General features: G+C 67.5%; 411 protein-coding genes, 1 tRNA gene, 3 pseudogenes and 2 riboswitches (2 of these 417 cut by a window edge). Of the genes and pseudogenes, 204 read left to right on the top strand and 211 right to left on the bottom strand.

The window, feature by feature from the left end; all coding sequences use genetic code 11:
- On the bottom strand, positions 1-587 hold the 5' end (the start) of the coding sequence (tyrS, locus tag BM365_RS09150; protein WP_093488481.1) for a tyrosine--tRNA ligase. Its footprint begins 622 nt before the window's first position; the window shows 587 of its 1209 coding nt (coding positions 1-587); its start codon is at positions 585-587; its stop codon lies off the left edge, out of view.
- A gap of 184 nt (positions 588-771) precedes the next feature.
- On the opposite strand from tyrS, the gene BM365_RS09155 reads away from it, so the two are divergent.
- Positions 772-2235, top strand: a complete 1464-nt coding sequence (locus BM365_RS09155) for a peptidoglycan DD-metalloendopeptidase family protein (RefSeq protein WP_093488483.1) — start codon at positions 772-774, stop codon at positions 2233-2235.
- 73 nt (positions 2236-2308) lie between these two features.
- Positions 2309-3439, top strand: coding sequence for an anhydro-N-acetylmuramic acid kinase (locus BM365_RS09160; protein ID WP_093488485.1), 1131 nt, complete (start codon positions 2309-2311; stop codon positions 3437-3439).
- Here BM365_RS09160 and BM365_RS09165 read toward each other — a convergent pair.
- The 3 genes from BM365_RS09165 to BM365_RS09175 are packed head-to-tail and all read right to left on the bottom strand — an operon-like array spanning position 3436 to position 5814.
- A complete protein-coding gene (locus BM365_RS09165; protein WP_093488487.1) occupies positions 3436-3663 on the bottom strand; it encodes a hypothetical protein in 228 nt (75 codons plus the stop codon). The genes BM365_RS09160 and BM365_RS09165 overlap by 4 nt on opposite strands.
- A 46-nt stretch (positions 3664-3709) precedes the next feature.
- Positions 3710-5044, bottom strand: a complete 1335-nt coding sequence (locus BM365_RS09170) for an AmpG family muropeptide MFS transporter (protein WP_233210906.1) — start codon at positions 5042-5044, stop codon at positions 3710-3712.
- The gene (locus BM365_RS09175; RefSeq protein WP_093488489.1) at positions 5044-5814 is read right to left on the bottom strand and encodes an exodeoxyribonuclease III; all 771 of its coding nucleotides are present in this window, start codon (positions 5812-5814) and stop codon (positions 5044-5046) included. The genes BM365_RS09170 and BM365_RS09175 overlap by 1 nt, the downstream gene beginning before the upstream one ends.
- 113 nt (positions 5815-5927) lie before the next feature.
- Between BM365_RS09175 and pyrE the strand changes: the two genes are divergently transcribed.
- Both pyrE and BM365_RS09185 read left to right on the top strand, forming a co-directional pair.
- Positions 5928-6599 (top strand): orotate phosphoribosyltransferase, encoded by a 672-nt coding sequence (gene pyrE / locus BM365_RS09180; protein ID WP_093488491.1) that lies wholly within the window; start codon positions 5928-5930, stop codon positions 6597-6599.
- Between the two features lie 17 nt (positions 6600-6616).
- Positions 6617-7297 carry a hypothetical protein gene (locus BM365_RS09185; RefSeq protein WP_093488493.1) on the top strand — a complete coding sequence of 227 codons (681 nt, stop codon included), beginning with the start codon at positions 6617-6619 and terminating at the stop codon, positions 7295-7297.
- Positions 7298-7357: 60 nt separating this feature from the next.
- On the opposite strand, the gene BM365_RS09190 is transcribed toward BM365_RS09185, so the two are convergent.
- The 3 genes from BM365_RS09190 to coaBC are packed head-to-tail and all read right to left on the bottom strand — an operon-like array spanning position 7358 to position 11393.
- Positions 7358-9688, bottom strand: a complete 2331-nt coding sequence (locus BM365_RS09190; RefSeq protein ID WP_093488495.1) for a phosphomannomutase/phosphoglucomutase — start codon at positions 9686-9688, stop codon at positions 7358-7360.
- A 14-nt stretch (positions 9689-9702) separates the two neighbouring features.
- The gene (gene dut, locus BM365_RS09195) at positions 9703-10167 is read right to left on the bottom strand and encodes a dUTP diphosphatase (protein WP_093488497.1); all 465 of its coding nucleotides are present in this window, start codon (positions 10165-10167) and stop codon (positions 9703-9705) included.
- Positions 10164-11393: a bifunctional phosphopantothenoylcysteine decarboxylase/phosphopantothenate--cysteine ligase CoaBC gene (coaBC, locus tag BM365_RS09200; protein ID WP_093488499.1), complete on the bottom strand. Its 1230-nt coding sequence runs from the start codon at positions 11391-11393 to the stop codon at positions 10164-10166. Before coaBC ends, dut begins: the two co-directional genes overlap by 4 nt.
- A gap of 96 nt (positions 11394-11489) precedes the next feature.
- On the opposite strand from coaBC, the gene radC reads away from it, so the two are divergent.
- The 5 genes from radC to BM365_RS09225 all read left to right on the top strand — a co-directional run bounded on the left by radC (position 11490) and on the right by BM365_RS09225 (position 15949).
- Positions 11490-12164, top strand: a complete 675-nt coding sequence (radC, locus tag BM365_RS09205; protein WP_093488501.1) for a RadC family protein — start codon at positions 11490-11492, stop codon at positions 12162-12164.
- Positions 12165-12252: 88 nt separating this feature from the next.
- Entirely contained in the window at positions 12253-13941 is a 1689-nt protein-coding gene (gene argS / locus BM365_RS09210; protein WP_093488503.1) for an arginine--tRNA ligase, read from the top strand.
- 15 nt (positions 13942-13956) lie between these two features.
- A complete protein-coding gene (locus tag BM365_RS09215) occupies positions 13957-14745 on the top strand; it encodes an SPOR domain-containing protein (RefSeq protein ID WP_093488505.1) in 789 nt (262 codons plus the stop codon).
- The gene (locus tag BM365_RS09220) at positions 14742-15167 is read left to right on the top strand and encodes a hypothetical protein (RefSeq protein WP_139227386.1); all 426 of its coding nucleotides are present in this window, start codon (positions 14742-14744) and stop codon (positions 15165-15167) included. Before BM365_RS09215 ends, BM365_RS09220 begins: the two co-directional genes overlap by 4 nt.
- A 32-nt stretch (positions 15168-15199) precedes the next feature.
- Positions 15200-15949 (top strand): SDR family NAD(P)-dependent oxidoreductase, encoded by a 750-nt coding sequence (locus tag BM365_RS09225; protein WP_093488509.1) that lies wholly within the window; start codon positions 15200-15202, stop codon positions 15947-15949.
- A gap of 7 nt (positions 15950-15956) precedes the next feature.
- Here the strand turns inward: BM365_RS09225 and speA are convergent, their stop codons facing one another.
- A complete protein-coding gene (gene speA, locus BM365_RS09230) occupies positions 15957-17846 on the bottom strand; it encodes an arginine decarboxylase (RefSeq protein WP_093488511.1) in 1890 nt (629 codons plus the stop codon).
- 128 nt (positions 17847-17974) lie between these two features.
- Here speA and speE point away from each other — a divergent pair, with 128 nt between their 5' ends.
- Complete coding sequence (gene speE, locus BM365_RS09235) at positions 17975-18832, top strand: polyamine aminopropyltransferase (RefSeq protein WP_093488513.1); 858 nt, start codon at positions 17975-17977, stop codon at positions 18830-18832.
- 76 nt (positions 18833-18908) lie between these two features.
- Here the strand turns inward: speE and BM365_RS09240 are convergent, their stop codons facing one another.
- Together BM365_RS09240 and BM365_RS09245 are read right to left on the bottom strand one after the other, a co-directional pair.
- Positions 18909-19271: a DUF6404 family protein gene (locus BM365_RS09240; protein ID WP_093488515.1), complete on the bottom strand. Its 363-nt coding sequence runs from the start codon at positions 19269-19271 to the stop codon at positions 18909-18911.
- Positions 19272-19275: 4 nt separating this feature from the next.
- On the bottom strand, positions 19276-19614 hold the full coding sequence (locus BM365_RS09245) for a P-II family nitrogen regulator (protein ID WP_093488517.1): 339 nt from the start codon (positions 19612-19614) through the stop codon (positions 19276-19278).
- A gap of 187 nt (positions 19615-19801) precedes the next feature.
- On the opposite strand from BM365_RS09245, the gene BM365_RS09250 reads away from it, so the two are divergent.
- From BM365_RS09250 to BM365_RS09260, 3 genes are all read left to right on the top strand, one after another.
- Positions 19802-20065, top strand: a complete 264-nt coding sequence (locus tag BM365_RS09250; protein ID WP_056879110.1) for a ubiquinone biosynthesis accessory factor UbiK — start codon at positions 19802-19804, stop codon at positions 20063-20065.
- 10 nt (positions 20066-20075) lie between these two features.
- A complete protein-coding gene (locus BM365_RS09255; RefSeq protein ID WP_093488520.1) occupies positions 20076-21581 on the top strand; it encodes a YifB family Mg chelatase-like AAA ATPase in 1506 nt (501 codons plus the stop codon).
- Positions 21582-21690: 109 nt separating this feature from the next.
- A complete protein-coding gene (locus tag BM365_RS09260) occupies positions 21691-23751 on the top strand; it encodes an alpha/beta hydrolase family protein (RefSeq protein ID WP_093488522.1) in 2061 nt (686 codons plus the stop codon).
- An 85-nt stretch (positions 23752-23836) separates the two neighbouring features.
- Here the strand turns inward: BM365_RS09260 and aceA are convergent, their stop codons facing one another.
- The gene (aceA, locus tag BM365_RS09265; protein ID WP_093488524.1) at positions 23837-25171 is read right to left on the bottom strand and encodes an isocitrate lyase; all 1335 of its coding nucleotides are present in this window, start codon (positions 25169-25171) and stop codon (positions 23837-23839) included.
- A gap of 42 nt (positions 25172-25213) precedes the next feature.
- A complete protein-coding gene (gene aceB, locus BM365_RS09270) occupies positions 25214-26845 on the bottom strand; it encodes a malate synthase A (RefSeq protein WP_093488526.1) in 1632 nt (543 codons plus the stop codon).
- A gap of 110 nt (positions 26846-26955) precedes the next feature.
- Here aceB and BM365_RS09275 point away from each other — a divergent pair, with 110 nt between their 5' ends.
- The 3 genes from BM365_RS09275 (at position 26956) to BM365_RS09285 (ending at position 29068) form a co-directional block, all read left to right on the top strand.
- Entirely contained in the window at positions 26956-27924 is a 969-nt protein-coding gene (locus BM365_RS09275; RefSeq protein ID WP_093488528.1) for a LysR family transcriptional regulator, read from the top strand.
- A gap of 12 nt (positions 27925-27936) precedes the next feature.
- Positions 27937-28647, top strand: coding sequence for a helix-turn-helix domain-containing protein (locus BM365_RS09280; RefSeq protein ID WP_093488530.1), 711 nt, complete (start codon positions 27937-27939; stop codon positions 28645-28647).
- A 70-nt stretch (positions 28648-28717) separates the two neighbouring features.
- Positions 28718-29068: a VOC family protein gene (locus BM365_RS09285; protein WP_093488532.1), complete on the top strand. Its 351-nt coding sequence runs from the start codon at positions 28718-28720 to the stop codon at positions 29066-29068.
- Between the two features lies 1 nt (position 29069).
- Here the strand turns inward: BM365_RS09285 and BM365_RS09290 are convergent, their stop codons facing one another.
- Both BM365_RS09290 and BM365_RS09295 read right to left on the bottom strand, forming a co-directional pair.
- Complete coding sequence (locus tag BM365_RS09290; RefSeq protein ID WP_093488534.1) at positions 29070-30065, bottom strand: alpha/beta hydrolase family protein; 996 nt, start codon at positions 30063-30065, stop codon at positions 29070-29072.
- Between the two features lie 85 nt (positions 30066-30150).
- Entirely contained in the window at positions 30151-30423 is a 273-nt protein-coding gene (locus BM365_RS09295; protein ID WP_093488536.1) for a hypothetical protein, read from the bottom strand.
- A 155-nt stretch (positions 30424-30578) separates the two neighbouring features.
- On the opposite strand from BM365_RS09295, the gene BM365_RS09300 reads away from it, so the two are divergent.
- Positions 30579-31388 (top strand): CHAD domain-containing protein, encoded by an 810-nt coding sequence (locus BM365_RS09300; protein ID WP_093488538.1) that lies wholly within the window; start codon positions 30579-30581, stop codon positions 31386-31388.
- Positions 31389-31589: 201 nt separating this feature from the next.
- Positions 31590-34319 carry a bifunctional diguanylate cyclase/phosphodiesterase gene (locus BM365_RS09305; protein ID WP_254772672.1) on the top strand — a complete coding sequence of 910 codons (2730 nt, stop codon included), beginning with the start codon at positions 31590-31592 and terminating at the stop codon, positions 34317-34319.
- A 7-nt stretch (positions 34320-34326) separates the two neighbouring features.
- On the opposite strand, the gene BM365_RS09310 is transcribed toward BM365_RS09305, so the two are convergent.
- Positions 34327-34722 (bottom strand): hypothetical protein, encoded by a 396-nt coding sequence (locus tag BM365_RS09310; RefSeq protein WP_093488540.1) that lies wholly within the window; start codon positions 34720-34722, stop codon positions 34327-34329.
- Positions 34723-34924: 202 nt separating this feature from the next.
- Between BM365_RS09310 and BM365_RS09315 the strand changes: the two genes are divergently transcribed.
- Positions 34925-36031, top strand: coding sequence for a sensor histidine kinase (locus tag BM365_RS09315; RefSeq protein ID WP_093488542.1), 1107 nt, complete (start codon positions 34925-34927; stop codon positions 36029-36031).
- The gene (locus tag BM365_RS09320; RefSeq protein WP_093488544.1) at positions 36028-36807 is read left to right on the top strand and encodes a LytR/AlgR family response regulator transcription factor; all 780 of its coding nucleotides are present in this window, start codon (positions 36028-36030) and stop codon (positions 36805-36807) included. Before BM365_RS09315 ends, BM365_RS09320 begins: the two co-directional genes overlap by 4 nt.
- A gap of 10 nt (positions 36808-36817) precedes the next feature.
- Here the strand turns inward: BM365_RS09320 and BM365_RS09325 are convergent, their stop codons facing one another.
- From BM365_RS09325 to BM365_RS09345, 5 genes are all read right to left on the bottom strand, one after another.
- Positions 36818-38533, bottom strand: a complete 1716-nt coding sequence (locus BM365_RS09325; protein ID WP_093488546.1) for a sensor domain-containing diguanylate cyclase — start codon at positions 38531-38533, stop codon at positions 36818-36820.
- Positions 38534-38628: 95 nt separating this feature from the next.
- Complete coding sequence (locus BM365_RS09330) at positions 38629-39756, bottom strand: alpha/beta fold hydrolase (RefSeq protein WP_093488548.1); 1128 nt, start codon at positions 39754-39756, stop codon at positions 38629-38631.
- Positions 39757-39837: 81 nt separating this feature from the next.
- On the bottom strand, positions 39838-40233 hold the full coding sequence (locus tag BM365_RS09335) for a DUF1801 domain-containing protein (protein WP_093488550.1): 396 nt from the start codon (positions 40231-40233) through the stop codon (positions 39838-39840).
- Positions 40234-40324: 91 nt separating this feature from the next.
- Entirely contained in the window at positions 40325-40558 is a 234-nt protein-coding gene (locus tag BM365_RS09340) for a hypothetical protein (RefSeq protein ID WP_093488552.1), read from the bottom strand.
- 101 nt (positions 40559-40659) lie between these two features.
- Positions 40660-41637: a polysaccharide deacetylase family protein gene (locus BM365_RS09345; RefSeq protein ID WP_093488554.1), complete on the bottom strand. Its 978-nt coding sequence runs from the start codon at positions 41635-41637 to the stop codon at positions 40660-40662.
- Between the two features lie 160 nt (positions 41638-41797).
- On the opposite strand from BM365_RS09345, the gene BM365_RS09350 reads away from it, so the two are divergent.
- From BM365_RS09350 to BM365_RS09360, 3 genes are all read left to right on the top strand, one after another.
- The gene (locus BM365_RS09350) at positions 41798-42823 is read left to right on the top strand and encodes a DUF2272 domain-containing protein (protein WP_139227390.1); all 1026 of its coding nucleotides are present in this window, start codon (positions 41798-41800) and stop codon (positions 42821-42823) included.
- 20 nt (positions 42824-42843) lie between these two features.
- Positions 42844-43221: a hypothetical protein gene (locus BM365_RS09355; RefSeq protein ID WP_093488558.1), complete on the top strand. Its 378-nt coding sequence runs from the start codon at positions 42844-42846 to the stop codon at positions 43219-43221.
- A gap of 134 nt (positions 43222-43355) precedes the next feature.
- Positions 43356-46487, top strand: a complete 3132-nt coding sequence (locus BM365_RS09360; protein ID WP_093488560.1) for a discoidin domain-containing protein — start codon at positions 43356-43358, stop codon at positions 46485-46487.
- Here BM365_RS09360 and mddA read toward each other — a convergent pair.
- Entirely contained in the window at positions 46471-47229 is a 759-nt protein-coding gene (gene mddA / locus BM365_RS09365) for a methanethiol S-methyltransferase (protein WP_093488562.1), read from the bottom strand. The genes BM365_RS09360 and mddA overlap by 17 nt on opposite strands.
- Positions 47230-47417: 188 nt before the next feature.
- On the opposite strand from mddA, the gene BM365_RS09370 reads away from it, so the two are divergent.
- The gene (locus tag BM365_RS09370; protein WP_139227392.1) at positions 47418-48470 is read left to right on the top strand and encodes an alpha/beta fold hydrolase; all 1053 of its coding nucleotides are present in this window, start codon (positions 47418-47420) and stop codon (positions 48468-48470) included.
- Between the two features lie 16 nt (positions 48471-48486).
- Here the strand turns inward: BM365_RS09370 and BM365_RS09375 are convergent, their stop codons facing one another.
- From BM365_RS09375 to BM365_RS09390, 4 genes are all read right to left on the bottom strand, one after another.
- Positions 48487-49440 carry an HPP family protein gene (locus tag BM365_RS09375; protein WP_093488566.1) on the bottom strand — a complete coding sequence of 318 codons (954 nt, stop codon included), beginning with the start codon at positions 49438-49440 and terminating at the stop codon, positions 48487-48489.
- Between the two features lie 85 nt (positions 49441-49525).
- A complete protein-coding gene (locus BM365_RS09380) occupies positions 49526-49843 on the bottom strand; it encodes a DUF3817 domain-containing protein (protein ID WP_093488568.1) in 318 nt (105 codons plus the stop codon).
- A 74-nt stretch (positions 49844-49917) separates the two neighbouring features.
- On the bottom strand, positions 49918-50724 hold the full coding sequence (locus BM365_RS09385; RefSeq protein ID WP_093488570.1) for an endonuclease: 807 nt from the start codon (positions 50722-50724) through the stop codon (positions 49918-49920).
- A 33-nt stretch (positions 50725-50757) separates the two neighbouring features.
- Positions 50758-51162, bottom strand: a complete 405-nt coding sequence (locus tag BM365_RS09390) for a very short patch repair endonuclease (RefSeq protein ID WP_093488572.1) — start codon at positions 51160-51162, stop codon at positions 50758-50760.
- An 83-nt stretch (positions 51163-51245) separates the two neighbouring features.
- Between BM365_RS09390 and BM365_RS09395 the strand changes: the two genes are divergently transcribed.
- Positions 51246-52619 (top strand): DNA cytosine methyltransferase, encoded by a 1374-nt coding sequence (locus BM365_RS09395; protein WP_254772673.1) that lies wholly within the window; start codon positions 51246-51248, stop codon positions 52617-52619.
- A 73-nt stretch (positions 52620-52692) separates the two neighbouring features.
- On the opposite strand, the gene BM365_RS09400 is transcribed toward BM365_RS09395, so the two are convergent.
- On the bottom strand, positions 52693-53787 hold the full coding sequence (locus BM365_RS09400; RefSeq protein WP_093488576.1) for a DNA glycosylase AlkZ-like family protein: 1095 nt from the start codon (positions 53785-53787) through the stop codon (positions 52693-52695).
- Between the two features lie 20 nt (positions 53788-53807).
- Positions 53808-56501 (bottom strand): pyruvate dehydrogenase (acetyl-transferring), homodimeric type, encoded by a 2694-nt coding sequence (aceE, locus tag BM365_RS09405; protein ID WP_093488578.1) that lies wholly within the window; start codon positions 56499-56501, stop codon positions 53808-53810.
- A 247-nt stretch (positions 56502-56748) separates the two neighbouring features.
- On the opposite strand from aceE, the gene BM365_RS09410 reads away from it, so the two are divergent.
- The 4 genes from BM365_RS09410 (at position 56749) to BM365_RS09425 (ending at position 60025) form a co-directional block, all read left to right on the top strand.
- The gene (locus BM365_RS09410; RefSeq protein ID WP_158253523.1) at positions 56749-58746 is read left to right on the top strand and encodes a SpoIIE family protein phosphatase; all 1998 of its coding nucleotides are present in this window, start codon (positions 56749-56751) and stop codon (positions 58744-58746) included.
- Positions 58718-59155 carry an ATP-binding protein gene (locus BM365_RS09415; protein WP_093488582.1) on the top strand — a complete coding sequence of 146 codons (438 nt, stop codon included), beginning with the start codon at positions 58718-58720 and terminating at the stop codon, positions 59153-59155. Before BM365_RS09410 ends, BM365_RS09415 begins: the two co-directional genes overlap by 29 nt.
- A complete protein-coding gene (locus BM365_RS09420) occupies positions 59152-59538 on the top strand; it encodes an STAS domain-containing protein (RefSeq protein ID WP_093488584.1) in 387 nt (128 codons plus the stop codon). The genes BM365_RS09415 and BM365_RS09420 overlap by 4 nt, the downstream gene beginning before the upstream one ends.
- Positions 59539-59641: 103 nt before the next feature.
- Complete coding sequence (locus BM365_RS09425) at positions 59642-60025, top strand: STAS domain-containing protein (RefSeq protein ID WP_093488586.1); 384 nt, start codon at positions 59642-59644, stop codon at positions 60023-60025.
- A gap of 157 nt (positions 60026-60182) precedes the next feature.
- Here the strand turns inward: BM365_RS09425 and BM365_RS09430 are convergent, their stop codons facing one another.
- The 4 genes from BM365_RS09430 to BM365_RS09445 all read right to left on the bottom strand — a co-directional run bounded on the left by BM365_RS09430 (position 60183) and on the right by BM365_RS09445 (position 68395).
- Positions 60183-62480, bottom strand: a complete 2298-nt coding sequence (locus BM365_RS09430; RefSeq protein ID WP_093488588.1) for an NADP-dependent malic enzyme — start codon at positions 62478-62480, stop codon at positions 60183-60185.
- 115 nt (positions 62481-62595) lie between these two features.
- Positions 62596-63903: an alpha/beta hydrolase gene (locus tag BM365_RS09435; protein ID WP_093488590.1), complete on the bottom strand. Its 1308-nt coding sequence runs from the start codon at positions 63901-63903 to the stop codon at positions 62596-62598.
- 17 nt (positions 63904-63920) lie between these two features.
- Positions 63921-67001 (bottom strand): TonB-dependent receptor domain-containing protein, encoded by a 3081-nt coding sequence (locus tag BM365_RS09440; RefSeq protein ID WP_093488592.1) that lies wholly within the window; start codon positions 66999-67001, stop codon positions 63921-63923.
- Between the two features lie 38 nt (positions 67002-67039).
- A complete protein-coding gene (locus BM365_RS09445; RefSeq protein ID WP_093488594.1) occupies positions 67040-68395 on the bottom strand; it encodes a dicarboxylate/amino acid:cation symporter in 1356 nt (451 codons plus the stop codon).
- Positions 68396-68533: 138 nt separating this feature from the next.
- Here BM365_RS09445 and BM365_RS09450 point away from each other — a divergent pair, with 138 nt between their 5' ends.
- Together BM365_RS09450 and BM365_RS09455 are read left to right on the top strand one after the other, a co-directional pair.
- Complete coding sequence (locus tag BM365_RS09450) at positions 68534-71176, top strand: hybrid sensor histidine kinase/response regulator (protein ID WP_093489629.1); 2643 nt, start codon at positions 68534-68536, stop codon at positions 71174-71176.
- Positions 71177-71198: 22 nt separating this feature from the next.
- A complete protein-coding gene (locus BM365_RS09455) occupies positions 71199-72113 on the top strand; it encodes an AEC family transporter (RefSeq protein WP_093488596.1) in 915 nt (304 codons plus the stop codon).
- Position 72114: 1 nt separating this feature from the next.
- On the opposite strand, the gene BM365_RS09460 is transcribed toward BM365_RS09455, so the two are convergent.
- Together BM365_RS09460 and BM365_RS09465 are read right to left on the bottom strand one after the other, a co-directional pair.
- Complete coding sequence (locus BM365_RS09460) at positions 72115-72759, bottom strand: LuxR C-terminal-related transcriptional regulator (protein ID WP_093488598.1); 645 nt, start codon at positions 72757-72759, stop codon at positions 72115-72117.
- Positions 72760-72807: 48 nt separating this feature from the next.
- Entirely contained in the window at positions 72808-74043 is a 1236-nt protein-coding gene (locus BM365_RS09465; RefSeq protein ID WP_093488600.1) for a flavohemoglobin expression-modulating QEGLA motif protein, read from the bottom strand.
- A 103-nt stretch (positions 74044-74146) separates the two neighbouring features.
- Between BM365_RS09465 and gltS the strand changes: the two genes are divergently transcribed.
- Positions 74147-75349, top strand: a complete 1203-nt coding sequence (gene gltS / locus BM365_RS09470) for a sodium/glutamate symporter (protein WP_093488602.1) — start codon at positions 74147-74149, stop codon at positions 75347-75349.
- 14 nt (positions 75350-75363) lie between these two features.
- Here the strand turns inward: gltS and rsgA are convergent, their stop codons facing one another.
- The gene (rsgA, locus tag BM365_RS09475; protein ID WP_093488604.1) at positions 75364-76497 is read right to left on the bottom strand and encodes a ribosome small subunit-dependent GTPase A; all 1134 of its coding nucleotides are present in this window, start codon (positions 76495-76497) and stop codon (positions 75364-75366) included.
- Positions 76498-76588: 91 nt separating this feature from the next.
- Here rsgA and BM365_RS09480 point away from each other — a divergent pair, with 91 nt between their 5' ends.
- Positions 76589-77869 (top strand): pyridoxal phosphate-dependent aminotransferase, encoded by a 1281-nt coding sequence (locus tag BM365_RS09480; RefSeq protein ID WP_093488606.1) that lies wholly within the window; start codon positions 76589-76591, stop codon positions 77867-77869.
- 193 nt (positions 77870-78062) lie between these two features.
- Entirely contained in the window at positions 78063-78716 is a 654-nt protein-coding gene (locus tag BM365_RS09485; RefSeq protein WP_093488608.1) for an SGNH/GDSL hydrolase family protein, read from the top strand.
- 3 nt (positions 78717-78719) lie between these two features.
- On the opposite strand, the gene BM365_RS09490 is transcribed toward BM365_RS09485, so the two are convergent.
- Positions 78720-79547 (bottom strand): polysaccharide deacetylase family protein, encoded by an 828-nt coding sequence (locus BM365_RS09490; RefSeq protein WP_175502059.1) that lies wholly within the window; start codon positions 79545-79547, stop codon positions 78720-78722.
- A gap of 50 nt (positions 79548-79597) precedes the next feature.
- On the opposite strand from BM365_RS09490, the gene grxD reads away from it, so the two are divergent.
- A complete protein-coding gene (gene grxD / locus BM365_RS09495; protein WP_093488612.1) occupies positions 79598-80527 on the top strand; it encodes a Grx4 family monothiol glutaredoxin in 930 nt (309 codons plus the stop codon).
- Positions 80528-80686: 159 nt separating this feature from the next.
- Here grxD and BM365_RS09500 read toward each other — a convergent pair whose 3' ends face one another.
- The 3 genes from BM365_RS09500 to BM365_RS09510 form a co-directional block, all read right to left on the bottom strand.
- Positions 80687-81232, bottom strand: a complete 546-nt coding sequence (locus BM365_RS09500; protein ID WP_093488614.1) for a DUF924 family protein — start codon at positions 81230-81232, stop codon at positions 80687-80689.
- Entirely contained in the window at positions 81229-81750 is a 522-nt protein-coding gene (locus BM365_RS17815) for a hypothetical protein (RefSeq protein ID WP_139227394.1), read from the bottom strand. The genes BM365_RS09500 and BM365_RS17815 overlap by 4 nt, the downstream gene beginning before the upstream one ends.
- 77 nt (positions 81751-81827) lie before the next feature.
- Positions 81828-82604 carry an AMP nucleosidase gene (locus tag BM365_RS09510; RefSeq protein WP_056880197.1) on the bottom strand — a complete coding sequence of 259 codons (777 nt, stop codon included), beginning with the start codon at positions 82602-82604 and terminating at the stop codon, positions 81828-81830.
- 114 nt (positions 82605-82718) lie between these two features.
- Here BM365_RS09510 and BM365_RS09515 point away from each other — a divergent pair, with 114 nt between their 5' ends.
- Complete coding sequence (locus tag BM365_RS09515) at positions 82719-84140, top strand: amidohydrolase (protein WP_093488618.1); 1422 nt, start codon at positions 82719-82721, stop codon at positions 84138-84140.
- Positions 84137-85405, top strand: a complete 1269-nt coding sequence (locus tag BM365_RS09520) for an amidohydrolase family protein (protein WP_093488620.1) — start codon at positions 84137-84139, stop codon at positions 85403-85405. Before BM365_RS09515 ends, BM365_RS09520 begins: the two co-directional genes overlap by 4 nt.
- Before the next feature lie 15 nt (positions 85406-85420).
- Here BM365_RS09520 and BM365_RS09525 read toward each other — a convergent pair whose 3' ends face one another.
- On the bottom strand, positions 85421-87103 hold the full coding sequence (locus BM365_RS09525; RefSeq protein ID WP_158253522.1) for a sensor domain-containing diguanylate cyclase: 1683 nt from the start codon (positions 87101-87103) through the stop codon (positions 85421-85423).
- Between the two features lie 261 nt (positions 87104-87364).
- Here BM365_RS09525 and BM365_RS09530 point away from each other — a divergent pair, with 261 nt between their 5' ends.
- Genes BM365_RS09530 through BM365_RS09540 form a run of 3 tightly spaced genes read left to right on the top strand, consistent with a single transcriptional unit; the run spans position 87365 to position 89398 of the window.
- Positions 87365-88312: a DegV family protein gene (locus tag BM365_RS09530; protein ID WP_093488624.1), complete on the top strand. Its 948-nt coding sequence runs from the start codon at positions 87365-87367 to the stop codon at positions 88310-88312.
- Positions 88313-88367: 55 nt separating this feature from the next.
- Positions 88368-88712 (top strand): hypothetical protein, encoded by a 345-nt coding sequence (locus BM365_RS09535; protein ID WP_093488626.1) that lies wholly within the window; start codon positions 88368-88370, stop codon positions 88710-88712.
- On the top strand, positions 88709-89398 hold the full coding sequence (locus BM365_RS09540) for a Dph6-related ATP pyrophosphatase (RefSeq protein ID WP_093488628.1): 690 nt from the start codon (positions 88709-88711) through the stop codon (positions 89396-89398). The genes BM365_RS09535 and BM365_RS09540 overlap by 4 nt, the downstream gene beginning before the upstream one ends.
- A gap of 59 nt (positions 89399-89457) precedes the next feature.
- On the opposite strand, the gene fghA is transcribed toward BM365_RS09540, so the two are convergent.
- From fghA to BM365_RS09560, 4 genes are all read right to left on the bottom strand, one after another.
- Positions 89458-90288 carry an S-formylglutathione hydrolase gene (gene fghA / locus BM365_RS09545; protein WP_093488630.1) on the bottom strand — a complete coding sequence of 277 codons (831 nt, stop codon included), beginning with the start codon at positions 90286-90288 and terminating at the stop codon, positions 89458-89460.
- Positions 90289-90290: 2 nt separating this feature from the next.
- Complete coding sequence (locus tag BM365_RS09550; protein ID WP_093488632.1) at positions 90291-90641, bottom strand: hypothetical protein; 351 nt, start codon at positions 90639-90641, stop codon at positions 90291-90293.
- A 66-nt stretch (positions 90642-90707) separates the two neighbouring features.
- Positions 90708-91817 carry an S-(hydroxymethyl)glutathione dehydrogenase/class III alcohol dehydrogenase gene (locus BM365_RS09555; protein WP_093488634.1) on the bottom strand — a complete coding sequence of 370 codons (1110 nt, stop codon included), beginning with the start codon at positions 91815-91817 and terminating at the stop codon, positions 90708-90710.
- Positions 91818-91872: 55 nt separating this feature from the next.
- Positions 91873-92148 (bottom strand): metal/formaldehyde-sensitive transcriptional repressor, encoded by a 276-nt coding sequence (locus tag BM365_RS09560; protein WP_093489630.1) that lies wholly within the window; start codon positions 92146-92148, stop codon positions 91873-91875.
- 125 nt (positions 92149-92273) lie between these two features.
- Here BM365_RS09560 and BM365_RS09565 point away from each other — a divergent pair, with 125 nt between their 5' ends.
- Genes BM365_RS09565 through arsN2 form a run of 5 tightly spaced genes read left to right on the top strand, consistent with a single transcriptional unit; the run spans position 92274 to position 94591 of the window.
- Entirely contained in the window at positions 92274-92612 is a 339-nt protein-coding gene (locus BM365_RS09565; RefSeq protein WP_093488636.1) for an ArsR/SmtB family transcription factor, read from the top strand.
- Positions 92609-93097, top strand: a complete 489-nt coding sequence (locus BM365_RS09570; RefSeq protein WP_093488638.1) for an ArsI/CadI family heavy metal resistance metalloenzyme — start codon at positions 92609-92611, stop codon at positions 93095-93097. Before BM365_RS09565 ends, BM365_RS09570 begins: the two co-directional genes overlap by 4 nt.
- Positions 93098-93099: 2 nt before the next feature.
- The gene (locus BM365_RS09575) at positions 93100-93489 is read left to right on the top strand and encodes an arsenate reductase ArsC (RefSeq protein ID WP_175502060.1); all 390 of its coding nucleotides are present in this window, start codon (positions 93100-93102) and stop codon (positions 93487-93489) included.
- Positions 93489-94163, top strand: coding sequence for an aquaporin (locus BM365_RS09580; protein ID WP_093488640.1), 675 nt, complete (start codon positions 93489-93491; stop codon positions 94161-94163). Before BM365_RS09575 ends, BM365_RS09580 begins: the two co-directional genes overlap by 1 nt.
- Positions 94160-94591: an arsenic resistance N-acetyltransferase ArsN2 gene (arsN2, locus tag BM365_RS09585; protein ID WP_093488642.1), complete on the top strand. Its 432-nt coding sequence runs from the start codon at positions 94160-94162 to the stop codon at positions 94589-94591. Before BM365_RS09580 ends, arsN2 begins: the two co-directional genes overlap by 4 nt.
- Positions 94592-94616: 25 nt before the next feature.
- Here the strand turns inward: arsN2 and BM365_RS09590 are convergent, their stop codons facing one another.
- Together BM365_RS09590 and BM365_RS09595 are read right to left on the bottom strand one after the other, a co-directional pair.
- Positions 94617-95948: an amidohydrolase family protein gene (locus BM365_RS09590; RefSeq protein WP_175502061.1), complete on the bottom strand. Its 1332-nt coding sequence runs from the start codon at positions 95946-95948 to the stop codon at positions 94617-94619.
- Between the two features lie 56 nt (positions 95949-96004).
- Entirely contained in the window at positions 96005-97369 is a 1365-nt protein-coding gene (locus BM365_RS09595; protein WP_093488646.1) for a glutamate--cysteine ligase, read from the bottom strand.
- A gap of 182 nt (positions 97370-97551) precedes the next feature.
- Here BM365_RS09595 and BM365_RS09600 point away from each other — a divergent pair, with 182 nt between their 5' ends.
- Positions 97552-98268: a VIT1/CCC1 transporter family protein gene (locus BM365_RS09600; protein ID WP_093488648.1), complete on the top strand. Its 717-nt coding sequence runs from the start codon at positions 97552-97554 to the stop codon at positions 98266-98268.
- A 3-nt stretch (positions 98269-98271) separates the two neighbouring features.
- On the opposite strand, the gene yihA is transcribed toward BM365_RS09600, so the two are convergent.
- The gene (yihA, locus tag BM365_RS09605; protein WP_093488650.1) at positions 98272-98871 is read right to left on the bottom strand and encodes a ribosome biogenesis GTP-binding protein YihA/YsxC; all 600 of its coding nucleotides are present in this window, start codon (positions 98869-98871) and stop codon (positions 98272-98274) included.
- A gap of 130 nt (positions 98872-99001) precedes the next feature.
- Here yihA and BM365_RS09610 point away from each other — a divergent pair, with 130 nt between their 5' ends.
- The 4 genes from BM365_RS09610 (at position 99002) to BM365_RS09625 (ending at position 102287) form a co-directional block, all read left to right on the top strand.
- On the top strand, positions 99002-99781 hold the full coding sequence (locus BM365_RS09610) for a c-type cytochrome (RefSeq protein WP_093488652.1): 780 nt from the start codon (positions 99002-99004) through the stop codon (positions 99779-99781).
- Between the two features lie 131 nt (positions 99782-99912).
- Positions 99913-100563, top strand: a complete 651-nt coding sequence (locus BM365_RS09615) for a thiol:disulfide interchange protein DsbA/DsbL (RefSeq protein ID WP_093488654.1) — start codon at positions 99913-99915, stop codon at positions 100561-100563.
- A gap of 96 nt (positions 100564-100659) precedes the next feature.
- Positions 100660-101487, top strand: a complete 828-nt coding sequence (locus tag BM365_RS09620) for a thiol:disulfide interchange protein DsbA/DsbL (RefSeq protein WP_093488656.1) — start codon at positions 100660-100662, stop codon at positions 101485-101487.
- Positions 101488-101510: 23 nt separating this feature from the next.
- On the top strand, positions 101511-102287 hold the full coding sequence (locus BM365_RS09625; RefSeq protein ID WP_093488658.1) for an endonuclease/exonuclease/phosphatase family protein: 777 nt from the start codon (positions 101511-101513) through the stop codon (positions 102285-102287).
- 12 nt (positions 102288-102299) lie between these two features.
- Here the strand turns inward: BM365_RS09625 and BM365_RS09630 are convergent, their stop codons facing one another.
- Both BM365_RS09630 and BM365_RS09635 read right to left on the bottom strand, forming a co-directional pair.
- A complete protein-coding gene (locus BM365_RS09630; RefSeq protein ID WP_093488660.1) occupies positions 102300-103640 on the bottom strand; it encodes a putative bifunctional diguanylate cyclase/phosphodiesterase in 1341 nt (446 codons plus the stop codon).
- Positions 103641-103704: 64 nt separating this feature from the next.
- Positions 103705-104487, bottom strand: a complete 783-nt coding sequence (locus BM365_RS09635; RefSeq protein WP_254772675.1) for a sulfite exporter TauE/SafE family protein — start codon at positions 104485-104487, stop codon at positions 103705-103707.
- Between the two features lie 79 nt (positions 104488-104566).
- Here BM365_RS09635 and BM365_RS09640 point away from each other — a divergent pair, with 79 nt between their 5' ends.
- Both BM365_RS09640 and BM365_RS09645 read left to right on the top strand, forming a co-directional pair.
- A complete protein-coding gene (locus tag BM365_RS09640) occupies positions 104567-106543 on the top strand; it encodes a transglycosylase SLT domain-containing protein (protein WP_093488662.1) in 1977 nt (658 codons plus the stop codon).
- A gap of 28 nt (positions 106544-106571) precedes the next feature.
- Positions 106572-107798: a multifunctional CCA addition/repair protein gene (locus BM365_RS09645; protein WP_093488664.1), complete on the top strand. Its 1227-nt coding sequence runs from the start codon at positions 106572-106574 to the stop codon at positions 107796-107798.
- Between the two features lie 18 nt (positions 107799-107816).
- Here BM365_RS09645 and BM365_RS09650 read toward each other — a convergent pair whose 3' ends face one another.
- Genes BM365_RS09650 through BM365_RS09660 form a run of 3 tightly spaced genes read right to left on the bottom strand, consistent with a single transcriptional unit; the run spans position 107817 to position 110477 of the window.
- Positions 107817-108464 carry an MliC family protein gene (locus BM365_RS09650; protein WP_233210901.1) on the bottom strand — a complete coding sequence of 216 codons (648 nt, stop codon included), beginning with the start codon at positions 108462-108464 and terminating at the stop codon, positions 107817-107819.
- Between the two features lie 55 nt (positions 108465-108519).
- Complete coding sequence (locus tag BM365_RS09655; RefSeq protein ID WP_093489635.1) at positions 108520-109752, bottom strand: sensor histidine kinase; 1233 nt, start codon at positions 109750-109752, stop codon at positions 108520-108522.
- 32 nt (positions 109753-109784) lie between these two features.
- Positions 109785-110477, bottom strand: a complete 693-nt coding sequence (locus BM365_RS09660; protein WP_093489634.1) for a response regulator transcription factor — start codon at positions 110475-110477, stop codon at positions 109785-109787.
- A gap of 137 nt (positions 110478-110614) precedes the next feature.
- Between BM365_RS09660 and BM365_RS09665 the strand changes: the two genes are divergently transcribed.
- The 5 genes from BM365_RS09665 to BM365_RS09685 all read left to right on the top strand — a co-directional run bounded on the left by BM365_RS09665 (position 110615) and on the right by BM365_RS09685 (position 115940).
- Positions 110615-112333, top strand: a complete 1719-nt coding sequence (locus BM365_RS09665; RefSeq protein ID WP_093488666.1) for an ArnT family glycosyltransferase — start codon at positions 110615-110617, stop codon at positions 112331-112333.
- Positions 112334-112462: 129 nt separating this feature from the next.
- Positions 112463-113182, top strand: a complete 720-nt coding sequence (locus BM365_RS09670) for a phosphatase PAP2 family protein (protein WP_093488668.1) — start codon at positions 112463-112465, stop codon at positions 113180-113182.
- Entirely contained in the window at positions 113179-114846 is a 1668-nt protein-coding gene (locus tag BM365_RS09675) for a phosphoethanolamine transferase (RefSeq protein WP_093488670.1), read from the top strand. The genes BM365_RS09670 and BM365_RS09675 overlap by 4 nt, the downstream gene beginning before the upstream one ends.
- A gap of 24 nt (positions 114847-114870) precedes the next feature.
- On the top strand, positions 114871-115605 hold the full coding sequence (locus BM365_RS09680; RefSeq protein ID WP_093488671.1) for a glycosyltransferase family 2 protein: 735 nt from the start codon (positions 114871-114873) through the stop codon (positions 115603-115605).
- The gene (locus tag BM365_RS09685; RefSeq protein ID WP_093488673.1) at positions 115602-115940 is read left to right on the top strand and encodes a lipid-A-disaccharide synthase N-terminal domain-containing protein; all 339 of its coding nucleotides are present in this window, start codon (positions 115602-115604) and stop codon (positions 115938-115940) included. Before BM365_RS09680 ends, BM365_RS09685 begins: the two co-directional genes overlap by 4 nt.
- On the opposite strand, the gene BM365_RS09690 is transcribed toward BM365_RS09685, so the two are convergent.
- From BM365_RS09690 to BM365_RS09715, 6 genes are all read right to left on the bottom strand, one after another.
- Positions 115941-117011, bottom strand: a complete 1071-nt coding sequence (locus tag BM365_RS09690) for a PQQ-dependent sugar dehydrogenase (protein WP_093489636.1) — start codon at positions 117009-117011, stop codon at positions 115941-115943.
- Between the two features lie 263 nt (positions 117012-117274).
- Entirely contained in the window at positions 117275-118345 is a 1071-nt protein-coding gene (locus BM365_RS09695) for an acyltransferase family protein (RefSeq protein WP_093488674.1), read from the bottom strand.
- Between the two features lie 10 nt (positions 118346-118355).
- Positions 118356-119501 carry an N-acetylglucosamine-6-phosphate deacetylase gene (gene nagA / locus BM365_RS09700; RefSeq protein ID WP_093488676.1) on the bottom strand — a complete coding sequence of 382 codons (1146 nt, stop codon included), beginning with the start codon at positions 119499-119501 and terminating at the stop codon, positions 118356-118358.
- Entirely contained in the window at positions 119498-120535 is a 1038-nt protein-coding gene (locus BM365_RS09705) for an SIS domain-containing protein (protein WP_093488678.1), read from the bottom strand. Before BM365_RS09705 ends, nagA begins: the two co-directional genes overlap by 4 nt.
- Complete coding sequence (locus BM365_RS09710) at positions 120532-121599, bottom strand: LacI family DNA-binding transcriptional regulator (protein WP_056880252.1); 1068 nt, start codon at positions 121597-121599, stop codon at positions 120532-120534. Before BM365_RS09710 ends, BM365_RS09705 begins: the two co-directional genes overlap by 4 nt.
- Before the next feature lie 11 nt (positions 121600-121610).
- Positions 121611-122927 (bottom strand): sugar MFS transporter, encoded by a 1317-nt coding sequence (locus BM365_RS09715; protein ID WP_093488680.1) that lies wholly within the window; start codon positions 122925-122927, stop codon positions 121611-121613.
- Between the two features lie 381 nt (positions 122928-123308).
- On the opposite strand from BM365_RS09715, the gene BM365_RS09720 reads away from it, so the two are divergent.
- The 3 genes from BM365_RS09720 (at position 123309) to BM365_RS09730 (ending at position 129591) form a co-directional block, all read left to right on the top strand.
- Positions 123309-124340: a glucokinase family protein gene (locus BM365_RS09720; protein WP_093489637.1), complete on the top strand. Its 1032-nt coding sequence runs from the start codon at positions 123309-123311 to the stop codon at positions 124338-124340.
- A 114-nt stretch (positions 124341-124454) separates the two neighbouring features.
- Positions 124455-127151: a TonB-dependent receptor gene (locus BM365_RS09725; RefSeq protein ID WP_093488682.1), complete on the top strand. Its 2697-nt coding sequence runs from the start codon at positions 124455-124457 to the stop codon at positions 127149-127151.
- A 103-nt stretch (positions 127152-127254) separates the two neighbouring features.
- Positions 127255-129591: a family 20 glycosylhydrolase gene (locus BM365_RS09730; RefSeq protein ID WP_093488684.1), complete on the top strand. Its 2337-nt coding sequence runs from the start codon at positions 127255-127257 to the stop codon at positions 129589-129591.
- A 50-nt stretch (positions 129592-129641) separates the two neighbouring features.
- Here the strand turns inward: BM365_RS09730 and BM365_RS09735 are convergent, their stop codons facing one another.
- Positions 129642-130067: a VanZ family protein gene (locus BM365_RS09735; RefSeq protein WP_093488686.1), complete on the bottom strand. Its 426-nt coding sequence runs from the start codon at positions 130065-130067 to the stop codon at positions 129642-129644.
- A complete protein-coding gene (locus tag BM365_RS09740) occupies positions 130055-131239 on the bottom strand; it encodes a class I SAM-dependent methyltransferase (protein ID WP_093488688.1) in 1185 nt (394 codons plus the stop codon). Before BM365_RS09740 ends, BM365_RS09735 begins: the two co-directional genes overlap by 13 nt.
- A 119-nt stretch (positions 131240-131358) precedes the next feature.
- Here BM365_RS09740 and BM365_RS09745 point away from each other — a divergent pair, with 119 nt between their 5' ends.
- Together BM365_RS09745 and BM365_RS09750 are read left to right on the top strand one after the other, a co-directional pair.
- Positions 131359-132192, top strand: a complete 834-nt coding sequence (locus BM365_RS09745) for a proteasome-type protease (protein ID WP_093488690.1) — start codon at positions 131359-131361, stop codon at positions 132190-132192.
- A 6-nt stretch (positions 132193-132198) separates the two neighbouring features.
- Positions 132199-132390: a hypothetical protein gene (locus tag BM365_RS09750; RefSeq protein WP_093488692.1), complete on the top strand. Its 192-nt coding sequence runs from the start codon at positions 132199-132201 to the stop codon at positions 132388-132390.
- A gap of 5 nt (positions 132391-132395) precedes the next feature.
- Here BM365_RS09750 and BM365_RS09755 read toward each other — a convergent pair whose 3' ends face one another.
- Together BM365_RS09755 and BM365_RS09760 are read right to left on the bottom strand one after the other, a co-directional pair.
- Positions 132396-133337, bottom strand: coding sequence for an alpha-E domain-containing protein (locus tag BM365_RS09755; RefSeq protein ID WP_093488694.1), 942 nt, complete (start codon positions 133335-133337; stop codon positions 132396-132398).
- Entirely contained in the window at positions 133337-134794 is a 1458-nt protein-coding gene (locus BM365_RS09760; RefSeq protein ID WP_093488696.1) for a circularly permuted type 2 ATP-grasp protein, read from the bottom strand. The genes BM365_RS09755 and BM365_RS09760 overlap by 1 nt, the downstream gene beginning before the upstream one ends.
- Before the next feature lie 184 nt (positions 134795-134978).
- On the opposite strand from BM365_RS09760, the gene BM365_RS09765 reads away from it, so the two are divergent.
- Positions 134979-135719, top strand: a complete 741-nt coding sequence (locus tag BM365_RS09765; protein WP_093488698.1) for a pteridine reductase — start codon at positions 134979-134981, stop codon at positions 135717-135719.
- A gap of 4 nt (positions 135720-135723) precedes the next feature.
- On the opposite strand, the gene folK is transcribed toward BM365_RS09765, so the two are convergent.
- The 3 genes from folK to tsaD are packed head-to-tail and all read right to left on the bottom strand — an operon-like array spanning position 135724 to position 137674.
- Complete coding sequence (folK, locus tag BM365_RS09770; RefSeq protein WP_093488700.1) at positions 135724-136215, bottom strand: 2-amino-4-hydroxy-6-hydroxymethyldihydropteridine diphosphokinase; 492 nt, start codon at positions 136213-136215, stop codon at positions 135724-135726.
- A gap of 2 nt (positions 136216-136217) precedes the next feature.
- Positions 136218-136577 (bottom strand): dihydroneopterin aldolase, encoded by a 360-nt coding sequence (gene folB, locus BM365_RS09775; RefSeq protein ID WP_093488702.1) that lies wholly within the window; start codon positions 136575-136577, stop codon positions 136218-136220.
- 56 nt (positions 136578-136633) lie between these two features.
- The gene (gene tsaD / locus BM365_RS09780; protein WP_093488704.1) at positions 136634-137674 is read right to left on the bottom strand and encodes a tRNA (adenosine(37)-N6)-threonylcarbamoyltransferase complex transferase subunit TsaD; all 1041 of its coding nucleotides are present in this window, start codon (positions 137672-137674) and stop codon (positions 136634-136636) included.
- A 135-nt stretch (positions 137675-137809) separates the two neighbouring features.
- On the opposite strand from tsaD, the gene rpsU reads away from it, so the two are divergent.
- The 4 genes from rpsU (at position 137810) to BM365_RS09800 (ending at position 140084) form a co-directional block, all read left to right on the top strand.
- Positions 137810-138025, top strand: a complete 216-nt coding sequence (gene rpsU, locus BM365_RS09785) for a 30S ribosomal protein S21 (protein ID WP_002808376.1) — start codon at positions 137810-137812, stop codon at positions 138023-138025.
- A gap of 109 nt (positions 138026-138134) precedes the next feature.
- Positions 138135-138596: a GatB/YqeY domain-containing protein gene (locus BM365_RS09790; RefSeq protein WP_093488706.1), complete on the top strand. Its 462-nt coding sequence runs from the start codon at positions 138135-138137 to the stop codon at positions 138594-138596.
- Between the two features lie 41 nt (positions 138597-138637).
- Positions 138638-139132, top strand: coding sequence for a GNAT family N-acetyltransferase (locus BM365_RS09795; RefSeq protein WP_093488708.1), 495 nt, complete (start codon positions 138638-138640; stop codon positions 139130-139132).
- 58 nt (positions 139133-139190) lie between these two features.
- Positions 139191-140084, top strand: coding sequence for a YihY/virulence factor BrkB family protein (locus BM365_RS09800; RefSeq protein ID WP_093488710.1), 894 nt, complete (start codon positions 139191-139193; stop codon positions 140082-140084).
- Positions 140085-140087: 3 nt separating this feature from the next.
- On the opposite strand, the gene dld is transcribed toward BM365_RS09800, so the two are convergent.
- Positions 140088-141776, bottom strand: coding sequence for a D-lactate dehydrogenase (gene dld / locus BM365_RS09805; RefSeq protein WP_093489639.1), 1689 nt, complete (start codon positions 141774-141776; stop codon positions 140088-140090).
- Between the two features lie 71 nt (positions 141777-141847).
- On the opposite strand from dld, the gene dnaG reads away from it, so the two are divergent.
- Positions 141848-143578 carry a DNA primase gene (gene dnaG, locus BM365_RS09810; RefSeq protein ID WP_093488712.1) on the top strand — a complete coding sequence of 577 codons (1731 nt, stop codon included), beginning with the start codon at positions 141848-141850 and terminating at the stop codon, positions 143576-143578.
- A gap of 12 nt (positions 143579-143590) precedes the next feature.
- Positions 143591-144094, top strand: a complete 504-nt coding sequence (locus BM365_RS09815; protein WP_093488714.1) for a protein tyrosine phosphatase family protein — start codon at positions 143591-143593, stop codon at positions 144092-144094.
- 4 nt (positions 144095-144098) lie between these two features.
- On the opposite strand, the gene cyoE is transcribed toward BM365_RS09815, so the two are convergent.
- From cyoE to BM365_RS09835, 4 genes are read right to left on the bottom strand one after another with little or no spacing between them, the layout of a single operon-like run.
- Entirely contained in the window at positions 144099-145007 is a 909-nt protein-coding gene (cyoE, locus tag BM365_RS09820; protein ID WP_093488716.1) for a heme o synthase, read from the bottom strand.
- A 1-nt stretch (position 145008) separates the two neighbouring features.
- A complete protein-coding gene (locus BM365_RS09825; protein ID WP_093488718.1) occupies positions 145009-146172 on the bottom strand; it encodes a COX15/CtaA family protein in 1164 nt (387 codons plus the stop codon).
- 22 nt (positions 146173-146194) lie between these two features.
- Entirely contained in the window at positions 146195-146767 is a 573-nt protein-coding gene (locus BM365_RS09830; RefSeq protein ID WP_093488720.1) for a hypothetical protein, read from the bottom strand.
- 26 nt (positions 146768-146793) lie between these two features.
- The gene (locus BM365_RS09835) at positions 146794-147516 is read right to left on the bottom strand and encodes an SURF1 family protein (RefSeq protein ID WP_093488722.1); all 723 of its coding nucleotides are present in this window, start codon (positions 147514-147516) and stop codon (positions 146794-146796) included.
- Positions 147517-147618: 102 nt separating this feature from the next.
- Between BM365_RS09835 and BM365_RS09840 the strand changes: the two genes are divergently transcribed.
- Positions 147619-147840: a twin transmembrane helix small protein gene (locus tag BM365_RS09840; RefSeq protein WP_093488724.1), complete on the top strand. Its 222-nt coding sequence runs from the start codon at positions 147619-147621 to the stop codon at positions 147838-147840.
- A gap of 96 nt (positions 147841-147936) precedes the next feature.
- Here the strand turns inward: BM365_RS09840 and BM365_RS09845 are convergent, their stop codons facing one another.
- Genes BM365_RS09845 through BM365_RS09865 form a run of 6 tightly spaced genes read right to left on the bottom strand, consistent with a single transcriptional unit; the run spans position 147937 to position 152648 of the window.
- Positions 147937-148815, bottom strand: coding sequence for a cytochrome c oxidase subunit 3 (locus BM365_RS09845; RefSeq protein ID WP_093488726.1), 879 nt, complete (start codon positions 148813-148815; stop codon positions 147937-147939).
- A gap of 27 nt (positions 148816-148842) precedes the next feature.
- The gene (locus BM365_RS09850) at positions 148843-149421 is read right to left on the bottom strand and encodes a cytochrome c oxidase assembly protein (protein WP_093488728.1); all 579 of its coding nucleotides are present in this window, start codon (positions 149419-149421) and stop codon (positions 148843-148845) included.
- Entirely contained in the window at positions 149418-149552 is a 135-nt protein-coding gene (locus BM365_RS18255) for a hypothetical protein (protein ID WP_255412347.1), read from the bottom strand. Before BM365_RS18255 ends, BM365_RS09850 begins: the two co-directional genes overlap by 4 nt.
- 19 nt (positions 149553-149571) lie before the next feature.
- Positions 149572-151185 (bottom strand): cytochrome c oxidase subunit I, encoded by a 1614-nt coding sequence (gene ctaD / locus BM365_RS09855; protein WP_093488730.1) that lies wholly within the window; start codon positions 151183-151185, stop codon positions 149572-149574.
- A gap of 35 nt (positions 151186-151220) precedes the next feature.
- Positions 151221-152153, bottom strand: a complete 933-nt coding sequence (coxB, locus tag BM365_RS09860) for a cytochrome c oxidase subunit II (protein WP_093488732.1) — start codon at positions 152151-152153, stop codon at positions 151221-151223.
- A gap of 18 nt (positions 152154-152171) precedes the next feature.
- Complete coding sequence (locus tag BM365_RS09865; protein ID WP_093489641.1) at positions 152172-152648, bottom strand: DUF2244 domain-containing protein; 477 nt, start codon at positions 152646-152648, stop codon at positions 152172-152174.
- Positions 152649-152899: 251 nt separating this feature from the next.
- On the opposite strand from BM365_RS09865, the gene putA reads away from it, so the two are divergent.
- The 3 genes from putA to BM365_RS09880 all read left to right on the top strand — a co-directional run bounded on the left by putA (position 152900) and on the right by BM365_RS09880 (position 158481).
- Positions 152900-156115, top strand: coding sequence for a bifunctional proline dehydrogenase/L-glutamate gamma-semialdehyde dehydrogenase PutA (gene putA, locus BM365_RS09870; protein WP_093488734.1), 3216 nt, complete (start codon positions 152900-152902; stop codon positions 156113-156115).
- Between the two features lie 241 nt (positions 156116-156356).
- A complete protein-coding gene (locus BM365_RS09875) occupies positions 156357-157517 on the top strand; it encodes a GGDEF domain-containing protein (RefSeq protein ID WP_093488736.1) in 1161 nt (386 codons plus the stop codon).
- Between the two features lie 13 nt (positions 157518-157530).
- Positions 157531-158481, top strand: a complete 951-nt coding sequence (locus BM365_RS09880; RefSeq protein ID WP_093488738.1) for an SMP-30/gluconolactonase/LRE family protein — start codon at positions 157531-157533, stop codon at positions 158479-158481.
- 61 nt (positions 158482-158542) lie between these two features.
- Here the strand turns inward: BM365_RS09880 and BM365_RS09885 are convergent, their stop codons facing one another.
- On the bottom strand, positions 158543-159925 hold the full coding sequence (locus BM365_RS09885) for an OmpP1/FadL family transporter (RefSeq protein WP_158253521.1): 1383 nt from the start codon (positions 159923-159925) through the stop codon (positions 158543-158545).
- A 224-nt stretch (positions 159926-160149) separates the two neighbouring features.
- Between BM365_RS09885 and BM365_RS09890 the strand changes: the two genes are divergently transcribed.
- The 3 genes from BM365_RS09890 (at position 160150) to BM365_RS09900 (ending at position 162546) form a co-directional block, all read left to right on the top strand.
- Positions 160150-160842, top strand: a complete 693-nt coding sequence (locus BM365_RS09890) for a rhomboid family intramembrane serine protease (protein WP_093488742.1) — start codon at positions 160150-160152, stop codon at positions 160840-160842.
- A 24-nt stretch (positions 160843-160866) separates the two neighbouring features.
- Positions 160867-161187, top strand: a complete 321-nt coding sequence (locus BM365_RS09895; RefSeq protein ID WP_093488744.1) for a DUF1820 family protein — start codon at positions 160867-160869, stop codon at positions 161185-161187.
- A 93-nt stretch (positions 161188-161280) separates the two neighbouring features.
- A complete protein-coding gene (locus BM365_RS09900) occupies positions 161281-162546 on the top strand; it encodes a cation:proton antiporter (RefSeq protein WP_093488746.1) in 1266 nt (421 codons plus the stop codon).
- 12 nt (positions 162547-162558) lie between these two features.
- Here the strand turns inward: BM365_RS09900 and BM365_RS09905 are convergent.
- The 3 genes and pseudogenes from BM365_RS09905 to gpmI all read right to left on the bottom strand — a co-directional run.
- Positions 162559-163902, bottom strand: a pseudogene (locus BM365_RS09905) (S41 family peptidase); the annotation flags it as partial.
- Positions 163903-164017: 115 nt separating this feature from the next.
- Positions 164018-165274, bottom strand: a complete 1257-nt coding sequence (locus BM365_RS09910; RefSeq protein ID WP_093488750.1) for a murein hydrolase activator EnvC family protein — start codon at positions 165272-165274, stop codon at positions 164018-164020.
- Positions 165274-166821, bottom strand: a complete 1548-nt coding sequence (gene gpmI, locus BM365_RS09915) for a 2,3-bisphosphoglycerate-independent phosphoglycerate mutase (protein ID WP_233210900.1) — start codon at positions 166819-166821, stop codon at positions 165274-165276. Before gpmI ends, BM365_RS09910 begins: the two co-directional genes overlap by 1 nt.
- 138 nt (positions 166822-166959) lie before the next feature.
- Here gpmI and BM365_RS09920 point away from each other — a divergent pair, with 138 nt between their 5' ends.
- The 3 genes from BM365_RS09920 to BM365_RS09930 all read left to right on the top strand — a co-directional run bounded on the left by BM365_RS09920 (position 166960) and on the right by BM365_RS09930 (position 169909).
- Positions 166960-167616, top strand: a complete 657-nt coding sequence (locus BM365_RS09920; protein WP_175502086.1) for a hypothetical protein — start codon at positions 166960-166962, stop codon at positions 167614-167616.
- A 79-nt stretch (positions 167617-167695) separates the two neighbouring features.
- Positions 167696-169399 (top strand): M28 family metallopeptidase, encoded by a 1704-nt coding sequence (locus tag BM365_RS09925; RefSeq protein WP_093488756.1) that lies wholly within the window; start codon positions 167696-167698, stop codon positions 169397-169399.
- Between the two features lie 117 nt (positions 169400-169516).
- Positions 169517-169909, top strand: a complete 393-nt coding sequence (locus BM365_RS09930) for an MAPEG family protein (RefSeq protein ID WP_093488758.1) — start codon at positions 169517-169519, stop codon at positions 169907-169909.
- A 159-nt stretch (positions 169910-170068) separates the two neighbouring features.
- Here BM365_RS09930 and BM365_RS09935 read toward each other — a convergent pair whose 3' ends face one another.
- Positions 170069-170797, bottom strand: a complete 729-nt coding sequence (locus BM365_RS09935) for a pseudouridine synthase (RefSeq protein ID WP_093488760.1) — start codon at positions 170795-170797, stop codon at positions 170069-170071.
- Positions 170798-170879: 82 nt separating this feature from the next.
- Between BM365_RS09935 and BM365_RS09940 the strand changes: the two genes are divergently transcribed.
- Positions 170880-173666, top strand: a complete 2787-nt coding sequence (locus BM365_RS09940; protein WP_093488762.1) for a M16 family metallopeptidase — start codon at positions 170880-170882, stop codon at positions 173664-173666.
- Positions 173667-173669: 3 nt separating this feature from the next.
- Positions 173670-173945, top strand: a complete 276-nt coding sequence (locus BM365_RS09945; RefSeq protein WP_093488764.1) for a hypothetical protein — start codon at positions 173670-173672, stop codon at positions 173943-173945.
- Between the two features lie 537 nt (positions 173946-174482).
- On the opposite strand, the gene BM365_RS09950 is transcribed toward BM365_RS09945, so the two are convergent.
- Entirely contained in the window at positions 174483-175325 is an 843-nt protein-coding gene (locus BM365_RS09950) for an endonuclease/exonuclease/phosphatase family protein (RefSeq protein ID WP_093488766.1), read from the bottom strand.
- Positions 175326-175413: 88 nt separating this feature from the next.
- Here BM365_RS09950 and BM365_RS09955 point away from each other — a divergent pair, with 88 nt between their 5' ends.
- The 3 genes from BM365_RS09955 to BM365_RS09965 are packed head-to-tail and all read left to right on the top strand — an operon-like array spanning position 175414 to position 177010.
- Positions 175414-176238 carry a hypothetical protein gene (locus tag BM365_RS09955; RefSeq protein ID WP_093488768.1) on the top strand — a complete coding sequence of 275 codons (825 nt, stop codon included), beginning with the start codon at positions 175414-175416 and terminating at the stop codon, positions 176236-176238.
- Entirely contained in the window at positions 176235-176624 is a 390-nt protein-coding gene (locus BM365_RS09960; protein WP_093488770.1) for a hypothetical protein, read from the top strand. Before BM365_RS09955 ends, BM365_RS09960 begins: the two co-directional genes overlap by 4 nt.
- Positions 176625-176626: 2 nt before the next feature.
- On the top strand, positions 176627-177010 hold the full coding sequence (locus BM365_RS09965) for a hypothetical protein (RefSeq protein ID WP_093488772.1): 384 nt from the start codon (positions 176627-176629) through the stop codon (positions 177008-177010).
- Positions 177011-177017: 7 nt separating this feature from the next.
- Here BM365_RS09965 and ubiB read toward each other — a convergent pair whose 3' ends face one another.
- The 5 genes from ubiB to oleC all read right to left on the bottom strand — a co-directional run bounded on the left by ubiB (position 177018) and on the right by oleC (position 182378).
- Positions 177018-178670 (bottom strand): ubiquinone biosynthesis regulatory protein kinase UbiB, encoded by a 1653-nt coding sequence (gene ubiB / locus BM365_RS09970; protein ID WP_093488774.1) that lies wholly within the window; start codon positions 178668-178670, stop codon positions 177018-177020.
- Positions 178667-179308, bottom strand: coding sequence for a ubiquinone biosynthesis accessory factor UbiJ (locus BM365_RS09975; RefSeq protein WP_093488776.1), 642 nt, complete (start codon positions 179306-179308; stop codon positions 178667-178669). Before BM365_RS09975 ends, ubiB begins: the two co-directional genes overlap by 4 nt.
- 115 nt (positions 179309-179423) lie before the next feature.
- Positions 179424-179582: a DUF1328 domain-containing protein gene (locus BM365_RS09980; protein ID WP_093488778.1), complete on the bottom strand. Its 159-nt coding sequence runs from the start codon at positions 179580-179582 to the stop codon at positions 179424-179426.
- A gap of 154 nt (positions 179583-179736) precedes the next feature.
- Positions 179737-180738 (bottom strand): 2-alkyl-3-oxoalkanoate reductase, encoded by a 1002-nt coding sequence (gene oleD / locus BM365_RS09985; protein WP_093488780.1) that lies wholly within the window; start codon positions 180736-180738, stop codon positions 179737-179739.
- A complete protein-coding gene (gene oleC, locus BM365_RS09990; RefSeq protein WP_093488782.1) occupies positions 180735-182378 on the bottom strand; it encodes an olefin beta-lactone synthetase in 1644 nt (547 codons plus the stop codon). Before oleC ends, oleD begins: the two co-directional genes overlap by 4 nt.
- A gap of 92 nt (positions 182379-182470) precedes the next feature.
- Between oleC and BM365_RS09995 the strand changes: the two genes are divergently transcribed.
- A complete protein-coding gene (locus tag BM365_RS09995) occupies positions 182471-182851 on the top strand; it encodes a YkgJ family cysteine cluster protein (RefSeq protein ID WP_093488784.1) in 381 nt (126 codons plus the stop codon).
- 8 nt (positions 182852-182859) lie between these two features.
- Here BM365_RS09995 and BM365_RS10000 read toward each other — a convergent pair whose 3' ends face one another.
- From BM365_RS10000 to BM365_RS10015, 4 genes are all read right to left on the bottom strand, one after another.
- On the bottom strand, positions 182860-183750 hold the full coding sequence (locus BM365_RS10000; RefSeq protein WP_093488786.1) for an alpha/beta fold hydrolase: 891 nt from the start codon (positions 183748-183750) through the stop codon (positions 182860-182862).
- 67 nt (positions 183751-183817) lie between these two features.
- A complete protein-coding gene (locus BM365_RS10005) occupies positions 183818-184834 on the bottom strand; it encodes a 3-oxoacyl-ACP synthase III (RefSeq protein ID WP_093488788.1) in 1017 nt (338 codons plus the stop codon).
- Positions 184835-184958: 124 nt separating this feature from the next.
- Positions 184959-185276, bottom strand: a complete 318-nt coding sequence (locus tag BM365_RS10010) for a DUF4156 domain-containing protein (protein WP_093488790.1) — start codon at positions 185274-185276, stop codon at positions 184959-184961.
- 104 nt (positions 185277-185380) lie between these two features.
- Positions 185381-188245, bottom strand: coding sequence for a M16 family metallopeptidase (locus tag BM365_RS10015; protein ID WP_093488792.1), 2865 nt, complete (start codon positions 188243-188245; stop codon positions 185381-185383).
- A 143-nt stretch (positions 188246-188388) separates the two neighbouring features.
- Between BM365_RS10015 and BM365_RS10020 the strand changes: the two genes are divergently transcribed.
- The 5 genes from BM365_RS10020 to BM365_RS18005 all read left to right on the top strand — a co-directional run bounded on the left by BM365_RS10020 (position 188389) and on the right by BM365_RS18005 (position 191558).
- Entirely contained in the window at positions 188389-189093 is a 705-nt protein-coding gene (locus BM365_RS10020; RefSeq protein ID WP_093488794.1) for an SDR family oxidoreductase, read from the top strand.
- 400 nt (positions 189094-189493) lie between these two features.
- Positions 189494-189871 (top strand): hypothetical protein, encoded by a 378-nt coding sequence (locus BM365_RS10025; RefSeq protein ID WP_093488796.1) that lies wholly within the window; start codon positions 189494-189496, stop codon positions 189869-189871.
- A gap of 106 nt (positions 189872-189977) precedes the next feature.
- Entirely contained in the window at positions 189978-190457 is a 480-nt protein-coding gene (gene trmL / locus BM365_RS10030; RefSeq protein ID WP_093489643.1) for a tRNA (uridine(34)/cytosine(34)/5-carboxymethylaminomethyluridine(34)-2'-O)-methyltransferase TrmL, read from the top strand.
- Between the two features lie 19 nt (positions 190458-190476).
- A complete protein-coding gene (locus BM365_RS10035) occupies positions 190477-191322 on the top strand; it encodes a helix-turn-helix transcriptional regulator (RefSeq protein WP_093488798.1) in 846 nt (281 codons plus the stop codon).
- A gap of 95 nt (positions 191323-191417) precedes the next feature.
- Positions 191418-191558, top strand: a complete 141-nt coding sequence (locus BM365_RS18005; protein ID WP_164490777.1) for a hypothetical protein — start codon at positions 191418-191420, stop codon at positions 191556-191558.
- A gap of 15 nt (positions 191559-191573) precedes the next feature.
- On the opposite strand, the gene BM365_RS10040 is transcribed toward BM365_RS18005, so the two are convergent.
- The 7 genes and pseudogenes from BM365_RS10040 to BM365_RS10065 all read right to left on the bottom strand — a co-directional run bounded on the left by BM365_RS10040 (position 191574) and on the right by BM365_RS10065 (position 203821).
- Complete coding sequence (locus BM365_RS10040) at positions 191574-192839, bottom strand: NAD(P)/FAD-dependent oxidoreductase (protein ID WP_158253519.1); 1266 nt, start codon at positions 192837-192839, stop codon at positions 191574-191576.
- Positions 192836-193507 (bottom strand): M15 family metallopeptidase, encoded by a 672-nt coding sequence (locus BM365_RS18310; RefSeq protein WP_199186272.1) that lies wholly within the window; start codon positions 193505-193507, stop codon positions 192836-192838. Before BM365_RS18310 ends, BM365_RS10040 begins: the two co-directional genes overlap by 4 nt.
- A 12-nt stretch (positions 193508-193519) precedes the next feature.
- Positions 193520-195169, bottom strand: a pseudogene (locus BM365_RS18315) (serine hydrolase); the annotation flags it as partial.
- Positions 195170-195179: 10 nt separating this feature from the next.
- Positions 195180-198092 (bottom strand): TonB-dependent receptor plug domain-containing protein, encoded by a 2913-nt coding sequence (locus tag BM365_RS10050; protein ID WP_093488804.1) that lies wholly within the window; start codon positions 198090-198092, stop codon positions 195180-195182.
- Between the two features lie 354 nt (positions 198093-198446).
- Positions 198447-199223, bottom strand: a complete 777-nt coding sequence (locus BM365_RS10055) for an N-acetylmuramoyl-L-alanine amidase (protein WP_093489645.1) — start codon at positions 199221-199223, stop codon at positions 198447-198449.
- A gap of 139 nt (positions 199224-199362) precedes the next feature.
- Positions 199363-202350, bottom strand: a complete 2988-nt coding sequence (locus BM365_RS10060; protein ID WP_093488806.1) for a TonB-dependent receptor — start codon at positions 202348-202350, stop codon at positions 199363-199365.
- A gap of 49 nt (positions 202351-202399) precedes the next feature.
- Positions 202400-203821: a transglutaminase-like domain-containing protein gene (locus tag BM365_RS10065; protein WP_093488808.1), complete on the bottom strand. Its 1422-nt coding sequence runs from the start codon at positions 203819-203821 to the stop codon at positions 202400-202402.
- Between the two features lie 266 nt (positions 203822-204087).
- Here BM365_RS10065 and BM365_RS10070 point away from each other — a divergent pair, with 266 nt between their 5' ends.
- The 5 genes from BM365_RS10070 to BM365_RS10090 are packed head-to-tail and all read left to right on the top strand — an operon-like array spanning position 204088 to position 209617.
- Positions 204088-205560: a C40 family peptidase gene (locus tag BM365_RS10070; protein ID WP_233210899.1), complete on the top strand. Its 1473-nt coding sequence runs from the start codon at positions 204088-204090 to the stop codon at positions 205558-205560.
- Complete coding sequence (locus BM365_RS10075) at positions 205557-206654, top strand: dipeptide epimerase (RefSeq protein ID WP_093488812.1); 1098 nt, start codon at positions 205557-205559, stop codon at positions 206652-206654. The genes BM365_RS10070 and BM365_RS10075 overlap by 4 nt, the downstream gene beginning before the upstream one ends.
- 55 nt (positions 206655-206709) lie before the next feature.
- The gene (locus tag BM365_RS10080) at positions 206710-207564 is read left to right on the top strand and encodes a MurR/RpiR family transcriptional regulator (protein WP_093488814.1); all 855 of its coding nucleotides are present in this window, start codon (positions 206710-206712) and stop codon (positions 207562-207564) included.
- Positions 207564-208346: a L,D-transpeptidase family protein gene (locus tag BM365_RS10085; protein WP_093488816.1), complete on the top strand. Its 783-nt coding sequence runs from the start codon at positions 207564-207566 to the stop codon at positions 208344-208346. Before BM365_RS10080 ends, BM365_RS10085 begins: the two co-directional genes overlap by 1 nt.
- A complete protein-coding gene (locus BM365_RS10090; protein ID WP_093488818.1) occupies positions 208343-209617 on the top strand; it encodes a dicarboxylate/amino acid:cation symporter in 1275 nt (424 codons plus the stop codon). Before BM365_RS10085 ends, BM365_RS10090 begins: the two co-directional genes overlap by 4 nt.
- 27 nt (positions 209618-209644) lie before the next feature.
- Here the strand turns inward: BM365_RS10090 and BM365_RS10095 are convergent, their stop codons facing one another.
- The 9 genes from BM365_RS10095 to BM365_RS10135 form a co-directional block, all read right to left on the bottom strand.
- A complete protein-coding gene (locus BM365_RS10095) occupies positions 209645-210043 on the bottom strand; it encodes a transposase (RefSeq protein ID WP_093488820.1) in 399 nt (132 codons plus the stop codon).
- Between the two features lie 89 nt (positions 210044-210132).
- A complete protein-coding gene (locus BM365_RS10100; protein ID WP_093488822.1) occupies positions 210133-210732 on the bottom strand; it encodes a NapC/NirT family cytochrome c in 600 nt (199 codons plus the stop codon).
- Positions 210733-210735: 3 nt separating this feature from the next.
- A complete protein-coding gene (locus tag BM365_RS10105; RefSeq protein WP_093488824.1) occupies positions 210736-211293 on the bottom strand; it encodes a nitrate reductase cytochrome c-type subunit in 558 nt (185 codons plus the stop codon).
- 10 nt (positions 211294-211303) lie between these two features.
- Positions 211304-213796, bottom strand: a complete 2493-nt coding sequence (napA, locus tag BM365_RS10110; protein ID WP_093488826.1) for a periplasmic nitrate reductase subunit alpha — start codon at positions 213794-213796, stop codon at positions 211304-211306.
- Positions 213780-214103 (bottom strand): chaperone NapD, encoded by a 324-nt coding sequence (locus BM365_RS10115; RefSeq protein WP_093488828.1) that lies wholly within the window; start codon positions 214101-214103, stop codon positions 213780-213782. The genes napA and BM365_RS10115 overlap by 17 nt, the downstream gene beginning before the upstream one ends.
- On the bottom strand, positions 214100-214612 hold the full coding sequence (gene napF / locus BM365_RS10120) for a ferredoxin-type protein NapF (RefSeq protein WP_093488830.1): 513 nt from the start codon (positions 214610-214612) through the stop codon (positions 214100-214102). Before napF ends, BM365_RS10115 begins: the two co-directional genes overlap by 4 nt.
- Before the next feature lie 3 nt (positions 214613-214615).
- Positions 214616-214786: a periplasmic nitrate reductase, NapE protein gene (locus tag BM365_RS10125; protein WP_093488832.1), complete on the bottom strand. Its 171-nt coding sequence runs from the start codon at positions 214784-214786 to the stop codon at positions 214616-214618.
- A 99-nt stretch (positions 214787-214885) separates the two neighbouring features.
- Positions 214886-215446 carry a molybdenum cofactor guanylyltransferase gene (locus tag BM365_RS10130; protein ID WP_233210898.1) on the bottom strand — a complete coding sequence of 187 codons (561 nt, stop codon included), beginning with the start codon at positions 215444-215446 and terminating at the stop codon, positions 214886-214888.
- Positions 215443-216687 (bottom strand): molybdopterin molybdotransferase MoeA, encoded by a 1245-nt coding sequence (locus BM365_RS10135; RefSeq protein WP_093488834.1) that lies wholly within the window; start codon positions 216685-216687, stop codon positions 215443-215445. Before BM365_RS10135 ends, BM365_RS10130 begins: the two co-directional genes overlap by 4 nt.
- A 170-nt stretch (positions 216688-216857) precedes the next feature.
- Between BM365_RS10135 and hemN the strand changes: the two genes are divergently transcribed.
- From hemN to BM365_RS10190, 10 genes are all read left to right on the top strand, one after another.
- The gene (gene hemN / locus BM365_RS10140; protein WP_093488836.1) at positions 216858-218255 is read left to right on the top strand and encodes an oxygen-independent coproporphyrinogen III oxidase; all 1398 of its coding nucleotides are present in this window, start codon (positions 216858-216860) and stop codon (positions 218253-218255) included.
- A 19-nt stretch (positions 218256-218274) separates the two neighbouring features.
- The gene (locus BM365_RS10145) at positions 218275-219030 is read left to right on the top strand and encodes a helix-turn-helix domain-containing protein (RefSeq protein WP_093488838.1); all 756 of its coding nucleotides are present in this window, start codon (positions 218275-218277) and stop codon (positions 219028-219030) included.
- 189 nt (positions 219031-219219) lie between these two features.
- Positions 219220-221493 carry a nitric-oxide reductase large subunit gene (locus BM365_RS10150; protein WP_093489649.1) on the top strand — a complete coding sequence of 758 codons (2274 nt, stop codon included), beginning with the start codon at positions 219220-219222 and terminating at the stop codon, positions 221491-221493.
- Between the two features lie 312 nt (positions 221494-221805).
- Complete coding sequence (locus BM365_RS10155; RefSeq protein ID WP_175502064.1) at positions 221806-222150, top strand: TfoX/Sxy family protein; 345 nt, start codon at positions 221806-221808, stop codon at positions 222148-222150.
- 876 nt (positions 222151-223026) lie between these two features.
- The gene (locus tag BM365_RS10165; protein WP_093488844.1) at positions 223027-223362 is read left to right on the top strand and encodes a hypothetical protein; all 336 of its coding nucleotides are present in this window, start codon (positions 223027-223029) and stop codon (positions 223360-223362) included.
- Between the two features lie 45 nt (positions 223363-223407).
- A complete protein-coding gene (locus BM365_RS10170) occupies positions 223408-223938 on the top strand; it encodes a hypothetical protein (RefSeq protein ID WP_093488846.1) in 531 nt (176 codons plus the stop codon).
- Between the two features lie 63 nt (positions 223939-224001).
- On the top strand, positions 224002-224385 hold the full coding sequence (locus BM365_RS10175; RefSeq protein WP_093488848.1) for a hypothetical protein: 384 nt from the start codon (positions 224002-224004) through the stop codon (positions 224383-224385).
- Positions 224386-224469: 84 nt separating this feature from the next.
- The gene (locus tag BM365_RS10180; protein WP_093488850.1) at positions 224470-224907 is read left to right on the top strand and encodes a hypothetical protein; all 438 of its coding nucleotides are present in this window, start codon (positions 224470-224472) and stop codon (positions 224905-224907) included.
- A 79-nt stretch (positions 224908-224986) separates the two neighbouring features.
- The gene (locus BM365_RS10185; protein ID WP_093488852.1) at positions 224987-225532 is read left to right on the top strand and encodes a hypothetical protein; all 546 of its coding nucleotides are present in this window, start codon (positions 224987-224989) and stop codon (positions 225530-225532) included.
- 28 nt (positions 225533-225560) lie between these two features.
- On the top strand, positions 225561-225887 hold the full coding sequence (locus BM365_RS10190; RefSeq protein ID WP_093488855.1) for a zinc-ribbon domain containing protein: 327 nt from the start codon (positions 225561-225563) through the stop codon (positions 225885-225887).
- A gap of 121 nt (positions 225888-226008) precedes the next feature.
- Here BM365_RS10190 and BM365_RS10195 read toward each other — a convergent pair whose 3' ends face one another.
- Positions 226009-226254 carry a hypothetical protein gene (locus BM365_RS10195; protein ID WP_093488857.1) on the bottom strand — a complete coding sequence of 82 codons (246 nt, stop codon included), beginning with the start codon at positions 226252-226254 and terminating at the stop codon, positions 226009-226011.
- 164 nt (positions 226255-226418) lie between these two features.
- On the opposite strand from BM365_RS10195, the gene BM365_RS10200 reads away from it, so the two are divergent.
- From BM365_RS10200 to BM365_RS10215, 5 genes are read left to right on the top strand one after another with little or no spacing between them, the layout of a single operon-like run.
- Entirely contained in the window at positions 226419-227675 is a 1257-nt protein-coding gene (locus tag BM365_RS10200; RefSeq protein ID WP_093488859.1) for an NnrS family protein, read from the top strand.
- On the top strand, positions 227672-228082 hold the full coding sequence (locus tag BM365_RS10205; protein ID WP_343124173.1) for a SirB2 family protein: 411 nt from the start codon (positions 227672-227674) through the stop codon (positions 228080-228082). Before BM365_RS10200 ends, BM365_RS10205 begins: the two co-directional genes overlap by 4 nt.
- A gap of 5 nt (positions 228083-228087) precedes the next feature.
- The gene (locus BM365_RS18010; protein ID WP_158253517.1) at positions 228088-228237 is read left to right on the top strand and encodes a hypothetical protein; all 150 of its coding nucleotides are present in this window, start codon (positions 228088-228090) and stop codon (positions 228235-228237) included.
- The gene (locus tag BM365_RS10210) at positions 228222-228488 is read left to right on the top strand and encodes a DUF2249 domain-containing protein (protein ID WP_093488861.1); all 267 of its coding nucleotides are present in this window, start codon (positions 228222-228224) and stop codon (positions 228486-228488) included. Before BM365_RS18010 ends, BM365_RS10210 begins: the two co-directional genes overlap by 16 nt.
- The gene (locus BM365_RS10215) at positions 228485-229723 is read left to right on the top strand and encodes a hypothetical protein (protein ID WP_093488863.1); all 1239 of its coding nucleotides are present in this window, start codon (positions 228485-228487) and stop codon (positions 229721-229723) included. Before BM365_RS10210 ends, BM365_RS10215 begins: the two co-directional genes overlap by 4 nt.
- Before the next feature lie 25 nt (positions 229724-229748).
- Here BM365_RS10215 and BM365_RS10220 read toward each other — a convergent pair whose 3' ends face one another.
- Positions 229749-231821, bottom strand: a complete 2073-nt coding sequence (locus BM365_RS10220) for a TonB-dependent copper receptor (RefSeq protein WP_093488865.1) — start codon at positions 231819-231821, stop codon at positions 229749-229751.
- Positions 231822-232036: 215 nt separating this feature from the next.
- Between BM365_RS10220 and nirK the strand changes: the two genes are divergently transcribed.
- The 6 genes from nirK to BM365_RS10250 all read left to right on the top strand — a co-directional run bounded on the left by nirK (position 232037) and on the right by BM365_RS10250 (position 235972).
- Complete coding sequence (gene nirK / locus BM365_RS10225; RefSeq protein ID WP_093488867.1) at positions 232037-233095, top strand: copper-containing nitrite reductase; 1059 nt, start codon at positions 232037-232039, stop codon at positions 233093-233095.
- A gap of 7 nt (positions 233096-233102) precedes the next feature.
- Positions 233103-233885, top strand: a complete 783-nt coding sequence (locus BM365_RS10230) for a formylglycine-generating enzyme family protein (protein WP_093488868.1) — start codon at positions 233103-233105, stop codon at positions 233883-233885.
- Complete coding sequence (locus BM365_RS10235) at positions 233882-234448, top strand: SCO family protein (RefSeq protein ID WP_093488870.1); 567 nt, start codon at positions 233882-233884, stop codon at positions 234446-234448. Before BM365_RS10230 ends, BM365_RS10235 begins: the two co-directional genes overlap by 4 nt.
- 54 nt (positions 234449-234502) lie before the next feature.
- A complete protein-coding gene (gene azu / locus BM365_RS10240; protein ID WP_056880081.1) occupies positions 234503-234958 on the top strand; it encodes an azurin in 456 nt (151 codons plus the stop codon).
- Between the two features lie 52 nt (positions 234959-235010).
- The gene (locus tag BM365_RS10245) at positions 235011-235250 is read left to right on the top strand and encodes a hypothetical protein (RefSeq protein ID WP_093488872.1); all 240 of its coding nucleotides are present in this window, start codon (positions 235011-235013) and stop codon (positions 235248-235250) included.
- 164 nt (positions 235251-235414) lie between these two features.
- On the top strand, positions 235415-235972 hold the full coding sequence (locus BM365_RS10250; RefSeq protein ID WP_093488874.1) for an outer membrane beta-barrel protein: 558 nt from the start codon (positions 235415-235417) through the stop codon (positions 235970-235972).
- 133 nt (positions 235973-236105) lie between these two features.
- On the opposite strand, the gene BM365_RS10255 is transcribed toward BM365_RS10250, so the two are convergent.
- The 5 genes from BM365_RS10255 to BM365_RS10275 all read right to left on the bottom strand — a co-directional run bounded on the left by BM365_RS10255 (position 236106) and on the right by BM365_RS10275 (position 239227).
- Positions 236106-237143: an NAD(P)H-dependent glycerol-3-phosphate dehydrogenase gene (locus tag BM365_RS10255; protein WP_093488876.1), complete on the bottom strand. Its 1038-nt coding sequence runs from the start codon at positions 237141-237143 to the stop codon at positions 236106-236108.
- A 52-nt stretch (positions 237144-237195) separates the two neighbouring features.
- Entirely contained in the window at positions 237196-237711 is a 516-nt protein-coding gene (secB, locus tag BM365_RS10260; RefSeq protein WP_093488878.1) for a protein-export chaperone SecB, read from the bottom strand.
- A gap of 98 nt (positions 237712-237809) precedes the next feature.
- Complete coding sequence (locus tag BM365_RS10265; RefSeq protein ID WP_093488880.1) at positions 237810-238253, bottom strand: rhodanese-like domain-containing protein; 444 nt, start codon at positions 238251-238253, stop codon at positions 237810-237812.
- Positions 238254-238317: 64 nt separating this feature from the next.
- Positions 238318-238740: a hypothetical protein gene (locus BM365_RS10270; RefSeq protein ID WP_093488882.1), complete on the bottom strand. Its 423-nt coding sequence runs from the start codon at positions 238738-238740 to the stop codon at positions 238318-238320.
- Positions 238741-238768: 28 nt separating this feature from the next.
- Positions 238769-239227, bottom strand: a complete 459-nt coding sequence (locus tag BM365_RS10275; RefSeq protein WP_093488884.1) for a YiiD C-terminal domain-containing protein — start codon at positions 239225-239227, stop codon at positions 238769-238771.
- Positions 239228-239243: 16 nt separating this feature from the next.
- Here BM365_RS10275 and BM365_RS10280 point away from each other — a divergent pair, with 16 nt between their 5' ends.
- Genes BM365_RS10280 through BM365_RS10290 form a run of 3 tightly spaced genes read left to right on the top strand, consistent with a single transcriptional unit; the run spans position 239244 to position 242358 of the window.
- The gene (locus BM365_RS10280) at positions 239244-240011 is read left to right on the top strand and encodes a uroporphyrinogen-III synthase (RefSeq protein WP_093488886.1); all 768 of its coding nucleotides are present in this window, start codon (positions 239244-239246) and stop codon (positions 240009-240011) included.
- A 47-nt stretch (positions 240012-240058) separates the two neighbouring features.
- The gene (locus tag BM365_RS10285; RefSeq protein ID WP_233210897.1) at positions 240059-241102 is read left to right on the top strand and encodes a hypothetical protein; all 1044 of its coding nucleotides are present in this window, start codon (positions 240059-240061) and stop codon (positions 241100-241102) included.
- Complete coding sequence (locus tag BM365_RS10290; protein WP_093488888.1) at positions 241099-242358, top strand: heme biosynthesis protein HemY; 1260 nt, start codon at positions 241099-241101, stop codon at positions 242356-242358. The genes BM365_RS10285 and BM365_RS10290 overlap by 4 nt, the downstream gene beginning before the upstream one ends.
- A gap of 8 nt (positions 242359-242366) precedes the next feature.
- On the opposite strand, the gene BM365_RS10295 is transcribed toward BM365_RS10290, so the two are convergent.
- Complete coding sequence (locus BM365_RS10295; protein ID WP_093488891.1) at positions 242367-243386, bottom strand: DUF4349 domain-containing protein; 1020 nt, start codon at positions 243384-243386, stop codon at positions 242367-242369.
- Positions 243387-243563: 177 nt separating this feature from the next.
- Here BM365_RS10295 and ggt (BM365_RS10300) point away from each other — a divergent pair, with 177 nt between their 5' ends.
- Positions 243564-245312: a gamma-glutamyltransferase gene (ggt, locus tag BM365_RS10300; protein ID WP_093488893.1), complete on the top strand. Its 1749-nt coding sequence runs from the start codon at positions 243564-243566 to the stop codon at positions 245310-245312.
- Between the two features lie 27 nt (positions 245313-245339).
- Here the strand turns inward: ggt (BM365_RS10300) and BM365_RS10305 are convergent, their stop codons facing one another.
- Positions 245340-246620, bottom strand: a complete 1281-nt coding sequence (locus tag BM365_RS10305; RefSeq protein ID WP_093488895.1) for an acetyl-CoA C-acetyltransferase — start codon at positions 246618-246620, stop codon at positions 245340-245342.
- A 104-nt stretch (positions 246621-246724) separates the two neighbouring features.
- Between BM365_RS10305 and BM365_RS10310 the strand changes: the two genes are divergently transcribed.
- Positions 246725-247609, top strand: a complete 885-nt coding sequence (locus BM365_RS10310) for a hypothetical protein (RefSeq protein WP_093488897.1) — start codon at positions 246725-246727, stop codon at positions 247607-247609.
- Positions 247610-247648: 39 nt separating this feature from the next.
- Here BM365_RS10310 and BM365_RS10315 read toward each other — a convergent pair whose 3' ends face one another.
- The 6 genes from BM365_RS10315 to glnA all read right to left on the bottom strand — a co-directional run bounded on the left by BM365_RS10315 (position 247649) and on the right by glnA (position 254534).
- Positions 247649-248212 (bottom strand): superoxide dismutase family protein, encoded by a 564-nt coding sequence (locus tag BM365_RS10315; protein WP_093489655.1) that lies wholly within the window; start codon positions 248210-248212, stop codon positions 247649-247651.
- Between the two features lie 79 nt (positions 248213-248291).
- Positions 248292-249731: a nitrogen regulation protein NR(I) gene (ntrC, locus tag BM365_RS10320; protein ID WP_093488899.1), complete on the bottom strand. Its 1440-nt coding sequence runs from the start codon at positions 249729-249731 to the stop codon at positions 248292-248294.
- Positions 249721-250773: a two-component system sensor histidine kinase NtrB gene (locus BM365_RS10325; protein ID WP_093488901.1), complete on the bottom strand. Its 1053-nt coding sequence runs from the start codon at positions 250771-250773 to the stop codon at positions 249721-249723. Before BM365_RS10325 ends, ntrC begins: the two co-directional genes overlap by 11 nt.
- 61 nt (positions 250774-250834) lie before the next feature.
- A complete protein-coding gene (locus BM365_RS10330) occupies positions 250835-252337 on the bottom strand; it encodes an ammonium transporter (protein ID WP_093488903.1) in 1503 nt (500 codons plus the stop codon).
- A 16-nt stretch (positions 252338-252353) separates the two neighbouring features.
- Complete coding sequence (locus tag BM365_RS10335) at positions 252354-252692, bottom strand: P-II family nitrogen regulator (protein ID WP_056880236.1); 339 nt, start codon at positions 252690-252692, stop codon at positions 252354-252356.
- Between the two features lie 432 nt (positions 252693-253124).
- Positions 253125-254534, bottom strand: coding sequence for a type I glutamate--ammonia ligase (glnA, locus tag BM365_RS10340; RefSeq protein ID WP_093488905.1), 1410 nt, complete (start codon positions 254532-254534; stop codon positions 253125-253127).
- Positions 254535-254745: 211 nt separating this feature from the next.
- Here glnA and BM365_RS10345 point away from each other — a divergent pair, with 211 nt between their 5' ends.
- The 3 genes from BM365_RS10345 to BM365_RS10355 all read left to right on the top strand — a co-directional run bounded on the left by BM365_RS10345 (position 254746) and on the right by BM365_RS10355 (position 257901).
- Positions 254746-255540, top strand: coding sequence for an undecaprenyl-diphosphate phosphatase (locus BM365_RS10345; RefSeq protein ID WP_093488907.1), 795 nt, complete (start codon positions 254746-254748; stop codon positions 255538-255540).
- Between the two features lie 62 nt (positions 255541-255602).
- Entirely contained in the window at positions 255603-256421 is an 819-nt protein-coding gene (locus BM365_RS10350; protein ID WP_093488909.1) for an META and DUF4377 domain-containing protein, read from the top strand.
- 61 nt (positions 256422-256482) lie between these two features.
- Complete coding sequence (locus tag BM365_RS10355) at positions 256483-257901, top strand: hypothetical protein (protein ID WP_139227397.1); 1419 nt, start codon at positions 256483-256485, stop codon at positions 257899-257901.
- A 13-nt stretch (positions 257902-257914) separates the two neighbouring features.
- Here the strand turns inward: BM365_RS10355 and BM365_RS10360 are convergent, their stop codons facing one another.
- The 10 genes from BM365_RS10360 to BM365_RS10405 form a co-directional block, all read right to left on the bottom strand.
- Positions 257915-258424 (bottom strand): RDD family protein, encoded by a 510-nt coding sequence (locus BM365_RS10360; protein WP_093488913.1) that lies wholly within the window; start codon positions 258422-258424, stop codon positions 257915-257917.
- A complete protein-coding gene (locus BM365_RS10365; RefSeq protein WP_093488915.1) occupies positions 258421-259032 on the bottom strand; it encodes a YbhB/YbcL family Raf kinase inhibitor-like protein in 612 nt (203 codons plus the stop codon). The genes BM365_RS10360 and BM365_RS10365 overlap by 4 nt, the downstream gene beginning before the upstream one ends.
- Positions 259033-259059: 27 nt before the next feature.
- A complete protein-coding gene (locus BM365_RS10370) occupies positions 259060-261135 on the bottom strand; it encodes a tetratricopeptide repeat protein (RefSeq protein ID WP_093488917.1) in 2076 nt (691 codons plus the stop codon).
- Between the two features lie 49 nt (positions 261136-261184).
- Positions 261185-262174: a YheT family hydrolase gene (locus tag BM365_RS10375; RefSeq protein WP_093489657.1), complete on the bottom strand. Its 990-nt coding sequence runs from the start codon at positions 262172-262174 to the stop codon at positions 261185-261187.
- A gap of 91 nt (positions 262175-262265) precedes the next feature.
- Positions 262266-263063 carry a lysophospholipid acyltransferase family protein gene (locus tag BM365_RS10380; RefSeq protein WP_093488919.1) on the bottom strand — a complete coding sequence of 266 codons (798 nt, stop codon included), beginning with the start codon at positions 263061-263063 and terminating at the stop codon, positions 262266-262268.
- Between the two features lie 70 nt (positions 263064-263133).
- The gene (locus BM365_RS10385; RefSeq protein ID WP_093488921.1) at positions 263134-263562 is read right to left on the bottom strand and encodes a hotdog fold thioesterase; all 429 of its coding nucleotides are present in this window, start codon (positions 263560-263562) and stop codon (positions 263134-263136) included.
- A gap of 88 nt (positions 263563-263650) precedes the next feature.
- Entirely contained in the window at positions 263651-265627 is a 1977-nt protein-coding gene (locus tag BM365_RS10390; protein ID WP_233210896.1) for a phospholipase D family protein, read from the bottom strand.
- On the bottom strand, positions 265624-266205 hold the full coding sequence (locus BM365_RS10395; RefSeq protein ID WP_093488923.1) for a YceI family protein: 582 nt from the start codon (positions 266203-266205) through the stop codon (positions 265624-265626). The genes BM365_RS10390 and BM365_RS10395 overlap by 4 nt, the downstream gene beginning before the upstream one ends.
- Positions 266202-266678, bottom strand: coding sequence for a SixA phosphatase family protein (locus tag BM365_RS10400; protein ID WP_093488925.1), 477 nt, complete (start codon positions 266676-266678; stop codon positions 266202-266204). The genes BM365_RS10395 and BM365_RS10400 overlap by 4 nt, the downstream gene beginning before the upstream one ends.
- 21 nt (positions 266679-266699) lie before the next feature.
- Positions 266700-267332, bottom strand: coding sequence for a ParA family protein (locus tag BM365_RS10405; protein ID WP_093488927.1), 633 nt, complete (start codon positions 267330-267332; stop codon positions 266700-266702).
- Between the two features lie 153 nt (positions 267333-267485).
- On the opposite strand from BM365_RS10405, the gene BM365_RS10410 reads away from it, so the two are divergent.
- A complete protein-coding gene (locus BM365_RS10410; RefSeq protein ID WP_093488929.1) occupies positions 267486-268985 on the top strand; it encodes an AAA family ATPase in 1500 nt (499 codons plus the stop codon).
- 22 nt (positions 268986-269007) lie between these two features.
- Here BM365_RS10410 and BM365_RS10415 read toward each other — a convergent pair whose 3' ends face one another.
- From BM365_RS10415 to BM365_RS10425, 3 genes are all read right to left on the bottom strand, one after another.
- The gene (locus tag BM365_RS10415) at positions 269008-269394 is read right to left on the bottom strand and encodes a hypothetical protein (protein WP_139227398.1); all 387 of its coding nucleotides are present in this window, start codon (positions 269392-269394) and stop codon (positions 269008-269010) included.
- Positions 269395-269521: 127 nt separating this feature from the next.
- A complete protein-coding gene (locus BM365_RS10420; RefSeq protein ID WP_093488933.1) occupies positions 269522-270358 on the bottom strand; it encodes a PhzF family phenazine biosynthesis protein in 837 nt (278 codons plus the stop codon).
- A complete protein-coding gene (locus BM365_RS10425) occupies positions 270358-271035 on the bottom strand; it encodes a membrane protein YczE (protein WP_093488935.1) in 678 nt (225 codons plus the stop codon). Before BM365_RS10425 ends, BM365_RS10420 begins: the two co-directional genes overlap by 1 nt.
- A gap of 60 nt (positions 271036-271095) precedes the next feature.
- On the opposite strand from BM365_RS10425, the gene BM365_RS10430 reads away from it, so the two are divergent.
- Positions 271096-272550, top strand: coding sequence for a MocR-like transcription factor YczR (locus BM365_RS10430; protein WP_093488937.1), 1455 nt, complete (start codon positions 271096-271098; stop codon positions 272548-272550).
- Between the two features lie 4 nt (positions 272551-272554).
- On the opposite strand, the gene BM365_RS10435 is transcribed toward BM365_RS10430, so the two are convergent.
- Positions 272555-273025: an MgtC/SapB family protein gene (locus tag BM365_RS10435; protein ID WP_093488939.1), complete on the bottom strand. Its 471-nt coding sequence runs from the start codon at positions 273023-273025 to the stop codon at positions 272555-272557.
- A gap of 67 nt (positions 273026-273092) precedes the next feature.
- Positions 273093-274007: an AEC family transporter gene (locus tag BM365_RS10440; RefSeq protein WP_093488941.1), complete on the bottom strand. Its 915-nt coding sequence runs from the start codon at positions 274005-274007 to the stop codon at positions 273093-273095.
- Positions 274008-274136: 129 nt separating this feature from the next.
- Here BM365_RS10440 and BM365_RS10445 point away from each other — a divergent pair, with 129 nt between their 5' ends.
- The 4 genes from BM365_RS10445 to BM365_RS10460 all read left to right on the top strand — a co-directional run bounded on the left by BM365_RS10445 (position 274137) and on the right by BM365_RS10460 (position 277438).
- Positions 274137-274796: an alpha/beta hydrolase gene (locus BM365_RS10445; RefSeq protein ID WP_093488943.1), complete on the top strand. Its 660-nt coding sequence runs from the start codon at positions 274137-274139 to the stop codon at positions 274794-274796.
- Positions 274796-275947: a cell division protein ZapE gene (zapE, locus tag BM365_RS10450; RefSeq protein WP_093488945.1), complete on the top strand. Its 1152-nt coding sequence runs from the start codon at positions 274796-274798 to the stop codon at positions 275945-275947. Before BM365_RS10445 ends, zapE begins: the two co-directional genes overlap by 1 nt.
- Positions 275948-275951: 4 nt before the next feature.
- On the top strand, positions 275952-276701 hold the full coding sequence (locus BM365_RS10455) for an SIR2 family NAD-dependent protein deacylase (protein ID WP_233210895.1): 750 nt from the start codon (positions 275952-275954) through the stop codon (positions 276699-276701).
- 65 nt (positions 276702-276766) lie between these two features.
- Positions 276767-277438: a hypothetical protein gene (locus tag BM365_RS10460; protein ID WP_093488947.1), complete on the top strand. Its 672-nt coding sequence runs from the start codon at positions 276767-276769 to the stop codon at positions 277436-277438.
- 6 nt (positions 277439-277444) lie between these two features.
- Here the strand turns inward: BM365_RS10460 and BM365_RS10465 are convergent, their stop codons facing one another.
- Complete coding sequence (locus tag BM365_RS10465; RefSeq protein ID WP_093488949.1) at positions 277445-278356, bottom strand: alpha/beta hydrolase; 912 nt, start codon at positions 278354-278356, stop codon at positions 277445-277447.
- A 134-nt stretch (positions 278357-278490) separates the two neighbouring features.
- Here BM365_RS10465 and BM365_RS10470 point away from each other — a divergent pair, with 134 nt between their 5' ends.
- The 4 genes from BM365_RS10470 to BM365_RS10485 all read left to right on the top strand — a co-directional run bounded on the left by BM365_RS10470 (position 278491) and on the right by BM365_RS10485 (position 284545).
- Positions 278491-279855 (top strand): 2-oxoadipate dioxygenase/decarboxylase HglS, encoded by a 1365-nt coding sequence (locus BM365_RS10470; protein WP_093488951.1) that lies wholly within the window; start codon positions 278491-278493, stop codon positions 279853-279855.
- Between the two features lie 85 nt (positions 279856-279940).
- A riboswitch (cobalamin riboswitch) is annotated at positions 279941-280163 on the top strand.
- Between the two features lie 274 nt (positions 280164-280437).
- On the top strand, positions 280438-282774 hold the full coding sequence (locus tag BM365_RS10475; RefSeq protein ID WP_233210940.1) for a ribonucleoside-diphosphate reductase subunit alpha: 2337 nt from the start codon (positions 280438-280440) through the stop codon (positions 282772-282774).
- 120 nt (positions 282775-282894) lie between these two features.
- Complete coding sequence (locus tag BM365_RS10480; protein ID WP_093489665.1) at positions 282895-283914, top strand: ribonucleotide-diphosphate reductase subunit beta; 1020 nt, start codon at positions 282895-282897, stop codon at positions 283912-283914.
- 220 nt (positions 283915-284134) lie between these two features.
- Complete coding sequence (locus tag BM365_RS10485) at positions 284135-284545, top strand: acyl-CoA thioesterase (protein WP_093488953.1); 411 nt, start codon at positions 284135-284137, stop codon at positions 284543-284545.
- A gap of 42 nt (positions 284546-284587) precedes the next feature.
- Here the strand turns inward: BM365_RS10485 and metE are convergent, their stop codons facing one another.
- The gene (gene metE / locus BM365_RS10490) at positions 284588-286879 is read right to left on the bottom strand and encodes a 5-methyltetrahydropteroyltriglutamate--homocysteine S-methyltransferase (protein WP_093488955.1); all 2292 of its coding nucleotides are present in this window, start codon (positions 286877-286879) and stop codon (positions 284588-284590) included.
- Between the two features lie 198 nt (positions 286880-287077).
- Positions 287078-287312: riboswitch (cobalamin riboswitch) on the bottom strand.
- A 92-nt stretch (positions 287313-287404) separates the two neighbouring features.
- Between metE and BM365_RS10495 the strand changes: the two genes are divergently transcribed.
- Both BM365_RS10495 and BM365_RS10500 read left to right on the top strand, forming a co-directional pair.
- The gene (locus BM365_RS10495; protein WP_139227399.1) at positions 287405-289093 is read left to right on the top strand and encodes an ankyrin repeat domain-containing protein; all 1689 of its coding nucleotides are present in this window, start codon (positions 287405-287407) and stop codon (positions 289091-289093) included.
- 80 nt (positions 289094-289173) lie between these two features.
- A complete protein-coding gene (locus BM365_RS10500) occupies positions 289174-290424 on the top strand; it encodes a serine hydrolase domain-containing protein (RefSeq protein WP_199186265.1) in 1251 nt (416 codons plus the stop codon).
- Here BM365_RS10500 and BM365_RS10505 read toward each other — a convergent pair.
- Positions 290419-291477: a linear amide C-N hydrolase gene (locus tag BM365_RS10505; protein ID WP_093488959.1), complete on the bottom strand. Its 1059-nt coding sequence runs from the start codon at positions 291475-291477 to the stop codon at positions 290419-290421. The two genes, BM365_RS10500 and BM365_RS10505, sit on opposite strands and share 6 nt — an antisense overlap.
- 107 nt (positions 291478-291584) lie before the next feature.
- On the opposite strand from BM365_RS10505, the gene BM365_RS10510 reads away from it, so the two are divergent.
- Both BM365_RS10510 and purU read left to right on the top strand, forming a co-directional pair.
- On the top strand, positions 291585-291902 hold the full coding sequence (locus BM365_RS10510) for a hypothetical protein (RefSeq protein ID WP_093488961.1): 318 nt from the start codon (positions 291585-291587) through the stop codon (positions 291900-291902).
- Positions 291903-291921: 19 nt separating this feature from the next.
- On the top strand, positions 291922-292773 hold the full coding sequence (gene purU / locus BM365_RS10515) for a formyltetrahydrofolate deformylase (protein WP_093488963.1): 852 nt from the start codon (positions 291922-291924) through the stop codon (positions 292771-292773).
- Positions 292774-292896: 123 nt separating this feature from the next.
- Here purU and BM365_RS10520 read toward each other — a convergent pair whose 3' ends face one another.
- Positions 292897-294234 (bottom strand): APC family permease, encoded by a 1338-nt coding sequence (locus BM365_RS10520; RefSeq protein WP_158253516.1) that lies wholly within the window; start codon positions 294232-294234, stop codon positions 292897-292899.
- A gap of 148 nt (positions 294235-294382) precedes the next feature.
- Between BM365_RS10520 and BM365_RS10525 the strand changes: the two genes are divergently transcribed.
- A complete protein-coding gene (locus BM365_RS10525; RefSeq protein ID WP_093488967.1) occupies positions 294383-295693 on the top strand; it encodes an amidohydrolase in 1311 nt (436 codons plus the stop codon).
- A 60-nt stretch (positions 295694-295753) separates the two neighbouring features.
- Here BM365_RS10525 and BM365_RS10530 read toward each other — a convergent pair whose 3' ends face one another.
- Positions 295754-296539 (bottom strand): TSUP family transporter, encoded by a 786-nt coding sequence (locus BM365_RS10530; protein ID WP_093488969.1) that lies wholly within the window; start codon positions 296537-296539, stop codon positions 295754-295756.
- Between the two features lie 135 nt (positions 296540-296674).
- Here BM365_RS10530 and BM365_RS10535 point away from each other — a divergent pair, with 135 nt between their 5' ends.
- Positions 296675-298000: a M20 family metallopeptidase gene (locus tag BM365_RS10535; RefSeq protein ID WP_093488971.1), complete on the top strand. Its 1326-nt coding sequence runs from the start codon at positions 296675-296677 to the stop codon at positions 297998-298000.
- Between the two features lie 24 nt (positions 298001-298024).
- Here the strand turns inward: BM365_RS10535 and BM365_RS10540 are convergent, their stop codons facing one another.
- Together BM365_RS10540 and folE are read right to left on the bottom strand one after the other, a co-directional pair.
- Complete coding sequence (locus BM365_RS10540) at positions 298025-298408, bottom strand: YchJ family protein (RefSeq protein ID WP_093488973.1); 384 nt, start codon at positions 298406-298408, stop codon at positions 298025-298027.
- A 103-nt stretch (positions 298409-298511) separates the two neighbouring features.
- On the bottom strand, positions 298512-299117 hold the full coding sequence (gene folE / locus BM365_RS10545; protein ID WP_093488975.1) for a GTP cyclohydrolase I FolE: 606 nt from the start codon (positions 299115-299117) through the stop codon (positions 298512-298514).
- Positions 299118-299306: 189 nt separating this feature from the next.
- Here folE and BM365_RS10550 point away from each other — a divergent pair, with 189 nt between their 5' ends.
- The 3 genes from BM365_RS10550 to BM365_RS10560 all read left to right on the top strand — a co-directional run bounded on the left by BM365_RS10550 (position 299307) and on the right by BM365_RS10560 (position 301630).
- A complete protein-coding gene (locus tag BM365_RS10550; protein ID WP_093488977.1) occupies positions 299307-300284 on the top strand; it encodes a S41 family peptidase in 978 nt (325 codons plus the stop codon).
- Positions 300285-300395: 111 nt separating this feature from the next.
- A complete protein-coding gene (locus tag BM365_RS10555) occupies positions 300396-300824 on the top strand; it encodes a hypothetical protein (protein ID WP_139227400.1) in 429 nt (142 codons plus the stop codon).
- Positions 300825-300934: 110 nt separating this feature from the next.
- Complete coding sequence (locus BM365_RS10560; RefSeq protein WP_093488981.1) at positions 300935-301630, top strand: hypothetical protein; 696 nt, start codon at positions 300935-300937, stop codon at positions 301628-301630.
- 25 nt (positions 301631-301655) lie between these two features.
- On the opposite strand, the gene BM365_RS10565 is transcribed toward BM365_RS10560, so the two are convergent.
- The 8 genes and pseudogenes from BM365_RS10565 to recC form a co-directional block, all read right to left on the bottom strand.
- Positions 301656-302009, bottom strand: coding sequence for a PDZ domain-containing protein (locus BM365_RS10565; protein WP_093488983.1), 354 nt, complete (start codon positions 302007-302009; stop codon positions 301656-301658).
- 18 nt (positions 302010-302027) lie between these two features.
- Entirely contained in the window at positions 302028-303014 is a 987-nt protein-coding gene (locus tag BM365_RS10570; RefSeq protein WP_139227401.1) for a hypothetical protein, read from the bottom strand.
- 83 nt (positions 303015-303097) lie between these two features.
- Positions 303098-303895, bottom strand: coding sequence for a restriction endonuclease (locus tag BM365_RS10575; protein WP_093488987.1), 798 nt, complete (start codon positions 303893-303895; stop codon positions 303098-303100).
- A gap of 118 nt (positions 303896-304013) precedes the next feature.
- On the bottom strand, positions 304014-304355 hold the full coding sequence (locus tag BM365_RS10580) for a hypothetical protein (RefSeq protein WP_093488989.1): 342 nt from the start codon (positions 304353-304355) through the stop codon (positions 304014-304016).
- Positions 304352-304636: a hypothetical protein gene (locus tag BM365_RS10585; protein ID WP_139227402.1), complete on the bottom strand. Its 285-nt coding sequence runs from the start codon at positions 304634-304636 to the stop codon at positions 304352-304354. The genes BM365_RS10580 and BM365_RS10585 overlap by 4 nt, the downstream gene beginning before the upstream one ends.
- 183 nt (positions 304637-304819) lie before the next feature.
- Entirely contained in the window at positions 304820-306670 is a 1851-nt protein-coding gene (gene recD, locus BM365_RS10590; RefSeq protein WP_093488993.1) for an exodeoxyribonuclease V subunit alpha, read from the bottom strand.
- A complete protein-coding gene (locus tag BM365_RS10595; protein ID WP_093488995.1) occupies positions 306667-310308 on the bottom strand; it encodes a UvrD-helicase domain-containing protein in 3642 nt (1213 codons plus the stop codon). The genes recD and BM365_RS10595 overlap by 4 nt, the downstream gene beginning before the upstream one ends.
- A gap of 224 nt (positions 310309-310532) precedes the next feature.
- Positions 310533-313925: pseudogene (gene recC, locus BM365_RS10600) on the bottom strand (exodeoxyribonuclease V subunit gamma); the annotation flags it as partial.
- A gap of 204 nt (positions 313926-314129) precedes the next feature.
- On the opposite strand from recC, the gene BM365_RS10605 reads away from it, so the two are divergent.
- From BM365_RS10605 to BM365_RS10630, 6 genes are read left to right on the top strand one after another with little or no spacing between them, the layout of a single operon-like run.
- A complete protein-coding gene (locus BM365_RS10605; protein ID WP_093488997.1) occupies positions 314130-314918 on the top strand; it encodes an ABC transporter ATP-binding protein in 789 nt (262 codons plus the stop codon).
- Positions 314918-315670, top strand: a complete 753-nt coding sequence (locus BM365_RS10610) for an MlaE family lipid ABC transporter permease subunit (RefSeq protein WP_056879990.1) — start codon at positions 314918-314920, stop codon at positions 315668-315670. Before BM365_RS10605 ends, BM365_RS10610 begins: the two co-directional genes overlap by 1 nt.
- 4 nt (positions 315671-315674) lie before the next feature.
- Positions 315675-316214 (top strand): outer membrane lipid asymmetry maintenance protein MlaD, encoded by a 540-nt coding sequence (mlaD, locus tag BM365_RS10615; RefSeq protein ID WP_093488999.1) that lies wholly within the window; start codon positions 315675-315677, stop codon positions 316212-316214.
- 8 nt (positions 316215-316222) lie between these two features.
- Positions 316223-316885, top strand: coding sequence for an MlaC/ttg2D family ABC transporter substrate-binding protein (locus BM365_RS10620; RefSeq protein ID WP_175502087.1), 663 nt, complete (start codon positions 316223-316225; stop codon positions 316883-316885).
- Positions 316869-317171 carry an STAS domain-containing protein gene (locus tag BM365_RS10625; protein WP_093489003.1) on the top strand — a complete coding sequence of 101 codons (303 nt, stop codon included), beginning with the start codon at positions 316869-316871 and terminating at the stop codon, positions 317169-317171. Before BM365_RS10620 ends, BM365_RS10625 begins: the two co-directional genes overlap by 17 nt.
- A 32-nt stretch (positions 317172-317203) precedes the next feature.
- Entirely contained in the window at positions 317204-318226 is a 1023-nt protein-coding gene (locus tag BM365_RS10630; protein WP_093489005.1) for an MlaA family lipoprotein, read from the top strand.
- Between the two features lie 70 nt (positions 318227-318296).
- Here the strand turns inward: BM365_RS10630 and rmuC are convergent, their stop codons facing one another.
- Positions 318297-319646 (bottom strand): DNA recombination protein RmuC, encoded by a 1350-nt coding sequence (gene rmuC / locus BM365_RS10635; protein WP_093489007.1) that lies wholly within the window; start codon positions 319644-319646, stop codon positions 318297-318299.
- 164 nt (positions 319647-319810) lie between these two features.
- Between rmuC and BM365_RS10640 the strand changes: the two genes are divergently transcribed.
- The 3 genes from BM365_RS10640 to fabV all read left to right on the top strand — a co-directional run bounded on the left by BM365_RS10640 (position 319811) and on the right by fabV (position 323457).
- Complete coding sequence (locus BM365_RS10640) at positions 319811-320461, top strand: suppressor of fused domain protein (protein WP_139227403.1); 651 nt, start codon at positions 319811-319813, stop codon at positions 320459-320461.
- 171 nt (positions 320462-320632) lie between these two features.
- On the top strand, positions 320633-322069 hold the full coding sequence (locus BM365_RS10645) for an amino acid permease (RefSeq protein WP_093489011.1): 1437 nt from the start codon (positions 320633-320635) through the stop codon (positions 322067-322069).
- 170 nt (positions 322070-322239) lie between these two features.
- A complete protein-coding gene (gene fabV / locus BM365_RS10650) occupies positions 322240-323457 on the top strand; it encodes an enoyl-ACP reductase FabV (RefSeq protein ID WP_093489013.1) in 1218 nt (405 codons plus the stop codon).
- Positions 323458-323532: 75 nt separating this feature from the next.
- Here the strand turns inward: fabV and BM365_RS10655 are convergent, their stop codons facing one another.
- Positions 323533-324702: a class I SAM-dependent rRNA methyltransferase gene (locus tag BM365_RS10655; RefSeq protein WP_093489671.1), complete on the bottom strand. Its 1170-nt coding sequence runs from the start codon at positions 324700-324702 to the stop codon at positions 323533-323535.
- A gap of 245 nt (positions 324703-324947) precedes the next feature.
- Here BM365_RS10655 and BM365_RS10660 point away from each other — a divergent pair, with 245 nt between their 5' ends.
- Positions 324948-325907, top strand: coding sequence for a TerC family protein (locus BM365_RS10660; protein WP_093489015.1), 960 nt, complete (start codon positions 324948-324950; stop codon positions 325905-325907).
- Positions 325908-325998: 91 nt separating this feature from the next.
- Positions 325999-326808: a rhomboid family intramembrane serine protease gene (locus tag BM365_RS10665; RefSeq protein WP_093489017.1), complete on the top strand. Its 810-nt coding sequence runs from the start codon at positions 325999-326001 to the stop codon at positions 326806-326808.
- Positions 326809-326966: 158 nt separating this feature from the next.
- On the opposite strand, the gene BM365_RS10670 is transcribed toward BM365_RS10665, so the two are convergent.
- Positions 326967-329252: a TonB-dependent receptor gene (locus tag BM365_RS10670; RefSeq protein ID WP_093489019.1), complete on the bottom strand. Its 2286-nt coding sequence runs from the start codon at positions 329250-329252 to the stop codon at positions 326967-326969.
- Between the two features lie 261 nt (positions 329253-329513).
- Here BM365_RS10670 and BM365_RS10675 point away from each other — a divergent pair, with 261 nt between their 5' ends.
- Positions 329514-330533, top strand: a complete 1020-nt coding sequence (locus BM365_RS10675; RefSeq protein WP_093489021.1) for a TIGR00266 family protein — start codon at positions 329514-329516, stop codon at positions 330531-330533.
- Positions 330534-330612: 79 nt separating this feature from the next.
- Entirely contained in the window at positions 330613-331650 is a 1038-nt protein-coding gene (locus BM365_RS10680) for a patatin-like phospholipase family protein (protein WP_093489023.1), read from the top strand.
- Positions 331651-331657: 7 nt separating this feature from the next.
- Here the strand turns inward: BM365_RS10680 and BM365_RS10685 are convergent, their stop codons facing one another.
- The 4 genes from BM365_RS10685 to BM365_RS10700 all read right to left on the bottom strand — a co-directional run bounded on the left by BM365_RS10685 (position 331658) and on the right by BM365_RS10700 (position 333639).
- On the bottom strand, positions 331658-332275 hold the full coding sequence (locus tag BM365_RS10685; protein ID WP_093489025.1) for an HD domain-containing protein: 618 nt from the start codon (positions 332273-332275) through the stop codon (positions 331658-331660).
- A 15-nt stretch (positions 332276-332290) separates the two neighbouring features.
- Complete coding sequence (locus BM365_RS10690) at positions 332291-332734, bottom strand: SPFH domain-containing protein (RefSeq protein WP_199186264.1); 444 nt, start codon at positions 332732-332734, stop codon at positions 332291-332293.
- Positions 332735-332795: 61 nt separating this feature from the next.
- Complete coding sequence (locus BM365_RS10695) at positions 332796-333095, bottom strand: putative quinol monooxygenase (RefSeq protein WP_093489027.1); 300 nt, start codon at positions 333093-333095, stop codon at positions 332796-332798.
- A 61-nt stretch (positions 333096-333156) separates the two neighbouring features.
- Positions 333157-333639, bottom strand: a complete 483-nt coding sequence (locus tag BM365_RS10700) for an Lrp/AsnC family transcriptional regulator (RefSeq protein WP_093489029.1) — start codon at positions 333637-333639, stop codon at positions 333157-333159.
- A gap of 129 nt (positions 333640-333768) precedes the next feature.
- Between BM365_RS10700 and phhA the strand changes: the two genes are divergently transcribed.
- From phhA to BM365_RS10735, 7 genes are all read left to right on the top strand, one after another.
- Complete coding sequence (gene phhA, locus BM365_RS10705) at positions 333769-334653, top strand: phenylalanine 4-monooxygenase (protein ID WP_093489031.1); 885 nt, start codon at positions 333769-333771, stop codon at positions 334651-334653.
- 46 nt (positions 334654-334699) lie between these two features.
- Positions 334700-335155 (top strand): azurin, encoded by a 456-nt coding sequence (gene azu / locus BM365_RS10710; RefSeq protein WP_093489033.1) that lies wholly within the window; start codon positions 334700-334702, stop codon positions 335153-335155.
- Between the two features lie 151 nt (positions 335156-335306).
- The gene (gene acnD / locus BM365_RS10715) at positions 335307-337922 is read left to right on the top strand and encodes a Fe/S-dependent 2-methylisocitrate dehydratase AcnD (protein ID WP_093489035.1); all 2616 of its coding nucleotides are present in this window, start codon (positions 335307-335309) and stop codon (positions 337920-337922) included.
- A 43-nt stretch (positions 337923-337965) separates the two neighbouring features.
- Positions 337966-338430, top strand: a complete 465-nt coding sequence (locus BM365_RS10720) for an SRPBCC family protein (RefSeq protein ID WP_093489037.1) — start codon at positions 337966-337968, stop codon at positions 338428-338430.
- A gap of 27 nt (positions 338431-338457) precedes the next feature.
- Positions 338458-339651, top strand: coding sequence for a 2-methylaconitate cis-trans isomerase PrpF (prpF, locus tag BM365_RS10725; protein ID WP_093489039.1), 1194 nt, complete (start codon positions 338458-338460; stop codon positions 339649-339651).
- A gap of 81 nt (positions 339652-339732) precedes the next feature.
- A complete protein-coding gene (locus tag BM365_RS10730) occupies positions 339733-340839 on the top strand; it encodes a sensor histidine kinase (RefSeq protein ID WP_093489041.1) in 1107 nt (368 codons plus the stop codon).
- The gene (locus BM365_RS10735; RefSeq protein ID WP_093489043.1) at positions 340836-341465 is read left to right on the top strand and encodes a response regulator transcription factor; all 630 of its coding nucleotides are present in this window, start codon (positions 340836-340838) and stop codon (positions 341463-341465) included. Before BM365_RS10730 ends, BM365_RS10735 begins: the two co-directional genes overlap by 4 nt.
- A 102-nt stretch (positions 341466-341567) precedes the next feature.
- Here the strand turns inward: BM365_RS10735 and BM365_RS10740 are convergent, their stop codons facing one another.
- Entirely contained in the window at positions 341568-342803 is a 1236-nt protein-coding gene (locus BM365_RS10740) for an MgtC/SapB family protein (RefSeq protein WP_093489045.1), read from the bottom strand.
- A gap of 98 nt (positions 342804-342901) precedes the next feature.
- Between BM365_RS10740 and BM365_RS10745 the strand changes: the two genes are divergently transcribed.
- The 3 genes from BM365_RS10745 (at position 342902) to BM365_RS10755 (ending at position 345243) form a co-directional block, all read left to right on the top strand.
- Positions 342902-343933 (top strand): class 1 fructose-bisphosphatase, encoded by a 1032-nt coding sequence (locus BM365_RS10745; RefSeq protein ID WP_056880224.1) that lies wholly within the window; start codon positions 342902-342904, stop codon positions 343931-343933.
- A 61-nt stretch (positions 343934-343994) separates the two neighbouring features.
- Positions 343995-344528: a hypothetical protein gene (locus BM365_RS10750; protein WP_093489047.1), complete on the top strand. Its 534-nt coding sequence runs from the start codon at positions 343995-343997 to the stop codon at positions 344526-344528.
- Between the two features lie 16 nt (positions 344529-344544).
- Positions 344545-345243 (top strand): 2OG-Fe(II) oxygenase, encoded by a 699-nt coding sequence (locus BM365_RS10755; protein WP_093489049.1) that lies wholly within the window; start codon positions 344545-344547, stop codon positions 345241-345243.
- 25 nt (positions 345244-345268) lie between these two features.
- On the opposite strand, the gene BM365_RS10760 is transcribed toward BM365_RS10755, so the two are convergent.
- Positions 345269-346357 carry a PA0069 family radical SAM protein gene (locus BM365_RS10760; protein WP_093489051.1) on the bottom strand — a complete coding sequence of 363 codons (1089 nt, stop codon included), beginning with the start codon at positions 346355-346357 and terminating at the stop codon, positions 345269-345271.
- A gap of 60 nt (positions 346358-346417) precedes the next feature.
- Between BM365_RS10760 and cls the strand changes: the two genes are divergently transcribed.
- The 3 genes from cls to BM365_RS10775 all read left to right on the top strand — a co-directional run bounded on the left by cls (position 346418) and on the right by BM365_RS10775 (position 349004).
- On the top strand, positions 346418-347872 hold the full coding sequence (gene cls, locus BM365_RS10765; protein WP_093489053.1) for a cardiolipin synthase: 1455 nt from the start codon (positions 346418-346420) through the stop codon (positions 347870-347872).
- A gap of 66 nt (positions 347873-347938) precedes the next feature.
- Positions 347939-348205, top strand: coding sequence for a hypothetical protein (locus BM365_RS10770; protein ID WP_093489055.1), 267 nt, complete (start codon positions 347939-347941; stop codon positions 348203-348205).
- Between the two features lie 22 nt (positions 348206-348227).
- The gene (locus BM365_RS10775) at positions 348228-349004 is read left to right on the top strand and encodes a pyridoxine 5'-phosphate synthase (RefSeq protein ID WP_093489057.1); all 777 of its coding nucleotides are present in this window, start codon (positions 348228-348230) and stop codon (positions 349002-349004) included.
- A 15-nt stretch (positions 349005-349019) separates the two neighbouring features.
- Here BM365_RS10775 and BM365_RS10780 read toward each other — a convergent pair whose 3' ends face one another.
- The 12 genes from BM365_RS10780 to dnaA all read right to left on the bottom strand — a co-directional run bounded on the left by BM365_RS10780 (position 349020) and on the right by dnaA (position 361797).
- Positions 349020-349418 (bottom strand): ExbD/TolR family protein, encoded by a 399-nt coding sequence (locus BM365_RS10780; RefSeq protein WP_093489059.1) that lies wholly within the window; start codon positions 349416-349418, stop codon positions 349020-349022.
- Between the two features lie 155 nt (positions 349419-349573).
- Positions 349574-349984, bottom strand: coding sequence for an ExbD/TolR family protein (locus BM365_RS10785; RefSeq protein ID WP_093489061.1), 411 nt, complete (start codon positions 349982-349984; stop codon positions 349574-349576).
- Between the two features lie 3 nt (positions 349985-349987).
- On the bottom strand, positions 349988-350413 hold the full coding sequence (locus BM365_RS10790) for an ExbD/TolR family protein (RefSeq protein WP_093489063.1): 426 nt from the start codon (positions 350411-350413) through the stop codon (positions 349988-349990).
- A 45-nt stretch (positions 350414-350458) separates the two neighbouring features.
- Positions 350459-351208 carry a TonB-system energizer ExbB gene (gene exbB, locus BM365_RS10795; RefSeq protein WP_056879953.1) on the bottom strand — a complete coding sequence of 250 codons (750 nt, stop codon included), beginning with the start codon at positions 351206-351208 and terminating at the stop codon, positions 350459-350461.
- A gap of 79 nt (positions 351209-351287) precedes the next feature.
- Complete coding sequence (locus BM365_RS10800) at positions 351288-351962, bottom strand: energy transducer TonB (protein ID WP_093489065.1); 675 nt, start codon at positions 351960-351962, stop codon at positions 351288-351290.
- A 160-nt stretch (positions 351963-352122) separates the two neighbouring features.
- The gene (locus BM365_RS10805; protein ID WP_093489068.1) at positions 352123-353334 is read right to left on the bottom strand and encodes a tetratricopeptide repeat protein; all 1212 of its coding nucleotides are present in this window, start codon (positions 353332-353334) and stop codon (positions 352123-352125) included.
- 132 nt (positions 353335-353466) lie between these two features.
- Entirely contained in the window at positions 353467-354273 is an 807-nt protein-coding gene (locus BM365_RS10810) for a M48 family metallopeptidase (protein ID WP_093489070.1), read from the bottom strand.
- Positions 354274-354342: 69 nt separating this feature from the next.
- Complete coding sequence (locus BM365_RS10815) at positions 354343-355164, bottom strand: CPBP family intramembrane glutamic endopeptidase (RefSeq protein WP_093489072.1); 822 nt, start codon at positions 355162-355164, stop codon at positions 354343-354345.
- A 10-nt stretch (positions 355165-355174) separates the two neighbouring features.
- Entirely contained in the window at positions 355175-357640 is a 2466-nt protein-coding gene (gene gyrB, locus BM365_RS10820; protein WP_093489074.1) for a DNA topoisomerase (ATP-hydrolyzing) subunit B, read from the bottom strand.
- Positions 357641-357752: 112 nt separating this feature from the next.
- The gene (gene recF / locus BM365_RS10825; RefSeq protein ID WP_093489076.1) at positions 357753-358859 is read right to left on the bottom strand and encodes a DNA replication/repair protein RecF; all 1107 of its coding nucleotides are present in this window, start codon (positions 358857-358859) and stop codon (positions 357753-357755) included.
- Positions 358860-359049: 190 nt separating this feature from the next.
- Entirely contained in the window at positions 359050-360150 is a 1101-nt protein-coding gene (dnaN, locus tag BM365_RS10830) for a DNA polymerase III subunit beta (RefSeq protein ID WP_093293937.1), read from the bottom strand.
- Between the two features lie 315 nt (positions 360151-360465).
- Positions 360466-361797, bottom strand: a complete 1332-nt coding sequence (dnaA, locus tag BM365_RS10835) for a chromosomal replication initiator protein DnaA (RefSeq protein WP_093489675.1) — start codon at positions 361795-361797, stop codon at positions 360466-360468.
- A 279-nt stretch (positions 361798-362076) separates the two neighbouring features.
- Between dnaA and rpmH the strand changes: the two genes are divergently transcribed.
- From rpmH to BM365_RS10860, 5 genes are all read left to right on the top strand, one after another.
- On the top strand, positions 362077-362217 hold the full coding sequence (gene rpmH, locus BM365_RS10840; RefSeq protein ID WP_027083663.1) for a 50S ribosomal protein L34: 141 nt from the start codon (positions 362077-362079) through the stop codon (positions 362215-362217).
- A 91-nt stretch (positions 362218-362308) separates the two neighbouring features.
- The gene (gene rnpA / locus BM365_RS10845; RefSeq protein ID WP_093489078.1) at positions 362309-362749 is read left to right on the top strand and encodes a ribonuclease P protein component; all 441 of its coding nucleotides are present in this window, start codon (positions 362309-362311) and stop codon (positions 362747-362749) included.
- A gap of 13 nt (positions 362750-362762) precedes the next feature.
- Positions 362763-364481 carry a membrane protein insertase YidC gene (gene yidC / locus BM365_RS10850; protein ID WP_093489080.1) on the top strand — a complete coding sequence of 573 codons (1719 nt, stop codon included), beginning with the start codon at positions 362763-362765 and terminating at the stop codon, positions 364479-364481.
- Positions 364482-364572: 91 nt separating this feature from the next.
- On the top strand, positions 364573-365913 hold the full coding sequence (gene mnmE, locus BM365_RS10855; RefSeq protein ID WP_093489082.1) for a tRNA uridine-5-carboxymethylaminomethyl(34) synthesis GTPase MnmE: 1341 nt from the start codon (positions 364573-364575) through the stop codon (positions 365911-365913).
- A 248-nt stretch (positions 365914-366161) separates the two neighbouring features.
- Complete coding sequence (locus BM365_RS10860; RefSeq protein ID WP_093489677.1) at positions 366162-367151, top strand: energy transducer TonB; 990 nt, start codon at positions 366162-366164, stop codon at positions 367149-367151.
- A 115-nt stretch (positions 367152-367266) separates the two neighbouring features.
- Here the strand turns inward: BM365_RS10860 and BM365_RS10865 are convergent, their stop codons facing one another.
- The 4 genes from BM365_RS10865 to BM365_RS10880 form a co-directional block, all read right to left on the bottom strand.
- Complete coding sequence (locus BM365_RS10865) at positions 367267-368448, bottom strand: ABC transporter permease (protein ID WP_093489084.1); 1182 nt, start codon at positions 368446-368448, stop codon at positions 367267-367269.
- Positions 368445-369191, bottom strand: coding sequence for an ABC transporter ATP-binding protein (locus BM365_RS10870; protein WP_093489086.1), 747 nt, complete (start codon positions 369189-369191; stop codon positions 368445-368447). The genes BM365_RS10865 and BM365_RS10870 overlap by 4 nt, the downstream gene beginning before the upstream one ends.
- 42 nt (positions 369192-369233) lie before the next feature.
- The gene (locus tag BM365_RS10875; protein WP_093489088.1) at positions 369234-370742 is read right to left on the bottom strand and encodes an alpha/beta hydrolase; all 1509 of its coding nucleotides are present in this window, start codon (positions 370740-370742) and stop codon (positions 369234-369236) included.
- A gap of 83 nt (positions 370743-370825) precedes the next feature.
- Positions 370826-371578: a ferredoxin--NADP reductase gene (locus BM365_RS10880; protein WP_255412346.1), complete on the bottom strand. Its 753-nt coding sequence runs from the start codon at positions 371576-371578 to the stop codon at positions 370826-370828.
- Between the two features lie 100 nt (positions 371579-371678).
- On the opposite strand from BM365_RS10880, the gene BM365_RS10885 reads away from it, so the two are divergent.
- From BM365_RS10885 to BM365_RS10905, 5 genes are all read left to right on the top strand, one after another.
- Complete coding sequence (locus BM365_RS10885) at positions 371679-372647, top strand: ABC transporter ATP-binding protein (protein ID WP_093489090.1); 969 nt, start codon at positions 371679-371681, stop codon at positions 372645-372647.
- Entirely contained in the window at positions 372644-373414 is a 771-nt protein-coding gene (locus BM365_RS10890; RefSeq protein WP_093489092.1) for an ABC transporter permease, read from the top strand. Before BM365_RS10885 ends, BM365_RS10890 begins: the two co-directional genes overlap by 4 nt.
- Positions 373414-374343 carry a 2-dehydropantoate 2-reductase gene (panE, locus tag BM365_RS10895; RefSeq protein WP_093489094.1) on the top strand — a complete coding sequence of 310 codons (930 nt, stop codon included), beginning with the start codon at positions 373414-373416 and terminating at the stop codon, positions 374341-374343. The genes BM365_RS10890 and panE overlap by 1 nt, the downstream gene beginning before the upstream one ends.
- A gap of 2 nt (positions 374344-374345) precedes the next feature.
- Positions 374346-375242 (top strand): Rossmann-fold NAD(P)-binding domain-containing protein, encoded by an 897-nt coding sequence (locus BM365_RS10900; RefSeq protein WP_343124174.1) that lies wholly within the window; start codon positions 374346-374348, stop codon positions 375240-375242.
- 97 nt (positions 375243-375339) lie between these two features.
- Complete coding sequence (locus BM365_RS10905; RefSeq protein ID WP_093489681.1) at positions 375340-375855, top strand: hypothetical protein; 516 nt, start codon at positions 375340-375342, stop codon at positions 375853-375855.
- A 12-nt stretch (positions 375856-375867) separates the two neighbouring features.
- Here BM365_RS10905 and BM365_RS10910 read toward each other — a convergent pair whose 3' ends face one another.
- Complete coding sequence (locus BM365_RS10910; protein ID WP_093489098.1) at positions 375868-376665, bottom strand: TatD family hydrolase; 798 nt, start codon at positions 376663-376665, stop codon at positions 375868-375870.
- Positions 376666-376838: 173 nt separating this feature from the next.
- On the opposite strand from BM365_RS10910, the gene hrpB reads away from it, so the two are divergent.
- Together hrpB and BM365_RS10920 are read left to right on the top strand one after the other, a co-directional pair.
- Positions 376839-379325 (top strand): ATP-dependent helicase HrpB, encoded by a 2487-nt coding sequence (gene hrpB, locus BM365_RS10915; protein WP_175502088.1) that lies wholly within the window; start codon positions 376839-376841, stop codon positions 379323-379325.
- A 105-nt stretch (positions 379326-379430) separates the two neighbouring features.
- A complete protein-coding gene (locus BM365_RS10920; RefSeq protein WP_093489102.1) occupies positions 379431-379808 on the top strand; it encodes a hypothetical protein in 378 nt (125 codons plus the stop codon).
- Between the two features lie 3 nt (positions 379809-379811).
- Here BM365_RS10920 and BM365_RS10925 read toward each other — a convergent pair whose 3' ends face one another.
- Together BM365_RS10925 and BM365_RS10930 are read right to left on the bottom strand one after the other, a co-directional pair.
- Positions 379812-380348 (bottom strand): pseudouridine synthase, encoded by a 537-nt coding sequence (locus BM365_RS10925; RefSeq protein WP_093489104.1) that lies wholly within the window; start codon positions 380346-380348, stop codon positions 379812-379814.
- Positions 380349-380407: 59 nt separating this feature from the next.
- A complete protein-coding gene (locus BM365_RS10930; RefSeq protein WP_093489106.1) occupies positions 380408-381277 on the bottom strand; it encodes a class I SAM-dependent methyltransferase in 870 nt (289 codons plus the stop codon).
- Between the two features lie 145 nt (positions 381278-381422).
- On the opposite strand from BM365_RS10930, the gene BM365_RS10935 reads away from it, so the two are divergent.
- Positions 381423-382451, top strand: coding sequence for an NADP-dependent oxidoreductase (locus BM365_RS10935; RefSeq protein WP_093489108.1), 1029 nt, complete (start codon positions 381423-381425; stop codon positions 382449-382451).
- Between the two features lie 10 nt (positions 382452-382461).
- Here BM365_RS10935 and BM365_RS10940 read toward each other — a convergent pair whose 3' ends face one another.
- The 4 genes from BM365_RS10940 to BM365_RS10955 all read right to left on the bottom strand — a co-directional run bounded on the left by BM365_RS10940 (position 382462) and on the right by BM365_RS10955 (position 388755).
- Positions 382462-383367 carry a hypothetical protein gene (locus tag BM365_RS10940; protein ID WP_093489110.1) on the bottom strand — a complete coding sequence of 302 codons (906 nt, stop codon included), beginning with the start codon at positions 383365-383367 and terminating at the stop codon, positions 382462-382464.
- Positions 383364-386069, bottom strand: coding sequence for a bifunctional acetate--CoA ligase family protein/GNAT family N-acetyltransferase (locus BM365_RS10945; protein WP_093489112.1), 2706 nt, complete (start codon positions 386067-386069; stop codon positions 383364-383366). Before BM365_RS10945 ends, BM365_RS10940 begins: the two co-directional genes overlap by 4 nt.
- 67 nt (positions 386070-386136) lie before the next feature.
- Complete coding sequence (gene aceK, locus BM365_RS10950) at positions 386137-387846, bottom strand: bifunctional isocitrate dehydrogenase kinase/phosphatase (protein ID WP_093489114.1); 1710 nt, start codon at positions 387844-387846, stop codon at positions 386137-386139.
- A 30-nt stretch (positions 387847-387876) separates the two neighbouring features.
- On the bottom strand, positions 387877-388755 hold the full coding sequence (locus BM365_RS10955) for a LysR substrate-binding domain-containing protein (protein ID WP_093489116.1): 879 nt from the start codon (positions 388753-388755) through the stop codon (positions 387877-387879).
- Positions 388756-388864: 109 nt separating this feature from the next.
- Here BM365_RS10955 and BM365_RS10960 point away from each other — a divergent pair, with 109 nt between their 5' ends.
- Positions 388865-389089: a hypothetical protein gene (locus tag BM365_RS10960; protein WP_093489118.1), complete on the top strand. Its 225-nt coding sequence runs from the start codon at positions 388865-388867 to the stop codon at positions 389087-389089.
- A 74-nt stretch (positions 389090-389163) separates the two neighbouring features.
- On the opposite strand, the gene BM365_RS10965 is transcribed toward BM365_RS10960, so the two are convergent.
- The 4 genes from BM365_RS10965 to queF all read right to left on the bottom strand — a co-directional run bounded on the left by BM365_RS10965 (position 389164) and on the right by queF (position 393376).
- Positions 389164-391389, bottom strand: coding sequence for an NADP-dependent isocitrate dehydrogenase (locus BM365_RS10965; RefSeq protein WP_093489120.1), 2226 nt, complete (start codon positions 391387-391389; stop codon positions 389164-389166).
- 240 nt (positions 391390-391629) lie between these two features.
- On the bottom strand, positions 391630-392112 hold the full coding sequence (locus tag BM365_RS10970) for a hypothetical protein (RefSeq protein WP_093489122.1): 483 nt from the start codon (positions 392110-392112) through the stop codon (positions 391630-391632).
- Between the two features lie 33 nt (positions 392113-392145).
- Positions 392146-392451, bottom strand: coding sequence for a LysM peptidoglycan-binding domain-containing protein (locus BM365_RS10975; RefSeq protein WP_093489124.1), 306 nt, complete (start codon positions 392449-392451; stop codon positions 392146-392148).
- A 109-nt stretch (positions 392452-392560) separates the two neighbouring features.
- Positions 392561-393376, bottom strand: coding sequence for an NADPH-dependent 7-cyano-7-deazaguanine reductase QueF (gene queF / locus BM365_RS10980; protein ID WP_093489125.1), 816 nt, complete (start codon positions 393374-393376; stop codon positions 392561-392563).
- A 69-nt stretch (positions 393377-393445) separates the two neighbouring features.
- Between queF and BM365_RS10985 the strand changes: the two genes are divergently transcribed.
- The 4 genes from BM365_RS10985 to BM365_RS11000 all read left to right on the top strand — a co-directional run bounded on the left by BM365_RS10985 (position 393446) and on the right by BM365_RS11000 (position 397430).
- Positions 393446-393868: a protease inhibitor I42 family protein gene (locus BM365_RS10985; protein ID WP_093489127.1), complete on the top strand. Its 423-nt coding sequence runs from the start codon at positions 393446-393448 to the stop codon at positions 393866-393868.
- A gap of 73 nt (positions 393869-393941) precedes the next feature.
- A complete protein-coding gene (locus BM365_RS18165; RefSeq protein WP_233210894.1) occupies positions 393942-395252 on the top strand; it encodes a lytic murein transglycosylase in 1311 nt (436 codons plus the stop codon).
- On the top strand, positions 395249-396115 hold the full coding sequence (locus BM365_RS18170; RefSeq protein WP_233210893.1) for a D-hexose-6-phosphate mutarotase: 867 nt from the start codon (positions 395249-395251) through the stop codon (positions 396113-396115). The genes BM365_RS18165 and BM365_RS18170 overlap by 4 nt, the downstream gene beginning before the upstream one ends.
- 40 nt (positions 396116-396155) lie before the next feature.
- A complete protein-coding gene (locus tag BM365_RS11000; protein ID WP_093489129.1) occupies positions 396156-397430 on the top strand; it encodes a TCR/Tet family MFS transporter in 1275 nt (424 codons plus the stop codon).
- 51 nt (positions 397431-397481) lie between these two features.
- Here the strand turns inward: BM365_RS11000 and BM365_RS11005 are convergent, their stop codons facing one another.
- The 3 genes from BM365_RS11005 to BM365_RS11015 form a co-directional block, all read right to left on the bottom strand.
- Positions 397482-397940: a PepSY domain-containing protein gene (locus BM365_RS11005; protein WP_093489131.1), complete on the bottom strand. Its 459-nt coding sequence runs from the start codon at positions 397938-397940 to the stop codon at positions 397482-397484.
- A gap of 127 nt (positions 397941-398067) precedes the next feature.
- The gene (locus BM365_RS11010) at positions 398068-399243 is read right to left on the bottom strand and encodes a benzoate/H(+) symporter BenE family transporter (RefSeq protein ID WP_093489133.1); all 1176 of its coding nucleotides are present in this window, start codon (positions 399241-399243) and stop codon (positions 398068-398070) included.
- 116 nt (positions 399244-399359) lie between these two features.
- Positions 399360-400244 carry a methylglyoxal synthase gene (locus tag BM365_RS11015; protein ID WP_093489135.1) on the bottom strand — a complete coding sequence of 295 codons (885 nt, stop codon included), beginning with the start codon at positions 400242-400244 and terminating at the stop codon, positions 399360-399362.
- Between the two features lie 146 nt (positions 400245-400390).
- Between BM365_RS11015 and BM365_RS11020 the strand changes: the two genes are divergently transcribed.
- A complete protein-coding gene (locus tag BM365_RS11020; protein WP_093489137.1) occupies positions 400391-401446 on the top strand; it encodes an NAD(P)-dependent alcohol dehydrogenase in 1056 nt (351 codons plus the stop codon).
- A gap of 45 nt (positions 401447-401491) precedes the next feature.
- On the opposite strand, the gene BM365_RS11025 is transcribed toward BM365_RS11020, so the two are convergent.
- The 12 genes from BM365_RS11025 to BM365_RS11080 all read right to left on the bottom strand — a co-directional run bounded on the left by BM365_RS11025 (position 401492) and on the right by BM365_RS11080 (position 420684).
- Positions 401492-402937, bottom strand: a complete 1446-nt coding sequence (locus BM365_RS11025) for an FAD-dependent oxidoreductase (protein WP_093489139.1) — start codon at positions 402935-402937, stop codon at positions 401492-401494.
- Complete coding sequence (gene gltB / locus BM365_RS11030; protein WP_093489141.1) at positions 402934-407406, bottom strand: glutamate synthase large subunit; 4473 nt, start codon at positions 407404-407406, stop codon at positions 402934-402936. The genes BM365_RS11025 and gltB overlap by 4 nt, the downstream gene beginning before the upstream one ends.
- A 239-nt stretch (positions 407407-407645) precedes the next feature.
- Positions 407646-408011: an I78 family peptidase inhibitor gene (locus BM365_RS11035; RefSeq protein WP_093489143.1), complete on the bottom strand. Its 366-nt coding sequence runs from the start codon at positions 408009-408011 to the stop codon at positions 407646-407648.
- A gap of 58 nt (positions 408012-408069) precedes the next feature.
- The gene (locus tag BM365_RS11040) at positions 408070-409896 is read right to left on the bottom strand and encodes a hypothetical protein (protein WP_093489145.1); all 1827 of its coding nucleotides are present in this window, start codon (positions 409894-409896) and stop codon (positions 408070-408072) included.
- A complete protein-coding gene (locus BM365_RS11045; protein WP_093489147.1) occupies positions 409893-412061 on the bottom strand; it encodes a hypothetical protein in 2169 nt (722 codons plus the stop codon). The genes BM365_RS11040 and BM365_RS11045 overlap by 4 nt, the downstream gene beginning before the upstream one ends.
- Positions 412058-413212, bottom strand: coding sequence for a BatA domain-containing protein (locus BM365_RS11050; RefSeq protein WP_093489149.1), 1155 nt, complete (start codon positions 413210-413212; stop codon positions 412058-412060). The genes BM365_RS11045 and BM365_RS11050 overlap by 4 nt, the downstream gene beginning before the upstream one ends.
- Positions 413209-414099 (bottom strand): DUF58 domain-containing protein, encoded by an 891-nt coding sequence (locus BM365_RS11055; RefSeq protein ID WP_093489151.1) that lies wholly within the window; start codon positions 414097-414099, stop codon positions 413209-413211. Before BM365_RS11055 ends, BM365_RS11050 begins: the two co-directional genes overlap by 4 nt.
- Before the next feature lie 10 nt (positions 414100-414109).
- Complete coding sequence (locus BM365_RS11060) at positions 414110-415105, bottom strand: AAA family ATPase (protein WP_093489153.1); 996 nt, start codon at positions 415103-415105, stop codon at positions 414110-414112.
- Positions 415106-415126: 21 nt separating this feature from the next.
- Positions 415127-415837: a DUF4159 domain-containing protein gene (locus BM365_RS11065; RefSeq protein ID WP_056879897.1), complete on the bottom strand. Its 711-nt coding sequence runs from the start codon at positions 415835-415837 to the stop codon at positions 415127-415129.
- Between the two features lie 46 nt (positions 415838-415883).
- Positions 415884-417218, bottom strand: a complete 1335-nt coding sequence (locus BM365_RS11070; protein WP_093489155.1) for a TldD/PmbA family protein — start codon at positions 417216-417218, stop codon at positions 415884-415886.
- 23 nt (positions 417219-417241) lie between these two features.
- Complete coding sequence (locus BM365_RS11075; RefSeq protein WP_175502065.1) at positions 417242-418876, bottom strand: TldD/PmbA family protein; 1635 nt, start codon at positions 418874-418876, stop codon at positions 417242-417244.
- Positions 418877-419055: 179 nt separating this feature from the next.
- Positions 419056-420684, bottom strand: coding sequence for a TldD/PmbA family protein (locus tag BM365_RS11080; protein WP_093489157.1), 1629 nt, complete (start codon positions 420682-420684; stop codon positions 419056-419058).
- Between the two features lie 125 nt (positions 420685-420809).
- On the opposite strand from BM365_RS11080, the gene BM365_RS11085 reads away from it, so the two are divergent.
- Together BM365_RS11085 and BM365_RS11090 are read left to right on the top strand one after the other, a co-directional pair.
- Positions 420810-421646 carry an NYN domain-containing protein gene (locus BM365_RS11085; protein WP_093489159.1) on the top strand — a complete coding sequence of 279 codons (837 nt, stop codon included), beginning with the start codon at positions 420810-420812 and terminating at the stop codon, positions 421644-421646.
- Positions 421643-422242 carry a DUF938 domain-containing protein gene (locus tag BM365_RS11090; RefSeq protein ID WP_093489161.1) on the top strand — a complete coding sequence of 200 codons (600 nt, stop codon included), beginning with the start codon at positions 421643-421645 and terminating at the stop codon, positions 422240-422242. Before BM365_RS11085 ends, BM365_RS11090 begins: the two co-directional genes overlap by 4 nt.
- 3 nt (positions 422243-422245) lie before the next feature.
- Here BM365_RS11090 and BM365_RS11095 read toward each other — a convergent pair whose 3' ends face one another.
- Positions 422246-422677: a VOC family protein gene (locus BM365_RS11095; protein ID WP_093489163.1), complete on the bottom strand. Its 432-nt coding sequence runs from the start codon at positions 422675-422677 to the stop codon at positions 422246-422248.
- The gene (locus tag BM365_RS18020) at positions 422674-423396 is read right to left on the bottom strand and encodes an iron-containing redox enzyme family protein (protein ID WP_158253515.1); all 723 of its coding nucleotides are present in this window, start codon (positions 423394-423396) and stop codon (positions 422674-422676) included. The genes BM365_RS11095 and BM365_RS18020 overlap by 4 nt, the downstream gene beginning before the upstream one ends.
- A gap of 213 nt (positions 423397-423609) precedes the next feature.
- Here BM365_RS18020 and BM365_RS17820 point away from each other — a divergent pair, with 213 nt between their 5' ends.
- On the top strand, positions 423610-424446 hold the full coding sequence (locus BM365_RS17820) for a hypothetical protein (RefSeq protein WP_158253514.1): 837 nt from the start codon (positions 423610-423612) through the stop codon (positions 424444-424446).
- A 48-nt stretch (positions 424447-424494) separates the two neighbouring features.
- On the opposite strand, the gene BM365_RS11110 is transcribed toward BM365_RS17820, so the two are convergent.
- Positions 424495-428202 (bottom strand): indolepyruvate ferredoxin oxidoreductase family protein, encoded by a 3708-nt coding sequence (locus BM365_RS11110; RefSeq protein ID WP_093489169.1) that lies wholly within the window; start codon positions 428200-428202, stop codon positions 424495-424497.
- 177 nt (positions 428203-428379) lie between these two features.
- On the opposite strand from BM365_RS11110, the gene BM365_RS11115 reads away from it, so the two are divergent.
- The 6 genes from BM365_RS11115 (at position 428380) to BM365_RS11140 (ending at position 433147) form a co-directional block, all read left to right on the top strand.
- Complete coding sequence (locus tag BM365_RS11115; protein ID WP_093489689.1) at positions 428380-428994, top strand: tetratricopeptide repeat protein; 615 nt, start codon at positions 428380-428382, stop codon at positions 428992-428994.
- 68 nt (positions 428995-429062) lie between these two features.
- The gene (locus BM365_RS11120) at positions 429063-429764 is read left to right on the top strand and encodes a 2OG-Fe(II) oxygenase (RefSeq protein ID WP_093489171.1); all 702 of its coding nucleotides are present in this window, start codon (positions 429063-429065) and stop codon (positions 429762-429764) included.
- A 50-nt stretch (positions 429765-429814) separates the two neighbouring features.
- Complete coding sequence (gene ggt / locus BM365_RS11125) at positions 429815-431539, top strand: gamma-glutamyltransferase (protein WP_093489173.1); 1725 nt, start codon at positions 429815-429817, stop codon at positions 431537-431539.
- A gap of 168 nt (positions 431540-431707) precedes the next feature.
- On the top strand, positions 431708-432088 hold the full coding sequence (locus tag BM365_RS11130; protein WP_104367925.1) for a hypothetical protein: 381 nt from the start codon (positions 431708-431710) through the stop codon (positions 432086-432088).
- Positions 432089-432363: 275 nt separating this feature from the next.
- Positions 432364-432594 (top strand): DUF1653 domain-containing protein, encoded by a 231-nt coding sequence (locus BM365_RS11135; protein WP_093489177.1) that lies wholly within the window; start codon positions 432364-432366, stop codon positions 432592-432594.
- A 7-nt stretch (positions 432595-432601) separates the two neighbouring features.
- The gene (locus BM365_RS11140; RefSeq protein ID WP_093489179.1) at positions 432602-433147 is read left to right on the top strand and encodes a DUF1697 domain-containing protein; all 546 of its coding nucleotides are present in this window, start codon (positions 432602-432604) and stop codon (positions 433145-433147) included.
- A gap of 386 nt (positions 433148-433533) precedes the next feature.
- Here BM365_RS11140 and BM365_RS11145 read toward each other — a convergent pair whose 3' ends face one another.
- From BM365_RS11145 to zwf, 4 genes are all read right to left on the bottom strand, one after another.
- Complete coding sequence (locus tag BM365_RS11145) at positions 433534-435255, bottom strand: ExeM/NucH family extracellular endonuclease (protein ID WP_093489181.1); 1722 nt, start codon at positions 435253-435255, stop codon at positions 433534-433536.
- Between the two features lie 109 nt (positions 435256-435364).
- Positions 435365-435883: a c-type cytochrome gene (locus tag BM365_RS11150; RefSeq protein WP_093489183.1), complete on the bottom strand. Its 519-nt coding sequence runs from the start codon at positions 435881-435883 to the stop codon at positions 435365-435367.
- Positions 435884-436049: 166 nt separating this feature from the next.
- Positions 436050-436763, bottom strand: coding sequence for a 6-phosphogluconolactonase (gene pgl / locus BM365_RS11155; RefSeq protein WP_093489185.1), 714 nt, complete (start codon positions 436761-436763; stop codon positions 436050-436052).
- Between the two features lie 88 nt (positions 436764-436851).
- Positions 436852-438330 carry a glucose-6-phosphate dehydrogenase gene (gene zwf / locus BM365_RS11160; RefSeq protein ID WP_093489187.1) on the bottom strand — a complete coding sequence of 493 codons (1479 nt, stop codon included), beginning with the start codon at positions 438328-438330 and terminating at the stop codon, positions 436852-436854.
- Between the two features lie 124 nt (positions 438331-438454).
- Between zwf and BM365_RS11165 the strand changes: the two genes are divergently transcribed.
- From BM365_RS11165 to BM365_RS11190, 6 genes are all read left to right on the top strand, one after another.
- Positions 438455-439204: a GntR family transcriptional regulator gene (locus BM365_RS11165; protein WP_056879880.1), complete on the top strand. Its 750-nt coding sequence runs from the start codon at positions 438455-438457 to the stop codon at positions 439202-439204.
- Positions 439205-439580: 376 nt separating this feature from the next.
- Entirely contained in the window at positions 439581-445136 is a 5556-nt protein-coding gene (locus BM365_RS11170) for a DUF7507 domain-containing protein (protein WP_093489189.1), read from the top strand.
- Between the two features lie 11 nt (positions 445137-445147).
- Positions 445148-448867, top strand: coding sequence for a TonB-dependent receptor (locus BM365_RS11175; protein ID WP_233210931.1), 3720 nt, complete (start codon positions 445148-445150; stop codon positions 448865-448867).
- A 330-nt stretch (positions 448868-449197) separates the two neighbouring features.
- Positions 449198-452365 (top strand): DUF6923 family protein, encoded by a 3168-nt coding sequence (locus tag BM365_RS11180; protein ID WP_093489191.1) that lies wholly within the window; start codon positions 449198-449200, stop codon positions 452363-452365.
- A 314-nt stretch (positions 452366-452679) separates the two neighbouring features.
- A complete protein-coding gene (locus BM365_RS11185) occupies positions 452680-457281 on the top strand; it encodes a beta strand repeat-containing protein (RefSeq protein ID WP_175502066.1) in 4602 nt (1533 codons plus the stop codon).
- A gap of 273 nt (positions 457282-457554) precedes the next feature.
- Positions 457555-458037, top strand: a complete 483-nt coding sequence (locus BM365_RS11190; RefSeq protein ID WP_093489195.1) for a hypothetical protein — start codon at positions 457555-457557, stop codon at positions 458035-458037.
- 54 nt (positions 458038-458091) lie between these two features.
- On the opposite strand, the gene BM365_RS11195 is transcribed toward BM365_RS11190, so the two are convergent.
- Together BM365_RS11195 and BM365_RS11200 are read right to left on the bottom strand one after the other, a co-directional pair.
- A complete protein-coding gene (locus BM365_RS11195) occupies positions 458092-460764 on the bottom strand; it encodes a serine/threonine-protein kinase (RefSeq protein WP_093489197.1) in 2673 nt (890 codons plus the stop codon).
- A gap of 176 nt (positions 460765-460940) precedes the next feature.
- A tRNA-Arg gene (locus BM365_RS11200) sits at positions 460941-461017 on the bottom strand.
- A gap of 100 nt (positions 461018-461117) precedes the next feature.
- On the opposite strand from BM365_RS11200, the gene ubiA reads away from it, so the two are divergent.
- On the top strand, positions 461118-461373 hold the 5' end (the start) of the coding sequence (ubiA, locus tag BM365_RS11205) for a 4-hydroxybenzoate octaprenyltransferase (protein WP_093489200.1). The gene runs 638 nt beyond the window's last position; 256 of the gene's 894 nt are visible here — the first part of the coding sequence; its start codon is at positions 461118-461120; its stop codon lies beyond the right edge, outside the window.

The raw sequence follows: 461373 nt of genomic DNA on the forward strand, positions 1-461373 counted from the left end.
ATCAGCAGGTTGAACTTCTGGTCGGTGCCGCCAAGCTCGACGTCGGCCTCCAGCGCCACGGAGTCGTAGCCCTGCACCAGCGGGTAGAGGAATTCGTGGATCGCGATCGATTGCTGGGCGGCGTAGCGCTTGGCGAAATCGTCGCGCTCCAGCATGCGGGCGACGGTGTGCTGCCCTGCCAGACGGATCATGTCGGCCGCCGCCATCTTGCCGAACCATTCGGAATTGAAGCGCACTTCGGTGCGCTCGCGATCCAATACCTTGAAGACCTGCTCCTCATAGGTCCGGGCGTTGGCCAGCACGTCCTCGCGGGAAAGCGGCTTGCGGGTGACGTTCTTGCCCGAGGGGTCGCCGATCATCCCGGTGAAATCGCCGATCAGGAAGATCACCTGGTGACCCAAGTCCTGGAACTGGCGCAGCTTGTTCAGCAACACGGTATGGCCCAGGTGCAGGTCCGGGGCGGTCGGATCGAAGCCCGCCTTCACGCGCAGCGGCCGGCCCAGCTTCAGGCGGGCCTCCAGGTCTTCGGGCTTGAGGATTTCATCGGCGCCGCGGCCGATCAGGGCAAGAGCTTCAGCGGAGGACACGGGAGAGCAGTTCCAATCAGAGGGCCCGTGAAGGGCAAGTCAGTGAGGTGAAGTTACCGTTAAAAGAAAGTAAACAGTGATACCAATCAAAAAAATTCAATTGACTCAATGGTTTGACGCGAAGTCTTCGCGTGTCTATGGTACGCCGATTGGGGCTTCGCCTTGGCCCCGGGGTGCAACCTTGATGCAAACTCATGGGGGCGGCAACAGCCGCAAGCAACAGTTCCGCGAACGCCTGGGGGTGCTTCGCGACACCGCGCTGCACCAGCAAGTGAAGCGGCACCTGCCGGAAGGCCGCTGGACGCGACGCCACTGGATCCACGCCAGCCTGTTCACGACGATCGGCGTGATGATGGCCACGATCGTGCCCGGCTTCTCCAGCGCGATCCAGGCTCCGGTATCCCAGCCGCGCAACACCCTTCTTCTCGAGCTGCCCGAACTCTCGGCCGCGCGCCAGGCCGGTACCGCCGGCGATAGCTGGCAGGTCGTGCGGGTGAAGCCGGGGCAAACGCTGGGCGCGATCTTCGAGGAGCTGGACATCCCGGCCGCCACCCTGCACCGCATCCTGGACAACGCCGATGCCAAGAAGGCGCTGACGCGCCTCAAGCCCGGCACCGAGATCGCCTTCGACCTGCCGGTTACCGGCGGCCTGCGCACCCTGCGCTACGACCGCGACGCCAACCATCGCGTTGAGTTGCTGGTCGGCACGGACAAGGTCACCGAGCGCGTCATCGCTCGTGAAACCACCACGCGCACCGTGGTGCTGAGCGGCGAAGTAGGGCGTTCGTTGAACCGGTCGGCGCGCAAGGCGGGCCTGACGTCGGCGAACATCAATTCGATGACCGACGAGATCTTCAAGTACGACATCGACTTCAACTCCGACCTCGGCCCGGATGATCGCTTCAGCGTCGTGGTCGAGCAGACCTGGCGCGAGGGCGAGCTGATCAGCACCGGTCCCGTGCAGGCGGCCACCTTCACCGTGGACGGCAAGCTGCATTCGGGTTTCCGCTTCACCCGCCCTGGTGGCAAGCCGGAGTACTTCACCGCCGCGGGCCGGCCGCTGAAGAAGAGCTTCATCCGCATGCCGATTCCGTACGCACGCATGAGCTCCAAGTTCGGCGCACGCCGCCACCCGGTGCTCGGCACGATGCGCATGCACAAAGGCGTGGACTACGCCGCGTCGACGGGCACGCCGATCATGGCCGCCGGCGATGGTCGCGTGCAGTTTGCCGGCTGGCAGGGCGGCTATGGCCGCACCGTCATCCTCGATCACGGCCGTGGCCACACCACGCTGTACGGACATATGTCGCGGCTCGGCAAGATCAAGCAGGGCCAGCGCATCCCGCAAGGCACGGTGATCGGCTACGTCGGCACGACCGGCCTGTCGACCGGCCCGCACCTGCATTACGAATTCCGCATCAACGGCGTGCACCGCAACCCGCTGTCGGTGACGATGCCGCCGCCAGAGCCGCTGTCTGGCCCGCAGTTGGCGGCGTTCCGTACATACACCTCGAATGCGCTGGCCCGCATCCGCACGGTCGAAGACATCATCTACGCCGACGTCGGCCCCGCGGAAGAAACCGCCAAGCCCGCCACGGCGGTGGCATCGGCCAAGCCCGTGGCCGGCAAGAAGAACGGCAAGGGCTGATCCCCGCGCACATGGCGGGAAGCCAGAAAAGGCGGGACACTGTCCCGCCTTTTTCTTTGCCCGTGAATCCCGCATGACGACGCCTGCTTCCGACGAGCTCTACCTGGGATTGATATCCGGCACCAGCGCCGATGGCATCGATGCCGCGCTCGTCAGGTTCGAGGCGTCCACGGCGGGCCTGCGGTGCGAACTCGTCCATGGCCGTACGTTCCCCTGGGATCCGGCTCTGCGGACGCCACTGGTCGCACTGGGCCAGGGCGCCGATACCGTGTCGCTGGATGCGCTGGGTTCGCTCGACGGCCGCACTGCGCGCGCCTTCGCCGACGCGGCGACGAAGCTGCTGGAAGAAGCCGGTGTGCCCCGCGGTCGCGTGCGCGCGCTCGGCTCGCATGGGCAGACGATCCGCCATCGCCCGCATGCCGATCCGCCGTTCACCTGGCAGCTCGGCGACGGCAACGTGATCGCCGAACGCAGCGGCATCGACACCGTCGCCGACTTCCGCCGCCGCGATGTGGCCGCGGGCGGCCATGGCGCGCCGCTGATGCCGGCGTTCCATGCGGCCCTGCTCGGCTCGCCGCACGAGGATCGCGCCGTGCTGAATCTGGGCGGCATCGGCAATTTCACCCTGCTGCCGATCGCGGGCGATGTGCGCGGCTTCGATACCGGCCCCGCGAACGCCTTGATGGACGCCTGGTGTGAGCGCCACACCGGCCAGCCGTACGATGCCGACGGCGCGCTGGCCGCCGCCGGCAGGGTGGACGCCGCGCTGCTGGCGCGCCTGCTGGCCGAACCGTGGTTCGCGCTGCCGCCGCCCAAGAGCACCGGGCGCGAGCAGTTCCACCTGGACTGGCTCGACGCACGCCTGGGAGACGCCGCGCTATCACCCGCGGACGTGCAGGCAACGCTGCTGGAGCTGACCGCACGCACTGTCGCCGACGCATTGCAGATGACGCAGCCGGATACTCGGCGCGTGCTGGTCTGCGGCGGCGGCGTGCATAACGCCGTACTGATGGTGCGGTTGGCGGCGCATTTACCGCAGGCCGTGGTGGAATCCACGGCGGCGCACGGTCTGGACCCGGATTACGTGGAAGCGATGGGCTTCGCCTGGCTTGCGCGCGAAACGCTTGCCCGCCGGCCCGGCAACCTTCCCGCCGTCACCGGCGCGGCGGGCCCGCGCGTGCTGGGCACGGTGTTCCCGGCCTAGAAGCCCTTGCCGGGCGGCACGTCTTTCAGTGCGCTGATGGCGTCGGCCAGCGCGTTGACCTCGCGATCGCTCAGGCCGCCACGGACTTCCGACTCGCAGACGAACAGACCCTGTTCGAGCAGGTTGAAGATGGTGTCGTGGACGGTCCAACCCCGCGCCTGCGAGACGCGCCGGATGCGCTCGGCCAGGATCGGATCCACGTCCTTCAGCACGATGTCGGTCATTTCCCCGTCCCCTGCATGCCCCATGGCCTGACTGTAGCGCAGACGATCAGTCCGCAGGCGAACGGAGGGGCGCTTCCGCGCCGCTCGCCGGCTCGTGGTCGCCGCCGAAGCGGATGCGTGGCACCAACCAGAAGAACAGCAGCGCAGCCGGCACCGATGCCAGCGCCGTGATCCAGAAGTAGGGCGCGTAACCGGTCTGCTCGACGATGCCGCCTGAGACCGCGCTCAGCAGCTTGCCTGGCAACATCACCAGCGATGAAAACAAAGCGTACTGCGTCGCGGTGAAACGCTGATTCACGAGCGCCGACAGGAACGCCACCAGGGTCGTGCCTTGGAAGCCCTGGGCCAGATTTTCGCCTGAGATCACCATCGTCAGCTTCCACACGTCACCATCCGCGCCGATCAGCCAGACATACAACAGATTGCTGATCGCACCCAACACCACACCGACGAACAGGGGCCATTTCACGCCCCAGCGCGCGATCGCGATGCCGGCAAGAAACACTCCCGCCAGTCCGATCCAGATGCCGTAGAACTTGGTAACTGCTGCGATTTCAGTCTTGGTGAAGCCTTCGCCGAGATAGAACGGCGCCATGATGCCGCCGCCCAACGACTGGTCGGACACTTTCGCGAGCAGGATGAAGGCGAGCAAGGCCGCGGCCAGCGGCGCACCGAAACGACGGAAGAAATCCAGGAACGGCTCCACCACGCCTTCCTGCAGGCCTTCGGCCCACGTGGTCATCTTGACCCGGACCACACTGGGCTCCGATGCCAGCAGCACCGCCACCACCGGGATCAGCATGAAGAGCGCCATCACCCGATAGACCTGCGGCCACGGCACGTGGTCGGCCAGCACCAGCGCCAGCATCCCGGTGATGATCAGCGCGATGCGATACCCCAGCGAATAGGTCGCCAGCAGCGCGCCCTGGGATTCCTGTGGCGCGATCTCGATGCGGTAGGCATCCACGGCGATGTCCAGCGTCGCGCCGGCGAACGCCGTCATCAACGTGACCCAGATGAAGGGCCCGAGCTGCCCCGGCGTCAGCTGGGCCATCAGCACCAGACCAACGATGACCACCGCCAGTGCGAACAATAGCCAGCCGCGCCGCTGCCCGAGCCGCCCCAACAACGGCAGGCGCCAGCGATCGACCAACGGCGCCCACAGGAACTTCAACGTGTAGCTCAAGCCCGCGCTGGCGATGAGGGTGATGCTTTTCAGCTCCAACCCGTTCTCGGTCAGCCAGTAGGCCAACGTGCCCGCCACCAGCAGAAACGGCATGCCCGAGGCGAAGCCGAAAAAGAACATCGTCCATGCCGACGGCTGCGCGAACGCGCGCCAGACGGAGGGTTTGCCGGGCCGTTCGGCGGCGGAGGTCGTCATCAGGTGTAGTCCACCGTGAAGGGTGCGTGGTCCGAGAAGCGCTGTTCACGATAGATCGAGCAGGCTTTCAGGCGATCGCGTAGCGAAGGCGTGACGAACTGGTAGTCGATCCGCCATCCCACGTTGTTGGCGCGCGCGGCGCCACGGTTGCTCCACCAGGTGTAGTCCTGGCCTTCCGGGTGCAGTGCACGGTAGGCATCGACCCAGCCGCCATCGTCCACGCACATCCCGTTCAACCAGTCACGCTCCGGCGGGAGGCAGCCGGAGTTCTTCTGGTTGCTGGTCCAGTTCTTGATGTCCAGCCGGCTGCGCACGATGTTCCAGTCGCCGCACAGCACGTAGTGGCGACCGCTGCGACGCCACTCGTCCAGCACCGGCGCCAGCCAGTCCATCACCTTGAACTTGAAGCCCTGGCGCTCGTCGCCCGACGAGCCGGACGGAATGTAGAACGACACCACGCTCAGCTGGCCGAAACGCGCCTCGATGTAGCGCCCTTCCTCGTCGAAGTCGGGCCAGCCCAGCGCGGTGCGGACCTCATCGGGCTCGCGTCGCGCGTAGATCGCCACGCCGCTGTAGCCCTTCTTGGTACTGGCGTCGCGGAACCAGGCCTTGTAGCCGGCCGGCAGGAATTCGGGACCGGCCAGCTGGTGTTCCTGCGCCTTGGTCTCCTGCACGCACAGCACGTCGGCGTCCTGCGCGGTGAACCAGTCGAAGAAGCCTTTGGTGGCCGCCGAGCGCAGGCCGTTGGCATTGAAGCTGATGATGCGCATGTGCACTACGTTCGTCGGAAACCGGGCAAGCGTACCCGAACCGGCCCCTCCACCGCGCGACGTGCACGCCGTGGCGGTTATCCTGTCCCCTATCCTGTTCAGCCCTTGCCCCCATGACCGACCACCGTTCCCGTTTCCTCCAGCTCGCACTGCACGCGCAGGCCCTGCGCTTCGGCCAGTTCACGCTGAAATCGGGCCGGCAGAGTCCTTACTTCTTCAATGCCGGGCGTTTCGACAGCGGCGCCCGGTTGGCCGGTCTGGCCGCGTGCTACGCGGATGCGGTCGAGGACGCCGGGCTGGAGTTCGACCTGCTGTTCGGGCCGGCCTACAAGGGCATCCCGCTGGCGACGGCCTTGGCGTGCGAATTCGCCCGCCGCGGTCGCGACCTGCCGGTGGCCTTCAATCGCAAGGAGGCCAAGGATCACGGCGAAGGCGGCCTGCTGATCGGCGCACCGCTGGAGGAACGCCGCGTGTTGATCGTCGACGATGTGATCACCGCGGGTACCGCCATCCGCGAGGCGCTGGGACTCATCCGCGCCGGTGGCGGCCGACCAGCGGGCATCGTGGTGGCGCTGGACCGCCAGGAAGTGCTCGGCGAGCCGGCCTCCGGCAGCGCCCGCCGCTCCGCCGCTCAATCCGTGGCGGAGGAAACCGGCGTGCCCGTCGTGGCCGTCGCCAGCCTGCATGACCTGCTTGCTTTTGCCGGTGAAAGCGCCGACCTTGTCCACCATCGCGACGACCTGCTGGCCTATCGGGCCCGCTACGGCAGCGCGTCCCAGGACTGATGCAGCAGGGGGCTGTCATGACCGTCCGTATCCCGTTGTTGTTGGCCGCCTGCCTGCTAGCGCCCTCGGCTCTGGCGCAAGACAAGGCGCCTGCGAAAAAGTTGTTCTGCTGGGAAGAGAAAGGCCAGCGGGTTTGCAGCGATGCCCTGCCGGCTGAAGCCGTCAACGCCGCGCGGGAAGAAATCAGCGCGACCAGCGGCTTGCGGACCGGTGGCGTGGGCCGCGCCATGACCGAAGAAGAGAGAGCGCAGGCCGCCATCGAATCCCAGCAGCGTCAGATGGATGCAGCGGCGGCAGAAACCCGCCGACGCACCGATGCGGCGATGCTGCTGTCTTATCGGGACGAGAACGATCTGCGGCGCGTGTTCAACGAACGCATCGCCATCGTCGACAACAACGTGCGGACGGCCCGCTACAACACGGTGAGTCTGCGCGATGGCTTAGTCAGCCTTCTGCAGACCGCCGGCAACCAGGAGCTGGGCGGTCGCCCCGTCGCGCCGGAGTTGGCCGCGAATATCCGGCAGCGACACGCCGAACTGGTGCGCACGCGCCGGCTGCAGCACAGCTTCGAGACCCAGCGCGCGGCGCTGGACGTCGAGATCACCGACATCATGCAGCGCTATCGCGCGGTGAAGGGCATCAGTCCGGACGCCATCGAGGAAGCAGCGGGACAGACGCCGGCCACCACGCGTAAGTAACCCCGCAAACGACAACGCCGGGACATGCCCGGCGTCGGTCGCGCCCCACGTCATGAGGCCTCAGAACGTCATCGTCAGTTCCGGTGCCAGTGCCTGCAGGCGCGTACGGAACTCGGTCTTGATGCGTTCCAGCGCGTCCTTGTTGTCTGCTTCGAAACGCAGCACCAGGATGGGCGTCGTGTTCGACGCGCGCACCAGGCCCCAACCGTCGTCCCAGTCGGCGCGCAGCCCGTCGATGGTCGACAGCCGAGCGCCTTCGAACTCCACGCCATCGACGAAGCGCGCAACGATCTCATGCGGCGTGCCCTCGACGACATCCACCTTGATCTCCGGCGTCGACACGCCGTCGGGCAGGGCGGCGAGCACCTCGGACGGCGTCTCGGACCGGTTAGCCAGGATCTCCAGCAGGCGAGCCGCCGAGTACAGCCCATCATCGAAGCCGTACCAGCGCTCCTGGAAGAAGAAATGCCCGCTCATCTCGCCAGCGAGCTCTGCACCGCTCTCACGCATCTTGGCCTTGATCAGCGAGTGCCCGGTCTTCCACATCATCGGCGTGCCGCCATGGCGCAGCACCCAGCCCTGCAGCTTCCCGGTGCACTTCACGTCGTAGATGATGAGCGCGCCGGGATTGCGTTCCAGCACGTCGGCCGCGAACAGCATCAGTAACCGATCCGGGAAGATCACCGCACCTTCCTTCGTCACCACGCCGAGGCGATCGCCATCGCCGTCGAACGCCAGGCCGATGTCGGCGTCGAACCGCTTCACTGTCTGGATCAGGTCTTCCAGGTTGTGCGGCTCGCTGGGATCCGGATGGTGGTTCGGGAACGTGCCGTCGACTTCGCAGTAGAGCGGAATCACCTCTGCACCGATGGCTTCCAGCAACTGCGGCGCGATGTCGCCCGCCACGCCGTTGCCGGCATCCACGACGACCTTGAGCGGTCGTTCCAACTGCACGTCATCAGCGATCCGCTGGATGTAGTCGGCCGAAATATCACGCTGCTGCAGATCGCCTGGCACATTGGCGATGTAGAGCCGGTTGTCGCGGATGCGCTCGTACAGGTCGGTGATGGCGTCGCCGGACAGCGTCTGCCCACCGACCACAATCTTGAACCCGTTGTAGTCCGGCGGATTGTGGCTGCCGGTCAGCGCCACGCAACTACCTGCACGCAGGTGGTACGCACCGTAGTAGACCACCGGTGTGGGCGCCAGACCGATGTCGACGACATTGCGGCCGGCCTTGCGCAGACCGCTGATGAGGCCGCCGATCAGGTCAGGGCCTGACAAGCGCCCATCGCGGCCGACCACGATGTCGGCCAGGTCCTCGTCGCGCATCACCGAGCCGATCGCCAGGCCGATCAGTTCGGCCACCTCGGTGCTCAGTGTCTTGCCCACGATTCCGCGGATGTCGTAGGCACGGAAGATGCCGGGATCGACGTCCACCGTCGCTCGGGCAGGTCGCGCACCTTCTTCACGCTCGCCTACCTCGCGGGTCGCTGCGGGCATCGGCGGGGGTTCACGCAGGAGGGCCTCGCCAAGGGTCGGCTCGTCGCCTTCGGTTCCTTCAGCTTTCTTCTTGCCCAGCGCAGGCAAGCGGATGCCACCGCGGGCCACCAGCAACGCCATGATCGCGAGGATGCCCAGCAGCCCTGCGACCACCATGGCGGGAATCGCGCCGAGGCCCAGCGGACCGGACTCGCTGTCGGGTACGGCCGTCGCCACCCGTAGCCCGGTCTTGCCGACCACGTGCGCCATGCGCTCAGCAGCGTCCTGCAGACTGCTGTTACCGCGCTCTCGCACGCTGAAGCCACCCTGGCGCAACGCCAGATAGCCGCCCTGCGGTGCTCGCACCCCATCGAAGCCGGCCGTCAGTCGTGCCAGTGGCAAACGCACGTACACCACGCCCTGCGGTACGGCAGCGGCCAATCCGAAGACCGTGGCCTTGCCATCCCTCAGCACACGCGCGGCGACCTGGTCGCCCTGCATCGCGGCTTCCAGCAACGCGAGCTTGCTGTACCCGAACGCAGATGCATCGCCATATGCGACATCCAAGTCGGCGCCCAGGATCTCGACGGTCTCGACCCCTGCCCACCCGTCCCGCAGCGCGGCTGTGGCCGCCGCCGTGTCGTTCGCGGCCAAGGCTTGCTTCACCGGCCCGGAATCCAGGCGTCGGGCCAACTCCTTGCTATGGGTGTCGTATTCGCCCTGCACTGCCTGCACCGCCGCGTCGCGTGCACGCTCCATGTCGGTCAGCAGCGTCGCTTCGCGCCATTGCCGTACGCCGCTCCAGCCCAGCAGGCCAGCCAGCAGGACCAGCAGCAGAGCCAGCATCGGCAGCGCACGTTGCAAGTCGCCCATGGGCACGCGCGCACGGCGCTCGTTCGTTGCGTTCATCGGCTTGTCCCCTGTCATCGCACGCCGGTGTGGCCGAAACCACCCGTCCCCCGTGCGCTGTCGGCGAAAGTATCCACCACTTGGAGCTCCACGCGCACCACGGGCAACACCATGACCTGCGCGATGCGGTCGCCTGGCTGGATGGTGAAGGCCTCATGGCCCCGGTTCCATACACTGATCAGCAGCGGCCCCTGGTAGTCGGCATCGATCAATCCCGTGCCGTTGCCGAGCACGATGCCGTGGCGGTGACCCAAGCCGGAGCGCGGCAGTACCACCGCGCAGAGATGGGGATCGCCCAGGTGCAGGGCGATACCGCTGGGTACCAGGGCGGCATCGCCCGGCTCCAACACCAGCGGCGCATCCAGCGCGGCGCGCAGATCCATGCCCGCGCTGGCCTCGGTGGCGTAGGCCGGTAGCGGCCATTCATCGCCGAAGCGGGGGTCCAACAGTTTCACTTCCACCGCGCGGGGTGCACTCATGCGTTCAGTCGCTCCACGATCAGGTCGATCAGTTCGTCCGCCAGGCGGGTCTTGGGTGCGGTCACGAAGCTGCGCTCGCCATCCCTCCAGTACGCCGTCATCGCGTTCTGGTCGCTTTCGAAACCGCCATCGGCGATACCGACCCGGTTGGCCACGATCATGTCCAGGCGCTTGGCTTCAAGCTTCTTGCGCGCGTATTCCGCTACGTTGTTGGTTTCGGCAGCGAAGCCGACCACCAGTTTCAGCGTCTGGGTCTGCGCGGCGACCTCGGCGAGGATATCGGGCGTGCGCACCAAGTCGAGCGCCAGCGATTCGCTGGATTTCTTGATCTTGTTGGCCGCCGGTTCGCGCGGCGTGTAGTCGGCCACCGCAGCGGCCCCGATATAGATGTCGGCAGGAAGCGCCGCGAACACCGCATCGTGCATCTGCGCCGCCGAACGGACATCGACCCGGGTCACGCCGGGCGGCGTGGACAGGTGCACAGGGCCGGCCACCAATGTGACGCGCGCACCACGGCGGGCGGCACTGGCCGCCACGGCGAAGCCCATCTTGCCGCTGCTGCGATTGCCCAGGTAGCGCACGGGGTCCAGGTCTTCGTAGGTAGGGCCGGCACTGACCACGATGCTCAGTCCCGCCAGGTCCTGGGGACCCGAGTGCGCTGAGGCGGGCGCACCCGCAAGCGCCGCGACGATCTCTTCCGGCTCGGCGAGCCGCCCGGGACCGGATTCGCCTTCCGCCAGCGGTCCGTCGTTCGGGCCCACCAACCGCACGCCACGCCCTTGCAGCGTCACCAGGTTGGCCTGGGTGGCCGGGTGCTGCCACATGCGGTGATTCATTGCCGGGGCGAGGGTAAGCGGGGCCGTGGTGGCGAGGCACAGGGTGGTGACCAGGTCATCGGCCATGCCGTGTGCCAAGCGCGCCATGAGATCCGCCGTGGCGGGGGCGATGATCACGCGGTCGGCCCAGCGCGCCAGTTCGATGTGGCCCATCGCCTGCTCGGCGGCGCTATCCCACAGGGTGGTCCGGGTCACGTGGCCCGAGAGCGCCTGGAAGCTCAGCGGCGTGACGAACTGCTGCGCGCCGGCGGTCATCGCCACCTGCACCTCCGCCCCCGCCTCGCGCAACCGGCGCACCAGCTCCAGCGCCTTGTAGGCGGCGATCCCGCCCCCCACGCACAACAGCACGCGTTGTCCCGCCAGACCCGATGTCTTGTCCGCTCCGCTCACGTCGGCCCATTCCTACGTCGATTCAGGCGATTAGCTTAACCGAACGCCCCGTGATGCCCGATGCATGCCGGCGCCCCTGCACGGGAAGCTGGGGACATGCAGATCCGCGATTGGCCACCCGACGAACGCCCCCGCGAAAAGTTGCTGAGCCGGGGTGCCGCATCCCTGAGCGATGCCGAACTACTCGCGCTCTTCCTGGGGTCCGGATTGCGCGGACGCGACGCGGTGGCGACCGCTCGCGAACTGCTCGCTGCCCATGGCCCGCTTCGTACCTTGCTGGAACGGCCGCCGGCGGACCTCCTCACGCTGCCTGCCGTGGGGCCAGCGCGGGCGTGCGCGCTGGCGGCGGCGCTCGAACTGGCGAACCGCCTGCTGCTGGCCCAACTCGAACGCGGCGAGGCCATCAGCGATCCGGCGGCCGCGGGGCGCTACTTCGCTCAGCGGCTTCGCGGGCGACGGCACGAGGTCTTCGCGGCTCTTTTCCTCGATACCCGCCACCGCGTCCTGGCGTTCGAGGAGTTGTTCCATGGCTCCGTGGACAGTGCGGAAGTGCACCCGCGCGAAGTCGCGCGCCGCGCGCTGGCGTTCAATGCCTCGGCCTTGATCATCGGGCACAACCACCCGTCCGGTTGCGCCGAGCCCTCCGCCGCCGATCGGGCGGTGACCCAGCGGCTGAAGCAGGCCCTGGCCCTCGTGGACGTGCGCCTGCTGGACCATTTCATCGTCGGCGACGGTCCGCCTCAGTCGATGGCGGCGCGCGGCTGGGTCTGAGACAGCCGCTGCCTGAACCGCACCGGCACCACGCAAGCGCCGGGAAAATCTAGAATAGGCGGTTCCCACGCAACACGACGGCCTTTCCGTGAAAGCTTCCCTTCGCGCCTTGATCGCCCAGGGCATCGACGCCCTGCGCTCCGCCGGCACTCTGCCGGCCGACACTGCCACGCCCGATTTCGTGGTCGAGCGACCCAAGACCCGCGAGCACGGCGACTTCGCCACCAACGCCGCCATGCTGCTGGCCAAGGCCGCGCGCAGCAATCCGCGCGCGATCGCCACCGCCCTGGTGGCGGCCCTGCCCGCCAGCGACGACGTCGCCAACGTCGAGATCGCGGGCCCCGGCTTCATCAATTTCCACCTGACCCCGGGCGCCTACCAGCGCGAAGTGGCCACCGCGCTCGCCCAAGGCGAGGCCTATGGCCGCAACGCCAGCGGCGCCGGTCGCACCGTTGGCGTGGAATACGTCTCGGCCAACCCGACGGGGCCGCTGCACGTGGGCCATGGGCGTGCCGGCGCCATCGGCGACTGCATCGCCCGCGTGCTGGCGGCCAACGGATGGAACGCCAAACGCGAGTTCTACTACAACGACGCCGGTGTGCAGATCGACAACCTGGCCAAGTCCACCCAGGCGCGTGCGCTGGGCAAGTCGCCGGACAGCGAAGGCTGGCCGGAAGACGGCTACCGCGGCGACTACATCGCCGACGTCGCACAGGCATATCTCAACGGTGATTCGGTCGAGGTCGAGGGTCACGTGGTCACCGGCGAAAAGGATCCGCAGGACCTGGACGCCATCCGGCGTTTCGCGGTGGCCTACCTGCGCCGCGAGCAGAACCTGGACCTGGCCGCATTCGGCGTGTCCTTCGACCGCTATTTCCTGGAAAGCTCGCTGTACGCCGACCAGAAAGTCGAAGAAACCGTGCGCAAGCTGGTCGCCTCCGGCCACACGTACGAAGAAGGCGGCGCGCTGTGGCTGAGGTCCACCGACTTCGGCGACGACAAGGACCGGGTGATGCGCAAGTCCGACGGCAGCTACACCTATTTCGTGCCGGACGTGGCCTACCACCTCAGCAAGTGGCAGCGCGGCTATGAGCGCGCGATCACCGAATTGGGTGCCGATCACCACGGCTCGCTGGCCCGCGTGAAGGCCGGCTTGCAGGCGCTGGGCGATGGCATTCCGAAGGGGTACCCGGAGTACGTGCTGCATCAGATGGTGACGGTGATGCGCGGTGGCGAGGAAGTGAAGCTTTCCAAGCGCGCCGGCAGCTATTTCACCTTGCGCGACCTGATCGAGGAAACCAGCGCCGATGCGACGCGCTGGTTCCTGATCGCGCGCAAGCCCGATTCGCAACTGACCTTCGATATCGACCTGGCCCGTCAGCAGAGCAACGACAATCCGGTGTTCTACGTGCAGTACGCGCACGCCCGCGTGTGCAGCCTGCTGCGCCAGGCAGGCGAGAAGGGCTATGCGTACGACCAGGCGAACGGCCTGGCGAACCTCGCGCAAGTGGACGACGAGACCTCGCTGCTGCTGATGGTGGAACTGTCGCGCTATCCGGAAGTGGTGGAAGTGGCTGGCGAGTCGCTGGAGCCGCACGCCGTAGCGCAATACCTGCGCGAGTTGGCCTATGCTTTCCACACGTGGTACGCCGGCACGCCGGTGCTGGTGGACGATGCCGCCGCACGCGATGCGCGGTTGGCGCTGGCTTTGGCGGTGCGCCAGGCGCTGGCCAACGGACTGGACCTGTTGGGCGTCAGCGCGCCCGAAAAGATGTAAGCGGAGAAGCAGTACATGGCAGCAAGACGCGGCAAGAACCAGGCCACGCGAAATTCCGGTCACGCCACGCCCGCCTGGGTGTGGCTGGTCCTCGGCCTGCTGATCGGCCTGGCGGTGTATTTCATCGTGCCCGGCCTGGGCAAGAAGGACGGCGATGGCTTCTTCCGTCCGCAGCCCAATCCGGATGCGCAGCCCGCGCCGATCGACAGCGCCGACGTGGAAGCCGTCGTGCCCGACGCGCCGGTGGGCGATGCCGGCACGCCATCGACCGCGACGGGTGATACCGGCAAGGAAACGCAGTACGACTTCTATACGCTGCTGCCTGGCAAGGAAGTGCAGATGTCGGACGCCGAACTCGCCGCCAGCGCGCGCGAGGAAGAAGCCCGCAAGGCGCGTGCCGCACTGAACGGCCAGTCGACCACGGCCGTGCCGGCGCCGGCCGGCAACGACACTGCACAGCCTGCACCGATCGACGAGGCCCCCGCGCCTCGCGCGCCGACCGACACGCCGCGCGTCGCCGATACCGCGCCAGCACCCAAGCCCACGACCACGGTGGCGAGCGCGGACACCGGCGCCCGCTACATCCTTCAGGCCGGCGCGTTCGGTGCGTCCGGCGATGCCGAGGCCACCAAGGCCAAGATCGCCATGCTAGGCCTCAGCGCGCGCGTGGAATCGGCGCAGATCAACGGCAAGACGGTGTACCGCGTGCGCATGGGCCCGTACGGCACGGCGAGCGAACTGGCCGAAGCCAAGCAGAAGCTCGCCAGCAGTGGCCTGCCCGCGATGGCGGTGAAGGCGCAGTGAGTGTCCTTCGCCCCTGGCAGCGCATGGCGCTGGCCACGGTAACGGTGCTGGTGGCGCTGCTGCTCGCGTCCTGGATCGCGACACGATTCCTGCCGCCCGCCTGGCAACAGGTCGTGGCCACGCCGCTCGGCTACCTCGCCCCGATCAGCTATCTGGTCACCGCCGCCTGCATGGCGCTGGGCGGCGCCATGGCCGGCCGGCGCTTCCTGGTGGTCGCGCTGGGCATGACCTTCGCACTGTGGATCGCCACGTTCGTGCTGTTGGCGAACATCGCGCTGCCGACCGCCGACAGCACGCATCCCCTCTTCGCCGTATTCCGCATGAATATCGCCAGCGCCGTGTTGTCGCTTGCCGCAGCCGCGCTCGGCACCGACCTCGGTGCGCGCTGGCAGGCATACCGCGCGCTGCGCGCGGTCGCCTGACCGCCCTCTCTCCCCTCGCCGCAGGATCGACCATGACCCGCACTGCCCTCATCACCGGCGCTACCTCGGGCTTCGGCGCCGCGGCTGTTCGCCGCTTCGTTGCCGCCGGCTGGCGCGTGGTCGCGACGGGCCGTCGGGCCGACCGACTGCAGGCATTGATAGACGAACTCGGTGCCGACAAGGTGCATGTCGCCGCGTTCGACGTACGCGACGAAGCCGCGCTCGACGCGGCCCTCGATGCGCTGCCGGAGGCCTTCCGCGGCATCGACTTGCTGGTCAACAACGCGGGGCTGGCCCTAGGTACGGCGCCTGCGCAGCAGGCTTCGCTGGACGACTGGCGCACGATGATCGAGACGAATGTGTTGGCGCTGGTCACCGTCACCCGCCGACTGCTGCCGCAGTTGGTCGAACGCAAGGGCGCCATCATCAACATCGGCTCGATCGCCGGCAGCTATCCCTATCCGGGTGGCAACACCTACGGAGGCACCAAGGCTTTCGTTCGTCAGTTCTCGCTCGGTCTGCGCAGCGACCTGCACGGCACCGGCGTGCGGGTGACCGACATCGAGCCCGGCATGGCCGAAACCGAGTTCACCCTGGTGCGCACGCACGGCGACCAGGCTGCGTCCGACAAGCTCTACGCCGGCGCGCAGCCGATGACGGCCGCCGACATCGCCGAACAGATCTTCTACGTCGCCACGTTGCCCGCGCACCTCAACATCAACCGGCTGGAGATCATGCCGGTGACGCAGTCGTTCGCGGGCTTCCAGGTGGCCCGCGACTGACGCGGACTCAGCCCAGCGGTTCGTCCGACAGATAGGTGTAACCGGTCAGGCCGGCTTCCAGCGCATCGGCCAGCGCCACAGCTTCATCCGCGGACAGCTTCGCTTCTTCCACGCGCGTGCGGTATGCGGCGCGCAGATCTTCCAGCTTGTAGCCCACGTAATCGAGCATCACGTCGGTGGTGTCGCCACGACGCTGCTGGGTAAGCAGGTAGCCGGTGCCGGCATCGGCGCTGACCTCCACCGCATCGGTGTCGCCGAACAGGTTGTGGATGTCGCCGAGGATTTCCTGGTAAGCGCCCACCAGGAAGATGCCCAGGCGGTAGCTTTCGCCAGGTTTCATCGCATGCAGCGGCAGCGACGAATCCAGCCCTTCGTTCTCGACGTAGGTCTTGACCATGCCATCCGAATCGCACGTCATGTCGGCGATGATGCCGCGGCGCGACGGCGCTTCGTCGAGGCGTTCGATCGGCACGATCGGGAACACCTGGTCGATGGCCCACACGTCGGGAATCGATTCGAACACGCTGAAGTTGACGAAGTACTTGTCGACCAGGCGCTCGTTGAGCTCGTCCAGCAGATCGCGATGGCTGCGCTCGTCGCTGCTCAGGCGGCCACGCACGGCGTGCGCAATGGCGTAGAACAGGTCGTCGATGCGCGCGCGGTGGACCAGGTCGATCTGGCCCAGCGCGTACAGCGACAGTCCTTCGCTGTGGTGGTGTTGCGCTTCGTGGAAGAGCTCCACGGCCGGCCGCGTGTCCAACTCGCCATGGATCTCGCGCAGGTGGCGGATCACCGCCGGCTCGTCGTCATGCGCGGGCGGCACGCGGCCCTCCGGCGCCTGCTCGACCTCGGACACGTTGACCACCAACACCGCATGGTGCGCGGTCATCGCACGGCCGCACTCGGTGACGATGCGCGGCGGCACCAGGCCATGCTGCTCGCAGGCTTCGGCCAGCGGCTGCACGATGTTGCTGGCGTATTGGCCGATGCCGTAGTTGATCGAGCAGTAGCTGCGCGAACGCGTCCCTTCGTAATCGATGCCCAGGCCGCCGCCGACGTCGACATGGCTGATGGTCGCGCCTAGCTTCGACAGCTCGACGAAGTAGCGGGTCGCCTCGCGCATGCCGTTGGCGATGTCGCGCACGTTGCTGATTTGCGAACCCATGTGGAAATGCAGCAAGCCCAGCGTGTCCTGAAGACCGGCCTCGCGCAGCTGCTTCCACAGGTCGAGCACCTGCCGCGGCGACAGACCGAACTTGGCCTTGTCGCCACCGCTGTTCTGCCACTTGCCCGCGCCCAGCGTCGCCAGACGCATGCGCACGCCCAGGCCGGGCTTCACGCCCAGCTTGCGGGACTCCTCGATGACCAGCGCCAGTTCCGACGGCTTCTCGATGACGATGAAGGTCTGCAGGCCCAGCTTGCGGCCGATCAGCGCTAGACGGATGTACTCGCGATCCTTGTAACCGTTGCAGACGATCAACCCGCCCGGTCGCGACAGCGCCAGTACCGCCATCAGTTCCGGCTTGCTGCCGGCCTCCAGGCCGAAGCCATCGCCCGCGTGCGAGGCGAGCGTGCCCGCGACGCCGCGATGCTGGTTGACCTTGATCGGATACACCGCGGTGTAGCCGCCCTTGTAATCCCAGTCGGCCTGCGCCTGCGCGAACGCGGCCTGCAGCTTGCCGAGACGGTCGCCGAGGATGTCCGGGAAGCGGACGAGCAGCGGCAGCTGGGCACCCTGCGTCCTGGCGGCTTCCACCACCTCCGGCAGCGGGATCTGCGGGCCCTGTGCACCCTTCGGCGAGACGACGATGCGGCCGGCGGCGTCCACGTCGAAATACCCTTCCGCCCAGTGCGGGATGGAGTAGGTCGTACGGGCGCGGTCGGTGGACCAGGACATGGCGGTTTCCAGGGGTGGGGCGAACGGACGCGCATTCTACAGGCTGCGGTCACATGGGTCCGTTACAATGCGGCGCCGCAGCGGCAGGCCCTGCCGCCGTTGACTTTCCCTTCATGCAGGACCGCCCCATGACCGCCAACGACACCTGGTTCATCGAACACTTCGAGCACACCGGCTCGGCCATCGGCTTCCGCACCACCGCCAAGCTGGACGAAGTGCAGTCGCCGTTCCAGAAGATCGAGATCTACGACAGCACCGACTGGGGCAAGTTGATGGTCATCGACGGCGCGATGATGCTGACGACGAAGGACAATTTCTTCTACCACGAGATGATCGCCCATCCGGTGCTGTTCACCCACACCGCGCCCAAGCGCGTGGTGATCATCGGCGGCGGCGACTGCGGCACGCTGCGCGAAGTGCTGAAGCACCCGGGCGTGGAGAAGGCCACGCAGTGCGACATCGACGAACAGGTCACGCGCATGGCGGAGAAATACTTCCCGGAGCTGTGCGAATCGAACAGCGATCCGCGTGCCGAGCTACTGTTCGACGATGGCGTGGCCTACATGGCCAACTGCGAACCCGGCAGCGTCGACGTGGTCATCGTCGACTCGACCGACCCCGTCGGCCCGGCGGAAGGCCTGTTCAACAAGGCGTTCTTCGAGAGCTGCTTCCGCGCGCTGAAGCCGGACGGCTTGCTGGTGCAGCAGTCCGAATCGCCGCTGGCCCTGCTGGACCTGATCAAGGACATGCGTGCGGAGATGGGCAAGGCCGGCTTCCAGTCGTTCAAGACGCTGCCATTCCCGCAACCGTGCTACCCGACCGGCTGGTGGAGCGTCACCGTGGCCAGCAAGCAGGCCGGCGCGGACTTCGCGTTCCGCCAGGCAGACGCGGCAGCCAAACCGTTCGACACGCTCTACTACACCGCGCACCTTCACACTGGCGTGCTGGTGGCGCCGCCGTTCGTGGCGAAGGCGCTGGGCGAGTAAGCCGCTCACCGCGACTCACGAAAAGGCCCCGCATTGCGGGGCCTTTTTTTGTGTCGTGTTTGCACGATGGAGCCGCTTACAGCGTGAAATCCTTCCACGCCGGGATGCCTTTATTCTGCGCCTGCGCGCGCAGAATCGCCGCCATGATCAGGCCGAACGAGACACCCGCCAGCAACGCGATCGCGGCAACCATCGGCACCGGCATGCCGGCGCGACCCCACATCAGCAGCCACATCGCCAGACCCCAGAACACGCCGAAGAAACTACCCATCAACAACGCGACGGAGAAAAACCCCGCCATGAGCGGCGGTGGCAGCTGCCAGCCCAACCTCCAGAACAGGCGATAGATCGGCGGCGCCGCCGTGCTGCGACGGACACCCTTCGCCTCGATCAAGGCCAGCGCATGTTGCAGTCGCGCATCGAATGGGGAATCGGTCATGGGCTTACAGCGCGTCGGCGTCGAGTTCGCCGGTGCGGATCCGGACCACGCGCTCCAGGTCGTAGACAAACACCTTGCCATCGCCGATCTTGCCGGTACCCGCGGCCTTCACGATGGCTTCGACGACCTGCTCGGCCTGCTCATCGGTCACCGCGACTTCCAGCTTCACCTTGGGCAGGAAATCCACCACGTACTCGGCGCCGCGGTAGAGCTCGGTGTGGCCCTTCTGCCGGCCGAAACCCTTCACCTCGGTGACCGTGATGCCGGCGATCCCGGCTTCGGCCAGTGCTTCGCGCACGTCATCCAGCTTGAACGGCTTGATGATGGCCATGACCATTTTCATGCAGCTTCCTCCCGTCGATGCTGCCTGCAGGATAACGCGACACGACTGCGTGCGGTTGCGACGCGCTGCGGTCTCGCGGTTCAATGGGCGCCTCGCCGCTCGGACATTTCCGACAACGCTGCGCAGCGAACGCCGATGGCCTGCCGTCGACGGCCCTCGCAAGCTCGGTGCACTGCCGGAGAACGCCATGATCGACCTCAACCACATCGACGACCTCGCCCGCCGCCTCAGCCAGTTGGTACCGCCCGGCCTGCGCGATTCGCAGGAAGAACTGCAGCAGACCTTCAAGTCCGCGCTGCAGGCGGGCCTGGCCAAGCTGGACCTGGTGACCCGCGAGGAGTTCGACGTGCAGCAAGCCGTCCTGCTGCGCACCCGCGAGAAGCTGGAAACGCTCGAGCGCACCGTCGCCACGCTGGAAGCCCAGCTGGCCGACAAGCCCGCCCAGCCCTGATCCCGCCGCCATGAGTCTGGCCCTGGTGCACAGCCGGGCACGGGCGGGCGTGTCCGCGCCCCCGGTGCGTGTCGAAGTCCACCTGTCCGGCGGATTGCCGTCCACGCAGATCGTCGGCCTGCCCGAAGCCGCCGTGCGCGAGGCGCGGGACCGCGTGCGTGCCGCCATCCTGTGCGCGCAGTTCGAATTCCCGACGCGGCGCATCACTGTCAACCTCGCCCCGGCGGATCTCCCGAAGGACGGCGGGCGTTTCGACCTCCCGATCGCGCTCGGCATCCTCGCCGCCAGCGGGCAGATCCGGCGGGAGGCCTTGGCGGACTACGAATTCCTCGGCGAGCTCAGCCTGACCGGCGAACTGCGTGCGGTGGACGGCGTGCTGCCCGCCGCGTTGGCGGTCGCCGCGTGTGGGCGCACCCTGGTCGTACCGGAACCCAGCGGTGCCGAAGCGGCGCTGGCACAGCAGGGCCGAGCACTGACCGCACGCACCCTGCTCGAGGTCTGCGCGCAGCTCGAAGGCCGGAAAACCCTGCCCGACGCCGTGGCACCGCCAGCGCTTCCCGCGACCACCCCCGACATGGCGGACGTGCGTGGCCAAGCGCACGCGCGACGCGCGCTCGAAGTCGCCGCGGCGGGCGGCCACCACCTGCTGCTGATCGGCTCCCCGGGCTGCGGCAAGACCCTGCTGGCCTCGCGCCTGCCCGGCCTGCTACCCGAAGCCAGCGACACCGAAGCGATGGAAGCCGCCGCCATCGCGTCGGTCAGCGGCCGTGGCCTGGACCCGGCACGCTGGCGCCAGCGCCCCTATCGTTCGCCCCATCACACCGCCAGTGCGGTGGCACTGGTCGGCGGCGGTGCGCAACCTCGTCCTGGCGAGATCTCGCTGGCGCACCACGGCGTCCTCTTTCTCGACGAACTCCCGGAATGGAATCGCGCCGCACTCGAGGTGCTGCGCGAGCCACTGGAATCGGGCTCCGTCACCGTCTCGCGTGCCGCGCGGACCGCGGAGTTTCCCGCGCGGTTCCAGTTGGTCGCTGCGATGAATCCGTGCCCGTGCGGATGGGCAGGCGATCCCAGCGGTCGCTGCCGCTGCGGGCCGGACTTGGTGCGTCGCTATCGAAGCCGCGTGTCGGGTCCGTTGCTGGATCGCATCGACCTGCATGTCCACGTGCCGCGCCTTCCACCCCAGGATCTGCGACCCGATGCGCCCGATGGCGAGAGCACGGCGGCCGTGCAGGCGCGCGTGGTCGACGCTCGCACGCGGCAACTGGGCCGTTGCGGGAAACCGAATGCACGAATGGGCCAGGCGGAGACGATGGCGCACTGCCGCCTGCAGGCCCGTGACCAGGCCTTGCTGGAGCGCGCCGTCGAACGCCTGCAACTATCCGCGCGCAGTCTGCACCGCATCCTGCGGGTGGCGCGCACGATCGCCGACCTCGCCGACAGCGAGGCCATCGGCACGGCACACCTGACCGAAGCCCTGGGCTACCGGGGATTGGATCGCGGCAGCGCAACATGACCTCCGGCCACGGCGGAGGAAGGAGGGGTGTGATCTACTCGGGTCACACATTGCGCCTGCGGACGTCCTGTCCGCTGTCCCTTCCTCCTTGCCACCCTGGAGTCCACCCATGCGCCACACTGCATTCCGCCTCACGCTATTGGCCTCGACCGTCGCGTTCGCCCTCGCGGCGCAGGCGGCGCCGTCCGCCGCCGACCGCATCGCGGGTACCGAGCTGATCGCGCGTGACGCGCTGTTCGGCAATCCCGAACGCGCCAACGTGCAGCTCAGTCCCGACGGCAAGTACCTCAGCTGGGTCGCCGCCGTCGACGGCGTGCTCAACGTCTGGGTCGCTCCCGCGAACAATCCTGCGCAGGCCAAGGCCGTCACCCAGGATAAGGCGCGCGGTATCCGCAGTTATTTCTGGTCTTACAACCCCGACACGCTGCTGTATCTCCGCGACAGCGGCGGCGACGAGGATTTCCACCTGTATGCCGTCGACCTGAAGACCGGGCAGGCGAAAGACCTCACGCCCTTCCCGAAGACCACCGCGCAGGTCGCCGGCCTGAGCCCGAAGCACCCTGGCACGATCCTGGTCGGCATGAACGATCGCGATGCGCAGTGGCACGATGTCTACAAGGTTGACCTCGCCAGTGGCACGCGCACGCTGCTGGAGAAGAACGACGCGCAGATCGCCGGCTACATCGCCGATGCCGACTACACCCTCAAGTACGCCCAGCGCTCGCGTCCCGACGGCGGCGCCGACGTGCTGAAGCGCGGTGCCAACGGCGGCTGGGAGAAGTTCGACGACATCCCGTTCGAAGACGTCCTGACCACCAGCCCCGGCGGCCTGACGCTGGATGGCAAGACGCTGTACTTCACCGATTCGCGCGGCCGCAATACCGCCGCGCTGTTCGCGGTGGACGTGGCCAGCGGCAAGCGCACGCTGGTGCTGGAAGATGCACGCGCGGATGTCGGCGGCAGCCTGGCGGATCCGGCCACCGGCAAGGTCCAGGCCGTGTCGGTGGACTACCTGCGCGACGAGTGGAAGGTGGTCGATCCGTCGATCCGTGCCGACCTGGAGAAACTGGAAGCCATCGGCCCGGGCGACGTGTCCGTCAACACGCGCACGCTGGACGATAAGACCTGGATCGTCGCCTATTCCGCCGCTGAAGCGCCGCTGGTCTATTACCGCTACGACCGTCCGGCCGGCACGCTGACCAAGCTGTTCTCCGCGCGCCCGAAACTGGAAGGCAAGCCGCTGGTGCCGCAATGGCCGGTGGAAATCGCTTCGCGCGACAACAAGACGCTGGTCAGCTACTTGACCCTGCCACGCAGCGCCGATGCGAACAACGACGGTAAGGCCGATGCGCCGGTGCCGCTGGTGCTGCTGGTCCACGGAGGCCCGTGGGCGCGCGATTCCTATGGCTACGGCGGCTACAACCAGTGGCTGGCTAACCGCGGTTACGCGGTGCTGTCGGTCAACTTCCGTGGCTCCACCGGCTTCGGCAAGGCCTTCACCAACGCCGGCAACGGCGAGTGGGCCGGCAAGATGCACGACGACCTGATCGACGCCGTGCAGTGGGCGGTCAAGCAGGGCGTGACCACGCAGGACCAGGTCGCGATCATGGGTGGTAGCTACGGCGGTTACGCCACGCTGGCCGGCTTGACGTTCACGCCGGACGCGTTCGCTTGCGGCGTGGACATCGTCGGCCCGTCCAACCTCAACACCTTGCTCAGCACCGTGCCTCCGTATTGGGCCAGTTTCTTCGAGCAGCTCGCCAAGCGCATGGGCGACCCGCGCACCGACGCCGGCAAGGCGTGGCTGACCGAACGCTCGCCGCTGACCCGTGCCGACCAGATCAAGAAGCCGCTGCTGATCGGCCAAGGCGCGAACGACCCGCGCGTGAAGCAGGCCGAGAGCGACCAGATCGTCAAGGCGATGCAGGCCAAGAACATTCCGGTGACCTACGTGCTGTTCCCCGACGAAGGCCATGGCTTCGCGCGGCCGGAGAACAACAAGGCGTTCAACGCCGTGACCGAGGGCTTCCTCGCCCAATGCCTGGGCGGGCGCGCCGAACCGATCGGCAAGGACTTCACCGGTTCGAGCATCAGCGTGCCGACGGGCGCCAACGGCGTACCGGGCCTGACCGACGCGCTGAAGGGCCACATGCAGGAAGTGAAGAAGTAAGCCTGCTCCCTCTTGCGTCCATGCCAGAAACGAGAAACGCCGGCGGAAGCCGGCGTTTCTTCGTATGCATCCCTGCGGGCGGCAATCAGGCTGCCTTTTCCTTTTCGTAGAACTGCTCTTCCTCGGTGGAGCCCTTCAGCGCGGTGACGCTGGAGCTGCCGCCCTGGATGACGGTGGTGACGTCGTCGAAGTAACCGGCGCCCACTTCCTGCTGGTGTGAAACGAAGGTGTAGCCCTTCTCGCGTGCGGCGAACTCGGCTTCCTGCACCTGCTCGACGTAATGCTTCATGCCCTCGCCGCGCGCATAGTCGTGCGCGAACTTGAAGGTGTTGAACCAGTTGATGTGGATGCCGGCCAGGGTGATGAACTGGTACTTGTAGCCCAGCGCCGACAGCTCGTCCTGGAAGCGGGCGATCTGCGCATCGTCCAGGTTCTTCTTCCAGTTGAAGCTGGGCGAGCAGTTGTACGACAGCAGCTTGCCCGGATGCTTGGCGTGCACGGCCTGGGCGAACTCGCGGGCGAAGCCGATGTCCGGCGTGCCGGTTTCGCACCACACCAGATCGGCGTACGGCGCGTAGGCGATGCCGCGGCTGATCGCCTGCTCCAGGCCGTTCTTCACCCGGTAGAAGCCTTCCGCGGTGCGCTGGCCGGTGACGAAGGGCTGGTCGTTGGCATCGAAATCCGACGTCAGCAGGTTGGCGGCTTCGGCGTCGGTGCGCGCCAGCACGATGGTCGGCACGCCCAGCACGTCGGCGGCCAGGCGCGCGGCCTGCAGCTTCTGCACCGCTTCCTGCGTGGGCACCAGTACCTTGCCGCCCATGTGCCCGCACTTCTTCACCGCGGCCAGCTGGTCTTCGAAGTGCACGCCCGCGGCGCCGGCGACGATCATGTTCTTCATCAGCTCGTAGGCGTTCAGCACGCCACCGAAGCCGGCCTCGCCGTCGGCGACGATCGGCAGGAAGAAGTCGATCGCGTCGGCTTCGTTCGCCTTGCCGTCGCAGATGTTCTTCCACTGGATCTCGTCGGCGCGCTGAAACGTGTTGTTGATGCGGCGAACCATCGTCGGCACCGAGTCGTACGCATACAGGGACTGGTCGGGGTACATGGTCTCGGAGGTGTTGCCGTCGGCGGCCACCTGCCAGCCGGACAGGTAGACGGCTTCCAGGCCGGCCTTGGCCTGCTGCATCGCCTGGCCCGCGCTGATCGCGCCGAACGCGTTGACGTAGCCCTTCTTGGCTTCGCCGTTGACGAGCTTCCACAGCCTCTCGGCGCCGCGGCGGGCCAGGGTGTATTCCGGCTGCAGGCTGCCGCGCAGGCGGACGACGTCGGCGGCGGCGTAGTCGCGCTTCACGCCGGTCCAGCGCGGATTGCTGTCCCAGTCTTTCTGGATGGCGTCGATCTGCTGTTGCTTGGTGCTCATGGCGGGCTCTCTTTCGTCGTGGGGCGTCGTGGTGGGGGCGGATCAGTCGATGCGGTCGTACGCGGGCAAGGTCAGGAAGTCGGCCAGCTCGTCGGCGCGGCTCAGGTGGTCGAGCAGCGCGATGGCTTCGGAGATGCGTTCGCCGCCGGGCAGTCGCGAGTGGTCGCCCAGCTTCGCGGGCAAGGCAGCCAGCGTGCGCTGCAGCAGCGCGTAATCGATCTGGGTGCCGTCGCACAGGTGCACGTCCGCGGTGTGCAGCCACTGCCAGATCTGCGTGCGCGAAATTTCGGCGGTGGCGGCGTCTTCCATCAGCCAATGGATCGGCACGCAGCCGTTGCCATCGAGCCACGCGGCCAGGTAGCGCACGCAGACTTCCACGTTGCCCTCGAAGCCGGCACGCGTGATGGTGCCGGTGGACGGACGGATCAGGTCGTCGCGCGTGACCGCCACGTCCTCGCGCTGCACGCTGCGCTGGTTCGGCTGCGGCATGTGCTCGTCGAAGATCGTCTTCGCGACCGGAATCAGCGCCGGGTGCGCCACCCACGTGCCGTCGTGCCCGGCGGTGACTTCGCGCAACTTGTCGGCGCGCACGCGGGCCAGCGCCTGTTCGTTCGCGGCCTCGTCGTTGCTGATCGGGATCTGCGCCGCCATGCCACCCATCGCATGGGCGCCGCGGCGATGGCAGGTCTGGATCAGCAGTTCCGAATACGCCTTCAGGAACGGCTGCGTCATCGTCACCTGGCCGCGCTCGGGCAGTACCTTGTCGGCGTGGCGGCGGAAGGTCTTCAGGTAGGAAAAGATGTAGTCCCAGCGGCCGCAGTTCAGGCCGACGATGCGGTCGCGCAGCGCGTGCAGGATCTCGTGCATCTCGAACACGGCCGGCAGCGTTTCGATCAGCACGGTGACCTTCATCTGCCCGTGCGGCAGGCCCAGTGCGGCTTCGATGTGCGACAGCGTGGTTTCCCACAGCGCGGCCTCTTCCATGCTCTGCAGCTTGGGCAGGTAGAAGTACGGGCCGCGGTCGCGGGCCTGCAGCGCGCGGGCGTTGTGCCAGGCGAACACGGCGATGTCGAACAGTCCGCCGGCGATCGGCGCGCCATCGATCAGCACGTGCTTTTCGTCCAGGTGCCAGCCGCGCGGGCGCACCAGCAGCACGGCCTGCTCGTTCTGCGGCTTCAGCGTGTAGTGCTTGCCGGCGTCGGAGGTGAACTCCAGATCGCCCTGCACGGCGCCGACCAGCGCGCGCTGGCCGGTCAGCAGGTTCTGCCAGGTCGGCGAGGTGGAATCCTCGAAGTCGGCCATGAACACCTTCGCGCCCGAGTTCAGCGCGTTGATGACCATCTTCGGGTCGACCGGGCCGGTGATCTCCACCCGGCGGTCCTGCAGGGCGGCCGGGACCGGGGCGACGGCCCAGTCGCCCTCGCGGATGCCGCGGGTGTCCTCGCGGAAATCGGGCAGGCCGCCGGCATCGAAGAAGGTCTGTCGCGACCGACGGGCCGCCAACCGGGCCTGACGCTCCGGTTCGATCGCACGATGCAGCGAGACGAGCAGGGCCAACGCGCCGGGCGGCAGCAGGGCGTCCTGGCCCGCCACGTTAGCGGTCAAGGCGATGCCGGGGGTGGGGCGGTCGGCGCGCGGGTCGCGCGGCGGCAGGGCGAAAGCGGTGGCGGACATGGGCGTCTCCTGGCGTCTTGCTGGAGACGCACAGTGCTCCCTTGTCGAATTATTTGACAAAACAGTTTTGTCAATGCACTAAATAAGCCTGGCTTATAATTGACTAGAACGTGAGCTCTAAAGAAGCGCCAACGCCGCGATTTCCCTACAAATCCGACCGGTTGAAGCCGCTGCGCGCCTTCTGCCAGACGGTCCGTTTGGGGTCGGTGTCGCGGGCTGCGGAAGCGCTTTTCGTCAGCCAGCCCGCCATCACCCTGCAACTGCAGGCACTGGAACGGGACCTGGGGATCACCCTGTTCGAGCGCAGCGGGCGTCGGCTGACCCCCAGTCGGGAAGGCCAGGTGCTGTACGAACTGGCCCAACCGCTGGTGGCGGGGCTGGACGGGCTGGACGCGACGTTCCGGGAAAAAGTCAGCGGGCTGGAAGCCGGCGAGCTGAACGTGGCGGCCAACAGCTCGACCATCCTTTACCTGCTGCCGAAGATCGTGGAGCACTTCCGCCAGGAATACCCGGACGTGAAGCTGACCCTCCACAACGCCGCCACCGCCGACGGCACCGACCTGCTGCGCTCGGATGCCGTGGATCTGGCGGTGGGCTCCGTGCTCGATGTGCCCGCCGATCTCAGCTACGCGCCGGTCTACCGCTTCGAGCCGATGCTGATCACGCCGCCCGACCATCCGCTGGCGAAGAAGCGCGACCTGCGGCTGGAGGATCTCTCGCCCCATGGCCTGATCCTGCCGCCGAAACGGCTGATCACCTACCGGCTGGTGGACCTGGTGTTCCAGCAGGCACGCGTGCCCTACACCGTCGCGCTGGAAGTGGGCGGCTGGGAGGTGATCAAGCAGTACGTCAGCATGGGCATGGGCATTTCGATCATCGCGTCGATCTGCCTGACCGACGCCGACCGCGACCGACTGGCCGCGCGCTCGCTGGCGCAATGGTTTCCGTCGCGCAGCTATGGCGTGGTGGTGCGAAAGGGCAAGTTCCTCTCGCCGCAGGCGCGCGCCTTCATCGAACTGATCCAGCCCCACCTGTTCGAGCGCCGCGATTACGATGAGAGCGGCCATTCCGAACGCTGACGCTTTGCCTCCATGAGCGGCCGTTACCAACAACACGACCTTGCCCCCGGCCTGCCCCTGCTCTGCCGCTGGGACTACGTGCAGGGCGCGCACGCCACGCCCGCGCTGGTCCTGCCGGATGCCTGCGTGGACCTGCTATGGGATGGCGCGCGCCTGAGCATCGCCGGACCGGATACGCAGGCGCAGTACGCGCATGTTGCGCCGGGCCGATGGCTGCAGGGCCTGCGATTCGCGCCGACCGCCGCCGCTCGCTGGATGGGTGTTCCCTTGCATGCCCTCGCCGACCAGCGCGTGGACCTGCGCGACCTCGGCCGTCCACGCCTGAGCGCACTGGCCGACCGCATGGCGGAGCGCGAGGACGATGCGATGGCCTGGCTCGCCGAGCGGATCCTGATCGACACCCCGCCTCGCGACCGCGCGATGCAGGCCGTGCATGCGCGACTCTCGTGCTCGCAGCCCGACTCGGTCGCGCAGCTCGCGCGCGATCTCGGCCTCACCGAACGCACCCTGCTGCGCCGGTGCGACGAGGCGTTCGGCTACGGACCGAAGCTGCTGGCGCGCATCCTGCGGCTGCAACGCTTCCTGCAGCATCGGCACCACCACGCCAACCTGCTGGACGCCGCGCTCGACGCGGGCTATTACGACGCCGCGCAGCTGGCGGGCGATGCGCGCCGACTCACCGGCCTCACGCCTACCCAACTGATCGCGCAGGTCGCGGACTGACTGTCCGATTTCGCCAAGACAGGGCGCACGGACTCGGCCAGACTGACGGCCTCCTTCACGGACACCCGCCATGAGCACCGCCGACCAGCACCACCGTATCGACTACATCGAGTTCAACGTCGCCTCCATCGCCGCTTCGAAGGCGTTCTATGGCGACGCGTTCGGCTGGACGTTCCAGGACTACGGCCCGGACTATTGCGAGTTCCGCGATGGTCGGCTGACCGGTGGGTTCACCCACGACGTGGTGCAGCCGGGCGGCGCGCTGGTCGTGCTGTATTCGGCGGCGTTGGAAGACAGCCTGGCGAAGGTCGAAGCCGCCGGTGGGCGCATCACGAAGCCGATCTTCGCCTTCCCCGGCGGACGGCGCTTCCAGTTCACCGATCCCGACGGCTACGAACTGGCCGTGTGGTCGGCGAACTGAGTCAACGCGTCTCGTAGCGCGCCAGCAGCGCGCGGTGGCTGGCACGCCACTGCGCGAGCTCGACAGGCGAACCCTCGAACGTGCCGTCGATGAAGGCCAGCGACAGCGATTCGGTGGCCCGCTTCACCTCCTCGCTGACCTCGCGCGAATCGAAATAACGATGATCGGTGAACACGTTGTGGGTGCCATGCCGGTAGACGGCCAGCACCTTGTGCGCGCCACCGATCGCGTCGAACACCTTGAGCCGGTCGTCCACGCCGGATCCGAAGCCGGGAATGCGGATGATGTCGTCGGCCGTGGTGACGTGCAGCGTGGGGACGGTGATGCCCGACAGGATCGGGCGGAAATCCTGGTCGCCATAGAACGGCGGCGCGGAGATCACGATCGCCGCACGGATGCGCGGATCGCGTAGCTGGATCGTCTGCCCATGGCGCATCACTCGCGCGCCGGCGGACATCAGCGTGGTGTTGGCGCCGTACGAATGCCCGGCCGCGACGATCCGCGCGGGATCGATGCTCGCGCCCCATTCGCCTGCCAGCACGCGATCGAGGGCGAAGCGCTGATCACGGACGCGATCGATGGCTTCGGCGTCGCCCGCCGCGTGCTGGAAGCGGGATACCAGCGTGAAGGGGTTGCCTTCCCACAGCGTGCGGTCGCTGCCGACATGCTGCACGTGGAGGCTGGCGATGCCGTGCTTCGCCCAGTAGCGCCCCAGGTACGTGTAGCCGTCGCGCGCGCTGCCGATGCCGTGCGAAAACACCACCAGCGGCACCTTGCCGCGGCGTGCGTTGTCGGGCCAGAACAGTTTCACCGGCACCGCCCGTCCGCGCGCGGGATCCACCCAGTCCAGGTCCTGCACGCGATAGCCCGCCTGCGCCTGGACGACGGCATCGCCACGCGTGTGCACGTGCGACCACGCCACCAGCACCGGCGCCAGCAGCAGTAGAGACAGCAGGATCGCCACGCGGCGACGGCGAAGGACAGCGGCAACGTTCATCGGCAACACATCCGGGACAGGGCAACCGCACGCGCCGTGGGGCGCATGCGCAAGACGGTCGGGTTTCGCCGCGCGGACGCGGCGTCTATTTCTTCTTCGGGCGTCCGGCCTTGACCGGCGCCAGCGCATCCAGCGCCTTGACCAGGGCCTGCGGCGACAGCGCGGACAGCGCATGCAAGCCCGCGCGCAGCAGCTCGCTTTTCTTCGCCGGCCGCTGCGCCTGCAGCGCGCGCGCCTTCATCACGTCCACCAGCGCGAAATCGTCGGCCGGCATCGTGAAGCTGTCGCGGACCAGCTTGGCGGGCTTGCTCAGGCTTTCCATCGGCGCCGCATCGCGCGACTTCTTCTGCTTGACCATGGCGCCCCCAAAAATCGTATAAATTATTTATACCTTTTTGCGACACCCACGCCAAGCGTTCGTTTTCCGACCGGCGGCGGTCCGTTCAGCGATGTCGCGGCGGCGGGCACAGCCGGACGCCGTAGACTCTCGACTCCCCTTCCCGGAGCGTGCCGATGCCCGGAGTCTCTTCCCGAACCGGCAAGCGCGTGGCCGCGCTCGCCGCCGACGAGATCCAGGTGCTGGCCGAGGCCTTGGCCGCGGCGCCGGCAACCGCGGCGGGTGTGCATGAGGCCCGCAAGAGCATCCGCCGACTGCGCTCGCTCCTCTCCCTGGTACGTCCCGCCCTCGGAAAGTCCGACGTGCAGCCGGTCGATGCCGCACTGAAGGTCCTCGCGAAGGGCTTGTCCGCGTTGCGCGACGGCCAGGTCGTACTGGATACGGCCCACGATTGCGCACGTCACGCCGCCAGCGCGGACGAGGCGGCGAGCTGGGACGCGCTCGCGCCCCTGCTGGCCCACCAGCAGGAACACCGCGTGGCCGACGCGCTCGCCGACGATCCGGGCTTCATGCAGCGGCAAGCGCAGGCGCATCGTCAGGCGGAACGGCTGCGCGCGCTGCCGTGGCACCGTCTCCGTGCCGACGATCTGCGCCACGGCCTGGCACGCTCGCTGCGCCGCCAGCAACGGACCCAGGAGATCGCGCTGGCCAGCGGCGACCTCGATGATCTCCACGACCTGCGCCGCAAGTCGCGTCGCCTTCGCATGCAGCTGAACGCGTTGAAGCGGCTACGGGTGTCCATGCACGGCGTGGCGGTCGCGTCGCGCGACATCGCCGGACTCGTCGACCAGCTCGGCGCCCTGCAGGACCTCGCCTTGCTGCAGCGGTCGCTGACCGCACTGGAGCCTGCGCCGCAGGTGCGTGCCTGGCCGGTCGCCACGCGAAGGCGCATGGTCCGCCCGTCTCCGATACATCCTCTCGCGTAACCCGCTTTACGTAAACGCGATGAAGCAAGCGTCGTGGTCAAGATGGCGCAGGCAGGGCCGATAGTGACCCATACGGTCCATCCGATTTCCGTCCGGTGAAGGACCGACGTGTGGGGCATGCCCCACACGTCCGTGCTTTCGATACCTCGGCGGATTGGCACGATGCCTGCATCCCCTTCACCGGGATCGGCGCCGTCCTGGATGGCCGTCCCCTTCAACGCAGGAATGCCGCTGGTGGAAGCCACCCCCACGCCCCCCGGGCACGCCAACGCGGCGACACCGGGGACGCCCGACCGCCGCCTCGGCCTGCCGCCGATGGCGTGGGCAGCGGCCGTTCTGCTGGCAGGCCTGCTGTGCACGGCGTTCGTGGCGCACCGCGAATGGGACGACCTGCAGGATCGCGCCGAGGAGCATCGCCGCGCACTGGCCGACACCGGCATCGCCCGCCTGCGCGTGCCGCTGGAACAGGCCGCCTCGATGCTGCGCGCGATGCAGACGGTGTTCCTGTCCAACGACCAGATGGACCAGACCCGCTTCAGCCAGTATCACGCCAGCCTGCGCAGCCCGCTGCAACCGGGCTCCTATACGTCGATCGCGTTCGCGCGCCGCGAGCCGGCCGGTCAACCGCTGGCCGATCACGTCTCGTATCGCTATGCCTACGTCGCGCCGTATGAGGCGAATACGGCGCTGATCGGCTTCGACATGGTCACCCAGAAGGCGAACCTGTCGGCCCTGCTCCAGGCCCGCGACACCGACACGGTGGTGATCTCCGCCCCGTTCGCGCTGCGCCAGACCACGCCCGCCGGCCACAACCCGCTCGGCGTGACCCTGCGTCTGCCGGTGTATTCGCATGGGCCGACGCCGACCACGCCCAACCAGCGCCGTGCGCGCGAACTGGGCGCGCTGGCGATCGGCATCCGGTTGGAGCCGATGGTGGAGAGCGCGCTGGCCGGTCCTGTGCTGGACGCCTTCCGGGTGCGCATCAGCGATGCCACCGCGGATGCGCATCCGTTCTACGACGCCGGCAGCGAGGTGGAAGCGGGATTGCCGTCGCAAGTGCGCCGCATGGACTTCGGCGGCCGCCAGTGGCGCGTGGAACTGCTGCCGCGTCCGCAGCCGCTGGACCTCGGCCGACTGCAGGCCATCCTCGTCGGTGGCGGCGTCATCAGCCTGTTGCTGTCGGCACTGGTGTGGTCGCTCACCACCACGCGGGGTCGGGCCGTCGCTTTGGGCGCGCAGATGAGCGCGCGCTTCCGCGAAAGCGAGCTGCGTTTCCGCACGCTCAACGAACTGCTGCCCGCGCTGGTCCTGCTGGCCCACGCGCGCGATGGGCGGATCGTCTACGCCAACCAGGCCGCGCGCCTGCGCCTGGGCGACCCCACCGGGCTGCCGCTGTCGGCGCTGTTCTCCGATCCGCAGCTACAGCACCGCGCACGCGACGCCGATGCCATCGGCACCGACTGGGGCAACCTGGAAGCCGTGTTGCTCAGCCCCGGCGGCGATGCCTTCTGGGCCAGCGCATCGATTTCGCAAGTGGACATGGAAGGCCAGGCTCACCTGCTGATGGTCGCCACCGACATTTCCGAGCAGCGCGAACTGACCGAGCGCCTGAGCTACCAGGCCACGCACGATGCGCTCACCGAACTGTGCAACCGCCGCGAGTTCGAACGCCGCGTGGAAGAAGCGCTGCACGAGCGCAAGGGCCGCGTGCAGACAGACCCGTGCGCGCTGCTCTACATCGACCTGGACCAGTTCAAGCTCATCAACGACGTCTCCGGCCACATGGCGGGCGATCAATTGCTCGCCCAACTCGCGCTGGCGATGCGCCACCAGCTGCGCGGCGGCGACGTGCTGGCACGGCTGGGCGGCGACGAGTTCGGCCTGATGGCCTTCCATGTGGACGCCGAGGGCGCGCATGCGCTGGCCGAGCGCCTGCGCGAGTGCATCGAAGCGCTGATGTTCGTCTGGCAGGACCGCACCTACACCGTCAGCGCAAGCATCGGCGTGGTCGTCGTCGATCAGCAGGAACCGACCCTGAAGGACCTGCTGGCATGGGCGGACACCGCTTGCTACCTGGCCAAGGAGAACGGCCGCAACCGCGTGCACGTCTACCGCCAGGACAACGAGACCACGCGCCGCCAAGGCGAGATGGAATGGGCCAGCCGCCTGCGCTGGGCGGTGGAACAGGACCGCCTGCTGCTGGACTACCAGGAGATCGTGCCGCTCGACGGCAGCGACACCGCCACCAGCATCGAATTGCTGCTGCGCCTGCGCGACGAGGATGGCGGCGTGGTGCTGCCCGGCGCGTTCCTGCCGGCCGCCGAGCGCTACGGCCTGATGCCGGCGATCGATCGCTGGGTGATCCGCAACGCATTGGCGCACTTCGCGCAGCTGCACCACTCCGGCATGCGCCTGGGCACCTGCGCGATCAACCTGTCCGGCGCGAGCATCGAGGACGACGGCTTGGCGGATTTCATCCTGGCCCGCATCACCGAGTACGCCGTGCCCGCGCACACGCTGTGCTTCGAGATCACCGAGACCGTCGCGGTGCGCAACCTGCTGAAGGTCGTCAACGTCATCGAACGCCTGCGTCGCGCCGGCTGCCGCATCGCACTGGACGATTTCGGCGCGGGCATGTCCTCGTTCGGCTACCTGAAGAACCTGCCGGTCGACCTGATCAAGATCGACGGCAGCTTCATCCGCGACCTCGAAACCGAACCGATGAGCCGCACCATCGTCAGCGCCATCGCCCAGATCGGCCATCAGCGCGGCTTGAAGGTCGTCGCCGAGTGGGTCAGCAGCCCGCAGCTGTGCGAATCGCTGCGCTCGCTGGGCGTGGACTACGGCCAGGGCTTCGCGCTGCACCGGCCCGAACGCGTGCTGTACCAGCGCGACGAGCATCCGCCGCGCCGGCTCAGCGTGGTCCGCTGACGCGCGCTCAATCCCCGCGCGCGACGCGCTGCTGCTTCTGCAGTTCCTCCGCCGTCATCCGGCGAGCGTGCCCGGGCAGGATCGTGAGCCCGCGATGCGCGCACACGTCCACCGACGGATACAGCACTTGCTGGCCGTTGCCGAACGCCAACTTCAAGTCCTGCACGCAGGCCTGCACCGGCAGGCGCACGGTGGCCGCATTGCCACCGCCCTGCAGGTCCTCGCCGAGGGCGACGGCCACCGGCTCGCCGCCGACGGGCGCGGCCGACATCGCGACCAGGCGCTCGTGGGCGCGGTTGACGATGTCCAGGTAGTGCACGCGCGACACGTCCTCGGCGTGGGCGATGGCGGCGGCGGGCAACAAAGCGGCGACGAGGGCGAAGCGGATCGACAGGGGGCGCATGGCGAATCTCCGTTGGGAAGGGGATCCGCCGGAAGCCTCGCGGGCTCGGCGGATGGCCGCATCTCGCGCCGCCCGCGCCATGCCGGCAACGGATTCGGGATGAATCGTCGTTGCGCCGGGCCGAATCGTAGCCATGCGCGCGTGACGCTTCCCACGCGCGGAACCCCGGCCTAGGATGCCCCCACCTTCCGGGACGCCACGCATGAAGATCCGACTGGGCACCATCGAGATCGGCCTGTTCCGCTATCTGGGCCTGTGGACGGCGGTCGCGCTGCTGTTCACCCTGCAGACGAAACTCAACAACGGCCTGCACCGTCCCAACTGGCCGCTCTGGGATCTGATCCGCTGGTCCTTGATCCAGTGGTACACCTGGGCGGCGCTGGCGCCGGTCGTGTTCCGACTGGCCGAGCGCTATCCGATACGCGACACGATGCGCTTCCGCGGACTAGGCAAGCAGCTGGTGGCCAGCCTGTGCACGACGTTCGTCGCGATGATGATCGGCGCATTGGTTTCCACACTGTTCGAACCCAGCGGCTTCTTCGAGCAGCTGGGGTACTTCCTGGAGCAGCACTTCGCCATCGGCCTGCTGACCTACTGGCTGCTGTTCGCCATCCAGCAGGCCATCCAGTTCCACGCCGAGAAAGCCCGGCGCGAACTGGAGGCAAGCCAACTCGCCACCGAACTCGCGCAATCGCGCCTGCAGGTCCTCAAGACCCAGTTGCAGCCGCACTTCCTGTTCAACACGCTGCACGCCATCGTCACCCTGCTGGACGAGGACACCCTGTCGGCGGAAGACATGCTGCTGAAGCTGAGCGAGCTGCTGCGTGCGTTCCTGGAAGACTACGACGGCCAGGAGATCTCGCTGCGGCGCGAACTGGAATTGCTCGAACTCTACCTCGGCATCCAGCGCCGGCGCTTCAAGGACCGCCTGGAAACCCGTATCTACGTGGCACCGGACACGCTCGACGCCGCGGTGCCCAGCCTGGTGCTGCAACCGCTGGTCGAGAACGCGATCCGTCACGGCATCGGCCGCAACGTCGGCGAGGACCGCGTCGAGATCGACTGCCGCCGCGAGGGCGGGCAACTGCTGATCGAAGTGCGCAATGGCAACAGCACGCTGGGCCAGCCCAGTGATGGTGGGCATGGCATCGGGATGGCGAACACGCGACTGCGCCTGCGCGAGCTCTATGGCGACAACGCCGACCTGCGCCTGGACGCGATGGTCCCGCGCGGTGTCGCCTGCCGCCTGCGCGTGCCGTTCCGAGAGCTCGAACAGGACGATGATGCGCCGGAGCACGTACCGGCGTGAGCCTGCGCGTGCTGGTGGTCGACGATGAGCCGATCGCGCGGCACGCGGTTGTCCGCCATCTGCGCGACGCGGAGGACCTGGAGATCGTCGGCGAATGCGGCGACGGCGTGTCCGCGGTGGAGTCGATCCGTGCGCTGTCGCCGGACCTCGTGTTCCTCGACATCCAGATGCCGGCAATCACCGGCCTGGACGTGGTCGCCACGATCGGGGCCGCGCGCATGCCGGCGACGATCTTCGTCACCGCCTACGAACACTACGCGGTACGCGCCTTCGAAGCGCATGCGGTGGATTATCTGGTCAAACCCTTCAGCCGTGAACGCTTCCAGGAAACCCTGCGTCGCGCGCGCCAACGGCTGACCGTGCGCGAAGGCGCCGATGCCGACGCCACCGCGCGCATCCTGCAGACGCTGGAAACGCTGCGCCAGCGCGACGACTACGCCACCCGAATCCCCGTGCGCGAAGAAGAGAAGGTCGTATTGGTGGACGTGGACGACATCGTCTGGATCCGCGCCAACGGCAACACGGTGCTGCTGCATCTGGCTGGCCGCGTGCATGAGCTGCGCGAGACGATGGCCGCACTGGCCGCACGGCTGGACCCGCGCCACTTCGCCCGCGTGCACCGCTCCGCCATCGTCAACGTGCGCCGGATCCGCGACATCCAGCCGTGGTTCAACGGCCACCACGTCATCACCCTGGACACCGGACAGCAGCTGCGCATGAGCCGTTACCAGCACGAAGCCTTCCTGAAGCTGGTGGGGCCACGACCGACAACGTGACGCGCGCCAGTTACTCTTCGGTTTCCACCCGGTTGCGACCGGCGTGCTTCGCGCGGTACAGCGCTTCATCCGCGATCAGGAAGGCCTGGGCATAGTCCTCGCCGGGCGCGGTGCGCACCCAGCCGATGCTCACCGTCACCACGCCCCATGGCGAGTCGTCGTGCGGAATGCCCAACGCGTGCACGGCGGCGCGGACGCGCTCGGCCACGCGCGCGGAGACCGCGGCATCGGTATCCGGCAGCACCACCAGGAATTCCTCACCACCCATGCGCGCCACCGCGTCCTGCGGGTGCCGCAGCAGGCCGCCGACGACGCCGGCCACGCGCCGCAACGCACTGTCGCCGGCCGCATGGCCGTAGCGGTCGTTGTAAGCCTTGAAGTGGTCCACGTCGATCGCGATGACGGTCATGTCCACCGTGAGCTGCCCGGCTTCGTCGCTGACCAGCGACAGCTTGTGCTGAAGGCCGCGTCGGTTGAGGCAGCCGGTCAGCGGATCGGTGCGGTTGAGCCGGTCCAGTTCGGCATTGGCCTGGCGGAGTTCGGCGGTGCGGCGGTCGATCTCCTGCTCGCGGCGTTCCAGCGTGCGCTGCAGCGACAACGCCAGCGCACTCTGGTCGGCCAACGAGCGCTGCAGGTCCTCGTGCGCCACTTCCAGCTGGTCGGCCAGTTCGCCGACCGCGCGACCCACCGGTTCGAACTCTTCCGGCAGCGGCGCCGTCGTGCTGGGGCGCCGGTGCACGGCCAGCGCGTGCAACGCGTCGGACAGCTGCGCGAGCGCACCGTCGAGGCGCCGCATCTGCCACGCGTAGGCGAACCACACGCCGGCGGCGATCAGCACCAGCAGGCCTGCCGTCGCCAATGCGCGGCTGCGTACCGTGCTCACCAACATGTCGTCCGGCACCACCAGCACGAGCGTCCAGCCGGACGTCAGCTTCGCCTGCGAGACCCAGGCCGCGCGCCCGTCCGCCATCACGCCATGCAGCCTGCGCGATTCCGTCTCGCGTGCGCCTTGCCCCGCACCGGCCAGCAACGGCGTGCCCGCGAGCGGTTGCTGAAAGCGGTACTGCAATCCCTCGGTCGCACGGATCACACGCATTTCGCGATCGAGCAGCAACATCTCCACGCCGCGTCGGCGCATGGCCGTGACGCGGGGACCGGTGAACGCATCGACGCGGATGGAGCCCTGCACCACGCCCGCGAAGGCGCCATCCGCCCGCCACGGCGCCGAAACGGCAACAAGCGGATCGTTGCTCAGGCGGCGGCCGCGGAACGCATCGGAGACGAACGGCGCACCGCTGTCGCGAGGCGTCCGGAAATACTCGCGGTCGGCCACATTGATGGCCGGCGCACGCGGCGGCACCGGCTGCGACGCCTGGACGTTGCCCAGCGCATCGGTGACCAGCACGCTACTGAAACCGGGATAGCGCCGGCGCAGTTCCGCCAGTTGCGCCGGCCAGTCGGTGTCCTTGCCGCTCATCGACGCCACCAGCGCCACACCGGCCTGGTGCATGTCGACGAAATCGTTCACCGCCGTGGCACTGAGCATCGTGCTCACTTCCAGGCGCTCACCCAAGTGCCGCTGCTCTGCCCGGTAGGAGCGCACTTGCTCGACGATGCCGAGCACGGCCGCCGGCAGCAGCGCCGCCAGCACGACGGCACGTGCGAACTGTCGTCTCAGCGAGGGGGGACGCGGGGCGTGGCCGGCGGACGGGACAGGGTCGGGCATGCGGGTGCGGCGGCGGGACGGTCCGGATACTGCGGCGCACTATCCACTATTTCGGCGCAGAATTCTGCGCCTCACTTGCCCTGATTCGCGCCTGGTCAGGGCGTGGTCGCCCCGGTGTCGCGCGCCTCGGCGGCCACAACCCGCGGACGCACATGCTCCAGCAGGCTGGCCAGGGTCTTGCCCGGCTCCTCCCACGGCATCATGTGCGCGGAGTGCTCGAACCACACGCCGCGCTTGTAGGGTGCCTGCACTTGGGCCAGCCACGCCGCGGTCGGCTCGGACGGCGTGGTGTAATCGTGCCGGCCCATGAACATCACCACCGGAATGGGGAAGCGCTTCACGCCGGTGAAGTCGACCTGCAGGAACTCGTCCAGCAGCCGTCCCAGCGTGAACACGCTGCCGGCGTTGATCGCGCAGCGCGCGGCATCGTCGTAGTCGGGCGACAGGCGAGGGCCCTGGAAGAAATAGTTCGAGCTGTCGCGGTATGCGGTCAGTCCGCCGTAGAACTGCGGCCACTTGCGGGCGATGACGATGCGCTCGCGGGTGATGGGCTGGTCGCCGGGATACGGAGCGATCGACTCCATCTCGCGCACGGCCTCGGCGTTGCCGCGGGCGCGCGCCGTACGCAGGCCGTAGTCGAAGCTGACCCGCTCATTGGTGCGCACGTTGATGACCTGCCCGATGCCGACATAGGCATGGAAGAGGTCGGGCCGCTGCAGCGCGGCGTGCATCGCCACGACGGTGCCCCAGCTATGCCCCATCAGCACCAGCTTGCGCTTGTGGTAGCGGGTACGAAGGTATTCGGCGAGCGCGATCGCATCATCCACGTAGCGCTGGATGTGCAGGGTGTCGGCGACAGCGGCTTCAGGATTCAGCGTGAGCGTCTTGCCGGCGCCGCGCTGGTCGTAGTTCACGACCGTGAAGTACTCCTCAAGCGGGCGCTGGAACTGCCACAGCGTCGGGATGACCGGCGACGCAGGCCCCCCATGCACGAACAGGACCATCGGATTCTCTCGGTCCTGGCCGCGCACGTTCACCCACTGACGAATGCCGCCGATCTCAGCGGCATAGGCTTCCTGCACGCCGGTCGGTGCGCTGATGCGGCCCAGGTCGGCGATGATCTCACGGGCCGGCGCGTAGGCCGAGCGATCCGGGCAGGCCTCCTGCGCCAGCGCGCCCATCGGCAACAGCGCGAGCAGGCCCGCGGCGAATGCATGTTTCATCCTCATCTCCGTCAAGCGGTGTGCCTTCGATTGTCGGCGAAGTCGCGCGAGGACGACCGTGTCGTTCGTCCCTAACGGCGATCAGACGTGCGCCACCCACTGCCGCAACACGCCTTGCAGGACGCTCTCGCGGCGCTTCACTTCATCCGGACCGGCGAACGACAGCGTCGCCCGATCGGCGCCCAGCCAGGTCAACAGCCCTTCCGGATCCGCGATCGCGTCCTTCGGCAGCGCGCGCTTGCCCGCGCCGAGATGCAGCACCAACAGCACGCTGTCCGCCTTCCGCAGTTGCATCGTGGCGAAGTGCCGACCTTCCACGTGGAAGCTCGGGGCATTCCACTTGATGTCTTCGGCGATACGTGGATCGGCGGCGCGGACCGTGGCGCGCAGCCGCTGGATGGTGGCGTCCTGCGGATGCGCCAGCGCGACGAGGAACGCCCCGACATCGGCGGGGGCAGCGGACTTCTTCACAGGCATCGTTGGCCCCGGATAAGGCGCGCACGCATCGGCGCCGGAGGGACGTTACACCGCGCCGAAACGAAAGTCCGGCCAGCGAACCGCCGCCTGGTCACTCGGGAGCCGCCTCCGCGATCATCCGCATTGCCTGCTGCTTGCCGGCGGCAAGCGCATCGTGGCAGGTGAAGTGGTGCGGCTCGCCCTCGCGCCAGGGTGCGCTCCACGCGCTGCTCTGCGCGTTGCGCACGCGCACCGCCAGCGACCAGGGCTGCTGGTCGTCGGGCCGCTCGATCACCACTTCCACCAGATGTCCCTGGCAGGTCGACAGGTCCACTTTCTTCTGCATGCACTCTCTCCGGCTCGATCACGTCGCGCCCATGCCTGGCATGCGGTCCGTCCTACCCTGGTCCATTCCAACCAACGCGGAAACAGGCCCCCCCGGGCCAGTTACTCCGATTCCACGCCCGCCAGCTGCAGCACCCAGCCCGGCACCACCGGCTCGCCGGCGTAGAAGTCCTTCGGCTTCTTCTCCGCCATCGCCCAGCGATGCAACCAGCTGGGGCCGTAGCGGCCGTTGTAGCCGTCCTCGCCGCGCGCGTAGGCGGGGTCGCGCATCGCCTCGTCCAGCGTCACCACGCGGTAGCCGCGTCGCTGCACGCCAGCCACGAGCTCCGCGTAGGCGACCGCGTTGAGCTCGTTGGCGTGCAGCAGCCAGACCTGCGGCAGCGCGTAGCCCAGCAACGCCTGCGACTGCCGTTCGTAGTAGTCGACCTTGTTGAGCATGTAGGGAATGTAGCCGCGCTTCAGCCGCTCCAGCGTGGCGGCGCGCTCGGGCGTATCGGGCTGGCCGTCGAGCACGTTCGCATAGGCGAAGGCCCAGACCCATTCGCCGTTGTCCACGGTCACCGGCGCGATGCGGTAGCCGTGCTCGCGCAGGAACGTGGACAGGGCGGCGCGCTCTTCCGGCGTGCGCCCGGCGCGCAGGTAGGGGTGGCGGAACCAGCGCGGCACCTGTCCGCGCTTCGCGAGCAGCGGACGCAGTACGCGCTCGCCATCGAGCACCTCCTGCTGGAACGCGGGCAACCCGACGGCGTGCAGATCGACATGGCCGTGCGTGTGGTTGCCGAGTTCGAAGCCACCGTCGAGCCAGTCGTCCAGCATCGCCACGCGCGTCGGCTGCACCTGGCCGTCGATCTCCAGCTTGCCTTCGTTGACGAAACCCACCACCGGCACACCGGCCTGCTTGAGCTGCGCCATCAGTTGCGCATGGCGCGCCTGCACCTCCGCGGCCGGCGTCTTGTCCATGCGCTGCCACGGCAGATCGTCGATGGTGATGGCGATGCGGCGATCCGGCTCGGCCGCCTGCGCTGCCAGCGCCGATGCGAACAGGAAGAGGGCAGACAACGTGCGCAGCAATGGCCGCATCGGCAGGAACGTCCGTAAGAAGAGCCGCGAGCTTATCCAGCCTGCAGGACACCCGGCAACGACCCGACCAATGCCAGACCTTCAGACCGCGTGACGAAGTCCTGTCCTGCCCATGCGGCATGATGCGTAAGAAAGACCACAGACCCCGAAGGACTTGCTGATGCGTGCATGGCTGTTGCTGCCCCTGTTGCTGCTGTCTTCCTTCGCCGCGCGTGCGGCCGACCCCTGCCCGCAGCTGGCCCAGCAGACGCCGTCCGATGTCGCCACCCGCATCGCCGCGGTGGCTTGCCGCGAGCACCTGACGTGGTATCGCCCCTTCATCGACCGTGAAGGCAAGCTGGCGAACGCGCCGATGATGGAAGCGGAGTCGTCGCTGTTGTCGATCGGCGACGACCGTGCCTGGCAGCGCGTGGTGCGCTATTGGCGCGACAGCGGCCTGCTCGGCGCGATCGGCCACCGCCGCGGCGCGACCGACTGCCTGTATGCCTCGGCGACCGGCCCGCAGGCCGAAGCCTGCCGCGGCTTCGTGGTGGACACCCCGTGGTCGGCCGCCTTCATCTCCTGGGTGATGCGCGAAGCCAGGGTGCCGGGTTTCCGCGGTTCCAGTCGCCACTTCACTTACGTGCAGGCCGCCTACCAGCAGCCGGCGACGAACGCCTTCGACGTGATCGACGTGGCCCACGCCAAGCCGGCGGTGGGCGACCTGATCTGCTACGTGCGCCAGTACAGCCGCCTGTTCGGCCATGAAGGACTGGTGCCGCTGCTGCGCAGTGGCGGCTCGCTCGACATGCACTGCGACATCGTCGTGGCGGTGAATCCGAACAACGACAGCACCGCGTACGCGATCGGCGGCAACGTGCAGCAGAGCGTGACGATGCGGATGCTGCCGTTGAACCGCAATGGCGAATTCTGGGGTGGGCTGCCGCTGCGGATCGGCGACGGCACGCTGTGCGCGCCGGACAACGAAGCTGCCTGCAACATGAATCGCCAGGACTGGGCGGCGATCCTGCGTCTCAAATCGCCCGCGGAACTTGCCAAACTCCCGGGGTATCTGCCGCCGGTGCAGGACGCGCCCGAGGCGTCGCCGGAACGGCCGTCGTGCTGCGTGAACTGCGTGATCGGTTCGGGCGTGCCGCGATGCCCGGCCGACGCACCCGCCACCAGCGAGCCCACCACGAATCCCTGAGCCGCATCCCGGAGTCCTCGATGAAGCCACGCCCCACCGCATCGACCGTCCGCCTCACCGCCATCCTCGCCGCCTGCGTATCGCTGGCGGCGTGCGCCACCACACCGACCGCACCGAGGTGGACCGTGGGCCAGCAGGCCACGGTCGAAGGCCAGGTCGCCACCGTCGACATCACGCCGTGGACCTACGACGGCAGCGCGGTGGTCACGCTGGCCACACCGGCCGGCAACGTCGACGTGCATCTGCCGGCACGCTGGAACCTGTGCAAGGCGCCGCCCCCGGACGAGGTGCAGGCCCTGAAGGCCGGCGACCGCGTCCGGGCGACCGGCACGGTGTCCGAGCCGCACACCCTGGTGGTCTGCGAGCAGGCCGAGCACGGGCTGCATCGCGCCCCATAAGCGCGGGAGGTGCGGTTGCAATCAACTCACGTCGATCAGCGGCGATTCGTGCGCTGCAACTAGCATGTAAACGTTTTCATCCCTAGTATCCGGCGCTCCCCCGGCCTGCATGGCCCGCCTTCTGGAGCTCCGCCATGACCCCCTTCGCGCCCGCGGTCCGCCCGCCCCTGGCCCTCGCGTCGCTCGGTCTGGCGATCGGGTTGGCCGTCAGCCCCCTGGCCCGTTCGGCCGACGCCCTGCCCCCGCGCACGGCCTGGAAGGCGACGAGCTCGGCCAGCACCACGGTAGAGATGGCGCCGGCCAAGGGCATCGACGGCGACCCGGCGACCAAGTGGGGCGGCGCGTTTTCGCCCGGCCACTGGTATCAGGTCGACTTCGGCAAGCGCGTCTCTGTCGGCGCGGTGGAACTGCATTGGGAATGGGGCGGCGCGCGCGCGTACTCGATCCAGGCGTCCGACGACGGCGAACATTGGCGCACCGCATTCGAGACGCGCGATGGCGTGGGCGGCATCGAGTACGACGTGTTCCCCACGGTGCAGGCGCGCTACCTGCGCCTGACTGCGCCGGACCGCTCGGCGGACTGGGGCGTGTCGGTGTTCGAGTTCCAGCCGTACGCCGGTGGCGAGACACCGCGCATCACGGGCGTGAGCGGCGATGCCGCCGCGCTGTGGTCCGATGCCGGCGAGGCGCATGCGATGACCGCGAAGCCCGCGGCCGACGGCATGCGGCAGCTGCAGATCGACCTGCCCAAGCCGCTGTCCGTGGCCGGCCTGGAAGTGGCGTGGAAGGACACGCCGCGCGCGGCGAAGCTGGAAGGCCGCGAGTCAGGCTCGGATCGCTGGATCGTGCTGGCGGAAGATCCCAATGCCTACGGCAGCACCGCCTTCCTCGCCGACAGCCAGGCCCGCACGCTGTCCGCCTTGCGCTTGAGCGTGCGCGGCCAGGGCGCGCGAGCGCCGACGTTGCAGCGCCTGCGCCTGATCGGGCCGAAGCGGGTGATGACGGCGATGAAGCGCTACGAACTCGCCGCTTCGCGCGAACACCATGCATTGTTCCCCTCGTCGCTGCACCAGCAGCAGGTGTACTGGACGGCGGTCGGCATTCCCGCGGGCCGGCAGAAGTCGGTGCTCGACGAATTCGGCCATGTCGAAGCCTTCAAGGGCGCGCCGCTGGTGCAGCCGGTGTGGCGCGACGCCAGCGGTCGTGCGAGCGCAGCGAACGCCGATACATCCATCACCCATGCGTTGCGCGACGGCTGGATGCCGATGCCGACCGTGCAGTGGTCGCCACAGCCCGGCCTGGAACTGACGACGGCGGCGATCGCGCTCGAGCAGCGCGGCGCGCCGGTCACGCTGGTGCGCTATCGCCTGCGGAACACCGGCACCACGCCGGTCGCCGGCAGCTTCAACCTGCTGACGCGGCCGATGCAGGTCAGCCCGCCGTGGCAAAACGGCGGACCCTCGCCGATCCGCGACATCACCGTCGGCAGCGGCGATGCGGCGCAGGTGGCGGTCAACGGGCGCACGCTATTCCAGTCGCTGACGCCGGTGACGCGCGCGTCCGCATCGGCCTTCGGTGCGCATGGCGAAGGCGAGATCACCGGCTTGCTGATGGCCAACGCGTTGCCCGATGCGCAGCAGGCGCACGACGACACGGGCCTGGCGGCCGGTCAGCTCGGCTACGACGTGGCACTGGCGCCGGGCGCGACGCAGGACATCGTCATCGGGTTCGCCCTCGGTGATGCGCGCATCGATCCCGCCAAGCCGCTACCGGCCGCGCCGGCGATCGACATGAAAGGGCTCACCGGCGAAGGCGCCTTCGACACGCTCGCCGACCAGGTGGCCGCGGATTGGCAGAAGCGCCTGGGCCGCATCGGCCTGTCGCTGCCGGACGCGTCGTTGGTCGACATGCTGCGCGCGCAGGCGGCGTACATGCTGATCAACCAGAGCGGCCACGCCATGCAACCGGGGCCGCGCAACTACAACCGCTCCTTCATCCGCGACGGCGCCGCCACCGCCGCCACGCTGGTGCGCATGGGCATGCCGAAGACGGCGCGCGACTACCTGCAGTGGTACGCGGGACACGCTGTGCACGAGAACGGCCTGGTGTCGCCGATCCTCAACGACGACGGCTCGGTCAACACGGGTTTCGGTTCCGACATCGAGTACGACAGCCAAGGGCAGTTCATCTGGCTGGTGGCCGAACTCGCGCGCCTCGATGGCGGTGCGCGCAGCGTGCGTGACTACCAGAACAAGGTGACGCGCGCGATGAAGTTCATGCAGGAGTTGCGCGAACGCACGATGGTGCCCGGCTACCTCGCCGACCAGCCGTCGCCGGAGCGTTTCCACGGCATCCTCGCGCCGTCGATCAGCCACGAAGGCTATCCGGTTCCCACCCACAGTTACTGGGACGACTACTGGGCATTGAAGGGCTGGCACGACGGCGCGTGGCTGGCCGAGCAGTGGGGCGATGCGAAGACCGCCGCATGGGCGCGCGAACAGTACGCGGCGCTGCGCGCATCGATGGCCGCTTCGCTGCGCGCGACGATGAAGTGGAAGGGCGTGGACTACGTGCCCGCCGACGCCGACATGGGTGGCAGCGACCCCACCAGCCTGTCGATCGGCCTGGACCCCGCCGGCCAGCAGGACGTGATGCCGGCCGATGCATTGAAGACCACCTTCGACCGCTATCTCGACGAGGTGCGCAAGCGCGATACCCCCGGCGCGCTGTATGCCTACACGCCGTACGAAATCCGCAACGTGCTGACCTACGTGCACCTCAACCGTCCGCAGGAAGCGCACGAGCTGCTGATGCGTTTCCTCGGCCACCGCCGTCCCGCACCGTGGCAGGTGCTGGCGGAAGTGGTGTACTCGGATGCGCGCCACGCGATCTACCTCGGCGACATGCCGCACACGTGGATCGGCTCGGAGTACGCGCGTTCGATCTTCGGCATGCTGATGCACGAAGGCGACGACGCGCTGTCGCTGCTGCCCGGCACGCCGCCGGCCTGGGTCGCCGGCGACGGCCTGCGCGTGGACGGCCTGCCGACCGCCTACGGCACGCTGGCGATGGCCGCGCGCCAGCAGGGCCAGACCCTGCGCATCACCGTAGGCCCGGGCCTGCGCAAGGACACCGCATTGAAGGTCAGTTGGCCGAGCCGCACGAAGCCGTCGCGGGTCACCGTGGATGGCAAGACAGTGACCGACTTCGATGACCAGGGCGTGCGCGTGGCCCGGCCATTCAAGGCACTCACTGCGACCTGGTGAGTACCGGCGATCCACTCGAGCGGCGCGTTCCGGGCACCAGCATCGGCACGCGCCGGCGATAGTCTTCGTACTCCGGCAGCGCGGCGACGAGGTCGCGCTCTTCCCAGCGGATCGCGAGCAGGATGTAGACCGTGGTCATCACCGCGAACAGCAGGTGCGTCATGGTCATCGTCGGCGTGGCCCAGAACGTCAGCAGCCAGGCGACATACAACGGATGGCGCACCCAGCGGTAGACAGTGGGCGTGCGGAAAGGCAGGTGCGTGTAGGGCCGGCCGAGGAACTGCAGCCACACCTGGCGCAGGCCGAACAGGTCGAAGTGGTTGAGCAGGAACGTCGTGTACAGCAACAGCGCCCAGCCGAACGCGTAGACGGCGTACAGGACGGCGCGCGCCGTCGGGTCCTGCACCTCCCACACCGTGCCGCCCAGCGGACTCCACAGCCAGAACAGCAGGATCAGCGCGAGGCTGGACATCAGCGTGTAGGTGCTGCGTTCCGCGGACTCGGGAATCAACCGCGTCCATGCGCGCTTGAAGGCGGGTCGCGCCATCACGCTGTGCTGCACGGCGAACAGGGCCAGCAATCCCAGGTCGATCAGCAACGCGGTGGCGAAGGGCGCCGTCGGTGCGGCGTCCATGCCCTTCGGCACCCACAGGTTGCCGATGAAGCCGATGGCGTAAAGGAACGTAGCGAAGAACACGGCGTAGCAGACCACGCCGTAGAGCAGGATCAGGGTGCGTTTCATGATGACCTCACGGGGTGCGCGGCACGGCCGGGGGACCGTGGAAGGCGCTGGAAGGGGATGCGCCATCGTCCGCCCTGCACCACCTCGCCGGCAGGGGAGCAATGTCCCGACGTGTGGCCCCGCGCACGCACCGCAGGGGAGCAATGTCCCGGCTACACTGCGGACCGGCTCCCCATCGGGATGGCTGCATGCAGCAGGCGATCCGCTACCTGACCACCGGCGATGGCGCGCGCCTGGCCTGGGCGTCGCTGGGCAACGGGCCGGTACTGGTCAAGGCGGCCAACTGGCTGAGCCACCTGGAATACGACCTGGAAAGCCCGATCTGGCGCCACTGGTCGCGGTTCTTCGGCGAGCACTACCGCCTGCTTCGCTATGACGAACGCGGCTGCGGGATGAGCGGCGGCGATGCGCGCGGCCTCACGCTCGACCACTGGCTCGGCGACCTGGAGGCGGTGGTGGAGGCCGCGGACCTGCGCGAACCGTTCGCGTTGATGGGCATCTCGCAGGGCGCGGCGGCCTGCGTGGCCTATGCGGTGAAGCATCCGCAACGCGTGTCCAAGCTGCTGCTGTACGGCGCGTACGCGCGCGGCCCTTACGAACGCGACGACGATGAAGCGGCACGGCTGTATCGCGCCATCATCGACATCGCGCGCGTCGGCTGGACGGACCAGAACCCGGTGTTCCGCCAGGTCTTCACGTCGCGCTTCATTCCCGAGGCCACCGAGGCGCAGGTGCGCTGGTTCAACGAACTGGCGCGCATCACCACCACGGCCGAGGCGGCCGGCGCGCTGCTGGAAGCGCGTGCGCACCTCAACGTCACCGGTTTGCTCAGCCAAGTCACCGCACCGACCCTGGTGTTGCATGCGCGACAGGATTGCGTGGTGCCGCTGGAGGAAGGCCGGTTGCTCGCCGCCGGCATTCCCGGTGCACGCTTCGTCGAGCTGGACTCGCGCAACCACGTACTGCTGGAACACGAACCGGCATGGGAGCGCTTCCGCCAGGAGGCGCTCGCATTCCTGGGCGGCGCGCCACGTGGCGAGGAGCACTTGAATGTCCTGACCGCGCGCGAACGCGAGATCGTCGCGGCGCTGGTCTCCGGCAAGACCAACGCGCAGATCGCCGCGTCGCTCTTCATCAGCGACAAGACCGTGCGCAACACACTCACCCGCATCTACGAAAAGCTGGGCGTGCAGTCGCGGACGCAGGCGATGGCGTTGTTGCGGGGGGCGGAGACGGATTGAGAGGGAACGAACCGCGTTATCCCGCAATCACCCACCGCCCATTGTCCTGCAGCACTACTTCGAAGCGCGCCCACTGTCGGAACTCGTCAGGGCTGCTCGTCCCCGTGCTGCCCGTCTGTTCACCTGCGACGACGTGGTACTGCAGTGCCGGACCTTCGCCTTCCAGCACATGGCGCACGCTCCACAAGCGGCCGAGTTTGCCGTTGCTGTAGAAGCGGCCGCGGAGGATTGCGTCGGGGTGGGTGATGTTGCGTTCGGCGTGCTGCTTGGCGAGTTCCAGCAGTTCGGTGAGGTTCTCGGTGGTGATGTCGACGTAGGAGTTGAGTTGCTCCATCGCCGCGGAGAAATCTTCCTGGGTCAGTTCGAACTGGCGTTGCGCGGGCTGGGTGATGCGCGAGGCCTGGCGGCGGCGATGCAGGTGGGCCGGGTAGCGGCGCCACGGGAACAGCGCGTTGAAGGCGATGGCCATGGACAGGATGGCCACGACGTTGATGAGTATCGGCATCAGCAGGTAGCCGTAGCCCAGGGCATGCACATCGGGGCCGCCGATCACTGCGGCGAGGGCGGTGGCGCCGCCCGGCGGATGGATGCAGCGTAGGTAGTACATGCCCAGCACCGCGAGGCCCACGGCGAGGGCGGCGGTCCAGGCGTGGCCGGGGAACAGCTTCTGGCAGCTCACGCCGATGAAGGCGGACAGCAGGTGTCCGCCCACCACGGCCCATGGCTGCGACAACGCGCCCTGCGGCACGGCGAACAGCAGCACGGCAGACGCACCCATCGAGGTGACCATCAGCGCGCCGCCGACGGCGGACGCGGCGTCACTCGGAAACGTCCAGCGGGTCAGTCCGTACACCGCCAGGATGCCCAGCAACGCGCCGATGCCCGATATCCACTTCTCGCCATGGCGGGTGGTATTGCGCTCAATGCCCAGCAACAGGCGCAACTCGGTCAAGCGGGGATGGGGGCTCATAAGCGGCAGCGAGAGGGCGAGCGCCGCAGTCTATGCGAAGGACGCGCCGCACGTAGGGCGGGCCCCGGCCCGCCATGCCCACACGTCAGCCGCGCGGACCTAGCAAGCCGATCCGCCGGAACCACATCTCCAGCGGCACGGTCACCAGCGGCGGCACGGCAACGATCAATGCCAGCAGCGCGGCCCACCAAGGCCAGCGCAGTCGCAACGCGGACAGCGCGGTGACCACGACATAGAACAGGAACGCTCCACCATGCAGCGGCCCGAAGATCTTCACGCCCAGGTCGTTGCCGACGGCGCTGTACTTGAACGCCATGCCGATCAGCAGACCGGCCCAGGTGAATCCTTCAAGGAAGGCAGCGACAGCAAACAGGCGCCCGGCGGGCGCAAGGGGTCGGGACATGCAGGAACTCCAGTGAGGGAATGCCGCGACGCGATGGCGGCGGCGACGCTCGCTGGCGGGGGATTCTAACGAAACTAGGTCTTCTTCTTGCCCGCGTAAATAGCCAAATCTTCTGCAGAAATGCTAGATGCGGGCACCAGTTCATAGTGCTCTTCCGAGACGACTCTAATGTCACCATCTTGCTCAGTCAGTTCGAACATTGCGATCTTGTTGCTTGTCATGAATTGCGCCGAGACCGGGCGGCAACGCAATGCAGGAAACTTCTCCCTACAGCAGGCGATATCCTGTTCGGTCTGCTGCCTTCCATGCTTGTCTTTACCGCCTTTTGCTTGAACCGGAACGACGTACTGGCTGCCACTGCGATCAATTCCGACGTAAAGCTCGTCGATCTCGATCTGCCCGATGCCTTTAACCGTAGTTCGAAGATGGTTCTGCAAGGACGAGGCCGTTATGCCAAGAAAGATATCGATGAGCCTGTTGTAGCGTACCTTTGCGAGCAAAGCTTGCTCGTCGCCAAGCGCATGAGCCCCGATGATCTCGGGTGTAGCGTCCGGAATCTTGACAACCAGCTGATGCTCTCGCGGCGAGATATTCAAAGGCCTAACAAGTCTGAATTCGTACTTCGACACTCCTGCACCCGAGATTATCCATTCATAACCTTCTGGCGCGGTACTCGTGATGGACGTCGGGAGAGTGGCCCTATATTTGAACGAATAGATGGTGTCCCCCTGATTCTTGGGGAGCTCTATTCCTTTCTCTTCAGCGATCTCGGCGAACTCTTTGCGCTCGAAACCAAATCGCTGCTTCCCCCTCTTATGGTGCCGCCGGAAGACTTCCGAGATGATTTCGGAGTACCGATTCGGCGCCTTCTCCTTCTTCACCTTAGGTTCTTTCGCTTTGACCACTGTCCGCTCCTAATCGCCCAAAGCCCTTTGCAACTTTTTGGCCAGCTTGTCCGGCCGTTTGAGTTCGCATTCCCAAACTATCACAACCTTCCAACCAAGCGCCCTTATCCCTCTACGCTTTCGTGAATCGCGGCTGCGGTTTGTTTCAATCTTCTCGACCCAATACTTGGTTCGCGACTTGGGCATCTTGGTTCGCTTGCATACGTGGCCATGCCAGAAGCAACCATGCACGAAAACGACCGTGCCGCGGCCAGGGAGGACGATATCAGGCGTTCCAGGCAGGTCCCTCCGATGCAGGCGGAACCGGTACCCCATCCTGTGCAACATTGATCTGACTTCAATTTCCGGCTTTGTGTTAGCGCCCCTGATTCGGGACATAAGCCAGCTTCTGCGCTCCGGACTCAGCCTATCCACGCCCCTGCAGCCTCCCAGTCGCAAGATTTGAGAGAAGTCGCGACAATGATACCTGCCGCCCTAGGATGGGGCAGGAGGCTCAAATGGACGACCTTTTCCGATCGACTTCTCGACGCTCTCGCCCTATACTCGCGCACATGACAAGACCCATCGGAATAGACCTCTTCGCCGGAGCTGGCGGACTCAGCCTAGGCTTCGAACAAGCAGGTTTTGATGTCGTTGCAGCCGTGGAGATTGACCCCGTTCACGCGGCGGTCCACGAATTCAACTTCCCTCACTGCGCGGTGATCCCTCGCTCGGTCACCGACCTGACCGGCGACATGATCCGAAAGGCGGCCGGCATTGGCAGAAAGAAGGTCGATGTCGTGTTCGGCGGCGCCCCATGCCAGGGCTTCTCGTTGATTGGACATCGAGCAATCGATGACCCTCGAAACTCGCTGGTCAAGGATTTCGTGCGCATCGTTCGCGAATTAGAGTCCGAGTATTTCGTCTTCGAAAACGTGAAGGGCTTGACGGTTGGCAGGCACCGTAAGTTCCTCGACGAGCTGATCCAAGAATTTTCCGCTGCTGGTTATGACGTCGTCGAAAGCTGGAAGGTTCTCAACGCTTGCGAGTACGGGGTGCCGCAGGACAGGCAGCGGCTGTTCCTTCTTGGCGCAAAGAAAGGACGCAAGCTGCCCTCCTACCCTGCGCCGATTACGTCGAAGCCTGGCCGCGCCGAAGCTATCCAACCCAGCGCGCCGACGTGCGCGGACGCCTTGAAGGACTTGCCCGATGCCGAGCGCTTCAAACGGCTCAACGTCAGTGACGAAGTCGAAGTGAAGAAGTGGGGGGCGACTAGCGCTTACGGCAAGCTCATGCGCTGCGAAGTTCCCGAAGGGTGGGCGTACGGCTATCAGCGCAAGTGGAATCCCAACTTGCTGACTTCGAGCATGCGCTCGGAGCATACCGACATCTCCCGAGCCCGATTCGCTGCTACAGAGCCAGGTGAAGTCGAGCCTGTATCCAGGTTCTTCCGACTCCCGTCCGATGGCGTTTCCAACACGTTGCGAGCTGGAACTGACGCGGCACGTGGGGCGTTCACCAGTCCGCGGCCAATTCACTACAAGTGGAATCGCTGCGTCACAGTGCGCGAAATGGCGCGCCTGCATGGGTTTCCGGATTGGTTCCGATTCAATGAAACCAAGTGGCACGGCGCTCGTCAGATCGGTAACTCGGTGCCCCCCCCACTTGCCCGCGCCGTCGCCTCTGAAGTGTTACGTGCGCTAGGCGCAAAACCGAAGAAGCCTACTCAGCGAATTGATTTGGGAGCCGACACGCTTCTTCGAATGGGAATGAGCCAGGCGGCCTCCTATTGGGGTATCGCGAACCCCATTGCTCAGCGAGACAGAAAAAGCGGCATCAAGAAGCGCAAGCAAAGCGACATCGATCCAACTCAGACCTCGATGCGCTTGTGAAAGAAGAGGCGACCTAGGGGTCGTCTCTTCTTTTCAACACTAGTGGCTAACGCCAACCCCAATCTAGCCAGCATCACTCTTGCAGCCCTAAGAAAATGCGAAGGCGCTCCAACTCCGCTTTAAGCGCAGCACGAAACGCCGTATCCCTCGGCCCATATCCCTCCACATACCCAAACGTCGACCTTAGCTCCCCCTCGACCACACTGAGATTCGCCCACCCGATCACCCGGTCACCCCACAGCACCGGTAGCGCGTAATACCCCAGCTTCCGCTTCGGTGCCGGCGTGTACGCCTCGAAGCGGTACGTCCAGCCCCAGAACATCTCGAAGCGACGCCGGTCCCACACCACCGGATCGAACGGCGTCAGCAGGCGCACCTGGTCGTCCGGCTTCCAGCGCCGCGAACGCGGATCCTCGTCCGCCGGCCAGTACCAGTCCACCCCGTCGACCCGTGCCGTACCCAAGCGCTGGCGCGCACGCTTCAACGCCGCCGCACGCAGGCCCGTCCACTGCGGCACGCCGCTACGCAGATAACCCAGCAACTGGCCGAGACTGGCCGCCGGCAAAGGCGCGTACTTGTTGACGATGATGTCGAGCAACGCATCCAGCCGTGCCTCCGCATCGGACATCGCGACCGGCGTCGCGTCGCCGATGCGTGGCGCATAGACCCGCGTACCACCCTCGCGTCGCGCGACCCGCAACATGCCGCGGTAGTGCAAGCCGTCCAGCAACTGCGTGCTCGCGTTCGACGAACCACCGAACCAGTTGGTCGTTTTGCCATGCCCGAAATGCGCATCCACCTCGCGCGGATGCGCGGTACCGCGTTCGCTGACGAACTCCAGTACCGCGCGCGCCTGCTTCCAGCGCGCGGGCGTCCATGCTTCGCGGGCCGTGCGCGGATGCATCAGCTGGTGATGCGCGCGCGGCAGGAAACCGTAGTTGACGAAGAAGTCTTCTTCCAGCGGCAGGCGTGGATACCGCCGCTCCAGGTCGCCGGCGCGATAGCCGGCGACGCGGTGGCGCAGGGTCAGGTCCTGCGCGCGTGCCGGCGCCCGGATCGGGTCCGCCTGCACGAAACCCAGCCGCTGGATCGCCCGTGGCAGGGTGGTCGGTTTGAACAGGCTGCGGGCGATGGCATAGCGGCGCAGGTGATCCCCTGTCAGCGCCATGCCGTCACCCGCGACCGGGGTCAGACCGTAACCGGGTTCGCCTTCTCCACATCGATCTTGTACTGCTTGATCGCGCGGGCGACGTCCTTGCCGGTCATCTTGCCTTCCTTTGCCAGAGCGGCGATGGCGGCGTGGGCGATGTAGTAGCGATCCACTTCGAAGTGGCGGCGCAGGTTGGCGCGGGTGTCGCTGCGGCCGAAGCCGTCCGTGCCCAGCACCGTGTACGCCGCCGGCACGAAGGCGCGGATCTGGTCGGTGTAGGCGCGCACGTAGTCGGTCGCGGCGATCACCGGACCCTGGCGGCCTTCCAGCAGTTCCGTCACGTACGCCTTGCGCGGCGTCTTCGCTTCCGGGTTCAGGCGGTTCCAGCGCTCGGCGTCGAAACCATCGCGACGCAGCTCGTTGAAGCTCGGGCAGGACCAGATGTCGGCGGTGACGCCGAAATCCTTGTCCAGCAGCTCGGCCGCCGCGATCGCCTCGCGCAGGATGGTGCCGCTGCCCATCAGCTGCACGCGCAGCTCGCCCTTCTTCGGCTTGCCGGCATCGGTGAGCAGGTACATTCCCTTGATGATGCCCTCGGCCGCGCCCGCCGGCATTTCCGGATGGCTGTAGTTCTCGTTCATCAGGGTGACGTAGTAGTACTCGTCCACCTGCTCCTGCAGCATCTTCTGCATGCCGTGCTGCAGGACCACCGCGACTTCGAAACCGAAGGTCGGGTCGTAGCTGCGCACGTTCGGGATGCTGCCGGCGATGACGTGGCTGAAACCGTCTTCGTGCTGCAGGCCTTCACCGTTGAGCGTCGTGCGGCCCGCGGTGCCGCCCAGCAGGAAGCCGCGCGTGCGCATGTCCGCCGCCTGCCACGCGATGTCGCCGATGCGCTGGAAGCCGAACATCGAGTAGTAGATGTAGAACGGCAGCATCGGCACGTTGCTGACCGAATAGCTGGTACCCGCCGCCATCCACGACGACATCGCGCCCGGCTCGCTGATGCCCTGCTGCAGCACCTGGCCGGACTGGTCTTCGCGGTAGTACATCAGCTGGTCGGCATCGACCGGCTTGTACTTCTGGCCGAACGGCGCGTAGATGCCGATCTGGCGGAACATGCCTTCCATGCCGAACGTGCGCGCCTCGTCGGCGACGATCGGCACCAGGCGCGGGCCGACCTGCTTGTCGCGCAGCGCGATGTTCAGGCCCTGCACGAACGCCATCGTGGTGGAGATCTCGCGGTCGCCGGTGCTCTTCAACAGGCGGTCGAAGGCTTCCAGCTTCGGCGTCTCGAACGACTCGCTGGCCTTGCGGCGACGCTGCGGCAGGTAACCGCCGAGCGCGGCGCGGCGCGACTTCAGGTACTGGATTTCCGGCGAGTCCTCGCCCGGGTGGTAGAACGGCACCTGCGCCGATTCTTCCAGCTGCTTGTCGCTGACCGGGATGTTGAAGCGGTCGCGGAACGTGCGGATGGCTTCGTCGTCCAGCTTCTTGGTCTGGTGGGTCGGGTTGAGCGATTCGCCCGCCGAGCCCATGCCGTAGCCCTTCACCGTCTTGGCCAGGATCACCGTGGGCATGCCCTTGGTGTTCACCGCCTCGTGGTAGGCCGCATAGACCTTGTGCGGATCGTGGCCGCCGCGGTTGAGGCGCCAGATGTCGTCGTCGGACAGGTTGGCGACCATGGCCGCCGTCTCCGGGTACTTGCCGAAGAAATTGTCGCGCGTGTACTTGCCGCCGAACGCCTTGCAGTTCTGGTACTCGCCGTCGACGGTTTCCATCATCAGCTTCTTCAGCACGCCGCTGGTGTCGCGCGCGATGAGCGGATCCCAGTAGCTGCCCCACAGCAGCTTGATGACGTTCCAGCCGCCGCCGCGGAACACGCCTTCGAGTTCCTGGATGATCTTGCCGTTGCCGCGCACCGGGCCGTCGAGGCGCTGCAGGTTGCAGTTGACGACGAAGATCAGGTTGTCGAGGCCTTCGCGGCCGGCCAGCGCGATCGCGCCGAGGGTTTCCGGCTCGTCGCTCTCGCCGTCGCCGATGAAGCACCACACCTTGCGGTCGGACTTCTCGATCAGGCCGCGGTGCTCCAGGTACTTCATGAACTGCGCCTGGTAGATCGCCGCCAGCGGGCCGAGGCCCATCGAGACGGTGGGGGTCTGCCAGTAGTCCGGCATCAGCCACGGATGCGGATAGGACGAGATGCCCTGGCCGTCGACTTCCATGCGGAAGTTGTCGAGCTGCTGCTCGTTGATGCGGCCTTCCAGGTACGAACGCGCGTAGATGCCCGGCGCGCTGTGGCCCTGGATGAACAGCAGGTCGCCCGGATGGTTTTCGGAGGGTGCGCGCCAGAAGTGGTTGAAGCCGACGTCGTACAGCGTCGCGCCGGAAGCGAAGCTGGCGATGTGGCCGCCGAGGTCGCCGGGCTTGCGGTTGGCGCGCACGACGGTGGCCATCGCGTTCCAGCGGATGATCGAACGGATGCGCCATTCCAGCGCGGCGTCACCGGGGCTCTTGGCCTCGTTCTGCGGCGCGATGGTGTTGACGTATTCGGTGGTCGGCGAGAACGGCAGGTAGGCGCCGGCGCGGCGGGTGACTTCCACCATGCCTTCGAGCAACTGGTGAGCACGCAGGGCGCCGTTCTTCTCGATCACCGCCTGCATGGAATCGATCCATTCGCGGGATTCCTGCGGGTCCGGATCGCTCTGCAACATCTCGTTCAACCAGTTCATTCCCACTCCTGTTGCGCCGCGCGTGGGGCGTGGCGTCGCCGATTCTTGTAGACCCTGAAGTGTAACGCACGCACCCCGCGGCAGACCTGGCTACGCAGGCGTATGGAACGGACACAACGTCGCTGTCCCGGGACAACAAAAGCACCAAAATAAGACCTTTGCCGTATTGCAACATTCCAATGCGCTTATGATCGGCGCAGGGGGAAGGCTCGGGGGCGGCATGCAAGACGCAGTGCCAGGGAACGTCGTGCCAGATGCTGCCGGTGCCTCGCACTGGCGCAGCAGCCTGCGCACGCGCATCGCCGTGTGGGCCGGCCTGGTGAACGTGGTGCTGCTGGTGCTGCTGGTGGTGGCGACGTCGTGGTTCGCGCGCCAGATGATTCTCGACAACGCACGCCGCGATACCCAGGCCAGCGCGCAGGAAGCCGTGCAACGGCTGGACAACGCGATGCGCGTGGTCACCATCACCACGCACGGCATCTCCGACCTGGTCGGCTCGGCCAACCTCGCGCCCGACGAACTCACCGCCACCCTGCGTGCGATGGTCAAGGCCACGCCCGGCTGTGCCGGCGGCCTGCTGGTGCTGGAGCCGCGCACGCGCGACGACACGCCCTTCGCCCGCTATGTGGCGGCGAACGGGCAAGACCGCGACCTCGTCGCCGACGGCTATCCCTATCGCGACCAAGGTTGGTATCAGCGCACCGTGGCCTCGCCCGGCGGCTGGTGGTCCGAGCCGTACCTCAACCAGACCGCGGGCGCGGTGTGGATGGTCACCTACAACATGCCGCTGCGCGAACCCGGCCGTGGTGCGCGCACCCGCGGCATGGTCAGCCTGGACCTGCCGCTGGCCAACCTGACCGACATGGTCGAGTCGCTGGCGAACCTGCCGGGGTGGCGGGTGACGCTGGTGGCTCCGGCCGGCACGCTGGCGCTCAACCCGGAAGTGCCTGTCGACCGGCTGGAAACGCTGGACGATTACATCCGTCGCGCCGGTCGCGCCGACCTGCAGGAAGCGGCGCAGGCGGTCAGGCTGCGGCGGCCGCTGCGGCACGCGCACGTCGATGCCGTGACCGGCGAGCGGCGCTACACCGTCGTGGAGCCGGTGGGCGGCACAGGCTGGAACCTGCTGGTCGCGCAGTCGTACGACCTGATCACCGAGCGCCTCAACCAGGCCCTGTGGATGCTCGCCGCCGTGGGTACGCTGCTGGCACTGGTCTGCATGCTGGTGGTGCGCAAGCTGGCGCGCCACATCAGCCAGCCGGTGGAACGGCTCTCGGCCTCCGCCGCGCGCCTGGCCGAAGGCGACTACGCGATGCCTGTGCCCTACGTGGGCCGGCGCGACGAGGTCGGCCAGATGGCGCGCACGCTGGAACACGCGCGCGGATCGATCCAGCAACAGTTGCGCGAGATCGAAGACATGACGGCAGCGCGCCAGAAACTGGAGAGCGAGCTGTCCATCGCGCGCGAGATCCAGCAGGCGATGCTGCCACCGGGCCGGGTGATCGACCGCGAGCAGAGCCACCTGGAAGCCTATGCGCGACTGGAGCCGGCCAAGGCCGTGGGCGGCGACTTCTACAGCTTCATCGAAACCGGCACGGACGCGCTCTGGTTCGCCATCGGCGACGTGTCGGACAAGGGCGTGCCGGCGGCATTGTTCATGGCCCGCACGGTGACCGTGCTGGAAGTGGCGGCCAGCAGCCATGCCCGCCCGGATCGCGTGCTTGCCGAGGCTTCGCGCCGGCTGGTGCAGGGCAACGATGCGTGCATGTTCGCCACCGTGCTGTGCGGGCGCGTGGACGTGCGTACCGGCGAATGCGTGTTGGCCAGCGCCGGCCACGATGCGCCGTTGCTGCTGCATGCCGACGGTCGCCACGAAACACTGCCGCTGCAACCCGGGCCACCGCTGGGGTTCGAGGTCGGCGACGCCTTCCCGCTGTGGTCGGGCCAATTGCCGGCTGGCACGACATTGCTCGCCTGGACCGACGGCATTACCGAGGCGTTCGATCCCGACAACGTTGCGTTCGGCCCGGAGCGCATCCCCGGCGCGCTGCGCCCGGGCGCGAATGCACGCGAACAGTGCGAAGGGCTGATCACGGCAGTTCACGCATTTACCGGCAGCGCACCGCAGTCGGACGACATCACGGCCCTGGCCATCCGCCGCCGGCTGGACAGCGCCCCCACTTCCCCCGAAGCTCCGCCATCACAGGAGACCACGCATGCAGATGCGACTGTTCATTCCCCGTGAGCACGCCCGTGTCGACGACCTCAACGCGTCGCTCGAAGCCGTGCTGGCCAACAACGGCGTCAGCCGCGCGATCCAGGGCGATGTGCGCCTGATCGTCGAGGAGCTGGCGAGCAATGCGATCGAGCACGGCGACCTTGCCCGCGTCGATGCCGAGGAACACGAGCTGTGCGTGGACATCGGCATCCGCGACCACCTGTTGACGCTCGAATTCCGCGAGAGCGGCGTCCCGTTCAATCCGCTCGACCAGCCGCCACCCGACCTGGACGCCGACATCCTCGACCGCCCCACCGGCGGCCTGGGATTGCACCTGGTGCGGCAGGTGTCGGAAGACGCTCACTACGAACGCGTCGGCAACTACAACGTGCTGCGCCTGACGCTGCGCATCCCCACTGAGGAGACTGCATCATGAGCCTGGGCATCGACATCCTGCCGCCGGGCAAGGGCAGCCAGCGCGTGGCCGTCAGCGGCCGCCTGGACACGCACACCTACGAAGACCTGGACGTAGCGCTCGCGCCGATGCTATCGCGCCAGCTGCACTCGCTGGTGCTGGACCTCTCGGGGCTGGAGTACATCAGCAGCGCCGGCATCCGCTCCATCTTCAAGGCCCGCAAGACACTGGCCCCGCACGGCGGCAAGGTCCTGCTGGTGAACCCGCAGCCGCAAATCCAGAAGGTGCTGGACATGGTCAAGGCGGTGCCGCTGAACGAGATCTTCTCGTCGACGGCCGAAGCGGATGCCTACCTGGATGCGATGCAGCGCAAGGTCCTGCAGGCCGACGAGGACGACGACTGACAGACGCGGGCCGCGTCGTCTCACTTTTGCTTTACGATCCGACCTCCTCCCCCTCCATACCCGGGCCACCCCCACCCGGCACATCCGTTGCACGAGATGCCCGATGACATTGGAGATTGAGGTCTACCCGCCGGTGAACGGCAACCAGTACGTGCTGCTCAGCGGCCGGCTGGACACGCTCAGCTACGCGCAGCTCGACGAAGCGCTGGCGCCGATGCTGGCGGCGCGTCCGCAGGCGCTGGTGCTGGACCTCGCCCACCTGGACTACATCAGCAGCGCCGGCGTGCGCAGCATCCTGAAGGCGCGCAAGGCCCTGGCGCCGCACGAAGGCCGCCTGCTGGTGGTGCATCCGCAGGAACAGATCCGCAAGGTGATCGAGATCGTGCAGGCCGTGCCGATGGACGAGATCTTCGAATCCACCGCCGATGCCGATGCCTACCTGGATGCGTTGCAGCGGCGGATCCTCGATGGCGAGGAAGAAACCTGATCGCTTTTGTAGGAGCGACGTGAGTCGCGACCGCACGCCGATATACGCCGCGGACGTTTCATTCTCACGGTCGCGACTCACGTCGCTCCTACAACAAACAGGCCCGCAAAGAAAAAGCCCCGCATGCGGGGCTTTTTCTCTCCAGGGCTCAGGCCGATCAACCCGGCCCGCTGCGCTCGGCTTCGCGCTGCTGGCGGATCTGCGCATCCACTGCGGCGATCGCGGTCATGTTGATCACGCGGCGCGGCGTGGCGCTGGTGGTCAGGATGTGCACCGGCCGCGAAATACCCATCAGGATCGGGCCGATCGCCACGCCGTCGGTGACCACGCGCACCATGTTGTAGGCGATGTTCGCCGCGTCCAGATTGGGCATGACGAACAGGTTCGCGCGGCCGGTCAACGTGCTGCCCGGCATCATCCGGCTGCGCAGCACTTCGTCCCACGCGGTGTCGCCCTGCATTTCACCATCGACGTTGAGGTCGGGCTTGCGCTTGAGCAGCAGCTCGCGCACGCGGCGCATCTTGATCGAACCCGGCGTCTCGTGGCTGCCGAAATTGGAGTGCGACAGCAGCGCGATGCGCGGCTCGATGCCGAACAGCTTCAGGCGGTACGCCGCCTGCAGCGTGGCCTCGGCGATCTGCTCGGCGGTCGGGTCGTCCTGCACGTGCGTGTCCAGGAAGAAGTACGCGCCCTGGTTGTTGATCACGCCGGTCATCGCCGAGGTGGATTGCACGCCCGGATCCAGCGGAATCACGCTGCGCACGTAGCCCAGCTTCTTGTGGAAGCGGCCGACCAGGCCGGTGATCATCGCGTCGGCTTCGCCGCGCGCCACCATCACCGCGGCGATCAGCGTGGGCCGCGAGCGCATCAGGTTCTTCGCCGCCGCCGGTGTCACGCCGCGGCGCGCGGTCAGCGCGTGGTAGTGCTGCCAGTAATCGTTGAAGCGCGGGTCGTCGTCCTGGTTGGTGACCTCGAAATCGACGCCGGCGCGCATGCGCAGGCTGAGGCGCTGGATGCGCGCATCGATCACGTCCGGGCGGCCGATCAGGATCGGGAACGCCAAGCCTTCGTCGATCACCGTCTGCACGGCGCGCAGCACGGTCTCTTCCTCGCCTTCGGCATAGACCACGCGCTTCATGTCGGCGCGCGCGCGGTCGTACACCGGCTTCATCATCAGGCTGGTGCGGTAGACGAACTGGCCCAGCTTCTCGCGGTAGGCCCACATGTCCGGGATCGGGCGCAGCGCCACGCCGGAATCCATCGCGGCCTGCGCGACCGCGGCGGCCACTTCCACCAGCAAGCGCGGATCGAACGGACGCGGAATCAGGTATTCGGGGCCGAAGCAGGGCACATCGTCGCCGTAGGCCGAACCCAGGTCGGACGCCTCGCGCCGCGCCAGCTTGGCGATGGCGTGCACGCAGGCGACCTTCATGTCTTCGTTGATGACGGTGGCGCCGACATCGAGGGCGCCGCGGAAGATGTACGGGAAGCAGAGCGCGTTGTTGACCTGGTTCGGATAGTCGCTGCGGCCGGTGCCGATGATGACGTCCGGGCGCACGGCCTTCGCGTCGGCCGGCAGGATTTCCGGATTCGGATTGGCCAGCGCCAGGATGATGGGCTTGTCCGCCATCGTGGCGACCATCTCCGGCTTGAGGATGCCGCCGGCCGACAGGCCCAGGAAGATGTCCGCGCCGTCGACGATCTCGGCCAGCGAACGCTTGCCGGTGTCGCGCGCATAACGCGCCTTGTCCGGGTCCAGATGCGGGCGGCCGCTGTAGATCACGCCGTCGCGGTCGAAGGCGAGGATGTTCTCCGGCTTCAGGCCCAGCGCGACCAGCATGTCCAGGCAGGCGATGCCGGCCGCGCCGGCTCCGCTGGTGGCCAGCTTCACGTCGCCGATCTTCTTGCCGACCACTTCCAGCGCGTTGACTACCGCTGCGCCGACGATGATCGCGGTGCCGTGCTGGTCGTCGTGGAAGACCGGGATCTTCATCCGCTCGCGCAGCTTGCGCTCGACGATGAAGCACTCCGGCGCCTTGATGTCTTCCAGGTTGATGCCGCCGAAGGTCGGCTCCAGCGAGGCGATGATCTCGACCAGCTTGTCCGGGTCGGTCTCGTTGATCTCGATGTCGAACACATCGATGCCGGCGAACTTCTGGAACAGCACGCCCTTGCCCTCCATCACCGGCTTGCCGGCCAGCGCGCCGATGTTGCCCAGGCCCAGTACGGCGGTACCGTTGGTGACCACGGCCACCAAGTTGCCGCGTGCGGTGAGCTCGCTGGCGGTGTTCGGGTCCTCGACGATGGCCTCGCAGGCGTAGGCCACGCCCGGGGAGTAGGCCAGGGCCAGGTCGCGCTGGGTCAGCATCGGCTTGGTCGGAGCGACCTTGATCTTGCCGGGCGGGGACAGCCGGTGGTACTCGAGCGCGGCCTGCTTGAAATCGTCGTTCGTCATCGCGGAAACGGTGCCTGTGGTGAAGGCGGGGGAGCGGCAATTCTACCCGGTCCCCGCCGGGGCCGGATTTCGTGGAATGCGGCGCTGCGTCACGCCGTACGCGCGAACGTCCCGCTCAGGGTGTCATGAAGCGGCAAGCATCGCGTGGCGGCGACGCGCGGCCGCAGGTCTCGCCGAACGCGCTGGGCGCGGGCTTCTCGCCGGTGTCCAGCCAGTGCTCCAGCACCTGCAATACGGTGGTGTAGGTCGCATCCTGCAGGCGGCTGTGATCCTGCTCGTCGGTCACCGCCTGCAGCAGCAGATGGCTGCGTCCGGCGGCGGCGACGGTCGTCGCGTACGCGGCGTCGGCTTCGTAGGACACGGTGGGATCGTGGCGCGCATGCACCGTCACCGTCGGCAGCACGATCAACCCGGACAGATCGGCGTCGTAGGCCAGGGCGGCCACGGCCGCGGGATCCGCATGGAATCGCTCTACGCTCGCATTCAAGGCGGTGTCGTCGCGCGACCCGCGATAGACGGTGGCGCTGTTGTCGAATGGATTGCGGCCACCGAGGCGCTTCTGCACCACGTCCTGGAAATGGAACGTGCCCCATGCCAGGTGCGCGACCAGTTGCTTCTCGGCCACGCCGGTGACGGCAAGGATGTCGCGCAGGTTCGACGCCTGCGCGGCCGTGCGCTTGCCGGCGGGAAGGTCGACGCCCGTGCATGCGTTCACGCGCGTGCGCAACTCGTCGCGCGTCATGCGGGCGTCGGCCGGCAAGCCCTGCCAGAGCGGATACTGCACTTCGCCCTTCGCCGGATGGTTGCGGCAGTAGTACTGGTACACCGCGCGCAGGTCGGCACGGAACCCGTAGCCGCGCGTGCCGCCATACAGCATGCCGTTGGTGCTCAGCACGCCGTCGTAGTTCGCGCGCCCGTCGATCTCCAGCGCATACAGCTCGGCCGCTTTCGCCGCCACGTTGCCGCCCCACGACTGGCCATGCAGCAGGGTGCGTTCCGGCCGACCCCAGCGTGCCCAGAACACGCGCCGGCTGTGGTCCACGTCGGCCGCCGCCATGCGCACGCCGTAGCCACCGCGCCGGTAGGTGGTGCCGATCCAGGCATAGCCTTCGCGCACCATCACCGCGAAGCGGTCCAGGTCCTCCGCCGAATCGCCCGCCTTCGGCGCGCCCAGGCGCGGCCCGCCGTGCGCATGCACGATGAGCCGCTTGTTCCAGGCCTCGGGCATCGCGACCAGCAGCCACGCGCCCTGCGCATCGCGCCCTTCGTGGCACGCGACCTTGGTCCCGACGGACGCAGGGCACGGCACGGTGGCGAACGCCACGTCGGTGTCGGTCGCTGCCGCCGCCTGCACGGCGGGCGCGGATGCGCCCAGGCAGGCGGCGAGCAGGAGGCCTCGCCAACGGCGGTACGGAGATCGCATGGCGGGGTGCATCTTCCTCAGAACGACCGGCTGATGTTGACGTAGAAGTAGCGACCCCACGGATTGTGCAGCGAACCGCGGTAACCGCCATCGGCTAAGGCCGGACCCTCGTCGGTCAGGTCACGCACGCCCAGGCGCAACGCGGTGCCGTCGGGGAAGCGGTATTGCCCGTACAGATTGTGGAACAGACGGTCCTCGACCACCCATGGATCGCCCGAGGCGCCCAGCAGCTGCGGCTGCTCGAACGAGCTCATGTACTGCGCGGAGTAGCCGACGCGCCACGGGCCCTTGTTCCAGGTCAGCGAACCGCTGGCGCGCCATTCGGGGCGGCCGTTCTGGCCGATCAGCTGGCTCGGGTCCGGCAGCGGGGTCAGCGGATCGATGGTGCCGGCCGCGCGCGCGGCGTAGAGCGCGTTGACGATGTCGCCCGGATCGCGGGTGAACTCCAGCAGCTTGGTGGCGTTGAGGCTGGCCGAGAAACTGCCGAAGCGCGTGCGGCGCAGCGACCAGTCCATGCCGATGTCCAGGCCGCCGGCGGTCTGCGGCTGCAGGTTGATGAAGCGGTCGTTGATCGCGATGACCTGGCCGACCGGATCGATGCCGGTGCCCGCGAAGAAGTCGATGTCGTCCTGGGTGGGATCGGCACGCACGACCAGCGGATTGCTGCCGCCTTCCACCCGGTTGAGGTAGTCCAGCGTCAGCGCGGTCTGCGCGCCGAGCAAGCCGACGATCTGCTCCTGCTTGATCTTCCAGCGATCGACGGTGAAGGTGAAGTTGCCGAAGCGCTCGGGAATGAAGGTCGGCTGGAACACCACGCCATACGAAGTGTTGGTGCTCTCTTCCGGCTCCAGGTCCGGGTTGCCGGCCACCAGCAGCGAGGCGCCCGCCGTGTTCTGCCCGCAGGCACTGAACGAGGCGATGCGGCCGGCGCGCAGGTCGGCTTCGCAGCGGATGTGGTCCACGCCACTGGCCAGGCGCGAGTACTGGGTGGCGTTGGTCTGCTCCAGGTTCGGTGCACGGAAGCCTTCCGAGTACGAACCGCGCAGGCGCACGCCCTCCACCACGTCCCACGCCAGCGCGACCTTGGGCTTGGCCACCGAACCGAAGTCGGAATAGTGCTCGTAGCGGCCGGCCAACTGCATGTCCAGGCGATGCACCAGCGGGATGTCCATGTCGGCCGAGACCAGCGGCACCGCGAACTCCACGTAGGCCGAGCCGACGTTGCGCGAGCCGCGCGTGTCGGGGTTCGGGCTCACGGCGGCCACGTTGCTGAGGTTGGTCTCGCCGGTGACCATGTCGGTGAAGGTGTAGGTGCCGTCGAGGTTGGCGTCGCGGTCGTCTTCCTGCGTCTCGCGACGCGCCTCGGCACCGAAGGCGATGCCCACTTCACCGGCAGGCAACGCGAACAGGTCCGCGCGGCTCATCTTGAAGTCGGCCATGGTCAGCGTGGTGCGCGACTTGCGCACGAGGTCGAACACGATCGCGTCGATCGCCGCCTGCGAACTGGGCGAGCAGTCGCTGTGCGTCGGCGTGGCCACGCAGCCGCCGCTGAACGGGTTGTACGCATCCGGCGTGGCCAACGCGAGCTGCTGCTGCAGCGCGGTCATGTTGATGTTGGGCGAGCGGTCCTCGGCTTCGGCTTCGGAGTACAGCAGCGCGGTTTCCCAGTTCCAGCCGTTCCACTCGCCGCGCAAGCCCGCCAGGAAACGCGCCTGGTAGTTTTCCACGCGCACGCGCTGGAAGCCGGTATCGACGTAACGGTAGTTGCTCATCTGCACGGGCAGGCCGGCCGCGGGCACGTTGGTCAGGCCGGGCAGGCGGTTCGGGTTCGGCGTGCCATCCGGCAGCGTGGTCGCGCCGAAGGGATTCCAGTAATTGCTGGCGGGAATCCACAGGCTGTTGAGGTTCACCACCGGCGGCTGCAGCGCTTCGCTGACGGCCTGGTAGTAGCCCACTTCGCCGAACGCTTCCACGCCGTTGTCGAGCGAATAGTGGCCGGTGAGGTAGGCGTTGAAGCGCTCCACCGACGGCCGCACCGTGGTGCCGTAGCGCGTGTCGTAGCGCATGTCGCGGTTGGTGGTGTTGAAGTTGTGGTTGCCGCTGGCCAGGCACAGGTCGGTTCCGAAGTTCACGCCGCACCCGAAGCTCGACGGCTGCACGCGGAACGCACCCGCCGTGTTCGTCACCGCCACGCCGTTGGAGCGGATCACCGCGCGCGGGCCCACGGTCAGGCGCGCCCACGGCGTGTGCGAGGAACGGCCATCCAGCGCCGTGAGGCCGGCGAAATCCGGGTAGTCCGCGAACAGCGCGCGCAGGTCGTCGGTGGAGGTGAATTCCTGGTCCGCCGCCATCAGCTCGGAGCGGTCGGTGTAGTTCAGGAACACCGACACGTTGCCGCGATCGAAGTTCTTGCCGGCAAAGACATTCGTCTCGAACTCGTTCATGCCGGTACCTTCGGCGGTGCCATAGCGCGCACTGGCGCTGACGCCGTCGAAATCGGTCTGCAGCACGGTGTTGACCACGCCCGCCACCGCGTCGGCGCCGTAGATGGCCGCCGCGCCATCCAGCAGGATTTCCATGCGGTCCAGGCCGGAGACGGGGATCGCGTTGGAATTGAAGCTCTGCACCGGCACCGTGCCGGTATCAGAGGTGCCCTGGCTGGTCGGGTGCTGCACCAGGCGGCGCCCGTTGAGCAGCACCAGCGTGTTGCCGACGCCGAGCGAACGCAGGTTCACCGAATTGACGTCGCCACGCGCCGCATTGCTGGTCTGCGGGTTGTTCGAGGCATCGAACAGCACGTCGCCCATCTGCGGGATGGTGCGCATCAGCTCGTCGCCGGAGATCGCACCGGCGGCATCGATCTGTTCCGCACCAACCACCAGCACCGGCAGCGCATCGGTGGTGGCCGCGCCCTGGATGTGCGAGCCCACCACGACCACCTTGTCCAGGGTCTTGGCGTCGTCGGCAGGCGCGGCTTCGGCCTGCGCTGCGGGCGCGGCCGGAGCCGGAACGTCCTGGGCCGCGGCGGCATGGATCACGGCCAGCAAGGCCAGGGTAAGACCGCTCCGCAATGGGGCGGCGCGTCGGTTGGTATGCATCGTTCAGTCCCTCCTCTGAAGACGTGGTGTGGCCGGCGTCAGTCGGCCGTGAGTCGTGTCGGATCGCCCGGGCCTGCGGCCGGATCGGGCGCGGCGGCGATCGGTGCGGATGGCCCGCCCAGCGCGCGCGCCAACGCGTCGCGGTCGAGCGCGTTCTCCCAGCGCGCGACCACCAGCGTGGCCACCGCGTTGCCGGTGAAGTTGGTCAGCGAGCGGCACTCGCTCATGAAGCGGTCGATGCCCAGGATCAGCGCCATGCCGGCGACGGGCACTTCCGGCACCACCGCCAGCGTCGCTGCCAGGGTGATGAAGCCGGCGCCGGTGACGCCCGCCGCGCCCTTCGAACTCAGCATCGCGACCAGCAGCAGCATGATCTGGTGGCCGAGGCTCAACTCGGTGTTGGTGGCCTGCGCGATGAACAACGCGGCCAGCGTCATGTAGATGTTGGTGCCGTCCAGGTTGAACGAATAGCCGGTGGGCACCACCAGGCCGACCACGGACTTCGCCGCACCGGCGCGCTCCATCTTCTCCATCAGCGACGGCAGCGCGGATTCGGACGAGGACGTGCCGAGCACCAGCAGCAGTTCGGCCTTGAGGTAGCGGATCAGGCGGAAGATCGAGAAACCGCACCACCACGACACCAGCCCGAGGATCACGATCACGAACAGCAGTGAGGTGAGATAGAACGAACCGACCAGCCACGCCAGGTTGACCAGCATGCCGACGCCGTACTTGCCGATGGTGAAGGCGATGGCACCGAACGCACCGATCGGCGCGGCGCGCATCAGGATGTGCACCAGGCGGAACACCGGCGCGGTCAGCGCCTCCAGCAGGTTCAGTACCGGGCGGCCTTTCTCGCCGACCAGCGCCAGCGACAGGCCGAACAGCACGGCGACGAACAACACCTGCAGGATGTTGTCGCCCACCAGCGGGCTGACCAGCGTCTTCGGGATGATGTCCATCAGGAAGCCGACCAGCGACAGCTCGTGCGATTTCTGCACGTAGTCGTTGACTGCCGACTGGTCCAGGTCTGCCGGGTTGATGTTCATGCCGGCGCCGGGCTGCACCACGTGCGCCACGACCATGCCGACCACGAGCGCCAGCGTGGAGAAGAACAGGAAGTACACCATCGCCTTGGCGAACACCCGGCCCACGGTGCGCAGGTGGGTCATGCCGGCGATGCCGGTGACGATGGTCAGGAAGATCACCGGCGCGATGATCATCTTCACTAGCTTGATGAAGGCATCGCCCAGCGGCTTCATCGATTCGGCCAGCGCGGGCTCGAAGTGGCCCAGCGTCGCGCCCAGCACGATGGCCACGATCACCTGGAAGTACAGCTGCTTGTACAGCGGCTGCTTCGGCGGTGGCAGGACGGGCGCTTCGGCCAGGTGCATGGGATGGCTCCGGGAACGGACAGGACGCCACCCGCATCGGCGGCCGGCATGTTGTACCCCCGCTTCGCCGCGGCACCGATAACCTATTGGTACTAGCCCACGTCCTTGCGGCGGCGTCCCCGTAGACTGGCCGCCATGCTGCGCACGCGTCGCCACCGCCAGACCCTGCTCGTCGTCCTGCTCACCGTGGGCGGCGCGATGCTGGCGATGGCGATGGCCTACCGCTGGGCCGGTGCACGCGCATTGCGTGACGAAACCGCCCAGCTGCATCGACAACTGGACCTGCATTCGCAGGCCCTGCAGCAACGCATCGACCGCTACCGCACGCTGCCGCAGGTGCTGGCCCAGGATCCTGACCTGCGCCAGGCGCTCGCCGCGCCGGTGGACGATGCGCGCCGCAATGCGCTCAACCAGCGCCTGGAAGACGCCAACAGCGTGACCCGCTCCTCCACGCTCACCCTGATCGACCGCCGCGGTATCGCACTGGCGGCGAGCAACTGGCGCGAGCCCACCAGCAACGTCGGCGAGGACTACAGCTTCCGCCCCTACGTGCAGCAGGCGCTGCGCGACGGTCGCGGCCAGTTCTACGGCATCGGCCTGACGACGGGCGAGCCCGGTTATTTCCTGTCGCAGGCCATCACCGGCCCCGATGGACAGGTAGCCGGCCTGGTCGTCATCAAGATCGAACTGGACGCGCTGGAACAGGAATGGCTGCAGACGCCGGACATCGTCCTGGTCAGCGATGCGCACGACGTGATCTTCCTCGCCAGCCGCGACGAGTGGCGTTACCGCACGCTCCGCGCGCTTACCGAAACCGACCGGCGCGAACTCACCACCACCCGCCAGTACGCGCGCCAGCAGCTCTCGCCGCTGCGCGTGCAGGCGCTGCCTTCGGATGCAGGCGACACGCGTCGCGTGCGCTTGCTCGATCCGGCGCTGGCCGATCCGGTGCTGTGGCAATCAATGGCCCTGCCCGAAGAAGGCTGGCACCTGCACCTGCTGCACGACGCGTCGGCCACCGTCGCGGCCGCGCGCACCGCGGCGATCGCGGCCGGTGGCGGCTGGCTGGCGCTGTCGTTCCTGGTGTTGTTCATGCAGCAGCGTCGCCGCCTGGCCGTGCTGCGCCAACGCAGCCGCGCCGAACTGGAAGCCGTGCTCCAGCAGCACGCGCAAGAACTGCGCACCGCGCAGGACGGCATCGTCGAAGCCGCGCGCTCGGCCGATGCCGGCCTCAGCCGCAGCCTGGAGCACCTGCCGCAGGGCGTGGTGATCATCGATGCCGACCTGCGCCTGGTGGCATGGAACTCGCGCTACATGGACCTGTTCCGCTTTCCGCCGGACCTGATCCACGTCGGACGGCCGATCGAGGACGTGTTCCGCTTCAACGCGCGGCGCGGCCTGCTCGGGCCGGGGCCGGTGGAAGAGGCGATCCAGCGCCGACTGGAGCATCTGCGCAGCGGCAAGCCGCACATGCGCGAGAGCGAGAAGGACGACGGCGTGGTGCTGGAGATCCGCGGCAACCCGCTGCCGGATGGCGGTTTCGTCACCAGCTATGCCGACATCACCAGCTACAAGAACGCCGCGCGCGAACTACGTTCGCTGGCGGACGCGCTCGAGCACCGCGTGGAAGAACGCACGCGCGCGCTCGCCGATGCGACCCAGGCGGCGGAGAGCGCCAACCGTTACAAGACGCGCTTCGTGGCCTCGGCGGTGCACGACCTGCTGCAGCCGCTCAACGCCGCCCGCATGTTCGTCTCCGCGTTGCGCGGCCGGCTGGCGGACGAGGAAGCGCGACGCATCGCCGACCACGTGGACAACGCGCTGGTCGCGCAGGACGCCATCCTCAACAGCCTGCTGGACATCGCGCGGCTGGAATCCGGCGCGCTCCCCACGCGCGTGCGCGACTTCGCCCTCGCGCCGCTGCTGGAAACGCTGGCGCGCGAGTTCGGCATCGTCGCGGCGGATCGCGGGCTGCGGCTGGACAGCGTGCCGACCCGCGCCATCGTGCGCAGCGACGAAGCGCTGCTGCGGCGCATCCTGCAGAACTTCCTGTCCAACGCGATCCGCTACACCCCACGCGGCCGGGTGCTGCTCGGCGTGCGGCGCTTCCCGCAGGGCGTTCGCATCGAAGTGCACGACCAGGGCCCCGGCATCCCGGAAAGCCTGCAGGCGGAAATCTTCGAGGAATTCCGCCGGCTCGGCGACGGCGTGGTGAACGATCGCGGCGCCGGCCTGGGCCTGGCGATCGTGGAACGCATCGGCCGGCTGCTCGGGCACCGCATCGGTCTGCGCTCGCAGCTGGGACGCGGCAGCGTGTTCTGGGTGGAACTGCCGCGGGGCGCCGCCGGTGCGGCGACCCTCGAACCGGCATCCCCCATTATCGAAAGCGACGACGGTTCGCCCCTGCGCGGCCGCCGGGTCTGGTGCATCGACGACGACCCGCGCGTCTGCGAAGCCACGCGCGCCTTGCTGCACCGCTGGGAATGCGAGGTGCCGTTGGCCGCCGGGCCCGCCGAGGCGCTGGCCGCGGCCATGCCGGGACAGGCGCCGGACCTGCTGCTGCTCGACGTGCGCCTGGGCGATACCGACGGGCCGACGGTCTACGCCGCGCTGTGCGAACGCTGGGCGGCCTCGCCACCGGTGATCCTGGTCACCGCCGAACGCGACGATGCCCTGCGCGCGCTTGCGCAGGCCTACGGTTGGGGCTTCCTGTCCAAACCCGTGAAGCCCGCGGCGCTGCGCGCGCTGATGACCCAACTGCACGTGCGGCGCGCACGATGAGGACCACCACCATGCTGTCGCGATGCTGACCTACGTCACCCCCGTGCTCGCCATCGTGCTGCTGGGCGCCGCGCTGCGGCGGATGCGCAGCGTCCCCGACGGGCTGTTCCCGGCCATGGAATGGTTTTCCTTCTACGTGGCCTTCCCGGCGCTGCTCTTCGTCGGTGCGGCCCGGTTGAAGCTCTCCGCCGCCGATGCGCTCGACCTGTCGCTGGCGGCCCTGCTGCCGACGCTGCTGCTGACGGCGGTGGTCCTGCTGGCCCTGCGGGCCGCGCCGCGACTGCCCGGCCCCAGTCGCTCCTCCGTCGTGCAGGGCGCGGTGCGGCCGAGCAGCTACTTCGGGCTGGCCGTGGCGGCGCTGCTGTTCCCGCCCGAGACCACCGCGATGGTGATGCTGGTGTTGGCGATCTGCCTGCCCGTGGTCAACGTCATCGCCGTGGTCGCGCTGGCGTGGTGGGGCAGCGGCGACGCCAGCGCGCGCGGCATCGCACGCGCGCTGGCACGCAACCCCATCATCCTGGCGACGCTGGCCGGCCTGCTGTTCAACCTCAGCGGCCTGCCGCTGCCGGTGCCGCTGGCCGCGGCGCTCGACATCCTCGCCGATGCCGCGCTGGCGCTCGGCCTGCTGTGCGTGGGCGGCGGCCTGCAGTTCCAGCGCGATCACCTGCGCCCTGTGCTGTTGGGTGCGACGTCGGCGCTGAAGTTGCTCGCGCTGCCCGTGCTGGCCGTGCTGGTGTGCCGATGGCTGGATGCCAGCGCGCCGGTGACGACCGCGGCCTGCTTTTACGCCGCGCTGCCGACCGCCTCCAACGCCTACATCATGGCGCGGCAGATGGGCGGCGATGCCCCGCTGATGGCGTCGCTGGTGACGTGGCAGACGCTGCTGGCCGCCGCGACCGTGCCGCTGGCGATGCAGCTGCCGCGCTGTCTGGCCTGACTCACTCGGCCGGCGGCGCTTCCGGCTCCAGCGATTTCACCAGCACCGCCGCCTGGGTGCGGCTGTGGCATTCCAGCTTCTTCAGGATCGCGGTGACGTGCACTTTCACCGTGTTCTCGGCCAGGCCGAGTTCGTGCGCGATCTGCTTGTTGAGCAAGCCGTCGGCCAGGCACAGCAGCACGCGGAACTGCTGCGGGGTGAGTTGTGCAAGGCGGGCCGCGAGCGCGGCGTCATGCTCGGAGCGTTCCGCGGTCAACGGCGGAAACCAGGCTCCACCCTCCAGTACCGCGATCACCGCTTCGCCGATGGTGTCGGCGGGTGAGGACTTGGGAATGAAACCGGCCGCACCGAACTGCTGCGCACGCCGGATCACCCGTGGATGCTCGTTCGACGAGATCACCACCACCGGCACTTCCGGATGCTCGCCGCGCACATGCAGCAGCGCCGAGAAGCCATGCGCGCCCGGCATCGTCAGGTCCAGCAGGACCAGGTCGGTGTCCGGACGCTGGTCCAGGGCCTGGCCCAGCGCGGTGGCGCCGGCCGCTTCCGTCACCGTCGCGGCCGGCAGCGCCTCGCGCAGTGCGTGGATCACCGCATTGCGGAACAGCGGGTGGTCGTCGGCGACGAGGATGGCGGGCGCACTCATGCCGCCAGTGTGCCATCCGGCGCGGACGCGGCGGTTAGCACTTTGTGGCTAGTCGGCCGACAGGCGATCCAGGCGGATGCGGTTGGCGAACAACGAAAACGCCAGCATGCCGGCCAGTCCGCTGGCCCGGCTCACCCAGCGCGGCAACCAGCGCGGCGGCGCCAGTACGCCGGATTCGAACAGCGGCTCGAAGCCCGCCACGTCCTCCAGCGTCATCTTGCCGGCGAACAACCGGCGGCACAGACGCAACCGGTCCTGCTGCAGCGAATGGCGGAAGAACGTGTGCACGCCGACCAGCCCGCGCAGGTACACCGTGTCCTTGGTGAACGCCGCGCCACCGCTGGTAGGCACGCCGCGGAACACGCGCTGTGCCGATGAGAAGCTCTCGGCCGGGTTCTGCCCGGCGTCGGCGAAGTAACGGAACACCTCGACGAAGTCCGCGCCGGCCAACGCCATCGCCACCGCCTCGATGCGCAGGCTGATGCGCTTCATCCGCTCGATGTCGATGCTGCCGGTGATCTGCTCGGCGAACGTCGCCAGCCCTTCCTGCGTGGCGGTCACGCGCGGCGAGGACAACGCCAGGCTCGGCAGGTGCACCTGCTCGCGGCCGTTGAGCGCGGTCAGCGAATGCACCAGCGCTTCGTGCTGCAGCAACTGCCGCCGGTCGTAATCGCTGAAAGCCGCGCCATGGCGAAGGCGGATGCGGGTGGCGCCGGCAGCGGCCTTCGCGATCAACGTGGGGTCGAGCTCGACGGTAATGACGCGGCCATCGAAGAAATCGTCGAGGTCCGCCTGCAACTGCAGCTGCAGCGCCGTGGCGGAGACCGGGATCTGTTCTTCCGGCGCCAGCAGCTCGTGGTCCAGGTCGTTGGCGATGGTGATGAAGTGCCGCGCGGCGTCGCGCGTGGTGGGCCCATCACCAGGCAGGCATTCCTCGGGGGTGCCGAACAGCGCGATGGAGTGGTCGGTCACCCGTGGCGAGCCCAGCGATTCCAGCAGCTGCGCGGCAATATCCCAGCTGCGCACGGATTCGCGCAGGTAGCGGCCCAAGGGATGGGAGGCGTCCGCCGCCGCCGACACCGCGGCCAGCTCGCGTCGCGCATCGCCGAAGTCCAGCCGCGGATAGTCGATCACCGGCAACACGGGCTGGCCACGGGCGACACCGGCCAGGAACGGCGCCTGCGCATCGGCGGGCCAACTGGCCAGGCTCAACAGCTTGATCCCGCGCACGGCCTTGACCAGGCGCGCGTCGAGCGCGGCGTGATGGACGATGTCGGCCTGCATGGTGCCCTCCCTCCGGCCACTGTAGCCCAGCGCGTGGGGCCACCGTCACAAGCGGCCACGCCTGCACTATGCTCGGCACTCTTCCATCGGTTGCGGGGGCAGCATGCTGGAACTCGATGCGGTACAGACACTGGCCTTCGCCGGCCTGGCGCTCTTCCTCGGTTACGCCCTCTGCCGCTTCATCCCCGTGCTATCCCGCTACAACCTGCCCGCGCCGGTGATCGGCGGCCTGGCCGTGGCTCTGGCCGTACTGGTCGCGCGCAACCACGACGTCACCCTGTTCACGCTGGACACCAGCCTGCAGGCGCCGTTGATGATCGCCTTCTTCACCACCATCGGCGTCAACGCCAGCGTCTCGCTGCTGCGCATCAGCGGGCGCCAGGTGGTCATCTTCCTCTTGCTGGCCACCGGCTTCGCGGTCGTGCAGAACCTGCTCGGCATGGCGGTGGCGTTGGGCTTCGGCCTGCATCCGTTGTTCGGCGTGCTGGCCGGCTCCACCACGCTGACCGGCGGCCCGGCCACCGGCCTGGCGTTCGCGCCGCTGTTCGAACAGGCCGGCGTAACCGGCGCCGAATCCATCGCGGTCGCCTCGGCGATGGCCGGCATCATCTGCGGCGGCCTGCTCGGCGGCCCGGTGAGCACGGTGCTGATCCGCCGCCACAAGCTGTATGGCGGGGTGAAGCTGGGCGTGCCGGACGAATCCGCCGCCGAACCCGCCGGTGCGCGCGACCAGCCCGATTTCGCCACCCGCGAATCCGATGCACTGAAGAGCGTGGTGGTCATCCTGGTGGCGATGTGGCTGGGCGCCGGCGTCAGCGCCGGGTTGAACGCCGCCGGCCTGACCCTGCCCGCCTACGTCGGCGCGATGATGGTCGGCGCCCTGATCCGCTGGATCGACGACCGCACCGGCTGGATCCGCCTGCCGGTGGCGACCACCGACCTGATCGGCAATGTCTGCCTGGCGCTGTTCCTGGCGGTGGCGCTAATGAACCTCAAGCTCTGGGAACTGTCCGGGCTGGCGGCACCGCTGCTGGTGAACCTCGCCCTGCAGGTGATCGTGGTCGCGCTGTTCTGCGTCGTGGTCTTCCGCGTGATGGGTCGCGACTACGATGCCGCGGTGATGGGCGGCGGCTTCATCGGCTTCATGCTCGGCACCACCGCCAACGCGATGGCGGTGATGCGCACGCTGGTCGAACGCTACGGCATGGCGCCGCGCGCCTTCCTCGTCGCCCCGCTGGTGGGCGCGTTCTTCATCGACTTCACCAACGCGCTGATCATCACCGGGTTCATCAATCTCTGGGATTGAAGCCGACGACGGCGTTATCGCTTTCCGTATTTGTCGGCGAGGCGTTTGTTCAACGCCTTGTTCTGCACCTTCGCATTCGCCTTGTCGGCCAGGCGCGAGGCCAGCTTGTCGGCAGCGGCGGCGACTTCGTCGCGCAGCTTGAGGTAGTTGAGAAAGCGGCCCTCGTCCAACTCCTCGCGCTCGATCGCCGCACGCACCGCGCAGCCGGGTTCGCGATCATGCGAGCAGTCTCGGAACTTGCACTGCTCGGCCAGCGCCTCGATGTCGGCGAAGCCGCCGTCGGCCAGGTCTTCCTCGCCGGTGGGCTTGAGCTCGCGCATGCCCGGCGTGTCGATCAGGCAAGCGCCGGCCGGCAGCGGGATCAGCGCGCGGAACGTGGTGGTGTGGCGGCCGCGCGAATCGCTTTCGCGCACTTCGCCGGTCTTCATGCGCTCGTCGCCGAGCAGCGTGTTGGTCAGCGTCGACTTGCCGGCGCCCGACGAGCCCACCAGCACGACGGTGTGCCCGGGCTCCAGCCACGGCGCGAGTTGCGCCACGCTGGACGCGTCCTTCGCGTTGACGGTGAACACCGGCACGCCCTGCGCGGTGAGATCGGCCAGCACCTCGACCGCATCGTCGGCGTACTCGGTACGGTCGGCCTTGGTCAGCACGACGACCGGCTGCGCACCGCCACCACCGACCAGCAGCAGGTAGCGCTCGATGCGGCGCGGATTGAAGTCGGCATCCAGGCCGCAGACGATGAACACCGTATCGATGTTCGCCGCGATCACCTGCTGGTGGTAGTGCTCGCCGGCCGCGCCGCGCTTGATGCCGGTATGCCGCGGCAGCAGCGCGACGATGCGCGGGCGCTTCGATGTCGCGTCTTCCAGCAACACCCAGTCGCCGACGGCAGGACGCTCATGGGCGGGAAACCGCGGGCGCTGCCACTCCGGCAGCGACTCGGCCTTCACGCCGTCGCCGGGCGCCATGGCGACCACGTAGCCGGAGCGGTGCTGCTCGCTCACCCGTGCCGGGGTTGCGGCCGGGTGCGCGGCCATGGCGTCCCGCCATGCGGCATCCGTCGGTTCCCCCGTGTACGGCCAGCCGATGGCGCGCAGAAGGGTGACGTCGGACACGCTGGGGACGGGGGTTTCGGGCATGGCGCGCATTCTAGACGGGGGCTGAAGCCGGCGGGGCCGGGCAGGCTAAATATCCGTTAAGCTGGCCCTCCTTCCACTTTGTGCCCCCTGCGGTCCCGCCATGTCCACCCCGCCCGTCAAACCGCTCGCCACGCGCGAACGCCTGTCCGAAGTCCGCTACGAAATCCGGGGCGAACTGGCACGGCGAGCCCGCGAGCTCGAGGCCCAGGGGCAGAAGCTGATCAAGCTCAACATCGGCAACCCGGGCGCCTTCGGTTTCCGTGCGCCGGAGCATCTGCAGCGCGCGATCGCCGACGACATGGGGCGCACCGATCCGTACACGCACCAGCAGGGCCTGCCCTCGGCGCGCGAGGCGATCGCCGCGGCATACGCCAAGCGCGGCACGCCGGACGCGCACCCGGACCGCGTGTTCGTCGGCAACGGCGTGTCGGAACTGATCGACCTGTCGCTGCGCGCGCTGCTGAATCCCGGCGACGAAGTGCTGGTGCCCTCGCCCGACTATCCGCTGTGGTCGGCCGCCACCATCCTCAACGACGGACGCCCGGTGTACTACCGCTGCGATCCGGAGAACGACTTCCAGCCCGATCCGAACGAGATCGAGCAACTGATCAGCTCGCGCACCCGCGCCATCGTGCTGATCAATCCGAACAATCCCACCGGCGCCACCTACTCGCGCGAACTGCTGGAGCGCATCGTGGCGATCGCCGCGAAGCACCGCCTGCTGCTGATGGTCGACGAGATCTACGACCAGGTGCTGTACGACGGCGCGACCTTCGTGCCGGTCGCACCAATGGCGGGCGACGTGCCATGCATCACCTTCAGCGGCCTGAGCAAGGTGCATCGCGCTTGCGGCTGGCGCGTGGGCTGGGGCGTGGTGTCCGGCCATGGCGACGTGGTGCGCGACTTCCTGCATGCGATGGACCTGCTCAGCGCGCTGCGCCTGTGCGCGAACGTGCCCGGCCAGTACGCCATCGACGCCGCGGTCAACGGCCCCGATACCATCAGTGCGCTGTGCGCACCCGGCGGCCGCCTGTACGAAACCCGTCGCGCGGTGATCGACGCCTGCGACGCCAGCCCGCACCTGGAGCTGGTCAACCCGGCCGGTGCGCTGTACGCGTTCCCGGCGGTGGTCGGCGATGCCGCCAAGGGTTTCGACGACCATGCGTTCGCGCTGGAACTGATGGAAACCGAAGGCGTGCTGGTCGTGCCGGGCTCCAGTTTCAACGTGCCGTACCGCCACCACTTCCGCGTCACCCTGCTGCCGGAAGCGGCCACGATGCGCGAAGTCTTCGCCCGCATCGACCGCGCCCTGTCGCGCCGCGCCGCGGCCGCCACCAAGGTGGTGCCGATCAAGGGCAAGTCGCGGCCGGCAGCGGCGTAACCAGCGCTGCTGCCCTTGTAGGAGCGACGTCAGTCGCGACCGCACGCCAGGACGCATCGCCTGATGCTTGATCGGGCGGAAGCGCGCCGCCATGGGCAGCATTCCAAAGGATCGACATCGTCCTGGCTGTTCCGGTTTGCGGTCGCGACTGACATCGCTCCTACAACAAGCGGGAAGGGCGCATGATGTCGCCATGACGACGACCTCCGGCTCCCATACCACCGCCCTCACCACCGAGCTGCGCTACCTCGCGCTCGGCGATTCCTACACGATCGGCGAAGCCGTGGACGAGGCAGGCCGCTGGCCGATGCAATTGGCGCGCCTGCTGCGGATGGAAGGCGTGCTGGTCGGCGATCCGCGCATCATCGCCACCACTGGCTGGACCACCGACGAACTCGACGCCGCGATCACCGCCGCCGAACCGCTGGGCCAGCACGACTTCGTCACCCTGCTGATCGGCGTCAACAACCAGTACCGCGGCCGCGACGTGGAGGAATACCGCACGCAGTTCGCCGCGCTGCTGTGGCGCGCGATCGGCTTCGCCGGCGGACGGCCCGATCGCGTACTGGTGCTGTCGATTCCCGATTGGGGCGTGACCCCGTTCGGCGCGCAGTCGGGCCGCGATATCGAGCAGATCGCGCGCGAACTGGATGCCTACAACACCGCCGCACGCACCGTCTGCGCGCAACGCGATGTCGCTTTCGTCGACATCACGCCGGTCAGCCGTGCACGTGGCAGCGAAGCCACGATGGTGGCGGACGATGGCCTGCATCCGTCGGCGGCGATGTACACGGAGTGGACGCGGCTCGCGTTCCCGGTGGCGCACCACCTGTTGGCCGGCCGCTAGGCGTCAGGCCACCGCGACCGCGGGCATGCGCAGGCCTTCGGGCTCCGGTACCACCGTGCGGTAGCCCTGTGCGTCCAGCCACGCCAGCAACTGCGCCAGGATCGCCACGTTGTGGCCGTGCGTCGCGCCTTCGTGCAGCAGCACGATGGTGCCGGGCGTGATGTCGCGGGTGATGCGCGCGAGCACCTTGCCGGGCTCGCAGTCGACGCCGTCGAAGCCGCGCGCGCTCCACGCCACGCGGGCAAGGCCATGCTTCTTCAGCGACAGGCCCACGAACGGATTGGTCATGCCGACGACGCTGCGGAACCAGCGCGGGGTTTCACCGGTGATCGCGGTGAGGATCGATTGGTTGCGGCCGATCTGGTCTTCCATCGCGCCGGGCCCCAGGCGCCAGAAACGCGTGTCCGGATGCGTCGCGCTGTGGTTGCCGATGCCGTGGCCGCGGTCGCGGATGGCCTGCACCACGGCCGGTTGTGCCTGCGCGCGTTCGCCGACCACGAAGAAGGTGGCCTTGGCGCGGTGCCGGTCCAGCAGGTCCAACATCGCCGCCGTGTCGTCGGACGGACCATCGTCGATGGTCAGCCAGACCACGCGTTCGTCCGTCGGCAACCGCGACAGCGCCGGGCAGAGCAAGGTGGCGCGCGGGTACAGCGTGGCCCAGACCACCGCCAGATGGGTCGCCAGCATGGCCGGGAGGCCCACGGTCCAGCCCCAGCGCCACCACAGCCAGGCCACGCCTACTTGCGACAGCGCCAGCAGGCCCAATATCAGTCCGGGACGGCGCGGCGGACGATGCAGTGTTCCTGTCGTGCTCATGCCCCATGATGCCACGGGGCGTAAAATCCCTTCTTCAGAGCCCTTCACGCATTCCGGTACCCGACATGTCCCTCGACCCCGCCCTGCGCTCGCGCATCGAATCCCTCCTGCAGTCCAACCGCGTGGTCCTCTTCATGAAGGGCCAGCCGACCATGCCGCAGTGCGGCTTCTCGGCCAAGGCGGTGGGCGCGCTGTCGGCGCTGGGCGTGGACTACGCCCACGTCAACGTATTGGCCGACCAGGAGATCCGCGAAGGCATCAAGGCCTACGGCGACTGGCCGACCATCCCGCAGCTCTACATCGACGGCGAACTGGTCGGCGGCAGCGACATCATCGAGCAGATGACCAACTCCGGCGAACTGGCCTCGCTGCTCGGCCTGCAGGCCCCGGACCGTACGCCGCCGGCGATCACCATCACCCCGGCCGCCGCGGAGATGCTGCAGAACGCCGTGGCCGACGCCGGCCCGGGCGCGTCGCTGGCCCTGTCGATCAACGCGCAGTTCCAGCCGAACTTCCAGCTTGCGCAGTTCGACGCGAACGCCATCGCCAGCGAATCCAACGGCGTGCGCGTGCAGTTCGACTTGGCCAGTGCGCGTCGTGCCGACGGCATCACCATCGACTGGGTCGATGACATCCGCGGCAAGGGCCTGGCGATCGACAACCCGAACGCGCCCAAGCCGGTGCAGGCGCTGTCGCCGATGGATGCCGATGCGAAGATCCGTGCCAGCGAAGTGCTTCTGGTCGACGTGCGCCCTGCCGACGAACGCGCCATCGCCTCGGTGAAGCTCCCGTTCAAGACCTTCGACGGCAACGGCCGTGCCGAGCTGGAAGCGCTGCCGAAGGACACGGCCCTCGCCTTCCTCTGCCGTAGCGGCGGCCGCAGCCAGCAGGCGGCGGAAGAGTTCCGCGCGCTCGGCTTCTCGAACGTCTACAACATCACCGGCGGCATCAACGCCTGGGCCGACGATGTGGACGGCACGATCAGCAAGTACTGATCACGTACACCATCAGAAACGAAAAGGCGGGCCTCGGCCCGCCTTTTTTTTATGAGATGCAATCAGCGGTCTCGTAGGGTGGGCCCTGGCCCACCGACACGGATGTCGAACCACGTACGGCGCCATGCAATGCACCGGCGGGCCGAGGCCCGCCCTACGTCATCCCTTGAATCCGCCGCCCGCCAGGTAGTCGCGCTCTTCCTGCGTCGTGGTACGCCCCATCGCCTCGTTGCGATGCGGAAATCGGCCGAAGCGGGCGATCAGGTCGTAATGCAGCTGAGCGTACTTCAGGTAGTTCTCGTCGCCAGTGGCACGGAACAGGTCCAGCGATCGCTGCTGGTCGTCCAGCGCTTCGGAATGCTCGAACGGCATGTAGAAGAAGATCTTCAGCGCGGGATCGACCTGCGCATCGAAACCCGCCTCGACGGCGCGCGCGGCGTAATGCCTCGCCAAGCCATCGGTCGCGTAAGAATGCGCGCTTTCGCGGAAGCAGTTGCGCGGGAACTGGTCCAGCAAGAGGATTAACGCCAGCGCACCCTCTGCATCGCCCATCCAGCCCTCCAGTTCGCGTCGCGCCGCACGGAAGTGCAGCCCACGGAAGCGCTGGTCGAAATCGGCGTCGAAGGCGTCGTCGTTGGCGAACCACTTTTCGTAGCCGGCGTTGCGCCAGAAGGTGATGACGTCCTGCGCTTGACCGATGCTCATGGGGCATTACCCTCTCGCTGCAACGCCTCGAGGATCGGGAAGAACTTCGCATGCTCCCGATAGTCGTAAATTCCACCTTCCACTGCACCTACGAGCCGTTCGCAGTCGATGACCTTCGCATCATCATCGGAAAACATCTGCGACAGCGCCGCCAATGCGACCGCATTGAATCGCGCTCTTCCATCGGCTTGAAGCTGCTGTAACGCCTCGACGCCGCGCTCGGCAAAAATCGTTTCAAGAAACGAACGCTCATACTTCAAGGCAGAAAGCAGATATGGAAGATTTCGCCGATTCCAGCCCGACAAGGCTTCACGCGAAGTTTCGGCAGCCTTGCTGTCCAATGAAGGACAAGTCCGCCCCAACGCATCGGCTACGGCCATGGAGGTACCTAGCGCGAACGCGTACGCCGCTCTCCGTTGTTCCGCCTCAGTGGCGGACTGTCCTGCCTGGCAGGTGACGGCACTCGTCAACAGCATGACCGCGATACAAGCGCCTCCTGCGGACACCACCTTCTTCATGATTTACCTCCATCTCCACTCGCCGCAATCCCGCTGGCGCTATCGCTTAAGGCGCCTACCCTCAAGCGCGTGAAGAACTACTCATCAAACCGCAAATGCCGCACCGACTTCCCGTTGCGGCGGATCAGCTTAAGCGCTTCGATGCCGACGGTGATGTGGTTCTCGACGAACGAGGAGCTGACCTTGGCGTCGCTGGCTTCGGTCTTTACGCCTTCCGGGATCATCGGCTGGTCGCTGACCAGCAGCAGCGCGCCGCAGGGGATGCGGTTCGCGAAGCCGGCGGCGAAGACGGTGGCGGTCTCCATGTCGATGGCCATGCAGCGCATCGCGCGCAGGCGCTCCTTGAAGGCGACATCGTGTTCCCACACGCGGCGGTTGGTGGTGTACACCGTGCCGGTCCAGTAGTCGTGGCCGAGGTCGCGGATCATCGTGGACACCGCGCGCTGCAGCGCGAACGCGGGCAGCGCCGGCACTTCCGGCAGCAGGTAATCGTTGCTGGTGCCCTCGCCACGGATCGCCGCGATCGGCAGCACCAGGTCGCCCAGCTCGTTCTTGCGCTTCAACCCGCCGCACTTGCCGAGAAACAGCACCGCCTTCGGCATGATCGCCGACAGCAGGTCCATCATCGTCGCCGCGTTCGGGCTGCCCATGCCGAAGTTGATCATGGTGATGCCGTCGGCGGTGGCGCTGGCCATCGGCCGGTCCAGGCCGACGATGGGCGCACCGGTCAACTGGGAGAACACGTTGAGGTAGCCGCCGAAATTGGTCAGCAGGATGTGTTCGCCGAACTGATCCAGGGGCACGCCGGTGTAGCGCGGCAGCCAGTTGTCGACGATTTCGTTCTTGTCCTTCATGGAAGCCTCTTTTTCTTGTTGTTGTAAGGCCATTCTTGCATGGAAGCGACGGCACGCACTTGGCAGCACGCCGCCCGGGCGGGTAGGTTGGGGCCTGCTTCCAGGGGACACACCATGCGAATGACCTTGCTGGCCGGGCTCATCCTGGCCTCGCTGGGCGGCAGCGCGCTTGCCGCCACGCCCGCCTCCCGCTTCACCCAGGACCCGTACCCGAGCACCTATCGTGCGGTCCCGTCCGGCCCCGTGCTGTTGGCCAACGCGACGGTGCTGACCGGCACCGGCGAACGCCTCGACGGCGCCGACGTGCTGCTGGCCGACGGCAAGGTTGTGGCGGTGGGCCGCGGCTTGTCCGCGCCCGAGGGCGCTACCCGCGTCGACGCGACCGGCAAATGGGTGACGCCCGGCCTGATCGACGTGCACTCGCACCTGGGTGTGTACCCCAGCCCCGGCGTGAAGGCGCATAGCGACGGCAACGAGATGACCGCGCCGGTGACGGCGAACGTATGGGCCGAGCACTCGATCTGGGCGCAGGACCCGGGCTTCCACACGGCCCTGGCCGGTGGCGTAACCTCATTGCAGGTGCTGCCGGGCTCGGCCAACCTGGTGGGCGGGCGCGGCGTGACGCTGAAGAACGTCGCCTCCACGAGCTATCAGGGCATGAAGTTCCCCGGCGCACCCTGGGGCCTGAAGATGGCCTGCGGCGAGAACCCCAAGCGCGTGTACGGCGGCAAGAGCGGCCCGGCCACGCGCATGGGCAACGTGGCGGGCTATCGCGCGGCGTTCATCGATGCCGCCGAGTACCTCAAGAAGAATGCCCCCAAGGCGCAGCAGCCGAAGAAGAAGCGCTGGTGGGAGCGCGCCAGCGGTGGCGAAGGCACCGACAGTGGCGGTGATGCGGGCGGCAAGCGCGACCTGAAGCTGGACACGCTGGCCGGCGCGATCAACGGCGAGATCCTGGTGCACATCCACTGCTACCGCGCCGACGAGATGGCGACGATGCTCGACCTGGCGAAGGAATTCGGCTTCAAGATCGCCGCGTTCCACCATGGCGTGGAGGCCTACAAGCTGGCCGACCGGCTGGCGCAGGAGAACGTCTGCGGCGCGCTGTGGGCCGACTGGTGGGGCTTCAAGATGGAGGCCTTCGACGGCATCCAGGAAAACATCGCGATCGTGGATCGTCCGGCCAACAGCTGCGCGATCGTGCATTCGGATTCGGACGAAGGCATCCAGCGCCTCAACCAGGAAGCGGCGAAGGTGATGGCGAACGCGCAGCGCGCCGGCATGGGCGACATCGCGCCGGAGCGCGCGATCCGCTGGGTGACCAGCAACGCCGCCAAAGCGCTGGGCATCGCCGACAGGACCGGCACACTGGAGGCCGGCAAGATGGCCGACGTGGTGGTGTGGAACCAGAGCCCCTTCAGCGTGTACGCGAAGGCCGAGCAGGTCTACATCGACGGCGCACGCCTCTACGATCGCAACGACCGCAGCAGGCAACCGGTCTCCGACTTCATGCTCGGCCAGGAGGTGACGCCATGAGCCGTCGTTCGATCCTCCGCACCGGCGCGTTGGCGCTCGCGCTGGCCGCCGCGCTTCCCGCCATCGCGCAAGACGTGCTGATCCGCAATGCCACCGTGCATACCGCCGGTGCGCAAGGTACGTTGAAGAACGCGGACGTGCTGGTGCGCAACGGCGTGGTCCAGGCGGTCGGCAGCGGCCTGGCCGCACCCGCCGCCGCGACGGTGGTCGAGGCCGAGGGCCGCCCGCTGACGCCGGCGTTCTTCGGTGGCATCACCGAGATCGGCATCGAAGAAGTCTCCGGCGAATCCTCGACGGTCGACGCCGCGGTCACGCTGGAAGACCAGCCGATGCGGCCGGAGTTCGACGTGACGCTGGCCTACAACCCGGCCTCGATCGTGATCCCGGTGGCGCGCGTGGAGGGCATCGGTTTCACCCTGCTAGCGGCCTCGACGGGCGGCTCCTTCATCGCCGGCCAGGGTGGCGTGGTGCGGCTGGACGGCAGTGCCGATCCGGTCGGTCCGCGTGCGTTGTTCGTACGACTGGGCAGCGGCACCGCGGAACTGGCCGGCAAGTCGCGCGCCGCGCACTGGATGCTGCTGGACCAGATGGTGGCCGAAGCGCGCGGCCGCGTGTCGGTGGATTCGCCGCATGCGCTGCTGACACCCGCGGGCCGCGCCACGCTGGCGCGCTACCTGGCGGGCAACGGCCGCATCGTGGTGGCGGTGAACCGCGCCGCCGATATCCGACAGCTGCTGCGCTGGGCGCAAAGGGAGAACGTGCGCATCGCCATCGCCGGCGGTGCGGAGGCCTGGAAGCTCGCCCCGCAGCTGGCGCAGGCGAAGGTGCCTGTGTTCGTCGATGCGCTGGCCGACCTGCCATCGGACTTCGACCAGATCGGTGCCACGCTGGAGAACGCGGCGCGACTCGATGCCGCCGGCGTGAGCGTCAGCTTCTCGCAGGCAGGCGATGCGTCGCACAACGCGCGGAAAGTGCGCCAGCTCGCCGGCAATGCGGTGGCCAACGGCCTGCCCTGGGAGGACGGCCTTGCCGGCCTGACCCGCGTGCCGGCGGAGACCCTCGGCGTGGGCGACCGCGTCGGCACCATCGCCCCGGGCAAGCTGGCCGACCTGGTGCTGTGGAGCGGCGATCCGTTGGATGTGGCGAACACCGCGCAGCAGGTCTGGCTCGGCGGCCGCGCGATACCGATGCGTTCGCGCCAGACCGAATTGCGCGACCGCTACCTGCAACAGGCAGGCCCGCTGCCGCGCGCGTACTCGAAGTAGTTCTGACGCGACGAGTCAGTCGACGGAGGCGCCTTCGGGCGCCTTCGCTTTTCCGGCTTCGTGGCAGGGCGCATCCTCAGCCACCACACGGTCGCCGCCAGCTCGCTTGGCCACGTACATGGCCTGGTCCGCGCGGGCGATCAGCGACGCCACCGAATCCCCATCGCGCGCCTGCGCCGCGCCGATACTCGCGGTCAATCCGACCGCCACGCCCTCGACCCGCGCGCAGTCGCGACGGATGCGCGCGGCCACCTGCTCGGCGATGCGCACGGCCGCCGCCAGTTCGACGCCGGAAAGCACCAGCACGAACTCTTCGCCACCCAGGCGGCCAAGCTGGTCGCCGTACTGGAACTGCTCGCTCACCGCGCGCGTTACCGCGCGAAGGCAGGCATCGCCGAGCGCGTGGCCATGACGGTCGTTGATCTGCTTGAAGTGGTCGAGGTCGATGAACAGTAGCGAGGCGGGAATGCGTTCCCTTTCGCGCTCGATCAGCGCCCAGTCGAGCCGATGCTCGATGCCGCCGCGATTGAGTACGCCGGTCAGGCCGTCGCGCTCGGCGTGCTGCTTCGCGCTGTCGCGCTCGCGGCGGAACGTCAGCATGCGGTCGGCGAGGCCCAGCGCGAGCACCACCGCCGTGAGGGCGAGCACCCAGGGCAATCCGTACTCCAGCCACGGTTCCGCTCGCTCGCCCCCGCTGAAACGGAGCGCGCGCCACATGGTGAACACGAGCATGGGCACCCAGGCGATCAGCACATAGGCTGCGTGCTTCTGGCCGCGCATCCACGCGACCACCAGGGTGACCAGTGCGATGGCATTGGTCAGCAGGAACACCGCATTGGCCACGTCCGGGAACCACGCCTTGTCGGCGGGCCAGGGCAGCACCAGCAACACCAGCGTGGCGGTACAGCCATAGACACCAACGACGCGCATCAGCAGGCTCAACCTGGGCGCGACCCGCCGAAGGCTGGCGTAGTCCTGCCACAGATAGACCAGCAGGATGGTCGCGAGCGTGCCCGACGCCCAGATACCCTGGGCGCCGAAGCGGGCCAGCGCATCGAGCCCGGGCCACGCATACGCTTCACCGTACGAACACAATGCGTAGAGGAGCTGAAACAGCATCGCGCCCGCATACAGCAGATACACGCGTTCGCGCAGCATCGCCCAGAACAGCAACACCGCCAGGGATACACCCAGCACCGCGCCGATCGCAGGCATCACCAGACGCAGGTGGCGCAGGTCGGCAGCGGCGTAACGCGGCCGCGACTCGACCGTGACATGCAGTGGATAGCGCGCGCCTTCCACGCGCACATAGACGGGGCCATCGCCAGCCAGCGGGAACACCAGCGCGCGCCGCGTGTACTGCGGATCCAGATCGTGGCGGAATACATCCTGGGTGCGCGGGACGCCGTCCGGCGAGTCGAGCACGGTCACGCGCGCGGTGTACGGGTGGTAGACCACCAGCAACGGTTCGGCCACGCCCGGCCGCGGCTGAACGCGCCACTGCCCGTTGCCGATCACGCGCACGCCGTCGTCGTCGCCTTCGAAGCGACGTTCCGAGAAGAGCCCGGCACGCTGTCCGGCCTGCTGCTCCAGCGCCAGAGGCTGGATTCGGTCGATCCGCGCGATGTTTTCCCCAACCGCGGCGGATGCGGGCAGCAGGGCCAGAAGCAGTAGTAGCGACCACCACCCCTGTTTCATGTTGCCCCTTGCTTTCCGGCGGAGTGTCGGACCCGCCCGCGCGCCGGGCAAGCCCAGCCGGGACGTTAATGTGACGATCATCACATTAATTTCGCGATTTATTAAGCATCAGCGACGGGACCTGCGGCGCGTTCCGACTGTGGCGCAAGTCGTGGAAAGGTGATTTATTTCACACTTCACGCGTTTACGCGGCGACGGCCTGCCGGTTGTCCGCTAGCGTGGCGGGCCGAGGGAGATGCGACGGATGCCGGGAGGGGCAAAATGCGCATAGGGATAGTCGTGGATTCAGCGTGCGACCTGCCGCTGGAGTACCTGCAGCAACACAACATCGTCATCCTGCCGATCACGGTGCGGATCGGCGAAGCCGTACTCGCCGATCATCGCGACGAACAGGCGACGCTGAGCTTCCTGCACGCGCATGTCGCCGAGCGCGGCCACGAGGCCGAGACCACGCCGTTCACGGTCAACCAGATCCGGGACCTGTTCCTGGGCCAGCTGGTGATCGATTACGACCACGTGTTCTGCATGACGATCACGAAGACGCGTTCGCCGATCCACGACAACGCGATGCAGGCCAGCTTTGCCATCCTCAACGACTACAAGCCAGTGAGGCAGGCGGCGGGCCACAACTCCCCGTTCGCCCTGCGGGTGATCGACACGCAGAACCTGTTCGCGGCGCAAGGCATCACGGCGGTGGAAGCCGTGCGCATGCGCGAGGCCGGCGCCAACGTGCAGCAGATCCGCGTGCGCCTGGAGGAACTAGCGCAGAACACGCACGGCTACATGATCCCGCGCGACCTCTACTACCTGCGCAACCGCGCCCGCACCAAGGGGGATCGCAGCGTGGGTCTGTTGAGCGCGGCGCTGGGCAGCGCGCTGGACATCAAACCGGTGCTTTACGGCCACGCGGGCAATACGGAGCCGGTGGCCAAGATCAAGGGCTTCGACAATGCGGTCGAGCAGATGTTCAAGTTCACCGGCAACCGCGTCATGGCCGGCCTGATGACGCCCACCGTGTGCCTGAGCTACGGCGGCGAACTGTCGGAACTGCGCGCCCTGCCGGGCTACCAGCGCCTGCGGGACATCTGCGAGAACAACAAGGTTGAGGTATTCGAAAGTGTCATGAGCCTCACCGGGATGGTGAACGTGGGCAAGGGCGCCGTCGTGGCCGCCTTCGCCGCACCGCCCGCGCCGTTCAAGGCGACATAACGACGGCCTAACGCGGCGGGGCTACGCTATGCCCTTGGCTTGAACCGGGGGCGCCATGGCGGTCCGCTACTACATCAGTCTGCCCACTCCCGCCCGCGCACGCGGCGGGGATCCGGCGTTCAGTTTCGATGCGCACGGCGCGGAGGAATTCGCCGCGCAACTGCAGCATGCGCTGCGTACCAGCAGTCTGTTCGAGCGCTGGCGCGCACGCCAGGACGATCCCGATGAGGTCGATCCGGGCCTCGGCGTGGTCGATCCCGATGCCACGGTCGCCGGCCAGCAGGACGACCTCAGCATCCTCTTGGTGGCCCGCTCTTCCATTCCCGGCCATGTCCTGAAGCACCGCCTGCGCCTGCTTGCGGGCGGCGCCTGGGAACTGCGCGACGTCGCCGCGGCTTGAGCCGCCGTACGCCCGTCCTGCTGGCCTGGAGCGGCGGCAAGGACGCCGCTTGGACGCTGCATGTGTTGCGGCAACGCGATGATGTCGATGTCGTCGCCTTGCTGACGACGGTCACGCGCGAGTACGAACGCGTATCGATGCAGGGCATCCGCCGCAGCGTGCTGCATGCGCAGGCGCGCGCGACCGGCCTGCCGCTGTTGGAAGCGATGATTCCCGCGCAGTGCTCGAACACCGACTACGAGCGCGCCATGGCCGATGCCATCGCCCAGGCGCAGGGTCGTTGGCACGGGCTGCGCACGATGGCGTTCGGCGATCTGTTCCTCGAGGACATCCGCGCCTACCGCGTGGAGAACCTGGCCCGCGTGGGCTGGGACGTCGTCACGCCGCTGTTCGGTCGCGACACGGCATTGCTGGCGCGAGAGATGATCGACGGCGGACTGCGTGCGCAGTTGTGCTGTGTCGATACGCAGCAGTTGGATGCCGGCTTCGCAGGTCGCGACTTCGCTCGTAGCTTGCTCGCCGCGCTGCCTGCCCACGTCGATGCCTGCGGCGAGAACGGCGAGTTCCACACCTGCGTGTCGGCAGGACCGATGTTCGATGCGCCCCTCGCGCTCACGCAGGGCGACACCGAGCTGCGCGATGGTCGCTTCGCCTTCACCGACTACGCGCTAGCCGCGGCTACGTAGGGTAGGCCTCGGCCCACCATCGCACATACGAGCGGATCATCGGCGGGCTGAAGCCCGCCCTACGCCTTCAAGGCCGCAGCATGGTGCGCGATGTGGTCGCCGATGAAGCTGGCGATGAAGTAGTAGCTGTGGTCGTAGCCGGGCTGCAACCGCAGCGTCAGCGGGTGGCCGGCCTCGGCGGCCGCCGCTTGCAGCAATTCGGGCTTCAGCTGACTCTGCAGGAATTCATCCGCGTCGCCCTGGTCGACGAGCAACGGCAGCTTCTCCTGCGCGCGCCTGACCAGTTCGACCGTGTCGTAGGCCTTCCAGGCCTCGCGGTCATCGCCCAGGTAGGCGGTGAACGCCTTCTGTCCCCACGGCACCTGCGAAGGCGCGACGATCGGCGAGAACGCCGAGACGCTGCGGTAGCGTCCGGGATTCTTCAGCGCGAGGGTCAGCGCACCATGCCCGCCCATGGAATGCCCGCTGATGCCACGTGCTTCGGTCACCTGAAAGTTCGCTTCGATCAACGCCGGCAGTTCGTCGACGATGTAGTCGTACATGCGGTAGTGCGCCGACCACGGTGCCTGCGTGGCATTGACGTAGAAGCCGGCGCCCTTGCCCAGGTCGTAGCCGTCGGCATCGGCCACGTCGTCGCCACGTGGGCTGGTGTCGGGTGCGACGAGGATCACGCCATGCTCGGCGGCATAGCGCTGCGCACCCGCTTTGGTGATGAAATTCTGTTCCGTGCAGGTCAGGCCGGACAGCCAGTACAGCAGGGGCAGCTTGCGCGTCTCCGCTTGCGGTGGCAGGTAGACCGCGAACCGCATCGTGCAGCCGAGGGTGCTTGAGGCGTGTTCGTAGACGTCCTGCGAGCCGCCGAAGCAGGCGCGATGTTCGATGCGCTTCATGTTCATGCCCCCTTTCCAGCGCGGTGCGCCTCCAGCTCCTGCAGCACGGTCCGGTCGATCGCATCGATGCCCCGCTGATGGCTCTGGTTCACCCGCTGCGCGGCTTCCGTGCGCTCGAAAAAATCCATCTCTTCGAGTTGGCTCCTCACGCCATCCAGCACCCGTGACTTCACCCTGCCCGCGGTGACCGCGCATGCAGTCCGCGCGTCGGCCAGCGCTGCCTCCGGCGTGCCGGCATGCGCGAAGGCATGTTCGCGCAGGCAGTCGTAATAGGGCCGACCAAGCGCATCGGCAGGCACGCCCGTGCCCGGGGGCGGCGCCGCCCATGCCGATGTAGCCAGCAGGATCCACATGGACGCAAGAGTGACCGCGACGACCCACGGAACGGGACGCGAAATGAGGTGCGACATGGGGGATCCTCAGTAGTGGACGACGCTGCGGATCGACTTGCCTTCATGCATCAGGTCGAAGGCCTCGTTGATGCCGTCCAGCGGCATGGTATGGGTCACGAACGGCGCGAGTTCGATGTCGCCCTTCATCGCGTCCTCGACCATGCCCGGCAGCTGCGAGCGACCCTTCACGCCGCCGAACGCGGTGCCCATCCACTTGCGTCCGGTCACCAGCTGGAACGGACGCGTGCTGATCTCCTGGCCTGCACCGGCCACGCCGATGATCACGCTCTGGCCCCAGCCGCGGTGCGCGCACTCCAGCGCGGCGCGCATGACGTTGACGTTGCCGATGCATTCGAACGAATGGTCCACGCCCCAGCCCGTCATCTCGACGACGACCTGTTGGATCGGCTTGTCGAAGTCCTTTGGGTTGAGGCAATCGGTGGCGCCGAACTGCATCGCCATCTCGAACTTGGAAGGATTGGTGTCGATGGCGATGATGCGGCCGGCCTTGGCCTGACGCGCGCCCTGGATCACCGCCAGGCCGATGCCGCCCAGGCCGAACACCGCGACCGAGTCGCCCGCCTGCACCTTGGCGGTGTTGTGCACCGCGCCGATGCCCGTGGTGACGCCGCAGCCGAGCAGGCACACGTGCTCCGGGTTCGCCTCGGGATTGACCTTGGCCAGCGACACTTCCGCCACGACGGTGTATTCGCTGAAGGTCGAGCAACCCATGTAGTGGTAGATCGGCTGGCCTTCGTAGGAGAAGCGCGAGGTACCGTCCGGCATCACGCCCTTGCCCTGGGTGGCACGCACCGACGTGCACAGGTTGGTCTTGCCGCTCTTGCAGAACAGGCACTCGCCGCATTCGGCGGTGTAGAGCGGGATGACATGGTCGCCCGGCTTCACGCTGGTGACGCCTTCGCCCACCTCGACCACGATGCCCGCGCCTTCATGGCCCAGCACGACGGGGAACAGGCCCTCCGGATCGTCGCCCGACAGCGTGAACGCATCGGTGTGGCAGACACCCGTGTGGGTGATCTTCACCAGCACTTCGCCTTTCCGGGGCGGGGCGACGTCGATCTCGACGATCTTCAGCGGTTCGCCTGCGGCGAAGGCGACGGCGGCACGGGATTTCATGGGACAGCTCCTGCAAGACAAGTGAAAGTGAAACGGGTGGTGCGCGGTGCGCGGGTTATTTCAGATAAGAGCGCACCAAGCCCGCCATCTCGGTGACCCGTGCCTGCCGCTGCGCATCGGACTGCGCGGGTTGGCCGAACTCCTCGCGGATGTGCGCCTCCATGACCTCAGACATCAGGCCGTTGACCGCACCGCGGATCGCCGCGATCTGCTGCAGCACCGGGCCGCAATCGGCGCCGGCTTCCAGCGCGCGTTCCAGCGCTTCGGTCTGGCCGCGGATACGGCGTACGCGAGCGAGGACGCGCTTCTTCTCATGGGCGGAGTGCGGCATGGCGATCAGGCTCATATCCAATACTGGGGTATAGTATCTTGATCGCGAACGCTCTACCAACGCCCGCCGTGACAACGGCAACGCGGAGTGCTTGACGGGATCAATAATTCCTATATTCTGGAATTATGGAAACAAAGACCGCACTGAAGGCCCTGGCTGCACTGGGCCACGAATCCCGCCTCGCCGCGTTCCGCGCCCTCGTCCAAGCCGGACCCGATGGGTTGGCCGTCGGCGAGTTGCGCGAACGCCTGGACTTGCCACCGGCCACGCTGACCGCGCACCTCAACGTGCTGCGCGCCTCCGCGTTGGTCAGCGACCAGCGCGAGGGTCGGGTGATTCGGGTACGGGCCAACTATCTTCAGATGAACGGCCTGATCGGCTATCTGACCGAGAACTGCTGCGGCGGTGTCGCCTCTTGCGCACCCGCATCCTCCTGCATACCCACGAAGAAGGCCGCACCATGAACCGATTCCATGTCCATTTGAACGTCCACGACCTACCCGCCAGCATCCGCTTCTACCGCGCGCTGTTCGCCGCCGAACCCACGGTCGTCAAACCCGACTACGCGAAGTGGATGCTGGAAGACCCCCGGATCAACTTCGCCATCTCGAACACCGGACGTGCGCCAGGCATCGACCATCTCGGCCTGCAGGCCGAGGACGCCGAGGGCCTACGCGCCCTGGGCCACCGCCTCGATGCCGCGGGCGGCAGCGTGGTGCCGGAAGAAGCCACGGTCTGCTGCTACGCCAAGTCGGACAAAGCCTGGACGGAAGATCCGCAGGGAACGCGCTGGGAGACCTTCCATACCTTCGGCGATGCCACCACCTACCACGCGGGCGACGCGGCCTGCGCCACGGATGGTGTCAGTTGCACGCCGGACCCGCATGCGATGCCGACGACGCCCGCACAGGGCACCACGTGCTGCGCACCCCGGTCGGGTTGTTGCTGAGCATGGGTATACCCCGCATCCTCTTCGTCTGCGTAGAGAACTCGAACCGCAGCCAGATGGCCGAAGCCTTCGCGCACCTGCTGGGCGGCGACCGCATTGAAGCTTTCAGTGCCGGCTCGCGCCCCTCCGGCCGCATCAATCCGAAGGCGATCCGTTTCATGGGCGAACTGGGCTACGACTTAGCTACGCACGCTTCGAAGTCGCTGGACGAGGTGGAAGGCGAATTCGATGCGGTGATCACGATGGGCTGCGGCGACAACTGCCCCTGGATCCCGGCGAAGCGGCGTGAAGACTGGGGCCTGCCCGATCCGCGCGACATGGACGACGACGGATACCGCGCGGTGCGCGACGACATCGGGCGCCGCGTGCAGGCGCTGCTGGCGTCGCTGTGATGCAACGTGCATTGCTGGCCGAGGGCCTCGGTACGCTGCTGCTGCTGGCGACGGTGGTCGGCTCCGGCATCATGGGCCAGGCGCTGAGCCCGGATAACCTGGCGGTAGCGTTGCTCGCGAATGCGGCAGCGACGGCAGGTGTGTTGTACGTGCTGGTCACAGTGCTCGGGCCGATCTCCGGCGCGCACTTCAATCCCGCCGTCACGTTGGCCGTGAGGCTGCGCGGCAGCCTCGATACGCGCACCGCCGCCGCCTACGTGCTCGCGCAGTGCGCAGGCGCGCTCGCGGGCGTGATGCTCGCGCATGCGATGTTCGATCTGCCCCTGCTCCAGCCCGGCGTCCGCGCGCGCACCGGCAGCGCGCAATGGCTCAGCGAAGCCGTGGCCACGTTCGGCCTGCTGCTGACGATCCTGCTCGGCCTGCGCCATCGCGCGCAGGCGATTCCGGCCCTGGTGGCGGGCTACATCTTCGCCGCTTACTGGTTCACCGCCAGCACTTCGTTCGCCAATCCCGCGGTGACGCTCGCGCGCGCGCTGACGCAGACGTTCGCCGGCATCCGTCCGCTGGATGCGCCGGCCTTCATCGGTGCCCAGCTGCTCGGTACCGCGCTTGCGCTGCTCGCCGCACGCACGCTGCTCGCGCCCATCGCCAATCCCTCACCGGAACCGCCATGAGCACGATACGCCCCGCCAACAGCGCGGACCTGCCCCGCATTGCCGCTCTGCTCGACGCAGAGGCGCTGCCGACCACGGACCTGGCGACCTCTCCGATCGGGTTCTGGATCGACGAGGACCACGCGGGTTTGGTGGCCGCCATCGGCCTGGAGCAACACGCCGATACCGGTCTGCTGCGATCGCTGGTGGTCGCGCCGGCGCATCGCGGCGCGGGGCACGCACGACGACTTGTCGAAGCCCTCGAAGCCCAGGCGCGCGCACGCGGCATCCGTGACCTGGTGTTGCTGACGCAGACCGCGGCCCCGTTCTTCGCCCGCGCAGGCTATACCGTCATCACGCGAGACAATGCACCGCGCGCCGTCCGGGACAGCGCGGAGTTCCGTGCGCTATGTCCGGCATCGGCCACCTGCATGCACAAGGCGCTCTGAGCACGCACAGCGGAGTGCCGCGCGATCACTTCACCCGCTGGCCGTGCTTGACCACGATGTCGACCCGCTGCAGCAGAGCGACCTGCTTCAGCACGTCGCCTTTCACCGCGATGATGTCGGCGTACTTGCCTTCGGTGATGGTGCCGTAGTCCTTGTCGGCCTTCATCGCCACCGCCGGCCAGTAGGTGGCGGCGCGAATGGCGTCGATCGCCGGCACGCCGAGCTTGTTGACCCATACATCGAGCTCGTTCCACGTGCTGCCGCTGTGGAACTTCATCGGGATGCCGGAATCGGTGCCGATCAGCAGCATCGCCCCGCTCTCGCGCAGCTGCTGGAACTTGCGCTGCAAGGTCGGCCACCGCTGAGGCGTCTGCTGGAAGTAGCTGATGCGCTCGGGATATTCGAGCGACTGCTTGATGTCGTCGATGATCGCGGGCGTCAGACCCACATGCCAGTCGGTGCCGTCGATGAACTCGTGGCTCTTCACCGTATAGGGAAAGTTGTAGAGCCCCTCGATGGTGGGCGTCCAGAACAATGGGCCCGAGGCCATGTTGCCGGTGCGCTCGCGCAACGCGGCGATCACGTCCGGCGGATACTCGGGCGAGGCCGCCAGCCCGGTGTGCTCGAAGCAATCTACGCCGAACTTCAGGCCGCGGCGGATCTCTTCCGGCCGGTGCGCATGCGCGACGACGGGAAGTCCATGCTTGTGGGCTTCATCGACGATGGCGGCGAGCTCGGCATCGCTCATGCCGTCCTGGTCGATCAGCTTGACGACGTCCACGCCCGCCTGCGCGATGCGCTTGATCTTCGCGCGCGCGTCGGCAGGCGAATCCACGCCCCAGCGGAACTGCTCGGTGCCCGGATAGGGCTTCTTCTGGATGAAAGGCCCCGATACGAACAGCGTGGGGCCGGGGATGCGGCCGCTGTTGATGGCATCGCGCACCGCGATGCTGTCTTCCAGCGGGCCACCCAGGTCGCGCGCGCCGGTGACCCCGGCCAGCAGCAGCTGCTTGGCCGACGACGGCATGATCACGTCGCGGAACTGGGCGGGATAGGTCTTGTCCCAATGCTCGTAGTCGGCGTGCCCGTTGATCATCAGGTGCACGTGCATGTCCCACAGGCCGGGCAACACCGTCATGCCCTCGGTGGAGATGACCGTCGCGTCGGCCGGCACCGGCAGCGTCTTCACCGTACCGACGGCGACGATGCGCTGGTTCTCGATCAGGATGACGCTGTCGCGGATCGGATCACTGAGCGTGCCGTCGACCAGCGTGCCACCCACCATCGCCACGCGCTGCGCCTGCGCAAGCGGTGCGAACGCCAGGCAGATCGCGATGCCGCATGCCTTCCATCCCATTGCCGCCCGCATCGGCCTTCCCCTGCATGGAAAGGCCCAGCCTAACCCGGGTCGGGTCAGTACGCGAATTCGCGGAACACGCGATCGATGTCGCCTTGCCAGGGGCCGTTGAACAGCGCGAGCTTGCGCTCGGCCGAGGTCTCGTTGGCCTCGACGATCTCCACCAGCGCATCGAGGAAGCCGGCTTCGTCCACGCCCTTGCTGTTGAGGCGCGCGCGACGCTGCAGCCCGCCGATGGCGATCTTCACCGCCTCGCGGGCCAGGTCGCGGACGGTGCCGTCGCGGAAGGGCAGCTTCAGCGCATGCTTCGGCACGCCGTCGCGCAACGCGTGGCGCTCGGCCAGCGAGAAATCCTTGACCAGGTCCCATGCCGCGTCGAGCGCGGCATCGTCGTACAACAAACCGACCCAGAACGCGGGCAACGCGCAGATGCGGTTCCAGGGACCGCTGTCCGCGCCGCGCATCTCCAGAAACTTCTTCATCCGCACTTCCGGGAAGGCGGTGGTCATGTGGTCCGACCAGTCGCGCAGCGTGGGCAGCGCACCGGGCAGCACATCCAGCTCGCCACGCAGAAACTTGCGGAACGACTTGCCGCTGGCATCGTGGTAGATGCCGTCGCGATAGGAGAAGTACATCGGCACGTCGAGCAGGTAGTCGACGTAGCGCTCGTAACCGAAGCCGTCCTCGAAGACGAAGTCCAGCATGCCGGTGCGGTCGCCGTCGGTGTCGGTCCAGATGTGCGAACGGTAGCTCTGGTAGCCGTTCGGCGTGCCTTCGGTGAACGGCGAGTCGGCGAACAGCGCCGTGGCCACCGGCTGCAGCGCCAGCGACACGCGGAACTTCTTCACCATGTCCGCTTCGCTGGCGTAGTCCAGGTTCACCTGCACCGTGCAGGTGCGCGTCATCATGTCCAGGCCGAGCTGGCCAACCTTGGGCATGTACGACTTCATGATCTGGTAACGGCCCTTCGGCATCCACGGCATCTCGTCGCGGCGCCACTTGGGCTGGAAGCCCATGCCGAGGAAGCCGAGCTGCAGTTCGTCGGCGACCTCCTTCACTTCCTTCAGGTGCGTGCCGACTTCGACGCAGGTTTCGTGGATCGTCTCCAACGCCGCGCCCGACAGCTCGAGCTGGCCCGCCGGCTCCAGGGTGACCGAAGCGCCATCCTTCGACAGCGCGATCACGCGACCCTTCTCTTCAACGGCCTCCCAGCCGAAGCGGGTGAGGCCCTTCAGCAGGGCCTCGATGCCGCGATCGCCATCGAAGGTCGGCGGACGCAGGTCGTCGAGGCGGAAACCGAACTTCTCGTGCTCGGTGCCGATGCGCCAGTCGCTGCGCGGCTTCTCGCCGGACGCGACATAGGCCACCAGCTGCGCGCGGTCGGTGATGGGCGTGTCGGCGACGTGGCTGGGACTGGACAAGGGCGGAACTCGCGAAGGGGGAGACGCAATGTCGGGCCGCAGCCTTCCATTGCAAGGCCGGCACTATAACGTGACCGTGCGCACGCGATCGTCGCCATGGAAACGCCGCAGCGTCCCATCCATGCACGCGAAGCGGGTGCGCCCGCTCGACGCGGGCCGCGGCGCTCGCCTACGCTGCGCGCATGCCCCGCCACGCCCGCACTGCTGTCCCGCGCCATCGCGAACTGCACCGTACCGACCGGGTCGGCTGGCTGCGGGCTGCCGTGCTCGGCGCCAACGACGGCATCGTCTCGGTATCGGGGTTGGTCGTGGGCGTGGCCGCCAGCGGCGCAGCGCCCTCGACGATCCTACTGACCGGCGTGGCCGGACTCGTGGCCGGCGCCATGTCGATGGCGGCCGGCGAGTACGTCTCGGTCCAGTCGCAGGCCGACGCGGAAGCGGCCGATCTTGCCGTCGAGAAACGCGAGCTGCACGAAATGCCCGACGGCGAGCTGGCCGAGCTGACCCAGATCTATGTCGGCCGCGGACTGGAGCCGGCACTTGCGCGGCAGGTGGCGGAACAACTCACGGCGCACGATGCCCTTGCTGCGCACATGCGCGACGAACTGGGGATCACCGACGCCCTGCGCGCCCGGCCCGTGCAGGCGGCGCTGGCATCAGCCGCGGCCTTCACCGTGGGCGCGCTGTTGCCGATCGCCACGACCCTGCTGGCCCCCGCCGACAAGGTGGCCATCGTGACCACCCTCGCCACGGTGGCAGGCCTGCTGGTGTCCGGCGGCCTGGCCGCGCGCGTAGGCGGCGCACCGGTGTTACGCGGTGCGTGGCGGGTAGGTTTCTGGGGCGCGATGGCGATGGCGGCAGCCGCGCTGGTGGGCCGCCTGTTCCACGTCTCGGTGTGACGACTAAAGCCCCAGCCAGCCGCCCACGATCATGCGGGCTTCGTCGACGCCCTGCTTGGATTCGGCCGAGAACGTCTGCACGCTGACGGTGTCGCCGAACGCAGAGAACAGTTCCTTCTTCACCGCCTGCAGCGCATTGCCCTGCTGGCCGCGGCCCAGCTTGTCGGCCTTGGTCAGCAGCGCGTGGGCCGGCAGGCCCCGCTGGACCGCATACCCCAGCATCTGCCGGTCGTAGTCCTTCAGCGGATGGCGGATGTCCATGACGACCACCAGCCCCTTCAGCGCCTCGCGAGTACGGAAATAGCGATCGATGAACGCCTGCCAGTGGGCCTGCAGGTCCTGCGGCACCTTGGCGTAGCCGTAGCCGGGCAGGTCGACCAGGTAGCGTTCGGGCTGGACCTGGAAGAACACCAGCTGCTGCGTGCGGCCAGGGGTCTTGGAGACCCGCGCCAACCGGTTGTGGTTGACCAGCGCATTGAGGGCACTGGACTTGCCGGCATTGGAACGGCCGGCGAAGGCCACTTCGAAGCCGCCATCCTCCGGCAACTGGCGCGGGGTGTGGGCGGAGAGCAGGTAAGTGGCGGAATTCAGGGGGTTCGACATGGCGATAGGATCGCACGGCGACGGTCCGGATACCGTTTGAATTGACCGCGAGCGGCCGCCGCGACGATAATTCGCGGGTTTCGCGGCCCCTCCGGGCGTCGCCATCAGTCAAAGGTTTCGGAGCTTTAGCATGCGCCACGCTCGCGTTATGGGACTTGCCGGATTGGCCGTACTGGCCGTGGGCGCAGTCGCTTTTGCACAGACCACGGTGGTCCCCGTGCCGGACAATGCCCCGGTCGAGACCGCGCCGCTGGACATCAATCTCGCCAAGACCACCTGGGGCGACGCCAAGGCCGGCCAGACCAAGGCCGCCGCCTGCGCGGCCTGCCACGGCGCCGACGGCAACCCCAGCGACCCGCAGTACCCCCGCATCGCCGGCCAGAGCGAGCGCTACATTGCCCAGCAGTTGGCGCTGTTCGCCTCGGGCGAGCGCAACACCGGCATGGCCGCCGTGATGGCCCCGTTCGCCCAGACCCTCAACGCGCAGGACATGCGTGACGTTGGCGCTTACTTCGCCACTCAGAAGTCGGGCGCCGGCCTGGCCGATGACAGTGTCATCGCCGACGGCACCTACCAGGGCATGAAGTTCTACGAAGTCGGCCAGCAGCTGTACCGCAGTGGCGACGCCAAGCGCGGCGTGCCGGCCTGCCTGGCATGCCATGGCCCGACCGGTGCCGGCAACCCAGGCCCGGCCTACCCGCACATCGGCGGCCAGATGCAGGACTACACCGTGCGTCGCCTGACCGAGTACAAGGCCGGCACGACCACGATCAAGGACCCGGCCCACTTCAACATCATGGCCCAAGTCGCCGGCCCGCTGACCGAGCAGGAAATCCAGGCGCTCGCCAGCTACCTGCAGGGCCTGCACGCCCGCGCCGACGACGTCGCGGCCGCCAAGGCCGGCAAGTAATCCCGGACTTCCGCCGCCCACCGCGGCCGGAAGTGCAAGCTCCTGTTCATCGCGCCGGCCCCACCATGGCCGGCGTTTCTTTTTCCGCGCCCCGCCACACGCCGGGGCCAGCACGAAGCTGGAGAATCCCGATGGCGTCCCGTCTGCTGTCCGTCCTGATCACCCTGCTGGCCCTGGTGCCCGCCGTCGCCCTGGCCGCGCCGCCGGCCCCCGCGCCGCTGGTCGAGGGTGAGGACTACGTGGTGATCGAAAACGGTGCGCCTTACGCCCCGCTCAACGGGAAAGTCGAGGTGGTCGAGGTGTTCGGCTACACCTGCGTGCACTGCGCCCACTTCGAACCCACGCTGGCGGCGTGGAAGAAAACCCTGCCCAAGGACGTGCGCCTGACCCCGGTGCCGGCGGCTTTCGGCGGCTACTGGATCCCGTATGCCCGCGCCTTCTTTGCTGCCCGGCAGCTCGGCGTGCAGGAACGCACCCATCAGGCGATCTTCGATGCCCTGCACAAGACCGGCGCACTGCCCATCCAGAATGCATCGGCCGATGAAATCGCCGCGTTCTACGCCACCCAAGGCGTGGACAAGGCGAAGTTCAGCACCGCGCTGCGCGGCGAACAGGTCGACCAGCAGCTCGAGCGCGCCCGCGCCTGGGCGATGGCCGCCGACATCGACGGCACCCCGACCATGATAGTCAACGGCAAGTACCGCGTGATCGGCGGGCGCACCTACACCGACATGCTGAAGATCGTCGATCGCCTGGTGGCACGCGAGCGCACCCGCAAGTGATGACGCCGTCATGGCAGCCCCGCCGGGGCCCATGCAGAATGTGAAGTTCCCGCCCTTAGTGGCAGCCCTATTTCCCGATACCTTGGAGTCCGCGCGATGAAATCCCGCCACGTCCTGATGTTGTCCCTGCTGTTGCCGATCCTGGCGGCCTGCGGACCCAAGCCCTCCACCGATACCTCGCCGACCGGCGACGCTGCGGCTCCTGCGGCGCCGGCTGCCGAGGCCGCTCCGGCCACGGACGCCGCGCCTGCACCGACCGATGCCAGCGCGCCTGCGGGTACGCCGGCCGCCACCGAGGCCGCCGCGGCGACGCCGAACACCAACCCGATCGTTCCGCCGCAAGGCCCGGCACCCGTGGCCGGTACGGACTACGAAGAGATCGCCAGCGCCCAGCCGTACGCGCCGCTCAACGGCCAGATCGAAGTGACCGAGGTCTTCGGTTATGTCTGCCCTGCCTGCGGTGCCTTCGCTCCCCGCATGGCGGCATGGAAGGCCAAGCAGCCGGCCGATGTGCGCATCACCTACGTGCCGGTCGCGTTCGGCAAAGTGTGGGAGCCCTACGCCAAGGCGTACTACGCGGCGGAAGCGAAGGGGCTGGTCGACAAGACCCACGACGCGGTGTTCGCGGCCATCCACCTGCAGCGCACGCTGCCGGGCGAAGGCAAGCCGCCGGCCGACCCGGCCGAGATCGCGAAGTTCTACGCCGGCTATGGCGCGAATCCGCAGGAGTTCGTGGCGCTGATGAACAGCTTCGGCACCAACGCCAAGATCGGCCGTGGCATGCAGCTGGCGCAGAAGTGGGGCGTGACCAGCACCCCGACCATCGTCGTCAACGGCAAGTACCGCGTGACCGGCGGCCGCACCTGGGACGACGTGCTGCGCATCACCGACCACCTGGTCGCGATGGAACGCGCCAAGCGCTGAACCCCACGGAAGCCCCCACTTCCATGACCGGATCCGCTTCTCCCGCCGCGCGCCGGCTGCGCGTGCTGAGCGCCAACATCCAGGCAGGCTCCAGCACGCGCCGCTACAGCGACTACGTGACCCGCAGCTGGTCCCATGCGCTGCCGGCCGGCAACAAGCGCGGCAGCCTGGACCTGATCGCGCAGCTGGCCGGCGAGCACGACATCGTCGGCCTGCAGGAGGCGGACCCCGGCAGCCTGCGCTCGGGCTTCACCAACCAGACGCACTACCTGGCCGAGCGTGCCGGTTTCGACTACTGGACGCATCAGCCCAATCGCAACGTGGCGCGCGTGGCCGGCAGTGCGAACGGACTGCTGAGCAAACTCGAGCCGGTGGAAGTGACCGACCACAGCCTGCCCGGCCGCATCAGCGGCCGCGGCGTGTTGATGGCGCGTTTTGGCGAAGGCGATGAAGGGCTCACCGTCGCCGTCGCGCACCTGTCGCTCGGCGCCAACTCGCGGCGCTCGCAACTGGCCTTCATCGGCGAACTGCTGTCGGATCATCCGCACGCCGTGCTGATGGGCGATTTCAACTGCATGCCCGACACGCCGGAAATGGAACTCCTCTACAAGCGCACGCGCCTGCGCCCGCCGGCGGTATGCGTACCCACGTTCCCGAGCTGGCGACCGCAGCGCGCCATCGACCACATCCTGGTCAGCGATGGATTGCAGGCGGACAACGCGCGAGCAATGCCCGCCGCGAATTCCGACCACCTCGCGCTGGCGATGGACATCGACGTGCCGGACATCGCACTGCGCTGAGCCCGCCCGGCGCTAAGGCGCCGTCATACGACGGTTGAAGGCCTCGACCTCCATCGGTCGGCCGAACATGTAGCCCTGGAACAGCCGACAACCCTGTTCTCCCAACAGGACGAATTGCTCCTGCTGCTCGATGCCTTCGGCGATCACGTCGATGCCCAGGTCTTGCCCGAGCTGGAGCAGGTTGCGGGTGATGCTGGCGGCCTGCGTATCCCGGACGATCCCCCGCGTGAACGCCCGGTCGATCTTCATCTCGGCGAAAGGCAGTTCGCGCAGGTACGACAGCGAGGAGTGGCCCGCACCGAAGTCGTCGAGCGAAAACCGTACACCCCTGGCATGCAGTGCGCGCATCTTGCCCGCGGCGTCCTCCATATCGTGGACGAGTACGCTTTCGGTCAACTCGAGGGTCAGCCGTCCTGCGCCGATGCCGGAACGCACCATGGCATCGGCCACTTGCTGTACGAAATCCGGCTGACGCAACTGCAGCGCACTGATGTTGACCGACAAGCGCAATGCGCGCAGCGATGGATCGGTCTCCCATGCCTGCAGCTGCGCGCAGGCGGCCTGCAATATCCATTGCCCCAGCGGCAGGATGAAGCCTGTTTCTTCGGCCGCCAACATGAAGTCGTGCGGACGGATGACGCCGCGTCGGGCATCCCGCCAGCGCAGCAGGGCCTCCGCACCGACCACCCGGCCCTCGCCATCGACCTGCGGTTGGTAGAACAGCTCGAAGCGACGCTGCGACAACGCATCGCGTAGCTCGCGATGGAGCGCCCGATGTTCCGCGAGGTCGCTCTCTGCCAGCCGCACCACCACCAGGAAGGAGACGACGACCGTCGCCAGGTTGATCCAGATGCCGGTCCGTCGCACCTCTTCGCTGATCGCATAGGGCGACGTGCCGACCGGCGTTGCGGCGAACAGCATGAAGAGCGCCAATAGTCCGAGCACGGCGCCATAGCGCAACGCTGGTGGCTCGGCGCGGAACACGTGGTGCGCGCAGAGGGCGAGCACCAACAAGAAGAGATGACTGGTTCGTGGAATCGCCGCAGTCGATACGTCGAGGAACACGGAGAAGAAGCACAGCACCAGGGCAAGGCCGATGAAGGCGATCCACGAGGCCGCACGCGTCCGGCGCCGGCGGGCCATGATGATCACCACGCTGCCGAGAAGCGCCATTGCCAGTTCCGCCCCCGCGACGGCCCAGGCGCCCCGCAAGGCGAAGAACACCCCCCAGCCCACGCCCAGCGCGCCGACAATCACGCCGGTCGCTATCAGCAGATTGAACGCGCGCCGCCGACGCCGGTGCTCTGCCGCGTTCGCCCAGTATCCAGAACCGTTGTCGACCGGTGCTTCCATGCGCTGCGGGTACCCCCTCGCCTTCGCATCCTACTCCTGCAACCTCGGACTTCGACGGGTTGGCTCAACCGCTGGCCAAGATCGCGATGCCCATGATGATCATGAAGGCGGCGAACACGCGCTTCAGCGCCTTGCCGCCGATGCGATGGGCGAGTCGCGTGCCCCAGGGCGCGGCCAGCACGGAGGCGATCGCCACCCCGATGGCGGCGGGCAGGTAGATGTAACCGACCGCGTGCGCGGGCAACGCGCCCGGCGGCGCGTGCAGGGCGTATCCCGCGGCGCTCGCGAGGCCGATCGCCACGCCACACGCGCTCGAGGTGCCGACTGCCCGCACTGGTTGCACGCCACGCCACACCAACAATGGCACCGTCATGCTGCCGCCGCCGATACCGACCACGGCCGACACCGCGCCAACGACCGATCCCGCAGCGCTCATCCAGGGCCCGCGTGGCGCGGGCACGCCGCGCCCTTCCGGATGCGCGTGGCCACCGAGCACCATCTGTGCGCCGGCGATAAAGCAGTAGCCCGCGACGATCCAACGCAGCACGTTGTCGTCGAGGTACACGGCTAGGCCGCTGCCGAGCCAGCCGCCCAGCAACAGCCCCGGCACCATCCACGCGACCGTCGGCCACAGCACGCTGCCGCGACGGTGATGCGCATACGCGGACGAGGCGGCGGTCAGTACGATGCTCGCCAAGGAGCTGGCCAGCGCCGCATGCATCGCAGCCTCCTTGGGCACGCCATGCAACGGCAGGATCCACGCAAGCGCGCCGACCAGCACAAGGCCGCCGCCGATCCCCAACAAACCGGCCAGCACGCCCGCCAATACGCCCAGCAACGGAAACATCCACACGCCTTCCACGCGATCTCGCTCCTCGCAGTCCCTGTCTACAGGGACGTTCAGCCGGCATCGGTATAGTCCCGGCATGGTCCGTATTTCATATTTCATCGTACTCGCTGCCGCCCTCGGAACGGGCATGGCGTGCGGCGCGCGCGCGCAAACCGCCGATCCGCAGCGCGCCCAGGTCATGGCCGCGCTGGAGGCCGCCGAGGCCGGCAGGCTCGACCCCGCGCAGTCGGCCGCGCTGGTGCGCCATCCGTTGTACGGCTGGATCGAGTTCGCTTCGTTGCGCCGCGATCCCGACGCCATCACCACGACGCAGGCGCAGGACTTCCTGCGGCGCTACGACGGGCAGGCGGTGGCCTCGCAGTTGCGTTCGCTGTGGCTGGCCGCGCTGGCGCGTCGCCAGGACTGGCCGACGTTCCTGGCGGCGTGGAAGCCGACCGACAGCGTCGCGCTGCAGTGCGCCCACTTGGCCGCACGCCAGGCCACCGGCCGGACCGATGCGGCCTGGACCGAACAGGCGCAGGCGCTCTGGCGCAAGGGTGCGAAGTCGCTCCCCGATGGCTGCGACCCTGTCTTTACCGTGTTGGCCAGCCAGGGTGGGCTGCCGGCCGCGCTGAGGTGGGAGCGGATCGAAGCCGCGGCGGCGGAGCGTCAGACGAGCGTGATGCGCACTGCCGCGCGCGGTCTGCCTGTCGACGAAGCCGCGCAGGCCAACGACTACGCCGCCTTCATCGACGCCGTCAACGCGCGCGCCCTCACGTGGCCGAAGACCGACCGCAGCCGGCGCATGGCGGCGTACGGACTGGCGAAGCTCGCACAGAACGATCCCGATACCGCCGAGCGTCTGCTGCCGCAGTACGCGGATGCGCTCGGCATGGGCGACGCCGAACGCGGACAGGTGCTGTACCAGATCGCACTGTGGACCGTGGCCTCGTACGGTCCCGACTCCGCGCGTCGCCTGGGCAACGTCCCCGAGTCCGCGTACGACGAACGCCTGCACGAGTGGCGCGTGCGCGAAGCGCTGTCGCGCGGCGATTGGCCCGCGGCCTTGGTCGCGCTGCGGAAGATGCCGACCTCGCAGCGTTCGGATTCGCGCTGGCGCTACTTCGAGGCGCGCATGGCGGAGAAGACCGGCGACAACACCACCGCACAGCGCCTGTTCCGCGAAACAGCGGGCAATCCGACCTTCCACGGCTTCCTCGCCGCGGACCGCGTCAACCAGCCGTACGCGCTGTGCGCCTGGATTCCGAACGATCCGGCAACGGCCAAGCAAGCAGTCGCGCGAGAGCCCGCCATCCAGCGCGCGATGGCGCTGTGGCAGTTGGACCGACCGGGTTGGGCGACTGCCGAATGGAACGACGCACTGTCGCGCTTCGACGACACCCAGCGGCGCATCGCGGTGGAGGTCGCTCGCGACAACGGCTGGTTCGACCGTGCCGTGTTCTCGCTGGGCAGCGTGCGCGGCGAGAGCCGCCCCGACGAGCAGCGGCTGTACGAACTGCGGTTCCCGCTGCATCACGGCGACACCATCCGGCGCGAAGCGGCCAAGCATGCGATCGACCCCGCGTGGGTCGCCGCCGAGATCCGCGCCGAGAGCATCTTCAATCCCAAGGCCCGCTCCGGTGCCAACGCGATGGGCCTGATGCAGGTGTTGCCCGGGACGGGCGCGGGCGTGGCGCAGCGGCTGGGCATTCCCTATGCCGGAGCGTCCAGCCTGTACGACTCGGATACCAACATCGCGATCGGCACCGCCTACCTGCGCGAGATGGAAGACAAGTACGGCGTGCCCTACATCGCCATCGCCGCGTACAACGCCGGGCCTGCGCCGACCGCCCGCTGGCAGTCGCAGCGCCCGGGCTTCGACCCCGACATCTGGATCGAGACCATCAGCTACAAGGAAACACGCGAGTACGTGGCGCGCGTGCTGGCCTTCAGCGTGCTCTACGACTGGCGCCTCAACGGCAATGCGTTGCCGGTGACCGACCGGATGATGGGTCGCGTGCAGGCCAAGCGGAAAGCGTTCACCTGCCCCACCGCGCAGATGCCGAAGAGCTGAGCAGGGTCCGCGCCGCTATCATGGCGGCATGAAGACCTTTCTCGTCGGCGGCGCGGTACGCGACCGGTTGCTGGGCCTGCCGCCCGGCGATCGCGACTGGGTCGTGGTCGGCGCCACCCAGGCGGAGATGGAAGCGCAGGGCTTCAAAGCCGTGGGCCGCGACTTTCCGGTGTTCCTGCATCCGGACACCAACGAGGAGTACGCGCTGGCGCGCACCGAGCGCAAGAACGGGCGCGGCTACCGGGGCTTCGTCGTCGATGCCGATCCGTCGGTGACGCTGGAGGAAGACCTGCAGCGGCGCGACTTCACCCTCAATGCGATCGCGCAGGCAGACGACGGCGCGCTCATCGACCCGTACGGCGGCGCGCGCGATATCGAGGCCCGCATGCTGCGCCACGTGGGCCCGGCCTTCGTCGAAGATCCGTTGCGCGTGCTGCGCGCGGCGCGCTTCATGGCGCGGTTCGCGCCGCTGGGATTTTCCATCGCGCCGGACACGATGGCGCTGATGCGCACGATGGTCGACAGCGGCGAACTCGATGCGCTGGTGCCCGAGCGCGTGTGGCAGGAACTGCGGCGCGCCTTGTCCTCGGCACAGCCCTCGGCTTTCCTGTCCACGTTGCGCGGCTGTGGCGCGCTGGCCGTGGTATTGCCGGAAGTGGATGCGCTGTACGGCGTGCCCCAGCGCACGGAGTACCACCCCGAGGTGGACACCGGCGTGCACCAGCAGATGGTCAGCGACATGGCGGCGCGGTTGGCACCCGGCGACGCGCGGATCGGTTTCGCCGCCCTGGTGCATGACCTCGGCAAGGCGTTGACGCCGGCCGACGTGCTGCCCAAACACATCGGCCACGAGCATGCCGGCGTGAAGCCGGTGATGGCGCTGTGTGAGCGCTTGAAGGTGCCGGTCGATCACCGCGAACTGGCGGTGATGGCCTGCCGCGAACACCTCAACGTGCACCGGCTCGACGAGCTGCGCGATGCGACCGTCGTGGAGCTACTCACCCGCTGCGATGCGTTCCGCCGGCCGGAGCGCATTCCGTGGCTGGCGACGGTGTGCGAAGCCGACAAGCGCGGCCGTGGCGGCAACGAAGACGCCGACTACCCGCAGGGCCGCATGCTGGTGCGCCTGCATGAGGCGACGCTGCGCGTCAGCGCGCGGGATGTGGCGCGCGAGGGCATGAGCGGCCCGGAGATCGGCGAGGCCGTGCGCGAGGCCCGCGTCCGCGCGGTGCACGAAGCGCGGCGACAGGGCTGATCCACGCACAGCCGACGATCAGATCAGTGGTCGGCAACTCAGCTTGTTGCCGAAGAAATCCACGCTGGCTTCGCCCTGGTGCTCCCAATACTCCACACCGGCACGACCGTACTTGGCGCCGCTGGCGGCCGGCTGCGGGAACACGATGGCTTCGTCGTTGCCCCAGGCCATCACGGCCGCCTGCGGATCGATGTCGTGGTAGTACGTCATCGTGAAGGGCTTAGCGTTGTCACTGCAGCGGTACTTCACGATTTTCGGCACGGCGGCATCGGGTGCCTGCATCGCCAACTCGGCCAGTCGCGTCTTGTAGGCCTCCAGCACGCAGGTACGCGCATCGTCGGCTTTCCAGCATTCATCGCGTCCCTTCGCCCAGCCACGCTGCACGGCGGGGTCGGGTGCCGGCAATGCGGCGTAGCGCGTGGCCAGCGTGCGGTCGAGCGCGGCCAGCTCCGCGTCGCCGCAGACCTGCTTCTCCGCCGCGGACACGGCCTTCGCACAGTCGAATGAGGGTGGCGCCATCGCCGGCGCGGCGGCATCGGCGGCGGGCGGATCGGCGTCGACGGCGGGAGAAGCGGCTGGCGCCGGATCGGCACCGACGGGCGCAGGCGCTTCTCGCGCGCACGCGGCCAGCAGAACGAGACTGCACAGCAGCACGGGCTTCTTCACGGGCGTCCTCCTGCGAGCGAAAGCAGCATGCTAGCGCCCAACGCGTGAAGTCGGATCAGCGGGAGAGGCGCAGCCGACTGATGGTGCCGCGGCCCGGTGCGGACTGGATGGACAGGGTCCAGCCGAGGTGTTCGCACAACCGCGCCAGCAGGTCCAGGCCGATGCCGCCGCCCTCGCGGCTGCCGCCGCGCGCCATCTGCGCGTAGATGCGGCTGATGTCTTCCGGCGTCATGCCGTGGCCGGGGTCTTCCAGCGTGACCGTGGCGTCGGCATCGAGCCGCACGTGGATCTCGCCGCGATCGCTGTTCTCGATGGCATTGCGCAGCAGGTTGCCGATGGCGGCCTGCACGATGTGCAGCGGTGCAGTCACGCTGGACGGCACCAAAGCATCGATGACGATCGTCAGGTCCTTGCCCTGCATCAGGTGCTGGTGGTCTTCGATGATGTCCGGCAGCAGCTCGTGCAATAGCACCACGTCGTTGTTGCGGGACAGGCGCGCGGGATCCTTCGCCAGCGTTAACAGCAGCGCGATCATGCGTTCGACGTCGCGTGCGGTGCGATGGATGCGCTGCACCTGTTGGCGTGCGGGCATGGGCAGGTCGGGCTGGTCCAGCGCGAGCTCGCTGGCGCCGGCGATGATGGCGATGGGCGTGCGGAGTTCGTGGCTGGTGGTGTCGATGAAGACGCGCTCGCGCTCGATGAACGCTTCGTGGCGACGGAGGTAATCATTCAGCGCATTGGCGATCACCACCAATTCGGTGGTCGCCTTCTCCGACACGGCGATCCGCTGGCCCATGCGGTCGGGGGACAAGGCGCCGATGTCGGCTGCGAGTTGGGTCAGCGGGCGCAGCGAGCGCCGCAGGCCCCACGCCACCGACAGGCCCATCAGCAACACCAGCGTCACCGCCAGGCCGAACACGATCAGCGTGAGCGTGTCTTCCTGCGATTCGAGCTCGGTGATGTCCAGCACCAGCGTGTACTTCACGCCCTCGACGGTGCGCACGAGCACGAGCACTTCGCGATCGCCCATCACCAGCTCGTCGTGAATACCCTCCGGCAGGCCGACCACTTCGCGCGGCAACGGGCGCGCGTCGGTGGAGGTGTACAACTGCAGGTCGTCGGTATCGCTCCAGCGGTAGCGCGGATCGTCGGCATTGCGCTGCAGGTGGTGCTCCAGTTCGGTCTTCAGCAGCGAATCCCAGACCAGTCGCTCGGCGATCTCGTTGACCAGGAACCCGTGCAGCATCACCGCCACGGTCAGCAGCAGGGCGTAGCCGCCCAGCCACATCAGGATGTGCGAACGCAGGCTGCGCCGGGAGATCACGACGAGCGAGCCTCATGCGGCACGGCAATCCGGTAGCCGGTCCGCGGCAACGTCTGGATGAGTTTCACCGGGAACGGGCCGTCCACGCTGCGCCGCAACTCGTAGATATGGGAGCGCAGCATGTCGCCATCGGGCGGATGGTCGCCCCACAGCGCGTGCTCCAGTTGCTGGCGGGTAACGGCGGCGGGGCTGGCCTGCATCAGCGTCTCCAGCAACTTGCGGCACGCGGGATACAGGTGCAGCGGCTGGCCGGCGCGGGAGGCTTCCAGCGTCGCAAGGTCCAGCGTCAGGTCGTGCACTTCCAGCACCTTGCGGCGCTGCCGGCCGTGCACGCGCGCCATCAGCGCCTCCAGCCGCACTTCCAGCTCGGGCAGGGCGAAAGGCTTGGTCAGGTAGTCGTCGGCCCCGGCACGGAAGCCGGCGATCTTGTCCGGGAGTTCGTCGCGCGCGGTCAGCATGATCACCGGCACGTCGGAGCCATGCTCTTCGCGCAGGCGGCGCAGGACCTCCGGCCCTTCCAGCCGCGGCAGCATCCAATCCAGCACGATGGCGTCGTAGACCTGGGTGCTGGCCAGGTGCAGGCCGGTGATGCCGTCGGGTGCCGCGTCCAGCGTGTGGCCGCGCGCCTCGAAGTAATCGAAGAGGTTCGCCACCAGGCTCCGGTTGTCTTCGATGACCAGCAGCCGCATCGGCAGGGGCTCGCGTGTGCGGGAAAGGGCCGGCAGCATCGCAGGCCGGATGTCGAAGCGCCGTCGGAGTTCCGACGGTTCTCTTACGCCCCATGATCCACCATCATGCGTCCCGCTGCAGGCCACCGCGACCGCCGATGACCCCGATGCACCTCCGCAACGCTCCCCGTTGGCAGACCCCGCTGCTGCTCTTGCTGGTGGTCTGGGCACTGCTGGCGGGGCTGGGCCTGCGCGAGCCGATGCCGGCCGACGAGCCACGCTTCGTGCTGGCGGCGCGCACGATGATCGAGACCGGGCAGTGGTTGTTCCCGCACCGCGGCATCGAGCTGTATGCGGAAAAGCCGCCCACCTTCATGTGGTTGCAGGCGGCGAGCTATCTGGTGGTGCGGAGCTGGCAGGTGGCGTTCCTGCTGCCTTCGCTGCTCGCCGCGCTGCTGACGCTGTGGCTGACGGGCGACCTGGCGCGCCGGTTGTGGGGGCGGCACACCCTGCCGTACGCGGTGTTCGGCCTGTTCGTCTGCCTGCAGTTCGTCCTGCAGGCGAAGCGGGCGCAGATCGACATGGTGCTGGTGGGCATGACCACGCTGTCGCTGTGGGCCTTGCTGCGCTATCTGCTGGAGAAACCGAGCCCCTGGTTGCTCGCGCTGGGTACGTTCGCCGCGGGCCTGGGCACGGTGACCAAGGGCGTGGGCTTCCTGCCGCTGCTGGTGTTCCTGCCCTGGCTGTGGGTACGACTGAAGTCGCGACAAACACTACCGCCGCATCGCGGCCTACACGCGCTGGCCGGTGCGGCCGGCTTCATCGCCGGCGCCGGGGTCTGGCTGGTGCCGATGCTGTCGGTCGCATTGACGTCCACCGACCCCGCGCTGCACACCTATGCGCGCGAGATGCTCTTCAAGCAGACCGGCACGCGCTACGCCAATGCTTGGCACCACGTGAAGCCCTTCTGGTACTACCTGCAGACGATGCTGACGCTGTGGCTGCCCGGCGTATTGCTCGCGCCGTGGCTGCTGCCGGCATGGTGGCGACGACTGAAGCACGTCGACGCACGCCATGCGCTGCTTTTGGGCTGGGCGCTGCTGGTGCTGGTGTTCTTCAGCGCCAGCCCGGGCAAGCGCGAGGTCTACATCTTCCCGATGCTGCCGGCCCTCGCCGTGGCCGCCGCACCGTTGTTGCCCGCCTTGCTGCGGCGACGCGCGGTGCGCGCGACGCTGTGGTCCTACATGGGGGTGCTGGCGCTGGTGGCGGGTGGCCTGGGCGCGTGGCTACTGACGGCGTCGCCCGACCGTCTGCAGTCGCTGGTCGAGGGCCGCGGCATGGACATGGCCACCGTCGGCCAGCTGGGCCGGTGGTTGGCGGGCTTCGCGATCATCGCAGCGATCGCGATGTTCGCGGTGGCGCGCGCATCGCGGCACCGCGTGGCGGTCGCGCTGGTCACCGTGACCGCCGCCTTGTGGACGGCGTACGGCATGGGCTTTATGCCCGCGCTGAGCCCGGACAGCTCCGCGCGGGCGCTGATGCAGCGCGTGGGCCAGCGGATCGGACCCGACGCCGAACTGGCCATGCTCGGCTGGCGCGAACAGCACCTGCTACAGGCGGATCGCCCCGTGACCGACTTCGGCTTCAAGCAACCATGGGTGGACCAATGGCAGCATGCGCATGCGTGGCTGCTGGAAGCGCCCGACCGTCGCTGGCTGTTCCTGCGCAAGGAGGCGATCGGCCCCTGCCTCGATCCGGCGAAGGTGATCGACATCGGCGCATCGAACCGGCGCGAATGGATCCTCGCTCCCGGCGCTGCCTGGATCGCGGGCTGCGACGTGCCTGCGGACTGGTCCGCCGACGTCAGCGAAGACTGAACCTCGAACAACGGTAAGCGCGCGCGAGAATCATTCGCGCGCGCTTTAACGGGCTTCCGACGGAAGTCCTACCGCGCTACGACATCGCGACCACCAGCATGCGCAGGCCCTCCTCCACGCCTGTCCTGCATGTCGGTCTCGCCGTCCCTTGTCCTTCCCTCTTCCCGCAGCGACCTCTCGCGACTGTTCCTGGTTTCGACGGCATTGCTGCTGCTCGCCTGGTGGGCCGCGCGACAGGTCGACCTGCACTGGGCGACACGTCTGTTCCAGTGGGAAGGCGGCGCCTGGGCGCTCAAGCGCAGCGTAGGGATGGAGACCGTCCTGCACCTCGGCGGGCGTCGGCTGAGCCAGGTGGCGTGGGCGGGCCTGCTGGTCGCCACGCTGTGGCGATGGCGTTCGCCCGACGCGACATGGACACGGCCCGCCGCGCGCCTGCTGTTGGCGGTCTTCGCCTCCATCGCCTGCGTGGCGGTGCTGAAATCGCTGACGCACATGGACTGCCCATGGGACCTCGCGGGCCTCGGCGGGCAACGCCCCTACGTGGGACTGTTCGAGGCGCGACCGGCGTCGATGGGGCCGGCGGCCTGCTTCCCCGCCGCGCATGCCGCAGGGGGTTACGCCTGGGTGGCGCTGTACTTCTTCTTCCTGCATGTGGCGCCCCGCTGGCGCCGTGCGGGCTTGGGCGTCGGCCTGCTCGCAGGCATCGTGTTCGGACTCGCGCAGCAGCTGCGGGGTGCGCACTTCCTGTCGCATGACGTCGCCAGCCTGGCGGTCTGCTGGACGGTGGCGTGCACCATCGAATGGCTCCATCAGCGTGGCGCGTGGACGACGGTGGAGACGCAGGCATGAACGCGGCGACCCTCCCCGAGAGTCCCCTCGTTCGCGCCTGGCAGCGTGTGCGTCCCCTCGTCCTGGCGCGGCCCTGGGTGGGGACCGAAACGCTGATCCTGGCGGCCTGTCTCTACTTCAGCCTGTTCGCCAACGCCGTGTTCTGGCGCGCGGCGGTACCGCAACCGCTGGCGCAGGGCGCCTGGACGCTTTCGCTGTTCCTCCTCGTGACCGCCGTGCACGGCGTGTGGCTGTCGCTGCTGGTCTGGCGACGCACCGCGCGCATCGTGCTGTCGCTGCTGGTGGTCACTGCCGCGCTCGCAGGCCACTACATGGCCGCGTACGGCATCTATATCGACGCCGACATGGTGCGCAACGTGTTGCACACCGACTGGCGCGAAGCCAGCGAACTCGCCGGCGGCGACGCGCTGCTGCCGCTGCTCGCCGCCCTGCCTGCGCTGGTGGTGATCTGGCGCGTGCGCCTGCGCGAGCGCACCTGGGCGCGCACGCTCGGCCTGCGTGCCGCGCTGCTCGCCGGCATGGCCGCCATCGCCCTGGCCGGCGTGCTGCCGGTCACCCAGCAGCTCACCGCCTTCCTGCGCAACCAGCGCGAGGTCCGCTATCTGGTCACGCCGGCCAACGTGCTGGTGTCGCTGGCGAAGGTGGTCAGCGAAGAGCCACCGGGACGCGCGCGCGTGCAGTTGCCGATCGGTGAGGACGCCGTGCGGGCGCCCGGCGCGAGCATGCGCAAGCCGCGCCTGCTGGTGCTGGTGGTGGGTGAAACCGCACGCGCCGCGAATTGGGGCCTCAACGGCTACGCAAGGCAAACCACGCCCGAGCTGGCACAGCGAAGCGTGCTGAACTTCCCCCACGTCACCGCCTGCGGCAGCAGCACCGAGGTCTCGCTGCCGTGCATGTTCTCGCCCTACGGCCGTGCCCACTACGACGAGAAGGCGATCCGTGGCCACCAGTCGGTGCTCCACGTGCTGCAGCGCGCCGGCGTCGCCACGCTGTGGCGCGACAACCAGTCCGGCTGCAAGGGCGTGTGCGCGGGCTTGCCGGTGGAAGACATGCACGCCCGTACCGATGCGGGCCTGTGCAACGGCACGCGTTGCCATGACGGCATCCTGCTGCAAGGCCTGGCCGAGGCGGCACGCCGACAGACCGGCGACCAGGTGATCGTGCTGCACATGCTGGGCAATCACGGACCCACCTATTTCGAACGCTATCCCTCGGCCTTCCAACGGTTCACGCCGGTATGCGAAACCTCGGACCTCGGTCGCTGCAGCCGGGAGCAGATCGTCAATGCGTACGACAACGCGCTCGGTTACACGGACCATGTGTTGGCCGGCGCCATCGACGAACTGGCCGAGTTGCCCGGTTACGACACCGCGCTGCTCTACGTGTCGGACCATGGCGAATCGCTCGGTGAGAAAGGGCTCTACCTGCACGGCATGCCCTATTCGATCGCCCCCCGCGAACAGTTGGAGGTCCCGATGGTGGCCTGGTTTTCCGAGGGTTGGCGCGCATCGGCAGGACTGGACGCGGGCTGCCTGCGCCGCGTGGCCGCCGCCCCGCACAGCCACGACGACCTGTTCCATACGCTGCTGGGGCTCGCCGACGTGCGGACCGCGCTGTACCAGCCGGACCACGACATTTTCCTGACCTGCCGGGCCGGACAATAATCCGTTGTCTCAGTGAGGTCTGACATGACGGCCCTTTCCATCGTGATCCCGGTGTTCAACGAGCGCGGCAATATCGGCCCGCTCGTGCAGGAAGTGGTGCAGCACCTGCGCGGGCGCGTGCCGTTCGACATCGTCTGCGTCGACGACCAGTCCGATGACGACACCCGCGACGTGCTCACCGCGCTGAAGGCCGAAGTACCGGAATTGCGCGTGCTGGTGCACCAGCGCCGCAGCGGGCAGAGCACGGCCATCCGCACCGGCGTGAAGCACGCGCTCTCGCCCTGGATCGCCACGCTCGATGGGGACGGCCAGAACGATCCAGCCGATATTCCCAAGCTGCTAGCCGCGCGCGACGACGGCGATGCACAGACCCGCCTGTACGCCGGTTGGCGCGTGGACCGCAAGGACACCGCCAGCAAGCGCTGGGCGTCGCGCTGGGCGAACGGGATCCGCCAGCGCCTGCTGCGCGACGACACGCCCGACACCGGCTGCGGCATCAAGTTGTTCGAACGCGCAGCGTTCCTCGACCTGCCCTACTTCGATCACATGCACCGCTACCTGCCGGCGCTGATGCAGCGTGCGGGCTGGAAGACGGTCAGTGTGCCGGTCTCCCATCGGCCGCGTGGCTCGGGCCAATCCAAGTACACCAACCTGGGGCGCGCGCTGGTCGGCATCAAGGACCTGATGGGCGTGTCGTGGTTGATCCAGCGCAGCCGCGTCACCGCGGTGAGCGAAATCGGCACGGGGCGCAAGCCATGAGCGTGATGAACCAGGAAATCGTCTGGCTGGGTTGGACCGGCCTGCACATGACGCCGTGGAAGCTGATCGGCCTGACCGGCGCGGCGATGTTCGGCGGTCGCTGGCTGGTGCAGTTCGTCGCCTCGCGACGCGCGCGCCGCCCGGTGATCCCGCGCCTGTTCTGGTACATGAGCCTGGTGGGCAGCCTGATGGCGCTGAGCTATTTCCTGTTCTCGTCGAAGCAGGATGCCGTGGGCGTACTGCAGAACCTGCTGCCGGCCTTCACCGCGGCGTACAGCCTGTACCTGGACATCCGCCACACCCGTCAGCAGCAGGAAGCCGGAAGCGCGCCCTGATCAACTGCGGTTGGGCGTCAGCTTCAACAGGCGCCCACTACCGCCGTCCTCGAGCAGCCACAACGCACCGTCCGGCCCCTGCTCCACTTCGCGGATGCGCCGACCCATCGGGTAGCGCCGCGCTTCGCGCGCCTGCGTGCCGTCGAACTCGATTTCGATCAGCGCCTGCGAGGCCAGGCCGCCGATGAAGCCCTTGCCCCGGAACCAGGGGAACAGATTGCCCGAGTAGATGACGAAGCCCGCCGGCGCGATCACCGGATTCCAGAATGTTTCGGGCGCGTTGAATTCCGGCCGCGTCGGGTGGTCCGGGATGGGCGTGCCGTCGTAATGGTCGCCATTGGAGACGATCGGCCAGCCGTAGTTGCTGCCGCGCTCGATGAGGTTGAGTTCGTCGCCGCCAGCCGGCCCCATCTCATGCGTCCATAGCCGGCCCGCATTGTCGAACGCGATACCCAGCAGATTGCGGTGTCCCAGCGTCCACACTTGTGCCGCGATCCCACCCTGCGCCGCGAACGGATTGTCCGGTGGCACGCTGCCATCATCGTTGAGGCGGATCAGCTTGCCGAGTGTGGACTGCAGGTCCTGCGCGGGCGTCATCGCCTGGCGGTCGCTCGATGTCACCCACAGCTTGCCATCGGCACCGAAGGCGAGCCGATGGCCGTAGTGGGCATCGCCACTGACTTTGGGCGTCTGCCGCCAGATGACCTGCAGGTTGGACAGGCTGCCACCGTTCCCGCTGGCATCGAGCGCCAGCGTCGCGCGCGCCACGGCCGCACCGCGAGTGCTTCCGCTACCCGCCTCGACATAACTGATGTAGACCAGCCGGTTGTCGGCGAAGCGTGGATGCAGCAGTACGTCGCCGAACCCGCCCTGTCCTCCGTAAGCGACGGTGGGCACCCCGGTAACCTGCCCCACTTGCCCCGTGGACACGTTGGCCAGCCGCAACGTGCCGCTTTTTTCGGTCACCAGCAGGCGCCCATCGGGCAGGAACGTCATCGCCCATGGTTCATTGAACGTGGCAACGGGTGTGCTGGTGAAAGGTGGGTTGGGCACGGCACGCGGCGGCGACATGCCGCCCGCGACGCGCTGCACGCCCGGCAACGTCGCAGGCGCCTGGCCACGCGGCGCCAAGGCGGCTCCCGCTGCGGTCGTCGTCCCCGGGGGAGACGAAACCACGATGCGTGCGCCGTTCTCGTCGACCGTGGCGCGCTGGCAGGACGCCAGGCAGACCACGCAGGCAAGCAGCAACGGCATCTTCATGCGGGCGGCTCCGTCAGGGGTGATCGCCGTTGTACGCCGGCCGGGCGAAGAAAAGCGTGATGGCCGCCGGGCCTTCAGACCTTCAGGTACCAGCCTCGCCGATCCATCGCCCACACGACCAGCCACCACACGCCGAGGAACGACAGCGCGAACGCCAGCGACGGCAGGTACGGTCCGAAGCGCGGCGTCATCCAGTCGGCGAATCCGACCCGGTACAGCGGCTCCATCCAGCCGAGTCCGAGCAGCACGTATGTCATCACGGCGGCGCCGACATAGGCGGCGATGGCGTTGGCGCCGAAGCGTCGCCCCACGGCCGGCCAACCCTGCCGGTCCACCGCCGCATGGGCGAGCGCCAGCGCAAGCAATGCGCAGCCGGCGGTGAACAGCGCATACGACGAGGTCCACAGCGCCTTGTTCAACGGAAACACGCTGCTCCATGCCAGGCCGATGGCCACAGCCGCCATGCTGGCCAGCACCAGCGTGCGAAGCGCGCCGCCCCGCAACCAGGCACCGGCGCGCACGCCGAACAGCGTGGTGGCGATGGCCGGCAACGTGCTCAGCAACCCCTCCGGATCCTGCCCGCGCGCGAGCGTCGCATCCCACTGGTACAGCCACGGCGCGAACAACGCCGTATCCACGCGTGCCGGCAGGTTCGTGTAAGCCGCATAGCCGGACGGTGCGAGCAGCACCCAGTAGCCGAGCAGGACCGCGCCGATCAATGCCCACTGCAGGCGAGGCTTCACGTACAGCGCGATCAGGCCGGCCGCAGCGAAACACACGCCGATCCGCTGCAGCACACCCCAGGGACGGAAGTGCGGACGGTCCAGCATCAGGTACGCCAGCAGATGCAACGCCAGGCCGAGCGCGACGATCTTCGCCGCGCGCCACAGCAGCGCGCGCACCAGTGCGTCGCGCGCCAGGCCTGCCTCGGCACGCGGCACGATGCCCAGCGAAATCGATACGCCGACGATGAAGAGGAAGAACGGGAACACCAGGTCGGTCGGCGTCACGCCATGCCATTCCGCGTGCAGCAGCGGTGGGTACACATGCGACCAGTCGCCCGGTGTATTGACCAGCAGCATCGCGGCGACCGTCAGGCCGCGCAGCGCATCGACGGACGCGAACCGGGCCGGAGCGACGCTCATGCGCGCGGGATCAGGCGCCGCCGATCCACGTGCCGACGATCTGCAGGTCGGCATCCAGCGCCACCAGGTCTGCGCGGTAGCCGGGCGCGATGCGGCCGTGCGTCCCACCCAGGCCGAGGACGTCGGCAGGATAGGTGGACGCCATGCGCGCGGCTTCTTCCAGCGGCAGGCCAAGCAGCCGCACGCAGTTGCGCACGGCGGTGATCATGTCCAACGCCGAACCCGCCAACGCGCCGGCCGCATTGCGCACCACGCCCTCCACGGCAGTGATGGTTTCGCCATACAGATCGAACGACGGATCGTCCGAACCGACCATCGGCATCGCATCGGTGACCAGGACCACCTTACCGCGCGGCTTGGCTGCCAATGCGACGCGCAGGCTGGCCGGATGTACGTGCACGCCATCGACGATCACGCCGCACCAGCAACCGTCGTCCTCCAGCGCAGCACCGACCGCACCCGGTTCGCGGCCCTGCAACGGCGACATTGCGTTGTAGAGATGGGTGAAGCCCGACACGCCCGCGTCGATGCCGGCGCGGATCTGTTCGTAACTGCCGGCCGTGTGGCCAGCGACGACGATCGCACCGCGCGCCACCAAAGTGCGGATGGTGTCGGTCGGTACCTGTTCGGGCGCCAGGGTCAGCAGGGTCACGCCGTTGTCGAGTGACGTCGCCATCGCGATTTCGTCCGCGCCGGGCATGCGGAACTTCGCCGCATCGTGCGTGCCCTTGCGCGCGGGCGCGATGTACGGACCTTCCAAGTGGATGCCGAGTACGCCCGGCACGCTCCGCGCGATGGCCTCGCGCGTCGCCGCGATCGCGCGCGCCATCACGTCGGCATCGTCGCTGATCAACGTCGGCAACAGTCCGGTCGTGCCGAAGCGCCGGTGCGCCCGCGCGATCGTGCGGATCGCCTCCACGCTCGTGTCGTTGTTGAACAGCGCACCACCGCCACCGTTGACCTGCGCATCGATGAACCCGGGCAGTAACGTCGCGCCGCGAAGATCGTGCCGCACCGCATCTGACGGGATCGCATCGTCGGCGAGCAGGTCGGCGATGCGGCCGTCCTGCATCAGCACCGCCAGACCTTCGACGAAGCCATCCGGCGTCAGCACGCGGGCATTGCACAGGGCGGTGGTGGCGCTCGTCGCATTCATACCGTTTCAGTGACCTTGTTGAGGTGCGGCGGCACATCCGGGTTATGGCCGCGACGCAGCGCGAGCGCATTGATCGCCCGGTAGAAACTCTGGATCGTCAGCAACGGGGCGCACGCCGGGTGCGGCGCATCGACCAGTGGTAGGTCGCCCTGACGCGATGCGACCCACACCTGCGCACCGCGGCCGCGGAATTCCTGCGCCAACGCCAGCGTGCCGGCTTCGGTTTCGTCCGGCTGGGCGAAGCAGAGCACCGGGAAGCCCGGACCGACCAGCGCCATCGGCCCGTGCTTCACCTCCGCAGAACTGTAGGCCTCGGCGTGCAGGCCGCAGGTTTCCTTGAACTTCAGTGCAGCCTCCTGCGCAGCGGCGAGGCCCAAGCCGCGCCCGAGAACGAACAGGTTGTGTGCACCCGCCAGCCCATCGGTCAGTGGCGACCAGTCCGCCTGCCACGCGCGTCGCAGCGCGTCGGGCAAGGCATCGGCGGCGGCATGCAGCGGCGCCTCGTCCTTCCAGTACGCGGCCAGTTGCAGGATCGCCGCGAGCGAACCCAGGTAGCTCTTGGTCGCCGCCACGCTGCGCTCGGGACCGGCGCGCAACGGCAGCACGGTGTCGGCGAGTTGCGCCAGCGGCGAGTCTTCCACGTTCACCAGTGCGACCACGCGTGCGCCGGCCTCCTTGGCCGCGCTCGCATTGCGCAGCAGGTCCGGGCTCTTGCCCGACTGCGAGATCACGACGTACAGCGCATCGGCCAATCGCTGCTTCGCTTCGTAGACTGAGCCCACCGACGGCGATGCCGACGCGGTGACCACGCCGAGCTGCGTCTCGAACAGATACTTCGCATACGTCGCCGCATGATCCGAACTGCCGCGCGCGCACGTCACCACGAACGGTGGAGGATTACGGCGCAGGTCGTCTGCCAGCGCTTTCACCGTCGAGGCATTGCGCGTGTACTGGTCGGCGACGATGTCGGCGGTCTGGGCCGCCTCCTGATGCATCAGCGTGTCGGAAGGCGCGGGCAGCGGGGTGTCGGTCATGGCGAGAGGGGTTCGGGTCGGTCCGCGCGCGGTCGGACCGGCGCAGTGGAACCGCGCACGACCAGTTGCGGCACGAAGCCCTGGTTGTGCACGGCGGTGGGATGGTCGTCGTAGGCGTCCTGGCGCAGGCCGGCGATCAGCAGGCGCGCAGCCTGCTTGGCGATGTCCTGCGTGGCCTGCTTGGCGGTGGTCAGCGGCGGCCACGACTGCTTGGAGAACGGGCTGTCCTCGAAACCGGCGATGGACAGGTCGTAGGGCACGTTCATGCCGGCCGACTTCGCCGCCGCCAGCACGCCGGCCGCGATTTCATCGTTGGAACCGAAGATCGCGGTGGGCGGTTCGCGCAGCGCCAGCAAGCGGCGCGCGCCACGGAAACCGTCGTCGAAGGTGTAATCGCCCGGCACGACGAGATGCTTGTCGAGGGTGATGCCGTAGTCTTTCAACGCTTTCTCATAACCGGCATAGCGTTCGGTACTCGACCGGTGCGCCAGTCCGCCCCACAGGAAGCCGATGCGCTGGTGGCCGAGCTGGATCAGGTGTTCGGTGATCTCGTAGGCGGCGTCGCGGTCATCGACGTAGACGCATGGCAGGCCGTCTTCCGGATCTTCGGTCGCCGCGATGATGCGCACCAGCTTCACCCCGCGCGCGGCCAGCGCCGTCACCAGATCGGCGCGTTCGGACATCGGCGCGGTCAGCACCAGCCCGGCCAGGCGCGAACGCTGGACGAATTCCACCAGTTCCTCCGCCAGCAACGGCGAGGTGGAATCCACCGGATGGATCTGCAGGCCGAAGCCGGTCTCCTTGCAGGCGGCCAGCACGCCGTTCTGCACGCCGATGATGTGGTACGGGTTGGGATTGTCGTAGACCAGCCCGATCACGAACGGCGTGCCGCTGCGCAGGTTGCGCGCGGACTGGTCCGGTTCGTAGTCCAGTTCGGCGATGGCGTGCAGCACGCGCGCACGGGTGCCCTGCAGCACCGATGGCTCGTTGTTGATGACCCGGGACACGGTCTTCAGCGAGACCTTCGCGCGTTCGGCGACGTCCTTGATGGTGGGTCGGCGCATGGGCGTTTCCGTCATGGAGGCGAGTCCACCATGATGCCGCGTTCCGGCACGGCCGTCGCCGGCCGCGCCCGGCCCACCCGGTGCCCGGCCAGCGCGTAGTAGAGGATGTACAGGTAGCCCGGCACGGCGAGACCGGCGAACACGACCTGGAAGTCGTAGTGCTGCTTCAGCACCGCGAATAGCTGCGGCAGGATCGCTCCGCCGGCGATGCCCATGATCAGCAGGGCCGATCCGGTCTCGGTATGCCGGCCCAGGCCCTTGATCGCCAACGGGAAGATCGCCGGCCACATCATGGCGTTGGCGAAGCCCAGCGCAGCGACGAAGCCGACCGACACATAGCCGTGCGTCAGCAGCGCGCCGAGGGCGAACAGCACGCCCAGCGCGGCGGAGATGGCCAGGTAGCGTTCCTGCGACACGAAGCGCGGGATCACCGCCAATCCGACGAGGTAACCGGCCAGCATCGCGAACAACGTGTAGGTGGTGAACAGCTTGGTCTGGTCCAGCGGCAGGCCGAAGCCCCTTCCATAGGTGCCGATCGCGTCGCCCGCCAACACCTCCACCCCCACGTAGAGGAACAGGCACAGCACGCCCAGCCACAGGTGCGGGAAGTGCGACAGGCCACGTGCGCCATCGGCGACATCGGCCGCGGGCGCGGCATTGACCTCGGACGGCTTCACCTCCGGCAACGGCGAGAACAGGATGCCGATCGCGACCACGACCAGGAGGCCGGCCATCACCAGATACGGCAGGTGGATCTTCGCCGCGAACGCGTCCAGCAGCGCCGCCTTGGCGACGGGATCGGCCGCCTCGACCTGCGCGGCCAGATCGCCCACGCCGTGCAATACCAGCGTGCCGATCACGATCGGTGCCAGCATGCCGGCGATCTTGTTGCAGATGCCCATCAGCGCGATGCGTTGGGCGGCGCTTTCGATGGGGCCGAGGATGCTGACGTACGGGTTCACCGCCGTCTGCAGCAACGCCAGGCCGCCGCCGATCACGAACAGGCCAGCCAACGCACCGGGATACCAACGCTGGGTGGAGAACTCGCCGAACATCGCCGCCCCCATCGCCATCACGAACAGGCTGGCGGCCAGGCCCTTCTTCATGCCGGTGCGCTTGAGCAACGCCGCGGCAGGCAACGCGAGGAAGAAGTACGACAGGTAGAACACCATCAGCACGAGGAAGGCATTCACCTCGTCCAGATCGAAAGCGAGCTGCACGAAGGTGATCAGCGGGCCGTTGATCCAGGTGAAGAACCCGATGATGAAGAACAGCACGCCGACGATGGCGAGCGAGCGGAGCGGGGTGGAGCCAGCGGCGGTACTCATGCAATCCCCTCGATCTAGAAGGTCGCGCCTGCGCGCGACATCGGGAACAACGTTGTCAAAGTCATCAGACGACCCACCGGAACAGTGAGATCTTGAACCGGCTTGGCACCCCTTCTGTGAGTGCACTGGTATCGTGCACCGCAACATCAAGTCCTGCGGGACTTCCTCGCTTTTCGCCTTTGTATTCAACCATTAACGACATCAGTGCGCGCAATTCAATACTGAATACGAGCATTGTTGTCGATTCCGCGCACTGCCTCGCCCGCCGGACGGCTATTTCATGACAGAGTCTTGACAACGTTGTCAAACACTTTCCACACTCCGGCCATATCGGGATGACGGGGTCCCGGCCGCGAACATGTGGGGAGACGTGTGGTCGCCATTGCCAATCCATTGCCGACAGATGCCAGCCGCGGGGCGCACGACGCCTTCATCGCGGCGGACGTCGGTGGCACCCATGTCCGCATCGGCCTGGTGCGCGGCAGCGGCGACGCCGGGATGCCGGTCCATGTGCTGGAGTACCGCAAGTACGCCTGTGCCGACCATGCCGGCCTGGGCGACATCGTCGAGGATTTCCTGCACCACCTGGGCCTCGACCACGGGCGCGTGACCCGTGGCGTGATCGCCAGCGCCGGCTATGCGCTGGAAGACGGCACCGTCATCACCAACAACCTGCCCTGGCGCTTGTCGCTGGCGGAACTGCGCACGCAGCTCGGCTTCGACGACGTCCGCCTGGTCAACGACTTTGAAGCCGTCGCGCATGCCGCCGCGCAGGTGGACGCCAGCCAGGTGCTGCAACTCACCGGCCCGGCGATCGCACCGACCCGCGGCCCCACGCTGATCCTCGGCCCGGGCACCGGTTTGGGCGCGGCGGTGTGGATCCCGGTCGGCGCACGCGCCGTGGTGCTGGCGACCGAAGCCGGCCAGGCCGCGCTCACCGCCGGCAACGCGCTCGAGATGGCGCTGCTGGCCGAGATGCTGAAGACCCGCACGCACGTGCCGGTCGAACAGGCGCTGTCCGGCCCCGGTTTGTTGAACCTGCATGCCGCGCTGTGCGCCGTCCGCGGCGCCGCGCCTTCGGCTTACACGCACCCGGGCCAGGTCACTGCCGCCGCGCTGTCGGGTGACGACCCGCTGGCGCGCGAAAGCCTCGATGTGTTCTGCGGCCTGCTCGGCAGCGTCGTCGGCGACATGGCTCTGCTGTACGGCGTGCAGGGCGGCGTGTACCTCGCCGGCGGGATCCTGCCGAAGATCCGCGAATTCCTGATCCAGAGCAGCTTCGTCGCGCGATTCCTCAACAAGGGATCGATGCGCGAGGCGCTCGAACGCATCCCCGTGAAGCTGGTGGAACACGGGCAGCTGGGGGTGGTGGGTGCCGCCAAGTGGTACCTGGAGCAACACCAGGACGATTGAAATGGAAGCGCCGGGACAGGCGTGGCGTCGATTGCAGTAAAGGCTTCAAGCACGGCGGAGCAAGCGCGAGCAAGACCTGCCGAAACTCAAACAATGAATGATGGGAGAGACATCATGAATTACCGCAGATCCATCCTTTCCGCCGCCATCGTGACCTGTCTGGGTGTGGTGGCGCAGGCGCAGGCGCAGGCGCAGGACGCTCAACCGACCGAAACACAGGCGACCGACCTCGATACCGTGGTGGTCACCGGCATCCGTGGCAGCATCGAGAAGGCGCTCGACGCCAAGCGCGACGCCGCCACGCACGTCGAAGTCGTCACCGCCGAAGACATCGGCAAGCTGCCGGCGAAGAACGTGGCCGACACCTTGCGCCAGCTGCCGGGCGTCAACATCGCCTCGTCCAGCGCGAGCGAAGGCGGCTTCGACGAAGCCGACCGCGTCAGCCTGCGCGGCACCAATCCGAGCCTCACGCAGACCCTGGTCAACGGCCACACCATCGGCACCGGCGACTGGTTCGTGCTCAGCCAGGTGGGCAACGTCGGCCGCAGCGTGAGCTATTCGCTGTATCCGTCCGAGATCGTCGACCGCGTCGTGGTGCACAAGACCTCCGAAGCGAAACTGGTCGAAGGCGGCACCGCCGGTTCGGTGAACATCATCACCCGCCGTCCGCTGCAGTTCGCCGAACCCCTGACGATCCAGGGCTCCATCGGCGCGGTGCACTCCGACCTGCCGGGCGACACCAAGCCGCAGCTCGATGCCCTGTTGAACTGGCGCAACGACGAAGGCACCGCCGGCATGTTGTTCCAGGTGTTCAACGAAGAACGCAGCCTGCGCCGTGATGGCCAGGAAGTGGTGGGCGGCTACGGCACCATCACCTCGACCAATCCCGAACTGAATGGCGTGCTGTACCCCAACCTTCTGGGTGCCGCCTTGTTCGAACAGGTGCGCAAGCGCCAGGGTGGCGTGGCCAATATCGAAGCCAAGGTCACCGACAACCTGACCTTGAACGTCAACGCGTTCTACTCGCGGTTGAAGGCGGACAACTACAACCGCAACTACATGATGTGGGCCAGTCAGTTCGTCAATTCGCAGACGCCGACCAGCTACACCGTCGAGAACGGCGTGCTGACCAGCGCCACCTACGCGCCGGTCACGTCCGGTACGGTCACGCCCTACGGCGTGTACGACATGATCTCCCGCCCGGGCGCGGTCTCGACCTCGAAGTACATCGCGCTCGACGCCGAATGGAATGCCAGCGATGCGCTGAAGTTCGTGTTCCAGCTCGGCTCCACCAAGGGCAACGGCAGCAGCCCCACCCAAGACGTGCTGGAAACCGGCGTCGCCGGCAACGCTGGCGCGAGCTGGAGCATGAATGGCGTGGGCAGCCCGATCGACTGGTCGCTGGGCGGTACCAACACGGCCGCCAACCACCTGCCGCAGAACGGCTGGATCTTCGGCGCGCAGGGCATCGATGTGCTCGACAAGGAAGATTGGGCGTCGGCGGACGGCCAGTTCTTCTTCCAGTCCGACGTGCTGTCCTCGCTGGACTTCGGCTACCGCTTCGCGACGCACGAGCGCAGCAACGACTTCTCGCTCGCCCAGGGCCCGAACTGGGCCAGCAACTGGACCGACATCAACGCCTATCCGGCGGCAGGTGGCGCGTACCCGAGCGATTTCGGCATTGGCGGCAACGTGCCGTCGGGCATCTGGTACTACACGCCTGCACAGCTGGCGGAACTCAATGCCCGCTTCGCCAACCGTAACAATCCCGAGCGCTTCTACTTCTCGGACGTGTACGGCGTAGAGGAAGACATCAACGCGGTGTACGCCCAGTTGAACTTCCAGGGCGATCGCTGGAGCGGTAATGCCGGCCTGCGTTATGTGCAGACGGAAACCGACGTGAGCTACAACCAGGCGCTGGCGGTCAACTCCGGGATCCCCGGTGCGATCACCGGCTCGGCGTTCGGCGACTACCTGCCGGTCGTGGTGAACAACGACTACAACGAGCTGCTGCCCAGCGTGAACTTCAAGTTCGAGCTGACCGACAACCTGGTGGCCCGTGTGTCCGGCAGCAAGACCATGACCCGTCCGGACTTCTCCGCGCTGGCCGGCTCGCTGACGCTCAACGACCTGACCCACGAAGGCAGCGGCGGCAATCCGAACCTCGATCCGCTGGTGTCGACCAACTTCGATGCTTCGATCGAGTGGTACTTCGCTCCGCGCGCCCTGCTCGCCGCCAGCGTGTTCTCGATGGACATGGATGGCTACGTCGATTTCGGCAACGTCATCGTCCAGTACAAGGACCAGCAGGCCAGCCAGGCTGCCGGCACGGACGTCTACAGCGACTACCTGGTGTCGATCCCGGTCAACTCGAACGGCAAGGCCCGCGGCGTGGAGCTGACCTACGAGCAGCCGATCGGCGACAACTTCGGCATCAACGCCAACTACACCTACGTGGATGGCGAGGCCGACGGCGGCAAGCCGCTCAACGGTACCTCCGAGAACACCTACAACCTGTCGGGCTGGTACGAGAACGACCGCTTCAACGCCCGCGTGAACTACAGCTATCGCAGCTCGTTCTACGCCGGCGTCAGCCGCGCCGACAACTTCTACCAGGATGACTTCGCCACGGTGTCGGCCTCGCTGGGCTTCAAGGCCACCGACTGGCTGACGATCAGCCTGGACGGCCTGAACCTCAACAACCCGAAGCTGAAGTACTACACGGAGAACGACGCGGTACCGGGTTACCTGCCGCATGCGTTCTACAGCAACGGCCGCCAGTACTACCTGAACTTCCGCTTCAAGTTCTGATCGCGTCATCGATGTAAGGGAACACTCTCCCTCTGCGGGCCTGGATTTGTCCGGGCCCGCTTTTTTTTGGCACTCTTCCGCTCGTTCGCCCACGAGGATTCCGATGAAACGACCCTTCCTCCGTCGCGCCCTGGCCGGCATGGCCCTCACCCTGCTGGTCCTGGCCGGCTGCGCCAGAACGGGCAGCGATGCCGGCACCGCGTCCGTATCGGCGCCCATCACGCCCGCCCTGATTCCCGCGCCCGCCACGCTGCAGACGGGCGAGGGCCGCTTCGTCATCGATGGCCAGACCCAGGTATTCGCCACGGGCGAACCGGCGACGCGCGTTGCCCGACAGTTCGTCGCCTACCTGACGTCGGCGGGCGGTCCCGCCTTGTCGACCGCGCAGACCGACGGCAAGGGTGTGATCCGCTTCGTGCTGGAAGCGGGCGGCGCGAACGACGCCTCGCCCGAGGCCTATACGCTGGACATCACGCCCGACGGTGCCACGGTGAAGGCACGCGACGAACGTGGCCTGTTCTACGGCGCGGTGACGCTGTGGCAGCTCGCCACCCAGGGCGACAAGGGCGGTGTCACGCTGCCGGCGCTGCATATCGAAGACGCACCGCGCTTCGCCTGGCGCGGCTTCATGCTGGACCCGGCGCGCCACTTCCAGACCGTCGACGACGTCAAGAAGGTCATCGATGCGATGGCCCTGCACAAGCTCAACACGCTGCACTGGCACCTGACCGACGACCAGGGCTGGCGCATCGAGATCAAGCAATACCCGAAGCTCACCGAGATCGGTGGCTGCCGCATTCCCGCCGGCGACGGCGGCAAGGATCCGAAGACCGGCGAACCGCGTCCTTACTGTGGCTTCTACACGCAGGACCAGATCCGCGACGTGGTGAAGTACGCCGCCGAGCGCCACATCACCGTGGTACCCGAGATCAACGTACCGGGCCATGCGACCGCGGCGATCTCCGCCTATCCGGAACTCGGCTCGATCGACACGCCGCTGGTGCCGTCGAACGAGTGGGGCGTGTTCCCCAACCTGGTCAACGTCGAGGAGGGCACGATCACCTTCCTCGAGAACGTGCTGGGCGAAGTGGTGCAGCTGTTCCCGGGCACCTACGTGCACATCGGCGGCGACGAAGCGGTGAAAGACCAGTGGGAGGCCTCCGCGCGTGAGCAAGCTCGGATGCAGGCGGTCGGCGCGAAGACCGAGATGGACCTGCAGGGGTATCTGGTCGAGCGGCTGGAGAAGTACCTCGCCGGACACGGCAAGCGCCTGATCGGCTGGGACGAGATCCTCGAAGCCAAGCTGCCGCCGGAAGCCACGGTGATGTCGTGGCGCGGCATCGAAGGCGGCTTGAAGGCGGCACGCCAGGGTCATGACGTGGTGATGTCGCCGTCGAACAAGACCTATCTCGACTATCTGCAGACCGCCTCACCGAATGAACCGCCGGGGCGCCCCGCGCTGATCACGCTACAGGATGTCTACGCGTTCGAGCCGGTGCCGCCGGAGCTGGAAGAGAGCCAGCGCCACCACATCCTCGGCCTGCAGGCCAATTTGTGGACCGAGCACACGCGTACGTTCGCGCGCCTGCAGCACAACGCATTCCCGCGCCTGGCCGCGGTGGCGGAGACCGGCTGGACGCCGGCGGCGAAGAAGGACTTCGGCGATTTCACGAAACGCCTGCCTGCACAGCTGAAGCGCTATGACGCAATCGGATTGGGCTACGCGAAGACGCCGTTCGAAGCGATGATCGCGACCGAGGACGACCGCAAGGCGGGCACTGTGAAGGTCACGCTGTCGAATCCGCTCGGCTATGCCGTGCACTACACGACGGATGGCAACGAACCGACCTCGTCGTCCAAGGTCTTCGCGGCACCGCTCGATCTGATGACGCCGGTCACCGTGCGTGCGGCGGCCTTCGCCGAGGGCCGCGCACTGGCACCGGCTGCCACGTTCGAGCTGACGCCCGCTGCGCTGCTCACGCGCACCGATGAAGCGATGGCCGTGTGCCCGGATGCCGGCCGCCTGTTGCTGCGCCTGGAAGACGATGGCCCGGCCGATGGCGAGCGCGCGATCTTCAACGCGACGATCTTCTACCCGTGCTGGCAGTGGAACCAGGCCGACCTGGACGGCATCGCATCGATCAAGGTGCGGGCCGGCCGCATCCCGTACTACTTCCAGCTGGCGCACGACGAGCCGCACCGCACGTTCGAACCGGCGAAGTCCCCGCTGGGCGAGCTGGAGATCCTTGGGGGCGGCTGCAAGGGCACGGTGCTGGCGACGGTCCCGCTGCCGGCGGCGCCGAATGCCGACGGCTTCCTGAACCTGGATGCGCCCCTGCCCGCCGGCACCACGGGCAAGCAGGACCTGTGCGTGCGCTTCACCGGCGACACGCGCCCGCAGATGTGGGTGCTGGACCGCATCACCCTGCAGCCGCGCTGAGTCACGGCGTACTCGAAGAAAAAGCCGGGCAGTGCCCGGCTTTTTCTTTCCTATGATGCGCGTCGCGGTCGGAGCCGTGTATCGAACGCCAGCAGCATGCCGCGCAAGGGCGTGAACAACGTCGCCAGACCGGCAAGCACGCCGAGCGTATTGGCCAGGGCGTCGCGCGGATCGGCCATGCGCGTGGTTGTCAGCGCACCCTGGGCGAACTCCAGGCCCACGCCCATCAGGACCAGCAACGCCGCCACCACGATGCACCCACGACGTGAGGCGAACAGCTGCATCGCCGACAACGACAGCAACCCGTAGGCCAGAAAGTGCTCGACCTTGTCGCCCCCTTCCGGCACCGGCGGCAGACGGCTGAGGTTCGCCAGCGACAGCGCCATGACGACGGCGATCGCCAGCAGCCACAGCCACAGCCATAGGCGCGGACGCTGGAATGGACGCAGCGCGAACAGGCCGCTCACAGGCGCCAGCTCAGGTCGTTGAACAGGAACGCGGTACCGAACTCGACGTCGCTCGAGAAGCCCATCACCTGGAAGCGCTCGCCCATCTCGCTGGGCAACGTCAGCCGCTTGGCTTCGTTGCGCAGGCGCAGCAGCGTGGTTTCGTCCGCGCGCTGCTGCGCTTCATCCAGTCGCTCCTGCAAGCCGTTGCCCAGCAGGAAATTTGCCTGCGTGGTGTAGCCGGCCAGATCGAAGCCCGCATTCGTACCGGCCTCGGCCAGCGCAGTGAAATCCACCGACGCCGTGATGTCCTGCAGGCCCGGCCACAGGTACGCGTCGTTGTGCACGCGATGCCGGTAATACGCACGCAACGTGCCGTCGTCGCGATCGGCCTGGTAGAACTCGCGGCGCGGGTAGCCGTAGTCGGCGAACAGCATCGCACCGCGATCCAGGCCCCCCATCACCGCCTGTACCCAGTACGGCAGCTGCGGCAACAGCTCGGACCGGTAGCCGTCCGGGAACGGTTGTCCCAGGTAGCGTTCGACATGGCGCACCGCGGCGGCCAGCAAGGCATCGGCCGGACGATCGGTGCGGACGAAGCGACCCTCGCCGTCCAACGCCACGCCTTCCTCGAATACTTCGCCATCGCGCAGCGTGAAGCGCGGCGTAGGCAACGCATCGACGACTTCGTTGGCGAACAGCACGCCGTTCCAGGTTTCCGACGGCGGCGCATCCAACCATTCGATCAGGTCGAACACCGGCGGAATCAGCCGACGCCCCAACCGTTCACGCTGGCGTTCGCGCAGGTCCGCGCTGGGCTCAAGGATGCCGTAGCGCGCGGGCAGCGCGTCCAGTTCGAGCAACCGCTTGAGCACGATCTCGGCGAACGCGCCGCTGCCGCCACCGATCTCGACGAACTCGGCCTGCGGCCCGATCTGTTGCAGCACCGGTGCCACCGCCTGTGCCACGCAGCTGGCGAACAGCGGGCCCAGTTCCGGCGCGGTGGTGAAATCGCCCGCCTCGCCGAACTTGGTGCTGCCCGCACTGTAGTAGCCCAAACCGGGCGCATAGAGGCTGCGTTCCATGAAGCGCGAGAACGGAATGCTGCCGCCCTCGGCGGCGATCTCGCTGCGGATGAAAGCGGCAAGGCGTTCGCTGTGGGCGCGCGCCTCGTCGTCGGGAAGGGGAAGATCGGCCTGCATGGCGCACCGGGAGCGGAAATCCCGGTCATTGTACGGGCCGTCTAACACTGGGATGGCGGCCCTAGCCAACCCCCGGGGTGGCGCATAGAATCGTGGTGCACAGCAGCAACGGACACGCCATGACCTATTGCGTCGGTATCGAAGTCAACGACGGCCTGGTCTTCGCCGCGGACACCCGCACCAGCGCTTCGTTCGACGACGTGCGCGTGTACCGCAAGATGCACGTGTTCGAATGGCCGGGCGACCGCGTGTTCGTCATCATGTCGGCCGGCAATCTGGCGACCACGCAGCTGACCATCTCGCGGCTGCAGCGCGACGCTGATGACCCCAACGCCAAGCACAGCCTGAAGACGTTCTCGCATCTCTACGAAGTGGCGGAGTATGTCGGCGACACGCTCGTCGCCAGCCAGGTCAAGATGAACGACGAGGCCCAGCAGAGCGGCGTCAACGTGCAGTCCACGCTGATCCTCGGCGGCCAGATCGCCGGCGAGCGCCCGGGTCTGTACATGATCTATCCGCTCGGCAACTGCATTGCGACTTCGCCAGAGACGCCGTACCTGCAGATCGGCGAATCGAAGTACGGCAAGCCGATCCTCGACCGCATCATCCGCCCCGAAACGCCGCTGGAAGACGCGGCGCGCTGCGCGCTGGTGTCGCTGGACTCCACCATCCGCTCCAACCTGTCCGTCGGCATGCCGGTGGACATGGCGCTGCTGCGCAGCGGCGATCTGAAGATCACCCAGAAGATGCGACTGGAAGCCGACACGCCGCTGTACGCCGAGATCCACGACACGTGGTCGCGCAAACTGGAGGCGGCGGTGCACAGCCTGCCCCGTTTCCCGTGGGAGCCGCAGGGCGAGCGCGAGCCCGCTCCCGCCAGCATGCCTGCCATGCCGCCACGCCGCGCACCGTCTCGACAGGATCCGGGCGACGCGCAGGGGCAGCAGCAGTAGCGAGCGATGGCCGCGAGCGACCTGAAGCCCTGGGTCGTCGCGGTGATCGTGTTCTGCGCGGGCCTCGGCCTTACCGTCTTCAGCCTCGCCTGGTGGATACCGCCGCCCTGGCGTGTCGTGGCGGGTATCGCGGGGGTGCTCATCGCGAGCAAGCTCGCCGCCATCTCCGCTGCCGCGTGGCGTACCCGCCACGACTGACGGCTTCAGCCGTGGAAGTACCCTTCCGCGATGGCGTCATGCAACGCGCCCAGATGCACCTGGATCTGATCCATGAACTGCGCGGGATTGCGCGTGGCGAGGACAGCAGGATCGGCGTTGCGGGTCAGGCCGATGACGCGGTTGAGGTGACGATCCACGCTGGGACGCGGCGGCATCGTCGGCAACACGCTCTGCACGCGCGACAGGCAGAAGTGCACGCTGCGCGGGAACTCGTTGTTCTGCAGCAAGAACCGCAGCGCCAGTTCGGCGGTGACGCGCTGGCGCACGTGCCGACGGAACATCTGGTAGCCGGCGAGCGAGCGCAGCACGCTCATCCATTGCATGTTCTGGAACGCCTCGCGGTCGTCCTCGTTGCGCGGCGTCACCAGACCGGATGCGCCGGCATCCATGATGCGCGTGGTCATGTCGGCCTGCTCCAGGCCCGTGCCCAGGCGCAGGAACTGGTACCCGATGTCGCGGCTGACGTTGGCGCTCAACAATCCCGACACCTTGAGGCAGCCGTCGACGATGCGCTGCAGGAATTCCAACCGGTACCGCCGGCTGAGACTGCGTTCGCCCTGCGCAGCGATGTAGAGATGCAGGTCGTTGATCGCCTCCCACACATCCTGCGGCAGCGTATCGCGGATGCTGCGCAGGATCTCGCGGGCCGAATCCACCGAGGTACGCAGTGAGGACGGATTGCGTTCGTCCAGCAGGAGGAAACGGATCACGTCCGCATCACCCGCGGCCTCCGCCGTTGCCGGATAGCACTGCTCGAAGCATTCGCCTGCGCCGACCGTGTCGATCATCGGCCGCCACGCGAAGCGCACGGAACGCGGCATGTCGAGCTGGAGCTGGCTGCCTACGCCCACCAGGCGCGCGGTGTTCTCGGCCCGCCGCACGTAGCGGCTGAACCAGTACAGGTTGTCGGCGACGCGCGACAGCATCAGCCTTCCTCCCCGTCGTCGTCGGACAGGTCCACCACCCACGTGTCCTTGGCGCCGCCGCCCTGCGACGAGTTCACCACCAGCGAGCCCTTGACCATCGCCACGCGCGTCAGGCCGCCGGTAGTCACGTAGGTATCTTGGCGCGACAGCACGAACGGACGCAGGTCGATATGGCGCGGCGACGGCCCCTGCTTGGTGACGATCGGCGCAGTGGACAGCGCCAGCGTCGGCTGCGCCATGTAGTTGCGCGGATTCGCTTCGATCAGCGCCTTGAACTTCTCGCGCTGGCGCTTGGTGGAACGCGGACCGATCAGCATGCCGTAGCCGCCGGACTCGTTGGCCGGTTTCACCACCAGCTTCTCGATGTTCTCCAGCACGTACTTGCGCTCCTTCGCGTTGTGGCAGAGGTAGCTGGGTACGTTCGGCAGAATGGGTTCCTCGTCCAGGTAGTACTTGATCATCTTCGGCACGTAGGCGAAGACCACCTTGTCGTCGGCCACGCCCGCGCCCGGCGCATTCGCCAGCGCCACCTTGCCCGCGCGCCAGCTGCGGATCAGTCCGGGCACGCCGAGCACGGAGTCGGGGTGGAATACTTCGGGATCGATGAAAAGGTCGTCCACGCGCCGGTACACCACGTCCACCCGCTTGGGGCCGTACACGGTGCGCATGTAGGTGCAGTCGTCGTCGGCGACGAACAGGTCGCTGCCTTCGACCAGCTCGATGCCCATCGCCTGGGCCAGGTACGCGTGTTCGAAGTAGGCACTGTTGAACACACCCGGCGTCAGCAGCGCGATCACCGGCGTATCGCCCGGGCGCGGCGACAGCGCGGCGAGCGTGTCGTACAGCTGGCTGGGGTATTCGTCCACCGGCAGGATCGAACTGGTCTCGAACAACTCCGGGAACACGCGTTTGGCCACCATGCGGTTCTCCAGCATGTAGCTCACGCCGGACGGGATGCGCAGGTTGTCTTCCAGCGCGTACAGCGTGCCATCGCCGTCGCGCACCAGGTCCGAGCCGCAGATGTGCGCCCACACGCCGAGCGGCGGCGCGATGCCGACGCACTGCTCGCGGAAGTTCACCGAATCCTTCAGCAGCATCGCCGGGAACACCTTGTCCTTGACGATCTGCTGCTTGCCGTAGATGTCGCCGATGAACAGGTTCAGCGCGCGCATGCGCTGCTTCAGGCCGGCTTCGGTACGTTGCCACTCGCTCAGCGGGATGATGCGCGGGATCAGGTCGAACGGCAGCGTGCGGTCGACGTTACGGCCGTCGGAGTACACGGTGAAGGTGATGCCCTGCACGCGCGCGACCACGTCGGCGGCGAGTTGGCGTTCGGCGATTTCGCGGCCGGAGAGACCGGCCAGGTATTCGACCAGGCGGCGCGCGGCCGGTCGCGGCCGTCCATCGGCCTGGATCAGTTCGTCAAAGGTCGTGGTGCGGTATTTCGCCCAGTCCATTCGCCCTTTCCACTGTCCCCGGCCGGCACATCCGGCGAGGGGTGATGCGTCGCAACATGCACGGTCGGTGTGCGCGCCGTCAAGCATTCGCGCGGCGACATGCTCGACTCACATCCATCGGCATCGCTTTGCGCCATTCCGGTGCAAAGCAGGGACAATGTCGGTCTCTGCACGGGAGCCCGCCATGTCCGCCACGCGTCGCGTCGTCCTGATCACCGGTGCCGCCCGCCGTGTCGGCGCGGCGATCGCGCGCCGCCTGCATGTCGACGGCCACGACCTGGCGCTGCATTACCGCGCGTCGTCCACGGACATGCAGGCGCTGGTGGACGAACTGGAGTCGGCCCGTCCCGGCAGCACGCTGGCACTGCAGGCCGAGCTGGCCGACTTCGATCGCTTGCCCGAGCTCGTCGCAAGGACGGTGGGCCACTACGGCCGCCTCGATGCCTTGGTCAACAATGCATCGGCGTTCTATCCGACGCCCGCCGGCATGGCCACGCCGGCGCAGTGGGACGAACTGTTCGCGGTGAATGCGCGCGCACCGTTCTTCCTCGCGCAGGCGGCGGCGCCGCACTTGAAGGCGGCGCGCGGCGCCATCGTCAACATCGCCGACATCTATGCCGAGCGTCCGCGCGCGGACCTGGCGGTCTACGCCGCTTCGAAGGCCGCACTGCTCGCGATCACGCGCGGACTCGCCGTTTCATTGGGACCCGACGTGCGCGCGAATGCGGTCTCGCCCGGCGCGATCCTGTGGCCCGATGGCGGTATCGACCCGGCGCTGCAGGAGAAGCTGCTCGCGCAGACGCCGCTGGGCCGAATCGGCGAACCCGCCGACATCGCCGCGACGGTCGCCTGGCTGCTGAGCGACGCGGCCAGCTACGTGACCGGGCAAACCCTCCACGTGGATGGCGGCCGCGCCCTGGGTTGAGGCGTCAGGCGGCGTCGATCATCACCGGTTCGGGCGGCGACATACGATCGGGATGCGCTTCCCACAAAGCCTGCAACGTCATGCCGCTGCGCGGATCGACCTTGTCGGGCGCGATGTCCGCCAACGGCAGCAGCACGAACGCATGCTTCAGTTCATCGCGCGGCAGGCGCAGATTGCCCGGGCCCTGCAGCACCAGGTCGTCGTAGAAGACGATGTCGATATCCAGCGTACGGTCGGAGAAGCGTGGCCCACTGCGATCGCGGCCGTGCGCATCCTCGAGCGCATGCAGCCAGTCGTTCAGCGCGAACGGATCGAGGTCGCTGTCGATCACCGCAGCGGCATTGAGGAAATCCGTACCGTCGAAACCCACCGAGCGCGTGCGATACACCGGCGACAGGCGCACGTCACCGAACCGCGCGCGCAAAGCATCGATGGCGACCCGCAGGTGGTGTTCGGGCGCCACATTGCTGCCCAGGCTGAGGTAAGCGAGACCCACGGTCAGTCCGGCCGCGTGCCGCGTTCGATCTGCACGCCGACGTTGCGTGCGCCGGTGACCGCACCGGGCTTGCTGAGCTTGAGCCGCACCCAGGCCACGCCGAACTCGTCGCGGATGATGCCGGCGCAGCGTTCGGCCAGCGTCTCGACCAGCCCGAAGTTCGCTTCTTCGACGAACGAGATCAGTCGCTTGGACACGGCCTTGTAGTCCAGCGTGTGCGCGATGTCGTCGCTGGCGGCCGGCACGCGGTTGTCGAAGGCCATTTCCACGTCCAGCGCCACGGTCTGACGGATGCCGCGCTCCCAGTCGTAGATGCCGATGACGGTCTCGATGCGCAGGTCTTCGATGAAAACGATGTCCATGACAGGCTACAGATGACGGAATGCGCGCATGGTAACGGCAAACCGCGACAGCTCCGTCATCCCGCGCGTGCGGTCACCTGCGGCAACGTGGCCATATCCCAGCGCGGCGTGACCTTCAGCTCCGGCGTTTCGTGCTGGCCCGCCTCGAGCCGCAGCGCGCCGGCGAAGGCGATCATCGCGCCGTTGTCGGTGCACAGCGAAGGACGCGGGAAGCATGCACGGCCGCCGCGCTTGGCGGCGATTTCCTGCAACTTCGCGCGCAGCCGCTTGTTGGCGCCCACGCCGCCGGCGACGACGATGATGTCGCTGCCCGCCGCGTCCAGCGCGCGCTCGCACTTGATCGCCAGCGTATCGACCACGGCATCCTCGAACCCGCGCGCGATGTCGGCGCGCGTCTGCGCCGCCTGGTCGCTGTCGCGCCAGGCCAGCAACACTTGCGTCTTCAGGCCGGAGAAACTGAAGTCCAGCCCGGGACGGTCGGTCATCGGCCGGGCGAACCTGAACCGGCCGGGTGTGCCCTGCTCGGCCAACGCGGCCAACTGGGGGCCGCCGGGGTACGGCAGGCCCATCATCTTGGCGGTCTTGTCGAAGGCCTCGCCCGCCGCGTCGTCCAGGGTTTCGCCGAGCAGGCGGTAGCGGCCGATGGCGTCCACGGCCACCAGCTGGGTGTGTCCGCCGGAGACCAGCAAGGCCACGAACGGCGGCTCGGGCGGGTTGTCTTCCATCAGCGGGGCCAGCAGGTGGCCTTCCATGTGATGGACCGCCACGGCCGGCACGTCCAGCGCCCACGCCAGCGACCGGGCCACACCGGCGCCCACCAGCAGGGCGCCGACCAGCCCCGGGCCGGCCGTGTAGGCCACGCCCTCCAGGTCCCCGGTCTCCAGCCCCGCCTCGGCCAGGGTCTGCCGGATCAGCGGCAGGAGCTTGCGCACGTGATCGCGGCTGGCCAATTCCGGCACCACGCCGCCGTATTCGGCATGCAGCGCGATCTGGCTGTAGACCGCATGGGCCCGCAGGCCGGCGGCGCCGGACAGGCCGGTGTCGTAGACGGCCACGCCGGTTTCGTCGCAGCTGGTTTCGATGCCGAGGACTTTCATGGGAACGATGTGGGGTCCGGGAGGGGGAGGGGCAAGCCTGGCGGCTGGCCGGGGTGGGTTGCAGCGACGGCTCCTGTCGCTATAATACGCGGCTCACCCGGCGTGCCCGGGCCGTTTAGACCACCGAGATTACGTATGCCCAGCGTCAAAGTCCGCGAAAACGAGCCGTTTGAGTTTGCGCTGCGTCGCTTCAAGCGCACCTGCGAAAAGGCCGGCGTCCTGGCCGAAACCCGCAAGCGCGAGTTCTACGAGAAGCCGACCCAGGAACGCAAGCGCAAGGCCGCTGCTGCGGTGAAGCGTCAGCTGCGTCGCAGCTCGCGCGACGTCACCAAGCGCCAGCGCCTGTACTGAGCCGCGTCGCTTCGCAAGAAGCCGGCACGCGCGAGCGTCGCCGGCTTTTTGTGTTTTTGGCGTCCCACGGTTGCCGTGCCACGCCCTCCCCGTTCCCCCGGAGCACACCATGTCCCTGAAACAGCAGCTCACCGATGACATGAAGGCCGCGATGAAGGCCGGCGAGAAGGACCGCCTGGCGGTCATCCGCCTGATCAATGCCGCCATCAAGCAGCGCGAAGTGGACGAGCGTATCGAGCTGGATGACGCCGCCGTGCTGGCCGTGCTGGAAAAGATGGTCAAGCAGCGCAAGGACTCGGTCAGCCAGTTCGAAGCCGCCAACCGCGAGGATCTGGCCGCCATCGAGCGCGCCGAGCTCGTCGTGATCGATACCTACCTGCCGGCCAAGCTGGGTGAAGCCGAGATCCTGGCCGCCATCGAAGCGGCCGTCGCCAGCATCACCCTTGAAAGCGGCGGCGCACCCGGCCCGGCCGACATGGGCAAGCTGATGGGCGTGCTGAAGCCGCGCCTCGCCGGCCAAGCCGACATGGGACAGGTCTCCGCGTTGATCAAGAAAAAGCTGGCGGGCTGAGCCAGACCGCCCCGGGGACGTCTCCATGGCATCCTGACGCCATGGAGACCCCCTCGATCACCCTGCGCTCGGCCACCCGCGCCGACATCCCGCAGATCCTCGATTTCATCCGCGGCCTGGCCGAGTACGAAAAGCTCGCCCACGAGGCCGTCGCCACGCCGGCGCTGCTGGAAGCGCACCTGTTCGGCGCGCGGCCTGCCGCGGAAGTCGTCATCGCCGAGGCCGACGGCATGCCGGCCGGCTTCGCCTTGTTCTTCCACAGCTTCTCGACGTTCCTTGGGCAGCCGGGGCTGTACCTGGAAGATCTCTTCGTCTATCCCCGTTATCGCAGCCTCGGGCTGGGCAAGCGGCTGATGGTGCACCTGGCGCGGCTTGCGCTGGAACGCGGATGCGGGCGCTTCGAATGGTCGGTGCTGGACTGGAACACGCCCGCCATCGACTTCTACCGCCGCCTGGGCGCCACCGGCATGGACGAATGGACCGTGCAGCGCGTCAGCGGCGACGCCTTGCGCGCGTTGGCCGACGCATCCGCGTAAACGTCCTCACCACGCCGCGCTAACGAAGCGCTGACACGCCACGGGCCACCCTCGGCCCATGCACACGCCTGCCCGCCTGCCCGCAATCCGGAAACACCTGCAGCACCTCGGTGCGCGCGCCGAGCGCAGCCTGCCGGTGGCGTTGCTGCGCCGCTTCATCGACACCGACCTGATGACGCAGGCCGCATCGCTCTCGTTCTACGCGCTGCTGTCGCTGGCGCCGTTGCTGATTCTGCTGCTATGGCTGACCGCCTCGCTCTACCCGCCTGCGCAACAGTCGCTGCTGGACCAGATCGCCCAACTCGCAGGCCCCGATGCCGCCGCCGTTGCCGAGACGGTGATCCGCAACGCGGACGCGCGCCCTGACATCGGTTCGCTAGCGGGCCTGTGGAGTACCGGCCTGTTGCTGGTCGGCGCCACCGTCGTGTTCGCCCAGTTGCAGGGTGCGTTGAACCTGATCTTCCGCACCGACGCGCAGCGCCTGAACGGACTGGTGGCGTGGCTGAAGAAGCGGGTGTTCTCGCTGGGCGTGGTGCTGGCGATCGGCTTCCTGCTGATCGTGTCGATGATCGCCACCACGGCGCTGCAGGTGGCCTTCGCACGCCTGCCGTCGTTGCTGCCTGCGCTCGGTTACGGCAGCACCCTACTGCTTTACGCGCTCGCATTCGCCTTCTTCTACCACTACCTGCCGGACCGTCGCGTGGCGTGGTCGCGCGCCTTCCTGGGCGGCGCGATCACGGCCCTGCTGTTCGCCGGCGGACGGTACCTGATCGGTTTCTACCTGGCCGAAGCGGCGCCTGGCAGCGCTTATGGCTCGATGGGTGCATTGGTACTGCTGCTTGTGTGGGTCTACTACGCCAGCGTGGTGTTCTTCGCCGGTGCGCTGATCACGGCGGTGATCGACGAACGCCAACGCGCCCGCACGTTGGCCAGGGCGCAGGCCGCGGCCTGAACATCATTCTCCCCAGTCGGCGCGCTTGCTGGTCTGGCCGATGCCGGGATTGAAGGTGTTGGTGGGGTCCAGCGTGCGATAGAACGCCGCGAGCGCCGGCTTGGCCGGATAGAGATGGCCCACGTTGTGTTCGGCCGGATACTCGGCGCCGCGCGCATCCAGCAACTTCCAGAGCGCATGCTCCACCGCAAGCGGATCCGTTCCCCGCCGCACGATGTAGTCCTGATGGAACACGTGGCAGAAGAAGTGCCCGTAGTAGAGACGCGCGACCATCGTGTCGTCTAGCGTGGCAGGCAGGGCTTCCACCCAGTCGCGGTCGTCGCGGCGAAGGGCGACATCGAGCGCGACGATGTCCTCCACCTCCGTGCGATGCACCTCGCGGTAGCGCACGGCGGCACCGGCCACGGCGAAGCGGTGCAGGAACGCTTTGCGCCCTTCGTCGGTATCGCAGGCGAAGAACGAACCTTCGCGGTCGGCGAAGAAGCGGTCGAGGAAATCGTGCGTGGTGCCTGCGTCCCGTGCCGACACCTTGAGCAGGAGATGATGTTCGTAGCGCGCGCGGAAATCGCGCAGGCGCGGCGGAAGATGATCCGGCAGCCATCCGGAGATGGTCTGCAGCACGCGGTCGGTCAGGCCGCGCAGGCCCCCGCGTTCGCACCAGCCATCGATGCGGCTCTTCAGCGCGAACGCCGCCGGTACGCGATCGGTGCCGAAGCGGTCGATCAGCAGGAACGTGTCCTTGCCATACCGGTCGCCGATGTCGAAGGCATCGCGGTGGATGTACTCGCCGGAGATCGGCAGGCGTTCGGACGCCGTCAGCAGGTGCCGGCGAATGCCGGTGAGATCGTCGGGATCGTTGCTGCCGATGTAGAAGACCGATGCGTCGTCTTTCTCGAACGTATCCAGCCGCACCGCGAACACCGCCAACCGGCCCGCGCAACCGGACGCCTCGTGCAGGCGTGCGGTATCGGCGTTGTAGCGCGCCGGCGTGCCCGCATCGACCTGGCGCACGTGGGCCGCATAGTGCGGGTCGGATGCAGCGCGCGCGGCGTCGTGGACCACGTCCGCCGGCGCATAGTCGCCGGCCTGCAGGCGGGTCAGGATGTCTTCCGGCGTGTCGCCGAGCGCGATGCCCAGGTGGTTGACCAGCCGCAGCACGCCGTCGCCGCCGCGCTGCGCATACAGCGCCAGTTCCGTGTACGCCGGACCGCGACGCACCAGCGCGCCGCCGGAGTTGTTGCACACACCGCCCAACACGGAGGCACCGATGCACGACGAGCCGATCACCGAATGCGGCTCGCGTCCCAGCGGTGCAAGCGCCTTCTCCAGCACGTCCAAGGTCGCGCCCGGCAGGCAGACCACCTGGCGGCCGCCGTCGATCACCTGCACGCCGGCTAGCCGCTGCGTGCTGACCAGCACGATGCCGCGGTCGTAGCCGTCGCCATCCGGCGTGGAGCCACCGGTGAGCCCCGTATTCGCCGCCTGCATCAGGACGATGCGGCCCGCCTGCACGGCGGCTTCCAGCACGCGCCACAGCGCGAGCAACGTGCCGGGGCGCACCACGGCCAGCACCGGGCCGTCGCCGAAGCGGTAGCCCTTGCGGTAGCGGCGCGTCGCCCGCGCGCCGGTCAGTACGTGCGCCGCGCCCACGGCCTCGCGCAGGCGGGCCAGCAGGGCTTCGTCGGACGGCATCGTCGCAGGCATGGCCGCATGGTAGCGCGCGATCCCGGCGACCCGGCCGGGCGTGGCATCCTATGCGACCCATGGCCCGCATCCCCGACGCCTTCATCGACGAACTGCTCGCCCGGACGGATATCGTCGAGGTGGTGGGCGCGCGCGTCCCGCTGAAGCGCCAGGGCAAGGAATACTCGGCCTGCTGCCCGTTCCACGACGAGCGCTCGCCGTCGTTCACGGTCTCGCCGACCAAGCAGTTCTACCACTGCTTCGGCTGCGGCGCACACGGCACGGCCCTGTCGTTCCTGATGAACTACGACCGCCTAGAGTTTCTCGACGCGGTGGAAGAGCTGGCGCGCCGCAACGGCATGGAAGTGCCGCGCGAGACCCAGCAGCGCAACGAGAACAACGACACCCGCGACCTGTTCAATGCGCTGGAAGCGGCCGCACGCTTCTTCCAGCGCAATCTGGAGGGCAGCGACAAGGCGAAGTCCTATCTCGACGGCCGCGGCGTGGATGCGGCGATCCGCACGCAGTTCATGATCGGCTATGCACCGGATGGCTACTCGGCATTGAAGGATGCGCTGGGCACCGACGAGCGCCGGATGAAGTTGCTCGATCGCGCCGGTCTGTTTTCGAAGAACGACCGCGGCCACGTCTACGACAAGTTCCGCGACCGGGTGATGTTCCCGATCCACGACCGGCGCGGCCGCGTGATCGCCTTCGGCGGTCGCGTGCTCCAGAAGGACGACGGCCCCAAATACCTCAACTCGCCCGAGACCGCGCTGTTCCACAAGGGCCGCGAACTGTACGGCTTGTGGCAGGTGAAGCAGGCCAACCAGAAGATCGCGCGCCTGGTGGTGGTCGAGGGCTACATGGACGTGGTCTCGCTGTTCCAGTTCGGTGTGAAGGAAGCCGTCGCCACGCTGGGCACGGCGACCACGCCGGAACACGCCGAGCTGCTGTTCCGCAATGCGCCCGACGTGTACTTCTGCTTCGACGGCGACGCCGCGGGCCAGCGTGCCGCGTGGCGCGCACTGGAATCGGTGTTGCCGCGCATGAAGGACGGGCGCCAGGCGTTCTTCCTGTTCCTACCCGATGGCGAGGATCCCGACACCATCGTGCGGCAGGAAGGCGCGACCGGCTTCGATGCGCGCCTGCAGCAGGCGATGCCATTGTCGGAGTTCTTTTTCCAGGAACTGGGCAAGGACATCAAACTCTCCACGCTCGACGGCAAGGCCCGCCTGGCCGAGCGCGCGCGCCCGCTGCTGGCGCAGATTCCCGATGGCGCTTTCGGCGACCTGATGCGGCAGCAGCTGACCGTGGTGACCGGCGTGGGCGCTGGCAACGCCGCCAGTCCTGCACCAACCGCGCCAACGCGTCGCCCGCCTGCCACGAGCCCGGGCCAGAAACCCAGCCTTGTCCGTCACATCATCGTGCGCCTGCTGCACAAGCCAGCGCTCGCGCTGGCGATCGAATCCACGCATGGCTTCTCCGCACTGCGCCTGCCCGGCATGGACCTGCTGCTGGAACTGATCGCGCTGGTCCACGCGCGTCCCGATATCACCACCGGTGTGTTGCTGGAGCATTTCGCCGAACGGGATGAAGCAGCCGCTTTGCAGAAGCTGGCGATGCAGGATCTTCCCGGCGACGAGGAAAGCTGGCGGCTCGAACTGCTCGACGCCGCGGTGCAGCTGGAAAAGCAGATGCTGCAGCAGCGCCTGGACGAACTGCAGGCCAAGCAGCGCAACGTCGGGCTAGACGAAGCCGACAAGTACGAACTGCGCACCCTGTTGCAGGCCCGCATCGGTCGCCATTGAGAGGAGCGTCGCATGAGCCGTCTGGTCCGTTTGCTGTCCGCTTTCCTGCTGTGCGCATGCATCACAACCGCCCTGGCAGGCGAGTTCACCCAGCCACGTCCCGGCCTGCATACCGGCGGGCAGCCGACCCTCGACGAGCTGAAGCGACTCAAGGACGACGGCGTGCGTACCGTGATCGACCTGCGCGGCCCGCAGGAAGACCGCGGCTATGACGAGGCGCGCGAAGTCGAAGCGCTGGGCATGAGCTACATTGCGCTGCCGATCAGCGGCAAAGAAGACATCAACGCGGAAAAGGCCCAGGCACTGCACGCCTTGCTGCAAGGCCGCGAGGGCGAAGTACTGCTGCATTGTGCGTCCGGCAATCGTGTCGGCGCGTTGCTCGCGCTGGGCGCCGCGCAGCGGGATGGCCTGTCCGCGGATGAAGCCCTGGCCCTGGGTCGTTCCGCCGGGCTGAAATCGCTGGAACCGGTGGTGGTGGAGCAGCTCGCCACGCCTGTCCCGACGGAGTCGAAATAAGGCGTTAGACCATCGCCGGCCGCAGCAGCGGCATCACCCAGTGGTCGGCGAGCAGGAACGCGAACAGCGCCATCAGGTAGACGATGGAATAGTTGAACACGCGCATGGCGAAGAACTCGTCGGGCGGGTTCAACAGGCGCCACGCGTACCAGAGGAACACCGAACCCAGCACCAGCGCGCCACCCAGGTAGAAGAAACCGCTCATGCCGAACACCACCGGCAACACGGTCACTTCCACCAGCAGCACGGTGTAGAACAGGATCTGCCAACGCGTGTACGTCACGCCGTGCGTCACCGGCAGCATCGGCACCAGCGCACGCGCGTAGTCCTCGCGACGGAAGATCGCCAGCGCCCAGAAGTGCGGTGGTGTCCATACGAAGATGATCAGCACCAGCAGCAGCGCATGCGGCCAGTCCCACTCGCCCTGCATGCCGGTCATCGTGGCCCAGCCCAGCAGCGGCGGCGCCGCGCCGGCGATGCCGCCGATGACGATGTTCTGCGGCGTCGCGCGCTTCAGGAACACCGTGTACACCACGGCGTAACCGATCAGCGACGCGAACGTCAGTATCGCCGTGATCGTGTTGACCCACAGCACGAGGATCGCCATCGACAACGCCGCCAGCACCAGCGCGAAGACCAGTGCCTGCCACGGCTTCACCTGGCCCTGCACCAGCGGGCGCCACGACGTGCGCGCCATCTTGGCGTCGATGCGCGTGTCCAACAGCTGGTTGATCGCCGCGGCGCTGGAAGCCGCCAACCAGATGCCGAGGAAGCCGAGCGCCCCACGCAGTAGCTGCGCGCCATCGGGCAGACCATCGATCGCAAGGAACATGCCGACGATCGCGGTGAACACGATCAGCGCCACCACGCGCGGCTTGGTCAGGTCCCAGTACTGGCGGTAAGTGGAGGCCATGTCAGTCGGGCCTGCGCAGGCGGGCGACCAGCGACACCATCGTGAACAACAGCAGCACCGCGCCGGCGTTGTGTGCGACCGCGACCGGCAGCGGCAGGTTGAGCTTCACGTTGAGGATGCCCAGCGTGACCTGCGCGCACACCAGCACCGCCAGCGTCAGCGACCAGCTGCGCATGCCCGGCGTGCGGAACAGGCGCAGTGCCAACGCCAGTACATAGAGCGCGACGATCACCGCCATGACGCGGTGGGTCAGCTGGATGGCGATGCGCGAGGCGCCATCGAGCACGCCGCCTTCGTAGTCCACCCCGATCCCGCGCCACAGCACGAAGCCTTCGCGGAAATCCGCCGGCGGCGCCCACTGGCCGACGCACTTCGGGAAATCCAGGCCGCAGGCCAGCGCGGCGTAGTTGGCGCTCACCCAACCGCCCAGCGCGATCTGCACGCCGAGCAGCACCAGGCCGCCGATCAGCCAGCGGCGCAGCACCGTGCTGTCCGCCAGGGTGATCGGGCGATCGGTGGCGCGCCAGGCCATCCATACCAGCAGCGAGAACGTGGTCAGGCCGCCGAGCAGGTGGCCCATCACGACGATGGGTTTCAACAGCCACGTCACCGTCCACATGCCGAGCAACGCCTGGAAGATGATCACCGCCAGCGTCAGCGTCGCCGCGCGCGCCAGATCGATGTTTGACCAGCGCAGGGCCGCGAACAGCAGGATCGCTTCCCCCAGGATCGCCAGCGCGGATGCCGCGCCGTGTTCGCCATGCATGTACAACGGAATCGCGGCACCTACGAGACCTGCAGCCACCAGGATCTGCGCGATGCCCCAGCGCCGGCGACGCGCGGCCAGCAGCGCGAGCACCAGCACGAGCACGCCGAGCGATGCGGCGAGATGGCGGTGAACCTGTTCACGCCATGCCTTGTGGGTTTCGAACGGACGGATCTCGCTGGCCACGTGCGAGGCCGCTTCATCGACCGCCTTCGGCCATGCCGCGCGGCCGTAGCAGGTCGGCCAGTCGGGGCAGCTCAGGCCGGCGTCGGACAGGCGCACGAAGGCGCCGAACACGACGACGCACAGCGTCAGTGCCACCGCCAACCAGGCGATGCGATGGAAGTGTCTGTAGATCACGGGGCGCGCGATCTCGGGACGGTCGTTGGAAGTCATCATGGTCAGGGAGCGTGCGTGCGGCTCAGATCAGCTTGAGCAGCTTGGAAACGTCGGTGCGCAGGTGGCCGGGATCGAAGCCCGGCGCGTAGCGCAGGATCACGAAGCCGTGCGGATCGATCACGTAGACCGGCACGCCGGCCGGATCGTCCACCTGCGGCAACGCGGCGCGCAGCGGATCGTCGGCGCGGACAACGCGCAGCGCCGAGTGGCGCGGCGCGCCGTCGGGATACGCGCCGATCCAGAGAATGTCGACGTCGTCGGCGTTGTGGCCGAACAACTGCCAGACCTTGTCGAGGTCGTTCGCCAGCGTCAGGCACGCCTGTGCGCAACTGGCGGGAGGTGCGACGACGATGCGCCAGCCGCGCTCGGCGGGGTTCCAGTCGTAGCGGCTGCCGTCGGCCAGCACCGGCACGATGGCGCGCGCGTCGGCGGGTGGCTGCAGCATCTGGCCATGGTTCTTGTGCCCGGCCGGCTGCCAGCCGGCGAAGCGCAGCACGCCGGCGCCGAACACGGTGCCGAAGAACAGGGCGAACAGGCCGACCAGCATCCAGCGCCCGCGGCGCCGCTGGGCGGGATCGAACGAATTGGAGTCCATGCCGTTATTTTCTCACGCCACGCCGCTCAATGCCCCTGCCGGGCGGCACGCCGGGACCGCCAGGTCAGCACCAGCGCGGTGATGAACACGGCAGCGGCCAGTCCGAACCACTGCACGGCGTAGCCGATGTGGCGCTCCGGCGGCAACGTGTTGGGCAGGATGTCGAGGTCGCGGGCGTAGCCCAGCGGCCGGTCCGGGTCCAGCTTCAGCACGCGCGGTGCCAACGCCGGCAGCCGCAGGGCCTCCTTCAATGCATCCCGCTGCAACGCGATCACCAGCAGGCTGCCGTCGGGTTGGGCGCTCGGCGCAGCGTGGGCGATGCCTTCCGAAGGCGGCGGCACCAGCAGGCCGGCGACGTGCAGGTCGTTCGGTGGCAGCGGAATCTCCGGCATCCGGCGGTCGCCCGGGATCGGCAGCCATCCCAGTTCGACCAACACCGGTGCGCCGCCGCCCGCCGGCAGGAAGACACGGTACGCACGCACCCCGGCCTGGCGGTCACGGGTCTGGTTGTCGAGCAGGATGGCGGGACGTGGCGCGAAGCGGCCCTCGCCCTCGGTCCAGTCGTAGCGGTCCGCGCGCCCCTCGTCCGCGGCGATGGCCAGCGGCTGCGGCTGGCGCTCGGCCAGCACGCGCGCGGTTTCGGCCAGCATGGCGTGCTTCTGGTCCGCCCGTCCCAGCTGCCAGGCGCCCAGGCTGCCGAACAGCGACATCGCCAGCACGGCCAGGGTCCAGCCGATCGGGAGCGGCATGCGCCGGCTCACGGGCTGCGTCCGAATGTCGCACCCACCACGGGCCCACCGCGGCGGAGCGATAATGCGTACCTCACCGCTGCGGCACCTCTCGAGGACGCCATGAACGATTCGCTGAAAACCCTGCTGATCATCGCCTTCCTCATCGTCATCGTGTGGAACCTCGGCGCGGGCCTGTACTACATGCTGGTGGACAAGAGCGACAGCAAGCGCACGGTCAACGCGCTGACCCGCCGTATCGCCCTGTCCGTCGGACTGATCCTGCTGGTGATCCTGGCCATCAAGATGGGCTGGATCCAGCCGCACGGCGTCAATCCCGGCTGAGCACGCATTGTCCCGCGCGCCACCGGCGGCGCCAACCAAGAAGAAAAGAAAAAGGGCCGGCAATGCCGGCCCTTTCTTCGTTCGGCTCGCCCGCGCTTACAGCACGTAGACGAACAGGAACAGGCCCAGCCAGACCACGTCCACGAAGTGCCAGTACCACGCGACGGCTTCGAAACCGAAATGGTTGTCCTTGCTGAAGTGACCCTTCGCGCAACGGAACCAGATGATCGCCAGCATGATGGTGCCCAGCGTCACGTGCATGCCGTGGAAGCCGGTCAGCATGAAGAACGTCGAACCGTAGATGCCGGAGCCCAGCGTCAGGTTCAGTTCTTTGTAGGCGTGGACGTACTCTTCGGCCTGGTAGAACAGGAACGTGCAGCCCAGCAGCACGGTGGCGCCCAGCCAGATCAGCAACTGCTTGCGGTTGCCGGCCTTCAGCGCATGGTGCGCGATGGTGATGGTCACGCCCGAGGTCAGCAGGATCAGCGTATTGATCAGCGGCAGGCCCCAGGCCGGGATGGTCTGGAACTGGCCACCGACCTGGCCCGGGCCGGCGCTCGGCCACGCGGCCGAGAAGCCTTCCCACAGCAGGCTGTTGGTCATGACGCCGTCGCCTTCGCCACCCAGCCACGGCAACGCGAGCGTGCGGGCATAGAACAGGGCGCCGAAGAAGGCCGCGAAGAACATCACTTCCGAGAAGATGAACCACACCATGCCCATGCGGAACGACACATCCACCTGGCGGTTGTAGTGGCCGCTGACCGACTCGCGGATCACGTCGCCGAACCACATGAACAGCGTGGCGCACAGCATCACGACGCCGGCGTAGAACGCCCACATGCCCCAGGCGGAATCATTGAGCCAGTTGGCCACGCCCACCATGGTGACGAACATGGCGATGGAACCCACGAACGGCCACTTGGAGCTGTGCGGCACGAAGTAGATGTTGGCGTCTGGCGAATGGGTTTGTCCCATGGCGTGGCTTCCGGTTGCTAAGCGTGATCAGGGTGCCGCGAGCGGCGAGGGCGATGCGTTGCCCGTGCCGATCTGCGCGGTCAGTGCATCGTTCTTGAAGAAGGTATACGACAGGGTGATCGTCTTCACTTCCGCCGGCAGGTCCGGGTCCACGATGAAGCGGACCGGCATGTCGCGGCTTTCGCCGGCCTGCAGGGTCTGGGCGGTGAAGCAGAAACACTCGGTCTTGGTGAAGAAGCCCGACGCGCGCGCCGGCGCCACGGACGGCACCGCGCTGCCCACGATCGGGCGCTCGCTGTCGTTGCGGGCGAAATACTTGGCTTCGTACAGCTCGCCGGGCACGACCTGCATGGTCAGCTGCTCGGGGTGGAAAGCCCACGGCAGCTTGGAGTTCACGCCGCCGTCGAACTGCACGGTGACCGTGCGCTTGGCCTTGGCGGCGGCGACCGCCGCGGCCTGGCCCGGGCCCTGCTCCAGGCGGATGCCGAACACCTTCTCGCAGGCGATGCGGTACAGCGGCACCAGCGAGAAGGTCAGCACGAACACGGCCACGGCCACGCCCACCAGCTTGAACAGCCCCGCCGAATTGGACTTCGCGGCGGTCATGCGCTGAGCACCGCGCGGGCGATGAACGCCACGAAGATCGCGAGCGCGATCCCGCCAATCACCCACGCGGTCCGCAGCACCGCCTTGCGGCGGCGCGCGAGTTCCTCGGGAGTCAGCGCGGGGGCGTTCATGCGGTACGGCTCAACGATCTCAGTGGGTCACGTCGCCGTGCGCCAGGTCGCCATCCTTGATGACCGGCGGAACGGTGAAGGTGTGGTGCGGCGCCGGCGACGGCACGGTCCACTCCAGGCCCTTGGCGTTTTCCCACGCACGCGCCTCGGCCTTCTTGCCGTTGCGCAGCGAGGCCCACAGGATCGCGGCCATCATGAACGGCGTGGCGAACATGCCGAACGCGCCGATCGAGCTGATCAGGTTCCAGTCCGCGAACACCGGGTTGTAGTCCGGGATGCGGCGCGGCATGCCGGCCAGGCCTAGGAAGTGCTGCGGGAAGAACAGCAGGTTGACGAACACGATCGTCCACCAGAAATGGAACTTGCCCCAGAACTCGTTGTACATGCGGCCGGTCCACTTCGGCCACCAGTAGTAGGTCGCCGCGATGATGGAGAACAGCGCACCGGTCACCAGCACGTAGTGGAAGTGCGCCACCACGAAGTAGGTGTCGTGGTACTGGAAGTCCGCCGGCACGATCGCCAGCATGAGGCCGGAGAAGCCGCCGATGCTGAAGAGGATCACGAAGCCCACGGCCCACAGCATCGGCGTTTCGAAGGACAGCGAGCCCTTCCACATCGTGCTGACCCAGTTGAACACCTTCACGCCGGTCGGGATCGCGATCAGCATGGTGGCGAACATGAAGTAGATCTCGCCGCCCAACGGCATGCCCACCGTGAACATGTGGTGCGCCCACACGATGAACGACAGGAACGCGATCGAGGCGGTCGCGTACACCATGGCCTGGTAGCCGAACAGCGGCTTGCGGCTGAAGGTCGGGATGATTTCCGACACCACGCCGAACGCCGGCAGGATCATGATGTAGACCTCGGGGTGACCGAAGAACCAGAAGATGTGCTGGTACATCACCGGGTCGCCGCCGCCGGCCGCGTTAAAGAAGCTGGTGCCGAAGAACTTGTCGGTCAGCAGCATGGTGACGGCACCGGCGAGCACGGGCATCACGGCGATCAGCAGGAACGCGGTGATCAGCCAGGTCCAGCAGAAGATCGGCATCTTCAGCAGGTCCAGGCCCGGGGCGCGCATGTTCAGCACGGTGGCGATGATGTTGATCGCGCCCATGATCGAGCTGACGCCCATCATGTGGATGGCGAAGATCGTGAACGCCACGTTCGCGCCGCCTTGCAGCGACAGCGGCGGGTACAGCGTCCAGCCACCGGCCGGAGCGCCGCCCGGCAGGAACAGCGTGCCCAGCAGCAGGGTGAAGGCGAACGGCATGATCCAGAAGGACCAGTTGTTCATGCGCGGCAGCGCCATGTCCGGCGCGCCGACCTGCAGCGGGATCATCCAGTTGGCCAGGCCGACGAAGGCCGGCATCACGCCACCGAAGATCATGACCAGCGCGTGCACCGTGGTCATCTGGTTGAAAAGTTCGGGGCTGACCAGCTGCAGGCCCGGCACCATCAGTTCGGCGCGGATCACCACCGACATGCCTGCGCCGATGATGAACATGATGAAGCTGAAGATCAGGTAGAGAGTACCGATGTCCTTGTGGTTCGTGGAGAAGAACCACCGCTCGATGAAGCTCTGCTGGTGACCGTGGTGATCGTCGTGATGATCGACGGCGGAGTTGGCCATGTGCTTACTCTCTTGAAGCTAATTCGGACGGTCGATCAACCCTGCGCCGACGGCGCGGGGGTCTCGGCGGTGGGGGCGGTCTCGGCGGCCGGCACGGCGTCGGCCGGTGCGGCTTCCACGGGTGCGGCGACGGGCGCGGGCTCGGCGGCCGGAGCGGGCTTCTTCGAGGCCAGCCACTGCTCGAACTCGGCCTTCGGCACGGCCTTCACCACGATCGGCATGAAGCCATGGTCCTTGCCGCACAGCTCGGCGCACTGGCCACGGTAGATGCCGGGTTCCTTGATGTCGGTCCAGGCCTCGTTGACGATGCCGGGGATCGCGTCCTGCTTCCAGCCCAGCGCGGGCACCCACCAGGCGTGAATGACGTCATCGGCGGTGATCACGAAACGGATCTTGGTATCGGTCGGCAGCACCAGCTGGTTGTCGACGTCCAGCAGGTAGTGCGGGTTCTTAGCCAGGTCGGGCTTCTCGCCGCTCTGGCGGATGCGGTCGGATTCACGGTCCAGGCGGCTGGTGAACGCGACGTCCTCACCCAGGTACTCGTACTTCCACATCCACTGGTAACCGGTGACCTTGACGGTCATCTCGGCGTTGCGGGTGTCGTACATGGCGATCAGCTTGGCGGTCGCCGGCCAGGCCATGACCACCAGGATCAGCACCGGGATGACGGTCCAGATGATCTCGGCGGTGGTGTTGTGGCTGAACTGCGCGGCCACCGCACCCTTGGACTTGCGGAACTTGAACATCGCATAGCCCATCGCGCCGAACACGATGACGCCGATCACGATGCAGACCCACAGCGCCACCATGTGCGCGTCGTAGGCGTGCTGGGACGAGGCGGTGACGCCTTTGCCCATGTTCAGCTGCCACGGCTTCGGGTCGGCCGACTGCGCCCAGGCCAGCGCCGGCATCGCCAGCAGCGAGCACGCCGTCACCAACCGCTTCCACATCCCATTCACTTGCGTCATTGCCTAGACCCCAATGCGTCATCGGTTGCGGCCACTCGCGGCCGCCAGTAAATCCTGCAACGTGTCCGCCAGCTCCCGGCGTTCGGCCGGCCCCAGGAAGTCACCGACCTGGACCTGCCTCCCGCTGGATGCCAGCGAAATCCTTTCGCCTTCCCGCTCGATGCTCAGGCGTACCCAGTAGGGATGCGCCCGGAACACCGCCCCGGACCGGGAGGTACTCACCTCCACGGCATCCGGCCCGATATGGATGTCCTCGCTCCGTTCGCCACTGCGCCACAGCGCGCGCAGCGCCGTGGCCACGATGGCCGAATGGAGCAATGCAAAGGCCGGCGCGAAGGCATTGCCTCCCCACCAGCCCAGCATGGCGACGATCCACATCGCACCCGACAGTGCCGCGAACAACATCACGAACTGGCGGCGCGACAGCGCCCTCGGCGGCCGTAGCCGGAGCCACGCGCCGTGTCCGTCCCACGATGACGGCACCACTTCGATCATGTCGTCCGCCACACGGTTGAGGCTGCGGAAAACCGTTAAATGGTAGCTCCCGACACACTTTGCGGCAAGTTTCATTGATCCAGGACAAGGCACCCGGCCCCGTTGCGCGCGCCTCGCCGCGCGTCGGAAGCGACGTTCCGCGACCCGCGTCACTACGGGGCGCACGCAGGTTGAGGACGGGCACGCCGGGCATATCCGGGCCGCGCGCGCGGCCCTAAACTAGTGGACTGCCTTTGGACTGCCCTGCCGTCATGTCGACCCCGTCACCGCTCCCCTCGCCGGCCGCCCCGCCGACCGGCGGCATCGTCGCCCCCGAACTCCCCGCCTCGCCGCCCGCTCTGCGGGCCGCGATCACGGCCGCCTGGCTGCGCGACGAGACCGAACACGTCCGTGAGCTGCTGGAGCAGGCCCGCTTGCCGGCCGCCGAGCAGGCCCAGGCCCAGCAACTGGCCGCGGACCTGGTGAAGCGGGTCCGCGCCCGCGCCCAGGATCAAGGCGCGATCGAGGCCTTCATGCGCCAGTACGACCTCGGCAGCGAGGAAGGCGTGCTGCTGATGTGCGTGGCCGAAGCGCTGCTGCGCATTCCGGACCAGGAGACCGCCGACAAGCTGATCCGCGACAAGCTGGGCGACGCCGACTGGGAAAAGCACCTGGGCCAGAGCGACTCGGTGCTGGTGAACGCCTCCACCTGGGGCCTGATGCTGACCGGCAAGCTGGTCAACCTGAACGACCTGACCCGCGCCGACGTGCCGGGCGCGTTCAAACGCCTGGTCGGCCGCGTGGGCGAGCCGGTCATCCGGCTGGCGGTGCGCCAGGCCATGCGGATCATGGGGCATCAGTTCGTCATGGGCCGCACCATCGACGAAGCGCTGTCGCGCAGTCGCAAGGGCGACAACGCCGACTACCGCTATTCGTTCGACATGCTGGGCGAGGGCGCACTGACCACGAAGGACGCCGCCCGCTACCTCGAGGCGTACCGCCAGGCGATCCATGCGATCGGCCGCACCGGACCCTTCGCCGACGTACTGGCGGCACCGAGCATCTCGATCAAGCTGTCCGCACTGCACCCGCGCTACGAACACGCCAAACGCGCCCGGGTGATGCGCGAGCTGGCACCGGCGATCCTCGAACTGGCACAACTGGCCAAGTCGTACGGCATCGGCTTCACCATCGATGCCGAGGAAGCCGACCGTCTGGAGCTGTCGCTGGACCTGATCGAGGCGACGTTCTCCGACGCCTCGCTGGCCGGCTGGGAGGGTTACGGCCTGGCCGTGCAGGCGTACCAGAAGCGCACGCCGTACGTGATCGACTTCCTCGCCGACCTCGCCCGCCGCGCCGGTCGCCGCATGCCGGTGCGCCTGGTGAAGGGTGCGTACTGGGATGCCGAGATCAAGCGTGCGCAGATCGATGGCCATCCGGGCTACCCGGTGTTCACCCGCAAGCCGAACACCGACGTGTCCTACCTCGCCAACGCGCGTCGCATGCTCGACCACGGCGACGCGCTGTACCCGATGTTCGCCACCCACAACGCGCAGACGATCGCCGCGATCCGCTCGATCGCGCAGGGCCGGCCGTACGAGCACCAGAAGCTGCATGGCATGGGCGACGACCTGTACGCCGAAGTGGTGCCGAAGCACCGCCTGGACACGCCGTGCCGCGTCTACGCGCCGGTCGGCTCGCACGAGGACCTGCTGCCGTACCTCGTGCGCCGCCTGCTCGAGAACGGCGCCAACAGCAGCTTCGTCAACCGCATCACCGACGAGAACGTCGCCATCGAGGACCTCGTGCGCGACCCGGTGCAGACGGTGTCCGAATTCGATTCCATCCCGCACCCGCGCATCCCGCTGCCGGTCGATCTTTTCCGGAGCCAACCGGCTCCCATCGCCTCTTCTGACAGGAACAACTCCATGGGCGCCAACCTCGCCAACGACAACGACCTGCGCGCGCTGGTCGAGCGCATCAATGCGTCGGTGAAGCCATGGCGCGCCGCGCCGCTGGTGCCGGGCGCCGTCGTGACCAGCACCGCGCTGCCGGTGACCAATCCCGCCGACCGCCGCCAGATCGTCGGCGAATGGCAGCCGGCCGACAGCGCCGCCGTCGAGAAGGCATTGGCCAATGCCGTCGCCGCGCAGCCCGCCTGGGACCGCACGCCGGCTGCCAGCCGCGCCGCTATCCTCGAGCACGCCGCCCACCTGCTGGAACAGCGTCTGCCCGACTACATCGCGCTGTGCGTGAAGGAAGCCGGCAAGACCATTCCCGACGGCGTCGCCGAGGTGCGCGAAGCGGTCGACTTTCTGCGCTACTACGCCGCTCAGGCGCGCACGCAGTTCGGCGCGCCCGAACACCTGCCCGGACCGACCGGCGAATCCAACCAGCTGCAGCTGCAGGGCCGTGGCGTGTTCGTCTGCATCAGCCCGTGGAACTTCCCGCTGGCGATCTTCCTGGGCCAGGTCAGCGCCGCGCTCGCCGCCGGCAACAGCGTGATCGCCAAGCCGGCCGAGCAGACCAACCTGATCGGCCACGCGGCGGTGAAGTTGCTGCACGAAGCGGGTATTCCCGAGGCGGTGCTGCAGTTCCTGCCCGGCGACGGCGCCAACGTCGGTGCTGCGCTGACCAAGGATCCGCGCGTGGCCGGTGTCGCGTTCACCGGCTCCACCGAGACCGCGCGTGCGATCAACCGTGCGCTCGCCGGCCGCGACGCCGGCCCGATCGCCACCCTGATCGCCGAGACCGGCGGCCAGAACGCTTTCATCGCTGACTCCTCCGCGTTGCCGGAACAATTGGTGAAGGACGCGATGGGCTCGGCCTTCACCTCCGCCGGCCAGCGCTGCTCGGCCGCGCGCGTGCTGTTCGTGCAGGACGACATCGCCGACAAGGTGATGACGATGCTCGCCGGCGCGATGGACGAGTTGAAGATCGGCGACCCGGGCCTGCTGTCGACCGACGTCGGCCCGGTGATCGATGCCGACGCGCTGAAGATCCTCGACGATCACGCCGTCCGCATGGCGAAGGAAGCTCGCCTGATCAAGCAGGCCAACGCGGGCGACGACACCGCCCACGGTACGTTCTTCGCGCCGCGCGCATGGGAGCTGAAGTCCCTCGACCAGCTGCACAAGGAAGTCTTCGGTCCGGCGCTGCACGTCGTTCGCTGGAAGGCCGACCAGCTGGATGGGGTGATCGATGCGATCAACGCCACCGGCTACGGCCTGACGCTGGGCGTACATTCGCGCATCGACGAGACCATCGATCGCATCGCCGCGCGGGTGAAGGTCGGCAACGTCTACGTCAACCGCAACCAGATCGGGGCCGTCGTCGGCGTGCAGCCGTTCGGCGGACAAGGCCTGTCCGGCACCGGTCCCAAGGCGGGCGGTCCGCACTACCTGCCGCGTTTTGCGACCGAGAAGACGGTGACGGTCAACACCACGGCGGCCGGCGGCAACGCCTCGCTGTTGACCCTGGGCGACTGATCCGTCCGCGGGCGGGCCCGTCGCTGCTTCCCAAGCCCCGCTCCGGCGGGGCTTTTTTTTCGCGCCATGACCAACCGCACTGAATGATGAGTACCGGTGCGGCGAAGCTGTGCCTGCGCCAACGCCTTCGTGAACCTTCACTCCACACGGATCGGCATCGGCGGTGGCACGCTGCCGGTTGAGGGCGGATCCTGCGTTTAGTCGGAGACAGGGAGCTCCACGGCCATCACGGCCCTACTGCATGACGACCGATTTCTACAACCTGCTGTTGACCGACTGTGCGCTGGCGGCCGTGCTGCTGGCGCTTTTCCTGTACGTAGGGCGCGTTTCGCGCGGCGTGCGCGGCATCGCCACCTGGGGCGTGGCGCACTTCCTCTATTCGTTGGGCGCCGCGATGCTCGACGGCACCGCGCAGGAACTCGTGCTCGCGGGCAACGACACGCTCGCGCATTGGACGGCCGGCGTCGGCGGTTTGCTGGCCTGCGCCGGCCTGGTCGGACTGGCCTGGTCGATCATTCAGTTCGTGCAGCAGCGGCCGCTCGCGTTGTGGGAACGCGCCCTGCTGCCGGTCTGTATCGGCTTCTCGCTGGCCGGCTGGGTGCTGAGCGGTACGGTGGATGCGCAGGGCGCGGCGATGAGCGCCACCGAGGTGATCGTGCTCGTCGTGATGATCTGGCACCTGCTGGTGCTGCGCCGCGCACCCGACCACGTGCCCGCACGCCTGATGATCGCCGGCAGCCTGATGCTGCTGTGGCTCTACGGCAGCGACCTGCTGGCCGCATTGACCGGAACGTACGGACCCAACCCGATCTGGGTGAATCTGGATCTCTCGATCTGGTACCTGCTCAACTTCTGCATGCTGATGCTGGCCAGCTTCCGTGCCGCCGAACCCTTGCGGCGCGGCGCGCTGTTCGACCCGCTGACCGGCGCATTGAACCGCCGCGGCCTGGACAACGAACTGGAAGCGCGCGGCGCCTGGCACGCTGCCGAACACGGGCTTGCGGTGATCGCGCTGGACCTGGACCACTTCAAGGCGGTCAACGACGATCATGGGCACGAGGCGGGCGACCTGGTGCTGCAGCGCTTCTCCGACGTGGTGCGCGGCTGCATCCGCAACGACGATCTGTTCGCCCGCCTGGGTGGCGAGGAGTTCATGCTGGTCTTGCGCGATACACACGCGGAAACGGCGCATGCGCTGGCCGAACGCATCCGCCAACAGGTGATGGCACTGGAGTTCTCGCCGATCGGCGCGTCTTTCCGCGTCACCGTCAGCCTGGGCATCTCGTTCACCGCAGACCGGCACGCGCAGTACGACACGCTGATGCGGCTGGCCGACGAGGCGCTTTACGCCGCCAAACATAAGGGCCGCAACCGGATCGAGGTACGCTGGCACCCTGCCTGACCGGAGGATCGCCATGCCGCTGCACCGCCTCACCCTCGCCCTGCTCGTGCTATGCGGGACCACTGCCACAAACGCATCGGCGCAGCATGCCGCGTGTCCCGCAGACCCGGGCATCGCCCCGCGCGGCGAGCTGACCGCCACGCGCGTGGCGATCGCGACGCCGGGCGATGCGCAGGATCGCCTCTACGAAGGTCCGGTGTGGCGCGACGGCGCGCTCTATCTCTCGGACTTCGTGCATAACGGCACGTTCCCTTCGCGCATCCGGCGGTTCACGCCGCCGGACCGGTGGGAGACGGTGCTGGAGGACAGCGGCAGCAATGGGCTGGCGCTCGATCAGGAAGGCGTACTCATCGCTGCGACCCACGACCGCAAGCAGATCGCCCGCGTGGACCTCGGGGGCGGTTCGCGCACCGCGCTCGTCTCGACGTTCGACGACGAGCCGTTCAACTCGCCCAACGATCTGGTGATGGCGGCCGACGGCACGCTCTACTTCACCGACCCGGACTACCAGCGGAAGGCGGCGCCCGGCGGGCAGCCACTGACGCGCGTGTATCGCCACCGCAACGGCGCCACCACGGTGGTGGACGACACGCTGCGCAATCCCAACGGGATCGCGTTGTCGCCGGACGGCGGCACGCTCTACGTCGCCGGCGGCACGGCGGAGGGCGACGTGCTGCGCGCGTATCCGGTGGTCGACGGCGCTCCCGGTCCTGGTCGCGACCTGGCCCGCATCTCCGGCGGCGACGGGCTGGCCGTGGATTGCCTGGGCAACGTCTACGTCACCGAGCACGGCGAGCGACGCGTGCGCGTGTTCTCGCCAGCCGGCGAGGTGCTGGCGACGATCCGCGTCGACGCCAACATCACCAATGCCGCGTTCGGCGGCGCCGACCGCCGCACCCTCTTCCTCACCGGCGCGGCGAGCTTGTGGTCGATCGATCTGGACGTCGTCGGCCTGCCGTACTGAAGACCCGAAAAGAAAAACCCCGCCGAAGCGGGGTTTTTCATCGGACTGATGCGCGGGGCGATCAGAACTTGTACTGCATCGACACGCCGTACAGGTCGGCGCCGCCGTCGAACTCGCCGACCAAGCGCGCGCGCGTGCTGGTGGTCAGGTCGACTTCCGGCGTATCGACGATGTCGATCTTGACGTAGCTGGCGTTGAGCTCAAAGTGCTCGGACAGCGCCCAGGTCAGACCCAGCGAATACCACATGCGGTCCTGGTCGGGCAGGCGCGGGGTGCGGTACGGACGGCTCACCGGGGAGTCGTCGCGCGCCACGCCGGCGCGGAAGGTGAATGCGTCGCTGAACTTGTATTCGCCACCGACCGAGTAGAACCAGTTCTCGCCCCAGTTGTACGCTTCGGCCGAATCCGGCTGGCCGGGGTTGTCGAACTCGATGCGGATTTCCTGCAGCGAGGTCCAGTCGGTGCGGCTGGCTTCTGCCATCACGGTCAAGCGGTCGGTCGCGTAGTACGTGGCGCTGAAGGTATCCACGGCCGGCGTGGTCAGCTTGGCCAGCGCGCCGCCATCGAGGAACAGCGGACGGGTCAGCGGGTTGGCGTCGAACGCGGTGCGCACGGCCGGCGGCACGGTGAAGTCACCCTGGCCTTCCAGCTCATGGTCGATCTCGGAGCGGTGCGAGTAACCCAGCGACCACTTGTCGCTCGGACGCCAGTTCATGCCAACGATCCAACCCCAACCGTTGTCGGTGCCGTTGACGTGCGCCAGGCCGTCGTTGCGCTGCGGGCCGTAGGGCGAGCCCGGCGTCAGGCAGGCCGCGGGGTTCTGGCCGCAGATCACAGTGCCGAAATCGACGGCTTGCGACAGGGTGACGTCGGCATGCTCGTACACCAGACCGGCGCCCACCGAGAAGCTGTCGCTCAGCTCGAGCGAGGCCGCCAGGGTCAGGTCGATGATCTTCACGTCCGATTCCAGCGCGTGGTAGCGACCCACCCAGCCGGCGTCGTATTCGGTCTTCAGGCCGAACGGCGCGCTGATCATGGCGCCCAGCGTCAGGTACTCGAAGTCGCCGCTCAGCGGCAGGATGAAAGAAGCGGCCGGCACGGCGGCCACGTCACCGGCGTCGCCACCATTGCCGCCGGTCAGCGGCTGCTGGAACGGGGTGCCGGTCGCGGCCGTACCGCCACCGGTGAATTCGTAGGACAGGTCGATCGCGGTGACGTCGGCCTGCAGGGTGCGCTCGGTGAAGGTGGACATGACGGCCGGGTTGTTGACCACGACCGAGGCGTCGCCCTTGGCGGAGGCCGCACCGGCCATCGCACGGCCCTGGGCCTTGACGCTGTTTTCCTTCAACTGGAAGGCGGCGGCATGCACGTCGCCGTAGGCCAGCGCGGCAGTGATGCCGAGGGCCAGCGCGGACACGCGGGTGAGGTTCTTAGCAAATTCCATCAGTGTTCTCTCCGGAGACGTGGGTAATAGTCGTCTGCGTCGTCGAAGGCCGTGGTGTGTGGTCCACCTTTTCGGCCTGCCGGAAGCCCCTCCCGACATACGACGCCGTATGCAGTATACCCGCTAACCAAACACTAACAATCCACCGTAAGTGCTTGCCCCTATTCAGTTTCGTTGCGCCGCACCATGGGCAGCGGAGGGGGCAGCCGGTACAGTGCCCGCGCATGTTCGTCTCCATACCGTCCCGCCAGAAACCGTCGGTCCGCTGGGCCACGCCTGCGCTGGCCATCGTGCTGCTGGCCGCCTTCGTCTGGGCGTGGCTGCAGGGGGGCGCCGCACAGGGTCACCTCCGGACCGAATGGGGGGCGCTCACCGGCGGCATGGTCGCGCCCGAGGTCTGGCTGGCGTCATTGCAACGCGGCACCGTGCTGCGCCTGTTCACGGCACTGTTCCTGCACGCCGACTGGGCCCACCTGGCGGGCAACCTCGTGTTCCTGCTGATCTTCGGACTGCCCGCGGAGCGGGCGATGGGCGCGTGGCGCTTCCTGCTGCTGTTCCTGATCGGTGGCGCCGTGGCCAACGTGGCCGCGGTGCTCAGCATCGATGCACCCGACCGCGTGGTGATCGGCGCCAGCGGTGCGGTGTCGGCGGTGATCGGGGCTTACCTCGCCCTGTTCCCCACTGCCCAGCTCGGCGTGGTGGTGCCGCTGGGACTGTTCTGGGAGGTGGTGAAAGCACCCGCCTCCGTGCTGATCGGCGTGTGGGCGCTGTTGCAGGTGGTGTTCGCCTACACCGGCCCCACGTTCGGCACCGTGGCGTGGCCGGCGCATATCGCCGGCTTCCTCTTCGGCGTGGTGTTCGCGCTGTTCGTGCGCGCCGCGATCGCCCGGCGCATGCGCAAGCGGCAAGGTTACTGAGCGCCGACGCCTATAATCGGTTTCATGAAGACCACGCTCTACAAGATCACCTTCCACAACCACACCAAGGTCTACGAGCTGTACGCACGCAAGGTGGCGGCCAGCGGCCTGTGGGGGTTCACCGAGGTGTCGGAGCTGGTGTTCGACGTGCACGAGGGCCTCGTGATCGACCCCACCGAAGAGCGCTTGCGCGACGAATTCGGCGGTACGCGCGTGCTGCACCTGCCGATGCAGAGCATCATCCGGGTGGAAGAAGTGGAGCGGAAGGGTCAGTCCGCGATCCGCGACGCGGCCACCGGCGAGAAGGTCGTGACGCCCTTCCCGATGCCGGCCAAGCCGCGCTGAGCCCACTCGCGTCAGCATGCCTGCGTCCGATTTGACCCCGCGAGCGCACGCGCAATCGCCTCTATGATGGCGCGTCACGTATAGGGCGCCAGGATGTCCACTCCACAGTTGTCGGTCTATTTCTTCCTGCAGGCGGGCCTGATCATCCTGGCCTGCCGTCTCGTCGGGAAACTCGCCCAGCGCATCGGCCAGCCGCAAGTGGTGGGCGAGATGATCGCCGGCGTGATGCTGGGACCCTCCTTGTTCGGCGCGGTACTGCCGGATGCACAGGCCGCCCTGTTTCCGAAGGACACCCTAGACATGCTGTACGTCGGTGGCCAGGTCGGCGTGGGCATGTACATGTTCCTGGTCGGCACGGAGTTCCAGGCGGACCACATCCGCACGCGCTACCGCAGCGCGATGGCCGTGTCGTGGGCCGGCATTGCAGTGCCGTTCGTGCTGGCGTTCGCGCTGGCGCCGTGGCTACAGCACGTGCCCGGACTGTTCGCCGACACGGCACGCTTCCTGGAAGTCGCCCTTTTCCTCGGCGCCGCCATCGCGATCACCGCCTTCCCGATGCTGGCGCGCATCATCCACGAGCGTGGCCTGGCCGGCACGCCACTCGGCACGCTCGCGCTGACCGCGGGCGCGATGGACGACGCGGCTGCCTGGTGCATCCTGGCGATTGTGCTGGCGAGTTTCGGCGGCAGTTGGAACCAGGCGTGGCTGGCGATCGGCGGCGGCATCGCGTACGTCGCCTTCATGCTATTGGCCGGCCGCCGGTTGCTCACGCCATTGGCCGCGCAGGTTCCGGCGGAAGGCCCGTTGCCCACGCCGGTGTTCGCCTGGGTGATGGCGGCGTTCTTCCTCTGCGCATGGGCGATGGATGCGATCGGCATCCATGCCGTGTTCGGTGGTTTCATCCTCGGCATCTGCCTGCCTCGCGGCGCGCTGACCGAGCGCCTGCGCGAGCGCCTGCAGGGCATGGTGGTGGTGGTCCTGCTGCCGCTGTTCTTCACCTATTCCGGCTTGAAGACCCAGCTCTCCGTGCTGCTCGATCCGGCGATCCTGGTGCCGGCGATCGCGATCCTGCTCGCCTCGTTCGGCGGCAAGGCGATCGCCTGCTGGGCCGCGGCGCGGTTGTCGGGCGAATCGCCGCGCGATGCGAAAGCGATCGGCGCGCTGATGAACGCGCGCGGCCTGATGGAACTCATCATCATCAACATCGGCCTGCAGGCGGGCCTCATCAAGCCCGGCCTGTTCACCATCCTGGTAATCATGGCGATCCTGTCCACGTTGATGGCCACGCCGCTGTTCAACCGCATCATGCGCGAGCGCAACGCGCCGGCGGCACCTGCGCCGGGCGCATCGCCCGGTTGACGCGATGGGTCAGCGCGAAGTCGCCGCGGGCTTCGCGCGCGCGGTGACGGCGATCTTCTTGAGCTCCACCAGCGCGGCCTTGATCGGCGCCTCGCCATCGAGCACATCGCCCGGCGTGTAACCGGCCTGGCCTTCGTCGTCGCCACGCAGGTGGCCAGGCAGCGTGGCCTCGGTGATGTACAGCTGGCCGTCCTGGCCGACGATGGCATCCGGCGTGCCGCCTTCCGGCTTGACGACCACGTCGGGGACGATGCCGCTGGCCTGGATCGATTTGCCGCTGGGCGTGTAATAGCGCGCGGTGGTCAGCTTGACCGAATCGCCGTTGTCCAACGGCAACACCGTCTGCACCGAGCCCTTGCCGAACGTGCGACTGCCGACCACGCGTGCGCGATCGTTGTCGCGCAGTGCACCGGCGAGCACTTCCGACGCACTGGCCGAGCCCGCATCCACCAGCACGACGACGGGTGCGCCGGAAAGGCGGTCGCCCGGCGTGGCATCGAACTTGGAATCGCTGATCGACAACCGCCCACGCGTGCTGACGATGTTGCCCTTCTCCAGTAGTTCGTCGGCCACCTGCACGGCGGCGAGCAACAAGCCGCCGGGATTGCTGCGCAGGTCGAGCACCAGCCCGCGCAGCGGGCCCTTCGCCTGCAGCGTGTCCAGCTGCTTCTGGAAATCGGCGGCGGTGTCGGTCTGGAATGCGCTGATGCGCACGTAGCCATAGCCGGGTTCGAGCAACCGGCCGCGCACGCTGGTCACGCGAATGGTGTCGCGCACCAGGGTGACGTCGAACGGCTTGGGCGTGCCGTCCCGGACGATGGTCAGGGTGATCTTGCTGCCGGGCGCGCCACGCAGCGGCTCCATGCCGTCGTCGGCGCTGATCGGCTTGCCGTCGATGGCAGTGATGACGTCGCCGGACTTGATGCCGGCCTTCGCCGCCGGCGTGTCGTCGATAGGCGACACCACCAGCAGGGTGCGGTCGGCCTGTTGCTGCAGTTCCACGCCGATGCCTTCGTAGGCGCCGCTGGCCTGCTCGTCGAACGCATCGGAATCCTGCTTGTCGAAATAGGTACTGTGCGGATCGAGGTCGAGCAAAAGGCCGCGGATCGCGGACTGCATCAGCTTCTTGTCTTCCACCGGCTCCACGTACGCTTCCTTCACCGCATTGAACACGGCGACGTAGCGGCGGATCTCCTCCAGCGGCACTTTCGACGGCGCGTTTTCGGCGGCATCCGGGTCGTCGCTCGGCGCGACCACCGGCGGTCCGTCCGCCTGCGGCGCCTGCTGTTGCGCCGACGCGGGCAACGCCGCGAGCAACGCAACGGTCAGGAGGGCCAGGGGAAGACGCTGCAGCATGCGGAAACTCCGGGAGAGGCTTCTAGGGACTCCGCGCCGGGCGCGAAGTTCACCCGATTATGCGTGAACCCATGCGGGCCGGATGTTCAAGCCGGGTTACGGCGGCCGGCGGCGTTCATCGCCGCTGCAGCCACGATGCCGGATCGACCGGTTGGCCATTGCGCCGCAATTCGAAGTACAGCGCCGCCTGCCCCTGTCCACCCGAGGTGCCCACGCGGGCCACCGCATCGCCGCGCTTCACCCGGTCGCCGCTGTCCTTCAGCAGGCTGTCGTTGTGCGCGTACAGGCTCATGTAGCCGTTGCCGTGGTCGAGGATAAGGATCAGGCCATAGCCGGTCATCCATTCGGAGAACACGACGGTGCCGTCGGCCACCGCGGTGACGGTCGTGCCGGCCGGCGCGCCGATCAGCACGCCGGTGCTGGTGCGCCCGTCGGGCATGCGTCCGCCATAGCGCGCCAGCAGGCTGCCGGACACGGGCCACCCCAGGCCACCGACCTTCAGCGGCGGTGCCGACGCCACGACGGGCCGCGCGGGCGCGCTGTCGCGCGACGGCCGGGCGCCGCTGCCGGCGTTCTCGCGCTTCTTCGCCGCGGCGGCTTCGGCCGCGGCGCGGCGCGAGGCGGCACGGCGCTCGGCCTCCGCACGGGCGGCGGCGGCGCGCAGGTTCTTCAACAGCGTTTCCAGCGAACGCGCGTCCTGACCCAGCGCCTTTTCCTTCGCCGCACGGTCCTGGAAGCGCTCGTCGAGGTCGGCGACCAGGCTCGCGCGCGTCTTGCGATCCTTTTCCAGCTGCGCGACTTCGCCGCGTTGACGTGTGCGCGCGGCATCGAGCTCCGCGCTGCGCGCGGCGATCTCGCGCTCCACCTCGTCCAGCGAGGCCAGGTCCGCGGTCAGCGTGTCGATCCTGCGCGTCTGGTCGCGCTGCACGTAGCGGTGGTAGGCCAACAGGCGGTTGGCGTCGGCCACGCGATCCTGCGACAACAACACCTTCAACGGCGCGTCTTCGCCCTGCTGGTAAGCCGCGCGGACCAGGTCGGTCAGCTGCCCGCGCTGGCGGTCGCGTTGCGCCGTCAACGTGTCGCGCCGCTGTTGCAACTCGGCCAGGGCGGCGGCTTCCTTGCGCATGGCGGCTTCGGTGTCGGCCAGCGAGCGGGACGTGCGGCCGACCTTTTCATCGGCGTCGCGCAACTGGCGCGAAGCCGCGCCGCGTTCGCCTTCCAGCTTGCGGCGTTCCTGCGCGATCGATTTCAGTTCGCTGCGCACGCGCTCGAGCTTGCGCTCGGTCTCGCGCGACGTCTGTGCCGGCGCGGACGCGGCCGCGACCACCGCCAGTACGGCGGCGGACAGCGCGACGCGCCAGGAATGCGCCATCAGCCGACGATCAGGCTGCGGCCGCTCATGTCGGCCGGTTGCGGCAGGCCCAGCAGGGCCAGCAGCGTGGGCGCGACGTCGCGCAGGGCTCCGCCGCTGCGCAGCGTGGCCGCGTGCTCGCCGACATACACCAGCGGCACCGGGCCCACGGTGTGGGCGGTGTGCGGTTGTCCCGTGGCGGGGTCGCGCATCATCTCCAGGTTGCCGTGGTCGGCGGTGATGATCATCGCGCCACCGGCGGCGCGCACCGCGGCGTCGACCTCGCCGATCGCGTTGTCCACCGCCTGCGCCGCCAGGATCGCGGCCTGCAGGTCGCCGCTGTGGCCGACCATGTCGGGATTGGCGATGTTGCAGATGATCGCGTCGAAGCGGCCCGAGCCGATCGCGGCCACCAGCTTCTCGGTCAGTTCGGGGCAGCTCATTTCCGGCTGCAGGTCGTAGGTCGCGACCTTCGGGCTCGGCACCAGGATGCGTTCCTCGCCGGCGAACATGTCTTCGCGACCGCCGCTGAAGAAGAACGTCACGTGCGCGTACTTCTCGGTCTCGGCGATGCGCAGCTGGGTGAGGCCGTGCTCGGCCAGCAGCTCGCCGAAGGTCTCGCGCAGGTCGTCCGGCGCGAATGCCACCGGCGCCGGCAGCTTGGCGTCGTACTCGGTCAGGCAGACGTAACGCGCCAGGGCCGGCACGCGCCGCTCGAAGCCGTCGAACGCCGGCGACACGAACGCCGCTGTCAGCTGGCGCGCGCGGTCGGCGCGGAAATTCATGAACACCACCGCATCGCCATCGGCCATCGGCGTTGCGCCGTCGATGACGGTGGGCAGCACGAACTCGTCGTTCTCGCCGCGCGCATACGCGGCTTCCAGCGCGGCCACGCCGCTGGCGGCACGGTGCTCGCTCTTCGCATCGACCATCGCATCCCACGCCAGCCGCACGCGGTCCCAGCGCTTGTCGCGGTCCATCGCGTAGTAGCGCCCGCTGACCGAGGCGATGTGCGCATTGCCGAGCTTCGTGCACAGGTCCTGGAGCGCACGCAGGCTGGGCTCGGCCGACTTCGGCGGCGTGTCGCGGCCATCGAGAAAGGCGTGCACCGCGACCCGCGGCACGCCCTGGCGCTTGGCCAGCTCGAGCATCGCGAAGATGTGCAGTTCATGGCTGTGCACGCCACCCGGCGACAGCAGACCGAACACATGCAAGGTCTTGCCGTCGACCTTGGCGGCGTCGCACGCGGCGACCAGTTCGGCGTTGGCGAAGAAGCTGCCATCCTCGATGGCGGCGTCGATGCGGGTCAGGTCCTGGTAGACGATGCGGCCCGCGCCCAGGTTCATGTGGCCCACTTCCGAATTGCCCATCTGCCCGTCCGGCAGGCCGACATGGCGGCCTTCGGTATGGATTAACGTGTGCGGCGCGGTGGCCAGCAGGCGGCGCCAGTTCGGCAGCTCGGCCTGCGCCAGCGCATTGTCGGTGGGATCTTCACGGTGTCCCCAGCCATCCAGGATCAACAATACGACGGGCTTGGGGCGCTTCACGGACGGGGCAGATGCGGACACGGGGGAGATTCCAGTGACTTCAGGCAGGTGACGATTGTAGCGAAGCGTGGTGCCATCCACTCCGGCGCGGCGGCGTTTAAACCCCCGGGCGCGCCGGCGCATCAGACCGATACGAGACCACCCGAGAGGCAACCCATGATCCGTCCCCGCACCGCCCTGCTGCTGACCCTGGCCCTGGCCACCACGCCCGCGCTGGCCCAACAGGAAATCTCCAAGGTCAACGGCAGCATCACCGCCGAGGCCGGCCAGGCCTATGGCGACCTCGATACCGTCAACGGCTCCATCCGCGTCGCCGACGGCGCCACCGCCGAAGACGCCAGCACCGTCAACGGCAGCATCAACGTGGGCGACAAGGCGCGCGTGGATTCGCTGGAAACCGTCAACGGTTCGATCCGCGTCGGCAAAGACGTCCAGGTCCGCAAGGACGTGGAAACCGTCAACGGCAGCATCTTCACCGACCGCGGCACCGTGATCGGCGGCCGCATCGAGACCGTCAACGGCGCGATCGGCCTGGTCGCCACCCAGCTGGCCGGCGGCATCGAAACCGTCAACGGCGACATCACCGTCGGCGTCGGCTCGCACGTGAAGGGCGGCATCAAGGTGGAGAAGCCGCAGGGCATCCGCCTGAACGTCAAGCGCGACCCGCGCGTCATCATCGGCCCCAACGCCATCGTCGACGGCCCGCTGGTGTTCGAACGCCCGGTCACGCTGTACGTGCACACCAGCGCCAAGATCGGTGCGGTGACCGGCGCGACCGCCAAGCCGTTCAGCACCGACACCGCGCCGGCCGAGTAAGCGCGAACCGCGGGGCACGGCACAGGCCGGCCCGCGGCCATGAGGCTAGAATCGGGATTCCTTTCGTTGAGGAATCCCGATGTCCCGCAAGTTGATGTTGGTGCTTGCCGCCACGGCCGCACTGGCCGCGTGCAAGCGCGAATCCGAAGCCCCGGCGCCCGCGCCCGAGGCCGCCACCCCGCCCGCCGCGGCGCACGCCTTCACCGCCGATATCACCGAGGGCGATTTCTCCGACCTGGTGAAGACGCTGTCCTCGGACGAGTTCGAAGGCCGCGGCCCCGGTTCGGTCGGCGAAGAGAAGACCGTCGCCTATCTCGAAGCGCAGATGAAGCGCATCGGCCTGCAGCCGGGCAACAACAGCAGCTATTTCCAGGACGTGCCGATGGTGGAAACCACCGCCAACGAAGCGGCCACCACGCTGACCCTGGCCACCGCCAAGGGCGAGCACGCGCTGAAGTTCGGCACCGACTTCGTGATCGGCACCCGCACCGGACAGACCGAAGTGAAGCTGGATGCCAGCGACCTGGTCTTCGTCGGTTACGGCGTCGACGCGCCGGAGCAGAAGTGGAACGACTACGCGGGCCAGGACTGGACCGGCAAGACCGTGGTGATGTTCGTCAACGACCCGGGCTTCCACAGCAAGGACGAGACGCTGTTCGGCGGCAACCGCATGACCTACTACGGCCGCTGGACGTACAAGTTCGAGGAAGCCGCGCGCAAGGGCGCCGCCGCCGCGCTGATCGTGCACGACACCGCCGGCGCCAGCTACGGCTGGGACGTGGTGAAGAACTCCTGGGCTGGGCCGCAGTACGACCTGCCGGCGAAGGACGATCCGGAGAAGCGCATTCCGCTGCAGGGCTGGCTGAGCGCGGACGCGGCGAAGCAGCTGTTCGCCGATGCCGGCCTCGATCTCGACGCGGCCTACGCCAGCGCCGGCAAGCGTGGCTTCAAGCCGGTGTCGCTGAAGGCCAAGGCCACGGCCACACTGACCAGCAGCATCACCGAGAAGACCTCGCGCAACGTGATCGGCGTGTTGCCGGGCAGCAGCAAGCCCGACGAAGCCGTGCTGTACATGGCGCACTGGGACCACCTGGGCAAGCACGAGGGTGAGGAAGGCGACAACATCTACAACGGTGCGGTCGACAACGCGACCGGCGTGGCCGGCATCCTTGAGATCGCCGAGGCGTTCGCCCACCAGGATCCCAAGCCGGCGCGTTCGGTGGTGTTCGTGGCGGTGACGCTGGAAGAATCCGGCCTGCTGGGTTCCAAGTACTACGTCGCGCACCCGACCTTCCCGCTGGAGAAGATCGCCGGCGTGATCAACCTTGATGCGATGAGCGTGGGCGGCAAGTCGCGCGACTTCGTCGTCACCGGCAAGGGCAACTCCGAGCTGGAGGACATGCTGAAGGTCTACGCCGACCAGCAGGGCCGCGTGCTCACCGAGGAAGGCAACCCGGCCGGCGGCTATTACTTCCGCAGCGACCACTTCAACTTCGCCAAGGCCGGCGTACCGGCGTTGTACGCCAAGGGCGGCAACGACCTGCTGGAAGGCGGCGTCGAGGCCGGCAAGGCGGCGAGCGAGGAATACGCCAAGCGCTACCACCAGGCCAGCGACGAGATGCACGAAGGCTGGAAGCTGGACGGCGTGGTGCAGGACCTGCAGGCGCTGTACGGCGTCGGCAAGGACCTGGCCGTGGCCGACACCTGGCCGAACTGGTACGAAGGCAATCCCTTCAAGGCCGCCCGCGACAAGATGCGTCCGGCGGCGCCCGCGGCGAAGTAAGCCGCACGGTTCCAGCGAGTCGAAGACGGCGCCGCAAGGCGCCGTTTTCTTTTGCCGCGCCCATGGACGCCCGCCCTCGGCTGCCACTACGCTGCGGCATCCTCGGAGGGAAACGTCATGTCGATCGCTTACTGGTGCATCCTGGTCACCGCGCTGCTGCCGTACCTGTGGGTCTTCATCGCCAAGCGGTCGGGCGAGCGCTACAACAACCGCAACCCGCGCGGTTGGATCGCCAAGCAGGAAGGCAACTACAAGGTGCAGCGCGCGAACGCCGCGCACCTCAACGGCTTCGAGGCCTTCCCCGCCTTCGTCGCCGGCGTGCTGATGGCGCAGCTGGCCGGCGTGCCGGCGGACACCATCACGCCGCTGGCCATCGCCTTCGTGGTGGCGCGCGTTCTGCACGGCGTGTTCTACCTGGCCGACAAGCAGTCGCTGCGCAGCTTCATCTGGCTGATCGGCATGCTGTGCGCCGTGGCGCTGATGGTGCTGGCGGCGATGCGGGTGGCGTGATGCCGCTCCCTGTAGGAGCGACGTGAGTCGCGACCGCACGTCATGACAGCCGTTGGCGCTCGAGGGTAAGGGCATGCGCCGCGCGATCGCTCATGGTCGGACCATCCCGGCGTTTCGCTGCTGCGGTCGCGACTCACGTCGCTCCTACAGAGAGCACGGCTAACGCAGGTCCTCTTCCCAGTCGAACAACGCGAAGGCCTTGCGGAACTCTGCATCCAGCGGCGCCACCGCCTCGATGCGCGCGCCGGTCAACGGATGCGGGAACGACAACCGCACCGCGTGCAGCAGCATGCGGTGCACGCCCTGCATGCGGAAGTTGCGGTTGTGGCGGCCATCGCCATGGCTGGTATCGCCGATGAGGTGATGGAACGCGTGCTTCAGGTGCCGGCGGATCTGGCGGAAGCGGCCGGTCTCCGGCTGGCAGCGCAGCAGCGCATAGCGCGAGGTCTCGAAGCCGACGGAAGGCAACGGCAGCTCGCCCGTCGCCAGGCGCACGAAGCGCGTCACCGACGGCTTCTTCTCCGGCTTGCCCGGGCCGCCATCCAGCGGATGGTCGACGGTGAAATCCGGCTCCGGCCAGCCGCGGCACACGGCCAGGTAATCCTTCTCCACCTCGCGCGACATCAGCACCTTGCCGAGCGTCGAGGCACTCTCGCGGTCGAACGCCACCAGCAGGCAGCCGCTGGTCGCGCGATCGAGCCGATGGATCAGGAAGATCGGCTTGCCGAACTGCGCGCGCAGGCGGTCGGCGACGAAGTCCGTCTCGCCGCCGGCGAGCTTGCTGTCGTGTGCCATCACGCCCGCGGGTTTGTTGACCACCGCGATCTGCGCATCCGCGTACAGCACGGGCACTGCGCCATCGTCCGATTTCGTCTCACCGTAATCCATGAATCTGCGTGCCTTCCAAATCTGCGAAACTCGGGGTTCGCCGCACGCGATGGACGCACGCGGCCCCGAAGGAGGATTGAGGATGAAGTCACCCCGTTTCATTGTCGCACTCGGCCTGGCCGTGACGCTCGCCCTGGGCCAGCCGGCCTGGGCCGATGCCGCCGCCGCGCTGCCGAAGGGCGTCGCCGCCGGCCCCAGCATCGAGGACATCAGCGAGTACACGCTGTCCAACGGCCTGCGCGTGCTGCTGTTCCCCGACGACACCAAGCCCACCGTCACCGTGAACCTGGTCTACGGCGTGGGTTCGGTGCACGAGAACTACGGCGAGACCGGCATGGCCCACCTGCTGGAGCACCTGCTGTTCAAGGGCACGCCCACGCAGGCGGACATCAGCGGCGAGATGAAGAAGCGCGGCATCGACTTCAACGCCACCACTGGCCTGGACCGCACCAACTACTTCGCCTCCTTCCCGGCCAACACCGACACCCTGGAGTGGGTGTTGAAGATGGAAGCCGACCGCATGGTCCACTCGAACGTCGCCAAGAAGGACCTCGACAGCGAGATGACCGTGGTCCGCAATGAATTGGAAGCCGGCGAGAACAATCCCGCTGCGGTGCTGTTCCAGCGGATCCGCTCCACCGCTTTCCTGTGGCACAACTACGGCAACACGACCATCGGCGCGCGCAGCGACGTGGAAGGCGTGCCGATCGACAAGCTGCAGGCGTTCTACCGCCAGTGGTACCAGCCGGACAACGCCACCCTGGTGGTCGCCGGCCGCATCGACAGCGCCGATGTGCTCGCACGCGTGGCGCGCCACTTCGGGCCGGTGAAGAAGCCCGCGCGCGTGCTGCCGCGTTTCTACACCATCGAACCCGCGCAGGACGGCGAGCGCGAAGTCACCGTGCGCCGCGTCGGTAACCTGCAGCTGGTCGCCGCGTCCTACCACACGCCCGCGCTCGCGCATCCGGACAACGCGCCGCTCAGCGTGCTGGCCGACGTGTTGGGCCACACGCCCGGCGGCCGCCTGCACAAGGCGCTGGTCGAGGCCAAACTGGCCGCGGCCGCCGGCGCCAGCGGCGAATCCATGCGCGACCCGGGCCTGCTCACTGCCATCGCGGTGGTGCCCAATGACGGCGACCCCGCCAAGGCCGAGGCCGAACTGCTGAAGCAGGTCGAACAGCTCGCCGCGCGCCCGATCACCCAGCAGGAAGTCGATGAAGCCAAGCAACGCATCGGCAATGCGTACGAGCTCTACTTCACCGACGTCAACGCGGTGGGCATGGGCCTGTCGGAGTTCCAGTCCGCCGGCGACTGGCGCCTGCTGTTCACCAGCCGCGATGCGGTGGAAAAAGTCACCGTCGCCGACGTCAACCGCGTCGCCGCGGCCTACCTGAAATCCAGCAACCGCACGCTCGGCCGCTTCGTGCCCACGCCCACGCCGGATCGCGTGGAGATACCGGCCGCGCCGGCGGTGGCCACCCTGGTGGACGGCTACGCCGGACGCGCCGCGGTGAGTGCGGGCGAAGTGTTCGATCCCTCGCCGAAGAACATCGATGCGCGCACGCAGACCTTCACTCTCGGCAGCGGCCTGAAGGTGTCGCTGCTGCCGAAGAAGACCCGTGGCGGCACCGTCATCGTGGATGCGAACTTCCGCTTCGCCGACGAGGCCGCGCTGAAGGGTCGCGAAGGCGCGGCCGGCATCGCCGGTGCGATGCTGATGCGCGGCAGCAAGACGATGACGCGCGAGCAGATCGACCAGCGCCTGGAACAGCTGAAGACCCAGGGCAGCGTGGGCGGCAGCCTGCAGGGCGCGAGCATCGGCCTGCAGACGCGGCGCGAGCACCTGGCCGACGCGCTGGCGCTGGCCGCCGACGTGCTGCGCAACCCGGCGTTCCCGGACAGCGAGTTCGAACAGCTGCGCACGCAGGCCGTCACCGGCATGGAAGCCTCGCGCTTCGAGCCCGGCGCCATCGCCGGCCGCGCGCTGGCGATGTACTTCGATCCGTGGCCGGCCGGCCATCCGCTGCACGCCCGCACGCTGGACGAATCGCTGGCCGAACTGAAGGCGCTGAAGCTGGCCGACGTGCGTGCGTTCCATCGCGACTTCTACGGCACCGCCAACGGCGAGATCGCCATCGTCGGCGACTTCGACCCCGCGGCCGTGCGCGCGCAGCTGGAACAGCTGTTCGTGGGCTGGACCTCGGGCAAGCCCTACGGCTCGATCGCCACGCAGTACACCGACGTGGCGGCGAAGCAGGCGCGCTTCGAAACGCCGGACAAGCCCAACGCGGTGCTGCTGGCCCGCCACAACCTGCCGTTGAAGGTCACCGATGCCGATTACCCGGCGCTGGTGGTCGCCAACCGCATCTTCGGTGGTGGCGCGCTGAAGTCGCGCCTGGGCGATCGCATCCGCCAGCAGGAAGGCCTGAGCTACGGCGTCTCCAGCGGCGTGCGCGCCGACGACAGCCTGACCGGCAAGGACAACGCCGGCAGCTTCAGCATCCAGGCCATCGCCGCACCGGAGAACATGGCGAAGGTGGAAGCGCTGGTGCGCGAAGAGCTGGCCAAGCTGGTCAAGGACGGCATCACCGCCGAGGAACTGAAGGACGCCGTGGCCGGCACGCTGACCGAGCGCCAGCAGGCGCGCGCCGAGGACGGCACCGTCGCCGGCATGCTGAGCGACCAGCTGTTCTACGGCCGCACCATGCAGTTCACCGCCGACCTCGACGCGAAGTACGCCGCGCTGACGGTGGACCAGGTGAACGCCGCGATCCGCGCGCACTTCAAGCCGGACGCGCTGAGCGTGTTCCTGGCGGGCGACTTCGCCAAGAAGGCGGCGGCGGCCCCCGCGGCGGCGCCGGGGAAGTAAGCGATGAGCACCGACACCGATGCAAAGCGTGAAGCCACCTTTGCGCGCTGGCAGGAGATCCGCGAGCGAGGTCCGCTGCGTTTCATCCTGCTGCGCGGCGTGCTCGGCTGGGGCGTCACCACGGCCGTGCTGTGGTGCGCGCTGATGGCGCTGTTCACGGACAAGGACTGGGTGCAGTTGCTGACGGTGGCCCTGGTTGGATTTCCCGTGGGCGGCCTGGTGTGGGGCACGGTGATGTGGTTTGTCGGGGAACGCCAGTTCGGGCGAACACCACGCTGACGTCCAGGCGGTACGGTGTCAGCGAACGACGGCCCCGCAAGGGGCCGTTTTCGTTTTCGCGCTCGCGGAAAATCCTTTCGCGCGCAGAGGTTCCCCTCTCCCCGCAAGCGGGGCGAAGGGAAAAGCCGTCATCGCGCGCCAGCACGTCGCGAAGGCCTGGCGAGCCTCTTCCGGCCCCACATTCAGCCTTGCACACCGGCCCCGGAGCCCGGCGATGGGGCCCGGGGCTCGATCGATCGGGCTCGGCACGCCGTCTGTCTCACATCGAGCTCCACGCGCGGAGCTCGGAATGTCATCGCTGGAGCTCGGGAGCTCGATCTCTCTCACATCGAGCTCCACCCACGAGGCTCGGAAAGCCATCGATGGCACTCGGAATGCGATGGGATGGCTTTCGGAATCCCATCGATGGTGCTCGGGAGCTCGATCTGTCTCACATTGAGCTCCATCGACGAAGCTCGGAAAGCCATCGATGGGATTCAGCGCTCCATCTGTCTCACATCGAACTTCGCCCGCGAGGTGTCGCGAGTCGGCGCAGGCTTACGGCAACCGCAGCGTCGCCACCAGCGGGAAGTGGTCCGACGGATAGCGGTGGTTCCAGCGCGTGGTCACCGAGGTGATCGACTCCAGCTGCACGCCACGGACGAAGATCCAGTCGATGCGGCGGTCCGGGGTGCCGGTGAACGCGTGGAACGTGGCGTCGCTGCCCTCGACGCGTGGCGCGGTGGTCCAGGCGTCCTGCAGCGTGCGGGCGAGCACGGCGTGCACCTCGGTGTCGGGCGCGGTGTTGAAGTCGCCGGTCAGCACGATCGGCACGCCGGCCGGCAAGGCGGCCAGGCGCTGTGCGATGGCCTGCACGCCCTTGATGCGCGCCGCTTCGTCCTGCTCGCGGTACGGCAGGTGGGTGTTGAACAGGTAGAAGCGCTTGCCGTCGCTGCGCTGTTCGAACAGCGCCCACGTCACCATGCGCGGATACAGATGGTTCCAGGTGATGCTGCCCGGCACGTCGGGCGTATCCGACAACCAGAAATCGCCGGATTCGATCACCTTCAGCCGGTCCTTCCGGTAGAACACGCCCATGTGCTCGCCGCCGCCATCGGCGTTGCGGCCGCGCCCGAACCACGCGTACGCCGGCAGTTCGCGCGCGAGGTAGTCGGCCTGCGACTTCACCAGTTCCTGCAGGCCGATCACGTCCGGCGTCTGCTCGCGCAGCATCGTCACCGCAAGCGGCTTACGCGTCTCCCAGTAATCCACGCCGTCGCTCTCGGCCGGCAATCGGATGTTGAAGCTCATGATGCGCAGCGGGGCGTCGGCGGCGAGGGCCGGCGCCCCGGCGATGCACGCCAGGATGGCGATCAGAAAGGAGCGCAGGAAGCGGTTCATGGCATTGCCTGGAGTCGACTCGCGCCAGTATAGGAACTGCGGTAACGTCGCGCTCAATCGGGGATTGGGGAGTTCCATCATGTTGGGGATGAAGCGCATCGCCGCCCGGGGTGCATGGTGGTTGGCCGCCTTCATGGCGGTGCCGTTCGCGCACGCGCAGGAGGACGCGCCGGCGGCGCTCGACGACGCACAGATCGCACAGACGCTCCTCGATGCGGAGGCGAAGGGTCGGGCGATCTACCTGCACGACCAAGCCGCTGCCGTTGCGACGGATGCCGTGATGAAGCTCAAGGCCTTCCGGCAGGACGGCAAGCGCGGACAGCTGGCCGGCTGGATCACGGAGCAGCGCGATGAAGGGATCGTGGTGACGTTCCTGAGCAGCGAGTCGATCCCGCGCGCGAGATACCGTGCCACCGTGGCGAGCGATGGCCGCGTCGCCGGCGAGGTAGTAGCCCTGGAGGAGCCCGAAGCATTGTCGTCGTACGAACTGGGCGCTGCACGAGCGCGGGCCACCGCTGCCGCAGCGAAGTTCGAGCCATGTTCGAAGACTTACAACACCGTGGTGCTACGCGACGACCGCGAGAGCGGAGGATGGACCGCATACTGGCTACCTGGAACCACGAAGCAGGGCATCGTGCCGATCGGTGGCAGCCATCGTATGGACCTGGATGCGACGGGCGAGAAGATCGTCAGCCAGCGCGGCTTCACTCGCACCTGCATCGCACTCGACAACCCGCGCGACGCTGTCGGCTTGGTGATTTCCCACCTGCTGGACCCCGTACCGACGGAGATTCACGTGTTCTGGAGCCTGTGGGCGGGCAAATCGATGTACGTGGCCACCTCCGACGGCACCTGGAAGATCCAGGACGGCGCGGTGACACTCCTCGAACGTCGCAAGAAGGAAGCGCGATGACGAAGGCGGCATGCCTGCTGGCGTTCTGCGCCTGCCTGCTGCCGCCTGTGGCCGCGGCGTCGGTACCCGCCCCGCCGCCACCGACTTCCCGCGAGGACACGACGATCGCCTGCGCCATCGTACGCTTGAAGCCCTTCGTCGGCCCCTACGGCATTCGGCAGCAGTGGCCGGTCGCGAAGGCGCTGCCGCAAGGCCGCGAGCATGCGCTGGGCACACTGCTGTCCGATACCGGCGCGGTGGCTGACGGCTACCAGCAGTTCCTGCATGTCGACGTGCAGGTGAACGCGGTCTACATCGTTGAACAAGGTGGCTTCGCCGGGACGCGCAAAGTATTCGGGCCGCTGCCGCTGCCGCGCTGCACGACGGCGCCGTTGGGCAGGCCGTAACCATGTCGACAAGCGTGAAGATCGCGCTGCGCAGCTTCCTTGCGCTGGCGCTCGCCATCATCGCGGTCCCCTTGGTCAATCTGGCCGGCGGCGAACTGGCGGCGTTGTGGGGTCTGCCGCGCGGCGGCGATGCGCGATTGGGTTACGACCTGCTGTGGGTGTTCCTGGCCGGTGTCGCCGGCAGCGCGCTGATGGTCGGCGTGGCGGCCGTGGCGAAGACGGCGCACGCGTGGGTGTTGTTCGCGCTGTACCTGGCGCTGGACCTGTATGTAACGGTGATGGCGTGGGACGACTTCCCGCGCTGGTTCACCCTTGCCTGCCTGCTGACGCTGCCGCTGCAGGTGTGGCTGGGCTGGTGGCTGGCGTGGGGACGGCGGCGCGCCTGATCGCGCGTCAGCGCCGCGGCCACGCCGCCAGCAGTGCCCACAGGCCGCCGATACCGGCGATCCAGGCCGCAGCCGGTACCGAGAAGATGCTCGGGCCACCCGCTTCCAGGCCGTACAGCACGGCCGCCACGATCAGCAGGCCCACGCCGAGGATGGCGGCGACCACGCGGCGCTGCATGCCCTTCATCGTCAGCGCGAGATCGGTGAGGTCCTTCGAGCGCAACGACAATTCGTGGCGGCCGTCCACCTGCTGGCTCAGCCATGCGTGCACCAGGCGCGGCATGTCCGGCGCGTGGGTCATGATTTCGGGCAGGCGCTTGCGGAACTCCTGCGCGGCGCGCTGCGGGCTGTAGCGCTCCAGCAGGATGCGCTCCAGCACCGGCTTGGCGACGGCCCAGATGTCGATCTGCGGGTCCAGCTGGCGGCCGACGCCTTCGATATTGAGCAGCGTCTTCTGCAGCAGGATCAGCTGCGGCTGCAGGGTGAGCTCGTAGCGCTGCGCGGTGCGGAACAGCTTGGCCAGCACCTCGGCCAGCGAGATCTCGCTGAGCGGACGGGTGAAGTACGGCTCGCACACCGCGCGCGCCGCCGCTTCCAGTTCGTCGATGCGGATGTACGACGGCATCCAGCCCGCCTGCACGTGCAGTTCGGCGATGCGGCGGTAGTCGCGGTTGAAGATCGCCATGAAATTCTCGGCGAGCCAGAACTGGTCGTCGCGCGAGAGCTGGCCCATGATCCCGAAATCCAGCGCGATGAAGCGCGGGTCTTTCTTGCGTTCCGGATCCACCCAGATGTTGCCGGCATGCGCATCGGCGTGGAAGAAGTTGTCGCGGAACACCTGCTGGTAGAACACGCGCACGCCCTTGGCGGCGAGTGCCTTGCGGTCGATGCCGGCGGCATCCAGCGCGGCGATGTCGTCGGACGGAATGCCGCGCACGCGTTCCATCGTCATCGCGCGTTCGGCGGTGTGCGACCAGATCACTTCCGGCACGTACAGGTCGGGCGAGTCGGCCCAGTTGCGGCGCAGCAGGCTGGCATTGCCGGCCTCGCGCTGCAGGTCGAGTTCGGCGGCCAGCGTGTTCTCGATCTCGGCGACGACTTCGCGCGGGCGGATCTTGTCGGCGGCGGGGTGCGCGCGCTCGACGATGGCGGCGATGCTTTCCAGCAGCGCGATGTCGCCGGCGATCTGCTTGCGGATGTCGGGCCGCAGCACCTTCACCACCACCTCGCGACCGCCGGGCAGGATGGCCGCGTGCACCTGCGCGATGGAGGCGGACGCCAGCGGCGTGGTGTCGAACTGCTCGAACGCCTCGTGGATCGGCTGGCCGAGTTCCTCTTCCACCAACCGGCGCGCGATCTCGCCGTCGAACGGCGCGACGCGGTCCTGCAGCAGAGTCAGTTCTTCGGCAATGTCGGGCGGGATCAGGTCGCGGCGCGTGGACAGGATCTGACCGAACTTGACGAAGATCGGCCCGAGTTCCTGCAGCGCCAGGCGCAGGCGCGCGCCGCGCGGTTGCGCCGCGATCTGGGCCGAGGCACGCGGCACGAACGGGCGCGCGAGCCGCAGCCAGCGCTCGACCGGCGTGCCTTCCAGCAGGTCGTCGAGGCGATAGCGGAGCAGGACGCGTCCGATGCGGCTGGCCCGCAACACCGACTTCATGCGCGGTGCTCCACGCGTGCGGCGAGTCGGCCGATGCGCACGGCGAGGCGTTCGACGTCGTCGCGCACGGCATCGACATCGTCGTGGAAGGCGTTGAGTTCGGCACGGCCGACGACGTCGCGCGATTCCTCGGTGACGTATTCGGCGGCGCTCTCGGCAAAGTTGCCGGCGACGATCCGCGCCTGTTGCAGGCCGGCGCGCACAGTGTTGGCGACCTGCACGCCGATCACATCGCCGAACACGCGGGTGAACGGCAGCGACCAGTCGGGATCGAAACGAGTGGCGAGCGTCTGCAGGCGGCGGGCGAGATCGGCGTCGCCGGACACATGCAGCTTGCCCACCGGCGCGGCATCGTCTCGGCGGAAGAACGGGAGCTGGGACAGCAGGCCGCCGAGCGTGCTGCGCACGGCGAGGTCGGCATCGAGCACTTCGCTCGCGGGGCCCACCTGCAACTGGCCACCGCCGACGATGATGTCCATCGCCAGCGCCGGTGCATCGATGCGCAGCTGGATGCGACGGCCTTCCAGCGGCAACAGCGCCGCCTGGGTATCCGGATCCAGCGTGAGGGCGTGGTTGAGCGCGGTTTCCAGCGCGCGGCCGGCGAGCGGCTTCAGGGCATCGAACGGGGACAGGTCCATGCCGTCATTCTAGCGGCAAGGCCTTGCGCCCCGCCCGTCCGCAGGCCGGCTTCCTGCCGGACCGGACGGGCGCGGCGGCATCCTGCCGCCCCGGCGGAGAGAGACGGTGATGGCGTCAGACGCGCTTGCCGCGCAGCATCGAGACGACGGCCAGGATCAGGAACACGACGAACAGCACCCACGCGATGTTGGTGGCGGCGCCGGCGATGCCACTGAAACCCAGCACGGCCGCGATGATCGCGACGATGAAGAAGATGACGGCGTAATGCAGCATGGGGAACTCCTGTTGGCATGCGGCCAGGAAGGCCGGTGGTGGGGCCATGCTGGAATGCCGGGAGTCATCGCCGCGTGAGCGTTGAGCGCACGCAGACGGCCACGCTTAAGCGTCGTGATCCATGCGTGAAGGGGCGCCGCCGAAGCGCGGCGCGTCAGACCGGATGGTCGCGCAACCAGGCCTGCAGGCGCGCGAAACCTTCTTCCATCGACACGCGCGGCACGTAGCCGAAGTCGCGGCGCGCGGGCGCCATGTCGTACCAGTGCGCGGTGGCGAGTTGTTCGGCGAGGAAGCGCGTCATCGGCGGTTCGCCCTTCAGCGGCAGCACCGTCCACAGGGTTTCGCACACCGCGCCCACGCGGTAAGCGGCCTTGAACGACAGGTGCTTGTCCACGCGCGGCGCGCCGGCCGTTTCCAGCAGCGCGTTGAGCAGCTTGCGCATCGGCCAGGGCTCGCCGTTGGAGATGAAGTACGCCTTGCCTGCGCAGGCGGCGCCCTGCGCGAGATGGTCGAAGGCATCGAAGTGCGCCTGCGCGGCGTTGTCGATGTAGGTGGTGTCGACGTGGTTCTCGCCGCTGCCGACGATGCGCAGCCGGCCGGTGCGCGCACGCGATACCAGGCGCGGCAGGATCTGGTGGTCGCCTGGGCCCCAGATCAGGCGCGGGCGCAGCGCGACCGTCGCCAGCGAAGCCTCGTTGGCGGCGAGCACGGCTTTCTCGGCGATCGTCTTGGTGGTCGCGTACGGCGCCTTGAAGCCTTCGCCGTAGGGCACGTCGGCGGCGGTGCCGCCTTCGACCGGATGCGTGGCGCGGTGGGTCACGCTGGGCGTGGAGGTATAGACCAGCCGGCCGATGCCGTGCGCGCGGCAGGCATCGAGCACATTTTGCGTGCCGACCACGTTGGCGTCGTGGTAGCTGCGGTAGCTGCCCCACGCACCGGCCTTGGCGGCGTTGTGGAAGATCGCATCGACGCCATCGGCGGCATGCCGCACCGCGTGCGCATCGGCGAGATCGCCCTGCACCTGGCCCACGCCGAGTTCGCGCAATGCCGGGTAGTAGCCGCGATTGAGGCTGATGACCTCGTGCCCGCGCTCGACCAGGCCACGGCACAGCGCCTGACCGAGGAATCCACCGCCGCCGGTGACGAGGATCTTCATGCGTGTTGCTCCTGTTGCGTGGCGGCCCACACGGCCAGCGTCTCGCGGCCGATCTTGGCGTTGTGGCGGATGTCGACGGGAAAGCCCGGGTGCGGCAGGAACACGCCGATGCGTGCGGTCTGCGGAAGGCGTGCGCCGATCTCGCGCAGTTCGGCTTCGATGCGCACGCGATCGGCGACCACGCCGGGCATCAGCTCGTAGCACAGCACCGGCCGCTGCCGGCCGGTCTCGCCCACGCCGACCAGCGCGGTGCGGCGGACCTGTGGATGCGTGTTGAATACGGGCTCGACCTGCTCGGTGTAGAGCGGACCGTCGGCGGTTTCCACGCGCTGCGTCTTGCGCCCGCAGAACCACAGTCGGCCTTCGCCATCGAACCAGCCCACGTCGCCCATGCGATGCACGATGCGCTCGCCACCGTCGGGCAGCGCTTCGCGGATCTTGGCGATGCGCGTGGCGGCATCGCGGCGGAAATAGGTATCGGTGGCGGTGGGGCCGGCGACAGTGATCTCGCCGACCTCGCCATCGGGCACGACGTCGACGTCGCGCCAGTCGGCGATCGGCGCATCGACGATGCGGATGATGCGGACCTCGTTCGGCGGCACGGCGCGGCCGACGCAGGTGCCGGCACCGGCTTCGGTCGCCGCGCGCGTGGATTCCAGCTCGCGGCCTTCGATGACGGCAACGGGCAGGCACTCGGTCGCGCCGTACGGCGTCCAGAACTGCGCATCCTCGGGAAGCAGCGTGCGGATCTTCGCCACGGTATCGGGCGGCACCGGCGCACCCGCGGACGTCACGCGCTGCACGGTGGGCAGCGGTGCGCCGTGGTCGGCGAGCACCTTCATCAACGCCGGCGAGCCGAACAGCTGGGTGACGCCGAAGCGCGCGATGGCCACGTGCAGCTTGTTCGGGTCGGCACTCGCGGGCCGGGTGGGATCCATGTCGGGGATCACCGAGGTCAGCCCCAGCGCAGGATCGAACAGCGCGAACGGCGGGAAGGTCGGCAGGTCCACGCCGCCGGGCTGCATGCCGAACGCATTGCGGAGCAGTTCGATCTGGGCGACGAAATGGCGATGACGATAGACCACGCCCTTCGGCACGCCGGTGGAGCCGCTGGTGAACAGGATGCCGGCGACGTCATCGGGCGAGGTATCCGCGAGTTGCGGGCCCGCGCCGCTGCCGCGCGCTTCGATCTTCGCCAGCGTGGTGCCGCCCCAGGCCCAGCGCGTGCCGACGGTGACGATCTTCTTCGCCGACCTCGCCCAGCCCAGCACCCGGCGCGCGACTTGGGCCAGCGGGATGCCGATGAAGGCCTCGGGCTCGGCTTCGTCCAGGCATTGCTTCAGCGCGCGGCGGTCGATGCCCGGGTCCACCAGCACCGGCACGGCGCCGGCCTTGAACAGCGCGAACATCAGCAGGAAGAACTCCGGCGTGGGCCGCACCATCACCACCGTGCGGCTGCCGCGGCCGATGCCGTACGCGCCCAGGCCGGCGGCGATGGCGTCGCTGCGGGCATCGAGCTGCGCGTAGGTGAGCTCGCGGGTGTAGCGGCCGGCGCCATCGGGGCAGCGCATGGCCACGCGGTCGGGCTGCTCGCGGGCCAGCCGGGGCAGGCTGGCGGCGATGTTGCACGGATCGGTCATGCGGGCATTGTCGCCGCTGGGCGGTACTTGCGTCAGCCCGCGGCGTTGGCAGAATGCGCGTCCCGCCCGCGTCCTGACGCCAGCCCACGCCGATGCACCCCTGCCTGACCTGCGGCGCCTGCTGCGCCCACTTCCGCGTGAGCTTCCACTGGAGCGAGGCGGACCCCGACCAGGGCGGCGTGGTGCCGATCGAACTGACCGAGCCGCTGCGCGTGCACGAGCGGGTGATGCGCGGCACCTCGCAGAAGGAGCCGCGTTGCGTGGCGCTGGACGCCGACATCGGCCGCTACAGCCGCTGCACGATCCACGACCGGCGCCCGTCGGTCTGCGCGCTGGTGCCGGCCTCGCTGGAATTCGGCGAGCGCAGCGCGCAATGCGATAAGGCGCGGCTGGCGCATGGCTTGCCGCTGCTCGAGGCAGCGGACTGGACGGGCGTGGTGGACGCCGAGAAGAACCCGCTGCCGGCGCTCTGATGCGCCGCTCACTCGAGCGGGTGGCGGTCCAGGAAGTCGCGGATCAGCGGCACCAGAATCTCGTGCTTGTCTTCCAGCACGTAGTGGCCAGCGTCTTCGTACGCGTGCACTTCCGCGTTCGGCAACGCGGCGCGGAAACCGTCGAGAAAGTGTTTGTCGAACACGAAGTCCTTCAAGCCCCAGCCCAGGAATGCGGGCCGGTCGGCGAACGACGGCAGCGCCTTGCCGGCGGCGTCCAGCAGCGGCCACGCCTTGTCCTTCGGACCGAGCGGGATGTCCTGCATGAAGCGGATCGTGGAGATCCGGTTGGCCCAGGTGTCGTACGGCGACACGTAGGCGCGACGCACGTCGGCGGGCATGCGGCGTTCGACGCCGATCCATGACGCGCCGGCCGAGAAGGCGTTGAAGCCGCGGATGATCCACTCGCCGATCTTCCAGTTGCGGCCGAGCCCGATCTGCCACGGCATCGCCTTCGCGGCGGGCATCGGGAACGCGGCGGTGTTGGTGACCACCAGGCGCTTCACCTGCGCGGCGTGCGAGAGCGCCCAGCCAAAACCGATCATGCCGCCCCAATCGTGCACGGCCAGCGTCACCGGGCCGGTGATGCCGAGGTGGCGCAGCAGCGCGGCGACATCGTCCACGCGCGACTGCAGGGTGTAGTCGTAGCGGCTGTCGTCGGGCTTGTCCGACAGGCCCATGCCGATGTGGTCGGGCACGATGCAGCGGTACTTATCCGACAGCCCTGCCACCAGCGTGCGCCAGTAGTAGCTCCACGACGGATTGCCGTGCAGCATCACCACCACCTCGCCGTCGCGCGGGCCTTCGTCGAGGTAGTTCATCGACAGGCCCGGGCGGACCTCGAAACGCTGCGGATGGGAGGGATAGCCGGGAAGGTTCATCGTGCGTCGCCGCCGTCAAAGAAAAGGGCCGGCGAACCGGCCCCCTGGATACGAAGTGCGGCCGGGATCACCAGACCACTTCGGCCATCGTGCAGTTCAGGCCCGAGCCGATGCCGAGCAGGGCGATGCGGTCGCCCTTCTTCAGCTTGCCCAGTTCCTTCAGCTTGCTCAGCACGATCGGCACGGAGGCCGGACCGATGTTGCCGTGCTCGGTGAAGATGGTCATGACCTTCTGCGGATCGATGCCGAAGGACTTGATGAAAGCCTGCGTGTGCGGGCGGCTGACCTGGTGGATGACGAACTGATCCAGTTCGTCGACTGCCCAACCCAGCGCGACCTTGGCGGCGGCGAAGGTCTTGTTGGCCAGCTTCATGCCTTCGATCAGCAGCATGCGGGTGTCGGTGACCATGCGGTCGAGGTTGCCGCGGCAGAGCTTGTTCCACTCGGTCGCCGAGCGGGTCACGCCACCCTTGTAGCGCGGGGCGTCCGGCACGAGCGCGGCGCGCGCCATGACCATGGCGACGGCGCCGCAGCCGAGGGTCAGCGCGGCCAGCTCGTCGCGGAACTGCTGTTCGGTGATGTCGGGCGCGTTGAGGCGCTCGATGGTCTTCTCATAGACCAGGTTGGCGGTCTCGCCGTCGACGACCAGCGCGTAGTCGATCTCGTCGCGCTCGAGCATCCGGGCGGCGATGTCCATGCCGTTGATGAAGGCCAGGCAGGCATTGGCGACGTCGAAGGTCTGGCAATGCTCGGCCACGCCCAGGTTGCCGCAGACGATGCTGGCGGTGGACGGCTCCAGATAGTCGCGGCTGACGGAGGTGTTGACCACCAGGCCGACCTTGTCGGCGGTGATGCCGGCGTCGAGCAGGGCCTTGCGCGCGGCCATGGTGGCGGCGTCGGAGGCCTGGGTGTCGGCGTCCCACAAACGGCGGGCGTGCACGCCGGCGATGTCGTTGAGGACGTCCGTCTTGATGCCCAGGCGGTCGAGCGTGGGCTGCAGGCGGGCGTTGATCTCGTCCGACGTCAGCGTGTGGGGCGCATCGATATGCGCCAGTCCCGCGATGGAGACATTCTTGAAGAGCATCGAGGTTAGCGCCAAGGCTCAGGCGGAAGGGGCCGACAAGGGTACTTGCTTCCCGTCTTCACCGCACCTTTACACGCCCGGTCGCACCCCGGCACGCCCCCTCAAGTGTGACTCAGTTCACACTTTATCGGCCGCACCGATAGGCGGCAAAGCGCTGCTCGCCATTGGCGGGGTCGCCGAGCGGCTGCAGGGTATCGGCCTGCAGGCCAGGGCCTTCGTTGCGGGCCAGGGTTTCCAGTTCGTCGCGCACCCGCAGGTTGTTGCGGTCGTAGAAGGCCACGCTGTCCTTCACCGAAACCGACACTTCGCCGCGCTTCTCGCAGCCCGCGGGTGCCGCACCGCCGGGAATGACCCGGACGTTCTTCGCGGACGGCGCCAGGTGCACCCAGGTGCAGGCGGACAACAGCACGGTGGAAGCCACGGCAAGCAGGGCGAGACGCATCGGGGTCACCTTGGAATGTGAGTCGTGGCCATTCTGGCCGACGCCGGATGAATCGATCCGGGCCGACCGCCGTCCCCCGGTGAGGGACGGCGGCAGGGCCTGTCTTACTTCTTGGTGTTGCCGTCGGCGTCGAGCTCGACCGCTTCGCCCAACTGCAGCGCGCGCACCGAGGCACCGACCTTGGACAGGTCGCCCACGACCACCCAGGTCAGCGCGGCCGGCGACAGCGTAGTCGCGGCCTTGGCCACGTCGGCGGCGCCGATGGCCTCGTTGCGGGCCTTGTACTGGACGATGTAATCGTCCGGGCGGCCGTAGCGCTGGTTGGAGGCGATCTGGCTGAGCACGGCGGAGGCGGTCTCGTACGCACCGGGCAGTTCCAGCGTGTTGGCCGCGCGGATCTTGGCGATCTCGTCCGGCTTGGCCGGCACCTGGCCGGTGGCGAACTGGCTGATCTCCTTCTGCAGTTCCTTCATCGAATCGGCCGTGCGATCGCTCTGCACCGCCGCGCTCGCCCACCATGGGCGCTGGCCCAGCGTGTTGCGGGCGCCGCTGTAGGAACCGTAGGCCCAGTGCTTGTCCTCGCGCAGGTTCATGTTGAGGCGCGAGCTGAACTGGCCGCCGAGCACGCCGTTGGCGAAGTCGAAGTCGATCGTGCCGGCATCGCCGGTGGGCGGCACCAACTGCGCGGCATAGACGTTCGACTGGATCGCACCCGGCTGGTCGATCAGGAACACGCGCGGCTTGGCGGCGTTGGCGACCTTCGGCACGGCGGCCAGCTTGGGGGCGTTCGGCGCGGCCTTCCAGTTGCCGAGGCGGGCTTCCAGCAACGGCACGATCTGCGCCAGCGTGGTGTCGCCAACGATGGTGATGCGGGCCTGGTCCGGCTGCAGCCAGTCGCGGTGGAAGGCGACCAGGTCATCGCGGGTCAGCGAAGCGATCGAAGCTTCGGTGCCCGACCCGGTGAACGGGATCGCGTACGGGTGACCGGCGCCGTACAGCAGCGGCGGCAGCGTGCGCAGCGCGGCGGTCTGGGGGCGGGCCTTCTCCTGCTTGATGCCGGCGATCCAGGTGGCGCGCACGCGCTCGATCTCGCCCGCGTCGAAGGTCGGACGACGCAGCACGTCGGCCAGCAGGTCCAGCGAGGGTTCCAGCTTCTCGGTCAGCGCGGACAGGCCGACCGAGGCCGAATCCAGGCCACCGCCGGTGCTGAGTTCGGCGCCCAGGGCTTCCTTGCGCGCAGCGAAGGCCAGCGCGCTGTAGTCGCCCGCGCCCTCGTCCATCATCTGCAGCGCGAAGCTCGCGGTGCCCAGCTTCTTGCCGACGTCGGCAGCGTAACCACCGGGGAATTCGACGTTGAGCTGCACCACCGGCGTCTCATGGCGCTCGGCCAGCACCACCTGCATGCCGTTGGACAGCGTGGCGCGCTGCACGGCGGGGAACTTCAGGTCGGGGAAGGTCGTCGTCTTCGGCACGCCGGTGCTGCGGTCGACGTCGGTCTTCACCGTCTTGAACTTCGGGTCGACCTTCGGCGTGGCGGCCGGCGTGGTGGCCGGTGCGGCGAACACGGTTTCCGGCAGCGACGAGGCCGGTGTTTCGCTCGGCTGCACGAGGATGGTGTGCGACGCGCCCGTCAGCCACTTCTTGGCGGCGGCCTGCACGTCGGCCGCGGTCGCGTTGGCGAGGATGTCGAGTTCTTCCTGGTAGCAGTCCGGCTTGCCCTGGTAGACGGCGCACGACGCGAGCACGTCGGACTTGCCGCCGAAGCCGCCGATGCGCTCGATGCCGCGCACGAACGACGCACGGCCGGCGACCTTCGCGCGCTCCAGTTCGTCGGCGGTCGGGCCGCTGGCGATCAGGCGCTTCAGCTCCTCGTCCAGCGCCTTCTCCACCTTCGCCGGATCCACGCCTTCCTTCACCGTCGAGACGAGGAAGAAGGTACCGCTGATTTCGCTGCTCCACTGGTAGGCGCTGGCCTGGTCGGCGATCTTCTCGCCGTGCACCAGGCGGGTGTCGAAGCGCGACGCCGCGCTACCGCCCAGCACCTGGGCGAACAGGTCCAGCAGCGCCGCGTCCTTCGAGCCCATCTCGGCCACGGCCCAGCCGCGGTACAGGCGCACCTGCGGCACGCGGTCCGGAATGGTTTCGCGCGTGTCCTTGGCGTGGGTGGGAATGTTGGCCTTCATGTCGGCCAGCGTGGCGCTGGCGGGAATGTCGCCGAAGTAGCGCGTGACCTTCTGCTTGGCGGTGGCCACGTCGATGTCGCCGGCCAGCACCAGCACGGCGTTGTTCGGGCCGTACCAGCTGCGGAACCAGGTCTTCACGTCGTCCAGGGTGGCGGCGTCCAGGTCGGCCATCGAGCCGATGGTCTGCCAGCTGTAGGGATGGCCGGCCGGGTACAGGGCCTCGAACATGCGCGCCATGATGCGGCGGCCGTAAGGCTGGTTCTCGCCCTGGCGCTTCTCGTTCTGGACCACACCACGCTGTTCGTCCAGGCCCTTCTGGTCGATCGCGCCGAGCAGGTGGCCCATGCGGTCCGATTCCATCCACAGCGCCATGTCGAGCGCGGTGGTGGGCACGTTCTGGAAGTAGTTGGTGCGGTCCTGGTTGGTGGTGCCGTTCTGGTCGGTGGCGCCGACCAGCTCGAACGGGGTGAAGAACTCACCGGGCTGGTTCTCGCTGCCCTGGAACATCAGGTGCTCGAACAGGTGGGCGAAGCCGGTGCGGCCCGGGGTCTCGTTCTTGCTGCCCACGTGGTACCAGACGTTCACCGCCACGATCGGCGCCTTGCGATCGGTGTGCACGATCACGCGCAGGCCGTTGGGCAGAGTGAACTCCTCGTAGGGAATGACGATGTCCGCACCGGCGGCCGGCTTCGCGTACGTCGGTGCCGGCGCGTAGGCCAGCCCTCCGAGGGCGGCGGACAGGGCGACGGCAAGCAGGGCGGCGCGGGGCCGGCGGGAAACGCGCATCGGACACTCCTTAGTAATACTGAATGGGCAGCAGAACCCGCGATGCTAACCGCCGCTCCGGCTCATTACACTAGGCCACAAGCCATGACGGATGGCCTATGCGGCCTGCGCCGACGGCTCGTTCCGTCCACCCGGGAGGTGCCATGGACCGCAAGCACTGCCTCGTCACCGGCGCCAACCGCGGGTTGGGCCTGGAGCTCGTCCGCCAACTGCTGGGCCGGCACTGCCACGTCATCGCCACCTGCCGCCAGCCCGGCAAGGCCACCGCGCTGACTACCCTGGCCGGCGACCATCCCGGACGCCTGCACGTGTTGCCGCTGGACATCGCCGACCCGCGCAGCCGCGCCGCGCTGGTGCGCGAACTGCCGCTGGTGACCGACGAGGAACCCCTGCACCTGCTGGTCAACAACGCCGGCGTACTGCGGGGCGGCGAACGCTTCGGGCAGGTGGCGCCGGGCGATCTGGACGCCAGCTTTCACACCAACGCCGCCGGACCGTTCCTGCTGACCCAGGCCCTCGCGCCGCGGCTGGCCGAAGGCGGCGTGGTCGCCAACATCTCATCGGAAGTCGGCTCGATCGGCTTGCGCCAGGAGTTCCGCACGCCCAGCTATGCCATCGGCAAGGCGGCGCAGAACATGGCCACCTCACTGTTGTCGCAAGCATTCGCGGCCCAGGGGGTCGTGGTGGTGGCGCTGCATCCCGGCTGGGTGCGCACGGACATGGGCGGACAGAACGCCGCACTGTCCGTGCAGGAATCGGCGGCGGGCCTGCTGCATGTGATTGATCGACTTACGCCGGAGGACAGCGGCGGCTTCCTCGACTGGCAGGGCGAGCCCTTGCCCTGGTGAATCTGAACGCCAGCATCTGACATGCCGGGGAACTGCAACGGTTCCTAGCTAAACGGCATCACAACCAGCACACCCCAAGCTGACCGGCCTCCGACTGAAGCGGCGTGTTCGCAGTCACAACACACACCTCCCGGCGTCTCGTTCAAGCAGGACGGACACCCGGACGGACACGCACCTCGGACACCGGACAGCGAAGAAGCATCATTTAGTTCAATTGGATCAATAACTTGTAGTTGGCACGGTTCCTGCGATACCCATAACAAGATTTCCGCCGTTCCGAACCTAACCTGACTGAACCCTGAATCAAAGCACCGAAACGAAAGGTTTCGCTTGACCGTTCTGTCTAGGTGTACTACCTTACTACCACACCACCCAACAACATCACTACAGAGGCATGACAATGAACGCCAAGAACCTCCTCCCGCTGACCGCCGCCGTCGTCTTCGCGCTGTGCGCCGGCTCCATGGTCATCTCGGCCACCCACGCCGACAACAACCACAATGCCGCCCAGGCGAACACCATCGTCGACCTGCCGACCGTCACCGTGACGCCGGACGCCGCCGACCTGGCTCACTACAACACCTACAAGAACGCCAAGATCGTCGACCTGGCCGCCGTCACCGTGACGCCGGATGCGAGCGACCTGGCCTACTTCGTCGCCAGCCAGGCGGTGCGCGTGGTCGACATGCCGGTGGTCACCGTGCGTCCGTCGGCGGAAGACATGCAGCAGGTCGCTGCGCAGGCGGGTGTGCTGGCCAGCCAGCTGGCTTCGCGTTGATACGCAGGCAACACGTTCCAACCGCGTAACACGCAAGCCGGCTGCGGCCGGAGTTACACCGCACCACCGCCCGCGAGGCCATGCAGCGCCGCGTAGAATGCGCGCCATGACCGACGCCCTGGACCTCGACGTCCTGCTGTACCAGCCGGAAATTCCCCCGAATACCGGCAACGCCATCCGCCTCTGTGCGAACACCGGCGCGCGACTGCACCTGATTGAGCCCCTCGGGTTCACGTTGGAAGACAAGCAGCTCAAGCGCGCCGGTCTGGACTACCACGAATACGCCACGCTGCAGGTCCACGCGTCGCTCGACGCGGCCCTGCAGCGCATCCGTCCTTCGCGCCTGTTCGCCCTCAGCACGCGCAGCACCACGCGCTACGACCAGGTCGAGTACCGACCGGGCGATGCCTTCCTGTTCGGCCCGGAAACGCGCGGCCTGCCGCAGGACGTGCTGGACGGCCTGCCAGCGGAACACCGCTTGCGGTTGCCCATGCGACCGGACAACCGCAGCCTCAATCTTTCCAACACCGTCGCCGTGATGGTGTTCGAAGCCTGGCGCCAGGCGGGGTTCCCCGGCGGCGCGTGATTGCGCGTAGGCTGGTGCGATGGCCTCCCCGCTGCGCCCGCCCGCCGCTTCGCAGTTCGATGTCGTACGGCTGCTCGACACCGCGACCGTCTCGGTGCGCGACGTCCGCTGCCGTGGCGAATGCCGGCATCGCAGCAATGAGGAATGCATCGGCGCCACGCACCTGGTGTTCCCGTATCGCGGCACTTACCTGCGCCACGTCGGCCAAACCCAGGCCGTCGCCGACGCCAACCATGTGCTGCTCTTCAACGCCGGTGAGGGCTACCAGGTCAGTCATCCCGTGGAAGGCGGCGACGCCAACTTCGTCCTCCAGCTGGCCGACGCGCTGCTCGACGAACTCGCCCCGGCGCCGTTGCGGCGCAGGGGCGCGGAGGTCGCCTTCCGCCACCAGGCCCTGCGCATCGACGCGCGCACGCAGGCGCTGGTCGCACTGCTCGGCCATGCCTTGCGACGCGGCGCCTGCGAACCGCTCGAGGCCGAAGGCCTGGCGCTGACGCTGACCTCGCGAAGCCTCGGCACGCGCACCGCGCATGTGCCCGGCGCGACGCGCGGACGGCAGCGGCTGGTGGACCGGGCCAAGCTGCTGCTCGCCAGCGATCCCGGACGACGCTGGACACTGGCCGAGATCGCGGATGAGATCGGGGGTTCGCCGGTCTATCTCACCCAGGTGTTCCGCCAGGTCGAAGGGCTCCCGCTGTACCGCTACCAGCTGCAGTTGCGGCTGGCGCGCGCGCTGGACCTGCTCGCCACGGCCGAGGATGTCTCAGCGGTGGCGCACGACCTCGGCTTCTCCAGCCACAGCCATTTCGCCTCCGCGTTCCGCCAGGCGTACGGCCGCTCGCCAAGCACCTTTCGCGCTTCGTGAGTGCGCGCGAAACCGCTAAAGATTCCGACAGCGCCGCGCCGACCCGCATGGTCTCCTGTGGTTGCCCAAGCCCGGGCAGCCTTCTGGAGCGTGTCATGTCCGAACAAACCTGCGCCGCCTGCGATTACCCGCTGGACGGCAATGCGATCAAGGTGACCCTTGGCGGTCGCACCGTCGAAGTGTGTTGCGAGGAATGCGCGGAGAAACTGCGCGAAGCGAACGACGCCGCGGCCTGAGCCACGACGCCGTATTCAGCCGAAACGCGCAAGCGCGTACGGCGCAAGCGGAATCTCCGTCGCCTCACCCGCCATCAACCGATCAAGCAAACGGCCGGTCACCGGCCCCTGGGTCAGACCCAGGTGGCCGTGGCCGGTAGCGACGAAGATCTCTTCGCCTGGCACGCGATCGATGATCGGCAGCGAGTCCGGCGTGCAGGGCCGATTGCCGGCCCATTCGGACACCGGCTCGCCGGTGATGCCGGGGAACAGTTTGCGCGCTTCCGGATCGAGCCGGCGGATCAGGTGGTAGTGCGGATCGCGACCGAGCGCGGTCAGTTCCTTGATGCTGGTCATGCGGATGCCCGCCTGCATCGGCGACACCACCATGTAGCGCTCGGCCCACAGCGTGGGGCGACGCACGACGGATTCGGCCTGCGGATACATCAGGTGGTACCCACGCGCCGGGATCACCGGGATCTTCAGGCCGAACGGTTGCAGCAGCGCATTGCTCCACGCACCCGCGGCCACCACGACGCGACCCGCCTGCACCGGACCATGATCGGTATCGAGGTGGTAGCTACCGTCACGGCGCGCGATCGCCGATACGCTGGCCGTCAGCGGCACGGCGCCGCGTGCGCTCAGGTGGTTGAACAACCGTCGGCAGAAATCGCCCGGATCGCGCATCGCCAGCGACTCGCGCTGGAACACCGCACGCTGGAACCCTTCGCCGATGCCCGGCTCCAGCTCGCGCAACTGCGCGGCGTCGAGCACGTCGAACGCGACCCCGCGGTCGCGCATCAGCCCGCGCTCCCACTCGCCCTTCTCGAAGGTTTCCACGGCGCTGTACACATGCAGGTAGCCGGTGTGTGCGATCAGGTCCTGCGCCTGGATGCGTTCGCCCAGCTCGAGCCATGCGCTGCGCGAAGCGCGATTGATCGCGCTCAGCGCATCGATGATCGGCAGCACGTGCTGCAACCGTCCCTGCGCGAGGAACTGCAACAGCCAGCGCGCGTACGACGGGCTCACGCCCCAGTCCAGTTTCAGCGGCGCCAGCGGATTGGCCAGCATGCGCAGCGCCTTGACGACGATGCCCGGCGTCGACTGCGGCATCACGTTGCCGACCGAGATCGACCCCGCGTTGCCGAACGAGGTCTCGCCCGCCGGCCCCTTCGGATCGATCAGCATGCAGGACAGGCCGCGGTCGAGCAGGTGGTGCGCCGTCGACAGGCCGACGATGCCGCTGCCGATCACCGCGACATCGGTAGTGCGCGGCGGCCGGGAGGAAGAAGAGGAAGTCATCGGATCGGAACGTCGTACGCGGTCTGGGGGGAGGGTTCGGGCCGGAAGGTGAAGTGCCACCATTCCATCGGGTAATTATGGAACCCGTGGCGTGCCATGGTTTCCACCAGGCGCGCACGATTGGCTTTCTGCGTGGGCGACAGATCGGTGTGCGCGGTGTTCGCACGGGCATCGAAAAAGTCGAATGACGTGCCCATGTCGAGGTCGACGCAAGCGCCGCGCTCGCAGCGGGTGAGCGTGAGGTCCAACGTGGCGCCGCGGCTATGCCCGGAGGTTTCCGCGATGTAGCCGTCGAGCAGCTTCGCTTTCTCGACGTTCGGGTAGAACGCGGACTTGGTGCGCTGGTCGGAGGTATCGCGTGCCCAGGCCACGAAATGCTTCACCGACTGCACCGGCCGGTAGCAATCGAAGAGCTTCAGCGACAGGCCCTCGCGCTGCACGTCCGCCTGCACCTTCGCCAGCGCCTGCGCGACCGGTGCCAGCAACAGGCAGGTGTTGGCCTCGTAACCCGGCACGCGCGCGCCGGTGAAATTGGTCGTGCCCGCATAACGCATATCGAGCTGCACACCCCGTGCCAGCGATGCGACATCCACCAGCCCTGCCGTGGCCGCATCGGTGGCGCTCGATACCTCGACTTTCACGGCGGGCGCGGTGCCGCACGCGGCCACCCGGCTGAAGTCGAGGTCCTGATAGTCGTAGCTGAAGTCCGCGTCCGGATCGACATGCGACAGCGTCAACCGGTTCGTGCCGCCCGCCGCGTCGAAATGCAGCCAGGGCTCGGCATCGACGCTGTCGTCGTCCCAGTCCACCAGCCAACGCGCGCCCACCTGCATCACCGTGCCGGTCAGCATCGGTGAGCGCTCGGCACTGAAACGGACGCGATCTCCCTGCGCGCACATCGAGACATCGCCGAACCAGGCATCGCGGTAGCGCCCGGTCCACGCTGCCAGCACACCGATGGGCGCCGGTGTGCGGTGGCGGGTGTCGGGCTTCGGCTTGGCCGCGCGTTCGCCCGCGCGCTCCTCGTCCAGCAACGCGGCATAGTGCGCCACGCTGTGCTTCTGGTCCGGCAGCGTGATCTGCTTGGTCAGGACCTCGCCCAACGCGGTGCGAGCCGCTTCGCCTTCGCCGTTGATCAGGATCACGATGCCCGTGCGCTGATCAGGCAGCAGGATCACCGAGGAATACATGCCCGCCAGCGTGCCGGTGTGCGCCACCTTCCACACACCATCCACGTCCGACAGTCGCCAGCCGTAGCCGTAAGCCGATACGTGGCTGTTGTCCCAGGTGCGCATGCGCGCGCTCACCAGCATCGGCATGTGCGCGGTCCACACGGCCTTGCGCTGCGCCGACGAGAGCCAGGCCGGCGTGGCGTCGGGCGACAGCCACATGCCGACCCAGGTCAGCATGTCGTTGAGGCTGCAACGGATACCACCTGCGGCCATCGAGGTGATGTCCGGCACCACCTCACCATCTTCGCGGATCACGCGATTGCCGGCTTCCGTGCGCATGTGCGGCTGGGCCACGTTGCCGACCTGCACGCGGTTCCATTCGCCCACCTGGCAGCGGCGCATGCCCAACGGGGCGAACAGCTCGCGCTTCACCAACGTTTCGTAGGGCGCGCCGCCCGCCGCCGCGGCCACTTCGCCGGCCACCACGTACAGCAGATTGTCGTAAGCGTAGTTGGCGCGAAAGCTGTGCGTCGGCTTCAGGTGCTGCAGGCCGGCGATGATATCGGCGCGGGTGAAGCGGTTGGGCTCGGGCCACAGCATCAGGTCGCCCGCACCGAGGCCGAGGCCGCTGTTGTGGATCAGCAGGTCGCGCACCTGCATCTGCTGCGTGACCCAGGGATCGTGCATGCGGAACTGCGGCAGGTGCTTCGTGACGGGATCGTCCCAGTTGAGTCTGCCGGCATCGACCAGGCGCGCGAGTACGCCCGCCGTCATCGCCTTGCTGTTGGAGGCGATCTTGAACAAGGTATCGGCGTCGATTTTCTCGCCATCGCCCGCGACACGCTCGCCGGCCGTCCGCAGGTAGACCACCTGCCCGTCGCGCACCACGCCGACCGCGAGGCCGGGCAGCTGGTAGCGTTCGAAGGTGGCATCGAAGGCCGCGTCGCGCTCGCTGCGCAACGAGGCGGGTTCCGCGGCGTTGACCGTCGCGGCGACGGTGAGCATCGCGCATGCCAGCAGGGCGCGCCAACGCCGATGGGCGCGCGCCTTGGGAGTCGATTCAAACCATCGCACGCGTATTCCTTCCTGGCTCTGGCCAACGGGGTTTGCGATGCCCCTCGACGCGCACGGGCGGCATCGCCGCCCGTGCCATGACATCTTCACCCGCTCAGCGGAACTTGTATTCCATCAGCAGGCTGTAGGCGCGACCACGCGGATCGGCGATGCGGGTTTCCCATGCGGCGCCGGCGGCGAAGTCGTTCTGGTGGGCGGTGAACGGCGGATCTTCGTTGAACAGGTTCTTGACGCCGAACGTCAACTTCATCCGCTCGATGCCCGAGTACACCAAACTGTAGTTGTAGGTGGTGTAGTTGGAGACGCGCGGGTTCCAGTTCTCCGGGATGTAGGTGTTGTTGCGCACGCTCACCGGAAGTTCGTCGTTGTAGCCGTCACGGTAGATCTGGCTGAGGTTGTGCGACCAGTCGCCCTTCTGCCAGGTGAAGGTCAGCGTGTGCTTCCACTTGATCGGCAGGTTGTAGTAGCGGACGTAGTCGCCGACCAGGTTGTCCGTGTAGGGCAGCGTTTCCAGCGCCTTCGTTTTGAAGGTATTGATATAGCTGCCATTGAGGTTCAGGCGGAAGGTGCCGCCCGCGAGGTCGCCCATCACGTTGCCGTCGATCTCGATGCCGCGCATCAGGCTGCCGCCGGAGTTGATGTAGCGGCGATCGATAGCCACCACTTCGCCGCTGGGGTCGCGGATCCAGTTGGCCGCGAAGACGTCGTAGTACTGGATCAGGATGTCGCGGGGCGCGGAACGGATGGTGTTCTCGCGCTCGATCTCCCACCAGTCGACGCTGACGTTGAGCCAGTCCACCGGGGCGAGCACCACACCGAAACTCTTCTGCGTGGATTCTTCGGGCTTCAGGTCTTCCTTGCCGCCGAACAGCTCCACCGGGCGGATCGATTCGCAGCCGGCGACCGCCGGGTTGGCGATGCCACTCGGACACGTGGCGGGATCGGCGAGGTCCAAACCGGTGTACTGCGTCTCGGTCACGCCGTTGAACAGCTGGTTGAACGACGGCACCTTGAAGCCGGTGCTGTACGCGCCACGCAAAGCAGCGCCCTCGAAGGGCTCGAACTTGAACGATACCTTCGGGTTGGTCGTGCTGCCGAAACCGTCGTACTCGTCGTAGCGACCCGCCACGGTGATGTCCAGGTTGTCGAGCAACGGCAGATAGACTTCGGCGTACACCGCCTTGATGTCGCGGCTGACGTCATTGAGGATGTTGGATTCGTCGAACGGCGCATTGAAGATCGGGCGCTTGTCCACGCGCGAGTCGCCATCGAACTTGAATTCCTCGCGGCGCAGGTCGAAACCGGTGGCCGCAAGCACTTCACCGCCCGGCAGCGAGAATCCGAGGCTTCCCGAGAACGTCGCGTCCAGGGTGGTCAGGATCGATTCGCCGCCGTACAGCATGACGCCGGCGGCCGAGGCATCGTTGAGCGCGGACATGGCCGCCGCGGTCTGCTCCTGGCCAGGCATGAGGAACGGATTCAGCAGGCCGCTGCCCAGGACCGTGCGCAGCTGATCGGTGTAATGGAAGCCGCTGCCCAAGGTGGATTCGGACTTGCTGGAGGCACGCGACAGGCCGACGTTGTAATCCCACTTGCTGCCCAGCGAACCTTCGAACGCAGCGAGGAAGCGGTACGACTTGGTGGTCGTCTCGATCTGGCGCGGACCACAGGCGATGCAGCGCCAGCGGTAGGCGATCGGCGCACCGTAGTTGAGATTGCCCGCGCCGAAATAGGCCGCCAGCGAGTTGTAGATCATGTCGTACGTGGCTTGCGTGGTCGCATTGAGCGGATACCACGTGCTGGGGCCCAGCGCCGTGGTGGCCGTCGAGGTACTCGAGGAGATCTGGTTGGGCTCGAACGTCTTTTCCACGTCCACCTGCGATCCGACCAGCTCCACATAGGCCTGGTGGTTGTCGCTGATCTTGAAAGTGGCGCGGCCGATGAAGTCGACGCTCTCTTGCGGCTGCTGGATGATCGCGGCGGCCGGATAATCCCAGGCGCAGGCGTAGCGCGATGCCGCGCTGCTCCACAGGCGGTGGTCGTAGGGACCCATCATGTCGCCGCCGCTTGCGCACCCCGCGGCACCGGGAAGATCGAGGATGTTGATGGCGGTCTGGCGCAACGGGTTCGGGCTCGCCGGATCAGCCGGATCGATCTGGCCGTTGCGCAACAGGCTGCTGGCGCCCACACCGGTCGTGCCCAGGCTGAAGACGGTCGCGAAGGGTGTGCCGCGCGTATCCGGCGACAGGCCGCGGTCGGCCTGGAAGGTATTGGAGAAGTCGCGATCGGTGCCGCGCAGGATCTCGTTCTTCTTGTAGGTGACCGTTCCGAAGACGTTCCAGCGGTCGTTGTCGAGATCACCCCAGCCGCCCAGCAGGTTGGCGCGGAAGATATTGCCGCCGCCATCCTCGGTCACGTCGACGAAGGTCGACGCCTCAAGACCGGTGTAGTCGCTCTTGGTGATGAAGTTGATCACGCCGCCGATGGCGTCGGTGCCGTACACGGCCGAAGCGCCGTCGCGTAGCACTTCCACGCGGTCCAGCGCGGCGAAGGGAATGGAATTCAGGTCGACCGCGCGGCCCTTGAGGCCGTGCGTCGCGACGCGGCGACCGTTCAAGAGCACCAGCGTCGCGTCGGCGCCCTGGCCGCGCAGGTTGGCGCCGGACACACCATTGTTGCCGCGCTGCTCCTCGCTGACGATGCCGCCGTTGCTGGCGAGGTTGTCCGAGCTGTTGCCCGCGATATTGAGGAACATCAGCAGCTGTTCGGCGGACGAGATGCCGAGTTCGTCGATGCGCTCCTTCTGCAGCACCGTCACCGGCAACTGCGCTTCCACTTCAGTTCGCTTGATGCGCGAACCGGTCACGGTGACGGTATCGAGCGTGCGCGCGCTGCTTCCACTGGCGGGCGCCGATTCCTGCGCAAGGCTGACGCCCGGAATGGCCAAGCCGAGCACGATGGCGGCGGCGAGATGGCTCGGCTTGAGCGAGACGGAACGAGCGGGCATGCGGAATCTCCTGGATGAAAGAACGCGCCGATACGATGGGCTGCGTTGCGCGGCGCATGTCGCTGATCGGGAATTCCCCATGGCGGGGCTGCCTGTCCGGCCTGACCTCACCGCCGCGTCGCCTGTCCCCGGCGGCTGGATTTCCCCATCCGTGCCAACTGGCGCGCCCCGTTTCCGGCGTGCGCAACGCAGACCACTGCTGACCTCTGGTTGTTACGCCGGCACCCCGCCGGATACTGCATCGCCGGAGGGAACATCCCGGCGCAAACCCCTGTACATCCGTGTAGCACGCGGTGTGCGACGAGTCAATAAATTATTCCTTGTGTTAGAAGAAACCGACTTGAATATTCGCACTCAAGGCGTTGTCGCCGGGGGATTTTCCGTTGGGGTCATGCGTGTGAGCGCGTGCAGGATGCGAAGGTCTTCCGCATCCAGCTCCGTGCCTTCGACGCCGCGGAACCGGTGGTGGAACGCGCGCACGGTGTCGCCGCGGTTGTCGATGGCGTAACCGATCGCCTGCAGCGCCAGCCAGGGATCGAAACCCGGCGGCGGTTCACCGGCATCGGGGGCGGGCCACAGGCCGAAGCCAGCGTCGTGCAGGCGCTTCCAGGGAAACAACGGGCCCGGATCGATCTTCCGCGTAGGCGCGAGGTCGGAGTGGCCGATGATCTGCGCCGGCGGGATGCGCAACCGCGTGGTGAGGTCGCGCAGCAGCACGATCAGGCTGTCGATCTGCGCATCCGGGTACGGGCTCTTGCCGTTGTTGTCGATCTCGATGCCGATGGACGCATTGTTGACGTCGGTGATCGCGCCCCAGCTGCCGGCGCCCGCATGCCAGGCCCGCTTCGCGTCGCTGACCAGCTGGTAGATTTTCCCGTCCTTGCCGACGAGATAGTGCGAACTGACGCGACCGCCGCTGTTGCGGCTGCGCAATGTATCGAGGGATTGTTCGACTGAATCCTGCTCGGTGTAGTGCAACACGATGACGACCGGTCGCCGCTCGTCGAAGTTCTCCGACGGCACCCAGGTGGCGAGCGGATTGCGCGGGCCGGAATGCGCGCACGCGCCGAGCAGCAGGACCAGGGCCGCGAGGGCGAGAAATCGGGATGCGAACGATACGGGCTTCGTCATGCGGGACACCTCGGAATGCGCGCGGGCATAGCAATAGCACGGATCGCGTCGCGGCACGGCCATGCCACCGATAAAGAAAGGCCTGCCGCGAACGGCAGGCCACGGGAGAAACACATATCCGACCGCATGCACTGTGCGGTCAGAAGTTCCACGTCACCACGAGTTGCGTGTAGCGGGGCGACTGCCACACCGTGCCTTGGCCGAAGTGCGGCATCGCGGTTCCAGGCGTGCTTTCATAGCGGGAGTGCACGTTGACGACCGTCTGTCGATTGAGCAGGTTGTATACGGAAAGGCGCGCCTTGAGGTCGATGCCTTCAACCGGCAACGTCCAGGTCACGTTGGCGCCCAGATCGTAGACCCATGGCATGCGGCCGAACGCACCGCGCTCTGAATACACCAGCTGGCGTGTCGCCCAATTGGAGCAGTTCGCCACGCAGAGCCAACCCGATCCGCCACCACTGAACTCGCCGGGGCCACCAGCGGCCCGGTTGTCGTTGGGCCAGACCACACCGTAAGCCGTAATGGGACCACCCGAGCGGGCGGAGAACGTGCTGCCGAAGGACCATTGCTCGCTGAGCTTGTAGCTGCCCCGCAGCTTGATCTGATGCCGGGAATCGTTGAACAGCACGCCGTAGCGCTCGTTGACGGCCGGGTGATCGTAGTACTGCACCAGGTTGGTATCGGCATAGCCGGTGTCCGAGTTCACCGGGCCTTCCATGTTGCCTTCGGACTTGGACCAGAGATAGCTGGCGTTGAATGCCCACTTGTCGTCCCACGCGCGGTCCAACTGGAATTCGACGGCCTTGTAGGTGCGCTTGGGCTTCTTGTAACCCATGATCTCGCCGCTGCCGGACGCGATGTAACCGTCCTGAGAGGAATCGAACGTCACCCAGTCGCTGGTGGTGGGGCACCACAAGGTGGTCGTCTCACCGGGATTGATGATGGGCCAGTCGCCCGAGTACCAGGGGCAGCCTTCGACATGGTTGATGCGCGCGTCTTCGACCGCCCGCGTCATCCGGCGATAGGTGGCATTGACGCCATAGGACCAGGCCTGGTTGATCGCCTGCTGGAAGCCGAGAATGAACTCGTCCTGGAACACCATCTTCAGATCTTTCGCGACAGCAGTGCGGAAGTCCTCCGGTGCAGGCACGTTGCTGGAGGTGTTCACCGGACCGATCTGCTGGCCAAGGATGGGCAACAGATAGGTTCCGGCGACCGGATGCTCCATCTGGGTCCAACCATCGAGCACGTAGTAGGTGTGTTCATCGGTGCTGCCGGCGAAGTAGTCCGCCAGCTTGTTGGTCAGGGGCAGATAGTATCGGCCCGCATTGCCGAAGAACTTGGTCGAACCATCGCCCTTCATATCCCAGCTGAAGCCGACACGCGGAGCGATCATGTCGGAGAAGTCCGCCTTCGCGAACGTCACACCCGATGCGTACTTGTTGTGGAACTTGTCGGCGCGCAAACCGAGGTTCAACAACAGGTTGGGCGTTACGCTCCAGTTGTCTTCGATATAGAACGCCTGCGCCTCCGTCGTAACGGGGGTGCCGGTGATGTAACGACGTGCATCGACGATCGCGGTGGTCCCCGCGGGGATCACCGTACCATTGAGCGCGCCGCCGGCGTTGGCGGACTGCACCTGATAGCTGACGCCGTCATTCGGATAGCGCACCGCGCTGTTGGAGTCCATCACTTCCTGATCCACGCCGAAGCGCAGCAAGTGATCGCCGAGCGTCCATTCGAAATCGAGGCGCGCGGCCTCGCGCTTGTCCTCGCGGTCGCTGATGCCGACGTCGGTGGGGTGGCAACCTTCGAATACCGTTTCCGGACCGAACCGCGTGGTGTAGCTTCCCGATCGCGTCACGATGCTGCAGTCCGGATCCTGATTGCTGCTGTTGGATGCGCTGCGTTCGTTCACACCGTACATCGCTTTGGCCGTGAAGTTGTCGCTGAAATGGCCGGTGTAGGTGAGCGACCAGTTGTCGCCGCCGGACCCCGAGACGCTGTCGCCCTTCAGCCTGTCCTTCGTACCTGTGTTCCACGTGTACTGGTAGATGTCGGTCGTCGATTCGCTCTTATCCGAGAAGGCCAGCAACTCGAGCGAATGGTCGTCGTTGATCCGCCAGTCGAACTTCGCGCCCCAGAAGTCGTTGTCACCCTGAGTGATGAAGGCAGCATTGCTGTCATAGTCCTGCGGCTGGCTGTCTCGCTTCTCGTACATCGCGAAGAAGAACAACCTGTCCTGCACGATGGCGCCCGATGCCCAGACGTTCGCCTTGTAGAAGGCGCTGCTATCGCGACTGGTGCGGTTGCGCTCGTCCAGGGTGCCGTCCCGATGGAAGTGATCTTCCTTCGATGCTTCCCAGGCGGATGGCTCCAGGGTCACCTCCGCGCCCGCGCGGAACTCGTTGCTACCCGAGCGGGTCACGGCATTGATGACGCCACCCGTGCTGCGGCCGAACTCGGCGGAATACCCACCGGTCTTGACCTGAAATTCCTCGTAGAAGCCGAACGGCACCGAAGAGAAGCCCTGGCGACGGTACGGATCGGTGACGTTCAGCCCGTTGATGTACACGGCGTTTTCCGCGACGGACGAACCCCCGAACGAAAGACCTCCGAACGTGGCGCCCGAGTTGATCACACCAGGCGCCAGCAGCGCGACGGAACTGAGGCTCTGGTCGACGGGCAGCCTCGAGAGCTCCTGCCTGTTGATATTCGTCGCCGATTCCGTCGAACGTACGTCCACGCGGTTGACCACGCGCGAGCCCACCACTTGCACGGCATTGAGGTTCACTACGCCGCCATCGCTGCCGAGGTTGACGGTGGTCGTGCCGCCCAGCGCGACGTTGACGGCGACAGCCTCGCCGACATCTTGCCCTGCACGCTTGACCTGCAACTGGTAGTCGCCCACCGGCAGCTGGCTGAGGCGGTAGCCGCCGTCGCCGCCGACCGTGACCGAGCGCTGCGCGCCGGTCGCGGTGTTGGTGATCATGATCTGGTCGCCCGCGCTCGCGCGGCCCGCGACCGCACCGGTCGCGCTCTGCGCCATCGCCAGCGGCGCCATCGACGCCAAGCAGGCACCGAGCGCCATACCCAGTGCCGCCTTCTTGAATACCTTGCCTCTCATCCCCGCTCTCTCCTGCTAAAGATGTTGGTTGAATCGTGTGGTGGTGAAATCAGCCGCGCCCATCCCGGGGCAGCACGGTCCATTCGAACTGGTAATCCCATTGGTCGAAGTAGAGGTTCCCGCCCTTCCACTCCACTTCGCCGCGCTGCAGGTCCACCGTCTCGGACCGCACGTGTTGCTTGGCCGGGATGAACTCGCGCGCGTAGTCGTCGTTGAAGGCGACGCGGTACGCATCCAGCCCGCCGAGGTAGAACCAGCGCAATCCCGGATCGTCCGAGGCGAGCTGTCCGGTAGTGACGTCCATCGGCACCCAGCCGTACGGCGCGAGGTACAGCGCGCCCCAGTCGTGCATGGTGTCGTGGCCTTCCACGTCTTCCGAATAGGCCCAGCCGGACTGCCAGCGCGCGGGAATGCCGTTCATGCGCAGCAGCGCGATCAGCAGCAGCGTCTGCTGCCCGCAGTCGGCGTGGCCGGCGCGGAATGCGTAGTCGCTGATGTTGGTGATGGTGGAGTACTCGCGCGCGCCGCCCCAGGGAATGCGGTCCACGGCGGCGAACAACTTCTGCGCAATGCGGTAGGGATTCGTCTCTTCGCCGACGATCTCCGCACTGAAACGGCGCAGGTCGTCGCTGAAGACCACGTGCGGCGCACGCTCGGCGACGAAGGGCGCGAGGTCCGGCGTGATCTCCGCCGGCACCACGCGCTCCGGATCGATCGCCACGCGGCGCGCGTGCACCGTGACTTCGTAGGTCAGCGAGAACGTCGTCGGCTGGCCCGCGACGGCGGGCTGTTCCAGATAGGCGGTGCGTTGCAGCGCGCGTTCGGGCGCGACGTGCGGCCGCGCCGGTTGGCTGCCGATCAGCGCGATGGCTTCCTGCTGGCCCGCGATCGCACGCGGGTAGGGGATCCAGGCGCGCACGGTCTCCCCCGCGGGCACGGCATCGGGCTTCACCGTGATGTGGTGGGTGATCCGCACGCGACGGGGCAGCACGCTGGTGGAGGCCGTCGCTTTCGCGATCTGGAGTACGTCGCGATGGTGGCGGTGCAGGGTTTCGTAAGGCCCCTGCGCGAATGGCTTCACCGGCGGTGCACGGCGCGCAGCCGCCTCCGGGCTCACACGGAACAGGTTGGAGACGGACCGGTTGAAGTAGCGTGGCTCGCCATCGATGTCCAGGCGCTCGATCAGGCCGGCGGCATCCCAGCGCTGGAACTCGTCTTCGCGCAGGTCGGGCACCTGTGCACGGATGCGTTGGCGAACGGTCGCGGCGTCGAGGGTGAAATCCAGGCGGATGCGGCGCATGCGCTCGCGCTGGAACCGGAGGGCCTCGGCTTCCGAAGCCTCCACGCCACGGGCCGCAAGGGCCCGGGTGATCGCCGTGTCCGCTTCGAAGAACCGGCCCCGATCGATGTCGGCGACGATCGCCGCCAGCGGATCGCCGGCGGCGGCCAGACCGGGCGCCAGGAGTACCATCGGCCACCCGCTCAAGCACAGCCACGCGGCCAACCGGCGCTGCCGGCGCCTGCCGCGTACTGCAACCGAGTGCTGGCAAAAGCTGGCATCCACGTCGAACAATCCCCAGGCCGACAGGTCCCGATTTGTGTAACACGGCCTGAACACAGGGTCAATAATTTATTCTTGATTTTTATATTGGAAGAAATAAATATTCTTGCAGAACCGGCCTCCGGCATGGCGTGATGTACTGCCGGCAGGCCCTTGGCTCAGAGGAAGGGGAGCGGATGAACCTAGCGATGCAGCACCGGTCCGTACCATGGCCGGCTTCCCAGACGCGCCGCCCCGCGGTCGTCGGCAGCGCGCTGTGCCTGGCGCTGACAGCACTGCTGGCAATCGCGCTGCCGGCCCACGCGCGCGACACCGCCCTCCCCATGCCACGGCACGCGGTCATCGGGGTCGAAGACCAGCACCTGGATCCGGCGTACTGGATCGCCAAGCTGGCCCGGCCGCAGCACGCGCTCCTGGACACGGCAGGGGTCGCTGCGCAGAACCGCCAGATGGTGCAGGCGGACCGCCACGTCCACGACCTCGACGCCGTACCGGCCTCGCTCACCCGCGACCAGGTCCGCGAATGGCTGGTGCCGCTGTCCGCCGCGCCCACCCGCACGCTGTACGACGTGCAGGGCCGCGAGGTGTCGAAGGCGCAGTTGGCCTCGTTCGCCGCCAATGCGGCCGTGGACACGGTCGCCGCGCAGGCGCCGGCCCGCTACGGCCTGGTCGTGCATCGCGCCGACCTGCGCACGTTCCCGACCCGCGAACGCGTCTTCAGCAGCCGGGGCGACACCGACATCGACCGCTTCCAGGAAAGCGCGCTGTTCCCCGGCACGCCGGTCGTCATCGCGCATGCGAGCGCCGACGGCGACTGGTACTTCGTGGTGAGCCCGCTCTACGCCGCCTGGATCGAGAAGCGGTTCGTGGCCGAAGGCGCGCGCGACGTGGTCCTGGGCTACGGACGCGGCACGCCTTCGCTGGTGGTCACCGGGGCCACCGCGCGCACGGTCTACAACCCGGAGGAGCCGGGCCTGTCCGAACTGCAGCTGGACATGGGCGTCCGCGTGCCGGTGCTCAACGACTGGCCCGCCGACGCACCGGTGAACGGCCAGCATCCGTACACCTCGTACGTGGTGCAGCTGCCGGTGCGTCGCGCCGATGGCGCGCTCGCCCTGCTGCCCGCCCTGCTGCCGCGCACCGCCGACGTATCGACCGACTACCTGCCGCTGACGCATGCCAATCTGCTGCGCCAGGGCTTCAAGTTCCTCGGCGAGCGCTACGGCTGGGGCCACAGCTACAACACGCGCGACTGCAGCGGCTTCGTGTCCGAGGTCTACCGCAGCATGGGCGTCACCTTGCCGCGCAACACCAGTGCGCAGGCCGTGAGCCCCGCGCTGGAGCGCGTGGGCTTCGACGCTTCGGACAGCCATGAGAAGCGCCTCGCCGTGCTGCGCACGCTGCGGGTCGGGGACCTGGTGTATATCCCGGGCCACGTGATGATGGTGATCGGCCACGACAAGGGCACCACCTACACGATCCACGACACCACGGGCATCACCTACCGCGGCGCGGACGGCACACCCGTGCGCGCCCGCCTCAACTCCGTCGCCGTCACCCCGCTGGAGCCGCTGATGTTCAACAGCGAGCAGTCCACCGTCGACCGCATCACCGCCATCCAGAGAATCCGTCCCCAAGGGGCTCCATGAAGATCACCGATATCCGGTTCGGCATGCTGCGCGTGCCGCTGAAGACGCCGTTCAAGACCGCGCTGCGCACCGTCGACACGGTGGAAGACATCGTGGTGCTGGTGCATACCGACACCGGCCACATCGGCTACGGCGAAGCGCCGGCCACCGCCGTCATCACCGGCGATACGCACGGCTCGATCATCGAAGCGATCGGCAAGTTCATCCGGCCGCGCCTGATCGGCCAGGACATCGCCAATCTCAATCGCATCACCGATCTGATCCAGACCGCGCTGGAGCGCAACACCAGTGCGAAGGCGGCGGTGGAGATCGCGGTCTACGACCTGTGGGCGCAGCTGTACGACGCGCCGCTGTACAAGATGCTCGGCGGTGGCGATCCGGTGATCACCACCGACATCACCATCAGCGTGGACTACATCGACAAGATGGTCGCCGACTCGATCAGCGCGGTCGATCGCGGCTTCGAATCGCTGAAGATCAAGGTGGGCAAGGACATCGGCCTGGACATCGAACGTGTCAAGGCAATCTATTCGGCGGTGGAAGGCCGTGCGCTGCTGCGCCTGGACGCCAACCAAGGCTGGACCGCCAAGCAGGCCGTGTTCGCCATGCAGAACCTGGAAGAGGCTGGCGTGGTGCTGGAGCTGCTGGAGCAGCCGGTGAAGGCGCGCGACCTGGACGGCCTGAAGTACGTCACCGACCGCGTGCACACGCCGGTGATGGCCGACGAAAGTGTGTTCGGCCCCACTGAGGTAATCGACCTGATCAAGATGCGCGCGGCCGACATCATCAACATCAAGCTGATGAAGACCGGCGGCATCTCCAACGCCATCCGCATCGCCGACATCGCCTCGCTCTACGGCGTGGAGTGCATGATCGGCTGCATGATCGAGGCGGGTGTCAGCGTCGCCGCGGCCGTGCACGTAGCGGCGGCGAAGGCCAACGTGATCACCAAGATCGACTTGGATGGCCCGTCGCTCGGTCAGTTCAATCCGGTGGAGGGCGGCGTGATCTTCAACGAGTCGGAGATCACGATCACCGATGCGCCGGGGCTCGGCATCCGCGAGATCCGCGGCCTCGAACTGCTGCCGGGCTGAGGCCGGCCGCCGGCTGCCGTTGTCAGGCCCACCCCGCCGCCTTCACACTGCCGCCATGACAACGCCCCTGGTGAAGATCCGTTCCGAACGCGACCAGATGTCGGCCATCGAGCGCCGCATCGCCGACTTCATCCTGGACAACGCCCACCTGCTGCGCGACTACTCTTCGCAGCAGCTGGCCAGCGCGCTGGGCATCAGCCAGTCCAGCGTGGTGAAGTTCGCGCAGAAGTTCGGCTTCAAGGGCTACCCCGACCTCAAGTACTCGATCGGCGAGACGATCGCGCGCAACGGCAACGGTCAGGCCGCGCTGCCGGTCGCGACACAGGACGACGCCGGCGATGCCTACCTGCGCCTGCAGGAAGCGCTGCGCCTGAGCAAGGCCGCGGCCGAGGAAGAAACCCGCGCGCTCAATCCGCGCGCACAGGTGGAAGCCATCGTCGACATGATCGACGGCGCCGGCAAGGTGTTCGTCTGCGGCCTGGGCGACGACGGCCTGTTCGCGCGCGAGTTCGCCGTGCGGCTGTCGCTACTCGGCCTGCTGACCGTGCCGCACGCCGACCCCATCCTGATGATGGCCAACCTGTCGGCGGCCCGGCCCGGCGACGTGCTGCTGATGTTCTCCGAGTTCGGCAAGCTGCCCGAGCTCTCGCAGGTCAGCCGCCAGTTCCAGGCGTTCGAAGGCAAGGTCATCTCGATCACGCGCCACACCGCCAACCCGCTGCGCGCGCATGCCGATGCCGCACTGGTGGTCTCCGCGCACGACCCCGAACCGCATGTCGAGCAACTGCTATACCGCTCTTCCCTGCAGTCGCTGCTGGACTTCCTGTTCGTCCTGCTATGCCAGAACCCCGGCCGGCACCGCCAGCTCGCTCTCAATCTAGAACGCATCCATCACCTGCTGGAGTCGTGATGCCTGTCCTGCACCGAGTGTTCCGCCCCTTCCTGCTCGCAGCCCTGCTGCTGTCCGGCACCAGTGCCTGCGCGACGCCGGCGACGACGCCGGCGCCGCTGCCGTGGCGCGATGCCCGCCAAGTGGTGCTGGTCCTGACCGACGGCTGGGACGCCACCCAGGGCACGCTGCAGCGCTTCGAATGGAAGGATGGCCAGTGGCGCGCCGCGGGCGAAGCATCACCGATCGCCGTCGGTCGCAACGGCACGGCCTGGGGACTGGGATTGCACCCGGCGCAGGCCGACGGCCCGCGCAAGCAGGAAGGCGATGGCCGCGCGCCCGCCGGCGTATTCACGCTTGGCGAGGCGTTCGGTTATGCCGCAAAGGGCAGCACCGCGTTGCCGTACCGCGCGATGCAGGCTACGAGCTACTGCATCGACGTGCCGGACTCGCCGCTCTACAACCGCATCGTCGACACGCGTGAGGTCGGCGAAGCCGCAGCAAAGGGCTCCACCGAACCGATGCGCCTGGACCTGCACAACGACGGCGACCCGCGCTACCGCGAAGGCCTGGTGATCGGCCATAACGCGAACGCCACGCCGCGCGGTGGCAGCTGCATCTTCGCCCACCTGTGGCGCACGCCCGGCGAGGCGACGGCGGGCTGCACCGCGATGGCCGCGGAGACGATGGACGCCTTGTTCGGCTGGCTGCAGCCTGCGGAACGCCCGGTCTTCGTCCTGCTGCCGCGCACGGAGTACGCGCGCCTCGCGCGCGATTGGCAGCTGCCGGAGGCCGCACGATGAGGTGGCCCGGCGCCACCACGCGCGTCCTCATCGGCCTGGTCGCCGGCGCGCTCGCCGGTCTGTCGCTTGCCCATTGGTGGCCGGCGTCTGCGGGCACCGCCGTCGCCATCGCCCAACCGATCGGCAAGCTGTGGCTCAGCGGCCTGCAGATGACCGTGGTGCCGCTGGTGTTGTCGCTGGTGATCCTCGGCGTGGCCACCGCCAGCGACGCCGCCGCCTCGGGCCGTGTCGCCCGCCGCGCGATGGTCGTGTTCATCGCGGTGCTGTCGCTGTTCGCCGCTTACGCAGCGATCGTCGCACCGCTGGTGCTGTCGGCAGTACCGCCGAGCGCGGCCCTGACCGCGACACTGCACGGCACGCTGCCCACGGCCGGCGCGATCGAAACCCCCGGTCTGGCGCAATGGATCGGCGCCATCGTGCCGAGCAACGCGATCATGGCGGCCGCCCAGGGCGCCATGTTGCCGGTGGTGGTGTTCGCCCTGTTCTTCGGCTTCGCGCTGACACGCGTGGATGCGGACCGCCGCGCCCAGATCATCACCTTCTGCCACGGCATCGCCGACACCATGATCGTGATCGTGCGCTGGATGCTGGTGGCCGCGCCGATCGGCGTGTTCGCACTCGTGCTCGCGGTCTGCGCGCAGGCCGGCATTGGCGTGATCGGCGCGCTGGCTGGCTACATCGTCCTGCAGTGCGGCATGTACCTGGGCGCGACGTTGATGTGCTACGTGCTGGTGGCAGTGTTCGCGCGGCAGTCGCCGCTCGCTTTCGCCAAGGCCATCCTGCCGGCGCAGGTGGTCGCGGCCAGCACGCAATCCTCGCTGGCCTCGTTGCCGGCGATGGTCGAAACCGCGCGCTTCCGCCTGGGCCATCCGCGTGCCGTCGCAGCGCTCGTGCTGCCGATGGCGGTGACGCTGTTCCGCATCACCAGCCCGATCCAGTATGTCGTCGCCGCGTGCTTCGTCGCATGGGCCTACGGCATTGATCTCAACGCGGTGACGCTGGCAGGTGGCGCTGCGCTGGCAGTGGTGATCAGTCTGGGGTCGATCGGCCTGCCGGGCCAGGTCAGCTTCATGGCCACGGTGATGCCGGTGACGCAGTCGATGGGCCTGCCGATCGAACCGCTGGGCCTGTTGTTGGCCGTAGACACCATTCCGGATGTTTTCGCCACCACCGGCAACGTCACCGGCGACCTGACCGCCAGCAGCATCGTCGCGCGCCAGTCACCGGATGCGGTCGATGCGGATACGGAAGGCCATTCCGGCGAGCCTTGAATCAACGACGCGGGCCGGCAGTCGCGCTCAGTCGTTGCAGGACGCAGGCGCGGCGGGCTCCTGTTTGCTCCGCGTGGGGTAGCGCGTGGCGCGGTAGCCGGCCAACACCCAGCGGATCGGTTCGGCCAGATCGGGATGCGGCGCCAGTGTCTTCAACACGTCTTCCCAGATGCCCTCGTGCACCCAGCGGGTGAAGCGCACGTAGACCGTATGCCACGCGCCGTAGTCGGGTGGCAGGTAGCTCCAAGGGGCATGGTTGATCGCCACCCACAGCACTGCGTCGAGGAAGACCCGCGTGCGCTCGCCGTTGCGGGCGCGGGCTCGCACGAGTGGTGGCAAGCGGTCGGCGATCAGGCGCCACCGCGCGTCATCCAGGCGCGATGCCGTGCCGCCATGGGTGCCCTGCTGCACATCTCCTGTCGCCATGTCCGCCTCCCGTGCGTGTTGTGCGAAATCCCTTCGCTACATAGGAGACTTCGTCGCGTCGCAAGCAATGCGGACACGACAGGGCGCGCTCAGCCTTGCGGCACGCCGTCCATGTTAGGCAGATGATGGGCCACGCCCTTGTGGCAATCGATACAGGTCTTCTTGCCGGTGCCCAACCACAGCTTGTGCACCTGCGCCGCGCGCGATCCCTGCCGGGTGAGGTCCATCGAGTCGTAGTCGTGGCAGTTGCGGCACTCCAACGAATCGTTGGCCTTCAGTCGGTTCCATTCGTGCGTGGCCAGGATCAGGCGCTCATCGAGGAACTTCTCGCGCGTGTCGATGGTGCCGAAGATCTTGCCCCAGACCTCCTTGGACGCCTGCATCTTGCGCGCGATCTTGTCCGTCCAGTTGTGCGGCACATGGCAGTCGGGGCAGGTCGCGCGCACGCCGGAACGGTTGCTGTAGTGGATCGTGGTCTTCAGTTCCTCGAAGACGTTGTCGCGCATCTCATGGCAGCTGGTGCAGAAGGCTTCCGTATTGGTCGCTTCGAGCGCCGTGTTGAAGCCGCCCCAGAAGATCACGCCCGCCAGGAAGCCGGCCACCGTCAGGAAGCCCAGGCTGTAGTGGCGGCTGGGCAGGCGCAACGTGCGCCACAGTCCCAGTACCCACGCTTTCGTCCGTGACCACATGGGCTACTCCTTCGCCGACGGTGGGGACGACAGCACGCTGTCGATGTCGCGGAACTGGTTCGCCACCAGCACCGGCGCATCGGTCTGCACCACATGGCACTGGTTGCAGAAGTAGCGCCGCGGCGAGATCGTCGCCAGGAACTGATCGTCGCGATCCATGTAGTGGGTCACGCTGACCGGCGGCGCCTGGAACGTGGCCGCGTTGGCGCGTGCGTGGCACAGCATGCAGCGGTTGCTGTTCTTGTCGATCTGGTAGCCGTCGATCGCATGCGGAATCGTCGGCGGCTGCATCGGATAGGCGCGCGCACGCTTGAGATCGGCGTTCTCCACGCGGGCCATCGGCGGCGGGTGGCCCTCCTGATCGATCGGCACGCCGCGGCGGATCGCGTCGATCTGCCCGCCGCCGGGCACGAACACCGCACGCGCGTCCACCGGAGTTGACGCAACGTCCGCCACGGCATCGGCATGCTTCGGCCGGCCGAACATCCAGCCTGCCACGAACACCAGTGCCATCAGCACCCCTGTCAGCGCCACCGCGATCCATAGCTGCTTGTTCTGCATGGCGAGCCTCCTAGGCGGCGACGACCTTGACCGCGCACTTCTTGTAGTCGGTCTGCTTGGAAATCGGATCGGTCGCATCCAGCGTGACCTTGTTGATCAGCTGGCCCGCGTCGAACCACGGCACGAACACGACGCCGCGCGGCATCCGGTTGCGCCCGCGCGTTTCCACCCGCGAGCGCATCTCGCCCCGGCGCGAAGCCACGATGATCTCGTCGCCGCGCTTGAGGCCGCGCTCTTTCGCGTCATCCGGATTCATGAACACCACGGCCGCCGGGAACGCCTTGTACAACTCGGGCACGCGCATCGTCATCGAACCCGAGTGCCAGTGCTCCAGCACCCGGCCGGTGACCAGCCACAGGTTGAACTCGTCGTCGGGCGATTCGGCGGCCGGCTCGTACGGCAGCGCCCAGATCACCGCCTTCCCGTCCTTGTTGCCGTAGAACTCGAAGCCGCTCCCCGCCTTGACGTAAGGATCGGCGCCTTCGCGGTAGCGCCAGCGCGTCTCCTTGCCCTTGACCACCGGCCAGCGCAGGCCGCGCGCCTTGTGGTAGTCGTCGAACGGCGCGAGATCGTGGCCGTGGCCGCGACCGAAGGCCGCGTACTCCTCGAACAGGCCCTTCTGCACATAGAACCCGAACAGCGCCGATTCGTCGTTGGCGTAGCCGCGTTCGATCTGATCGCTGGGGAACCGGTCCACGTTGCCGTTGCGGTAGAGCACGTCGAACAGCGTCTTGCCCTTGTACTGCGGGTTCGCCGCCAACAGGTCCGCCGGCCAGCACTCGTCGGTGGTGAAGCGCTTCGAGAATTCCATCAGCTGCCACAGGTCCGATCGCGCTTCTCCCGGCGCCTTCACCAGCTGGTGCCAGAACTGGGTACGCCGCTCGGCGTTGCCGTAGGCACCCTCCTTCTCCACCCACATCGCCGCAGGCAGGATCAAGTCCGCCGCCTGCGCCGTCACCGTGGGATAGGCATCGGAGACGACGATGAAATTGTCGGGACTGCGGTAGCCCGGCCAGGTTTCCTCGCGCAGGTTCGCCGCGGCCTGCATGTTGTTGTTGACCATCACCCAGTAGGCGTTGAGCTTGCCGTCCTTCAACGCGCGGTTCTGTTCGACGGCGTGGTAACCCACTTTCGGATTGATGGTGCCGGGCGGGAGTTTCCAGATCTCCTCGGCGTGCTTCCGGTGTTCGGGATTGGTTACCACCATGTCGGCCGGCAGGCGATGGCTGAACGTGCCCACCTCGCGCGCCGTGCCGCACGCCGACGGTTGCCCGGTCAGCGAGAACGGGCTGTTGCCCGGCGTGGCGATCTTCCCGGTCAGCAGGTGGATGTTGTAGACCATGTTGTTGGCCCACACGCCGCGCGTGTGCTGGTTGAAGCCCATGGTCCAGAACGACATCACCTTGGTCTTCGGATCGGCGTACAGCTCGGCCAGCTGCTCCAGCCAACCGCGTTCCGCGCCCGTCATCTCGACGGCCTTCTCCAGCGTGTACGGCGCCACGAAGCGCGCGAAATCCTCATAGCTGATCGGCTGCCCGCCGTTGGGATCCTTCGCGTTCTTCGCCTTCACTTCCAGCGGATGTTCCGGCCGCAGGCCGTAGCCGATGTCGTCGTTGCCGCGCTTGAAGGTGGTGTGCTTGCCGACGAAGTCCTGGTTGACCTTGCCGGTGCGGATGATGTGGTTGGCGATGTAGTTGAGGATGACCAGGTCGGTCTGCGGCTTGAAGATGATCGGGATGTCGGCCAGTTCGAAGCTGCGGTGCTCGAAGGTGGACATCACCACCACCTTCACGTGCGGATGCGACAACCGCCGGTCGGTCACCCGCGTCCACAGGATCGGGTGCATCTCGGCCATGTTCGAACCCCACAGCACGAACGCATCGGCCGCCTCGATGTCGTCGTAGCAGCCCATCGGCTCGTCCATGCCGAAGGTGCGCATGAAGCCCATCACCGCCGAGGCCATGCAATGGCGCGCGTTCGGGTCGATGTGGTTGCTGCGGAAGCCGGCCTTCATCAGCTTGTTGGCCGCATAGCCTTCGAAGATCGTCCACTGCCCCGAGCCGAACATGCCGATCGCGTCGCTGCCCTTCTCCTTGAGGACGCGCTTGAACTGCGCCGCCATCACGTCGAAGGCTTCATCCCATTCCACCGTGGTGAACTCGCCGTCCTTCGCGTACACGCCGTTCTTCTTCCGCAGCAGCGGCTGGGTCAGGCGGTCGGCGCCGTACAGGATCTTCGAGAGGAAGTAGCCCTTCACGCAGTTGATGCCGCGGTTGACCTCGGCGTGCACGTCGCCGTGCGTGGCCACCACGCGCCCGTCCTTGACCGCGACGTTCACGCCGCAGCCGGTGCCGCAGTAGCGGCATGGCGCCTTGTCCCACTTCAGCGTGGTCAGGTCGCCTTCGGTGACGACGTTGCTGCCGGTGCCGGTCAGCGGCAGGCCGGCCGCGGCGGCGGCCGTGGCCAGCGCGCTGTGGCGGATGAAGTCACGACGTGTGCTCATGGGCCTCTCCGGTCGCGGACAGGATGGACAGCGAAGGCAACGGTTCGTCGAGCGCGTGCGCCGGCTCGGCGTGGTGGTAGACCAGCAGCACGTTGAGCACGCCGGGCACGGCCTGCAGCTGGTCGACGCGCTCCATCACCGCATGGCGGTCGGCGGATTCGCAGATCACCACGCTGCGCGTGCCGCCGGCGAGCGCCAGGTCGAGGTCGGCGTGTTCGCGAATCATCGCGGCCAACGCGTCGCCGGCGGTATCGCGATGCTGGATGACGAAGCTGGCGATATGAATGTCGGGCGCGGGTGCGTTCAAGCGACGGCCTCCATGGCGGGTGCGTGCTGCAGGGTGATGGCGTCCACCGGGCACGGCGCGACGCAGGCGCCGCAGCCCGTGCATGCTTCGAGATCCACGCTGGCCGCGCCGCGCGCGCCGGGCGCCACGTGGATCGCGGACGCGGGGCAGACGTCGCCGCAGCTGGCGCAGACCACGCCCTGCGCCGACAGGCAGGTGGCGGCGATCTGGGCGACGAGCGTCCACGGCGGATCGCGCGCAGGCTCGAACGCGCCGCTGTCGCATGCCGCCACGCAGTCGCCACAGAACGTGCATTCGCCTGCATGCGCCTCGAAGCGCGGCAGGCCGTCGGCACCGCGGATCAGTACCCGCTCGGGACACGCCCCCACGCAGGCATCGCAGTGCGTGCAGGCGGCAAGGAATTCAGGCTCGGGCTTCGCCCAGGGCGGTCGGAACGCGATGGGCAACGGTTCGGCGGGCAGGCGGCCGAACAGCAGGGCACGACGGGAAGGGGAGCGGATATCGCCCATCGCTCACGGCCCGGTCGGCGGCCCGGAGAACAGCAGCTGCCACATCCACACCAGGAAGCCGTAACCGGCGACGATCAGCACGGCCGCCAGCGGAAAGATGACCGCCGTCAGCAACAGGAACGCGGTGCGCTCCTGTTTCTTGCTCGCAACGGCTGTTCCTTCGCTCTGCTCCATGATGCCTACCTTGCGGTTGGGTACTGGGTGCGACGATGCTGCGGCCGCAGGCTATCACATTCATATGACCGCCCCGGCGCCTGTCATCGGCAGGGAAATTCAGGGCGCCGGATGCGGGAGCGCGCGCCAGTCTTCGGGCGTATTGCAGTTGCGCAGCGCCTGCGACCAGCGTGCCGCGGGCAGTACCTGCGTCTCCACGCCGTGCTGCAGCGCGCGCAGCGACCGCTCGCGGCCGGAACGCTGGCCGATGTCTTCCATCACGGCGCGCAGGTGGTCGTCCATCCGCAGCCGCATCGGCAAGGCATGGCCTTCCACGCAGGCGCACGCGGCCCCGGCGGCGAGCAAGGCGTGCAGCAGGTCCGCGGACAGCAGCGGCATGTCCACGGGGACCACGATCCAAGCGCCGTCATGCAGGCGCGGGGCGAGTTGCGCCAGCGCGCCCATCGGTCCGGTATCGGGCGTCGCGTCGGGCACGCCGCCGATGTCCGGGCGATCACCGCTGACGATCACCTCGCTTGCGCCTGCAGTGAGCAGCAACGCGCGCATATGCGTCAGCAACGTGCCGTCGCCCCAGGGCAGCAAGGCCTTGTCCGTGCCCATGCGCGAGGAGCGCCCGCCCGCGAGCAGCACCGCACGCCAGGCGGGCGATGGCTGGCTCACGCCGGTATCCACGCGGGTGGCTGCAGATGGCTCAACCCGTGCACCTGCACCGATGTGCCTGCGACCACCTCACCGACGTCGGCCGGCAGCGTGATCCATGCGCTTGCCTGCGCGAACGGCAACAGGCGGAACGAGGCCTGCGCCGGCGCCACGTGCGCGCGCAGTCGACCGTCGCGGCCGCACTGCAGCGTGCCGTGCAAGAGCGCATGCAGCCCGGTACGCGAGCGGCAGTCGTCGGCGAGCGGCAACCAGCGCGGCGTTTCCGGCGGCAAACCCAGCCAGGCGCGCACCAGTGGTTCGACAAGGAAGCGGAACCCCACCGCCGTCGACAGCGGGTTGCCCGGCAGACCGACAAACAGCGGCCCTTCGCGCAGGCGCGCGGCGAGCACCGGCTTGCCCGGGCGGATCGCCACGCCGTGGAACAGGATCTTGGCCCCCCGCGCAGCGAGCGAGGCGGGCACGAAGTCGTAGCAGCCCTTCGACACCGCGCCCGTACTGAGCACCAGGTCGACGCCCTCGGCGAGGGCGGCATCCAGCGCGGCCTGGAACGCGGCCACGTCATCGCCCACGCGCACGATGCGCTGCACGTCGGCACCGGCGGCGGCGATGGCGAGCGCGAGATAGGGCGAAGTCGCATCGTGGATGCCGCCCGGTGGCAGCCGTTCGCCCGCCGCGACGATCTCGCGGCCCGTCGCCAGCACCGCCACGCGTGGACGCCGCGCCACCGGGATCCGGTCGATGCCCAATCCAGCGATCAGCATCAGTGAGGCAGCATCGAGCACGTGCCCGGCCGGTAACACGGCCTGCCCCGGCATCACGTCTTCGCCGCGGCGACGGATGTTCGCGCCAGCCACCACCTCGCCCAGCACGCGTATCCGCGATGCGCCCGAGGCCGACGCAGGCAACGTCTCGATCCGTTCCACGGGAACGACCGTATCGGCGCGCGCCGGTAGCGGGGCGCCGGTCATGATCTCCCACGCCAACGCGTCATCCTGCGGCGCAGCCTCGCCCGCGCCGATACGCGCACCGATCTCCCATGCCCGCGCATCCGGCACCGGCATGCCGCCGGTCGCGAGCGCCACGCCGTCCAGTGCCGCATTGTCGAAGGGCGGCAGCGCCAGGTCGCTGACGATCGCCGCGGCCAGCACGCGACCGAGCGCGTCGCCGGGCGCGAGCGTCTGTGTGCCGCGCAGGGTCGCGCCGTCCGTCAGTCGTGCCACCGCGTCGTGGTACCCGATCACCCTGCCTCCTCGTCCCTGGCCTCTCGGCGGGCACCAGCCTAGTGCGGCCCTGTGCGCTTGCCAATCGTGGCAAACAACGCGCCTTCACGCCGCTGAAGACTGCGACGCCACGCCGCAGGCGGTTGACCCATGTCAAGGACAACCCCGCCACGCGCGCCTAGCCTGCACGCATGGCCAGCCTGTCCTCCCTCTTCGACCCCGACCTGCTGCGGCGCTACGACACGCCGGGGCCGCGCTACACCTCGTATCCCACCGCCCCGCAGTTCTCGCCCGGCTTCGACGAAGCCGACCTGCGCGGCATGGCGGCGATCAGCAATGGCGACCCGATTCCGCGTCCGCTCTCGCTGTACCTGCACATCCCGTTCTGCACCAGCCCGTGCTTCTACTGCGGCTGCAACCGCATCATCACCCGCGACACCGCGCGCGGCGCCGCGTACCTGACGCGGCTGTACCGCGAAGTGGCAATGGTCTCGGCCTTGTTCGACCGCGACCGCGACGTGGAGCAGGTGCACTTCGGCGGCGGCACGCCCAATTTCCTGACGCCGTCGCAGATCGCCGAAGCGATGGACGTGCTGCGTCGGCATTTCTCCTTCGCCGCACCATCGCGGCTGGATTGCTCGATCGAACTCGATCCGCGCTTCATCAGCCCCCGCGACGTGGGCGAACTGGCCGCCGCCGGCTTCAACCGCGCCAGCCTGGGCGTGCAGGACTTCGATCCCGAGGTACAGCGCGCGGTCAACCGCGTCCAGAGCGTCGAGCAGACCCTGGCGATCATCGATGCCTGCCGTACGCACGGCCTGCAGTCGGTCAACGTCGACCTGATCTACGGGTTGCCGAAGCAGAGCCTGGCCGGCTTCTCGCGCACGCTCGACATCACCCTGCAGGCGCGGCCGGACCGGCTGGCGATCTACAGCTACGCGCACCTGCCGTCGATGTTCCGTCCGCAGCAGCGCATCAATGCCGACGAGCTGCCATCGCCCGAAGTGAAACTCGGCCTGCTGCAATGCGCGATCGACAAGCTCGGCGAGGCCGGCTACGTCTACATCGGCATGGACCACTTCGCGCTGCCCGGCGACAGCCTGGCCGAAGCACAGCGACGCGGTGGCCTGCGCCGCAATTTCATGGGCTACACCACGCATGCCGAAAGCGACCTGGTCGGCCTGGGCGTCAGCGCCATCAGCCACATCGGCCCGAGCTTCAGCCAGAACCCGCGCGATCTCGGCAGTTGGGAACAAGCCATCGACCAGGGCCACCTGCCGGTGTGGCGCGGCATGCGGCTGGAAGAAGACGACGTGATCCGCGCCGATGTCATCCAGCAACTGATGTGCCACGGCACGCTGGACTACCGCGACCTCGGCCGCCGGCACGTGATCGACTTCGCGACGTATTTCGCCGATGCGCTGCAACGCCTGCGCCCGCTGCAGGAGGACGGCCTGGTGGAACTGGACCGCGACGGCCTGCGCGCGACCTCGCGTGGGCGCATGCTGTTGCGTATCATCGCCATGTGCTTCGACCGCTACCTGCCCACCGCTGCAGCCTCGACGCCTCGCTTCTCGCGCACGGTCTGACCTTCCCGGGAGTGTCCGCATGACCTCGCCGCTGGTCTTCCCGCGCACCGATGCGAGCATCGTCGCCGACGACGGCGATTCGCTGACCTTCTGCTCCACCTGCGCGTTCTCGCAGGCCTGCCTGTCCGAGGGCATGGACAAACGCGCCCTGATGGACCTGCACGTGCTGGTCGAACACGTCGGCCCGCTGCGCGCCGGCGAACACGTGTTCCGCGAAGGCGACCCGTTTGGCGCGATCGCCGCGGTGCGCGCCGGCACGGTGAAGACCTACCAGATCGACCGCAACGGGCACGAGCAGGTGCTCGGCTTCCACCTGCCGGGCGAAGTGATCGGCCTCAACGCCATCCACGGCGACCGCTACCCGTGCAACGCGATCGCGCTGGACACGGTGATGCTGTGCCGCTTCTCGTTCCCGAAGATCGCGATGCTGGCCGCGCGCCTGCCCAACCTGCAGGCGCACCTGTTCAAGCTGATGAGCCGCGACATCGGCGTGGCTTCGCTGTTCGCGCGCGACAACACCGCCGACGAACGCATGGCCGCGTTCCTGATCGGCCTTTCGCGCCGGTTGGCCGCACGCGGCTTCTCGCCGCGCCGGTTCCAGCTGACGATGGCGCGCACCGACATCGCCAACTACCTGCGCCAGGCGCCCGAGACGGTCAGCCGCGTGCTGCGCCGCTTCGAACAGGACGGCCTGCTGCACATCAAGCAGCGCGACGTCGAGATCCTCGACCTGCCCCGCCTGGAAGCCCTCGCGCTGGCCGTGCTGCGGGATTGAGGGAGAAGTGGGTGCAGGTGTGGGAGCGACGTGAGTCGCGAGCTTGTCCGTCCGGAGTTAAAGGCGATCGCGACTCACGTCGCTCCCACAGGTGGCAGTACCACCAATTCCTCCCCGGCTTGACCTGCGTCATGGAGCCCCCGGGCCGGCGCGCCGATGATGCGGCCGTTTCCCGAGGAGAGCCGCATCATGAATTCGACACGCAAGTTGTGGGTGGGGTTGGCGGCCCTGCTCATTGCGTCGTTCGCCGTCCTGCTATGGGTCGGCAGCGAAGTGCATCGCCAGGCACCGCCGGTACCCGAACGGGTCGTGGCGGAGGACGGACGGGTGATCTTCACCCGTCAGGACATCGAGACCGGCCGCCAGGTCTGGCAGTCCATCGGTGGCCAGCAGTTGGGCTCCATCTGGGGCCACGGTGGCTACGTGGCGCCCGACTGGGGCGCGGACTGGCTGCACCGCGAAGCCGAGGCCATCCTGGACGGATGGGCCAAGCGCGAAGCCGGCGCGGAAGGCTACAAGCAGCTCGACGCGCCCACCCAGGCCGCCTACGCCACGCGCGTGCAGGCGCTGATGCGGCCCAACACCTACGACGCCACGACCGGCACGATCACGCTGTCGAACGATCGCGCGGATGCGATCGGCGTGGTCGGTGCGCATTACCAAAGCCTGTTCTCCGCCGATCCGGCCACCGGCGATCTGCGCGAGGCCTATGCCATGCGCAACGACACCGTGCCCGACGCCGAACACCGCCGCCAGCTGACCGCGTTCTACTGGTGGGCGGCGTGGTCGTCGGTGACCGAGCGCCCGGGTGCGGACATCAGCTACACGGCCAACTGGCCGGCGGACGAGCTGGTCGGCAACACGCCGCCGCCGAGCGCCTTCCTGTGGACGGTCTTCAGCGTGCTGTTCCTGATCGCCGGCGTCGGCCTGCTGGGCTGGCACTACGCGGTCAACCACGGCGATGAACTCGCACCGGTGCTGCCGAAGAGCGACCCGCTGGCGAAGATCAGGATCACGCCGTCGATGCGCGCCACCGCGAAATATTTCTGGGTGGTCATCGCGCTGTTCGTGGTGCAGATCCTGCTGGGCGCGATCACCGCGCACTACCAGGTGGAAGGCCAGGAGGCCTACGGCTTCGCGCTGGCCGACATCCTGCCGTACTCGCTGACGCGCACGTGGCATACCCAACTCGCGGTGCTGTGGATCGCGACCGCATGGCTGGGCATGGGCCTGTACATCGGCCCGGCGATCTCCGGGCACGAACCGAAGTTCCAGCGCCTCGGCGTCAATTTCCTCTGGACCTGCCTGATCATCATCGTGGTCGGCGCATTCACCGGGCAGTGGTTCGCGGTGATGCAGAAGCTCGGCCTGGAGCACAACTTCTGGTTCGGCCACCAGGGCTGGGAATACGTCGACTTGGGCCGCTTCTGGCAGTGGTTCCTCTTCATCGGCCTGACCCTGTGGCTGGTGCTGGTGGGCCGTGCGCTGTGGCCGGCCATCCGCAACGGCGGCGAATCGCGCAGCATCGTCAGCCTGCTGTTCCTGTCCACGGTGGCGATCGGCCTGTTCTACGCGGCCGGCCTGATGTGGGGCGAACACACGCACCTGTCGATGGTCGAGTACTGGCGCTGGTGGGTGGTGCACCTGTGGGTGGAAGGCTTCTTCGAGGTGTTCGCGGTGGCGGTGATCGCCTTCCTGTTCACCCGCCTGGGCCTGCTGCAGACGAAGACCGCCACAGTGGCAGTGCTGTTCGCCACCATCGTGTTCATGGCCGGTGGCGTGCTGGGCACGCTGCACCACCTGTACTTCACCGGCACGCCGACCGCGGTGATCGCGTTGGGCGCGAGCTTCTCCGCGCTGGAAGTGGTGCCGCTGGCCTACGTGGGCTTCGAGGCGTACCACAGCTGGAAGATGGGCAAGGCCACGCCGTGGATGCAGCGCTACCGCTGGCCGATCCAGTTCTTCATCGCGGTGTCGTTCTGGAACCTGGTGGGCGCGGGTCTGTTCGGCTTCCTGATCAATCCGCCGCTGCCGCTGTACTACATGCAGGGTCTGAACCTGACGCCGAACCATGGCCACACCGCGCTGTTCGGCGTGTACGGCATGCTCGGCATCGGCCTGATGCTGTTCTGCCTGCGCGGGCTGAAGCCGGACGTGGTGTGGAACGAGAAGCTGCTGAAGACCGCGTTCTGGTCGCTCAACATCGGCCTGGCCGGCATGTCGCTGCTGACCCTGCTGCCGCTGGGCATCCTGCAGCTCAATGCGGCGCTGGAGCACGGCTACTGGTTCGCACGCTCGGCAGAGTTCATGCAGCAGCCGATCGTGGACATGCTGGTGTGGATGCGCGTGCCGGCCGACACGCTCTTCAGCGTGGGTGCGCTGGCGCTGGTGTGGTTCGTGGCCAGCCTGTGGCTGGCGCCGCGCCGCGAGCCGCTGCCGGTCGCACACCCCAGCGAAGCCTGACCCTGGAACCGGCCTCTCCGGGTGGGGAGGCCGGGCCACCTGCTGCAGGTTGCAGCCCGAGAGCCGCGCACGCGGCTCTCTCTTTTGTGAGAACCGGGCGCACGGGGCTTGGAATGTCATCGATGGAAGCTCTGCGCGGACAGTCGTTGTCCCTTCGAGTCCTCAACTTTGCGATGACCGTGTGTTTCGCGCGTACCATCCGCAGCCATTGCGATGCCGGATACGCGATGTGAGGCGATGGCATCGTCGTCGAGCCGCTCATACCACCATCGCCACGCGACACCGACAGCTGCCATGGCAGGAGGTACCTCAGTGAAAGGACCATCAGATCTCGTCGTAACCACTCTCGGCCTGCTCTGCGGACTGGGTGAACTCCGGCATCGCAGGATGTTCGGTGGCACATACATCTACTGCGATGATCTCTTCATCGCCACCGTGCATGACGAGACCCTCTACTTCAAGGCGAACGCGAACACCGCGCCCACATTCATTGCCCGCGGTTTGAAGCCCTTCTCCTACCCGAAGGGTGGCGACACCGTCACGCTCCAGTACTACCAAGCTCCCCCCGAGGTGTTCGCCGACGCCGCCACCATGAACACGTGGGCCAGGCTGGCACTGATGGCCGCGCGCCAGGATGCCGCCAGGAAGTCCGCGTAGGATGCACGCGGCTCTCTTGTGTGAGAACCGGGCGCCGAATGCCACGCACGGGGCTCGGAATGCCATCGATGGAGCTCGGTAGCTCGATCTGTCTCACATCGAGCCCGGGACATCACATTCCGAAGGCCATCGATGGGACTTGGCGCCCCATGTCCTCACATTTACCCGGGCCGATGGGGTGTTTCACGTTTAACATCGGGCACAGCGGAAGGGATGCCGGAGTGGACCGGTGAATTCCCTTGCCGGGTTGGGGTCCACCCGTTGCTTCGAGGAAACATGAGAAGAATTGCCCGACTGCTGGTTGTCGTCCTTACCGCCATCGGCTTACTCGGCGCGCTCGGTCTTTTCCTTGAACCTCTTTTTGTGCGCGCCGCCACAATGGCCGGGCAGTGTTGGGTAGCTATGGAACCCACAGGCGCATGCAGGGCGGCCGCTGGATTCATGAGGCTCTGGTGGATCCTTCTGCTTCCGGTCGCACTGGGTTTGTCGCTGTTGCTGGTTCGCTATGCATTCCGCGAGAAGTTGGGTGCACGTTCCTAGGGTCCTCGAATCGCGTCATCCTTTCCTGATATGCCAAGACATCGCACGCCCATCGAGCTGACCGCGGGCAGACTCATCTCCGCCATTCAGAAAGAAAGGTTAGCCGAGCATGGAGAGCCTGCCGAGGTCGCGGAGTATGTGATGGACCGCGCCCATGAGCTCCTCCAGGCCAGCAAAACCGAGTCAGTCAACGCCGTGCTCGGCACCCAGTCCTTGGCGGACTACCTCGGCACACTTTGGTTACGACGCCACCCAGCCGTAATGCCAGCGGTCGATGAGCTCGAGTCTCTGATCCGTTCATCCCAACACCGCTGACCGCTCGACCAGGACGATTCCATGAGCACTTACACGCAATCCGATCTTGTCGATGACCTTGTCGGCATATTTCCCGAGTTCCGGGCGCGGTGGGAGAAGGACACCGAGGATGACGCGTTCCCCTGCTCGAGCCTCCAAGGCGTCTACCAGTCGCTCTTGCCCTTCGTGGCAGCGCAGCAGCCGACGCAGCGACAATGGCAGCGGCTGGCGGATCATCTGAGTGCGGCGGTAGACGCGGGAGGAGATCGGGAGAACGCCGCCGATACCTGCATGCTCGAACATCTCCATCAGGTGAAACTCAACCGGGTGCTGCGCCCTTTGCTGAGCGAGACGGCTCGCGCGTATGTGCGGCGCTGATCCGGCCCAGCGACGAAATCCACATCGAACTGAACAATCGCACCCATGAAGAAAATGCTAGCCATCCTCCTCATTCTGACTCCGGTCTGTCATGCCAGCGCCTGCAACAACGACCTCACAGGGACATGGACGTCGGACAAGGACATGTCGATGGCATTCCTTCGAGAGAACTCGAAGGTTCGGCCTGAGACCGACGCGTTCCTTGATGTGCTGCTAGGGCACTTCACGCTTACGTTCTCCGATGGCGAGCTGCATGAAGTCTTGCCGGATATCGAGGTGCCGGTCTCGGGGCGGTCCGAGCGGTTCACCGGCTCTGACGACCGCAAGGCCTACAACGTCCTCTTTTGCAACGACAGCGTGATCGTCTGGTCGGCCAAGCGCTCCTTCGGCGAAGGCATGGATGCCACCACCTTCAACTTCGTGGGGCCGGATACCGTTTGGGTGTACACCGGAACCACGGTCCCCGGTGTGCCTGACTTGCACGCGCGGGAGTATTTCCGCAGGACGCGCAATGACCCCGCGGCACTCCAGTCCATAGGTTCGGCTGAGAAAAGCGAAGCCCAACACGCACGCTGACTTGGCAGCGGGACGGGACGCGTCATCCGATTGATTGAAACCGACCCTCAGGGAACGCGTGGCATGAAGCTGGGACTCTGGTACGCATCGTTCGCCGGGGAATTCGAACGATGGCATTACCGCATCACACCCGAAGGCCATGAGCGTTTCGACGCCTGCAGCATCCTTTCCATGCTCCAGGCGTTCAACCTGTTCGCGCTTTCGCTGTGGGGGCAGCATCTCGAGGTATCTCGCTGGGTGTTCGTGCTGATCTTCGCGGGATGTTTCCTCGTCCTGCGGTTCCTCAACGGGCGCGTGTTCGACAGGCTCCAGACACCCGAGTCGTATGCCGCCTGGACGGACCGGGTGCCAGGCGTCAGGGAGTTCCCGCGTGTCTACGCCTACTTCCTCCTGACCATCGCGTTGTTTGCGGCACCGCTGTACGCTCTCTCGCGATCGGCGCCTTGAGCCTATGCCGATCCCAGGACGACCGTTCGGAGATTTCGTGTACTCGATCGACCTTCCGCTGCACGAAGCATGGGGACACCCACGATGACGACGTTCGGACTCCTGCTTGGCGTCGGCGGGCTGACGGGGGGTTGGGCGGCACTGGAGTTCCTGCGCACGCGAGCGGCGAGGACGTGGCCCTCGGTGCCTGCACGGGTGGTCGAGGTACCGCCGCAATCGCACCTCGAGCGATTCGGACCGGGCGAGTGGATCCTCAATACCGACACGGATCACGTGCTCGTCTGGAGCGTCGGCGGCCAGGAATTCAACAAGCGTGTCGACGATCGCGCCGTCATCCAGGTGGCCGGCTTCAAGCTGTGGCGCAGGCCGCCGAAGCTCGAGACCGTCATCATCCACTACGACCCTCGGGCCCCTGGCACCGGTCTGACGCCCGAGGAAATCGGCGCGTGGCGATGGCTGCTGCTGGTCTCGGCGGTACTCCTCCTGGCCGCCGCGTGCGTCCATTTTTTCTCGCGTCCCTGACTGTTCTCGCGGGCCGCGATTGGCCACGCCCGGAAACTTGCCTCATGATCACCCCGTCCTGATAGCCCGGGGAGGGGCCATGTCTGAAGTGAAACAACGCTCGACGTTCGTCACCGTGCTGGCGTGGATCTTCATCGCGCTGTCGGGCTTCGGCGCGCTGATCGGGATCCTGCAGAACCTCATGCTGCAGACGGTCCTGCGCAGCGCGGAGTTCGACCAGGCCATGCAGGCGGCGCCCGGGCAACCGGGCCTGCCACCGTTCGCGACCTTCATGTTCGAAAACTTCCAGTGGTTCTTCCTGGCGGCGCTGCTGGCTAACCTGGTCATGCTGGTCGTCTCGATCGGCCTGCTGAAGCGCCGCAACTGGGCCCGGCTTTGCTTCATCGGGCTGATGATCCTCAGCATCCTCTGGCAGGTGGCCGGGCTGGCCATCCAAGCCACGATGTTCTCGTTCGTGCACGACCAGTTCGCGGCGGCGCAAGCGCAAGGCGCGCCCGACATGACGCTGTTCTTCGTCGTGATGGCCGTGGTGTGCGTTGTCTTTGCGCTCGCGTTCGGCGCGCTGTTCGGCTGGATCGCATGGAAGCTGGCATCGAAGCCGATCGCGGCGGAGTTCGGTCGGTAACGGCCGGCGCAGGATCCATCGGATCGCCATGAAGACCCGCAACACCGGTCGCGACCCGACCCGCGCCGAGTTGCTCGAAGCCGAGCGCGTCCAGGCACTGACCGAATCCCAACAGGCGGGCCATCCGTCCGCCGTGGCGGCGGACCCGAACGCGCTCACCCACATCAATACCTACGGCACCTTGCCGCGGTACTACCTGGATATCCCGTTCTCCTGCCGTACGTGCGGCAAGCAGGAGATCTGGAAGGCCGCCGACCAGAAGTGGTACTACGAAACGGCGAAGGGCCACATCGATGCCAAGGCGGTGAGATGCCACGCGTGTAGACAGGCTCGCCGGTCACCCCGGATGCCGTGATGTCGCCGTTCCGTCGATCGCTGGCCCACGTCGGCTCGTCGTGCCGATGCGGACGACGTCTCGTGGTACCCACCACGCGCACCGCGCAAGAGGGCGCGACCGCTTCCGGATGGCCCCCTGCTCAGTGCGAGCAACCACCACAGCATTGCCCGGCCGCGTGACCACGCGGTTCGCCTGCACCGGCTTCGGCATATTCACCGGCTTCCTTGAGGATGGCGATCACGCGCTCGGTGGGCAGCGTGGTCATCACCATCAGGCGGCCGGTGCCGGTTTCGAGGCTGACTTCGGCTTCCGGATCCCAGGCGCGCAGGGCCTCGGTCATGGCCTGCTGGCGCTGCTCGGTGGGGGACGGGGTGTGGTCGGACATCGGGCTTCCTGTGGCGGACGTGGCGCGCATGCGCGGGTGGCAGGACTGTAGGGGCTCGGTGCACGGTCGGCCTTGACCCGGATCAAGGCGACGCCGCCCACCGGATTGCGCTCGGCCTGACCCACGTCAAGGCGGTCGCCGGCCGGTGCGGGCACGCTGGCCACATGAAGATCGACGTCGTTCCCCCACCCCGTTCCCGCGCTGCGCCGCCGTTGCCCGGGCTCTCGCCTGCATGGCTCGCGCATGCACCGCACCGGCTGATGTTCTTCGTCGGCGCCGGCAACGTATTGCTGGCGATGCTCTGGTGGATGGTGTGGCTGGTGGCGACCCGCTGGGGCGTGTGGACGATGCCCGAGACGCCGATCTACGCCGGCTGGCTGCATGCGTTCCTGATGCAGTACCTGGTGCTGCCGAGTTTCATCTTCGGCTTCCTGCTGACGGTGTTTCCGCGCTGGATGGGCATGGCCGACCTGAAGCGCTGGCATTACGTGCCGGTCGGGCTGGGCCTGATGGGCGGGCAGCTGGCGATGTTGCTGGGCGTCGCCGGCTGGCAGGCGGGCCTGACCGTCGGCCTGTGGATGGCGCTGGCCGGCTGGAGCGCCGCGCTGCTGACGCTGGGCAGGTTGCTGGCCGACGACACGGCGAAGACCTGGCATGCGCGCTCGTGCTTCGCCGGGTTGCTGCTGGGCTGGCTGGGGCTGGTGATGTTCATCGCCTTCGCGCTAGGCGCGTCGCCGACGTGGGCGTTCGCCAGCATCAAGCTCGGCGGTTTCGGCCTGCTGCTGCCGGTGTACGTGACGGTGGCGCACCGCATGTTCCCGTTCTTCGCCGGCAACGTGGTGCCGGGCTACGCGCCGTGGCGTTCGCTGCCATGGCTGGGCGCGGTGTGGGCGCTGCTGATGGTGCACCTCGGGCTGGAACTGATGCACGCGTACGCGTGGCTGTGGCTGGCCGACGTGCCGCTGCTGGTGCTGACGGCCTGGGCCGTGCATCGCTGGTGGCCGCGCGGTCGCATGCCGGGGCTGCTGGCGGTGTTGTTCATCGGCACCGCCTGGTTGCCGATCACCTTCCTGCTGTACGTGGTGCAGAGCGTGACGTTCCTGGCGACGGATGACTTCGTGCTGGGTCGCGCGCCGATGCATGCGATGTTCATCGGCTTCTTCGGCAGCCTGCTGGTGGCGATGGTAACGCGGGTGACGCAGGGCCATTCGGGACGCCCGCTGGTGATGCCGACGGTGGCGTGGTTCGCCTTCGTCGCGATCCAGATCGTCGCGGTGATGCGCATCGTCGCCGACCTCGCACCGGATGCGATGGCGTGGCAGGCCGCGGCGGCGATGGGTTGGCTGATCGCGTTGGCGCCATGGGTGTCAAGGATCGGCGGCATCTACCTGCGCCCGCGCGCGGACGGACGGCCGGGATGAGCGCCATGATGGCCTTCTACCCCGACATCAAGCTGGTCCACATGGGCGCGGCGATGAGCAGCGGCACGCTGTTCGCGCTGCGTGCGCTCGCCCTGCTCGCCGGCATGCGCTGGCCACGCGCCGCGGCCGTGCGCTACCTGAGCTACAGCATCGACACCGTGTTGCTGACCGGCGCGATGATGCTGCTGACGATCCTGCCGGCGGGCCTGTTCGCCAACGGCTGGCTGCTGGCGAAGCTCGTGTTCCTCATCGCGTATGTCGCGATCGGCATCGCGGCCTTCCGTCCTGCGCGCGGCAACGGCGCGCGCGCCGCGCTGGTCGCCGCTGCGCTGCTGTGCTTCCTGCAGGTGTACGGCATCGCGCGCGCGCACGACCCGTGGGGCTGGCTGCTGTGGCTGGGGGGCTGACGAGCATGGAGACCGCGTTCGATACCGAATGGCTACCCGAGGCGTTCGCTTCGTGCGCCTGCTGCGTGCGCGAATCGCTCGATGCCGCGGGCGTCTCGCTGGATTGCACATCGACGCGTGAGGCCAAGGAGCCCGACGCATGGCGCATGCCCTGACCCTGGTGCGCCTGGACCTGCGCACGCTCGCGGCCCCCGAGCCGATGGAGCGCATCCTCGACTGCCTGCGCACGTTGCGGCGCGGCGAGCGGCTGGTGGCGCTGACGCCGCTGTATCCGGCGCCGTTGCTGCCGATCCTGGATCAGTGGGGGTTCGCCTATCGCGTACGCGATGCCGACGCGGGCAGTGCGTGCATCGCGATCTGCCATGTCGCCGACCGGCACGCGCTGGAGCCCCCGCAGGCCGCATGAGCGGGCTCGCGTTCGCGCAGGCGCCGTCGCCGTCGGTGCCGATGCGCTTCCTGGCCACCGCGCTGGCGTGGGGCGTCGTGGCGGGCGGCGGGTTGGCCTGGCACGGCGAGGCCGCACTGCTGTCGCGGTGGACGCCGGCGACGCTCGTGCTGGTGCACGTGTTCGCGCTCGGCCTGCTGGGCAACGCGATGCTGGGCAGCCTGGTGCAGTTCCTTCCCGTGGCGGCGGGCAGTCCGTTGCCCTGCACGCGCCTCGTGCCGGCATTGCACGCCACGTTCAACCTTGGCCTGGCCTTGCTGCTGGCGACCCTGGCGACCTCGTCGCATGTGTTGGCCGTGCCGGCGGCCGTGTTGCTGGGAGGATCGCTGGCGCTCTTCGCATCGCTGGCGTTGGTGGCCGTCGCGCGTGGGAGCGGCCTGCGCGTCGTGCGCGACGGCATCGGCCTGGCCGTGCTCGCGTTGCTGGCCACGATGTTGCTGGGCCTGGTGCTGCTGGCGGCCCGCACGGGCTGGCGTGTGCCGGCGACGCGGGGCGTGGTCGATGTGCACGCAGCGTTCGGTGTGATCGGCTGGACGCTGGGGCTGCTCGCGGCCGTCGGCACAGTGACGCTGCCGATGCTGCAGGGCACGCGCACGCCGCCCGCCACCGCCTCGCGCACCTGGCAGATGGCATTGCTGCTAACGCTGTGTGTCGTTGCGGCGGTCCATCTCGGCGCGCTGCCAGCAGAGGCGGTCCGCATCGCGGCGTGGCCGTTCGTGGCGTTCGCGGTGGCGGTGTTCGTCCTGCAGGCACGCGCGCCGTACCGGCGCAACGCGATGCTGCGTGCGTTCTGGCAGTCGGGGTGTGCGGCATTGCTGCTGGCCGGGGTGCTGTCCGCAGGGCGGGGTGCATCGGTGATCGTGCCCGGCACGCTGGTGCTCGGCGTGGGCCTGCCGTTGCTGGTGGTCGGCATGGCGATGGAGATCACCGGCTTCCTGACCTGGATCGCACTGCGCCAGCGCGTACCACGCGGCGTGCGCGTGCCAGGCGTGGGGCGCCTGTTCGACGAGACGGCGAAGCGGCGTGCGTTCTTCGCGCATGTCATCGCGTGCGCTCTGCTGGCGTCGGCGACGCTGGTGCCCGCGCTCGCACGCATCGCTGGCGGCGCGTTGATGCTCGCCCATGCGGTGAGCCTGCAGGCGCTCTGGCGCTGCTGGCGGTTGTCCGCGACGTGGCAGGCCCACGATCCCGGCTGATACGCCGGGATCGCGTGTGCGCGGCTCAGTAGCGCAGGTTGAGCTTCACCCAGGCGGTGCGGCCGGGTTCGTTGATGCGCACGGGATCGGCCGGGTAGCCGAACGCGCTGTTGCCGCCAAGATTGAGGTGCTCGCTGTAGGCGCGGTCGAACAGGTTGTCGATGCCGGCGGTCAGTTGCAGGCGGTCGTTGAAGCGATAGCCGCTGTTGACGGAGAACACCGCGAAGCCCGCGCTCGGCCCGAGATCGCGGCCGACGATATTGCCCTGGCTGGTGCTGACACGCTCCTGCGCGGCCGCCACGCGCCACAACGCGCCCCATGACCACGGCCCGCGTTCATGGCTGACCGAGAAGCGCGCCTCCAGCGGCGGCATCTGTGGCAGCGCCGTGCCGGTGTCGCGCACGGCGCCCCAGGCGTAGGACGCGGCGCCCGACAGCTTCCAGCCTTGCGCGGGACGCCAGTCGATACCGGCTTCGCCGCCGCGGATGTCGGCATCCACGTTGTGCGCGCGCGTGCTGCTGCCCATCATCCCGGCCGAATAGTCGAACAGGATGAAATCCTGCACGCGTCCGGCGTACAGCGATGCCCACGCATCGATCTTCGCGCCTTTGAACTGCAGGCCGATATCCAGCTGGGTCGTGCGCTCGGGCTGCACGCCGGCGAAGGCATTCGGCGCTCCGACCGGACCGCGCGTGGGCGAGAACAGCTCCCAGTAGTCGGGCATGCGCTGCGTGTGGCCCAGGCCGGCGTAGGCGCCCCAGCGGCCGCCCAGGTCGTACTCGTAGCGCACGAACGCGCTGGGCAGCGATTCCTTGCGCGTCATGCCGGCGGTGGGGTTCGGCATCGGCATCATGCCGCCGGTGGTCGCGCGCAGGTCCTGCGCTTCGGCGCGGTCGAGGCGCACGCCGCTCATCAGGTGATGCGTGTCGGTGATGTGCCAGTGCGATTCGGCGAACGCGCCCCAGCTCTGGAACTTCGCGTCCACCTGCCAGGGCAGGGCGAGGTAGGCGCCGCGACCGCTGGCGCTGCGCTGGCTGTGCCGACTGTCGCGCAGGTCCAGGCCGGTGGTCACTTCCCAGCGACCGGACTGCCAGGTGGTGGCGACGCGGCCGCCGCGCGTGCGGTGCGCCACGTTGCTGGCCATCGGCATCGGCATGCTGCTGGTGGGGTCGGGATCGCGCAGGCTGTAGTTGTCCATCACATGGTCCACGTCGTTCTGGTAGACGTTGGCGACCACGGCATCCAGCACGCCGCCGATGTGCTTCTTCTCGAAGCGCAGGCCCAGGCTGTCGCGGCGGAACTGCGCGCCGTCCATGCCGCGGCCGGCGTAGCGCGCCTGCGCATCGCCGATGCCGGCGCTGAGTTCCAGCACGGTGTTCTCGTCCGGCGTCCAGCCGAGGGCGGCGTCGGCGTTCCACTTCTTCCAGGCGGACGGCACGCGGTCGCCGTTGCCGTCTTCGTAGTCGTCGGCCTCGGAGCGGTTGGCCGACAGGCGCGCATAACCGCGCGGCGTGCCGGCGCTGATGTCGAGCACCTGGTCGTTGCGGCCGTGGCTGCCGGCCAGCACGCTGCCGGAAGCCTGCACGCCGGGTTCGGCGAAGTAGGGAATCTCGCGCTCGAAGCGCACCGTGCCCGCCGACGCGCCACCGCCCCACAGCACCGTCTGCGGCCCCTTGATGACGACCAGCCGGTCGTAGGTTTCCGGGGCGATGTAGGACAGCGCGTTGTCCATGCGCGCAGGGCATGCGCCGCTCATCGCGCCATCGTTCGTCATCAGGTTGATGCGCGAACCGAACATGCCGCGCAACACCGGATCGCCATTGGTGCCGCCGCTGCGCAGCGTGGAGAAGCCGGGAATGGTCTTCAGGTAATCGGCGCCGTCGCTGGCCGGCACCGGCTGGCGCGGCAGCTTGGGATCGGTAATGACGGTGGTGGCCATCGCGGGCGCCACGCCGACCACGACGACATCGTCCAGCGTGGTCACCGGCAGCGCGTCGGCATGCGCGCCGGCGTGCGCGCCGGCATGCGCATCCTGCGCGTGGGCAGGGGTGTGGGCGAGCGCGCCGATCAGGGCGACGGCAAGCAGGTTGCGGTTCATGGCGCAGTGCTCCTCGTGGGATGCACGCATTGTCCGGATGCAGCCTGGAGTGCAGATGCGACAAGGTGTCGCAGGCGGTCGCGCGCTTGACTTTGGTCAAGCACCCGCGCGAATCCGCGCGATCGGCATGCGTCGATTGATCCAGATCAACGTCGTGGGGCGTGCGCATTTCCACCATGGCCACACACCCACCGACGACCGATCAAGGAACCGCCATGAAACGCCTGCACACCTCCCTGCTTGCCTGTGCCCTCGCCGCCTTGCTCGCCGGCCCCGCCCTCGCAGGCGGTCCCGGCGGCAAGATCACGCCCGCCGGCGAAACGATCCACGCCGTGCTGACGGCGCCGCCGATGGTGCCGCCGCCGCTGACGCGCAAGACGCCCGCCCACGTCGTCGTCGATCTCGAGATGATCGAGAAGGACATGCGCATGGCCGACGGCGTGACCTACAACTTCTGGACGTTCGGCGGCACCGTGCCGGGCAGCTTCATCCGCGTGCGCAAGGGCGACACGGTGGAGTTCAAGCTGAAGAACCGCCACGACTCGCACATGTCGCACAACATCGACCTGCACGCCGTCACCGGCCAGGGCGGCGGCGCGGAAGCCACGTTCACCCTGCCGGGCAAGGAAACGCAGTTCTCGTTCAAGGCGCTCAACCCCGGCCTGTACATCTACCACTGCGCGATGGCGCCGGTGGGCATGCACATCGCCAACGGCATGTACGGCCTGATCCTGGTGGAGCCGGAAGAAGGCCTGCCGCCGGTCGACAAGGAGTTCTACGTGGTGCAGGGCGACTTCTACACCGAAGGCGCGTACGGCGAACCGGGCCTGCAGCCCTTCAGCCTGGAGAAGGCGATCGACGAGCACCCGACCTACGTGGTGTTCAACGGCTCGGTGGATGCGCTGCAGGGCGACAACGCGCTGAAGGCCAAGGCGGGCGAGACGATCCGCATGTTCGTCGGCAATGGCGGGCCGAACCTGGTCTCCAGCTTCCACGTGATCGGCGAGATCTTCGACAAGGTCTGGACCGAGGGCGGCAGCAAGTACCAGGAGAACGTGCAGACCACGCTGATCCCGGCGGGCGGCTCGGCGATGGTCGAGTTCAAGGCGGACGTGCCGGGCAACTTCGTGCTGGTGGACCACAGCATCTTCCGCACGTTCCACAAGGGCTCGCTGGGCATCCTGAAGGTGGAGGGCGACAAGAACCCCGACATCTACACGGGCCAGCAGCACGACATCGAGTATCCCGAAGCCAAGCCCGCGGGCAGCAAGTGAGGCACGGATGAAACGGACGCCGCCCCCGACCGCCGCGCTCCTCCTGCTCGCCCTGGCGTCGGCGCTCGCCGTCGCCGGCGATGCAGGCGACGGCTACCGGTGGATCGAGGGTGGCGACTTTCGTTCTTCGGTACGTTTCGAAGAGGCCACCCGCGTGGTGCGAGTGGCCTCGTTCTCGCTGATGGAACGCCCCGTCAGCAACCGCGCATTCGCCGCGTTCGTCGCCCGCCAGCCGCAATGGCGGCGCGATCGCATCCCCGCCGTGTTCGCCAGCCCGGGCTATCTCGGCCACTGGGCCACGGCCGAGGCGCCTGGTCCGGCGCTGGATCCCGATGCACCGGTCGTGCACGTCAACTGGTATGCCGCCGACGCCTATTGCCGCGCGCAACAGGCGCGGCTGCCGCGCTTCGTCGAATGGGAATACGCAGCGGCGGCCGACCCCACGCGCCGCGACGCGCGCCACGATACCGCGTGGCGGATGCGCCAGGTCAACGATGGCACGCCGCACGCCATCGATGCGGCGCCCGATGCGCCCGCGAATGCCTACGGCATCCACGGCCTGCATGGCGCGCACTGGGAGTGGAGCGAGGACGTCGCCTCATTGCTGGGCGACGGCGATCGCCGCGGCCAGCAGGACGGCGACGCGTTGCGCTACTGCGGCGCGACCGCCATGAGTTTCAACGATCCCGGCGACTACGGCGTGGTGAAGCGCTTCGTGCTGCTGTCCGCGCTGCAACCCGACGCCACCCTGGGCAACCTCGGCTTCCGCTGTGCAAGGAGCACGCCATGAAGATCGCTTCCCTGTTCCTCTCCACCCTGCTGGTGGTCACCGCGCCGCTGCAGGCGCAGTCGCTGCCCGGCGATTCGGTCTACCACCTGCAAGCCGGCACGCAGGATGCGAACGGTGCGCCCGTGGCGTGGGCGTCGCTGCGTGGAAAGCCGCGGCTGGTGTCGATGTTCTACACGAACTGCCACCTGATGTGCCCGCTGATCATCGAGAACGCCAAGAGCGCGCAGAAGCAGCTGTCGACGGCCGAACGCAAGAAGCTTGGCATCGTCATGCTCAGCCTGGACCCGGCGCGTGATACGCCGGCGGCAATGCGCGAGGTCGCGCAACGCCACCGGGTTCCGCAGGGCTGGCAATTCCTGACACCGGCCAACGACGATGTCCGCGCGATCGCCAGCGTGCTGGACGTGCGCTATCGGTTCCGCGACGACGGCAGCATCAACCACACCAGCGTGCTCGTGCTGCTGGATGCCGAGGGCCGGGTGCGCGCCCGCAGCGGAGTGACCGGCGCCGCCGCCGACCCCGCCTTCCTGATCCAGATCAAGGCGCTGCTCGCCGAGCCGTGATGACATGGCATCCACACCCCTCCCGATCTGCTTTTTCCTCCAAGGAGCCACACCATGAAACTCTCCCGCACCTTCGCCACCATCGCCCTGCTCAGCGCCGCCGGCATGGCCCAGGCAGCCGGCAACTGCACCGTCAGCCTGAAGGGCGATGACGCGATGAAGTTCGACCTGAAGGAGGCCACCGTCTCCGCCAGCTGCCCCACCATCACCATCGAGCTAACCCACAGCGGCAAGTTGCCGGTGACCGCGATGGGCCACAACGTCGTCGTCTCCAAGACCGCCGATCTGGCCGGCGTCGCGCGCGACGGCATGAAGGCCGGCGCGGCGGGCGCCTATGTGCAGGCGAGCGATGCCCGCGTGATTGCGCACACGTCGCTGGTCGGTGGTGGACAGAAGACGAAGATCACCTTCCCCGGCAAGAAGCTCACCGCCGGCGGCGACTACAGCTTCTTCTGCAGCTTCCCCGGCCACTCCACGCTGATGAAGGGCAAGCTGGTCGTCACCAAGTAAGCCGACCCGATGCGCCGCCCCAGGGCGGCGCATCCGCTTCAGGAGCCTTGCGATGGAATACGTCATCCGCGTGGGCGAGCGACCGGTCGATCTCGCCATCCTGGCGCACCACCTGCTGGACCTCGACCCCGCCATGCTCGTCGATCGCGACGTGGTCACGGGACATCTGCGCTGCTCGACCAGCGCGCTCGCCGTGGAGTTGCTGCTCGCGTTCTCGCACGCCGGCTACCGGCTCGTTCCCGACGACATCGTGCGCATGCCTTCGGTGTGCTGCGGGGGCTGCAGCGGATGACGCGGGGTGGTTTTCACACCTGCCGAAAGTTCCCATGACCATGGGCTAATTCATGTACTGGTCAGTTTGATATTCAGGGCTTGTTGTGAGGTGGAGCGGATACTGCGCCCACCGTCGCAATGCATCGCGACGGACACACAACAACAAACAGAAAGGCGTTCCCCATGAAGAAGTCCTTGCTTGCCCTGACCCTGCTGGCTGCTGCTCCGTTCGCTGCTTCGGCCGCGGAAGGCGTGTCCTACAACTACGTCGAAGGTGGCTACACCGCGACCAACCTGAGCGACGGTCTTCCGGACGCCGATGGCTGGGGCGCGAAGGGTTCGGTCGCCATCGCCCCGAACTTCCACCTGTTCGGCGAATACACCACGCAGGAGTTCGACAACACCAACGTCGACCTCGACAACTACAAGTTCGGCGTGGGCTATAACCACGAAATCAGCCAGCGCATCGACCTGCTGACCCGCGTGGCCTACGAGCGCTACAAGGTGCCGGGCGACCATCTGAACGGCTACAGCGCCGAAGTCGGCATCCGTGGCGCGATCGCGCCGAAGTTCGAAGGCTTCGCCACCGTCGGTTACGAAGACGGCAGCGACTTCGACGGCGACTACTACGGCCGTCTGGGCGCGCAGGTCAAGTTCAACCAGAACTGGGGCCTGAGCGGCGACGTCAAGTTCGCCGACAACGACACCCAGTGGTTCGTCGGCCCGCGTTTCACCTGGTAAACCGCAATACCGCTCCCCGCGACGCGTCCCTCTCTCCCCGCGTCGCACCCAGCCCGGCCCTTGTGGCCGGGCTTTTTTGTGCGCCAAAGAAAAAGCCCGGCGGTGAGGCCGGGCTTTCATTCCATGCAGCAGATCACTTGAACAGCGTTTCCGGATATTCCGGTTTCTGTTCGCGCGACAGCAACTGCTGCAGGCCATCGCGCGGGGTGAGGTCGCCATGCAGCACGGCGCGCACCGCGCTGGAGATCGGCAGATCGATGCCGTGGCGGTCGGCCTGGCGCATCACTTCGTCCGCCGTCTGCACCGATTCGACCACCTGGCCGATCTCACGCACAGCGTCCTGCAACGACTGGCCGCGGCCGAGGGCCAGGCCCAAGCGACGGTTGCGCGACAGATCGCCGGTACACGTCAGCACGAGGTCGCCCAGACCGGCCAGACCCATCAGCGTTTCCGGCTTGGCGCCGATCGCGGCCGACAGGCGCAGCATCTCGTTGAGGCCACGGGTGATCAGGCCCGCGCGCGCATTGAGGCCCAGCTGCATGCCATCGGCGACGCCGGTGGCCACGGCCAGCACGTTCTTCATCGCACCGCCGAGTTCGGCGCCCACCATGTCGTCGCCGGTGTAGGCGCGGAAGGCGGGGCCATGCATCACGTCGGCCACCTCCTGCGCGAACACCGGATCGGCGCCGTGCACGGTCACCGCGGTGGGCAGGCCCAGCGCGACTTCCTTGGCGAACGACGGGCCGGTGACCACGGCCAGCGGCACGCCGGGGCCGAGGATGTCTTCGGCGACTTCGTGCAGGAAACGGCCGGAACCGGTCTCGAAGCCCTTCGTCGCCCACGCCACGCCGGCACCGGCCGGACGCAGCGGCGCCAGCTTGTGCAGCGTTTCGGTGAAGGCGTGCGAGGGCACCACCACCAGCACCTGGTCGACCCCGTCGAGCGAGGTCGCCAGATCGGTGGTCGCCCGCAGCGTGAGAGGCAGCGGGATACCAGGCAGGTAGCGGGTGTTCTCGTGCTGCGCGTTGATCGCGTCGGCGACGACCGCGTCGCGGCCCCACAGGTTGACCGTGTGGCCGTGCCGCGCCATCAGCGCGGCGAGCGCCGTGCCCCAGGAACCGGCCCCGAGCACCGCGATCTTCAGCGGTGCATCTGATTGCAGATCAGTCATCCGTCACCCCTGTGCGAAGCGTCGCCGCCCTGACGGGATTGTCCATCACGGATCAGGCGTTGCCGGCGGGTTCCGAGTTGGCCAAGCCGGCGTCGCCGCCCTGCGCAGCGCGCTGGCGCAGCGATTCGGCGTACAGCGCTTCGAAGTTGATCGGCTGCAGGAAGAACGGCGGGAAACCACCGGCCTGCACCAGGTCGCTGACAATCTGGCGCACGTATGGGAACAGGATGTTCGGGCACTGCGTGCCGAGCAGCACGTCAACGGCCTGCGGTTCCAGGCCCATCAGGCCGAAGATGCCGGCCTGCTGCACTTCCGCCACGTAGGCGGTCTTGTCGCCGGCCTTGCAGGTCAGGGTCACGCCCAGCACCACTTCGAAGGCGTTCTCGCCCAGGCGCTGCACGCGCTGGTTGAGGTTGAGCTGCAGCTCGGGCTGAGCGGCCTCGGTGAAGATCGCCGGCGCGCCGGGCACTTCGAAGGAAACGTCCTTGACGTAGATCTTCTCGACAGTGAAGGCAGGGCCAGCGGCTTCGGCGGACGCGATCGCGCCGTTGGTGGTCTCGTCGGACATTTCGAACTCCGGAATTTCGGGATTGATACGGTGAATGGGAGATTATGGCATGGCGTCGGAGGCGGCCCGGTTCAAGGGGCGGTTCCGGCCAGGCGGGCTCAGCGGCCCTTGACCAGCGGCAGGTCGGCCTGCTGCCAGGCAGCGACGCCGCCATCGAGCCAGTAGACCTTCTCGAAGCCGGCCTTCTTCAGGCGCTTGGCGGCCGCGGCGGAGGCCTGCCCGTTGCGGCAGACCAGCACCACCGGCTGGGACTTGGCCCCGGCCAGCAGTTTGTTTTCAGGGTCGAAACTGCTCGGCAGCACGTTGCGGCTGCCGGCGATGTGGCCCTTCTCGAAATCGTTGCTGGCCGACAGGTCCACCACCAGGGCGTTCTCGCTGTTGACCAGTTGGGTCAGCTCGGCCGGGCGCAGGGCCTTGTAGCCGCGGAACAGGCGCGAAATTTCCGTGTAGACGATCGCGACCGTCAGGCCGACCAGCGACAGCGACAGGATCTGGTTGAAGGGCGAACGGGTGGCAAAAGCCAGGATTTCTTCGAAATTCACAGGGTTGGCGACCGTGGAGCGGGCGGCGATTGTCGCACAGGACGCCCGCACGGGCGCCGGGCCGCTACTGGCCCTTCCACAGGTCCGGCAGCCCCACCACCAGCCACCAACGCTTGGCCTCGGGGTCCCAGCGCCAGCGCTCGATGTACCGTTCGGTCCGTTCGGCCATGGTGTGCTTGTTGATCACCCGCAACTCCACGGCGCGCTCGACCGTGCCATCGGGCCCACCACGGGTCGACAGGTCGCGATAGCCGGAAATCTGGACCTGCTGGTAGCGCTCGAATTCCAGGTCGCTCATCGGATGCGCGTCGCGATAAGCGGGATCGACCGCCTTCCAGGCGTTCTCGAAATCTCCCCATCGGATCGATGCCGCATAGGCATCCTGCACGCCCTGCAACTTGCCGCGCTGCATGCGGCTCTGTGCACCGGCCGGGGCGAACACCGCCAGCAGCCCCAGGACCAACAGTATTCTCGCGATCGACCGCATGGCGCCCCCTCCCGTTCGTGACCGCATGCTACCGCTTCGCAATGGCGACAAACCGTCCGCTCAGCGTGGTGGCCAGTCCACCTTCAGGCAGCAGCACCTTCGCCTCGACCTGGATGCGGGCACGCCCCCGCTGCACGAGGGTGTCGATGAAGGTGTCCCAGGACTGCCCTTCGGCGGACATCGCCTCGGCGACAAGATCGCCATACAGGGGCGCGAGGTAACGGATCTGACTGTCCGCCACGTAGACCTCGGCCTTGAGGCCGGCAAGCCGCAGCTTCAACGTGACCAGGCCCCAGCCCGCGACCGTCATCAGCGACGTCAGGCTGCCGCCGAAGGCGTTGCCCTTGTCGTTGACGTTGGCCGACAGCGGCGCGACCAGGCACAAGGCTTCGCCACGCATGCCCTCCACGTCGACCCGCATGGCCGCGACGGGCGGCATGCCTTGGCAGTACTCACGCAGTTCCTGCAGGGCTTCTTCCAGACTCATCGCTCATAATCCGCGCATGGGACATCCAACGCCGCCGGCATGGTACGTCATCTCGCTGCGGCCCCAGGGCGGTCACGACGCGCTGCGTCGCGCCGCGCGCCGGCATGGCGCCGGACTGCTGGCGCTGTCGCCGTGGCGCATCCAGCCCTGCGGCGATCCCGCCACGCGCCAAGCGTTGGGGAAAGCGCTCGCATGCCCGCTCGTCATGTTCACCAGCCCGGCAGCGGTCTCGGCCGCACAGGCATTGGCGCCACTGCAGGCGCAGCGGGGGAGTACCTGGCTGGCGGTCGGTGCGGGGACCGCAGCCGCGTTGCGGCGCGCGGGCGTCTCCGCGTCGTCACCGCGCCGGATGGACAGCGAAGGCCTGCTCGCGATGCCGGCGCTGCAGGACATCCGGGGCATCGAGATCGGCTTCGTCACCGCCCCCGACGGACGCAACCTGCTGGTGCCGACACTGCAGGCGCGCGGCGCGCAGGTGCATCGCGCCGAGGTCTACCGGCGGGAGTCGCTCGCGCTCCCGGCACGCGCACTGACCGCGCTCGCCGCGCTCGACCGCCCGGCCTGCCTGCTGTTGAGCAGCGCCGGCGCGCTGGAACGCGTACTCGCACAACTACCGCCAGCGGCGGCAGCACGCATTCTGACGACGAGCGTGGTGGCCGCCAGCGCGCGCCTGGCCGAGGCCGCGCGCGCGGCGGGGTTCAGTGAAGTAGTGCAGGCCGACGGACCTCGCCCGGCGCAGCTGATGAAGAGCGCGTCGACCGTCATGGCCCCCCGCATCCGTTAGCATCTGCGGCAGCCATCACGGTTCTGCCTGTCTCCAAGGATGCTTTCGTGAACGACGCGTCGCCTTCTCCGCCCCGCACCATCGGCTCGCGTCGGCTTGTCGTCACGTTGCTCGTGCTGATCGTGGTCGGCATCGGCGTGTGGCGCGGCTGGGCCTGGTGGCAGGCGCGTTCCGCGCAGGAACGCACGGCCGCCTCGGAGGCCTCGCTGCGACTCGATGCACTGGAAGCGCGTGCGGAGGCCTTGCGCCGCGATCAGCGTGCGCAGGCCCAGCGCCTGCTCGACGCCGCGGCGACCAACCGCGTGCTGCGTGATGAAGTGCTGGGCCTGGGCCAACGCGGCGCATTGCTGGAGGAAAGCGTCGCCAAGCTCTCCGACCCCAACCGCCACGGCGCGCAGGCGCTGCGGTTGGACGAAGTCGAACTGTTGTTGTCGCAAGGCGCCCAGCGCTTGGACATCGCCCGCGACCTGGCAGGCGCGAGGCGCGCGTATGCGCTGGCCGCCGGCGCGCTGGACGGCATCGATGACCATCGCCTGCTGAACCTCAAGCAGGCACTGGCGCAGGAGCGCATCGCGCTGGATGCCCTGGGCGCCGGCACGCAGGCCGAAGGCGGCGTGCGGCTGGACGCCTTCGTGAAAGCGTTAGCGGCCCTGCCTCGCGATGCGCATGCTGCTGCGGGCGGCGACACCCGCGCCCGTCCGGCCTGGCAACGTGTCCTTGCACCTTTGGTCGACGTGCGCCCTACGCGCGACACCACATTGATCGCGCCAGCGGAGCGCACGGCCGCAGATGCCGCGCTGCAGATCGAGATCAGCCTGGCCCGCGCTGCCCTGGAACGCGAAGACGACGCCGCTTATCGCGCTGCGCTGGACCGCATCGGCACCTGGCTGCCCCGCTTGTGGCCGGACTCATCGGCACTCCGGCAGGTGCGCGGCCAGCTGCACGCGTTGCGTCAGGCACCTGCGCCCACGCCACCCGCCGTGATGGGCACGACGCTGCAGCAGCTGCGCGCGCTGCGCAATGCAGGCGTACGCCTGCGACTGCCGCCTGCGCCCGAGGCGGCGCCGGAATCTCCGGAGGTGACCCCATGAAATCGTTCCGCACCGTGATCCTGTTGCTGGCGCTCGTGCTGCTGGGCACGCTCGCGGCGCAATGGATGGCCGGCACCGACCGCGACCTGGGCGAGGTGTTCGTCCGCTTCGCCGGCTACGACCTGCATACCAACGTACCGCGCGCGGCCCTGACGCTGCTGCTGGTGGCCGCCCTCGCATGGCTGGCGTGGCATCTGCTGTCGCTGCCCTTCCGCGCGTGGGGACGCCATCGCCGCAAGCAGGCGCGCGCGCGCCTGATCGAAGGCCTGGATGCCTTGCACGCGGGGCAGTGGTCGAAGTCGGGCAAGCTGCTGGAACGTGCGGCCGAGGACGACGAGGTCGGCACCGTCGCACGGATCGGCGCCGTCCAGGCCGCGGCCGCGCAGGGCGACGACGACGCGGTGCAGCGCCACCTCGCTGCGTTGCGCGAGCGCTCGTCGGTGACGCATGCACTGACGGCCGCACAGCTCGCCATCGCGGCCGGCCGTCCGAAGGAGGCGCTCGACGTGCTGGATGCCCCGGCCTTGCAGCCGCTGCCGCCGCGCGGCCTGGCGCTGCGTGCTCAGGCGCTCGCGGACACCACGCGCGCCAACGAAGCCTACGGACTGCTCGGCGCGCTGAAGCAGCAACAGGCGTTGGCCCCGACGGCCTTCGATGCACTGGAGCAGCGTCTCGCCACGCAGACACTGCAGGAGGCAGGAGATGCCAATGCACTCGCCGAGCGATGGGAGACGCTCACCAAGGGACTGCGCCTGCAGCCCGCCGTGGTCGCGGCGTATGCCGAACGCGCGGCCGCGTTGCGCTGGGAAGATGCGGCGACACGCAGCATTGAACAGGCCCTCGAAGCGCGCTGGGACGACGGCCTGGCCGCGCTCTACGGGCGCCTGCCCATCGGCAAGCTCGATTCACGCCGCGCCAGCGCACAACACTGGTTGCAGGCGCACCCGGCGAGCCCGTCGCTGCTGCTCACGCTGGGCCGTCTGACCCGCCTGCAGGGCCAGTGGGCGCAAGCGCAGGACTTCCTACATCGCGCGATCGCGCAAGGCGCTGGCGCCGAGGCCTGGGAAGAGCTCGGCCACGGCTTCAGCGCCGCAGGTGACGCCGCGCAGGCGCAGCAGTGCTACGCCAACGCGTTGAAAGCCACGCGCGCGGAGGCGCCCGTCGTGTTGCCCGGGCGCGACCTCAGGCAGACGATCCACGACGAAGCTGTCGTCGAAGAGCGCGACGCGCACGGATTGCCGCGCCTGCGCGACTGAGTCCGGGTTCACGCAGCAGGACGCGGGTGCTTTGCGCGCCAACGGCGCCATCCCAGCACGGCCGCCAGCAACACCAGCCACAAGGGCCACATCGCCGCCAGGGCAACGACGATGTCCAGCGCGGCCCGCCAGCCGACCGCCAAGGATTCGCCGAGGCGGGAGAAGAAGCTTGGCCCGTTGTCGCGGAACACTGCATCCACGTCCACCCGTTCGGCGCGGCGCACCTGCGCATCCTGGCGCAGCGACAAGGTGATGGTGCTGAAGGCCACGCGATCCTCGAATTCCTTCTGCGCGATCAGGGCTTCATCGCGCGTGGCGCGCGCTGCACCGCGCGACTGGATGGCATCGGTCTTGTCGCCGAGCTTGCCGCCCGCCTGCACGGCGTCGCCGAGTTCGCGCTGCTCGTCCTGCGCGCGTTGGCTGGCCAGTTGCTGGCGCAACAGGTCGAACTGCGCGTCGCGCGCGTTGAACGTGCGCTGGTCCAGGAACTCCATCTGCGCCGCCACGGCCCGTAGGAAAGCCTGCGTTCGCTCGCTCGGCACGCGCACGGTCAACGCGCCGTGCAGGCTGTACTCGGTCAACTCCAGGCGCTTGCCTTCGCCCAGCGAGCGGCTCAGCACCCGCTGCACCTGCGAGGTGATGTCGTTGTCGACGACGAAGCCGCCTTGCGAAGCCACCTCATCCTCGATCGCCAACGCGGTGCGGTACACGTCCTTCACCTGAAATTGCGCTTGCGCGGTGCGGATGAAGCGACGCTGCGGATCGACCTGGGTCGCCACATCGGAAGCCACCTGCGAGGGATCGACGCCCGGCCCCTGCATCGCCGGTGGCTCCAGGTTCTTCTGCGGCGGCGCCGCCGCCGCGGCATCGTCATCCGAGGCCGCTTCCGCCATCGCCGGCGCCGCAGGTGCATCGGCCGCGCGGGAGGCCGCCGCGTCGGCCTCCGGAGCTTCGTGTCTGCTGCAGGAAACGACGAGGATCGAGAGGGCCAACAGCGGAACGACGCGGTACATCCTGTGCAGGCGCATGGAAACTCCGAGGCAGCGTGGCAGTGGCCGGCGGTACCGGCCCGATTACCAACGCCTGGCACGGCCCACCGGGGTTGGACGACATCATTCCATGTCCGGATCGGTCGCCGCGAGAGGGCGCGCGTGGCGTGCCTGGTGCGTGTGACAATCGGGTCGCCTGCCCTTCGGTGATCCGTGATGACCCGACTCCTGCGCGCCGCGTTCCTCTTCGTCCTGCTGGCCGCCGGCGCCACGCACGCCAAGACGCCGGTCGCCACCGGTACCGGAGGCGCGGCGGCCACGATCAGCGACCCGGCCACGCAATCCGCGATGGCGATCCTCGACCGGGGCGGCAATGCGATCGATGCCGCGGTCGCCGCCGCCGCGACGCTCGGAGTAACGGATCCCTTCAGCTGCGGCATCGGCGGCGGCGGCTTCATGCTGGTCTACCTGACCAAGGAGAAGCGCGTGGTCGCCCTCGACCATCGCGAGACCGCGCCCGCCGCAGTGACGCCTGCCCTCTTCATCGAGAACGGCCGCGAAATGGACTTCGACGCCGCCGTCGCCAGCGGACTGTCCGTCGGCGTACCCGGCACCGTGCGTGGCTGGCATGAGGCGCTGCGCCGCTACGGCACGATGTCGTTCGAACAGGTGCTGGCGCCCGCGATCTCCGTGGCGGAGCAGGGCTTCGTCGTCGACGCGAATTTCTCCGCGCTGGTCGCGCGTAACGAAGGCAAGTTCAATCGTTTTCCCGCCACCGCCACGCTGTACCTGCGGAACGGCAAGGCGCTTCCGGCGGGGACGACACTGCGCAATCCCGACCTCGCACGGACCTATCGGCTGCTGGCGCGCGAGGGTGCGGAGGCGTTCTACGGAGGTCCACTCGCGCGCGCGATCGTCGATGCCGTCAATCGACCCCCGACGACCGAGGGTGTGTCGGTACGCGGCGGCCGCATGTCGTTGGGGGACCTCGCCGATTACGAAGCCCGCCTGCGTGCACCCGTCCGCTCGAGCTACCGCGGCTACGACCTGTACGGCATGCCGTTGCCGAGCAGCGGCGGCGTTACCGTGTTCGAAGCGCTGAACATCCTCGAAGGTTATGACCTGAAATCGCTGCCACGCACGCAGGTCGAGCACCTGTATCTGGAAGCAAGCCGTCTCGCCTTCGCCGATCGCGATGCGTACCTGGCCGATCCCGAATTCGTGGACGCGCCCGTCGCAGGCCTGCTGAGCAAGGACTATGCGGCGCAGCGCCGCGCGTTGATCGATCCGGATCGTGCGGCCACCAGCGCCGTCGTCGCCGGTGACCCGTTCGGTTTCCAGCAGGACCCCAGTTATCCGCTGCGGCCCGCGGCAGCGCGCGCGCTGCAACCGGAGGGCACGCACACCACGCACCTGACCGTGTCCGACAAGGACGGCAACATCGTCGCCTATACCTTCACCATCGAAGACTGGGGCGGCAGCGGCATCGTGGTGCCGGGTTACGGCTTCCTGCTCAACAACGAATTGACCGACTTCGATTTCACCGCGCCGCACCCGAACATTCCCGAGGCCGGCAAGCGACCGCGCAGCAGCATGACGCCGACGATCGCGCTGAAGGACGGCAAGCCCGCGTTCTCGATCGGCAGTCCAGGCGGCTCCACCATCATCACCACGGTGCTGCAGACGATCGTCAACTATGTCGACCTCGGCATGCGGATGGATCAGGCGATCGACGCGCCGCGACTGTCGCAGCGCAACGGCCGGACGACGGACATCGAGCCCGGTTACGCAGACCGTGTCGAGGCGAAGGCGCTCGTGCAGCGCGGGCAAGGCTGGTCAGCGGTCCCCGAGGAAATCGGGGCCGCCAACGCGTTGGTGTTCAATCCGGATGGCACGGTGACCGCGGTGAGCGAAGGCCACCGGCACGGCGTGGGCAGTGCCAAGGTGCAGGCACCGGCGCACTAGCGGGCGCGACCGGCGCAACGCGACCGCTTACCGCTCGATGATGGCGACGACGCCCATGCCACCGGCGGTGCAGATGGACACCAGTGCGCGGCCACCGCCGCGCTGCTTCAGTTCCTTCGCCACGGTGGCGACGATGCGCGCACCGGTGGCGGCGAACGGATGGCCCGTCGCCAACGAGGAGCCGTTGGGATTCATTTTCGCCGGATCGATCCTGCCGAGCGGCGCGTCCAAGCCGAGGCGGTTGCGGCAGTAGTCCTCGCTCTCCCACGCGCGCAGCGTACACAGCACCTGCGCGGCGAAAGCTTCGTGGATCTCGTAGATATCGAAATCCTGCAGCGTCAGGCCGTTGCGCTTGAGCATCTCCGGCACGGCCACCGTCGGCGCCATCAGCAGGCCTTCGCCGTGGACGAAGTCGACCGCCGAGACCTGCGCGTCCCTCAGGTAAGCGAGCGGCTCGTGGCCGTGCGCCCTCGCCCACTCGTCGCTGGCCAGCAGCACCGCCGCGGCGCCGTCGGTCAGCGGGGTGGAGTTGGCGGCGGTCAGCGTGCCGCGGCCCGAGGTCTTGTCGAACGCAGGCTTCAGCGTGGCGAGCTTCTCCAGCGATGTGTCGGGACGCAGGATGTTGTCGCGCTCCAGGCCGCGGAACGGCGCGATCAGGTCATCGAAGAAGCCGCGCTCGTACGCGGCGGCCAGCTTGCGGTGGGAGGCGACGGCCAGCTCGTCCTGCGAATCGCGAGAGATGTTCCATTCCTTCGCCATGTCTTCGCAGTGGTCGCCCATGCTCTTGCCGGTGCGCGGCTCGGCCACACCGGGGAACTCGGGCTTCAACTCGCTGAACTTGAAGCCGCTGACCAGCGCCTTCAGCTTGTCCTGCGTGGTCTTCGCCCGATTGGCGGCCAGCAGACGCGCGCGCAGCTTCTTGCCGTAGACGATCGGCACTTCGGAGGTCGTGTCCGAACCGCCGCCGATGCCGGAGTCGATCTGGCCCAGCGCGATCTTGTTGCCGATGTGGATGATGGTGTCGAGGCTCGTGCCGCAGGCGCGCTGCAGGGTGATGCCCGGGGTCAGCGGCGACAGGCCGGAGGAGAGCGCGGCTTCGCGGCCCAGGTTCCAGTCGGAGGAATGCTTGATCACCGCGCCCATCGCCACTTCGCCGAGCTGCTGGCCGTGCAGGCCGAAGCGCTCGACCAGCGCGCCCAGCGTGCGCACCGACATGCCCAGGTTCCCCACATCCGCGTAGGCCGTGTTCTGGCGGCAGAACGGAATGCGGACGCCGCCGAGGATGGCGACGGGGCGGGGTGCGGGCATGGGGACCTCTGTGCGGATGGCGATGGGAGGGTGAAGATGCGCCTGCGTACGGCAGGCATAATGGGGGAGTGTAATCCGCCCCTCCACCGCCTCCAACCGCCGACATGACTCGATCCACAACCAGCCCTGTCGTGATGGGCGTGATGGCCCTGGAGCTGGCGGCCGGCCGCATGCCGCAGCGCGCGGCGCTGCCCGCCGCCGAGGCGAGCGCGCTGGCGGAAAAGCTGGGGCGCGACCTCGCCACGCATGCGCCGCAGGTCCGTGACCTGGATCTCGTCCTGGCCGCCGCGCATTTCGACCCCGCGGAAGCGCTGCGGCCCGGCTGGTCGCTGCACCAGCGCCTGCGCGAACTCCACCAGCGCGCGCCCGGGCGCGGTGAAGGCGCGCGGCTCATTGCGTTCGGCGCCGACGATACCGGTGACATCCCGATGCCGCTGCAGGCGGAGGAAGGCTTGCGCGGCGGCCTGTTGCGCGTGGTGCCGTTCCTGCTGGCCGGTGACGACCATACGGTTAGCGCCGTCGAAGAACGGCTGGAATCCGTCCTGCTGGAAACCGGCATGGCGCAGGCCGATACCGCGCTGCTGGCGCAGAACGCGTTCGGCGCGCAGGTCGAGCACGCGCGCTACATGACGCTGAACGACCTGGCCGCGATGACCGCCATGCAGTACGAACATGGTGGGCTCGGCGTGCTGTGGCCGGTGATCGAAACCGCACTGATGGCGCCGGGCGAGGAACAGTGGCTGGATGCCGTGCCGGAGCCGCTGCTGCGCTACGCGAACGGCGAAGTGCACATCGCGCTGTTCGAACCGATGGCCTGGCGCGCGCGCTACGCCACGCAGGAAGCGACCGACGAACGCCTGGAACGCGCCTACCAGCACTTCCAGGCGCGCCAGCAGCAGATCGCGGCAGTGCTGGAATCCCATGGCATCCCGGTCACGTTCGCGCACTGCCCCGGCAAGGCCGATCCGCGCACCTCGCTGAGCGCGTGAACCGCGCGACCACGGCGCGCGCCGTGGCCGCGCCAGCGTTTACTGGGTGATCTTGATGATGCCGCACGCGACGCGCGCGCCAGCGTTGCCGGCCGGCTGGCTCGCATAGTCGTCCGCCGCCGCATGCACGATCAGCGCGCGTCCGGACACGTCGTTGACCGCGCCGCCGCCCAGGGTGACGCCTTCCAGGTGCACATTGATCTTCGCCACGCCTTCGGCATCGGCAGTGAGGTTGTTCATGTCGCCCGCGTGGTGCGCGCCGCTGCCCGCCTTGCCGTGCGCGGCATTGAAGGGATTGAAGTGCGGACCGGCGCTGCTCGCGTCGGCGGCGCTGCAATCGCCCTTCTCGTGGATGTGGAAGGCATGCGTGCTGTTGGCGGGCAGGCCGCCGATTTCGCCGGTCAGGTGCAGGCCCTTGCCCATCGGCACCAGGGTGACGCTGCCGCTGACGCGGCTGGCCGAAGCCGATGCCAACACCGCGATCGCCTGCTTGGCGGTGCTGGTGGTGGGAATGTCCGGCGTGGACGCCTTGGGCGTCGACGGCGTGGTGCTGCACGCGGCGAGTGCGAGGGCCGAGGCGGCGGCCAGCAAAGCGATGCGCATGGAAATCTCCGGAGGCAGGTCGTGGCCCGCCACCGTAACGGCCGCTACCTTCATGTTCAATGAAAGCAGCGCGCCGCGCTCAGCCGCGCTTGCGGCCCGGCCCCAGCTTGCGTGTCACCGTGTTGCGTCCCACGCCCAGCTTCACCGCCGCTTCCGCGCGACGGCCGTGGGTCAGTTCCAGCGCGACTTCCAATAGGGTGCGATCGAGACGCTCCCGCGCTTCGGCATGCAGCGCTTCCGCGCCTTCCAGCAGGCGACGGCGCGCCCACTCGGCCAGCGCGTGGTCCCACTCGCCCCGCCCGCCACCGGCGATGGGCGCATGCGACAGCGCGCCCTGCAGGTCGGTGGTGTTGATGACATCGGCGGGCGCGAGTGCGGCCAGGCGCCAGCACACGTTCTCGAGTTCGCGCACGTTGCCGGGCCAGTCGTGGGCCTGCAGCAGGTCGAGCGCGGCGTTGGCGAAGCGCTTGGGCGCGATGTCCAGCTTGCGCGTGGCCATCGTCAGGAAGTTCTCCGCCAACTGCGGCACGTCGGCGCGGCGTTCGCGCAGCGGCGGCAATTGCAGGCGGACGACGTTGAGGCGGTGCAGCAGGTCGGCACGGAAGCGGCCTTCGGCGACGAGGCCATCGAGGTCCTGGTGGGTCGCGGCGATCACGCGCACGTCGACCCGGATCAGTTCGCGCCCGCCGACGCGGAAGAATTCGCCCTCGGCCAGGACGCGCAACAGGCGAGTCTGCAGCGGCAGCGGCATGTCGCCGATTTCATCGAGGAACAGCGTGCCGCCGTCGGCCTGTTCGAAACGGCCGATATGGCGCTTCTGCGCGCCGGTGAACGCGCCGGCCTCGTGGCCGAACAGTTCGCTCTCCAGCAACTCGGCCGGAATCGCGGCCGTGTTCAACGCCACGAACGGTTTGCGCGAGCGCGGTGATTCGTGATGCAGCGCGTGCGCGACCAGTTCCTTGCCGGTACCGGTTTCGCCGGTGATGAGCACCGACAGCGGCGCCTGCGCCAGGCGGCCGATCGCACGGAACAGCGCACGCATGGCGGGCGTGTCGCCGATCAGCTGCGGCGTGGCATTGCGCGCATCGCTTTCGGGGATGGCGTCGGCGACGTCGCCGGCATCCGGCAGGGTACGCGCGGCCAGTGCGACCGCATCATCAAGGTCGAAGGGCTTGGAAAGGAATTCATGCGCACCGCCGCGGAAAGCCCCTGCGGTGCTCGCCACGTCGGTGTAGGCCGACATCACGATGACCGGCAGCTGCGGATGCGTGGCTTTCAGTTTGTCGAGCAGCACCAGGCCATCGTCGCCGGGCATGCGCACGTCGGTGAACAGCAGGTCCGGCGCGCCGCGCGCGCCCAACGCCTGCAGCGCCGCCGCCGCACTGTCGAAGCCATCGACTGAATACCCGGCATCGCGCAACGCGGTGGCCAGGACGAAACGCACCGAGCGGTCGTCGTCCACGACCCAGATGCGGCGGGCGTCGGCGGCGGTGGCGGCCGCCAGGCGGTCAGTGGACATGACGTTCCTCGTCGGTGTCGTGCAGCGATTGCGGCAGCATCAGAGTGAAGACCGTGTGGCCGGGACGGGAGCGGTAGGTCAGCGTGCCGCGGTGTTCGCGGGCGACCTGCTGTGCCAGGGCCAGGCCCAGGCCGCTGCCTTCGGCACGGCCGCTTACGAGCGGCAGGAACAGGTGTTCCGCCAGCTCTTCCGGCACGCCGCGACCGTCGTCGACGATCTCCACCCGCAGCGCCATCGCATGCAGGTGATCGTGGATGCGCGATCCGTGTTCGACACGGGTGCGCAGGATGATGTTGGCCGCACCCGCCTGGAGGGCGTTGCGGACCAGGTTCCAGACCGCCTGGGTCAGCCGGTCGGCGTCGCCGTCGAGCTCGGGCAGGCTGGGGTCGTAATCGCGCTGCAGGCGCACCGACCAACCGCCTTCGTTCTCGGCCAGCCGCAGCACGCGCTCGAGCACGGCATGGATGTTGAGCGGCGCATGCGGTCGTTGCGGGACCGGCGACAGCAACTGCTCGAGCAGGTTGTTGAGGCGGTTGATCTCCGATTCGATCAGGCTGATCAGCTCGCGCTCGTCGTCGTTGTCATCGCGCTGCACGGCGCGGCGCGCCAGCAGCTGGGCGGCGCCCTTCAGCCCCGCCAGTGGATTGCGCAGTTCGTGGGCCAGGCCCTTCAGCGCGGCGCTCAGGGCATTGGGCAGCGCCTGGGTCGGGTCCAGGGCCGGGAACTCGTCGACCGGGTGGGCTTCCAGCAGCCAGCCGCCGCCATCCAGCCGGGACAGCCAGCCTTCGGCGAAGCGGGGCGACTCACCCGGCATGCCCAGGGCCAGCCGGTGCAGGCGCAGGACGTCGCGGTCGGTGTTGTCCAGGAAGCGCGCCATGGCGTCGCCTTCGATCTCCAGGGCCGCCAGCGGTTGTCCCAGCAGGCGGCGGGTACTGACGCCCAGCCAACGGGCGAAGGCCGGGTTCACGCCGAGGATCTGGCCGTCGGCGTCCGCCCAGGCCACCGGCGTACTGAGGGCGTCGGTGGTGGGCTCGATGCGCATGCGGAAAACGTCCGGGGACGACATTGCACCAGTTTAGTGCAAAGCCGTCCCCGGCAAACCCTCAGGCCTCGTAGGCCGATTCGCCGTGCGAGGCGATATCCAGGCCCTCGCGCTCAGCGTCTTCGGCCACGCGCAGGCCGAACACGACCTTGGCGATCAGGAAGCCGATCACCGAGACCACGCCGATCCAGACGATCGTCAGGCCGACACCCGTCGCCTGCTTGATGACCTGTCCCACCAGATCGAAGTCCTCACCGCCCTGGCCACCCCACGCCGGGTTGTAGAACACGCCGGTCAGGATCGCGCCGACAATGCCGCCCACGGCATGCACGCCGAACACGTCGGCGGTGTCGTCGACCTTCAGCAGGCGCTTCAGGCCGGTGACGCCCCACACGCAGGCGATGGCGGCGATGAAGCCGATGGCCACGGCACCGAACGGACCCACCAGGCCGGCGGCCGGGGTGATGCCGACCAGGCCGGCGACCGCACCCGAGGCCACGCCCAGCGCAGACGACTTGCCCTTGAAGATCTTCTCGGCCAGCGCCCAGGCGATCACCGCCGCGGCGGTGGCGACCAGCGTGTTGATGAAGGCCAATGCGGCGCCCGCGGTGGCTTCCAGGTTGGAGCCGGCGTTGAAGCCGAACCAGCCCACCCACAGCAGCGATGCACCGACGTAGGTCAGGGTGACGTTGTGCGGCTTCAGTGCGGTCTGTCCGTAGCCCAGGCGCTTGCCGACGAAGTACGCGCCGATCAGGCCGGCCACGCCCGCATTGATGTGCACCACGGTGCCGCCGGCGAAATCCAGCGCGCCCAGTTCGAACAGATAGCCGCCGGTGGCCCACACGATGTGCGCGATCGGCAGATAGCCGAAGGTGAACCAGATCACCGAGAACAGGATGACCGCGGCGAACTTCATGCGCTCGGCGAACGCACCGACGATCAGCGCGCCGGTGATGCCGGCGAACGTCGACTGGAACGCGACGAACACGTACTCGGGCAGGCTGACGCCGTCGGTGAAGGTGGCGGCCAGCGTGTCGATGCCGACGCCGGTCAGGAACAGCTTGTCCAGGTTGCCGATCCATTGGCCCTCGCCCGAGAACGCCAGGCTGTAGCCGTAGACGATCCACAGCACGACCAGCAGCGAGAACACCGTGATCACCTGCACCAGCACGGACAGCACGTTCTTCGAACGCACCATGCCGCCGTAGAACAGCGCCAGGCCCGGCACCACCATCAGCAGCACCAATAGCGTGGACGTCAGCATCCACGCCACGTCGCCCTTGTCGACTACCGGCGCGGCGGCCGCGGCTTCTTCTGCAGGCGCGGCAGCGGCTTCAGCCGGGGCCGCGACCGCTTCCGCGGGCGCGGTGGCCGCTTCGACCGGCGCAGGCGCAGCGTCGGCCGCGGGGGCGGCATCGGCAGCGGGAGCTTCGGTCGTGGGTGCGACGGTGTCTTGCGCGGCGAACACGGTGGCGGTCGCGCCCACCGTCATCAGGCCGAACAGCGCGGCCATGCACAGATTCCGGGTACGGGTCTTCCACCCGGAGAACAGTCGAGTCTTCATGTGGGGGCTCCGAGTGTTAGAGCGCGTCCGCGCCGACTTCGCCGGTACGGATGCGGATGACCTGGTCGATGGTGGTGACGAAGATCTTGCCGTCGCCGATCTTGCCGGTGCCGGCCGCCTGCTGGATGGCCTCGATGACGGCATCCAGTCGCTCGTCGGTGACGACGGTTTCGATCTTGATCTTCGGCAGGAAATCGACGACGTACTCGGCGCCGCGGTACAGCTCGGTGTGGCCCTTCTGCCGGCCGAAGCCTTTCACTTCGGTCACGGTGATGCCGGACACGCCCGCTTGCGACAAGGACTCTCGGACCTCGTCGAGCTTGAACGGCCGGATGATGGCGGTGATCAGTTTCATGCGCATACCCCGATGGTGGATGGAACCGGCCGACCGAAGCCGGCCGGTGGTTTCAAGGCACCCGTGCGCACAACCCCCTGGCGGCGCGCACGTTTCCGGTGCGGAGCGATGCATGAACCGCACCCGTGCCCGCCGCGATCATTTGCGGCGGAAACGGATGACGTGGGAGGGAGCTGCGGTTCATGGACCTCTCCTGTGTTTCCCCAAGTACAGCGTTGGTGCGATCTCCAGGAATCGAAGACAGGTGTTGCCCCGGTTCCCCAACCGGGCGGACGCATCGCGACGCGATGCGTTCGAGAGGGTGCGGCGATGGCGACGGGTGGGAGGGGTGATCCGTCGCCATCGCCGCGAGAACTCAGTGCGCGATCGCTGCGGTGCGGAGGACCTCGGGAAGGCCCTCCGCATGCGTGGCGATGAGCGCGTACGACGTCATCAGTTGGCGTAGTACAGCTGGTATTCCAGCGGGTGCGTGGCCGCGCGGAACTTGGTCACTTCCTGCATCTTCAGCGCGATGTACGCATCGATGAAGTCGTCGGTCATTACGCCGCCGGCCTTGAGGAAGTCGCGGTCCTTGTCCAGCGCCTCCAGCGCCTGGTCCAGGCTGGAGCACACCTGCGGGATGTTCTTCTCTTCTTCCGGCGGCAGGTCGTACAGGTCCTTGTCGCTCGGCGCGCCCGGATCGATCTGGTTCTTGATGCCGTCCAGGCCGGCCATCATCAGCGCGGTGAAGGTCAGGTAGCCGGACTGCAGCGGATCGGGGAAGCGAATCTCAATGCGGCGCGCCTTCGGGTTGGCCACCCACGGGATGCGGCACGAAGCGGAACGGTTGCGCGCCGAGTAGGCCAGCATCACCGGCGCTTCGAAGCCCGGCACCAGGCGCTTGTAGCTGTTGGTGCCCGAGTTGGCGAACGCGTTGATCGCCTTGGCGTGCTTGAAGATGCCGCCGATGTACCACAGCGCCATCTGCGACAGGCCGCCGTAGCCGTCACCGGTGAACAGGTTGGTGCCGCCCTTGGCCAGCGACTGGTGCACGTGCATGCCGCTGCCGTTGTCGCCGACGATTGGCTTGGGCATGAAGGTGGCGGTCTTGCCGTTGCGGTGGGCCACGTTGCGGACCACGTACTTCATGCGCTGCAGTTCGTCGGCCTTCTGCACCAGCGTGTTGAACTTGGCGCCGATCTCGCACTGGCCGGCGGTGGCGACTTCGTGGTGGTGCACTTCGACTTCGATGCCGACCTGTTCCAGCGTCTTGCACATCTCGGCACGCAGGTCGTGCAGCGAATCGGTCGGCGGCACCGGGAAGTAGCCGCCCTTGATGCCCGGACGGTAGCCGCTGTTGGCGCCGTCGTAGCTCTTGCCGCTGTTCCAGGCGCCTTCTTCGGAATTGATCTTGAAGAAAGTGTGGCCCATGTCGTTGGCGAACTGCACGGAATCGAAGATGAAGAATTCGGGTTCCGGGCCGAAGAAGGCGACGTCGGCGATGCCGCTGGCCTTCAGGTGGGCCTCGGCGCGCTTGGCGATGCCGCGCGGATCGCGCGAGTAGCCCTGCATGGTGGCCGGGTCGAGGATGTCGCAGATCAGCACCAGGGTCGGATCGGCATAGAACGGATCCAGATAGGCGCTGCTCGGGTCGGGCAGCAGCACCATGTCGGACTCGTTGATGCCCTTCCAGCCCGAGATCGACGAGCCGTCGAACATCTTGCCGTCCTCGAACAGCGAGGCGTCCACGATGCTGACCGGGAAGGTGACGTGCTGTTCAACACCGCGCATGTCGACGAAGCGCAGGTCGACGAACTCGACCTTGTTGTCCTTGATCAGCTTTTCAACATTCTCCACAGACATCTTGGAACCTCGGGTTGGATAAGGATGTATCGGGATAGAGCAATCCTCGTGCCAACCCAATAACTCATCCAAGCCATTGATTTTGTTGGACTAGATTGACGCAGCCTTCACGCCAAATCCCCGTAATGGTGCATATTTCCCGCGTACATCCCCAAAACGGTGCACCGGGCTTTCCACTATCCTCTTCCGCTTTCCGCCGCCCCCTGCGCCCATGACCGACCTGCTCGCCGCGCTGCTGCTCGGCATCCTTGAAGGCCTGACCGAATTCCTGCCGGTCTCCAGCACCGGCCACCTGCTGATCGCCCAGCACTGGCTGGGCCAACGCTCGGACTTCTTCAACATCGTCATCCAGGCCGGCGCGATCCTGGCCACGACGCTGGTGTTCCGCCGCCGGATCTGGGAGCTGGCCACCGGCTGGCGCGATGCCGCCACACGCGACTACGCGATGAAACTGGCCGTGGCGTTCCTGGTCACCGCCTTCGTCGGCCTGCCGGTGCGGTTGGCGGGCTGGGAGCTGCCGGAGACCGTCACCCCGATCGCCTGGGCGCTGATCCTCGGTGGCGTGTGGATGCTGGTGGCCGAGCATTTCGCCGAGAAGCGCGGCGACGTGGCGGCCATCACCTGGAAGGTCGCGGTGCTGGTCGGCCTGGCCCAGGTCGTGGCGGGCGTGTTCCCGGGTACGTCACGCTCCGCGGCCGCGATCTTCATGGCGATGCTGGCCGGCACCAGCCGGCGCTCCTCGGCGGCGGAGTTCGTGTTCCTGGTGGGCATCCCCACGATGTTCGCGGCCAGTGGCTACGCCTTCCTGGAACTGGTGAAGGACAACGCGCTGGGTAGCGAGAACTGGGGCGAGGTCGCCCTGGCGTTCGCGGCAGCGACCGCGACGGGCTTCGTGGTGGTGAAGTGGCTGCTGGGCTTTATCAAGGCGCACCGCTTCACCGGCTTCGCCATCTATCGCATCGTGCTGGGCGCGCTGCTGCTCCTGCTGATGCCGGTCGGAAGCTGATCGCCCTTCACCCCGTTCCAACCGCTCGCGCGTTTGCATAGGCCACCCTTGGAGAAGACGCCATGAAACGACTGCTGCTGCTCGCCCTGCCCCTCGCACTGGCCGGCTGCCCGAAGCCGGCCGACGAGACCCCCACCCCTCCTGCCGCGGTGGCCCCCGCGGCCGCACCCGTCGCCGCTCCCGCCGACGGCGCGCTGCTGCCGAAGTACCACTGGCGCCTGGCCTCGGCGACGGATGCGCAAGGCCAACGCATCGACGCGCTGTTCGCCCAGCCCGACAAGCCGGTGACGCTGGATTTCCGCGACGGGCGCCTGGGTATTTCCAACACCTGCAACCGCATGGGCGGCAGCTACACGCTGGCCGACGGCTCGCTGACCGCCGGACGCCTAATGTCGACGAAGATGGCCTGCGCCGACGCCAAACTGATGGCGCTGGACGACGAAGTCGGCAAGCGCCTGGAAGGTACGCTGAAACTGGCGACCACCACGGCCGGCGATGCGCCCACGCTGACCTTCACCACCGCCACCGGCGACACGCTCGCCTTCACCGGTGAGCCCACCGCCGAAACGCGCTACGGCGGCCCGGGCGAACGCGTGTTCCTGGAAGTGGCCGCGGCCACCAAGCCTTGCAACCATCCGCTGATCCCGGAGATGCAATGCCTGCAGGTCCGCGAGATCCAGTACGACGACAAGGGCCTGAAGGTCGGCACGCCCGGCGAGTTCCAGCACTTCTACGACAGCATCGAGGGCTACACGCACGAGCCGGGCATCCGCAACGTGCTGCGCGTGGATCGCTACACCGTGAAGAACCCGCCCGCGGACGCGTCCAACCGCGCCTATGTGCTGGACATGGTGGTGGAGTCCGCCAACGAGAAGAAGTGATGCGCTCGGCGGTGGCGCGTCGCCGGTATAGTGGCGCGCCACCGGACTGGACGCGTCACTGATGGGCCCTGCAAGGAACGCCTCCTCCCTCTTCTGGGTCGCCCTCATCGGGCTGGCCATCTCAGCGGCGGCCATGTGGCTTCCTGCGTTGTGGACGCCGTTCTGGGGCGACGACTATGTGTTCCTGCATGCGGCACACGCGACGAACGCGAGTGGCGCGCCGTGGTGGTCGGACTTCTGGCCCTCGTCGCCGGTGCGCTTCTGGCGGCCGCTCTCGCAGGAAGCGTACTGGCGCTTCATCGATGCTGTCCTGCATGGGAATGCCTTCGCCGCGCATGCGGTGAACCTGGGGCTGCACGTGCTCGCATCGGTGGGCGTCGGTCTGCTCGGATACCAGGTGGCGCGTGCTTGCACATGGCGAAGCGCCGGCAGGATCGCTGCGCTGTCCGGTGTCGTGTACAGCGCATTGACGATGCATGTGCTGCCCGTGCACTGGGTGGCCGCCGCGAACAACGCGCTACTCTCGTTGTTCACGACGTTGGCGCTGGCCGCCTGGCTCGGCGCGCGTGATGCGAAGGGCGCCGCACGCGTAGCGCTGCTGGCATCGGTGCCGGCATCGGTTGCGCTGGCCCTGCTCTGCAAGGAATCCGCCGCGCTCACGCCAGGCTTGATCCTGGTGATCACCGCGTTCGTCGGTGTTCGCGGAGCGAAGGCGGACGAGATCGTCGCGTGGTTGTCGACGGTCGTCGTGGTCGCCGTGTGGCTGGTGTTGCGCGGACGATTCACCGCCAATACCGATGCGGCCTACGAACTCGGTCTCGGCAGCCATGTCGTGCGCAATGCGGCTTCGTTCGCCGCCTGGCTGCTGAACGTGCCGCGCGAAGCACTGCGCATGGCCGTCGCTGGCGAGCGACTGCCTGGGCTGGCCTGGATCGTCGCTACGGCGCTGCCGATGCTGGGAGCCTGGGCGCTGGCGTTCCGGCATGGGCGCAGCACTTTGGCGATGCGGCAGTGGCTGGCCCTGCCGATCTTCGCCGTGCTGGCCTACGCGCCCTACTTCCTGTTCGCATGGAACAGCTACGAGTACTACGCCGCCATCGCCGTCATCCTGCCGATCATCGCGCTGGCACGCGGCATCGTGGATACCCCGCGCGCACTGGTGGTCGCTGCGCTCATTGCCGTCTCGTCATGGGTCGCCGTGGAAGGCACGCGTCGCCTCGATCATCCGGGACTGATCGGTCGCGCCCGCTGGGCGGAAGCCACGCTGCAGACGCTGGAAAGACAGCCTGCGCCGACCGTGCCCCTGCACGTCAGCGTGACGGACGAGCAGCGCTTTTACGCCATCGGCGCCTGGGGACTCGCGTGGCGCCTCGATGTTCCGTTGCACGACATCCGCGTCGTTCGCGAATGTCCTGCAACGGGCACCTGCCTCATCATCGACGACGCCGGACGTACGCGCTGGAGGCCCGACGACGAGTGACGACGGGGACGGCTCAGGCCGGTACGGCCGTGGCGTGGCGCCTGAGCACGACCCGCGTGCGGGGCCAACGATCGTGCCAACCCCGAGGATCTTCATCCTCTGCGAGCAGTACGGAAAACGCTTCGAACGGAACCACACGGCTCAGGCTACGCAGCAACGCCTGCCGGAAGCCGATCCGGTCCCCCGACTCGTCGACGACACGCGTGCCAGTAAGCAACTTTCCGATCGTCGTCCCGGTCAGTCCTTCCATCGCGGTGTAGTACAAGACGATGGCCGCGAGACCGATGAGCTGGTCTTGCCACCAGGCCAGGGCCTCCACCCATTCCAGGACCGCCTCACCCCCCACGATCCCTGCACCGATCATGGCCAGGAAAAGCAGGCCCATCACCGTGCACCGATCGATCAGCCAATGGATGAAGCGGCGCAACTTCGTGGCCGGAATGAGCGTCACCGCAGTGACTGCGGGATCCAGGATGGAACTGGCGGGACTTTCGTAAGGATTGCCCTCAGCCCCCGCGTTCATGCATGGCTCGCATTCAAGGTGTAGGTGCCATGCACCGCGGCTTCGGCCAGCACATGGCCCTGCATCGCACGTTCGACATCGGCGGCGGTGAAGCGCGCAGGCAGGTCCAGCGCGGCGACATCCAGCGCGAACAGGCGGAAGAAATAGCGGTGCACGCGCAGATCGTTGAACGGCGGATACGGACCGTCGTAACCGGTGTAGTCCCCGCCCATCTGCGCATCGCCGGCGAACCAGCCGGTGTAGTCGTTCAATCCCTGGCGCGCACCCGCCGGACCTGGGGGGTGCTGCTTGCCGCGTGCGGTGACGCGATCGCTGCAGCTGCCGGCCGCGATCGCGCGCGTGTCCGGCGCGATGTCCGCCATCGCCCAGTGGATGAAGTGCGCACGCGGTTGTTCAACCGGGATCTGCACGTCCTCGCGCCCGACCGTTTCAGGCACGGTCGGCGCGTCCGGATCGATGCAGAGCAGGGCGAAGGATGCGGTGCCGTCGGGGACGCCCTCCCATGCCAAGTGCGGGTTGCGGTTGGCCGCGAAGCCATCAGGCTGCCCCATCGCGAACTCGGCCGGGATGGGACGGGTATTTTCGAAACTGTCGCTCCACAGACGCATGTGCCACTCCTGTCGCGCGCGAAAAGGTCAGGCCTCGGGATAGCCCAGACGCACCGCGACCGGGGTGAGCATGGCGAACGGCCCTGCGAGCGCATCGGCGTACTGGCGCCAATGCCCGGACGGAAATCCGGAATGACCGGCCAGCGAGGGCGCCGGCAGCTGCGCACCGCCCAGTGCATGGCCGAGGGCCTCTGCGAGGCGCTGCGGATCGTTCTCCATACCGTCGATGCGGATGGCGACCGCGGGGTACAGCTCTTGCTCCAGCAGTTCCGCCAGATGTTCGAGCACGCCCGCCAGCCAGGTAGCGGCCACGTCGACCGAGGGGATCGCCAGCATCGACGGCGCTCCCCATGCCAACCACTCCAACAGCATGTCGCGCGGATCGCGAAGGATCGCGAGCAAGCGACCCTGCGGCAGGTGCGGGCGCAACGCCTGCAACAAGGTGTTGTCCCACCAGACCAGCCAATCGATCACGTTGCCATTGCGCGCACCGCGCGAAGACAACGACGCGCGCCAACCTGCCAGCATCGAGGAGGCGTCAGCCTGCCCGGAAAGCAACTGTTCGACGGTGGCGAACGGCTGGAACATGTCCTTCGGCGGCGAGGCGTCGAAACGGTCGGTCAGCAGTGACGCACGGGCCTGGGCGAAGACGGCCACCATGCGCTCCACACTGGAGCCAGGAGCCCCCCAGAGCAGGAGCGGCCACTCCGCATTGCCCTCCGGCACCGTCGCGAGCGCTGGCCATCCCTGGGCCGCCGGCGCCAGCAGGGGTAACGGCAGCGACTGCGCCTGCTGCGCGCGTGCGCGATCGCTCCAACTCGCGACCGCCGCCGACGCCTGGCCGGCGCGATCCTGCGCCATGCCCAACCAACCCAGCAGCATCGTGCGTGAATCGTCGCTCTGCGCTTGCGCCAGCAGTGCCTCCACATGCGCCACCGCCGCCGCGGGATCGCGTGCGACCAACGCATTCACCTTGCGTGCTTGCGCGACACCGTGCCCCGGTTGCAGGGCGATGATCCGGTCGGCCACTGCTTCAGCATCGTCCAGCCGACCCACATGCTCCAGCGCCGCCAAGCGGGCCTCCAGCGCACCCACTGCATCGGGTGCGGCATCCAGCCAGCGCTGGGTCGCAGCGAGGGCGCCAGGGCTGCCGACATCCTCTAACGCCAGTCGCGCCAACCACAGATCGGTGCTGCCGGGCGAAAACGCCAGGCACGCGTCCAGCGCCTGCCGACCGTCGTCGCGCCGACCCTGCCGGTGCCACACCTCCAGCAACGACGACAGCACCTCGCGATCCTGCGCACCGGCAGCGAGCGCCCCCTGCAGCAAGGGCGCGGCGGTGTCGAGCTGGCCCGCCTGCAGATACAGGCGACCGGCCAGGCTACGCACGCCAACCGTCGCCCGCTGCGCATCGGCCAGCACCGGGGCGAGCAATTCAAGCGCCTCGTCCGGACGCCCCTGGCGACCGGCCAGGCTCGCGATCAGAAGGGTCACGTCCGTAGCGGCCGGCACCTTCACCGCAATGTTGCGGAAAGTCTGCTCGGCGAACGCCAGATGGCCGCGCGCCATGTAAACGAAGCCGAGGGCATGCATGAGCTGGATATCATCCGGCGCACGCTGAAGTGCGGCCGACAACGTCTTCAGCGCACCTTCGGCGTCGCCCCGGTGCAGCAACGCCATACCGTCAACGAACGCCAGACGCGGATGTTCGGGCGCGACGCGGGAGGCCAACCGGTTCAGGCGTTGCGCTTCTTCCAGGTCGCCACGGTTCAGCGCCAACTGGGCCTGCACCACGTAGGCGGTGAACTGGTTGGGATCCAGTCCTGTTGCTTGATCCAGCGCTGCCTGTGCCTCGTCCGGACGCCGGCTGCCGACCAGTACGCCGGCGCGCGCGAGGTGGAGTTCGGCGTTCTCCGGCGACAGGGCGATGGCGCGGTCGATACTGGCCAGCGCCGCATCGGCCTGGCCGCTCTGCAACTGGGCGGCGGACAGCCAGCGCAGTGCCTGGGCGTCGTCGGGGCGCTCGGCCACGAGGGTTTCGGCAGCGGTCAGCGCATCGGCCGTGGCGCCGCGGCGCAGGGCTTCGAGGATCGGGTCGTACATCGGACTACCAGCGTTCGGACAAACGTCGATTGTAACGGCGGTTCCGGGCTCAGGCAGCGTCGCCGGCCAGTCGCTCGGCCACCCACCGCTCGGCATACCCGTCGCCCGCGACGTTCTCGATGAAGGCGCAGTGCCCGCCCCAAGGCGCGATCTCCAGCGTGGCCTGGGCCGGCAACGTCCAGCCGCGGAAGGTATCGAAGGGGATGACCGGATCGTCCTCGGCCATCAGGATGTGTGCAGGCACGGACAGCCCGGACAGCCGATCGCCGCCGATCGCATAGCCGTCGAAATACGCATCCAGCGTGCCGAACGCCGTGTGCCGCTGCACCAGCCAGTCGGTCAGCGCGCGCATGTCCAGTGCCAGCACGGTGTCGTCGAAATCGTGCCGCTGCGGGAACAGGTGTCGCTTGCGCTCCAGCGAGCGGCGCCACTTGCGCGCGAAATACCAGTCGTACAGCGGCAACCCGTTCTCGATGCGCTCCATCGTGGTCGCCGGGTCCAGCAACGGGCACACCGCCGCCACGTGCGCCAACGCCAGCCCGGCCTGCGGTGCCCGCAACGCCAGGCGCAGCGCGAAGTTGCCGCCCAGCGAATAGCCGGCCACCCGCATCGGCACGCCGCCGGCGAAACGCCGCGACACATCCGCGGCCGCATGCACCACTTCATCGAGGCGGTTGGAGTGGAACAGGTCTTCGTTGAGGTGATGGGTATCGCCGTGGTCGCGGAAGTTCAGCCGGAACACATCGAACCCGCGCGACAGCAGCTGTGCCGCCGTCAGTCGCATGTAGCTCGAATCGGCGCTGCCTTCCCAACCGTGAAGCAGCAACACCAGACCGCGCGGTTCGCGGCCCGGCACCTGGCTGAGGAATCCCTGCAACCGCACCCCATCGCCGCCATCGACGATGTGCTCGGCGGTCACTGCACCGCTCACCGCCAACGCACGCAGGCCGCGCCGGCGACGCAGCGCGCTCGAGCCCAGCACCGATTGCAGGTGCGGGTTGCGAAGCCAACGTGGCGGTCGGTAATCGGCGGCGGTGATCATGGGCTCATCGCGGCAGCGTCGGGCCGAGGATGGCACCGCGGGACCGAGTATTCCTTCGATTCCGTCGGAAACCCGTCAACGCCATGGGTCAGGCCGCCGCCATCGCCTGCACGATCCGTTCGCGCGAGAGGTCGGCGATACGCCGGCGTCCCTCCACGTCCGCGATCCGGATCGGTTCGAGGAAACAGATGTCCGCGGTCCGCGCCGGCTCGCCGAGCAAGCGCAGGAAGTTGGCGAAGAAGCTCTCTTTCGGCCCGAACGCCACCACCGGCTGGGCACTGCCGCGCGCACCGTAGCGCAGCGCGACCGGCTGCACCGGCACGCCGGCTTCGACCGCTGCCAGGAAGATGCGGGCATGGAATGGGCCGACCTCGTGGCCATCGCGCGTGCGGCCTTCTGGAAACACACCCACCGAGCGACCCTCACGCAGCCGTCGCATCATCGCCTGCAGCACGCCGCCCAGCGATTCCTGGCTGCCGCGCTGGTGGAAGATCGTCTGGCCCTGCGCTGCCAGCCAGCCCACCACCGGCCAGCCGCGGATCTCCTGCTTGGCGACGAAGCCCATCATGCGCTGGCTGTGCAGCGCCTCGATGTCGATCCAGCTGACATGGTTGGCCACGAACATCGTCGGGCCCGACAAGGGCGTGCCGACCCGGCGCAGGCGAAAGCCGAAAATTCGCATCAGTCCACTCGACCACCAGCGCACCGCCACGTCGCCCGCGTTCTCGTCGCCCACCCGGATCCACACCAGCAGCGGCGACAGGCACAGCAGCGTGACCGGCAGGAAGACCAGCAGATGGATCAGCAGCAGCGGCACGCGATACAGGTAGCGGAATGCCCGCGCGGCGCCATGGGCGCGCGCAACATGAACAGGGGGTGGCGTCATGCCGTCACGATAGCAGGAGTGGACGGGGAGAAGTGAGGCGCCGCCTTGCGATCACGGCATCCCGCAGGCCTCAGCCCTTGGCGACCGGCACCACTGCCAGGGTCAGGCGCGAGATGCAGACCAGCTTGCCTTCGTCGTTCTCGATGCGGATCTCCCACAGCTGGGTACTGCGGCCCACATGCAGCGCGCGCGCCGTCCCGGTGACCACACCACCACGCATCGCGCGCACGTGGTTGGCATTGATTTCCAGGCCTACGACCATCTCCTTCGTCGTGTCCACGCACAGGTTGCCGGCCATGCTTCCCAGCGTTTCAGCCAACGCCACCGAGGCGCCCCCATGCAGGATGCCGTAGGGCTGCACCGTGCGCGCATCGACCGGCATGGTGCCGCGCAACCAGTCATCCCCGGCACCGGTGATGACGATGCCCAGGTTCGACACCAGCGTATTGCCTGCGTGGGCGTTGAGGGCGGCGAGGTCGATGGGCGCGCGGAAGCTCATGGCGGAACGGGAACCGGAAAGGAAAGCGCAAGGGTACGCCAGCCCGCGCGGCACCCGAAGCGCCACGTCGCTCCGGGTGGACCGGCCTTCAGAGGATCGGGACGAGCCCGGCGCCGAACGCGGTGAGCACGCGCGTGTACAGCCACTTCGGGCCGACGTTGACCTCAGGGAAATCGCCCACCGACACATAGCAGCGATGGAAGGCCGGATCCTTCGGCGTCACCGGCAGCGGACAGTCCGGTCCGGGCTGGAACTCGTAGCTGGTCGCGTAGCGCCACGGCCAGATGTCGAAGATCGGCAACGCTTCGGACACCTTGCCCAGGCTGTAGTCCAGGCCCGAGAACACCACCGGCTTGGCACGCGGCGCGATCACCCAGGCGTTGCGGGGGGACATGTCGCGCCGGATGCTGTCCGCGAGCGCCTGGGCGAAGGCGGTGTCCTGGATCACCACCGCCGCCTCGGTGTTGTAGTTCTCCGAGCGCGGGTCGAAGTTGTGCGTGCCGATGACCGCCGTCTCGCCATCGATCACCATCGACTTCGCATGCAGGCCCATGCGGACGCCGGCGCGCTTCAGCGGCAACGGTTCGGAACCGGCACCGCTGCTGAGGAACGACGGCCGTGATTCGGTGCGCTGCAAACGCCGCGTGGTTTCGCCGGAGGATGCACTGGATGGCCCCCCGGAGGACGGTCCGATCGAACCCGACGGGCCGCGGATGCCACTCCCGCCGCCGGCTTCGCCGCCCGGCGATGTCAGTGGCGGCCCTTCTGGCATCAGCGCGGCGTAGTCGACCGGCGCGTCTTCCGGGAACGGCTTGAACTCGTGGATCTGGAAACCGAACTCGCGCAGATAGCGGCGCTTGTACTTGAACGACATCGAATAGACGACCGGGTTGTCGGTCGCGGCCAGGCTGTTGGTCGACACCACCACCTGCGGCGGGGGCTGACGCTGCCGCATCTCGCGGAACATCGCCTGCGCCTGCTTCGACATCACCAGGTACGGCGTCTGCAACAGCACTTCCGTCTGAGCGCTGCGGATCAGCGCTTCCAGCTCGGGCGCGGCGGGCGCATCGTCGTCGCGACGTTCGCGCCGGTGCTTCTGCGGTAGGTCGGCGATATAGCGCACGGCGCCGACCGGGTAGGCGGTATCGACGAAACGCTCGCGGATGACGGCGGCATTGCTGGCATCGGCGCTGGCCGCCTGCACGCGTTCCGGCCGCAGATAGCGCGGCACGGGCATCGCCGGGACGCCTTCGTCCAGCAGCGTGCGACCAACGTCGTTGAGCCGTTCCGCCGGCACGCTGCGCCGCGCCTCCCAGAACAGCTGGAAATTGCGCGCCATCGCCTCCGCCTCGGGGCCGGCGACCAGCACGTCGCGATCGCGGAAGTTGTACTCCGCGTCCCAGTCGTAATAGTCGTCCTGGTAGTTGCGACCGCCGCTGATGCCGACGCGTCCGTCCACCAGCAGCAGCTTGGTGTGCATGCGCTGGTTGAACCGGCGGAAACAGCACAACACGCTGCCCGCGTAGTCCAGGTAGTTGAGCTTGGCCTTGCCGAAGCTCGGGTTGTAGATCCGGATGGCGAAGTTCTCGTGCGCGCCGGACAGCGCGGCGAGGATCTCCAGGTCGGCGATCGCCGACAGCTGGTCGATCAGCAGGCGCACCTTCACCCCGCGCCGGGCGGCGCCGAGCAATTCGTCCAGCACCAGCCGGGCGCTGTCGTCCTTGTCGAAGATGTAGGTCTGCAGGTCGATGTGCTCGCGCGCGCTGCGGATCAGATTGAGCCGCGCCAGCAGCGCGTCGGAGCCCTGGTCCAGGATGACGGCGTAATGCCGCGGCGCTTCCGGCGTGGACGATGCCCGCGCCTCGTCGCCGAGGTCGTACAGCGGCGAGCGCAGCGCGCAGGCATCGGCCTGTGTGCACTCGACGACCTGCGAGCGTGCGGCGGCGGCGATGCCGGCGGCGCGGTCGCGCTGGCGGTCGGACAGACTGGCGCAAGCGCTGCACAGCAACGCGAGCCAAAGGACCGCGCAACGCGCGGCGATCACGGCGGCACGACGGTGGTTCACGGCGCCTTCCCGCTCCTGATCCGCGCACGCAGCACGAACACCACGCGGTCGCTGACGGCCAGCATCCAGTCGTCCATGTCGTAGTCGCTGCGCCGCACGGCACCGGTGGCCACCACGTCGCAGCCCACGGCGGGGCGCTGGCAGGTCGCCGGGGCCACGTCCAGGCTGCGCGGCCGGCTGATGCCCTTGATGCTCAGCTCGCCCTCCAGCTTGCCGCCGTCGTAAAGCAGCATCGGGTCGTAGGGCTTGGAGGTGAAGGTGACCACCGGATAGCGGTCGGCATCGAAGAACTTCTCGCTGCGCGCCCAGTCGCCGTAGCGGGGATGGTCGATGATCTCGACATCGCGCGTGTACATGCGCAGGCGCACCTGCTGGCGGCCGTCGGGCAGATGCTCCACCGAGCCTTCGTACTGGCGGAACACGCCGTCCAGCACCTGGCCCCAGCGCGTGCGCAATTCGAACCCGAGCCGCGTGTTGGCCGGATCGAAATCGTTGCGTCCCTGCGCCAGCACCGGCGCGGACAGCAACGCGCCCACCACCAGCGCGGCCAGCCGCAGGCCGGCGGCGGCGTGCGTCATGGCCACCAGAATTCGGAGAGCTGTGCCACGCCCGGTTCGATGGACGCATCCACCGGCAGGGTCAGCACCACCACGCCCGCCGGCGGCATGCCGCGGTATTCGCTGGTCACGCCGGAATACATCAGGGCCGCCAACTGCTCGAAGCCCGGGTTGTGGCCCACCATCAGCAGGCGCTCGGCCTCGCGATGCTGGTCGGCGAGGTCGGCCAGCGTGCCGGGGGTGGCTTCATAGATACGCTCCTCGAGCCGCTGTTCGACATAGCCGATCGCCCCCAGCACCGCCTCCAGCGTCTCCCGCGCCCGGCGCGCCGGCGAGCACAGCACCCGATCGGGCACCAGGCCCTTGTCCTTCATCCAGGCCGCGACCGACTCGGCCTCGGCCAGGCCCTGCGGCGAAAGGGGACGGTCCAGGTCGGACTGGCCGGTCGTGGCCGGTTCGGCATGCGCGTGGCGCAGCAGGATGAGTTCACGCATGGGACGCTTGCTCCTTAGGCCTCAGGCCTTCTTGATCCATTTCAACAACGGTTCCCAGTCGGCCTGGTGGTCGCGGACCTGGGCCGAGCGGTAATCGAACAGGCTGCGCCCCAGTCCCACCAGCACCACGTAGGCCTGGGTATCGCGCAATTGGGTAACGACCGGGTACGGCCAGGTCTTCAGCATCTCCACGGCCTGCTGCGAGGCATTGGTCCAGGGCTTGGTGCGGTTGACCACCAGCCCCACCGGCAGCTTGCGCTTGTGCACGCGCGGAACTTTGGCGAGGGTGTTGAGGAAGCCGACCGTGGCCTCGATGTCCAGGGCCGAAGGCAGCACCGGCACCACGACCGCATCGGCATGTTCCAGGAAGCTGTCCAGGTCGTCGGCCATCGCACCGGCGGGCGCATCGACGACCACGCGTTCGGCGTCGTCCGGCAGCCAGGCGCGCCAGGCGCGCTTGCCGCTGGCATCGATCGGCAGCACCGCGGTTTCCAGTTCGGCGCGGCGTTCGGCCCAGCGGGTGGAGGAGTGCTGCGGATCCGCATCCACCAGCACCGTGCGTTTGCCATCGAGTGCGAAGTACGCGGCCAGATTGGTCGCCAGGGTGGTCTTGCCCGCGCCGCCCTTGGAGCTGGCGACCAGAATCGTCTTCATGCGCGCACCTCGTTGCCCGGGGAGCCCGCAGGGTACACCGGCCTTGGTGAAGCGGGAACCGGCGTCCGGGAACCGGGCATGAAGCCCTGCCACCATCGTTCCCCGCCGCGCGTGCCCTTGCTATCGTGCCCGTCCCCACGGACCGGCCGCCCCATGAACGAACTGCAGGACCTCACCGCGCTGATCCGCGCCAACACCCCGCTGATCGTCATCGAGACGCAGGACGAGGCCCGCGTGGTGGAGCTGTTCCGGCAAGCCCTGGCCCAGGTGTGGCGGGCGCTGTTCCGCTGGAGCATCACCGAAGGCCTGCGCCGGCTGGACATGGACCGCGAGGACGACGCCGTCGGCCCGCCCGACGCCAGCGCCGCCCTGCAGGCCATCAAGCAGGCCGAGCAGCGCGGCATCTACCTGCTGTTCGATTTCCATCCCTACCTGGGTTACGCCAGCAGCCAGCGGCAGCTGCGCGACATCCTGCAGCGCCGCCACACCCTGCCGCACGTGGTGGTGCTGGTCGGCGCGAAGATCGAGCTGCCGGCCGAACTCGAAGCGCTCGCGGTGCGCTTCAGCCCGCGCCTGCCCGATGGCCCGGCGCTGCTGAAGATGGTCCGCGAGGAAGCCGAACACTACGCCCGCGAACACGGCGGCCGCCGGGTCGAAGCCGATGGCGAGGCGGTGAAGCAGATCGTGCGCAACCTGCAGGGCCTGAGCCTGGTCGACGCGCGCCGGATCGCCCGCCAGCTGATCTTCAACGACGGCGCACTCAGCGCGAGCGACTTGCCGGCGCTGAACAAGCTCAAGTTCGAACTGCTGAACCGCAGTGGCCACCTGCATTACGAGTACGACACGGCGAAGTTCGCCGACGTCGCCGGCGCATCGCGGCTGAAGCGTTGGATCGAGCAGCGCCGCGCGGTGTTCGTCTCCGGTAACCCGCCGCCGGGCCTGGACCTGCCCAAGGGCGTGTTGCTGCTCGGCGTGCAGGGCTGCGGCAAGTCGATGCTGGCCAAGGCCACGGCCGCCGGTTTCGGCGTGCCGCTGTTGCGGCTCGACTTCGGCACGCTGTACGACAAGTACCACGGCGAGACCGAGAAGAACCTGCGCTCTGCGCTGGCTTCCGCAGAACAATTGGCGCCGTGCGTGCTCTGGATCGACGAAATCGAGAAAGGCCTGGCCAGCGGTGGCGACGAAGACGGCGGCGTCTCGCGCCGCGTGCTCGGCTACCTGCTCACCTGGATGGCCGAGCGCAAGGCCGGTGCGGGTAGCGGGCAGGTATTCCTCGTGGCCACCGCGAACCAGGTGCAGGACTTGCCGCCCGAACTGCTGCGCAAGGGCCGATTCGACGAGATCTTCTTCGTCGACCTGCCTTCGCCCGAGGCGCGCGTGGAGGTGCTGCGCGTCCACCTGTCGCGTCGCCAGCTGGATCCGGAGGGATTCAACCTGCCGGCGCTCGCCGCTGCTGCCAACGGGTTCTCCGGCGCAGAACTGGAACAGGCCATCGTCTCGGCCTTGTACGCCGCACATGCAGAACTGAAGCCACTGGACACCGACGTGGTGATGCACGAGATCCGCAACACGCGTCCGCTGTCGGTGCTGATGGCCGAGCAGGTGCAGGCGCTACGCGAGTGGGCGCGCGAGCGCACGGTGCCGGCGGATTGAGCGCCCGGGGCCGAGCGCTCCGTCAGAACGTCGTCGTATTCCGCAGATACAGATCGAGCGTGTAAGCGAACGCGTATTCACGAAGCTTCGCCAGCTGTTCCCTCTGGAAACCGTCCGGGTCCATGAAGGCCTTCGGATCCTTGCTGGTTTCGGCATGCGTCCGCATCGCCTTCGAGAAGGCTTCGAACTCACCCGCGCAGCCAGCGTAGGCCGCCGTCGCCACCTCGGTCGGCGTTCCCTTCACCGGCGTCAGCGCCCTGGCGAAGCGTCGTGCGTAGTCGGCGTGGCAATCGAGGACCGCCTTCGCGTGCGCGTCTTCGCCAAACAAAGGGTCGGGTGCGGCATGCACCTCGGCCGGTACAGCAGCAAAGGCAATGGTTGCTGCAAGGACAAGCGCGTTCAATCGCATAACAGCTCCTTCCTGTAGATGACCTGCCAGTGAGCGGGGCGCCGCAGCCCTTGGCGGGCACGGGGCGTGGGTCCTTGTAACACCTCCACCGATGCAAGGCCACGGATCACGGCGCATCACGCGCACGTCAGACCATCATCTCCACCGCCGTGCCTCTCACTCGCACACCCTGCTGGAGGTCGTGGGGGACTTCCACTTGCAGCAGGCTGGGGCGTCCGAGGTCGTGGCCTTGCAGGATGCGGAAGCGACGCGTGTACGGCAATGCATCCTGCGTCGCCAGGTAGGCGCCCAAGGCGGCCGCGGCCGCGCCGGTGGCGGGATCTTCCACCACGCCACCCGGCGGGAACGGATTGCGCGCGTGCAGTGACTGCGCGTCTTCGCGCCAGACCAGGTTCACCGTGGTCCAGCCACGCGCAGCCATCAGTGTGGATAGCGCATCGAAGTCGTAGCTCAGGTCGGCGAGCCGCGCGCGCGAGGCGACAGCGATGATCGGATGCCAGGCGCCCGCATACGCGACGGCAGGTGGCAACGTGGGGTCAAGGTCATCGCGATGCCAACGCAAGGCGGCCAGCACATGATCGAGATCGGTCGCGTCTAGCGCGTCGACGCGCGGCGCCACGCTGGTAAGGGTGGCAGCGAAGTCGGCGTCGACCGTCACGCTTACACGCCCTGCTTGTGTATTCAGTACAAAATCCCCCGGACCTTGCTGATGCGCGTACGCGACCATCGCCGCGATCGTCGCGTGGCCGCAGAAGCTGACTTCGGCCAGCGGGCTGAAGTAGCGCACATCGAGCTCGCCGTCTTCGCGTGGCAGCAGGAAGGCGGTTTCCGAATAGTCGACATCCGCCGCGATGCGCTGCATGGCGTCGTCGGAAAGGCCGCGCGCGTCCAAGACGACGCCCGCCGGATTGCCGCCGGCCGGATCGGTGGTGAACGCGCTGTAGCGCAGGATCGCGGGGCTCATCATGTTTCTCCTTCGAGGGTGACGGTCGCCGGCTTTTCCAGACGCACGACCAGGTAACGCAGGAAGAACTGCGTCAGCGGTCCTACGCCGAAGGCGAACACCAACGTGCCCAAGCCCACTACGCCGCCGAGCACTACGCCGATGGCGAGCACAGTGACTTCGATCAGCGTACGGATGCTGCGGATCGACCAACCGGTGCGGCGTGCGAGACCCGTCATCAGGCCGTCGCGCGGGCCCGGCCCCAGCTGCGCGCCGATGTACAGCGCGGTGGCGATAGCGCACAACACGACACCGGCCAGCAGGTAGGCAGCGCGCAGCGGCAGGCCTTCAGGGGTGGCCAGCAGGGCGAGGTTGAGGTCGGCGAACGGCCCCAGCAGCAGCGTGTTGGCCAGCGTGCCCAAGCCGGGCATCTGTCGCAGCGGGATCCACGCCAGCAAGACGGCGACCGCAGTGAGGATCATCACCGTGCCGAACGACAGCGGCAGGTGGTGCGAGACGCCTAGGTGGAACACGTCCCAGGGCGAGGCCCCGACCGCGCCTTCGATCATCAACGCGATGGCCAGGCCGTACAGCCACAGGCCGACGAGCAGGCGCAGCAGGCGTTCGGGCAGCCGGCCGGCCTTGAGCTGGGCGAGAGGACCGAGGTTGGCCAGTCCGATGGGAGACGTGGGTTTCATGGGGCCACCTTCCACCCGATTGGCTCTTTTCGATAGAGCCAATCGTGCGATAGTGGCCTCATGAACCGCTCAATGGCTCCGGATCGCCTCGCCACGTTGGTCGGCGATTTCCCCCGCTCCCCCGCGTACCGCGGCCTGCGCCAGGCGCTGCAGGAACTGATCGGCGACGGCCGCATTCCGCTCGGTACCCGCCTACCCAGCGAACGCGCGGTCACCGACGTGCTCGGCGTCTCGCGGAACACGGTGACCCGTGCGTATGCGGATCTGGTGGCGGCGGGCTTCGCCACGGCGCGGCAGGGCGCCGGCACGTTCGCCACCGTACCCATCGACCGCCGACGCGCGCACGACCATGCCCTGCATGCGGTCGGCACCGCGACGTCATCGACGGACGGCACGATCGACCTCAACTGCGCGGCCGGCGCGGCCACGCCCGGTGTCGCCGCCGCGTATGCGCGCGCGCTCGAGGCACTGCCTGCCTATCTCGCCAGCGACGGCTACCTGCCGTCGGGCCTGCCCGCGCTGCGGACGCGCATCGCCGCGTCGTACGCCGTACGTGGACTGCCGACCGCCCCGGAGCAGATCGTGGTCACGTCGGGGGCGCTCTCGGCCATCGCGATCATCGCGCGTGCGCTGTCGCGTCCCGGCGACCGGGTGATGATCGAGTCGCCGGTGTATTCCAATGCCATCGAAGCGCTGCGGATGGGCGGTGCGCGCCTGGTCAGTTCGCCGATGGGCGATCCGCTGGGCGAGGAAGGCTGGGACCTCGCGTCCATCGAAGCCACGCTGCGGCAAACCTCGCCGCGCGCGGCGTACCTGATCCCGGATTTCCAGAATCCCACAGGCTTCCTGATGAGCGACGCGCAACGCGTGCGCTACGCGGCGGCGTTGCGTGCGACGCGCACGATCGCCATTGTCGATGAAACACTTCAGTCGACCCGATTGTCCGATGCGCCGATGCCGGCGCCGTTCGCCGCGCATGCTCCCGACGCCTTCACCATCGGCAGCGCGTCGAAGCTCTGCTGGGGTGGCCTGCGCGTGGGCTGGATCCGCGCGCCACGCGAACACGCCGAGCGCCTCATCGCCACGCGTGTACAGATGGACTTGGGCAGCTCGCTGTTCGATCAGCTCGTGGTGACCGAGATGCTGGATGCCGATGGCGTCCTCGCCGCGCGACGCGACCAACTACGGCAGCGTCGCGACGCGGTGGTGCAGGCACTGCGCGAACACGTGCCCGACTGGCGGTTCCGCCTTCCCGAAGGCGGGTTGACGCTGTGGGTACGCATGCCGCACGGCAGCGCCACCGCATTGGCCGCCGACGTGGAGCGCAAGGGTGTCTATCTCGCGCCGGGCCCGGTCTTCAGTGTGGAGGGCGGCAGCGACCAGTGGTTGCGCATTCCCTACGCCAAACCCGAAGACACCTTGGTGCAGGCGGTGCGCGTGATGGCCGATGCATGGAACGCGAATCCGCGTGAGGGACGGCAGCATCGCGATGGGGCGAAACGCCTGATCGCATGATGCATTAGTCGTCGTCGTTGCGCTTGGCGACGCGGCGTTCCAGCCACGCCAGCACGAACAGCACGGCGAACGTCATCAGCGTGGCCAGCAACGCCAACCAGCCATGGCCGAAGCCGACCGCCACGCCGATCACCGCGACCATCAGCAGCGAAGCGGCGGTGGTGATACCGGCGACCACACGGCCGCGGTGGGCGATCATCGTACCCGCGCCGATGAAGGCGACACCGGCGATCACCGCCTCCACCAGCCGGAAGGGATCGATCTGCACCCGACCATCGTCGTCGTGCTGCGCCTGCGCCACCATCATGTCGCCCATGCCGGTGAGCAAGGCCGCCGCGCCGGCGACCAGCATGTGCGTGCGGAAGCCGGCCGGCCGGTCCTTCAACTCGCGCTCCAACCCGATCGCGCCCCCGAGCAACATCGCGAAGGCGACCTTGCCCAGCACCGGCAACTGCGTCTCCCATCCGTCGAACATGGCGTGACCCTCCTGCGCGGATGCTTCCACCGGTCGGGTCAACGCGATGCGAAAACAGGCCCTGGCCTCAGGCTAGGCGCCCCACCACCCACGCCCACATCGGCAGCGTCATCAGCGACAGCAGGATGCCGTAGCCGACTAGCGCGGCGGCCAGGCGCGGCGCCAGCTGGTGGGAGATCGCGAGCGCGGCGGCCGTGATCATCGGGGGCATCGCCGACTCCAGCACGTTCGCCTGCAGCATCTCGCCGCGCATGCCGAAGGCGAGCGACAGCGGCAGGGCGAGCGCAGGCATCACCAGCAGCCGCAGCAGCAGGCCGACGGCCAGCGGCTTCACCTCGTCCCGCGGCAGCTTCAACTGGATGGTCAGGCCGACCGCCAGCATCACCAGCGGCAACATCGCATCGGCGAGATTCTTCAGCGCCGCGCCGATCCACACCGGGGGTTGCGCCGGCATCAGCGTCAGCGCGAACAGCAGCGCCCAGACCGGCGGGAACTTCACGATGCGTAGCGCGATCTCGCGCGTAGTGGGCGGCGTGTCGCCGCCGTAGCGCGCCAGTACGTACAGGCCGAAGGTGGAGAGCAACACGAAGGTGCCGAACTGGTCGTACACCACCGCATAGGGCAGCGCATGTTCGCCCAGCAATGCGCGCACCATCGGGTAACCGATGAAACTACTGTTGCACAAGGCCACACAGAGCAGTAGTACCGCGTGCTCATCACGGCGGAAACCGAACATGCGCGTCGCCAACGCGACCAGCGCGACGGTGGCGACGGTCAGCACCCACGGCGTCGCCACCACGCCCAACAACGAAGCATCCACGTGCAGTCGTGGTACGTAGATCAGCACCGCAGCAGGCAGGCAGACGTACAACACCACGCGATTGAGGACATCGGCGGCGTTATCGGGGAACACGCGCAGGCGCGCGAACGCCATGCCGAGCGCCAGCATGGTCAGGATCAGAGCGAAGGCATCGAATGCCATGGTGGAGCGGATGACGACGTGGGGCGGGCAGGATCGCACACCCGGTCGCGCGACGCCGTTGGGCTTTCGTCGGTAATGCGTTCCACGGCCGCGCGGGTCGCGTGGGGGCGCAGGGCTTATCATGGCCTCATGACGAATCCCGCTTTCCCCGCCGCGTCCGGCCCGATCACCCTGGACGGCCCCGAAGGGCCGCTGGAAGCCCACGTCGACTGGCCGGAGGAGGGCGAGCCGCTCTCGCCCGTCACTGCAGTGGTCTGCCACCCGCTGCCCACCGAGGGCGGCACCATGCACAACAAGGTGGTGGTGATGGCCGCGCGCAGCCTGCGCGAACTCGGTGCGGTCACCGTGCGCTTCAATTTCCGCGGCACCGGCGCTTCGGCCGGCCTGTTCGACCAGGGCGATGGCGAAGTCGACGACCTGCGTGCCGTCGTCGCTTGGGTGCGCGAGCAGCGCCCGGGCACGCAGCTATGGCTGGCCGGTTTCAGCTTCGGCGCCTACGTATCGCTGCGCGCCACCGAAGGCCTGCAACCGGATGCGCTGGTGTCGATCGCACCGCCGGCCGGGCGTTGGGATTTCGCCGCGATCACGCCACCCACGTGTCCGTGGCTGGTGATCCAGGGCGAAGAGGACGAGATCGTCGAGCCGCAAGCGGTGTACGACTGGATCGACACGCTGGCGCATCCGCCGGAGCTGATCCGGATGCCGGAAACCAGCCATTTCTTCCACCGCAAGCTGATGGACCTGCGCGGCGCCATCAAGCATGCGATGAAAGCCTACGTGCCGGCGTGATGGCTGACGATGTCCAAGGGACGGCTCTGACGCCGTCGCAGGTGTACGCACGCGGCGCGGCGCAGGGCCAATGGCAGGACGACCCGGCGCAGCATCCCGCGCTCGCCGAGCTGGACCGCATCCACCGCGCGCTGCGCGCCGACGATGGCGCACCCGGCCTGTTCGGGCGACTGTTCGGCAGGGCGCCGGAGACGGTGAAGGGACTGTACTACTGGGGCGAAGTCGGCCGCGGCAAGACCTTCCTTGTCGACCTGTTCTACGACAGCCTGCCGCTGCCGACGTATTCGGTCTCGCAGAACAAGGCGCACGGCGAGGGTGGCGGCAAGTACCGCACTCACTTCCACCGCTTCATGCGCGGCGTGCACGAGCGCCTTCGCCTGCATGCGGGCGAGAGCGATCCGCTGGCGAAGATCGTGCGCGAAGCGCGCGGCAAGCTGCGGGTGCTGGTGCTTGACGAGTTCTTCGTCACCGACATCGGCGACGCGATGCTGCTGGCACGCCTGCTGGAGCGCATGTTCGCCGAAGGCATCACCCTGGTGACGACCTCCAACACCGCGCCGCAGAACCTGTACAAGGACGGCCTGCAGCGCGCGGGCTTCCTGCCGGCGATCGACCTGCTGCAACAGCACTGCGTGGTGCTGCGCTCAGACGGCCAGGAAGACTATCGCCTGCGCGCGTTGACGCGCTCGCCCGTCTATCGCGCGCCGCTGGATGGCGAATCCGATGCCTGGCTGGCCTCGCGCTGGCGCGAGCTGACCGGTGGCGAGGACGCGCACGCCGGCAACATCGAGATCGACAGCCGCAAGATCCCGGTGCGTGGCCGCGGCAAGAGCATCGCGTGGTTCGATTTCGCCGCGCTGTGCGAGGGTCCGCGCGGCACGACCGACTACATCGAGGTCGCGCACGAGTTCAACACCGTGCTGCTGGGCGGCATCCCGCGCTTCGATGCGCTGAACGAGGATGCCGCGCGCCGCTTCGTGAACCTGATCGACGAACTGTATGACCGCCACGTCAACCTGGTCTGCACCGCCGCGGATGCACCGACGATGCTGTATGCCGGTACGCGCCTGCAGGGTGCGTTCGAGCGCACGGCGTCGCGCCTGATCGAGATGCAGAGCGCCGAGTACCTCGCCACGCCGCACAAGGCGTGAGCCCGTGGACGCCGTACCCACTGCGGTTGCCGAGGCCCTGCAACGGACGATCGACACCGGCGGCACTGTCTGCGTGCTGACCGGCGCCGGCATGTCGGCCGAAAGCGGCATTCCCACCTTCCGCGGCACGCATGACAGCCTGTGGTCGCGCTTCGACCCGATGCGCCTGGCGACCGCCGGTGCGTGGCGCGAGGATCCCGCGCTGGTCTGGGGCTGGTACCGCTGGCGCATGCAGGCGGTGCGCGATGCGCAGCCGAATGCCGGACATCGCGCCCTGGCAGCGTTGGCGCAGCGCGTGCCGCTGTCGCTCGTGACCCAAAACGTCGATGACCTGCACGAGCGCGCCGGCAGTGTCGTCGAGGCGCACGTGCATGGCAGCCTGTTCGCCTTGCGTTGCTTCGCCTGCGGACATGCGCACACGGCGCTCGACGACTATGTGGAAGGCGCGCAGCGGGTCGAGCCGATGCGCTGCACGGCATGCAGCGACCGCATCCGCCCGGGCGTGGTGTGGTTCGGCGAAGCCCTGCCGGACGATGCGTGGGCGTCTGCGGTGGACGCCGCCGAGCGTTGCACGTTGATGCTGGTAGTGGGGACGTCGGGCCTGGTGTATCCCGCGGCCGGCCTGCCCGCACTGGCACGACGCCACGGCGCGACCGTGGTGGAGGTCAATCCGGAACCGACGGCGCTGTCCACCGAGGTCGACCTCGTCTGGCGGGCGACCGCAGCGCAGGCCTTGCCATTGCTGGTCGGCTGAAGCGCAGGCACCGGCTTCACGCACGGCTTGCCAGACTCGGCGCACCGGTTGCGCAGGAGAGCGCCATGAAACCCATCGTCCGCATTCCCTTGTTTGCCGCCGTCGCCGCCACGCTCCTCGTCGGTTGCGACCGCGCGCCCCAGCAGGAAGAGGTCGAAGCGGCAACGCAGACCGCGGCCGAGATCGCCGATCCGGCGCCGCCGGTGACCGGACGCGAAGCGCCACAGTTCCAATTCTCCGACGACGACATCGGCATTGCGCTTGCGCCCACGCCTGGCTTCGCGCTGCGCCGCGACTTCACCCGCGACTATCTGTCCAACGGCGACTGGAAGACCTTCGCCGCCCCCGACGCGCGCGGCGAACCGCTGGTCGCGCTGGTGCTGGACGGCTCGGACAAGATCACCGCGGCCGAACTGCGCATCGGCACCAGCACCGACAGCCATGCGGTGGTGACGTGCCTGGATCCGCCCGAGGGCGCGGCGACCGAAGCGCCGGACGAGATCCGCATCGACGGCCAGCCGTTCCGCCACTTCCGCGCCGACGATGCGGCGATGAGCCACTACCAGTCGGTCGATGCCTATCGCTCGGTACGCAACGGGCGTTGCCTGGCGATCGATCTGCTGGTCGCTGGCACGCGTCCGGAGGTCTACGACCCGCCAGCGACGACGCCTTTCGACGAAGCGACGGCGCGCGCGCGACTGCAGGAGGCGTTGGGCGCGATGCGGATCATTCGCTGACGCGCCTCATCGCATGCGTGGCGCGATGAAGCGCGCAACGGCCTCGGTATACGCCGACGGTGCGCCCAGCAGGCGGTTGACCTCGCCGTGCGAGAGGTCCTCCGGCAGTACCTCCATCCTCACGCCCAGTGCCCGTGCTTTCTCCGCCATCGCGCGGCCTTGTGGGCAGGCGTCCTTGCGGCGTGAGGAACAGACGAACAGCATCGGCACCGCATCGCGACTGAGCTGATGGTAGGGCGACGACGCGATCCAGTCGTTGCGATCCTTGCCGAACGCACGATCGTAGATGCCGGGCAGCGGCGGTTTCTGCATCGTCTGCGGCACGTCGAGCGCACCGCTGTCGAGCGAGACCACCCCGCGCGGTCGGGTGGCGCCCGCCTCGCGCCACAGCGTGGACGACGCGCCCACTAGCGTAGCGAGGTGCGCGCCGGCCGAGTGGCCCATCAGCATCACGTTCGCCGGGTCGGCGCTCCATGACGGCGCGCGCTTCTGCACGTCGGCCAGCGCGCGCGCAACGTCGCGCGCCTGGTCCAGCGGCGCGGTGTCGGGGCGCATGCGGTAGTTGATCGAGACCAACACGTAGCCTTTCGGCAACCAGTACGCCGCCTTGTTCTCGACCACGCCCGGATTGTCCTTGTTGCCGTTGGCCCACCCGCCGCCATGCACGAACAGGATCACGGGCGCACGTTGCGGTTGCGCAGGAAGATAGACGTCGTAGCGCTGGCGCGGATCGGTGCCGTAGGACACATCGCGAACGGTGCGTGCACCGGCCGGCAGCGTCGGTGCACGCGCCGCGGGCTGGCGCGACGCATCGCGCATCCCCTGCAGGCGCTCTCGGAAGGTCTGCGCGGGCAGCGGTAGTGCGGCCAGCAACACGCAGACCAGAAGGCCCGTACGGAACAGCGGGTGGGACGTCATGGGGTCACCTCGCAGGGGACAACGCCCGCCCGGGCCATGGGTTGACGACACCGCGGATCCGGCTGGCCCGCGCGCGCGCGGCCAGCGACAATATGCGCCCCCGGTGGCCCCACGCCGCCCGCACGCCGAATCCCATGACCGCCTTCGTTTCGCCCGACCGCATCCGCGGCCTGTTCGCCCAGGCCATGTCCGACATGTACCGCGCCGAGGTGCCGCTGTACGGCGATCTGATCACGCTGGTCGGCGACATCAACACCGACACGCAGCGCCGCGACCCCGCGCTCGCCCAGCGGCTGCGGCGCACCGGCGAGACCGAGCGCCTGGACCTGGAGCGCCACGGTGCGATCCGCGTGGGCACGCCGGCGGAACTGGCGATGCTGGGCCGCGTGTTCGCACTGATGGGCATGCACCCGGTCGGCTACTACGACCTCACCGTGGCCGGCGTGCCGGTGCATGCCACCGCGTTCCGTCCGCTGACCGAAGCCGCGCTGGCCGCCAACCCATTCCGCATCTTCACCTCGCTGCTGCGGCTGGAACTGATCGCCGACGCCGCGCTGCGCGCCGAAGCCGAGGCGATCCTGGCCCGCCGCGACATCTTCACCGCCGACACGAGCGCGCTGGTCGCGCAAGCCGAACGGGACGGCGGGCTGGACGACGCCGATGCGCAGCGCTTCGTCGCCGAGGTGCTGGAAACCTTCCGCTGGCATGGCGATGCGACCGTCTCGCTGGAGACCTACCACGCGCTGCACGGCCTGCACCGCCTGGTGGCCGACGTGGTCAGCTTCCGCGGCCCGCACATCAACCACCTCACCCCGCGCACGCTGGACATCGACGCCGCACAGGCCGCGATGCTGGAACGCGGCATCCAGGCCAAGGCGCTGATCGAAGGCCCGCCGCGCCGCGCCGTGCCGATCCTGCTGCGCCAGACCAGCTTCAAGGCGCTGGAAGAGGAAGTCGCCTTCCCCGATGCCACCGGCACGCTGGTGCCCGGCAGCCACAGCGCACGCTTCGGCGAGATCGAGCAGCGCGGCCTGGCGCTGACCCCGGCCGGCCGTGAGTTGTACGACCGCCTGCTCGCGCAGGTGCGCCAGGCGGGCGGCGCCGGCAATACGTCGGCCGACTATCCGCAGCGACTGGCGGCAGCGTTCGCGGCGTTCCCGGATGACGAGACCACGCTGCGCCGCGAAGGCCTGGGCTACTTCCGCTACCGCCTGACCGATGCCGGCGACGCCCTGCCCGCGGCCGAACGCGCGGCCATGACGCCGGATGCACTGGTCGGTGCCGGCCTCGCCGTCGTCGATCCGATCGTCTACGAGGACTTCCTGCCGGTCAGTGCCGCGGGCATCTTCCAGTCCAACCTCGGCGGCGGCGAACAGCGCGCCTACGACGCGCACGCCAACCAGGACGCGTTCGAAACCGCGCTCGGCGCGAAGATCCACGACCCGTTCGCCCTCTACGCGCAGGCGCAGGACGCGTCGATCGCGGCGCTGCGGGCCTGACGCCCACGCTGAAACCGTGAAACCCGCGCCGCGTCGACATCCGCTGTTCCACACAACATTTGGTGTTGACGCCTCCGGGACCCCCCACTATCTTGTGGCTGTCGGTTCCGGTGGTCGCAAGCCACGGGATTAAAACGGGAAGCCGGTGACGCGTTCGCGCCACTCCGGCACTGCCCCGCAGCGGTAATTGGGAACGAACCCGCCACACAGCACTGAGGCCCCATGCCTCGGGAAGCGGCGGACGTAGGAAGAAGGCTCGCCCTTCGCGCCCATGAGTCCGAAGACCTGCCGACAGCCGCGCGTTGCACACCGCGCGGTGCCGGCCGCGGAATCTCCGGGGGGAGAGGGCTGGCGAAGCAGGGCACGCCGGTCTTCCGTCCGCGCGATCTCGCCTCCTGCGACGCCGCTTCCCCACTGTGATCCTCCATCCGGCCTTGCGCTGCCCCGCGAGGGACGGGCCGCCGCGTGCACCACGCATGGAGGAATCTCGTGACCCAGATCGACAGCGCCGTCGCCGACGCCGGCACCACCCCGTCCCAGAAGGACGCGTTCTCGCTGACCCCGCCGCCCACCGCCACCGCGATGAGCGTGACCAAGCGCAACGGCGGCCGCGAGCCGGTGGACCTCAACAAAATCGTGCGCGCCGTGCAGCGCAACTGCGAAGGCCTGCACGCCATCGATCCGATGCGCGTGGCCACGCGCACCATCTCCGGGCTGTACGACGGCGCCAGCACGCGCGAACTGGACGAACTCTCGATCCGCACCGCGGCGCTGCTGACCGGCGAGGAACCCGAATACAGCCGCCTGGCCGCGCGCCTGCTGGCCGGTTACATCGCCAAGGAAGTGACCGGCCAGGAGATCCACGCGTTCTCGCAGTCGGTGACGCGCGGCCACGAGGTCGGCCTGATCAACGACCGCCTGCTGAACTTCGTGCAGACCAACGCGCGCAAGCTCAACGATGCACTGGACGCCTCGCTCGACCTGCACTTCGACTACTTCGGCCTGCGCACGCTGTACGACCGCTACCTACTGCGCCACCCGCACACCCGCAAGGTGATCGAAACGCCGCAGCAGTTCTTCCTGCGCATCGCCTGTGCATTGAGCGAAGACGTGCCGGAAGCGCTGGCGCTGTACCGCCGCATGGGCAACCTGGACTACCTGCCCAGCTCACCGACGCTGTTCAACAGCGGCACCACGCACGAGCAGCTGTCGTCGTGCTTCCTGCTCGATTCGCCGCAGGACACGCTGGAATCCATCTACGCCAAGTACGGCGACATCGCCCAGCTGAGCAAGTTCAGCGGCGGCATCGGCGTGAGCTACACGCGCGTGCGTTCGCGCGGCTCGCTGATCAAGTCCACCAACGGCCATAGCAACGGCATCGTGCCGTGGCTGAAGACGCTGGACTCCTCCGTCGCGGCGGTGAACCAGGGCGGCAAGCGCAAGGGCGCGGCCTGCGTGTACCTGGAAACCTGGCACGCCGACATCGAGGACTTCCTCGAACTGCGCGACAACACCGGCGACGAGGCCCGTCGCACGCACAACCTCAACCTGGCCAACTGGGTGCCGGACCTCTTCATGAAGCGCGTCGAGGCCGACCAGGAATGGTCGCTGTTCGATCCGCGCGTGACGCCGGAACTGACCGACCTGTACGGCGACGCCTTCGAGCGCGCTTATGTGCAGGCTGAAGCGCAGGGCAAGGCGATGAAGACCACGTCCGCCCGCAAGCTGTACGGCCGGATGATGCGCACCCTGGCCGAAACCGGCAACGGCTGGATGACGTTCAAGGACAAGTGCAACGCGGCCAGCAACCAGACGCTGCGCGCGGGCAACGTGATCCACCTGTCGAACCTGTGCACCGAGATCCTCGAGGTCACCTCGGCGGAAGAGACCGCCGTGTGCAACCTGGGCTCGATCAACCTGGGCCGCCACTTCGATGACGATGGCTGGTTCGATTTCGACAAGCTGGCCGAAACCGTCCGCCTGGCCGTGCGCCAGCTGGATCGCGTGATCGACCTGAACTTCTATCCGATCGAAACCGCGCGCCGCGGCAACCTGCGCTGGCGCCCGGTGGGCCTGGGCTGCATGGGCTTGCAGGACGTGTTCTTCAAACTGCGCCTGCCGTTCGACAGCGCCGAAGCGCGTGCGCTGTCGGCGAAGATCGCCGAGACCATCTACTTCCATGCGCTGGAAACGTCGGTGGAGCTGGCGCAGGAACGCGGCCGCCATCCGTCGTTCGCCGACACCCGCGCGGCCAATGGCGAACTGCAGTTCGATGCCTGGAATGTCGTGCCAGAGAACACCGAGCGCTGGGATGCCCTGCGCACGCGCATCAAGGAGCACGGCCTGCGCAACTCGTTGCTGATCGCCATCGCGCCGACCGCGACGATCGCCTCGATCGCCGGCTGCTACGAGTGCGTGGAGCCGCAGGTGTCCAACCTGTTCAAGCGCGAAACGCTGTCGGGCGACTTCCTGCAGGTCAACCGCTACCTGGTGGACGAACTGAAGAAGCTCGGCCTGTGGACGCCGGAGACGCGCGATGCGATCAAGTTGTCCGAAGGCTCCATCCAGGGCATCGCACAGATCCCGGAAACGCTGCAGCAGGTCTACCGCACGGCGTGGGAACTGCCGATGCGCTCGCTGATCGACATGGCCGCCGGCCGCGGCGCCTTCATCGACCAGTCGGCCTCGCTCAACCTGTTCATGGAAAGTCCGAACATCGGCGCGATGTCGTCCATGTATATGTACGCATGGAAGCAGGGCATCAAGACCACCTACTACCTGCGCTCGCGCCCGGCGACGAAGATCGCCAAGACCACGGTCAGCACGGCTACCGCCGCCGCGCCCAAGCGCGAATACACGCCGACCGAAGCCATCGCCTGCTCGCTGGAGAACCCGGAAGCCTGCGAGGCCTGCCAGTAACGCCTCTCCCACGTCGGTATCCCCGACGGATCACGGCACAAGGACGTGTCGGGCGCACGGATGCGCCACTCCCTCATTCATGGCGCGCCGTCGCCGACGGCGCGCCGCACAGGAAACACCATGTCCGCCCAACCCAAGCAGATGCTGCTAGACCCCGGTTTCGAACTGACGCTGCGCCCGATGCGCTACCCGCAGTTCTATGACATGTACCGCGACGCGATCAAGAACACGTGGACGGTGGAGGAGATCAACTTCCAGATCGACATCACCGACCTGCATTCGAAGATGACGCCGGCCGACCGCCACCTGATCCACCGGCTGGTCGCGTTCTTCGCCACCGGCGATTCCATCGTATCGAACAACCTGGTGCTGAACCTGTACCAGCACCTCAACGCGCCCGAAGCGCGCATGTACCTGTCGCGGCAGCTCTACGAAGAAGCGCTGCACGTGCAGTTCTACCTGACCCTGCTGGACAACTACCTGCCCGACCCGTCGGAGCGCTTCAAGGCGTTCGCGGCGGTGGAGAACATCCCGGCGATCAAGAAGAAGGCCGACTTCTGCTTCAAGTGGATCGACAGCATCCAGGACATGAAGCGGATCGAGACGCGCGACCAGCGCCGGCAGTTCCTGCTCAACCAGATCTGCTTCGCCGCGTGCATCGAGGGCCTGTTCTTCTTCGCCGCGTTCGCCTACGTGTACTACTTCCGCTCGCGCGGCCTGCTGCCGGGCCTGGCCAGTGGCACCAACTGGGTTTTCCGCGACGAGAGCTGCCACATGGAGTTCGCGTTCGAGTGCGTGCGCACCGTGCGCGAGGAAGAACCGGACCTGTTCGACGACGTCATGCAGCAGCAGGTCTACGACATGCTGGAAGAAGCGATCGAGTGCGAAGTGCAGTTCGCCGAGGACGTGCTGTCGGGTGGCGTGGCCGGCATCTCGACACGCGACATGCGCCAGTACCTGCAGCACTGCGCGGACCAGCACTTCGCCAAGCTCGGCATGCCCAAGCGCTACGACGTGCGCAACCCGCTGCCCTTCATGGAGCTGCAGGACGTGCAGGAGCTGACCAACTTCTTCGAACGCCGTGTGTCCGCCTACCAGCTGGGCGTGCAGGGCGAAGTCGGCTTCGACCACGCGTTCTAGCGCTGGCCCCCTGTAGGAGCGACGTAAGTCGCGACCGCGGCAATGAGACCTCATGTCTCTGCGCCACCCCTAGGATGTCGGCGCCAGGCACCGCGCCATAGGTGACCCATCGGGTATCCCGAACATTCGTTCGAGCGGTCGCGACTTACGTCGCTCCTACACCAGCACAACATCCGGCGCGCTATGCTCCCGCCGGGAGTACGCGAACCGGAGCACCACCATGACCGAACTGGCCAACGCCGAAGCGCGCCCCCTCGAGGCGCGCTTGCTGCACATGGTCTTCCCCGACCACACCAACCACCTGGGCACGCTGTTCGGCGGCCAGGCGCTGGCGTGGATGGACATGTCGGCCTTCATCGCCGCGTCGCGTTACGCGCGCACCACCGTGGTCACCGCACGCTCGGAACAGGTGGACTTCAACCAGCCGATCCACAAGGGCGACCTGGTGGAAGTGGTGGCGCGCGTGGTGAAAGTTGGGCGTAGCTCGATGAATGTCGACGTCGAGGTCATTACCGAGAACCTGCTGACCGGCGAGCGCAAGCTGTGCACGCGCGGCCACTTCGTGATGATCGCGCTCGACCCGTTGGGCCGGCCGACCCAGGCACCGCCACTGAGCCCTGCCGAAGCGTAGGGCGGGCCTTGGCCCGCCACCACGCTCACCGCTCTACGACGATCAGGCCGCCTGCGCCTGGTCGCCGCGCAGCACCCGCGCTGCCGCCACCATCCGTTCCAATGCGGTGCGTACTTCCGGCCAGCCGCGGGTCTTCAATCCGCAGTCCGGATTGACCCATATCTGTTCCGGCCCCAGCACGGCACGCGCTTTCTCCAGCAGGTCGATCATCTCGCCGCCGGTGGGAATGCGCGGCGAGTGGATGTCGTAGACGCCTGGTCCGATCTCGTTGGGATAGCGGAACTTCACGAACGCGTCCAGCAACTCCATGCGCGAGCGCGAGGTCTCGATGGAGATGACGTCCGCATCCATCGCGGCGACGGCCTCGATGATGTCGTTGAATTCCGAGTAGCACATGTGGGTATGGATCTGGGTGTCGTCCCGCACGCCGGAGGCGCTGATGCGGAAGCACTCTACGGCCCAGTCCAAGTAGGCCTGCCAGTCCGCGCGACGCAGCGGCAGGCCCTCGCGCAGCGCGGGTTCGTCGATCTGGATCACGCCGATGCCGGCGGCTTCCAGGTCCAGCACTTCATCGCGCAGCGCCAGCGCGATCTGCCGGCACGTCTGCGCACGCGCCTGGTCGTCGCGCACGAACGACCACTGCAGCACCGTGACCGGCCCGGTCAGCATGCCCTTCATCGGCCGCTCGGTCAGCGATTGCGCATACCGCGACCAGCGCACGGTCATCGGTGCGGGACGCGACACGTCGCCATAGATGACCGGCGGCTTCACGCAGCGCGAGCCGTAGCTCTGCACCCAGCCGTTCTTCGTGAAGGCGAAGCCGTCCAGCTGTTCGCCGAAGTATTCCACCATGTCGTTGCGCTCGAACTCGCCGTGCACCAGCACGTCGATGCCGATCTCTTCCTGGATGCGCACGCAACGCGCGGTCTCGGTTTCGAGGAAGGCATCGTACTCGGCGTCGGACAGCTTGCCGCCCTTGTGGCGGGCACGCGCATCGCGCACCTCGTGGGTCTGCGGGAACGAGCCGATCGTCGTGGTCGGGAACGACGGCAGCGCGAAGCGCGCCTGCTGGGCCGCGCGCCGCTGCGGATACGGCGCATCGCGATCGATGTCGGCGGCTTCGGGCGACGCCAATCTCGCTGCGACGGCCGGGCGGTGCACGCGCGGAGAGTGGCGACGCGATTCGATGCGGTCGCGCGCGACCGCCAACGCGGCATCGGCGGCGCGCGGGTTGCGCAAGGCATCGGCCAGCACACGCAGTTCCTCGATCTTCTGCCGCGCGAAGGCCAGCCACGACTTCAGGTCTGACGGCAGGGCCTTCTCGCCGGTGACATCCACCGGCACGTGCAGCAGCGAGCACGACGGCGCCAGCCACAGGTGGCCCAGTTCCAGATGGCCCTGCGCGTACTTGGCCAGGATCAGCGCGTTGTCCAGGTTCGTGCGCCAGATGTTGCGCCCGTCCACCAGGCCTACCGAGAGCACGCGCGCTTTCGGCCATTGCTTCAGCACGTCGTCCAGCTGCTCCTTGCCGCGCACCAGGTCCACGTGCAGGCCATCGACCGGAAGCGCGCACGCCAGCGGCAGCTGCGCATCGAGACGGCCGAAGTACGTCGCCAGCAGCAGCCGGGGACGGATCGTTTTCGCGAGCACGGCGTACGCGCGCAGGTAGGCCTCGCGCGTGGCGTCGTCCAGGTCCAGCACCAGGCAGGGCTCATCGACCTGTACCCAGTCCGCACCGGCGGCGTGCAACTTCGCCAGCAGCTCCGCATAGACCGGCAGCACGCGCTCAAGCAGGGCGAGACGATCGCTGCCATCCACGGTCTTGGACAGCAACAGGAAACTCACCGGACCCAGCAGCACCGGCCGTGCGGCATGGCCGGCGGCGCGCGCTTCCAGGAACTCGGCCACCGGCTTGTCGCCGCGCAGGCGGAACTCCTGGCCTGCGTGCAGTTCCGGCACGAGGTAGTGGTAGTTGGTGTCGAACCACTTGGTCATCTCCAGCGCGCGCAGGTCCACGCCGTCCTTCTGCAGGCCGCGCGCGAGCGCGAAATACCCGGCGAGCGGATCGGCATCCGCCAGCGCGCGATAGTCGTCAGGAATCGCATCGAGCAGGAAGGCGGTATCGAGTACGTGGTCGTACAGCGCGAAGTCGTTGCAGGGCACGACGTCGGCGCCGGCATCGCGCTGCAGTTGCCAGTGGCGATGGCGTAGCCCGCGTGCGGTGTCCTGCAGGTCGGCGGCCGTGGTGTCGCCGCGCCAGTAACTTTCCAGGGCAGTCTTCAGTTCGCGCTTCGCGCCGATGCGCGGGAAGCCGAGAGTGGTAACGGTGGTCATGGTGCGTGTCCTCATGCGTGGCGGATGAGGAACGAAGGAACCGCGCGCCAGGCCAGGGCCCGCCACGCCAGCGACCTTCGCCCCCGCGGGCGAGCCGGAGTGCCGGAAGGAAGCGGCGCAGGAGGACGCGTCCGCTCGCGAAGAAGGACGCAGGCTCCGGCCGCTCCCCCTCGGAAGCTCCAGGTCAGGCGGAAGACGGTCGTGTCTTCCGGCCAGGGCAGGTCTTCGGGCTCATGGACGGGCGCGTGTGCGCTGGCCTACTTCCCACCGCTTCCCGGTCCGCGAGGACCAGTGCTGTTGGCGAGGTTCGTTTCCAAATACCGCTGCGGGGCAGCGCCGGAATAGGCCCATGGAACAGGCCGCACCGGCTTCCCTTTTAATTCCATCGCTTCATTGGGATGAAGCGATGGAAACCTTGGCGATGCGGACGATACGGCGGTGAGGCGCGGTGCGTCAAGCCAGCGCGGTCACGTTTTGCCAGGAAGAGCCGGGCTAACATCGCCAGACCGGATCGGGGAACCAGGCATGGACGCACGATGGCGCGTAGTGGCAATGAGCGTGTTGGTGTTCGTCGCGGGATGCAGCCGTGAGCGGGAATCCGGTGAGGACGCCAGCCGCGTTCCCGTGGTGCCGGCCTTCGAGTTGCCGGTATGCGACGTAGAAGAATGGCGGGGGATACGGCCCACGCCGTACGAGATCGCGAAACATCGCACGTTCGATCTCCCTGCCGCGCGTTACGCCGTGGGGGATCATCCTGCTTCGTGGGGATATACGGTCGGACTCAGGGTGGACGCTGAAGGACGTGTGCAATGCCATGAGCTGTTGGACGGAGTCCCGGGTTTGCCAACGGAACCCAATCGCCAGCAGCGTCAGGCATTGGCCGCCTTGGCCCGGCTACGGTATGCGCCGTTCCTTCGTGACGGCAAGGCGGTAGCGGCACTGATCGTTGAACAGATACCAGAGGAGCGGATACCTCCCTCGCACCGTCCGATGCCTGATGTCCCGTTGAACCAAGTCAGGATCACGCTGTCGCGGGGAGGCACCATCGCAGGATGCGGCCACTCGGTCGAGGTTGGCGGTGACGGCCAGGTCATTTTCACGGGCGGCAATTGTGTTGCCGTAGAAGGACGACATGAGTATCAGATTCCCATCAGTGACGTTCGCGCACTGACAGCCGAAGCCCGCCGCATCGATCTCTGGTCGATGGAGCCACAATATCCCTATAACGGATCCGATGCCGAAACGGCCCGGCTCGTCATCCAGATGGGCGACCAGACTCTTTCCATCTACAACGAGGGTAGCCTTGAAACAGGCGTGCCACTTGCAGTCGTACGCTTTCAAGATATGGTTGAGCGAGTCTCCCGCGCCAAAGAGTGGCACGAGCTCTCGATATTCTCGCTAGACCAGTTGGAGCGCGAGGGTTTCGATTTCAATTCCGAGGCTGGCTCCGCTATGCTGGTCCGCGCCATCGATCACGGCGACGAAGCAGTGGTACAGCGCCTGGTGGCGCTCGGGACACCGCTGCGGGTTGCACCTATGCGCAAGTACCTACTCGGCAACGACAAGCCGGAAGACCTGGCCTTCCTCGAGTTCGCGCTGCGCGAGCGGTGCGCGGTGCTGGCTGCACCGATGATCGAGCGCGGCGTCTTGTTGTCGCGCGGGAGGCCTGACCAACGGAAGCTGGATCTCGCGTTTCGGGCGGCCATCGAGAGCGGCCGGCTCGCCGCCGTGCAAGCGGTCTGGAACGGCGGCGCCCCTCTCAAGCCATCGCTGCACTACATGGCAACCCCTGTGGACCGGCCGCGCGATCGGCCACGCCGGACGTCGGTGGTGAACTTTCTGGTGCTGCCATGGCAGGATCAGGCGTGGGAGGGGCTGCCCATCGCACAATGGCTCGCGGGCCAGGGCATGCGGCTGGACGAGCGGACGCTCGACGGAAGTACCTTGCTGCATGCCGCAGCCAACGCCAACGACATCGCTTTCGTCCGCTTCCTGCTGGCGCAAGGCCTGGATGTGTCGATCCGCAACGAGCGGGGTGCGCAAGCCCTGAATGTCAGCGGGGATGAAGACATCGCCCTGGTGTTGCTCAGGGCGGGAGCCCGGACGGATGCGCCCGGCAATTCACACGATTCGTTCTTCCTGCACCAGGCCAAGCAGCGGGGCTGGTACCGAGTCCTCGAATGGCAACAACAACCCGATCAGAGCGCGCGCTGACGCGGCGCGTGCGGGGTTCGGCCCTTCCATCCGTCTATCCGGTAGAGCCTGCTGGACACACCGTGCGAATGCCGACCGACTTGCCACGTTCCCCCCAGCGCCGCCGCTGGCTGACTACCCTCGCCGCTACGCCGCTCGCCGCCATCGCCTGGCCTCGCCTCGTCTCCGCCGCTGCCTGCGACGACGCCGCGAACTGGATCCCGCCCGATGCCTTCCTCGCCGACCTGCCGCGACTGATGCAGGCGCTACGCGTGCCCGCCATCGGCATGGCCGTCGTCGAGCGCGGCGAAGTCGTGTGGTCGCGCAACCTTGGCGCGCTGAATGCAGAGACACGGGCGCCGGTAGCCGACGACACGCTGTTCGAGGATGCCTCGCTCAGCAAGCCGGTGTTCGCCTACCTGGTGCTGCAACTGGCCGACCAGGGCGTGATCGACCTCGATGCGCCGCTGGTGCGCTACCGGCGGATGGACTACCTGGCCGACCATCCGTGGGTGGATCGGGTCACCGCGCGTGACGTGCTGCGCCATTCCACCGGCATGCCGAATTGGCGCAAGGACCCGGCCCACGAGAAGCTCGTACCCGCGGTGAAGCCCGGCACACGCATCGACTATTCGGGCGAAGCGATCTTCTGGCTGCAACTGGTGGTGGAGACGCTGACCGGCGAGAGCCTGGATGCGTCGATGCAGCGCCTGCTGTTCGGCCCCGCCGGCATGCACGACAGCAGCTATACGTGGAGCAAGGCGCTCGCCGCACGCTCGGTGTACGGCCATCGCGCCGTGGAGGACGAGGAAAGCGGCATGCCGCCGCAGATGCTGCGCGACACCTGGAACGCAGCGCAGACCGTCGCGGACCGCTGGGGCAAACCGCTTTCCACCTGGCGTTACGAAGACGCCGCACGCGCGCTGCCCGAAGTGCAGGCCATCACGCCGAAGGGCCTGGTGAACTGGCCCGGCGACATCCTCGCCAACGCAGCGGCCAGCCTGCGCACCACGCCGACGGACTACGCGCGCTTCATGGCGTTGATGGTGCGCACGCCGCGTGCGCCATGGCAGATCAGCGAGGCCACGCGCACGGCGATGCTGACCAAGCAGATCGACGTGCCCGGCCGCTGGACCGACAAGGGCCTGGGTTGGAATCTCGAAGCCACGCCACGCGGCCCGGTGTTCTACCACTCCGGCAGCAACGGCGGCATCTTCAAGAACTTCGCCCTCGGCGATGCGCGCGGCCAGCGCGCGCTGGTCGCGCTGACCAACGGCGGCAGCGGCAACGTGCTGTACCGGCGCGTGGTGCGCGCCGCGACGGGACACGACCTGCTGGCGTTCGACCTATAGGCCCTGGAACACGAACGGCTCCGCGGGCTTGAAGTCCTTCACTGCGTTGCCGGCGAAGACATTGCGCTGGTCCTGTCCCAGGTCCAGCCGCAGCACCTTGCCGGTTTCCTTCGAGAAATCGACGTCCTTGAGGTCCACCCAGAAGGTGTTCGGCGTCAGCGCGGATTCGAAGAAGTAGAGCTTGCGCTTGTGGTCGGCGACCGTGCGCCAGCGGGTGGAGGAGATGTTCGGCTCTTCCGGCGTATTGATGCCGAACGGCACCGACGCGTTGCGGATCACGCTGAAGACGCTGGCCAGTGCCTTCACCGGATCCTCGGCCTTGGGAATCGCATTGACGTAGAACGAGGCGCGCGCGAAACGGTCCGACGCGCGGTTGGTGCCCGGCAGCATCACCGTGCCACCGATCTGCTTCCAGTAGGTGTTAAGCGCGAGCTGCTGGTCGAACACCGGTGAGTTGGTCATCACCTGGTACTGGCGGCCATGGTGGATCACCTGCTTGCCGTCGATGTACTCGACGATGGCGCTGTCGCCGCTGGCGTCCGACATCGACAGGTGAAGCGTGGTCAGCCGGTCTTCCCCCGGAACCTTGTCGGTCACCACGGTGAAAGGCTGCTTGCGCAGAGCATCGACCGCCTCCTTCACTGTGCCGTAGTTGTCCAGTACGTACTGCGCCCAGGCCGCGATGCTCAAGCCGGGACCGCGACCGTCGTAGGCGGGATACTCGGATTCGACCAGCCACAACACGTTGGCGACCAGGCCGGCCTCGTTCATGCCGTCGGTGGTGGAGACCTCGTAGCCGGTGGCGATCACGCTGCCGTACTTCGACGTCCAGGTCACCGAGTTCGGGCCGGCCTGTCCGCTGCGGGCCATGCCGCGCGGGAAGATCCACAGATGGGTGGCCACGTCATTCTTCCAGTCCATCGAGCGCGCAGTGATCACGTCCTCGTTGGCGCCGAGATAGACCACGCGCGTGCAAGCGGCGGCGGGCGGAGCGGCGAGCGATGACAGCAGGGTGGCGGCGAACGCAAGCGGCAGTACGAAGCGACGATCCATGACGGTCTCCGTGAAGGCGGGAACAGGTGGTGCGCGACGGCGGCGCCCGCCCTTTATGCCAGCGGGTGTGTTAAACAGCGATCCTCAGCCGCCCCCGAGATGCTGCCATGGCCATCCCCCTGTCGCCGCACCGTTCGTCCACCCGCGCGCCGCTCCTCGCCCTCCTGGCGATGACCCTCACCGCCTGCGTCAGCACGCCCGGCCCGCAGGTCGCCGGCAGCGGCACCTGCCGCGATGCGTCGCTCGGCTGGGCGGTCGGCCAACCGGCCGACGAAGCCACCCTGCGCCGCCTGTCCAGCGAAAGCGGCGCGGGCCTGGTCAATCCGATCGGCCCCACCACGGTGGTGAAGCACGATGCGCGCAAGGACCGTCTGCGCGTGTACATCGATGCGAGCAACCGCATCACGGCGGCGCGCTGCGAGTAGTCGCTCGCTCTCCCACGCCATGCGCCGCGACCACATCCTCACCCTCTCCTGCCCGGACACCACCGGCATCGTCTATCGCGTCACCGGGCTGCTGTTCGACGCCGGCTGCAACATCCTCGACGCGCAGCAGTTCGGCGACGAGGAATCCGGCCGCTTCTTCCTGCGCGTGCACTTCGACCTGCCCGACAGCATCACGGCCGAAGCGCTGCACGCGCGCTTCCGGCCGCTCGCCGACACGTTCGCGATGGACTGGCAGCTGCACGACGCGCGCCGCAAGGCGCGGTTGATGGTGCTGGTCAGCAAGCAGGGGCATTGCCTCAACGACCTGCTGTTCCGCGTGCACAGCCGGCAGCTGCCGGTGGAGATCGCCTGCGTGACGTCCAACCACGCCGACTTCGCACCGCTCGCCCAATCGTACGGCGTCGCCTTCCACCACCTGCCGGTTTCCGCCGAACACCGCGAAGAGCAGGAGCATCGCATCATCGACCTGGTCGAGCGCGAACGGATCGACCTGGTCGTGCTGGCGCGCTACATGCAGATCCTCTCGCCGACGCTGTGCGATGCGCTGGCCGGCCGGGCGATCAACATCCACCACAGCTTCCTGCCCAGCTTCAAGGGCGCCAAGCCTTACCACCAGGCGCATGCGCGCGGGGTCAAGATCATCGGTGCGACGGCGCACTACGTCACGCGCGACCTGGATGAAGGTCCGATCATCGAACAGGACGTCGCGCGCGTGGACCATGCGATGACGCCCAAGGAACTGGTGCGGATGGGCAGCGACATCGAATCGCTGGTGCTGGCCCGCGCGGTGCGCCGCCACGTGGAGCACCGCATCCTGCTCAACGGGCACCGGACGGTGGTGTTCCGGTAGGCCTGGCCGGCGTAGGGATAATCGGTGTGGGAGCGACGTAAGTCGCGAGCTTTTGGTGTTGCCAGAGGAAGAGCTCGCGACTTACGTCGCTCCCACAATCAGCCTTCCTGCCTCGTCTGGAACTCAACTGCCCACGCGCCGCCTAAGCCCGACCAGCACCGCGTACACGATGGCCAGCACCACGACCGCCACGCCGATCGCCGTCCACTCGCGCGTACTCAACGTGGTGAGGATGGCGACCATGCCGACGACCGCCAGGCCCGGAACTAGCGGACCGCCGCGCAGGACGAAAGGTTCACCGCGCTCGCGCAGGTCGGTGCGCTGCGCCCGCCAGGCGGCCGCGCAGACCATCACGTATACCAAGCAGACCGCGCCGCCGGAAATCAGCACCAGCGCTTCGAAGTTACCCACCACTGCCAGCAGACAGGCGATGCCGGCATGCGTGGCCAGTGCCAGCAGCGGCACGCGGTGGGTGGCGCTGACGCGACCGAAGGCCTGCGGCAGGTAACCATCGCGCCCCAGCGCGAACAGCAGCCGTGAGGATCCCAGCAGGTTGCCCAGCAGGAAGCCCGCCATGGAAATGCACGCGGTCACCAGCAGGGCGATGCGCGCCGGATCCCACAACCGGCCTGCGGCTTCCGCGATCGGCACGCTGCTGGTCGCCAGGGCCGGGCCCAGCACACCCTGGCAGACGATCTGCAGGCCGAGGTACAGCAGGACCACCAGCAGGATGGCGCTCAATGCCGCGCGCGGCACGCTGCGCGAAGGGTCGCGTACTTCGCCGCCGGGAATCAGCGCCGTTTCCACGCCGGAGTACGCGAACACCACCATCACCATCGCCGCGCCCAGCGCGGTCCACGAGGGCACGTCGGCGAAGGCGAAGCTGACGTGCGAGGTATCGACGAAGGCGAGGCCGACGATCACCAGCAGGAACAACGGCACCAGCTTCAGCGTGGCCAGTGTCATCACCGCGCGTGCGCCCAGCTTCACGCCGAAGGCATTGAGCGCGTAGATCGCGGCGTACACGCCCAGCAGCAGCAGCGCGCGCGGCAGCGGCGCGTCGAGGACCGGCCACAGACTGGCCGCCTGCAGCGACAGCGCGGCGGCGACGCCGGCACTGGAGGCCACGTTGCAGATCCACATCAGCGCGCCGGCCAGGAAGCCCGGCAGCGTGCCGAACACCGCGCTGACATAGGTGTAGGGCCCGCCGGTGGCGGAGGCTCGGCTGCCGATGGCGGCGAAACACAGCGCCACCGGCACCATCACCAATGCACCGGCCAGCAACGCCAGCGGCGCGGCGGCGCCGACTTGCGCCGACAGCGCCGCGGGCATCTTGAAGATGCCGCCGCCGACGATGATGTTGATGACCGCTGCGGCCAGCGCCAGGCTGCCCACCGCGCGCAACAGCGCGGCATCGCCCTGCAGCGAACGGGAAGAAGCGGGATCGGCGTCGCGGGTCATGGCGGGGGGCTCTCCAGTGGCCTGCGAGCCTGCCACGCGCGCGTGGCGAATGCGAGCCACGCGCACGCATGCGCTCATGGTGATTCGCCATTGGACGCATGCGCCGCCCGGGCTAGCATCGTGCTCCCCGTCTGTCCCGGATGCCGCCATGCTTCGCGCCCATCGTTTGTTCGCCGCCCTGTTCGTCGCCACCGTCTCGCTGGCAGGTACGGACGCAGCGCGGGCGCAGGACGCCACGGCTTTCGCGGCGCTGGAGCGCGCGCAACCCCAGCTCGTGGAGTGGCGGCGCGACCTCCACCAGCATCCCGAACTCGGCGAACAGGAAACGCGCACCGCCAAGCGGGTCGCCGATCATCTGCGCTCGCTGGGCCTCACGGTGCGTACCGGCGTCGGCAAGACCGGCGTGGTCGCCGTGCTGAAAGGCGCAAAGCCCGGCCCGCGCGTCGCCCTGCGCGCCGACATGGACGCGCTGCCGGTTACCGAACAGACCCACCTGCCCTTCGCCTCGAAGGTGAAAGCCGAGTACCGCGGCCAGCCGGTCGGCGTGATGCACGCCTGCGGCCACGATGCGCACGTCGCGATCCTGATGGGCGTGGCGCAGGCGCTGGTCGCCGCGAAGAACGAACTCGCCGGCGAAGTGATGTTCGTGTTCCAGCCGGCGGAAGAAGGCCCGCCGGTCGCGGGCGCGGTCTTCGGCGCGGCACTGATGCTGCAGGACGGCGTGTTCAAGGACTTCACCCCCGATGCCGTGTTCGGCCTGCATGTGTGGGCCGGCCTGCCGGTAGGCAGCGTGGGCTACCGCAGCGGTCCGTTGCTCGCGGCGGCCGACGAGTGGTCGCTGGTGGTGAAGGGCAAGCAGACGCATGGTTCGCGGCCGTGGGACGGCGTGGACCCGATCACCCTCGGCGCACAGATCCTGCTGGGTACGCAGAGCATGATCGCGCGACAGGTGAACATCGCCACCAGCCCGGTAGTGCTGACCGCGGGTCAGTTCCAGGCCGGTGTGCGCTTCAACATCATTCCGGACGAGGCGACCTTGGTCGGCACGCTGCGCACGTTCGACCCGACCGTGCGCGAAGACGTGATCGCGCGTTTCCGCCGCATCGCCGACGACTACGCGCACGCCAGTGGCGGCAGCGCCGAGCTGAAGGTCGCCAACAACGCGCCTGCCACCATCAACCAGCCTGCGCTCACCCAGCGTGTGCGACCGTCGCTGGAAAAGGCGGTAGGCGCGGCGAACGTGGTCGAGATGCCGTTGGTGACCGTGGCCGAAGACTTCTCGCAGTTCGCCAACACCGTGCCCGGTTTCTACTTCTTCGTCGGCTCGACGTCGAAGGGGATCGATCCGGCCACCGCACCGATCAATCATTCGCCGCAATTCCTGCTCGATGAACAAGCGCTGCAGACCGGCAGCCAGGCGATGCTGCAGGTGGCGCTGGATTACCTGCGCTCGCCGTAGGGTGGGCCTCGGCCCACCGTTCCCTCCATCCGGCACACGCGGCGCGGGCCAGGGCCCGCCCTACACACCCAACCAGAGAAGCAACGGATGCTGCGGGTCCGCCAGCAGGCGGATCGCCAGCGCGATCGACACGGTCACCAGCAGCGGCTTGATGATCCGCGCGCCCTGCTTCATCGCGAAACGCGAACCCAGCTGCGCGCCAAGGAACTGGCCTGCGCCCATCAGCAGGCCGATCTTCCACAACACCGCGCCGTGCAGCAGGAACACGCCGAACGCGCCAAGGTTGGAGCCGAAGTTGAGGAACTTGGTGTGCGCGGTGGCCTTGAGGATGCCGAAGCCGGCCAGCGCGACGAAGCCCAGCATCAGGAACGAGCCGGTGCCCGGGCCGAACACGCCGTCGTAGAAGCCGATCGCCGGGACGAAGGTCAGCGCGAACACCTGCGGGCGCATGCGCTGGTGCCGGTCCACGTGGCCGATGTCGGGCTTCAGGCCGAAGTACACCGCGATGCCGACCAGCAGGAACGGCAGCGCCCACTTCAACCAGTCCACCGGGATGACCGTGGCCAGCAATGCGCCCCCGACGGCGCCCAACCCCGCGGTCAGCACCATCGGCAGCTGGCCCTTGAGGTCGACGTGTCCATGGCGCGCGTAGGCCCAACTCGCCGAGCCCGAGCCGAACAGCGACTGCAGCTTGTTGGTGCCCAACACCTGCAGCGGCGGGATGCCGGCCAGCAGCATGGCGGGAATGGTGATCATGCCACCGCCACCGGCGATGGCATCGATGAAGCCCGCCAGCATCGCGGCGAGGAACAGCAGCAGGAGCACCTGCAGGGCGAGATCGGGCATCGAGATTCCGGCCGGGGGAGCGGAGGCGTCGCCAGCCGTGATAGGCCACACGGAACGCCTGCGCATTCTAAGGTGGCATGCGCGCCGCCGCGACGCAGGCGTTAGCATCGGGGCTTGCCTCCAGGAGCCGACCCGATGCGCCACGCACGTCCTCTCGCCGTTTCCCTGCTCGCCCTCGCCTGCGCCCTGCCCGCCGCCGCGCAGGATGCCGCGCCCACGCAACGGCCGGAAGTCGCCGCCGCAGGCAAGGCCGTGCAGCAGCAGGTGATCGACTGGCGCCGGCACTTCCACCAGTACCCGGAACTGTCCAACCGCGAGGAGCAGACGTCAAAGCGCGTGGCTGAGGAACTGCGCAAGCTGGGCCTGCAGCCGCGCACCGGCATCGCGCGCCACGGCATCACCGCGGTGATCAAGGGCGGCAAGCCCGGCCCGCGCATCGCGCTGCGCGCCGACATGGACGCGCTGCCGGTCACCGAGCGCAACAGCCTGCCGTTCGCATCGAAGGCGACATCGACCTACCGCGGCGAGACCGTCGGCGTGATGCATGCGTGTGGCCACGACGCGCATACCGGCATCCTGCTGGGCGTGGCGAAGGCGTTGGTCGGCATGAAGGACACGCTGCCGGGCGAAGTGCTGCTGGTGTTCCAGCCCGCCGAGGAAGGCGCGCCGGCCGGCGAGGAAGGCGGCGCGGAGCTGATGTTGAAGGAGGGCGTGTTCAAGGACTTCAAGCCCGAGGCGGTGTTCGGCCTGCACGTGTTCTCGTCGATTCCGGCCGGCCAGATCGGCGTGCGCCAGGGCCCGCTGATGGCGGCCTCCGACAGCTTCACCCTGAAGGTCATCGGCCGGCAGACGCATGGCTCGCGGCCGTGGGGCGGCGTGGACCCGATCGTCGCGATGGCCGACGTCATCGGCACCACGCAGACCATCGTCAGTCGCCGCACCGACATCTCCAAGTTGCCCGCGGTGGTCAGCTTCGGCGCGATCAAGGGCGGCATCCGCTACAACATCATCCCCGACGACGTCGAAGTGGTCGGCACCATCCGCACCTTCGACGAAGGCATGCGGCAGAAGATCTTCGCCGACCTGAAGAACGTCGCCACCCACGTCAGCGCCGCGCACGGCGCGAAGGTGGAAGCCAGCGTGCCCGACAACGACGGCAATCCCGTCACCGTCAACAACCCCGAGCTCACCGCGCAGATGCTGCCCAGCCTGCAGGCGGTGGTGGGCGCGGACAACGTCATCACCCCGGGCCTGCAGATGGGCGCGGAGGACTTCTCGTTCTATGCGCGCGAAGTGCCGTCAATGTTCTTCTTCGTCGGCAGCACGGCCAAGGGCATCGATCCGGTCACCGCACCGAGCAACCACTCGCCGGAGTTCATGCTGGACGAATCCTCACTCGACATCGGCCTGCGCGCGCTGCTGCAGGTGACGCTGGATTACCTGGAAAAGCCGAAGGGCTGATACGGCGACGCATACTGACGGCCGTCAGCGATGCTCGCCATCCACGTAAAACCAGCGTCCGTCGCTGCGGATGAAGCGGCTGCGTTCGTGCAGGCGCACGGCGCTGCCGCCCCCGCTGCGGTAGCGGGCGACGAATTCGACCTCGGCGGTATCCGACCCGGTGACGCGGTGCTGCTTCACCGACAGGCTGAGCCAGGTGGTGCGCGGCGCGCCGGGCGCATCCAGGCCGAGATCGGCCGGACGGGTGTCGGGATGCCAGGTGGCGCGCAGGTAATCGGCATCGCCGGTGACGAAAGCGCTGTAGCGCGAGCGCATCAGCGCTTCGGCGTCGGGCGCAGGCTCACCGCCGTGATAGCGGCCGCAGCAGGCGGCGTAGTCGCGACCGGTGCCGCAGGGACAGAGGTTCATGCGGAAACTGGCTCCTGTGGGAGCGACGTAAGTCGCGATGAATTGCAGCGGAACCCTCTTCGCGACTTACGTCGCTCCCACACCAGCGTCAGGGCTCACGCGCTCAACGCTTGCCGTGGCCCGTCTCGATGAAGCGCAGGAACTCGGCGCGGGTGCGCGCATCTTCGCGGAAGGTGCCCAGCATCTTGCTGGTCACCATGCTGACGCCGCGTTTGTGCACGCCACGGGTGGTCATGCATTCGTGCGCGCCGTCGACGACCACGGCGACGCCACGCGGCTGCAGCACGTCCTGAATGCACTGCGCGATCTGCGCGGTCATCTTTTCCTGCACCTGGAAGCGACGCGCATACACATCCACCACGCGCGCCAGCTTGCTGATGCCGACCACCTTGCCATCGGGCAGGTAGCCCACGTGCGCGCGTCCGATGATCGGCGCCATGTGGTGCTCGCAATGGCTTTCGAATTCGATGTCGCGCAGCACGATCATCTCGTCGTAGCCGGCGACTTCCTCGAAGGTGCGCGCTAGGTACTCACGCGGATCCATCTGGTAACCGCTGAACCAGTCGCGGTAGGCCTTGGCCACGCGCTTCGGCGTATCCAGCAACCCTTCACGCGTCGGATCCTCGCCCGCCCATTCCAGCAGCACGCGGACCGCGTCCTCGGCCTGCGCCTGGGTGACCTTGCCGGGGTTATCGTCGGAATGGCTCATCGCATGGACTCCTGCGGGGGGCGTGATGGTAACCCATCGGGGCGACAGGGGCCCTCATGACGCCTGCGCACGATCCGATACGGCGCGGACGGCACGGTGGATGCGGACTCGCTGGCACGCTGCCTGGAGCTCGCGTAAGTTCATGCCCAGCACAGGAAGTCCCGCCCCGTCCCACGCAAGGATGCCGCCATGACGCTCCGCCTCCGTTTCGCTGCACTCGCATGCGCCTTACTCGTCTTCACTGCCTCGGCCCATGCCGCGGACGCCGTGCTCGACAAGGTGATCGCGCTGGCACGCACGCAGGCCCTCAATGGCGACCAGCCCGACTGGCCCGCGGTCGAGCGCGAAGCCTATGCACGCCTGGCCGCCACGCCCGGCGAGGATGGCCGCACTGCGGCGATCCGCTTCGTGCTGGCGTCGCTGAAGGAACGGCATTCGGTGTACTTCCCCCCGCGGACCGCCGCTGCCTCGGCGAACACAGGTACGACACGGCCGCAGGCTTCGAGCGCCGTGCCCGCCACCCCCCTCCCTATCGCCCTCGCGCACACGGACGAAGGTGCCATCGGACGCCTGACGATCAACAGTTGGAGCGGCGACCAGCAAGCGGCCGTGGGGGCGACCCACTTGGTGCGAAACGCACTCAATGAGGCGCTTTCAGCCGGGCGCTGTGGCCTGATCATCGACGTGGCGTCCAACATGGGGGGCAGCATGTGGCCGATGATGGGCGGTATTGCACCGCTCTACGATGAAGGCATCCTGGAATACTTCGAGCGACGCGACGGCACGCGCACGCCGATCCGACGCCGTAACGACCAAGTGCTCAACGGCGATGTCGCCCGCTCCGCGATCGATCTCCCGCCCCTCGAACGTCAGCCCCCGCACATCGCCGTGATCCTCGGGCCCAAGACGATGAGCTCCGGCGAGATCCTTGCCATCGGTTTCAAGGGTCAGCGCAATGTGCGCTTCTTCGGCCGTCCCACGGGCGGGTATACGACATCCAACAGCAGCATTCCGCTGGAGAACGGCGGGATGCTGGCACTGACCACGGCGCGCATCCTCGACCGCAGCGGTGCGGTCCAGCACGGGCCGGTGCTACCCGATGAAGTGACCGATCAGCCTCTGGACGCCGCGCGCGCGTGGCTACAGGCGCAATGCGCCGGGCGCTGAGCCGTTGCGCGCAGGTTCCGCGTTGTGAACGGCGTGCATGGGCCGTCGTCACGCCGTGTTTCGGCATCCCTGCCTAGAACGGGGGCGACGATGACGGAACCGAGGTGGACCATGCCCCAGATCCAGGCCCAGACCGATCTTCCCTTGCGCGCGATCGATATCGTGGCGGTGGACCCGGCGCTGCTCAATTTCGGCATCGACGTGTTCCAGGCCGTCATGAACGGTGCGCTTCCGGTAAGCGAGTACGACGGCGAAGACCTCGCCTGCGTTGGCATGAACGTCATTGCGCGCCAAGTGGGTGGACACGGCCTGTCGGTGGAAGAAGAAGCCTCCCTCGTGCTGCGCGTGGTGGCCTTCGGCGAACTGGTCACGCGCGCGGGCTCCGACAGCCGCATCGCCGCGCACGTGGACGCGGTGGGCGGCGGCTACCAGGTGACGCCGGCGTTCCTGCAGGCGGCGGCCGGCGCGGACATCGTCCGGCGCGTCGACGGCGGCTTCGGCTACGACCTGGACAGTATGGCGGCGCGCCTGATGCACTGACGCCTCGCGGTGGGTCAACGTAGCGGGAAGGGGCATCGCGCTAAGACAGACCACACCGTCCACACAGTCCGCTAATCTGGGCGCATGGTGGGCACGGTCGCGGGCGGGTCATGGATTTCCTGAAGATCCTCAAGTCGTTCGAAGAGTTCGTCTACGAAGCGCTGACCTGGGTGATCCTGCTGCCCCGCACGCTGGTGCGGACCTTGCTGCATCCGGACCGTATGACGACCTACGCGGCGCATGAACTGTCGCGCACCGACGACACGCGATTCAGCGATGCGATCAGCCCGCCCCTGCTGTTGATCCTGTGCGTGCTGCTGGCGCATCTGTTCGACCTGGGTGTGCGGGCGCAGGTACCCGATACCTCCGGCTCGCTGGCGGCGGTAATCCTGGCTTCCGAAGAAACGCTGTTGCTCTATCGCACGATCACGTTCGGCGTGTGGGCGTTGGCCGGCGCCACGTATGCGCTGATCCGCGTACGCCAGCCGGTCAATCGCGAGAGCCTGCGGCAACCCTTCTACGAGCAGTGCTACCTGGTGGCGCCGTTCGCGCTGGTGCTCTCCTGCGCCATGTCGCTGCTGCTGATGCCGCAGCCATGGACGAACATCGCTTCCGCTTGCCTGACGCTCGTGATGCTGGCGTGGTTTTGGCTCGTACAGGCGGCGTGGATCCGCCGGCGCACGCGGCTGCCCTGGTGGCGCTGCCTCGGAGCGGCCGCCCTCGTGCTCTTGGTGGGCGGCACCATCAACGCCACCGTCGGGTATCTGCTCGCACATACGGCAGCAGGCGCGCTGGCCAGCGGCTGACGCCGTACCGTGGGCGTCGAGCGCGCTACTCGGCCACCAGCACCACGGCGACCGGCTTGCCCGCTCGCCTCACCACCAGCGCCACCTTGTCGCCCGGCTTGATGTCGCCCATGGTGCCGAAGAACTTCCGCGCCGAGCTGCCCACCAACGGCTTCCCGTTCAATTGCTCCAGCACGTCGCCCACCTGCAGGCCCGCCCGCTGCGCCGGTGAAGCAGGCGCGACCTGCGTCACCACCACCTGCTTGATGTCGGCATCCAGTACCTTGCGATCGAACTTCGCATCGACAGTGAAGCCGAGCTTGCCCTGGGCGGCATGGGCGGAGAACGCCAGCAGGCTGGCGAGGATGAAGGGAACAATGCGAAGAGCGTGCAGGGTCATATGCGCGCACCGAATCCACTAAGCGATCTCGAAAACATCCGCGAAATGGCTCGGCGTCCCGCCCAGCTCGGCCTGCAGATATGCATACGGCTTGATCGCGTCAAGCCAAGAAAAGTAGCTCGCTTCCGAAACGTTCCTTCGCACACTGGCTAGCACGGCCTCGCAACGACGGGGGGACAGCAAACGGAGCGGCGACGGGGTTGGGTCGTAAACGCCAGTGAAATCACCCCTCAGCACATGTGCGCCGAGCCAAACCACATTGGTTGGCGAGTCTGAATCGAGCGCGGCCAGTTCCAGAACTGTCCCTGTAAGCAACGGATGGACTGCCAGCAACCAACTGTAGAGCTGTGTGGTCCATAGCGGACAGCGGATGGTGAATGCAGAATCGAGCCAGATGTCGAGCACGCTTTCATCAAGGTATTTGGCGCAAAGAAGCATGCCGGCTGAGAAATCCCCACAGGCCACATGCCACTCGAATGATTCGCGCCGTCCGCCAGCGAACGGGTCTTCAGGCGCGGAAACCGCAAGTCGATCTCCGATCCAGCGGGACGAATCCATGAGACAGCGACCCAGCGTCTGACGCACGTCGTCCGCGAAGCCCTCATAAGGCTCTTCGATTTCACGCGGATTCACCGCAATGAATGCCGTGACGAGGTTCTGGTACACGCTGTCGAATGAACGCTCTGCATGACGAGGAATGAGCTGTGCGAGCAAGTAGCGGCACCAGTCCGTCCATTCGTCCATGGGGCCGAAACAAGCGTTTCCTGATGCGATCTCTTCCAACGGTTGGCGAAGGTCCTCGAGCGAGAGCTCCCCTAGATCTCCAAGCAAGGAATCGAACATCCGTCGTTTCTCGCCCATGAACCACGCTTCGCCCATCGGGTAAACGGGTCGGGGTAGTTGGTGGCGCATACGTTGTACACAGCCGGCGATTGGACCATCGCCTGGAATCCAGAGGTAGGGCCGCGAAACTTCCGGCTGAGAGTGGCTCTTGGGTGGGGTCATCGGGCAATTCTAGCGGCCTTGCGGAATGCAGTTCGACAGCTTCACCGCTCGCCCGAGCGGCCTCTCGAGATCGGGAGCGACACTTATTTGGCTCCCCGGCATACAGGAAACGCGGAGCATCCCCAGAACCCTTCTCCCGTGCGTCGGTTCGTCCGCCGGACCATCGCCGCTTTGCAGGTCGGGCAACTGGGGGAGCTTGATTCGACGGCGTGATCGATCACGGGTTCGACTTTCCTGGAAGGCTCGGCGCCGCCGACCTGCACCGCCCTGATCATCTCCAGCAGCGTTGCGCCATCGATCAATTCGATCGGCTTGCCCTCGACGAAGTGCGCCGCATCCGCGGTGAAGCCTCCGAGCGCCGCGATGCGCACGGCGTCCGCCTGGTGATGCGCCATCAGGCCGAACATCTCGCGCACCACGCTGACCGGCACCTTGTCGCGCCGCCACTGCTTGCACTGCACCAGCGTGCGCTTGCCATCGCGATGCAGGATCAGGTCGATGCCACCATCGGCGCCACCCAGGCCGGTTTCCTCCACCGTATAACCGCGGCGACGATACGCCTCGCCCACGAGCCGCTCGAAATCGCGCCAGCCCAGCGCGGCCAGGCTGTCCAACCCGCGGCGGGTGTCCAGCAATCGGCGCTTGCGCCGTGCATCGAAGAACGACATGCCAGCGGCGATGACGCACAGGCCGAAGAAGGCCCACGCGAGCGGCAGAAAAGGATTGGTGTTCTGAAAGGCGCTGCCCAACGCACTGTTTCGCGAAAAAAACAGCGGAATGCCGTGCGCGATGGCCAGGTAGCCCGCGACCCCGGTACAGAGCCCGACCGGCCACGGCAGCGCAGCCAGATTCTCGATGAAACCGCGACGACCACGTCCCATGTGGCTTCCCCTCTCACCCCGTAGCGGACCATAACCCGGTCCGTAGGGAGACGCACAGGCGGCGGCGCGCCGTTCGTCGGGAATCAGGGTGCGCGGACGGTGGTCGCCCGCAGCAGCGTCAGCGCCAGCTCGCCTTGCGCGAGGGCGGCGGCGTGACCTCGGTGTCGACCACGGGCACGAGCAGCGACAGCCGGGCCTTGGCGAACTCGCCGCTGCCGTCCACATCCAGCTTGCCCACGCTGCTGGCGGTGATCAGCGCGGTATCGAGGAAGACCTCCGCACCTTCGGCCAACGGATGGCGCGCACTGCACAGCTTGGACGGTACCTGCAGCACGCTGATCCCATCGCGCTGCCATTTCGTCTCCGGCGCCAAGCGCCGCACGATGGAGCCATCCACCCAGACATCCACCGAATCCGATTTTACCGATCGGCATTTGCCGATCCCGACATCAAACGTCATGCGCCCTCCTTCGAGGCGATATGCGTGAGCGTGAAGAGGTAGCCACGCGCTTCCAGCAATGCGCGCATGCGTCGTTCCGCCGGCACGCGATGGAACTGGCGGCCGGCCCACAAACCAAAGCACGGGCGACCGGTGTTCTGGCCCTGGCCGGTCGGGCGCCGCGACACCGCGATATCCAGCGACTCACAGGCCGTGGCCCACATCACCCGCAAGTCGTCGGGCCCGATGGACTGTTGGGATCCCAGATGCAGCAGGAAGACCTGGACGTGCTGGTTCGCCACACACACCTCCTCGGCACGCGGGACCGCGTGGGTCAGGCCGAGAGGGAGGGATGTCAGCCGGCGAAGCGCGGCGGAGGGTACTGCCAGTCAGCAGGAACAGGTATACGCCGTTGGGGGGGTTATCGCAAACAACCAGGCGTACCGACGATATGCACGGGCGATGCTCGCAGCGTGGAAGCGTGTTCAGCGCGCGCCCAACCGCCACCCCAGCCCCGACCACCGGCCCGCGTGCCGAGCCAGCGCGTCGCGGATCACCGCGTCGCTGCCGGCGACATGCAGCGCATGGCGTGCGCGGGTGATGCCGGTGTAGACCAGCTCGCGCGACAACACGCGGTTGCTGCGCGCGGGCAACACCAGCCACACCGTGTCGAATTCGGAGCCTTGCGCTTTGTGCACCGTCATCGCGAAAGCGGACTCGTGCGCGGGCAACGCCGCCGGATGGAACGCACGCGGACTGGCGGGATCCTCACCGGGGAACCACGCCACCAGCGTGCCGGCCGCATCGCGCAGGCAAACGCCGATGTCGCCGTTGAACAAGCGGTGCCGGTAGCTGTTCTCGGTGACGATCAGCAACTGGCCATGGAAATGGCCTTGCGCCGCGCGCACCGATCCATTGCCATCGGCAAGCAACCGTTCGATGCGCGCATTGAGCGTGCGCGCGCCTTGGGGCCCTTCGCGTACCGCCGTCAGCAGGCGCAGGTGCGTGGACCGCGCCAACGCCTCGGCGGGCGTGGGGGCGTGGCCCAGCGCGTGGAAATGGGCGAGCAACGCGTCGCGATGCACGTCCAGGGGATCGACCAGGTCTTCGTGGAAGTGCACGTTGGACAGCGTGCCGGCACGCAGCTGCGACAGCGCGGCATCGGCATCGCCTTCGCGCACGGCGGCCGCCAGCGGCGCGAGGTCCAGCGTCTCGCTCTGGCGCCAGCCGCGCTGCAGGTGTACGCGGATACCGGGGAACCGTGTTCTTTCGTCGTCCTGCGCATCGGTGGACGCATCCGTCTCGCCGAGCAACGACCGGAGGGCCTCGGCATCGTCGTGCGCGATGGCATCGCCGTCACCGGCGGCGCCGAGGATGGCGGCCAGCACATCGCCGGCTTCCACCGACGGCAACTGGTCGGGATCGCCCAGCAGCACCAGTCGCGTGCCGCTGGCGACCGCGTCGACCAGCTTGGCCATCAGCGGCAGGTCGATCATCGACGCTTCGTCGACGACGACCACCTCGTAGGGCAGCGGATTATCGTGGCCGTGGCGGAAGCGCGGCGAATCCGGGATCGTCCCGAGCAAGCGGTGCAGCGTGGTGCCGGTGGCAGGCAGCGCGGCGAGCAGATCGGCATCGATGCCGTCCATGGCCAGCGCCTTCACCGCATGGCGCACGCTCTCGGCCATGCGCTCGGCGGCCCGCCCGGTGGGCGCGGCCAGCGCGATACGCGGCGGTGCGCCGCCTGCGTGCCTTGCCTGCGCGGCCAGCAACACCAGCAGGCGCGCCGTGGTGGTGGTCTTGCCGGTGCCGGGACCGCCCGTGACCAGCAACAGGGCGTGGCGCAACGCGAGCGCGGCGGCGCGCGCCTGGCGGTCGTCGTGCGTGGCCTGTGGGAACAGGTTTGCGAACAGCGGCGCGAGCGACGCGATGGCGGTCTCAGATACCGGCTGCGCGGCGATGCGCTGCAAGCCCAACGCCAGCGCGCGTTCGTACTCGCGGTAGCGGCGCAGGTAGAGCAGGCCGCCTTCCAGCACCAGCGGCGCGCTGCCGATCGCAGGCGAAGCGGGTTCGCGTGGCGTGGCGACCCAGCGCGATGCTGCGAGTTGCTGCGTCCAGGCCTCGGCATCGGGCCAGGCGATCTCCGCATCGACCAGCGCCGCGGCGGCATCGAGGCGCACGCCGGCATGGCCCTTGGCGACCGCCAGCGACGCCAGCGCGGCGGCGGCGAGCACGGCATCGGGCGTATCGCGATCCAACCGACGCAGGCTCTGCGCAAGGGCGTGGTCGAGCGTGCGCAGGTGGCCGCCCTTGTACAGCGCGTCGAGCAGGCTCATGCAACGGCCTCCGTCGCATGGCCGGCGAACAGCGCATCCAGCGCGTGCACCAGGTCGGGCGCGAAGCGCTGCGCGTGAACGCCAGGCGAGCGTGGCTGGGTGAGGTCCAGCCCGCGGCAGAACAGGTAGCGGATGCCGCCGAAGTCGCGCGCGTAGTCGTACGCATCGCCAAGGCGGAAACGCAACCAGCGATGCAGCGCCAGCGTGTAGATCAACGCCTGCAGGTCGTACTCGCTGTGCGCCATCGCCTGCTGCATCGACGCCGCGTCGTAGGCCGGCAGTTGGTTCGATTTGTAGTCGAGCACGTACCACCGGCCGTCATGGCCATAGGTCAGATCGATCAGGCCCGTCATCAATCCTTCCAGCCGGGCGCGCGTGCCGAAGGCGTTGCGATGGGGCAGCAGGCCATGGCGATGCAGCAAGGCCAGCAATGCCGGCACGCCGGTGGGCTGCATGGCGAAGTGGAATTCGATCTCGGCGCGACGCGCGTCCGTCGGCAGGTCGGCCAGGCGCGTGCCTTCCGGTAGTGTGGTGCACAAAGTCTGCCCCACCAGCGGCACCAGCACCGCGAGGCCGTCGTCGATGTCGGCTTCGGCATAACCGCCTTCGCGCATCGCGTCGACGATGACATCGGCCTGATACACGGGCGCGGCATCGCCCGGCCGCCAGTCGCGCCAGGCGGCGAAATCGGCGTGCTCCAGCGCGGCATGCATCACCACGCCGAAGCGGCTGCCGGCGAAGCGGGGATCGGCGAGGGCGACGGGCGCGGCGATCGCGTCGGGCACTCCATCGACGTCGGACGCGGGGGTTTCGTCCTCGCCACCGGGATCGGCCTGGGTTGTTGCAGCCAGCGGATCGGCGCCTTCGGCGTGCGCGAGCTGGGTGAAGCTGTAGACCCACCAGTCGGCGGCGACGCGATGCGCGCTGGTGCGCGCCAGCGCGATGGCGGCGTCGTGCTCGGCCGGCAGGCGGGCCGGCGGCGGTTCCGGCGGGCCTTCGATGATGCGCAGCTCATCGCGCATGCCGAGCGCAGCGATATCGGCCAGCAGCGGCGCGAGACGGCTCTTCTCCCTGTCGGTCACGTCGCCGGCGGCGATCCACAGCGCATGCTCCGCGCGGGTCAGCCCGACGTAGAGCAGCCGCGCATCTTCCGCCTGCCCGTCCTGCTTCACGGCGAGGCCGGCGGCCTGCCATGCGGGATCGTCCTTGTCGACGCGCCATTGGAGGACACGACGCGTACCGTCGTGCACGGTGCGATGGCGGCCGCTGTCGGGTCGGCTCGTGCCCAGGCCCGCGAAAGGCAAGTAGACCAGCGGATATTCCAGACCCTTGCTCTTGTGCAGGGTGACGATCTGCACGCGACGCGCATCCGACTCCAAACGCAGCAGCTGTGCTTCGTCGTTGGGGTCCGCATTGGCGATGCGCGCCTGCAGCCAGTCCAGCAGACCATGCAGCCCCAGCGTGCGGGCGGAGGCTTCCTGCAGGTGCTCGCCCAGCTGCAGGTAGTTGGTGAGCCGGCGTTCGCCATCGAGCAAGCCGAGCAGGCGACCGGCTTCCGCCGCGCACAGCTCGGATACCAGCGCGAACGGACCGCTGCGCTGCCAACGCTCGCGCCAGTGCAGCAGGCGCGCCTGGTGATGGCGCTGCGCGTCGCCATCGGCGTCCAGCGCATCCAGCGTGGCGGCGTCCTCGCCCAGCAGCACGGTGGCGAGCGCGGCCCGCAGGCGACCGGCGTCGGCCAGATGCAGCAAGGCGAGCAGCAGCGTGCGCAGGTCGGCGGCTTCGCGGCTTTCGAACAGGCTCTGCTTGCCCGCGGCGACCGCCGGCACGCCCGCACGCGCGAGGGTCTGCTGCATGCGGGTCGCGTCCTTGTGGTTGCGCACCAGCACGGCGATGTCGCCCGGCTGTACGCGGCGGCCGTCGATCGTCGCGCGGCCGTCGCGTGCGTCCGACAGCAGGCGATGGATGTCGGCGACGCAGGCGGCGGTGGCGGCATCGCGCGAGGCCTCCGCGTCGAAGGGCTTGCCTTCCTCGTTGCGCAGCAGGCGCAGGGTGAGCGCCGGTGCGGGAACGCCATCGCGCAGATAGTCCGCGTCGTTGCGCTTGTCGCCGGGAAACACCGGCTCGAACCGAATGCCGGGATGCGCAAAGGCATCGCGGCCGACGGCATCGGCGCCGTCGTACAGCGCCTGCACCGCGCGCAACACGGCGGGTCGCGAACGGAAGTTATGCGTCAGTGGATCCGCGTGCGCGGTGCCCGGATGGTGCTTGGCCGCCAGGTAGGTGGCGACATCGCCGCCGCGGAAACCGTAGATGGCCTGTTTGGGATCGCCGATCAGGAACAGCGCCGGCGCTTCTCCCAGCGCACGCACCTCCTCGGAGTCGCCGAACACGCTGGCGAAGATCTGCCACTGGCGTTCGTCGGTGTCCTGGAACTCATCCACCAGCGCGATGCGGTACTGGGCGCGCAGGCTTGCCACCAGCGCGCGCCGGTTCGGGCCTGCCAGCGCGTCGGCGACGTGGTCGATCAGATCGTCGTAGGTCTGCACGCGTCGCGTGCGCTTTAGCGTTTCGAGGCGACGGCGGGCGTCGTCGCGGAGGCGGTGCAGCAAGACCACGCGCAGCCGCTGCTGCAGCTGTTGCCAGGCATCGTCCGCCTCACACCAGTCGCGCAATGCGTCGAACAGGGGCGACTGCGGGACGCGCGCCGCATCGCCGTCCTTGCAGAAGCCGACCAGCGCCTCGGGGAGCAGCTTCTGCACGTGCGTCTTGTCGGTACGCGGCCACTGCGCCAACGCGCTGCCGGCCTGCAGTTCCACGAAGGCCTTGTCGAAGCTCGGCCGTTTCGCACGACGGCCATCGAACACCTTGCCGTCGAACGCGGCAGCGATGGCGGCACGTGCGTCGGCTTCGTACAAACCGATAGCCTCGACCAAGTGAGCGGCGCGGCCCGCGCGCGTGGCGTCCACGGCGACCTGGCGTTCGCTGGCGTCATCGACAGGCGCGGCCGGCAGCAACGGCAGCGGGCCGCACAGCGCAGGCAGGTCGGCGGCGAGCGCATCGGGGCCGCTCCACAACCCTGTCAGTGCGTCGACCGTTTCGGTATCGGCCGCATAGGCGCGCCAGATGTCGGCAGCAAGCTCTTCGTACAGCGCGCGCGCGTTGCCCAGCAGCTCACCGGCCTGCAGGCCTTGCCCGGTGTCCAGCGCATGCTCGCGCAGCACCCGCGCGCAGAAACCGTGGATGGTGAAGATCGCGGCGAGGTCGGTTTCCTCGGCGGCGGTGCGCAGGCGTCGTGCGAGCTGCACCGGCGACTCCTCGCCGCGCGCGAGATGGCGGGCCAGGATGGCGCGCGTGAGTGCGGCCTCGTGGGCCTCGTCAGCGGATGATGGCGTGCCGACAAGATCGGCCGCCAGCGCGAGACGTTCGCGGATGCGCTTGCGCAGTTCCTGCGTTGCGGCTTCCGTGTAGGTCACCGCGAGCACGTCGCCCATGCGCAGGCGGCGCTCGACGATCAGGCGCGTGAACAGCGTGGCCAGCGTGTAGGTCTTGCCGGTACCGGCGCTGGCCTCGATCAGCTGTACGCCGTCGAGCGGGCGATCGAGATACGGTTCGCGGGCAGGATCGAAGCCGCTCATGCCGCGCCCTCCCCACCATCGGTGCGTCCGCTGCGCAGCGCGGCGTAGATCCGCAGGCTGGTATCGACGAACGCGGCCATGCCTTCCGCATCGGCCAGCGGATCACGGCCGCGGAAGGCGAGCTGGAGGGCCTCGCCGGTGCTCTCGCCCCAGCTGTAATCGCCGGGATACCACTTGGTGCGCGCGGCGCTCTCGCGTTTGGCGGGATCGGCGGCATGGATCTCCCAACCGGTATGCGGCGCGAACAGCAGAGGCGCGCGCAGGCCTTCGCGACGCAGCGACAGCAGCAGGCGCAGTGCATCGCGCGCCTGGCCGGCGTCGATACCCGGGGTGATGTGCGGACCGATGCCGGCCTCGCCCGCATCGTGGAATTCCACCCGCGACACGCGCAGGCCGCAGGCATTGGCCAGCAACCAGTCCAGGCCGTGGCGGATCGCAGCCGGACCGTTCAATGCGCCGATGTGCACGCGCGCCAGGCCATGCACGTAGAGATCCTCGATACGGCCCTGCAGCCGCACGCCGTCGATCTCCACCTCCAGCCGCGGCACACCGCCTTGCGGTCCCACCAGGCCACGGTGATCGACCTGCTCGCGCCACTGCGCTTGCGCGCGGACGTGGCGTTCGGCTTCGTCGAGCAACAACAGGAAACGGCGCGCCTCCGCATCAGGCCCGAGAGGACGGCCGCGCCACTGCGTGGCCGTCTCCTCGCGCATCCACGGGAACAAGCGTTGCTCCACCAAGCGCGCGAGCAGGCCGTCATCCGGCTCACCCTTGCGCACGGCGGCCAGCACGGCTTGCCCATCGGGATCCTGCAACGCGTCGTGCAGCCAGTGGCGGCGATCGTGGCCGACCCAGTCGGCGAAGGCGCGCGCATACGGCTCCACTTCGGCGAAGACACGCTCGGCGGCCTGTTCGCCCAGTGGACCGGTGGGCACCTGACCACGCGCACGCAGCCGCGCATAGAGCGCCGACGGGCCATGCGCGTCCGGCGCGCGTGCGCGCTCGAGCTGCCATTCGAACACGTCGCGCACCACGCGCGATCGGTCACTGCCGTGCGTAGGCGCGACCAGGGGTTCGGTGTCCTCGGTGTCTTCGAGCGCATCGGGCAAGCGGATGCCGAGCCGCTGCGCAAGGAACTGGCCGGCAGGATCCAGCAGGAAGCGGCGCAGCGCCTCCAGCGGCAGCACGCCGCTCTCTTCGTCGAGAGGTGGCAGCGGCGATTCGGCCCACGGCGGCAGCGCGCGGCGCGCACCTCCCAGACGACCCGCGGCGTCGCGCCACGTACTCCGGTAGCTGAAGTGGCGCGGTTCGTCTTCGCTGCCGAACGCCGCCGGCGCGAACGGTTGCAGCGTGTGGCGCACGATCAACGCGTCCTTCGCGTCCGCATCGCCGTGATAGCGCGCCGCCACGTCGACCAGTTCGCTGATCAGCACCGAGGGCTCGCGTGGGCTGCCATCGCGCGGATCGGCGCCGAGGTAGCTGACGTAGAACACGTCCTGTGCGGCGGCGAACAGCTGCAGGAACAGGAAACGGTCGTCCTCGCGGGTCGAACGGTCTCCTGGCAGGCGCCGGCCCGCATGCAGTTCGGCGGTGAGCTTGTTGAGCCCGGCAGCGGGATCGCGACGCGGGAAGTCGCCATCGTTCATGCCCAGCAGGCAGATCGCACGGAACGGCAGCAGGCGCATCGGCACCATGCGGCCGACGCTGATGCCGCCGGTCAGCAGCGGGGCACGGGTGTCGGCTTGCGACAGCAGGTCGGCGAAATGCGCGCGCACGACGTCCGGCGGTACGGTACCGCCGTACCCCGCAGCTTCCGCATCGCGGGCGAAACGATCGACCAGGGTGCGCAGGCGATCGAGCGCGCGTTGCGAACGGGGTGCGGAAGGCCGTTCCGGCAGCAGCGCGTCGAACAGGTGCAGCAGGCGTTCTCGCCATTGCACCGGCGTCTGCGCCTCGCCCAGCACGCGGCGCTGGCGGGCGAGTTCGCGCAGCAGGCGCACCAGCGTGTCGAGCGCGTCGAGCGCGCCGCCTTCCAGTTCCGGCCACGGCGCGACGCCGGCGATGTCGTCGTCGCTGCCGCTCGCATGGCCGAGCAGCAGCCGGTCCAGGGCGAACTGCCAGGTGTAGGCATCGTCGGCGGGCGCATCGGATGCGGCACGGTGGGTCGCGTCCAGGCCCCAGCGCGCGCCGGCCTCGCGCAGCCAGCCGTGCAAGCGATCGATGGCATCGGTATCGAGTCCGGACGCTTCGGCGATCGGCGCGCTCGACAGCAGGTCGAGCACCTCGTCCAGACCGAAGCGCGACACGGGCAAATCGAGCAGGCGCAGGAACACCTCCGCCAACGGCTCGCTCGCCAGCGGACTGGTGTCGGCCAGCGCCCAGGGCAGCGCGCCGTCATGGCCGCTGCCGCCGAACACCGCGTCGAGGTAGGGCACGTAGGGGTCGATGTCCGGCGCCAGCACCGCGATCTCGCGCGGATGCAGCGGCGGATCGAAGCGCCGGCCTTCGGGCGATGCGGGATCGAGCAGCGCGCGCAACTGGTCGTGCAGCACCTGCAGTTCGCGCAGACGCGTGTGGCAGGCGTGGACCTGCAGGCTGGCATCGGTACGGTCGAGCATGGCACGCGGCGGCGGCACGGCCGGTGCGCGCCGGTGGAAGAGATCCGACTGCAACCGACGCAGCAGCGTGTCGGCGCCGTCGCCAGCGAGCGGATCGGCGTAGACGTCGATCTCGGCGCGCGGATGCACCACTTCGTAATCGCCGAGCAGTGCCATGAAATCGCGGCCGGCCACGCCCCAGGCCTGCAGCAGCGGGTTTTCCTGCACGTCGTCGGCGAAAAGATCGCTGGCCCCGTCGCGTCGGCGCTCACGCAGCGTCTGCAGATCGCCCCAGTAGCCGCGCGCCGGCGTGGGCAGATAGAAATGCAGCGTGCCCACGCGCGCCTGGGTGGCGAGCACGCGCAGCACGTCGGGTGAGATGTTGAGGGTGGCGAAGACGAGCAGTCGTTTCGGCAGGCCTTGCGGCAATGGCCCATCCGCGCGGCCGAAACGCGCGAGGTAGTCGTGGATGCGGCGCGCGCGGTAGTCGTGCCCGCTGGCGACCGCGCGCCATAGCCGCGCCTGCGCGTCGTCCTGGTCGGCGCCCGCTTCCCACCGGAGCAGCCAGTCGCGGCGCCACGCCTGGTATTTCTCGTACACACCCGCCAGTTCGCCCGCCAGCGACCAGGGCTTCAACGGGTCGCCGTCGTCCAGCCAGGCGTCCAGCGGGGCCAGTGCGGGCGCCGTGCGCAGCGCCGGATCGTTGAGCGCGCCATAGAGGCGCCACTGCAACGCGGCCATGTCGAGGTCGTCGGTGCTCGGTCCGAGATTGGCGTCCAGCGCACGGGCGACGAACTCGCCGGGGGTCAGGAATTCTAGGTTGGCGGCGACGCCGTACTTCGCCGCGAGCGTGGCCTGCAGCCAGCGGCGCATGGCGACCTGGGGGATCAGCACCACGTCCGGCGCCAATGGCGACTGGCCGGGCACCGGCGTGCGCAGCTCCTCGGCCAGCAACGCCGCCAGCAGCTCCAGCACGTTGGAGGGATACAGGCGGAAGTCGGGCGTGGCGTCGGTCGTCATCGTCGCCGTCATTGTGCCGGATGGCGGTCGCAGCACCGGAGACGCCGGCGCTTTGGGCCACAGCATCCCGCACGGCCGTGCGCGCGGCGGCGACACGGATGCCACAATAATCAAACTGCGCGGTACGGTTTATGTTCAGCCGCTTGCCGCGAAGCTACGCCGTTGTTTTTCCGTTAACCCGCCTGTGGTCCGCCGACGACGCCCATGACGCCTGCCGACGCTCCTGCCGTGCACCTGTCCGACCTCCGCCTTGATCGCGGCGGCCGCACCATCCTGCGTGGCATCGACCTGACCGTCCCGCGCGGCAGCATTGCGGCCGTGCTCGGCCCGTCCGGCAGCGGCAAGTCGACCATGCTCGCCGCGCTGACCGGCGAGTTGCCGCCTGCGGCGGGCTCGGTGGAAGTGTTTGGCCAACCCGTGCCGCATCGCAGCCGTGCGCTGCTGGAGATGCGCAAGGGCGTGGGTGTGCTGCTGCAGGGCAATGGCCTGCTGACCGACCTCACCGTGGCCGAGAACGTGGCGCTGCCGCTGCGCACGCATACCAAGTTGCCCGACGCGCTGATCCGCCGGCTGGTGGACTTCAAGTTGAATGCGGTCGGCCTGCGCGCCGCCGCAGACGCCTACCCGCGCGAACTGTCGGGCGGCATGGCGCGCCGCGTGGCGCTGGCCCGTGCGCTGGCGCTGGACCCGCCGCTGATGATCTACGACGAGCCGCTGACCGGGCTGGACCCGATCGCCTCGGGCGTGATCATGAGCCTGATCCAGCGCCTCAACGACACCCTCGGGCTGACCAGCATCATCGTGACCCACCACGTGCACGAAACCCTGCCCATCGCCGACCAGGCGGTGGTGATCGCCAATGGCGGACTGGTGTTCTCGGGCACGCCGTCCGAGCTGGAAGCCACGTCGGACCCGCTGGTGAAGCAGTTCCTGCGCGGCGAGCCGGACGGCCCGATCGCGTTCGATACGGTCAAGCGCGGGGAGGCCGCCTGATGCCCTTCGTCGCCGCCACCCGGTCGCTGGGCCGCGCCGGCCTGTTCTCGCTCTCGGTGTTCCGAGCTTCGGCGCCGACCCGCGACTTCTTCGCCGAACTGACCCGCGAGATCTACAAGATCGGCGGCCGCTCGCTGCCGATCATCGCCGTGGGCGGTGCGTTCGTGGGCCTGGTGCTGACCCTGCAGGGCTACCGCACGCTGACCACGTTCGGCGCCAGCGACGCGCTGTCCACCCTGCTGGGCCTGTCGCTCTATCGGGAACTGGGGCCGGTGCTGACCGCGCTGCTGTTCATCGGCCGCGCCGGCAGCTCCATCGCCGCCGAACTGGGCCTGATGCGCGCCACCGACCAGATCAAGGCGCTGGAGCTGATGGCCATCGACCCGGTGGCGAAGGCCGTGGCGCCGCGCTTCTGGGCAGCCGTGCTGACGGTGCCGCTGCTGACCGGCTTCTTCTGCTCGCTGGCGATCAGCGCCAGCTACTTCGAAGCCGTGCATGTGCTCGGCCTCGACAATGGGACCTTCTGGTCCGCGCTGCAGAACAGCGTGGACTTCTGGGACGACTTCGGCGTGGCACTGCTGAAGTCGGCCGTCTTCGGCGGTACCAGCGCCCTGGTCGCGGCCTACGTGGGCTTCCACGCCGAGCCGACCATCGAGGGCACCTCGGTGGCGACCACCCGCGCGGTGGTGAACGCCTCGCTGCTGGTGCTGATGTTCAATTTCGTCATGTCTGCATTGCTGTTCAGGAGCTGACCCCATGTCCGTCCGTGGACCCCGCCTCGAATTCGCCGTCGGCGCCTTCCTCCTGCTGGCCCTGGCCTCGCTGCTGGTGCTGGCACTGGCTTCCACCAACAAGCGCTTCGGCGTGGGCGGCGGCAGCTACGAGCTGACCGCGCGCTTCACCAACCTGGGCCAGCTGCGCAAGCAGGCGCCGGTGAAGATCGGTGGTGTCGTCATCGGACAGGTGGCCGACATTCAGCTGGACCCGGTCAAGTTCGACTCCATCGTCACCCTGTCCATCGACAGCCAGTACAAGGACCTGCCGGCCGACACCGCCGCGGGCATCTTCACCAGCGGCCTGCTGGGCGAGAACTACATCGGCCTCTCCCCGGGCGGCGACCCGGAGGTGCTGAAGCCCGGCGAGGAAATCGCCTTCACCCAGCCGGCGGTGGACCTGCTCCAGCTGGCCGGCAAGTACATGTTCAGCGGCGGCGCCAACAATGCCGGCGCAGGCTCCGGGGAAACCCCGGCCAGCGGCGAGACCGCGCCCCCCGTTACGGAAGAACCCACGCCATGAAGACCCTGATCAAGCATTCCTTCCTCTCCGTCGCCCTGTCGGCGGCCCTGCTGGCCTCCGCGCCGGTCGCCGTGTTCGCGCAGGCCGCGGCCCCCGCCGCCGCCGCGAAGCCGAACAGCGCCAGCCAGGTGGTGCTGACCAGCAGCACGCGCATCCTGTCCACGCTCGACCAGCGCCGCGCGGAGTTCAAATCCAACCCGGCCGCGTTGCGCCAGTACGTCACCAGCGAGTTCAACACCCTGTTCGACGGCGACTACGCCGCCCGCCTGGTGCTGGGCGTGCATGGCCGCGGCGCCTCCGATGCCGACGTGAAGCTGTTCGGCCAGGCCCTGACCGAGCGCCTGCTGTCGGCCTACGGTGCGCGCCTGGCCGACTTCAATGCGCGCCTGAAGGTGCGGGTGAAGTCCGAGTCGCCCCTGCCGGGTGGCCGCGGCGTCAAGGTCGAGACCGAGTTCCTGCAGCCCGACCAGACGGTCACGCCGATCACGTTCTACGCGCGCAACGTCGGTGGCCAGTGGAAGGTGTTCGACGTGCTGCCGGAAGGCGTCTCGTTCGTGCAGACCTTCAAGACCCAGTTCGACACCCCGCTGCGCCAGAAGTCCATCGCGCAGGTTGCTGCGGACCTCAAGTCCGGCAAACTGCAGGTCAACGGCAGTGCCAGCGGCAAGTGACGCCAGCGTCAGGCGGGACGGCGACGCGCTCGTGTTCACGGGCGCGCTGGACCGTGCCGCCGCCGCCGCGCTGTGGGCGCAGGCCTCGGCGCAGCTGGCCGGTGCGCAACGCTTCGTCCTGACGAACGTCACTACCGTGGACAGCGCCGGGCTGGCACTGTTGGCGGAACTGGCCGCTCGCGTGCGCGCCACCGGCGCCTCACCCCGCTTCGAAGGCCAGCCCGCTGGCCTGGCCGACCTGCAGGCCGCGTACCGTCTGACGCCGGAACTGGATTTCCCAGCGTAACCCCACCCCCCGCAGTTTTTCCAGGAATCAGGATGAATCTGTTCCGCCTCAGCACCGTGGTCCTGCTGGCCGCACTCGCGACAGCGTGCGCCTCGGCGCCGAAGTCCGCGGCGAACGCACCGGCCGAACCCGTGGTGGTCGACGGCAGCGCTACCGTTGGTGCTTCCACCGCTCCTGCATTGCCCGCCGAACCGCCGATCGACCCGGCGACGGCTGGCGCGGCCCCGACCGTCGCGGATGCGACCGCCGGCGATGGCGCCGAAGACGATTTCGCCGCGATCTACGGCCAGGGCGCATACGACCCGGTCGCCGATCCCACCTTGCCCGCCCCGGCGCAATCGCCCGTGGCTTACGACCCGTGGGAGAAGTTCAACCGCAAGGTGCACGCGTTCAACAACGCGGTGGACCGCGCGGTCGCCCGCCCGCTGGCGCGCGCCTATACCGCCGCCGTGCCGCGGCCGATGCGCCTGGGCGTGAGCAACTTCTTCGACAACCTGCGCCAGCCGCTGACGATGGTGAACCAGCTGCTGCAAGGCCGTCCGCGCGACGCCACCCAGACGTTCGGCCGCTTCGTGGTGAATTCCACGCTGGGCATCGGCGGCCTGTTCGACCCCGCGAGCGACCTGAAGATGAAGCGCCGCAGCGAGGACTTCGGCCAGACGCTCGGCACCTGGGGCTGGAAGCGCTCGCGCTACGTGGAGCTGCCGTTCTTCGGTCCGCGCACGGTCCGCGACGTGCTCGGCCTGGCCGGCGACATGCCGCTCAGTCCGGTGCGGCAGATCGAGGACGACAAGACCCGCATCTTCCTGCAGGGCCTGAACCTGGTGGACACGCGCGCACAGCTGCTGTCGCTGGACAGCCTGCGCGAAGGCGCGGTGGACGACTACGCCCTGGTCCGCGATTCGTGGCTGCAGCGCCGCAACTACCAGATCGAGAGCCACCGCACCCCGCAGCAGCCGACCGAGGACGAACTACCGGAATACCTGCAGGACGAGAACACCCCGACGGTGCCGGTGGATGCGATGCCGATGCCGGAGATCAGCGGCGGCGGCTGAGGATTACGTCCCGGTCCTGACAACGAAACGGCGCCCCAGGGCGCCGTTTTCGTTTCCTGCGGAAGCGAGCTCACTCCGCTTCGTCGCCGCCGCCGAGCAGCTTCGTGGGTTCGCCGTTGCTGGGCAGCGATTCGACCTCGCGAAGGCTGCGCTCGATGGCGCGCGTGCGCACGCCGGTCTGGTCGATCTGCTTGCTGGCCTGGTCGAGCTTGGTCTTCACCGAATCCATCACGTCGCCGAACTTGCCGAACTCGCGCTTGGCGTTCGCCAGGATGTTCCAGACCTCCGCGGACCGCTTCTCGATCGCCACCGTGCGGAATCCGACCTGCAGGCTGGTCAGCAGTGCCAGCAGGGTGGTCGGCCCGGCGATGGTGATGCGCTGGTCCCGCTGGATCGCTTCGAACAACCCGGGCCGGCGGAGCACTTCGGCGTACAAGCCCTCGGTGGGCAGGAACATGATCGCGAATTCGGTGGTGTGCGGCACCGCGATGTACTTGCGGATCTCCTGCGCCTGTTTGCGCACCGCGCGCTCCAGCGCATCGCCCGCCTGCTTGACCGCGTCGGCGTCCGCACGCTCCTGCGCATCGAGCAGGCGTTCGTAGTCCTCACGCGGGAACTTGGCGTCGATCGGCAGCCATACCACCGAATCGCTGGAGGAGCCGGGGAACCGCACCGCGAACTCCACACGCTCGCCACTGCCCGGCACCGTGGCCACGTTGCCGGCGTACTGGTCGGGCGCGAACACCTGCTCCAGCAAGCCTGCCAACTGCACTTCGCCGAACACACCGCGGCTCTTCACGTTGGTCAGCACGCGCTGCAATCCGCCGACATCGGCGGCCAGCTTGTTCATGTCGCCCAGGCCCTGGTGCACCTGCGCGAGCATGCGTGTGACGTTGCCGAAGCTCTCGGTCAGGCGGGTTTCCAGCGTCGCGTGCAGCTTCTCGTCGACCGTCGCGCGCATCTGTTCGAGCTTCTGCGCATTGTCGGCCTGCAGTTCCTTCAGCCGGCCTTCCAGCGTCGCGCGCATCTCGCCGATGCGCTGCTCATTGCGCTGGGTGAGCTCGTTGAGCCGCAGGCCTAGCGCGTCGGCGAAGCGCTGCTGCGATTCGGCCGACTCGGTCCGACCCTTGCGCGCATCCTCGGTCAGCGTGTCGCGCAGCACGTCCAGGCGCTGGTCGGTGCGCGTGCTGAGATCGCCCAGGTTGCGCGCGAAGCCGTCGATGCGGGCGTCCTGCGCGCGCGACAGGCCTTCCAGTTGCTCGCGCAGCTCGCCCCGGCCCTCGCGCTGTTCGTCGCGCAGCGCGCGTTCCAGCAGGTCGCCGATGCGGGCCTCGGGACGGCGCAGCACCAGCACCGCGAGCAGGACGACGGCCACGGCGACGAGCACCAGCAGGAGGATGAGCAGGGTCTGGGAATCCATGCAGACAGTGTAGCCGCTGGCGTCTCAGCGCCTGAGCCGGGCCACAGCGCGAACCGCCTCGCACGGGAAGCGCGCGCCGCGTCACGGGATGCGGATAGGTGGCTTGACCCCCTGCAGGGGCCGGCGCACAGTCGCGGCGCACCGACCGCTTGGGGAAAGCCGGCTTGCTGCAACGTCTTCGCACACTGATGGGCGCCGCGCCCGACCCGGTGCCTGCCCTCGCCGCGGCACGCGCGGCCGCCCTGCAGGCGGCGCTCGGCGAACCCGAGCGCATCGACCGCGACGTCGACCGCCGGCACCGGGTCGACGTGCACGTGTACGCGCGCAACTTCGTCGAGGCCTGCGTGGACGGCGACGACGAAGGCTATGTGCTGGTCACCAGCGGCATGAGCGACCGGCTGATGCCGATGCCCGACGGCTACGACGGCGACGAATCTGCTGCGCGCGAACTATTCTGGTACGTGCGCGCGCCGCATCCGGCCTTCATCGAGCAGCTGCGCTGGCTGGCCAAGCTGCCGTTCGCCGAAGACAGCTGGCTGGGCTACGGCCATACCGTGCCGCTGCCGGAACCGCCGCTGGCGGCCTCACCGTTCTCGACCTTCCTGCTGCTGCCGCCGGTGGTGGCCACCGACCGCCACCTGTTCGACAACCTGCACCTGCACGGCCAGGGTGTGGAGCCGCTGGTGGTCCACCTGGTGTCGGATGCGGAGTATGACCTCGTCCGCTCTGACGAAGGGCTGGATGTATTCCTCGACCTGCTGGACGTGCACCGCTACCCGCTGGTGTTCGATCCGGCGCGGCCTTCGTATCTCTGAACCGGCCGACGCGGCGGCCGCGTGGTGCGCCGCCGATTGCCAGCCACGCCGCGCGCGCATAGGCTGCTGGCGGCCCCGGGGCGGGGATGCACCCGCGGGTCATGCCCCCTCACCTTTCCATGCCGGCTCTCCGTCGGCATACCGCCCCATTGACGCATTCGAGGAGTTTCCATGACCTGGCTACGGCGCAAATCCATCGACCGGATCACCGAGCACGAAGAAGGCCGGCGACTGGTCCCTACGCTGAGCTGGCCGCACCTGGTGGCGCTGGGCATCGGCGCGATCGTCGGCACCGGCATCTACACGTTGATCGGCGTGGGCGCCGAGAAAGCCGGCCCCGCGGTGCTGATCTCCTTCGTCGTTGCCGGCGTGGTGTGCGCCTGCGCGGCGTTGGCCTATGCCGAACTGTCGACGATGATGCCGGCCGCCGGCAGCGCGTATACCTACAGCTACGGCGTGCTGGGTGAAGCGATCGCGTGGATCGTCGGCTGGAGCCTGATTCTCGAATACTCGCTGGTGGTCAGCACGGTGGCGGTCGGCTGGTCGGGCTACTTTGTCGGCTTCCTCGAATGGGTGCAGCAGACGTTCGGCTGGAGCGTCACCTTGCCCGCCGCGCTATCCGCCGGTCCGCATGCCGGCGGCATCATCAACCTGCCCGCCATCGTCATCACGTTCCTCGTCGCGGGCATGCTGATCGCCGGCACACGCGAAAGCGCCACGCTCAACGCGATCCTGGTGGTGTTCAAGCTGATCGCGCTGGGGGTGTTCATCGCGGTCGCACTGCCAGCGTTCAATGCGGACAACCTGCAGCCGTTCATGCCGTACGGCTTCCCGAAGTCGATCGGGCCCGACGGTGTCGAGCGGGGTGTGATGGCGGCGGCAGCGATCATCTTCTTCGCCTTCTACGGATTCGATGCGATTTCCACCGCGGCCGAGGAGACCAAGAATCCCGGTCGCGACCTGTCGATCGGCATCGTCGGCTCGATGGTCGGCTGCACGCTGATCTACCTGGTGGTCGCGGTGGCCGCCGTCGGCGCGCTGAGCTACACCGTATTCGGCCAGAGCGCCGAGCCGCTGGCGCTGATCATGCGCGAGCTGGGACACGGCACCGCCGCGCTGGTGATCGGCATCGTCGCGATCGTGGCGCTGCCGACCGTGCTGCTGGCGTTCTTCTACGGGCAGAGCCGCATCTTCTTCGTGATGTCGCGTGACGGCCTGCTGCCGCGCGGTCTGTCGAAGGTCAACCCGCGCACGGGCACGCCGGTGGCGATCACCGTGTTCACGGCCATCCTCGTTGCGGCGCTGGCCGGCGTGGCCCGGCTGGACGAAATCGCTGCGCTCGCCAACGCCGGTACCCTGGCCGCGTTCGTCGCCGTCGGCGTGTGCCTGCTGGTGCTGCGCACGCGCGAACCCCACCGCCCTCGCGTGTTCCGCACACCGTTGGCGTGGGTGGTCGGCCCGGTGGCGATCCTCGGCTGCCTGTACTTGTTCTGGAGCCTGCCGCATCGCACGCAGCTGTGGTTCCTGGTGTGGAATGCGGTCGGCATCGTCGTCTACCTGGCCTACAGCCGTCGCAACAGCATGCTGGCGAAAGGCGGCGACGCTTGATCGCTCTGCGGCATGCGTGACCAAAAGGCGGGCTTCGGCCCGCTTTTTCTTTATGCGTCACCCAGCAGAATGACGACCCCATACGCCGGCGTGTGCAGGCGTAGCGCTTCATTCCGGGCGGCTGCGGCACTAAGATGCCGCGCAGGCACACCATCCCCCGGGTTACGACGTTGATCATCCATCCCAAAGTCCGCGGCTTCATCTGCACCACCACCCATCCGCTCGGCTGCGCGCTCAACGTACGCGACCAGATCGCCGCGACGCGCGCACAAGGCGTGCGCAACGACGGGCCCAAGAAGGTGCTGGTGATCGGTGCGTCGAGCGGCTACGGCCTGGCCGCGCGCATCAGCGCGGCGTTCGGCTTCGGTGCCGATACGCTGGGCGTGTTCTTCGAGAAGCCGGGCAACGAGAAGAAGGCCGGCACCGCGGGCTGGTACAACTCGGCTGCGTTCGACCAGGCAGCCAAGGAAGCCGGCCTGTACAGCCGTTCGATCAACGGCGATGCGTTCTCGGACGAGGCGCGCGCGAAGGTCATCGAGCTGATCAAGACCGAGATGGGCGGCCAGGTCGACCTGGTCATCTATTCGCTGGCCTCGCCGGTGCGCAAGCTGCCGGGTACCGGCGAAGTGAAGCGTTCGGCACTGAAGCCGATCGGCGCGCCGTACACGTCCACCGCCATCGACACGAACAAGGACGCCATCGTCCAGGCCACCATCGAGCCCGCCACCGATCAGGAGATCGCCGACACCGTCACCGTGATGGGCGGCCAGGACTGGGAACTGTGGATCGATGCGCTCGACAAGGCCGGCGCACTGGCCGACGGCGCACGCACGGTGGCCTTCAGCTACATCGGCACCGACATCACCTGGCCGATCTACTGGCACGGCGCGCTCGGCCGCGCGAAGGTGGACCTGGACGAGACCGCGCAGCGCCTGGACGCGCGCCTGCAGAAGACCGGCGGCACCGCGAACGTCGCCGTACTGAAGTCGGTGGTAACGCAGGCCAGCTCCGCGATTCCGGTGATGCCGCTCTACATCAGCATCGTGTTCAAGGTGATGAAGGAACTCGGCCTGCACGAAGGCACGATCGAGCAGCTGGACCGCCTGTTCCGCGACCGCATGTACCGCACCGACGGCACCCCGGCCACGACCGACGACGAGAACCGCCTGCGCCTGGACGACTGGGAACTGAAGCCCGAAGTACAGACCCAGGCGAAGGCCTTGTGGCCGCAGGTCACCAGCGAGAACCTGTTCCAGCTGACCGACTACGCCAACTACAAGCACGAGTTCCTGAAGCTGTTCGGTTTCGAACGCAGCGATGTGGACTACGACGCCGACGTGAACCCGGACGTGCAGTTCGACTGCATCGAGCTGTCGCCGGAAAACTGATCGCCGTGCGTGGCGCATGAAAAAGGCGGGCTTCGGCCCGCCTTTTTCGTGTCCGTGGAGGAATGCGCTTCCGGCTCAATCCACCACGCGGCAGAACACCGCCTTCAGGTAGCGCGATTCCTGCACGTGCGCCATGAAGGGATGGTCGGGGCCGGCGCCGGCGACCTTGAGGATCTGGATCGTGCGGCCGGAGAAATACGCGGCGCGGCGAAGCATGTCGAGGAACTGCTCCTCGCTGACCAGGCCCGTGCACGAGAACGTCGCGAACAGGCCGCCGGGCTTCACCACGCCCAGCGCGAGCTTGTTCATGTCGAGGTACTTCTTCAACGCGGCGATCACCTGCTCGCGGTCGCGCGTCATCTTGGCCGGGTCCAGGATCACCACGTCGTACTGCTCGCCGCGGTTCGCCGCATCGCGCAGGTACGGGAAGATGTCGGCCTGCACGAACTTCGGCCGCACGTTGTTGAGCTTGGCGTTGCCCTTGGCGATCTGGATGACGTCCTGGTCGATGTCCACGCCGACGACCTCGCTCGCACCACGCGCCGCGGCGTACACCGCGAAGCCGCCGGTGTTGCAGCACAGGTCCAGCACGGTCTTGCCGTCCACCTGCTGGCTCAACCATTCGCGGTTCTCGCGCTGGTCGGCGAAGAAGCCGGTCTTGTGCGCGCCCGCCGGATCGGCGCGGAACTTCACCCCGTACTCGGTGATGACGGCCGCTTCGGTGGTCGTGTTGCCGTGGAAGTCGAAGCTTTCCTGCTTCTGCACGTGCTCGTCGGCGAAGCTGTGGAAGCGGCAGCCGGGGAACTGCTCGCGCAGCGCCTCGTAGATCCATTCGCGATGGCGGAACATGCCGGCGGCGAAGAACTCCACCACGATCAGGTCGCCGTAGCGGTCCACGACCAGGCCCGATAGGCCGTCGCCTTCGCTGTGCACTACGCGCCAGGCGTCGCTGATGGCGTCCAGCTTCAGCACGTCGCGGCGCAGCGAGACCGCGTCGGCGATCTTGCGCGAGAACCAGCCGGCATCCACCGGGATGTCGGGGTGGGTTTCGAGGATGCGCACGGCGATGCGCGAATGGCCGTTGTAGAAGCCGCGGCCTATCCATTCTCCGTCAACGCCGACCACTTCGACGAGGGTGCCGGACTTGGGCTTGGCGGCGGGCTTCTCGACCAGCTTCTGGAAGATCCACGGGTGGCTGGAACGCCAGGCGTTCTTCAGGCGTACGGTCGGGTTGGGCGTGTTCATGAACGACATTTTACCTTCGCGGTTGACCCGGCCGCGCGCCATCCGGACAATTCCCGCCTGAAGGGGAGTAGCTCCCAACGTGCCGGCCGTCATTTCGAGCAGCGATGCTCCGGTCCCACGGCAGCCCACCGGGCTGTGAGCGAGACCTTCGCCGCGATGGCGAAGGCATGTCCCTGGATCCCCGTTTCCCCGGTTCCCGAGACGTCCGCGCCCGCGGTCGTCCTCCACTTTTTTCGGGAATCTCGATGGAAACGATTGGCAACCCCTGGTTGTGGGCCGGCTTCGGCGGCCTGGTGGTGATCGCGCTGCTGGTCGACCTGGTGCTGATGCGCCATGGCGGCGCGCACAAGGTCACATTCAAGGAAGCGATGTGGTGGAGCCTGGGCTGGATCGCGCTGGCGATGGCCTTCAACGGCGGCCTGTGGTGGTACGTGAACGAGACCGCCGGACTGGTGGAAGCCAACCGCGTGGGCCTGGAATTTCTGACCGGCTACCTGGTCGAGAAGGCGCTGGCCGTCGACAACATCTTCGTGTTCCTGATGGTGATGACGTACTTCGCCGTGCCCGAGGAGCAGCGCCAGCGCGTGCTGGTGATCGGCATCCTCGGCGCGATCGTCTTGCGCAGCATCCTGATCTTCGCGGGCGCCGCGCTGCTGGCGAAGTTCCACTGGCTGCTCTACCTCTTCGGCGCGTTCCTGCTGCTGACCGGCATCAAGATGTGGTTCGCCGCCGGCAAGGAACCCGACCTGGAGAAGAACCCCGCGCTGCGCTGGATGCGCAACCACCTGAAACTGACCGATGGCTACCGCGGCGCGGCGCTGAGCGTGCGCGAGAACGGCGTGCGCTGGTTCACCCCGTTGTTCGTGGTACTGGTGTTGATCGGCGTGACCGACGTGATCTTCGCGGTGGACAGCATCCCGGCGATCTTCGCGATCACCTCGGACCCGTTCATCGTGCTGACCTCGAACGTGTTCGCGGTGCTGGGCCTGCGCGCGATGTTCTTCCTGCTTGCCGGCATGGCCGACCGCTTCCACCTGCTGCCGTACGGTCTGGCGGTGGTGCTGGGCTTCATCGGCACCAAGATGCTGCTGATCGACCTCTACAAGATCCCGGTGCCGTGGGCGCTGGGCACGGTGGCGGCGATCCTCGGCGTGACCGTGGCGCTGAGCCTGGCGCGACCGCAGAAGGCCGATACGGCCGCCTGACGCGGGTCCTGGCGGACCATCCCGTGCGCGGGATGGTCTGTCCATGGGCGCCCGCCCTTGCATTCGTCCGCACAGCCGCCAGAACGGATCCATGGACCTGCACCCCGACGACCCCGCGTTCGACCCGGAATCCCAGCAGCGCTACGACCGCCGCCGGCTGTTCCGCGCCCTCAACCTGAGCCTGGCGTTCGTGCTGCTGCTGGCCATCGTGTACTCGGCGCAGGGCAGTTTCGATGTGCGCGCCTTCACCATCGCGCCGCGGTCGGTGGACGGCCTGCTCGGCGTCCTGACGGCCCCCTTGCTGCATGGCTCGCTGGAGCACATCGCCGCGAATGCGTCGGCGCTGCTGATCCTCGGCACGCTGGCCGGCGCGGTGTACCCACGCGCGACGCTGTGGGCGATCCCGCTGGTGTGGCTGGGCGCAGGCCTCGGGCCGTGGCTGCTGGCCGAACCGGGCACGCACACGCTCGGCGCCAGCGGCCTGACCCACGGCCTGATGTTCATGATCTTCATGCTCGGCCTGCTGCGCCGCGACCGCGCGGCGATCGCCGCAGGGATGATCGCGTTCCTGTTCTACGGCGGCATGGTGCTCACGGTGCTGCCGCGCGAAGCCGGCGTCTCGTGGCAGGCGCATTTGGGCGGCGCGGTGGCGGGCCTGCTGGCCGCGTTCCTGTTCCGTCGCCTGGACCCCGAACTGCCGAAGAAGAAATACAGCTGGGAAATCGAGGAAGAGGACGCCGCCGCACGTGCCGATGACGAACTCGAACTGCCCGCCCCGCGCGAGGTGCCGATGCTGTGGGTACGCCCCGAACCGTCGGAAGAAGAGCAGCGCGGCGTGGTGCTGCGTTTTACCCGCCACCCGGCGGTTGAAAGCCCGCCGCGAGAGCCGCCGACCTCGTGATCCGTCCTGTGGGAGCGACGTAAGTCGCGATGATGTGGCCCGTTGTCGATGCGGTAAAAGAAAAAGGCAGACCATTCTGGTCTGCCTTTCCTTTTTCCGGATGATGGCCTGGCGCCCTTTCGCGACTCACGTCGCTCCCACGAAGCGCGCCGCATGCATCAGAACTTCGCGCTGAACTCCACACCCACCGTGCGCGGCTCGTTGATGAAGCCGGTCAGGTTGTTGAAGTCGATGCCGCCGACGATGCGGCGCTGGTCGGTGATGTTGCGGCCGAACAGCGCGACCTCGTAGTCGCCGTAGCCCCAGCCGTAGCCGATGCGCAGACCGCCTTCCAGGGTCGACTTGCCGGTGAACTCGATGGAGTCGTACAGGAAGAAGTTCACTTCGCTGCGGTAGGCCCAGTCGGTGTACACGTACAGCTCGCTGCCGTCGCCCAGGCCAACGCTGTAGCGCGCGGTCAGGTTGTGCACCCACTTCGGTGCCTGCGGCAGGTCGTTGCCATCGATCAGCGCCAGGCCGGCGCCATCGCGGGGATCGGTGACCGTGCACGCGGCGCACACCGCGACGGCCAGGTCGTTGTCCTGGATCTCGGTGTCGTTGTAGCTGCTGCCCAACGTGACCAGCAGGTTGTCCAGCAGGTAGGCCTGCAGGTCCAACTCGAAGCCCTTGCCGACCGACTTCTCGGCGTTCAGCAGGATGTTGGCATTGGCCGCGCCGCCAACGGCGGTGAGCTGCTGGTCCTTGACGCGGTAGTAGTACACGCCGGCGCTCAGGCGTGCGCGCTTGTCCCAGAAGTCCGCCTTCACGCCGGTCTCGACCGAGGTGACGGTTTCGGGATCGGCGACCGACTTGGCATTGAACGCACCCGCGCTCTGGATGCTGCTGCCGCGGAAACCCGTGGCCGCGCGCGCGTAGAGGTTCACGTCCTCGTTCAGCGCATACGTCGCGGACAGGTCCCAGTTGAACTTCTTGTCTTCCGGCGATGCCGACAGGTCGCCATCGGGTTCGAGCGCCGCGAGCTGCGCCAGGGTGCACTTGCCCGCCAGCACGCAGGCGGCGAAGCCGGTGTTCCAGTAGTCCTCGACGGTCAGCTTCTTCTCGTCCACCGTGTAGCGCGCGCCGGCGCGCAGTTCCAGCTTGTCGGTGGCCTGCCAGGTCACCGCGCCGAACAGCGCGTACGCATCGTTGGTCTGGCGGATGCGCTGGTAGCCGTCCTGCGCGCTGCCGTTGAGCGAGTCGTAGCTGAAGCTCTCGACCTTGTAGTCTTCCTTGAAGTAGAAGACGCCGGCCTGCCAGTTCCACGGTCCCGTGTAGGCGGACTCGATGCGGAACTCCTGCGTCCACTGCGAATGCTCGGGAATACCGTCGGCCGTTTCAGACGCGAACGGAATCACGCCGGGGCCGGAGTCGGGCAGGAATACCGCACCGTAGCCACCGTCGATGTCGCCGCGGTTGATCGTCTCGACGCTCTCGTAGCCGGTGATCGAATACAGCTTGTACTGGCCCAGGTCCCAACTCAGGCGTGCGCTCGCGCCCTGCGATTCGAGCTCGGAGTAGTTCAGGCCGTCCTGCGATACCTCGTCTTCATCGAAGCCCGGCACGAAGTTGTTGGTGCCCGGGTCGATGATGTTGGCGCGGAACAGGCGTGCGGTGCCGTTGAGCTTGCGTGCGTGCGCATTGAGCAGCGCATCGAAGCCGTCGCCCTCGTACAGGAACTGCACGCGGCCGGCGGACTCGTCGTAGCCTTCGAAGCCGTCGTTAGGGCCGGGATAGGTGTTGGTCACCCAGTCGTCGCGGCGCTGGTACAGCACCGAGGCGCGCGCCGACCAGTTCTGGCTGAGCGCGCCGCCGACGGCGCCTTCCAGGTTCCACATGTTGTCGCTGCCGACGCTCACCTTGCCGTAGCCGGTGGTTTCCTGCGTGGGCTTGGCCGACTCGAACTTCACCACGCCGGCCGGCGTGTTGCGGCCGAACAGCGAGCCCTGCGGACCGCGCAGCACTTCGACCTGTTCCAGGTCGAACAGCGGGAAGCCCTTCAGGATCGGGTTTTCCTGCACCACATCGTCGTACACCAGCGAGACCGGCTGCGAGGTGTTGAGGCGGAAATCGGTATTGCCGTAGCCGCGGATGTAGAAGCGCGGGAACGCGCGGCCGAATGAGGATTCGATGTTGAGGCTGGGCACGCGGCCGGACAAGAAGCGGATGTCGGTACCGCCGGAGGCCAGCACGCCGAGCTGCTCGCCGTTGATCGTGCTGATGGAAACGGGCACGTCCTGGATGTTCTCGACCTTGCGCTGCGCGGTGACCTGCACGGTATCGAGGGTGGCGGCTTCAGAGGTGGCGGGCGCGGCATCCTGCGCGAACGCGGTGCCGAAGGGCAGCAGCGCGGCGATGGCAAAAGCGAGACGGTGCGGCCGGACAGCGGTCGGGCGGAGTCGGGACATGGCGGTGGCTTTCCGAGTGGGTGGGAGTCGGGCGCCCCGGGGGCGCTAGCACGCGAATGTTGCATTACAGCAACAAGGGGGGCAATGGCTGGAAGTCCCGTTCCGACAAAGGTAATGCCCATTGCCGTCCCTGGCGGACCGATGCCGTACGCAGGACCCGTCCCCGGTACGTTCGGTCAACCGAAGTGACCCCTGGCAGATGACGGCCCGCCGGGGTCGCGGGCTAGACTCGGCGCCCTTCTCGCCCTCCGGTTTGCCGTCATGACCCAATGGTTTTTCCACACCCCCGCCGACAACCAGCGCCATGGCCCCCTGGATGAAGCCGCGGCACAGGATTTCGCCCGCCGCACCCCCAGCGCGCTGGCCTGGCGCGAAGGCATGCGCGAGTGGAAGCCCGCGCGCGAGCTGCCGGAGCTGGCCGGCGCCGCCGTACCCCCGCCCCACCTGCCGCCGCTGCCGGGTGCCGGCGGCCGCCGCGGCGCGGACGAGATCGATTTCCGCATCGTCGGCCATGAGATGCAGTTCGTCGAAGTGGAACTGGACCCCGGCGAAAGCGCGATCGCCGAAGCCGGCGCGCTGATGTTCAAGGACAGCGCGGTGCAGATGGACACCGTGTTCGGCGATGGCTCGCACAGCGGCCAGGGTGGCGGCTTTATGGACAAGCTGCTGTCGGCCGGCAAGCGCGTGCTGACCGGCGAGAGCCTGTTCACCACGATGTACACCCACACCGGCCAGGGCAAGGCCAAGGTCGCCTTCGCCGCGCCCTACCCCGGCACCGTGCTGGCGATGAAGCTGGACGAACACGGCGGCCGCCTGATCTGCCAGAAGGACAGCTTCCTGGCGGGCGCACGCGGCGTGTCGGTCGGCATCCACTTCCAGCGCAAGATCCTCACCGGCCTGTTCGGCGGCGAAGGTTTCATCATGCAGAAGCTGGAAGGCGACGGCTGGGTGTTCGTGCACGCCGGCGGTTGCGTGGTGGAGCGCGAGCTCAAGCCCGGCGAGCGCATCGACGTGGATACCGGCTGCGTAGTGGCCTACCACGCGAGCGTCAACATGGACGTGCGCCCGGTGAGCGGCATCAAGAGCATGTTCTTCGGCGGCGAAGGCGTGTTCCTCGCCACGCTGACCGGCCCCGGCAAGGTGTGGTTGCAGTCGCTGCCGTTCTCGCGCCTGGCCGGCCGCATGCTGCAGGCCGCCCCGCAGGGCGGTGGACAAGCCCGCGGCGAAGGCTCGGTGCTCGGCGGCCTGGGCCGCATCCTGGACGGCGACAACAGTTTCTGAGGACGCGACGCTGGTTGGCCTTCGTTGCGGCGGTGCGCTGTATGCTCCGCCGCTGGTCGCCCCACCCTACCCCGCCCCCATGCGCCTGATCCGCCGTTCGCGTCCTTTCCTGTTCGCCTGCTGTGCCGTCCTGCTGGCCGCATGCGGCGGCGACAACGTCAAACCCACGCCGCCGCCGGCGGTGGTGAAGCCGGCGCCCCCCGCGCCGAAGGTCAAGGTCGGCATCGCGCTCGGCGGCGGCGCGGCGAAAGGCTTCGCGCACATCGGCGTGATCAAGATGCTCGAGGCCAACGGCATCGAGCCGGTCGTCGTCTCCGGCACCAGTGCCGGCAGCGTGGTCGGCGCGCTGTACGCCAGCGGCATGGACCCGTTCCAGATGCAGACGCAGGCCTTCGCGCTGGACGAAGCGAAGATCCGCGATGTGCGGCTGTTCTCCGGCGGACTGGTGCAGGGCCAGAAGCTGCAGGACTACGTCAACGACCTGGTCGGCAAGCGCACCATCCAGCAGTTGAAGAAGCCGTTCGCCGCCGTGTCCACGCAGCTGGAGAACGGCGAGCGCACGGTGTTCGTGCGCGGCAACACCGGCCAGGCGGTGCGCGCATCGAGCAGCATCCCGGGCGTGTTCGAACCGGTGGTGATCGGCAAGGCCAGCTACGTCGACGGCGGCGTGGTGAGCCCGGTGCCGGTGGATGCCGCGCGCCAGCTGGGCGCGGATTTCGTCATCGCCGTGGACATCTCCACCAAGGCGCCCGGCACCAAGCCCGGCAGCATGCTGGGCATCGTCAACCAGTCGATCAGCATCATGGGCCAGCGCCTGGGCGAACAGGAACTGGCGCGCGCAGACATCGTCATCCGCCCGAAGGTCAACGACATCGGCCCGGCCGATTTCGAACAGAAGAACACCGCCATCCTCGAAGGCGAACGCGCCGCTTTGGCGGCGATGCCGCAGATCAAGGCCAAGCTCGCCGAACTGCAGCGCACGCGCACCGCCGCGCACGCGGCCAAGCACGCGCCGCCGAAGCCGGACCCGCGTTGCCTGGAAGAACCCTCGCGCCTGGGCAAGCTGTTCGGCCGCGACGTGAAGTGCGATGCCACCGGTCAACCGGTGAAGCAATAAGCGACGGTCAGCCGGTCACGCGACGCAGGTTGTCACGTGCCCTCGCCTCCAGCGCGTCGTGGAAATGCGGCGTGCTGTAGATCGCCGGCCTACCCAGGAACCCCTTCAGGATCTCGCGCCGCTTGCGCCGGAACAGGAAGCCCGGCACGTACGCATATTCCTTGCGGATCTGCTGCTCGTACTCGTCGAAGCGCACACGCGCCGCACCGAGGATCGACAGGTCGATATCGACCAGCAGCTGCTCGTCGCGTCCCGACGGCACCGCGGTATGCCGCGTCGCCATCACCAGATCGTGCACACGCTGCGCCGCATCGGCGGGCGCGCCCGCATCGCGCAACGCATCGCGCGCCCAGTCGGCGCTGCGCTGTTCGTTGTCATGGCCCTTGATGTCGTAGATCGCATCGTGGAACCACAACGCGAGTTCGACCTCGGCCGGGTGCGCGGCCAAAGTGCGCGCATCATCGAACAGCGCCAGGCATTCGCCCAGGTGCTGAAGCGTGTGGTAGTGGCGTTGCGGTTCCGCATACGCCGCTGTCAGCTGCGCGAACAACGCTTCGCCCTTGCCCTCGCCCGCCGCGCCGATGCCGGCCCAGGCGCGTTGCCAGGAAGAGAGCAAGGCGTCCATCGCGTCGCGTGCGCCCTACTTCTTCTTCAGCTCACCGGCTTCCAGGATCGGCAGACCGGCTTCGGTGGGAATGTAGATGCGCTCGCCGGTACCGTCCTTCAGCCCCTGGATCCACAGATAGCGCAGATAGGCTTCGTTGTCGCGCAGCGATTCGCCGATGATCCTGTTGGCCTCGGCGGTGGCGCGCGCATGCTCGACCTCGGCCTGGCCCTGCGCCTTGGCCAGCGTTACCTTGGCCTGCGCCTGCAGCAGCGACGCCTGCTCCTGCGCCTTGGCTTCCTGGATCAGGATCTGCTTCGACCACTCGGCCTCTTTCAGCCGCGCCTGGCCCGCCAGTTCGCTGCTGTAGACCTTGTACTTCGGCCACCCCCACAGCACGACGACCAGGGCAATCACTCCGAGCACGGCCAGTACCGCCAGCTCGCCGATATAGAACCTGCCTTCCTGATGCTTGCGCACGCGTCCCCCGATGCCGTGATGGATCACGGCATGGTGCCGGTCGGCGGCGGCGATGTGAAGATCAGGCGTTCCGCAGTCCCTGCCCGCCTACCGGCACCGTTTCGATGTGGCTGTCGAATCCGGCGATCATCGGCCGCGCTTTCGTGATGGCCTGCTGCACGGCCGGCAGCGAGAGCGAGGCCTTGTGGCTCGCGGCATCGGTCCAGACCTCGGTGATCCAGAGCGCGTCCGCGTCGGCGGGATCCCGCGCGATGACGTAGCTCAGGCAACCAGGCATGGCGTCGGTGCCTTCCAGCAGGATCGCGAGCAGCGCATCGCGCTGGCCCGGCGTGGCGCGCATCTTGCCGATCAGTCCGTACATGGCGGGTCCTCGTGGAGTTTGCGCGCGTTGTAGCACGCGTCGCGGACAGGGATCGTCCGCGTCAGGTCCTGGGCAACAACGGCAAGCCGCCGTCGGTCTTCACCGCGCGCAGCACGAAGCTGGAGTTCACGTCGGCCACGCCGCTGGCGTTGAGCAGGTTGTCGAGCAGGAAGCGGGAGAAGTGCTCCAGGTCCTGCACCACCACGTGCAACAGGTAGTCCATGTCGCCGGTGAGCGCGTAGCAGGCGACCACCTCGTCCCACGCCTGCACGCGGTCGCCAAACTGCTGGACGCTGGCCGGGTCGTGCCGCTCCAGCTGCACGCGCACGAAGGCCTGCAGGCCCAGGCCCACCGCCTTCGGGTCGACCCGCGCGGCATAACCGGCGATCACCCCGGTCGCCTCGAGCCGCTGGATGCGGCGCAGGCAGGCCGACGGCGACAGGTTCACCTGCGCGGCGATATCGGCGTTGGTGGCCCGGCCTTCGCGCTGCAGCAGGGCCAGCAGGCGCAGGTCGGTGCGGTCGAGGGAGGCGGCTTCGGTCATTTCGTGCGAATACTAGCGCATTCATGCAATTTCATTGCGCCACTGGTCGGTATGGGCGCAACTTCGCAAGCCTGTTGCGCGGATCTGCCGCTACGATCGTCGGATCACAGCGTTTTTCCGGGGAATCCCATGAACGAGCCGCGCCGCGTCGAGCACCAGCAGACCGACAAGGGCTACGTGCCGGTCTACACCACCGCCATCGTCGACCAGCCGGGCGAGTACCCGGCCGACGACCATGCCACCTGGGGCACCCTGTACGAACGCCAGCGCGCCCTGCTGGTGGGCCGGGCCTGCGACGAATTCCTGCAGGCGCAGGACGCCATGGGCATGGCGCCGGACCGCATTCCCCGCTTCGACGACCTAAACGAGGTGCTGCGCGCCACCACCGGCTGGACGCTAGTCGGCGTGGAAGGACTGCTGCCGGAGCTGGAGTTCTTCGACCACCTCGCGAACCGTCGCTTCCCGGTGACCTGGTGGATCCGCCGTCCGGACCAGATCGACTACATCGCCGAACCGGACCTCTTCCACGACCTGTTCGGCCACGTGCCGCTGCTGATGAACCCGGTGTTCGCCGACTACATGGAGGCATACGGCAAGGGCGGCGTGAAGGCGCACGGCATCGGCCCGGATGCGCTGCAGCACCTGACCCGCCTGTACTGGTACACGGTGGAGTTCGGCCTGATCAACACGCCCGAGGGTCTGCGCATCTACGGCGCCGGCATCGTGTCGTCGAAGGGCGAGTCGCTTTACTCGCTGGAATCGGACGCGCCCAACCGCATCGGTTTCGACCTGGAGCGGATCATGCGCACGCGCTACCGCATCGATACGTTCCAGAAGACCTACTTCGTGATCGACAGCTTCGAGCAGCTGATGAACGCCACAGCGCCGGACTTCACGCCGATCTATGCGCGACTGGATGCGCAGGACGCCGTCCCGGCCGGTGACGTGCGCGACGGCGACCGCGTGTTCCACCGCGGCACGGGCGAAGGCTGGGCGGACGGCGGGGACGTCTGACCCGCACCGTACAATCGCGGGCATCCCTCTCCGGTTCGGATGCCCCATGCTGCGACGCCTGTTCCCGCTGATCGTCCTCTGCGCACTGCTGTCCGTCTCCAGTGTCGCGTTCGCGCGCAATTGCGCGATCACGGTGGAAGCGACGGACATGATGACCTTCAACCTGAAGACCATCCGCGTGCCGGGCGACTGCGCGCAGCTGCGGGTGACGCTGAAGCATGTCGGGCGCATGCCCGCGCAGGCGATGGGGCACAACTGGGTGCTGACGGAAACGCGCCATCATCGCGACGTCGGCCTTGCCGGCGGCCGGATGAAGCTCGCCGACGATTATCTGCCCCGCAACGACACCCGCGTGATCGCGCACACGCGCGTGATCGGCGGCGGACAGACCACCGAGGTGGTGTTTCCCACCGCGCGGCTGCGCAAGGGTGGGGCGTACACGTTCTTCTGCTCGTTCCCGGGCCACTGGAACATGATGAAAGGCACGCTGCTCTTCGAATGAACGCCGTAGGTTGATGGTCTCCGTCAACGCATCGCCGGTTTCTTTCCGACGACAGGCCGTCGTCGCCCGTCGATAACGCCACCCTCCGGTAGCATAGTGGGGCGCGCCAGGCCTGCGCCCGCGCGCGCCTCTTCACAGCAGACGGCACGCCATGAATACCGATTTCCGCACCTCGCTCCCGGGCACCGCGCTCGACTATTTCGACGCGCGCGCCGCGGTCGATGCCCTGCAACCCGGCGCCTGGGCCACGCTGCCGTACACCGCGCGCGTGCATGCGGAGAACATCGCGCGCCGCGCCGATCCCGCGCGTCGCGACGACTACCTGCGCCAGTTGGTCGAACGCCGCCGCGACCTGGATTTCCCGTGGTTTCCGGTGCGCGTGGTCTGCCACGACATCCTCGGCCAGACCGCGCTGGTGGACCTGGCCGGCCTGCGCGATGCGATCGCCGACATGGGCGGCGACCCGGCGCAGGTGAACCCGGTGGTGCCCGTGCAGTTGATCGTCGACCACTCGTTGGCGGTGGAGTGCGGTGGCTACGATCCGGATGCGTTCGCGAAGAACCGCGCCATCGAGGACCGCCGCAACGAGGATCGCTTCCACTTCATCGACTGGACAAAGCTGGCATTCAAGAACGTCGACGTGATCCCGCCGGGCAACGGGATCATGCACCAGATCAATCTCGAGAAGATGTCGCCGGTCGTGTACGTCCAGGACGGCGTCGCTTTCCCGGATACCTGCGTGGGCACCGACAGCCACACGCCGCATGTCGATGCCTTGGGCGTGATCGCCATCGGCGTGGGCGGACTGGAAGCGGAGAACGTCATGCTCGGCCGCGCCTCGTGGATGCGCACGCCGGACATCGTCGGCGTCGAACTGCAGGACAGGCCCGCGCCCGGCATCACCGCGACCGACGTGGTGCTGGCACTGACCGAATTCCTGCGCAAGGAGAAGGTCGTCGGCGCCTACCTCGAATTCCGGGGCGAAGGCGCCGCGGCGCTGACCATCGGCGACCGCGCGACGATTTCCAACATGGCGCCCGAGTACGGCGCCACGGCGGCGATGTTCTTCATCGACGACAACACGCTGGACTACCTGCGCCTGACCGGCCGCAGCGACGAACAGGTCGCGCTGGTCGAGACTTATGCGAAGACCGCCGGCCTGTGGGCCGATGACCTGCAGGCCGCGCAGTACGAACGCACGCTGCACTTCGATCTGTCCACCGTCGTGCGCAACATGGCCGGCCCGTCGAATCCGCACAAGCGCCTGCCGACCAGCGCGCTGGCCGAGCGCGGCATCGCCGACGAAGGCAAGTTGCAGGCGGGCAGGGCAGAAGAGGCGCAGGGCCTGATGCCCGACGGCGCGGTGATCATCGCCGCGATCACCTCGTGCACCAACACCTCGAATCCGCGCAACGTGGTCGCGGCCGCACTGCTCGCCCGCAACGCCAACGCGAAGGGCCTGGTGCGCAAGCCGTGGGTGAAGAGCTCGCTCGCGCCCGGATCGAAGGCCGTGCAGCTGTACCTGGAGGAATCCGGCCTGCTGCCGGATCTCGAGAAACTCGGCTTCGGCATCGTCGCCTTCGCCTGTACCACCTGCAACGGCATGAGCGGCGCGCTCGACCCGGCGATCCAGCAGGAGATCATCGACCGCGACCTGTACGCCACCGCCGTGCTGTCGGGCAATCGCAACTTCGACGGCCGCATCCATCCCTACGCGAAGCAGGCTTTCCTCGCCTCACCACCGCTGGTGATCGCCTATGCGATCGCCGGCACGGTGCGCTTCGATATCGAGAAGGACGCGCTCGGCATCGACGCCGATGGCAACGCGATCACCCTGAAGGATATCTGGCCCACCGACGCGGAAATCGACGCGGTGGTGAAGGCCAGCGTGAAGCCGGCGCAGTTCCGCAAGGTCTACGAGCCGATGTTCAACGTGCGCGTCGAGCACGGCGGCCGCGTGGACCCGCTGTACGCCTGGCGTCCGCAGAGCACCTACATCCGCCGTCCGCCGTACTGGGAAGGCGCGCTGGCCGGCGAACGCACGCTGCGCGGCATGCGCCCGCTGGCGGTGCTGGGCGACAACATCACCACCGACCACCTGTCGCCGTCGAACGCGATCCTCGCCTCGAGCGCAGCGGGCGAGTACTTGGCGAAGATGGGCTTGCCGGAAGAGGACTTCAATTCCTACGCGACGCATCGCGGTGATCACCTCACCGCGCAGCGCGCGACTTTCGCCAACCCGCAGCTGGTCAACGAGATGGCGGTGGTCGATGGCGAAACGAAGAAGGGCTCGTTGGCGCGCATCGAACCGGACGGACAGGTCGTGCGCATGTGGGAAGCCATCGAAACCTACATGGACCGCAAGCAGCCGCTGGTGATCATCGCCGGCGCCGACTATGGCCAAGGCAGTTCGCGCGACTGGGCGGCGAAAGGCGTGCGCCTGGCCGGCGTGGAGGCGATCGTGGCCGAGGGCTTCGAGCGCATCCACCGCACCAACCTGATCGGCATGGGCGTGCTGCCGCTGGAGTTCAAGGCTGGCGAGACGCGCAAGACCTACGGCATCGATGGCACCGAGACCTTCGACGTGGTGGGTGTGCGCAAGCCGCGCGCCGACCTGACGCTGGTGATCCACCGCGCGAACGGCGAGACCGTGCAGGTGCTGGTGACCTGCCGGCTGGATTCGGACGAAGAGGTCTCGATCTACGAAGCGGGTGGGGTGCTGCAACGGTTCGCCCAGGATTTCCTGGATGCGTCGAAAGCGGCCTGACCCGTTCGTCGTATCGGTACACCCACCGCACAGGAGTCCGATCATGTCCGACAACGCCACCCCCGGTACCGTCCGCCTGCACCGCGTGTTGCGCGCGCCGCCGTCGCGCGTCTACCGCGCCTTCCTCGATCCGGATGCGATGGTGAAGTGGCTGCCGCCGCATGGTTTCACCGGCAAGGTCCATTCGATGGACGCGCGCGTGGGCGGCGGCTACACGATGTCGTTCACCAACTTCGGTACCGGCTCGAGCCATTCCTTCGGCGGCACCTACGTGGAACTGGTGGAGAACGAACGGCTGCGCTACACCGACCAGTTCGACAATCCCGGGCTGCCGGGCCAGATGCAGGTCACGGTGATGCTGAAGAAGAGCCTCGTCGGCACCGAGCTCCACGTCGTGCAGGAAGGCATTCCCGCCGCGATCCCGGTCGACTTCTGCTACCAGGGCTGGCAGGAATCGCTGGAGCTGCTGGCGAAGCTGGTCGAACCCGAGATTCCCGACGGCGCGTGAGCCGTCACCACAACGGAAACCCTTTCCATGTCGCACGTCCCCCAGATCCGCATTCCCGCCACCTACATGCGCGGCGGCACGTCGAAAGGCGTGTTCTTCCGCCTGCAGGACCTGCCCGAGCGGGCGCAGGTGCCGGGGCCGGCGCGCGATGCATTGCTGTGCCGCGTGATCGGTTCGCCCGATCCGTACGGCAAGCACACCGACGGCATGGGCGGGGCGACCTCGAGCACCAGCAAGGTGGTGATCATTTCGCCGAGCCAGCAGCCCGGGCATGACGTGGATTACCTGTACGGCCAGGTGCCGATCAACGAGGCCTTCATCGACTGGAGCGGCAACTGCGGCAACTTATCGTCGGCCGTCGGTCCGTTCGCCATCGCCAACGGCTTCATCGACAAGGCGCGGATTCCCGAGAACGGCACGGTGACGGTCCGCATCTGGCAGGCCAACATCCACAAGACCATCGTCGCGCATGTGCAGGTGACGGGCGGCGAAGTGCAGGAAACCGGCGACTTCGAACTGGATGGCGTGACGTTCCCCGCGTCGGAAGTGCAACTGGAATTCATCGATCCCGCCGACGAAGGCGATGGCGACGGCGGTGGCGCGATGTTTCCCACCGGCCGGTTGGTCGATGCCCTCGACGTGCCCGGCGTGGGCGTGTTCAAGGCGACGATGATCAATGCCGGGGTGCCGGTGGTGTTCGTCGAAGCCGCGGCGCTCGGCTACGACGGCACCGAACTGCAGGGTGCAATCAACGAGGACAAAGACGCGCTGGCGAAGCTCGAAGCGATCCGCGCGCACGGGGCGGTGCGCATGGGACTGGTCGTCGATGCCGCGGCCGCGGCGAAGCGACCGCTGACGCCGAAAGTCGCCTTCGTCGCGCCGCCGAAGGATTACGTCTCATCCAGCGGCAAGCCGGTCAGCACGGCCGATGTCGGCCTGCTCGCCCGCGCCATCTCGATGGGCAAGTTGCATCACGCGATGATGGGCACAGCCTCGGTCGCCATCGCCACGGCGGCGGCGGTCCCTGGCACGCTGGTCAATGCCGCGGCCGGTGGCGGCACGCGCGAGGTACTGGTGTTCGGACACCCATCCGGCACGCTGCGCGTCGGTGCGGACGTCAAGCAGGTGAACGGCACGTGGGTGGTGACGAAGGCGGTAATGAGCCGCAGCGCGCGCGTGCTGATGGAAGGCGCGGTTCGCGTGCCGGGCGACGCGTTCTGACGAAGGCAGACTGACCTGCCGGAAGTCACCACTTTCGCCTAGGCCATTGCCTCGGCGCAGCACACGCGACAGCATGGACGCATGTGGACGTCCCTGACCCGACTTCGCGAACCTATGACGCTCGCCGGCGTGTTCACGCTCGGTGCGGTGAGCCTGGGCCTGCGCTTCCTGCCGCCGGACGTGCTGCCCGCCGCCGCCGCCGCACTGGCGGGCTACGCCGCGGGATTCTTCCTGTTCGCCCTGGCGCCGGAACCGTGGCATCGGCCCAGGCTGTTCGCGTTGCTCGCGATGGCCGGGCTCGCGCTGCTGCTGGCATCGCTGACGCCGCGCCTGGGGACCGCGCAGGTGTTGCTGGTGATCTGGGTGGCGTGCGCGACGAACCTGCTGTCGCCCCGCTGGGTCATCGCCGCGGCGTTGCTGTTGAACGTGGCGTTCTATTTCCTGATGGTGCACCACGGGTTCGGCGCGCCCGGCACGATGACGCTGATCAACATCGGCTTCCAGGCGCTCGCGGGCCTGTGCGTTTTCTACGCGCGCCGCTCGGAGGAATCGCGTGATGCTTTGGCGCGGGTGAACGCGGACCTGCTGGCCACGCGCGCCCTGCTGGCCGACAGCGCGCGCGATGCCGAGCGCCTGCGGGTGGCACGCGAACTGCACGACGTCGCCGGGCACAAGCTCACCGCGATGAAGATCAACCTGCGTGCGCTGGCCAGCGATCCTGCATTGGCAGGACGCGAGGAAGTACGCATCGCGCAGCAACTCTCCACCGAACTGCTGGACGACATCCGCAGCGTCGTGCAGGCGATGCGCGATGCGCGTGGACTGGACCTGCAGACCGCGATCCGGGCGCTGGCGGCGCCGCTGCCCCGGCCGGCGCTGGATCTGCGCATCGGCGAGGGCGTGCAGATCGCCGACCCGGCGGTGGCCGAGTCGTTGCTGCGCATCGTGCAGGAATGCCTGACCAATGCCGCACGCCATGCCAATGCGGATACGCTGACGGTTTCACTCCAGAAAGAGGACGCAGGCATGCACCTGCACATCGAGGACGACGGCCGGCTCAAGGGCCGCGTGCGCGAAGGCAACGGGCTGTCGGGCATCCGCGAACGCGTCGCTGCGCTGGGCGGCGACCTGCGCTTGGGCAGCAGCGCCACCGGCGGCCTGCGCGTGGACGTGAGGCTGCCCGCATGAGCGTGCGCGTCGCCCTGGCCGATGACCAGGCGCTGGTGCGCGCCGGCCTGCGTGCCCTGTTGAAGGCGCAGCAGGTGGATGTGGTGTTCGAAGCCGACGACGGCGCCGATCTGCTCGCCAAGTTGGAAGCGCAGCCCGTCGACGTGGTGCTGAGCGATATCCGCATGCCGGGCGTGGATGGCATCGATGCGTTGATCAAGCTGCGCGAACGCGGCGACCGCACACCGGTGCTGCTGCTGACCACCTTCGACGACAGCGACCTGCTGCTGCGTGCGACCGACGCGGGCGCACAGGGCTTCCTGCTGAAGGACGCCGCGCCGGAAGACCTGCACGACGCCATTCGCCGCGTCGCCGGCGGTGAGACGTTGCTGCAGCCGGTCAGCACCGACCCGGTGCGCGCGCGCTATCGCTTCCACGACGAAGGCGCGCCGACCGATACCTTCAGCGAGCGCGAGGTCGCGATCCTGCGGCTGCTCGCCGGTGGCTACTCGAACAAGGAAATCGCGCGCACGCTGTTCCTGGCCGAAGGCACGGTGAAGAACTACGTCTCCACCATCCTCGACAAGCTCGGCACCCGCGACCGCACCCGCGCCGTGCTGAAGGCGATCACGCTGCGGATCATCTGAGGGCCCGTGCTGCTTCCTGTGGGAGCGACGTCAGTCGCGATGGATTGTCAGGGCAGAAGCATCGCGACTGACGTCGCTCCCACACCCGGCATCACGATCACCTCAGAACGTCCACACGCTCGCCGCACCCGCAGCGAGCGCGGTCAGCAGGCCGGCCGACACACGCAGGCCATATGCCGCGCCACCGCTGACCCAGGCGATCACCGACTTCGCGATCAGGCTGGCGGCGAGCAGCGCCAGCATCCACCAGCGCGCTTCCGACGCCTCCAGGCCACCGCGTGCGAACTGGTTGGCCAGCGTGGCCACGGCAGCGTGCAGTTCGGCCATCGCCGACATCGCGGCGGCGGCCATCGCCCCGCGCGGACCGATCCACGCTGCCAGCGCCGCCGCGACGAAGGTCAGTACCGCCACCAGCAGCGCGAACCCGAGCGCCTGGCCGAAGCGGAACATGCGGCTTTCCGAGGTGGGTGGCTTCACTGTTTCCTCGCGACCCGCGCGCAAGCCGAGCAGGCCGCCGGCCAGCAACACAGCACCGATCGCGCACAGCTCCGGCAGCAGGTCGCGCACCAGCGGCGGCGACACCGCCCACAGGATCGGCACGCACAACGTCAGCGAGGCGAGATTGGATAGCAGCGCGGCCGCCACCGCCGAGCGCAACAGGGCAGGGGTTTCCTTCGCCCGCTGGCCAAAACCGATCGTCGCGGCCGTCGACGACACGTAACCGGCGAAGAAACCCGCCGCCGCCAGGCCCCAGCGGTTGCCGACCACGCGCAGGACGATGTGGCCCAGCGCGCTGACCGCCATCACCAGCACAACCAGCTTCCAGATCGTCGCCAGGTTGATCGCTTCGAACGGACCGATCGGGCGGTCCGGCAGGATCGGCAGAATCACCAGCGCCGAGGCGAGCAGCAGCAGGCCATCGAAGACCTCGCGCTCGCTCAGGGTCTCGCGGGTCAGTTCATGCAGCGGCTGCTTGGCGTACAGCAGCACGGCCACCACCACGGCCAGGCCGGTCGCCAGCCCGGGCTGGCGCATCGCCAGGGCACCGAGCAGGAAGGTCAGCACCAGCGTCACCTCGCTGGTCAGGCCCGGGTCCTCCTCGTGGGTGGCCCGGTAGGCCATCGCCGCCAGCACGCCGGTGATGGCCAGCGCCACCATCACCACGGGCAGCCCCAGCCAGGCGGCGACCGCGGCAGCCAGGGCCACCAGCGCATGGGTCCGCAGGCCGGCGATCCGGTGGCCGCGGCCGGGGCTGCGTTCGCGCACCAGGCCGATCAGCAGGCCCAGGCCCAGCGCCGAGGACAGGGCCAGCCAGGTCTGCGAGGTCGCTTCGTCCATCCCGTCTTTCCTTGTTCAGTGCCGCCAGTATCGTGAATGGTCTTGCATTGGTCTCGTCAACCCGGACAATGCGCGCCACCTCCGTCGTGGACCCCATCATGCCCGCTCCCGCTCCGTCCGCCGTCTCGCTGAGCCGCTACCTGATCGAAGAGCAGCGCGCCGGCCGCATCAGTGCCGACTTGCGCCAGCTGATCGCGGTGGTGGCCCGCGCCTGCACCAGCATCTCCATCGCGGTGAGCAAGGGCGCGCTGGGCGGCGTGCTGGGCGACGCCGGTACCGGCAACGTGCAGGGCGAGGCGCAGAAGAAGCTGGACGTGCTGAGCAACGACATCCTGCTGGAAGCGAACGCCTGGGGCGGCCACCTGGCGGCGTGCGCATCGGAGGAAATGGACCACAGCCAGCCGATCCCGGATGCCTATCCGCGCGGTGGCTTCCTGTTGCTGTTCGATCCGCTGGACGGCAGCTCGAACATCGACGTCAACGTCTCCGTCGGCACCATCTTCTCGGTGCTGCGTTCGCCGGACGGCGTGACGACGCCGGGCGACGAACACTTCCTGCAGCCCGGCCGCGACCAGGTCGCCGCCGGCTACTGCATCTACGGGCCGAGCACGATGCTGGTGCTGACCACCGGGAACGGCACGCATGCGTTCACGCTGGACCGTGAGCAGGGCGCGTTCGTGATGACCCAGCGCGACATGCGCATTCCGGAGGAAACGAAGGAATTCGCCATCAACATGTCGAACCAGCGCCACTGGGAAGCGCCGATGCAGGGCTACGTCGACGACCTCCTCGCCGGCAAGGAAGGCCCGCGCGGCAAGGACTTCAACATGCGCTGGATCGCCAGCATGGTGGCCGATGTGCACCGCATCCTGACCCGTGGCGGCATCTTCATCTACCCGTGGGACCGCAAGGATCCGGGCAAGGCCGGCAAGCTGCGCCTGATGTACGAAGCCAACCCGATGGGCCTGCTGGTCGAACAGGCCGGCGGCGCCGCCAGCACCGGCCGCGAGGACATCCTGTCGCTGCGCCCGACCCAACTGCACCAGCGCGTGCCGGTGTTCCTCGGTTCGAAGAAGGAAGTCGAGGCGGCCGTCGGCTACCACCTGGCCCACGACACGGCGGCGGCCTGAGCGGCAGCGCGACGGCTAGAATCGCGCTGGTGCGGAATGTTCCCTCCGCCGGGAGCAACGAGTGAAACGACTGCAGACGCGATTGGCGATCATCGTGCTGGCCTACCTGCCGGGCATGGTCGGCGCTCAAGCCGCTGCCGAAACCGATGAAGCGAAGTTCGTCCGACTCACGCGCCACCTGGAGCGCTTTCCGCTAGACCCGGATGCGAAGCCGATGCGCGCCTGGCTACTCCAATGGGCCATCGAGACACCGGACATGGTGGTGACGGCGTGCGACTTCCTGGAACCCAAGCTGGCGGTGGACTCGTACTACGGCGGCATGCTCTTCATGCAGATCCTGTATGGCAACGCCGCTTGGCAGATCGCGCATCCCGGACAGCGCGCCGACCCAGTCGCTCCCCAGATCGCGGGCGTGCGCAGCGCACTGAAAGCCTATGGCGAGATCAGCATCGAACGGCCGGACGCGCAAGTCCCGGCATTCGACGAACTGATCCTTGCCGAGCAGCGCGGCACGTTGGAGACGTTGCTGGAGCCCAAGATCCTGCGCGCGTGCCGGAAAGAGGGTAGCCCTTCGAACGGCAAGGCTTCCACCTGATGGGGAACATGTCCGCATGAGCGCCGACTTCATCGAGGTCTACCACGACGCGCTGGATGCGGAGACCTGCCGCGCCATCGTGGCGCGTTTCGATGCCAGTCGGCAGGACCAGCCGGGGCAGGTCGGTGGCGGACACCATCCGGAGCTCAAGCACAGCCGCGACATCAGCATCAGCGGCCTGGTCGAGTGGCGCGACGTGGAACAGCGCCTCAACCTGGCCGTGCTCGCCGGGCTGAAGCAGTACCTGCGCACTTATCCCTTCAGCCTGATCGCGCCGCTGATGCTGCAGCAGCCGGGCGCGGACGGCCAGTTGCACCGCCTCGGCTACGAGGACGTCGCGAGCATGGACGACGACGCGCTGATGCGGCTGGTCATGGCGGTGTTCGTGCCGGGCCGGATCAACCTGCAGCGCTATCCCGCCGGCGAAGGCGGTTATCCCTACTGGCACTGCGAGTTGTTCCCGAAGGGCGCCGATGCCGAATCGCTGCATCGGCACGTGCTGTGGACGCTCTACCTCAACGAGGGCTTCGAGGCCGGCGAAACCGAATTCTTCCACCAGCAGCGCAAGATCGTGCCGCGCACCGGCAGCCTGCTGATCGCGCCGACCGCCTTCACCCACACGCACCGCGGCAATCGTCCGGTGGGCGGAGACAAGTACATCGCCACCAGCTGGATCCTGTTCCAGCGCGCCGAGCGGCTATACGGCGGGCGCTGAGGGAGGCGCGCATTCGTGCTTCCCGCTAGAACAACTCCCCCTGCGCCGATGCAGCGCGCGGCGGTACGAAGCGCGTACAGTCGAATGGCGGGTGTCGCCGACCCTCGAAGCCGAAACGCTTCAACGCGAGGGCGAAGCGGCGCGACAGCAGATCGGCGTAGACGCCTTCGCCGCGCAAACGCGTGCCGAAGCGGCTGTCGTAGTCCTTGCCGCCCCGCAGTTGTTGGACGGTACTCATCACGTGCGCGGCGCGGTCGGGTAGGTGGGTCTGCAGCCAGTCGCGGAACAACGGCGCCACTTCGTGCGGCAGGCGCAGCAGCACATAGCCCGCTGCGGTGGCGCCGGCGTCGTGCGCGGCTTCGAGCACCGCTTCCAACTCGTGGTCGTTCACCCACGGAATGACCGGCGCGAACATCACACCGACCGGCACGCCGGCCTCGCTGAGCCGCTTCACCGCTTTCAGCCGGCTGTGCGGCGCGGACGCGCGCGGCTCAAGTCGCGAAGACAGGCTGTTGTCGAGCGTGGTGATCGACAGGTAGACGTGCACGAGGTTCTCGCGTGCCATGGGCGCCAGCAGGTCGAGGTCGCGTTCGATCAATGCGTTCTTGGTGATCAGCGAGACCGGATGCTTCGTCTCCGCCAGCACCTCCAGAAGGCGGCGGGTCAGTTGCAGCTTCCGTTCGGCCGGCTGGTAGGCGTCGGTGTTGATGCCCAGCGAGATCGGACTGGGTTGGTAGCCGCGCTTCGACAGCTCCTTGCGCAGGATCTCGGGCGCGTTCGTCTTGGCGTAGATCTTGGTTTCGAAATCTAGGCCGGGCGACAGGTCGAGGTAGGCATGGGAGGGTCGCGCGAAGCAGTAACTGCACCCGTGTTCGCAACCACGGTACGGATTCAGCGACTGCTCGAACGGGATGTCCGGCGACTGGTTGCGGGTGATGACGCTGCGCGCGACTTCCTCGTGCAGCTCGGTGTGGGGTGCCGATGCGATGTCGCCTTCGGTATCGGCGTCGTGCCACCCATCGTCCATCGTCTCGGGCGTGGTCGCGGCGAACCGCCCCGGAAGGTAGCCGGTGGAGCCTCGTCCCTTGATGCCGGGGTGTCGCGACGTCGCCATGCGGGCCAGCTTACGCCCGTGCCGTCGCAGCCCCCGCGACACGGCATATAGAATCGCTTCATGCGCGACGCTCTGACTGCCCTCTGGGACACCCTCGGCTCACTGCCCAACCTGCAGCTCTGGGTCACGGTGGCCTGGCTGCTTTACCTCGTGCCGCTATGTTCGTGGATCATCCTGCAGAAGCGCGAGCCGGTCGCGACGCTCAGCTGGCTATTGTCGCTGGCATTGCTGCCGTATGTCGGCTACCTGATCTACTTCCTGTTGGGGCCACAGCGGATCAAGCGCCACCAGCTGCGCCGCACGCGTTCGCGCGAGGGGCTGGAAAGCTACGAGGTGTTCGCGCCGACCGATGGCAACAGCGCTGAGTTGCCCATGCTTGCGCAGAAGACGACGGGCCTGCCGCCTTCCACCGCGACTTCAGTACAACAGCTGGTGGATGGTTGCGCCACGTACCAGGCCATCCTCGATGCGATCGCGGCCGCCGAGAACCATATCCATGTCGAGTACTACATCTTCAACGGCGACAGGACCGGCCAGCGCGTACTGGACGCGCTGACCGCCAAGGCGCGCGAGGGCGTGAAGGTGCGGTTGCTGCTGGATGCGGTGGGATCGAACCGATTGCGCAAGCGCGCGCTCGGTCCTTTGGTTGACGCCGGCGGTGAATACGCGTGGTTCCATCCGACCAAGTTCCGTCCCTTCACCCGGCCGTGGCTCAACCTGCGCACGCACCGCAAGATCGTCGTGGTCGACGGGCGCGTGGCGTTCACCGGCGGCATCAACGTCACCGACGATGAGGACGAGTCGTTGCGTGAGGATGCGTATCGCGACCTGCACCTGCGGCTGGAAGGCGAAGTCGTCCGCAGCATCCAGCAGGTCTTCGTCGAAGACTGGGTCTACGCCACCGGCCAGCAGCGCAAGGATTTCCAGGGCACGCGCCTGTGGAGCGCGACCGAGTCCAACGTGCAGGGTGGCATTTCTGCACAGGTGCTGGTGTCGGGGCCGGATTCGGCATGGGAACCGATCCACCGCATGAAGGTGGCGGCCATCCACGAAGCGAAGCAACGCGTCTGGCTGGTGACCCCCTATTTCGTCCCGGGCGAGGCCGCGCGCATGGCGCTGACCTCCGCGGCGCTGGGCGGCCTGGATGTACGTCTGGTGGTGCCCAAAGTCAGCGACTCGCGGCTGGTCACGCTGGCGGCGCGCTCTTACTTCGACGAATTGCTCGCCGCGGGCGTGAAAGTCTACGAGTACGGCCCGCGGATGATGCACAGCAAGGCGCTGCTCTGCGACGACGCGATGGCCATCATCGGCAGCGCGAACTTCGACCACCGCAGTTTCCGCCTCAACTTCGAGATTTCGATGATGTTCCGCGATCGCGGCGTGGCCGGGACACTGGGCCAATGGCTGGAGTCGGAGATTGCCGCCAGCGAACCCGTCCGGGTCCAGCGCGACCGTTCCTTGTGGCGACACCGCCTGCCGGAGGCGCTGGCTCGGCTGATGTCGCCGTTGCTGTGAAGCAGGGCGTTTTTTGCCCCTGGGCGGAGGCGGTAAGATGCGCCCATCAAGCCCCGGGGGTGGACGATGCACTGGCTTTTCCTGTTGATGGCCGTCGGCAGCATGGTGATGGCTATGCGCACGACCTCGATGGCGCTGATGGTCGCCCTGATGCTGGCGTCGCTCGGACTGTTCGTCGCATGGATCGTCGGCTGGTACGGTCGCCGCGTCGGCGACAGCAGCCGCGACCAATCGGCGATGATCGATCCCGGCGAGCTGCGCCGCCTGCGCGAGATGGCCGAAGCGCGGCGCAACGCCGCGCCCTCCGCTTCCGAGCCGCCATCGGCGACCTGACGCCCGCTCCAAGGACGGTGCCATGACCCTGCTCAGCGTCAACGTCAACAAGATCGCCGTGCTCCGAAACTCGCGCGGTGGCAGCGAGCCGGACGTCGTGCGCGCTGCGCGCACGTGCCTGTATGCGGGCGCTCATGGCATCACCGTGCATCCACGCCCGGACCAGCGCCATATCCGTCCCGATGATGTCCTCGCCTTGGCCGCGCTGGTGGACGAGAGTGGCGTCGAGCTGAACATCGAGGGCAACCCATTCGCGCCACCGCGTGATGGGTACCCAGGCTTCCTGGCCCTATGCGATGCCGCGCGTCCGGCTCAGGCCACGCTGGTGCCGGATGGGGACGGCCAGATCACCTCCGATCACGGCTTTGATTTCGCCCGCGATGGCGAACGCTTGGCGCCGTTGGTCGCCGAACTGAAGGCCCTCGGTTGCCGGGTGAGCCTGTTCGTCGATGCTGGTTGCGAGGGTCTGGAAACCGCCGCAAAGATCGGCGCTGACCGGATCGAAATCTATACCGGCCCGTTCGCGGAAGCGGCGGCGCGCGGCGATGCTTCTATCGAGCTCGCCCGTTGCGTGCGCACCGCGCGCGAGGCCCAGGCATTGGGGATGGGCGTCAATGCCGGCCACGACCTCAGCCAGGGCAATCTGGAGGAGTTCCTTGAGAACGTCCCGGATGTGTTGGAAGTGTCCATCGGGCACGCGTTGATCGGCGAAGCCCTGTACGCGGGACTGCAGCGCACCGTACAGGCATATTTAGCGATCCTCGACGACGCGACAGCGGCGGCGGAACACCGCCGCTGAGCGCCACCGCGCGCGTCAGTCGCGCATGACGATGTTGCGGATGCCGCTGGCCTCGGCCTGCGCCAACGCATCCACCAGTTGCTGGTATTCGGCGCCCTCGACCGCTTCCACCTGGAGCACCGTCTTCGGGTCCGACAACCGCGCCTCATCCATGAGAATGCGCAATGCCGACAGCGTCACCGGTCTGTCGTCCAGCGTGTAGGTGCCGCCCAAGCCGACGTTGAGCACCAGGTCGTTGGGTGGCTGCTGTTCGATCTGTCGGTCCGTGCGCTGCGGCAGGACTGCATCGATCGGCCGTGACAACAGTGGCGCCGTAACCATGAAGATGACCAGCAGTACCAGCATCACGTCCACGAGCGGCGTGATATTGATCTCGGCCAGTTCCGAACGACCTGCAGGAGCGGAGAACGCCATCGCACACCTCCTTACCGTCGGGATTGGCTCCGACGCTACGCCCGTCTCCTCCGGGTCGCAAGAGGTCTCGCCAAGCGGACGGGGCAACTGCCTTGTCCACGCAAAGAAAAACGCCGCCCAGAAGGGCGGCGTTCAAAAGGCATTGTGCGTCAGGGTTACTGCACGAAACCAATCTTCATCATCTGCGCGTTCTTCGCGGCGGCCAGGACCTTGGCCATCACGTCGTAGTGCGCTTCCGACTTCGCTTCGATGCGCAGCTCCGGCTGGTTCGTCGGGTCGCGCTGGACCTCCTGTTCCATCCGCTGCTGCAGGTCGGCCACGCTCACCGGGCTGTTGTTCCAGTAAATCGTGTTGTCGGCCTCGATACGCAGGTCGATCGGCGGCGGCGGCTCACGCAACTGCGGCGGCGGATTGATCACGCGCTGCGGCAGTGCCACCTCGATCGGATACGTCATGATCGGCGCGGTCACGATGAAGATGATCAACAGCACCAACATCACGTCCACGAGCGGCGTGACGTTGATGTCGGCCATGGGGCCCTTGCTTCCACCACTACTGAATGCCATGGCTTACTGCCCCTTCTGTTTCGTGGCCACGTAGCCGATGTCCAGCATGCCCTGGCTCTGCGCGATCTTCGTGACGTCGGCGATGGTGCCCATCTTCGTCGTCTTGTCGCCACGCAGGTTGAGCTTCGGCTGAGGCTGGAGCTGGGCCGCGCTCGAAAGGCGGGATTCCAGGATTTCCTTGGACACCGGTTCGTCGCCCCAGAACAGATCCCCGTTCTCCTTCACCGAGATGGTGATCGGCGGGGTCTTCGGCGCTTCCTTCTCCTTGTCCTGGATAAGGTTCGCCTCGGGCAGTTCGATCTTCACCTTATGCGACATCAGCGGCGCCGTGATGATGAAGATGATCAGCAGGACCAACATCACGTCCACGAGGGGCGTGACGTTGATCTCGGCCATCGGGCCACCGCTATTACCACTACTGAAAGCCATGACGGGCTCCGTCTAGAACGTTGCGTTGACTACTTGACCGCCGGCTCAGCGAACGCGCGAGCCGGTGGCGAAGAAGTCGTGCAGGTCGTGCGCGAACGTATCGAACTTGGCGATGACGGCCGCGTTCGTCTTGCTGAAGAAGTTGTAGGCGAACACGGCCGGGATCGCGACGAACAGACCGATGGCGGTCATGATCAGCGCTTCACCCACCGGGCCGGCAACGGCGTCGATCGAAGCCTGGCCGGTCGCACCGATGCGGATCAGCGCGCCGTAGATGCCCCACACCGTACCCAGCAGACCCACGAACGGCGCGGTCGCACCGACGGTGGCGAGCAGCGTCATGCCGCCCTGCAGGTTGGTGCTCTCACGGGTCACGGCCTGGCGCAGGGCGCGATCGACGAACTCCGAGCGGCTCAGGGTCTCGCCCGAACCTTCCGAACGCTGGTGGTGAGCAGCCGCCTGGGCGGCGTCCAGCGCGATCTTCGAGAACGGCTCGTTCTTCGGCTGTTCTTCCATCAGACGGATGGCGTCCTGCGCGTTCGGGGTTTCCCAGAAGGCGCTGGTGACGCGGTCAGCCTGGCCCTTCAGGCGGGTGCTGCGAAGCACGTTGATGACCGTCCAGTACCAGGACATGGCGGACATGATGACCAGGGTGAGCAGCACGACCCAGGAGACGATGAACTCGCCGGGCTTGCTGATCATTTCGCTGATCATGTGCTCGAAGCCCATTTGCGACAGGGCGTTCGCGGCGTTGGTGCCCCCGGCGGCGGCGGCGAAAAGGGTTTCCTGCAGCATGACGCTTACCTTTATATAAGTGTTGATTGAGGGTATTGCGGGTTACGAGCGAAACTGGGGACGAGAACGGAGGCCGTCCTCAACCACCCATGTTGAAGTCGACCGGCACGCGGACGCGGCCTGCGGCCTTCTGGCCATTGACCACCGAGGCGTTGAAGCGCCACTTGCGGGCCGCCTCCATCGCCGCGCGGTCGAGGTCGCGGTTGCGGCTGGACTTCTCCACCGACACGTTGGTCACGTTGCCGTTGGCGTCCACGTCGATGATCAGGATAACCGTGCCTTCGATACCGGCGCGCGCGGCGGCGGGCGGGTAGCGGGGCGGGTTCATGTTCTTGGACGAAATGTCCACGCTGGCGCCGATGTCCGGCGTCGGCGACGGCGGGGCCGGCGGCGACGGCGGGCTCACGATGTCGGTCGGTCGCGGCTCGGCGATGTCGACCGGCGGCGCTTCCGGCGGCGGCGGCAGTGGGGTGGTCTTAGGCGGCGCCAGGTTCTTCACCGGCGGCGGCGGAGTGTCGTCCTTCGGCGGCGGCGGCGGCGGCGGCGGGGGAGGCGGCGGGGCGTCGACGATCACCACGGAGGTGCGACGCTCCTGCTCCTTCTCCGCCGGCGGAGCGACGGCCGGGATCAGCAGTGCAAGCAGGGCTGCTGCGTGCAGTGCGATCACGAAGGCAATACCGATGATACGGGGCCAGTTGAGGCCCGTGTCCTCTTCTTGGTCCCGATACCTGTTGATGACCAGTTGTTCAGCCATGCGCCAATTAACTCAAGGTTGATACGGGCGCCAGGGCGCCTCGTTAGTTCTGGATTCTGCCGGCGAGCTTTTCACCGGCGGAATCCCCAGCTTATACCAATCCGGCTCCCCGGTGCCATCATCCGTATGGATTTTTGGCCTTCGGTGTCACGGATTCCCGTTACGGGAGCGCGATGATCTTTTTCGCGTCTTCCGGCTTCTTCAGACCCTTGTCCAGCGCCGCCCGGGCCGCGACCTTGGCTTCGGGGATTCGGCCTTCCTGCCACAGCACCCGGGCGAGGTTGAGGTAGGTGTCGCCGTTCGTGCCCAGCGGCGCGGCCTTCTGCCAAGCCTCGATCGCCTGCGGGATCTGCTCGGAATAGTAGTAGGCCTGCGCCAGGGCGAGCTGGGTCTGGAAGTCCGGCTTCAGCAGCCCCTTCTGCAAGCCCTCGTTGACGACGGAGATGACTTCCTTCTCCTTGCCGTCCATGTTGGCGTAGGTGATAAAGAGCTGCTTGTAGTCCTTCTCTTCGGTCATCAGGCCGGAGCTGCGCATCTTTTCGAGCACAGCGGCCGCCTTGGCTTCCTGCTCGGAGTTCAGATAGATGCTGGCCAGGTTCATCTGGGCACGCTTGTCGTTGGGCGACTTGGCTGCCATTGCTTCGGCGACCTTCAGGGCATCGGCGGTCTTGCCGGACTCCTGATAGCAAACCATCAGAATCTGGGTCCAGTTGTCGACCTTGTCCTGCGGGTTGGTCGAGGTCTCGATCGCTTGTTTCAACGGCGCAATGCAGTCCGCGTAACGCTCGGCCTGGTAGAGGTACTGGCCCTGGAACGCGAGATCTGCCGGCCGCTTGCTCTTGGAGTCCGCGAAATACTTGTCCAGCGTGGCGAAACCGTTGGTGTAATCGTCTTTCTGCAGCTGGATCTGCGCCAGCTGCAGCTGCAACTGGAAGTGCTGATTGTTGCTCAGCGCATTCGCATCCACCGCCTGCTTCAGGTACGCCTCGGCACCCGCTTCATCATCGGTGTTCAACGCCGCCTGCGAGGCGATCTGGGCGGCTAGTGCCTTGTCGTAGTTGTTGGCGGCTTCGTTGGCGATGATTTCATCGGCCAGCGTACGGGCGGCGGCATATCCCTGCTGCTGCTTGGCTTCGTCTTCCTGCTCGATGGCCTTGTTATAGGTCTCGATCAGTTTGTTGAGTTTGGTCTGCACCTTCGGCGACCCTTTGACCGTCGGCTCCTCGCGCGTGGCATCGGGGAACAGCACTTCTTCCTTTTTCTGCTGCTGTTCGTTGCGACGGGCAGCGTCTGCGTCGAAGGCGACGCCGCCAGCAAGCGCGCCAAACAGCGCAAGGCTGAGCAGGGTGGTCTTGGGGGTCAGGAGCTTCATGTCAAACCTCGTGGGGCCTTGCGGGAGATGCCACTGCATCCCGCCCGCGTGCGGGGCCGGCAAAACTAACAGAAACCGAGGTGAGGCGGATACCGTTCCGTGTGCTGCTACGCAGCAATACCGGACCGTGTGTCAGCCGCATTTCGGTGCGTTTCCGGCCTTCCTGGCCGCCTCGTACGTGGGCACGAGGGTGGGCGCATCGCGTTCCAGTTCCCGGATGCGATTGGCCGGATCGGGGTGGGTCGACAACCATTGCGGCGATCGGCCGCCGCTGGCGGCCATCATGTTCTGCCAGAGGCCGACAGCCTGACGCGGATCGAAACCCGCTTGCGCCATCAATCGCTGTCCGACGATATCGGCTTCGCTTTCCTGCTCCCTCGAGCCTGGGAGCAGAAAGACCGTTTGAGCGGTCATGCCGCCGATCTGGCTGGCCGTATTGGCAGCGCCCTGACCGTAGCGCGCGCCGAGCAGGGCACTGATGACTCCGACGCCCGTCTGCGCGCCCATCTGGCGGGTGATGCGCTCTTCATGGTGGCGCGCAATCACATGGCCGATTTCATGCCCAAGCACGGCGGCCAACTGGTCCTGGTTCTTGGCGACGGTGAAAATGCCGGTATTCACGCCGACCTTGCCTCCCGGCAACGCGAACGCGTTGGGCTCGTTGTCGGTGAAGACCGCAGTCTCCCACGCGACGCTGCGCTGCTCGGGTGGGAGCTGCCGAACCAGCGCATTGACCACGCAGGTGACGTAGGCGTTCTGTTTTGCGTCCCGGTTAAGGGTCTCCTTTGCCTTGGTCTCGGCAAAGGCCTGCGCGCCCAACTGGTCCAGCTGGGCCTGCGAAACACCGCCCACCATCTGCGTGCGGCCGGTGGGCGAGGTGGTGGTCGCGCACGCCGTCATGCTCAATGCGACAGCGAAAGCCAGTATCCGAAGTTTCATGCGCGCCCCCTGCGGCGGTGTACACGGCAGGAGTCTGGAGAAGGACATCTTAAACTTTCGTCAATCACATTAAGCCTGCGCACCGCTGTAAACCTGAAGGACAGCGAGCGCTAGCGCATTGTTCAGGATATGAGCCCCAATGGGCGCCCAGAGTGTCCCGGTGGCCCGGTACAAAGCCGCGAAAACGGCACCCATCCCGGCGTAGACGACGATCAGGAACAACGTGCTGGTCGCCGGCTTGCCATTGAGGCCGGGCATCTCGTGCACCAGGGCAAAGACCACACTGCTCAGCAGCAGACCGAGCATCGGCCAGCCTGCCTGCCAAAGCCGCCCGAACAGCACGCGACGGAACAGCAGTTCCTCGTAGAGCGGTGCCAGGACGACGGCGAACAACGCCAGGAACACGGGGTACTGCGCGAAACCGGCTTCGATCAGTTCCAGATTGCTCGGCGTGAGATCAAGGCCGAGTGCCCGTCCTAGGCCGGTCAATAGAGTACTGAGAAGGAAGGTCGCCACGCCTCCCAGCAGGACAAGCCACCACGTCCGCGGACGCCGTGTCGCAGTCCAGGACGTGGATCGCTCGATGGAGGTCGCGCGTCGGCGCCAGAAGTACAGCACCAGGGCGGCACCCCCGGTACTGACGAGCGTAAGCAGGATCAGGAACAGCACCGGCGGTGTTCCGACCGCTGACTGCAACTGCGCTGCGCTGAGGTCGTTGCCTTGCCGCGCCAATTGCACGCCGCGCCATGCAGACCAGCCGAAGATACCCACCATCATCGTCGAGAACGACAGCAGGATCGCCAATACGACATCCAGCGCGAACGCGGACAACGCAGCGCGCAGCGGCGCGTTGCCGCCGGCCTGCGCCGGATCGTACGGGCTCGTCGTCATCCCCGAGGCGTCACACGTCGAGGTTCGAGACCTTCAGCGCGTTGTCTTCGATGAATTCGCGGCGTGGTTCCACCACATCGCCCATCAGCGTGCTGAAAATCTGATCGGCGGCGACTGCGTCTTCGATGCGGACCTGCAACAGACGACGCGTATCGGGATTGACCGTGGTGTCCCACAGCTGCTCGGGATTCATTTCGCCCAGGCCCTTGAAGCGCTGGATGCTGCGACCCTTCTTGGCTTCCTCGAGCAACCACGCCTGCGCATCGGCGAACGTGGCCACCGGTTGCGCCTTGTTGCCGCGGATGACCTGCGCGCCTTCGCGCACCAGACCGTGCAACAACGATGCGGCCTCGCGCAGCGGACGCAGTTCGCCGCTTTCGAAGGCCGACAGCGACAGCACCTGCACCAGTTCCTCGCCCATGTGTCGGCGCATCGCCAGCAGCGCGGCAGGGCGCTGTTCGGTCGCCGGCTGCAGCGTCAGCGAATAGCGTGCACTGCCGAGGCTGCCACGATTGAGCTTGGCTTCCAGTGCGGCGAGTTCATGGCGCTCGTCGATGTTCTGCTGCAGGTGCTCCGCGTCGAGCGGCGTGAAGTCGATCAGCGACTCCAGCAGCACCGGATCGTAGCGGTGCGCATTGCGCGCGATGGTGTCGCGGGCGGTGGTGAAGACGAGCAGCAGCTTCTCGAGTGCTTCGCCCGAAATCGGCGGCTCGCCATCGGCGGGCACCAGCGACGCACCTTCGACTGCGTTGTTCGCCAGGTAGACGTTGAGCGCTGCGTCATCCTTGAGATAGAGCTCCTGCTTGCCCTGCTTGAGCTTGTACAGTGGCGGCAGGCCGATATAGACGTGGCCGCGCTCGATCAGCTCCGGCATCTGCCGGTAGAAGAACGTCAGCAGCAGTGTGCGGATGTGCGAACCGTCGACGTCGGCGTCGGTCATGATGATGATGCGGTGGTAGCGCAGCTTGTCCGGGTTGTACTCGTCCTTGCCGATGCCGGTGCCGAGTGCGGTGATCAGGGTGCCGACCTCGGCGCTGGCGAGCATGCGGTCGAAGCGCGCGCGTTCCACGTTGAGGATCTTGCCGCGCAGCGGCAGCACGGCCTGGTTCTTGCGGTTGCGACCCTGCTTGGCAGAACCGCCCGCGGAGTCGCCCTCGACGATGAAGAGTTCGGACAGCGCCGGATCCTTCTCCTGGCAGTCGGCCAGCTTGCCGGGCAAGCCGGCGATATCCAGCGCACCCTTGCGGCGGGTCAGGTCACGCGCTTTGCGGGCAGCCTCGCGGGCGCGGGCGGCGTCGACGATCTTGCCGGCGATCGCGCGGGCCTCGTGGGGGTGTTCCTGCAGGAACTCCTCCAAACGTGCACCGAACGTGCTCTCAACGACCGGTCTGACGTCGGAACTGACCAGTTTCTCCTTGGTTTGCGAGGAGAAGCTGGGATCCGGGACTTTGACCGACAACACGGCGATCATGCCTTCGCGCATGTCGTCGCCCGACAGGTTGACCTTCGCCTGCTTGGCGATGCCGCTCTGTTCGATGTAGTTCGTCAACGTGCGCGTCAGCGCGGCACGGAAGCCGATCAGGTGGGTACCGCCATCCTTCTGAGGGATGTTGTTGGTGAAGCAGAACATCGTTTCCTGGTAGGCGTCGGTCCATTGCAGCGCGACTTCCACCGTAATGCCGTTCTGTTCGCCACTGACCGAGATCACGTTCGGATGCAGCGGTGTCTTGAGGTGGGCAAGGTGCTCCACGAAGCTGCGGATGCCGCCTTCGTAGTGGAAATCGTCGTGGCGGCCTTCGCCGCGCTCGTCGACCAGCACGATCTTGACGCCGGAGTTGAGGAACGACAGCTCGCGCAAGCGGCGGGCCAGGATGTCGTAATGAAACTCGACGTTGCCGTGGAAGGCGGTTACCGATGGCCAGAAGCGCAAGGTGGTGCCGCGCTTGGTGGAGTTTTCGATCTGGTTCAACGGACCCAGGGCGGCACCGTTGCTGTATTCCTGGCGATAGTGGAACCCGCCCTGGAAGATATCCAGCTGCAGTTTTTCAGAGAGCGCATTGACCACGCTCACGCCCACGCCGTGCAGGCCGCCAGACACCTTGTAGCTGTTGTCGTCGAACTTGCCGCCTGCGTGGAGCACGGTCATGACGACTTCGGCGGCAGACACCTCACGGCCGAGCTTGGCGCTCATTTGCGCATGCTTGCCGACCGGAATGCCGCGACCGTTGTCGGAAACCGAGACCGAACCATCAGCATGGATGGTGACCGCCACATGGTCGGCATGGCCGGCCAGCGCTTCGTCGATCGAATTGTCGACGACCTCGAACACCATGTGGTGCAGGCCCGTGCCGTCATGCACGTCGCCGATGTACATGCCGGGACGCTTGCGAACCGCTTCCAGCCCTTCCAGGGCGGTGATGCTGTTGGCGTCGTACGTATTGCCGTTCGGTGCAGAAGAGGTCGTTTCGTCGGTCATTCGCTTCGTGTCGGCTTCATGGCGGGCGCCGCGCCACCGGGCCGGTGGGCGCATTGCGGGAGCCAAGGGATCAATGCGGAATTATAGCACTGGTGGGCACTTAGCCCCTGTTTCAAGGCTTGGGCAGACGCTGGACAATGCCTTGTTCCACGTGGAACAAGGCGGGTCGAACGACAGACTCATCCAAGCCTGGGGGTGCTTCAGTCCCCGTGATGAACACTTGAGCGCCGCTGGCCAGCAGCCGCTCAAGGATCCGGCGCTGATGATGCCGATCCAGCTCGGACGCGAGGTCGTCCAGTGCGATCACCGGCCATTCTCCGCGGCGACGGGCGAAATCCTGGGCCTGTGCCAACAGGCAGGACAAGGCCGTCAGCTTGGCCTGGCCCCGCGAGAGGGTTTCGCGCTGGGGTAGGGTGGAGTAGTCGATGCGCCAGTCGGCCCGATGCGGTCCTACGGTGGTGTAGCCCGCAGCCCGATCCCGATCCCGTGCTAGCAGCAGCGCGTCAGCCAGCGACAGTTCGTGTCGGCGCCAGCCCGGGGAAAATTGCAGCGACGCCACTCCAAGCGAAGGGGCCAGTTCACGGACAACCGTAGCCAGGTCGTCCTGAAGCGCATCAAGGTACCCCTGGCGATGGGCCGTGAGGGGTTCTCCTGCTTCCGCGAGCTCGTGGTCCCAGGCATCGAGCTGCCCACCACCAATGCCCGCCTTCAACAGCGTATTTCGCTGCTTCAAGGCACGGGCATAGCGACGCCACAGGGGAAGGAAGCCTCCTTCACGCCCCTGTTCCACGTGGAACAACCCCCAATCCATGAAACGACGGCGAGGTTCGCCGCCGCCCGTCACCAAGGCGTGGCTCCCTGGCTCGAAGCTGACGACGGCCAAGGCGGCACAGAGATCGCCCAACTGGGCCACGTTTTCGCCATCAAGCCGACCGGTCCACGCCTGGCCGCTATGCCGTAGACCGGCCCGCCGCTGGCGTCCCTGGGCATCTTCTCGCCATTCGACGAACACCTCGATAGCGTCGGCACCTGTTCGCACTAACCCGTCCCGCACCCGGCCCCGAAAACTGCGGCCATAAGCCATCAGGTGCAGGGCCTCCAGCAGACTGGTCTTGCCGGCGCCGTTGTCGCCCGTGATCAGGTTAAGTCCGGCCTCCGGCGCCAACGACACGTGGGGAAAGCGTCGCAGTCCACTGGCCTCCAGCCGAGTCACCCGCATCGAGACGCCCTACGCGGCGTATCGCGAACGAAATCTGGGAGGGGCGCAGGGCGATCGGACGACGGCGACATGGCGGGAATTCTACGTGAGCGATTTCCAGTACCGGGCCGCTGCCACCTCCCTGGACCCTGAAACGGCATCGCCCGGCGTGTGCCGGGCGAAGCGTTGTGTTCCACGTGGAACAGGCTCGTCAGAGGCGCAGCGGCATGACGACGTGGCGCGACTTCTCGCTGCTGGCCTCGCGGACCAAGGCAGAGGAGTTCGCATCACGCAGCTGCAGGACGATGTGCTCGTCGCGCAGCGCCGACAGCGCATCCAGCAAGTAGTTCACGTTGAAGCCGATCGCCAGGCCATCGACCTTGGTGTCGGCCTCGATCTCTTCCTGGGCTTCTTCCTGCTCCGGGTTGTGGGCGCTGATCTTCAGCTGACCCGGCGACACCTCGACGCGTACGCCCCGGTACTTCTCGTTCGAAAGGATGGCGGCACGCTGGAGCGCAGCGCGCAGTACTTCACGATCCAACAGCACTTCGCGGTCCGCACCAATCGGGATCACTGCGGCGTAGTCGGGGAAGCGGCCATCGATCAGTTTCGAGGTGAAAGTGACGTCGTCGCGCTTCACGCGGATATGACTGCGACCGACTTCCAGTTCCAGACTGCGGTCGCCGCCTTCCAGTAGCCGCTGGAGTTCGGTTACACCCTTGCGCGGCACGATGATCTGGCGCTTGCCGACCGGCGCGCCTTCGAGCTGTGATTCGCACAGGGCCAGACGATGACCATCGGTCGCCACGCAGCGTAGCGTGCGCTCGCTGAGGTCGAACAGCAGGCCATTGAGGTAATAGCGAACGTCCTGCTGCGCCATCGCGAAGGAGGTGCGTTCGATCAGCTCCTTGAGCGTCGCTTCCGGCACTTCGATCCGCTCGGTGGCTTCCACTTCGTCGACCGACGGGAAATCGTTGGCCGGCAGGGTCGCCAAGGTGAACCGGCTGCGTCCCGCCTGCACCGTCACCTTGTCGCCGGTCTGGCTTACGGTGACTTTGCTGCCATCGGGCAATGCGCGAATGATGTCGAACAGCTTGCGCGCGGGGATCGTGGTTTCGCCGTCCTGCGCGTCGTCCACGGCGCTGCGGGAAATCATCTCAACTTCCAGATCGGTACCCGTCAGCGACAGCTGTCCGTTCTGTACCTGCACCAGAAAATTCGCCAGGACCGGCAGGGTCTGCCGGCGTTCGACCACGTTGACCACCTGGGCCAAGGGCTTGAGGAATGCTTCGCGCTGCAGACTGAAACGCATGAGTGTGGGAGCCCCTTCGCTTTTGATTTTAGGACTAAAAACTTAAAAGCTGGTGGTGATGGTAGGGCGAAAAACACGGGAAAACCTACCTAACACCATGATTATTAATGCTTTTATGCCACCCGCAACCCAGTGGACAGGGCGTAGCGAAGTGGTGCGGGAACTTGTGGATAACTTCAGCCCCCAAAATGCTGCACATCTTGTCCACAACCGATCCCGCCGATTGTCCACGAAGTTGTGCGTTGCGACCGTCGCCGGGGTTTCCGACAATGGCCCCACGGTGATCGCAGGCCCGATGCGAAGGCCTGAGGGGCCTTACTCGCTGAGCTTGCGGATCAGCTTGTCCCAGTCCTCGCGCAACTTGCCGTCGGCCTCCATGAGGCTGCGGATCTGGCGACAGGCGTGCAGCACGGTCGTGTGGTCACGACCGGCGAACGCATCGCCGATCTCCGGCAGGCTGTGTTCGGTCAGTTCCTTCGCCAAGGCCATCGCCACTTGCCGCGGACGCGCCAATGAACGCGTGCGCCGCTTGGACAGCAGGTCCTTGATTTGCAGACCATAGTAGTCTGCCACGGTCTTCTGGATATTGGGGATGCTGATGGCCTGCTGCTGCGCGCGCAGCAGGTCGCGCAGGGTTTCCTGGGCGAACTCCGGTGTTATCGCCCGCCCCGTGAAGTTGGCCCGGGCCGCCAGGGTGTTGAGCGCACCTTCCAGATCGCGCACGTTGCTGCGCATCTTCTTGGCGAGCAGGAACGCCACGTCGTCGGGAATCTGCGCACCACGCTCATGTGCCTTGGCCAGAACGATCGCTGCGCGTGTTTCGAAATCGGGCGGATCGATCGCCACGCTCAGGCCCCAGGCCAGGCGCGACTTCAAGCGCGGCTCCAGGCCCTCCACCTCGCGCGGATAGCGGTCGCAAGTCAGGATGATCTGCTGGCGGCCATCGAACAGCGCGTTGAAGGTATGGAAGAACTCTTCCTGCGTGCGGTCCTTGCCGGCGAAGAACTGGATGTCGTCGATCAGCAGCGCATCCACTTGCTGGAAGCGGCGTTTGAACTGGTCCATCGACTTTTCGATTAGCGCCTTGGTCATCGCGCTGAAGAACTGTTCGCTGCGCAGGTACAGCACGCGCGCGGCCGGATTCTGCCGGCGTAGCTCGTTGCCTGCAGCGAACATCAAATGGGTCTTGCCCAGACCGGTACCGCCGTAAAGCAACAGCGGGTTGTGCGCGCGGTCGCCCGGCTTCTGCGCGGCCTGCCAGGCGGCGGCGCGGCCGAGCTGGTTGCTGCGGCCCTCGACGAAGTTGTCGAAGGTGTAGTGCGTGTCCAGATTGCCGTCGAAAGGCTCCACCGGCGTAGCGTTGGCGCGCGTACCACCCGCAACAGCCGGTGCGGCACTTGGCTCGGCAGGCTTGTTGCGCGAACCGATCTCCAGCGACACATCATCGTGCCCGGCGAAATGGTCGAGCAACTCGCGGATCCGGCCGAGATAACGCTCGCGCACTTGTTCCACGATGAACGCGTTGGGTGCGTACAGCACCACGGCATTGCTGCGCTGCTCGGCCTGCAAGGGCTTCAACCAGGTGTGTACGTCCTCGGCCGGCAATTCGGCTTCCAGGCGTTCGAGGCAACGGGGCCAGGCATCCATCAGGTGGAACAACTCGCGATAGGTATTGGGGTCGAACACGCTGTCCCGCGATGCCGGCGCCGGTATCGCGAAGGTGTCGTCGATGGGGCCGGCCAGACTACCACCGGGGCCCGGACCCGCCAACGATCCTGTGCATAAGATGTGGATGAATGGACGAACGGCGTGCCGACCCCGCATCAGTCGGACCGCTTGCGATGAAAGTGGAGGGGGAGTTGACCGTAAGCCGGTGCTTCCTATAGAATTTCCGGTTCTTTCCACCCGAACACGCCCGAGGGCCCCATGGCCACCAAGCGCACTTACCAACCCAGCAACCTGAAGCGCAAGCGCGACCACGGTTTCCGTGCCCGTATGGCCACTGCCGATGGCCGCAAGATCCTGGCCCGTCGCCGTGCCAAGGGCCGCAAGCGCCTGACCGCCTGATGGCGACTTGGCCGCATCGCGCGGCCAAGGCACCCATGCGTTCCTTGCATCACCAGAAGCCCGCCCGGTCACGAGCGGGCTTCTTGCTGATATGAGCACCGGCTTCCCGCGTTCCGCGCGGGTACGTGCACGCGCTGACTATGCGCGCGTGTTCGACAGTGCCCGACGTACGTCCGATCCCCTGATGAGCCTGCACTGGCTGCCGGGCGACGGCCCTGCGCGCCTCGGCCTGGCCGTGTCGCGCAAGGTGGATACGCGCGCCGTGATGCGCAACCGCATCAAGCGGCAGCTACGCGAGCATTTCCGTCGACTGCGCGACCGCCTTCCCGGCGGCGACTACGTCGTGGTCGCGCGCGCGCCGGCGGCGAAGGCCGAGCCGCTCCAGCTGCGCGCCACGTTCGAACGCGTCCTGACCCGTGCTGGCGCATTGCCCGCATCGGCACCGGGCGGCACAATGCCGCCGGGCTTGAATTCGCCGCCGCCGCCACCCACTCCTCCTTCTCCGACCAAACCGGTTCCCGACGCCGGTTGAGACTGCCTGCCTGATGAACCAGACCCGTGTATTCCTGATCTTCGCCTGGCTGATGGTGGCGACCCTGTTGTGGTTCGAATGGAGCCGGGACAAGGCAGCGCCCGCACCGGCGGCCACGGTGGCCGCCCAAACCACGGGCACCTCGACCGGCAGCACGGTGCCTTCAGCGACCCCGGTCGCGGCGACGCCCGCCGGAACGGTACCGGCCGCACCGACGGAGGCGCCTGCGGTGGCCGGCGTCTCGCCTGCCGCTCGCTCCGCGGCCGCGCGCGTGACCCTCAGCAACGACGTCCTGCGCCTGGTGCTGGATGGTGGCAGCGTGCTGCAGGCCGACCTGTTGCATTACCCCGCCAGCAAGACCCCCGGCAGTGGCCCGGTGCGCTTGTTCAGCGATGATCCGCAGCATTACTACGTGGCGGAGAGCGGCTGGGTCAGCAGTGGCGGCAAGGCGCCCGACCATCATGCGTTCGTGCCGGAGAACGGGGCGGGCGAAGCGGTCCTGGCCCAGGGCAGCGACAGCATCAGCATGCCGTTCGTGTGGCAGGGCCCGGATGGTGTCACCATCCGCCGCACGTACACGCTCAAGCGCGCCAGCTACGAAGTCGAAGTCAGCGATCAGGTAGTCAACGCCGGCGCAGGCACGTGGCAAGGCACCGTCTACCGCCAGTTGTTGCGCACGCCGCCGCAAGTGAAGAGCGGCATGACGAATCCGGATTCCTTCAGCTTCAACGGCGCCACCTGGTGGGACGGCGGCTACCAGCGCCGCAAGTTCAACGAGGACTACCTGGAAGATGGCCGCGTCGACAAGCAGGTCAAGGACGGCTGGATCGCGATCCTCCAGCACCACTTCTTCAGTGCGTGGATCCCGCAGTCCACCGATACCACCACGATCTCGCTGGATACGCCGGCAGGCAACACGCAGGCATTGATCCGGGAAATGGGCCCTGGCGTGAACGTCGGTCCGGGGCAGCAGGCCACCACGACCGCACGTTTGTGGGTGGGCCCCAAGCTGGTCGACAAGATCAAGCAGACCAACGTCACCGGTCTGCACCGCGTGGTGGACTACAGCCAGTTCGCGATCTTCGATTTCATCGGCCAGGGCCTTTTCTTCATCCTCAACGGGCTGCACGGCTTCATCGGCAACTGGGGCTGGGCGATCATCGGCCTGGTGATCCTGGTGAAGCTGGCGCTGTATCCGTTGTCCGCCGCGCAGTACAAGAGCTTCGCCAAGATGCGCAAGTTCCAGCCGCGCATCCAGCAGTTGAAGGAACGCTACGGCGACGACAAGCAGAAGTTCCAGGTCGCCATGATGGAGCTGTACAAGAAGGAGAAGATCAACCCGATGGGCGGCTGCCTGCCGATCCTCGTGCAGATGCCGGTGTTCCTGGCGCTGTACTGGGTGCTGGTGGAGTCGGTCGAACTGCGCCAGGCGCCGTGGTTCGCCTGGATCCAGGACCTCACCGCGCGCGATCCGTACTTCATCCTGCCCGTGCTCAACATGCTGGTGATGTGGCTGACGCAGAAGCTGACGCCGGCGCCGGGCATGGATCCGATGCAGCAGAAGATGATGCAGTTCATGCCGCTGGTGTTCGGCGTGATGATGGCCTTCTTCCCCTCGGGTCTGGTGCTGTACTGGGTGACCAACGGTGCGCTCGGCCTGCTGCAGCAGTGGTGGATGACCAAGCGCCATGGCGAATCGGCCACGCCGCCGAAGACCGCCATCGCGAAGTAAGCCGCCGCAGCTCAGTAACCGCCACGAAGCCCGCCCTCCGGCGGGCTTCGTGTTTCCGCTACGCTAAAAGCCCGGGCCAACGCGATATCCCATGAACGCAGTGCAGGACACCATCGTCGCGATCGCCAGTGCGCCGGGTGCGGGCGGCGTCGGCATCGTGCGGTTGTCGGGTCCCGAAGCGCGTCGCATCGCGCAGACGATCTCAGCGCGCGCGCTGCAGCCGCGTCGCGCGCACCACGTCCGTTTCCTCGAAGCCGATGGCGCCGCCATCGATGATGGCATCGCGCTTTCCTTCCCTGCGCCCGCCAGCTTCACCGGAGAGGATGTCGTCGAATTGCAGGCGCATGGCAGTCCTGTCGTACTGCAGCAACTGGTGGCGCGCGCTTGTTCGCTCGGCGCCCGTGCAGCAAGGCCGGGCGAATTTTCCGAGCGCGCCTTCCTCAACGGGAAGTTGGATCTGGCGCAGGCAGAAGCCATCGCCGACCTGATCGCCGCTGCCGATACGCGCGCGGCCCGCGCGGCCCGACGCTCGCTCGACGGTGCGTTCTCGCAACGCGTCGACGCGTTGGGGGCGCACCTGCTGGCCCTGCGCGTGCATGTCGAAGCGGCCATTGATTTCGCCGACGAACCGCTCGATACGCTCGGCGGCGATCAGGTGCGCGCGCGCTTGTCCGTCGCGCGGGAAGGACTCGACGCGCTGATCGTCGACGCCGAGCGTGGGCGCAAGCTGCGCGATGGCGTGCATGCGGTGATCGTGGGTCCCCCCAACGCGGGCAAGAGCTCGCTGCTCAATGCGCTGGCAGGCAGCGATCGCGCCATCGTCACCGACGTCGCCGGCACCACGCGCGACACGCTGCGGGAGACGATCCGCCTGGATGGACTGGAATTGCACCTGGTAGATACCGCCGGACTGCGCGACGGCGGCGATGCGATCGAGCGCGAAGGCATGCGTCGCGCGCGCGCCGAACTGCAGCGCGCCGACGTGGCGCTGGTGGTGGTCGACGCGCGGGATCCGGGGGCCGGCCGCGCGGCCGTCGCCGATGACATTGCCGGCGTCCCTGCAGTGCTGTGGATCCACAACAAGGTGGACCTGCTGCCCGAGGCACCGCTGGACGACGTCATGACCGTGCACGTCTCGGCGGCGCGGGGCACCGGTCTCGAGGCGCTGCACCGGCGACTACGCGCGCTGGCGACCGGCCATGCGGCCGAGGGTGCCGAAGGCGAATTCTCCGCGCGCGCGCGCCATGTCGAAGCCCTGCACAGGGCGGCGGACCATGCCGGCAAGGCCCATCTGCACCTCCAGCACGAACACCTCGAGCTGACGGCAGAGGAGCTGCGGCTGGCGCACGATGCCCTGGGCGAGATCACGGGCCGGATCAGCGCCGACGACCTGCTGGGCCACGTGTTCTCCACGTTCTGCATCGGCAAGTAGCGCTCAAGCACCGAATCGCGATAAAAGTGTGACGCGCATCAAGTGTGGTCGGTGAGGCGCCGACGTACCCTGAGCATCGGGTAGGGGTACCCGAAACAGGCATCGCACCGCTCTCCCCTGGGCCTCCGGTCGGGAAGGAGGCCGGACCGCAGGCCAGCGCCACTCGATCCACCCCGGGGCCGTGCAGACACGGTGCTGGGGGATCGCCATCATTAGAAACGTTCTTTGGGGGAGTAGAAACGATGTCCTTGATCCGCATGACCGGGCGCCTGCGCTATGCCGCGCCGCTGTTGCTGGTCGTTGCTGTGGCCGCCTGCTCGAAGCAGGATGAAGCCGCAGCACCGGCCGCAACCACTGCCGCTACGCCTGCCGCTACGCCGCCCCCGCCGGCGGTGTCCGCCCAAGTCCAGGCCATGGATGCTGATGCCTTGCGCGAAGCGGCCACCAAGGCGCTGCGCGAAAACCGTATCTATGCCCCTGGCGGCGACAACGCGATGGAGTACTACCTCGCGCTGCGCGACAAACTCCCCAACGATCCGGGCGTCACCAGTGCCCTGACGGACCTGTTGCCCTACACGGTGATCGCCGCCGAACAGAGCATCGCGCGCGAGGAATTTCCCGAAGCGCAGCGGCTGGCCGCGATCATCGAGAAGGCCGATCCGAAGCAGCCGGCGTTGCCGCGTCTGCAGCAGAGCATCACCACGGCCCAACAGGCGGTCGCGCAGCGTGCCGTCACCGACGAAGCCGCCAAAACGAAGGCCGCTGAAGACGCGAAGCTGAAGGAGCAGCAGCGCCTGACCCAGCAAGCCGAGCAGCAGCGCGTCACCGAGGCCGCGGCCGCCCAGCAGCTCGCGCAGCAACAGGAAGCCGCGCGCGCAGAAGCCGCGCGCCAGGAGTCCGAGCGCCAGGCCGCCGCGCAGCGAGAGGCCGCCGAGCGCCAGGCTGCGGCAGCGCGTGCGGCAGCACCCGCGGCCGCACCGAGCCAGGCATTGCGCGCAGTCAGCACGCCTGCACCGCGCTATCCCACCGAAGCCCTGCGGTCCGGTACCCAGGGTGAGGTGCTGGTCGAGATCACCGTCGGTACGGATGGCTCGGTGACCAACGCGCGCGTCGTCCGCGCCACGCCCGCCCGCGTCTTCGATCGCGAAGCATTGAATGCCGTGCGCCGTTGGCGCTTCGAGCCACTGGATGCGCCGGTCACCACGCGCCGCACGATCGGCTTCAGCCCGGGCGGTTGATCCTCGCCTGACTAGAAACGGGAAACGCCGGCTCCACGCCGGCGTTTCCTTTTAGCGGGACCCGAAAGGGAACGGCCACCTCGCGGTGGCCGTTTGGACGAAACCGACACGGACATCATCCGGCGATCGCGAGTTTCTCCTGGTGGTAACGCCGGACCGCCGCGAACCACAGCAAGGCCGCCACGCCGAACGCAGCACCCACGTAGATCAGCCATGTCTGCGCGCTGATGTACTCATTGCGGATGACCTTCAGCAGCAGCTGGTTCTGCGCGAGGAACGGCACGGCGAACTGCCAGAGTTGGCTCTTCAGCGGGTTTGCCATCAATGCGAAGGTGGGGATCATCGGCAGCAGCATCAGCCAGGTCATGTGGCTCTGCGCCTCCTTCATGCTCTTGGCCGACGCCGCCAGGTACGTGAGCAGCGACGTACCGATGAACAGCATCGGGACCAGGATCAGCAGCATCTTGCCGATCGCCAGGAAGGACACGTTCAATTGCCGTCCCAGTGTGCCAGCGAACTGCGCGCTGAACTTGAAAGCGAGCAGGGTGAGCAGCAGGGTGGCCAGGCCGATCACGCACGCGGCGGCGATCTTGCCGCTGACGACCGCACTGCGTGGTGCGGGGGTCGCCAGCAAGGGCTCCAGCGACTGGCGTTCGCGCTCGCCGGCCGTTGCGTCGAGGATCAGGTAGGCGCCGCCGATGAAAGACGTCAGGATCAGCAGGTAGGGCAGCAGCACCGACAACAGCATGCCCTGCTTGGCCTCGGGCGTGGCCATGTCCTGCAAACCGATGTTGACCGGCCGCGCGACCGACGCATCCACACCGCGTGCGAGCAGGCGCAACGCACCGACTTGCTGGCTGTAGGCGTTCAGCGCCGCCTGCAAGCGTTGCGTCGGGATGTCCGCGTCACGACGCGTGCTGTCGCGGATGATCTCAACCAGCGCGGGACGACCGTTGCGCCAGTCTTCGGCATAGTCGGGGCTGATGCGCAGCGCGGCATCGATTTCCTGCGAGCGGATTGCCACATCCAGGTTCTGTGGCGCCGCTGCGGCGGTGATGCCGTTGGTGGCGAGGAACTTCACCAGGTTCGGCGCGTGCTCGGCGCCGACCATCGGGATCTCCAGCGTCTTGTCGACCTGGGTACGGATGCGGTTCTCGGTCAGGTAGCCCATGCCGAGCATCAGCGCCGGATACAGCAGCGGGCCGAGGAAAAGGGCCAGCGCCAGCGTGCGGCGATCGCGGGAGAGGTCGCGCAATTCCTTACGCATCACGGTGAAAACGGTACGGAACATGTTCATGCCACCAGGCCCTCCTCCGAACCGATCACTTTGACGAATGCATCCTCCAGGTTGTCCTCGCCCGCCTGCTCGCGCAGCTCGTCGGCGGTGCCGGCGGCGACCACCGTGCCCTTGGCGATGATGACGATGCGGTCGCAGAGCGCAGCGACCTCTTGCATGATGTGGCTGGAGAAGATCACGCAGCGGCCCTCGTCGCGCAGTTGGCGCAGGAAGCCGCGCATCGCGCGCGTGGTCATCACGTCCAGGCCGTTGGTAGGCTCATCGAGGATGACATTGCGCGGGTCGTGGACCAGCGCGCGGGCGATCGCGGTCTTGGTGCGCTGGCCCTGGCTGAAGCCCTCGGTCTGGCGGTCGAGGATGTCGCCCATGTCGAGTGCATCGGACAACGCTTGCGTGCGTGCCGCGATCTGCGCCGCCGACAGGCCGTGCAGTTCGCCGAAGTAGGCGATGTTCTCGCGCGCGGTCAGGCGCTTGTACACGCCGCGCGCGTCGGGCAGCACGCCGAGCGCGCGACGCACCGCGACCGGATCCTGCGTGGCGTCGATGCCGTCCACGGTCACCTGACCGCGGTCGGGCGACATCAGGGTGTACAGCATGCGCATGGTGGTGGTCTTGCCTGCGCCGTTCGGGCCGAGCAGGCCGGTGATCTGGCCGTCGCGGGCGGTGAAGCTGACGCCGTCCACCGCGGTGACGGTGCCGGTCTTCGTCTTGAAGGTCTTGTGGAGATCGTTGGCGATGATCATGAGGTCATGTCCATTGAGTTGGGCGGGCGCGCAGGGCGCGGCTCACGGCTCCCAGCCGTTGAAGCTGGTGAAGGGCGGCACGTAGTCGAGGCTGTCGAGGCACTTGGCATCCAGGCCCTTGGCGTCGGCCGTCTCGAGGAATCGGCCCAGCAACTTCGGCATGCAGCCCACGGCGAACGTGCCGTGGCCCTGGCCTTTCAGCACCAGGTGGCGGCCGTTCGACAGTGTGCGCAGCACCTGCTCGCCGTAGCGCGGCGGGGTCACCGGGTCCATTTCGCCGGACGTCACCAACGTCGGGATATCGGAGGTCCACGCGGTGTGGAAATCCGCCGGACGCGTGCCGGTCGGCCAGGCGCCGCATTGCGCCTTCAGGGTATCGCCGAGCGCGTTGCCCAGCACCGTGTCGCTGTCGGCGGGATCGTTCTTCAGCAAGTCCGCATCTTCGGCGCAGATCACCGAGAGCTGCATGCCGTGCATGAACTGGTCGCCGACCTGCGTTTCCAGCAGCTTGGCCAGCGACATTAACGAGCCGTAGCGGCCTTGCTGGGCTTCGTTCAACACCAGTGGCAGCAACGCCGCGCCCTGCGGGTAGTAGGAGTACATGCGGGTGATGCCTGCGACCGTGCCGGCGGTGACCTCGCCGGTGACCAGCTCGCCGGTGGACGGGTCGCGGTACTCGGTCTTCACCGGGGTGGTCGCCAGTCCGGTCATCAGGGTGCGTAGCTGGCCGCGCAGGTCGTCGCCGAAGCGCTGCTTGCAGGTCGCGTCCGCCTGGCAGCGCTGGAACTGCAGGGCCAGCGCGGCGTCCAGGTTGCGCGCATGTTCGCTGCCCAGCACGAGTTCGTTGGGCACCACGCCGTCGATCACCACGCTGCGCGTGCTGTCCGGATGGTGCATCGCGTACTGCTGGGCCACGCGCGTGCCGTACGAGCCGCCGACCAGGTTGATCTTCGCCACGCCCAGCGCCTTGCGCACGCTGTCCAGGTCGCGCACCGCATCGGTGGTGGTGTAGAAGCGCGGATCGGCCTGCAGCGATGTGGCGCAGGCGCGGGCGAATTCGACCGCCGACGCTTCGCTCATGTCCTCGGCATCGCCGTAGGCATTGCGGCCTTCATCGTCCTTGCAGGACAGCGGGTTCGACTTGCCGGTGCCGCGCTGGTCCACCAGCACGATGTGGCGCGACTTGCGCACTTCGCGAAAGGCGCCATCGATGGCGGGCCAGACCTGCACGGCCGACTGGCCGGGGCCGCCGGCGAGGAAGAACACCGGGTCCTCGGTCGCTGCGCCTTCGTTGGTGGCCGGCAGCCAGGCGATGTTGAGCGCGACCTTGCGGCCCTCCGGCTTGGCCGGATCCTCGGCCACCTCGTACGTCGTGCATTGTGCTTCGACGTTGGTGGTCAGGTAGGGCGCGGTCAGTGTGCAGGGCTTGAACGAGAGCTCACCGTAGTGGCGGACGGCCTGCTGGTCGGGGCCCGGGGCCGCGCCGTTACAACCAGCGAGTATCAAGGCGCCCAAGGCCGGCGCGAGTGTTCGACGAAACTGGAATTCCATGTATCTGTCCCGTTGTAGGCTGGTTCCAGCATGCCATGACGGGGCAGAGGGACGGATGTGACCGAAGGCCGATGCGTCCGGTGCTATTTGCTGCTGACGTACTTCTCGCGCCGGATCTGCGGGATCGGCAGGCCGTGTTCCTTCAGCGCGTCGAAGCAGGCATCCACCATATTGGGGTTGCCGCAGAGGTAAGCGATGTCGCGCGCGGGATCGGGTACGAACTCGGCCAGTTGCTGCTGCACGTAGCCCTGGCGCACGTCGGCATGCGGATCGGGGGGCAGTTCGCGCGAGAAGCAGGGCACGAAGCGGAAACCGGGATGCGTATCGGCGAAGGCGCGGAAATCATCGCCGTACAGCAGTTCGCCCGGCGTGCGTGCGCCCTGCAGCAGGACCACCTCCACGCCGCGTTCGGCCATCAGCGCATCCAGCTGCGGCAGCATCGCCCGGTACGGGGTCACGCCCGTGCCGGTGGCGATCAGCAGGTAGCGCCGGTTCTGGTCGCCGGGCATCAGGCAGAAGCGGCCGAACGGACCGCTCGCCTCCACGTGGCCGCCCTCCGGCAGGCCTTCGAACAACGCCGTCGCCGCGCCGCCGGGTACGTAGCTGACCGCGATCTCCACGGCTTCGCCCGGGCCCATCGCATGGTCGTGGATCGTCGCCAGCGAGTAGCTGCGCTTGGTCGCCGTGCCGTCGGCGTAGCTGAAATGCACCTGGATGAACTGGCCGGGGATGAAGTCCAGTGGCTGCCCGTCGTCGCGGACGAAGCTGTAGTGGCCCACGCTGGGCGCCAGCATGCGGCGTCCGACGAGCTTCAACGGGAAATGCGCGATCGCCAAGGCGGCTGGAACACTGTGTGGCCCGGGGCGGCCCCGGCGGGACGCCTATAATAAGCGCTCGCACTCCCACCGCGCCCCTGCGGCGCACCGCAAGGCTCCCATGGCGTCTCCTCCTGCGGCATCGTCCGCTGCTCCCGCGCTGGCCATCACCGACCTGCGCAAGGTCTACGACACCGGCGTCCAGGCCCTCAAGGGCGTCTCGCTGCAGGTCGAACCCGGCGACTTCTTCGCCTTGCTGGGCCCGAACGGCGCCGGCAAGTCCACCCTGATCGGCATCGTCAGCTCGCTGGTCAACAAGAGCAGCGGACAGGTCGGCGTGTTCGGCGTGGACATCGACCGGGACCGCGACGGCGCGATGCGCCTGCTCGGCCTGGTGCCGCAGGAAATCAACTTCAACATGTTCGAGAAGCCGCTCGACATCTGCGTGAACTACGCGGGCTTCTACGGCATCCCGCGCGCCGAAGCGCTGGTGCGGGCCGAGGAGGAACTCAAGCGCGCCCAGCTGTGGGAGAAGGCGCACGTCATGAGCCGCACGTTGTCCGGCGGCATGAAGCGCCGGCTGATGATCGCCCGCGCCATGATGACCCGGCCGAAGCTGCTGATCCTGGACGAGCCCACCGCCGGCGTGGACATCGAAATCCGCCGCGGCATGTGGAAGACGCTGAAGGACATCAACGCCGCCGGCACCACGATCATCTTGACCACGCATTACCTGGAAGAGGCCGAGAGCCTCTGCCGCAACCTCGCCATCATCGACCACGGCGTGATCGTCGAGCAGGGCCCGATGCGCGCGCTGCTGGCCAAGTTGGACGTGGAAGGCTTCCTGTTCGACATCGACGGCGAACTGCCCGCGCAGCTGCCGGTGATCGAGGGCACCACGCTGGTCGCCACCGACGCGCACACACTGGACCTGGACATGCCGCGCGCGATGGACCTCAACCGCGTGTTCGCCGCGCTCAACGACGCCGGCATCCGCGTGCGTTCGATGCGCACCAAGAGCAACCGCCTCGAGGAGCTGTTCGTGCGCATGACCGGCAATGGCGATGGCGCCAAGGAGAAGGCGGCATGAGTTCCCCGAACATGGTCGCGCTGGGCACGATCGTCCGCCGCGAAGTCGCCCGCATCCTGCGCATCTGGGGCCAGACCCTGGTGCCGCCGGCCATCACCATGACGCTGTACTTCCTGATCTTCGGCGGCCTGATCGGCCGCCAGATTGGCGACATGGGCGGCTACACGTACATGGAGTTCATCGTGCCGGGCCTGGTGATGATGAGCATCATCCAGAACAGTTACGGCAACATCTCCTCCTCGTTCTTCGGCGCCAAGTTCGGCCGCCACGTCGAGGAACTGCTGGTCAGCCCGATGCCGAACTGGGTGATCCTGCTCGGTTACGTGGCCGGCGCGGTGCTGCGCGGGCTGATGGTCGGCGCCATCGTGCTGGTGATCGCCATGTTTTTCACCAAAGTGCGCATCCCGCATCCGCTGGTGACCATCACCACGGTGCTGCTGGGCGCGACGATCTTTTCGCTGGCCGGTTTCGTCAACGCGGCGTATGCGAAGAAGTTCGACGACATCGCCATTGTGCCGACCTTCATCCTCACCCCGCTGACCTACCTGGGCGGCGTGTTCTATTCGGTGACGCTGCTGCCGCCCTGGGCGGAAGCGCTGACCCACGCGAACCCGATCTTCTACATGGTCAACGCGTTCCGCTACGGCTTGCTCGGCACCAGCGACGTGCCGCTGTGGATCGCTTATGCGCTGATGCTGGCATTCGCGTTCGGCCTGGCCGCGCTTGGCCTGTGGCTGCTGAAGAAGGGCGTGGGGCTGCGCAGCTGATGCGCCTGCTCGTGCTCGGCGCCGGCGGCACCGGTGGTTATTTCGGCGGCCGGTTGGCGCAGGCGGGGATCGACGTCAGCTTCCTGGTGCGACCTGCGCGCGCGGCGCTGCTGCGCGAACGCGGTCTGCGCATCCGCAGCCCGCTGGGCGATGCGGATGTGCCCGCCCAGGTCATCACTGCGGATGAACTCCGAGATGCCGCGCCGTTCGATCTGGTCCTGTTGAGCTGCAAGGCCTACGACCTCGAGAGCGCCATGGAGGCCATCGCATCGGCGGTCGATGCAGGTGCCCGCGTGCTGCCGCTGCTCAACGGCCTGCGCCACTACGAACCGCTCGACGCGCGCTTCGGCTTCGACAACGTGCTCGGCGGGCTGTGCTTCATCAGCGCCACGCTGGGCGCAGACGGCGAAATCCTGCACCTCGGCAAACCCGCATCGATGACCTTCGGCGAACGCGACGGGCAGGCCTCGGATGGCCGCCTGCAGGCGCTCGCCGCCGCGTGCGCGCAGGCCGGCGTCGATTGCCTGTACACGTCGGACATTGCGCAGGCGCAGTGGACGAAGTACAGCTTCCTCACCGCGCTCGCCGCCGGCACCTGCCTGATGCGCGCGCCGATCGGCACGATCGTGGCGGGCGAGGGCGGCACGGCGTTCATGGGCGCGTTGCACGAAGAATGCCTGGCGGTCGCCGCCGCATCGGGCCAGCCGGTGCCGCCGCCTGCACGGGCATCGGCACGCGAGACGCTGACGACCGCTGGCTCGCCCATGAAGGCGTCGATGCTGCGCGATCTGGAAGCCGGCCAGCGCGTCGAAGCCGCGCACATCGTCGGCGACATGCTCCATCGCGCCATCGCACAGGGTATCGACGCGCCGCGGCTGCAGGCCGCGTGGATCTCGCTGCAGGCCTACGAGCAGCAACGGAACGCATGAACATGTCCGAGCCGCCGCCGTGGCTGCGGCGGATGGTCGTGCTGGGCATGGGCTACACCGGCACGCGTTTCGTGCAGCGCCTGCGCGCGCTGGGCGTGGACTGCGTCGGTACTACGCGGACGCCCGATCCTTCGGATGCCTCGCGTCGCCGTTTCGAGGGCGGCGCGCCGGTCGATGCGGTCCTGCTCGCGGCCTTGGCGAACGCCGACGCAGTACTCGGTTCGATGCCGCCGGAGGCGGACGGCGACCCCGCGCTGCCGTTGCTCGCCGATGCGCTGGCTTCGAACGATCGGTTGCGCTGGTTGGGTTATCTCTCTTCCACCGGTGTCTATGCGGACCGGCAGGGCGGCATCGTCGATGCCTCGTCCATCGCCGATGGCAGCGACGACGCGGCGCGTTCGCGACTGCGTGCCGAAGCGCAGTGGCAGGCGCTGGCGCACCGGCGCGACATCGCATGTGGTGTGTTCCGGCTCGCGGGTCTCTACGGTCCCGGGCGCAACGCGCTGCGCCAGCTCGCCAACGGCGAGGCGCGGCACGTGGTGAAGCCTGGGCTGGTGTTCAACCGCATCCATGTCGAAGACGCATGCGACGCGCTCATCGCTTCGCTGTGGCATACCCGCGCGCCTGATGCGATCTACCTGCTCGCCGATGGGCTGCCGGCACCGCCGCAGGATGTGCTCGCCTTTGCCGCCGACCTCAGCGGCCTGCCATTGCCGCCGGCGGAGCCATACGATGCCGCGCGCGCCTCGCCCGCACGACAGCGCTTCTACGGTGCGAGCAAGCGCATCGATCCACGGCAGACGCAGGAAGCGCTGCACTGGCGGCCTCGCCACGCGGACTACCGGGAGGGGCTGATGGCCCTGTGGCAGGCCGGCGAAGGACGCGCGGACGCCGGTTGAGCCGACCGCGCGCCGCGCAGGCGACGCGTCGGCGGGCTTTCACGCCGCCCTGACGCCGCCTGCCTCCATGCTTCGCCACCTCCACGGTGGCGACGTCATGAAGCACCTGCACCTGCTCTTCCTTGCCGGCCACGTGGCCATCATCGTCCTGTTCGCCTGCGCGGCGACGGCGCTGGTCTTTCTGGCGGCGGCCGAGCTTTGGCATGGCGTCGTGATGGCCCAGGATGACGCCGGTCTGCGCGGACGCTTTGACAGCGTCCTGGAAAGCATCGGGATGCTCACCATCGGACTGGTGGCGCTGGAGCTGGCGCAGACGGTCTTCGAGGAAGAGGTGCAGCGCGACGTGAAGGTCAGCGGACCCACGCGTGTACGCCGCTACCTGTCGCGCTTCCTGGTGGTCATCGTCATCGCGCTATCGATCGAAACGCTGGTGGCCACTTTCGAACTGATGCACGAGGACCCGCGCCAGTTGCCCTACGTCGCCGCCATCGGCGGATCGGCTGCGCTGCTGCTGCTCGCATGGGGCGGGTTCGTGCGGCTCAATCGCAGCGCCGAGGAGCTCGAGCCGGAAGCCATGCAGCAGGCCAAGTCCGAAGACAGCAAGGTCAAGTGAGCGCCGCCGACCTCAACCGGCGTCCGGCAACCGGAAGAACGCGCGCGCCGTCGCCGTCGTGGCGGCGGCGGTGACCTCGATGTCCTCGCCGCGGTCGCGCGCCAGCTCGGCCACGATGTGGGCCAGGTACATCGGCTCGTTGCGGCGGTGCGAAGGCTGCGGCTTCACCGTGCGCGGCAGCAGGTAGGGCGCGTCGGTCTCGATCATCAACCGGTTCGCCGGGATGTTCTTCACCAGCTCGCGCAGGTGCAGGCCGCGGCGTTCGTCGCAGAGCCAGCCGGTGATGCCGATATGCCAGTCCTGGTCCAGGCAGTCGAAGAGTTCCTTCTTCGTGCCGGTGAAGCAGTGCACGACGGCCGGGCCGAGCTGGCCGTCGAAGTTCTTCATCATCGCCACGAAGTCGTCGTGCGCGTCGCGCTGGTGCAGGAACAGCGGCTTGCGGGTGTCCACCGCGATCTGCAACTGCCGCTCGAACGCCTTGCGCTGCGCCGGCCGCGGCGAGAAATCGCGGAAGTAATCCAGTCCGCATTCGCCCACCGCGACGACCTCCGCATGCGCATGCAGCGCGCGCATCTCGGCGTCGCATTCGTCGGTGTACTCGGTGGCGTGGTGCGGATGCACGCCTGCCGTGGCGAACAGCTCGCCCGGATGCGCCTGCGCCAGGCGCAGCGCCGTCGGTGAATGCTCGCGGCTGGCGCCGGTGACCACCTGCTGCACCACGCCGGCTGCGCGCGCGCGCTGGAGTACCGCGTTGCGGTCGTGGTCGAAGCTTTCGTGGGTGAGGTTGGCGCCGATGTCGATGAGATCCATGGCCGCATTCTAAGCCTTGGTGCCCGCTGTTGTAGGAGCGACGTAAGTCGCGACCGCAAGAATGAAAGGTCCGCATCCATCGGAAGTCTCCCTAGACGGCAGTTGATCTGGCCGTGCGGTCGCGACTTACGTCGCTCCTACAGAAGCACCACAGGCTTTATCCTTTGCGCCGCATGCCGTCGCCGACGTTCCCGATCACCCCACTGCTGCCGGACATCGTCCGCAGCCTGTCCGACCATCCGCGCCTGGTGCTGGAAGCCCCGCCCGGTGCGGGCAAGACCACGCAGGTGCCGCTGGCGCTGCTGGACGAACCGTGGCTGCAGGGCCGCAAGATCGTGATGCTGGAACCCCGCCGCGTGGCGGCACGCGCGGCGGCCGGCTTCATGGCGAAGCAGCGGGGCGAAGCGGTCGGCGACACGATCGGCTATCGCATCCGGTTCGAGAACAAGATCGGGCCGGACACGCGGATCGAAGTGGTCACCGAAGGCATTCTGACCCGGATGATCCAGGACGATCCGATGCTGGAGAGCGTCGGCGCGATCCTGTTCGACGAATTCCACGAACGCCACCTGGCGGGCGACCTCGGCCTGGCGCTGGCGCTGGACGTGCAGGCGCAACTGCGCGAGGACCTGCGCATCGTCGTGATGTCCGCCACGCTCGACGGCGAGAAGCTGGCGCGGTTCCTCGATGCGCCACGGCTGAGCAGCGAAGGCCGCGGCTTCCCGGTGCAGGTCGCGCACTTCCCCGCGCGCCGGGACGAGCCCACCGACGTGCAGGCGCGCCGCGCCATCGAACAGGCCGTGCAGGCGCATCCCGGCGACGTGCTGGTGTTCCTGCCTGGGCAGCGCGAGATCGCGCGCGTGGCGACGATGCTGGCGGATGCACTGCCGCAGGACATCGTCGTCCTCGCCCTGCACGGCGAATTGCCGGTGGAGAAACAGTCCGAAGCACTGCAGCCGGATCCGCAGGGCCGACGCCGCGTTGTGCTGGCGACCAACGTGGCCGAATCGTCGGTGACGCTGCCCGGCGTGCGCGTGGTGGTCGACAGCGGGCTGGCGCGCGAGCCTTCGTACGATCCGAACAGCGGGTTCTCGCGGCTGGAAGTAACGACCATCTCGCAGGCCTCCGCCGACCAGCGCGCCGGCCGCGCGGGTCGCGTGGCCGAAGGGTGGGCCTATCGCCTGTGGCCGCAGTCGCAGCGGCTGGATCCGCAGCGGCGGCCCGAGATCGCGCTGGTCGAACTCGGTGCGCTGGCGCTGGAACTGGCCGCGTGGGGCAGCGACGACCTGCGCTTCGTGGATGCCCCGCCGCCCGGCGCGATGAATGCCGCGCGTGACCTGTTGCGCCGCCTTGGCGCACTGACGGCGACGAACGCCATCACGCCGTTGGGCAAGCGCATGCTCGCGCTCGGCACGCATCCGCGGCTCGCGGCGATGTTGCTATCGGCGGGCGAGGGCGAGGACCGCGCGCTGGCCTGCGACCTCGCCGCGCTGGTCGAAGCGCGCGATCCGCTGCGGATGGGCGGCGATGCGCTGGCCGCGCGCTGGCGGGCGCTGGCGGCGTTCCGCAGCGGCCGCGCACCGCAGGAGGCGAATCGTTCCGGTCTTGCTGCTATCGAAGCCGCCGCGAAGCAGTGGCGCCGCCGCGTGCGCGAAAATGCATCGCCGCCATCTTCCGTTGAAGCGCATCGCCTGGGCGACGTGCTGATGCATGCATTCCCGGATCGCATCGGTTTCCAGCATCCGCAGGACGCACGTCGCTATCTGCTGGCGAACGGGCGCAGCGCACGGCTGTTCGACGACAGCGCGCTGGTCGGTGAGCCGTGGATCGTGGTCAGCGAGCTTCGCCACGAAGCGCGCGACGCGCTCGTGCAGCGGGCCGCGCCGCTGGACGAACGGCGCCTGCGACGCGACTTCGCCGATCGCTTCGTCACCGAGGACACCATCCGCTGGGATGCGTCGCGGCGCGCGCTGTCGGCACAGCGCGAATCGCGCTTCGACCAGATCGTGTTCGACGCGCGGCCCGCCGGCCGCGTGGATCCCGTGCTCGCCGCCGCCGCGCTGACCGATGCGGTGCGCGACCTCGGTCTGGACGCGTTGCCGTGGCCCGAATCGCTGCAGCAATGGCGCGAGCGCGTGCGCTGCCTGCGCGAGTGGATGCCCGACCTCGGCCTGCCCGACCTGTCCGACGACGCGTTGATGGCGACGCTCGACACCTGGTTGAAGCCCGCCTTCGCCGGCAAGACGCGGCTGGATGCGCTGGGCGAGGACGACCTGGCGAACGCGCTGAAGTCCGGCCTCGACTGGTCGCTGCGCCAGCGGATCGATGCGCTGGCGCCCACGCGGATCACCGTGCCGTCGGGCATGGAACGCCGCATCGAGTATGCGCATGGCCAGCCGCCGGTGCTGGCGGTGAAGCTGCAGGAGTTGTTCGGCCTGGCCGATACCCCGCGCGTGGCCGACGGCCGCGTGCCCGTCCTGCTGCATTTGCTGTCGCCGGGCGGCAAACCGCTGCAGGTGACCTCCGACCTGCGCAACTTCTGGAACTCGACCTATGCCGAGGTGAAGAAGGAGATGAAGGGGCGGTATCCGAAGCATCCGTGGCCGGATGATCCGTGGAGCGCCCAGGCCACCCATCGGGCGAAGCCGCGCGGCACCTGACGAAGTCGTTCAGCCCGCGGCCAGCGCCGCGCCGACGAACTAACACCCCGTAAACATCCTCGACCGGACACTGGCGACCTACCCACCTCTTCAGGGAAGGCCCCCATGAGCAAGCTGACCACCATCACCGACCGCGCACTGGAACTCGCCAGCCAGGCGGGCAGCAGCATCAAGCATGCGGTTCCGGGCGCGGACAAGCTGCTGCAGACCGGCGCCGCCCTGGGCGTGGCCAAGACCGGCGGCAAGCTCGCGGTGAACTTCGTCAAGCGCAACCCGGCCGTCGCCGTCGCGGCCGGCATCGGCGTGGGACTGTTGGCCCTGGTTGCTTACCGCAAGCGCAAGCGCGATGAGGCCAACGCGCCAATCGAAGGCAAGTCGCGCCGCGTGGAAGCGCGCAAGGTCAACGGCAACGGATCGTCAGCGCGCAAGACCGGCGCGCCGCGCCGTCCGCGCAGCACCGCATCGCGTTCCGCCGACACCTGATCGTTACAGCGCCCGCCACGTGCCGGGCGCAAGGTCGTCGAGCCGTACATCGCCCATCGCCGCGCGCACCAGCCGCAGCGTGGGCAGGCCGACCGCGGCGGTCATGCGGCGCACCTGACGGTTGCGGCCCTCGGTGATCGTCAGCGCCAGCCACGCATCCGGCACGGTCTTGCGGAAGCGCACCGGCGGATCGCGTTCCCATAGCGCGGGGGCCGTCGCGAGCTGCTCGACCTTCGCGGGCAGCGTCGGTCCATCGTTCAATACCACGCCTCGCCGCAGCTGCTCGAGCTGCGCGTCCGTCGGCGTGCCTTCCACTTGCACCCAGTAGGTCTTCGGCTGCTTGTGGCGCGGATCGGTCAGGCGGTTCGCCAGTGCGCCATCGTCGGTGAGCAACAACAGGCCTTCACTGTCGTAGTCGAGACGGCCCGCGGCGTACACGCGCGGCGGCAAGCCGAACGCCGCCAACGTCCGCCGCGGCGGATCGCTGCGGTCGGTGAACTGGCAGAGCACGTTGAACGGCTTGTTGAAGGCGATGAGCATCGGCGAAGACGACAACGCCGCCGCGACCCGGCAGGCCGCGACGGCGCGTGCGTTCCGGCTTACTTGGCGGCCGGCTTGATGAAGCGCAGCGTCATGCGGTCGCTCTCGCCGATGGCCTGGTACTTAGCGCGGTCCGCTTCCGGATGGTCGTTGGTCGGCGGCAGCGTCCACACGCCGTTCGGATGGTCCTTGGTGTCCTTCGGGTTGGCGTTGACGTCGCTCTTGCCCGCCAGCTGGAAACCGGCGGCGGTGGCCAGCGCGATCACCTGCGCTTCGCCGACATAGCCGGTGTCATCGTCGGCCGGCACATCGGCCTTCGCGCGATGCTCCACCACGCCCAGCACGCCGCCGGGTTTCAGCACTTCGTAGAAGCCCTTGAACATGCCTTCGGCCTGGCCGGCCTTGCGCCAGTTGTGCACGTTGCGGAACGTCAGCACCACGTCGGCCGAACCCGCGGCACCGAACACCGGCGCAGCCGGGTCGTACTTCACGGTCGCGGCCTTGTCGAACTGCGCCGGGCCGTCGGTGAACTTCTTCTGCAGGTTGTCCACGCCGCGCTGGTAGTAGTTGCGGCTCTTCTCGGCCACGGCGACGGGATCGACGACGGCGGCCACGTACTTGCCCTTCGCCTTCAGGTACGGCGCCAGCACCTCGGAATACCAGCCGCCGCCGGGCGTGATTTCCACGACAGTCTGCGACGGCGTGACGCCGAAGAACGACAGGGTTTCCTTCGGATGGCGGTATGCATCGCGTGCGACGTTCTTCGGATCGCGCCAGTCGCCTTTCAGCGCGGCATCCAGTGCGGCGACATCGGCGGCGGGCAGCGCCTTCGCTGCAGCGTCGGTCTTCGCCGGCGACGCGGCGAACAAGGCGGGCGATGCGGCGAGTGCGGCCACGAGTGCCAGGGACAGCGGAATACGGGTCGTCATGCGTCAGCCCTCCAGAAAGGTGCGCGGAGCCTAGCACGCGACATGTTCAGGCGGCATGGCGGTCGTCGCAGCACGGGCACGCTTCACCGCATGCCCCATCGTCGTCGTTAGACTGGGGCGTATCGGCACCTCCGGAGTCATCGCCATGACGCGCCACGACGCCACGCAGAACACCCGCATCGTGCTGGCATCGCGGCCGCGCGGCGAACCGACCGCCGACGATTTCCGCCTTGAGCAGATGCCGGTGCCCGAGCCTGCGGACGGCCAGGTACTGTTGCGCAATCGCTATCTGTCGCTGGACCCGTACATGCGAGGGCGCATGAATGCCGGACGTTCGTATGCCAAGCCGGTGGAGATCGGCGAGGTGATGGACGGCGGCACGGTGTCGGAAGTGATCGCCTCGCGCCACCCGGATCTGCAGCCCGGCGACCTCGTGCTCGCGCATGGCGGGTGGCAGACCCATGCCGCCGCGCAGGGCGGCACGCTGAAGCGCAAGCTGGATGCGCGCGTCGCGCCGCTGACCACCGCGCTCGGCGTGTACGGCATGCCGGGCTTCACCGCGTACGTCGGCCTGCACGAGATCGGCAAACCACAAGCCGGCGAAACCGTCGTGGTCGCCGCAGCCAGTGGTCCGGTCGGGGCGACGGTCGGTCAGATCGCGAAGCTGCAGGGCGCGCGCGCCGTCGGCATCGCGGGCGGCGAAGCCAAGCGGGCGTATCTGCGCGACGAACTCGGCTTCGACGTCGCGCTGGATCATCGCGCGCCGGATTTCGCCGACCAGCTGCGGGCCGCCTGTCCGAAGGGCATCGACGTGTATTTCGAGAACGTCGGTGGCGCGGTCTTCGATGCGGTGCTGCCGCTGCTCAACGATTTCGCGCGCATCCCGGTATGCGGCCTGGTCGCGCATTACAACGACACCGCCTTGCCGCCCGGGCCGGATCGCATGGCGCTGCTGATGGGCCAGATCCTGTCCCGGCACCTAACCGTGCGCGGCTTCATCCAGTACGACTTCATCGCGCTGTACCCGCAGTTCCTGCGCGACATGGGTGCCTGGCTCACCGACGGCAAGATCCGTTACCGCGAGGACCTGGTGGAAGGCCTGGAGAACGCACCGCGCGCGCTGATCGGCCTGCTGCGCGGCGAGAACTTCGGCAAGGTGGTGGTGAAGCTCTGAGCACTGCGGCTCAGCGCTCGATGCCGTGCTCGGCTTCGTAATCCTGCATCTTCGCGATAGCGTCCAGCAGATAGGCGTACCAGGCCTTCTCGATCTCCTCGATCGGCCCGATCAGGCGTTCGAAGTCGTGCGTGGAGGCGCCCAGGGCGAGCAACTGTTTGTAAGCGCTGGCGTACGTCCCGTCCCGGTGGTGGAACAGGAAGTGCGAGAGACTCCAGTAGTGCAGGTAGTACAGATTGACGTGCTGGTCGATGCCCGGGCCGCGGCCTTCCACCAGTTCCCGCAATGGGATGAAACGCACGGCCGCGACGTCGGCGTCGAGGCTCCCCGTGAGCTTCATGCGCGACAGCCACCAGATCGGATAGGTGTCGGGATCGCTGCGACCCGGTGTGAGCACGCCGTTCTCAAGCCAGCTCGCGCCCAGATAGCCTGCGATGCCTTCGTTGGCCCACGCGGGCAACCGCCAGCCGGCGACTTCGGTGTTCAGCTGGTGCACGGCCTCGTGCAGCATCCAGTGGTACGGGTTCGCGCTGCCGCTCCCGTAATACGCGTAGCAGGCGGGCCGCAGGTAATAGGCTTCGGCCCATGGCCGGCTGCGGTTGTTGCGCGCGAACTCGTCCGCGTCGCGGTAGAGCACCAGGATCAGCGGCGTGGTCGACGGCGCGACATGGTCCGCGAACAGCGACAGGTAGGCGGTATGCAGGCTTTCCGCGGCGGCGGCGATCTCCTGGGTCTGCGCAGGGGTCGCCGTGCTGTGCACGCGGTAGTGCGCGGTCTGCAGGAGGCGCGCGTCGTCCGGGATCGATGCCTTGGGCACGGAAGTACGCTTCGTGGGCGCGGCCTTCCACGCGATGACGCCGGCGACCGAAGCTGTCAGCGCCAGTGACGTCGCGACCAGCACGGTGCGACGCTTCATGCGGAGGGCGGCACCGGCAGGCTGACGTTCATCAGCGTGGGGTCGTCCGGGTCCAGCTTCACGGTGAAGCCCAGGCTTTCGCACATCGCGAGCATGGTGCGGTTCTCGCGCAGTACCTGGCCTTCGATCAGCTTCAGGCCCTGCCATTGCGCGTACTCGATCATGATCTGCATCAGCTTCCAGCCGATGCCATGGCCCTTGAGGTCCGAGCGCACCAGAATGCCGTACTCGCCCTTCTCGTAGTTCGCGTCGGCATGCAGGCGTACCGCGCCCAGCATCTCGTGGGTTCCCGGATGTACCGCGACCAGCGCGATCGAGCGCGCGTAGTCGAGCTGGGTCAGCCGCGCGATGAATTCGTGGCTGAAATGACGCACCGACTGGAAGAAGCGCAGGCGCAGGTCTTCGTCGGTGATGTGGGTGAAGAACTCGCGGAACATCGCGTCGTCTTCCGGCCGCACCGGGCGGACCAGCGCAGGCTGGCCGTCCGCCAGCTCGATGGTCCGTTCCCACTCCGTCGGATACGGGAAGATCGCGAAGCGCGGATGGCCGCGGCCCTTGTGCAATGCGCGGCCGCGCGCGACGGCGATGCGCGCGTCCACCGCCACCACGCCGTCGCGGTCGGCCAGCAGCGGGTTGATGTCGAGCTGCTGGATCTCCGGGATATCGGCCGCGAGCTGCGCCAGCTTCACCAGCACCAGCGCGACGGCGCGTTCGTCGGCCGCCGGCACGTCGCGGTAGGCCTTCAGCACGCGCGACACACGGGTGCGTGCGATCAGTTCGTGCGCCAGGCGCAGGTCCAGCGGCGGCAGGGCGACGGCCTGGTCGTTGATGACTTCCACGGCCGTGCCGCCACGGCCGAACGCGATCACCGGGCCGAACACCGGATCGTCGGCGATGCCGGCGATCAGTTCGCGCGCCTTCGGGCGCAGCACCGTCGGTTGCACCAGCACGCCTTCGATACGCGCCTCGGGACGCCGTTCGCGCGCGCGCTGCAGGATGCCGGCAGCGGCTTCGCGCACGGCGTGCGCGTTCGGCAGGTTGAGGCGCACGCCATCCACGTCCGACTTGTGCGGGATATCGGGCGAAAGGATCTTCACCGCCACCGTCCTGCCTTCGGCGAGCAGCGGGGCCGCGATGCGCGCGGCGTCCTCGGCGTCGGTCGCGCGCCAGAGCGGCGCCATCGGAATGCCGTAGGCGGCGAGCAGCTGCGTGGTGGCCAGCGGATCCAGCCAGGTCTGGCCGGCGTCCAGTGCGGTGTCCACCAGCGCGCGCGCCATCGCCACGTCGGGACTGAAGTCTTCCGGCAGGCTCGGCGGCGTCTCCATCAACGCCGCCTGTACTTCGCGATGGCGGACCAGGTGCATGAAGCCGGCGACCGCATCGGACTCATTGGGATAGCGCGGCACGTGCGCGGCATCGAGCACGGCTTCGGCCTGCGGATCGTTGCCCAGCCATACGGTGAACACCGGCTTGCGCGACGCGGCCGCGGCGCCACTGCCCAGCACGCCGACCACCGCATCGGCCGCCTCCGCGGAAGACGACAACACGGTGGGCACGTTGACGGCCAGCAGTGCATCGTTCTCGGGGTCGGCCAGCAGCGCTTCGATCGTCGCCGCATAGCGTTCGGCATCGATATCGGTCAGGAGGTCCACCGGATTCGTGCGCGACCAGCCGACCGGCAGGATGCGATCCAGCGCATCGCGCGTGGCATCGGACAGCGTGGCCAGCGTGCCGCCCTGTTCGTACAGGTGATCGACCGACAGCGCACCCACGCCACCGCCGTTGGTGAGGATGGCGAGCCGCCGTCCCTGGAACGGGCGGACCTGACCCAGCGTGCGTGCGGCGGCGAACAGTTCGTGCAATGAACGTACGCGCAGCAGGCCGGCGCGCCGGAAGGCCGCGCCGTACACCGCGTTGGGTTTGGCGAGGTTCTGCGTATGCGTGCTGCCGGCGGGCGTGACCTTGGCGTTGCGGCTGTGGCCGGACTTCACCACGACCACGGGCTTGGTGCGCGCGGCCGCACGCGCGGCGGACATGAACTTGCGCGCGTCGCGGATCGCTTCCACGTACAGCAGGATCGCGCGCGTGCGGTGGTCGGTGGCGAAGTAGTCCAGCAGGTCGGCGAAATCGACGTCCAGCGCATCGCCCAGCGACACGACGGCGGAGAAGCCGACCGGTTGGCTCATGCTCCATTCCACCAGGCCGCCGGAAATCGCACCGGATTGCGAAATCAGCGCGAGGTCGCCGGCCTTCGGGAAACGACTCGCCAGGCTGGCATTAAGGCGTGCATGCGGCGCGATCACGCCCAGGCAATTCGGGCCCAACACGCGCAAGCCCTTCTCGCGCGTCAGCGCTTCCAGTTGCGCGGCCGGCGAACCGGGGCCGCTGCCCATCGCCGCGGTGAGCACGACCACGGCAGCCGCGCCTTTCTCCGCGGCTTCGGCGGCCAGCTGCGGCACCGTTGCCGCGGGCGTGGCGATCACGACCAGGTCGGGCGTCCATGGCAGATCGCGCAGATGGCGCACCGTCGCCACGCCGTCCATCGGCGACGGATGCTTATTGACCAGGCCGATGGGACCGGCGAAGCCGGCGTTGAGCAGGTTCTCCACCACCGCGCGGCCCACCGAGCGCGGACGCGACTGGCTGCCGACCACGGCGACGGCGCGTGGGCGGAAGATCGAGTCGAGGCGGTAGGTGCTCATGGCGGGAAGGCGGTCTCCACGTGGCGGCTAGGGTAACGCGCCGCCTGTTGCAGGGGCATGCGCACGGTCACGCGAGCTTGAGCGTGTCCGGGTAAGGCGGAGTATCCGGATAGTCGCCCGCCGCGAGGTGCGACTGAAGGTCGCGCCACCAGCCAGGCTGGAACAGCGCGCCATGCGCCACCTTCAGCGCCTTCGCCTGCGGCTCGGGCAGGCCGAGGAACTGCGGGAAGCGCTCCGGGAACACATCGCCGGCGTCTACATGGAACCACGGCGCATCGGCCATCTGTTCTTCGTAGTTCTCCGCCTGCGGCCAGTCGCGGAACTGGCAGTTGGTGACCAGCCGAAGTTCGTCGTAGTCGTAGAAGACCACGCGTCCGTGCCGGGACACGCCGAAGTTCTTCAGCAGCATGTCGCCGGGGAAGATGTTGTTGCGCGCCATGTCCTTGATGGCCTGCCCGTAGTCGAGCGCGGCGGCGCGGACGGCCTCGGGCTTCTGCTCGCGCAGGTAGAGGTTGAGCGGCCGCAACCGGCGCTGCACGTAGCACAGCGCGATGACGAGGTCGTCGCCGTCTTCGCTGATGCTCTGCGCGCAGCTCTCGCGCAATTCCTGCAGCAAGGCCGGCGCGAACCGTGCACGCGGAAAGCGCAGGAAGCGGAATGCCTGCGTGTCCAGCAGCCGGCCGACGCGATCCAGGTGAAAGACGAGGTCGTACTTGTCTTCCACGTCCTGCCGGCTCATCGCCTTCGGATAGGCGAACCGGTCGCGGATCACCTTGAACACCAGCGGGTAGCTGGGCAGGGTGAACACCGCCATCACCATGCCGGGCGTGCCTTCCGCATGCACCAGCCGTTCGTCCGGATGCGCGGCGAAATGGTGGAAGAACGTGCGGTAGCGCTCGGTCTTGCCCTGCTTGGCGCGGCCGAGCACCGTGTAGATCTCGTCGATCGGCTTGCCCGGCAACAACGACCGCAGGAACACGACCGCATCGCCGACCGTCGCCAGGTCCGCGTGGAAATAACTACGCGAGGTACCGAACAGGTGCGCCACGTCGGCACGATGGGTCAGCACGGCTTCCGCCCTCAGCTGGCCGCCGTCGTTCACCAGCGCGATCACGCAGGGCGAGAACCGGTGTTCGCCGAACACCCGGCCGACCAGATAGGCGCGCCGCTCGCGGTAGAACACCGTGTCCAGCAGCTCGATGCCGCGCACCGGCTGCGCGCCCCAGTGCGCCAGATCGTCCTGCAACCGCACCGCGATCGCCGCGGCGCACCGGGTGCGGTGCGCATACGGCACGTCGAAGCCGTAGTCCGCCAGCACGCGCACGAAGGTGTCGGTGGGCCGATGCTCGGTAACCGCATAACTGTGGCGCGCGACGGGGTGGGTGATCGCGTCGGTGGGTTCCACATCGAGCGCGACGAACTCCAGCGCCGGGTCCACGCCGCGGATGCGCAGGAAGCGGCGGCTCAGCGTGTTGTAGAAGGTCTTGTAGAGCTCGCGGTCGAGCTGGCCGGCGACCAGCACCTCGAACGCGTCGCGCGCGGCGATCCACAGCGCCCGGTCGTGCGCCCGTCCGAGCAGCGCCGACTGCAGGCGCAGGGCGCATTCGGCGATGCACTGGTCGTACAGCGCGATGCGTTCGACGGCATCGTGGCGCGCCGCGGCCCAGTCCTGCGTCTCGAACCGGATCTTCGCGCGCCGGGTGATCTCGGCGAAGCGCGCGTGGTAATCCGCGAAGGCATCGTGGATCAGGCGGGCGATGGCATCGGCGGGGACCATGCGCGCGATGTTAGCCGGCACGCGCTGGAGTCATCGCTCCACTGCGATGCCCGCCTGCTCCAGCAGCCAGCTGCGCACCTTGCGGAAACCGGGATGGGCCAGGCTGCGTTCCGGATACACCAGGTAGTGGGCGAAGTCGGCCTGCAGCCGCTTCTTCGTCAGCGTCACCAGCCGCCCGGCCTTCACCAGCGGCTCGGCCAGCGTCCAGCGCGCCAGTGCCACGCCCACGCCTTGCGCCGCCGCCTGGTGCAGCGTCTCGGTGTCGTCGAACTGCGCGACATAGCGCGCCGGCGGCTGCCCGCCGAAATGTTCGAACCAGTCTTTCCATCGATTGGCCGGATCGCCCAGCAACGGCAACTTCGCCATCTGGTCCGGTGCCGGCCGGCCGTGCTGTTTCAGCAAGGCGGGGCTGGCGACCGGGGTGATCCATTCGTGGAAGAGGAACTCCGCGTGCACGTTCGGCCAGCGTCCGCCGCCGAGCCGCAGCGCCAGGTCCACCGGCTCGCGCTCGAAATCCACCACGTGCGTGCTCGATTGCAGATTGAGGCCGAGCTCCGGATGCTGGGCCAGGAACGCCGGCAGGCGCGGCACCAGCCAGGCCGTGGCCATCGAAGGGATCAGGCTCAGCGTCACCGTGTGGTCGTTGCGCAACGTGGCGCGCCGCAGCGCGTGCTCGATGGTGTCCAGCGGCCCGGAGATGGCATCGAAGAGGCGTTGGCCTTCCGGCGTCATCTCCACGCCGCGAGGTCCACGTGCCAGCAGCTTGTGGCCCAGCCGCTGCTCCAGCAGCCGCATGCGATGGCTCAACGCGCTGACGGTAAGGTGCATGGCCTCGGCGGCGCGGGTGAGATTGCGCAGGCGCGCGGCCGTGACGAAGGCGTCCACCTGGTCCAGCGGCAGTCGGCTCATCTTGAATCCACCTCAAGGCTGGCTTGCGGAGCTTTCGCTTTTTCGGGGCCGATCATGCGCCTACCTTGGGAGTCCTTCAAGCCGGACACCGGCGCCACGGAGCAGTCCCATGCAAACCGAAACCAGGAAGCAGTGGTGGCAGCAGCTGGGTGGAATGAGCCAGGGCATGCTGTTCCTGCAGGGTCATATCGCCCACACCGACAGCCCGCCGCCCGAACCCGCCCACCGGCACCATGTCCATGATGAAGCGGGCCAGGTGCGCCATCGCGAAGCGGTGCAGCGGCTCGGCGCACGGCGGCTGCGTGCGATGACCTCGTTGTCGTTGTTCCGCTGAGCGGACGGCCGTTCAAAACACGACGCCCGGCACGAAGCCGGGCGTCGGGATGGCTGCATCCGGTGGACCGGGCGTTACAGCGAAGCCAGCGCGTCGTTGAAGGTCTTGCTGGGACGCATCGCTGCCGCCGTCTTGGCGATGTCGGGGTGGTAATAGCCCCCGATGTCGAGCGCCTTGCCCTGCGCGCCGTTCAACTCGCCGATGATCGCGGCTTCGTTGTCGGCCAGGGCCTTCGCCAGCGGGGCGAACTTCGCCTTCAGTTCGGCATTCTCGTCCTGCGCGGCCAGTGCCTGCGCCCAGTACAGGGCCAGGTAGAAGTGGCTGCCACGGTTGTCGAGTTCGCCGACCTTGCGCGCCGGCGAGCGGTTCTCGTCGAGGATGCGGCCGTTGGCGACGTCCAGCGCGTTGGCCAGCACCTTGGCGGGCGTGTTGAGGTAACGCTGGCCCAGATGCTCCAGGGATGCGGCCAGCGCGAGGAATTCGCCCAGCGAATCCCAGCGCAGGTAGTCCTCTTCCAGGAACTGCTGCACGTGCTTCGGTGCGGAACCGCCGGCGCCGGTCTCGAACAGGCCGCCACCGGCCATCAGCGGGACGATCGACAGCATCTTCGCGCTGGTGCCGAGTTCCATGATCGGGAACAGGTCGGTCAGGTAGTCGCGCAGCACGTTGCCGGTCACCGAGATGGTGTCCTCGCCCTTGCGGGTGCGTTCCAGCGACACCTTCATCGCCTCGACCGGCGGCAGGATGCGGATATCGAGCGCGTCCGTGGTGTAGTCCTTGAGGTACTGCTCGACCTTGGCGATCACCTGCGCATCGTGCGCGCGGTCCTTGTCCAGCCAGAAGATCGCCGGCGTCTTGCTTAGGCGCGCGCGGCCGACGGCCAGCTTCACCCAGTCCTGGATCGGCGCGTCCTTGGTCTGGCACATGCGCCAGATGTCGCCGGCCTCGACCTTCATCTCGAACACGACCCGGCCGGCGTCGTCGGTGACGCGCACGCTACCGTCGGCGGGAATCTGGAAGGTCTTGTCGTGGCTGCCATATTCCTCGGCCTTCTGCGCCATCAGGCCGACGTTGGGCACGCTGCCCATCGTGGCGGGATCGAATGCACCGTGCTTGCGGCAGTCGTCGAGCACCGCCTGATAGATGCCCGCATAGCAGCGGTCCGGGATGACGGCCTTGGTGTCCTGCAGCTTGCCTTCGGCGTTCCACATCTTGCCGGAGTCGCGGATCATCGCCGGCATCGACGCGTCGACGATCACGTCGCTCGGCACGTGCAGGTTGGTGATGCCCTTGTCGGAATTCACCATCGCCACCGCGGCGCCATCGGCGTAGACGGCCTGCAGGTCGGCCTTGATCGCTTCCTGTTGATCGGCGGGCAGCGTGCCCAAGCGTGCATACAGGTCGCCGATGCCGTTGTTGGCGTCGAAGCCGATCTGCTCCAGCACGGCGGCGTGCTTGGCTAGCGCGGTCTTGTAGAACTCGTTGACGACCACGCCGAACATGATCGGGTCGGAGACCTTCATCATCGTGGCTTTCAGGTGCAGCGAAAACAGCACGCCCTGGGCCTTGGCATCGGCGATCTCGGCGGCGACGAACGCAGCCAGCGCCTTGCGGCTCATCGAGGCGGCGTCGACGATCTCGCCGGCTTTCACCTTCACCTTGTCCTTGAGCACGGTGACCGTGCCGTCGGCGGCGACCAGTTCGATCTTCAGCGCACCGTCGTTGGCCAGCGTGGCCGACTGCTCGCTACCGAAGAAATCGCCGGCCGCCATGTGGGCGACGTGCGATTTGGAATCCGCGCTCCACGCACCCATGCGGTGCGGGTGCTTGCGGGCGTAGTTCTTCACCGACAGCGGCGCGCGGCGATCGGAGTTGCCTTCGCGCAGCACCGGGTTCACCGCGCTGCCCTTGACCTTGTCGTAGCGCGCCTTGGCGTCCTTTTCCTTCTCGTCCTTCGGCTCGTCCGGGTAGTCCGGCAGCGGGTAGCCCTGCGCCTGCAACTCCTTGATGGCGGCCTTCAGCTGCGGCACCGAGGCGCTGATGTTGGGCAGCTTGATGATGTTGGCTTCCGGCTGCGTCGCCAGCTGGCCCAGCTCGGCCAGGTCGTCGCTGATCTTCTGTGCGTCGGCCAGGTACTCGGGGAACTGCGACAGGATGCGGCCGGCCAGCGAGATGTCGCGGGTTTCCACGGCGATGCCGGCGGGGGCGGTGAACGCCTCGACGATCGGCAGCAGCGACTGGGTGGCGAGGAACGGGGCTTCGTCGGTGAGGGTGTAGATGATGCGGGGCGTATCCGACATGGGGATCAGGACTCTCGACAAGGGGCGATGGGGAACTCAGCGCGCCATTGTCGCGTGTCGCCGCACGCAGGGCAAAACGAGGGGGTATGGATGGTGCCCTCGTGTCCCGGGACACCCTTCAGTGCCGGGGACGGTTGCCGTAGGAACCATCCGCCACCGGGCGCCGCAAAAAAAGCGGGCGTGGATCGCTCCACGCCCGAGCTTGCCCCACACACGTGGGAGAGAGACTTGCCTTGCGGATTACTTGACTTCGATTTCCTGCGTCATGCCGACCGGCTGACCATTGAGGGTCACGTCGACCTTGTACTTGCCGGCAGGCCACGGGTTGGTGTTCGAGAATTCGACATTGGTCGTGCCAGCGTCCTCTGCCTTGACGTTGGCGGTCTGCTGACCCGCCACCTGGCCATCCTGGAACGTCAGCTTCGCATCGATCGCGGCGTCGGCCGGCGTCGATGCGTCGGTCTTCACTGAGACGATGATCTTGTCCTTCGTGCCGAAGGTGCTGACGGCGGCGACGGATTTGTCTGCAGCGGCCGTGTTGCCCACGGTGACACTGGTGGCGCTGACGGGCGCCGGAGCGGGTTCAACCGGGGCCGGCGCGGGTGCCGGTTCGGTCACGGCGGGCGGCGCCGCGACGGGCTCTTCCTTCTTCTTGCAGCCGACCAGGGCAACGGTGCCGACCAGCGCGGCGGCCAGGGCGTAGGAGATGCGGTTCTGCTTCATGGGTTCGGTCCTTGTGGATGAAGTGGAGGGCGATCAGGCGTCGGCCGGTTTCGGCGGCAGCTTGATGACCTGTCCCGGGAAGATGCGGTCCGGATCTTCGATGACGTCGCGGTTCGCTTCGAAAATCTGCTTCCACGCATTGGCGCTACCGTAGTGCGCCTTCGCGATCTTGGAGAGCGTGTCGCCCTTCTCGATGGTGTAGCTCTGCTCGCCGATGATCTCTTCAGTGCTGTCGACGCGCGCAGTGACACCGGAGAAATCCGCTTTCTCCACGATCTGTTCGGTCGAATCCACCTTCGCGGTCACGCCCGAGAAGTCGGCCTTCTTGTCTGTGCTCATTGCAACCACCCCTTCCTGGCGGGCTGTTGGGATGAGCAAGCGTTGCACGCGCGTTGTTAAGAAACCATAGCGCGGGCGTGAAATCGCCTCAATTGTTAGACGTGCAACATTACTGTCGCAGATCGCGCTTCATGAGCGGGACATTCATGTCGTCGGTGGCTCGCCAGGGATTGATGTCCAGGCCGCCGCGACGGGTGTAACGCGCTTCCACCGACAGCGACGCCGGTCGGCAATGCGCGAGCAGATCGTGAAAAATCCGTTCGACGCACTGCTCGTGGAATTCGGCATGGTCACGGAAGCTCACCAGGTAACGCAGCAGTTCGACGCGGTCGATGCGCGGGCCCCGGTAGCGGATCACCACCGTGGCCCAGTCGGGCTGACCGGTGACCGGGCAATTCGACTTCAGCAGTTCGGATAACAGCACCTCGTCGACCAGCACTTCCGGATCGGCGGCCAGGAAGTCCGCGCGCGGCGGACCGTAGTAGTCGATCTCCACATCCAGGCCGTCGAGGGAGTCGCCTTCCGGTGCGTCCGCCATCGGCGGCAGGCCCAACGCCACGCCGACGTCGGCGCCGGCGCGCGCCGATAGATCGGTGGCGATGCGCTCGAGCACCGCGGCATCGCTGTTGAAGCGCGTGCTGTTGAGCGAGTTGAGGTAGAGCTTGAGCGATTTGGATTCGATCAGGCACGGCGACGTGCACGGGACGGTCAGCGTGGCGGTCGCCACGCGCGGCTTGCCCCGGGCATCCAGCCAGCTCAACTCGTACGCATGCCAGCGGTCGTGGCCGACGAACGGCAAGGCATCGGCGGCGATGCCGATCTCATCGCGCGCGCCCTGGCGCGGGATCGGGAAGAGGAGGGTGGGGTCGTACTGCGTCGGGTACGCGACCTCGCGGCCCAACGAGGAATCCTGGGGAGTGCTCATGCCGCCATTCTACGGACGGCGCCTAAAGCGGCGGTGTATAACTCCCGGGTCTCCAGCGAGGACGCGACGATGAAGGCATGGCTGGCCACCGGGTTGTGCGTGCTGCTGTCGGCCTGCGCCAGCGGACCGGCGACGGGCGGCGGGCCGCCGTCCGACATGCTGCCGGACGACGGCATCATCCGGCCCCAGGGCAAGGCGCCCGTGGCGATGCGCGTCGGGCAGGTGCTGGAGATCGCCCTGACGTCCAACGCGAGCACCGGCTACCAGTGGGAATTCACCGCAGACGGTGCGCCCGTGCTGGCCCGCACCACCGGCCCGGCCACGCCGCCGCCGATGGATACGCAGCCGCCGATGCCTGGCGCCTCGTCGATCGCGCGCTGGTGGTTCCGCGCGGAGAAGCCGGGCCAGACAACGGTGCGGCTCGAATACCGGCGGTCTTGGGAGAAGGTGCCGCCGGTGGAAGTGGCCGAGTACGAGATCGAGGTCCGCTGACGGCGCCGCAGGGTCGCATTCGCTTTCCGCGCAAGGCAAAGTGAAGCCTCCCCCGAAGGCCAGGGAGGCCGAGATGACGTTCAACGCGACCTTCCTGCTGCTGTCGATGGCGATGGCGGTGCCCGGCATCGCACAGACGCTACCCGCATCCAGCGCGGCGCCGCCGGTTCCATCTCCTGTCTCGCCGTCGCCCACGGTGACAACGCCTGTGCTCGTGCGCGATCCCGTGTACGCCGCGTGTATCACCGACCTGCGTACCGTCGCGGAGAAGCGTGGCATCGTACCGGCCAACTTCGACACGTACACGAAAGACCTGGCCGCCGACATGAGCGTGCTGGACCTCCTGGATGCGCAACCCGAATTCACCACGCCGCTGTGGGACTACCTGGCGGCCCTGGTCGACGACCAGCGCGTCGCCGACGGCCAGGCCATGCTGGCGACGCACCGCGACCTGCTGGATCGCGTGGCGCTGGCTTACGGCGTCGATGCCGCCACGGTGGTTGCGGTGTGGGGCGTGGAGAGTGACTACGGTCGCGTGTTCGGCAAACGGCCGCTGCTGGTGTCGCTGTCGACGCTCTCGTGCTTCGGCCGGCGACAGGCGTTCTTCCGTGGCGAGTTCCTCACCACGCTCAAGCTGCTGCAGGCCGGCGACATCCGCGCCGAGGGCCTGACAGGGTCATGGGCGGGCGCGTTCGGCCACACGCAGTTCATGCCGAGCACCTATGAGCGCATCGCGGTCGATTTCGATGGCGACGTGCGGCGCAACCTAATCGACAGCATTCCGGATGCGCTGGCCTCGACCGCGAACTACCTGGTGACCTCCGGCTGGCGCACCGGCGAGCCCTGGGGCTATGAGGTGAAGCTGCCACCGGGCTTCGATGTCACGCAGGCCGGCCGCACCAGCCGCAAGCCGTTGTCGCAATGGACCGCGCAGGGCATCGCCCGCGTCGATGGGCAGCCGTTGCCTGCGGACGATCGCGCCGCGGCGGTGCTGGTGCCGACCGGCATCGCGGGTCCTGCGTTCCTCGTGTTCAAGAACTACGACGCGATCTACTCGTACAACGCGGCCGAAAGCTACGCATTGGCGATCGCGCTGTTGGCCGATCGCCTGCGTGGTGGCACGGGGCTGGTGACGGCCTGGCCGACGGACGATCCCGGCCTGGGTCGTCCGCAGCGCCGCGAACTGCAGACCCTGCTGCTCGCGCGAGGCCACGCGATCGGCACGGCGGACGGCATGATCGGCACGCAGACGCGACGCGCGATCGTCGTCGAACAGCAGCGCCTGGGCCTGCAACCCGCGGACGGTCGGGCCGGTGCGAAAATACTCGCTGCGCTGAAGGCGGAAGGGCCGCCCGTCGCGCCACCGGAGCCGCGAAAGCCGTGAGTGCATTACCCGAAGGCGTGACCCAGGAACGCTGGCAGGACATCGACGTGCTGCGGGTGGAAACCCCGATGTCCCTTGCCCGCATCAGTCTGCACGGCGGACAGGTGCTGTCGTTCGCGCCGACGGGTTTCGACGACCTGCTCTGGGTATCGCCGACCACGGCGATGCCGCCGAAGGCGATCCGCGGTGGCGTGCCGGTGTGCTGGCCCTACTTCGGCCGACAGGGACAAGCCGACGATGCACCCCAGCACGGTCATGCACGCATCTCGCGCTGGCCGTTGACGGACGTGCGGCACGAGGCCGATGGCAGCGTCGTGCTCAAGCTCGCGTTGCCGCTGCGGGATGGCGTGCCGCTCGAACTGATCCAGACCGTGCATGTCGGTCGCGACCTCCGGCAGAGCCTGGACACGCTCCATCGCGGCGAGGCGCCGGTCGTGCTGACGCAGGCGCTCCACACGTATTTCCGTGTGGCCGACGCGGCACAGGTGCGTGTCACGGGTCTCGATGGCCTGCGCTATGCGGACAAGTTCGATGGCGACACGCACGTGCAAGCCGGTGACTGGACGCTGCACGACCCGCGCGACCCGGGCCGCAGCGACCGGATCTATACCGGCACCGGCCATCGATTCGACCTCACCGATCCCGCCGGTGGCCGCCGCATCCGGCTGGACACCTTCGGCAGTCGTTCGCTGGTGGTATGGAATCCGGGCGAAGCCGGTGCGGCCGCCATCGGCGACATGCCCGACGAGGACTGGCGGACCTTCGTCTGCCTGGAGGCGGCGAACGCCAGCGAGGACGCGATCGAACTGGAGCCAGGCCAGCGCCACCGCCTGAGCCACGTGATCTCCGCGACCCCGCTGTAACCCGCCGCGGCGCGCCATCGGCCAGGGCGATGCCCTACACTTGCGCACCTTTTCGCCGGTCCGCTCCGTGAACGCCGAAGCCCCCGCACATGCCGGCCGCCGCGCCGCCCTGATCTTCATCTTCGTCACGGTGTTGATCGACATCCTGTCGTTCGGCGTGATCATCCCGGTGTTGCCGGATCTGGTGAAGCAGTTCACCGGTGGCGATGCGGCGCGCGCTGCGATCTGGGTGGGTATCTTCGGCACGGTGTTCTACGCCATCCAGTTCATTAGCTCGCCGGTGCAGGGCGCGCTGTCCGACCGATTCGGACGCCGGCCGGTGATTCTTCTTTCGTGCCTGGGCCTGGGTGCCGACTTCGTATTGATGGCGGTCGCCGGCACCTTGCCGCTGCTCCTGCTGGCGCGAGTGTTCTCGGGTGTCTTCTCGGCGAGCTTCACCACGGCGAATGCTTACATCGCCGACGTCACACCCCCGGAGCGACGCGCACAGGCCTTCGGCATGATCGGCGCGGCGTTCGGCGTAGGGTTCGTCATCGGTCCCCTGATCGGCGGTGCGCTGGGGGACATCGATCTGCGTCTTCCGTTCTGGTTCTCCGCAGGGTTGGCCATGTTGAACTTCCTCTACGGTTGGTTCGTGCTTCCTGAATCGCTTGCGCCGGAGAAGCGGACCAGCCGCATCGACTGGAAGCACGCGAACCCCTTCGGTTCGTTGGTATTGCTCAAGCGCTATCCGCAGGTGCTCGGCCTGGTCGCCGTCGTCTTCATCGCGAACCTCGCGCACTTCGTCTATCCCAGCGTATTCGTGTTGTTCGCCGGCTACCGCTTCCAATGGGGTCCGAAGGAGGTCGGCTGGGTGTTGGCCGCGGTGGGCGTCCTGAGTGTCATCGTGAACGCCCTTCTGATCGGTCGCGTGGTGAAAAGACTCGGCGAGCGCAGGACACTATTGCTTGGCCTGGCATGTGGTGCGCTCGGTTTCGTCGTTTACGGGTGGGCACCGGTCGGTACCGCCTTCCTGCTCGGATTGCCGATCAGTGCGCTATGGGCGCTGGCCACGCCCGCCACACAGTCGTTGATCACGCGTGAAGTGGATGAGCGCGAGCAGGGGCGCATGCAGGGCGCGCTGATGAGTCTCGCAAGCCTGGCGGGCGTCATCGGCCCGATGATGTTCGCGGGGACGTTCGCGCTGTTCATCGGAAAAGCCGCGCCCGCCCATGTCCCCGGCGCCCCGTGGTTTCTTGCTGCGATCCTGCTGTTCTGCGGCATGCTGGTGGGATGGCGATTTGCGCGTCCCAAGCCGCAGGCGCCGATGACATGAAAGAAGGCCGCCCTAGGGCGGCCTTCTCCGTTGCGGGACAAGCGCGCTGGATCAATCGTTTTCGACGTGGATGATCTCGCCGGTGTTGGCCGCCAGGTGGATCTCGACGTCATTGCCGTCGGCGCGCTCGGCCTCGGCCTTCCAGACGCCGTCGTCGAAGTCGACGTCATGCACCTTGGAGTAACCGGCGGCGGCCAGCTTGGCTTTCACGTCATTCTCGCTGAGGTTGGACACCAGCTTCTCGGCCACGATGTCGCCGCTGGCCGGATTGATGCGCACGTCGACGCGGTCGCCGTTGGCGCTGGTCGCATCGGTTTCCCACTGGCCGTCCTCGAAATCGAGATCGTCGATGTTCGTGTAGCCCTTCTCGGTAAGCAGCGCGCGGACCTGCGGCTCTTTCAGCGCGTCCTTGCCGGCGGTGGGCGCAGGCGCCTGCGCGAACGCGGCGCCGGACAGCGCGGCTAGAGCGGCGAGCGTCAACAGGCGATGGCGGTAACGGATGGTCTGCATGGAAATCTCCTATCGGGATGGCGTGGACGATCCTGCCCACGCCCGCATCACCCCGAGGTGAATCCGTGCCGTTGAAACTGAACACTCCACGCCGCGTTCACCCGCATGAGCGCAACGCGAACGTGGATCAGGTACGACGCAATACCAGCAGCGTCACCACGCCCGCCACCAAGCCCCAGAACGCGGAGCCGATGCCCGCGAGCGACAAGCCCGATGCCGTCACGAGGAAGGTCACCAGCGCGGGCTCGCGCTCCGCTTCCTCGCGCAATGCGGCGGCCAGGCTGTTGCCGATGGTGCCCAGCAATGCGATGCCGGCGATGGCGAGGATCAGTTCCTTCGGAAAGGCGGCGAACAAGGCCGCCACCGTCGCGCCGAACAGACCGACGAGCACGTAGAACACGCCGGCCGCCATGGCGGCGACGTAACGACGCGCTGCATCTTCGTGCGCTTCGCGGCCCATGCAGATCGCCGCCGTGATCGCCGCCAGGTTGAGCGCGAACGCACCGAACGGCGCCAGCACCAGGTTGACGATGCCGGTCCAACCGACGACCGGCGAAATCGGAATCGGATATCCGGACGCACGGATCACCGCCACGCCCGGAACGTTCTGCGAGGCCATCGTCACGATGAACAAGGGCAAGGCGATACCGACGACCGCCGCGAACGAGAACGTCGGCGTGGTGAAGATCGGCTTCGCCAGTTGCAACGACAGGCCGTCGATGCGCAGCAAGCCGAGCGCGCCGGCGATCGCGATGCCGACCAGCAACGTCAGGATCACTGCGTAGCGGGGCAGCAGACGGCGGGCGAGCAGGTAGACCGCGAACATCGTCAGCACCATGCCCAGTTGCGTCTTCATGGACGCGAACGCGTCGATGCCGAAGCGCAGCAGCACGCCGGCCAGCATGCCGGACGCCAGCGATACCGGGATGCGGCTGATCATTCGTTCGAAGAAGCCCGAGAATCCGCACACGGTGATCAGCAATGCCGACAGCAGGAACGCGCCGATCGCGTCTGACAGCGGCAGCCCGGCGACGCTGCTGATCAGCATGGCCGCGCCGGGCGTGGACCACGCCGTCACCACCGGCATCCGGTAGCGCAACGACAGGCCGATGCACGTCAGGCCCATGCCCAGGCCGAGCGCCCACATCCATGAGGAGATCTCTTCCGGCGAGGCGCCCAGCGACTGCGCCGCCTGGAACACGATCACGGCCGAACTGGCGAAGCCGACCAGCACGGTCACGAAGCCCGCCGCGATGGCGGACAGGGAAAGGTCTTTCAGCAGATGGCGGGGTGGGGAACTCATTGCTGCTGCGGTACCTGTAGGAGCGACGTAAGTCGCGACCGTAAGAATGAAACTACCCTCGTCCTGTCGATGCGTGTGGCTCCGGTCTCAAAGAAGTGCCGGCGTGCGGTCGCGACTTACGTCGCTCCTACAAGGAGCCCGCGCTTGGTTACGGCCTCGCACCATCGCTTCGCCACCGGCAATGATGTGGTGCAGACCGCTTCGTCGGTCACCGTGGTCACCGCGCGCTCCAACAACTGGATGTCGGCCTCGTGCTGGCGCGCCACATGCGGATCCTCGAAGAAGATCACGCGTTGGCAGCGATGCTCCAGCACGCGGTCGGCGATCTGCGCGTCGCCACCGAGCGGACCGCTCTGGAAGCGTTCCACCCAGGGCACGTCCTGCGGCCAGCCGCGGCTCCACGCCAGTTCGTTGAGGCGCAGGCCGGTGGTGCCGGTCGCCATGCGGTGCGCGAAGCGGGACAGCACGTCGAAGTGCGCGTCGGCGAACGCGAGCATCTGCGGCTTCATCGCATCGTGCGCGATCAGTGCCAGCGTCTGCGATTCCAGCGCATGGAAACGATCGGCGCCACGATCGGGTGCGAAGCCGGCATGGGTGCGTTCCATCTCGATCCAGTCGCGCGCCGAGGCGACCGTCGACAGGAACGGCTTGCCATGGATCACGCATTGGCGCTTCAGCGCGGTGGCTTCGGGGAAGATCGAGGACGGATCGACCGGATCGATGAAGTAGATCGCACCATCGAGGCTGCGTTCGGCGCCTTCCAGCCCGACCACTTCCGCCACCAGCTTCATCAGCCCGCCATCGCGGCCGTACGGATACCGCTTGAGCCCGTCGTAGCCGCGCAGCATGCCGGCGGCGGCGATCGCATCATGCGTGCGTCCCACCGCATGCAGGGCGAGTTGCAGGTCGCGGATGCCGGGCTCGCAGGCCCGCAACCAGCGGAACAGCGCCGCATCTTCGGTGTGGTGGTGCAGGCGGTTGGCAGCCAGGCCCAGGCGCATGATCGATCTGGAAGAGGGGAGAGTCGCGAGTCTAAGCCAAGCCCCGCGGGGCGTGCAGGATCAGGCAAGGACGCGGTCGAAATCGGCATTGTCCGCAACAGGAGGCCACCTAGAATGGCCAACCCATCCCCCGACCGGAGAATTCCATGAGCACTGCTCACGGTTATGCGGCGCAGAGCGCCGACCAGCCCCTGACCGCGTTCGCGTTCGAGCGCCGCGAACCCGGCCCGCATGATGTGCGCATCGAGATCCTGTACTGCGGCGTCTGTCATTCGGACCTGCATACCGCGCGAAATGAATGGCGCAACACGCTGTATCCGTCGGTGCCGGGCCACGAGATCGTCGGTCGCGTCAGTGCGGTCGGAACCGATGTGAAGGGCTTCAAGGTCGGCGACCTGGCCGGCATCGGCTGCATCGTCGACAGCTGCCGCGAATGCGCCTCCTGCCGTGCGGGAGACGAGCAGTACTGCGAGACGGGTTTCACCGGGACGTACAACGGTTCCATCTTCGGGGGCACCGAGAACACGTACGGCGGCTATTCGGACCAGATCGTCGTCGATGAGAAGTACGTGCTGCACATCACCCACGACGAAGACCAGTTGGCTGCCGTGGCGCCGCTGCTATGCGCCGGCATCACCACCTACTCGCCGCTGGCGCACTGGAAGGTCGGTCCCGGCACGAAGGTGGGCGTGGTCGGCCTGGGTGGGTTGGGTCACATGGCGGTGAAGATCGCCAAGGCGATGGGCGCGCACGTCGTGCTGTTCACCACCTCGGCGAACAAGCGCGACGACGCGCTCCGGTTGGGTGCATCGGAGGTGGTGGTGTCGCGCGCTCCGGATCAGATGGCGGCGCAGGCAGCCAAGCTCGATTTCATCATCAACACCGTGGCCGCGCCGCACGACCTGGATGCCTTGCTCAACACCTTGGCCCGCGACGGCACCATGGTGCTGGTGGGGGCGCCGGCCACGCCGCATCCCTCGCCGAACGTGTTCGGCCTGATGCTCAAGCGCCGCTCGCTGGCTGGCTCGGCGATCGGCGGCATCCGCGAAACCCAGGAAATGCTGGAGTTCTGCGCCAAGCACGGGATTGTGTCGGATATCGAAATGATCCGGATGGATACGATCAACGATGCCTACGAGCGCATGCTGAAGGGCGACGTGAAGTACCGCTTCGTCATCGACATGGCGACGCTGAAGGCCTGACCCGCGCGGACGAGAAGAGCCGGGCATCGCCCGGCTCTTCGTTCATTAGTTCAGCAGCAACGTTGCGATGCTGCCCGCCGCGTCGCGTCCCTCGGCGACCGCGGTGACCACCAGGTCGGCGCCGCGGACGGCGTCGCCGCCGGCGAACAGCTTCGGATGCGTGGTCTGGAACGGCAAGCGATCGCCTCCGCCGGCGACGATGCGTCCGTTCGGCGTGCCTTCCACGCCGACCTCGGCCAACCATGCCGGCACGGTCGGCGAGAAACCGAACGCGATGATCACCACGTCCGCTTCCAGCACCGATTCGCTGTCTTCGACCGGCACCGCGTTCTGGCGGCCGCGTTCGTCCGGCTCGCCGAGCTTCGTTTCGACCACCTGCACGCCGGCCACCGTGCCGTCGTCGCCGGCCACGATGCCGAGCGGTTGGCGATTGAACAGGAAGCGCACGCCTTCCTCGCGGGCATTGGCGACTTCACGGGCGGAGCCCGGCATGTTGGCCTCGTCGCGGCGGTAGGCACAGGTCACCTTCGCCGCACCCAGGCGGATCGCACTGCGTACGCAATCCATGCCGGTATCGCCGCCGCCGAGCACGACCACGCGCTTGCCTTGCAGGTCCGGCAGCTGCAGCTTGTCTTCCCAACCGGCGATCGCGCGGCCCCAGGGGTCGTTGCCGCTCACGATGCGGCCGTTCTGCACCAGGAAGGGCAGGGCCGGCAGCACGCCGTCCAGGTCCTGGCCGGGCAGGCCGCCGTCGGTATAGCGGTAGGCGCCGGTGCCGAGGAAGACCGCGTCGTACTCTTCCAGCAGCTGCGCGAGCGTCAGGTCGCGGCCGATCTCCACGCCCAGGCGGAATTCCACGCCCATGCCTTCCAGCACCTCGCGGCGCTGCGCGATGACGCTCTTGTCGAGCTTGAAGCTGGGGATGCCGAACTGCAGCAGGCCGCCGATCTGTTCGTAGCGGTCGTAGACCACGGCCTGGATGCCGGCGCGCGCCAGGCGGTCGGCGCAGCCCAGGCCCGCCGGCCCGGCACCGATGACAGCGACGCGCTTGCCGGTCGGCTGCACGTCGCTCAGATCCGGCCGCCAGCCATTGGCCAACGCGGTGTCGACGATGTACTTCTCCACCGCGCCGATGGTGACCGCGCCGAATTCCTCCAGTGTGCAGCTACCCTCGCACAGGCGATCCTGCGGGCAGACGCGGCCGCAGACTTCCGGCAGCGGATTGGTGGAGTGGCACAGCGCGGCGGCTTCCTCGATGCGGTTCTCCTGCACCAGCTGCAGCCACTGCGGGATGGCGTTGTGCACGGGGCACTTCCAGCTGCAGTAGGGATTGCCGCAGTCGAGGCAACGGCCTGCCTGGTACTGCGCTTCCTCCTTGCCGAACTTGCCGTACAGCTCGCCCCAGTCGCCGGACGTGCGCAACTCCAGCGGGATGCGTTGCGGCATCGTCCGCGGCAGGTCGAGGAACTGGAATACCTGCTTCTTGCTCATGCTGCTCTCCGCAGGGTCTCGTTCAACGAATCGATGCTCGCGGCCTTCGGCTTCACCAGCCAGAACTTGCCCACGTAGTCGCGGAATTCGTCGAGGATCTGCTGCGCCCAGATGCTGCCGGTCAATTCGCGATGGCGGCTGATCAGCGTGTGCAGGTGCTGGCGATGGCTCTCGAAGCCTTCCGGGCTGATGCGGTGGATATCGATCAGTTCGTGGTTGTAGCGGTCGACGAAATCGCGGTCCAGGTCGAGCACGTAGGCCAGACCACCGGTGAAGCCGGCGCCGAAGTTCAGGCCTACCTTGCCCAGCACCAGCACGATGCCGTCGGTCATGTACTCGCAGCAGTGGTCGCCGGCGCCTTCGATCACCGCCAGCGCGCCGGAGTTGCGCACGCCGAAGCGTTCGCCTGCGCGGCCGGCGGCGAACAGTTCGCCGCCCGTCGCGCCGTACAGGCAGGTGTTGCCGATGATGGGCGTGTTACGTGCCTCGAAGCGCGCGCCGCGCGGCGGGCGCACCACCAGCCGGCCGCCGGCCATGCCCTTGCCCACGTAGTCGTTGGCTTCGCCTTCCAGCTCCATCTGCAGGCCGCCGGCGTTGAATGCGCCGAAGCTCTGCCCCGCGGTGCCGCGGAAGCGCAGATTGAGCGGCGCGTCGGCCATGCCCTGGTTGCCGTGCTGGCGCGCGATGGCGCCGGACAGGCGGGTGCCGATGCTGCGGTCGGTGTTGTGGATGAGGAAGCGATGGTCGCCGCCGCTCTTCTTGCGGATCGGCTCGGCGAGCAAACCATCGAGCTGCGTGGCCAGGCTGTCCGGCGATTCGTACAGGCGTTGCGCCGCGCAGCTGCTGCTGTCGAACTGCGCGCCCTTCAGCAGCCGCGACAGATCGACGTTCACGCCTTCGCGGGGCGATACGTCGAGTTGCTGCAGCAGGTCGGTGCGGCCGACGATCTCGTCGAGCGAACGCGCGCCCAGGTACGACAGCCACTGCCGCACTTCCTCGGACAGCAGGCGGAAGAAGTTCTCCACGCGCTCGGGCAGGCCGGTGAAGTACTGCGTGCGCAGGCGCTCGTCCTGCGTGGCCACGCCGGTGGCGCAGTTGTTGAGGTGGCAGATGCGCAGGTACTTGCAGCCGAGCACGATCATCGGGCCGGTGCCGAAGCCGAAACTGTCGGCGCCGAGCAGCGCGGCCTTCACCACGTCCAGGCCGGTCTTCAGGCCACCGTCGGTCTGCAGCACGGTGCGGTCGCGCAGCTGGTTCACCACCAATGCGTGGTGCGCTTCGGCCACGCCGAGTTCCCACGGCACGCCGGCATAGCGGATCGAGCTCACCGGGCTGGCACCGGTGCCGCCGTCGTGGCCGGAGATGGTGATCAGGTCCGCGCCGGCCTTCACCACGCCGGCGGCGATCGTGCCCACGCCCGCATGGCTGACCAGCTTCACCGAGACCAGCGCCGTCGGGTTGATCTGCTTTAGGTCGTAGATCAGCTGCGCGAGGTCTTCGATCGAATAGATGTCGTGGTGCGGCGGCGGCGAGATCAGGCCGATGCCGGGCTTGGCGTAGCGCAGGCGCGCGATCAGCTCGTTGACCTTGTGGCCCGGCAGCTGGCCGCCTTCGCCGGGCTTGGCGCCCTGCGCGACCTTGATCTGCAGCACTTCGGCATTGACCAGGTACTCCGGCGTCACGCCGAAGCGGCCGGACGCGACCTGCTTGATCTTGCTGCGCTTCTCGGTGCCATAGCGCGCGGGGTCTTCGCCGCCTTCACCGGAGTTGCTGCGGCCGCCCAGGCGGTTCATCGCGATGGCGAGCGCTTCGTGCGCTTCCGGCGACAACGCGCCGAGCGAGATCGCCGCGGTATCGAAGCGGCGCAGCAGATCGGTGGCATCGGCCACCTCGTCGATCGGCGTCGGCACTTCGGCTTTCTTCAGCTGCAACAGATCGCGCAGTGCCGACGGCGGGCGCGAGTTCACGGCGTCCGCGTAGGCCTGCCAGTCGCGTGCATCGCCGGTGCGCGTCGCGCGCTGCAGCGTCATCACCACGTCCGGGTTGTACATGTGGTACTCGCCGCCGTGCACGTACTTCAGCAAGCCGCCGACTTCCGGCGATTCGCGGTCGTTCCACGCGCGCGCGTCGAGCTGGCGCGCCTCCAGGTCGAGGCGTTCGAACCCCACGCCGCCGATCCGCGACGGCGTCTCGGCGAAGCACAGGTCGACGACGTCCGGATCCAGGCCGACGATTTCGAACAGCTGCGCGCCGCGGTAGCTGCTGATGGTGCAGATGCCCATCTTCGAAATGATCTTCGACAGGCCCTTGTAGATGCCCTTGCGGTAGCTGCGGCCGATCTGTGCCTGCTCGCCGCCCTTCTTGATCTGCAGGATCCCGCGCCGGCCCAGGTCGAACAGCGTCTGGTAGGCCAGGTACGGATACACCGCGGTGGCGCCCACGCCGATCAGGCAGGCCATGTGGTGCGGATCGCGCGCGGTGCCGGTCTCGACGATCAGGTTGGCGTCGCAGCGCAGGCCCACGCGGCAGAGGTGGTGGTGCACGGCGCCGGTGGCGAGCAGCGCATGCGCCATCGGCCGGCCCGGCTGCGGGTAGCGGTCGGACAGCAGCAGCATGACGTCGCCGTCGCGCGCCGCCTGTTCGGCCTCGCGGCAGATCCGCTCCAGGCCGGCCTTCAGGCCTTCCGCGTGCGAATAGGACAGGTCGATCAGGCGGTTCTTCTCGACGTACTGCGGCATCTTCAGCAACTGCCGCAGCTTGCGCTGGCTCAGCACCGGCGAATTGAGGATGACGTGGTTCACCGTCTCCGGGCCGGCGTGGAAGATGTTGGTCTCCCGGCCCAGCTGGGTGGTCAGCGACATCACGCAGTCTTCGCGCAACGGATCGATCGGCGGGTTGGTGACCTGCGCGAACGCCTGGCGGAAGTAGTCGTACAGCGGCCGCGTCTGTCGGCTGAGCACGGCCATCGGGGTGTCGTCGCCCATCGAGCCGGTGGCTTCCTGCTCGGTCTCGGCGAGCGGGCGCAGCACTTGCTCCACTTCCTCGGTCGAGAGCTGGAACAGCTTGTGGTAACCGCGCAGCGTGCGCTCGTCGAAGGGCTCCTCGACCAGCGACGGATCGATCAGTTCGGTCTGCAGGTAGGTCACGCCCTGGTGCAGCCACTGCTTGTATGGCGCGCGACCACGGTTGATGCGGTCCACCGCTTCGCTGTCGAGCAGGTCGCCGCGGCGCAGGTCGATGGCCATCATCTCGCCCGGGCCGAGCTTGCCCTTGCGGGTGACGCGTTCGGCCGGCACTTCCCACACGCCGGCTTCGCTGGCGACGATGAAGTGGCGGTCGCTGGTCAGCATCCAGCGCGCGGGGCGCAGGCCGTTGCGGTCCAGCGTGCACGCGGCGTAGCGCGCGTCCATCGAGACGATGCCCGCCGGGCCGTCCCACGGCTCGGTATTGAGGCCGTAGAACTCGTAGAACGCGGCCAGGTCGGCGTCCTTGAACTCCAGCGACTGCGTCGCCGGCGGCACCAGGATGCGCAGCGCCTGGATCAGCTCCATGCCCCCGGCGACCAGCAGCTCCAGCATGTTGTCCAGGCTCTGCGAATCGGAGCCGTGCATCGAGATGACCGGGTCGAATTCGCCGATGTCGAAGCGCGGCGTCTTCCACACCTTGCTGCGCGCCTGCGCCCAGCGGCGGTTGCCCTCGATGGTGTTGATCTCGCCGTTGTGCGCCAGCAGGCGGAACGGATGCGCCAGTGGCCAGCGCGGCAGCGTGTTGGTCGAGAAGCGCTGGTGGAACACCACCGCGCTGCTGGCCAGGTCACTGCGCTGCAGGTCCGGGAAGAAGGTCGACAGCTTGTCCGGCAGCACCATGCCCTTGTAGCCGATCGCATGCGGCGACAGCGTGACCACGTAGAAGTCGGGCACGGACGCGCGCAGCTGCTGTTCGGCCCGGCGGCGCGCGAGGAACAGCGCCAGCGCGAAGGCTTCGTCCTTCTGTCCTTCGTCGGCCTCGACGTAGAGCTGTTCGATGCGCGGCAGGGTGTCCTTGGCCAACTGGCCGCAGACCGCGTCGTTGGTGGGCGGCACGCGCCAGCCCTTCACCGCCACGCCGGTGCGGAACAGTTCGGCTTCGAGTGCGGCGCGGCATTGCGCGGCCTGCACCTCGTCGTGCGGCAGGAACACCAGGCCGGCGGCGAAGCGCGCGCCCAATGCGATGCCGGATTCGGCGGCGAGCGCGCGGAGGAATGCGTCCGGTTTGCGGATCAGCAGGCCGCAGCCGTCGCCGGTGAGACCGTCGGCGGCCACGCCACCACGGTGGGTCATGCGCGAGAGCGCGGCGATGGCGGTATCGACCAGCGCACGCGAAGGCTGGTCGTCGAGCTGCGCGATCATGCCGAAGCCGCAGGCGTCGCGTTCGTCGTTCGGGTCGTAGAGACCCTGTTCAAAGCCGCCTTGGCGATTGCGAGGGGCCATGTCTTGCCTCAAACCGGAGTGACGGCGACACCGTGCCCTGCCCACGCAGCGGCACTTCGAAATGTCACCGGAAATCCGACTAGACCATAGATGTTGCGACGCCGCAACAACACCTATGGCGCACCACCTGTTGGTTGCAAAGGCAACTTTTCACGGGGCAAAACCGTGTCCGCCGGACAACAAAAAACCGCCCGCGTCGCCGCGGGCGGTTCGTCGTCCGAGGGACGTGGCGCGAAGCGTCAGCCGCAGTTGACCGAGGTCGCCGCGCCCTTCTCGTCGAGGATGATGTTCAGGCGGTTCGGGTTGAAGTCCATCGTCGCGGCGTCGCCCGGCTTCAGCGCGCGCACGGCGTCGGACTTGCTGTCGGTCTTGGCCTGTTCGATGTCGGCCTCGCTCGCGGTCTTGCCGATGATCCACTGCGCCTGGGTGTCGTCGCAGCTGCCGGCGAGTTCGGCCGGCGCGGGCTCGGCGGCGGGCGGCGTGGCCGCTTCGCTGGCCGCGGCCTGCGACTGTTCGGCGGCGGCGGTCTGTTCGTCGGCCTCGGGCGAAGAGCAGGCGGCCAGCGAGAGGGTCAACAGCAGGGCGGGAATCGCCGTTCGGATCATGCGTAACTCCGGAGGGTGAGATGGAAGGAAGGATTACGCACCGGACATTCGAGAGTCGTTAACCGGCCGGCGCGCGCCTGCGTTCGAGCCACCATAGCAGCGCGCTGGCGGAAAGCCAGGCGAGGAACCAGGGCCAGGCGGGCCCGCGAACGCCTTCCACGGCCGATGGCGATGCCACGACTGCGCTCGCGGCGCCTGTACGCGATCGTGTTTGCGCCTGGAGCTCCGCACGGTGCAGCGACGACGCATCGTCTTCGGCGCGGACGAAGAACGGCGTCGCGGCGTCGCCCACCCTCAGCTGATGCCAGCCCGCGCTTCGCGGCCAGAAGCCTGCACAGCGCGCGCTGCCGGTGGCGGGATCGCGCACTACCTGCGTCGTGAGGCCATCAGGTGCGACGATCCGTGCGTCGTCTGCGATGCCGCACAGCGCCACGCGCTCGCCCACGCGCGCGCCCTCGGGCGTCGCGGCAATGGCCTGTGCGCCCGCGCGTGCCAGCGTGGCGAACGCCTGCGACCACAGCGCGGCGTGCACGTCGGTGTGGCCCGCCAGCACCAGCGTGTAGGTATCGGCCGGCGTCCACACGCCGACCCGGCCGTGGCCCATCGCGTGCCACCACGCGGCCGGTGCGCCGGCCGCGTCGCGCAGCAGCGCGACATCGCCACCCGCAGGCATCCGCACCGTCCGCCGGGTGAGGACGGGCAGGCCGCCCGGCACGGCGTCGGCATCCACCGGCAGGTCTGCCGTGCCAGCGCCGCGTCGTGCGCGCCAGGCGTCGTCGTCCGGCGCGGGACGGGACAGGCGGAACTCGGACTCGTCGTTGCCGACGGCCGGCACGCCCAGCAGGCGTTGCACGGGCGGGGAGATCGGTCCGTCGGCGCGCACCAGCACGCCCAGTCCGTCGCGCACGGCCGCGCCGAGCGCCGCACGTTGCGCTTCGCCGAGTCCTGCGGCACTGCGCGCGTCCAGCACCAGCAGGTCGAAACGGCGCAGTGTTTCGGCGTTCATCGGCAACGGGGCATCGCCGAGCTGCATGCCGCCGCCCAGGCTGACCTGCAGGTGCAGCGGGATGCCCACGTCCGTCGCCCAGCGACGCAGGTATTTGCCCTCGGCATGGGGCGCACCGGCGAGCACCCATACGCGGGGCGGCGTCGAGGGCTGCGTCCAGACCGGCAGCGACGCGGCATCGGCCACGCTACCGCGCGCTTCCCGCACCTCCACCCGGAACAGCGCCGGGCCGGGCAGGCGGGCGACACCGGTGAGGCGGAAGCGACCCTGCTCGTCCACCGGCGCGGCATCGATGCGCTGGCCTGCGGGGTCGAACAGCACCACCGTCGCCTTCGGCACGTCGTTCACGCGACCGCTGGCGATGAAGGTGTCGCCCGGCGCCACGACACCCACCGGCGCGAGTTCGACGACACCGCGCGGCAAGGCGGTGGGCGAGAACACGATGCGCCGGTCGCCGAGCGCATCGCGGTCGCGGGCTTCCAGCCCATCACCGACGACGTGCAGCGTGCCCACGTCCGGATGCCGACGCAGCGCAGTGCCCAGGTCCGGCACACGCTCACTGCCGTCGGAAGCCGCGGCCTCCGGCAGGGCGACGCGGGGCTGGCCCTGCAGCGCCGCGGGCAGGGCGGCCTGGCCGGCGTTCGCGGTCATTACCACCAGGGTGCCGGGGGTCGACGCCTGCCGCGGCGGCAGCAGGGTGAAGTAGAGCAGCAGCGCGCAGACGGGTTGCAGCGCGCACAGCAGCAAGAAGCGGGTGCGGGAGCCGCGCACGTCCGTGGAAGCACCACGACGCCGCGCAATCAGGCGCGCCGACGCGAGCAGCACGCCGAGCGCGAGCAGGCCGGCCAGCAGCCAGGGCAGGAGCGCGGGCAGGGTCATCGCGCGGGCTCCTGCTGCAGGGCATCGAGATAGCGGCGGCCGGCATCGTCCGGCGCGGCCCGACGTTGCACCTGTGCGGGCGGTTGCGGCGACGCCGACCACAGCAGCGCACGCAGGCGTGCACGGCAGGGCGCGCACGACGGATCGCCGCGCACTTCATCGATGGCGGCGAACAGGTCCAGCGCATCCGGCACGCGTGCTTCGTTCGCGCGCAGCCAGGTGTGCAGCGCGTCCAGGTCCGCGCCATCCGCCGGTGCGCGATCGTTGGCGAGGGCGCGCCATGCGCGTGCGGGAGCCGCGTCGACGTCGTCGGGCATCGGGGCGAGCAGGCCGAGCGCGCGGAAGGCGATGCCCTTGCGATCGCCGCCCATCCGGCGCGTCTCGTCGATCGGCGGCAGCTCCGGTCCCACGCGGGCCAGGTAGATGCGCGTCGCCTGCTGCACCTGCTTGATGTACTCCAGCGCCTTGTACGCGAACGGCAGTGCGCGATCCGGCTGCCCCTGGCGCAGGTGAAGTTCCGATTGCCACATCTGGTCCAACGCCTTCTTCAGCGTCGCGCGCGTGTCGGGGTCGAGCAGCGTCGCGGCTTCGGCGTGGTCGTGCGTGTGGCCATAAGCTTCCAGCACGTCGGCCTCGCGGCCGAAGCTGGCGCCGCTCGCCGACGTCGCATGGTCGTGATCGTCCTGCGCAGCGGTCGGGGTTTCGGCGTGATCGTGTCCGTCGTCGTCCGCGTGGTCGTCGTCGGTGTCGCTGGTCGGCGGCGGTTGCGGCTCGCCTTCGGCTTCCTCTCCGAGGAACTGGCCATAGCGCAAGCGCAGGATGCGCTGGTCCACGCCGATCGCATCCGAGCGCGTGACGAACGTGTCCGCCGCCAAGCCGCGTTTCTGCTTCTGCAGCGCTTCGGCGTCAATGATGATCTGGCGCTGGCTGCGGAAGTAGGCGGGCATCACCTTCTTCACCAGTCCTTCCAAGCCCGTGCTTTCCTCGCCCAGGTCCGCCGGCCAGCGCAGGATCAGGCCGGGGCTCTGCGCGGTCTGCGGCGTCGGCGTGCGCGTGTCGCGCACGGTGAGCTGCGCGATCAGGTCGTCGCCCACCGCCATGCCGAGCGCCTTCAGATCCAGCGAGGCGGCGAACCGGCGCGCAGTCGCGGGGCCGGTGCCGTGCAGCGTCATCGTCTGTTCCTTGAACGCGATGTTCTCGCCGCTGCCTTGCGCGAGCGTCAGCTTCAGCGTGGCGGCCGCGGCCACGCCGTAGTCGTCGCGGGCTTCGAAGGCGAGCGCCCAGCGCGTCTGTCCGACTGCCACCAGGCTGAGGCCGCGGTCGGGCGCGAGCACCTTCACCTGCGGCGCGCGATCGGGAATGGCATCCAGCCGCCGGAGTTTGGACGGCGGTTGCGCCTCGGTGCCGGCGGCCACCACGCGATACAGCGTGGATTTCGCGAGGCCATGCGTCGCTCGCCAGGTGTCGCCGTCGCGCTGCAGCGCGATGCGCTGGCCGTCGTGGAAGACGAGGTCGGCGCGGGTCGGTTGCGGTTCGAAACGCAGCGTCCAGGCGAGTCGCGAGCCGACGGGGGCTTTCGCATCGAGCGTGGCTTCGTCGCGCGCCGGCTGGCCCGTGTAGGACGGCGGCGCGACGTGCAAGCGTTGGCCGACCAGGCGTGGGACGCCGGGAATGACCGGCGTTTCTTCGTCCGCAGGCGCGAGCGTGCTGGCCATCGGTGCGCGCGCCGGCCACAGCGCCGACACGGCGATGACCACGCCGGCCACCAGCCACATCGCCACGATGCGCGGCCATGGCCACGGCGTGCGCAGGTCCGGTGCCGGCTGGCTGCGTAGCCGCTCGCGGACGCGCGCTTGCTGCAGCTGTTGCAGCGGCGTCAGCGAAGCGGGCGGTGCCAGCAGCAGATCGCTGCTGTCGTCGAGGTCCTTGCGGCGCGCATCCAGCTGGCGCACCAGCCAGGCGGTGTCGAACGCGCGCGTCCGCCGCCAGGCCAGCGCGGCGAGTGCGGCGATCCCGGCCAGTGCGACGGCTACGGCTACTGCGGGCGATGCGAAGCGCCACACCACACCGGCGAGCGCGACGGGAATCGGTGCTCCCAACACCAGTTGGCCGAGCGTCGCATGGCGACGGACCTGGGCGAGGCGGTCGAAGGCCGACAACGTCATGGCGCCACGCTCCGCGTGCGTCGCGTGGCCATCCAGCGTTCCACCAGCATCAACAACGCGATCAGCAGCGCGATCCAGGGCTGCAGGTCGCGTGGTGCGACGGGATAGGCCGCGCCACCGCGGGTCGGCGCGTAATCCGTCGCGAGCACGCGCGTGGGTGCGGCAGCAGGACCGTCGAACAGGGCGCGCAGGCGGTGCGGGAAATCGGCGTCGAGCAGCGCCGGCATCGCGTCGGGCCGCAGCGCACGGGTGAAGCGCATCACCCGGCCCCGGCCGTGCGGGGTGCTTTCGACCAGGGGCGCACCTTCGGCGTCGCGCCAGGCCGTCGACGACATCGCAATGCCGTCCACCGTCGTTTCATGGGCCAGCAACGCGACGCCGCCGGCCGAGATCCACTGCATGACCGGCGCGGGCGCCGGTCCCGGTGCCAGCCACACCAGCGGCTGCGACGGCGGAGGCAATGGCGCGTCGCTCGTCCCGATCTGTACGGCCGTCGCGCTGTTCGGCTGCCACGCGCGTGCGGCGGCGCGCAGGTAGCGCAGCGCTTGTTCGTCGCCCGCCGCGTTTCGGATCGCCCATGCAGGCGATGGCGAGGCCTTCGCCGACGATGCCGGCATCGCGCCGTCGACGACCTTCCAGGTCACCGCACGCGACAGCGCGGGCCTCTCGGCATCCGCACCCTGCAAGGTTGCAGGCACGATCACCGTCAACGCGACGTCGGGAGGCAGTTCGGCATCGAGTTGCCGCAGCAGGCTGCCGATGGCCGGCGTGCCGGCAGGCATCGGCGCATCCAGCGACGGGAAGCCCGGCGCCAGCCAGTGCAGCCGCATGCGCGCATCGGAGGTCGTACGTGCGAAGCCTGCCTCCACGCCGGGCACGGCGACCGTCCACGGCCGCGTGTCGTCCAGGCCCGACAGCACCGGCCGGGCCAGCCACAGCGCGAGCAATGCGAGCACCAGCAGGCGCAGCAACAGCAACGGCCATTCGTCGAAGCGGATGCGGTGGCGCGGCTTCGGCTTCTGCCGCAGCCAGCGCAGCGCGGCGAAATCGGTCGGCGTCTGCTCGTGCCGGCGCGCGAGATGCAGCAGCAGCGGCAGCAGCAACGCCGCGAACGCGGCCAGGCCGGCCGGCAGCAGGAACGCCAGGCTCATGCGTACTCCGCCGCGTCACGCGCGCCGAACAGCCGGCGCAGCGGCAGGTCCAGCGGCTGGTCGGTGTAGTGCCGGGCGTGGCGGATGCCGGCCGCGTCCAGGCGCGCATCGAGCACGCCCTGCGCATCCGCGAAGCGGCGCAGGTAGTCCGCGCGCAGGGCCGCCGCATCGCCCAGCAGCTCCTCGCCGGTTTCCGGATCGCGGAAGCGATGGCCACCGGTGTAGGAGAAATCGCGCTCTTCCGCGGTCAGCAGCTGGATGGCCAGCACCTCGCGCCGCGCGGCAGCGAGCCGTTCCACCAGCGCGGGCATCGCGTCGTCGAACCAGTCGCTCAGCACCAGCACCAGGTCGCCGGCGGCGATGCGTTCGAACACCGGGCCCAGCCGTTCCTGCGCAGGAAACGCGCCGTCCGCACGCAGGCCGTGCAGCGCGAGCAGCAGCTGGTCGCGCTGGCGCGCGCCGTTCCCGGGCGCGACCAGGCGCACGCCATCGCCGTGCAGCACGAGCAGGCCGAAGCGGTCGCCCTGGCGCAGCGCCAGGTCGGCGACGCAGGCCGCGAGGCTGCGCGCAGCATCGAAACGCGTACCGCGCGCGCCGTCGCGTTGCGCCATCGACGCGGTCGCGTCGAGCACGATCCACACCGTCAGCGGACTCTCGCGTTCGGCTTCGCGCACGAAGAAGCGGTCCGAGCGCGCGTACAGCTTCCAGTCGATCTGGCGCAGCTCGTCGCCGGGCTCGTAGGCGCGGTACTGCGCGAACTCCAGGCCGGCGCCGCGGCTGCGGCTGTGGTGCACACCGATCCCCTGCGCGCCGATCGCACGGCGCGCGGTCAGCCGCAGGTCCTTCAACCGGCTGCGGACGTCGGCGGGGATCAGGTCGTGCGCCATGAGCGTTCGATCAAGCGGCGAGCGGCACGCCGCGCAGCAGCGCGGCGATCACGTCGTCCGCGCTGACCTGTTCGGCCTCGGCGGCGAACGACAGCAGCAGGCGGTGGCGCATCACCGGCTTCGCCAGCGCGACGATATCCTCGCGCGTCGCCGCCAGGCGGCCGTGCAGCAAGGCGCGGGCCTTCGCGGCCAGCACCAGCGACTGGCCGGCGCGCGGACCGGCGCCCCAGCGCACGTACTTGCGGATCTCCTCCGGCACGCCATCGCCAGGCCGGCTGGCGCGCACAAGCTTGGTGATCCAGCGCAGAAGATCGTCGCTGACATGCACGTCGCGCACATGCTTCTGCAGCGCGAGGACGGCCTCGCCTTCCATCACGCGCGGTACCGCGCCGCCGGCACGGCCGGTGGTCTGCGCGAGGATGTCGTGTTCTTCCTGCTCGGTGGGATAGTCCACACGGATATGCAGCAGGAAGCGGTCGAGCTGAGCTTCCGGCAACGGGTAGGTGCCCGCCTGTTCGAGCGGATTCTGCGTGGCCAGCACGAAGAACGGCGAGGGCAACGCATGCGTGGTGCCGGCGTAGCTGACCGTGCGTTCCTGCATCGCCTCCAGCAGCGCGGCCTGGGTCTTCGGTGGCGTGCGGTTGAGTTCGTCGGCGAGCAGCAGATTGGTGAAGATCGGACCGGGCTGGAAGCGGAAATGGCGATGGCCCGTGCCGTGGTCTTCCTCCAGCAGCTCGGTGCCGAGGATGTCGCTGGGCATCAGGTCCGGGGTGAACTGCACGCGGCGGAACTGCAAGTGCAATGCCTCGCCCAGCGAGCGCACCAGCAGCGTCTTGCCCAGGCCGGGCACGCCTTCGAGCAGGCAGTGGCCGCCGGCGAGCAGGCCGATCAGCAACTGTTCCACCACGTCCTGCTGGCCGACGATGGCCTGGCCGATGGCGGCGCGGAGTTCGCCCAGCATGGCGAGTTGCTGCTGGAGGTCGGATTCGGTGATGGATGCGTTCATGGGGATCCGGGAAGAAGTGCGTCAGGTGGTCAGCGCGTAGATCACGAGGTTGACCGCGAACTTGGTGTTGTCCTCGGCCAGGAAGCGCTTGTTGCGCCAGTCGTAATCCCACTCGCAGCCGTAGTCCTTGTTGCTGTAGAGCACGCCGAGACGGCCGTTGATCTCGATGCCCTGCAGGTACTCGTGCACCAGGTCGTCGCCCCAGCCGTTGAGCTCGAAGCTGGTGGCCGGTGGGCCGTCGAACTTGAAGAACGAAGAATAGATCGCGTGCGTGTTCGGCAGCTTCTTCATCGCCTTCGCGCCGAAGATCGACGCCATCTGCGCCTCGAACGACTTGGCGAACAGGCCGTCGATGTCGTGGTTGCAGTCGTCGACGAACACGAAGCCGCCGTTGCGCACGTAGCGCTCGAAGTGGCGGCGCTCCACCGGGTTGAACTCCACCAGCTTGTGCCCGGCCAGGTAGCAGAACGGGGCGGCGAGCATGCGCGGGTCGGACAGCGCCAGCACATGTTCCTTCGGATCCACGCGCATCGTGGTGTAGTCGATCAGCGAGGTGATCAGGTTGGACGGCATGCGCGCGTCCACGTCCCAGTCGCCGGAGTCGTACTTCAGTCGGGTGAAGTGGAAATCGTAGTTACCGGCCGCGCGCGCGCTCCGCGTCGGCCCGGCCAGCATGGCGCCAGCCAGGCCGCCGGTGAGCAGGCGGAGGAACTGCGCGCGCGTGAGGTTCATGGGGGGTGCCCTCCCGGCATGCGGGAGGGCGGTTCCTCAAGGGCGCTTAGACGGCGTCCGACAGCGAAGTGAAGGTGAAGTCGCGCAGCTTCATCGGCGGGATCATCATCACGAAGCTAGACTCGTCGCCGGCCACGCGCACCGGCTTGCCCAGTTCCTCGATGTTGTTGAGCATGATCACCGGCGACTCGTTGAAGCGGAAGTTCTTCACCGGGTGCTTGATCTGCCCGTTCTCGATGTAGAACGTGCCATCGCGGGTCAGGCCGGTCAGCAGCACGGTCTGCGGATCGACCATGCGGATGTACCAGGTGCGCGTGACCAGGATGCCCTTCTGCGTACCGGCGACCAGTTCGGCCGTGGACTTGGTGCCGCCGGCCACCAGCAGGTTGCCGGGCGAACCGATCGCGCGCTTGCCCTGCTTCTGCGCCCAGAAGCGCGAGTACTCCAGGTTGGCGATCTTGCCGTTCTCGACGATGGCCATCTTCTCGCGCGGCAGGCCTTCGCCGTCCCACGGCATCACTTCCGCACCGGGGTGCCACGGGTCGGCGCTGATGTTCACGCGCGGGTCGTAGACCTGCTCGCCCAGCTTGTTGCCGCCACCCTTCTTGGACAGGAAGCTGCGGCCTTCGTCGGCCTGGCGCGCGTCGAAGAAGTTCATCATGAAGGAGATCAGGCCCGCCGCCGCGGCCGGTTCCAGGATCACCGTGTACTTGCCGGGCTCCAGCGCCTTGGCTTCGGCCGATTCGCTGGCCTTGCGCATCGCGGTGCGGATGTCGCTGCCGGCCTTGAAGTCGCTGGCATTGCCCAGGTTGCGGCCGACCCAGCCGGAACCGCGGCCGTCCTCGGTGCGCACGGTGCAGGTGTAGTTGAAGCCGGTCGCGCGCTGGTAGCCGAAGTTGCCCTTGCTGTTGGCGAACGCGACGAAGCTCTGGCCGTCTTCGAGGAAGCCCGCGGCGATCAGTTTCTCCGCCTTGCACGGGCCGATCGAATCGGCGGCGACCTGGGCGCGGAATTCGGGCGTGATGGCGGCGGTGGATTCGCTAAAGGTGGCGCTGGGCTTGTAGGTCTGCTTCTCGACGGCCGGCATGAACTCGGGGTTCTCCGGCGCCAGGCGGGCGAGGTCTTCGGCGCGGCGGACCACGCGCTCCAGCGCAGCGTCGTCGAACTCGTTGATCGTCGCGATGCCCACGCGCTTGCCGAACGCCACCTGCACGCCAAGGTCGGTGTTGCTGACGATGCCGCTGGTTGAGACGTTGTTAAGCGCGAAACGGATGTTGCCGTCGACGGAACCGGTGAGGGACGCGGTGCACTCGTCGGCGGTGGACAGCGCGATGACCTTGTCCAGGATGGCCTTGGCCTGCGCTTCGGTGAGGATGCTCATGTTCTAGGGTCTCCTTGCGCCGATCAGCCGAGCGAGCGGGCGGTGTTGATGACGTTGATGCCGTTGAAGCGCGCGGTGGACGACCCGTGCGAAACCGCAGACACCTGGCCGGGCTGGCCCTTGCCGTCGAAGAACGAACCGCCCAGGCGGTAATCGCTTTCGTCGCAGACGGCGGTGCAGGCGTTCCAGAATTCCGGCGTGCGGATCTGGTAGGCCACGTCCTCGATCTGCTGGGTGATCTTGCCGTTCTTGATCTCGTAGAAGAGCTGGCCGCCGAACTGCGCGTTGTAGCGCTGCTGGTCGATCGAGAACGAGCCGTCGCCGATGATGTAAATGCCGTTCTCGACGTTCTTCACCATGTCGGCCACGGACAGTTTGGTCTTGCCGGCGGCCAGCGACACGTTGGCCATGCGCTGGAACTGCACGCTGCTCCACGAGTCGGCATAGCAGCAGCCGTCCGATTCGGTCTTGCCCAGGATGTGGGCCTGGTCGCGGATGGTCTGGTAGTCGACCAGCTTGCCGGCGCTCACCAGGTCCCAGCGCTTGGTCTTCACGCCTTCGTCGTCATAGCCGACCGCGCCCAGGCTGCCGGGCTGGGTCTTGTCGGCGAACAGGTTGACCAGCTCGCTGCCGTACTGGAAGCGCTGCTCGCGCTTGTCCAGCGTGGCGAAGCTGGTGCCGGCGTAGTTAGCTTCGTAGCCGAGCACGCGGTCCAACTCGAGCGGATGGCCGACCGATTCGTGGATGGTCAGCCAGGTGTGCGAGGGATCCAGCACCAGGTCGTACTTGCCCGGCTTCACCGACGGCGCGGTCAGCTTCGCGCGCGCCTGCTTGGCCGCCGCGATGGCGTCTTCCTTCATGTCGTAGGACAGGCCGTAGTTGATCACGCCGTTCGGTGTGGCGAACTTCTGGCCGGCGTCGCCATCCAGGTATTCGTAGCCCAGGCCCATCGGCGAGGACAGGCCGTCGCGCGTGCGGAACTTGCCGCTGGCCTTGTCGATGGCGGTGACCGTCATCGGCACCCAGATGCGGTGCACGTCCTGGTCGATGAAGGAGCCGTCGGTGCTGGCGAAATACTTCTGCTCGTTGACCAGGAACATCATCGAGTTGACGAAGTCCGCGCCGGCGTTCATCGCCGCAGCGTTGACGCCCAGCAGCAGGTCGACCTTGTCCTTGATCGGCACGTCCATCGCGTTCTTCTTGATCGGCGTCTTCCACGACACCTCGCCGAAACCCGGCGCCTTGGCCAGCTGCACCGGCGCGGTCTGGGTCTTGCTGTTGGCCTTGGCGATGGCGGCGGCTTGGCGCGCGGCGGCGGCCACACCCTCGGCAGTCAGCGTGTTGGTGGCGGCGAAGCCCCAGGCGCCGTTGGCGATCACGCGGATGCCGGCGCCGGTGGACTCGGTGTTCACCACGTTCTGGACCTTGTCCTCGCGGGTGATCACGAACTGGCGCAGGTAGCGCCCGATGCGCACGTCGCAGTAGGTCGCGCCGGCCTGCTTGGCCGCGGCGAGCGCGGCATCGGCGAGGCGCTTCTTGAAGGCGACGTCGAGGGTGGACTGGAGTTGCTCGGCGGCGATCGCCTTGCCGAGGAAGGACGGCACCATCAGGCCGCCCAAGCTGAGGCCGGTCATGGCCAGGAAGTCACGACGTTGCAAGGCAATTCTCCACCGGTTGGGCCTGCCGGGCGGCAGGCGGGGCACTGCGACGGGAGCGTTCCGGCCCACGCGTTCACCACCGTGCAGGTCGTCCCGGATTCTTGCGCCCGCATGGAGACAGCGTCAAATGACTTTCGGCATACACACGATGCCGCGATGCCCGGATCGATGCCTTCGAATTACCCCAGGCTGCGCGCCGTGTTGATGATGTTGATGCCGTTGAAGCGCGTGGTGGCCGAGCCGTGCGATACGGCCGATACCTGGCTGGGCTGGCCCTTGCCGTCGAAGAACGAACCGCCGAGGCGGAAGTCGCGCGCGTCGCAGATCGCGGTGCACGCGTTCCAGAACTCCGGCGTACGGATCTGGTAGGCCGCATCCTCGACCTGGCGCGTGACCTGTCCGTCCTTGATCTCGAAGTAGAGCTGTCCGCCGAACTGCGCGTTGTAGCGCTGCTGGTCGATCGAGTACGAGCCGCGGCCGTGGATGTACAGGCCGTTCTCCACGTCCTTCACCATCTCGGCCACCGTCAGCGGCGTCTTGCCCGGCGCCAGCGACACGTTGGCCATGCGCTGGAATTGCACGCTGCTCCACGAATCGGCGTAGCTGCAGCCGTGCGACGCGTCCTCGCCAAGGATATGTACCTCGTCGCGTGTGGCCTGGTAATTGACCAGCACGCCGTCCTTCACCAGGTCCCAGCGGCGCGTCTTCACGCCTTCGTCGTCGTAGCCCACCGCACCGAGGCTGCGCGGCTCGGTCTTGTCGGCGGTGAAATTGACGATCGGACTGCCCCACTGGAATCGCTGCTCGCGCTTGTCCAGCGTGGCGAAACTGGTGCCGGCGTAGTTGGCTTCGTAGCCGAGCACGCGATCGAGCTCCAGCGGATGGCCGACGTTCTCGTGGATGGTCAGGAACAGATTGGACGGATCCAGCACCACGTCGTACTTGCCCGGCTTCACCGACGGCGCGGTCAGCTTGACGCGGGCCTGCTTCGCCGCCGCCACGATGTCCTCGCGCAGGTCGTACGACGCGCCATAGGCCACCACGCCACCCGGCAGCGCGAATTTGTCGGCCGGGTTCGCATCCAGGTACTCGTAGCCCATGCCCATCGGGGCAGAGAGTCCATCACGCGTCTTGAACTTGCCGGTCGCCTTGTCCACCACCGTCACCGTGAAGGGCACCCAGATGCGGTGCACGTCCTGGTCGATCCAGGAACCGTCGGTGCTGGCGAAATACTTCTGTTCGTTGATCACGAACATCCGCGATGCCGCGAAGCTGGCGCCGGCAGCGAGCGCGGTGGCGTTCGCGTCCAGCAGCAGCTCCACCTTCTCCTTCACCGGGACCGCCATCGCGTTCTTCACGATCGGCGTGCGCCAGGCCACTTCGCCGGCACCCTTCAACGGCGCCAGCTGCACGGGCTTGCCCTGGATGCGCGCATTCGCGCGGGCGATCGCCACGGCCTGGCGCGCGGCGGCGGCGACGCCATCGGTCGTCTGGTCGTTCGTCGCCGCGAAGCCCCACGCGCCCTGCGCGATCACGCGCACGCCGATGCCGGAGGATTCGGTGTTCACCACGTTCTGCACCTTGTCCTCACGGGTGATCAGCGACTGCCGCAGGTAGCGGCCGACGCGCACGTCGCAGTAGCTCGCACCCGCCGCGGTCGCGGCCGAGAGTGCGGCTTCGGCGAGGCGCTTCTTCTTCGCCACGTCGCCGGGCTCCAGCAGCGCTTCTGCCGCGATGACGCGGGTGCCAGGCAGGGCGAGGCCGGCGAAGGCGAGGCCGCCAAGGGTCAGGAAGTCGCGTCGCTGCATGCGCGTGTCCGGAGGAAGGAAGCACCGGACTGTCGTCGGCGTGCCGGGCAGCGTCAAGTGACGCCGGTCATGGCCGGGTGACGTGGTGCACAATGCGGCCCATCCCCCCGCAGGAGTCGGCGCGCATGAAGTCCCGCCCGGTCGCCAAGCCCGAGAACGACGACGAACAACCGCGCCTCGCGGTGCTGATCGATGCCGACAACGCCCAGCCGGCCGTCATCGAAGGCTTGCTCGCCGAAGTGGCGAAGTACGGCGTGGCCAGCGTGAAGCGCATCTACGGCGACTTCACCAGCACCCGGATGACCCAGTGGAAGCAGGCGCTGCTGAAGCACTCGATCAACCCGGTGCAGCAGTTCGCCTACACCAGCGGCAAGAACGCCACCGACAGTTCGCTGATCATCGATGCGATGGACCTGATGTACACCCGGCGCTTCGACGGTGTCTGCCTGGTGTCCAGCGACAGCGATTTCACCCGCCTGGCCCAGCGCCTGCGCGAGGAGGGCCTGACCGTCTACGGCTTCGGCGAACGCAAGACGCCGGATGCCTTCGTACAGGCGTGCGATAAGTTCATCTACGTTGAAGTGTTGCGCAGTGAGGTGCCTGCACCGCCGCCCCCGCCACCGGCGAAGCCCGCGAAGAAGGCGGCCAAGCCCGCGACGAAGAAGCCAGCGGCGCAGGCCGAGCCCACCGCGGCGCCGGTCGTGGAGCAGGGCAAGCACGAATCGCTGCCGCTGCGGCTGATCCGGCAGGCCATCGAGGAAGCGAGCGACGACCAGGGCTGGGCCTTCCTCGGCAGCGTGGGCAGCTACCTCAACAAGGTGCGCCCGGATTTCGACACGCGCCTGTACGGCCACAAGAAGCTTAGCGACCTGCTGAAGGCGCACCCGCGCCACTTCATCGTGGAAGAGCGGGCGGGCGACAACGGACTGAAGCGCGTCTACGTGCGCTCGGCAGGCGGATGACGATCGAGAAACCCTTCGCCCCGTCGTGTGAACGCAACCAGGACCCGATCCTGGAGGTGCTGCAACGGCATTTCGGCGATACGCGGCGCGTGCTCGAAGTCGGCAGCGGCACGGGGCAGCATGCCGTGCACTTCGCCGCGGCGATGCCGAACGTGTCCTGGCAGGCCAGTGACCGTGCGGACTATCTCCCCGGCATCGCACTCTGGCTCGACGAGGCCGCACTGGCGAACACGCCACCAGCCGTCGAACTCGATGTCGACGGACGATGGCCGGATGCGATGTTCGACGCGGTCTTCACCGCCAACAGCCTGCACATCATGGGCTGGCCGCAGGTGGAGGCGTTCTTCGCCGGGGTCGGCGCGGTGCTGGAACCGGGCGGCCTGCTGGTGGTGTACGGCCCCTTCAACGTCGGCGGCGAGTTCACCAGCGAGAGCAATCGCGCGTTCGAGCAATGGCTGAAGGACCGCGATCCCGTCTCCGGCATCCGCGACATCGAGGCGGTCGACGCACTGGCGCGCGGCATCGGTCTGGTGCGGGTCGAAGACAACGCGATGCCGGCCAACAACCGCTGCATCGTCTGGCAACGGACGGCCTGACGATCAGGGGATGAAGGTCTGTTCCGGATCGTCGAACGACTTGAACTCCAGCGCGTTGCCCGACGGATCGAACAGGAACATGGTGACGTGCTGGCCGGGCTTGCCCTTGAGCCGCAAGTGCGGCTCTTCGTGGAACGGAATGCTGGCGGCCTTGAGCCGCATCGCCAACGCCTCCCACGCAGCGCGGTCCAGGTTCATGCCGAAGTGCGGCACCGGCACGGCCTCGTCATCGAAGCGTCCGCTGTGCAGCGGTTCGCCATCGCCGCCGATATGCGCGACCAGGTGGTGGCCGAAGAAATCGAAGTCCTGGTACGACGTATCGCTGCGGCCCATCGGGCAGCCCATCGTGTCCCCGTAGAAGCGGCGCGCTTCGTCCAGGTCGCGCACCGGGAACGCGAGATGGAACTGGCTGATGGAGTCGGTCACCGCGTTCACGAGGCGACCTCCAGCTGCGGTGCGTGCGCGTCGAGGATGTTCTGCCAGAACAGGTTCCACGCGCTGATGCTGCGTTCGTAGCCGCGCGCCAATTCCGGTAGCACGCTGGGGTCGTGGCGCAGGTACTCGTCGATTGCCGCCCGCGTCAGTTCGCCGTGCACGATGTCCTCTTCGCCGGTGTGGATGGTCCAGAACTCCCAGTCGATGCGGTCTTCGTTCGCGCGCAGGTAAGGATGCGTGCGCATGTGCTCGAACATCACCGACAGGTAGGTCTGGCACAGGCATTCGCCGCCCATGCCGCGCAGGCCCACGCCATAGGCCACCGGATTGCGGGTCAGGTCGCGGGTCAAACCCTGCAGGATGCGCGCGTTCGCCGGCAGCACGCGCTCGATGTCGCGGTCGTCCACGCCGATGCTGGACAGGAAGCGGTCGTACACCGTCGGATGCGCACGCGCGGGATCGCCTTCGCCCAGTTCCTCCGACAGGATCTGGCCGAGCAGGCTGCGCAGGCCGCCGAACGGCAGCCGCGACACCAGCAGTGCGAGGTCGGTGATGTAGTCGATGGTGAAGAACCGGTACTGCACGCAGAAGCCGCGCAGCTCGGCGATGTCGAGGCTGGGAAGGATGCGCATGCGTTGCGCGGCCAGCGCTTCGGTGGCTTCCTTGGCAGCGTCGGCGACGCGCCAGAATTGCTCCCGGGTCGTGGGTAGGTCTTGCATTGCTCGCTCCTGGGGATAGGCGAGGCGCGACGCGGCGGAAACGCACGTGCACACCGTCGTCACGATGATGGAGACGGCCGGCGTGAGTAGAACGTGCACATGGCAGATGAATGGGGAAGACGATTTCTCCGCGGCGCATGCGCGTGAGCCAGGGCTCATGGATGTGAAGAGAAGCCTCGTATCGCGCCTTGCGTGCTTGTTAGCATCGTCGCCATGACGCGATCGCACGCCGTTGCGCACGTGCCCATGCTGGCACGCATTCCCTCGGAAGCGCATGCCGATGAAGGCGTGCGGCTGCTGTGGACCAGCGGTTGGGATTCGACGTTCCAGCTGCTGCGCCTGCTGTTGCTGCATCGCCTGCCGGTGACGCCGTACTACCTGGAGGACGACACCCGTGCTTCCACGGCGACCGAACTCGACGCGATCGCGCGGATCACCGAGGCGCTGCACGTGCAGTACCCGCATACGCGTGCGCTGCTGCGGCCATTGCGCCGCTTCCGCGTCGCGGAGCTGGAGCCCGACGCCGCGATCGCCGACGCGCTGCGCGAGGTGCGCACACGCATGTACATCGGCAGCCAGTACGCCTGGTTGCCGATGTTCTGCAAACAGCAGGGTGTGGACGGAATCGAAATGAGCGTGCACGTGGACGACAAGGTGCAGGCGCTCTTGTCCTCGCGCGTGGCCGCGTTCGAACAGGCCGGCACGTACCGCAGCGTGCGCGTCGCACCCGGGCACGCGGCGACGCCGGAGTACGCGCTGTTCCGCTACTTCAGTTTTCCGCTGTTCTCCATCGACAAGCGGGCCATGGATCGCGAGGCGCGCCTCGCGGGCTGGGGCCCGTTGATGGAGATGACCTGGTTCTGCCATCGCCCGCTGCGCGGCAAGCCGTGCGGCGTATGCGCGCCCTGCGTCTACACGATCGAAGAAGGCCTGGCCTGGCGGGTGCCGCGCACGCGACGCGCGCTGTCGTTCGTCTACCGGTTGTTCGCGCGCCCGCTCAAGCCGCCGCTGCGCATGGCATGGACGACGCTGCGGGGCATCCGCACCTGAGCCGATGCATGCCGGAAAGAAGAAACCCCGCCGAAGCGGGGTTTCTCGTCAGGCGGCCTGCACGATGTGCAGCGCCTTCGGATTGCGCCACAAGCCCAGCAGCTCGGCCTCGCGCGCCTTGGCGGCGTGCAGGTGCTTTTCCTTGACGTGCCCGTAGCCGCGTATGTGCTCGGGGATGCTGGCGATCTCCACCGCCAGGCCCAGCTTGCCGCCGTCCAGCGCGCCCAGCAGTTCGCCCACGGTCTTCTCGTACTCGGCGATCAGCTGGCGTTCGCCCTTGCGCTCGTCGGTGTAGCCGAACACATCGAAGGTGCCGCCGCGCAGGAAGCGCAGCTTCGCCAGCAGGCCGAAGGCCTTGAACACCCACGGGCCGTATTCCTTCTTCATCAGGCGGCCGTGCGCGTCCTTCTTGGCGAACAGCGGCGGCGCCAGGTGGAAGTGCACTTCGTAGTCGCCGTCGAACTGTTGCTCCAGGCGGCGCTTGAATTCGCCGCTGGTGTACAGGCGGGCCACTTCGTACTCGTCCTTGTACGCCATCAGCTTGAAGAAGTAGCGGGCCACCGCTTCCGTCAGCGCGGTCGAACCCGGTGCCCGGGTGTTCTCCGCGTTGCGCACCTGCGTCACCAACTGGGTATAACGCGCCGCGTAGGCCGCGTCCTGGTACTCGGTGAGGAAGCCGGCGCGGCGTGCGATCAGCTCGTCCAGCGAGCGCGACAGGCGCAGGTCGTCCAGCGGCAGGAAGGCCACGTCGCCACCGTGGGTGCCGTCTTCGGGCAGGCCACGCAGTTCGCTTTCGTTGCCCGGATTGCGCGGCGCGGCGTTCGCGCCCCACTCGGTGCTTTCCCATTCGCCCGGCGGCAACACCTGCAGGGCGCGTGGCGTGCGCTCGCTCTCGGTCTGCGCGTTGTGGATCAGGCCGGCGGCCTCCTGCACGGCCTGCGGGTTGACCACGGCCAGGCGGCCCCAGGCGAAGGCGGTCTTGTTCATCTCGATCGCCGCGCCGTTGAGCTCGACGGCGCGCATGATCGCGTCGTACGAGATCGGCACCAGGCCCTGCTGCCACGCATAGCCGAGGATGAAGAGGTTCGCCGCGATCGCATCGCCCATCAGCGCGGTCGCCACCTGGGTGGCGTCCACCAGCATCGGCTCGCGACCGCCCAGGGCGACGCGCACGCCGGCGATGATGTCGGTGGCGGGGAACTGCATGTCCGGATGCGTGGTGAACGTGCCCGGCATCGCTTCATAGGTGTTCAACACCACCTGCGAGCGTTCGCCGCGCACTTTCGACAGCACCCAGTAGTCGTTGACCACCACCATGTCGCAGCCCAGCACCAGGTCGGCCTCGCCGGCGGCGATGCGCACGGCGTGGATGTCCTCCGGGGTGCGCGCGATGCGGATGTGCGTGGTCACCGCGCCGCCCTTCTGGGCCAGGCCGGTCTGGTCGAGGACGCTGGCGCCCTTGCCTTCCAGGTGGCCGGCCATGCCGAGCAGCGCGCCGATGGTCACCACGCCGGTGCCGCCGACGCCGGTGATCAGGATGTTCCAGGGCTGGTCGAGGTCGGACTTGAACGCCGGCGCCGGCAGCGCGGCCAGCAGGTCGGCGGCGTTCGCCTTCTTGCCCTTGCGCGGCGTGCCGCCATGCACGGTGACGAAGCTGGGGCAGAAGCCGTCGACGCAGCGGAAGTCCTTGTTGCAGTTCGACTGGTCGATCTCGCGCTTGCGGCCGAACTCGGTCTCCTTCGGCAGCACCGACACGCAGAAGCTCTTCACGCCGCAGTCGCCGCAGCCTTCGCAGACCAGCGTGTTGACCATCGTGCGCTTGGCCGGGTCCGGCAGCTTGCCGCGCTTGCGGCGGCGGCGCTTCTCGGTGGCGCAGACCTGGTCGTAGATCAGGATGGAGACGCTCTTCACGTCGCGCAGGCGGCGCTGCACGTCGTCCAGGTCCTTGCGGTCGAAGAACTCCACGCCCGACGGGAAGATCTCGCGCTTGCTCCACTTGCCCACTTCATCGCTGACCACGACGATCGTGTCCACGCCCTCGGCGCGCATCATGTGGGCGATCTGCGGCACCGACAGCGTGCCGTCCACCGGCTGGCCGCCGGTCATCGCCACCGCATCGTTGTAGAGGATCTTGTAGGTGATGTTCACCCCGGTGGCCACCGACTGGCGCACCGCCAGCGAACCGGAGTGGAAGAACGTGCCGTCGCCGAGGTTCTGGAAGACGTGCTCGGTCTCGGTGAACGGCGCCTGCCCGGACCACGTCACGCCTTCGCCGCCCATGTGGGTGAAGGTGTCGGTGTCGCGATCCATCCACGTCACCATGTAGTGGCAGCCGATGCCGCCGAGCGCGCGCGAGCCTTCCGGCACCACCGTCGAGGTGTTGTGCGGGCAGCCCGAGCAGTAGTGCGGCACGCGCGGGAAGTTGGCGCGCGGCAGCGCCATTTCGGCTTCCTTGTCCTCCATCCAGCGCAGGCGCTGTTCGATGGATTCGGTGGTGAAGAAGCGCTGGATGCGCTTGCCGATCACGCCGGCGATGGTGGCCGGGGTCAGCTCGCCGGTGGACGGCAGGATCCACTCGCCGCCTTCGTCGTACTTGCCGACGATGGACGGACGCGTGCCCGCGTTGGCCGGCCAGTTGTAGAAGTACTCCTTCATCTGCCGCTCGATGAAGGCACGCTTCTCCTCCACCACGACGATGTCTTCCAGCCCCTTGGCGAACTCGGTGATACCCACCGGCTCCAGCGGCCAGGTCATGCCCACCTTGTAGACGCGGATGCCGATGTCGGCGCAGGCCTGTTCGTCCAGGCCGAGGTATTCGAGCGCCTGCAGCACGTCCAGGTAGCTCTTGCCGGTGGTGACGATGCCGAGGCGCGCGCGCGGCGAGTCCAACACGATGCGGTCCACCTTGTTGGCCCGCGCAAACGCCTGCGCCGCGGCGACCGCGTACTTGTGCAGGCGCATCTCCTGGTCCAGCGGCGGGTTCGGCCAGCGGATGTTGAGGCCGCCGGCGGGCATGGCGAAGTCTTCCGGCAGGAGGATCTCGCGCGCGAACGGATCCACCTGCACCGAGGCCGACGATTCCACCGTCTCGGCGATCGTCTTGAAGCCGATCCAGCGGCCCGTGTAGCGGCTCATCGCCCAGCCCACCAGCCCCAGGTCCAGGATGTCCTGCACGCCGGCCGGGTTGAGGATGGGCATCATCGCGCTGACGAACTCGTCTTCCGAGCCGTGCGGCAGCGTTGAGCTGCGGCAGTTGTGGTCGTCCGCGGCCAGCGCCAGCACGCCACCGAACTTCGAGGTGCCCGCGGCGTTGCCGTGCTTGAACACGTCGCCGCAACGGTCCACGCCGGGGCCCTTGCCGTACCACATGGAGTAGACGCCATCGACCTTGGCGCCCGGGAACAGGTTGGTCTGCTGCGTGCCCCACACCATCGTGGCGCCGAGGTCCTCGTTCAGGCCGGGGGTGAACTTCACGCCCGCCGTCTCCAGGTGCTTGCGCGCGCGCCACAGCTCCAGGTCGAAGCCGCCCAGCGGCGACCCGCGGTAGCCGCTGATGAAGCCGGCCGTGTTCAGGCCCGCGGCCTGGTCGCGCAGGCGCTGCATCAGCGGCAGCCGGACCAGCGCCTGCACGCCGCTCAGGTAGATGCGGCCGTCGGTGCGCGTGTACTTGTGCTCCAGCGTGTAGTCGCTGTCGATCACCCCGATCTGCGGCGTGTTGGCGGACGAGGGCGAGGTGAGTTCGGCGGTGCTGGTCATGGCGGGCCCGTGCAAGCGGCTGGCGTGGCCCGATAACCCCTCGGGCGTGAAGGCGCGCATTGTAACAGCGGCCTTTTGTGTGACGCCCGTCACTTCGCTGTTGTGCGTTGCAGCGGTTAGGATGGGGCCGGGGGAATCCATTGCAGTCCGGGGGAAGTCGTGAAATTCGCTAAGAACATGCTGCTGGCCACCGTGCTGGCCTCAGCGGCGCTGTCCGTGCACGCGCAGACGGTGCCGAAGCCGAAGGAGTTCTATTTCGACGAGGACAAGGCCACTGCACGGCCGATCGTCGTGGTCGAGGGCGAGGGTGAAGCGCAGGTGCAAGCGCTGGTCCGTGAGCGCGACCGCGGCCGCCGCCAGTTGGAAGCCACCGCACAGCTCGCGCATATCGCGTTCAGTGACGGTCGCACCGACCTCGGCGCGCAGCTCTACCAGCAGGTGGTGGCGGGGACAGAGGTCAAGGGCAACATCGGCCGCTCGGTGCGCTGGAACTATGCGTGGGACCTGTTCCGTGCGGGTCAGGTCGAACCGGCGCTGACGCGCTGGGTGGAGATCGCCACCGCGCACGGTGGACCGTCGTGGGCACCGCCCACGCTGGCGCTGGCGTTGTGGCGCCTGGACCGCAAGCAGGAAGCGGTGGCGTGGTTCGGCGCGGCCGTGCGCACCGAACCCAGCCAATGGCTCGATGCGCGCAACTACGCCACGCTGCTGCCGGGCTGGCGACAGGAAGATCGCGACACGCTGGCCGAAGTGCTGGGCGCCTGGCAGGCGAATCCACCGATCTGGCCGTGACCGCGTGAGAGAATCCGCCCCGTGAGCGGCCGCGACGCGCGGCCGCGGCAACGGGTGCACGGTTCGCGATGATCAACAACGACCTCAGGATCGAGCCGTTCCGTACACGCCTGCAGGCGACCGGCCGGGTACAGATCCCCGCGTTCCTGCAGGACGCCTCGGCGCAACGGCTGCGCCAGTGCCTGGAGCACGAAGTGCCCTGGGAGCCCGCGCAGCGCAGTGACCGTCCGCCTTTGCTGCCTGCCGATGCGCCGGCGTTGCCGCCCGTCCAGCAGGATCGCGCGCGGTTGATGGAAGCGGTGCGGCGCGCGATGAGCGGCTTCGAGTTCTACTTCGACCGCTTCCGGATGATCGAGGCGCGCCGCGACGGCCTGCACCCGGAACTGGTGCTGCATGTGGTGGTGGATTTCCTCAATTCGCCCGACTTCCTCGCGTTCGCCCGCGAGCTCACCGGCGATGCCGGCATCCGCATGGTCAGTGCGATGGCGGCGCGTTACCGCCCCGGCCACTTCCTGCGCCTGCACGACGACAAGTCGCACGAGGAAGATCGTGCGTTCGCGTATGTGATCAACCTGGGCCGACAGTGGGAAGCCGACTGGGGCGGCCTGCTCCAGTTCCTCGACGACGGCCAGAACGTGGTCGAGTCGTTCACCCCGCACTGGAACAGCCTCAGCCTGTTCCGCGTGCCGCAGGCGCACCAGGTCAGCCAGGTGGCGCCCTGGGCGGGCGACGCGCGCTACAGCATCACCGGTTGGTTCCGCCGCACCTGAGGCCTGCGCCGCGCGCAGGCATGCCTCCACGCTCCCGTAAGGATGTGCCCATGTTCCCGTCGCGCCCGCTGACTTGCTGTCTGTTGCTCCTTTCCGCGTTGCCCGCCATCGCGGCCGATCGCATCGCCGGGCGCGCGTTCGCCACCCGCTCCGACGTGATCGCGCCGCACGCGATGGCGGCCACCTCGCATCCGCTCGCCACGCAGATCGCGCTCGACGTGATGAAGCAGGGCGGCACCGCGATCGATGCGGCCATCGCCGCCAACGCGGCGCTCGGCCTGATGGAGCCCACCGGCAACGGCATCGGTGGCGACCTGTTCGCCATCGTCTGGGACCCGAAGACGAAGAAGCTGCACGGCTACAACGGCTCCGGACGCTCGCCGAAATCGCTGACGCTCGATTACTTCAGGCAACAGGGCATCACCGACATCCCCGCGCACGGACCGCTGCCGGTCAGCGTGCCGGGCGCGGTGGATGGCTGGTTCGCGCTGCACGACCGCTTCGGCAAGCTGTCGATGCGCGACGTGCTGGCGCCGACCATCCGCTACGCGCGCGATGGCCATCCGGTCCACCAGACGATCGCCTACTACTGGGAGCGCTCGGTGCCGCGGTTGTCGAAGTTCCCCGGCTTCAGCGAGCAATTCACGATCGGGGGCCGCGCGCCGCGCACCGGCGAGCTGTGGAAGAACCCGCGCCTGGCCGACACGCTGCAGAAGATCGCCGTCGGCGGCCGCGATGCGTTCTACAAGGGCGACATCGCGCGCACCATCGACACCTACTTCAAGGCCAACGGCGGCTTCCTGTCGTACGAGGACATGGCGGCCCACCACGGCGAATGGGTGGAACCGGTCAGCACCAATTACCGCGGCTACGACGTGTGGGAACTGCCGCCGAACGGGCAGGGCATCGCCGCGCTGCAGATGCTCAACGTGCTGGAGGGTTACGACTTCAGCAAGATCCCCTTCGGCAGTCCCGAGCACGTGCACCTGTTCGTCGAAGCGAAGAAGCTGGCCTTCGCCGATCGCGCACGCTGGTACGCCGATCCCGCCTTCCAGCCCGCGCCGGTCGCGCGCCTGATCTCCAAGCCGTACGCGCGCGAACGCGCCAAACTCATTTCGCCCGACAAGGTGCTGCGCGAAGTGCAGCCCGGCACGCCGAAGGAACTGGAAGAAGGCGACACCATCTACATGACCGTCGCCGACAAGGACGGGATGATGGTCTCGCTGATCCAGTCCAACTACCGCGGCATGGGCAGCGGCATGGCCCCGACCGGCCTGGGCTTCATCCTGCAGGACCGCGGCGAGATGTTCGTGCTGCGCGATTGCGATGGCGCCACGCCGCATCCCAACTGCTACGCGCCGGGCAAGCGCCCGTTCCAGACCATCATTCCGGCCTTCATCACGAAGGACGGGCAGCCCTGGGTCAGCTTCGGCGTGATGGGCGGCGCCATGCAGCCGCAGGGCCACGCGCAGATCGTGATGAACCTGGTCGACTTCGGCATGACCTTGCAGGAAGCCGGCGACGCCCCGCGCATCCAGCACGACGGTTCCACCGAACCGGTCGGCAGCGCCACCGCGATGACCGACGGCGGCGTGGTGCAACTGGAATCCGGCTACCCCTACGAAACCATCCGCGCGCTGATGGACAAGGGCCACCACGTCGAATGGGCGCTCGGCCCCTACGGCGGTTACCAGGCGATCAAGCGCGACCCGGAGACCGGCGTGTATTACGGCGCAAGCGAGAGCCGCAAGGATGGGCAGGCGGCGGGGTATTGAGGGATCGCGCGCGTGTTTTCATAGGTTGGGGTGAACGGAGTGAACCCCAACATCGCAGCGACGAAATATCCATCTGTTGGGCTTCGCAAGCTCAGCCCAACCTATCGCACTGGCCTATCAGCAACATGACATTGAAGAACGGGTGATCGAATGCGCAAAGGATTGTTGATGACACTGCTCGCCTTGCTGGCTTCCCCTGCACTTGCGGGCAAAGCAACGAGCGAACGGTGGAAGATGCTGTGGGACAAGCAGGCTGCGCAAACTGCGACGTGGGAAGGCGCCTCCTATGAGCAACGATTGATCGCGACCCACAATACGTTCTGGCCGAGCGTGTACGCGAAATGCGCTGGCAAAGCGAAGAGCGCCGGCATCGATGAGTTCAGTGCGGTCGCGGTCATCGATGCAGAAGGCAGGATCACCGAGTTCGTGATCTTTCCGGACAACCCCGCATTGATGTGCTTTTCGGAAGACATGGTGGGCAGGAGGTATCCAGCGCCCCCCGTTGCGCCTTTCCATGAAGGTTTCACCGTTACCCTCGGAAAGCACTGAGGCCGCACCCTACATCGCCTGCATCCGGCGGTTCATGGGTTGGGGCGAACGGAATGAACCCCAACATCGCAGCGACGAAACATCCACCTGTTGGGCTTCGCAAGCTCAGCCCAACCTATCGCGCTATCAAGACCAAGGAGCTCGTAGGGTGGGCCTCGGCCCACCACACGTAGTCTTTGTGGATCCAACGTGTCCCGGTGCGTGTGTTGCCTGATCGTGGAGAATGTCCGCAACGGTGGGCCAGGGCCCACCCTACTCATCCACGAGGCACATGCATGGCCACGCTCCCCGCGCTCCCCGAACTGACCCCCGGCCTTTACCGTCACTACAAAGGCAACGACTACGACGTGGTCGCCGTGGCGCGGCACAGCGAGACGCTCGAGCCGGTGGTGGTGTATCGCGCGCTGTATGGCGAAGGCGGATTGTGGGTGCGGCCGTATGCGATGTTCTGCGAAGAGGTGATGGTGGACGGACGCGCGGTGCGTCGCTTCGCGCCGATCGATTGAGGCCGGCATGACCACCTACATCGCCCTGCTCCGCGGCATCAACGTCGGCAAGGCCAAGCGCATCGCGATGGCGGACCTGCGGGCGCTGCTGGAAGGGCTGGGCCACGCGGATGTCGCCACGCTGCTCAACAGCGGCAACGTGGTGTTCCGCTCCAGCAAGAAGATTCCCGCGAAGATCGCGGCGGAGATCTCCGGCGCCATCGCCACGCAGCTCAAGATCGACGTGCCCGTCATCGTGAAGTCGGCGAAGGAGCTGGCCACGATCATCGACGACAACGCCCTGGCCGATGCGGCCGCCGACCCGTCGCGCCTGCTGGTCGCCTTCGTGCAGGAGGCCGATGCACTGCCGGCGCTGTCCGCCATCGCACCGCACGTGGTGCCGCCGGAACAGTTCCTGCTCGGCAGCGAAGCGGCCTACCTGCATTGCGCGCGCGGCATCCTCGAAAGCAAGGCGGGCGAGGCGCTGGTGGGCAAGGCCGGCAAGGCCGCCACCACGCGCAACTGGGCCACCGTGCAGAAACTGCAGGCGCTGGTGGACAAGGTGGGCGGCTGAAGGGAGCGTGGAGGCCTGACCGAGGCTTTTCTGTTCCATGACGAGGCTTTTTCCCTCGACATTCGAGGCTCTACGCCTCGCCCGCCAGGCGTTCTTCCTTGTCATGGAACAGAACAGCCTCGTCAGCTCACGTCAGCGGCTTGTCATCGCACGCACAGGCCTCGGATGGCGCACCTCGAAGGTGCGGCATCTCACGGTCAGGCGTCGTCGACTCACCTCAACGCGTCGCCATGGCACATCCATGCCTGGCGGGGGAGAAAAAACGCCTCACCCACGAGGCAGGAAGCCTCGTCAGCTCACCTCAGCGCTGCGTCATCGCACCTGAGAGCCGTGATGTCGACCGACGGCGCGTGCGCGTCGATGCCGGCCGCACCCACGGAACGGTGTCAGAGATCGAAGCCGAGCAGCAGCGGGTCGTGGTCGGAGCTGCGGAACGGCACGGCGGGGTCGCCGTCGGCGTAGCCTTGCGCATCCTGCTCGTCGGCGTTGATGTGCCACTCGGCGGCGCCACGCAGCTGCTTCGCCAGTGACGGGCTGAGCAGGGCGTGGTCGAGGCGGCCGCTGAGGCCGCTGTAGACGTAGCTGTAGGGGTGTTCGATGCCGGCCTGCTTGAACGCATCCACCCAGCCGGCGTCGTCGCGCAGCCAGCGCACCGGCGCTTCCATCGCGTAGGCGTTGAAGTCGCCGAGCATGACGACGCGGTCGCTGCGGGTGCGGGTGGGATCGGTCTTCAGCCACGCGTCGAGACGCTGCGCCGAATCCAGGCGCAGCGCGTTCCAGCAGCCGGCGCCGTCCTTCTGGTCGGCGTCCAGGCCGGTGGCTTCGGAGCAGCCCTTGGACTTCAGGTGGTTGGCGACCACGACGAAGGGTTTGCCGGTGTCGCGCACGAAGGCCTGCGCCAATGGGCTGCGGCTGCGTTCGCCGAACGGGCCGGCCTGCAGCGTGGCGGGCTTGCCGGTGGGCGTCACCTTGTCGCTGCGGTAGATGATGCCCACGCGGATCGTGTCCGGGCCGGGGCCCTGCTTCGCATCGATGAAGCGCCACGTGCCGCCGCCGGCGTTCAACGCGGCGACGAGCTGGGCGAGGCTGGAGTCGGCGCCGTAGCCGTCGTTCTCCAGTTCCATCAGCGCGGCGATGTCGGGATCCAGCCCCCGGATGGTGCCGACCAGTTTCTGCACCTGCGCCTGGTACTGCGCCGCGGTCTTGGCGCCGCGTACGGTGGGGAAGCCGCCGCCCTTGCCGTCGCCGTTGAACAGGTTCTCCAGGTTGAACGCGGCGATGCGCACGGTGCCGGCGACCTGCGGCGCGGCCGGGCGTTCCGGTGCGGCGATCGTCGGTGCCACGGTGAGCTGCAGGCGCCACCCGCCGTGGCGCGCATCGACGATGCCCTGCGCGCCGGTCAGCACGGTGCCGGTGCGCAGCGGTTGGCCTTTCTTCACGTACCAGACAGTGGCGGGGTCGCGTTGGGTGCTGCCGTCATCCAGCACCAGGGTGCGGCGCGCGTTGTCGGCGGCCAGGCGCTTGGCGTCGGCGCTGCCGGGCACGGCGACTTCGCTGGGTTGCCACAGACGGCCGCCGAAGCTGGTGGTGAGTTCGCCGAAGCGACCCAGCGCGTCGGTACCGCTCAGCGTGAGCGGGGCGTCGATGCGGACGAGCATGCCTTCATAGCGTTCCCAGTCGGCGGGTTGGGCGGTCAGCACAGTGGGTGCGATGCGGCCGGTGCCGCGCGACTGGATCACCGGCGCATGCAGCGCCGTCAGCGTGTCGTCGCCGCCGGCCTTGCGCTCGCCGACGATGCCGCGCACGCGGATGCGGTCGCCCGCGGTGAGAAGCGGCGCGGGTGTGCCGTCTTCGAAGGCGACGAATAGCGCGTCGGACGTCGTCGCCTTGCCGTCGCCGGTGTCCTGCACGAACACGCCGCCCAGGTTGGCGAAGGCCGCGGTGACGACGCCTTCGACGGTGACGGTCTGCCCGTCCAGCGGGCTGCGCGCGCCTTCGCCCTGCACGTCGCCGATCGGCACGATGCGCTCCTTCGGCGTGGCGGCGCAGGCGGGCAGCGAGAACGAAGCGAGCAGGGCGAGCGTGAGCAGCGAGCGGGGAGACGTCATCGTGATCGGACCGGGCGAGCGAGGCGGCAAGGGTAAACGGAATGCATGACCGGAAGGCGGAAACAAAAACGCCGCCCGGAGGCGGCGTTTCTGCGGAAGGCGCCAGGCCTTACTTGATGTTGGCCAGCATCCAGTCGACGGTGGCGTGCACCTGCTCGTCGGTCAGGGCCGGGTTGCCGCCCTTCGGGGGCATGATGCCGCCGTCCGGACCTGTGAAGCCTTCGATGGCGTGCTTGTACAGGGTGTCCTTGCCCTTGCCGACGCGCGCGCCCATGCCGGCGGCGGTCAGGGTGGGGGCCTTGCCCACGCCGTTGGTGTGGCAGGCGCCGCAGAGGTTCTGGTAGATCACGCTGCCGTCGGTGGTGCCGCCGTAGGCTACCTGCGAGGCGGCGGCGGCCTTGGCGGCGTCAGCGGCGGCGGCCTGCGCGGCGGCACCGGTTTCGCCGGCATAGACGGCGCCGGCCGGGGCGATGCGGGCCTCGGTGATCTGCGCGGTCTTGGGGTTCACTTCCGGCGGAATCGCGCCATGCAGGAAATGCGCGCCGACGATCAGGCCACCGGTGACCAGCACCAGGAAGCCGATCACCATCGAGAAATGCTTGAGGAATTCCAGGTCGTAGTTACGCACTTTCCACCTTTGGCAGCACGGCCGCAGGGCCGTGCATGGCTACGAAAACGGGGGCCGACGGTCCGCGCGAGGCGCGTTCCAGGCGAGACCGGGCGCCGGAACGCCGCGGGCAAGGGCACATTATAAGCAGTGAGGCCGTCTTTGCCTCAACACCGGCCCATCCGGCTCACTGCGCCAGATAGACCTGCAGCGGCGCATGCAGGGCCTGCAGCACCACGCGCATCGGGTAGCCGGCACCGGCACCCTGGCCGGACAACGCCTGCTGCAGCACCTGCCGCTTCTCGCCACCCTCGATGTGCAGGTACAGGCGGCCCGCATCGCGCAGGACCGGCAGGGTCAGGGTGATGCGGGGTTCGCCGGCGCCGGGGGCGCGCATCGGCAGGACGGTCGCGTCGGTCTCCGGGTCCATCGCCTCGGCCAGGCGGTCGCCGCCGGGGAAGAACGAGGCGGTGTGGCCGTCGCCCCCCATGCCGAGCACGGCGACATCGAGCGAAGCGGGGAGCGCAGCGGCGACCTCGGACAGGGCATCGTCCGGGATGGCGGCCGGGCGGTAGAGGGGGACGAAGCGGGCGTCGGCCGCCGCGTCCTGCAACAGATACGCCTTCACCAGGCGGGCGTTGGAGCGCTCGTGGTCCTCGTCGACCCAGCGTTCGTCGACCAGGGTGACGGTGACGTTCGCCCAGTCCAGCGCCTGCCGGGACAGGGCCTGCAGGAAGCGGCGCGGGGTGGTGCCGCCGGACAGCGCGACGCTGGCCTGGCCACGCAGGGCGAGGGCGGCGCGCAGGTCGTCGGCGACGGCCTGGGCCAGCGCCTGGGCGACGGCGTCGCCGTCCGGGAACGGGTGCAATTGGATCTGCAGCGAGAGATCGGTGGGGGGCATGGATCGACTCGGGAGTGGGGGCTTCCCGGGGGAAGGCAGGTCGGCGTGGGGGCGCCAGGAAAGCCCCGCCTGGGCGGGGCCGGCGACGTCAGACGGTGTCTTCGTGCCAGGTGCGGCCGTCGCGTTCGACCAGGGCCACGGCGGCACTGGGCCCCCACGAACCGGCGGTGTAGGGCTTGGGCGTCTCGCGCCCGGCTTCCCAGGCGGAGAGGATCGGGTCGATCCAGGCCCACGCGGCCTCGACTTCGTCGCGGCGCATGAAGAGGGTCTGGTTGCCGCGGACCACGTCCATCAGCAGGCGCTCGTAGGCTTCCGGCTGGTGCACGCCGAAGGCCTCGGCGAAGCTCATGTCCAGCGGCACGTGCTGCAGGCGCAGGCCGCCCGGGCCCGGGTCCTTGATCATGATCCACAGCTTCACGCCTTCGTCCGGCTGCAGGCGCAGCACCAGCTTGTTGCCCATCACCGGGCCGGCGCTGTCGTCGAAGATGGAATGCGGGATCTGCTTGAACGCGATGACGATCTCCGAGACGCGCTCGGCCAGGCGCTTGCCGGTGCGCAGGTAGAACGGCACGCCGGCCCAGCGCCAGTTGTCGACTTCGGCCTTCAGCGCCACGAAGGTCTCGGTGCGCGAATCGGGCTTGCCAAGTTCGTCCAGGTAACCCGGCACCGCGGCGCCGCTGCTGGCGCCCGCGCGGTACTGACCACGCACGGACAGGTGGCCGACGTCTTCGCCGCGGATCGGCTTGAGCGAGCGCAGGACCTTCAGCTTCTCGTCGCGCACGGCGTCGGCCTGCAGGGCGGCCGGGGGTTCCATCGCCACCATGCACAACAGCTGCAGCAGATGGTTCTGGACCATGTCGCGCAGCGCGCCGGAGGTGTCGTAGTAACCGGCGCGCTTCTCCAGGCCGACGGTTTCGGCCACGGTGATCTGCACGTGGTCGATGCGGCTTGCGTTCCACAGCGGCTCGAACAGGATGTTGGCGAAGCGCAGGGCCAGCAGGTTCTGGACGGTCTCTTTGCCCAGGTAGTGGTCGATGCGGAAGATCTGGTTCTCGGCGAAGGCGCTGCCCACGGCGTCGTTGATGACCGCGGCGCTGGCCGAGTCGTGGCCGATCGGCTTCTCGATCACCACGCGCGCGTTGCCGGTATTCAGGCCATGGGCGCGCAGGCGGTCGCAGATGTTCACGAACAGCGTGGGGCTGGTGGACAGATAGAAGACGCGGATGCGCTCACCGGTGGTCTGCAGGCGGGCGGCGAACTCATCCCAGCCCTCGTCCTTGGTGGCATCCAGGGCCATGTAGCCGAGCTTGTCGAGGAAGGCGGGCAGCTTGGCCTTCAGTGCTTCATCGCCACTGGCGATGCGGGCCAGCGCTTCGCCGACCTTCGCCCGGTATTCGGCATCGCCCTGCTTGTCGCGCGCCACGCCAAGGATGCGGCTCTCTTCCGGAATCTGGCCGTCGGCATAGCGTCGCAGCAGGCCCGGCAGCAGCTTGCGCAATGCCAGGTCGCCGGTGCCGCCGAAGATGACGAGATCGAAGGTGTCGACGGGCAGGGTCTTCGCGGTCACGGGAGCGTCTCGGTGCAACGGGAATGAGCGATCACAATACCACCGGGGTACCACAGGATGCCAACAGGTCCGCTAAGTGAAAGGATTGTTGCGGTATTGGTACGTCACTGGTATCTTGATTGTCATGCAAACGAACCTGCTCGAGGAATACCAGCGGCTGCAGACCGGTGAGTCCACCCGGGCAGTGGCCTACCTGCGCCTGCGTCGCGCGCTGCAGAACCTGATGGACGCCGGCGTGCTCCGGCCCGGCCAGGCCCTTCCCAGCGAGCGCGACCTGGCCCAGTTGCTGGATCTGTCGCGTGTGACCATTCGCAAGGCGCTGGCGGGTCTGATCGAAAGTGGTCTGCTCGTGCAGCGACAGGGTGCCGGTACCTTCGTGGCCGAGCGGATCCTTAGGCAGTTCTCCCGCCTGACCAGCTTCACCGACGACCTGCGCGAGCGCGGGCTGAACCCGCAGGTGAAGTTCCTCGAGCGCACCGTGGGGGAAGTGACCCCCGAAGAATCGATGGCGCTCAACCTGTCGCCGGGCAGCGGCGTGGTGCGCATGTACCGTTTGCGGCACGTGGACGGATCTCCGATCGCCATCGAGCGCACCCTGGTGCCTTACGCGCTGTTGCCGGACCCGGACAGCGTGACCACCTCGCTGTATGAGGCGTTGGACGCCTACGGCCACCGGCCCAAGCGGGCCTTGCAGCGACTGCGGGCGGTGGCCCTGGATGAAGAGGCTGCCCGCCACCTCGAGCTGCCTGTCGGTGCGCCGGGCCTGCTGGTCGAGCGGCGCGCCTTCCTGGAAGACGGTCGAGTCGTCGAATCCACCCGGTCCTACTACCGCGGCGATGCCTACGATTTCGTCGCCGAGCTGCAGAGCGACTGATCCCCGGGCCGGTCGCGGCCCATTCACACACCCTCTTTAGGCCCAGACCCGCCACGCGTCCGCTTGGCGGGCATTCGTGTGTGCGCTATGTGGGTGCCGTCACGCCAAATACTTGACGTCGTTCAATGGAATGGTGCGATTATGTACACGTGTGTAGTTGCTGCTGTCATTAAATTGACGTTAAGATGACGTGAATTGGGGTAGGCGTCACGATTTATCTGGACTTATGTCCGCTTTAACCACACGGATGCGAACTGTGACTCTGACCCATTGATTCGCCCGCGCTGCGGTGCGGGCGAAGGGCAGCAACTTCAAGACAGCCTTGGGGGAGGCAGTCCCTGGCTGGCTATTTCTGATCCAGTCGCAAGGGACCACCGTGCACGGCCTGATCCATTTCTTCAAAGCGGCTTTCCGCCGCCGCATGGCGACCACGCCTGGTGTCCTGCTGGCCGCATTCGCGGTCCTTGCTCCCGCTCACGCGCAAACATCGGTTCAGAACACCGCGACAGTTGCCTTGCCGCCCGGCGCGACCGTGGTCGACAGCAATGCATCCAACAACACATCGACCGCGACGGTCGGCGTACTGGCGCTGCCCCGCCTGACGTTGGTCAAGCAGGTCGTCAACAACAATGGCGGCACGGCGCTGGTGACGGCCTGGACGCTGACGGCCACCGGCCCGGCCACGACCATCTCTGGCGCAACCGGCAGCGCGACGGTCACGTCGGCGGCGGTGCCTGCAGGGACGTATGCACTGGCGGAGTCGGGCGGTGCGGCCGGATACGCCGCCTCCACGTGGAGCTGCGTCAAGAATGGCGGTGCTGCCGTCCTCGCGAACTCGATCAGTCTGGTGGGTGGCGATGCTGCGACCTGCACTATCACCAATGATGACCAGGCCGCGACACTGACGCTGGTCAAGACGGTCATCAACGACAACGGCGGCACCGCCACGGTCAGCAACTTCCCGCTGACGGCGACCGGCCCGACCACGATCACCGGTGTGAGCGGTACGGCGGCCGTGACCAGTGCTTCGGTCAACGCGGGCGTGTACACGCTGTCGGAAGTGACGGCAGCCGGTTACGCCGCAGGCAGCTGGAGCTGCACGGCCGGGACCTTGTCCGGCAATCAGCTGACGCTGGCCAACGGCCAGAGCGCGAGCTGCTCGATCACCAACAACGACCAGGCCGCGACGCTGACGCTGGTCAAGACGGTCATCAACGACAACGGCGGCACCGCCACGGTCAGCAACTTCCCGCTGACGGCGACCGGCCCGACCACGATCACCGGTGTGAGTGGCGCGGCCGCAGTGACCAATGCTTCGGTCAACGCGGGCGTGTACACGCTGTCGGAAGTGACGGCAGCAGGTTACGCCGCAGGCAGCTGGAGCTGCACGGCCGGAACCTTGTCGGGCAACCAGCTGACGCTGGCCAATGGCCAGAGCGCGAGCTGCTCGATCACCAACAACGACCAGGCCGCGACGCTGACGCTGGTCAAGACGGTCGTGAATACCGGCGGAGGTACTGCATCTCCGACCAACTGGACTTTGACCGCGAGTGGACCGACATCCCTCAGCGGTGCGGGTGGTGCAACCGGCCAGGTTGCCGCCGGCACGTATGTATTGTCCGAATCTACAGGCCCTGTCGATTACGTCGCCGGCAGCTGGAGCTGCACGGCCGGCACGTTGTCGGGAAGCCAGGTGACGTTGGTCAACGGACAGTCAGCCACGTGCACCATCGTCAATACGTTCCAGTCTGCCCCCGCGCTGACGCTGGACAAGACCACGAGCACGCCGACGTATGCGTCGGTGGGCCAGGTGCTGTCGTACAGCTACCTGGTGACCAATAGCGGCAACACGACGATCACGGCGGCCATCACGGTGACCGACGACCGGATCGCGACGGTGACGTGCCCGGCGCTGCCGGCCGGTGGCCTGTTGCCGACGCAGTCGATCACGTGTTCGGCGACGTACACGGTGACGCAGGCGGACCTGGATGCGGGCACGGTGACGAACATCGCCCGCGCCAGCGATGGCACCACGACCTCGCCGACGGACACGGTGACGGTGACGGCGACGCAGACGCGTGCGCTGACGCTGGACAAGACCACGAGCACGCCGACGTATGCGTCGGTGGGCCAGGTGCTGTCGTACAGCTACCTGGTGACCAATAGCGGCAACACGACGATCACGGCGGCCATCACGGTGACCGACGACCGGATCGCGACGGTGACGTGCCCGGCGCTGCCGGCCGGTGGCCTGTTGCCGACGCAGTCGATCACGTGTTCGGCGACGTACACGGTGACGCAGGCGGACCTGGATGCGGGCACGGTGACGAACATCGCCCGCGCCAGCGATGGCACCACGACCTCGCCGACGGACACGGTGACGGTGACGGCGACGCAGACCTCCTCTCAGAGCCTGGTGAAGGCGCTGACCGGTGACAGCACCGGTGGTGCGGTCGCGGTGGGCGACGTGCTGACCTACACGGTCACGATGACCAATACTGGCAACACGACGCTGACCGGCGTGGTGGTGAGCGATGCGCTGATCACCCCGAACAGCACCACCTGCCCGAATGTGGCGCCGGGTGCGACCTGCCAGCTGGTGGGTACGTACACGGTGACCCAGGCCGACGCCGATGCGGGCAACATCCGCAACACGGCGGTGGTGACCAGTCTGGTCTGCGCGGTGGGCAGCACCGATCCGGCGTGCACGACGACGATCGACACCCCGGTGCCGCAGACGCCGTCGCAGACGCTGGTGAAGGCGCTGACCGGTGACAGCACCGGTGGTGCGGTCGCGGCGGGCGACGTGCTGACCTACACGGTCACGATGACCAATACTGGCAACACGACGCTGACCGGCGTGGTGGTGAGCGATGCGCTGATCACCCCGAACAGCACGACCTGCCCGAATGTGGCGCCGGGTGCGACCTGCCAGCTGGTGGGTACGTACACGGTGACCCAGGCCGACGCCGATGCGGGCAACATCCGCAACACGGCGGTGGTGACCAGTCCGGTCTGCCCGGTGGGCAGCACCGATCCGGCGTGCACGACGACGATCGACACCCCTGTCGTGAATCCGGTTGTGACCTACACCAAGTCGGTCGCGCTCCCCATTGGCCAGACCGAAGTTTCGACGGGCGACACCCTCACCTACACGTTGAACGTGCAGGTCATGGCTGCGACAACCACATCCATCGTGACCCTGACCGATACCCTGGGAGCCGGCCTGACGCTGGCGACCGTATCGGGCGGCAGTTTCTCCTGCGGCACTGCGAACCCGCTGGTATGTACGTTGCCCGCAGGGACCACGCCGGGCGCGTACTCGGTCAGCTATACGGCCATCGTCAATGATCAGGCCACCGGCACCGTGAGGAACGCGGTCGTGGGCACGGGCGACGATGCGCCGACCTGTGCGGGTACTTGCACTACGGAAACGCCGGTGACCGAACCGCTGCCGCCTCTGGTGACCTACGCCAAGAGCGCCGTTCTGCCGGCTGGCCGGTCGGAAGTGGTTGTGGGCGACAGCATCACCTACACGCTGACGACCAATGTCATCAATGCCGTAACGACAGCCGACGTGGTCCTGACCGATACCCTGGGCGCAGGCCTGACCTTCGGTGCGGTGAACGACGCCGGTGCGTATGCGGCCAACACCAGCGGCGCGCCCGTCCTGCGCTTCACACTGCCGGCGGGCACCACGCCGGGCACGTATTCGCTGAGCTACACGGCGGTCGTGAACCCGACGGCGCGCGGCAACGTGACCAACGCGGTTGTTGGCACGGGCGACGATGCGCCGACCTGCGCGGGCAGCTGCGGTACGTCGTCACCCCTCGCGGAGCCCAGCGTGACGGTGACCAAGTCCTCCAACCCTGCGACTGGAACCCAAGTGCAGGTCGGACAGACGGTGCGGTACACGCTGTCGGTCGATGTCGGGGCGTCCGCGTTGAGCGCCGAGTTGGTCCTCGTGGACACGCCGGATCGTGGTCTGACTCTGGGCGCACTGCCTGCAGGCTGTTCGTTCGACGGTACGTTGCTGACCTGCCGTCTGCCAGCAGGCACGGCTACCGGCGTGCACGCATTGAGCTACGACGCGGTCGTGAACGCCAATGCAGGCACGGTGGTGGGCAACCAAGTGGTCGCCACCGGTGGCGGTGGCGAGACGCCGGTATGCGCGGCATGCAGCACCGAGCACCAACTGGATACGCCTGAGATCCGTCTGAGCAAGTCGGCCGGCTCGCGCGAGGTCCGGATCGGTGACCTGGTCCGCTACACGCTGACGATCGAGAATGTCGGCGCGATGGATCTGATCGGCGGCAGCGTCGTGGATACGCCGGCGGCAGGCTTCAGTTATGTGGAAGGCTCGCTGGTCGCCAACGATGCCGATGGAATGGCGACGGTATCTGGCGGCAGTCCGCTCCGCTTCAGCGGCGTGGATGTCGCTGCGGGCCAGACGGCCACGCTGGTGTACGTGATGCGGGTGGGTGCGGGCGTGCGCCCGGGCACCCACGTCAACCAGGCGCAAGTGCGTTCGGCGACGGACGATCCGGTGTCGAACATCGCCACGGCTGAGGTGCAGCTGACGGCGGATCCGCTGCTGGATGACAGCCTGCTCTTCGGCACGGTCTTCAACGACCGCGACGGCGACGGCTGGCAGGACAGCGCCGCACTGAGCGGTGTGAAGGTCCAGGGCGGTTTCGCACCGACGGCCTACATCGCGAACTCCACGACCGTGGACCGCGGCGCAGGACCGCAGCCTGAGGCGGACGCCAGTTCGCCGCTGCTGCACGGGATTTCCGTGGGTGCCATCAGCGGTCGCCAGTCCGTGGCCGATCCGGCCGAGGACCACGAGGTGATCATTCGCCAGCATCTGAGCGAACCGGCCTTCACGGACGACTTCGTCCTGACCAGCGCCGAGGGTGTCACCGTCCGCATGGATGCGGCGGGCAACACCACCGTGCAGACCAGCGGCGATGCCGCCAAGGGCCTGACGGCGGCGGCGCCGACGGTGGAGCGGCGCGTGGCCCAGGGCGACAAGGGCTACGTGGTCGACTACATCATCCGCAACGCCGGCATCGACGAACGCGGCATCCCGGGCGTACGCATCGCGTCGGTGGAGGGCCTGCTGATCGAAACCGACCAGTTCGGTCGCTACCACCTGGCAGGCGTGCCGGGCGGCGCGTGGGAGCGCGGTCGCAACTTCATCCTGAAGGTCGATCCGTCCACGTTGCCCGCAGGGGCCGAGTTCACTACCGACAACCCGCTGCTGCGCCGGATCACGCCGGGCGTGCCGGTCCGTTTCGACTGGGGCGTCAAGCTACCCGAACAGGTGATCGAGGGTGGCTCCAAGCAGGTCGAACTCGAGATGGGCGAAGTGTTCTTTGCCCCCGGCAGCGCGGAGGTACGCGAGAAGTACCTGCCGGTGATCGAGGCGATGGCGGCCAAGGTGCGCGAGTACCAGGGCGGTGAAGTCGTCATCCACGCCAACGGCGACAGCGAGGGTCTGGCGTTCGACCGCGCGACTGCGGTCAAGGCGGCCCTGCTGGGCACGCTGGATGCCGCTTCGGCCCAGGGTCTGGTGGTCAGCGTGCGTGGCACGGTCGACGACCCGAGTTCCATGATCGTGGGCGTGGACGAAGGCGGCGCGCTGCTGGGCACCGTGCTGTTCGATACCGACAAGTCCGCGATCAAGCCGGCGTTCGAGCCCTTGCTCGACAAGGTGGCCGCGGCACTGGAGAAGATGGGTGGGGGCAGCATCGCCATCGTCGGCCACACCGACGTACGCGCGTCCCATGCCTACAACGTCGCCCTGGGCATGCGTCGTGCCAAGGCGGTCTACGAAGCGCTCGCCAAACGTTTGAGTCCGGAGGTGCGTGCCAAGGTTCGCGTGGAAACCAGCAACGATCCGACAGCCCCTGTCGGCGTACGGAAGTGAGGGGGCGGATCATGAAGAAGCGTATGAAGATGAAGCTGCTGGATTACACGCTGATCAGCCTGCTGGCAGGCGCGGCGCCGATGGCCGCTGCACAGACCTCGGCGGCGCCCGCCCAGGCGCAGCAGGATCGCGCCGAGGGCACTGCTGCGCCGGTGGACTGCGATGGCGAGCGCTGCACCGGCGAGGAAGGCCTGTTGTTCCGCCTGCGCACGCGAAGCTACGACAAGCCTGTGTCGCAGGGGACGACCCAGGCCTCTTCCTCGGAAGCGCTGCAACCCGACCGTCGGGTGACAGTGGCGATGGAGCAACCCGGCAAGGCGACGGCGATGGGCAAGTTCTCCATCGACCTGCCGGGCGGCGGCGTTATATGGGCCACCGAAGACCCGACGCTGGGCCAGCCGGCATTGTCTGTCTCGGCGCCTTCGATGATGCCGTTCGATGGTCAGCGGATCACCAAGCCTGTCTCGTTCTATGTGCGGGGCAACTATCCGGCCTTCATCCGTCGGCTGGAGGTCACGCTGTATCGCAGCAGCGATGCGGATCTCATTGAGCCCATCGCGACCCTCCCTCTGAATGTTGCTGGCGTGACCCACGCCGAATGGGACGGCGCACTGCCGGCGCGCTATCCGTTCCGGAAAGGCGATGAGCTGGTGTATGTGCTGCGGGCGTACGATGAGGAGGGTCGCTTCGATGAAACCCATCCCCGTACATTGCAGCTGGTGTCGCCGGAGGAAGCCGAGCGCGGCGCGGACCTACTGCGCAGCAGTGTCGAGCGCACGCTGGGCAGCTCACTGACGACGGCGCAGGCGGAAAGCCAAAGCCTGATTGACACGGCGTTCTCCGAGAACGGGCTGCGCCAGCAGAACATCCCGATGTACGGGTCGCGTATCCGCATCCAGGGCCGTAATCTGCCGCCCGATGTCGCGCTGAAGATCAACGGCGAAGACTACCCGGTCGACCAGGAGCGCAAGTTCGTCGCCGAATATCTGGTCCCGGTGGGGCACCACAGGTTCGATATCGGCTTGGGCGGGCGGGGCGGCGAAGGTGCGGCCAATGCCGCGCATACGCTCGATGTCGACGTCACCGGTCGCTACTTCTTCGGCGTCGGTCTAGCAGACGTGACGATCGCGCAGAACAAGGCCAGCGGCTCGGCAGCGCCGTTCGCCAACGAGGTGAACTACCAGGACGACGTCATCAGCGATGGTCGGCTGGCGTTCTACGGCAAGGCGAAGCTGCGTGGAAAATACCTGGTCACCGCGCAAGCGGATACCACACAGCGCGACTTGGACCGGTTGTTCAATGGGTTCACCCAGGCCGATCCACAGGACATATTCCGCCGACTGGACCCGGATCTCTACTATCCGGTGTACGGCGACGACTCCACGACATATCGCGACGTGGACACCATGGGCCGATTCTATCTGCGCGTGGACTGGGATAAGAACCAGGCGCTTTGGGGCAACTATTCCACCGGCATCACCGGCACCGAGTACGCCCAGTACCAGCGCTCCCTGTATGGCGCGGCACTGAACTGGCGTTCGCTCGCCACCAACCGCTGGGGCGATCCGGGAACGGAACTGCGTGTGTTCGGCTCGCAGGCGGAGACCGCGCCCGGCCACAACGAGTTCATCGGTACGGGCGGCAGCCTGTACTACCTGCGGCATACCGATCTGCTGCCGGGCTCGGATGTCGTTACCCTTGAGATCCGCGACCTGACCACGGGACGTACCGAGAATCGGATCGTCCTGCAGCGTGGCGCGGACTACGAGATCGACGAACTTCAGGGCCGCATCCTGCTGACGCGCCCGCTGGCGCAAATCACCCGCGAGAACATCCCCACGCTGACGCGCGATGCGCCGCTCGATGGTTTCGAGCAGCGTCTGCTGGTGGACTACGAATGGGTGCCGTCGGGTTTCGATGCGGACGATGTCAGTGCCGGCTTCCGCGGCAAGCACTGGTTCGGCAACCATGTTGGTGTGGGCGCGACGTATGTGCAGGAGAACCGTGCGGGCGAGGACTATACGCTCGCCGCTGGCGATCTGACGCTGCAAGCCGGCAAGGGGACCTACGTCAAAGCCGAGTACGCACAGACGGAATCCTTTGGCTCCCCGGTGTTCTTCTCCGACAACGGTGGTCTGAGCTTCGTCCAACAGAACGACACCACGCTTTATCGGGAAGGCGAAGCGAAGTCGCTGGAAGCGCGCGCCAACTTCAAGGAGCTTGGCTGGACCACGCAGGACTGGAGTGCAGGCGCATGGTGGCGTAACACCAGCGCCGGGTACTCGATCTCCCGCTACGACACGGGTCGTCCGGTAACGGAGTACGGCGCGGAGTTGCTCGGCCAGTTCACGCCCAACCTGGGTGTTTATGCACGCTATACCCGTGCGGAGAGCGGCGCGGAGTCGTTGACCCAGGCGCAGGCGACGCTCGAGTGGCGCATCGACGATACCAGCACCTTCAGTGCCGAGGTCCGTCGCGTGGATACAGAAGGCGCGTCCAGCGATGCCGTCGGCACGCTCGGTGCGTTGAAGTACCTGCATCGATTTGGCAGTACGCTGGAGCTATACGGCCTCGCCCAACTCACGCTGGATGACGATGGCGGGCAATATGCCGACAACGATGCGTTCACGCTGGGCGGAAAATACCTCTATGGCGACAGCTCGTCCGTCGGTGCCGAGCTGACGACCGGTGATCGCGGCGAAGCGGCGACCGTCAACGCCGAGCACCGCCTGACCGCGGAGCACTCGGTCTATGGCGCCTACACGTACTCGACGGATACGACGACGTACGACTCGTTGTTCACGCGCAATGCCCAAAACGGTTGGACGCTGGGTCAGCGCTGGCGCTTGTCGAACCAGGTCAACCTGTACAACGAGAGTCAGTTCCTGAAGGAACCCAACCAGTCGGGCTTGGCGCATACCTTCGGCATGGATTTCTATCCCGCGCAGGGATGGAACATGGGTTTCACGCTGTCGGATGGCGAGCTGACCAATACCGCCGGCGGCAATGTCGATCGCCGCGCCATCAGTATCTCCGGGGGTCGCACTTCGCCGGACACCGACTGGCAGAGCAAATTGGAATGGCGCGAGGATCGCGGTGCGGAGCAGCGCGAGCAGTGGGTCAGCACGAATCGCCTGACGCACAAGATCAACGAGAGCTGGCGGATCGCCGCGCGACTGAACTACGCCGATACCGACGACGAGCTCAACCCGCTGGCCAGTGCCAAGTTCATCGAAGGCAACTTCGGCTTCGCCTACCGTCCCTGGAACAACCAGCGATGGGGCCTGTTCGGTCGTTATACCTATCTGTACGACCTGGCGACGCTGGGCCAGCTGGGTGGCGCGGATTACGACCAGAAGTCGCAGATCCTGTCGTTCGAAGGCGTGTACAAGCTCGATCAGCATTGGGAGTTCGCCGGCAAGCTGGCGCGGCGTGAAGGCGAAGTCCGGATGGGTCGGGGTGCGAGTGTGTGGCTGGATTCCGCCACCACGTTCGCCGCCGCCCAGATCCGCTACGACTTGCGCACGCAATGGCATGCGCTGGCCGAGTACCGCTGGCTGGACGTTGAGGACGGCGGTACCAAGCAGGGCGTGCTGCTCGGCCTGGATCGCGATCTCAACAAGAACTTCCGCATCGGTGTGGGCTACAACTTCACCGAATTCAGCGATGACCTGACGGACTTCGATTACGACCACGAGGGCTGGTTCTTGAATCTCGTCGGGACCTACTGAAGTCGGCTCTTGGGAATGTCAGAACGGGCTTAGTTGCCCTTGCGCCTGATTCAGGACGCGGCGCATCCAGATTTGGGTGCGCCCGCGCTCCTGGACGAGATTCTCCGCCAACCATCCTCGGTGCCGCTCAAGCGAGAGCATTTGACGCCGTGTATGAGCGTTCTGGATTGCTGATGCGCGAACGTTGAAACCCTAAGCCGGTCGTTTCAACGATCGACATCGGCGCGTTGTCTTCGTGGTGTGCTTGCCGAGGGAATAGCGCGCTGGGTGTCCCTCATTCGCCTGTGAGCGCGATATCTCCCACGACAACGTCCGTCTGGGTGCCGCTCGATGCTTCGCTTGACCTCCAACAGGTTTGCTCTCGCTGTCGCGTTGATGATCCTCGCGGATCAGGCAGGGGCTGTTCGTGTGGCAGATACGTCGGCATGGACGGGCACAACGGCCAACACCACGACGGGCGGCGGCACGGCACAAGCGACAGCCGATGGAGGTAGTGCCCTCAACGTCACGGTGTCGGCTGCGGCGAACAACTACATCGGCATGGGTTCGACGACGACGTCCGGGGTGAGCAATACGCTCAACGGTGTGGAGAGCACGATCAGCGCTACGTGGTACACGCCCAACCTCTCACCGACCACTAGCTATCACGGATTCCTGACCAATGTCGTCGGCACGAGTACATGGGGGGCCGGTAGTGGCACGGGCGGCACGCTCTCGCCGGCGTGCCGCCATGCGGCGGGTACCGCTGTCGGTAGCACCCTTAGCTGCAACAGCATCAATGGTGGAGTTCCGAGCACCCTGACCTTCGCGTTCGAGCACCCGGTGGTGGATCCGGTCATCCATGTTTCGAGATTGGGCGGGTTCTTCAACAACAACATCGCAGGTACGAGCTTCAACACCTGGGCAAGCTTCAGGCTGACGACGCCGGGCGCCACGCTCTCGCTGTTGAACGGAAACGGGCAGCTGGCGGTGAACGGTGGCAACACGATCACCCACGCTCCTTTCACGGCGACGAGCTTGCTCGGTGTCAACTGTGGTTCCGGCACAGGTACGCGCGCGGGTTGCGGCAGCGTGCTTGTAAGCGGAACTCCCGTCGCATCGTTGTCCTTCGAAGCAACGTTCAACGTGCAGCGCCAGTCGGGAACGGCCGCGCAGGATGCGGCCACGGCCAATCTCTACAGCGACGGCATCCATTGGATCGTCACTCTTCCGGAAGACTATGGCGACGCGCCGGATACCTACAATCAGGGGAACGCAGCGACGCACATCCTGACCGACCTCAGGTTGGGAACCGGCGTCACGGCAGACAATTCCGATGCGATCAATACGGGAAGCATTGCGAGCAGTCCGCTTGCATCGCCGGGGGCCGCGACCGACGGTGGCGATGATGGCGCGACAGTGCCTGCAACGCTCCCCATGGTGGCGGGGTCGGTTACCCAGATTCCGGTGACGCTCTCCGGCGTGAGCAAGTCGGCTGTGGTGTGCGGATGGATCGACTACAACCGGGATGGCGATTTTGCCGACGCGGGCGAGCGCGCGACGAACTGCACGACGGTATCGGCGGGTGCGACATCGGCCACCTTGTCGTTCACGGCTCCGGTGGCGATCGCCGCGGGTACGAGCTATGTCCGCATTCGGGTGAGCTACGACAGTACGTTCACCGCAGCCGCTGCAGCGCCTACGGGGTCATTGGATAGCGGTGAGGCGGAAGACTACATCCTGAGCATCGTCCAGCCCAACTTTGGCAGTTGTGACGGTCGAATGTTCCTGGACCAGGTCAACTCCGCGATGACGGTGTCCACGTTCTACAACGTGGGCTACGCCAGTGTCCCGTTCACCTACAGCAGTCCGGGAACCGGCGCCGCCCGTAATGGCATCGGTTATAACCCGGTGGACAACTACATCTACGGCATCGATTGGGTAGCCGGGACAGGCAACGAGCTGATTCGTGTGGGTTCAGACGGAAGCACCTACGACATGGGTGCGATCGCCAGCTTGCCCATCTCGAACTACAACAACGGGGTGATCTCGCCCACCGGCGACTACTACCTGATGTCCGGCTTCGGTGGCAACACGCTGTATCGCATCGATATCGCCAGCCGCACTGCCACGCCGATTACATTGAGTCAGTCGATTCAGGTATCGGACTTCGCCTGGTACAACGGATTGTTGTATGGGATAAGCGGGGGTCAGTTGGTGAGTGCGAATCCGGTCACGGGCGCGGTTGCCGTGCTGGGTCCCACGTCACCCCTCAATAGTGCCATCGCCATGTGGGGCTTCACCAATGGGATTCTGGCGACGAGTGGCAACTCGATCTACGCGATCGATCCGTTGACCGGCGCGGCGACCCTGATGAGCAGCGCACCCGCGTCGAACAATGCCGACGGCGCCAACTGTCCCAGCGCGCCGGTGCTGTTCAATGCCGATCTTTCAGTCACCAAGACGAATACTCCCGCATCGGGGGTGAACGATCTGGCTGGTGATACCTACGCACCCGCCGCGGCCCGGACCTATACGGTGGTGGTTAGCAATACAAGCACCTCCTTCGGTGCCCAGAACATCACCGTGAGCGATCCGGTGCCGACGGGTGTCGATCCGACCACCGTGAGCTGGACGTGTGCCAGTACTTCCGGCGGTGCGCGTTGCGGTGCGGCAAGCGGCACGGGTGCGCTCAACGACACGGGCCTGGATCTTCCGCCCAGTGCGGTGGCGACCTACCTGGTCACGATGACGGTGCCGGCGGGGTTCACGGGCGACCTGTCGAACGTGGTAACCATCACGCCGCCAGCGACGATCAACGATACCAACGCCGTCAACAACACGGCCACCGACGTGGATCAATCCGCGCCATTGCTGACGATCCGCAAGATCAGCGTGGACGGTGTGGACAGCTTTGGCTTCACCGGCACCAATGGCGTGGTTACGCAGACCCTGATCACCACGGTCGCCGGAACGCCGGTCAGCGGCGCAGCCCAGGCCCTGACGGCAGCCGGTACCGCCACCACGATTACCGAAAGCACCACGCCGGCCACCTACCGGGTGACCGATATCACCTGCACGGGATTGGGTGCGGGCGGCACCGCCACGCCAGACCTGACGAACCGAGCGGTGGTGTTGAATGCGGCCGCGACCGCGACGGGTGCCAACATCGTCTGCACGTTCACCAATACCCTGCAGCAGGCCGACATTCAGGTGGTGAAGACCGCCACGCCGAACCCCGTGGTGTCGGGCGATGTGGTGACGTACACGCTGGTGGTGAGCAACAACGGGCCGTCGGCGGCGAGCAATGTGCTGCTGACGGACAGCGCGAGTACAGGACAGACATGTACGACACCCAGCACCACGGCCACCTGTAGTGCCAGCGGTGGCGCGAGCTGTCCTTCGCCGACGGTGCCGGTCACCACATTGCTCGGCAGTGGCGTGACCATTCCGAGCCTGCCGGTCGGTGGGCAGGTGAACGTGACTGTGCAGTGCTCGATTTCTGCTACTGGCCTGTAAAGCAAAGGGCATGACGTGGCAGCACTGTTCTTCCCATCGCTCGCCTCTGTAAATGCCGTTACGTCCCGATCAGGTGCGTGTCCTGTCTAGAGCTGTTGGTGCGAGCATGCTCGTGGAATGTGAGGGGTGTTGCCGGTGCCCTTTCATGGATTTGGCTGCCTGCCCACTGCATCATGAAAAGGTTGCGAGTGAGACACGGGTGTTTCGGCGAAACATCGGGGAACAAAATGAAAACTGCAATTCGTGACCACGCTTCACCCGGCCATCGCACCGGATCTTTGTCACGGTTGACTGCAGATGTGGTTGTCATTGCCATGAGGTCCCGCGCCAAAGCGATCCGGCTGTCGCTGGCATTCATGCTCGCGGTCTCTGTCGTCGCACATGCGGCGACCTTCACGATGCCTGCGGGTTCGAATTACTTCAGCGGCCATCTCTTCAGCACGTTCGTCGGCGCCAACGGTGCCGCGGTCACGACGGGACAGGCATCGCCCCTGCATACGTTCACCGCCACGCAGATCGGCACGGCCGCCGGCACCGGCGTCATATCCCAGTTCGCGACAGGACTTCTGCCCACAGGTTCAGGCTATCCCGCAACCGCTCCCAGGATGGGGGAGATGGGTGCGGCAAACGGCTTGGGAGTGGGCGGCCGCATCCGCTACACCTTCAGTCAGGCGTTGCCGCTGGGCACGCACGTCTACATGCAGGATGTGGACCAGGGGGAAATCGCCACGCTGCAGTTCTATACCTGTGCGGGAACGTTGATCAATCCGTCGGGCTTCGACTATCTGGTCGCTGCGACCAGTGCCGTACCGTCAGCGGCTTTCACCGCTACTGCAGTGACCCTGACCAACACCACGGGCGCAACCAACCAGAACGAGTCGCTCGTGGCCGTGGTCATCCGTAACGCTACGGTCTGCCGCGTCGAGTACAGCGGCATCTTTGCCGGCGGCACCTTCGAGACCTACTTCTCGCTGCCGCCAGTCAATCCCGGCATCACCAAGTCCGTGGCGACACCGAACCCCGTGCTTCCTAGCGGACCGGTGAGCTGGACTTTGACGGCCACCAACAACGCGCTTGCCAGCGGCATCACGGGCCTCAGCAATCCGACGAGCGCTTACGGCGTCGTCATCAGCGATACCGTCAACAGCGCCGTGACCGGCCTGACCGCGGTAGTGACCAACGCGGGTGGCACCACAGGTGGTAGTTGCACGGTGGGCGCCGGCAACGCGGTGACCTGCAGTGGCTTTTCGCCGCTGGCCAGCGGGCAGAGCATCACCGTCACCCTCAGCGGCACCCTTTCCGCGCTCTACAACAGCACCAGTTTGTCCAATACCGCCACCGTCTCCAATACGGTGGCGAACGACACGGTGGCTGCGAACAACAGCGCCACCAGCGCCACGCCCGTGACACTGCAGCCGAACTTCGGCAGCTGTGATGCCCGAATGTTCCTGGACCAAGTGCCAGTGTCCACGTCGACGCTCTTCAACGTGAACTACTCCACGACGCCGTTCACGTACACGTCCTTGGGTTCATCCAGCGCCACGACGGGACGCAACGGTGTTGGCTACAACGTGCTGGACAACTATATCTACGGCATCCGCTGGCCCACGAGCGGCGGCGTTGTCGAGCTTATCCGCGTCGGAGCAGACGGCTCTGGCCTGAATTTGGGTGTCATCGCAGGCCTTCCGGCATCCACGTACAACAATGGTGTCATTTCGCCTACGGGCGACTACTACCTGAAGACGGGCTTCTCGGACACCACGCTCTACCGCATCAATCTGGCGACGACGCCCTACACCGCCACCACCATCACGTTGAGCCAGCCAGTCCAGACCTTCGACCTTGCCTGGTACAACGGCCGGCTGTATGGCGTAAACAGCACGTCGAGCCCGAGTCAGCTGGTCAGCATCGATCCTGTCAGCGGCGCCGTGACGACCATCGGCTCCACCTCTCCGCTAACCAACGCATTGTCGATGTGGGGTTTCAACAACATGCTGCTCGGCTCCTCGGGCGGTGTCATTTACGCGCTGGATCCGAGTGTAGGCTCGGCGACGCAATTGAGCACCGTCAATCCGGTGAGCAGCAACGGCGACGGTGCCAACTGCCCCAGCGCGAACATCCAGTTCAATGCCGACCTCTCGGTCACCAAGACCAACACACCGGCTTCCGGACCTAGCGATCTGGCCAGCGACACCTATGTGCCCGGCCAGGCACGGACCTACACCATCGTGGTCAGCAACACGAGCGCTTCGTTCGGCGCCCAGAACGTCAGGGTGAGCGACCCGGTGCCTGCTGGGATCGATCCGGCCACCGTCAGCTGGACGTGCACGTCCACCTCCGGCAGTGCGGTGTGTGGGGTCGCCAGTGGAACGGGCGCGCTCAATGACACAGGCCTGGACCTGCCGCCGAGCGCGGTAGCGACTTACCTGGTGACCATGACGGTGCCGGTTGGCTTTACCGGCACGCTGACCAACACGGTCGCCATCACGCCGCCGAATACGATCAATGACGCGAACGCCAGCAACAATCTGGCATCGGACGCGGATATCCGAGGCGGCAGCATCACCATCGTCAAGGACGCTGCGCCGGATAGTCCTCAGGACTTCGCGTTCACCACGAGCGGTGCCGGACTCAGTGCATTCAGTCTTGATGATGATGCCGATGCGACGTTGAGCAATACGCGTGTTTTCCCGGGCCTGACGCCGGGTGCATACAGCGTGACCGAAACTTCAGTGTCGGGCTGGAGTCTCACGGCCCTGACTTGCACTGATCCCGACAACGGAACCGCGGTCAACCTCGCGACGCGGCTGGCCACGATCGACTTGGATGCGGGTGAGGACATCATCTGCACCTACACGAACACGGCGCTTGTGCCCGCCCTGGCGATCACCAAGGTGAGCAACGGGCCATGGACGGTCGGTCAGACTGGCAGTACCTACACCCTGAATGTCAGTAATGTCGGCACCGCGGCAACTGCCGGTACCATCACCGTGCGCGACCAGTTGCCTTCCGGTATCGGCATACGTCCCGCCACGGCCTTCACCGCAGCAACAGGATGGACGTGCAGTTACTCGGACGAAGCGGCGCAGAATGCGACAACCATCGTCCCGAACACGGGCATGGTCCTGACGTGCACGTCGAGTACTGCAATAGCCGTCGGCGGTGTTGTCGCTCTGACGATTCCAGTCGTCGTGACGTCCGCGTCACCTGCCTCCGTCATCAACTACGCTTCGATCGGCGGGGGGGGCGACGCGTTCAATGGGGGCGCTGCGCCGACGGCGGGTGCAACTTGCACCGACGCAGCGCATTGCGCGAGCGCGACGACGAGCGTGACGCCCTCGCCCCCGGCGCCGGCGACCTGCCCGGCCGGTGGGACGCCTGTGAACCTGTTCGCGACGCCACCCTTTCAGAGCAACTTCTTCCTTGATGGCGCGACCGAAACGAGGACAGCGACGCTGATCGCGGCAGCCGGCAGCTATACCGTCGGTACGGGCAGCGGCGGGCGTTTTGTCGTCAACATGAACTGGCGTTGGAGTCCGGGCTTCCCTCAACCCTCGAATGCATCGACGATGACGCTCCGCGTGAACGGGGTGGACTACGCGCGGATCACCTCGCAGCCGGGATATGCCGGTTACGCCACGTTGGTAGCGTTGAATGGAGCTGCGCTGTTCAGCGGAACCACGACCATGGAGACGAACCGGACTTCCAACGAGAACATCTGGGTGACGTTACCCGCATCGGTGGCGAGTGTGACGAGCGTGCAGATGGGGTACACCGGCGGGGCAACAGGTGACGACTATTTCTTCTCGTCGCCGGCGCTCTTCGGCTGCTCGACGCCGGTCGATCTGTCCGTTACCAAGACGAATACTCCCGCATCGGGAGCGAACGACCTGCCTGCTGATGTCTATGTGCCTGGTGGAGCGCGGACGTACAACGTGGTCGTCACCAATACCAGTACGTCCTCGAGTGTACTGGACATGACGGTCAACGATCCGGTGCCAGCAGGCGTCAATCCGGCCACGGTCAGCTGGACCTGCGCATCGACCTCCGGTGGCGCGGTGTGCGGCGCAACAAGCGGCACGGGTGCGCTCAACGACACGGGCCTGGATCTTCCGCCCAGTGCGGTGGCGACCTATCTGGTCACGATGACCGTGCCAGCTGGTTTCTCCGGTGACTTGGCGAACACGGCAAGCATCATCGCGCCAGCCAACATCACGGACACCAACACCGCCAACAACACGGCCACCGACGTGGATCAATCCGCGCCATTGCTGACGATCCGCAAGACCAGCGTCGGCGGTGTGGACAGCTTTGGCTTCACCGGGACCAACGGCGTGGTCACGCAGACCCTGGTCACCACGGTCGCCGGAACGCCGGTCAGCGGCGCAGCCCAGGCCCTGACGGCCGCCGGTACCGCCACCACGATTACCGAAAGCACCACGCCGGCCACCTACCGGGTGACCGATATCACCTGCACGGGGCTGGGCGCGGGCGGCACCGCCACACCAGACCTGACGAACCGAGCGGTGGTGTTGAATGCGGCCGCGACCGCGACGGGTGCCAACATCGTCTGCACGTTCACCAATACCCTGCAGCAGGCCGACATTCAGGTGGTGAAGACCGCCTCGCCCAACCCGGTGGTGTCGGGCGATGTGGTGACGTACACGCTGGTGGTGAGCAACAACGGGCCGTCGGCGGCGAGCAATGTGCTGCTGACGGACAGCGCGAGTGCAGGTCAGACATGTACGACGCCCAGCACCACGGCCACCTGTAGTGCCAGCGGTGGCGCGAGCTGTCCTTCGCCGACGGTGCCGGTCACCACATTGCTCGGCAGTGGCGTGACCATTCCGAGCCTGCCGGCGGGTGGGCAGGTGAGCTTTACCTTGCAATGCACGGTGACGGCGAGCGGACAGTAAACGCGCTTGCGGAAGAGGCCGCTCCCGGTCCACGAAGCGGCTAGCAGCGCGCGTAAGGTGACATCACGAGAACAACGAAATCGCTGTCACTTATGTCCCATCTGCGATGGGCGTCACGAAAATTCCCGGGTGAAGCAGGAGTGCAGGGTCGTGGCGCAAGCCGATCGAGCATGGGTCCTTTCCTCCTGCGTCCAACGACGGGCGCCATGCTTCTTCATTGGCGCCCGACCATCATCCGAAGCAGGGGGTCTTGAAGTGATGCAGTCTCGATTTATGAAAAGCAGTGCGTTGGCGATGATCATCGCCTTGTCGGCCGTGATGCCCGATGCCCGCGCTGAAGCCCAGTGCCAGTTTACCCAGGGCTATTGGCAGAACCGCGCGCAGAATGCGAATGATCTGAGCACCGAAGTATGGATGGCCATCCGTGACCAGCCGTTCTACCTCTCCAGCCTGAGCTATCGGCAGGTGCTGCAAGTGGCACCGAAGGGCAACGCTTACTGGATCCTGGCCCACCAACTAGTGGCAGCACAGTCCAACTATGCGCTGGGTGCCGAGTCGGTGGACATCGTCTCCGCGGCACTGGCGCGGGGCGACCAGCTCATGGCGCAGTACACGCCCGATCAAATCGCGGCCATGCCGAAGAATGGCGAGGTTCGCCAGGAATTGATCGCGGTGTCGCGCGTGCTGGACGACTGGAACAACGGCTTGATCGGGACCGGCACGTGCGATGCCGGTACCGGCGCTGGCGGCAACTAAGCTGATGTCGGGTTGGCCGCCGGGCGGGCAGGATTCCGCTCGGCGGTCGCCCCGTTACTCGCGGTGGCTTGGATCGCCCGGCGTCGAGGCGAGTGGCTTGATGCTGGTGGAGTGATCCATCAGCGCACGTCGTATCCGGCGTGTGAGGGGATGATCCGGACCCAATTGGCGGCGGGCTTCGACCAGCGCATCCTGCAGCAGGCGCTCCGCGGCGGACGCATCGGAGGGCAGGTCTTGCTTTTGTGGCCGAGCACGTGCGCGAAGCGCCTGGGCAAGGGCGAGACGTGCGGAAGGGGCTGGCCATTGGCGTTGGCGCGCGGTCTGCACCACTTCCTGCAGCAGCCCGATCGCTTCATCCGCGCTGGGGGTCCTGGACGTCGTCTCGGTCGGCTGTTCCAGCAACAAATCCGCGAGCGTCTCCTTTGAGGCCAAGGTCGCTTCGTGACGCGGCCCCAACGTACGCTCGAGCAGGGCGGTCGCCTCTCTTGCGGGTTCCAGACCTCTCTCTGGATGCGTTCTTGCCTCGGCACGGGCTTCGAGCAAGCGCTGGCGTGCGTACTCAGGATGCCGAGTACCGAAACTGGCCGCGATGGCATCGTGCGATTGCTGCAAGGCGCCGGCGTCCACCGATGTAGGCGCGGCCGTGAGCGCGATCTCCAGTCTGAGTCTGAGGCTGCGGGACGTGTCTGGATGCGCCGCCCCGAGACGCTGACGACGCGACGCCAGCAAGGCATCGGCGATGCGAAGCGCTTCCTGCGGATGCCCCTCGTGCACCAGTAGCGTCGCGAGCGCTTCACGAGCGCTATCTGAGGCGGCGTGCAAGTCAGCGCCAGCCAAGGCGACCGCACCGCGCAGATCGCGCTCGGCATCTCGGAAATTCAACAGTTGCGCATGCCACTGCCCACGCAGAGTCAGAAGATCGATGCGGGTCGTGCGCGCGAGAGGCACGGGCAGCCCGTCGGCCGTCGTGTCCGCGAATGCGAGGGCTTCGAAGGCTGCGGCGTGATCCGAAAGTCCCCAGTGCGCACGCGCGAGCTCGGTCAACAGGCTGAGCGATGTCAGGTCGGCCTTATGTCGCGAGGCGGTGATCTGTTGCAGGCCTGCGAGCGCCACATCCCGTGCATCGGCATGCCGCGCCTGCAGATTGAGCAGCGTGGCGAGCGTGGCTTGAGTATCGGGGCGCAGTGCGGGCTCGTCCGCGAGTAGCGTGTTCGCTTCGTCCGCCAGCGCCAATGCGTGCGGATAGTCGCCCAGCACCGCGTAGCTACGGGCCAGCGATACCAGTGCGCGCGCCTTGAGGGCGGGACTGGACTGCAACGGCAGGCGACGCAGGTGGGCTTCGGTCTGGTCGAGAAGCTGGCGCGATGAAGGCCGGGTCTCGGCCAGCCCCGACAGCGTGGCGGCGCCGAGCGTGTCCTCGAACAGGGTGGATACCGCTTGCATGTCGCGGTCCTCCTGCTGGTCGCGCAGGTGATACCAGGTGAATACACCCGCCGCCGCCAGCACGAACACCAAGGTGCCCGCGGCGATGGCGCTTGCGACAGCGTGGCGCTGGACGAAGCGCCGCGCCACGTAGAGACGCCCGCCTTTGCGCGCGACGACGGGCTTGCGTGAAAGCCAGTGCTGCAGGTCCGTGATCAAGGCGCCGACGCTCGGGTAGCGATCCGCTGGCGCCAACGCGACGCATTTCAGCGCGATGGCATCCAGGTCCCCGTGTAGCTGCTTGCGCAGCTGCGCGTTGTCGCGGCATCTGCGATGGGTGGCTACGCCCGCCCATGCGGCGTCGGCCAAGGAGGAGGGCGGTTGTGCCTTGATCGCCGGCAAGCGGGTGAAGCTGGCGTGCAAGGGAAGTAGCGGGCGCGGCCAGTTCGCCACGAACAACTGGTACATCATCACGCCGAGCGCATAGATTTCGCTGGCGACCGACGACGCTTCCCCCGCGAGTATTTCAGGGGCCGCATAGCCGTTGGATACGGCGATGCGCGGCGACGCCGGACCCTCTCCGCCATCGATGACGGCGGAGAGGCCGAAATCGACGAGGTACACGCGGCCATCCTGCGCGACCAGCACGTTGCCGGGTTTTATGTCCTGGTGCAGCACGCCGCGGCTGTGCGCGTAGTGCAGCGCATCGCAAGCCTGCAACAGCAACTGGGTGCGTTCGGTGAGGGTCAGTGCTTGCTGGTCGGCCCATAGGTCGATCGACGTGCCCTGCACGAGCTGCATCGCGAACCAGGGGTGTCCGTCCGATTCGATACCGCCATCGAGCAATGGCGCGATATGCGGGTGGTCGAGCTGCGCGAGATGGTTGCGCTCGCGCATGAAGGCATCGATCAGCGATGGCGAAGAGATTTCGCTGCGGATGCACTTGAGCGCCACACGCTTCTCGTACTGGCCGTCAGCGCGGCTGGCCTCGTAAACCGTCCCCATCCCGCCGGTTCCCAGCAGGCGGTCGATGCGCCAGGGTCCCAGCCGATTGCCGACGCGGTTGGAAGCGACGTCCCCTGATGCGTCTTCTGTATCGCCTGTGCCGGGCAGCCCCAGCAGGTCGTCGAAGTCCATCCCTTCCAACGGATGATCCATGGCGTCCGCCGCGAGCCAACGGACGAGTACTTCATGGAGAGGAGGGTCCTCCACCGCCAGGCGTGAGAGCGCCTCGGCGCGGCGTGGCGTCGGCAGGTCGACGTAGTCGTCGAACAGGGCAAGCGCACGGGCCTCTAGATCGGACATCGGCGAGGATCAGGCAAAGGGGGGGAGCCGCGCGCGATCCGGCGTACAGGAGTTATCCGGGACGCCGCCGTTCGTGCCGACACGGAGGAAGATCGGAGCCTGGAAGCGTGAGCGGACATGCGTCCCATGCTGCGAGCGTAGCGTGCTTCGCAAAGGGAGGCATGGCGGCAGGAAGATGGCGCGCCCGGAGGGATTCGAACCCCCGACCAATGGCTTCGGAAGCCACTACTCTATCCGGCTGAGCTACGGGCGCACGGGACCGGCATTCTAGCCGCAAACCGATGCGATGGCCCACTTCGCGATGCGGTGCGGTGCCATCCTGGCGTGGAGGGCGTGCCTGTTACCCTTTACGCATGGGATACGAACGTTTCGAGAACGCCGGGGTGCCGCGCTGGCGCGAACGGCTGGGCCAGTACTGGAAGCTCGTGCGCGGAGACCGCCCGATCGGCGTGCTGCTGCTGCTGTGGCCGACCTGGTGGGCGCTCTGGCTCGCGGCCGGCGGCATGCCGCCATGGTGGACCTTGTTCGTGTTCACGGCGGGTGTGTGGCTGACGCGCTCGGCCGGCTGCGTCATCAATGACTATGCCGATCGCTGGCTGGATCCGCAGG

The organism is Pseudoxanthomonas sp. YR558 (assembly GCF_900116385.1).
Lineage (GTDB): Bacteria > Pseudomonadota > Gammaproteobacteria > Xanthomonadales > Xanthomonadaceae > Pseudoxanthomonas_A.

Bases quoted from the DNA above. Each gene is read 5' to 3' on its own strand.
- BM365_RS09155 (WP_093488483.1), top strand. From the start codon at position 772: ATGCAAACTCATGGGGGCGGCAACAGCCGCAAGCAACAGTTCCGCGAA.
- BM365_RS09160 (WP_093488485.1), top strand. From the start codon at position 2,309: ATGACGACGCCTGCTTCCGACGAGCTCTACCTGGGATTGATATCCGGC.
- BM365_RS09165 (WP_093488487.1), bottom strand. From the start codon at position 3,663: ATGACCGACATCGTGCTGAAGGACGTGGATCCGATCCTGGCCGAGCGC.
- BM365_RS09170 (WP_233210906.1), bottom strand. From the start codon at position 5,044: ATGACGACCTCCGCCGCCGAACGGCCCGGCAAACCCTCCGTCTGGCGC.
- BM365_RS09175 (WP_093488489.1), bottom strand. From the start codon at position 5,814: ATGCGCATCATCAGCTTCAATGCCAACGGCCTGCGCTCGGCGGCCACC.
- pyrE (WP_093488491.1), top strand. From the start codon at position 5,928: ATGACCGACCACCGTTCCCGTTTCCTCCAGCTCGCACTGCACGCGCAG.
- BM365_RS09185 (WP_093488493.1), top strand. From the start codon at position 6,617: ATGACCGTCCGTATCCCGTTGTTGTTGGCCGCCTGCCTGCTAGCGCCC.
- BM365_RS09190 (WP_093488495.1), bottom strand. From the start codon at position 9,688: ATGAACGCAACGAACGAGCGCCGTGCGCGCGTGCCCATGGGCGACTTG.
- dut (WP_093488497.1), bottom strand. From the start codon at position 10,167: ATGAGTGCACCCCGCGCGGTGGAAGTGAAACTGTTGGACCCCCGCTTC.
- radC (WP_093488501.1), top strand. From the start codon at position 11,490: ATGCAGATCCGCGATTGGCCACCCGACGAACGCCCCCGCGAAAAGTTG.
- BM365_RS09215 (WP_093488505.1), top strand. From the start codon at position 13,957: ATGGCAGCAAGACGCGGCAAGAACCAGGCCACGCGAAATTCCGGTCAC.
- BM365_RS09225 (WP_093488509.1), top strand. From the start codon at position 15,200: ATGACCCGCACTGCCCTCATCACCGGCGCTACCTCGGGCTTCGGCGCC.
- speA (WP_093488511.1), bottom strand. From the start codon at position 17,846: ATGTCCTGGTCCACCGACCGCGCCCGTACGACCTACTCCATCCCGCAC.
- speE (WP_093488513.1), top strand. From the start codon at position 17,975: ATGACCGCCAACGACACCTGGTTCATCGAACACTTCGAGCACACCGGC.
- BM365_RS09240 (WP_093488515.1), bottom strand. From the start codon at position 19,271: ATGACCGATTCCCCATTCGATGCGCGACTGCAACATGCGCTGGCCTTG.
- BM365_RS09245 (WP_093488517.1), bottom strand. From the start codon at position 19,614: ATGAAAATGGTCATGGCCATCATCAAGCCGTTCAAGCTGGATGACGTG.
- BM365_RS09250 (WP_056879110.1), top strand. From the start codon at position 19,802: ATGATCGACCTCAACCACATCGACGACCTCGCCCGCCGCCTCAGCCAG.
- BM365_RS09255 (WP_093488520.1), top strand. From the start codon at position 20,076: ATGAGTCTGGCCCTGGTGCACAGCCGGGCACGGGCGGGCGTGTCCGCG.
- BM365_RS09260 (WP_093488522.1), top strand. From the start codon at position 21,691: ATGCGCCACACTGCATTCCGCCTCACGCTATTGGCCTCGACCGTCGCG.
- aceA (WP_093488524.1), bottom strand. From the start codon at position 25,171: ATGAGCACCAAGCAACAGCAGATCGACGCCATCCAGAAAGACTGGGAC.
- aceB (WP_093488526.1), bottom strand. From the start codon at position 26,845: ATGTCCGCCACCGCTTTCGCCCTGCCGCCGCGCGACCCGCGCGCCGAC.
- BM365_RS09280 (WP_093488530.1), top strand. From the start codon at position 27,937: ATGAGCGGCCGTTACCAACAACACGACCTTGCCCCCGGCCTGCCCCTG.
- BM365_RS09285 (WP_093488532.1), top strand. From the start codon at position 28,718: ATGAGCACCGCCGACCAGCACCACCGTATCGACTACATCGAGTTCAAC.
- BM365_RS09290 (WP_093488534.1), bottom strand. From the start codon at position 30,065: ATGAACGTTGCCGCTGTCCTTCGCCGTCGCCGCGTGGCGATCCTGCTG.
- BM365_RS09295 (WP_093488536.1), bottom strand. From the start codon at position 30,423: ATGGTCAAGCAGAAGAAGTCGCGCGATGCGGCGCCGATGGAAAGCCTG.
- BM365_RS09300 (WP_093488538.1), top strand. From the start codon at position 30,579: ATGCCCGGAGTCTCTTCCCGAACCGGCAAGCGCGTGGCCGCGCTCGCC.
- BM365_RS09305 (WP_254772672.1), top strand. From the start codon at position 31,590: ATGGCCGTCCCCTTCAACGCAGGAATGCCGCTGGTGGAAGCCACCCCC.
- BM365_RS09310 (WP_093488540.1), bottom strand. From the start codon at position 34,722: ATGCGCCCCCTGTCGATCCGCTTCGCCCTCGTCGCCGCTTTGTTGCCC.
- BM365_RS09315 (WP_093488542.1), top strand. From the start codon at position 34,925: ATGAAGATCCGACTGGGCACCATCGAGATCGGCCTGTTCCGCTATCTG.
- BM365_RS09325 (WP_093488546.1), bottom strand. From the start codon at position 38,533: ATGCCCGACCCTGTCCCGTCCGCCGGCCACGCCCCGCGTCCCCCCTCG.
- BM365_RS09330 (WP_093488548.1), bottom strand. From the start codon at position 39,756: ATGAAACATGCATTCGCCGCGGGCCTGCTCGCGCTGTTGCCGATGGGC.
- BM365_RS09335 (WP_093488550.1), bottom strand. From the start codon at position 40,233: ATGCCTGTGAAGAAGTCCGCTGCCCCCGCCGATGTCGGGGCGTTCCTC.
- BM365_RS09340 (WP_093488552.1), bottom strand. From the start codon at position 40,558: ATGCAGAAGAAAGTGGACCTGTCGACCTGCCAGGGACATCTGGTGGAA.
- BM365_RS09345 (WP_093488554.1), bottom strand. From the start codon at position 41,637: ATGCGGCCATTGCTGCGCACGTTGTCTGCCCTCTTCCTGTTCGCATCG.
- BM365_RS09350 (WP_139227390.1), top strand. From the start codon at position 41,798: ATGCGTGCATGGCTGTTGCTGCCCCTGTTGCTGCTGTCTTCCTTCGCC.
- BM365_RS09355 (WP_093488558.1), top strand. From the start codon at position 42,844: ATGAAGCCACGCCCCACCGCATCGACCGTCCGCCTCACCGCCATCCTC.
- BM365_RS09360 (WP_093488560.1), top strand. From the start codon at position 43,356: ATGACCCCCTTCGCGCCCGCGGTCCGCCCGCCCCTGGCCCTCGCGTCG.
- mddA (WP_093488562.1), bottom strand. From the start codon at position 47,229: ATGAAACGCACCCTGATCCTGCTCTACGGCGTGGTCTGCTACGCCGTG.
- BM365_RS09370 (WP_139227392.1), top strand. From the start codon at position 47,418: ATGCAGCAGGCGATCCGCTACCTGACCACCGGCGATGGCGCGCGCCTG.
- BM365_RS09375 (WP_093488566.1), bottom strand. From the start codon at position 49,440: ATGAGCCCCCATCCCCGCTTGACCGAGTTGCGCCTGTTGCTGGGCATT.
- BM365_RS09380 (WP_093488568.1), bottom strand. From the start codon at position 49,843: ATGTCCCGACCCCTTGCGCCCGCCGGGCGCCTGTTTGCTGTCGCTGCC.
- BM365_RS09395 (WP_254772673.1), top strand. From the start codon at position 51,246: ATGGACGACCTTTTCCGATCGACTTCTCGACGCTCTCGCCCTATACTC.
- BM365_RS09400 (WP_093488576.1), bottom strand. From the start codon at position 53,787: ATGGCGCTGACAGGGGATCACCTGCGCCGCTATGCCATCGCCCGCAGC.
- aceE (WP_093488578.1), bottom strand. From the start codon at position 56,501: ATGAACTGGTTGAACGAGATGTTGCAGAGCGATCCGGACCCGCAGGAA.
- BM365_RS09415 (WP_093488582.1), top strand. From the start codon at position 58,718: ATGCAGATGCGACTGTTCATTCCCCGTGAGCACGCCCGTGTCGACGAC.
- BM365_RS09420 (WP_093488584.1), top strand. From the start codon at position 59,152: ATGAGCCTGGGCATCGACATCCTGCCGCCGGGCAAGGGCAGCCAGCGC.
- BM365_RS09425 (WP_093488586.1), top strand. From the start codon at position 59,642: ATGACATTGGAGATTGAGGTCTACCCGCCGGTGAACGGCAACCAGTAC.
- BM365_RS09430 (WP_093488588.1), bottom strand. From the start codon at position 62,480: ATGACGAACGACGATTTCAAGCAGGCCGCGCTCGAGTACCACCGGCTG.
- BM365_RS09435 (WP_093488590.1), bottom strand. From the start codon at position 63,903: ATGCGATCTCCGTACCGCCGTTGGCGAGGCCTCCTGCTCGCCGCCTGC.
- BM365_RS09440 (WP_093488592.1), bottom strand. From the start codon at position 67,001: ATGCATACCAACCGACGCGCCGCCCCATTGCGGAGCGGTCTTACCCTG.
- BM365_RS09445 (WP_093488594.1), bottom strand. From the start codon at position 68,395: ATGCACCTGGCCGAAGCGCCCGTCCTGCCACCGCCGAAGCAGCCGCTG.
- BM365_RS09455 (WP_093488596.1), top strand. From the start codon at position 71,199: ATGCTGACCTACGTCACCCCCGTGCTCGCCATCGTGCTGCTGGGCGCC.
- BM365_RS09460 (WP_093488598.1), bottom strand. From the start codon at position 72,759: ATGAGTGCGCCCGCCATCCTCGTCGCCGACGACCACCCGCTGTTCCGC.
- BM365_RS09465 (WP_093488600.1), bottom strand. From the start codon at position 74,043: ATGCAGGCCGACATCGTCCATCACGCCGCGCTCGACGCGCGCCTGGTC.
- gltS (WP_093488602.1), top strand. From the start codon at position 74,147: ATGCTGGAACTCGATGCGGTACAGACACTGGCCTTCGCCGGCCTGGCG.
- rsgA (WP_093488604.1), bottom strand. From the start codon at position 76,497: ATGCGCGCCATGCCCGAAACCCCCGTCCCCAGCGTGTCCGACGTCACC.
- BM365_RS09480 (WP_093488606.1), top strand. From the start codon at position 76,589: ATGTCCACCCCGCCCGTCAAACCGCTCGCCACGCGCGAACGCCTGTCC.
- BM365_RS09485 (WP_093488608.1), top strand. From the start codon at position 78,063: ATGACGACGACCTCCGGCTCCCATACCACCGCCCTCACCACCGAGCTG.
- grxD (WP_093488612.1), top strand. From the start codon at position 79,598: ATGTCCCTCGACCCCGCCCTGCGCTCGCGCATCGAATCCCTCCTGCAG.
- BM365_RS09500 (WP_093488614.1), bottom strand. From the start codon at position 81,232: ATGAGCATCGGTCAAGCGCAGGACGTCATCACCTTCTGGCGCAACGCC.
- BM365_RS17815 (WP_139227394.1), bottom strand. From the start codon at position 81,750: ATGAAGAAGGTGGTGTCCGCAGGAGGCGCTTGTATCGCGGTCATGCTG.
- BM365_RS09510 (WP_056880197.1), bottom strand. From the start codon at position 82,604: ATGAAGGACAAGAACGAAATCGTCGACAACTGGCTGCCGCGCTACACC.
- BM365_RS09515 (WP_093488618.1), top strand. From the start codon at position 82,719: ATGCGAATGACCTTGCTGGCCGGGCTCATCCTGGCCTCGCTGGGCGGC.
- BM365_RS09520 (WP_093488620.1), top strand. From the start codon at position 84,137: ATGAGCCGTCGTTCGATCCTCCGCACCGGCGCGTTGGCGCTCGCGCTG.
- BM365_RS09525 (WP_158253522.1), bottom strand. From the start codon at position 87,103: ATGAAACAGGGGTGGTGGTCGCTACTACTGCTTCTGGCCCTGCTGCCC.
- BM365_RS09530 (WP_093488624.1), top strand. From the start codon at position 87,365: ATGCGCATAGGGATAGTCGTGGATTCAGCGTGCGACCTGCCGCTGGAG.
- BM365_RS09535 (WP_093488626.1), top strand. From the start codon at position 88,368: ATGGCGGTCCGCTACTACATCAGTCTGCCCACTCCCGCCCGCGCACGC.
- fghA (WP_093488630.1), bottom strand. From the start codon at position 90,288: ATGAAGCGCATCGAACATCGCGCCTGCTTCGGCGGCTCGCAGGACGTC.
- BM365_RS09550 (WP_093488632.1), bottom strand. From the start codon at position 90,641: ATGTGGATCCTGCTGGCTACATCGGCATGGGCGGCGCCGCCCCCGGGC.
- BM365_RS09555 (WP_093488634.1), bottom strand. From the start codon at position 91,817: ATGAAATCCCGTGCCGCCGTCGCCTTCGCCGCAGGCGAACCGCTGAAG.
- BM365_RS09560 (WP_093489630.1), bottom strand. From the start codon at position 92,148: ATGCCGCACTCCGCCCATGAGAAGAAGCGCGTCCTCGCTCGCGTACGC.
- BM365_RS09565 (WP_093488636.1), top strand. From the start codon at position 92,274: ATGGAAACAAAGACCGCACTGAAGGCCCTGGCTGCACTGGGCCACGAA.
- BM365_RS09570 (WP_093488638.1), top strand. From the start codon at position 92,609: ATGAACCGATTCCATGTCCATTTGAACGTCCACGACCTACCCGCCAGC.
- BM365_RS09575 (WP_175502060.1), top strand. From the start codon at position 93,100: ATGGGTATACCCCGCATCCTCTTCGTCTGCGTAGAGAACTCGAACCGC.
- BM365_RS09580 (WP_093488640.1), top strand. From the start codon at position 93,489: ATGCAACGTGCATTGCTGGCCGAGGGCCTCGGTACGCTGCTGCTGCTG.
- arsN2 (WP_093488642.1), top strand. From the start codon at position 94,160: ATGAGCACGATACGCCCCGCCAACAGCGCGGACCTGCCCCGCATTGCC.
- BM365_RS09590 (WP_175502061.1), bottom strand. From the start codon at position 95,948: ATGGGATGGAAGGCATGCGGCATCGCGATCTGCCTGGCGTTCGCACCG.
- BM365_RS09600 (WP_093488648.1), top strand. From the start codon at position 97,552: ATGCCCCGCCACGCCCGCACTGCTGTCCCGCGCCATCGCGAACTGCAC.
- yihA (WP_093488650.1), bottom strand. From the start codon at position 98,871: ATGTCGAACCCCCTGAATTCCGCCACTTACCTGCTCTCCGCCCACACC.
- BM365_RS09610 (WP_093488652.1), top strand. From the start codon at position 99,002: ATGCGCCACGCTCGCGTTATGGGACTTGCCGGATTGGCCGTACTGGCC.
- BM365_RS09615 (WP_093488654.1), top strand. From the start codon at position 99,913: ATGGCGTCCCGTCTGCTGTCCGTCCTGATCACCCTGCTGGCCCTGGTG.
- BM365_RS09620 (WP_093488656.1), top strand. From the start codon at position 100,660: ATGAAATCCCGCCACGTCCTGATGTTGTCCCTGCTGTTGCCGATCCTG.
- BM365_RS09625 (WP_093488658.1), top strand. From the start codon at position 101,511: ATGACCGGATCCGCTTCTCCCGCCGCGCGCCGGCTGCGCGTGCTGAGC.
- BM365_RS09630 (WP_093488660.1), bottom strand. From the start codon at position 103,640: ATGGAAGCACCGGTCGACAACGGTTCTGGATACTGGGCGAACGCGGCA.
- BM365_RS09635 (WP_254772675.1), bottom strand. From the start codon at position 104,487: ATGTTTCCGTTGCTGGGCGTATTGGCGGGCGTGCTGGCCGGTTTGTTG.
- BM365_RS09640 (WP_093488662.1), top strand. From the start codon at position 104,567: ATGGTCCGTATTTCATATTTCATCGTACTCGCTGCCGCCCTCGGAACG.
- BM365_RS09645 (WP_093488664.1), top strand. From the start codon at position 106,572: ATGAAGACCTTTCTCGTCGGCGGCGCGGTACGCGACCGGTTGCTGGGC.
- BM365_RS09655 (WP_093489635.1), bottom strand. From the start codon at position 109,752: ATGTGGCTGGGCGGCTACGCCCTGCTGCTGACCGTGGCGGTGATGCTG.
- BM365_RS09660 (WP_093489634.1), bottom strand. From the start codon at position 110,477: ATGCGGCTGCTGGTCATCGAAGACAACCGGAGCCTGGTGGCGAACCTC.
- BM365_RS09665 (WP_093488666.1), top strand. From the start codon at position 110,615: ATGACCCCGATGCACCTCCGCAACGCTCCCCGTTGGCAGACCCCGCTG.
- BM365_RS09670 (WP_093488668.1), top strand. From the start codon at position 112,463: ATGTCGGTCTCGCCGTCCCTTGTCCTTCCCTCTTCCCGCAGCGACCTC.
- BM365_RS09675 (WP_093488670.1), top strand. From the start codon at position 113,179: ATGAACGCGGCGACCCTCCCCGAGAGTCCCCTCGTTCGCGCCTGGCAG.
- BM365_RS09680 (WP_093488671.1), top strand. From the start codon at position 114,871: ATGACGGCCCTTTCCATCGTGATCCCGGTGTTCAACGAGCGCGGCAAT.
- BM365_RS09685 (WP_093488673.1), top strand. From the start codon at position 115,602: ATGAGCGTGATGAACCAGGAAATCGTCTGGCTGGGTTGGACCGGCCTG.
- BM365_RS09690 (WP_093489636.1), bottom strand. From the start codon at position 117,011: ATGTCGCCGCCGCGTGCCGTGCCCAACCCACCTTTCACCAGCACACCC.
- BM365_RS09695 (WP_093488674.1), bottom strand. From the start codon at position 118,345: ATGAGCGTCGCTCCGGCCCGGTTCGCGTCCGTCGATGCGCTGCGCGGC.
- nagA (WP_093488676.1), bottom strand. From the start codon at position 119,501: ATGAATGCGACGAGCGCCACCACCGCCCTGTGCAATGCCCGCGTGCTG.
- BM365_RS09705 (WP_093488678.1), bottom strand. From the start codon at position 120,535: ATGACCGACACCCCGCTGCCCGCGCCTTCCGACACGCTGATGCATCAG.
- BM365_RS09710 (WP_056880252.1), bottom strand. From the start codon at position 121,599: ATGCGCCGACCCACCATCAAGGACGTCGCCGAACGCGCGAAGGTCTCG.
- BM365_RS09715 (WP_093488680.1), bottom strand. From the start codon at position 122,927: ATGAGTACCGCCGCTGGCTCCACCCCGCTCCGCTCGCTCGCCATCGTC.
- BM365_RS09725 (WP_093488682.1), top strand. From the start codon at position 124,455: ATGAATTACCGCAGATCCATCCTTTCCGCCGCCATCGTGACCTGTCTG.
- BM365_RS09730 (WP_093488684.1), top strand. From the start codon at position 127,255: ATGAAACGACCCTTCCTCCGTCGCGCCCTGGCCGGCATGGCCCTCACC.
- BM365_RS09740 (WP_093488688.1), bottom strand. From the start codon at position 131,239: ATGCAGGCCGATCTTCCCCTTCCCGACGACGAGGCGCGCGCCCACAGC.
- BM365_RS09745 (WP_093488690.1), top strand. From the start codon at position 131,359: ATGACCTATTGCGTCGGTATCGAAGTCAACGACGGCCTGGTCTTCGCC.
- BM365_RS09750 (WP_093488692.1), top strand. From the start codon at position 132,199: ATGGCCGCGAGCGACCTGAAGCCCTGGGTCGTCGCGGTGATCGTGTTC.
- BM365_RS09755 (WP_093488694.1), bottom strand. From the start codon at position 133,337: ATGCTGTCGCGCGTCGCCGACAACCTGTACTGGTTCAGCCGCTACGTG.
- BM365_RS09760 (WP_093488696.1), bottom strand. From the start codon at position 134,794: ATGGACTGGGCGAAATACCGCACCACGACCTTTGACGAACTGATCCAG.
- BM365_RS09765 (WP_093488698.1), top strand. From the start codon at position 134,979: ATGTCCGCCACGCGTCGCGTCGTCCTGATCACCGGTGCCGCCCGCCGT.
- folB (WP_093488702.1), bottom strand. From the start codon at position 136,577: ATGGACATCGTTTTCATCGAAGACCTGCGCATCGAGACCGTCATCGGC.
- tsaD (WP_093488704.1), bottom strand. From the start codon at position 137,674: ATGAAAGTCCTCGGCATCGAAACCAGCTGCGACGAAACCGGCGTGGCC.
- rpsU (WP_002808376.1), top strand. From the start codon at position 137,810: ATGCCCAGCGTCAAAGTCCGCGAAAACGAGCCGTTTGAGTTTGCGCTG.
- BM365_RS09790 (WP_093488706.1), top strand. From the start codon at position 138,135: ATGTCCCTGAAACAGCAGCTCACCGATGACATGAAGGCCGCGATGAAG.
- BM365_RS09795 (WP_093488708.1), top strand. From the start codon at position 138,638: ATGGAGACCCCCTCGATCACCCTGCGCTCGGCCACCCGCGCCGACATC.
- BM365_RS09800 (WP_093488710.1), top strand. From the start codon at position 139,191: ATGCACACGCCTGCCCGCCTGCCCGCAATCCGGAAACACCTGCAGCAC.
- dld (WP_093489639.1), bottom strand. From the start codon at position 141,776: ATGCCGTCCGACGAAGCCCTGCTGGCCCGCCTGCGCGAGGCCGTGGGC.
- dnaG (WP_093488712.1), top strand. From the start codon at position 141,848: ATGGCCCGCATCCCCGACGCCTTCATCGACGAACTGCTCGCCCGGACG.
- BM365_RS09815 (WP_093488714.1), top strand. From the start codon at position 143,591: ATGAGCCGTCTGGTCCGTTTGCTGTCCGCTTTCCTGCTGTGCGCATGC.
- cyoE (WP_093488716.1), bottom strand. From the start codon at position 145,007: ATGGCCTCCACTTACCGCCAGTACTGGGACCTGACCAAGCCGCGCGTG.
- BM365_RS09825 (WP_093488718.1), bottom strand. From the start codon at position 146,172: ATGATGACTTCCAACGACCGTCCCGAGATCGCGCGCCCCGTGATCTAC.
- BM365_RS09830 (WP_093488720.1), bottom strand. From the start codon at position 146,767: ATGGACTCCAATTCGTTCGATCCCGCCCAGCGGCGCCGCGGGCGCTGG.
- BM365_RS09835 (WP_093488722.1), bottom strand. From the start codon at position 147,516: ATGCCGCTCCCGATCGGCTGGACCCTGGCCGTGCTGGCGATGTCGCTG.
- BM365_RS09840 (WP_093488724.1), top strand. From the start codon at position 147,619: ATGAACGATTCGCTGAAAACCCTGCTGATCATCGCCTTCCTCATCGTC.
- BM365_RS09845 (WP_093488726.1), bottom strand. From the start codon at position 148,815: ATGGGACAAACCCATTCGCCAGACGCCAACATCTACTTCGTGCCGCAC.
- BM365_RS09850 (WP_093488728.1), bottom strand. From the start codon at position 149,421: ATGACCGCCGCGAAGTCCAATTCGGCGGGGCTGTTCAAGCTGGTGGGC.
- BM365_RS18255 (WP_255412347.1), bottom strand. From the start codon at position 149,552: ATGAACGCCCCCGCGCTGACTCCCGAGGAACTCGCGCGCCGCCGCAAG.
- ctaD (WP_093488730.1), bottom strand. From the start codon at position 151,185: ATGGCCAACTCCGCCGTCGATCATCACGACGATCACCACGGTCACCAG.
- coxB (WP_093488732.1), bottom strand. From the start codon at position 152,153: ATGACGCAAGTGAATGGGATGTGGAAGCGGTTGGTGACGGCGTGCTCG.
- BM365_RS09865 (WP_093489641.1), bottom strand. From the start codon at position 152,648: ATGATCGAAGTGGTGCCGTCATCGTGGGACGGACACGGCGCGTGGCTC.
- putA (WP_093488734.1), top strand. From the start codon at position 152,900: ATGTCGACCCCGTCACCGCTCCCCTCGCCGGCCGCCCCGCCGACCGGC.
- BM365_RS09875 (WP_093488736.1), top strand. From the start codon at position 156,357: ATGACGACCGATTTCTACAACCTGCTGTTGACCGACTGTGCGCTGGCG.
- BM365_RS09880 (WP_093488738.1), top strand. From the start codon at position 157,531: ATGCCGCTGCACCGCCTCACCCTCGCCCTGCTCGTGCTATGCGGGACC.
- BM365_RS09885 (WP_158253521.1), bottom strand. From the start codon at position 159,925: ATGGAATTTGCTAAGAACCTCACCCGCGTGTCCGCGCTGGCCCTCGGC.
- BM365_RS09890 (WP_093488742.1), top strand. From the start codon at position 160,150: ATGTTCGTCTCCATACCGTCCCGCCAGAAACCGTCGGTCCGCTGGGCC.
- BM365_RS09895 (WP_093488744.1), top strand. From the start codon at position 160,867: ATGAAGACCACGCTCTACAAGATCACCTTCCACAACCACACCAAGGTC.
- BM365_RS09900 (WP_093488746.1), top strand. From the start codon at position 161,281: ATGTCCACTCCACAGTTGTCGGTCTATTTCTTCCTGCAGGCGGGCCTG.
- BM365_RS09910 (WP_093488750.1), bottom strand. From the start codon at position 165,274: ATGGCGCATTCCTGGCGCGTCGCGCTGTCCGCCGCCGTACTGGCGGTG.
- BM365_RS09925 (WP_093488756.1), top strand. From the start codon at position 167,696: ATGTCCCGCAAGTTGATGTTGGTGCTTGCCGCCACGGCCGCACTGGCC.
- BM365_RS09930 (WP_093488758.1), top strand. From the start codon at position 169,517: ATGTCGATCGCTTACTGGTGCATCCTGGTCACCGCGCTGCTGCCGTAC.
- BM365_RS09935 (WP_093488760.1), bottom strand. From the start codon at position 170,797: ATGGATTACGGTGAGACGAAATCGGACGATGGCGCAGTGCCCGTGCTG.
- BM365_RS09940 (WP_093488762.1), top strand. From the start codon at position 170,880: ATGAAGTCACCCCGTTTCATTGTCGCACTCGGCCTGGCCGTGACGCTC.
- BM365_RS09945 (WP_093488764.1), top strand. From the start codon at position 173,670: ATGAGCACCGACACCGATGCAAAGCGTGAAGCCACCTTTGCGCGCTGG.
- BM365_RS09950 (WP_093488766.1), bottom strand. From the start codon at position 175,325: ATGAACCGCTTCCTGCGCTCCTTTCTGATCGCCATCCTGGCGTGCATC.
- BM365_RS09955 (WP_093488768.1), top strand. From the start codon at position 175,414: ATGAAGCGCATCGCCGCCCGGGGTGCATGGTGGTTGGCCGCCTTCATG.
- BM365_RS09960 (WP_093488770.1), top strand. From the start codon at position 176,235: ATGACGAAGGCGGCATGCCTGCTGGCGTTCTGCGCCTGCCTGCTGCCG.
- BM365_RS09965 (WP_093488772.1), top strand. From the start codon at position 176,627: ATGTCGACAAGCGTGAAGATCGCGCTGCGCAGCTTCCTTGCGCTGGCG.
- ubiB (WP_093488774.1), bottom strand. From the start codon at position 178,670: ATGAAGTCGGTGTTGCGGGCCAGCCGCATCGGACGCGTCCTGCTCCGC.
- BM365_RS09975 (WP_093488776.1), bottom strand. From the start codon at position 179,308: ATGGACCTGTCCCCGTTCGATGCCCTGAAGCCGCTCGCCGGCCGCGCG.
- BM365_RS09980 (WP_093488778.1), bottom strand. From the start codon at position 179,582: ATGCTGCATTACGCCGTCATCTTCTTCATCGTCGCGATCATCGCGGCC.
- oleD (WP_093488780.1), bottom strand. From the start codon at position 180,738: ATGAAGATCCTCGTCACCGGCGGCGGTGGATTCCTCGGTCAGGCGCTG.
- oleC (WP_093488782.1), bottom strand. From the start codon at position 182,378: ATGACCGATCCGTGCAACATCGCCGCCAGCCTGCCCCGGCTGGCCCGC.
- BM365_RS09995 (WP_093488784.1), top strand. From the start codon at position 182,471: ATGCACCCCTGCCTGACCTGCGGCGCCTGCTGCGCCCACTTCCGCGTG.
- BM365_RS10000 (WP_093488786.1), bottom strand. From the start codon at position 183,750: ATGAACCTTCCCGGCTATCCCTCCCATCCGCAGCGTTTCGAGGTCCGC.
- BM365_RS10005 (WP_093488788.1), bottom strand. From the start codon at position 184,834: ATGCTCTTCAAGAATGTCTCCATCGCGGGACTGGCGCATATCGATGCG.
- BM365_RS10010 (WP_093488790.1), bottom strand. From the start codon at position 185,276: ATGCGTCTCGCCCTGCTTGCCGTGGCTTCCACCGTGCTGTTGTCCGCC.
- BM365_RS10015 (WP_093488792.1), bottom strand. From the start codon at position 188,245: ATGCGCGTTTCCCGCCGGCCCCGCGCCGCCCTGCTTGCCGTCGCCCTG.
- BM365_RS10020 (WP_093488794.1), top strand. From the start codon at position 188,389: ATGGACCGCAAGCACTGCCTCGTCACCGGCGCCAACCGCGGGTTGGGC.
- BM365_RS10025 (WP_093488796.1), top strand. From the start codon at position 189,494: ATGAACGCCAAGAACCTCCTCCCGCTGACCGCCGCCGTCGTCTTCGCG.
- trmL (WP_093489643.1), top strand. From the start codon at position 189,978: ATGACCGACGCCCTGGACCTCGACGTCCTGCTGTACCAGCCGGAAATT.
- BM365_RS10035 (WP_093488798.1), top strand. From the start codon at position 190,477: ATGGCCTCCCCGCTGCGCCCGCCCGCCGCTTCGCAGTTCGATGTCGTA.
- BM365_RS18005 (WP_164490777.1), top strand. From the start codon at position 191,418: ATGTCCGAACAAACCTGCGCCGCCTGCGATTACCCGCTGGACGGCAAT.
- BM365_RS10040 (WP_158253519.1), bottom strand. From the start codon at position 192,839: ATGACTTCCTCTTCTTCCTCCCGGCCGCCGCGCACTACCGATGTCGCG.
- BM365_RS10050 (WP_093488804.1), bottom strand. From the start codon at position 198,092: ATGCCCGCTCGTTCCGTCTCGCTCAAGCCGAGCCATCTCGCCGCCGCC.
- BM365_RS10055 (WP_093489645.1), bottom strand. From the start codon at position 199,223: ATGACGAAGCCCGTATCGTTCGCATCCCGATTTCTCGCCCTCGCGGCC.
- BM365_RS10060 (WP_093488806.1), bottom strand. From the start codon at position 202,350: ATGAGAGGCAAGGTATTCAAGAAGGCGGCACTGGGTATGGCGCTCGGT.
- BM365_RS10065 (WP_093488808.1), bottom strand. From the start codon at position 203,821: ATGGTACTCCTGGCGCCCGGTCTGGCCGCCGCCGGCGATCCGCTGGCG.
- BM365_RS10070 (WP_233210899.1), top strand. From the start codon at position 204,088: ATGAACCTAGCGATGCAGCACCGGTCCGTACCATGGCCGGCTTCCCAG.
- BM365_RS10075 (WP_093488812.1), top strand. From the start codon at position 205,557: ATGAAGATCACCGATATCCGGTTCGGCATGCTGCGCGTGCCGCTGAAG.
- BM365_RS10080 (WP_093488814.1), top strand. From the start codon at position 206,710: ATGACAACGCCCCTGGTGAAGATCCGTTCCGAACGCGACCAGATGTCG.
- BM365_RS10085 (WP_093488816.1), top strand. From the start codon at position 207,564: ATGCCTGTCCTGCACCGAGTGTTCCGCCCCTTCCTGCTCGCAGCCCTG.
- BM365_RS10090 (WP_093488818.1), top strand. From the start codon at position 208,343: ATGAGGTGGCCCGGCGCCACCACGCGCGTCCTCATCGGCCTGGTCGCC.
- BM365_RS10095 (WP_093488820.1), bottom strand. From the start codon at position 210,043: ATGGCGACAGGAGATGTGCAGCAGGGCACCCATGGCGGCACGGCATCG.
- BM365_RS10100 (WP_093488822.1), bottom strand. From the start codon at position 210,732: ATGTGGTCACGGACGAAAGCGTGGGTACTGGGACTGTGGCGCACGTTG.
- BM365_RS10105 (WP_093488824.1), bottom strand. From the start codon at position 211,293: ATGCAGAACAAGCAGCTATGGATCGCGGTGGCGCTGACAGGGGTGCTG.
- napA (WP_093488826.1), bottom strand. From the start codon at position 213,796: ATGAGCACACGTCGTGACTTCATCCGCCACAGCGCGCTGGCCACGGCC.
- napF (WP_093488830.1), bottom strand. From the start codon at position 214,612: ATGGGCGATATCCGCTCCCCTTCCCGTCGTGCCCTGCTGTTCGGCCGC.
- BM365_RS10125 (WP_093488832.1), bottom strand. From the start codon at position 214,786: ATGGAGCAGAGCGAAGGAACAGCCGTTGCGAGCAAGAAACAGGAGCGC.
- hemN (WP_093488836.1), top strand. From the start codon at position 216,858: ATGGCCAGCCTGTCCTCCCTCTTCGACCCCGACCTGCTGCGGCGCTAC.
- BM365_RS10145 (WP_093488838.1), top strand. From the start codon at position 218,275: ATGACCTCGCCGCTGGTCTTCCCGCGCACCGATGCGAGCATCGTCGCC.
- BM365_RS10150 (WP_093489649.1), top strand. From the start codon at position 219,220: ATGAATTCGACACGCAAGTTGTGGGTGGGGTTGGCGGCCCTGCTCATT.
- BM365_RS10165 (WP_093488844.1), top strand. From the start codon at position 223,027: ATGAGCACTTACACGCAATCCGATCTTGTCGATGACCTTGTCGGCATA.
- BM365_RS10170 (WP_093488846.1), top strand. From the start codon at position 223,408: ATGAAGAAAATGCTAGCCATCCTCCTCATTCTGACTCCGGTCTGTCAT.
- BM365_RS10175 (WP_093488848.1), top strand. From the start codon at position 224,002: ATGAAGCTGGGACTCTGGTACGCATCGTTCGCCGGGGAATTCGAACGA.
- BM365_RS10180 (WP_093488850.1), top strand. From the start codon at position 224,470: ATGACGACGTTCGGACTCCTGCTTGGCGTCGGCGGGCTGACGGGGGGT.
- BM365_RS10185 (WP_093488852.1), top strand. From the start codon at position 224,987: ATGTCTGAAGTGAAACAACGCTCGACGTTCGTCACCGTGCTGGCGTGG.
- BM365_RS10190 (WP_093488855.1), top strand. From the start codon at position 225,561: ATGAAGACCCGCAACACCGGTCGCGACCCGACCCGCGCCGAGTTGCTC.
- BM365_RS10195 (WP_093488857.1), bottom strand. From the start codon at position 226,254: ATGTCCGACCACACCCCGTCCCCCACCGAGCAGCGCCAGCAGGCCATG.
- BM365_RS10200 (WP_093488859.1), top strand. From the start codon at position 226,419: ATGAAGATCGACGTCGTTCCCCCACCCCGTTCCCGCGCTGCGCCGCCG.
- BM365_RS10205 (WP_343124173.1), top strand. From the start codon at position 227,672: ATGAGCGCCATGATGGCCTTCTACCCCGACATCAAGCTGGTCCACATG.
- BM365_RS18010 (WP_158253517.1), top strand. From the start codon at position 228,088: ATGGAGACCGCGTTCGATACCGAATGGCTACCCGAGGCGTTCGCTTCG.
- BM365_RS10210 (WP_093488861.1), top strand. From the start codon at position 228,222: ATGGCGCATGCCCTGACCCTGGTGCGCCTGGACCTGCGCACGCTCGCG.
- BM365_RS10215 (WP_093488863.1), top strand. From the start codon at position 228,485: ATGAGCGGGCTCGCGTTCGCGCAGGCGCCGTCGCCGTCGGTGCCGATG.
- BM365_RS10220 (WP_093488865.1), bottom strand. From the start codon at position 231,821: ATGAACCGCAACCTGCTTGCCGTCGCCCTGATCGGCGCGCTCGCCCAC.
- nirK (WP_093488867.1), top strand. From the start codon at position 232,037: ATGAAACGCCTGCACACCTCCCTGCTTGCCTGTGCCCTCGCCGCCTTG.
- BM365_RS10230 (WP_093488868.1), top strand. From the start codon at position 233,103: ATGAAACGGACGCCGCCCCCGACCGCCGCGCTCCTCCTGCTCGCCCTG.
- BM365_RS10235 (WP_093488870.1), top strand. From the start codon at position 233,882: ATGAAGATCGCTTCCCTGTTCCTCTCCACCCTGCTGGTGGTCACCGCG.
- azu (WP_056880081.1), top strand. From the start codon at position 234,503: ATGAAACTCTCCCGCACCTTCGCCACCATCGCCCTGCTCAGCGCCGCC.
- BM365_RS10245 (WP_093488872.1), top strand. From the start codon at position 235,011: ATGGAATACGTCATCCGCGTGGGCGAGCGACCGGTCGATCTCGCCATC.
- BM365_RS10250 (WP_093488874.1), top strand. From the start codon at position 235,415: ATGAAGAAGTCCTTGCTTGCCCTGACCCTGCTGGCTGCTGCTCCGTTC.
- BM365_RS10255 (WP_093488876.1), bottom strand. From the start codon at position 237,143: ATGACTGATCTGCAATCAGATGCACCGCTGAAGATCGCGGTGCTCGGG.
- secB (WP_093488878.1), bottom strand. From the start codon at position 237,711: ATGTCCGACGAGACCACCAACGGCGCGATCGCGTCCGCCGAAGCCGCT.
- BM365_RS10270 (WP_093488882.1), bottom strand. From the start codon at position 238,740: ATGCGGTCGATCGCGAGAATACTGTTGGTCCTGGGGCTGCTGGCGGTG.
- BM365_RS10275 (WP_093488884.1), bottom strand. From the start codon at position 239,227: ATGAGTCTGGAAGAAGCCCTGCAGGAACTGCGTGAGTACTGCCAAGGC.
- BM365_RS10280 (WP_093488886.1), top strand. From the start codon at position 239,244: ATGGGACATCCAACGCCGCCGGCATGGTACGTCATCTCGCTGCGGCCC.
- BM365_RS10290 (WP_093488888.1), top strand. From the start codon at position 241,099: ATGAAATCGTTCCGCACCGTGATCCTGTTGCTGGCGCTCGTGCTGCTG.
- BM365_RS10295 (WP_093488891.1), bottom strand. From the start codon at position 243,386: ATGCGCCTGCACAGGATGTACCGCGTCGTTCCGCTGTTGGCCCTCTCG.
- ggt (WP_093488893.1), top strand. From the start codon at position 243,564: ATGACCCGACTCCTGCGCGCCGCGTTCCTCTTCGTCCTGCTGGCCGCC.
- BM365_RS10305 (WP_093488895.1), bottom strand. From the start codon at position 246,620: ATGCCCGCACCCCGCCCCGTCGCCATCCTCGGCGGCGTCCGCATTCCG.
- BM365_RS10310 (WP_093488897.1), top strand. From the start codon at position 246,725: ATGACTCGATCCACAACCAGCCCTGTCGTGATGGGCGTGATGGCCCTG.
- BM365_RS10315 (WP_093489655.1), bottom strand. From the start codon at position 248,212: ATGCGCATCGCTTTGCTGGCCGCCGCCTCGGCCCTCGCACTCGCCGCG.
- ntrC (WP_093488899.1), bottom strand. From the start codon at position 249,731: ATGTCCACTGACCGCCTGGCGGCCGCCACCGCCGCCGACGCCCGCCGC.
- BM365_RS10325 (WP_093488901.1), bottom strand. From the start codon at position 250,773: ATGCGCATCGAGCCCACCACCGACGCCCTCAGTACGCCGGTGGCCTGG.
- BM365_RS10330 (WP_093488903.1), bottom strand. From the start codon at position 252,337: ATGAAGACTCGACTGTTCTCCGGGTGGAAGACCCGTACCCGGAATCTG.
- BM365_RS10335 (WP_056880236.1), bottom strand. From the start codon at position 252,692: ATGAAACTGATCACCGCCATCATCCGGCCGTTCAAGCTCGACGAGGTC.
- glnA (WP_093488905.1), bottom strand. From the start codon at position 254,534: ATGTCTGTGGAGAATGTTGAAAAGCTGATCAAGGACAACAAGGTCGAG.
- BM365_RS10345 (WP_093488907.1), top strand. From the start codon at position 254,746: ATGACCGACCTGCTCGCCGCGCTGCTGCTCGGCATCCTTGAAGGCCTG.
- BM365_RS10350 (WP_093488909.1), top strand. From the start codon at position 255,603: ATGAAACGACTGCTGCTGCTCGCCCTGCCCCTCGCACTGGCCGGCTGC.
- BM365_RS10355 (WP_139227397.1), top strand. From the start codon at position 256,483: ATGGGCCCTGCAAGGAACGCCTCCTCCCTCTTCTGGGTCGCCCTCATC.
- BM365_RS10360 (WP_093488913.1), bottom strand. From the start codon at position 258,424: ATGAACGCGGGGGCTGAGGGCAATCCTTACGAAAGTCCCGCCAGTTCC.
- BM365_RS10365 (WP_093488915.1), bottom strand. From the start codon at position 259,032: ATGCGTCTGTGGAGCGACAGTTTCGAAAATACCCGTCCCATCCCGGCC.
- BM365_RS10370 (WP_093488917.1), bottom strand. From the start codon at position 261,135: ATGTACGACCCGATCCTCGAAGCCCTGCGCCGCGGCGCCACGGCCGAT.
- BM365_RS10380 (WP_093488919.1), bottom strand. From the start codon at position 263,063: ATGACGCCACCCCCTGTTCATGTTGCGCGCGCCCATGGCGCCGCGCGG.
- BM365_RS10385 (WP_093488921.1), bottom strand. From the start codon at position 263,562: ATGAGCTTCCGCGCGCCCATCGACCTCGCCGCCCTCAACGCCCACGCA.
- BM365_RS10395 (WP_093488923.1), bottom strand. From the start codon at position 266,205: ATGACGCACGCCGCCGCCGGCCTGCGGCTGGCCGCGCTGGTGGTGGGC.
- BM365_RS10400 (WP_093488925.1), bottom strand. From the start codon at position 266,678: ATGCGTGAACTCATCCTGCTGCGCCACGCGCATGCCGAACCGGCCACG.
- BM365_RS10405 (WP_093488927.1), bottom strand. From the start codon at position 267,332: ATGAAGACGATTCTGGTCGCCAGCTCCAAGGGCGGCGCGGGCAAGACC.
- BM365_RS10410 (WP_093488929.1), top strand. From the start codon at position 267,486: ATGAACGAACTGCAGGACCTCACCGCGCTGATCCGCGCCAACACCCCG.
- BM365_RS10415 (WP_139227398.1), bottom strand. From the start codon at position 269,394: ATGCGATTGAACGCGCTTGTCCTTGCAGCAACCATTGCCTTTGCTGCT.
- BM365_RS10420 (WP_093488933.1), bottom strand. From the start codon at position 270,358: ATGAGCCCCGCGATCCTGCGCTACAGCGCGTTCACCACCGATCCGGCC.
- BM365_RS10425 (WP_093488935.1), bottom strand. From the start codon at position 271,035: ATGAAACCCACGTCTCCCATCGGACTGGCCAACCTCGGTCCTCTCGCC.
- BM365_RS10430 (WP_093488937.1), top strand. From the start codon at position 271,096: ATGAACCGCTCAATGGCTCCGGATCGCCTCGCCACGTTGGTCGGCGAT.
- BM365_RS10435 (WP_093488939.1), bottom strand. From the start codon at position 273,025: ATGTTCGACGGATGGGAGACGCAGTTGCCGGTGCTGGGCAAGGTCGCC.
- BM365_RS10440 (WP_093488941.1), bottom strand. From the start codon at position 274,007: ATGGCATTCGATGCCTTCGCTCTGATCCTGACCATGCTGGCGCTCGGC.
- BM365_RS10445 (WP_093488943.1), top strand. From the start codon at position 274,137: ATGACGAATCCCGCTTTCCCCGCCGCGTCCGGCCCGATCACCCTGGAC.
- zapE (WP_093488945.1), top strand. From the start codon at position 274,796: ATGGCTGACGATGTCCAAGGGACGGCTCTGACGCCGTCGCAGGTGTAC.
- BM365_RS10460 (WP_093488947.1), top strand. From the start codon at position 276,767: ATGAAACCCATCGTCCGCATTCCCTTGTTTGCCGCCGTCGCCGCCACG.
- BM365_RS10465 (WP_093488949.1), bottom strand. From the start codon at position 278,356: ATGACGTCCCACCCGCTGTTCCGTACGGGCCTTCTGGTCTGCGTGTTG.
- BM365_RS10470 (WP_093488951.1), top strand. From the start codon at position 278,491: ATGACCGCCTTCGTTTCGCCCGACCGCATCCGCGGCCTGTTCGCCCAG.
- BM365_RS10475 (WP_233210940.1), top strand. From the start codon at position 280,438: ATGAGCGTGACCAAGCGCAACGGCGGCCGCGAGCCGGTGGACCTCAAC.
- BM365_RS10480 (WP_093489665.1), top strand. From the start codon at position 282,895: ATGTCCGCCCAACCCAAGCAGATGCTGCTAGACCCCGGTTTCGAACTG.
- BM365_RS10485 (WP_093488953.1), top strand. From the start codon at position 284,135: ATGACCGAACTGGCCAACGCCGAAGCGCGCCCCCTCGAGGCGCGCTTG.
- metE (WP_093488955.1), bottom strand. From the start codon at position 286,879: ATGACCACCGTTACCACTCTCGGCTTCCCGCGCATCGGCGCGAAGCGC.
- BM365_RS10495 (WP_139227399.1), top strand. From the start codon at position 287,405: ATGGACGCACGATGGCGCGTAGTGGCAATGAGCGTGTTGGTGTTCGTC.
- BM365_RS10505 (WP_093488959.1), bottom strand. From the start codon at position 291,477: ATGGATCGTCGCTTCGTACTGCCGCTTGCGTTCGCCGCCACCCTGCTG.
- BM365_RS10510 (WP_093488961.1), top strand. From the start codon at position 291,585: ATGGCCATCCCCCTGTCGCCGCACCGTTCGTCCACCCGCGCGCCGCTC.
- purU (WP_093488963.1), top strand. From the start codon at position 291,922: ATGCGCCGCGACCACATCCTCACCCTCTCCTGCCCGGACACCACCGGC.
- BM365_RS10520 (WP_158253516.1), bottom strand. From the start codon at position 294,234: ATGACCCGCGACGCCGATCCCGCTTCTTCCCGTTCGCTGCAGGGCGAT.
- BM365_RS10525 (WP_093488967.1), top strand. From the start codon at position 294,383: ATGCTTCGCGCCCATCGTTTGTTCGCCGCCCTGTTCGTCGCCACCGTC.
- BM365_RS10530 (WP_093488969.1), bottom strand. From the start codon at position 296,539: ATGCCCGATCTCGCCCTGCAGGTGCTCCTGCTGCTGTTCCTCGCCGCG.
- BM365_RS10535 (WP_093488971.1), top strand. From the start codon at position 296,675: ATGCGCCACGCACGTCCTCTCGCCGTTTCCCTGCTCGCCCTCGCCTGC.
- BM365_RS10540 (WP_093488973.1), bottom strand. From the start codon at position 298,408: ATGAACCTCTGTCCCTGCGGCACCGGTCGCGACTACGCCGCCTGCTGC.
- folE (WP_093488975.1), bottom strand. From the start codon at position 299,117: ATGAGCCATTCCGACGATAACCCCGGCAAGGTCACCCAGGCGCAGGCC.
- BM365_RS10550 (WP_093488977.1), top strand. From the start codon at position 299,307: ATGACGCTCCGCCTCCGTTTCGCTGCACTCGCATGCGCCTTACTCGTC.
- BM365_RS10555 (WP_139227400.1), top strand. From the start codon at position 300,396: ATGCCCCAGATCCAGGCCCAGACCGATCTTCCCTTGCGCGCGATCGAT.
- BM365_RS10560 (WP_093488981.1), top strand. From the start codon at position 300,935: ATGGATTTCCTGAAGATCCTCAAGTCGTTCGAAGAGTTCGTCTACGAA.
- BM365_RS10565 (WP_093488983.1), bottom strand. From the start codon at position 302,009: ATGACCCTGCACGCTCTTCGCATTGTTCCCTTCATCCTCGCCAGCCTG.
- BM365_RS10570 (WP_139227401.1), bottom strand. From the start codon at position 303,014: ATGACCCCACCCAAGAGCCACTCTCAGCCGGAAGTTTCGCGGCCCTAC.
- BM365_RS10575 (WP_093488987.1), bottom strand. From the start codon at position 303,895: ATGGGACGTGGTCGTCGCGGTTTCATCGAGAATCTGGCTGCGCTGCCG.
- BM365_RS10580 (WP_093488989.1), bottom strand. From the start codon at position 304,355: ATGACGTTTGATGTCGGGATCGGCAAATGCCGATCGGTAAAATCGGAT.
- recD (WP_093488993.1), bottom strand. From the start codon at position 306,670: ATGAGCCTGCTCGACGCGCTGTACAAGGGCGGCCACCTGCGCACGCTC.
- BM365_RS10595 (WP_093488995.1), bottom strand. From the start codon at position 310,308: ATGAGCGGCTTCGATCCTGCCCGCGAACCGTATCTCGATCGCCCGCTC.
- BM365_RS10605 (WP_093488997.1), top strand. From the start codon at position 314,130: ATGACGCCTGCCGACGCTCCTGCCGTGCACCTGTCCGACCTCCGCCTT.
- BM365_RS10610 (WP_056879990.1), top strand. From the start codon at position 314,918: ATGCCCTTCGTCGCCGCCACCCGGTCGCTGGGCCGCGCCGGCCTGTTC.
- mlaD (WP_093488999.1), top strand. From the start codon at position 315,675: ATGTCCGTCCGTGGACCCCGCCTCGAATTCGCCGTCGGCGCCTTCCTC.
- BM365_RS10630 (WP_093489005.1), top strand. From the start codon at position 317,204: ATGAATCTGTTCCGCCTCAGCACCGTGGTCCTGCTGGCCGCACTCGCG.
- rmuC (WP_093489007.1), bottom strand. From the start codon at position 319,646: ATGGATTCCCAGACCCTGCTCATCCTCCTGCTGGTGCTCGTCGCCGTG.
- BM365_RS10645 (WP_093489011.1), top strand. From the start codon at position 320,633: ATGACCTGGCTACGGCGCAAATCCATCGACCGGATCACCGAGCACGAA.
- BM365_RS10655 (WP_093489671.1), bottom strand. From the start codon at position 324,702: ATGAACACGCCCAACCCGACCGTACGCCTGAAGAACGCCTGGCGTTCC.
- BM365_RS10660 (WP_093489015.1), top strand. From the start codon at position 324,948: ATGGAAACGATTGGCAACCCCTGGTTGTGGGCCGGCTTCGGCGGCCTG.
- BM365_RS10665 (WP_093489017.1), top strand. From the start codon at position 325,999: ATGGACCTGCACCCCGACGACCCCGCGTTCGACCCGGAATCCCAGCAG.
- BM365_RS10670 (WP_093489019.1), bottom strand. From the start codon at position 329,252: ATGTCCCGACTCCGCCCGACCGCTGTCCGGCCGCACCGTCTCGCTTTT.
- BM365_RS10675 (WP_093489021.1), top strand. From the start codon at position 329,514: ATGACCCAATGGTTTTTCCACACCCCCGCCGACAACCAGCGCCATGGC.
- BM365_RS10680 (WP_093489023.1), top strand. From the start codon at position 330,613: ATGCGCCTGATCCGCCGTTCGCGTCCTTTCCTGTTCGCCTGCTGTGCC.
- BM365_RS10685 (WP_093489025.1), bottom strand. From the start codon at position 332,275: ATGGACGCCTTGCTCTCTTCCTGGCAACGCGCCTGGGCCGGCATCGGC.
- BM365_RS10695 (WP_093489027.1), bottom strand. From the start codon at position 333,095: ATGTACGGACTGATCGGCAAGATGCGCGCCACGCCGGGCCAGCGCGAT.
- BM365_RS10700 (WP_093489029.1), bottom strand. From the start codon at position 333,639: ATGACCGAAGCCGCCTCCCTCGACCGCACCGACCTGCGCCTGCTGGCC.
- phhA (WP_093489031.1), top strand. From the start codon at position 333,769: ATGAACGAGCCGCGCCGCGTCGAGCACCAGCAGACCGACAAGGGCTAC.
- azu (WP_093489033.1), top strand. From the start codon at position 334,700: ATGCTGCGACGCCTGTTCCCGCTGATCGTCCTCTGCGCACTGCTGTCC.
- acnD (WP_093489035.1), top strand. From the start codon at position 335,307: ATGAATACCGATTTCCGCACCTCGCTCCCGGGCACCGCGCTCGACTAT.
- BM365_RS10720 (WP_093489037.1), top strand. From the start codon at position 337,966: ATGTCCGACAACGCCACCCCCGGTACCGTCCGCCTGCACCGCGTGTTG.
- prpF (WP_093489039.1), top strand. From the start codon at position 338,458: ATGTCGCACGTCCCCCAGATCCGCATTCCCGCCACCTACATGCGCGGC.
- BM365_RS10730 (WP_093489041.1), top strand. From the start codon at position 339,733: ATGTGGACGTCCCTGACCCGACTTCGCGAACCTATGACGCTCGCCGGC.
- BM365_RS10735 (WP_093489043.1), top strand. From the start codon at position 340,836: ATGAGCGTGCGCGTCGCCCTGGCCGATGACCAGGCGCTGGTGCGCGCC.
- BM365_RS10740 (WP_093489045.1), bottom strand. From the start codon at position 342,803: ATGGACGAAGCGACCTCGCAGACCTGGCTGGCCCTGTCCTCGGCGCTG.
- BM365_RS10745 (WP_056880224.1), top strand. From the start codon at position 342,902: ATGCCCGCTCCCGCTCCGTCCGCCGTCTCGCTGAGCCGCTACCTGATC.
- BM365_RS10755 (WP_093489049.1), top strand. From the start codon at position 344,545: ATGAGCGCCGACTTCATCGAGGTCTACCACGACGCGCTGGATGCGGAG.
- BM365_RS10760 (WP_093489051.1), bottom strand. From the start codon at position 346,357: ATGGCGACGTCGCGACACCCCGGCATCAAGGGACGAGGCTCCACCGGC.
- cls (WP_093489053.1), top strand. From the start codon at position 346,418: ATGCGCGACGCTCTGACTGCCCTCTGGGACACCCTCGGCTCACTGCCC.
- BM365_RS10770 (WP_093489055.1), top strand. From the start codon at position 347,939: ATGCACTGGCTTTTCCTGTTGATGGCCGTCGGCAGCATGGTGATGGCT.
- BM365_RS10775 (WP_093489057.1), top strand. From the start codon at position 348,228: ATGACCCTGCTCAGCGTCAACGTCAACAAGATCGCCGTGCTCCGAAAC.
- BM365_RS10780 (WP_093489059.1), bottom strand. From the start codon at position 349,418: ATGGCGTTCTCCGCTCCTGCAGGTCGTTCGGAACTGGCCGAGATCAAT.
- BM365_RS10785 (WP_093489061.1), bottom strand. From the start codon at position 349,984: ATGGCATTCAGTAGTGGTGGAAGCAAGGGCCCCATGGCCGACATCAAC.
- BM365_RS10790 (WP_093489063.1), bottom strand. From the start codon at position 350,413: ATGGCTTTCAGTAGTGGTAATAGCGGTGGCCCGATGGCCGAGATCAAC.
- exbB (WP_056879953.1), bottom strand. From the start codon at position 351,208: ATGCTGCAGGAAACCCTTTTCGCCGCCGCCGCCGGGGGCACCAACGCC.
- BM365_RS10800 (WP_093489065.1), bottom strand. From the start codon at position 351,962: ATGGCTGAACAACTGGTCATCAACAGGTATCGGGACCAAGAAGAGGAC.
- BM365_RS10805 (WP_093489068.1), bottom strand. From the start codon at position 353,334: ATGAAGCTCCTGACCCCCAAGACCACCCTGCTCAGCCTTGCGCTGTTT.
- BM365_RS10810 (WP_093489070.1), bottom strand. From the start codon at position 354,273: ATGAAACTTCGGATACTGGCTTTCGCTGTCGCATTGAGCATGACGGCG.
- BM365_RS10815 (WP_093489072.1), bottom strand. From the start codon at position 355,164: ATGACGACGAGCCCGTACGATCCGGCGCAGGCCGGCGGCAACGCGCCG.
- gyrB (WP_093489074.1), bottom strand. From the start codon at position 357,640: ATGACCGACGAAACGACCTCTTCTGCACCGAACGGCAATACGTACGAC.
- recF (WP_093489076.1), bottom strand. From the start codon at position 358,859: ATGCGGGTGACTCGGCTGGAGGCCAGTGGACTGCGACGCTTTCCCCAC.
- dnaN (WP_093293937.1), bottom strand. From the start codon at position 360,150: ATGCGTTTCAGTCTGCAGCGCGAAGCATTCCTCAAGCCCTTGGCCCAG.
- dnaA (WP_093489675.1), bottom strand. From the start codon at position 361,797: ATGGATGCCTGGCCCCGTTGCCTCGAACGCCTGGAAGCCGAATTGCCG.
- rpmH (WP_027083663.1), top strand. From the start codon at position 362,077: ATGGCCACCAAGCGCACTTACCAACCCAGCAACCTGAAGCGCAAGCGC.
- rnpA (WP_093489078.1), top strand. From the start codon at position 362,309: ATGAGCACCGGCTTCCCGCGTTCCGCGCGGGTACGTGCACGCGCTGAC.
- yidC (WP_093489080.1), top strand. From the start codon at position 362,763: ATGAACCAGACCCGTGTATTCCTGATCTTCGCCTGGCTGATGGTGGCG.
- mnmE (WP_093489082.1), top strand. From the start codon at position 364,573: ATGAACGCAGTGCAGGACACCATCGTCGCGATCGCCAGTGCGCCGGGT.
- BM365_RS10865 (WP_093489084.1), bottom strand. From the start codon at position 368,448: ATGAACATGTTCCGTACCGTTTTCACCGTGATGCGTAAGGAATTGCGC.
- BM365_RS10870 (WP_093489086.1), bottom strand. From the start codon at position 369,191: ATGATCATCGCCAACGATCTCCACAAGACCTTCAAGACGAAGACCGGC.
- BM365_RS10875 (WP_093489088.1), bottom strand. From the start codon at position 370,742: ATGGAATTCCAGTTTCGTCGAACACTCGCGCCGGCCTTGGGCGCCTTG.
- BM365_RS10885 (WP_093489090.1), top strand. From the start codon at position 371,679: ATGGCGTCTCCTCCTGCGGCATCGTCCGCTGCTCCCGCGCTGGCCATC.
- BM365_RS10890 (WP_093489092.1), top strand. From the start codon at position 372,644: ATGAGTTCCCCGAACATGGTCGCGCTGGGCACGATCGTCCGCCGCGAA.
- panE (WP_093489094.1), top strand. From the start codon at position 373,414: ATGCGCCTGCTCGTGCTCGGCGCCGGCGGCACCGGTGGTTATTTCGGC.
- BM365_RS10900 (WP_343124174.1), top strand. From the start codon at position 374,346: ATGTCCGAGCCGCCGCCGTGGCTGCGGCGGATGGTCGTGCTGGGCATG.
- BM365_RS10905 (WP_093489681.1), top strand. From the start codon at position 375,340: ATGAAGCACCTGCACCTGCTCTTCCTTGCCGGCCACGTGGCCATCATC.
- BM365_RS10910 (WP_093489098.1), bottom strand. From the start codon at position 376,665: ATGGATCTCATCGACATCGGCGCCAACCTCACCCACGAAAGCTTCGAC.
- hrpB (WP_175502088.1), top strand. From the start codon at position 376,839: ATGCCGTCGCCGACGTTCCCGATCACCCCACTGCTGCCGGACATCGTC.
- BM365_RS10920 (WP_093489102.1), top strand. From the start codon at position 379,431: ATGAGCAAGCTGACCACCATCACCGACCGCGCACTGGAACTCGCCAGC.
- BM365_RS10925 (WP_093489104.1), bottom strand. From the start codon at position 380,348: ATGCTCATCGCCTTCAACAAGCCGTTCAACGTGCTCTGCCAGTTCACC.
- BM365_RS10930 (WP_093489106.1), bottom strand. From the start codon at position 381,277: ATGACGACCCGTATTCCGCTGTCCCTGGCACTCGTGGCCGCACTCGCC.
- BM365_RS10935 (WP_093489108.1), top strand. From the start codon at position 381,423: ATGACGCGCCACGACGCCACGCAGAACACCCGCATCGTGCTGGCATCG.
- BM365_RS10940 (WP_093489110.1), bottom strand. From the start codon at position 383,367: ATGAAGCGTCGCACCGTGCTGGTCGCGACGTCACTGGCGCTGACAGCT.
- BM365_RS10945 (WP_093489112.1), bottom strand. From the start codon at position 386,069: ATGAGCACCTACCGCCTCGACTCGATCTTCCGCCCACGCGCCGTCGCC.
- aceK (WP_093489114.1), bottom strand. From the start codon at position 387,846: ATGGTCCCCGCCGATGCCATCGCCCGCCTGATCCACGATGCCTTCGCG.
- BM365_RS10955 (WP_093489116.1), bottom strand. From the start codon at position 388,755: ATGAGCCGACTGCCGCTGGACCAGGTGGACGCCTTCGTCACGGCCGCG.
- BM365_RS10960 (WP_093489118.1), top strand. From the start codon at position 388,865: ATGCAAACCGAAACCAGGAAGCAGTGGTGGCAGCAGCTGGGTGGAATG.
- BM365_RS10965 (WP_093489120.1), bottom strand. From the start codon at position 391,389: ATGTCGGATACGCCCCGCATCATCTACACCCTCACCGACGAAGCCCCG.
- BM365_RS10970 (WP_093489122.1), bottom strand. From the start codon at position 392,112: ATGAAGCAGAACCGCATCTCCTACGCCCTGGCCGCCGCGCTGGTCGGC.
- BM365_RS10975 (WP_093489124.1), bottom strand. From the start codon at position 392,451: ATGAGCACAGACAAGAAGGCCGACTTCTCGGGCGTGACCGCGAAGGTG.
- queF (WP_093489125.1), bottom strand. From the start codon at position 393,376: ATGAGCACTCCCCAGGATTCCTCGTTGGGCCGCGAGGTCGCGTACCCG.
- BM365_RS10985 (WP_093489127.1), top strand. From the start codon at position 393,446: ATGAAGGCATGGCTGGCCACCGGGTTGTGCGTGCTGCTGTCGGCCTGC.
- BM365_RS18165 (WP_233210894.1), top strand. From the start codon at position 393,942: ATGACGTTCAACGCGACCTTCCTGCTGCTGTCGATGGCGATGGCGGTG.
- BM365_RS11005 (WP_093489131.1), bottom strand. From the start codon at position 397,940: ATGCAGACCATCCGTTACCGCCATCGCCTGTTGACGCTCGCCGCTCTA.
- BM365_RS11010 (WP_093489133.1), bottom strand. From the start codon at position 399,243: ATGAGTTCCCCACCCCGCCATCTGCTGAAAGACCTTTCCCTGTCCGCC.
- BM365_RS11015 (WP_093489135.1), bottom strand. From the start codon at position 400,244: ATGCGCCTGGGCCTGGCTGCCAACCGCCTGCACCACCACACCGAAGAT.
- BM365_RS11020 (WP_093489137.1), top strand. From the start codon at position 400,391: ATGAGCACTGCTCACGGTTATGCGGCGCAGAGCGCCGACCAGCCCCTG.
- BM365_RS11025 (WP_093489139.1), bottom strand. From the start codon at position 402,937: ATGAGCAAGAAGCAGGTATTCCAGTTCCTCGACCTGCCGCGGACGATG.
- gltB (WP_093489141.1), bottom strand. From the start codon at position 407,406: ATGGCCCCTCGCAATCGCCAAGGCGGCTTTGAACAGGGTCTCTACGAC.
- BM365_RS11035 (WP_093489143.1), bottom strand. From the start codon at position 408,011: ATGATCCGAACGGCGATTCCCGCCCTGCTGTTGACCCTCTCGCTGGCC.
- BM365_RS11040 (WP_093489145.1), bottom strand. From the start codon at position 409,896: ATGACCCTGCCCGCGCTCCTGCCCTGGCTGCTGGCCGGCCTGCTCGCG.
- BM365_RS11045 (WP_093489147.1), bottom strand. From the start codon at position 412,061: ATGACGTTGTCGGCCTTCGACCGCCTCGCCCAGGTCCGTCGCCATGCG.
- BM365_RS11050 (WP_093489149.1), bottom strand. From the start codon at position 413,212: ATGAGCCTGGCGTTCCTGCTGCCGGCCGGCCTGGCCGCGTTCGCGGCG.
- BM365_RS11055 (WP_093489151.1), bottom strand. From the start codon at position 414,099: ATGGCGCACGACCTGATCCCCGCCGACGTCCGCAGCCGGTTGAAGGAC.
- BM365_RS11060 (WP_093489153.1), bottom strand. From the start codon at position 415,105: ATGAACGCATCCATCACCGAATCCGACCTCCAGCAGCAACTCGCCATG.
- BM365_RS11065 (WP_056879897.1), bottom strand. From the start codon at position 415,837: ATGAACCTCACGCGCGCGCAGTTCCTCCGCCTGCTCACCGGCGGCCTG.
- BM365_RS11070 (WP_093489155.1), bottom strand. From the start codon at position 417,218: ATGAGCATCCTCACCGAAGCGCAGGCCAAGGCCATCCTGGACAAGGTC.
- BM365_RS11080 (WP_093489157.1), bottom strand. From the start codon at position 420,684: ATGCAGCGACGCGACTTCCTGACCCTTGGCGGCCTCGCCTTCGCCGGC.
- BM365_RS11085 (WP_093489159.1), top strand. From the start codon at position 420,810: ATGAAGTCCCGCCCGGTCGCCAAGCCCGAGAACGACGACGAACAACCG.
- BM365_RS11090 (WP_093489161.1), top strand. From the start codon at position 421,643: ATGACGATCGAGAAACCCTTCGCCCCGTCGTGTGAACGCAACCAGGAC.
- BM365_RS18020 (WP_158253515.1), bottom strand. From the start codon at position 423,396: ATGCAAGACCTACCCACGACCCGGGAGCAATTCTGGCGCGTCGCCGAC.
- BM365_RS17820 (WP_158253514.1), top strand. From the start codon at position 423,610: ATGACGCGATCGCACGCCGTTGCGCACGTGCCCATGCTGGCACGCATT.
- BM365_RS11110 (WP_093489169.1), bottom strand. From the start codon at position 428,202: ATGACCAGCACCGCCGAACTCACCTCGCCCTCGTCCGCCAACACGCCG.
- BM365_RS11115 (WP_093489689.1), top strand. From the start codon at position 428,380: ATGCTGCTGGCCACCGTGCTGGCCTCAGCGGCGCTGTCCGTGCACGCG.
- BM365_RS11120 (WP_093489171.1), top strand. From the start codon at position 429,063: ATGATCAACAACGACCTCAGGATCGAGCCGTTCCGTACACGCCTGCAG.
- ggt (WP_093489173.1), top strand. From the start codon at position 429,815: ATGTTCCCGTCGCGCCCGCTGACTTGCTGTCTGTTGCTCCTTTCCGCG.
- BM365_RS11130 (WP_104367925.1), top strand. From the start codon at position 431,708: ATGACACTGCTCGCCTTGCTGGCTTCCCCTGCACTTGCGGGCAAAGCA.
- BM365_RS11135 (WP_093489177.1), top strand. From the start codon at position 432,364: ATGGCCACGCTCCCCGCGCTCCCCGAACTGACCCCCGGCCTTTACCGT.
- BM365_RS11140 (WP_093489179.1), top strand. From the start codon at position 432,602: ATGACCACCTACATCGCCCTGCTCCGCGGCATCAACGTCGGCAAGGCC.
- BM365_RS11145 (WP_093489181.1), bottom strand. From the start codon at position 435,255: ATGACGTCTCCCCGCTCGCTGCTCACGCTCGCCCTGCTCGCTTCGTTC.
- pgl (WP_093489185.1), bottom strand. From the start codon at position 436,763: ATGCCCCCCACCGATCTCTCGCTGCAGATCCAATTGCACCCGTTCCCG.
- BM365_RS11165 (WP_056879880.1), top strand. From the start codon at position 438,455: ATGCAAACGAACCTGCTCGAGGAATACCAGCGGCTGCAGACCGGTGAG.
- BM365_RS11175 (WP_233210931.1), top strand. From the start codon at position 445,148: ATGAAGAAGCGTATGAAGATGAAGCTGCTGGATTACACGCTGATCAGC.
- BM365_RS11180 (WP_093489191.1), top strand. From the start codon at position 449,198: ATGCTTCGCTTGACCTCCAACAGGTTTGCTCTCGCTGTCGCGTTGATG.
- BM365_RS11185 (WP_175502066.1), top strand. From the start codon at position 452,680: ATGAGGTCCCGCGCCAAAGCGATCCGGCTGTCGCTGGCATTCATGCTC.
- BM365_RS11190 (WP_093489195.1), top strand. From the start codon at position 457,555: ATGAAAAGCAGTGCGTTGGCGATGATCATCGCCTTGTCGGCCGTGATG.
- BM365_RS11195 (WP_093489197.1), bottom strand. From the start codon at position 460,764: ATGTCCGATCTAGAGGCCCGTGCGCTTGCCCTGTTCGACGACTACGTC.